351 protein-coding genes, 16 pseudogenes and 4 riboswitches (1 of these 371 only partly in view) are annotated in these 461,373 nt (G+C 72.7%); of the genes and pseudogenes, 175 read left to right on the top strand and 192 right to left on the bottom strand.

Translation table 11 applies throughout. The features are described from left to right. The 5 genes from Sm713_RS33435 to Sm713_RS33415 all read right to left on the bottom strand — a co-directional run. Nucleotides 1–1,108 carry the 5' portion of an LCP family protein gene (locus tag Sm713_RS33435; RefSeq protein ID WP_212913699.1) on the bottom strand. Its footprint begins 608 nt before the window's first position, so only the first 1,108 of its 1,716 coding nucleotides appear in the window; the start codon lies at nt 1,106–1,108; the stop codon falls past the left edge of the window. 193 nt (nt 1,109–1,301) lie between these two features. Next, the gene (locus Sm713_RS33430) at nt 1,302–1,598 is read right to left on the bottom strand and encodes a hypothetical protein (RefSeq protein ID WP_212913698.1); all 297 of its coding nucleotides are present in this window, start codon (nt 1,596–1,598) and stop codon (nt 1,302–1,304) included. A 334-nt stretch (nt 1,599–1,932) separates the two neighbouring features. After that, nucleotides 1,933–4,545, bottom strand: a complete 2,613-nt coding sequence (mgtA, locus tag Sm713_RS33425) for a magnesium-translocating P-type ATPase (RefSeq protein WP_249416863.1) — start codon at nt 4,543–4,545, stop codon at nt 1,933–1,935. Between the two features lie 49 nt (nt 4,546–4,594). After that, nucleotides 4,595–4,957, bottom strand: coding sequence for a metalloregulator ArsR/SmtB family transcription factor (locus tag Sm713_RS33420; protein ID WP_212913696.1), 363 nt, complete (start codon nt 4,955–4,957; stop codon nt 4,595–4,597). Nucleotides 4,958–5,350: 393 nt separating this feature from the next. Beyond that, nucleotides 5,351–5,785: an Rrf2 family transcriptional regulator gene (locus Sm713_RS33415; RefSeq protein WP_212913695.1), complete on the bottom strand. Its 435-nt coding sequence runs from the start codon at nt 5,783–5,785 to the stop codon at nt 5,351–5,353. Between Sm713_RS33415 and Sm713_RS33410 the strand changes: the two genes are divergently transcribed. After that, nucleotides 5,725–7,155 carry an FAD/NAD(P)-binding protein gene (locus tag Sm713_RS33410; RefSeq protein WP_212913694.1) on the top strand — a complete coding sequence of 477 codons (1,431 nt, stop codon included), beginning with the start codon at nt 5,725–5,727 and terminating at the stop codon, nt 7,153–7,155. The genes Sm713_RS33415 and Sm713_RS33410 overlap by 61 nt on opposite strands. A 147-nt stretch (nt 7,156–7,302) precedes the next feature. On the opposite strand, the gene Sm713_RS33405 is transcribed toward Sm713_RS33410, so the two are convergent. From Sm713_RS33405 to Sm713_RS33365, 9 genes and pseudogenes are all read right to left on the bottom strand, one after another. Continuing rightward, nucleotides 7,303–7,737, bottom strand: a complete 435-nt coding sequence (locus Sm713_RS33405; protein ID WP_212913693.1) for a hypothetical protein — start codon at nt 7,735–7,737, stop codon at nt 7,303–7,305. A gap of 473 nt (nt 7,738–8,210) precedes the next feature. Further along, entirely contained in the window at nt 8,211–8,474 is a 264-nt protein-coding gene (locus tag Sm713_RS33400; protein ID WP_212913692.1) for a GlsB/YeaQ/YmgE family stress response membrane protein, read from the bottom strand. 121 nt (nt 8,475–8,595) lie between these two features. Then, nucleotides 8,596–9,741, bottom strand: a complete 1,146-nt coding sequence (locus Sm713_RS33395) for an acyltransferase family protein (RefSeq protein WP_249416861.1) — start codon at nt 9,739–9,741, stop codon at nt 8,596–8,598. A 407-nt stretch (nt 9,742–10,148) separates the two neighbouring features. Then, complete coding sequence (locus Sm713_RS33390; RefSeq protein ID WP_212913691.1) at nt 10,149–10,859, bottom strand: transglycosylase SLT domain-containing protein; 711 nt, start codon at nt 10,857–10,859, stop codon at nt 10,149–10,151. Beyond that, on the bottom strand, nt 10,793–11,206 hold the full coding sequence (locus tag Sm713_RS41530) for a hypothetical protein (RefSeq protein WP_212913690.1): 414 nt from the start codon (nt 11,204–11,206) through the stop codon (nt 10,793–10,795). Before Sm713_RS41530 ends, Sm713_RS33390 begins: the two co-directional genes overlap by 67 nt. Further along, nucleotides 11,199–11,368, bottom strand: a pseudogene (locus Sm713_RS33380) (transcriptional regulator); the annotation flags it as partial. The gene Sm713_RS41530 and the pseudogene Sm713_RS33380, both read right to left, overlap by 8 nt. 768 nt (nt 11,369–12,136) lie before the next feature. Continuing rightward, a pseudogene (locus Sm713_RS41525) lies at nt 12,137–12,694 on the bottom strand (TerD family protein); the annotation flags it as partial. A 227-nt stretch (nt 12,695–12,921) separates the two neighbouring features. After that, the gene (locus tag Sm713_RS33370; protein ID WP_212913688.1) at nt 12,922–13,065 is read right to left on the bottom strand and encodes a hypothetical protein; all 144 of its coding nucleotides are present in this window, start codon (nt 13,063–13,065) and stop codon (nt 12,922–12,924) included. 56 nt (nt 13,066–13,121) lie between these two features. After that, nucleotides 13,122–13,697 (bottom strand): TerD family protein, encoded by a 576-nt coding sequence (locus tag Sm713_RS33365; protein WP_212913687.1) that lies wholly within the window; start codon nt 13,695–13,697, stop codon nt 13,122–13,124. Between the two features lie 259 nt (nt 13,698–13,956). Between Sm713_RS33365 and Sm713_RS33360 the strand changes: the two genes are divergently transcribed. After that, nucleotides 13,957–14,340: a BlaI/MecI/CopY family transcriptional regulator gene (locus Sm713_RS33360; RefSeq protein WP_212913686.1), complete on the top strand. Its 384-nt coding sequence runs from the start codon at nt 13,957–13,959 to the stop codon at nt 14,338–14,340. Between the two features lie 248 nt (nt 14,341–14,588). Here the strand turns inward: Sm713_RS33360 and Sm713_RS33355 are convergent, their stop codons facing one another. Then, a complete protein-coding gene (locus Sm713_RS33355) occupies nt 14,589–15,770 on the bottom strand; it encodes a hypothetical protein (protein WP_212913685.1) in 1,182 nt (393 codons plus the stop codon). A 227-nt stretch (nt 15,771–15,997) separates the two neighbouring features. Here Sm713_RS33355 and Sm713_RS33350 point away from each other — a divergent pair, with 227 nt between their 5' ends. Beyond that, the gene (locus Sm713_RS33350; protein ID WP_212913684.1) at nt 15,998–17,872 is read left to right on the top strand and encodes a potassium transporter TrkA; all 1,875 of its coding nucleotides are present in this window, start codon (nt 15,998–16,000) and stop codon (nt 17,870–17,872) included. A gap of 198 nt (nt 17,873–18,070) precedes the next feature. Further along, nucleotides 18,071–18,526, top strand: coding sequence for a tellurite resistance TerB family protein (locus tag Sm713_RS33345; RefSeq protein ID WP_212913683.1), 456 nt, complete (start codon nt 18,071–18,073; stop codon nt 18,524–18,526). 125 nt (nt 18,527–18,651) lie between these two features. Here the strand turns inward: Sm713_RS33345 and Sm713_RS33340 are convergent, their stop codons facing one another. Beyond that, nucleotides 18,652–19,581, bottom strand: coding sequence for a M56 family metallopeptidase (locus tag Sm713_RS33340; RefSeq protein ID WP_212913682.1), 930 nt, complete (start codon nt 19,579–19,581; stop codon nt 18,652–18,654). A 545-nt stretch (nt 19,582–20,126) separates the two neighbouring features. Beyond that, a complete protein-coding gene (locus tag Sm713_RS33335) occupies nt 20,127–20,846 on the bottom strand; it encodes a DUF1775 domain-containing protein (RefSeq protein WP_212913681.1) in 720 nt (239 codons plus the stop codon). A gap of 296 nt (nt 20,847–21,142) precedes the next feature. Here Sm713_RS33335 and Sm713_RS33330 point away from each other — a divergent pair, with 296 nt between their 5' ends. Beyond that, nucleotides 21,143–21,631 (top strand): hypothetical protein, encoded by a 489-nt coding sequence (locus Sm713_RS33330; RefSeq protein WP_212913680.1) that lies wholly within the window; start codon nt 21,143–21,145, stop codon nt 21,629–21,631. A gap of 140 nt (nt 21,632–21,771) precedes the next feature. Here the strand turns inward: Sm713_RS33330 and Sm713_RS33325 are convergent, their stop codons facing one another. The 4 genes from Sm713_RS33325 to Sm713_RS33310 all read right to left on the bottom strand — a co-directional run bounded on the left by Sm713_RS33325 (nt 21,772) and on the right by Sm713_RS33310 (nt 27,037). Beyond that, nucleotides 21,772–23,031, bottom strand: coding sequence for an MFS transporter (locus Sm713_RS33325; protein WP_212913679.1), 1,260 nt, complete (start codon nt 23,029–23,031; stop codon nt 21,772–21,774). Beyond that, complete coding sequence (locus Sm713_RS33320) at nt 23,028–24,167, bottom strand: PLP-dependent cysteine synthase family protein (protein WP_249417096.1); 1,140 nt, start codon at nt 24,165–24,167, stop codon at nt 23,028–23,030. The genes Sm713_RS33325 and Sm713_RS33320 overlap by 4 nt, the downstream gene beginning before the upstream one ends. A gap of 131 nt (nt 24,168–24,298) precedes the next feature. Further along, on the bottom strand, nt 24,299–24,718 hold the full coding sequence (locus tag Sm713_RS33315; protein WP_212913677.1) for a hypothetical protein: 420 nt from the start codon (nt 24,716–24,718) through the stop codon (nt 24,299–24,301). 333 nt (nt 24,719–25,051) lie between these two features. After that, entirely contained in the window at nt 25,052–27,037 is a 1,986-nt protein-coding gene (locus tag Sm713_RS33310) for a heavy metal translocating P-type ATPase (RefSeq protein ID WP_212915022.1), read from the bottom strand. Nucleotides 27,038–27,141: 104 nt separating this feature from the next. Between Sm713_RS33310 and Sm713_RS33305 the strand changes: the two genes are divergently transcribed. Continuing rightward, on the top strand, nt 27,142–27,540 hold the full coding sequence (locus tag Sm713_RS33305; RefSeq protein ID WP_212913676.1) for a metalloregulator ArsR/SmtB family transcription factor: 399 nt from the start codon (nt 27,142–27,144) through the stop codon (nt 27,538–27,540). A gap of 93 nt (nt 27,541–27,633) precedes the next feature. On the opposite strand, the gene Sm713_RS33300 is transcribed toward Sm713_RS33305, so the two are convergent. Further along, the gene (locus Sm713_RS33300; RefSeq protein WP_212913675.1) at nt 27,634–27,993 is read right to left on the bottom strand and encodes a metalloregulator ArsR/SmtB family transcription factor; all 360 of its coding nucleotides are present in this window, start codon (nt 27,991–27,993) and stop codon (nt 27,634–27,636) included. Between the two features lie 65 nt (nt 27,994–28,058). Between Sm713_RS33300 and Sm713_RS33295 the strand changes: the two genes are divergently transcribed. Beyond that, the gene (locus tag Sm713_RS33295; protein ID WP_249416860.1) at nt 28,059–29,285 is read left to right on the top strand and encodes a cation diffusion facilitator family transporter; all 1,227 of its coding nucleotides are present in this window, start codon (nt 28,059–28,061) and stop codon (nt 29,283–29,285) included. Nucleotides 29,286–30,074: 789 nt separating this feature from the next. On the opposite strand, the gene hydA is transcribed toward Sm713_RS33295, so the two are convergent. The 5 genes from hydA to Sm713_RS33270 all read right to left on the bottom strand — a co-directional run bounded on the left by hydA (nt 30,075) and on the right by Sm713_RS33270 (nt 36,240). Continuing rightward, on the bottom strand, nt 30,075–31,475 hold the full coding sequence (gene hydA / locus Sm713_RS33290) for a dihydropyrimidinase (protein ID WP_212913674.1): 1,401 nt from the start codon (nt 31,473–31,475) through the stop codon (nt 30,075–30,077). A gap of 175 nt (nt 31,476–31,650) precedes the next feature. After that, nucleotides 31,651–32,934, bottom strand: a complete 1,284-nt coding sequence (locus Sm713_RS33285; RefSeq protein ID WP_212913673.1) for an aspartate aminotransferase family protein — start codon at nt 32,932–32,934, stop codon at nt 31,651–31,653. Then, nucleotides 32,931–33,773, bottom strand: coding sequence for a nitrilase-related carbon-nitrogen hydrolase (locus Sm713_RS33280; RefSeq protein ID WP_212913672.1), 843 nt, complete (start codon nt 33,771–33,773; stop codon nt 32,931–32,933). Before Sm713_RS33280 ends, Sm713_RS33285 begins: the two co-directional genes overlap by 4 nt. Nucleotides 33,774–34,348: 575 nt before the next feature. Then, nucleotides 34,349–35,836, bottom strand: coding sequence for a hypothetical protein (locus tag Sm713_RS33275; RefSeq protein ID WP_308293205.1), 1,488 nt, complete (start codon nt 35,834–35,836; stop codon nt 34,349–34,351). A gap of 116 nt (nt 35,837–35,952) precedes the next feature. Further along, nucleotides 35,953–36,240, bottom strand: coding sequence for a helix-turn-helix domain-containing protein (locus Sm713_RS33270; RefSeq protein WP_212913671.1), 288 nt, complete (start codon nt 36,238–36,240; stop codon nt 35,953–35,955). Between the two features lie 51 nt (nt 36,241–36,291). Here Sm713_RS33270 and map point away from each other — a divergent pair, with 51 nt between their 5' ends. Then, nucleotides 36,292–37,059, top strand: a complete 768-nt coding sequence (gene map / locus Sm713_RS33265; protein WP_212913670.1) for a type I methionyl aminopeptidase — start codon at nt 36,292–36,294, stop codon at nt 37,057–37,059. Between the two features lie 494 nt (nt 37,060–37,553). Here the strand turns inward: map and ggt are convergent, their stop codons facing one another. Beyond that, nucleotides 37,554–39,377, bottom strand: coding sequence for a gamma-glutamyltransferase (gene ggt, locus Sm713_RS33260; protein ID WP_212913669.1), 1,824 nt, complete (start codon nt 39,375–39,377; stop codon nt 37,554–37,556). 275 nt (nt 39,378–39,652) lie between these two features. On the opposite strand from ggt, the gene Sm713_RS33255 reads away from it, so the two are divergent. Both Sm713_RS33255 and Sm713_RS40955 read left to right on the top strand, forming a co-directional pair. Next, nucleotides 39,653–40,402, top strand: coding sequence for a hypothetical protein (locus Sm713_RS33255; protein ID WP_212913668.1), 750 nt, complete (start codon nt 39,653–39,655; stop codon nt 40,400–40,402). A 120-nt stretch (nt 40,403–40,522) separates the two neighbouring features. Further along, nucleotides 40,523–40,725: pseudogene (locus Sm713_RS40955) on the top strand (acyl esterase); the annotation flags it as partial. 192 nt (nt 40,726–40,917) lie between these two features. Here the strand turns inward: Sm713_RS40955 and Sm713_RS33250 are convergent. Beyond that, on the bottom strand, nt 40,918–41,358 hold the full coding sequence (locus Sm713_RS33250) for a DUF6278 family protein (RefSeq protein ID WP_212913667.1): 441 nt from the start codon (nt 41,356–41,358) through the stop codon (nt 40,918–40,920). A 304-nt stretch (nt 41,359–41,662) separates the two neighbouring features. On the opposite strand from Sm713_RS33250, the gene Sm713_RS33245 reads away from it, so the two are divergent. Further along, the gene (locus Sm713_RS33245) at nt 41,663–43,513 is read left to right on the top strand and encodes an SGNH/GDSL hydrolase family protein (RefSeq protein WP_374196108.1); all 1,851 of its coding nucleotides are present in this window, start codon (nt 41,663–41,665) and stop codon (nt 43,511–43,513) included. Between the two features lie 32 nt (nt 43,514–43,545). Here Sm713_RS33245 and Sm713_RS33240 read toward each other — a convergent pair whose 3' ends face one another. The 4 genes from Sm713_RS33240 to Sm713_RS33225 all read right to left on the bottom strand — a co-directional run bounded on the left by Sm713_RS33240 (nt 43,546) and on the right by Sm713_RS33225 (nt 47,371). Continuing rightward, nucleotides 43,546–44,325, bottom strand: coding sequence for an exodeoxyribonuclease III (locus tag Sm713_RS33240; protein ID WP_212913666.1), 780 nt, complete (start codon nt 44,323–44,325; stop codon nt 43,546–43,548). 108 nt (nt 44,326–44,433) lie between these two features. Beyond that, nucleotides 44,434–45,066, bottom strand: coding sequence for an MBL fold metallo-hydrolase (locus Sm713_RS33235; RefSeq protein WP_212913665.1), 633 nt, complete (start codon nt 45,064–45,066; stop codon nt 44,434–44,436). Between the two features lie 118 nt (nt 45,067–45,184). After that, nucleotides 45,185–46,483 (bottom strand): 4-carboxymuconolactone decarboxylase, encoded by a 1,299-nt coding sequence (gene pcaC / locus Sm713_RS33230; RefSeq protein WP_212913664.1) that lies wholly within the window; start codon nt 46,481–46,483, stop codon nt 45,185–45,187. Nucleotides 46,484–46,777: 294 nt separating this feature from the next. Beyond that, nucleotides 46,778–47,371: a site-specific integrase gene (locus Sm713_RS33225; protein WP_249416859.1), complete on the bottom strand. Its 594-nt coding sequence runs from the start codon at nt 47,369–47,371 to the stop codon at nt 46,778–46,780. Nucleotides 47,372–47,687: 316 nt separating this feature from the next. Between Sm713_RS33225 and Sm713_RS33220 the strand changes: the two genes are divergently transcribed. The 4 genes from Sm713_RS33220 (at nt 47,688) to Sm713_RS33205 (ending at nt 51,103) form a co-directional block, all read left to right on the top strand. Beyond that, on the top strand, nt 47,688–48,437 hold the full coding sequence (locus Sm713_RS33220) for a hypothetical protein (RefSeq protein WP_212913663.1): 750 nt from the start codon (nt 47,688–47,690) through the stop codon (nt 48,435–48,437). Nucleotides 48,438–48,881: 444 nt separating this feature from the next. Beyond that, on the top strand, nt 48,882–49,538 hold the full coding sequence (locus tag Sm713_RS33215; RefSeq protein ID WP_212913662.1) for an SCO family protein: 657 nt from the start codon (nt 48,882–48,884) through the stop codon (nt 49,536–49,538). Beyond that, nucleotides 49,535–50,011: a copper chaperone PCu(A)C gene (locus Sm713_RS33210; protein WP_212913661.1), complete on the top strand. Its 477-nt coding sequence runs from the start codon at nt 49,535–49,537 to the stop codon at nt 50,009–50,011. The genes Sm713_RS33215 and Sm713_RS33210 overlap by 4 nt, the downstream gene beginning before the upstream one ends. 117 nt (nt 50,012–50,128) lie before the next feature. Beyond that, the gene (locus Sm713_RS33205) at nt 50,129–51,103 is read left to right on the top strand and encodes a cytochrome c oxidase assembly protein (protein ID WP_212915018.1); all 975 of its coding nucleotides are present in this window, start codon (nt 50,129–50,131) and stop codon (nt 51,101–51,103) included. Nucleotides 51,104–51,199: 96 nt separating this feature from the next. Here the strand turns inward: Sm713_RS33205 and Sm713_RS33200 are convergent, their stop codons facing one another. The 3 genes from Sm713_RS33200 to Sm713_RS33190 are packed head-to-tail and all read right to left on the bottom strand — an operon-like array spanning nt 51,200 to nt 56,266. Then, nucleotides 51,200–53,776: an ATP-binding cassette domain-containing protein gene (locus Sm713_RS33200; protein WP_212913660.1), complete on the bottom strand. Its 2,577-nt coding sequence runs from the start codon at nt 53,774–53,776 to the stop codon at nt 51,200–51,202. Further along, nucleotides 53,773–54,720 carry an ABC transporter permease gene (locus Sm713_RS33195; RefSeq protein WP_212913659.1) on the bottom strand — a complete coding sequence of 316 codons (948 nt, stop codon included), beginning with the start codon at nt 54,718–54,720 and terminating at the stop codon, nt 53,773–53,775. Before Sm713_RS33195 ends, Sm713_RS33200 begins: the two co-directional genes overlap by 4 nt. A gap of 13 nt (nt 54,721–54,733) precedes the next feature. Further along, nucleotides 54,734–56,266 carry an ABC transporter substrate-binding protein gene (locus Sm713_RS33190; protein ID WP_212913658.1) on the bottom strand — a complete coding sequence of 511 codons (1,533 nt, stop codon included), beginning with the start codon at nt 56,264–56,266 and terminating at the stop codon, nt 54,734–54,736. Between the two features lie 109 nt (nt 56,267–56,375). Then, nucleotides 56,376–56,557: riboswitch (cobalamin riboswitch) on the bottom strand. 265 nt (nt 56,558–56,822) lie between these two features. Between Sm713_RS33190 and Sm713_RS33185 the strand changes: the two genes are divergently transcribed. Both Sm713_RS33185 and Sm713_RS33180 read left to right on the top strand, forming a co-directional pair. After that, complete coding sequence (locus tag Sm713_RS33185; protein WP_212913657.1) at nt 56,823–58,277, top strand: PepSY domain-containing protein; 1,455 nt, start codon at nt 56,823–56,825, stop codon at nt 58,275–58,277. Continuing rightward, entirely contained in the window at nt 58,274–58,960 is a 687-nt protein-coding gene (locus Sm713_RS33180; protein WP_212913656.1) for a DUF5134 domain-containing protein, read from the top strand. Before Sm713_RS33185 ends, Sm713_RS33180 begins: the two co-directional genes overlap by 4 nt. A gap of 163 nt (nt 58,961–59,123) precedes the next feature. On the opposite strand, the gene Sm713_RS33175 is transcribed toward Sm713_RS33180, so the two are convergent. Genes Sm713_RS33175 through Sm713_RS33165 form a run of 3 tightly spaced genes read right to left on the bottom strand, consistent with a single transcriptional unit; the run spans nt 59,124 to nt 62,178 of the window. Next, nucleotides 59,124–59,654, bottom strand: coding sequence for a copper chaperone PCu(A)C (locus tag Sm713_RS33175; RefSeq protein ID WP_212913655.1), 531 nt, complete (start codon nt 59,652–59,654; stop codon nt 59,124–59,126). Next, complete coding sequence (locus tag Sm713_RS33170) at nt 59,648–61,879, bottom strand: cation-translocating P-type ATPase (protein ID WP_212915017.1); 2,232 nt, start codon at nt 61,877–61,879, stop codon at nt 59,648–59,650. Before Sm713_RS33170 ends, Sm713_RS33175 begins: the two co-directional genes overlap by 7 nt. Nucleotides 61,880–61,938: 59 nt before the next feature. Beyond that, nucleotides 61,939–62,178: a hypothetical protein gene (locus tag Sm713_RS33165; protein ID WP_212913654.1), complete on the bottom strand. Its 240-nt coding sequence runs from the start codon at nt 62,176–62,178 to the stop codon at nt 61,939–61,941. 228 nt (nt 62,179–62,406) lie between these two features. Here Sm713_RS33165 and Sm713_RS33160 point away from each other — a divergent pair, with 228 nt between their 5' ends. After that, nucleotides 62,407–63,222: a hypothetical protein gene (locus Sm713_RS33160; RefSeq protein ID WP_212913653.1), complete on the top strand. Its 816-nt coding sequence runs from the start codon at nt 62,407–62,409 to the stop codon at nt 63,220–63,222. A 137-nt stretch (nt 63,223–63,359) separates the two neighbouring features. After that, a complete protein-coding gene (locus Sm713_RS33155) occupies nt 63,360–63,953 on the top strand; it encodes a sigma-70 family RNA polymerase sigma factor (protein ID WP_374196107.1) in 594 nt (197 codons plus the stop codon). Nucleotides 63,954–64,048: 95 nt separating this feature from the next. Here the strand turns inward: Sm713_RS33155 and Sm713_RS33150 are convergent, their stop codons facing one another. Together Sm713_RS33150 and Sm713_RS33145 are read right to left on the bottom strand one after the other, a co-directional pair. Further along, nucleotides 64,049–64,639 carry a GNAT family N-acetyltransferase gene (locus Sm713_RS33150; protein ID WP_212913652.1) on the bottom strand — a complete coding sequence of 197 codons (591 nt, stop codon included), beginning with the start codon at nt 64,637–64,639 and terminating at the stop codon, nt 64,049–64,051. A gap of 163 nt (nt 64,640–64,802) precedes the next feature. Further along, nucleotides 64,803–66,089, bottom strand: coding sequence for an MFS transporter (locus tag Sm713_RS33145; protein WP_212913651.1), 1,287 nt, complete (start codon nt 66,087–66,089; stop codon nt 64,803–64,805). A gap of 171 nt (nt 66,090–66,260) precedes the next feature. Here Sm713_RS33145 and Sm713_RS33140 point away from each other — a divergent pair, with 171 nt between their 5' ends. The 6 genes from Sm713_RS33140 to Sm713_RS33115 all read left to right on the top strand — a co-directional run bounded on the left by Sm713_RS33140 (nt 66,261) and on the right by Sm713_RS33115 (nt 71,966). Continuing rightward, nucleotides 66,261–67,262, top strand: coding sequence for an ABC transporter substrate-binding protein (locus Sm713_RS33140; protein WP_212913650.1), 1,002 nt, complete (start codon nt 66,261–66,263; stop codon nt 67,260–67,262). After that, complete coding sequence (locus Sm713_RS33135) at nt 67,252–68,349, top strand: iron ABC transporter permease (RefSeq protein ID WP_212913649.1); 1,098 nt, start codon at nt 67,252–67,254, stop codon at nt 68,347–68,349. The genes Sm713_RS33140 and Sm713_RS33135 overlap by 11 nt, the downstream gene beginning before the upstream one ends. After that, a complete protein-coding gene (locus Sm713_RS33130; RefSeq protein ID WP_212913648.1) occupies nt 68,346–69,149 on the top strand; it encodes an ABC transporter ATP-binding protein in 804 nt (267 codons plus the stop codon). Before Sm713_RS33135 ends, Sm713_RS33130 begins: the two co-directional genes overlap by 4 nt. A 63-nt stretch (nt 69,150–69,212) precedes the next feature. Next, nucleotides 69,213–70,031, top strand: a complete 819-nt coding sequence (locus Sm713_RS33125) for a Rossmann-like domain-containing protein (protein ID WP_212913647.1) — start codon at nt 69,213–69,215, stop codon at nt 70,029–70,031. Further along, entirely contained in the window at nt 70,028–71,041 is a 1,014-nt protein-coding gene (locus Sm713_RS33120; RefSeq protein WP_212913646.1) for a GHMP kinase, read from the top strand. The genes Sm713_RS33125 and Sm713_RS33120 overlap by 4 nt, the downstream gene beginning before the upstream one ends. Further along, complete coding sequence (locus Sm713_RS33115) at nt 70,962–71,966, top strand: pyridoxal-phosphate dependent enzyme (RefSeq protein ID WP_212913645.1); 1,005 nt, start codon at nt 70,962–70,964, stop codon at nt 71,964–71,966. Before Sm713_RS33120 ends, Sm713_RS33115 begins: the two co-directional genes overlap by 80 nt. A 161-nt stretch (nt 71,967–72,127) precedes the next feature. On the opposite strand, the gene Sm713_RS33110 is transcribed toward Sm713_RS33115, so the two are convergent. Together Sm713_RS33110 and Sm713_RS33105 are read right to left on the bottom strand one after the other, a co-directional pair. Next, complete coding sequence (locus tag Sm713_RS33110) at nt 72,128–72,721, bottom strand: sigma-70 family RNA polymerase sigma factor (RefSeq protein WP_212913644.1); 594 nt, start codon at nt 72,719–72,721, stop codon at nt 72,128–72,130. 144 nt (nt 72,722–72,865) lie between these two features. Then, nucleotides 72,866–73,642 (bottom strand): hypothetical protein, encoded by a 777-nt coding sequence (locus Sm713_RS33105; protein WP_212913643.1) that lies wholly within the window; start codon nt 73,640–73,642, stop codon nt 72,866–72,868. 499 nt (nt 73,643–74,141) lie between these two features. On the opposite strand from Sm713_RS33105, the gene Sm713_RS33100 reads away from it, so the two are divergent. Genes Sm713_RS33100 through Sm713_RS33080 form a run of 5 tightly spaced genes read left to right on the top strand, consistent with a single transcriptional unit; the run spans nt 74,142 to nt 80,440 of the window. Beyond that, nucleotides 74,142–75,704, top strand: coding sequence for an ABC transporter substrate-binding protein (locus tag Sm713_RS33100; RefSeq protein ID WP_249416858.1), 1,563 nt, complete (start codon nt 74,142–74,144; stop codon nt 75,702–75,704). 2 nt (nt 75,705–75,706) lie between these two features. Next, nucleotides 75,707–76,654: an ABC transporter permease gene (locus Sm713_RS33095; protein ID WP_212913642.1), complete on the top strand. Its 948-nt coding sequence runs from the start codon at nt 75,707–75,709 to the stop codon at nt 76,652–76,654. Then, the gene (locus tag Sm713_RS33090; protein WP_249416857.1) at nt 76,651–77,538 is read left to right on the top strand and encodes an ABC transporter permease; all 888 of its coding nucleotides are present in this window, start codon (nt 76,651–76,653) and stop codon (nt 77,536–77,538) included. Before Sm713_RS33095 ends, Sm713_RS33090 begins: the two co-directional genes overlap by 4 nt. Beyond that, the gene (locus Sm713_RS33085) at nt 77,535–79,619 is read left to right on the top strand and encodes an ABC transporter ATP-binding protein (RefSeq protein WP_374196106.1); all 2,085 of its coding nucleotides are present in this window, start codon (nt 77,535–77,537) and stop codon (nt 79,617–79,619) included. The genes Sm713_RS33090 and Sm713_RS33085 overlap by 4 nt, the downstream gene beginning before the upstream one ends. Continuing rightward, the gene (locus Sm713_RS33080) at nt 79,616–80,440 is read left to right on the top strand and encodes a trans-aconitate 2-methyltransferase (protein WP_249416856.1); all 825 of its coding nucleotides are present in this window, start codon (nt 79,616–79,618) and stop codon (nt 80,438–80,440) included. The genes Sm713_RS33085 and Sm713_RS33080 overlap by 4 nt, the downstream gene beginning before the upstream one ends. 85 nt (nt 80,441–80,525) lie before the next feature. On the opposite strand, the gene Sm713_RS33075 is transcribed toward Sm713_RS33080, so the two are convergent. From Sm713_RS33075 to Sm713_RS33030, 10 genes are all read right to left on the bottom strand, one after another. Beyond that, nucleotides 80,526–81,218, bottom strand: coding sequence for a ferredoxin (locus Sm713_RS33075; RefSeq protein ID WP_212913641.1), 693 nt, complete (start codon nt 81,216–81,218; stop codon nt 80,526–80,528). Between the two features lie 56 nt (nt 81,219–81,274). Further along, the gene (locus Sm713_RS33070) at nt 81,275–82,090 is read right to left on the bottom strand and encodes an ABC transporter ATP-binding protein (protein WP_249416855.1); all 816 of its coding nucleotides are present in this window, start codon (nt 82,088–82,090) and stop codon (nt 81,275–81,277) included. Continuing rightward, nucleotides 82,087–83,166 (bottom strand): iron ABC transporter permease, encoded by a 1,080-nt coding sequence (locus tag Sm713_RS33065; RefSeq protein WP_212913640.1) that lies wholly within the window; start codon nt 83,164–83,166, stop codon nt 82,087–82,089. Before Sm713_RS33065 ends, Sm713_RS33070 begins: the two co-directional genes overlap by 4 nt. Further along, on the bottom strand, nt 83,163–84,128 hold the full coding sequence (locus Sm713_RS33060) for an ABC transporter substrate-binding protein (RefSeq protein ID WP_212913639.1): 966 nt from the start codon (nt 84,126–84,128) through the stop codon (nt 83,163–83,165). The genes Sm713_RS33065 and Sm713_RS33060 overlap by 4 nt, the downstream gene beginning before the upstream one ends. A gap of 97 nt (nt 84,129–84,225) precedes the next feature. After that, nucleotides 84,226–84,451, bottom strand: a riboswitch (cobalamin riboswitch). 217 nt (nt 84,452–84,668) lie between these two features. Then, a complete protein-coding gene (locus Sm713_RS33055; protein WP_212913638.1) occupies nt 84,669–86,486 on the bottom strand; it encodes an anchored repeat-type ABC transporter permease subunit in 1,818 nt (605 codons plus the stop codon). Nucleotide 86,487: 1 nt separating this feature from the next. Next, the gene (locus Sm713_RS33050; RefSeq protein WP_249416854.1) at nt 86,488–87,252 is read right to left on the bottom strand and encodes an anchored repeat-type ABC transporter ATP-binding subunit; all 765 of its coding nucleotides are present in this window, start codon (nt 87,250–87,252) and stop codon (nt 86,488–86,490) included. Beyond that, nucleotides 87,249–88,307 carry a TIGR03773 family transporter-associated surface protein gene (locus tag Sm713_RS33045; RefSeq protein WP_212913637.1) on the bottom strand — a complete coding sequence of 353 codons (1,059 nt, stop codon included), beginning with the start codon at nt 88,305–88,307 and terminating at the stop codon, nt 87,249–87,251. Before Sm713_RS33045 ends, Sm713_RS33050 begins: the two co-directional genes overlap by 4 nt. Beyond that, entirely contained in the window at nt 88,304–89,956 is a 1,653-nt protein-coding gene (locus Sm713_RS33040) for an anchored repeat ABC transporter, substrate-binding protein (RefSeq protein WP_212913636.1), read from the bottom strand. Before Sm713_RS33040 ends, Sm713_RS33045 begins: the two co-directional genes overlap by 4 nt. Next, nucleotides 89,953–95,280, bottom strand: coding sequence for a TIGR03773 family transporter-associated surface protein (locus Sm713_RS33035; RefSeq protein WP_212913635.1), 5,328 nt, complete (start codon nt 95,278–95,280; stop codon nt 89,953–89,955). The genes Sm713_RS33040 and Sm713_RS33035 overlap by 4 nt, the downstream gene beginning before the upstream one ends. 140 nt (nt 95,281–95,420) lie before the next feature. Continuing rightward, nucleotides 95,421–96,167 carry a TIGR03769 domain-containing protein gene (locus Sm713_RS33030; protein WP_212913634.1) on the bottom strand — a complete coding sequence of 249 codons (747 nt, stop codon included), beginning with the start codon at nt 96,165–96,167 and terminating at the stop codon, nt 95,421–95,423. A gap of 685 nt (nt 96,168–96,852) precedes the next feature. On the opposite strand from Sm713_RS33030, the gene Sm713_RS33025 reads away from it, so the two are divergent. Then, nucleotides 96,853–97,287 (top strand): hypothetical protein, encoded by a 435-nt coding sequence (locus Sm713_RS33025; RefSeq protein WP_212913633.1) that lies wholly within the window; start codon nt 96,853–96,855, stop codon nt 97,285–97,287. Between the two features lie 100 nt (nt 97,288–97,387). Then, on the top strand, nt 97,388–97,513 hold the full coding sequence (locus Sm713_RS41300) for a hypothetical protein (protein ID WP_283249837.1): 126 nt from the start codon (nt 97,388–97,390) through the stop codon (nt 97,511–97,513). Between the two features lie 128 nt (nt 97,514–97,641). Here Sm713_RS41300 and Sm713_RS33020 read toward each other — a convergent pair whose 3' ends face one another. Beyond that, nucleotides 97,642–97,959, bottom strand: a complete 318-nt coding sequence (locus tag Sm713_RS33020; RefSeq protein ID WP_212913632.1) for a hypothetical protein — start codon at nt 97,957–97,959, stop codon at nt 97,642–97,644. 687 nt (nt 97,960–98,646) lie between these two features. On the opposite strand from Sm713_RS33020, the gene Sm713_RS33015 reads away from it, so the two are divergent. The 4 genes from Sm713_RS33015 to Sm713_RS33000 all read left to right on the top strand — a co-directional run bounded on the left by Sm713_RS33015 (nt 98,647) and on the right by Sm713_RS33000 (nt 101,525). Then, a complete protein-coding gene (locus tag Sm713_RS33015; protein ID WP_212913631.1) occupies nt 98,647–99,099 on the top strand; it encodes a metallophosphoesterase in 453 nt (150 codons plus the stop codon). Nucleotides 99,100–99,196: 97 nt separating this feature from the next. After that, nucleotides 99,197–99,508, top strand: coding sequence for a hypothetical protein (locus Sm713_RS33010; protein ID WP_212913630.1), 312 nt, complete (start codon nt 99,197–99,199; stop codon nt 99,506–99,508). 355 nt (nt 99,509–99,863) lie between these two features. Further along, the gene (locus Sm713_RS33005) at nt 99,864–100,799 is read left to right on the top strand and encodes a metal ABC transporter solute-binding protein, Zn/Mn family (protein ID WP_212913629.1); all 936 of its coding nucleotides are present in this window, start codon (nt 99,864–99,866) and stop codon (nt 100,797–100,799) included. 201 nt (nt 100,800–101,000) lie between these two features. After that, the gene (locus Sm713_RS33000) at nt 101,001–101,525 is read left to right on the top strand and encodes a Fur family transcriptional regulator (RefSeq protein ID WP_212913628.1); all 525 of its coding nucleotides are present in this window, start codon (nt 101,001–101,003) and stop codon (nt 101,523–101,525) included. 197 nt (nt 101,526–101,722) lie between these two features. Here the strand turns inward: Sm713_RS33000 and Sm713_RS32995 are convergent, their stop codons facing one another. Genes Sm713_RS32995 through Sm713_RS32980 form a run of 4 tightly spaced genes read right to left on the bottom strand, consistent with a single transcriptional unit; the run spans nt 101,723 to nt 105,172 of the window. Next, nucleotides 101,723–102,550, bottom strand: a complete 828-nt coding sequence (locus tag Sm713_RS32995) for a metal ABC transporter permease (RefSeq protein WP_212913627.1) — start codon at nt 102,548–102,550, stop codon at nt 101,723–101,725. Beyond that, the gene (locus Sm713_RS32990; RefSeq protein ID WP_249416853.1) at nt 102,547–103,365 is read right to left on the bottom strand and encodes a metal ABC transporter permease; all 819 of its coding nucleotides are present in this window, start codon (nt 103,363–103,365) and stop codon (nt 102,547–102,549) included. Before Sm713_RS32990 ends, Sm713_RS32995 begins: the two co-directional genes overlap by 4 nt. Further along, a complete protein-coding gene (locus Sm713_RS32985; protein WP_212913626.1) occupies nt 103,362–104,237 on the bottom strand; it encodes a metal ABC transporter ATP-binding protein in 876 nt (291 codons plus the stop codon). Before Sm713_RS32985 ends, Sm713_RS32990 begins: the two co-directional genes overlap by 4 nt. Beyond that, complete coding sequence (locus Sm713_RS32980; protein WP_212913625.1) at nt 104,234–105,172, bottom strand: metal ABC transporter solute-binding protein, Zn/Mn family; 939 nt, start codon at nt 105,170–105,172, stop codon at nt 104,234–104,236. The genes Sm713_RS32985 and Sm713_RS32980 overlap by 4 nt, the downstream gene beginning before the upstream one ends. 170 nt (nt 105,173–105,342) lie before the next feature. Between Sm713_RS32980 and rpmF the strand changes: the two genes are divergently transcribed. Then, complete coding sequence (gene rpmF / locus Sm713_RS32975; RefSeq protein WP_212913624.1) at nt 105,343–105,519, top strand: 50S ribosomal protein L32; 177 nt, start codon at nt 105,343–105,345, stop codon at nt 105,517–105,519. Nucleotides 105,520–105,700: 181 nt separating this feature from the next. After that, nucleotides 105,701–105,973: a hypothetical protein gene (locus tag Sm713_RS32970; RefSeq protein ID WP_212913623.1), complete on the top strand. Its 273-nt coding sequence runs from the start codon at nt 105,701–105,703 to the stop codon at nt 105,971–105,973. A gap of 449 nt (nt 105,974–106,422) precedes the next feature. Here Sm713_RS32970 and Sm713_RS40950 read toward each other — a convergent pair whose 3' ends face one another. The 3 genes from Sm713_RS40950 to rpmB all read right to left on the bottom strand — a co-directional run bounded on the left by Sm713_RS40950 (nt 106,423) and on the right by rpmB (nt 107,557). After that, nucleotides 106,423–106,563 carry a hypothetical protein gene (locus Sm713_RS40950; RefSeq protein ID WP_249416852.1) on the bottom strand — a complete coding sequence of 47 codons (141 nt, stop codon included), beginning with the start codon at nt 106,561–106,563 and terminating at the stop codon, nt 106,423–106,425. Nucleotides 106,564–107,015: 452 nt separating this feature from the next. Next, complete coding sequence (gene rpsN / locus Sm713_RS32960) at nt 107,016–107,321, bottom strand: 30S ribosomal protein S14 (RefSeq protein ID WP_212913621.1); 306 nt, start codon at nt 107,319–107,321, stop codon at nt 107,016–107,018. Then, complete coding sequence (gene rpmB / locus Sm713_RS32955) at nt 107,321–107,557, bottom strand: 50S ribosomal protein L28 (protein WP_212913620.1); 237 nt, start codon at nt 107,555–107,557, stop codon at nt 107,321–107,323. The genes rpsN and rpmB overlap by 1 nt, the downstream gene beginning before the upstream one ends. Nucleotides 107,558–107,625: 68 nt before the next feature. Between rpmB and rpmG the strand changes: the two genes are divergently transcribed. From rpmG to Sm713_RS32925, 6 genes and pseudogenes are all read left to right on the top strand, one after another. Beyond that, complete coding sequence (gene rpmG, locus Sm713_RS32950) at nt 107,626–107,790, top strand: 50S ribosomal protein L33 (RefSeq protein ID WP_212913619.1); 165 nt, start codon at nt 107,626–107,628, stop codon at nt 107,788–107,790. Between the two features lie 30 nt (nt 107,791–107,820). Beyond that, nucleotides 107,821–108,075: a 50S ribosomal protein L31 gene (locus tag Sm713_RS32945; RefSeq protein WP_212913618.1), complete on the top strand. Its 255-nt coding sequence runs from the start codon at nt 107,821–107,823 to the stop codon at nt 108,073–108,075. Then, nucleotides 108,075–109,222: pseudogene (locus Sm713_RS32940) on the top strand (GTP-binding protein). Before Sm713_RS32945 ends, Sm713_RS32940 begins: the two are co-directional and overlap by 1 nt. A 51-nt stretch (nt 109,223–109,273) precedes the next feature. Continuing rightward, the gene (gene rpsR / locus Sm713_RS32935) at nt 109,274–109,516 is read left to right on the top strand and encodes a 30S ribosomal protein S18 (RefSeq protein WP_212913617.1); all 243 of its coding nucleotides are present in this window, start codon (nt 109,274–109,276) and stop codon (nt 109,514–109,516) included. A gap of 132 nt (nt 109,517–109,648) precedes the next feature. Continuing rightward, nucleotides 109,649–109,813: pseudogene (locus tag Sm713_RS41850) on the top strand (class II aldolase/adducin family protein); the annotation flags it as partial. Nucleotides 109,814–109,844: 31 nt separating this feature from the next. After that, nucleotides 109,845–110,009 (top strand): hypothetical protein, encoded by a 165-nt coding sequence (locus Sm713_RS32925; protein WP_212913616.1) that lies wholly within the window; start codon nt 109,845–109,847, stop codon nt 110,007–110,009. A 90-nt stretch (nt 110,010–110,099) separates the two neighbouring features. Here Sm713_RS32925 and Sm713_RS32920 read toward each other — a convergent pair whose 3' ends face one another. Continuing rightward, on the bottom strand, nt 110,100–110,555 hold the full coding sequence (locus Sm713_RS32920) for a hypothetical protein (protein WP_212913615.1): 456 nt from the start codon (nt 110,553–110,555) through the stop codon (nt 110,100–110,102). 825 nt (nt 110,556–111,380) lie between these two features. Here Sm713_RS32920 and Sm713_RS32915 point away from each other — a divergent pair. Continuing rightward, a complete protein-coding gene (locus Sm713_RS32915; RefSeq protein ID WP_308293204.1) occupies nt 111,381–112,532 on the top strand; it encodes a translation initiation factor 2 in 1,152 nt (383 codons plus the stop codon). Here the strand turns inward: Sm713_RS32915 and Sm713_RS32910 are convergent. Beyond that, nucleotides 112,529–114,547, bottom strand: coding sequence for an NB-ARC domain-containing protein (locus Sm713_RS32910; protein WP_249416851.1), 2,019 nt, complete (start codon nt 114,545–114,547; stop codon nt 112,529–112,531). The genes Sm713_RS32915 and Sm713_RS32910 overlap by 4 nt on opposite strands. Nucleotides 114,548–115,039: 492 nt before the next feature. Between Sm713_RS32910 and Sm713_RS32905 the strand changes: the two genes are divergently transcribed. Both Sm713_RS32905 and Sm713_RS32900 read left to right on the top strand, forming a co-directional pair. After that, nucleotides 115,040–116,560 carry an amidohydrolase gene (locus Sm713_RS32905; RefSeq protein ID WP_249416850.1) on the top strand — a complete coding sequence of 507 codons (1,521 nt, stop codon included), beginning with the start codon at nt 115,040–115,042 and terminating at the stop codon, nt 116,558–116,560. A 229-nt stretch (nt 116,561–116,789) separates the two neighbouring features. Continuing rightward, on the top strand, nt 116,790–117,449 hold the full coding sequence (locus Sm713_RS32900; protein ID WP_249416849.1) for an isochorismatase family protein: 660 nt from the start codon (nt 116,790–116,792) through the stop codon (nt 117,447–117,449). 141 nt (nt 117,450–117,590) lie between these two features. Here Sm713_RS32900 and Sm713_RS32895 read toward each other — a convergent pair whose 3' ends face one another. Beyond that, a complete protein-coding gene (locus Sm713_RS32895) occupies nt 117,591–118,964 on the bottom strand; it encodes a lysine N(6)-hydroxylase/L-ornithine N(5)-oxygenase family protein (RefSeq protein ID WP_374196105.1) in 1,374 nt (457 codons plus the stop codon). Nucleotides 118,965–119,016: 52 nt separating this feature from the next. Here Sm713_RS32895 and Sm713_RS32890 point away from each other — a divergent pair, with 52 nt between their 5' ends. Together Sm713_RS32890 and Sm713_RS32885 are read left to right on the top strand one after the other, a co-directional pair. Next, the gene (locus tag Sm713_RS32890) at nt 119,017–119,970 is read left to right on the top strand and encodes a methionyl-tRNA formyltransferase (RefSeq protein ID WP_212913612.1); all 954 of its coding nucleotides are present in this window, start codon (nt 119,017–119,019) and stop codon (nt 119,968–119,970) included. 83 nt (nt 119,971–120,053) lie between these two features. Further along, on the top strand, nt 120,054–121,064 hold the full coding sequence (locus Sm713_RS32885) for an iron-siderophore ABC transporter substrate-binding protein (protein ID WP_212913611.1): 1,011 nt from the start codon (nt 120,054–120,056) through the stop codon (nt 121,062–121,064). Between the two features lie 191 nt (nt 121,065–121,255). Here Sm713_RS32885 and Sm713_RS32880 read toward each other — a convergent pair whose 3' ends face one another. From Sm713_RS32880 to Sm713_RS32840, 9 genes are read right to left on the bottom strand one after another with little or no spacing between them, the layout of a single operon-like run. Then, entirely contained in the window at nt 121,256–124,873 is a 3,618-nt protein-coding gene (locus tag Sm713_RS32880; RefSeq protein WP_249416848.1) for an amino acid adenylation domain-containing protein, read from the bottom strand. 57 nt (nt 124,874–124,930) lie between these two features. Beyond that, complete coding sequence (locus tag Sm713_RS32875; protein WP_212913610.1) at nt 124,931–133,036, bottom strand: non-ribosomal peptide synthetase; 8,106 nt, start codon at nt 133,034–133,036, stop codon at nt 124,931–124,933. Continuing rightward, nucleotides 133,033–137,604: a non-ribosomal peptide synthetase gene (locus Sm713_RS32870; RefSeq protein WP_212913609.1), complete on the bottom strand. Its 4,572-nt coding sequence runs from the start codon at nt 137,602–137,604 to the stop codon at nt 133,033–133,035. The genes Sm713_RS32875 and Sm713_RS32870 overlap by 4 nt, the downstream gene beginning before the upstream one ends. Beyond that, complete coding sequence (locus Sm713_RS32865; protein WP_212913608.1) at nt 137,601–140,849, bottom strand: non-ribosomal peptide synthetase; 3,249 nt, start codon at nt 140,847–140,849, stop codon at nt 137,601–137,603. Before Sm713_RS32865 ends, Sm713_RS32870 begins: the two co-directional genes overlap by 4 nt. Next, nucleotides 140,849–141,067, bottom strand: coding sequence for an MbtH family protein (locus Sm713_RS32860; RefSeq protein ID WP_212913607.1), 219 nt, complete (start codon nt 141,065–141,067; stop codon nt 140,849–140,851). Before Sm713_RS32860 ends, Sm713_RS32865 begins: the two co-directional genes overlap by 1 nt. Nucleotide 141,068: 1 nt before the next feature. Then, on the bottom strand, nt 141,069–141,533 hold the full coding sequence (gene panD, locus Sm713_RS32855) for an aspartate 1-decarboxylase (RefSeq protein WP_212913606.1): 465 nt from the start codon (nt 141,531–141,533) through the stop codon (nt 141,069–141,071). Nucleotides 141,534–141,580: 47 nt separating this feature from the next. After that, a complete protein-coding gene (locus Sm713_RS32850) occupies nt 141,581–142,387 on the bottom strand; it encodes an alpha/beta fold hydrolase (RefSeq protein ID WP_212913605.1) in 807 nt (268 codons plus the stop codon). A 59-nt stretch (nt 142,388–142,446) separates the two neighbouring features. Then, entirely contained in the window at nt 142,447–143,751 is a 1,305-nt protein-coding gene (entS, locus tag Sm713_RS32845) for an enterobactin transporter EntS (protein WP_212913604.1), read from the bottom strand. Beyond that, nucleotides 143,733–145,130 (bottom strand): salicylate synthase, encoded by a 1,398-nt coding sequence (locus tag Sm713_RS32840; RefSeq protein WP_212913603.1) that lies wholly within the window; start codon nt 145,128–145,130, stop codon nt 143,733–143,735. Before Sm713_RS32840 ends, entS begins: the two co-directional genes overlap by 19 nt. Nucleotides 145,131–145,269: 139 nt before the next feature. Between Sm713_RS32840 and Sm713_RS32835 the strand changes: the two genes are divergently transcribed. The 4 genes from Sm713_RS32835 to Sm713_RS32820 all read left to right on the top strand — a co-directional run bounded on the left by Sm713_RS32835 (nt 145,270) and on the right by Sm713_RS32820 (nt 150,009). After that, a complete protein-coding gene (locus Sm713_RS32835) occupies nt 145,270–146,901 on the top strand; it encodes a (2,3-dihydroxybenzoyl)adenylate synthase (protein WP_212913602.1) in 1,632 nt (543 codons plus the stop codon). Nucleotides 146,902–147,013: 112 nt separating this feature from the next. Then, a complete protein-coding gene (locus Sm713_RS32830; RefSeq protein ID WP_374196104.1) occupies nt 147,014–147,958 on the top strand; it encodes a FecCD family ABC transporter permease in 945 nt (314 codons plus the stop codon). Continuing rightward, nucleotides 147,955–149,052 carry an iron chelate uptake ABC transporter family permease subunit gene (locus tag Sm713_RS32825; RefSeq protein ID WP_212913600.1) on the top strand — a complete coding sequence of 366 codons (1,098 nt, stop codon included), beginning with the start codon at nt 147,955–147,957 and terminating at the stop codon, nt 149,050–149,052. The genes Sm713_RS32830 and Sm713_RS32825 overlap by 4 nt, the downstream gene beginning before the upstream one ends. Nucleotides 149,053–149,271: 219 nt before the next feature. Next, nucleotides 149,272–150,009 carry a DUF2470 domain-containing protein gene (locus tag Sm713_RS32820; RefSeq protein ID WP_212913599.1) on the top strand — a complete coding sequence of 246 codons (738 nt, stop codon included), beginning with the start codon at nt 149,272–149,274 and terminating at the stop codon, nt 150,007–150,009. Nucleotides 150,010–150,174: 165 nt separating this feature from the next. Here Sm713_RS32820 and Sm713_RS32815 read toward each other — a convergent pair whose 3' ends face one another. From Sm713_RS32815 to Sm713_RS32805, 3 genes and pseudogenes are all read right to left on the bottom strand, one after another. Beyond that, nucleotides 150,175–151,350, bottom strand: coding sequence for a cation:proton antiporter (locus Sm713_RS32815; RefSeq protein ID WP_212913598.1), 1,176 nt, complete (start codon nt 151,348–151,350; stop codon nt 150,175–150,177). Nucleotides 151,351–151,356: 6 nt separating this feature from the next. After that, nucleotides 151,357–151,842: a cation:proton antiporter regulatory subunit gene (locus tag Sm713_RS32810; RefSeq protein ID WP_212915004.1), complete on the bottom strand. Its 486-nt coding sequence runs from the start codon at nt 151,840–151,842 to the stop codon at nt 151,357–151,359. Nucleotides 151,843–152,192: 350 nt separating this feature from the next. Next, nucleotides 152,193–152,459, bottom strand: a pseudogene (locus Sm713_RS32805) (response regulator transcription factor); the annotation flags it as partial. Here Sm713_RS32805 and Sm713_RS32800 point away from each other — a divergent pair. Beyond that, nucleotides 152,415–153,042 (top strand): annotated as a pseudogene (locus Sm713_RS32800) (cation:proton antiporter); the annotation flags it as partial. The pseudogenes Sm713_RS32805 and Sm713_RS32800 overlap by 45 nt on opposite strands. On the opposite strand, the pseudogene Sm713_RS41845 reads toward Sm713_RS32800, so the two are convergent. The 5 genes and pseudogenes from Sm713_RS41845 to Sm713_RS32780 all read right to left on the bottom strand — a co-directional run. Beyond that, nucleotides 153,016–153,165: pseudogene (locus Sm713_RS41845) on the bottom strand (transposase); the annotation flags it as partial. The pseudogenes Sm713_RS32800 and Sm713_RS41845 overlap by 27 nt on opposite strands. Before the next feature lie 72 nt (nt 153,166–153,237). Then, a pseudogene (locus tag Sm713_RS41840) lies at nt 153,238–153,441 on the bottom strand (transposase); the annotation flags it as partial. A 50-nt stretch (nt 153,442–153,491) separates the two neighbouring features. Next, nucleotides 153,492–154,181 carry a hypothetical protein gene (locus Sm713_RS32790; protein ID WP_212913597.1) on the bottom strand — a complete coding sequence of 230 codons (690 nt, stop codon included), beginning with the start codon at nt 154,179–154,181 and terminating at the stop codon, nt 153,492–153,494. Nucleotides 154,182–154,647: 466 nt separating this feature from the next. Continuing rightward, nucleotides 154,648–155,121 (bottom strand): phosphatase PAP2 family protein, encoded by a 474-nt coding sequence (locus Sm713_RS40945; RefSeq protein WP_249416847.1) that lies wholly within the window; start codon nt 155,119–155,121, stop codon nt 154,648–154,650. Between the two features lie 306 nt (nt 155,122–155,427). After that, the gene (locus Sm713_RS32780; protein ID WP_212913595.1) at nt 155,428–155,778 is read right to left on the bottom strand and encodes a CrcB family protein; all 351 of its coding nucleotides are present in this window, start codon (nt 155,776–155,778) and stop codon (nt 155,428–155,430) included. 512 nt (nt 155,779–156,290) lie between these two features. Here Sm713_RS32780 and Sm713_RS32775 point away from each other — a divergent pair. Then, nucleotides 156,291–157,052 (top strand): 2,3-diphosphoglycerate-dependent phosphoglycerate mutase, encoded by a 762-nt coding sequence (locus tag Sm713_RS32775; RefSeq protein ID WP_212913594.1) that lies wholly within the window; start codon nt 156,291–156,293, stop codon nt 157,050–157,052. Nucleotides 157,053–157,150: 98 nt separating this feature from the next. Here Sm713_RS32775 and Sm713_RS32770 read toward each other — a convergent pair whose 3' ends face one another. The 3 genes from Sm713_RS32770 to Sm713_RS32765 all read right to left on the bottom strand — a co-directional run bounded on the left by Sm713_RS32770 (nt 157,151) and on the right by Sm713_RS32765 (nt 158,697). Then, a complete protein-coding gene (locus tag Sm713_RS32770) occupies nt 157,151–157,684 on the bottom strand; it encodes a histidine phosphatase family protein (protein WP_212913593.1) in 534 nt (177 codons plus the stop codon). Between the two features lie 35 nt (nt 157,685–157,719). After that, the gene (locus tag Sm713_RS41835) at nt 157,720–158,208 is read right to left on the bottom strand and encodes an inorganic diphosphatase (protein WP_374196136.1); all 489 of its coding nucleotides are present in this window, start codon (nt 158,206–158,208) and stop codon (nt 157,720–157,722) included. A 106-nt stretch (nt 158,209–158,314) separates the two neighbouring features. After that, nucleotides 158,315–158,378: riboswitch (Fluoride riboswitch) on the bottom strand. 55 nt (nt 158,379–158,433) lie between these two features. Beyond that, nucleotides 158,434–158,697 (bottom strand): universal stress protein, encoded by a 264-nt coding sequence (locus Sm713_RS32765; RefSeq protein ID WP_212913592.1) that lies wholly within the window; start codon nt 158,695–158,697, stop codon nt 158,434–158,436. A gap of 99 nt (nt 158,698–158,796) precedes the next feature. Continuing rightward, nucleotides 158,797–158,857, top strand: a riboswitch (Fluoride riboswitch). A gap of 40 nt (nt 158,858–158,897) precedes the next feature. On the opposite strand from Sm713_RS32765, the gene Sm713_RS32760 reads away from it, so the two are divergent. From Sm713_RS32760 to crcB (Sm713_RS32720), 9 genes are all read left to right on the top strand, one after another. Further along, nucleotides 158,898–159,371 carry an NUDIX hydrolase gene (locus Sm713_RS32760; protein WP_212913591.1) on the top strand — a complete coding sequence of 158 codons (474 nt, stop codon included), beginning with the start codon at nt 158,898–158,900 and terminating at the stop codon, nt 159,369–159,371. 70 nt (nt 159,372–159,441) lie between these two features. Then, a complete protein-coding gene (gene ettA, locus Sm713_RS32755; protein ID WP_212913590.1) occupies nt 159,442–161,106 on the top strand; it encodes an energy-dependent translational throttle protein EttA in 1,665 nt (554 codons plus the stop codon). 30 nt (nt 161,107–161,136) lie between these two features. Beyond that, on the top strand, nt 161,137–161,484 hold the full coding sequence (locus Sm713_RS32750) for a hypothetical protein (protein WP_212913589.1): 348 nt from the start codon (nt 161,137–161,139) through the stop codon (nt 161,482–161,484). A 345-nt stretch (nt 161,485–161,829) separates the two neighbouring features. Further along, complete coding sequence (locus tag Sm713_RS32745) at nt 161,830–162,369, top strand: hypothetical protein (RefSeq protein ID WP_212913588.1); 540 nt, start codon at nt 161,830–161,832, stop codon at nt 162,367–162,369. 93 nt (nt 162,370–162,462) lie between these two features. Next, on the top strand, nt 162,463–162,972 hold the full coding sequence (locus tag Sm713_RS32740) for an inorganic diphosphatase (RefSeq protein WP_212913587.1): 510 nt from the start codon (nt 162,463–162,465) through the stop codon (nt 162,970–162,972). Between the two features lie 103 nt (nt 162,973–163,075). Beyond that, nucleotides 163,076–164,344, top strand: coding sequence for a phosphopyruvate hydratase (eno, locus tag Sm713_RS32735; RefSeq protein WP_212913586.1), 1,269 nt, complete (start codon nt 163,076–163,078; stop codon nt 164,342–164,344). Between the two features lie 200 nt (nt 164,345–164,544). Continuing rightward, nucleotides 164,545–165,009, top strand: coding sequence for a fluoride efflux transporter CrcB (gene crcB / locus Sm713_RS32730; RefSeq protein ID WP_212915002.1), 465 nt, complete (start codon nt 164,545–164,547; stop codon nt 165,007–165,009). Continuing rightward, nucleotides 165,006–165,380, top strand: a complete 375-nt coding sequence (locus Sm713_RS32725; protein ID WP_212913585.1) for a DUF190 domain-containing protein — start codon at nt 165,006–165,008, stop codon at nt 165,378–165,380. The genes crcB (Sm713_RS32730) and Sm713_RS32725 overlap by 4 nt, the downstream gene beginning before the upstream one ends. Next, nucleotides 165,377–165,751 (top strand): fluoride efflux transporter CrcB, encoded by a 375-nt coding sequence (gene crcB, locus Sm713_RS32720; RefSeq protein WP_212913584.1) that lies wholly within the window; start codon nt 165,377–165,379, stop codon nt 165,749–165,751. The genes Sm713_RS32725 and crcB (Sm713_RS32720) overlap by 4 nt, the downstream gene beginning before the upstream one ends. 229 nt (nt 165,752–165,980) lie before the next feature. Here the strand turns inward: crcB (Sm713_RS32720) and Sm713_RS41830 are convergent, their stop codons facing one another. Together Sm713_RS41830 and Sm713_RS32710 are read right to left on the bottom strand one after the other, a co-directional pair. After that, nucleotides 165,981–166,187 carry a hypothetical protein gene (locus Sm713_RS41830; RefSeq protein ID WP_374196103.1) on the bottom strand — a complete coding sequence of 69 codons (207 nt, stop codon included), beginning with the start codon at nt 166,185–166,187 and terminating at the stop codon, nt 165,981–165,983. Between the two features lie 325 nt (nt 166,188–166,512). Continuing rightward, nucleotides 166,513–167,475: a helix-turn-helix domain-containing protein gene (locus Sm713_RS32710; protein ID WP_212913583.1), complete on the bottom strand. Its 963-nt coding sequence runs from the start codon at nt 167,473–167,475 to the stop codon at nt 166,513–166,515. 375 nt (nt 167,476–167,850) lie between these two features. On the opposite strand from Sm713_RS32710, the gene Sm713_RS41825 reads away from it, so the two are divergent. The 9 genes and pseudogenes from Sm713_RS41825 to Sm713_RS32670 all read left to right on the top strand — a co-directional run bounded on the left by Sm713_RS41825 (nt 167,851) and on the right by Sm713_RS32670 (nt 183,903). Next, nucleotides 167,851–168,216 carry a helix-turn-helix domain-containing protein gene (locus Sm713_RS41825; RefSeq protein WP_374196102.1) on the top strand — a complete coding sequence of 122 codons (366 nt, stop codon included), beginning with the start codon at nt 167,851–167,853 and terminating at the stop codon, nt 168,214–168,216. Next, nucleotides 168,191–168,313: pseudogene (locus tag Sm713_RS41820) on the top strand (winged helix-turn-helix domain-containing protein); the annotation flags it as partial. The gene Sm713_RS41825 and the pseudogene Sm713_RS41820, both read left to right, overlap by 26 nt. Before the next feature lie 203 nt (nt 168,314–168,516). Continuing rightward, a complete protein-coding gene (locus tag Sm713_RS41815; protein WP_374196101.1) occupies nt 168,517–168,705 on the top strand; it encodes a hypothetical protein in 189 nt (62 codons plus the stop codon). A 272-nt stretch (nt 168,706–168,977) separates the two neighbouring features. After that, a complete protein-coding gene (locus tag Sm713_RS32695) occupies nt 168,978–172,688 on the top strand; it encodes a helix-turn-helix domain-containing protein (RefSeq protein ID WP_249416845.1) in 3,711 nt (1,236 codons plus the stop codon). A gap of 441 nt (nt 172,689–173,129) precedes the next feature. Continuing rightward, the gene (locus Sm713_RS32690) at nt 173,130–173,672 is read left to right on the top strand and encodes a hypothetical protein (RefSeq protein ID WP_249416844.1); all 543 of its coding nucleotides are present in this window, start codon (nt 173,130–173,132) and stop codon (nt 173,670–173,672) included. Between the two features lie 143 nt (nt 173,673–173,815). After that, entirely contained in the window at nt 173,816–177,169 is a 3,354-nt protein-coding gene (locus Sm713_RS32685) for an ALF repeat-containing protein (RefSeq protein ID WP_212913579.1), read from the top strand. Nucleotides 177,170–177,328: 159 nt separating this feature from the next. Then, nucleotides 177,329–179,503 carry a trypsin-like serine protease gene (locus Sm713_RS32680; protein ID WP_212913578.1) on the top strand — a complete coding sequence of 725 codons (2,175 nt, stop codon included), beginning with the start codon at nt 177,329–177,331 and terminating at the stop codon, nt 179,501–179,503. A 1,273-nt stretch (nt 179,504–180,776) separates the two neighbouring features. Beyond that, nucleotides 180,777–182,069, top strand: coding sequence for an MFS transporter (locus Sm713_RS32675; RefSeq protein WP_249416843.1), 1,293 nt, complete (start codon nt 180,777–180,779; stop codon nt 182,067–182,069). 67 nt (nt 182,070–182,136) lie between these two features. Further along, a complete protein-coding gene (locus tag Sm713_RS32670; protein ID WP_212913576.1) occupies nt 182,137–183,903 on the top strand; it encodes a tannase/feruloyl esterase family alpha/beta hydrolase in 1,767 nt (588 codons plus the stop codon). Between the two features lie 52 nt (nt 183,904–183,955). Here the strand turns inward: Sm713_RS32670 and Sm713_RS32665 are convergent, their stop codons facing one another. Continuing rightward, nucleotides 183,956–185,596, bottom strand: a complete 1,641-nt coding sequence (locus Sm713_RS32665) for an IclR family transcriptional regulator C-terminal domain-containing protein (RefSeq protein ID WP_212913575.1) — start codon at nt 185,594–185,596, stop codon at nt 183,956–183,958. 210 nt (nt 185,597–185,806) lie between these two features. Here Sm713_RS32665 and Sm713_RS32660 point away from each other — a divergent pair, with 210 nt between their 5' ends. Next, nucleotides 185,807–187,954 (top strand): SpoIIE family protein phosphatase, encoded by a 2,148-nt coding sequence (locus Sm713_RS32660; protein ID WP_212913574.1) that lies wholly within the window; start codon nt 185,807–185,809, stop codon nt 187,952–187,954. Nucleotides 187,955–188,080: 126 nt separating this feature from the next. Here the strand turns inward: Sm713_RS32660 and Sm713_RS32655 are convergent, their stop codons facing one another. The 9 genes from Sm713_RS32655 to Sm713_RS32615 form a co-directional block, all read right to left on the bottom strand. Then, nucleotides 188,081–188,389, bottom strand: coding sequence for a hypothetical protein (locus Sm713_RS32655; protein WP_212913573.1), 309 nt, complete (start codon nt 188,387–188,389; stop codon nt 188,081–188,083). Nucleotides 188,390–188,501: 112 nt separating this feature from the next. Next, nucleotides 188,502–189,827, bottom strand: a complete 1,326-nt coding sequence (locus Sm713_RS32650; protein WP_374196100.1) for an SWIM zinc finger family protein — start codon at nt 189,825–189,827, stop codon at nt 188,502–188,504. A 566-nt stretch (nt 189,828–190,393) separates the two neighbouring features. Beyond that, nucleotides 190,394–193,345 carry a DEAD/DEAH box helicase gene (locus Sm713_RS32645; RefSeq protein ID WP_212913571.1) on the bottom strand — a complete coding sequence of 984 codons (2,952 nt, stop codon included), beginning with the start codon at nt 193,343–193,345 and terminating at the stop codon, nt 190,394–190,396. A gap of 95 nt (nt 193,346–193,440) precedes the next feature. After that, nucleotides 193,441–194,040 (bottom strand): sugar kinase, encoded by a 600-nt coding sequence (locus Sm713_RS32640; RefSeq protein ID WP_249416842.1) that lies wholly within the window; start codon nt 194,038–194,040, stop codon nt 193,441–193,443. After that, nucleotides 194,037–195,230 carry an ROK family glucokinase gene (locus tag Sm713_RS32635; protein WP_249416841.1) on the bottom strand — a complete coding sequence of 398 codons (1,194 nt, stop codon included), beginning with the start codon at nt 195,228–195,230 and terminating at the stop codon, nt 194,037–194,039. Before Sm713_RS32635 ends, Sm713_RS32640 begins: the two co-directional genes overlap by 4 nt. Before the next feature lie 528 nt (nt 195,231–195,758). After that, nucleotides 195,759–196,607, bottom strand: coding sequence for an ATP-binding cassette domain-containing protein (locus Sm713_RS32630; RefSeq protein WP_212914998.1), 849 nt, complete (start codon nt 196,605–196,607; stop codon nt 195,759–195,761). A 161-nt stretch (nt 196,608–196,768) separates the two neighbouring features. Then, a complete protein-coding gene (locus tag Sm713_RS32625) occupies nt 196,769–197,854 on the bottom strand; it encodes an ABC transporter permease (protein WP_212913570.1) in 1,086 nt (361 codons plus the stop codon). After that, a complete protein-coding gene (locus tag Sm713_RS32620) occupies nt 197,851–198,852 on the bottom strand; it encodes a sugar ABC transporter substrate-binding protein (RefSeq protein ID WP_212913569.1) in 1,002 nt (333 codons plus the stop codon). The genes Sm713_RS32625 and Sm713_RS32620 overlap by 4 nt, the downstream gene beginning before the upstream one ends. A 514-nt stretch (nt 198,853–199,366) precedes the next feature. After that, the gene (locus Sm713_RS32615; protein WP_249417091.1) at nt 199,367–200,116 is read right to left on the bottom strand and encodes a GntR family transcriptional regulator; all 750 of its coding nucleotides are present in this window, start codon (nt 200,114–200,116) and stop codon (nt 199,367–199,369) included. Nucleotides 200,117–200,231: 115 nt separating this feature from the next. Here Sm713_RS32615 and Sm713_RS32610 point away from each other — a divergent pair, with 115 nt between their 5' ends. Continuing rightward, on the top strand, nt 200,232–201,245 hold the full coding sequence (locus Sm713_RS32610; RefSeq protein WP_212913567.1) for a Gfo/Idh/MocA family oxidoreductase: 1,014 nt from the start codon (nt 200,232–200,234) through the stop codon (nt 201,243–201,245). 60 nt (nt 201,246–201,305) lie between these two features. Here Sm713_RS32610 and Sm713_RS32605 read toward each other — a convergent pair whose 3' ends face one another. Together Sm713_RS32605 and Sm713_RS32600 are read right to left on the bottom strand one after the other, a co-directional pair. Beyond that, nucleotides 201,306–201,977: a response regulator transcription factor gene (locus Sm713_RS32605; RefSeq protein ID WP_212913566.1), complete on the bottom strand. Its 672-nt coding sequence runs from the start codon at nt 201,975–201,977 to the stop codon at nt 201,306–201,308. A gap of 26 nt (nt 201,978–202,003) precedes the next feature. Next, complete coding sequence (locus Sm713_RS32600; protein WP_249417090.1) at nt 202,004–203,209, bottom strand: sensor histidine kinase; 1,206 nt, start codon at nt 203,207–203,209, stop codon at nt 202,004–202,006. Nucleotides 203,210–203,738: 529 nt separating this feature from the next. On the opposite strand from Sm713_RS32600, the gene Sm713_RS32595 reads away from it, so the two are divergent. Next, the gene (locus Sm713_RS32595) at nt 203,739–203,951 is read left to right on the top strand and encodes a hypothetical protein (protein ID WP_212913564.1); all 213 of its coding nucleotides are present in this window, start codon (nt 203,739–203,741) and stop codon (nt 203,949–203,951) included. Nucleotides 203,952–204,035: 84 nt separating this feature from the next. Here Sm713_RS32595 and Sm713_RS32590 read toward each other — a convergent pair whose 3' ends face one another. From Sm713_RS32590 to allB, 4 genes are all read right to left on the bottom strand, one after another. Then, nucleotides 204,036–204,455 carry a ribonuclease domain-containing protein gene (locus Sm713_RS32590; RefSeq protein ID WP_212913563.1) on the bottom strand — a complete coding sequence of 140 codons (420 nt, stop codon included), beginning with the start codon at nt 204,453–204,455 and terminating at the stop codon, nt 204,036–204,038. A 226-nt stretch (nt 204,456–204,681) separates the two neighbouring features. Then, nucleotides 204,682–205,497 carry an AIM24 family protein gene (locus Sm713_RS32585; protein ID WP_212913562.1) on the bottom strand — a complete coding sequence of 272 codons (816 nt, stop codon included), beginning with the start codon at nt 205,495–205,497 and terminating at the stop codon, nt 204,682–204,684. 185 nt (nt 205,498–205,682) lie between these two features. Further along, nucleotides 205,683–206,900 carry an allantoicase gene (gene alc, locus Sm713_RS32580; RefSeq protein WP_212913561.1) on the bottom strand — a complete coding sequence of 406 codons (1,218 nt, stop codon included), beginning with the start codon at nt 206,898–206,900 and terminating at the stop codon, nt 205,683–205,685. Further along, on the bottom strand, nt 206,897–208,246 hold the full coding sequence (allB, locus tag Sm713_RS32575; protein WP_212914997.1) for an allantoinase AllB: 1,350 nt from the start codon (nt 208,244–208,246) through the stop codon (nt 206,897–206,899). The genes alc and allB overlap by 4 nt, the downstream gene beginning before the upstream one ends. Nucleotides 208,247–209,084: 838 nt before the next feature. Here allB and Sm713_RS32570 point away from each other — a divergent pair. After that, nucleotides 209,085–209,885 (top strand): IclR family transcriptional regulator, encoded by an 801-nt coding sequence (locus Sm713_RS32570; protein WP_212913560.1) that lies wholly within the window; start codon nt 209,085–209,087, stop codon nt 209,883–209,885. A 270-nt stretch (nt 209,886–210,155) separates the two neighbouring features. Here the strand turns inward: Sm713_RS32570 and Sm713_RS32565 are convergent, their stop codons facing one another. After that, nucleotides 210,156–210,473, bottom strand: coding sequence for a DUF5955 family protein (locus tag Sm713_RS32565; RefSeq protein ID WP_212913559.1), 318 nt, complete (start codon nt 210,471–210,473; stop codon nt 210,156–210,158). A gap of 501 nt (nt 210,474–210,974) precedes the next feature. Here Sm713_RS32565 and Sm713_RS32560 point away from each other — a divergent pair. From Sm713_RS32560 to Sm713_RS32550, 3 genes are all read left to right on the top strand, one after another. Then, a complete protein-coding gene (locus Sm713_RS32560) occupies nt 210,975–211,766 on the top strand; it encodes an NTP transferase domain-containing protein (RefSeq protein WP_212913558.1) in 792 nt (263 codons plus the stop codon). A 302-nt stretch (nt 211,767–212,068) separates the two neighbouring features. Continuing rightward, nucleotides 212,069–213,697, top strand: coding sequence for a malate synthase A (gene aceB, locus Sm713_RS32555; RefSeq protein WP_212913557.1), 1,629 nt, complete (start codon nt 212,069–212,071; stop codon nt 213,695–213,697). A gap of 310 nt (nt 213,698–214,007) precedes the next feature. Continuing rightward, the gene (locus Sm713_RS32550; RefSeq protein WP_212913556.1) at nt 214,008–214,370 is read left to right on the top strand and encodes a cupin domain-containing protein; all 363 of its coding nucleotides are present in this window, start codon (nt 214,008–214,010) and stop codon (nt 214,368–214,370) included. A 138-nt stretch (nt 214,371–214,508) separates the two neighbouring features. Here Sm713_RS32550 and Sm713_RS32545 read toward each other — a convergent pair whose 3' ends face one another. Beyond that, nucleotides 214,509–215,405, bottom strand: coding sequence for a HipA family kinase (locus Sm713_RS32545; protein ID WP_212913555.1), 897 nt, complete (start codon nt 215,403–215,405; stop codon nt 214,509–214,511). A 260-nt stretch (nt 215,406–215,665) separates the two neighbouring features. Here Sm713_RS32545 and Sm713_RS32540 point away from each other — a divergent pair, with 260 nt between their 5' ends. Next, nucleotides 215,666–216,301, top strand: a complete 636-nt coding sequence (locus Sm713_RS32540) for a LysE family transporter (protein ID WP_212913554.1) — start codon at nt 215,666–215,668, stop codon at nt 216,299–216,301. Nucleotides 216,302–216,476: 175 nt separating this feature from the next. Continuing rightward, nucleotides 216,477–216,881: a hypothetical protein gene (locus Sm713_RS32535; protein WP_212913553.1), complete on the top strand. Its 405-nt coding sequence runs from the start codon at nt 216,477–216,479 to the stop codon at nt 216,879–216,881. Between the two features lie 141 nt (nt 216,882–217,022). On the opposite strand, the gene Sm713_RS32530 is transcribed toward Sm713_RS32535, so the two are convergent. Further along, on the bottom strand, nt 217,023–217,220 hold the full coding sequence (locus Sm713_RS32530; RefSeq protein WP_212913552.1) for a hypothetical protein: 198 nt from the start codon (nt 217,218–217,220) through the stop codon (nt 217,023–217,025). A 132-nt stretch (nt 217,221–217,352) separates the two neighbouring features. Next, nucleotides 217,353–218,432 (bottom strand): alkene reductase, encoded by a 1,080-nt coding sequence (locus tag Sm713_RS32525; protein WP_212913551.1) that lies wholly within the window; start codon nt 218,430–218,432, stop codon nt 217,353–217,355. A gap of 181 nt (nt 218,433–218,613) precedes the next feature. Between Sm713_RS32525 and Sm713_RS40935 the strand changes: the two genes are divergently transcribed. Then, complete coding sequence (locus Sm713_RS40935; RefSeq protein WP_249416838.1) at nt 218,614–218,904, top strand: helix-turn-helix domain-containing protein; 291 nt, start codon at nt 218,614–218,616, stop codon at nt 218,902–218,904. Between the two features lie 17 nt (nt 218,905–218,921). On the opposite strand, the gene Sm713_RS32515 is transcribed toward Sm713_RS40935, so the two are convergent. After that, nucleotides 218,922–219,416 carry an ATP-binding protein gene (locus Sm713_RS32515; RefSeq protein WP_212913549.1) on the bottom strand — a complete coding sequence of 165 codons (495 nt, stop codon included), beginning with the start codon at nt 219,414–219,416 and terminating at the stop codon, nt 218,922–218,924. Between the two features lie 158 nt (nt 219,417–219,574). On the opposite strand from Sm713_RS32515, the gene Sm713_RS32510 reads away from it, so the two are divergent. The 4 genes from Sm713_RS32510 (at nt 219,575) to Sm713_RS32495 (ending at nt 222,986) form a co-directional block, all read left to right on the top strand. Then, the gene (locus tag Sm713_RS32510) at nt 219,575–220,435 is read left to right on the top strand and encodes a helix-turn-helix transcriptional regulator (protein ID WP_212913548.1); all 861 of its coding nucleotides are present in this window, start codon (nt 219,575–219,577) and stop codon (nt 220,433–220,435) included. Beyond that, nucleotides 220,432–220,647: a DUF397 domain-containing protein gene (locus Sm713_RS32505; protein ID WP_212913547.1), complete on the top strand. Its 216-nt coding sequence runs from the start codon at nt 220,432–220,434 to the stop codon at nt 220,645–220,647. The genes Sm713_RS32510 and Sm713_RS32505 overlap by 4 nt, the downstream gene beginning before the upstream one ends. A gap of 75 nt (nt 220,648–220,722) precedes the next feature. Further along, on the top strand, nt 220,723–222,015 hold the full coding sequence (locus tag Sm713_RS32500; RefSeq protein WP_212913546.1) for a VWA domain-containing protein: 1,293 nt from the start codon (nt 220,723–220,725) through the stop codon (nt 222,013–222,015). A gap of 47 nt (nt 222,016–222,062) precedes the next feature. After that, on the top strand, nt 222,063–222,986 hold the full coding sequence (locus tag Sm713_RS32495; protein ID WP_249416837.1) for a hypothetical protein: 924 nt from the start codon (nt 222,063–222,065) through the stop codon (nt 222,984–222,986). A gap of 58 nt (nt 222,987–223,044) precedes the next feature. Here Sm713_RS32495 and mraY read toward each other — a convergent pair whose 3' ends face one another. From mraY to Sm713_RS32480, 3 genes are all read right to left on the bottom strand, one after another. Then, nucleotides 223,045–224,112: a phospho-N-acetylmuramoyl-pentapeptide-transferase gene (gene mraY / locus Sm713_RS32490; protein ID WP_212913544.1), complete on the bottom strand. Its 1,068-nt coding sequence runs from the start codon at nt 224,110–224,112 to the stop codon at nt 223,045–223,047. 160 nt (nt 224,113–224,272) lie between these two features. Further along, nucleotides 224,273–224,692, bottom strand: a complete 420-nt coding sequence (locus tag Sm713_RS32485) for a hypothetical protein (RefSeq protein ID WP_212913543.1) — start codon at nt 224,690–224,692, stop codon at nt 224,273–224,275. Nucleotides 224,693–224,760: 68 nt separating this feature from the next. After that, on the bottom strand, nt 224,761–225,183 hold the full coding sequence (locus Sm713_RS32480; RefSeq protein ID WP_212913542.1) for a hypothetical protein: 423 nt from the start codon (nt 225,181–225,183) through the stop codon (nt 224,761–224,763). 288 nt (nt 225,184–225,471) lie between these two features. Here Sm713_RS32480 and Sm713_RS32475 point away from each other — a divergent pair, with 288 nt between their 5' ends. Together Sm713_RS32475 and Sm713_RS32470 are read left to right on the top strand one after the other, a co-directional pair. Further along, entirely contained in the window at nt 225,472–226,644 is a 1,173-nt protein-coding gene (locus Sm713_RS32475) for a TIGR03118 family protein (protein WP_212913541.1), read from the top strand. Nucleotides 226,645–226,861: 217 nt separating this feature from the next. Beyond that, nucleotides 226,862–227,140, top strand: a complete 279-nt coding sequence (locus tag Sm713_RS32470; RefSeq protein WP_212913540.1) for a glutaredoxin domain-containing protein — start codon at nt 226,862–226,864, stop codon at nt 227,138–227,140. Between the two features lie 42 nt (nt 227,141–227,182). On the opposite strand, the gene Sm713_RS32465 is transcribed toward Sm713_RS32470, so the two are convergent. Continuing rightward, complete coding sequence (locus tag Sm713_RS32465; RefSeq protein WP_212913539.1) at nt 227,183–227,977, bottom strand: helix-turn-helix domain-containing protein; 795 nt, start codon at nt 227,975–227,977, stop codon at nt 227,183–227,185. A gap of 156 nt (nt 227,978–228,133) precedes the next feature. On the opposite strand from Sm713_RS32465, the gene Sm713_RS32460 reads away from it, so the two are divergent. The 5 genes from Sm713_RS32460 (at nt 228,134) to Sm713_RS32440 (ending at nt 232,759) form a co-directional block, all read left to right on the top strand. Then, nucleotides 228,134–229,342, top strand: a complete 1,209-nt coding sequence (locus Sm713_RS32460; RefSeq protein ID WP_212913538.1) for a pyridoxal phosphate-dependent aminotransferase — start codon at nt 228,134–228,136, stop codon at nt 229,340–229,342. Between the two features lie 311 nt (nt 229,343–229,653). Beyond that, the gene (locus Sm713_RS32455) at nt 229,654–230,253 is read left to right on the top strand and encodes a histidine phosphatase family protein (protein ID WP_212913537.1); all 600 of its coding nucleotides are present in this window, start codon (nt 229,654–229,656) and stop codon (nt 230,251–230,253) included. Between the two features lie 61 nt (nt 230,254–230,314). Beyond that, entirely contained in the window at nt 230,315–231,016 is a 702-nt protein-coding gene (locus Sm713_RS32450) for a hypothetical protein (protein WP_212913536.1), read from the top strand. 270 nt (nt 231,017–231,286) lie between these two features. Further along, nucleotides 231,287–231,745: a thioesterase family protein gene (locus Sm713_RS32445; RefSeq protein WP_249416835.1), complete on the top strand. Its 459-nt coding sequence runs from the start codon at nt 231,287–231,289 to the stop codon at nt 231,743–231,745. 165 nt (nt 231,746–231,910) lie between these two features. Continuing rightward, nucleotides 231,911–232,759 (top strand): chitosanase, encoded by an 849-nt coding sequence (locus Sm713_RS32440; protein ID WP_283249836.1) that lies wholly within the window; start codon nt 231,911–231,913, stop codon nt 232,757–232,759. 178 nt (nt 232,760–232,937) lie between these two features. On the opposite strand, the gene Sm713_RS32435 is transcribed toward Sm713_RS32440, so the two are convergent. The 10 genes from Sm713_RS32435 to Sm713_RS32390 all read right to left on the bottom strand — a co-directional run bounded on the left by Sm713_RS32435 (nt 232,938) and on the right by Sm713_RS32390 (nt 243,557). Beyond that, entirely contained in the window at nt 232,938–234,320 is a 1,383-nt protein-coding gene (locus Sm713_RS32435; RefSeq protein ID WP_212913534.1) for an 8-oxoguanine deaminase, read from the bottom strand. A gap of 102 nt (nt 234,321–234,422) precedes the next feature. After that, nucleotides 234,423–235,487 carry a factor-independent urate hydroxylase gene (gene pucL / locus Sm713_RS32430; RefSeq protein ID WP_212913533.1) on the bottom strand — a complete coding sequence of 355 codons (1,065 nt, stop codon included), beginning with the start codon at nt 235,485–235,487 and terminating at the stop codon, nt 234,423–234,425. 4 nt (nt 235,488–235,491) lie between these two features. Beyond that, a complete protein-coding gene (locus Sm713_RS32425) occupies nt 235,492–235,953 on the bottom strand; it encodes a hydroxyisourate hydrolase (protein ID WP_249416834.1) in 462 nt (153 codons plus the stop codon). A 40-nt stretch (nt 235,954–235,993) separates the two neighbouring features. Continuing rightward, nucleotides 235,994–236,599, bottom strand: coding sequence for a 2-oxo-4-hydroxy-4-carboxy-5-ureidoimidazoline decarboxylase (uraD, locus tag Sm713_RS32420; protein ID WP_212913532.1), 606 nt, complete (start codon nt 236,597–236,599; stop codon nt 235,994–235,996). Between the two features lie 134 nt (nt 236,600–236,733). Next, entirely contained in the window at nt 236,734–238,986 is a 2,253-nt protein-coding gene (locus Sm713_RS41295) for a serine/threonine-protein kinase (RefSeq protein WP_212913531.1), read from the bottom strand. Further along, entirely contained in the window at nt 238,983–240,761 is a 1,779-nt protein-coding gene (locus tag Sm713_RS32410) for a serine/threonine-protein kinase (RefSeq protein WP_212913530.1), read from the bottom strand. Before Sm713_RS32410 ends, Sm713_RS41295 begins: the two co-directional genes overlap by 4 nt. A gap of 225 nt (nt 240,762–240,986) precedes the next feature. Next, nucleotides 240,987–241,676 carry a hypothetical protein gene (locus tag Sm713_RS32405; RefSeq protein ID WP_212913529.1) on the bottom strand — a complete coding sequence of 230 codons (690 nt, stop codon included), beginning with the start codon at nt 241,674–241,676 and terminating at the stop codon, nt 240,987–240,989. Nucleotides 241,677–241,934: 258 nt separating this feature from the next. Next, nucleotides 241,935–242,312, bottom strand: a complete 378-nt coding sequence (locus Sm713_RS32400) for a helix-turn-helix domain-containing protein (RefSeq protein WP_212913528.1) — start codon at nt 242,310–242,312, stop codon at nt 241,935–241,937. Next, entirely contained in the window at nt 242,309–242,560 is a 252-nt protein-coding gene (locus Sm713_RS32395; RefSeq protein ID WP_212913527.1) for a hypothetical protein, read from the bottom strand. Before Sm713_RS32395 ends, Sm713_RS32400 begins: the two co-directional genes overlap by 4 nt. Before the next feature lie 154 nt (nt 242,561–242,714). After that, complete coding sequence (locus tag Sm713_RS32390; RefSeq protein ID WP_212913526.1) at nt 242,715–243,557, bottom strand: helix-turn-helix transcriptional regulator; 843 nt, start codon at nt 243,555–243,557, stop codon at nt 242,715–242,717. Between the two features lie 104 nt (nt 243,558–243,661). Between Sm713_RS32390 and Sm713_RS32385 the strand changes: the two genes are divergently transcribed. Further along, entirely contained in the window at nt 243,662–244,369 is a 708-nt protein-coding gene (locus tag Sm713_RS32385; protein WP_212913525.1) for an SDR family NAD(P)-dependent oxidoreductase, read from the top strand. 306 nt (nt 244,370–244,675) lie between these two features. Here the strand turns inward: Sm713_RS32385 and Sm713_RS32380 are convergent, their stop codons facing one another. The 3 genes and pseudogenes from Sm713_RS32380 to Sm713_RS32370 form a co-directional block, all read right to left on the bottom strand. Beyond that, a complete protein-coding gene (locus tag Sm713_RS32380) occupies nt 244,676–246,061 on the bottom strand; it encodes an NAD(P)(+) transhydrogenase (Re/Si-specific) subunit beta (RefSeq protein WP_212913524.1) in 1,386 nt (461 codons plus the stop codon). Between the two features lie 125 nt (nt 246,062–246,186). Further along, nucleotides 246,187–246,480, bottom strand: a pseudogene (locus tag Sm713_RS32375) (NAD(P) transhydrogenase subunit alpha); the annotation flags it as partial. Beyond that, nucleotides 246,480–247,589, bottom strand: coding sequence for an NAD(P) transhydrogenase subunit alpha (locus tag Sm713_RS32370; RefSeq protein WP_212913522.1), 1,110 nt, complete (start codon nt 247,587–247,589; stop codon nt 246,480–246,482). The gene Sm713_RS32370 and the pseudogene Sm713_RS32375, both read right to left, overlap by 1 nt. Before the next feature lie 399 nt (nt 247,590–247,988). Here Sm713_RS32370 and Sm713_RS32365 point away from each other — a divergent pair, with 399 nt between their 5' ends. The 3 genes from Sm713_RS32365 (at nt 247,989) to Sm713_RS32355 (ending at nt 252,571) form a co-directional block, all read left to right on the top strand. Next, nucleotides 247,989–248,924 (top strand): TIM barrel protein, encoded by a 936-nt coding sequence (locus Sm713_RS32365; protein ID WP_212913521.1) that lies wholly within the window; start codon nt 247,989–247,991, stop codon nt 248,922–248,924. Nucleotides 248,925–249,000: 76 nt separating this feature from the next. Further along, nucleotides 249,001–249,933: a 2-hydroxy-3-oxopropionate reductase gene (locus tag Sm713_RS32360; protein ID WP_212913520.1), complete on the top strand. Its 933-nt coding sequence runs from the start codon at nt 249,001–249,003 to the stop codon at nt 249,931–249,933. 571 nt (nt 249,934–250,504) lie between these two features. Further along, a complete protein-coding gene (locus Sm713_RS32355) occupies nt 250,505–252,571 on the top strand; it encodes a phosphocholine-specific phospholipase C (protein ID WP_212913519.1) in 2,067 nt (688 codons plus the stop codon). Between the two features lie 410 nt (nt 252,572–252,981). On the opposite strand, the gene gcl is transcribed toward Sm713_RS32355, so the two are convergent. Continuing rightward, complete coding sequence (gene gcl, locus Sm713_RS32350; protein ID WP_212913518.1) at nt 252,982–254,766, bottom strand: glyoxylate carboligase; 1,785 nt, start codon at nt 254,764–254,766, stop codon at nt 252,982–252,984. 348 nt (nt 254,767–255,114) lie between these two features. On the opposite strand from gcl, the gene Sm713_RS32345 reads away from it, so the two are divergent. Continuing rightward, nucleotides 255,115–255,888 carry an SDR family oxidoreductase gene (locus Sm713_RS32345; protein WP_212913517.1) on the top strand — a complete coding sequence of 258 codons (774 nt, stop codon included), beginning with the start codon at nt 255,115–255,117 and terminating at the stop codon, nt 255,886–255,888. 97 nt (nt 255,889–255,985) lie between these two features. After that, on the top strand, nt 255,986–256,705 hold the full coding sequence (locus Sm713_RS32340; RefSeq protein ID WP_212913516.1) for a TetR/AcrR family transcriptional regulator: 720 nt from the start codon (nt 255,986–255,988) through the stop codon (nt 256,703–256,705). Between the two features lie 9 nt (nt 256,706–256,714). Here Sm713_RS32340 and Sm713_RS32335 read toward each other — a convergent pair whose 3' ends face one another. From Sm713_RS32335 to Sm713_RS32325, 3 genes and pseudogenes are all read right to left on the bottom strand, one after another. Further along, nucleotides 256,715–258,214: an FGGY-family carbohydrate kinase gene (locus Sm713_RS32335; protein WP_249416833.1), complete on the bottom strand. Its 1,500-nt coding sequence runs from the start codon at nt 258,212–258,214 to the stop codon at nt 256,715–256,717. Between the two features lie 117 nt (nt 258,215–258,331). After that, nucleotides 258,332–259,126, bottom strand: a complete 795-nt coding sequence (locus Sm713_RS32330; protein WP_212913515.1) for a DeoR/GlpR family DNA-binding transcription regulator — start codon at nt 259,124–259,126, stop codon at nt 258,332–258,334. Between the two features lie 104 nt (nt 259,127–259,230). Next, nucleotides 259,231–259,896 (bottom strand): annotated as a pseudogene (locus Sm713_RS32325) (histidine phosphatase family protein); the annotation flags it as partial. Nucleotides 259,897–260,192: 296 nt separating this feature from the next. Between Sm713_RS32325 and Sm713_RS32320 the strand changes: the two are divergent. Next, nucleotides 260,193–261,245 (top strand): 2-hydroxyacid dehydrogenase, encoded by a 1,053-nt coding sequence (locus tag Sm713_RS32320; RefSeq protein ID WP_212913513.1) that lies wholly within the window; start codon nt 260,193–260,195, stop codon nt 261,243–261,245. Continuing rightward, the gene (locus Sm713_RS32315; RefSeq protein WP_212913512.1) at nt 261,242–262,717 is read left to right on the top strand and encodes an FGGY-family carbohydrate kinase; all 1,476 of its coding nucleotides are present in this window, start codon (nt 261,242–261,244) and stop codon (nt 262,715–262,717) included. Before Sm713_RS32320 ends, Sm713_RS32315 begins: the two co-directional genes overlap by 4 nt. Before the next feature lie 84 nt (nt 262,718–262,801). Here the strand turns inward: Sm713_RS32315 and Sm713_RS32310 are convergent, their stop codons facing one another. Beyond that, nucleotides 262,802–263,536, bottom strand: coding sequence for an NADPH-dependent F420 reductase (locus Sm713_RS32310; protein ID WP_249416832.1), 735 nt, complete (start codon nt 263,534–263,536; stop codon nt 262,802–262,804). A 192-nt stretch (nt 263,537–263,728) separates the two neighbouring features. Here Sm713_RS32310 and Sm713_RS32305 point away from each other — a divergent pair, with 192 nt between their 5' ends. Beyond that, the gene (locus tag Sm713_RS32305; RefSeq protein ID WP_212913510.1) at nt 263,729–264,385 is read left to right on the top strand and encodes a TetR/AcrR family transcriptional regulator; all 657 of its coding nucleotides are present in this window, start codon (nt 263,729–263,731) and stop codon (nt 264,383–264,385) included. A 98-nt stretch (nt 264,386–264,483) separates the two neighbouring features. On the opposite strand, the gene Sm713_RS32300 is transcribed toward Sm713_RS32305, so the two are convergent. Both Sm713_RS32300 and Sm713_RS32295 read right to left on the bottom strand, forming a co-directional pair. After that, nucleotides 264,484–267,615 carry a glycoside hydrolase family 38 C-terminal domain-containing protein gene (locus Sm713_RS32300; RefSeq protein WP_212913509.1) on the bottom strand — a complete coding sequence of 1,044 codons (3,132 nt, stop codon included), beginning with the start codon at nt 267,613–267,615 and terminating at the stop codon, nt 264,484–264,486. Beyond that, nucleotides 267,608–269,908: a DUF2264 domain-containing protein gene (locus Sm713_RS32295; RefSeq protein ID WP_212913508.1), complete on the bottom strand. Its 2,301-nt coding sequence runs from the start codon at nt 269,906–269,908 to the stop codon at nt 267,608–267,610. Before Sm713_RS32295 ends, Sm713_RS32300 begins: the two co-directional genes overlap by 8 nt. Before the next feature lie 353 nt (nt 269,909–270,261). Between Sm713_RS32295 and Sm713_RS32285 the strand changes: the two genes are divergently transcribed. Further along, a complete protein-coding gene (locus Sm713_RS32285; protein WP_249416831.1) occupies nt 270,262–272,622 on the top strand; it encodes an ROK family protein in 2,361 nt (786 codons plus the stop codon). A 129-nt stretch (nt 272,623–272,751) separates the two neighbouring features. Here the strand turns inward: Sm713_RS32285 and Sm713_RS32280 are convergent, their stop codons facing one another. Genes Sm713_RS32280 through Sm713_RS32265 form a run of 4 tightly spaced genes read right to left on the bottom strand, consistent with a single transcriptional unit; the run spans nt 272,752 to nt 276,684 of the window. Then, the gene (locus Sm713_RS32280) at nt 272,752–273,474 is read right to left on the bottom strand and encodes a glycerophosphodiester phosphodiesterase (RefSeq protein WP_212913507.1); all 723 of its coding nucleotides are present in this window, start codon (nt 273,472–273,474) and stop codon (nt 272,752–272,754) included. Continuing rightward, on the bottom strand, nt 273,471–274,838 hold the full coding sequence (locus tag Sm713_RS32275) for an ABC transporter substrate-binding protein (RefSeq protein WP_212913506.1): 1,368 nt from the start codon (nt 274,836–274,838) through the stop codon (nt 273,471–273,473). The genes Sm713_RS32280 and Sm713_RS32275 overlap by 4 nt, the downstream gene beginning before the upstream one ends. Continuing rightward, a complete protein-coding gene (locus Sm713_RS32270) occupies nt 274,835–275,728 on the bottom strand; it encodes a carbohydrate ABC transporter permease (RefSeq protein WP_212913505.1) in 894 nt (297 codons plus the stop codon). The genes Sm713_RS32275 and Sm713_RS32270 overlap by 4 nt, the downstream gene beginning before the upstream one ends. After that, nucleotides 275,725–276,684 (bottom strand): carbohydrate ABC transporter permease, encoded by a 960-nt coding sequence (locus tag Sm713_RS32265; RefSeq protein WP_212913504.1) that lies wholly within the window; start codon nt 276,682–276,684, stop codon nt 275,725–275,727. The genes Sm713_RS32270 and Sm713_RS32265 overlap by 4 nt, the downstream gene beginning before the upstream one ends. Nucleotides 276,685–276,986: 302 nt before the next feature. On the opposite strand from Sm713_RS32265, the gene Sm713_RS32260 reads away from it, so the two are divergent. Both Sm713_RS32260 and Sm713_RS32255 read left to right on the top strand, forming a co-directional pair. Next, a complete protein-coding gene (locus Sm713_RS32260) occupies nt 276,987–277,871 on the top strand; it encodes a polysaccharide deacetylase family protein (protein WP_212913503.1) in 885 nt (294 codons plus the stop codon). A gap of 578 nt (nt 277,872–278,449) precedes the next feature. Beyond that, nucleotides 278,450–278,944: an SRPBCC family protein gene (locus Sm713_RS32255; RefSeq protein ID WP_212913502.1), complete on the top strand. Its 495-nt coding sequence runs from the start codon at nt 278,450–278,452 to the stop codon at nt 278,942–278,944. Between the two features lie 100 nt (nt 278,945–279,044). Here the strand turns inward: Sm713_RS32255 and Sm713_RS32250 are convergent, their stop codons facing one another. From Sm713_RS32250 to Sm713_RS32225, 6 genes are all read right to left on the bottom strand, one after another. Further along, nucleotides 279,045–280,202 carry a glycoside hydrolase family 6 protein gene (locus tag Sm713_RS32250; protein ID WP_212913501.1) on the bottom strand — a complete coding sequence of 386 codons (1,158 nt, stop codon included), beginning with the start codon at nt 280,200–280,202 and terminating at the stop codon, nt 279,045–279,047. 470 nt (nt 280,203–280,672) lie between these two features. Further along, nucleotides 280,673–281,902, bottom strand: coding sequence for an XdhC family protein (locus Sm713_RS32245; RefSeq protein WP_212913500.1), 1,230 nt, complete (start codon nt 281,900–281,902; stop codon nt 280,673–280,675). Nucleotides 281,903–282,071: 169 nt separating this feature from the next. Beyond that, nucleotides 282,072–283,517, bottom strand: a complete 1,446-nt coding sequence (locus Sm713_RS32240) for an NCS2 family permease (RefSeq protein WP_212913499.1) — start codon at nt 283,515–283,517, stop codon at nt 282,072–282,074. Between the two features lie 165 nt (nt 283,518–283,682). After that, nucleotides 283,683–286,100, bottom strand: coding sequence for a xanthine dehydrogenase family protein molybdopterin-binding subunit (locus Sm713_RS32235; RefSeq protein ID WP_212914993.1), 2,418 nt, complete (start codon nt 286,098–286,100; stop codon nt 283,683–283,685). A gap of 71 nt (nt 286,101–286,171) precedes the next feature. After that, a complete protein-coding gene (locus Sm713_RS32230) occupies nt 286,172–286,735 on the bottom strand; it encodes a (2Fe-2S)-binding protein (protein WP_212913498.1) in 564 nt (187 codons plus the stop codon). After that, nucleotides 286,735–287,631: a xanthine dehydrogenase family protein subunit M gene (locus Sm713_RS32225; protein WP_212913497.1), complete on the bottom strand. Its 897-nt coding sequence runs from the start codon at nt 287,629–287,631 to the stop codon at nt 286,735–286,737. The genes Sm713_RS32230 and Sm713_RS32225 overlap by 1 nt, the downstream gene beginning before the upstream one ends. A 390-nt stretch (nt 287,632–288,021) precedes the next feature. Between Sm713_RS32225 and Sm713_RS32220 the strand changes: the two genes are divergently transcribed. Continuing rightward, nucleotides 288,022–289,728 (top strand): PucR family transcriptional regulator ligand-binding domain-containing protein, encoded by a 1,707-nt coding sequence (locus Sm713_RS32220; RefSeq protein ID WP_212913496.1) that lies wholly within the window; start codon nt 288,022–288,024, stop codon nt 289,726–289,728. Between the two features lie 157 nt (nt 289,729–289,885). Then, nucleotides 289,886–290,662: a hypothetical protein gene (locus Sm713_RS32215; RefSeq protein WP_212913495.1), complete on the top strand. Its 777-nt coding sequence runs from the start codon at nt 289,886–289,888 to the stop codon at nt 290,660–290,662. Between the two features lie 650 nt (nt 290,663–291,312). On the opposite strand, the gene Sm713_RS32210 is transcribed toward Sm713_RS32215, so the two are convergent. Beyond that, complete coding sequence (locus Sm713_RS32210) at nt 291,313–292,209, bottom strand: GntR family transcriptional regulator (RefSeq protein WP_249416830.1); 897 nt, start codon at nt 292,207–292,209, stop codon at nt 291,313–291,315. 252 nt (nt 292,210–292,461) lie between these two features. Between Sm713_RS32210 and Sm713_RS32205 the strand changes: the two genes are divergently transcribed. Then, nucleotides 292,462–293,352, top strand: a complete 891-nt coding sequence (locus Sm713_RS32205; RefSeq protein ID WP_212913494.1) for a (2Fe-2S)-binding protein — start codon at nt 292,462–292,464, stop codon at nt 293,350–293,352. A 246-nt stretch (nt 293,353–293,598) separates the two neighbouring features. Beyond that, nucleotides 293,599–294,651, top strand: coding sequence for a DUF2637 domain-containing protein (locus Sm713_RS32200; protein WP_212913493.1), 1,053 nt, complete (start codon nt 293,599–293,601; stop codon nt 294,649–294,651). A gap of 335 nt (nt 294,652–294,986) precedes the next feature. Here the strand turns inward: Sm713_RS32200 and Sm713_RS32195 are convergent, their stop codons facing one another. The 3 genes from Sm713_RS32195 to Sm713_RS32185 form a co-directional block, all read right to left on the bottom strand. Continuing rightward, nucleotides 294,987–295,421, bottom strand: coding sequence for an ATP-binding protein (locus Sm713_RS32195; protein ID WP_374196099.1), 435 nt, complete (start codon nt 295,419–295,421; stop codon nt 294,987–294,989). A gap of 438 nt (nt 295,422–295,859) precedes the next feature. Next, the gene (locus Sm713_RS32190) at nt 295,860–297,602 is read right to left on the bottom strand and encodes a pyruvate dehydrogenase (protein ID WP_212913491.1); all 1,743 of its coding nucleotides are present in this window, start codon (nt 297,600–297,602) and stop codon (nt 295,860–295,862) included. A gap of 102 nt (nt 297,603–297,704) precedes the next feature. After that, a complete protein-coding gene (locus tag Sm713_RS32185; RefSeq protein WP_249416829.1) occupies nt 297,705–300,035 on the bottom strand; it encodes a protein phosphatase 2C domain-containing protein in 2,331 nt (776 codons plus the stop codon). A 506-nt stretch (nt 300,036–300,541) separates the two neighbouring features. On the opposite strand from Sm713_RS32185, the gene Sm713_RS32180 reads away from it, so the two are divergent. After that, complete coding sequence (locus Sm713_RS32180; protein ID WP_212913490.1) at nt 300,542–301,021, top strand: DUF456 domain-containing protein; 480 nt, start codon at nt 300,542–300,544, stop codon at nt 301,019–301,021. A gap of 55 nt (nt 301,022–301,076) precedes the next feature. On the opposite strand, the gene Sm713_RS32175 is transcribed toward Sm713_RS32180, so the two are convergent. The 4 genes from Sm713_RS32175 to Sm713_RS32160 form a co-directional block, all read right to left on the bottom strand. Continuing rightward, nucleotides 301,077–301,619: a methylated-DNA--[protein]-cysteine S-methyltransferase gene (locus tag Sm713_RS32175; protein WP_212914990.1), complete on the bottom strand. Its 543-nt coding sequence runs from the start codon at nt 301,617–301,619 to the stop codon at nt 301,077–301,079. Nucleotides 301,620–301,648: 29 nt separating this feature from the next. After that, nucleotides 301,649–303,052 carry a bifunctional transcriptional activator/DNA repair enzyme AdaA gene (locus tag Sm713_RS32170; RefSeq protein ID WP_212913489.1) on the bottom strand — a complete coding sequence of 468 codons (1,404 nt, stop codon included), beginning with the start codon at nt 303,050–303,052 and terminating at the stop codon, nt 301,649–301,651. A 525-nt stretch (nt 303,053–303,577) separates the two neighbouring features. Next, nucleotides 303,578–304,684, bottom strand: coding sequence for a ribosome small subunit-dependent GTPase A (gene rsgA / locus Sm713_RS32165; RefSeq protein ID WP_249416828.1), 1,107 nt, complete (start codon nt 304,682–304,684; stop codon nt 303,578–303,580). A gap of 346 nt (nt 304,685–305,030) precedes the next feature. Further along, entirely contained in the window at nt 305,031–306,395 is a 1,365-nt protein-coding gene (locus Sm713_RS32160; protein WP_212913488.1) for a radical SAM protein, read from the bottom strand. A 271-nt stretch (nt 306,396–306,666) separates the two neighbouring features. Between Sm713_RS32160 and Sm713_RS32155 the strand changes: the two genes are divergently transcribed. Both Sm713_RS32155 and Sm713_RS32150 read left to right on the top strand, forming a co-directional pair. Continuing rightward, entirely contained in the window at nt 306,667–307,941 is a 1,275-nt protein-coding gene (locus tag Sm713_RS32155; protein ID WP_212913487.1) for a D-arabinono-1,4-lactone oxidase, read from the top strand. A 141-nt stretch (nt 307,942–308,082) separates the two neighbouring features. Continuing rightward, nucleotides 308,083–311,082 (top strand): glycoside hydrolase family 2 TIM barrel-domain containing protein, encoded by a 3,000-nt coding sequence (locus Sm713_RS32150; protein ID WP_212913486.1) that lies wholly within the window; start codon nt 308,083–308,085, stop codon nt 311,080–311,082. 19 nt (nt 311,083–311,101) lie between these two features. Here Sm713_RS32150 and Sm713_RS32145 read toward each other — a convergent pair whose 3' ends face one another. Further along, a complete protein-coding gene (locus tag Sm713_RS32145; RefSeq protein WP_212913485.1) occupies nt 311,102–312,403 on the bottom strand; it encodes a YihY/virulence factor BrkB family protein in 1,302 nt (433 codons plus the stop codon). A gap of 17 nt (nt 312,404–312,420) precedes the next feature. Between Sm713_RS32145 and Sm713_RS32140 the strand changes: the two genes are divergently transcribed. The 13 genes from Sm713_RS32140 (at nt 312,421) to Sm713_RS32085 (ending at nt 325,617) form a co-directional block, all read left to right on the top strand. After that, nucleotides 312,421–314,091 carry an acyl-CoA dehydrogenase family protein gene (locus Sm713_RS32140; RefSeq protein WP_212913484.1) on the top strand — a complete coding sequence of 557 codons (1,671 nt, stop codon included), beginning with the start codon at nt 312,421–312,423 and terminating at the stop codon, nt 314,089–314,091. A 328-nt stretch (nt 314,092–314,419) separates the two neighbouring features. Further along, nucleotides 314,420–315,688: a GAF domain-containing protein gene (locus tag Sm713_RS32135; protein ID WP_374196135.1), complete on the top strand. Its 1,269-nt coding sequence runs from the start codon at nt 314,420–314,422 to the stop codon at nt 315,686–315,688. 145 nt (nt 315,689–315,833) lie between these two features. After that, nucleotides 315,834–315,917 (top strand): putative leader peptide, encoded by an 84-nt coding sequence (locus tag Sm713_RS41810; protein ID WP_374196134.1) that lies wholly within the window; start codon nt 315,834–315,836, stop codon nt 315,915–315,917. Nucleotides 315,918–316,066: 149 nt separating this feature from the next. Next, nucleotides 316,067–317,761 (top strand): nitrite/sulfite reductase, encoded by a 1,695-nt coding sequence (locus Sm713_RS32130; protein ID WP_212913482.1) that lies wholly within the window; start codon nt 316,067–316,069, stop codon nt 317,759–317,761. Continuing rightward, complete coding sequence (locus tag Sm713_RS32125; protein ID WP_212913481.1) at nt 317,758–317,952, top strand: hypothetical protein; 195 nt, start codon at nt 317,758–317,760, stop codon at nt 317,950–317,952. The genes Sm713_RS32130 and Sm713_RS32125 overlap by 4 nt, the downstream gene beginning before the upstream one ends. Beyond that, complete coding sequence (locus tag Sm713_RS32120) at nt 317,949–318,662, top strand: phosphoadenylyl-sulfate reductase (RefSeq protein ID WP_212913480.1); 714 nt, start codon at nt 317,949–317,951, stop codon at nt 318,660–318,662. The genes Sm713_RS32125 and Sm713_RS32120 overlap by 4 nt, the downstream gene beginning before the upstream one ends. Then, entirely contained in the window at nt 318,659–319,237 is a 579-nt protein-coding gene (gene cysC / locus Sm713_RS32115) for an adenylyl-sulfate kinase (protein WP_212913479.1), read from the top strand. Before Sm713_RS32120 ends, cysC begins: the two co-directional genes overlap by 4 nt. A 34-nt stretch (nt 319,238–319,271) precedes the next feature. Then, entirely contained in the window at nt 319,272–320,198 is a 927-nt protein-coding gene (gene cysD, locus Sm713_RS32110) for a sulfate adenylyltransferase subunit CysD (protein ID WP_212913478.1), read from the top strand. Between the two features lie 2 nt (nt 320,199–320,200). Further along, the gene (locus tag Sm713_RS32105; RefSeq protein WP_212913477.1) at nt 320,201–321,577 is read left to right on the top strand and encodes a sulfate adenylyltransferase subunit 1; all 1,377 of its coding nucleotides are present in this window, start codon (nt 320,201–320,203) and stop codon (nt 321,575–321,577) included. 282 nt (nt 321,578–321,859) lie between these two features. Beyond that, a complete protein-coding gene (locus Sm713_RS32100) occupies nt 321,860–322,999 on the top strand; it encodes an aliphatic sulfonate ABC transporter substrate-binding protein (protein WP_374196098.1) in 1,140 nt (379 codons plus the stop codon). Between the two features lie 71 nt (nt 323,000–323,070). Then, nucleotides 323,071–323,859: an ABC transporter ATP-binding protein gene (locus Sm713_RS32095; RefSeq protein ID WP_212913476.1), complete on the top strand. Its 789-nt coding sequence runs from the start codon at nt 323,071–323,073 to the stop codon at nt 323,857–323,859. Further along, on the top strand, nt 323,846–324,772 hold the full coding sequence (locus tag Sm713_RS32090; RefSeq protein ID WP_212913475.1) for an ABC transporter permease: 927 nt from the start codon (nt 323,846–323,848) through the stop codon (nt 324,770–324,772). Before Sm713_RS32095 ends, Sm713_RS32090 begins: the two co-directional genes overlap by 14 nt. Nucleotides 324,773–324,858: 86 nt before the next feature. Beyond that, nucleotides 324,859–325,617: a sirohydrochlorin chelatase gene (locus Sm713_RS32085; RefSeq protein ID WP_212913474.1), complete on the top strand. Its 759-nt coding sequence runs from the start codon at nt 324,859–324,861 to the stop codon at nt 325,615–325,617. 345 nt (nt 325,618–325,962) lie between these two features. Here the strand turns inward: Sm713_RS32085 and Sm713_RS32080 are convergent, their stop codons facing one another. The 6 genes from Sm713_RS32080 to Sm713_RS32055 form a co-directional block, all read right to left on the bottom strand. Beyond that, the gene (locus Sm713_RS32080) at nt 325,963–326,508 is read right to left on the bottom strand and encodes a DUF1697 domain-containing protein (protein ID WP_212913473.1); all 546 of its coding nucleotides are present in this window, start codon (nt 326,506–326,508) and stop codon (nt 325,963–325,965) included. Between the two features lie 71 nt (nt 326,509–326,579). After that, on the bottom strand, nt 326,580–327,788 hold the full coding sequence (gene mgt / locus Sm713_RS32075; RefSeq protein ID WP_249416826.1) for a macrolide-inactivating glycosyltransferase: 1,209 nt from the start codon (nt 327,786–327,788) through the stop codon (nt 326,580–326,582). Between the two features lie 88 nt (nt 327,789–327,876). After that, complete coding sequence (locus tag Sm713_RS32070) at nt 327,877–329,112, bottom strand: ABC transporter substrate-binding protein (RefSeq protein ID WP_374196097.1); 1,236 nt, start codon at nt 329,110–329,112, stop codon at nt 327,877–327,879. A gap of 500 nt (nt 329,113–329,612) precedes the next feature. Then, nucleotides 329,613–330,392 carry a carbohydrate ABC transporter permease gene (locus Sm713_RS32065; RefSeq protein WP_249417078.1) on the bottom strand — a complete coding sequence of 260 codons (780 nt, stop codon included), beginning with the start codon at nt 330,390–330,392 and terminating at the stop codon, nt 329,613–329,615. Nucleotides 330,393–330,526: 134 nt separating this feature from the next. Then, nucleotides 330,527–331,444, bottom strand: a complete 918-nt coding sequence (locus tag Sm713_RS32060) for a carbohydrate ABC transporter permease (RefSeq protein ID WP_212914985.1) — start codon at nt 331,442–331,444, stop codon at nt 330,527–330,529. A gap of 575 nt (nt 331,445–332,019) precedes the next feature. Then, complete coding sequence (locus Sm713_RS32055; RefSeq protein WP_212913471.1) at nt 332,020–333,075, bottom strand: NADP-dependent oxidoreductase; 1,056 nt, start codon at nt 333,073–333,075, stop codon at nt 332,020–332,022. Nucleotides 333,076–333,490: 415 nt separating this feature from the next. Between Sm713_RS32055 and Sm713_RS32050 the strand changes: the two genes are divergently transcribed. Further along, nucleotides 333,491–334,696, top strand: coding sequence for a cytochrome P450 (locus Sm713_RS32050; protein WP_212913470.1), 1,206 nt, complete (start codon nt 333,491–333,493; stop codon nt 334,694–334,696). Between the two features lie 75 nt (nt 334,697–334,771). Here the strand turns inward: Sm713_RS32050 and Sm713_RS32045 are convergent, their stop codons facing one another. Beyond that, nucleotides 334,772–335,947, bottom strand: coding sequence for an APC family permease (locus tag Sm713_RS32045; protein ID WP_212913469.1), 1,176 nt, complete (start codon nt 335,945–335,947; stop codon nt 334,772–334,774). Between the two features lie 41 nt (nt 335,948–335,988). Then, on the bottom strand, nt 335,989–336,654 hold the full coding sequence (locus tag Sm713_RS32040; protein ID WP_212913468.1) for a hypothetical protein: 666 nt from the start codon (nt 336,652–336,654) through the stop codon (nt 335,989–335,991). Between the two features lie 297 nt (nt 336,655–336,951). Between Sm713_RS32040 and Sm713_RS32035 the strand changes: the two genes are divergently transcribed. Next, nucleotides 336,952–337,818, top strand: a complete 867-nt coding sequence (locus Sm713_RS32035; protein ID WP_212913467.1) for an aminoglycoside phosphotransferase family protein — start codon at nt 336,952–336,954, stop codon at nt 337,816–337,818. A 105-nt stretch (nt 337,819–337,923) separates the two neighbouring features. Here the strand turns inward: Sm713_RS32035 and Sm713_RS32030 are convergent, their stop codons facing one another. Next, nucleotides 337,924–339,030: a LacI family DNA-binding transcriptional regulator gene (locus Sm713_RS32030; RefSeq protein ID WP_308293203.1), complete on the bottom strand. Its 1,107-nt coding sequence runs from the start codon at nt 339,028–339,030 to the stop codon at nt 337,924–337,926. Between the two features lie 424 nt (nt 339,031–339,454). Between Sm713_RS32030 and Sm713_RS32025 the strand changes: the two genes are divergently transcribed. After that, entirely contained in the window at nt 339,455–341,092 is a 1,638-nt protein-coding gene (locus Sm713_RS32025; protein ID WP_249417076.1) for a glycoside hydrolase family 13 protein, read from the top strand. A 236-nt stretch (nt 341,093–341,328) separates the two neighbouring features. Here Sm713_RS32025 and Sm713_RS32020 read toward each other — a convergent pair whose 3' ends face one another. Together Sm713_RS32020 and Sm713_RS32015 are read right to left on the bottom strand one after the other, a co-directional pair. Beyond that, nucleotides 341,329–342,048 carry an exonuclease domain-containing protein gene (locus Sm713_RS32020; RefSeq protein WP_212913465.1) on the bottom strand — a complete coding sequence of 240 codons (720 nt, stop codon included), beginning with the start codon at nt 342,046–342,048 and terminating at the stop codon, nt 341,329–341,331. Between the two features lie 330 nt (nt 342,049–342,378). After that, nucleotides 342,379–343,632 (bottom strand): SAV2148 family HEPN domain-containing protein, encoded by a 1,254-nt coding sequence (locus tag Sm713_RS32015; RefSeq protein WP_212913464.1) that lies wholly within the window; start codon nt 343,630–343,632, stop codon nt 342,379–342,381. Between the two features lie 591 nt (nt 343,633–344,223). Between Sm713_RS32015 and glgX the strand changes: the two genes are divergently transcribed. The 4 genes from glgX (at nt 344,224) to Sm713_RS31995 (ending at nt 351,076) form a co-directional block, all read left to right on the top strand. Further along, nucleotides 344,224–346,344 (top strand): glycogen debranching protein GlgX, encoded by a 2,121-nt coding sequence (glgX, locus tag Sm713_RS32010; protein WP_212913463.1) that lies wholly within the window; start codon nt 344,224–344,226, stop codon nt 346,342–346,344. 106 nt (nt 346,345–346,450) lie between these two features. Further along, a complete protein-coding gene (treY, locus tag Sm713_RS32005) occupies nt 346,451–349,048 on the top strand; it encodes a malto-oligosyltrehalose synthase (RefSeq protein WP_212913462.1) in 2,598 nt (865 codons plus the stop codon). Between the two features lie 120 nt (nt 349,049–349,168). Beyond that, on the top strand, nt 349,169–349,633 hold the full coding sequence (locus Sm713_RS32000; protein WP_212913461.1) for a RidA family protein: 465 nt from the start codon (nt 349,169–349,171) through the stop codon (nt 349,631–349,633). Between the two features lie 195 nt (nt 349,634–349,828). Further along, entirely contained in the window at nt 349,829–351,076 is a 1,248-nt protein-coding gene (locus Sm713_RS31995; protein ID WP_212913460.1) for a M14 family zinc carboxypeptidase, read from the top strand. 39 nt (nt 351,077–351,115) lie between these two features. Here the strand turns inward: Sm713_RS31995 and Sm713_RS31990 are convergent, their stop codons facing one another. Further along, nucleotides 351,116–351,667 (bottom strand): DUF1707 and FHA domain-containing protein, encoded by a 552-nt coding sequence (locus tag Sm713_RS31990; RefSeq protein WP_212913459.1) that lies wholly within the window; start codon nt 351,665–351,667, stop codon nt 351,116–351,118. A gap of 337 nt (nt 351,668–352,004) precedes the next feature. On the opposite strand from Sm713_RS31990, the gene treZ reads away from it, so the two are divergent. Further along, nucleotides 352,005–353,783, top strand: coding sequence for a malto-oligosyltrehalose trehalohydrolase (gene treZ, locus Sm713_RS31985; protein ID WP_212913458.1), 1,779 nt, complete (start codon nt 352,005–352,007; stop codon nt 353,781–353,783). A 271-nt stretch (nt 353,784–354,054) separates the two neighbouring features. Continuing rightward, nucleotides 354,055–355,074 carry an aldo/keto reductase gene (locus Sm713_RS31980; RefSeq protein ID WP_212913457.1) on the top strand — a complete coding sequence of 340 codons (1,020 nt, stop codon included), beginning with the start codon at nt 354,055–354,057 and terminating at the stop codon, nt 355,072–355,074. 92 nt (nt 355,075–355,166) lie between these two features. On the opposite strand, the gene Sm713_RS31975 is transcribed toward Sm713_RS31980, so the two are convergent. Further along, nucleotides 355,167–356,303 carry an aminopeptidase P family protein gene (locus tag Sm713_RS31975; protein ID WP_212913456.1) on the bottom strand — a complete coding sequence of 379 codons (1,137 nt, stop codon included), beginning with the start codon at nt 356,301–356,303 and terminating at the stop codon, nt 355,167–355,169. A 365-nt stretch (nt 356,304–356,668) separates the two neighbouring features. Between Sm713_RS31975 and Sm713_RS31970 the strand changes: the two genes are divergently transcribed. Further along, nucleotides 356,669–357,124, top strand: coding sequence for a VOC family protein (locus Sm713_RS31970; RefSeq protein ID WP_212913455.1), 456 nt, complete (start codon nt 356,669–356,671; stop codon nt 357,122–357,124). 164 nt (nt 357,125–357,288) lie between these two features. On the opposite strand, the gene Sm713_RS31965 is transcribed toward Sm713_RS31970, so the two are convergent. Continuing rightward, nucleotides 357,289–358,161, bottom strand: a complete 873-nt coding sequence (locus tag Sm713_RS31965; protein ID WP_212914983.1) for a LysR family transcriptional regulator — start codon at nt 358,159–358,161, stop codon at nt 357,289–357,291. A gap of 118 nt (nt 358,162–358,279) precedes the next feature. On the opposite strand from Sm713_RS31965, the gene Sm713_RS31960 reads away from it, so the two are divergent. Then, on the top strand, nt 358,280–359,149 hold the full coding sequence (locus Sm713_RS31960) for a hypothetical protein (RefSeq protein ID WP_212913454.1): 870 nt from the start codon (nt 358,280–358,282) through the stop codon (nt 359,147–359,149). A 99-nt stretch (nt 359,150–359,248) separates the two neighbouring features. Here the strand turns inward: Sm713_RS31960 and cyc2 are convergent, their stop codons facing one another. The 3 genes from cyc2 to Sm713_RS31945 all read right to left on the bottom strand — a co-directional run bounded on the left by cyc2 (nt 359,249) and on the right by Sm713_RS31945 (nt 364,405). Next, nucleotides 359,249–361,459 carry a germacradienol/geosmin synthase Cyc2 gene (cyc2, locus tag Sm713_RS31955; protein WP_212913453.1) on the bottom strand — a complete coding sequence of 737 codons (2,211 nt, stop codon included), beginning with the start codon at nt 361,457–361,459 and terminating at the stop codon, nt 359,249–359,251. Nucleotides 361,460–361,713: 254 nt separating this feature from the next. Then, complete coding sequence (locus Sm713_RS31950) at nt 361,714–362,523, bottom strand: phosphotransferase (RefSeq protein ID WP_212913452.1); 810 nt, start codon at nt 362,521–362,523, stop codon at nt 361,714–361,716. Nucleotides 362,524–362,575: 52 nt separating this feature from the next. Then, the gene (locus Sm713_RS31945; protein WP_212913451.1) at nt 362,576–364,405 is read right to left on the bottom strand and encodes an MOSC and FAD-binding oxidoreductase domain-containing protein; all 1,830 of its coding nucleotides are present in this window, start codon (nt 364,403–364,405) and stop codon (nt 362,576–362,578) included. Between the two features lie 365 nt (nt 364,406–364,770). Here Sm713_RS31945 and Sm713_RS31940 point away from each other — a divergent pair, with 365 nt between their 5' ends. Both Sm713_RS31940 and Sm713_RS31935 read left to right on the top strand, forming a co-directional pair. Continuing rightward, nucleotides 364,771–365,649: a DUF427 domain-containing protein gene (locus tag Sm713_RS31940; RefSeq protein ID WP_212913450.1), complete on the top strand. Its 879-nt coding sequence runs from the start codon at nt 364,771–364,773 to the stop codon at nt 365,647–365,649. 182 nt (nt 365,650–365,831) lie between these two features. Beyond that, complete coding sequence (locus Sm713_RS31935) at nt 365,832–366,359, top strand: CGNR zinc finger domain-containing protein (protein ID WP_212913449.1); 528 nt, start codon at nt 365,832–365,834, stop codon at nt 366,357–366,359. Between the two features lie 101 nt (nt 366,360–366,460). Here Sm713_RS31935 and Sm713_RS31930 read toward each other — a convergent pair whose 3' ends face one another. After that, nucleotides 366,461–367,147: a TetR/AcrR family transcriptional regulator gene (locus Sm713_RS31930; protein ID WP_212913448.1), complete on the bottom strand. Its 687-nt coding sequence runs from the start codon at nt 367,145–367,147 to the stop codon at nt 366,461–366,463. Nucleotides 367,148–367,200: 53 nt separating this feature from the next. Between Sm713_RS31930 and Sm713_RS31925 the strand changes: the two genes are divergently transcribed. The 4 genes from Sm713_RS31925 (at nt 367,201) to Sm713_RS31910 (ending at nt 370,470) form a co-directional block, all read left to right on the top strand. Next, nucleotides 367,201–368,319: an NAD(P)/FAD-dependent oxidoreductase gene (locus Sm713_RS31925; RefSeq protein ID WP_212913447.1), complete on the top strand. Its 1,119-nt coding sequence runs from the start codon at nt 367,201–367,203 to the stop codon at nt 368,317–368,319. Nucleotides 368,320–368,697: 378 nt separating this feature from the next. Then, entirely contained in the window at nt 368,698–369,216 is a 519-nt protein-coding gene (locus Sm713_RS31920) for a hypothetical protein (protein ID WP_212913446.1), read from the top strand. Further along, entirely contained in the window at nt 369,203–369,607 is a 405-nt protein-coding gene (locus Sm713_RS31915; RefSeq protein ID WP_212913445.1) for a transcriptional regulator, read from the top strand. Before Sm713_RS31920 ends, Sm713_RS31915 begins: the two co-directional genes overlap by 14 nt. A gap of 140 nt (nt 369,608–369,747) precedes the next feature. Then, nucleotides 369,748–370,470 carry a peptidase E gene (locus Sm713_RS31910; RefSeq protein WP_212913444.1) on the top strand — a complete coding sequence of 241 codons (723 nt, stop codon included), beginning with the start codon at nt 369,748–369,750 and terminating at the stop codon, nt 370,468–370,470. Between the two features lie 111 nt (nt 370,471–370,581). Here the strand turns inward: Sm713_RS31910 and Sm713_RS31905 are convergent, their stop codons facing one another. From Sm713_RS31905 to Sm713_RS31890, 4 genes are all read right to left on the bottom strand, one after another. Beyond that, nucleotides 370,582–370,821: a hypothetical protein gene (locus Sm713_RS31905; protein WP_212913443.1), complete on the bottom strand. Its 240-nt coding sequence runs from the start codon at nt 370,819–370,821 to the stop codon at nt 370,582–370,584. Beyond that, complete coding sequence (locus Sm713_RS31900; protein ID WP_249416823.1) at nt 370,818–371,582, bottom strand: sigma-70 family RNA polymerase sigma factor; 765 nt, start codon at nt 371,580–371,582, stop codon at nt 370,818–370,820. The genes Sm713_RS31905 and Sm713_RS31900 overlap by 4 nt, the downstream gene beginning before the upstream one ends. Nucleotides 371,583–371,692: 110 nt before the next feature. Further along, nucleotides 371,693–372,775 (bottom strand): hypothetical protein, encoded by a 1,083-nt coding sequence (locus Sm713_RS31895; RefSeq protein ID WP_212913441.1) that lies wholly within the window; start codon nt 372,773–372,775, stop codon nt 371,693–371,695. Between the two features lie 57 nt (nt 372,776–372,832). Further along, entirely contained in the window at nt 372,833–373,309 is a 477-nt protein-coding gene (locus tag Sm713_RS31890; RefSeq protein WP_212913440.1) for a redoxin domain-containing protein, read from the bottom strand. A gap of 244 nt (nt 373,310–373,553) precedes the next feature. On the opposite strand from Sm713_RS31890, the gene Sm713_RS31885 reads away from it, so the two are divergent. The 3 genes from Sm713_RS31885 to Sm713_RS31875 all read left to right on the top strand — a co-directional run bounded on the left by Sm713_RS31885 (nt 373,554) and on the right by Sm713_RS31875 (nt 377,337). Then, entirely contained in the window at nt 373,554–374,231 is a 678-nt protein-coding gene (locus Sm713_RS31885) for a haloacid dehalogenase type II (RefSeq protein ID WP_212913439.1), read from the top strand. 395 nt (nt 374,232–374,626) lie between these two features. Further along, nucleotides 374,627–376,822 carry an aminodeoxychorismate synthase component I gene (gene pabB, locus Sm713_RS31880; protein ID WP_212913438.1) on the top strand — a complete coding sequence of 732 codons (2,196 nt, stop codon included), beginning with the start codon at nt 374,627–374,629 and terminating at the stop codon, nt 376,820–376,822. An 83-nt stretch (nt 376,823–376,905) separates the two neighbouring features. Next, nucleotides 376,906–377,337 carry a cupin domain-containing protein gene (locus tag Sm713_RS31875; RefSeq protein WP_212913437.1) on the top strand — a complete coding sequence of 144 codons (432 nt, stop codon included), beginning with the start codon at nt 376,906–376,908 and terminating at the stop codon, nt 377,335–377,337. A 101-nt stretch (nt 377,338–377,438) separates the two neighbouring features. Here the strand turns inward: Sm713_RS31875 and Sm713_RS31870 are convergent, their stop codons facing one another. From Sm713_RS31870 to Sm713_RS31860, 3 genes are all read right to left on the bottom strand, one after another. Continuing rightward, nucleotides 377,439–379,070 carry a metallophosphoesterase family protein gene (locus Sm713_RS31870; protein WP_249416822.1) on the bottom strand — a complete coding sequence of 544 codons (1,632 nt, stop codon included), beginning with the start codon at nt 379,068–379,070 and terminating at the stop codon, nt 377,439–377,441. 118 nt (nt 379,071–379,188) lie between these two features. Continuing rightward, nucleotides 379,189–380,268: a Rieske 2Fe-2S domain-containing protein gene (locus Sm713_RS31865; RefSeq protein WP_212913436.1), complete on the bottom strand. Its 1,080-nt coding sequence runs from the start codon at nt 380,266–380,268 to the stop codon at nt 379,189–379,191. A 248-nt stretch (nt 380,269–380,516) separates the two neighbouring features. Then, the gene (locus Sm713_RS31860) at nt 380,517–381,056 is read right to left on the bottom strand and encodes an EF-hand domain-containing protein (protein ID WP_212913435.1); all 540 of its coding nucleotides are present in this window, start codon (nt 381,054–381,056) and stop codon (nt 380,517–380,519) included. 457 nt (nt 381,057–381,513) lie between these two features. On the opposite strand from Sm713_RS31860, the gene Sm713_RS31855 reads away from it, so the two are divergent. From Sm713_RS31855 to Sm713_RS31845, 3 genes are all read left to right on the top strand, one after another. Next, on the top strand, nt 381,514–382,737 hold the full coding sequence (locus tag Sm713_RS31855) for a Tm-1-like ATP-binding domain-containing protein (protein ID WP_212913434.1): 1,224 nt from the start codon (nt 381,514–381,516) through the stop codon (nt 382,735–382,737). Nucleotides 382,738–382,854: 117 nt separating this feature from the next. Further along, nucleotides 382,855–383,682, top strand: coding sequence for a phosphoenolpyruvate hydrolase family protein (locus Sm713_RS31850; protein WP_212913433.1), 828 nt, complete (start codon nt 382,855–382,857; stop codon nt 383,680–383,682). A gap of 155 nt (nt 383,683–383,837) precedes the next feature. Beyond that, on the top strand, nt 383,838–384,269 hold the full coding sequence (locus Sm713_RS31845; RefSeq protein WP_212913432.1) for a cupin domain-containing protein: 432 nt from the start codon (nt 383,838–383,840) through the stop codon (nt 384,267–384,269). Nucleotides 384,270–384,614: 345 nt separating this feature from the next. Here Sm713_RS31845 and Sm713_RS31840 read toward each other — a convergent pair whose 3' ends face one another. Continuing rightward, the gene (locus Sm713_RS31840; protein ID WP_212913431.1) at nt 384,615–385,880 is read right to left on the bottom strand and encodes a phosphodiester glycosidase family protein; all 1,266 of its coding nucleotides are present in this window, start codon (nt 385,878–385,880) and stop codon (nt 384,615–384,617) included. A 155-nt stretch (nt 385,881–386,035) separates the two neighbouring features. Continuing rightward, complete coding sequence (locus Sm713_RS31835; protein ID WP_212913430.1) at nt 386,036–386,887, bottom strand: carbon-nitrogen hydrolase family protein; 852 nt, start codon at nt 386,885–386,887, stop codon at nt 386,036–386,038. Nucleotides 386,888–387,373: 486 nt separating this feature from the next. Here Sm713_RS31835 and Sm713_RS31830 point away from each other — a divergent pair, with 486 nt between their 5' ends. The 3 genes from Sm713_RS31830 to Sm713_RS31820 all read left to right on the top strand — a co-directional run bounded on the left by Sm713_RS31830 (nt 387,374) and on the right by Sm713_RS31820 (nt 390,394). Continuing rightward, a complete protein-coding gene (locus tag Sm713_RS31830; RefSeq protein WP_212913429.1) occupies nt 387,374–388,246 on the top strand; it encodes a hypothetical protein in 873 nt (290 codons plus the stop codon). 670 nt (nt 388,247–388,916) lie between these two features. Next, nucleotides 388,917–390,131, top strand: a complete 1,215-nt coding sequence (locus Sm713_RS31825) for a cytochrome P450 (RefSeq protein ID WP_212913428.1) — start codon at nt 388,917–388,919, stop codon at nt 390,129–390,131. Between the two features lie 59 nt (nt 390,132–390,190). Further along, nucleotides 390,191–390,394, top strand: coding sequence for a ferredoxin (locus Sm713_RS31820; protein ID WP_212913427.1), 204 nt, complete (start codon nt 390,191–390,193; stop codon nt 390,392–390,394). Nucleotides 390,395–390,585: 191 nt separating this feature from the next. On the opposite strand, the gene Sm713_RS31815 is transcribed toward Sm713_RS31820, so the two are convergent. Then, nucleotides 390,586–391,200, bottom strand: coding sequence for a TetR/AcrR family transcriptional regulator (locus Sm713_RS31815; protein WP_212913426.1), 615 nt, complete (start codon nt 391,198–391,200; stop codon nt 390,586–390,588). A 395-nt stretch (nt 391,201–391,595) separates the two neighbouring features. Here Sm713_RS31815 and Sm713_RS31810 point away from each other — a divergent pair. After that, a pseudogene (locus tag Sm713_RS31810) lies at nt 391,596–391,673 on the top strand (FAD-dependent monooxygenase); the annotation flags it as partial. 254 nt (nt 391,674–391,927) lie between these two features. After that, nucleotides 391,928–392,689: a GntR family transcriptional regulator gene (locus tag Sm713_RS31805; protein WP_212913425.1), complete on the top strand. Its 762-nt coding sequence runs from the start codon at nt 391,928–391,930 to the stop codon at nt 392,687–392,689. A gap of 67 nt (nt 392,690–392,756) precedes the next feature. On the opposite strand, the gene Sm713_RS31800 is transcribed toward Sm713_RS31805, so the two are convergent. Beyond that, the gene (locus tag Sm713_RS31800; RefSeq protein ID WP_212913424.1) at nt 392,757–393,701 is read right to left on the bottom strand and encodes a zinc-binding dehydrogenase; all 945 of its coding nucleotides are present in this window, start codon (nt 393,699–393,701) and stop codon (nt 392,757–392,759) included. 362 nt (nt 393,702–394,063) lie between these two features. On the opposite strand from Sm713_RS31800, the gene Sm713_RS31795 reads away from it, so the two are divergent. The 13 genes and pseudogenes from Sm713_RS31795 to Sm713_RS31740 all read left to right on the top strand — a co-directional run bounded on the left by Sm713_RS31795 (nt 394,064) and on the right by Sm713_RS31740 (nt 406,846). Then, a complete protein-coding gene (locus Sm713_RS31795) occupies nt 394,064–395,038 on the top strand; it encodes an ABC transporter permease (protein WP_212913423.1) in 975 nt (324 codons plus the stop codon). 2 nt (nt 395,039–395,040) lie between these two features. Beyond that, nucleotides 395,041–395,871 (top strand): annotated as a pseudogene (locus Sm713_RS40910) (ABC transporter permease); the annotation flags it as partial. Nucleotides 395,872–396,063: 192 nt separating this feature from the next. Then, nucleotides 396,064–397,173, top strand: a complete 1,110-nt coding sequence (locus tag Sm713_RS40905; RefSeq protein ID WP_249417074.1) for an ABC transporter ATP-binding protein — start codon at nt 396,064–396,066, stop codon at nt 397,171–397,173. 128 nt (nt 397,174–397,301) lie between these two features. Next, a complete protein-coding gene (locus tag Sm713_RS31785) occupies nt 397,302–398,411 on the top strand; it encodes an ABC transporter ATP-binding protein (RefSeq protein WP_212914981.1) in 1,110 nt (369 codons plus the stop codon). A 52-nt stretch (nt 398,412–398,463) separates the two neighbouring features. Next, complete coding sequence (locus tag Sm713_RS31780) at nt 398,464–400,161, top strand: ABC transporter substrate-binding protein (RefSeq protein WP_212913421.1); 1,698 nt, start codon at nt 398,464–398,466, stop codon at nt 400,159–400,161. Between the two features lie 152 nt (nt 400,162–400,313). Then, nucleotides 400,314–401,213 (top strand): sugar phosphate isomerase/epimerase, encoded by a 900-nt coding sequence (locus tag Sm713_RS31775; protein WP_212913420.1) that lies wholly within the window; start codon nt 400,314–400,316, stop codon nt 401,211–401,213. Beyond that, complete coding sequence (locus Sm713_RS31770; RefSeq protein WP_212913419.1) at nt 401,210–402,184, top strand: NAD-dependent epimerase/dehydratase family protein; 975 nt, start codon at nt 401,210–401,212, stop codon at nt 402,182–402,184. The genes Sm713_RS31775 and Sm713_RS31770 overlap by 4 nt, the downstream gene beginning before the upstream one ends. Nucleotides 402,185–402,331: 147 nt before the next feature. After that, entirely contained in the window at nt 402,332–402,478 is a 147-nt protein-coding gene (locus Sm713_RS31765) for a hypothetical protein (RefSeq protein WP_212913418.1), read from the top strand. Beyond that, nucleotides 402,475–403,236 (top strand): GntR family transcriptional regulator, encoded by a 762-nt coding sequence (locus Sm713_RS31760; protein WP_212913417.1) that lies wholly within the window; start codon nt 402,475–402,477, stop codon nt 403,234–403,236. The genes Sm713_RS31765 and Sm713_RS31760 overlap by 4 nt, the downstream gene beginning before the upstream one ends. 73 nt (nt 403,237–403,309) lie before the next feature. Beyond that, the gene (locus Sm713_RS31755; protein WP_212913416.1) at nt 403,310–404,332 is read left to right on the top strand and encodes an SIS domain-containing protein; all 1,023 of its coding nucleotides are present in this window, start codon (nt 403,310–403,312) and stop codon (nt 404,330–404,332) included. After that, on the top strand, nt 404,329–405,225 hold the full coding sequence (locus Sm713_RS31750) for a BadF/BadG/BcrA/BcrD ATPase family protein (RefSeq protein ID WP_212913415.1): 897 nt from the start codon (nt 404,329–404,331) through the stop codon (nt 405,223–405,225). Before Sm713_RS31755 ends, Sm713_RS31750 begins: the two co-directional genes overlap by 4 nt. Nucleotides 405,226–405,304: 79 nt before the next feature. After that, entirely contained in the window at nt 405,305–406,108 is an 804-nt protein-coding gene (locus Sm713_RS31745; RefSeq protein ID WP_249416821.1) for a hypothetical protein, read from the top strand. 3 nt (nt 406,109–406,111) lie between these two features. Further along, the gene (locus Sm713_RS31740; RefSeq protein WP_212913414.1) at nt 406,112–406,846 is read left to right on the top strand and encodes a 5-formyltetrahydrofolate cyclo-ligase; all 735 of its coding nucleotides are present in this window, start codon (nt 406,112–406,114) and stop codon (nt 406,844–406,846) included. Between the two features lie 140 nt (nt 406,847–406,986). Here Sm713_RS31740 and Sm713_RS31735 read toward each other — a convergent pair whose 3' ends face one another. Further along, nucleotides 406,987–408,696, bottom strand: coding sequence for a glycoside hydrolase family 9 protein (locus Sm713_RS31735; protein WP_212913413.1), 1,710 nt, complete (start codon nt 408,694–408,696; stop codon nt 406,987–406,989). A 160-nt stretch (nt 408,697–408,856) separates the two neighbouring features. Here Sm713_RS31735 and Sm713_RS31730 point away from each other — a divergent pair, with 160 nt between their 5' ends. After that, the gene (locus tag Sm713_RS31730; RefSeq protein WP_212913412.1) at nt 408,857–409,603 is read left to right on the top strand and encodes a ThuA domain-containing protein; all 747 of its coding nucleotides are present in this window, start codon (nt 408,857–408,859) and stop codon (nt 409,601–409,603) included. Nucleotides 409,604–409,625: 22 nt separating this feature from the next. Here Sm713_RS31730 and Sm713_RS31725 read toward each other — a convergent pair whose 3' ends face one another. From Sm713_RS31725 to Sm713_RS31710, 4 genes are all read right to left on the bottom strand, one after another. Beyond that, nucleotides 409,626–410,720: a PleD family two-component system response regulator gene (locus tag Sm713_RS31725; protein ID WP_212913411.1), complete on the bottom strand. Its 1,095-nt coding sequence runs from the start codon at nt 410,718–410,720 to the stop codon at nt 409,626–409,628. After that, nucleotides 410,713–410,955 (bottom strand): hypothetical protein, encoded by a 243-nt coding sequence (locus tag Sm713_RS31720; protein WP_212913410.1) that lies wholly within the window; start codon nt 410,953–410,955, stop codon nt 410,713–410,715. The genes Sm713_RS31725 and Sm713_RS31720 overlap by 8 nt, the downstream gene beginning before the upstream one ends. Before the next feature lie 442 nt (nt 410,956–411,397). Further along, nucleotides 411,398–415,477, bottom strand: coding sequence for a discoidin domain-containing protein (locus tag Sm713_RS31715; protein WP_212913409.1), 4,080 nt, complete (start codon nt 415,475–415,477; stop codon nt 411,398–411,400). Nucleotides 415,478–415,669: 192 nt separating this feature from the next. After that, on the bottom strand, nt 415,670–416,059 hold the full coding sequence (locus Sm713_RS31710) for a helix-turn-helix domain-containing protein (RefSeq protein WP_212913408.1): 390 nt from the start codon (nt 416,057–416,059) through the stop codon (nt 415,670–415,672). Nucleotides 416,060–416,224: 165 nt separating this feature from the next. On the opposite strand from Sm713_RS31710, the gene Sm713_RS31705 reads away from it, so the two are divergent. Then, nucleotides 416,225–416,953 (top strand): alpha/beta fold hydrolase, encoded by a 729-nt coding sequence (locus Sm713_RS31705; protein WP_212913407.1) that lies wholly within the window; start codon nt 416,225–416,227, stop codon nt 416,951–416,953. Nucleotides 416,954–417,089: 136 nt separating this feature from the next. Here the strand turns inward: Sm713_RS31705 and Sm713_RS31700 are convergent, their stop codons facing one another. Next, on the bottom strand, nt 417,090–417,686 hold the full coding sequence (locus Sm713_RS31700) for a sugar O-acetyltransferase (RefSeq protein ID WP_212913406.1): 597 nt from the start codon (nt 417,684–417,686) through the stop codon (nt 417,090–417,092). Between the two features lie 470 nt (nt 417,687–418,156). Here Sm713_RS31700 and Sm713_RS31695 point away from each other — a divergent pair, with 470 nt between their 5' ends. The 5 genes from Sm713_RS31695 to Sm713_RS31675 all read left to right on the top strand — a co-directional run bounded on the left by Sm713_RS31695 (nt 418,157) and on the right by Sm713_RS31675 (nt 423,309). After that, nucleotides 418,157–418,714, top strand: a complete 558-nt coding sequence (locus Sm713_RS31695) for a hypothetical protein (RefSeq protein ID WP_212913405.1) — start codon at nt 418,157–418,159, stop codon at nt 418,712–418,714. A gap of 117 nt (nt 418,715–418,831) precedes the next feature. Continuing rightward, nucleotides 418,832–419,785 (top strand): IS481 family transposase, encoded by a 954-nt coding sequence (locus tag Sm713_RS31690; protein WP_212907835.1) that lies wholly within the window; start codon nt 418,832–418,834, stop codon nt 419,783–419,785. Nucleotides 419,786–420,194: 409 nt separating this feature from the next. Continuing rightward, on the top strand, nt 420,195–421,439 hold the full coding sequence (locus tag Sm713_RS31685; RefSeq protein WP_212913404.1) for a cysteine desulfurase family protein: 1,245 nt from the start codon (nt 420,195–420,197) through the stop codon (nt 421,437–421,439). 170 nt (nt 421,440–421,609) lie between these two features. Beyond that, nucleotides 421,610–422,257 (top strand): RNA polymerase sigma factor, encoded by a 648-nt coding sequence (locus tag Sm713_RS31680; protein WP_249416820.1) that lies wholly within the window; start codon nt 421,610–421,612, stop codon nt 422,255–422,257. Beyond that, nucleotides 422,254–423,309: a CU044_5270 family protein gene (locus tag Sm713_RS31675; protein ID WP_212913403.1), complete on the top strand. Its 1,056-nt coding sequence runs from the start codon at nt 422,254–422,256 to the stop codon at nt 423,307–423,309. The genes Sm713_RS31680 and Sm713_RS31675 overlap by 4 nt, the downstream gene beginning before the upstream one ends. A gap of 376 nt (nt 423,310–423,685) precedes the next feature. On the opposite strand, the gene Sm713_RS40900 is transcribed toward Sm713_RS31675, so the two are convergent. From Sm713_RS40900 to Sm713_RS31660, 3 genes and pseudogenes are all read right to left on the bottom strand, one after another. Beyond that, nucleotides 423,686–425,752, bottom strand: coding sequence for a dipeptide ABC transporter ATP-binding protein (locus tag Sm713_RS40900; protein WP_374196096.1), 2,067 nt, complete (start codon nt 425,750–425,752; stop codon nt 423,686–423,688). Between the two features lie 98 nt (nt 425,753–425,850). Further along, nucleotides 425,851–426,447: pseudogene (locus Sm713_RS40895) on the bottom strand (ABC transporter substrate-binding protein); the annotation flags it as partial. Next, nucleotides 426,402–426,782, bottom strand: a complete 381-nt coding sequence (locus tag Sm713_RS31660) for a hypothetical protein (protein ID WP_212913402.1) — start codon at nt 426,780–426,782, stop codon at nt 426,402–426,404. The gene Sm713_RS31660 and the pseudogene Sm713_RS40895, both read right to left, overlap by 46 nt. 274 nt (nt 426,783–427,056) lie before the next feature. On the opposite strand from Sm713_RS31660, the gene Sm713_RS31655 reads away from it, so the two are divergent. After that, a complete protein-coding gene (locus Sm713_RS31655; RefSeq protein ID WP_212913401.1) occupies nt 427,057–427,722 on the top strand; it encodes a TetR/AcrR family transcriptional regulator in 666 nt (221 codons plus the stop codon). Here the strand turns inward: Sm713_RS31655 and Sm713_RS31650 are convergent. From Sm713_RS31650 to Sm713_RS31635, 4 genes and pseudogenes are all read right to left on the bottom strand, one after another. Then, on the bottom strand, nt 427,703–428,443 hold the full coding sequence (locus Sm713_RS31650; protein ID WP_212913400.1) for a thioesterase II family protein: 741 nt from the start codon (nt 428,441–428,443) through the stop codon (nt 427,703–427,705). The genes Sm713_RS31655 and Sm713_RS31650 overlap by 20 nt on opposite strands. Nucleotides 428,444–428,615: 172 nt before the next feature. Continuing rightward, nucleotides 428,616–435,671 (bottom strand): type I polyketide synthase, encoded by a 7,056-nt coding sequence (locus Sm713_RS31645; RefSeq protein ID WP_212913399.1) that lies wholly within the window; start codon nt 435,669–435,671, stop codon nt 428,616–428,618. Nucleotides 435,672–435,700: 29 nt separating this feature from the next. Further along, nucleotides 435,701–446,917, bottom strand: a pseudogene (locus Sm713_RS31640) (SDR family NAD(P)-dependent oxidoreductase); the annotation flags it as partial. 212 nt (nt 446,918–447,129) lie between these two features. Further along, nucleotides 447,130–461,358 (bottom strand): type I polyketide synthase, encoded by a 14,229-nt coding sequence (locus Sm713_RS31635; protein ID WP_249416818.1) that lies wholly within the window; start codon nt 461,356–461,358, stop codon nt 447,130–447,132. Between the last annotated feature and the right edge of the window lie 15 nt (nt 461,359–461,373).

Below are 461,373 nucleotides of genomic sequence, written 5' to 3'. Positions count from 1 at the left end.
CGTCCGGGGCCGGGGCGGTCTGCATGGTGGCGAAGGTGAACCGCCTGGTGGGGACTTTGTTCACGTCAGTGGCCAAGCCGATGAGCTTCTGGATGCTGCCCAGGCCGTCGTCGACGGTCAGCGCCTTGGTGGCGGCGTCCGCGAGGTCGTAAACCGCGGTGGGGTCGGTGAGCGTGCCCGCGCTCTTGAACTTGCGGATCATCGCGCTGAGGAAGATGTGCTGGGAGACGGTGCGGCCGAGATCGCTGCCGTCGCCGAACCCGTGCCGGGAGCGGACGAACTCCAGGGCCGCGTCGCCCTTGAGCGTGTGCGTGCCCTTGGACAGCTTCAGGTGCGAGTAGGTGTCGTAGACGTTGTCGCTGACGCACACCGAGACGCCGCCGACCGCGTCGGACATCGTCACGACGCTGGAGAAGTCGAGCTTGACGAAGTGGTCGATGGGGATGCCGGTGAGCTGGTGGATGGTGGCCGCCTGGCAGGCCGGGCCGTACTGGAGCGCGCTGTTGATCTGGCCGTAGTATCCGGCGGTGGACGTGCCGTTCTCGCTGTCTTTGCAGGCGGGGATGTTCGTCATGGTGTCCCGCGGGATGCTCATCACGGTGGCGTTGGAGCGGTCGGCGGATATGTGCACCACCATCTGGACGTCCGCGTTCCCGTTGCCGGTCTGCACGCCGGTCTTCGAGCAACCGCCGCCGAGCTTGCAGTCCGCCTTGCTGGTACGGCCGTCCGAGCCCATGACCAGGATGTTGATCGGGGTGCGGCCGAACGCGTCGGCCTTCTCCGTGCCGCCCCTGCCGTCGAGCGACACGCTGTTGAGGTTGCCGTTCAAGTGCTGGTAGAACCACCAGCCGACGCCCGCTGTCCCCAGGATCAGAACGGCCAGGCACATCCCGATGATCTTCAGCACCCGCCTGCCGCGGCGCACCGGCCGGGCCCGGCGCCGCCGTGGTGTGTCACTGCGCGAACGGGAGGATGCTCGCGCCGCGGCGCGGCCACCCGTTGGGCGCGCTCCGCCGTCGGACCCGGCCCTACGCTGTCCGGGTACCCGGTCCGTGCGACTGCTCCTGCGTGTGGCCTGGCCGACCGGGCCGTCCCACGGATCACTCATCTCCCACTCCCAGGAACGGTCGGGCCCATCAGGCCAGGCCGTTGGGGGGGCACGGCCGGACGTGCGCGGCGTAGATCAGGTGGAGCCGTGCCCCACCTCGATTGCACAGTTGCGCAATCTAACAAATCCATGGCCTGTACAGCACAGATCAGGACGGGATTCACAGGTGAGGCATCTCATGGAACCTCCGACGTCAGCGGCCCGCCCGCCCGCACCGGGCGATGATCCACGCGGCACCGCGCTCGACCAGCGCCCGCCGCCGAGCCCGACGCGAGCGCCGTACGCCAACGGTCAAGGGCGGCGCCTTCGGCAGTCCGTCCGCCAGAACGGCGAGACGGCCGGCGGCACGCGCCAGCTCCGCCTGCAGCCGCGCGCGGCGCTCCGAAGAACCCGCCCTCAGCAGCGCCGCATAGAGCCCTTCGACCTCGGCCACGGCAGCGCCCAGCCGCAGATTCACATCACTCACTCGCAGAATCTCCCCGCGCCGCATGGCTCTGCTTCCTTCCCTGATACCGGGCCCCACCCTGTTACTTAGATTATTGCGCAAGGCAGCAACCTCTTCGGACTCCGCCCACCGCCGCTCACCCGTTGGTCCAGCTCGCGTTCAGCCTCCGCAGATACGGTCGGCTTGGCCGCCGGCGGGCGTGCCACGGTGAAGGCGGGCCTCTTCCTTGGGGCCTCAGAGCCAGGAGCGCTCCGTGAGCAGTACACGGTCCGCTCCCGGCCACCAGCGAGGAGTCCTTGCGGTGGGGACCACGGCGTCTTGCAACGCGTTCCTCCCACCCGCTTGCAACGATCATCCGCCGGCCGCGTGAGCCTTCGCCTCACCCTCCAGTCGCGCGCTCCGCGTGTCGCCGCTCATAACGCGCCCTGGTCGCCAGAAGTCCGGCGGCGTAGAGCACGAGGACGGCGGTGAGCAGCGAGTAATAGACGACGGGCAAGGCGGTCAGGCCGAGCAATGGGCCAAGGGGTGAAGGCGGCAACAGCACTCCGATGACCGCCAGCGCCATCGCGGCCCAGGCGACGGGGCCCGGCCTGCCTCTCGCGGCACAACGGCGGCCTGCGCGCAGAAGCAGCATCACCAGGGCCTGGGTGAGCAGGTTCTCCGTGAACCAGCCGGAGTGGAACACCGCCTCGTCGTTCCCCGTACCCGGACCGTGCAGGGCGAGCGCGAGGGCGCCGAAGGTGGCGAGGTCGGCGACGGCGTTGAGCACCCCGAACCCGGTGATGAAGCGCAGCAGGTCGCGCGGGCGCAGCACGGTCGGAACGCGCAGCACTGAGGGGTGCGGGCGGTCGTGTGCGAAGGCGAGCTGGGCCGCGTCGAAGCACAGGTTCTGGATGAGGACCTGGGCAGGAAGCATCGGCAGGAACGGCAGGAGCAGGCCCGCCGAAAGCATCGCGATCACATTGCCGAGGTTCGAGGACAGGGTGATGCGCAGGTACGTGGCGATGTTGCCGCCCGCGTGCCGGCCCGCGCCGATGGCGTGGGCGACCGCGGTGAGGTTCTTCTCGGCGAGCACTACGTCGGCGCCCTCGCGGGCCACGTCGGCGGCGTCGCGCGGGGCGATGCCGACGTCGGCGGCGCGCAGGGCGGGCAGGTCGTTGACGCCATCACCAAGGAAGCCGACGGTGTGCCCAGCGCTTCGCAGGGCGTGGATGATCCGGGCCTTGTGCTCCGGCGTGCAGCGGGCGAAGACGGTCGTACGGCAGGCGAGCTTGGTCAGATCGGCGTCGGTGAGGCCGTCGATGCGGTCGGCGGTGAGAACGGCGCCTTCGGCGACGGGGGTGCCGAGGTCACGGCAGGCGCGGAGGGCGGTTCCCGGGTGATCGCCGGTGAGAACTTTGACGGTGACGCACTGGTCGGTGAGGACCTTCAACGCGTCGGCAGCGGTGGGAGCGAGCGCGTCCCGCAGGGTGATCAGGCCCTGCAAGGTGAGACCGCGTTCGTCGGCCGGCGTGTAGTCGCGCGCACGGGCCGGGCGCTCGGCAGTGGCGACCGCCAGGACACGCAGGCCACCGTCGGCCTGCCGGGTGGCGAGGCCGCGCAGCAGTCCACGCTCGTCCTCGGTCACGGCGCAGCGCTCAAGGACGGCCTCGATGTCGCCCTTGACGACCAGAGTGTGGACGCCGGGGCGTCCGGGCGTGCGGACGACAGCGGTGGCCAGACGGCGGAGCGGGTCGAAGGGGATCGCCGCCACCCCGTCGTACGCCATGAGCTCGTCCTCGTCGACCTCATCCAGGAGCGCCTCGTCGAGGGTGTCCGGTGCCGGCAGGTCGGCGAGCTGCAGAGTCCACCAGGCGTTCACAGCAGCCCAGCGCAGGACCTCGGGATCCTCCCGTCCGTCCGGTCCGAGCGAACGACCGACGACCGGCCGGTCCTGGGTGAGTGTGCCGGTCTTGTCCAGACACAGCACGTCCACGGCGCCGACATCGTGCAGCGCAGGCAGCCGCTTGACGATCACCCCGTGGCCGCGGGCCAGCAGCGAGGCTCCGCGGGCCAGGCACGTGGTGACGAGGACCGGCAGCATCTCCGGCGTCAACCCGACCGCCACCGCGACGGCGAACGGCAGCGTTTCCAGGCCCCGCCCGCGCAGTGCCGCGTTGGTCATCAGGACCAGCGGCGGGGTCAGCAGCATGAACCGGATCAAGATCCAGGAGATGCCGTGCACCGAGCGGTCGAAGGCGCTCGCGTCCTGGCGGCCGGCGCTGCGACCGTGGTCGGCGGCGAAGCGGGTATCCGCTCCGGTTGCGGTGACGACCGCCGTACCGTTGCCGGAGGCGACGCTGCTGCCTTGGAAGCACAGATGCGGCTGGTCGAACACGCCGCCGCAGACCCTGGCCGCCACGTCGGTCGCATCCTTGCGGACGGGGGCCGACTCACCGGTGAGTGCGGCCTGGTGGACGTTCAGTCCGTGCGCGCGCAGCAGTCGTACGTCCGCCGGGAACAGGTCGCCCGGGCCGATGCGGACGACGTCTCCAGGCACCAGCTCGTCCACCGGGATCTCGCGGGCCGCCGGCGCGGTGTCCTCCGTTGTGCGGCGGAGCACGGTGGCGGTGGCCGCAACCAGCTCGCGCAGGGCGGTCATGGACGTCTCGGCCCGATGCTCTCCGGACGCGCGCAGTACACAGCTGACCGCCACCAGCAGGAAGATCACGCAGGCCGTCCCCCAAGAGGCGACGGCCGCGGACACCAGCCCGAGACACAGCAGGACCGCAGTGAACGGATCCCGCAGAGCGCGTACGAACAACCACGGCCAGGAGGGTTCGTACCGCGCCGGAAGCGTGTTCGCCCCGAACCGGCCCAGGCGCTCTTCGGCCTGCGCCTCGGTCAATCCCCGTGGCCCGCTGTCCAAGTGCCGCAGCACCTCAAGCACGGTCGACGTGCCCGCTTGCGGACCTGCCGCAGCGACGACCGGGAAGCCCCCCGATGCTGTCACGGCTCCAGGCGCGAGCGCCCCGACGCCCGGTTCCGAGGCCGCGAAGCCCTCAGGCACCGGTCCCGCGCAGCCGGCGCACGGGTGTGGGCACTGCCTCGGCACGTGCGGCGAGTTGGCCGACCATCAGCCGCACCACGGTCACGACGTCCGGGTCGTCGACGAAATAGACCTGCCGCCGGCCCTCCCTGCGGGAGCCCACGAGCCTGGCGAGCTTCAGCTTCGCCAAGTGTTGGCTGACCGCGGGCAGTGCTCCTCCCACCCGGCCCGCGAGGTTGCTCACATCGCTTTCTCCCTGGGCCAGCGCCCACATGATGTGCAGCCGCGCCGACGAGGCAAGCAGTCCGAATGCGGCGGCCGCCTCCGCCAGAACCTCGGCGGGCGGATCTTCGAAAGTACCGCCGTCTGCCGCCACAACCTCTCCTGTCCACCCGTTTGCTGCCGCCGAGTTTGCGGGGACCCAGTCTAGATGTCAGGACTCGCCGCCCGTGCTCCATCCGGGCCTGTGCCCGGCCGGCGGCGGCTGGAGGCCGAAGGGATCAACCGGTCGCTCCTCATCACGGAGGTCATGTCCAGGCCGACGGCGAGCTCTCGGAGGACGGGCGGCAGCAGGTGTACGTGTCTCGCCAAGTAGATTCTCGCGGTGCGGTCCGGGGATGGCCTTGATGGCACAGATCGAGAATTCTCGGTGACATCCAGCAAGAATCCAAAGCACATCAAGATGAAGGGTCTTCCGTCTTCCGTTTCGGCCCCAGGGAAATTTCTTCAGCGTGACTCCGGAGGGGCCGGGAGAGAAAACGGGAATCTGTCACATTCCGTAGTGGCGGACGTCGGCTATGTACTCCTCCGCGCGCTCTCCTACGACCTGCGGCAACGTGCTCTGGGCGAGGTCGGCGAGCGTGGTGGCCTCCAGTACCTGGCGCAGACTGGTACGCACCGCCCGCCACACGTCGGGGAGCCCAGCGGCCGCGCCCGGGTACTCCAGGCCGGTCAGGCTCAGGTCCCGCACCTTGGCCAGCGGTCCGTCCACCACGCGGATCACATCCGCGAGGCTGATTTCGGCGGGCGCCGTGGCCAGCAGATATCCGCCACGCGGGCCGCGCACGCTGTGCACCAGGCCGGCCAGTCTCAGCTCGTGTACAGCCGCCCCAGCCAGATGCTCTGGCCGACAGGAGGCATGGCATGACTCCAACAGTCCCGCGGAAATCGGTGGCTGTCGTGGGAGCAGGCGCCGCCGGCGCACTGGTCGCCGTACGACTCTGCGAAGCCGCGGTCCGCCGCGGTGTTCCCCTGGAGTTGTTTCTGATCGATCCGGCACCGGAGGCCGGCCGCGGCACCGCCTACGCCACGCGCGACCCACGGCACCTGCTCAACGTGCCTGCTGGAAAAATGAGTTGCCACCCGGACGACCCCGGCCACTTCGTACGGTGGCTGTGCCGCCACGGCGAACCGACCATCAGGGCCGCCGACTTCGTCTCGCGCTACCGCTACGGCGCCTATCTCGCTGACACCCTCGGCCATGCCATCATCGCCGCCCACGGGGTCGTCCGCGTGCGTCGCCTCAAAGCCCGGGTCACCGACTGCCGGTGGAGCCACGGCCCCGCCGGTCACGCCCGGCTCGAACTGTCCGACGGTAAGGCCGTCGACGCCGACGGCGTGGTGCTGGCCACCGGCCCGGCACACTCGTCCCCAGCGGGACTGCCGAGCGCATTGCGCACCAGTGACCGCTTCGTCGCCGACCCCTGGGCACCGGGCGCCTTGGACGCCGCGGCCGGCGAGCGATGCCGTGAGGACCTCCTGCTGATCGGCACGGGACTGACCGCCGTGGACGTGGCCCTCCGGCTGAACCGCCCCGGCCGCACCGTGCACGCCGTATCCCGCAACGGACGGCTGCCCCAGGCGCATGCCCTTTCTCCGCTGCCCGCCACGCCCCCTACCGAACCACTGCTGGGCCTGCCGCTGCCGAGGCTGCGCACCGAGGTGCGGCGGCATATCGGCCGGGTCCTGCGCACGCAGGGCGACTGGCGCCCGGGACTGGACGGACTGCGCCCGGTCACCGCCGAGTTGTGGGCTTCATTGTCGGTCGAGGAACGTGCCGACTTCATCCGGCACGACGGCTCGCTGTGGAACGTGCACCGCCACCGAATGCCCCCGGCGACCGCGGAGACCGTGGCGCGGCTGCGGCGCGCCCGGCGGCTGCAAACGGCTCCGGGAGGGATCACCAGCGCCCGGCAACTCCCGGACGGCCTCCTCTCGGTCGGCCTGGGCGACGGCCACGAGCTCCGGGTGAGCCGGGTGGTCGACTGCACGGGCCCGGGACTGGTTCCGGCGGACACCTCCGATCCGCTGTGGCGGAACCTGCTCCACCGCGGTGACGCCGTGCCCGGCCCGCTGGGCATCGGAGTGACCACCGAGAACGGGCGTCTGCGCGACCGGGACGGCCGTACCGCTCGCGCACTGTGGACGCTGGGTGCGCCGCGCCGCGGCGAACTGTGGGAGACCACAGCGATCCCGGAGATCCGCGTCCAGGCTGCGGCGGTGGCCGAAGCGCTCCTCGCACTCCCCGCGGCGAGCAGCCGTCGGTGCCGATCTTTCCGGACCACGACCGGTTAAAGCAGTCGCAGCGATACCGCCCCGTGCTGTGTCACGCATGCCAAGATCCACGGCCTCATCGGATCGGGAGGCTGTGACCAGCAGGGACGAGGTTTCTGGGACGTACGGGTGCGGCCTCGTGAAGGGGCCGTGCTCCTGAGCGGTTGGTCATTCGTGTTCAACGAGGAGCCTGTGTACCTCAGCCGCCGTGTCAGCCGGGCCCTCCTGCCCGGAGAGGGGGACTTCGAGGTAACGGGTACCGCTCGCTTCGTGGCGCTTACGCGCGGCGGCCATGTTGTCCGTAGCGCAGGGGACGATCGCAACGATCCCGTTGCGGGCCAGCACCTCGGCCATGACTCCGGTGCGCTCCACATTCGTTCCGGGGCCGTCAAACTGGTCGAGAACCTCGACCCGGTGCTGCTCGGCCAGCAGCCGTTCGGCCAGGGCGAAAGCCGCCGCCATGCGGTCGGACCGCTGCTGTCCCGTCAGCCACACGGTGGCTCCCGGACAGGTACATCGAGATCTCACATCGCTCAAGACGGGCGCCCCCAGGGCAAGGGTGGTGTCGCGCCTGAACGCCCGCGCGACCTTCGATTCCGGCAAGGCCGCCCCTCCTGGATCTTCCATGTCCCTGTGGTTGCGCTCCACCAGCCGATGAACGGCCCGAACGGAACGGAACCGCCTGGCCAGAGGAACGCGACACACCTCGGACCCGCCAAGTTGGTCACATCCGCCTCCCGACTGTCCCGGCCCGGAGCCTTACTATCCTGTTGAATACTTGACCATACTGTGGTCAGTTCCTGATTCACCATGGGCAATGGATGAGATTCCCATGAGACAGACGTGATGATGGCATTGACCGCGCACAGGCCCTCTTTGAAGCCGAAACTGTGAGTCATCAGTGCAGGCGAGAGCCCAGCGGCCCCCGCAGCGCGGAGCGAGGTCTCTTCGAGACCACGCCCCGCGAACAGCTCCAGGAATGCCTCACTCGGTCGCGCCCGCCCGGTCAGATCGCTCTTTCCACCCTCCGCGCACCACCGAGGCAGCCGCGCCGGCTCCGGGCATGACGACCACGGTCAGCGGCGGGACTTCGCGCGGTCCAGGAACGTGACGCCGACAGCGGCCAGCGCGACCTGGATGACGATCTCGATCCAGTCGATGCCCTTGGTGTCGGCGACTCCGAACGCGGCGGCTATCCCCGTGCCGACGAACGCCGCGACGATCCCGACGAGGATCGTCCACACCACACCGATGTGCTGGCGGCCGGGCACGACCAGCCGGCCCAGGATGCCGATGACGATACCGATCACGATGGCGCTGAAAACGCCCGCAATCCCCATGCCCAACCCCATTCGTCGAGTGCGTTCGTCTCAGGTCTGCCCTGCGTGTGACAGTACATACCGGCCTCGTACGGCATGAGTTCTCCCACGAGTCCTCCACCTTCTGAGCCGTCTGTCCGCATCAGACATGCGCAGTGTTGCGGGCGCGGGCCGCTTCGGCCGGATCCTCGCGGAACGCCCAGGCCATCCTCGGCTCCAGCGCGAAGCGGAAGATCCGTCGGACGGGCGCCGTGCACAGCCCGGTGACGACCACGGCGGCGACCAGAGTGACCGCAATCTCACCGATCGGTCCGTGCAGCCAGTCATGGTCATACCAGTTCCAGAACTCCGCGGCCTTGGCCACGAACCCGTGGAGCAGATAGCCGTAGAGCGTGCCTGCCCCGAGCGCGCTGAACCAGACCCTCCGCCCGGGTACCCAAGCAAGGAAGCAGGCGACCAGCACGGTGGAGCAGCCGAAGAGCGCCAGCGTCATGACGGGCCCGCTCCAACCGGGTGCGCCGAGCTCCTCTGCGCTGTCGCGATGGAAGAACCATGCGTCGCTCACCCGCGGAACACCCCAGTACGCAGTGGCAAGGGCGCACGCGAAGACCGGGACGGACAGGATCCGTGCAGCGCGGCGCCGTACGAATTGGAAGTGCTCCGGCTTCAGGCAGAGGCCGAGGACGAAGTACGGAAGGAACTGAAGCACACGCTGGAGGTCCAGGTCGTCGCCGATGGACGGCGAGGTGGTGGCGAGCATGGCCACGGCGAGAGCGATCGGGAGCGGCCAGCGGAGGCTCTTCCACAGGGGCGTGGTCAATCGCCAGATGAACAGTGCGGCCAGGAACCAGGTCAGGAACCACGGGTCGAGGAGGCTGATCGGCTGGTCGGGGTTGCCGCCGGCCCAGCGGTCGAAGAGCGAGAACGCCACCTCGAAGATCACATACGGAAGAGCGACGCCTGTCAGGAGTCGCCTCAGCTGTGCGGCGCTGCCCGTGAAGCTGCGCGAGAAGTAGCCCGAGATCACGATGAACGTCGGCATGTGGAAGGCGTAGACGGTCATGTACAGCGCGCTGACCGTTCGGCTGCCCTCCCTGAGCGGTTCCCAGGAGTGCCCCATCGCGACCAGGACAATGGCCAGGTACTTGGCGTTGTCGAAGAATGGGTCCCGCTGCTTGCTCCCTCTCGGTCGATGCCGTTCGGTGACAGCGCCATCGGGCCGGCCGGGCCCCGCGTGCGGGTGTGTCTGGGCGTCCTGGTTGGCGTGCGGCGACAGCGTTTCCCTCACGATCCTTTCTGAATGGCCCGGGGGCGTCGCCAGGAGCTTGAGCGTACTGATTGACGAGACCCGTCGGGCAAGACGCGCAAAGCGGTGGTTACAGGGCGCGGAACTTCCTTGCGCACACTTCGCGTGATTACGGCGACCTCAGCGAGACGGTGCGGCATGAAGCCTCCTGCACCGGGGAGGCGACGGCACCAGACTCCGCAATCGATTGCCACATTGCGCAACTGTACAACCATCATGTGAGGCAGATCGTCCGGCCAGTCGCACATCCCGGGAGAGCATGTCGCGGACGGCGACTCGTCCGCTCGCACCGCAGTACCCTCCGAGGTCCCCGACGGAGCCCGCTCAGCCCACGACGATCCGTGCGCAGATCCCTCCTACGGCTGACGGAGCGCAGAGCGATCTCGATGCTACACACCAACCGCTTTGCCCGCTTCCGACCAGTTGGCATGCAGACGCGAGAGGTAAGACGCGACCTGGTCTCCAAGTGACCTGCCCCGCGCGAAGGCGCGCATGTTGCCGGCGCCGGAGTTGTAGCCCAACGCCAGCAACTCGTTCCGGGTGAAGGGCGCCGGCCAGTGCGTTGGCAACTGCACCGAGAGATCGTGCAGATACCAGGCCGCGGCCTCGATGGCGAGGTCGCGGTCGCCAGGTAGGTCTTCCCAGCGCCGATCCGCGAAATCCCGCCCCTGTCTGGTCGCGTCGAAGGTGGCGCGGTGCATGTTGGCGATACCGAAAGCGGCGTCGGGCTTGTACCTCTGCCAGGCACGCTCCAGGCCAGGGTCATGAGGTTTGTAGGACTCGTTGTAGAGGATCGCCATCAGCAACTGGGAGCTGACGCCTGCCTGGCGCGCTCTCGTGCGGACCTGAGAGGCGTAGCCGGCCGGGTCGTAGCCGGATGCGTTCGCGACGACAGAGGGGCTGCCGCCGCCGGCGGAGGGCGTGGTCGCCGTCGCTCGGGGAGAGCCGGGGCCCTGCGTCGGGGCCGCAGTGCCCGTACCTGTCCCTGTTCCAGATGGAGGGGTGGCCTGCGGGGTGCTGGCGGCCCAGACAATCACATAGAGGGCCAGTGCGAACACCAGCAGGGTGAGCCACCGCCGCCGCGAGTGTGGTTCGGCCATGTGCTGCCTTCTCTCTCGTGTGCGACGTAGTAGACGAGCGGCAGAGGCGTCAGGCCGGAGAGCGAGCCGAGCGGAGTACCAGGTGTGAGCAGGCCCACCGCCGTCAGCGCCGCCGTCCGGCCGACCGCACCCGGAGCTCGCCCGGCCGCCCAGCGTCGTCCGGTGCACAGGAGCACCATCACCAGGGCGAAGGCGAGTTGCCCCGCGTCGAGACAGAGGTTCTGTGCGAGGACCTGCACCGTGAGCATGGGCAGGAAGACCAGCAGGAGGGCATCCCCCGATCCGGAACCGACCGTGGTTTCCGATGCCTCGGCGCCCGCATCGCGGGAGGCGGCGGTGTCACCCACCGGCTTCACGCATCCGGCGCGCCAGAGCGGGCGACCGGCTGGCCTCCACGGCCAGCTGGCCCGCCATCGACCTCACCACGGTGACGGCATCCGGATCGTCGACGAAGTACACCTGGCGCCAGCATTCCCGGCGGGAGCGACGAGGCCGGCGAGTTTCAGCTCCCGTCCCCCAGTCACCCGTTGATACGTCCACGTCGCCCCGGTTCAGGTCTGCGGCCGCGCCGGCCCCGGCCAAGAGCCGCACGTTGCCCATTGGAACCGTCAGGAGCCGGGCAGGAAGGGGCGGCGGGAAGGGCGTTCAGGTGGTCACTCCTCCTCGTAGTAGTTGTTCACGATCACATCCGGCTCGTCGTCGTCGAAGGCTTCGTTGAGCAGTGCGCCACCGACCAGGCCGGCCGCGCCCGCACCGATGAGCGCGCCCGCGCCGAACCGCCGTCCGCCGCCCTGCTGCTGGTGGTGCTCCGTGTGGTGCGGCGCGTGGCCCTCGTACGGGTAGCCGGACGGTGGCTGTGCGTACCCGGTCTGGGGATATCCGGGCTGGGCGTAGGCCGCCTGGGGCGGGGTGTAGTACGGCGGCGGGGTCGTCTGCACGCGCTGCGCGCAACTGCCGCACGCCTGGATCTGCCGGGGCACACCCCACTGCGGGTACCAGGTCACAGCCGCCATGCCGGGCCCGTGACCGGGGTCGAAGAAGCACGTCACAGAAGAACTCCCTGCTGAATACTCTGACGCGCCGGCCGTCGGCATCTCCTGGACGGCGATGGCCGGCACCTGGGGCCCTGCGTATATCGGAGCCGGTGGCGCGGACATGCCCGGCTGGTATGCGGAAGCCGGTGGCGTGTGAGCCTCCATGTCCTGCGCCGGCGCCACCGGCTGGGGATGAACCGTCGGCTCCGGTGCGGGCGACGGGCTGGCGTCGCTCTCCCGGAACACGTCGACGCCGTAGTCCATGGCGATTCCCGCGAGCCCCGAGGCGTAGCCCTGTCCCACCGCCCGGAACTTCCACTCCGCACCGTGGCGGTACAACTCGCCGAAGACCATGGCCGTCTCGGACAGCCCACGGGTCGCCAGGTCGTAGCGAGACAGTTCCGCGCCGTCGTCCCGGTCCACCACGCGGATGTAGGCATCGCAGACCCGGTCGAAACTCTGCCCCCGGACCGCACCGTCGTAGATGGAGACCGGGAAGACGACCTTCGAGACGTCGGCCGGAACCCTGCCGAGGTCGACTTGAATCTGCTGGATGTCCTGGCCGGACCCGGGCGCTGCGTTACCCGTGAAGGTGACGGAACCGTCCGGGCTGCTCGGGTTGTTGAAGAAGACGAAGTGATCGTCAGACAGGACCTTGCCGGACTCCCCGCACAGCAGCGCGCTGGCGTCGAGATCGTGACCGGGCACCGCCTGCCAACCCAGCCCGACCGTCACGGCAGTCAGGCCGGGGGCCTGCTTGCTCAATGACGCATTGCCGCCCTTGGCCAAGGGCACACCCATCGTCTTCCTCCACAACCGATCCTGGCTCTCGCATTCGCCGGGAACAACGCGTCCAGAGTCCGCATGGTTCCCCGATTGCGCAACTTATGAATTCTGTAGCGAACGGTCGGCAACCACAGCGCGAGCTCAAGCAGCCGCGCTAGTCGATACCCTTGCCGCCAGCCCATATGACCCGTCACGCGACAGCAGCACCTGCCTTGCAAATCACCCACCGCCGTGCTGCGCAATCAGGAATCGAGTGCGGCGCAGTCCGGCTCTGTCCTGCCGAAGAGGTCCGGGCCGGCCACCCAGCAGGGGGCGCGGGCGGGATCCGACGACCCGTCGGCGTTGCCGACGACGGCACCCTCGACGATCGGCAGTCGCTGAAGCACCGTTGAGTGACCGCCTCGGCCGGCCGATCAAGCGACACCCTCGGCGCAGGACGCGTTCACACATACACCCCGAAGTCCTCGGCGATACCGGTCAGGCCCGAGGCGTAGCCCTGCCCGACGGCCCGGAACTTCCACTCGGCGCCGTTGCGGTACAGCTCGCCGAAGACCATCGCGGTCTCCGTGGCGGCGTCCTCCGAGAGGTCGTAGCGAGCGATCTCCGACCCACCGGCCTGGTTGAGAACCCTGATGAAGGCATTGCGCACCTGCCCGAAGCTCTGACCCCGCGCTTCGCCTTCGTAGACCGAGACCGGAAAGACGATCCGGGCGACCTCGGCCGGAACGGCGGCCAGGTTCACCTTGATGACCTCGTCGTCGCCTTCACCCTGGCCGGTGAGGTTGTCGCCGGCGTGCTCCACCGAGCCCTCAGGGCTCGTGAGGTTGTTGTAGTAGATGAAGTGCCGGTCAGAGGGGACCTTGCCGGATTCGTTGACCAGGAGCGCGGACGCGTCGAGGTCGAAGTCCGCGCCGGTGGTGGTGCGGGCGTCCCAGCCCAGCCCCACCAGCACGGCGGTCAGGCCCGGCGCCTCCTTGCTCAGCGATACGTTGGCCCCCTTGGACAGGGAAACGCCCATGACTCATCCTTTCGCGCGATCGACTCCTACTCGCAGATGCGAGCCCGAATCGAAATCTACAACATTGTAGATTCAAGGTGGCAGCAACACGAACGCGCAGCAGAAAACACGCCATACAGGCCATTCCGTCGAGGGTCGGCGACCTGTCCCGGCCCACCGAGCCGCCGTCTCCAGTGGAAGCCCCTGCACCGAGTGGTCTATACGATGTGTCACCCACGACAAGAAGCCGACTGGCGGGTGCCGGGGAGGGAGGTCGACGGTGACGGAGCCCGATGGGAGGCGCAGGGCGCGCGGGGAGTTGGAGACCAGGGTGCTGTCGGTGCTCAACACGGCCCAGCAGCCGGTGACCGCGAGCTGGGTGCAGGACCGCATGGCCGCCGATCTGGCGTACACGACCGTGATGACGGTGCTGGTTCGCCTACTGGCCAAGGGAGCCGTGACGCGCCGGCGCGATGGCCGGTCGTTCGTATGGGTGTCGGCTGCCGACCAGGCGGGGCTCGCCGCCCTGAGAATGCGCCGTGTACTGGACGGCGAGCGCGACAGGGAGGCAGTACTGGCCAGCTTCGTCACGGCGCTGTCGGCGGACGACGAGCAGTTCCTGCGCGATCTTCTGGAGCAGGCTCGTGACGAGGCGGAGGGGTAAGCCCCTGGAGGCCGTCATGCTCCACCCTGCTCTGCGGGCTCGCGCTGGGTCTGACGCCCGCCGACCTCAGCCAGCCGCCAGCCGAGATCGCCCACCAAGGCGCCCACCGCGATAGCCCCCCCCTCCCCCCGGGTCAGCTCTCCCACCGTCGTCACGCCCGCGCCGACGTAGGAATGGCCACGGAGGCTACTGAGGCCGCCACTGACGGCCTCGCACACCTGAGGCACTCGGCCGCCAGATCCCTTTCCTCAGCGGATGTGCAGGACTCGCCCCGCGCGTCTGGCCAGCCGTCGCAGCAGCACACGCATCAGTTCTGTGGAACGTGTCTGATGCACGGACTGCGTCCTGGGCGGCGTTGCCGGGGGTTCATGGGTGCTGGCGATGGCACCGAACAGCGCCTGGGCGGCAGCCGCCGGGTCCACCGACACGATGGGCTGCCCGGTTTCGGGCGCGAGGGTCGGCCCTTCATGCAGCAGCCGTAGGTCGCCGTGCACACGGACACCCAGTTCCCGTATCCGGTCCGCAACCCCGGAGCCGATCTGCGCGGCCCGCTCAAGCGCCCAACCAGGGGTGGTGACCCTGGGGTGGTCGGGCGGCGGGGACCACGCCGTCTTCATACGCATGATCGCCCCGTAGCGCACGTTCCTTGAGTACATGCGCTCCGGGAGACCGCTGCTGCGGAACTCGATGTTGAAGTGCCTGATCATCTCGACCTCACCGAGCGTGAGCGAGCGGTTCGCCGCGTCGGTCACGTGCTCCAGGGTCTTGACGGGTAGTGCGAGCAGTGACTCGAACGCCCGTAGGAGCATGTCGCGGTCGCGGTCGTCGACCACGACGACCGTGAGCCTGTCCACGCCCACGGCACCGCTCCAGCGCTCGACGAGCCGGTCGTGGGCGTGACGCAGCCAGAAGCTCGGATTGGGCTGCTCATACGGCGGTTTGCGGAGCATGTGCTCCAGCCAGTCGCGATACCCCATGCGCAGGCCGTTCTGCACGTACTGCTGCCACTGGGAGGGAAGGATCTTCGCGAGCGGCCGCAGCGTCACCACCACGTGCACCCGGGGCCCGTCGAGATCAGCGACGACCCGCGAGATGGCGGAAGCATCCGCCTCGGCGAAGAACTCGCTGCTGACCACCACGGTCCGGTCGCCGGATGCCGCAACGGCTTCGACGAGGCGGTCCCAGTGCTCCCGGCGAGGTTGCCTGTCACCCATCATGGAGGGCCTGGAGCTCGCGGCGAGCGCCGCGTACATGGGGTGGCGGTCCTCGCCTGGGTAATCGATAGCGTGTTCGGCCAACCGTTCCCGTGCGGCGAACAGCGCCCCTTGCAGGGCTGTGGTTCCGGTCTTGTGCGGCCCGATGTGCAGCAGTCTGGTGCCGGGGTCCAAAGGTCTGGCCGTGTCGGGCCTTATACAGGGTACGTCGTCCATAGTGGGTAGAGAGTAGTGGCCAAGGCTGGCAGAGCGCTGTGCATCACCGTGAACCGCGATTCGGTTACCAACACCTCCCGTTCGGCAGGGCAGTTCTCGGAATCCGGCTCGTCACCGGGCCTGCGGGGTGAGTGGGTCTGATCGACTACGGTTGAGGGACCGGAGGCGGAGTACCGCCCTGATGGTGCGGGGGCCCGCTGAAGCGGCTGCTCGGGATGGGGGCGGGTATGCGGTTCAGGTTGCGGGACCGGTTGCGGTACTGGTTCGACGGCACGATGGACCGCGGTACCCCCGCGCTCATCGGCTGGCTCGCCCTGGCCTCCCTGGCCCTCGTCGCCGTCGTCTCCGCCCTGGTGGTCGCCTTCACCACGTCCGACGCCGAGCAGAACGGCGGCTGGCGCGGCGTCGTGTGGATGAGCCTGCTGCGCACCCTCGACCCCGGCACCATGGGCGGAGACACCGGCCGGCCTGTCTTCCTGGCCCTGATGCTGACGGTGACGATCGGCGGGATCTTCATCGTGAGCGCGTTGATCGGTGTTCTGGCCCGAGGGCTGGAGAACCGGATCCAGGAATTACGCAAGGGCCGCTCACGGCTCATCGAACGTGGGCACACGATCGTCCTGGGCTGGTCGGACCAGGTGTTCACCGTCATCGCGGAGCTCGTCGAGGCGAACCAGAGCGAACGCCGCTCGTGCGTGGTGATCCTCGCCGACCGGGACAAGGTGGACATGGAAGACCAGATCCGCCAGCGCATACCCGACACCGGCCGCACCCGGGTCGTCTGCCGCTCCGGCAACCCGCTGGAGCGCCCGGATCTGGAGCTGGTCAGCCCCGACACAGCGAAGGCAGTCATGGTCTTGCCGCCGGTCGGGGATGACAGCGACGTCGATGCGATCAAGGTCCTGCTGCTGCTGAACAACAGGGTCTGGCGCGGCGAACGCCCCACTGTCGTGGCAGCCGTGCAGAGTTCGGACAACCTGCCAGCCGCCCGGCTGGCGGCAGGCGAGAAGTCCCTCATCGTCGACGCCGACGACATAGCCGTGCGGCTCATCGCGCAGTCGCACCGGCAGACGGGACTGTCCACCGTCTTCAACGAACTGCTCAGTTTCGTGGGCAACGAGTTCTACTTCCGCGACGAGCCGGCGCTGGCCGGCCGTACGTACGGCGAGGCGCTCCTCGCCTACGACCTCGGTGCCCCCGCCGGGCTGCGCACGCGCGACGGCAGCGTGCTGGTGAACCCGCCGATGGACACCGTCCTCGCGACCGGCGACCAGATTCTCGTGGTCGCGGAGGACGATCTTGCGATACGGCTCGCGTCGTCACCGCCGCACGTCGTCCCGACCGCCGTCACCTCGGCGGAGGGCAGGCCCCCGTCTCCCGACCGCACGCTCCTGATCGGATGGAACGCCCGCGCGCCGAAACTCATCTCGCTGCTGGACAGCTTCGTCGAACCGGCATCGACCGTGGACGTCACCGCGCCCAGACGGCCGCCCCAGCGGGAGATGCCCAAGGATCTCCGCAACCTCGAGGTCGGCTACCGGCACTGCGAGCCGACCCGCAGGTCCTCCCTGGAGAAGCTGGACCTCGCCGGCTACCGGCACATCGTGGTGCTCTCCGACGACCGCATCGCACCCGGCCGGGCGGATGACCGCACGCTGGTGACCCTGCTGCACCTGCGCGACATCGAGACGGCGCTCGGCGACCCCTACTCGATCGTCACCGAGATGAACGACGACGGCAATCGCGAGATAGCCCAGGTCACCAAGGCGGACGACTTCATCGTCAGTACCAAGGTGATCACCCTGCTGCTGGCCCAGCTGACCGAGAACCCTCACCTGGAAGCGGTTTTCACCGACCTGTTCAACCCGGAGGGTGCCGAGATCTACCTCAAGCCGGCTGCGAACTACCTCGTGCCGGGAGTCGAGGCCACCTTCGCCACCGTCGTGGCCGCCGCAAGCAACCGCGGAGAGTCGGCCATCGGCTACCGCCTGGCCCGCCACGGCCACGAGCCTCCCGGCTACGGCGTCTTCCTGAACCCCTCGAAGACGGATCCGCTCGTGCTGGAGGACGGGGACACGGTGATCGTCCTCGCCGAGGACTGAACGGCCCGTGCGGACGCCAGGCTGATCCAGCGTCCGGCCCGCGTCCTCGGCGTCTCCCGCCATCGGAGGGATGAAAATCCCGAAGACTTGCGGAACTTATGGGCGACGCCGCCAGTTTCTACATTGTTGTAGAGACAAGGCAAGGCTACGCGGCCGCCCCAGGGACGGCCCGGGCCGCTGACACCATATGGAGTTCTCATGGCCCTGTGGGACCGCATCCGGGAATCGGCATCGACGATGCAGACCCAGCTCGTGGCGAAGAAGAACGACCTCAAGAGCGGCGCCTTCCGCGATGCCAGCATGGCCATCTGCGCGCTCGTGGCCGCGGCGGACGGCACCGTGGATCCGACGGAGCGGCGCAGGGTCGCCCAGCTCATCATGAACAACGAGGTCCTCCAGAATTTCCCGGCGGACGACTTGCAGCGCCGGTTCGAGGACAACTTGGACAAGCTGACGGCCGACTTCGACTTCGGCAAGGTCAGCGTGCTTCAGGAGATCGCCAAGGCCAGGAAGAAGCCGGCCGAGGCCCGTGCCGTCATCCAGATCGGCATCGTCATCGGCGGTGCGGACGGCGACTTCGACAAGGACGAGCGGGCGGTCGTGCGCGAGGCCTGCTTCGCCCTCGATCTGCCCCCGCAGGAGTTCGACCTCTGAGGAACACGTCCCTGGGGTCTGCGCTCGGCCGCGTGGACCCCAGGGACGGTTCACGGACGCTTCCCCTCGGCACGGTGCGCATGTCGGTCCGCATCGTGGGCTCCGGAACGCTTCTGCGGCCGCGTCTACAGCGGCGTGACCGCGCGCAGGATCAGAAACAGCGTGACGGCGGAGTTCGCGGACGACATGGCGGACAGGGCAGTGCCGGCGGCGGCCGCCCATGCGGCCAGCCCCACCGAGGTGAACAGAGACTGCCAGGTGGGGGCATTCGGAGCAGGACCCAACAGCGCCGCAACCCTGCGCGGCACCGGGCCTGGCGCCGCGAACGCCGTCAGGAAGGGCGCGGGCGGGCTTTGGGAGATGAGCGCGGCAGCGCCCACCGCCCGGGCGGTCACAAGCCGGTCCCCCACTGCACGGGCGGCGTCTTCGTCCGCCCAGCGTTCCACGGTGTAGGCCAAGGCCGTACGCAAGGGGCGCAGGCACGGGTTCAGCCGGGCCGCGAGACCCGCCAGCAGCAAGTAGCGATGGTGGCGGTTGGCCAGGTGAGACCGCTCGTGGGCGAACAGGACACGCCGGGCGGCCGAGTCCAGGTTGGCCAGCATGCCCGTCGAGACGACGATCCGCCCCAGCCTCCCGGGCACCGTGTGTGCATACGGCGTCTGATCCGGCAGGACTGCGACCCGTCCCCCTGGCAGCCCCTTCAACGCTCGTTCGGTGCGCCGTCGCACACGGCAGTGGCGGACCAGCAGACTCACACCGGAGAGGAACGCGGCCGCGAGGGCACCCACGGCCGTCTCCCCCACGACCTCGTCCTGCGGCACCGCTTCACGGACCTCGGGTTCGGCCCAGCTGTCCGGAAGAGGATTACCTGGAAGCTGGGCCGTACCCACGATCGCCAACAGGCCCAGGCAGAGGGTGCTGCACAGGCCGAGAGCTGCGCTTGCACCCGACAGGAGCAGGGTGGCGGCGCGAGGGTGCAACCGATGCGCGGCCAGGCGCGCCATGGGCCACGCCGTCAACGGCAGCACGAGAGGCAGTAAGACGAACACACCCATGGCTCAGCACTCCGGACTTTGGGCATCAGCGTGCAGACGGCGGACCAGCACCTCGTCCGATCCCGCATCATGCCTGTCGTGGTCCGCCACGCATGACTCCCCGGCCGAGCCCCGGCCCCGTCCGGGGCCCATCGTAATGAACGGAAGGCGGGGCCGACGCCTCGCTCTCTCTACGATGCTGTAGTTTCCAGTCCTCACCAAGTCAGCATCCAGGGGGCTGAACGGCATGGGCCTGGAGGGGAGTAGTGTGCGGACGTCGACGTTCGTGGACGCCGAGGTCATGCCTCGCGTCGAACGCCGAACCGCACAGCGTTCCTCTGCGTCGACGTCGCAGGGGTCCCGGGCACTCGGACGATTGACTTCCCACGGTCCCCCGTCGTCCGCGTCCTTCACCCAATCGTACGCGGGCGACAGGCTCTCTCAGGTCGTGCCGGTCACCCGACGACGCCCACGGTGATCTACCGGCCGTTGCGGGCGATGCGACGCGCACAGGCCCGTCTCACTCCCGGCTCAGCACGGCCTGCCGGGAGTGAGACGCGGGTTCCCTACGCGCGCCGGCCGTACCGGCTGCGCAGGGTGTAGCCCGCCCCTGCGAGGACCAGGACGGCCGCCGCGATCCCGAGCCAGGCACCGGTCGGCAACCCGTTCTCGTCCTTCTGAGCGGCCCCCGGGGAAGGCGACGACCCGGCAGGGGGCTGTGAGGCTACTCCGGACTCGGACGCGCTCGGGCCGGACTGCGCGTCCGAGCCTTCGCTGCCGGCCACCGCGGCCCTGAGCTTGAGGTGGGGCGCGGGGTGCTCGCTGTTCTCGTCCAGCTCGATCCACCGGTCGGTATGGCCGTCGCCGTAGGTCTGAAGCGTCTTGAACGCCAGATCTCCCGCGTCGGGGAGTTGCTTGACGACGACGGAGTACTTCGCGCTCTCGCCCACCTTCACGGCCGGTCCCCCGACCGTGTAGCCGTCATCGGTGGCCTTGAACTTCCAACCGGCCGGACCTTCCCCATAGGTGACGTCGGCGGGGGCGACGCCTTCGGGCAGGACCACCCGTAGTCCGGTGATGCCGGCCGAGTCGGATTCGGCCTCGGCGTCGAAGGAGATCGTGGCGTTCTCAGCACCGGCCTGTTGCTTGTCCGACGTGACCTCCACGTGGGCGAGTGCCGGGCCGGCGGAGAGGAGGAGGGCGATCGCGGCCGCCCCGGCCGCGAGGGGCAGTCGCCGGGCGGCGGCCTGCCGTGCACGGCTCGTCTGCCGCGGGGTGCGTGACATGGTGACGTGTCTCCAGGTGTGTGGGAGCGCGGGGCGGCCGCATGGCCACCCCCGCGGGATCGGGTGACGAGGCCGAACCCCGCCCGCGGAGGTCCCCTGGGCACCACCACGTCCGCGAACGCCGCCGCCTGCGGCGACCACCGGTCCCGTTGCTCCGGGACACGAACCCTGGGCACGAACCGCGGCCGCGTGACGCGGCCGTGCACCAGCTCGTACGAGAGGGCGATGCGGTCCCGCACGGCACCGAGTGCGGATGCCACGCCGCGGGTGAGGTACCAGCACGCCAGATCCGCGCGGTGCAGCAGGACCGCGACGACGACCGTGGCCAGTACGTGTGCCGCGGTCATGACGACAGAACCGTGCAGACGCTCGTGCACCGTCTGGTGCGCGTCCACGTGGCCCGGCCCTTGTGCGTGTGCCGCCATCGCACCCATGCGGTGGCCGGACGATGCCGACAGCCACCAGTGGAGACCACCCTGTGCCGCACCGCTGACCATCACCACGACCGGAAGGGAGTGGGGCTGCCGGACGCCGGCAAGCCCCACCGCGAACAGGACCGCTACTGCCGTCAGGATCTGGCGCCACGGCACGGGCCCGTCGGTGGCCAGATGGTGCGCGACAATACCCAGCACCGCTCCGACGATGCCGAACATCGCCGCGCGCAGGGCGGGCATCGGCGCATCGGGCGGCGACGGAGGCGTGGTCATGGCCCACCCATCGTCGAGCATCCTCCCGCTGTCCGGAGCCCCTTCTTCCTCTCGAACGCATACGTGTCCTCTGCGTGACATGTCAGCACACGGTGCGCGGAACGAGGTCTACGCTCAGCGGAACGCGGCGTGCGCGAACCCTCGCGGTGTGAAGGCATACGGTCGGCTCGCACCCGGGCCGGCGCCGGTGGCCCGGGTGCGAGCGGATTCGGGCCGCCTCAGCCAGGAGCCCCCACCACGGCCGGGCGCGCGACGAGGTGTCCACTGCGGTGCAGTCCGGCGACCGCGGCGGCACACCCCAGGCCCGTCGCCGCCAGCACGGTCCACGGCAACCAGGCGACGCCGGTGTCGAACAGTGCGCCGACCGCCAGGTTGCCCAGCGAGACAGCGATGCCCGAGGCCGTGCTGTACGCGCCGTAGTACGTCGCGACGAGCCGGTCGCCCGCGAGTCTGACGAGGGTGTCCATCTCGAAGGGGTAGAGCAGCGCACCTCCCCAGGCGAGCATGACCGCGCAGAGCACGAGTGCCAGGCCTCCGACGACCGGCCCCGCCGCCGAGTCGTGCACGCCGGCCAGCAGGGGCACGAACGCCGCGCCCATGCCCACGAGCCCGTACACGATGGCCCGCGGTCCGGACAGGGTGCGTCTGGCCCACGTCGTCAGCTTCATCTGGCCCACGAGTCCGGCGAGCGCCGAGACCGCGAAGACCGCTCCGGTCGCCCAGCCGGCCCGCTCGCCGAAGAGCTCGCGAGCCCGCAGGGGCAGCGCCAGATAGACCTGGAAGGCCAGGACGTATGAACCCGCCATGGCCGCGGCGAAGAGCAGGAAGGACCGGTTGGCCGCGATCAGGCGCCATTCCGCGACCACCGCGCGCCACGCCGGCTCGGCACCGCGGCGAGCCGGCGGACGGGCCGGCAGTGCGTTCGCCTGGAGGACGGCCAGGATCCCGAAGACGATCGCGGACGCCGCACACACCGCGCGGAAGTCCCAGGCGAGCAGGGCGAGTCCGGCCAGCGGCCCGACGAGGATGCCGGCCTGGTAGAAGACGTTGAAGAGCGCGAAGGCCTCGACACGCCGCTCCTCGCCCGCCTCTTCCGCCAGATAGCCACGCACGGCCGGGTTGAACAGCGCGCCCGCCAGCCCGGTCAGCACGGAGGCCGCGATCAGCGCCGGCAGGACACTGGCGAGGGCGAGGAGCCCGAAGGCGACGGTGCGCAGCGCGCACCCTGCGATGATCATCGGCTTGCAGCCGTAGCGATCGGCCAGCGTGCCGCCGATGAGGAACATGCCCTGCTGGGAGAAGTTCCGCAGGCCCAGCACGAGCCCCACGGCCCAGGCGGCGAGGCCCAGGCCGTGGGCGAGGTGGTCGGCCAGGTAGGGCATCAGCATGTAGAAGCCGAGGTTGATGGCGAACTGGTTGGCCATCAACAGCCGTGCGCCGCGGTCGAAGGAGGCCACCCGGCCCCGGAGCCCCTTCACCGCGTACCCGCCGGGGCCGCGTCGGTGCGGGCCGCCGGCCCCCGGCCCAGCGGGTCGCGGACCCGGCGGCACCGCGTCCAGCAGGTCACCGTGCGCTCGTCGGGCTCGGCGATCTCGTCCGGCTCCCCCGGGGGTTCGCGGTCGAGGAGACCGTGTGCGTCGCACCAGGCGTCGCTGTAGACGGTCTCCAGGTAGCGGTGGGGGCCGTCGGGGAAGACCGCGGCGATCCTGGTCCCGATCGGGTGGGTACGCGCGGCCCAGCCTGCCACCAGGGCGACCGCACCGACGCTCCAGCCTCCCCAGGCGTGGTGCCGGCGGGCCAGTTGCCGGCAGGCCCGGACCGCCTCGGCGGGCGCCACCCAGTGCACCTCGTTGAAGGCCGCGTAGTCGACGTTCTCGGGGTGGATGCTGGAGCCGAGTCCCCGCATCAGCCGGGTCCCCGCCGGCTGCCCGAAGATCGTGGAGCCGACCGTGTCCACGCCGATCAGCTCCAGATCGGGGAAGGACTCGCGCAGTCCCGCGGTGACGCCGGCGGAGTGGCCGCCGGTGCCCACCGAGGCCACCAGCACGTCGATGCGGCCGAGCTGGGCGATGAGTTCGCCGGCCAGCGGCCGGTACGCCGCCACGTTGTCCGGGTTGTTGTACTGGTCCGGGCACCAGGCGCCGGGAAGGCAGGCGAGCAGGTCGGCGACCCGGTCCCGGCGGGCCTGCTGCCAGCCGCCCCGGGAGTGGGGATCCGAGACGAGGTCGACCCGTGCGCCGAGCGCGGCGAGGAGCCTGACCACCGCCGCTTCCATGCCCGGATCGGAGACGACCGTGACGGGATGGCCGTACGTCAATCCGGCCAGGGCCAGCCCGAGTCCGAGGGTGCCGCTGGAGGACTCCACGATCGGCGCGCCCGGCGCGAGGTCGCCGCGGCGCCGGGCCGAACGGACCATGTGCAAACCGGGCCGATCCTTGATGCCGCCCGGGTTGGCTCCCTCCAGCTTGGCGAAGAAGCCACGGCCGGGCTGGGCGAAGGGCTCGCCGATCCACAGCACCGGGGTGTTCCCGACGAGGTGGGAGGGACGGCGCGCGATCGAGGGGACGGGAGCGTACGCCCCCGGAGTGAAGGGTTCGAGCAGGGAGAGGTTCATGGACATGCGACTCCTTCGCACCCATGACTCGTCTGGGTGCGGGACAGGCGGAACAGGGCGCGCGGGCACGCCCGGCCGCGGTCCTTCACCGCTTCACGGCGGCGGACCTGGTCGGGACGTGTGGGCGGTGCCTACTGCCGCCAGACGCAGTTCAGAGCGAGAACGGAACGGCCGGGCGGCGACTCGGTGACGTCCCGCGGTCTTCTGTCCGCCGGGGCGACCGCCCCGGGGTTCCAGGGTCCGGGGAGGGCGTGGCCTGCGAGAGCACCTCCGGTTGCCGGCGCGTCGTCGCGCGCCCGGGGCCGGTCCATGGAGTGGTCGACGTGCGCGCCCGCCGTGTGCCGGTGCCAGGGACCGTGCTCGACGGATCCGGTGGCGTGATCCCCGTCTTCCTGTGGGGTGCATGCGACGACGACGGTGAACGGCTCGTCGAACGTCGCGTGATGGTGGGCGCCCCCGATGTGCGCGGCGATCAGCAGCACCAGGCCGAGCACCAGGGCCCCACGGCCCGAACGCCTGGTGGCCGCTGGGCGGGCCCACACTCCGATCACATGCAGAGCGTATTCAATCGCACACTGATAGTCACCACGCCCGGCGTGCCACCTCATCGGCGCACCGCCTGACCAGCCCCTCGCCCGCGCTTCGCGTTCCACCACATCCCCGAGCACGCGCGGAAGCCGGCACTCAAGGAGATGTGCCGCGTACTGCGTCCGCGCGGTCGACTCCTCATCACCGACTTCCGGCCGCCACGCGGGCACCGTCGCGCTGCTGCTCGGCTATGCGGGACTGCGGCGTCGGACGTCATCTCCTCACGACCGCGGCCCCCTACCGCATTCCGACTCAGGCATGCACGCGGCGCCTCTTCGCCGGTGGGCGGCGAGAGCTCACCTGCCCTGAAGGGCCCGCCGCCAGGCGCCGTCGGCGAGCAATCGCAGCCCGTTGAGGCCGACGATGACGGTGGAGCCTTCGTGGCCGGCGACGCCCAGCGGTAGGGGCAGGATGCCGGCCAGGTCCCAGATGACCAGGCCGGCGATGAACACCGCGGCAATCGCGAGGTTCTGCACCACGAGACGGCGGGTTCGGCGGGAGAGGCCGACGACAGCCGGAATGGCGGCGAGTTCGTCGCGGACGACGACGGCGTCAGCGGTCTCCAGAGCGAGGTCGGAGCCGGCGCGCCCCATGGCGATGCCGATGTGGGCGGCGGCAAGCGCGGGGGCGTCGTTGACGCCGTCGCCGACCACGAGCACCTTCCGCCCGGTTTCCTGCATCTGCCTGACCGTGGCGGCCTTGTCCTGCGGCAGCAGGCCGGCGCGCACGTCGGTGATGCAGACGTCACCGGCCAGCCGCGCCGCGGCACCCGGGTTGTCACCGGTGACGAGCACCGGGGCCGCGCCCGTGAGCACGCCCAGTGCGGTGACTGCCGCCTTGGCCTCCGGCCGGAGCCGGTCGGAGATGACGAGAACTCCGCCCGGGGCACCGTCCACCATCACCACGACGGCAGTGAGTCCGTCCGCCGCCAACGCAGCGGCCAGGCTTGTGGCCTCCGCGGCGCACCTCTGCTCACCCAGGCTCGCGAGCAGCCGCTCCGGGCTGCCCACCGCGACGGGGTGATGGTCGACGGTCGCACACACGCCGGCGCCGGGAGCGGACGAGAAATCCACCGCCGCGGGGAGGTCGAGACCGCGGGCCCGGGCCGCAGCGACGACCGCGCGGGCCAACGGGTGCTCGCTGGGGTGCTCGGCAGCCGCAGCGAGGCGCAGTAGTCCGTCCTCGGAGAGGCCGGAGCCCGCCAGCGGCCGGATGCCGGTCACCTCTGGCGTGCCCTCGGTCAGCGTGCCGGTCTTGTCGAGGGCCACCTGGTCGACCTGGCTCAGCCGTTCCATGACAACGGCGGACTTCACCAGCACCCCGTGCCGGCCGGCATTGGCGATCGCCGACAGCAGCGGCGGCATGGTCGCCAGCACCACGGCACAGGGAGACGCCACGATCATGAAGGTCATCGCCCGCAGCAACGTGGGCTGCAACGCCGCGCCGAACAGCAGCGGCACCGCGAACAGCGCCACGGTGGCGGCCACCATGCCCAGGCTGTAACGCTGCTCCACCTTCTCGATGAACAACTGCGTCGGCGCCTTCGTCCCGGACGCCTCCTCGACCATGGCCACGATCCTCGCGACGACCGAGTCCGACGGATCCCGCTCGACCTTCACCCGCAGGACACCGGTGCCGTTCAACGTACCGGCGAACACCTCGTCTCCAGGCTCCTTGACCACCGGCAAGGGCTCCCCGGTGATGGTGGCCTGGTCCACCTCGCTGGCCCCGTCCAACACCCGCCCGTCGGCCCCGACGCGCTCACCGGGGCGTACCAGGATCGTGTCGCCCACCGCCAGGTCGGCGCCGGGCACGGCCTCCTCCGCACCGTCGTCCGTGACCCTGTTCGCTGTCCCGGGGGCCAGATCCAGCAGCCCTCGCACCGAATCGGCCGTCCGCGCGGTGGCGATGGCCTCCAGCGCGCCCGAGGTGGCGAAGATGACGATCAGCAACGCGCCGTCAAAAACCTGACCGATCGCGGCGGCCCCCAGGGCTGCGACCACCATCAGCAGATCCACGTCGAGAGTCCGCTCCCCCAGTGCCCGCAACCCGGCCCAGCCGGGCTCCCACCCACCGGTCACGTAGGTGAGGGCGAACAACGGGCCCCACGCCCAGGCAGGCGCGCCGAGCAGGTACAGGGGCAGCGCGAGGAGGAACAGCAGCAACGCGGCTGCCGCCCAGCGCGACTCGGGCAGCGCGAAGATCCGTGTACGACGACGCCGGGGCAGCGCGTCACGGACCGCGTCCGCATCAGGTGCCGGGCCGGTGATGGTGGACGACATCGACACGATGCCCTTCTCTGCGGGAGCCGCTCCGATCGCTCCCACCATACAGGAACACATGAAGATGAATTCATGCATTGCATCGGGTCGATACCATAGAGGGCATGGGTCACGGAGTCAGCAACGCCGCCAGTTCCATCCCGCGCGCCCCACTGGACGCGGCCACCGCCGGCAAGATCGCCACCACCCTGCAGGCCCTGGCCACCCCGTCCCGGCTGCTGATCCTCGCCCGACTGCGCCAAGGACCGCTACCCGCCACCGAACTGGCCGCCGAGGTAGGCATGGAGCAGTCCGCCTGTTCCCACCAGCTCCGCCTGCTACGCAACCTCGGCCTCGTCACAGGCACCCGCAAGGGCCGCTCCGTGATGTACGCCCTGTACGACAACCACGTCGCCGAACTACTGGATCAGGCCTTTTACCACATCGAGCATCTCCAGATGGGCCTGACCGACACCCGGCCGGACACCCCCGTGAGCGAGCATCCGATCAACACCACCCGGTAGGACACCACAGGCCGCCACGCCCAGGGATGCGGGCCCTCCGGCCGCTCGCCGGGCAGAGGTGCCGATCGGTCCGACTGCCGACGCAGGGAAACGTCAAGCATGGGGCGGCAGGTGACCGACTTCGTGATCGGCCACGTTCAGCGCTTCGCCGACAAGGCGTCGCAGGTGTCCGTGCCGCAGCCCGTAGACGACCCTGCGCCCTTCCTTGCGCGTGGTCACCAGCCCGGCGAGCCGCAGCCGGGCCAGGTGCTGGCTGACCGACGTCCTGGTCGCGCCACCCGCGGCTTCGGTCAGTGTGGTGACGTCGGCTTCGCCCTCACCCAGGCGCCGCAGGAGCGCCAGCCGGGTGCGGTCGGCCATCAGCCCCAGCACCTCTACCGCGACCGCGAGGCGTTCGCCGTCGCCTGACTGTTGCTCATCGTGCGCACTTGACAAGTGCATGCGTGCATCCATACGCACATAATGGTTTGATGAACCCCGGAAGTCCAGCCCGACCGACAAGCCGGAAGGTGGCCGCTGTGAGCGACACGCCCCACCACGAGCCGCACAGCCACGACCACCCCCACGATCACGACCAGGGCACGGGCGACGGCGGCGACGGCCGGCCCGCGCGCAAGGCCGCGCACAGCCACGGCGGAGCCGCCTCCCGCGGCCACACCCACGACGAGGCCCCCACCGCCGCGGACCCCGGCCACAGCCACGATCACGGCGACGGCGGGCACGACCACGATCATGACCACGCGCACGGGTCGGGGTGGTGGTCGAATCTGCGGCACCAGGTCTCGCACTTCGTCACCCCGCACAGCCACGAGGCGATGGACAAGGTCGACTCCGCGCTGGAGACCTCACGCGAGGGCCTGCGGACCCTGTGGATCTCGCTGGGCATCCTCGGCCTGACCACCGTGATCCAGGCGGTCATCGTCACGATCTCCGGTTCCGTGGCGCTGCTGGGCGACACCATCCACAACGCCGCCGACACGCTGACCGCCGTACCGCTGGGCATCGCGTTCCTGCTCGGCCGCAAAGCCGCCACCCGCCGCTACACCTACGGCTACGGCCGCGCCGAAGACCTCGCCGGCATCGCCATCGTGCTCACCATCGCCGCCTCCTCCGCGCTGGCCGCCTACGAAGCCGTCGACCGCCTCTTGAACCCCCGCGACGTCACCCACCTGTGGGCCGTCGCCATCGCCGCCGTCGTCGGGTTCATCGGCAACGAATGGGTCGCCCGCTACCGCATCCGCACCGGCCGCAAGATCGGCTCCGCCGCCCTGGTCGCCGACGGCCTGCACGCCCGCACAGACGGCTTCACGTCCCTCGCGGTCCTCCTCGGCGCCGGCGGCGTCGCCATCGGCTGGCGCTGGGCCGACCCCGTCATCGGCCTGCTCATCACCGCCGCCATCCTGATGGTCCTCAAGGACGCTGCCCGGGAGGTGTACCGGCGCCTGATGGACTCCGTCGACCCCAAGCTGATCGACAGCGCCGAGACCGCGCTGCGCAACGTCGACGGCGTCCAGGACATCAGTCAGGTCCGCATGCGCTGGATCGGCCACGCCCTGCGCGCCGAGACCGACATCATCGTCGACCCCCACCTGACCATCGAGGCCGCCCACTCCATCGCCGCCGAAGCAGAACACGCCCTCATCCACGCGGTCCCCCGCCTGACCGCCGCCACCGTCCACACCGACCCCGGGCTCGCATCGGGCAGGTCCGACCCTCACGCGGCACTCAGACACCACCTCCACTGAGCAGGCGGGGTACAGCTCCGGCCCTCACCGGCAGCCGATCAGGATGAGCAAGGGCCATCCGTGCCCAGGAACCGTGGAAGAAGTCCGCATGTTGGGGGACGGATCCCGACGATCGCACCCACACCCCCACGAAGACGGCTTAAAGCGATCGACGAGTAGTGAGGCCGAGCGTCGAGTCCTGACGACAGATACCAACTCACACCGAGCCACCTCTGCGCCCGCACCACGTCCGGCCGACTCCGGCTCGCCTCAAGCCCCGACTTCGCCGGGTACCTGAACGCCCTGGGACTCATACGCGAATGGGAAAGCCGCGCGCAGGAACCGCGGCCTATTCATCAGGCGTCGGGTGTCGCTGCGGCCGTCTCCAACGTCTGTGCGCAGATCGGCACCCTGCCGTTCTTCCGGCTTCATGCCGTACCGACCCCGACCGTCGAAGCCCACCGAGAGCTCCTCGCCAGCCTGTGTCCACTCGACAACTGACCCCTCTCCTCGGTATGCGGGCGGCCGCCAGGACTCTTTCACAACCTCGCTCCCGGGTCGACGGGGGTGAGTCGCGATCTTCCCTCCACGATCAACGTGGCACAAACCCGCAGGTCAGCGCCCTGCGCACGACCAGCCATGTTTTGTGACTCCTGCGGGGGACTCGAACCTGCGGCCAAGAACATTCCGCACCTCCCCATGACGGCAGTCGGCGGCGGAAGGCTGTATGGCGGATGGCCAGCTTGGCAGCCATCATCGGGTGCTCGAGGGGCCTTCTAATTGTCCAGCCAGGCCCGCGGTGCTGGTCTCCTAGCCGAGGTACTGGGTGACCCCACGCGGGAGGAAAACACCGTGTCCCGCACGGCCCTTGAACTCCCGCTGGTCGATGACGAGTTCCCCGCGGGAGATGACCGTCTCGACGCGGCCGGTGACCCGCTTGCCCTCGTAGGCCGAGTAGTCGACGTTCATGTGATGGGTCTCCGCGGACATCACCTGCTCGGCCACCGGGTCGTAGATGACCACATCAGCGTCCGCGCCCGGCGCGATCGTGCCCTTCCTGCCGTACAGGCCGAACATCCGCGCAGGGGCCGCGCAGGCGATCTCGATCCAGCGGCGGCGGCTGATGTGCCCGTCGACGACGGCCTGGTGGAGGAGGTCCATGCGGTTCTCCACGCCCGGCATCCCGTTCGGGATCTTGGAGAAGTCGCCCCGGCCCAGATCCTTCTGGCCGGTGAAGCAGAACGGGCAGTGGTCGGTGGAGACGACCTGGAGATCGTTCGTGCGCAGCCCCCGCCACAGCGCCGCCTGGTGCTCCCGCGGCCTGAGCGGCGTCGAGCACACGTACTTCGCCCCCTCGAAGTCGGGCTCCGCGAGGTTGTCCGTGGACAGGAAGAGGTACTGCGGGCAGGTCTCCCCGAACACCGGCAGACCCTCGTCACGCGCCCTCGCCAGCTCCGCCACCGCCTCCTGCGCCGAGACGTGCACCACGTACACCGGCGCCCCCGCCACCTGCGCCAGCTTGATCACCCGGTGCGTCGCCTCCGCCTCCAGCAGCGCCTTGCGCACCTCACCGTGGAAGCGCGGATCCGTCTCACCACGGGCGAGGGCCTGCTCCACCAGGACGTCGATGGCGAGCCCGTTCTCCGCGTGCGTCATGATCAGCCCGCCGTTGCCCGCGGCACGCTGCATCGCGCGGAGGATCTGGCCGTCGTCACTGAAGAAGACCCCAGGATAGGCGGTAAACAATTTGAATGATGAAATACCTTCTCCGACCAGGAGATCCATCTCTTTCAGGGACGACTCGTTGACGTCCGCCAGGATCATGTGGAAGCCGTAGTCGATGGCGCACTTGCCGTCCGCCTTCGCGTGCCACGTGTCAAGTCCCTCGCGCAGGGAGTGCCCCCGGCTCTGCACCGCGAAGTCGACGATGGTCGTGGTGCCGCCCCAGGCCGCGGCGCGGGTGCCGGTCTCGAAGGTGTCGGACGCGTAGGTGCCCCCGAAGGGCATCTCCATGTGGGTGTGGGCGTCGACGCCGCCCGGGATGACGTACTTGCCGGTGGCGTCCAGGGTGCGCTCGGCACGCCAGCCCTCGGCGACGTCCGTGCCGCTCGCGGCGAGCGCGACGACGCGGCCTTCGTCTATGAGTACGTCCGCGTGGGTCTCTTCGGCGGCGGTGACGACCAGCCCGCCGCGGATCAGGGTACGGGTCATGGGTGCTCCCTGGGTGAGGGGTGCTGCCTGCTGCCTGGGCGTGTGCTGGGGGTACGGCGAGGTGTCCGCCGCGCGCTGCCGGTTCCGTTCCGCGGGGTCCGTTCCGCGGGGCCGTTCGGTCGTGGAGGCCGCCGGCCGAGCAGGGGCCCTCGTCGGGCCCCCACACGGCGCGGGGTCAGCCGTCGCGGAGGGCGCGCACCAGGATCTCCGCGCCCTCCTCCGCCTCCGCCTCCGTCAGCGACAGCGGCGGGGCGATGCGCAGCACGCTGGTGTTGTGCCCGCCGCCCTTGCCGATCAGCAGGCCGCCCTCGCGGGCCGCTTCGAGGGCAGCGGACGCGGCGTCCGGGTCGGCGGCGTCCGTGCCGGGCCGCACCAGTTCGATGCCCACCATCAGCCCGCGCCCGCGCACCTCGCGTACCCCGGGCAGGTCGGCGAGGCCGGTGCGGAGGCGCGTGATGAGCTGCTCGCCGATCCGTTTGGCGTTGGCCTGGAGGTCGTGGTCGAGCAGGTAGCCGAGGTTGGCGAGGCCGGCGGCCATGGTGACGGGGGAGCCGCCGAAGGTGGAGATGGAGTTGGAGTCGAGGCAGTTCATGATCTCGGCGCGCGCCACCACGCCGCCGATGGACATGCCGTTGCCGATGCCCTTGGCGAAGGTGAGGATGTCCGGAGGGCCCGAGGCGGCGTGCGCCTGCCAGCCCCAGAAGTGGTCGCCGGTGCGGCCCCAGCCGGTCTGCACCTCGTCGGTGATCCACAGGATGCCGTGCCGGTCGAGCACCTCGCGGAAGGCGGCGAAGAGGCCGTCCGGCGGGGCGGTGAAGCCGCCGACGCCCTGGACGGGCTCGGCGATCAGGGCGGCCACTCCCCCGCGGGTCTGCCCGAGCACGTCCTCCAGGTCGGCGACGCAGGCCGCGGTGAAGGCGGCGTCGGACAGGTGGGCGTAGGGGCCCCTGCTGCGCACTCCACCGTGCACGTAGAGGGTCTGGAGCGGGGAGAGGCTGGTCGGGGACCAGCCGCGGTTGCCGGTGATGCCGACCGCGCCGAAGGAGCGGCCGTGGTAGCTGTTGCGCATCGCCAGGATCTGGTTGGAGCGCCGGTACCCGGTGGCGAGCAGCAGCGCCGTGTCGTTCGCCTCGGTGCCCGAGGTGGTGAAGAACACCCGGGCGTCCGGGATGCCGGACAGCTCGGCCACCTTCTCGGCCAGCTCGACCATCGGCCGGTTGAGGTAGAGCGTGGAGGAGTGGACGATCCGGCCGGCCTGCTCGCTGACGGCCTTGGTGACCTCGGGCAGGGCGTGCGCCGTCATGGTGGTGAGGATGCCGCCGAAGAAGTCCAGGTACCGCCTGCCCTCGGCGTCCCAGACGTGCCGGCCCTCGCCGTGGGTGATCTCCAGCGGGTCCGCGTAGTAGAGGGCGACCCAGTCCGGGATGACCGCCCTGTGTCGTCGATGCAGCTCGTTCATGGCCGTACCAGCCCTTCGTAGGCGTCGGGGCGCCGGTCGCGGTAGAACGCCCACTGCTGGCGTACCTCGTCGATCAGCCCGAAGTCGAGATCGCGGACGAGGAGTTCCTCGCTCTTGTCGTCGGCGACGTCGCCCACGAACTGGCCCCGGGGGTCGACGAAGTAGCTCGTGCCGTAGAAGTCGTTGTCGCCGTACTCCTCCTGGCCGACGCGGTTGATGGCGGCGATGAAGTACTCGTTGGCCACGGCCGCGGCGGGCTGTTCGAGCTGCCACAGGTAGGCGGACAGGCCGCGGGAGGTGGCGGACGGGTTGTAGACGAGCTGGGCGCCTGCCAGGCCGAGGGCCCGCCAGCCCTCGGGGAAGTGGCGGTCGTAGCAGATGTTGACGCCCACCTTGCCGACGGCCGTGTCGAACACGGGCCAGCCGGTGTTGCCCGGCTTGAAGTAGTACTTCTCCCAGAAGCCCTTGACCTGCGGGATGTGGTGCTTGCGGTAGATGCCGAGGACGCTGCCGTCGGCGTCGATCACGGCCGCGGTGTTGTAGTAGAAACCGGACTGCTCGATCTCGAAGACCGGGGCGACGATCACCATGCCGGTCTCGCGGGCCAGCGCCTGCATGCGGCGGACGGTCGGCCCGTCCGGCACGGGCTCGGCCCAGCGGTAGTGCTCCGGCTCCTGCACCTGGCAGAAGTACGGGGCGTTGAAGACCTCCTGGAAGCCGATGATCCGCGCACCCTGGCGCGCCGCCTCGCGGGCGTGTTCCTCGTGTTTGGCGATCATGGATTCGGTGTCGCCCGTCCAGGTCGCCTGGACCAGGGCGGCACGTACGACAGTGGCCATGAGCTGCTCCTTCGACGAGACGTCAGAGCCGAGACGTCAGAGCATGGCGGTGTCCCCCACTCCCGTGAGGCAGCGGGGAAGCGTCTACGCCTGTAGAGGCAGGGTAGAGGGTCGAACGTAAACCCCATGCTCAGACGGGGCAAGACCATCGCCGTGAACCGGCCGGGTCGATCACGATTCACACCCGTGCGGGTGACGGCGGGGTGCGCCGGCGCGGGGCTTCGCCCCGGCCCACCTGGGGGCGTCCTGTATGTGGGGCTGCGCCCCGGCTCGCCCTTGGGCGCCTCTACATGGGACTGCGCCCCGGCCTGCCCAGGAGCGCGCCCCGCATGTGGGGCTGCGCCCCGGCCTACCCAGGGGCGCGGGGTGGGGGTACCTCCCACGTCCTCAAGGCAGTGAGGGAGCGATAAGCCACGACGACACCGTCAGGTCGTCACCTTCCCAAGGGGGCAGTCTCTGCCGCATCCGGACCACCGGTCGGTGGCTGGTTGCTCGCGTCCACGCGGCGGAGCCGCAAATCGACACAGTCCCGCGCCCCTTCAGGACGGCGCCTCGCCCTGATCAAGGGGCGCGGGTCAACCCGTGAGGCCCGCCACGCGGAGAGCGTGCACCAGGTCGCGGTGGCAGGCGTCCGAGACCGCCTCCGCGGCCTTCGACAGGAGCGGAACCAAGCGGCCCGGGGCACCTTGGGCGCACCGCGCCGCATCCTCCGGGCTCCGCACCCGGACACAGGCGTCGAGCAGCGCACGGGCCTCACGGTCGCGCCCCTCGTCGAGCAGCGCGAGCATGGCGTCGCCGACCTCGCCGGGCGAGCGTGTCACGCCCTGCCGCAGCAGGCTGCCGCCGTCGTCGGCGAGGCCGCCCGCGATGAGCGTGTCGGCGAGGGCGACCAGGCGGCCGATGGGCAGCGAGGCTGCCTCCCAGAGCAGGGTGGACCAGTCGGCCGTGAGCCCGGCGCGGCCCAGCTCCCGGGCGAGCAGCGGAAACCGCCCGACCGGCCAGAAGGCCAGGTCGACCAGCACCATGTGGGCCTCGCCGCCCCGGCCCTCGGCACGCAGCCGGTGGAGCGCGGCGACGGTCTCGGCGACCTCCCGCTCCTCCTGGCTCTCGGCAGCGGCACCCGGCGCGGGCCGGGACGCGGGCTGCGGCGCGGGCCGAGGCGCCGCCTGGGGCGCCGGCTGCGGGCTGCCCGCGAACCTGGCGCCACGGGGCGCCCCAGCCGCCGGCGGCTCCACCGTGGGCACCCCGGCCGGCCGCCCGGCGTCCGTGTCGTCCTCGGGGCTGCCGGCGAACCGCGCGCCACGCGGCCGCTCCCGGAGCGGGGGCGCTGCGGCAGCGGCGCGTGGAGGGCCCGCGGCACCCGCCGCGCCCCCGGGACCACCGGGACCACCGGGACCACCGGGACCACCGGGACCACCGGGACCACCGGGACCACCGGAAGCCATGCCCCCAGGGCCACCGTAATCCGCCTCGCCCGCGGGACCTCCCCGGTCCGTCTCCACCCTCCGCCCATGCGGTCCCGGGGGGCCGGACACCCCGTCCTCCCCCATGCCGCCGGGGGCGTCCAGGCGTGCGATGCGGGCGCGGAGTTCCGTGCAGCGTGCGCTGGCGCGTGCCTGGTCGTCCAGGGTCCAGGCCAGCTCGCGCCGGAGCGCTTCGGCACCGTTGAGGTCCGCGTCCCGGAGCCGCTGGGTGAGGTCGGCGCCGCGCGCGCCGGCGCGGCGCTGCTCGTCGAGCATCATGTCGAGCCGGTCGCCGAGGCGGTCGCGGCCGCCGGGCAGCGCGTCGTGGGCGGCGATCGAGGCGGTGTGCAGCGCCCGCGCATGCGCCGTCTGCTGCGCGGCGAACTCGGCGCCGCGGCTCGCGGCGAGGTCCTGGAGCAGGGCCTCCACCACGTCCCAGGGCGGCACCTCATGCCCGTCGAGGCAGACCTGCATCCCCTCCGGGTCCCGGCCCCAGAAAACCGCGCACCACCCGGAGCGCTGGTCGAGGTACGACAGCAACGTGTCCAGGTAGGCGGCGAACTCCCTCACCTGATGCGGGAGTCGATCCACAGACGTCACGACCGCCTCCGTCGACGAACCCAAAGGCAGGGGTAGCCAACACCCCTCATGTTACGAACACGCTACGCGCGTCTTTCGGCCAGGGCTCCGACACCGACGTGAATGCGCGGAAACGACTATCCGGCCATGCGCACGGGCAAGGGCAGGGAAAGTGGCTCAGGCACCAGGGCGCAGCGGGCCGCCAGCTCGTCCATCGACAGCCCGAGCACCGCGGTGAGGGCGGCGATGGTGAAGAAGGCGGGCGTGGGGGCGCGGCCGGTCTCGATCTTGCGCAGGGTCTCCGCGGAGATCCCCGCACGGGCGGCGACCTCCACCATGCTGCGCTCACCGCGTGCGGCACGCAGCAGCCGGCCGAGACGCTCGCCGCGCTCGCGCTCCTCGGGGGTCAGGGGGGTTCGCACCATGGGGGCAGTGTAGCCGCAGCACCCCATTTCAATACCGGTATAGTAATTGGCATGGTGGAACTGAAGACAGCCGCGTCCATCGACGCGATGCGCGAGGCCGGCCGGGTCGTCGCCCAGGCCCTGACGGCGGTACGGGAGTCGGCGGCGGTGGGCGTCTCCCTGTTGGAGCTCGACACGATCGCGCACGACGTGCTGCGCGCCGCGGGCGCCACGTCCCCCTTCCTGGGCTACCGCCCGAGCTTCGCGCCCACGGCGTACCCGGCGGTCCTGTGCACGTCCGTCAACGACGCGATCGTGCACGGCATCCCGACGGACTACCGGCTGCGCGACGGCGACCTGCTCTCGGCGGACTTCGGCGCGGAGTTGGACGGCTGGGTCGGCGACTCGGCGGTGAGCATGATCGTGGGCAGCCCGCGCCCCGCGGACGAGCGGCTCATCCGGACGGCCGAGCGCGCCCTGGAGGCGGGCATCGCGGCGGCGGTGGTGGGCAACCGCATCGGCGACATCTCGCACGCCGTCGGCACGGTCTGCCGCGCCGCCGGCTACGGCGTGCCGCACGGCTTCGGCGGCCACGGCGTCGGCCGCCGGATGCACGAGGACCCGGACGTCCCGAACGAGGGCAGGCCCGGCCGCGGCTTCCCGCTCCGCGAGGGCATGGTCCTGGCGATAGAGCCCATGCTGATCGCGAGCGGCCGCGACGGCTACCACCCCGCCCCGGACGGCTGGACCCTCGTCACGGACGACGGTTCCCGAGCGGCCCACGCGGAGCACACGGTGGCCATCACGGAGGCGGGCCCGCGCATCCTGACGGCGCTGTAAGCGATCCGGCCCACGGCCGGCATCGACCGCATCTGCCCCTCTACGAGGGCCGCGACCTGACGGCACATCGTGGTTGCTCGCGCAGTTCCCCGCACCCCTCAGAGGACGGGGCTGCGCCCCAGCCCACTCAGGGGGCGCGGGCGGCGGTTCGGACACGGCAGAGACTGCCCCTTCGGCCCGGTGGCGACTCGACGGTTGCGTCGTGGCTGGTCAGCACGGTTCCCCGCGCCCCTCATCGGGGCGCAGCCCCGCCCTGTAGGGACGCGGGGAACTGCGCGAGCAACCCCCACCGGCAGATGGTCAGGACACAGCCGCAACCACCCCGCCCGAACGGCGATCGGGGCGCAGCCCCGCCAAAAAGGGGCGCGGGGGAACTGCGCGAACACCCCCCAGCGGCAAGTGGCCGGAAGCCGACCGGAACACCCACCGGGCACCAGGCGGCGTGCGCGCACAGACCTCCGCGCCCCGTGAGGAACCGCGACGACCCGGCGAGGTCAGGGTGCCGGCAAGACCACCGCCGCAGCCCCGCCGCCCCGGCGAGTCGGTTCGGCGGCGGCAAGCCACCGCCCGTCTGCCAGCCGCTGCACCCCCGTAGCGGCACCTATCTCCGGATTCTGGGTGAACTTGTGCCCGAGCGCCTCCAGCGCCGCCCGCTCCGGGCTGTTCCACAGACCGGGCTCCAACTCGGTGGTGGCGGCGTTGCGCTGGCTGGCCCGCGGCGCGGCGATCGCGTCGTCCAGCGGCAGGCCCCGGTCGAGGAACCCGATCAGGGTTTGCAGCACGGTCGTGACGATGGTGGCGCCGCCCGGCGAGCCGAGCGCGACCACGGGCCGGTGGTGCCGGTCGAGCACGATGGTCGGGGAGATCGACGAGCGCGGGCGCTTGCCGGGGCCGGGCAGGTTGGGGTCGGGCACCGCGGGGTTCGCCGGGGCGAAGTCGAAGTCGGTCAGCTCGTTGTTGAGCAGGAACCCCCGGCCGGGCACCGCGATGGCACTGCCGCCGGTCTGCTCTATCGTCAGCGTGTAGGAGACGACGTTGCCCCACTTGTCGGCCACCGTCAGGTGGGTGGTGTTCTGTCCCTCGTAGCCGGTCGGGGCGGCCTTGCCCCCGTTCGCGCAGTCCGCCGGGTGGCGCGGGTCACCGGGCGCCAGGGGGCTGGTGAGCACCGCGTCGTCCTTGATGAGGCAGGCGCGCGAGTCGGCGAACCGCTGCGAGAGCAGTTGCTTGGTGGGTACGTCCTCGACGGCGGGGTCGCCCACCCAGCGCCCGCGGTCCGCGAACGCGATCCGGCTGGCCTCGATGTAGTGGTGCAGGTACTGCGTCTCGGACAGCTTGGAGAGGTCGGTGTCCTCAAGGATGTTGAGCGCTTCGCCGACGGTGGTGCCGCCCGAGGACGAGGGCGCGATCGAGTAGACGTCGAGTCCCCGGTAGCCGGTCTCGGTGGGTGCCTGCACCTTGGCGCGGTAGTCCGCGAGGTCACGCACGGACAGGTCGCCGGAGCGCACCACCCGGTCGGAGGCCGGGTCGACCGGCGGCTTGTTCACCGCCCGGACGATGTCCCTGCCCAGGTCGCCGTCGTAGAGGAGGCCGGTGCCCTTGCGGCCCAGCTCCTCGTAGGTGCGGGCGAGGTCGGGGTTCTTGAGGGTGCTGCCGACCGCGGGGAGTTGGCCGCCGGGCAGGAAGAGCCCCGCGGTGGCGGGGAAGTCCTTGAAGCGGTCCTCGTTGCCCTCGGTCTGGGTGCGGAAGGTCTGGTCGACGGTGAAGCCGTCCCTGGCGAGGCGCTCGCCCGGCTTCAGCACGCTGCCCAGGTTCCTGGTGCCCCACCGGTCGAGCGCCGTCTGCCAGGTCGCGGCGGTGCCCGGAGTGCCGATGCTCAGGCCGCTGGTGACCGCGTCGGCGAACGGCAGCGGCTTGCCGTCCTCCAGGAAGAGTCCCTTGTCGGCGGTGCGCGGCGCGGTCTCCCGGCCGTCGATGGTCTGCACGCGGTGGGTGCGCGCGTCGTAGTACACGAAGTAGCCGCCCCCGCCGATGCCGGCCGAGTAGGGCTCGGTGACGCCGAGGGCGGCGGCGGTCGCGACCGCGGCGTCGACCGCGTTGCCGCCCTTGCGCAGGATCTCGATGCCGGCCGCGGTGGCGTCCGCGTCCACGCTGGAGACCGCGCCGCCGTAGCCGACGGCGACCGGTTGCTTGGCCGTTGCCGCGGACGCCGCGGGGCTCGACGGAGGTGCTGAGGACGGTGGTGGCGCGGCGGCCCCGACGGCAAAGGCAGCAGCCAGAGCAGTCAGGATCGAAAGATTCCGTGCAACCGGGCGACGCATACACACCTCCACAGGGCAACAGTGCGCGCAGCGTAACCCTCTGCCCATGCTCATGCCAGGAGCCCTCGAACACCGAACGCCGTTACCTGCGACCGCTAGTGCCCCGGCAGGCAACGTTTGCCCGTGGAGAAGCGGCGTTCGGTGCGTGCTCTCGGCGTGCCGGCCGGAAGCCGTCGTACTGGATGCACTTGGGCTTTCGGCCGGCGCGGCGAGAGTGCGTGCCGGGCGTCGCGACGGGGTGAACGTTGCCTGTCGGGGCGCTAGCATGCGCGGCCATGAACGACGACCTGCGCAACATCGTCCTGGGTGTGGTGGCGGCGGCCCTCTGCGCCGCCCTCGGCTGGCTGGCCCGCACCTACCTGTGGAAGCGGAAACTCCACCGCAGGCAGGCCTTCTTCGGGCTACCCGCGAACGCGGAGTCGCTGCTGGTGGTGGGCCGCGAGGCCGGCAGCCCCGAGCTGACCGTGACACGGCACGACGTCTTCGCGCTGCTGGAACTGTCCCCGCTGATCAAGGACTGTGGCGCCCACCCGCAGGTCGTCGCCCACGACGCGGTCCAGCAGAGCTTCGGCGACCGCACCGAGTTCTGCATCGGCGGCCCGGCGTCCAACCGGCGGGTGGCCGCGCATCTGGCGTCCATGCTGCCCGGCATACGGGTCGCCACCGACCCCGAACCGGCGGCGGACCGCGGGTCCTTCCAGATCGGCAACGAGCGGTACCGGATCGAGTCGGGCAAGTCCGAGTACGCGCTGCTGGCCCGGCTCACCGCGGACCAGGGGCACACCACCCGGCCGGTGTTCCTGTTCTGCGGGCAGCGGGCCACCACCAACCAGGCGGCCACGCGCTACCTCGCCCGCAACCACGAGCGCCTGGCGCGCAAGTACGGCACGGGCTCCTTCGTCCTGCTGCTGAAGGTCGTCAACTCCTCCGCCTACGGACCGGACGTCGTCGAGCTAGTCGCGGACGTCACCCGCACGGCGCAGACCGAGGTGCCCGCACCGCGCAAGTCCCACCGTGCGTCCTGACGGACCACGACCCGCAACGCCCCGCACGCCGAGGGGACGGCGCCCCGTCCGGTCACCCGGCCACGGGGGTGCCGCCCTGCCCCGGCGGGCAGGTGCGACCCGTGCCGAACGCGGTCGTGCGGGCAGACGCCGGGCACGCCGTCCGGAGTGGACCTGGAGCTGTTCTCCAAGGCCTACGACGTACCGGCCGAGCACCGTCTCGTCCCTTTCGTCGACACGGTCGCCCCGCCCTGCGAGCGAGCACAGCCCGTCCGGTGCGCAGCTGACCTTCTCCTCGCGCCGGCCGTCCGTCCCAAGGGTCGGTCCTGCTCTGCGAAGAGTGATCTCCGGCTGCCCCGCCGGCCATGCCCGGCCCCACCCGCCTTTCCGCTGTATCGGCCCCCGCAAACTATCCGTCCCGTCAGGGCACTTATCGGCGGACACGCGCTGACGATCATTAACCGTATTTGTTCTCTTTTGTCTGCTTTGCCGGTACTACCGGCGTCAGGGCCCGTCCACGCCCGGAATCGGGGCGCTCAGTCCTCCGACGCCTCCGCGTAGATCCGGTAGAGCTCCGGGCTGCCGCTGACCGCCCAGTCGAGCCCCTCCTCCACCACGTGGATCTCCCGTCCGGAGGGCAGCCTGACCACGGCCTGCCCGGCGGGCCACACGTGCCAGGCGGCGCCGGGGACGTGGCGGACGATGACGGTGCCGAGATACAGCCCCGCGTCGTTGCCGAGCCAGGGCGCCAGCTCGGGGTCGTCCCGCCAGCGCGGCAGCAGCTGGTCGAGCGCGTCAAGGGAGGCGGCGGAGTCGTCGAGCTCCAGACCCGCCGCGGCCGCCTGCGAGCGGAGCAGCTCGCACTCGGAGAACAGGCCGGTCACCGCATCGGGATCGTTCTCGAACGCGGCCGCGAGCCCTTCGCCCCCGTTCGTGGGCCGACCCAAGCGCCACTTGCCCAGGAAAGGGATGTTCATATGACCCAGCGTGGCATCCGCACGCGTGCGTACACCACCAGGCGCGCGCGTGGAGGTGTGACCGGGTGTGAGGAAGGCCGGGCGGCATGCGGACGCGGTGGGCAGGCCGTGGGGATGTGATGGGCGGGCCCCAGGAGGGCCACTCGCGCCTTTCCCGTTCCCGGCGCGGCCCCCGCGCCGTACGCTCGGTGCGGGCCGTATCGGGCGCAGGCCACGGACATCCGCCGGTGCCGCGCGGCGCACTGTCATCCCGGGTCGGACATCTCGGGGTCGAACGTCTCGGGTCGAACGGGAGGAGTCGGTGGTGCGCCGACATGTCGCGGGTCCGGCAGCCTTGTTCGCGTTGTCCGTCCCGCTCGTGCTGGTGCTGCCGCTGCTGCTCGCGGCGGGGCCCGCAGCCGCCCGGGACGGTGCGGTGGGCGGCGGTGCGATGGGCGGCGGCGCCCAGGGCCGGCCGGTGCCGCTGGAGCGGCTCTTCGACAACCGTGCGGTCAGCGACGCCGGCCACCCGGACGCGGCCGACTTCGACGGTGCCGGACGCTCGCTGCCGGCGGAGGACCTGGCCGCCGCGGGCTGGACACCCGGCGTGCACCTCACCCTGGACCGGGCCCGGCTCACCTGGCCGCGCCGCGCGCCCGGCGAGCCGGACAACGTGGTCGCCGACGGCCAGCGGGTCCTGCTGGCCGGCCGGGGCGACGCCCTCGCCTTCCTGGTGGCGGGCACGGAGCCGGACACGGGCGGCGCGGCGGGCACCGGGACGGCAGGCGGCACCGGAGAGGTCCGCTACCGCGACGGCTCCCGCGGCTCGTTCGAGCTGGCCGCACCCGACTGGCGCACCGGACCGCTCGCCACCAAGGCGGTGGCGCTCCCCCGCGTGCACACCCCCGCGGGCCCGCTGGCCGGCCCGGCGAAGCTGTACCCGGTGCTGGTGCCGATCGACCGCCGGCGCACCGTGGCCTCCGTGGTGCTGCCCCGCGACAACGGCCCGGACCTGCACGTCTTCGCCGCCTCCGTGCGGGAGCCCGGCACCGGCTGGACGGGCAGTTGGTCGGCGGCCACCTCGGGGCTGCCGGCCGTGGGGCCCTGGACGGACCGCACGCTGCGGTTGGTGGTGCACACCTCGGCGGGCGGGCCGCGGGTGCGGCTGCGCTTCGACAACACCTTCGCGGCCTCGCCGGTGCGGGTGGCGAGCGCGACCGTCGCCGTGCAGGCGGCGGGTGCCACGCCCCGTGGGGCACCGGTGCCGGTGACGTTCGGCGGCGCGGCCGGCACGGTCCTGGCCGCGGGCGCGCAGGTGTTCAGCGATCCGCTGCGCTTTCCCGTACCTGCGGGCGGCAACCTCCTGGTGAGCTTCCACCTTCCGGACACCGTGGCGGCGCTCCCGCTGCACAGCCTCGCCGTCCAGAAGTCCTACGTCAGCGGGCCGGGCGACCACGCCGCGGATGCCGGCCCCGACGCGTACACCTCGTCCCTGACGACCTGGCCGCTGCTCGCCGGAGTGGAGGTGAGCGGCGGGCCCGGCTCGCTGGTGGTGCTCGGTGACTCCATCACCGACGGCGAGAAGTCCCTCCCGGACACCAACCACCGCTGGCCCGACCTGCTCGCCGCCCGCCTGCGGGCACAGGGGGCGGTGCCCCGGCTCGGCGTGCTGAACGCCGGCATCTCGGCGAACCGCGTGGTCACCGACCGCTATCCGGGCGACGGTGTATCCACCGACGTGGGCGGGGTGAGCGCCCTGCACCGGCTGGAGCGCGACGTGCTGGCGCAGCCGTCGGTGCGCACCGTCGTGGTCTTCCAGGGGGTGAACGACGTCCGCTGGGGCGGCACCGCGGAGCAGGTGCTCGCCGGGCTGCGGGAGATCGCGGCCCGGACGCACGCCCACGGACTTCGGGTGCTTGCCGCCACCATCGCGCCCTGCGAGGGCGAGCGGATGTGCACGGCCGCGGCCGACGCCGAGCGCACCGCGGTCAACAGCGCACTCCGCGCGGGCGACGGGGGCTTCGACGCCGTCCTCGACTTCGACCGGGTGCTACGGGATCCGGAGCACCCGACGCGGCTGCTGCCCGCCTACGACAGCGGCGACCACCTGCACCCCTCCGACGCCGGCTACACGGCGCTGGCCGACGCGGTGGACCCCCGGCTGCTGGTGCCCTGAGGGGCCGCGCGGGGGCGGGCCGGGAAGGGCTCCTACACCTCCAGGTCGACGACGACGGGCGCGTGGTCCGAGGCGCCCTTGCCCTTGCGCTCCTCGCGGTCGACGTAGGCGTCCGTGACGGCCTTGGCGAACGGGGTGTTGCCGTAGACCAGGTCGATGCGCATGCCGCGGTTCTTGGGGAAGCCGAGCTGGCGGTAGTCCCAGTACGTGTACGGGTGGTCGTACTTGAGGGGGCGCGGGACCACGTCGGACAGGCCCGCCTCGCGGAGGGTGGTCAGCGCGGCGCGCTCCGCCGGGGTGACGTGCGTGGAGCCCTCGAAGACGGCGCGGTCCCAGACGTCGTCGTCGGTCGGGGCCACGTTGTAGTCGCCCATCACCGCGAACGGGCGGCCGCCCGTGGCGTCGCCCGCGATCGCGGCCCGCAGGGCCTCGAACCACTGGAGCTTGTAGACGTAGTGCGGGTGCTCCACCTCGCGGCCGTTGGGCACGTAGACCGACCAGACGCGGACCGGGCCGCACGTCGCGGAGATCGCGCGGGGCTCCTCGACGCCGTCGTACCCGGGGTCGCCCGGCAGGCCGCGGACCACGTCGGCGAGGCCGGCGCGGGAGACGACCGCCACGCCGTTCCACCTGCCGGTGGCGTGCACGGCGGACTCGTAGCCCAGCTCCGCCAGCTCGGCCGACGGGAACTGCTCGGCGGTGGTCTTGACCTCCTGGAGGCAGAGCACATCGGTGCCGCTGCTCTCCAGCCAGGCCAGCAGCCTCGGGAGGCGGGCGGTGATCGAATTCACGTTCCAGGTGGCGATGCGCATGGAGCCCAACCTACCGGGCCCCTACGACAGCCCCTCCCGGTCCGCATCCGGCCCGCCTGAGCCGGTACCTCCCGAGCCGTATCCGGACCGGGCGCCTCCGCACGCGCGTCAGAGCCGCGTGCTGCCTCCGGGGGCGAGGCGCTGGTGGTCCGCGCCGGCCAGCGAGCCGAGCAGGCGGTCGTACGTGGGCCGTGCCAGGTCGCTGAGCAGCGCGTCGTGCACGTCGTAGGTGACCCGCGGGCCCACCTCGCGCACGTAGTCGGCGATCTCGGAGAGCTTGTTCCAGGGAGCGTGCACCGGCAGCAGCAGGATGTCGACCGGGGCGCCGGGGACGGTGAGCGCGTCGCCGGGGTGGAAGACCGCCTCGTCGACGAGGAAGCCGACGTTCGTGATGCGCGGGATGTCCGGGTGGATCACCGCGTGCAGCTCGCCGTGCACCTGGACGTCGAATCCCGCGGCCGTGAACGCGTCCCCGTGCCCGACCGTGTGCACCCGGCCGGGGAAGGCCGCGGAGACCTGGTCGGCGACCGAGCGCAGGGTCCAGACCTCGGCGGCCGGGTTGGCGTCGAGTCCGGCACGCAGCCGGCCCTCGTCGAAGTGGTCGGGGTGCTCGTGCGTGATCAGCACGGCGTCCGCGCCGACGGCGGCGTCCTCCTCGCTGTAGCCGCCCGGGTCGATGACGAGCGTCCTGCCGTCCTTCTCCAGGCGGACGCAGGCGTGCGACTTCTTCGTGAGATCCATGCGCACCATCCTGCTATGCCGCCGCCGCGCCGGGCGGGTGCGGGGTCGGCCACGAAAGACGTGTCCCGCGCGAGGTGCTCACCGTCGCACACCACCCCCGTGGTGCTCCGCCCGCGGATCACTTCTCCGGGGTGGTCTCCTCGCGGATCACCTTCTGCGCCACCTTGAACGCGCTGTTGGCGGCCGGGATCCCGCAGTACACGGCGGCCTGCAAGAGGACTTCCTTGATCTCCAGCGGGGTGAGGCCGTTGCGCAGGGCCGCGCGGAGGTGGACGGCGAGCTCGTCGACGTGGCCGCCCGCCACGAGCGCGGTCAGCGTGACGCAGCTGCGGGTGCGGCGGTCCAGGCCTGGTCTGTTCCATATCTCCCCCCACGCATAGCGGGTGAGGAAGTTCTGGAAGTCCTCGGAGAACTCGTCGGCCTCGGCCAGCGCCCGGTCGACGTGCGCGTCACCGAGGACCTCGCGGCGCACCTTGGACCCCGCCTGGTGGGCGTCGGACGCGTCCGCCACCTGCGGCTGGGGATCGCGGGGCGGGGCTATTTCGGCAACGGGGGCGGCCGGGGGCGGGACGAGCACGGGCTTCACCGGGCTCGGCGGAATCGCGAACTGTCCCGTGGTGGAGATGTCCGGGGGGAGCTGCCACGCGGTGGAGAAATGGTGCGCCAGCAGGTCGGTGACGGCCACGGGCGCCTCCACCGGGGCCAGGTGGGACGCGCCGGGCACCACGGCGAGCCGGGCGTCGGGGATACCGGCGACCAGGGTGCGGGCCTGTGCGGGACCCGTGACCTGGTCCTCGGAGCCGACGAGCACCAGGGTGGGCACCTCGATCCGGCCGAGTTCGGAGCGCACGTCGAAGGTCGCCAGCGCCTCGCAGGCGGCGATGTAGCAGCCGGGGTCGGTGGTGCGCACCATCTGCACGGCCCACTCGGTGATGGCGGGCTGGGCCGCGGCGAAGCCCGGCGTGAACCACCTCTCGGGCGCGGTCCGGGCGATCGGGTCCAGGCCGTTGGTGCGGACGATCACGCCGCGCTGCCGGAACTCGTCCGCCGTGCCGAACCGGGGCGAGGCCGCGATCAGCGCGAGGGAGGCGATCCGGTCCGGGTGCCGCAGCGCCAGCTCGGCGCCGACCGCGCCACCCAGCGCGCAACCCGCGTAGCCGAAGCGCTGGACGCCGAGCCCGTCGAGCGTGACGAGCAACCGGGCCGCCAGCTCGGCGACGGAGTCGGTGGCGTGCGCGGGGGCCCCGCCGTGGCCGGGCAGGTCGAACCTGAGCACCCGCCACTGTTCGGTCAGAGCCGGGATCTGCCGGTCCCACATGTGCCATGTGGTACCCAGAGAGGGACCCAGGACCAGGATCGGAGCCTCCTGTGGCCCGTCGAAGCGGTATTGCAGGGTGTTCGGCACTGTCTCGCTCACCCGTCTGACCCTCTCATCTATCACGAAATCTCACATCACTGGTGCGAAGGTAACGTCTCTTGCCCCTGTCGCTACGACGGGCCCGGCGTCGCCGGAACCCTCGACGGTCCAGGTCCGTGTTCCCCAGCGTGAGCCGTGACCATGCCGACAGCGGATGCTCCGGGTACACCTTCTCCCGATCCCTGCGGCCAAGAGCTTCCTCCTTGGTCACGGCTCGCACCGGGTTCGGATTGCAGTATCGCGCGTGGTGGCACCCCCGAGCCCAGGCAAGAGTCGCCTGGTAGACCCTCGGGCTCACACTTGCCCCTCCGTTGCAGCCCCGTGCAGTCCATCCCAGGTTGCTGCGGCGTCGCGAAGATCCGCGACATCCGGCTTCACGTACCACTTCTTGGTGGTCTTCACGTTCGTGTGCCCAGCCCACCGCGCAAGGATGTGATCTGGCACTCCCTTGTTGGCCAGGTACGTGAGGCACGACGAACGAGCGTCGTGGAGACGGACTCGACGGAGGCCGAGGATCGACATGAGCCGGTACGCGCGTCGGCGGAGTTGCTTGATCGTGAAGGCTCCTCCGGTCTCATGCACCAGGACGTAGCCGGAGTCGATATAAGCCTCGCCGAGGGCCAGCTTCTCCTCGGCCTGTCGAGCCTTGAACGACTTGAGAGCAGCCAGCACCGGAGCCGGCAGCGGAAGCTCCCGTTCGCCGGCCAGAGACTTGGTGTCCTTCTCCACCACGTACCGATTTCCCATCATCGTCCGTGTGTTGGCCATGGTAATCGTGGCGTTGTCCAGGTCGAGGTCCTTCCATCGGAGTCCGCAGACTGCAGCCGGACGCAGTTCCCATGAGGGACAGCAGAAGCGGAGCGTAGAGCCGCTCTCCGCTGACGCCACGGACGAACGTCTGAACCTCCAGGACGTTCCAGGGCTTCGTTTCCCGCTTATTCTTCCGTTCCTCCTTACGTGCCCTGCGCGGAATGGTCACGTACCCCCGCCGTCGGGGCCGAGCACGCGCTCCTCCACGCGGTGCCCCGGCTGACGGCGGCCGCCATCCACACCCCCTCGGTTCCGTCCCAGGGGGGTGATCCGCATGCCGCTCTCGCCCACCATCCCGGAACCGGGAAAGACGGGTTACCAGTCCCCGACACAGGCCTCCCCCGCCGGCCACCCTGTAGCCCCATTTCGGGCAGAGTGCCATCATGGGCGCGTCATGGAACCACCCGCGCGGGCGCCGATCGAGCTGAGATTCCTGCGGGCCGCGGTGTTCGCCGCGGTCTGCGTCTCGCTGGCGGCGCTCGGGCACTGCCTCGCCGGCGCCGACGTGCCCGGGGCCCTGGCGCTGGTCGCGGGGTGGCTGGCCGTCACGGGCGTCGCGGCCCCGCTAGCCGGGGGACGGCGCTCACCGCGGACCATCGTGCCCGCGCTCTTCGCCGGGCAACTCGGTCTGCACGTACTGTTCTGCCTCGCCTGCGCACCGCGGCCGGCCGGAGGGCACGCCTCGGCAGCAGAGCTGGGGCGCGGGCTGCTGTGCGGTGGAACCACCTCCGACGGCGCGAGCGCGGCGCGCGCCGTCCACCTGCTGCGTGCGCACGGAGTCGACCCCGCGGCCGCGGCCGGCATGCCCAAAGCCACCGGCGGCATGCCACACCAGGCGATGAGCCTGATTCCCTCGAACGGCATGCTGGCCGCGCACGCCGCGGCGGCCCTGTCGCTCGGTCTGCTGCTCTGGCGGGTCGAGCTGGCTGTCTGGGCGCTTGCGGTGCTGCCCGTGGCCGTGGCGCTCCCCCGCCTGTTCTCGGGCGCCACGGTGCTGTCGGCGAGCCTGGCCGGTGCCGCCGACGCGGCACGCCGCGCCGCGCGTCTCGCCCGTCCGCCGGAGAAGGCCGGGCACGCCGGATCGACCGATGTACGGCACCATCTGGTCCGGCGCGGGCCGCCCGCCGCTCACTGCCCCGCCTGAAACACCTCACCTCCACGCCTGACGCAGCGGCCGTCCCGGTCCGCCGTGCAGGTGCCCACCGGCTCGGGACGGCGCTAGGGCACGCCCCTGCGCCCGTCCGCGGGACGTCGGCCCGCGCACCCGCGGCCGCACCGGGCTGGGGGGCAACGACGCGTCCGGGGACCAATGAGCGCCGGGCGCCGACCGTCGTTCCCCCCGCCGGTGCTCCGGCGCCCGCGCCGTCCTGTGCCGGCCTCCGGTGCTCCGCCGCCCCGGCAGGCTTCGCGGCGGCCACGGCTGCCACCCGGCGCCGGCGATGCGTGGAGACCGTGTACGGGCGGCGCCCCACTCCTTCTTCTTCAGGAGGCCGGTCCTTCCTAGGGGACCGGCCAGACGACCAGATCCAGGCGATGGCACCCGCGCCCGCGCGGGCCTCGTCGCACCTGCACGCAAGGACTCATTCCCATGCACACGCATCGACACCTCGCCGCCGCCGGTCTCGCCGCCGCAGCGGCACTGCTGCTGACGGGCTGCGGAGGCGATTCGCCCGGCGACGGCCGCCCGGCTGTCGTGACCTCGCCGTCCGCGTCGGCGCCGGCCGGCCCGGTCGCGTTCGACACCCCGTTCGCCAAGCCCCGGCTGGTCCTCACCGACCAGGACGGCAAGCCCTACGACCTGGTCCGGCGGACAGCCGGGCGGCCCCTGCTGCTCTACTTCGGCTACACCCACTGCCCCGACGTCTGTCCCACCACGATGGCCGACCTCGCGGGCGCGCTCCAGCGGCTCCCGCACGGCACCGCCCGGCCCCAGGTCGTCTTCGTCAGCACCGACCCGGACCGCGACACCCCGGCCGCGCTGAAGAAGTGGCTGGCCTCCTTCGACCCCCGCTTCATCGGACTCACCGGCGACTTCACCGCCGTGCAGAAGGCCGCCAGGAGCGTCGGCATCGGCGTGCCCCCTCCCGAGCGGCACGCCGACGGCACCGTCACCGTCAGCCACGGCGCCGAGGTCCTCGCCTTCTCCCCCGGCGACAACAAGGCGCACGCCATGTTCCCCTCCGGCACGTCCATGCGGACGTACACCACCGATCTCCCCCGCATCCTCCGAGGAGCCTCGTCATGAGCCGCCGTACCGCAACGACCGCGGCCGTCGCCGCCCTGGCCCTCGCGGGAGCCGCCGCGCTCAGCGGCTGCTCGGGCAGCTCGCCGGCGGCCGCGGAGGACGCAGCGCCGCACCTGGAGGTGTCGGGTGCGTACGTGCCCCGGCCTGTGCTGGCGGACACCGCCACCGCCTACTTCACCGTCCGCAACACCGGCGGAACGGACGACCGGCTCACCCGGGTCACCAGCGACCTCGCACCGATGGTCACCCTGGACATCACGGCCGACAACACCATGCGCACGGTGAAGTCGCTGCCCGTACCCGCGGGCGGCACCCTCCACCTGCGCACCGGCGGCAACCACCTGATGCTGATGCACCTGAGGGACCGGCCCGCCGTCGGCGACACCGTCACGCTCCACCTGACCTTCGCCACCTCGGCACCCGTCACCGTCAAGGCACCCGTCAAGCCCGCCACCTACCAGCCCGCGAACTGATCCCACCGCCGCTGGGGGTGCCCCCGCGGCACCCCCAGCGGCCCGGGATGGAAAGGAGGCCCCGTGAACCTCGCCACCGGTGTGTCCGGCGCCGACGGCACGCCGTCCATGCACGGCATGAACCGGTCCGGCATGTCCGGGCCCATGTGGATGCCCCAGGACCCGCCCACCCTCGGCCGCCTGCTGGCCTGGCACCCTCAACCGGTCCCCATCGAGCCGGTGCTGTGCGCGCTGGCCCTGCTGCTGTACGCGGCCGCCGTGATCCGCCTGCGGCGGCGCGGCGATCCCTGGCCGCCCGGCAGGACCGTCGCCTGGACGGCCGGCGTGCTCACCGCCGCGGCCGTCACCTGCACCGAAGCCGGCGGCTACGGCATGGTGCTGTTCAGCGTCCACATGGTCCAGCACATGGTGCTGTCCATGCTCACGCCGGTCCTGCTGCTGCTCGGCGCGCCGGTCACCCTCGCGCTGCGGGCCCTGCCGGCCGCACGGCACGGTCGCACCGGGCCCCGCGAACTGCTGACCCGGCTGCTGCACAGCAGGGCCGCCCGGGTCGCCTCGTCCGCGTTCTTCACCCTGCCCCTCTTCATCGCCAGTCTGTACGCGCTGTACTTCACCCCGCTGTTCGACCGGGCGATGAGCAACTGGCCGGGCCACGAGTGGATGCTGGCCCACTTCCTCGCCACCGGGCTGCTGTTCTTCTGGCCCATCATGGGCGTGGACCCGGCCCCGCGACGCCCGCCCCATCTCATACGGATGCTGGAGCTGTTCGTCGGCATGCCCTTCCACGCCTTCTTCGGCATCGCCGTGATGATGGCCGGCACGCCTCTCGTCGGCTTCTTCAAGCACCCGCCCGCGGGCTGGCACGTATCCGTCCTCGCCGACCAGAACGCCGCCGGCGGCATCGCCTGGGCGTTCAGCGAGGTCCCCACCCTCCTGGTCCTGCTGGCGCTGGTGGTCCAGTGGGCCCGTGCCGACCAGCGCACCGCCACCCGCCACGACAGGCGGGCCCGCCGCGACGACGACGCCGAACTGGCCGCCTACAACGCCTACCTCGCCCGCCTCGCCGCCGCCGACCGCGCCACGAGCCGGTGAGAAGGACCGGACGGCCCCCCGTTCCGCAGCCCGGCGGCGCGCACCGCCTCCGGTGCGGACGCGGGGGCGGTGCCAGCCGGCCGGGGCGCCGGCCGCTTACGTGGCCTGATCCTCAGGCCGCACCCGCGCGGCGCCGCCCGAGGGGACGGGTTCGTCACCGTGCAGCAACCCGTGACGCAGCACCAGCCGGCGCCGTACGAAGGGGCCGACCACGTCCTCGGCGTGCGTGATCAGCAACAACGCCGTCCCATGCTGGTCGCTCTCACGCACCACATGGGCGAGGACCCTGCGGGCGGTGACGGCGTCGAGGGCCGAGGCCACCTCGTCACAGACGAGCAGGGCCGGCCGGGCCGCCAGCGCACGGGCCAGCGACGCGCGTTGCAGTTGACCTCCGGAGAGTGCGCCCGGGCGCCTGCTGAGGTCGCCGGGGTCCAGGCCGAGCTTCCGGGCCAGGGCGGCGGCCTCGGCGAGCGCCTCGTCGCGCGGGCGGCCCCGCAGGTGGTGCGCGGTGTCCGCGATCTGGCTCAGCACGTCGCGGAACTCGTCGAAGGAGGCCCTGCTGTCCTGGTGCACGTACTGCACGGCCCTGAGCTGCTCCCGGCTGCGGTTCTCCAGCGCGACCGGCAGTTCCCGGCCCCGGTGGAGCACGACGCCGCCGGTGGCGGGGGTGAGCCCCGCGAGGGCCCGCCCCAGGGTGGTCTTGCCCGCACCGGAGGCTCCGGTCAGTGCGGTGCGGCTGGCGGGCGGAAGGACGAGGCTGACCGGCTGGAGCCGGGGACACGCCGCACCCCGGCCCGCCACCGCGAGGCCGCGTACCTCGATGCCGCGTTCCGCTAGGGTGCGCGGTCCGGCCGCGTCGGCGGGGCCGCGCGGCGCGCGGCGGTACTCGCGCAGCAGCGGGTGGTTCGACCCGGTGAGGACCGTCCGGGCCGGCCCGGTCTCGACGATCCGGCCGTGCTCCAGCACGGATATGTCGTCCGCGAGCTCTGCCACCAGCCGCATGTCGTGGGTGAGCAGGAGCAGCGCGGTGCCACCCGCGGTCACCTGGCGCAGGCGTCCGGTCAGGACCGCCGCGGTGTCCGCGTCGAGCCCGCTGGTCGGCTCGTCCAGGACCAGCAGGCGGGGCCGGGAGACGAGGGTGGTGGCGAGGGCCATGCGCTGCTGCTGCCCGCCGGAGAGCTGGTGGGGGTAGCGGCGCAGCAGCGGAGTGTCTTGGGGCAGTCCGGCGGCGTGCAATGCCGCGTTCACATCGCGGTGGCGGTCGCCGCGTCCGCGTCGCCTGCGCCGGTCGTCGGAGGGGTCCGATGAGCTTGCCAGGGCCGCGAGTTCGTGGAGGGTGCCTCCTACCCGCCGTACCGGGTCGAGGACGGACGCCGGATCCTGCGGGAGGTGGGCGACCCTGCCGCGGCGGATCCGCCGGCGCCGGGCTTCCGGAAGGGAGAGCAGGTCAGCGCCCTCGATCCGGGCCTCGCCGCTCAGCTCGACGCCTTGCCGGGTCAGGGCGAGCGCCGCGAGGCCCAGGGTCGTCTTGCCGCTGCCGGAGGGCCCGATGAGGGCCAGGGTGCGGCCGGGAGCGAGGTCCAGGTCCACGCGGTCCAGGAGCACGTGGCCCGCGGTGGTGCGCGCGCTCAGCCCCCGGCAGCGGAGCAGGGCGGGAGCGGCGGAGCCGGCCGCGGCGCCGTGGTGGTCCCGTGGTGTGCCACGAGGCGGCCGTGCCGAGGAGCCGGTGGTGGCGGGTGATCCGGTGGCAGCAGCGGAGGCCTGCTCCCCGGCCACTTCGGCGGAACCTCCGCGGGCCTGCTCCCCGGCCGTCCCGACCGTCTCGCGGGGCGGCCCCGACGCGGGCCCGCGACTCCTGCCGAGCAGCCGGTCCACGCCGAGGTTCGCGCCCACGCACACTGCGGTGAGCAGCCCGGCCGGTACGAGGACGGCAACCGGCTGGAGGAAGAGCGCGTCGGTGTTCCGCTCGATGAGCACCGCCCAGTCGCTCGCGTCGGACGGCAGGCCGAGCCCGAGGAAGTTCGCGGAGGCCAGCAGGTAGAGGATCAGCGCGTACCTGCTGCCGGCGTCCGTGGCCAGGGGCCCGAGCGCGCAGCGTGCGACGTACCGGATCTCGATGTGGCGCCGGGGCACGCCCTGCTGGCGCATCGCCTCCACCGCCGTACGGCACCCCGGGGCGAGGGCCGCGGCGCGCACGAGCCGCGTCACGGCGGGGAGTTGGACCAGCGCCGCCGCGGCGACCAGGCTGCCCCGGTCGCTGCGTCCGGCGGCCGCGAGGCTCATCAGCAGGAGCAGGGAGGGAAGGGCGAGCAGCAGGTCGAGCCCGCGCATCACCGCCTCGTCGGCCCAGCGGCGGCGGGTGCCCGCGGCGTACAGGCCGAGGGGCAGACCCACCGCGTAGGCGGCCAGGAGGGCGGCCGTGGTCATGCCGATGACGGAGCGGCCGCCGGTGAGGACGAGCGCCAGCACGTCGCGTCCGAGGACGTCCGTGCCCAGCGGATGCCCGGTGCCGGGCGGGAGGAAGGGCGCGGCTCCCGGCGCCGTGGAGCCGGCGAACAGTGGCCCGGCGAGCGCGGCCAGCACGGGCGCTCCGAGCAGGAAACACACCAGCACGTCCACCGTGACGGCGCCGAGGCGCCCGGCGGGACGCGGGGCGGAGTAACGGCCGCTCATGCCCGTCCCTCCCGGCGGGGTGTCAGGCCCCGCACGGCGAGGTCGGCGCAGAGGTTCACCACGACGGCCGTGATCGCGAACACGAGCGCGTATCCCTGGACGGCCGGCATGTCGCGGTCCTGGACGGCGTCGACGAAGCCGGTGCCGAGCCCTCCGACGGCGAACAGCGACTCCACCACGACCGTTCCACCGAGGAGTCCGTCGACACACCGCGCGAACTGCTGCACGGCCGGCGCGAGGGTGCCCGGAAGCAGGTGCCGTAGGAGGATCGTCCGTTCGGGCACGCCCAGCAGTCTCAGGTGCGTGGCGACGGGGCCGTCGCGCTGCTCCGCGATGCCGATGCGGACCTGCCGCGCGAGGTCGCAGAGCTGGCGGCAGACCAGCACCGTCACCGGAAGGATCAACACCGCCGGCCGGGTCAGCACGTCCAGGCCCATGAGGCCGGCCGCGGTGGCGGGAAGCGCGCCCAGGTCGAGGGAGAGCCACGCGGTCAGAAGGAGGCCGAGGACGAATTCGGGCACGGCGTGCAGCGCGATCGCGGCGGCGCTCAGGCCCCGGTCGGCCGCCGACCCCTCGCGCAGGCCCGTGAGGACGCCGAGGCCGAGCGCGAGGGGGACGAGCAGCGCGAGGGCCGTGGCCGCGAGCACCGCCGTCGCCGCCAGCCGGCCGGCGATCTGCTCGGTCACCGGCATGCCCGTCACCAGCGAACGGCCCAGGTCGCCGTGGCAGAGCGCCGCCAGCCAGTGGACGAACCGCTCGGCCGCCGGACGGTCGAGCCCGAGTCCGGCGCGGGCCAGCGCCGCCTGCTGAGGGGTGCCCTGCTCCCCCAGCACCGCGTCCACGGTGTCGCCCGGCAGCAGGGACGTGAGAGCGAAGACCACGACGAGGACGACCGCGCACTGCACGGCGGCGAGACCCGTCCTCGTGACGGTGTAGCGGAGCACCGTCCCGCCGGCGTCAGGAGAGGCGGGCCCGGTCGAACCGGGCCCAGTCGCAGGAGTTGGGCGGCGCGGCCCGCAGCCCGCCGACCGAGTCGGCGTGGCCGACGATCCAGTCGCTGAAGGCCCAGACGAGCTGTCCGTCGTCCTCGCGCGCCAGCCGCTGGGCACGGGCGAGCAGTTCGAGGCGTACCGCGTCGTCCCGGGTGCCGGTGGCCTGGGCGATCAGCCGGTCGAAGGGCTTGGAGCGGTAGCCGGTGAGGTTGTCCGAGGCGCCGGTGACCAGCCTGGACCGCAGGTGGGTGATGACGGGGAGGGTGGCGGTACGGCTCTGGGCCGCCACGCCCTTCGTCTTGATCTCGCCGAAGTAGGTGCCGGCCGAGCGCGTGTGGGGCGTCACCTTCAGGCCGATGTCGCTGAGCTGGTCCGCGATCAGCGAGGAGGCGTTGCGCCAGGACGGGTCGGCGTCGCTGGTCTCCAGCGGAACCGCCAGCCCCTCGGCACCGGCCTCCTTCAGCAGGGCCCGGGCCCGGTCCACATCGCGTTGACGGGGTGGCAGGGAGTCCGGGTAGCCGTGCAGGCCCATGCCGAACAGGTCGTTGCCGGGCGTGCCCCGGCCGGAGAGCGCGACCTCCACGAGGGCCTTGCGGTCGAGGCCGAGGGTGAACGCCTCGACGAGCCGGTGGTCGTCGAACGGCGCGCGGTTCAGCCGCAGCAGGATCGCCTGCATGGTGCTCAGCCGCGTCTGGAGCAGGCTGACGCCCTTGCGCCGGGTCACCTGCGCCGCGGAGGCCCCGGACAGGTCGTGGGCGTAGTGGACCTGGCCGGAGAGCAGCGCGCCCAGCCGGGCGCGTTCGTCGTTGACGGGCACGAACTCCAGCTCGTCCATGTGCGGGCCGCCCGACCAGTGGTCGCGCCACGCGGTGAACAGCGCGTTGCCGCCGGGCCGGAACGAGCCGTAGCGGAAGGGGCCGGAGCCGATGGGACGGGTGAAGTCGGTGGTGCCCGCGGGCACGATCTCGGTTCCCGGGGCGCCGAGCGCGGTGGGGAACTCGAAGTCGGGGTCCTTCAGCACCAGGGTCAGGTCGCGGCCCTGGGCACGGCTCGCCTCGAAGTCGACGGCGGCGAAGAGCTGCTGGGAGACGGCGACGGTGGCGGGGTCGGCGATGCGGCAGTAGTTCCACAGCACGTCGGCGGCGGTGACGGGTCTGCCGTCGTGGAAGCGCGCCTCGCGCAGATGTATGTGCCAGCGGGTGCCCGAGCGGTCGCTCTCCCATGACTCGGCGAGCCGGCCCTGCACGGACATGTCGTCCTTGTAGGTGAGCACGCTGTCGTAGAGGGCCTTCGCCCGCGCCTGGTCGATGAACAGGGGCACGGTGTGCGGGTCCAGGGTCTCCTGCGAGCCCCCTGCGCTGAAGGCGGCCCGCAGCCGGGACCGGCCGGAGTCCGGGCCGCCGTCCTCGCCGCCCAGTCCACAGGCGGCGAGGGTCGTGGCGGCCGCTGCCGCTCCGGCGCCGTACAGGAGTCGCCGCCGGCCGAATGACGATGTCATCGCTTACTGAGCCTTCCCTGCTCTCGGCCGGGTCCGGGAGCAGGGAGTGGAGCGGTGCCGGCGCCATGGGCGCATCGCTATCCCCTTCCCGGGGAGTCCACGCCCCGGACGGTCCGAAGAGGCGACGGGCCAGTCTCCTGGCTGCCGGATCCACGCTCGCCCCGCCTTCCAGCCTCACGGCCGTGGCGTGTGGGGTTCGCTCCCCGGTCACAGTGGCGGGACCGCGCCGGACTTCCACCGGCTTCCTGGCTCCCGTCGCCCATGTGTACGGCTCGCATTGTGCCAGAGGCTCCGACGTGCGGTGAGGGCCCGGCGAGGAACGGGGAGCCCGCCGCGCTCCCCTGCCGCCGGTGCGCATGAGAGGCACCCGCCGGTGCCGCCCCCCGGCCCACCTCTGAGGTCGGCCGGGAAGGGCGTGCGGTTCCCGGGACTCCGATCCCGACCGCGTGGGCCTGTTCACACACCGCGGCCGGGAACCTCGCCGGCCAGGCCACCGACTGCTGAACGAGACCGGCGATCCGCGGTCGTCGCCAACGCCACAGGGAGGGCCCGCCCCATGACCACCCAGCACACCGCTCCGGCCACCACCGGAACGTCAGGGGCGTCCTCGGGCACGGCTCCGCCAGGGGCCGTTCAGGAGGGGGACCGGCCGGCACGGAACGGCGACGGGCCCGACAGCGCCCGGCCCGGCTTCTGGAACGACCTCCGCCCGGTGATGCTCCGGCTGCACTTCTACGCCGGCGTCGTCATCGGCCCGTTCCTGCTCGTGGCGGCCGTCACGGGACTGCTCTACACGGTGACGCCCCAGCTGGAGTCCGTCCTCTACCACCACGAGCTGACCGTCACGCCGCATGGCTCCGCGGACCCCCTGGCCGACCAGGTCACGGCTGCACGCAAGGCCGTGCCGGACGGCAAGCTGGTGTCGGTCAGCCCGCCCCCGGGCCCCACCGACAGCACCCGCGTCGTCTTCGACGCGCCCGGCCTGCCGGACGGCTACAACGTGACGGCCTTCGTCGATCCGTACGACCACCACGTGCTCGGGACGCTGCGCACCTACGGGCAGTGGCTGCCGGCCCGCGCCTGGCTCGACAGCCTTCACCGCACCCTGCACCTCGGGAACTTCGGGCGGAACTACAGCGAGCTCGCCGCGAGCTGGCTGTGGGTCGAAGTGCTCGGCGGGCTCGCTCTCTGGCTCGGCGCACCCGGCCCGCGGCGGGGCCTGCACCGCGGGCTGCTGCCGCGCGCCGGACGGCCGGGCCGCCGCCGCACCCTCTCCTGGCACGGCACCGTGGGCCTGTGGGTGTCCGCGGGGTTGCTCGGCCTCTCGGCCACGGGTCTGACGTGGTCGGCGCACGCCGGCGCGAACATCGGCAGGATCCAGGACGCGCTGGGCGGCGGCACCCCCGCGGTGGCCGCCGGGCCGGCCGGCCCCGGCACGGGAGGCGGCTCGGCCCGTGACGTGGGAATCGACGCGGTGGCCCGGTCCGCCCACGAGGCCGGGCTGAGCGGTCTGCTCGTCATCACACCGCCCACCGAGCGTGGCGCGGCGTACGTCGTCGAGGAGAACACCAGGTCCTGGCCCGAGAAGCAGGACTCCGTCGCCGTCGATCCGGGCACGGGCAGGGTCATCGCGACGCTCAGGTTCGCCGACTACCCGCTTCTTGCGAAGCTCACCCGGTGGGGCATCGACGCTCATATGGGGCTCCTGTTCGGGCCCGTCAACCAGATCGCGCTGGCGCTGCTGGCGGTCGCGCTCATCTCCATGGTGCTGTTGGGCTACCGCATGTGGTGGCTGCGCAGACCCACGCGGACCGGTGGTCGGGCTTTCGGGCGCCCTCCGGTCCGCGGCGCGTGGCGTCGGCTGCGCGGGAGGGTGCTGGCCCCCGCGGTGGTCGGGGCCGCCGTCCTCGGTTACTGGCTGCCTCTGTTCGGCCTGCCGCTGCTGGTGTTCCTCGCCGTGGACGTCGCGGCGGGTGCCGTGTGCCACCGCCGCGTGGCGGTCGCGCGGTGATCGCCGCGACGGGCCTGCGCTGGATCCTGACCGTCCTGTTCACCGTGCTGGCTCTGTACGCGCTGTGGCGTGCGCTGCGCTCAGACCACGCACCCCGCGCCACCCGCGCGCACGGGCCGGACGCGGTCGGGAGGGTCGGCCATCTGCTGCACGCGGTGATGGCCCTGGCCATGGGGGCGATGGTGTGGCCGTGGGGCATGTCCCTCGCCGGCGCCCCGCAGACCGTGCTGTTCGCGCTGGCCGCCGCGTGGTTCGCGGGCGCCGCCCTGGCGGCGCCGGGGTCCCGGGGCCGGTGGCGCGCCCTGCGCGGCTCGCTCCCGCACGTGGTCATGATGGCGGCGATGGCCTGGATGGCCGGCGCCATGGGCACGCTCATGCCGGCCGCCGGGACGGGCGGAGCACGCGACAGCACGAGCATGCCGGGTATGGACATGTCCGGTTCCTCCAGGGCGGGGGCCATGACGCTCAACGGCACCGGTGCGCGGCTCGCGGCCTGGGTGCTCGCCGCCGTCCTGCTGGTGCTGGCCCTGTGGTGGCTGGCGCGGGCCTTCGACACGGCCCGGCGACAGGTTCCCGACGCGCCCGGCGCCCCCGTGCCGGCCGGTGTGCACGACGCGGCGGACGCGGCCTGCCACGGCGCCATGGCACTGGGGATGGCCGTGATGTTCGTCCTGCTGGCCTGATTCCTCGTTCTCCTGTTACTCCTGTTTCTCCTGCTGGTCCGAGGCGTGTGCCGCGGGGTGGAACGCCCCGCGGCACCCTGGCAGCGCCTGCGTGCTGCCCCCGGCTGACCGGCCGGGAGCGCCGTTCGCCCCGGGTGCCCGGGGGCCCTGCCGGGCCACGCCCTCAACCGCCAGGTCGCACCACCACGGCCTCGGCCCGAACCTGTCCGCCCCGGCGCAGTCGCAGCACGAACGGGATGCGCTGGCCCAGAGCCGGACGGTGGGTGAGCTCCACCATGACGTCGGTGGCGTACGCGGTCATGCTTACCGTCCCGCCCGCCGGCACGGGAAGGGTGACGCCCATGCGCATCCGGCCGGCGTTGCCGCTCACCTCGGTGCGCGCCAGCATCGCCGTGCGGGCCGCTGGAGAGCTGACCGAGAGGACCTCGTCATCGGTGCCGCCGTCGTTGGTCAGGCGGAAAAACGCCGCGGTCATGGTGCTGTCGTCGACGAGCGGCAGCAGGACCCGGCCGTCGACGGCGCTCACGTGCGCGGGCCGCCCCGCGGCGCCGCTGTGCGCCCTCGCGCCGAGCCCGCCGAGGGCGAGGGCGCACGCGGCGACCGGAGCCGCGACCGCCATCGCCCCCGCGCGCACCCGGTCGCCGACCGCGGTGCCGGGGGAAGCACCACCCGTCCCGCCGCGTGGCGTCACCACTGCGTCCCCCTGGAGGCGCGCCCGGTCCCGGCCCGCCGCGGGGTGGGTTCCCAGGTCCGCAGGCGCAGGCTGCCGGCGACGACGAGCACCGAGCTGAGGGACATGGCTGCGGCGGCCACCATCGGATCCAGCCATCCCAGCAACGCCAGGGGCAAGGTGACGGCGTTGTAGCCGAAGGCCCAGACGAGGTTGGCCCGGACCGTCGCGAGCGTCCGGCGGGACAGCCGCACGGCGTCGACGAGCGCCTCGACGCCGTCCGGGCGCACCAGGGTCACCGCCGCCGCGCCGATGGCCGCGTCCGTGCCGTCGCCCATGGCGATGCCGAGGTCGGCCGCCGCGAGGGCCGGCGCGTCGTTGACGCCGTCCCCGACGACCGCCACCCGGTTCCCCGCCTCCCGCAGGCGGCGCACCAGTGCGCCCTTGTCCTCGGGGCCGCATCCCGCGTGCACCTCGGTGATGCGGAGCTGGTCGGCCACCGCCCGCGCGGGTACCGGGTCGTCGCCGGTGGCCAGCACGGGCCGCAGGCCGAGCCTGCGGAGCCGGTCCACCGCACGGTAGCTGCCGGGGCGCACGGTGTCGCCGAGCGCGAGCAGCCCCACGCACGCTCCGTCCACGTACACCGCGACCGGTGTGTGCCCGGCGGCCCGCGCGTTCAGCAGCGCTTCCCGGAGTGCCGCCGGCACCTGTTCCCCTGGGCTACGCACCTCCACGCGGGTGTCGGCGACCCGTCCGCTCACGCCTCGTCCGGGCGTGGCGGCGAATCCGGCCACCTCCAAAGGCCGTTCGTCGGGCAGCAGGCGGCGGGCGTGGGCGGCGACAGCCCGGCCGACCGGGTGTTCCGAGTACCGCTCGACAGCCGCCGCGAGCCGGAGCATGGCGGTCTCGTCCGGGCCGGCCGGCGCCGCGGTCACGGTGACGACGGCCAGGCGGCCCTCGGTGAGGGTGCCCGTCTTGTCGAGCACCACCGTGTCGACACCGCGCAGCGTCTCCAGGGCGCGCGGTCCGGACACCAGCACGCCGAGTTGGGCACCCCTGCCGGTCGCCGCCAGCAGCGCGGTCGGCGTGGCCAGTCCGAGGGCACAGGGGCAGGCGACGACGAGGACAGCGACGGCACAGGTGAAGGCCGCCGAGGGAGCGGCTCCGGCGCCCAGCCAGAAGCCGAGGCCCGTGACGGCCAGCGCCACGACGACCGGCACGAACACTCCGGCGACGGCGTCCGCGAGGCGCTGCGCGCGGGCCTTGTCCTCCAGCGCCCTGGTCACCAGGGTGGTGATGCGGGCCAGCTGGGTGTCCGCGCCGACGGCGGTGGCGCGCACCGCCAGCACCCCGCTGGTGTTCACGGCGGCACCCGTGACCCGGTCACCGGGACCGGTCTCCACCGGGTGGCTCTCGCCGGTGACCGCGGAGCGATCCACGGCCGAGTGGCCCTCGACCACGACTCCGTCGGTCGCGACACGTTCGCCCGGCCGCACCACGAACACGTCACCGACCCTCAGGTCCTCGACCCGTACCCGGTGCTCCTGCCCGGCCACGCGTACGGTCGCCTCACGCGCCGCCAGCCCCGACAGGGCCCGCAGCGCGGCGCCCGTCCCGCGGCGGGCCCGGGCCTCCAGGAAGCGCCCCGTCAGGACGAACAGCGGGACCGCGGCCACCGTCTCCAGGTACACGTGGGCGGCACCGCCCGCGGAGGGCAGCAGGGTGAAGGCCATCCGCATGCCGGGCACGCCCGCGCCGCCGAGGAAGAGGGCGTGGACGGACCACCCGAACGACGCCACCACGCCGAGCGAGACCAGCGTGTCCATGGTCGCCGTGCCGTGTCGCAGACCGTTCCACGCCCCGCGGTGGAACGGCTGGGCGCTCCATACCGCGATGGGCGCCGCCAGCATGAAGCAGAACCACTGCCAGTTGCGGAACTGCAGGTCCGGCACCATCGACAGGACGATGACCGGCACCCCGAGAAGCGCCGTGACCAGCAAGCGGACGGCTTCCGGCACCTCATCGCCACGGCCCCCTGGCGCGTCGTCAGCGCTGCGTCCCGGGTCCCCGTCCGGGGCCACTTCGGCCCGGTAGCCGGCTCCCGTGACGGCGGCGACGAGGGCCTCGGCGTCCACCGCGGCCGGGTGCACGACGCGCGCGCGTCCCGTGACCAGGTTGACGCTCGCGCTGACCCCCTCGATCCTGCCGAGCTTCTTCTCCACCCGCGCCACGCACGCCGCGCAGGTCATGCCCGTGACGATCAGCTCCGTGGCCGCCGACGGGGCGGCGGCCGGCTCGGGCCGCGCGGTCACATGCCCTCCATGTCGCCCATGCCGCCACCGGAGCCCGTGCCGCCGCCGACATGCCCGACGGGCCCGGCCGGCGGACGCATGTCCGGGGCCACGGGGCCCGTGCCGCGGCCCACGGCGAACGCGACGGCGAACAGCACGAGCAGGAGGACCGCGAACCCGGCCACGGGCCAGGGCGAGGACGTGCGATCCGCCGTACCCGTGCGGAAGGGGCGGGTGGTGGGAGTCGGTGGCGCCATGGAACTTCCTGTCGGTGGGCGTACGGGGCGAGGGGTCCGGGGACGGCCGCCGGATGCGCCGTCCCCGTCCGCGGTGGTGCGGACGCGTTGCGCTGAACCCGCTCGTCACAGGAGTCGTCGCGGGTCGCGGTTGAGTTCCCGCCCGGGCACGACCGCCGATGCCGCCCGGTCCGCTCCGTCCCCTCCCCCGCGTCGGCCGAGGCTCCGGGGTGTCAAGATGAGCGGGCCATGACGGTCGGCTTGGGCTTTCGCTCGATACGGGCTGCGGTGTTCGCGGCCGTCTGCGTGCTGCTCGCCTCCCTGGGGCACGTGCTCATGTCGGGCGCCACGGTGCCGTGGTGGGCGCTGGGCGCGTCGGTCGCCGGGGCAGGTGCGGCGGGGTGGGCGTTCGGTGGCAGGGAACGGGGACCGATCGCGGTCACCGCCTTCACCGTCGCGGTCCAGACCGCCCTGCACGTCTGCTTCGCCTTCGCGCAGTCCACGGGACGGGCACCGGCACCGGGCGGATCCGGACCGGCCGCGCACTGGGCCCGGCACATGCTCTGCGGGGCGGACCCGGGCCCGGCAGCGGGGGCCAGGGCCTACCGCGTCGCCGTGCAGTCCGGTCTCCTCGACCGGATGGCCATGGGGCAGCACGCGACCGGCGCGGGCGCCGGGCACCCGGCTCCGGGCAGCGCGGGCACCGGCCTCCCGACCATGAGCATGCCCATGGGCTCGATGGCCGGCCACGGCACGGACGCCATGGCGTCCATGGGCCACCAGATGACCGGCTTGCCGTCGTGGGGGATGACCGCCGCCCACCTCGCCGCCGCCGTGCTGTGCGGCCTCTGGCTCGCCCGCGGGGAGAAGGCTGCCTTCCGCGTGCTGAGCGCCCTCGCCAGCCGGGCGTTCGCGCCACTGCGACTGGCACTGGCCGGAGCCGCACCCGTCCCGCCGCCTGACCGGCGACCGCTGCGCGACTTCAGTCACCGGCGGCCCCGCCGGCTCCTGCTCGTCCACGCCCTCACCACCAGGGGCCCGCCCCGGGAGACCGCTGTCGTCTGACAGCCGGTCTCCCATGCCGCCGTCGCCCGGCGGCACGGGCCCCCGCCGTACCTCCGTACGGACGGGTCTCCTCACCGGGAACGGCGCGCGGCCTCCCGTGCTCGCGCAGCCGGCCCGGTCCTCAGAAGGGACACCTTGTGATACCTCCTGCCCCGCCCGCAGTCACCGACGAGACGGTCACGGCGTGGGCCCTCGCCGGGGGCCGCGGCGACACCGAGGCCGTGGAATTCCTCGTCCGGGCACTGCAACGCGACGTGCGCCGGTACGTGACCCGCCTCGCGGGCGACCCGCAGTCCGCCGACGACCTGACGCAGGACACGTTCCTGCGCGCCCTCGGCAGCCTCCACCGCTTCGAGGGCCGGTCCTCGGCGCGCACCTGGATGCTGTCGATCGCGCGCCGCGCCGTCGTCGACAGCATCCGGCGCGCCGCGGCACGACCACGGTCGGCGAGCACCGGCGACTGGCAGAGCGCGGCCGAACGCGCCCAGCCCCAGGGCCTGCCCGGTTTCGAGGAGGGCGTCGCACTCCTCGACCTGCTGGAGGCACTGCCCGCGGAACGGCGCGAGGCGTTCGTCCTCACGCAACTCCTCGGGCTCTCCTACGCCGATGCCGCCGCGGCCAGCCGCTGCCCCATAGGCACCCTGCGCTCACGCGTCGCCCGGGCCCGGGCCGCACTGGTGGACATGCTCCGCGAGGGGCACGCCGACCGGCCGCTGAGCGCGGCGGCCTGACGGACGCTGCTCCGCCCCGGCCCGGGGCGGAGCAGCGCCACCGGCCGCGGTGGCGCTGCTCTGTCCGGAGCCGCCACGGCCCGACCATCTCCCCCTCAGTCCACGGCCGCGTCCAGGGGCAGTTCGAAGTGCACGGTACTGAAGCGGGGATCGGTCTCGGTGGGCCGGTCGTCGCGCACCTCGACCACGGGCAGCGAGCGCCAGAACGGCTCGGCCGCCGGCACAAGCGTGTTGGTGTGCAGGTAGATCACGCGGAACCCGCCGTCCGCACGGACGAATCCCTGGCACGCGGCGACCAGGCGCCGGGCCAGGCCCGCCCTGCGGTACCCGGGCAGGGTGGCGACGCGCAGCAGTTGCGCGACCGCCTGCCGGTCGGCGTACCGCGCGGCGAGTTCCGGGGCGTGCGGGGGGCTCTTGGGGCCCCCGATCCTGACGGCCGCGCAGGCTGCCACGTCCTCGTCCGCGGTCACGGCGACGAACATGGCCTGGCGCGGGTTGTCCACATAGGTCTCGACGGGGTGGTCCAGGTCCCAGTGCCACTCCGGCTGGTAGCCGTAGCCCAGGTCGACCTCGGCGGTGTGCAGCACGGCCTTCCGGGCGCCTTCGAGGTCTTCGGCGGTTCTCGCGCGGCGGATCGTGCAGGCGCCGTGGGCGGGGGCGGGGCCGCGGGTGGGCGTTGCCGTCATCGGTCTCCTCGTCCGGCCGGGTTCTTCGACGTTCCCGTATCCATTTCCGTTATCGTCCAGGGTCATTCCCGAAGGAAAGAGAATCGCCACGGTTCCGAGTGCTTTCGACGTGCCTTCTTCTTTTTTCCCGGGAGCCGGGAACCTTTTGGCCCCGCCGTCCGACTCATTCTGGGGAGGTTTTTTCCGACGCGGATTCACTCCGCTCCTGCGGCGGACCGGAGGGCGGCGTGCCGCGTGAGAAGGAACGCGCCCCGGGTGCCCACGCGGCGGCCGCCGGCGCCAGGAAGCACACCAGGGTGCAGGCGCCCAGGACCACCGGCGCGCCGAAGGCGTCGATGGCGGGGGCGATGAACGCGAGGCCCAGCGGGGCGAGTCCGTAGGACGTCAGGAAGTCCAGGGAGGACACGCGGGCCAGCTTGGCGGGGTCGACCTCGCGCTGGGTGGCGGTGAACCAGGGCACGTTGAACAGCTCGATGCCGATCCCGGCCAGCGCATAACCGGCCACGACGACGGCCGGGTGCACGGGCAGCAGCAGGCCGAGGGGCGCGAAGCCGTAGCAGGCGATCCCGGCCAGCGCCGTCCAGCCCTGCGCCCGGGGCCGCCAGCGTGCCATCAGCAGCGCTCCGGCGAGCGCACCGACGATGTAGGCCGTGGTCGCCGCGGCCAGCACCGTCTGGCTGCCGAACCGGTCGCGGCTGACCATCGGCAGCACGACACCGGTGGCGGAGTAGCCGGTCGCGATGACCGCGGTCAGCGCGCCGAGCCCGGCCAGGAACCAGGGGTGCCGCCGTGCCTCCCGCACCCCCTCCGCGAACTCGGTGAAGAACGAGGCCCGTGGCCGCCCGCCGTGCGCCGCCGGGCGTCCGGCGGGGGGCAGAGCAGCGGCCAGGAGCCACAGGACGCCCACTCCCCACAGCAGCACGCGTACTCCCACGACGGTGGCCAGCAGCGCGGTCACGGCGGGGGCGGCCAGCGTGGTGCCCCGCACCGCCAGGGTGATCGCGGCGTTGGCCTGCTGGCGGTTCTCGGCGTGCACCACCTCGGACGTCAGTGCCTGGAACGCGGGACGGCACGCACCCTGTCCCGCGCCGGCGACCACGGCCGCCGCCGCCATCAGCGGCAGGGACCGGCCGAGTCCCAGTGTCATGACCGGGGCGGCCACGGCGGCGGCGAGTCCGGCGGCGAGCACCGTTTTGCGCCGCGAGAACAGATCGGCGACGACCCCGCTGACCGGCACAGCCGCCAGGAAACCCACCGTCCGGAAGGCCAGGACCACCCCGAGACCGCCGGGGGTGAGGGATCCGTCGAGCACCGCGAGGCCGAGCACGAAGGGCAGGGCCCAGGTCGCCAGACCCGAAGCGGTCGTCCCGGACCAGAGGCGCAGAAATGCGAAATCGCGGAGGACCGAGGGCCTGCGGAGGTCCGTGGCCGGAGCCGGTGGGGAGGTCATGGAGAGGGCATTCCTTTGTTTTGTTTTGGGGCGTTTCCCACCCCGCGCGTCGGATCGGAAGGGCTTTTGGTTCCCGGCCGGAGAAAATTCAGCGAACTCGTCCCCGATATCTTCCCGCTCACGTTTTCATGGTATTCATTTCACCACCCGACTTCCTTTCGGAGGGTTGCCATGTACCGTCATGCCGGCGCGGCCGTGCTCGCCGCCGTACTGGTGCTGTCCGGTTGCTCGTCAGGGACGCGGACGCAGGCCGGTGCCGCGGGGTCGCAGACCGTGGCCCTCTCCGACTGCGGGCAGCGGGAGACCTTCTCCGGCGCTCCCAAGCGGGCGGTGACCGTGGACCAGGCGTCCACCGAGACGCTCCTGGCACTGGGCCTGGCCGACCGCATGGCCGGCACCTCGTACCTGAAGACCAAGGTGGCGCCCGAGTACGAGGAGGACTACCGCAAGGTCCCGGTCCTGAGCAAGACCTCCCTGACGGGCGAACAGGTGCGGGCCGCCAACCCGGACGTCGTCGTCGGCGGGTCCCCGGACCTCTTCACGGCCGACCGCGTGGGCGCCCGCAAGGAGCTGGACGGCATCGGCCTGCCCTCGTATGTGAGCCTGAGCGGCTGCCCGCCACAGGACCTCAAGGGGAAGACGGCCTTCGACCTGCTGCTCCAGGACTACCGGAACCTGGGCCGCATCTTCCACGTGGAGGACCGCGCCGACCGCCTGATCGCCGACCAGCGCAAGGTCCTGACCGCCGCCGAGAGCGCGAAGGCCTCCGTGACGGACAAGCCGTCCGTGGTGTGGCTCTACTCGGTGTTCAACGGCGCGCCCTACGTCGCCGGGAAGGGCGGCATCCCCAGCGCGATGAGCACCCTCCTCGGGGTGCGCAACGCCTTCGACGACGTCGACCAGACCTTCCCGCAGGTCTCCTGGGAGGCCATCGCCAAGCGCAAGCCGGACGTCATCGTCCTCGGCGACCTCTCCGAGCGGGGCGCCCCGGGCGACACCGTCGCGGAGAAGCGGGACATGCTCGGCAAGGAGCCGGCCGTCTCCCAGCTCGACGCGGTACGGCACGAGCGGTACATCACCGTTCCCGGCATCGAGATGGACCCCTCGGTACGGTCGGTGCACGCCCTGCGGATGTTCATCGACGGCATGCGGAAGCTCGGCTATGTCCACTGAGCCGGTCGGCGCCCTGCTCCACCCCAGCGCACGCACCGCCCCGCCGCTCCCCGGTGCGGCGGCGCCGAGGACCCGTCCGGACCCGTCCCCCGCGGTGTGGCTCCCGGTGGCCGTGGTCGTCCTGCTGGTCTCCGTCACCGTGTCGGTCCCCATCGGCGTCGGCGGTGTCGGGTACGCAGATGTCGGACGAGCGCTCGGCGCCCACCTGGGCCTGCCGGTCACGCCGCTGCCGAGGCTGACCGATTCGCTCCTGTGGGACCTGCGGCTGCCTCGCGTGCTCATGGCGGCCCTGGTCGGCGCCCTGCTCTCGGCATGCGGGGCGACGCTCCAGGCCGTGACCCGAAACCCGCTGGCCGACCCCTACCTGCTGGGCGTCTCGCACGGCGCCTCCGCCGGGGCCGTACTGGTGGTGGTCTTCGGCGTCGGATCCGCCCAACTCGGCCTTACCGGGGGCGCCCTGGCCGGCGCGCTCGCCTCCTTCGGGCTGCTGCTCCTGCTGCTGCGCGGCCCCGGTCTCGACTCCGTGCGCATCGTGCTGACCGGCGTCATCGTCGGGCAGCTCTTCCTCGCGCTCACCTCGCTCGTACTGATGGCGTCCGGCGACGCCGACGCCACCCAGGCCGTGCTGCACTGGCTGCTGGGCTCGATGACGTCGGCACGCTGGAGCTCCGTGGCACTGTGCGCGTCCTGCTGCGCCGTCGGGCTGGCCGTGATGTGGCTCTGCTCGACCGCGCTCGACGGCTTCGCCTTCGGCACGGACACCGCGTCGTCCCTCGGAATCGACGTGCGGACCACCCGGACGGTGCTGCTGATGACCTGCGCGCTGCTGACCGCGGTGGCCGTCTCCTGCGTGGGCGCCATCGGGTTCGTCGGCCTCATCGTCCCGCACGGCGTCCGGTTCCTCGTCGGGCCGCTGCACCGTGCGCTCCTGCCGCTGTCCGCCCTGGCCGGCGCGGTGTTCCTGATCTGGACCGACGCACTGGCCCGCGTGCTCTTCGCACCCCGTGAGATCCCGGTCGGGGCGGTCACCGCCCTGCTCGGTGTGCCCCTGTTCCTGGTGGTGCTGCGCAAGAGGGGTGACCTGTGAGGATCCAGGCCGAGAAACTGACCTGGGCCGTCGCCGGGGGCAAGGTCATCGTCCGGGACGTGGAGATCGACGTGGCCCCCGGGGAGACGGTCGGGCTGATCGGGCCCAACGGCTCCGGCAAGTCGTCCCTGCTGCGCTGCCTGGCCGGCCTGCGCCGGCCCACCACGGGAGCCGTCCGCTACGACGGCGAGGACATCCGGCACTGGAGCGCGCGCCGCGTCGCCCGGCACACCGCCTTCGTCGAGCAGTCGGCCGACACCGACAGCGAACTGCGACTCGGGGACGTCGTCGCCCTCGGCCGTACCCCGTTCCGGGAACGATGGCGGGGTCCGAGCAGCCGCGATCGGCTCGTCGTCGACGCGGCCCTCGACCGCATGGGGATCGCCGGCCTGCACGACCGCCCCTGGAAGAACCTCTCCGGCGGGGAGCGCCAACGCGCGCACCTCGCCCGGGCTCTCGCCCAGCAGCCCTATGCCCTGCTCCTCGACGAGCCGACGAACCACCTGGACGTGAAACACCAGCTCGACCTGCTCGGCATGGTGGCCGCCACCGACCAGACGGTCTTGGTCGCCTTGCACGACCTCTCGTTCGCCGCGCGCTTCTGCGGCCGGCTGGTGCTGCTCCAGCACGGCTCCGTCGTCGCCGACGGAGCACCCCTGGAGGTGCTCACTCCGGCCCGGCTGCGGGACGTCTTCGAGGTGGATGCCGAACTCGGCCGCGACGCGCTCGGCAATCCGGCCGTCGCCTTCCACGGGGGCACGCGCACCCGGGCCGCCGGCACTGTCCAGTCCTCTTCATGAACCACCACCGCTCCTGGCCGCGCAGCACCGAACCATCAACCGCCACCGACTTCAGGAGGACGCATGGACCGGGTGACGACCGTGGAGGACCTCGTCTCACGGGTACTGGCCGCCGACGCGGGACCGGATCCGGCCCGGCAGGTCGCCACGAGCGTGTTCTGGCTGCACCACGGCACCCGCCTGGCCGGCGGCGACACGACCTACCTCAACCAGTATGTCCTGGTCAGGCTCGGACGGTCGTTCGGCGCCTGCGCCTTCGAGGCGGGCGAGATCGACGCGGCGATATGCCGGGACGCGTCCGGCACACCGCTCGACGCGCTGCTGCGCGAGGCGCCGCTCCCGCTGCGCATCGCCGCCCTGGACGCCCACCTGGCCGAGGCCCGCCCGCACCGGGACGCGGCCGAGGCCGATCCGATCACGCTCCCCGCGGGCACCCCCGAGATACGCGCCCACGCCCGTGACGCGGCCATCGCCGGACTCCTCGACACCCCGCCAGGTGCCAAGGTCGGCCTCATCGGCGTCGTCAACCCGCTCGTCGCCGCCATCCGCGAACGCGGCGGCGACTGCCTGCCCTGCGACTTCAACCTGCGCACCACGCAGTGGGGGGATCCCGTGACCGGCTCCATGGCCGGCGTGCTGGACGTCGCCGACGCCGTGGTCGCCACCGGCATGACGCTCTCCAACGGCACCTTCGACGCCATCCTCGGCCGGTGCCGGGAGCGGGACATCCCGCTCGTGGTCTACGCGCAGACGGGCAGCGCGGTGGCACGGGCCTTCCTCGGGGCGGGCGTCACCGCGCTGTCCGCGGAACCCTTTCCGTTCTCCCAGTTCAGCGCGGATCCGACGGTCCTCTACCGGTACCGCGCCGGGAGCACGACGTGATCCGCACACCTGCCACGGGACACGGCCGCGCCGGGTGCCACCACGGCGAGATACTCCAGGGCGTCTTCCGCACCGGCGAGAGCCAGTGGGCCCACGGCCTGGTGACGCTGCCGTTGCACAGCCTGGGCACCCGTGCCCGGTTCGCACCCCGGCCCGGGGTACCGGCCGAGCGGATCACGGTGGAGCCCGCCGACCGTACCCGGGCTGCCCGAGCGGCCACCCTGGCGGTACGGGCCTGTGCCCCGGTCTCCGGGCTGCCGCCCTGGGGCGGGCACCTCACCCTTCAGAGCGACGTCCCCGTCGGCCTGGGCATGGGCTCGTCGACCAGCGACGTTCTCGCCGCGGTGCGGGCCGTCGCCGACAGCCATGGCGTACACCTCGAACGGGCCGAGGCCGCCGGGCTCGCGGTCCGCGCCGAGCGTGCCTGCGACCCGCTCATGCTCGGCGCCCGGCCGGCGCTGTTCGCGCAGCGCAAGGGCATGGTCATCGAGGAGTTCGGGTCCGCACTTCCGCCTCTGGCGGTGGTGGGGTGCCTCACGGGACGGGGCGCTCCTGTGGACACGCTCTCCCTGCCCGTCACCGACTACAGGGACGAGGACGTGGACGCGTACGAGCGGTTGCGGCGGATGCTCCGCACGGCCCTCGCCGACACCGACGCGGCCCTGCTGGGCAGGGTGGCCACCGAGAGCGCACAGCGCCACCAGCGCATCCACCCCAAAGCCGAACTCGCCCTGCTCATCGCCATCTCCGAGAGCTCAGGCGCGCTCGGCGTACAGGTCGCACACAGCGGCAACGTCGCCGGCCTGCTCTTCGACCCCACCGCCGACGACGTCGGCCGCCGGTTGCGCGACTGCTTGCGAGCGCTGCTGCGGGGCGGACTACCCGTCACACGGCTGTTCCGGACCGACCACAGCAGCGGAGGAGAAGGCCATGGACCAGCACATCGCGGAGGCGATCGGACGACCGGACCTCGTCAGCGCGGGCGATGGGCTCGTCTGCCTGCGGTTTGAGACGATGAAGGTGGTCTCCGCGCAGGCCGCCGTGCGGCACCTCCTGGAGCACGGCATCGTCCAACCCGGCGACACCCTCCTGGACAGCTCCAGCGGCATCTACGCGTACGCGCTCGCGCTGGCCTGCCACCGATACGGGATGCGGTGCCACATCGTCGGCTCCACCACGGTCGACCAGGCCCTGCGTACCCAACTCGCCGTCCTGGGCGCGCGCCTGGAGCAGATGCCGCCCTCCGACGACCTCAAACTCGACCAGAGCCGGCGCGTGGCGCGCATCAAGGAGATCCTGCGCGCCAACCCCTCGTACCACTGGATGCGGCAGTACCACGACAGGATCCACTACCTGGGCTACCGCGCCGTCGCCCATCAGATCGCCGCGGACCTCGGAACCGACGACCTGACGGTGGTCGGCGGGGTCGGTTCCGGCGCGTCCACCGGGGCCCTGGCGGCCTACCTGCGTGAGCGGTCTCCCGACGTTGCCCTGGTCGGCGTCCAGCCCTTCGGCAGCGTCACCTTCCGGAGCGAGCACGTCCCGGACCCCGACATCATCATCGCCGGCATCGGCAGCTCCATCCCCTTCGGCAACGTCTCCCACGCCCTGTACGACACGCTCCACTGGGTCTCCTTCGAAGCCGCTCTGGCGGGCTCCGTGGACCTGCTGCGCAGACACGCGATCTTCGCGGGCCTGTCCACCGGTGCCGCCTACCTCGCGGCCTCCTGGGAGCGTCGCCGGAACCCTCACGGCACCGTGCTGTTCATCGCCGCGGACACCGGCCACCGGTACGTGGACGGCGTCTTCGCCCGGCACGAGGAGGCGAAACCCGTCGACGACCTGGCGCCCCTGGCGGTCTCCACGGTGCGGGATCTCGCGCTCCCCTGGTCGCGCATGGAGTGGCGGCGCAGCCCGCTTCCGCCGGACGCCTGAGTCGGACGGGCTCCCCCTGCACGCTCGCGCCTCCCCGCAGCCGGCCGCCCGGAAGCACCGGGCCGGCGGCTCCCCGCCTCACGGCGTGGGTCCGGTCCGCCCGTTTCGGCGAACCGGACCCACGGCGAGGCGCCGGTCGCGTTCGTGGAGTGACGCACGCGCTAACCGACCGTCTCACGCTCCGGGGCGCAGTCCGCCTCACGGACCCAGCGGACCAGAGACATACGAGCGCGGGCCACCCGGGAGCGCACCGTGCCCACCGGACACCCGGTGACCCGGGCCGCCTCCTCGTAGGGCACACCCAGGATCTGGGTCAGGACGAACGCCTCCCTCCGCCGGACGGGCAGCACGCCCAGGAGGTCCACGAGGGCGACGCCCTCGTCGAAGCCGGGTATCCCCACCGGCTGGGCGCGTTCCAGGGCCGACTCCCAGTCGGCCGCGTGCGAGATCCTCGGACGTGCGGCGGCGTGGCGGACACTGTCGATCACGGCGCGGCGGGCGATGGTCAGCAACCAGGTGCGTGCGGACGAGCGGCCCTGGAAGCGATGCAGGCTGGTCAGGGCGCGCAGGAAGGTGTCCTGCGCGAGATCCTCGGCGGTCTGCGGATCCGCGCCCAGCAGGGTCACGTAGCGCCGCACGTCCAGGTGCAGGGCACGCACGAACAGCTCCACGGCTTCCGCGTCGCCGCCGCGCGCGGCGAGCGCCCACGCGGTCACGGACTCGTCCGGTGGACGGGGCACAGCATGGGTGATCACAGGCGATCCTTCTCGGGGAGCCGGCCCGCGGACCTGCGCGGCCCGGACGCGAACGGTGGGGGCGGCCGCGTGAGGGCACGCGGCCGTGCCCGGATCGGTGCGGGCGGTATGCCGCCGGCACCGATCCGGGGGAACCTGCTGCCGTCAGGCGGCAGCGCACCGTCCGGGCGGTCCCCGGGAAGTGATGCTGTGGGCGAGCAGCAAAAGCCTCGGTGCTCCGTGCGCCTCCTCGTGGCGGCTCCCGGGCCGCGGCGGATTCGGTGTCGCGGAGGCGCGGAGCACGAGCCGCACGGGGGTGAGCAGGCGCCACGCGAGCGAGCGCAGGACGCGGAAGGCCAGCCGCTCACCGCGGGCGAGCCAGAGCCCGCAGAGCAGTGAGGCCAGGGCGTGGACGCCGAGCATGCCCACCGGCGACATGCCGCCCATGAGGTGGGGCATGGCATCCATGAGACCGGGCACGTGCCCCGCCTGCCGGAGCCCCTCGGCCGGTCCGGTCCCGGCCGGCATCGCCATCATGCCCTCGCCCGGGAGCATGGCACCCATCGAACGCGACATGGCCCCCGGCGGGTGCGTACCGCCCGGGGCGGTGGGCATCGCGTGCGTGAAGCCGACCGCGGGCGGCGGACCGGTTCCCGTCGTGCCGGAATCCGCGCGGGCACCGTCCACCGTGGCCTGGGCGAGCGTGAAGAGCACGTGGAGCACCGCTTGGGAGGCGACCAGGGCACCCACCACGAGCGGAGCACCGCGCTCCCGGCCGGCCAGGAACAGGGCGCCCGCGAAACTCGCCGCGACACCGGCGGCCGGCGCCCACCACGGCAGCGGCAGACCGGACATCGCACGGTGCCCCAGCCCCCCGAGCAGCACGGCGACGGCCGCGAACACCGCGGCCCGTAACGCCCGGCAGAACCATCCGACGGTCATGGCCACCTCATGGTGACACCCGCGACTCACCGAGCACAGGGAGCATGCAGACTGAGCACAGGGAGCGTGCAGCGAGTGGAATCCGCTCATCCGGGCATCGGTGGAGCGGCTCGACATCCCGGTCCTGCGGGAGAGGAACGAACGGATCTGCGCATCGGAACTCCGGTGCACGTAGCCGTCGGCGGTGATCAGTCCTCATGAGCTCACCCTCCGAGACTCACCAGGAGCATTCCTCGCCGACGTCGGGACGGTCCCCCGGGCGGTATCCCGTGCCGCATCAGCCCTTGACGGAGGCCAGGACCTGGTGTCGCCGAACCGCCAGACCGGCGTGACGACTGCATGACGGTGGTAACCCCCGCATCGGGCACGCTGCGCGGCCCCGCCCTGCCCGCGGGCGGTGAGCTGGCCTCTTCCGTCGTGTTGACGTATCCGTCCCGCGTGTGGTCATCTCTTGTCGCAAATGATGTGCAGATACAAATCTCTTGCACATTCAGCGTTCGTGACGCGAGTGGGGGGCAAGGTGCCGGTCAGCACTCGCCGGGAGTTCCTCGGCATGGCCGCGGGCGTGGGAGCCCTGGGCCTCCTCGGTTCCTGCGGACCATCCGGCGGCGGGGGCACGGAGACGGGCAAGCCCCGGCGGGGCGGCACGGTGCGGGCGGTGTTCCCGGGGGCTGGGGCCAAGGAGACGATGGACCCCCACGCCCAGCGGCAGTTCGTCGACATCGCCCGGCACAAGGCGGTCTTCGACCGGCTTGTGGACCTGGACGCGAGATTGCGTCCCGTGCCCCGGCTGGCCCTCCGCTGGGAGCCGAACGCCGACTGCACGGTCTGGCGGCTGTCCCTGCGGAAGGCGACCTTCCACGACGGCCATGTCCTGGACGCGGACGACGTGCTCTACAGCCTCGCCCGGATCCAGGACCCGAATGCCGCCGACCACCTGGCCCGCACCTCGCTGTCCGTCATCGACCTCAGCAAGTCCCGTGGCATCGGCCGGGACACCGTTGAACTGGCACTGCGGCGGCCTGACGCGGAGTTGCCGTCCCTGCTGGGGATGACGGGAACGGCCATCGTCCGGCGCGGCTACCGGGATCCGGCACACCCGGTGGGCACAGGGCCGTTCCGCTTCGGGTCCTTCGAGGCCGGACGCTCCTTCACGGCCCACCGGTTCGACGACCACTGGGAGGGTGCGCCCCACGTGGACACGGTGCGGATCCTCTCGGCGGAGACCGAGGCGCGGGGCAACGCGGTGCGGGCGGGCGAGGTGGAGTACGCCCATGAGATGAGCGCCACCTTCGCGCGGGTCGTCCAGGGCGACGCGAGGGTGCGCATCGTCGCCACGCCGCGCAGCGGGGCCGAGGGCTTCGTTCTGAAGACCGACCGTCCCCCCTTCGACGACCCCGACGCCGCCCTCGCCGTCAAGCTCCTCACCGATCGCGGGCGTCTGGTGGACGTGGTCCTCGGCGGGCGCGGCGAGATCGGCAACGACATGTACGGCAAGGGGTACCGGTACTACCCCGAGGACGTCCCGCAACACGGTCACGACCTCGGCGAGGCCAAGCGGCTGCTGCGGAAGTCCGGCGTGCTGAACAAGCGGATCACGCTCTACACCTCGACGGCCGCGGACACCTTCGTGGATGCCGCGCACCTTTTCGCCGACCAGGCCGGCGAGGCGGGCCTGCGCGTCGAGGTCACCACGGGTGCTCCGGAGACGTACTTCACCGACCTGCTCACCCAGGGCACCATCGGCAGCCACCGGTGCGGCGCCATGCCCATCCCCACCTACATCAGCGAACGCCTCCTCACCGGTGCCCCGCAGAACGTCACCGCCTGGAGCCACAAGGACTTCGACACCGCCTTCGCCCACGCGCGGGCCACCACCGACGGCGACCGGCGCGCGTCGGAGTACGGAAGTCTGCTGCGCACCGTCCGCGACCGCGGTGGACGGCTTCTGTGGGGGCACTCCGAGTGGCTGAACGCCGTCTCCTCCCGGCTGCACGGCGTACGGCCGGCGCCGCCGAACACCGTTGACTGGGCCCGGTTCGACACCGTCTGGCTGGACTAGGCGTGCTCCGCTACGCACTGCGGCGTCTACTGCTCTCGCTCGTCCAGCTCGCCGTGCTCGCCTTCGCCGTCTTCGTGCTGACCTCGGCGCTACCGGGTGATGCCGCGGCCACCGCGTTCAACGAACAGGCCGGCACGGCGCAGATCGCGGAGCTCCGCCACCAGATGGGTCTCGACCGCCCTTTCGCGGCGCGCTTCGCCGACTGGGCCGGTGGGCTGCTCAGCGGGGACCTGGGCACCTCGCTGGTCGGACACGGCCCGGTGAGCGGCGTCGTCACGGGCTCGCTGGGGGTCACCGCCACCCTCGCCGGGGCGACGGCCGTGCTCCTGCTGCCGCTCGCGCTGCTCCTCGGGCTGGCTATGGGCCTGCGTGAGGGCGGGCGTGTCGACCGGGTGACCTCCGCCGCCATGCTGGCACTGGACTCGGTGCCGGACTTCGTGCTCGCGCTCGCCCTGGTCGCCCTCTTCTCCCTGCGACTGGGCTGGTTGCCGTCCACCTGGGTCGGCGTCGAAGGCGGCGACCTGCTGACCCGCCCCGCGCTGCTCGTGCTGCCCGTCGCCGTGGTGCTGTCCAGGACCGTGTGCCGTTTCTCGCGGCAGATCCGCGCCGGAACCGTGACCGCCCTGCGAGCGGGCTACACGGTCCAGGCGCGGCGGCTCGGTGTGCCGCGGCTCCGTCTGGTACTGCGCCATGTGCTGCCGAACGCCGCCGTCCCCGCCGTGCAGGAGCTGGCGCACACCGGTGACCAGTTGCTCGGCGGCGTCCTCGTCGTCGAGGCGGTCTTCGCCGTTCCCGGCGCCGCGACCGCGCTCATCGACGCGGTGCGCAGCCGGGACGTGCCCACCGTGCAGGCACTGACACTGTCACTCGCCGCCGTCGCGCTGCTCCTCAACCTCCTGGCTGACCTGGTGTGCCACCGGTTGGCGCCGCGTACGGAGCTCCTGCGGTGAGACGTGCCACTCCCCCGCGGTGGGGCCTCGCCACGGGATCGATCACCATGGCGACCGCCACCGTGCTCCTGGCGGTACCCGTGCTGCTCGCCGTGGCTGGCCCCTTCCTGACCGGCATGGTCGCCGCCGGAAGCGGAGCACCGTACGCCACCGGCCACGGCCACCTCCTCGGTACGGACGGACTGGGCCGCGACGTGCTGGGCCTGCTGATGCGGGGCGGGCCGAGCGCTCTGGGAATGGCCTGCGGCGCGGTGGTCGTGGCCTATGCGGTGGGTGCACCGCTCGGCCTGACCGCGGCCGTGACACGGCGGGGGGGGCTGAGCGAGTCGCTGCTGAGGCCGGTGGAAATACTGCTGCCACTGCCGTCTCTCCTCGTCATCAGTGTCGTCGGTGTGCGGTGGCGCGGCGAGCCGGCCGCGATCGCACTGGCCGTCGCGGCGATCAACGTCCCCGTCGTGGCGCGGCTGGTGTGGTCCGCGGCCCTGGATCCCGCGAGCGGGCCCGTGGCGGAGGCGATGCGGATGCAGGGCGAGTCCGCTCCCCGGGTGCTCTTCGGCCACATCGGCCGCGAGATCCTGCCGGTGGTCGCCGCCGATGTCGGGACCCGGGTGCCCACCGCGGTCTTCACCGTGGCCGCCGCCAACTTCCTGGGCCTCGGACTGGACCCCGCCTCCCCGGACTGGGGTGTCACCATCGCCGCCTCCCGGGAGGCCCTCCTCGTGCAGCCCTGGGCGGTGTGCGCTCCCGCAGCCCTGCTCGTCATGTTCAGCGTCGGCCTCAACCTGCTGACGGACACCCTGCTCAAGCGATCGAAGAGCCCTGGACGCCAAGCCCTCGCGGCATCCCGACCGGGTCTGGCCCGCACGGCGGGAGGGACGCAGTGAGACGGCACCGCCACAGCGCGGAACGGGATGCCCCGAGCGGCCTTTCCCGCAAGGGGACACTCCCCACGGACGCCGCACGGCCCGCGCGGCCGGACGCGGCCACCGCCGAGTCCCGCCCCGCACGGCTTCCCGACCGGGCGCCGTCGCACGGAGGCCGGCTCCCCAGCCCCGGCCGCGCCACCGAGGGCAACGTCACGCCAGTGATCGAGGTCAGCGGTCTGACGGCGCACACCGCCGCCTCGGCCGTTCTGCTCGACGGAGTGGACCTGACCATGCGGGCGGGGACCGTCACGGCCCTCGTCGGACCGTCCGGAAGCGGCAAGACCACAACCGCCCTGGCCCTGCTCGGCGAGGCACCGCCCGGGGTCCGGCTGAGCGGGGCCGTGCAGGTGGCGGGCATCCCGGTGGTCGACGGTACGGGGCCCACTCCGGCGGCCGCCGGAGTACGCGGCGGAACCGTCGCCTATCTGCCCCAGCACCCGGGCGGCGCCCTCAACCCCGCCCGACGGGTGGGAGCCGTCCTCACCGAGCTCGCGCGGCTCCACGCGGACCCGGAGACCGGCGGAGGCCGGCAACGGCGCCGCGATGCGCGCCGGCGCGCCACCGACGCGCTGCTCGGCGCCCAACTGCCCCCGGAGCGAGGGGTGCTCCGGCGCTTCCCGCACCAGTTCTCCGGTGGCCAGCGCCAGCGCGTAGCCCTCGCCAAGGCCCTGGCATGCGGCCCCCGGGCGCTGATCCTCGACGAGCCGAGCACCGGGCTCGACACCGTGACCCGCCTCGGCCTGGCCCGCGAACTCGGCGAGCTGGCCCGGAAGGGCATCGCCATCCTGCTGCTCAGCCATGACCACGCGCTGGTGCGCGCCCTCGCCGACCATGTGGTCCTGCTGGAGAACGGCCGGGTCGTGGCCGCGGGAGGAGCCGGTCTCCTGCCCAGCGGCGACAGCACGGCCCCGCTCGCCGCGTCGGCCCGAGACGGCTCCCCCCGCGCTGCCGGGCCCGCGGCGGCGACCGCCGAGACGGGCCGGACCGGTGCGGCTGCCGGTGCCGTCGAGCCCGTGACCACCGTTGGGCACACACCGTCCGCAGGTTCCGGAAGCGGTTCGGACGGCACCGTCGTCAACGGGGCTGGGCAGCGCCCCACGCCGCCGCTCCTCGACGTCCACGGCCTCTCCGCCTACCTGCGCTCCGACGGGAGGGGAGAGGTCCTGCACGATGTCAGCCTGGGCCTCGCCGCCGGCGAGTGCCTGGCGATCGTCGGGAGGTCCGGGAGCGGGAAGACCACGCTGGCCCGCTGCGTGGCCGGACTGCACGAGCGATGGCAGGGACGGATGCGGCTCGACGGCGCCGAGCTGCCGGTCCTGCGCCACCGTGACACGGAACGCAGACGCCGGGTGCAGTACGTCTGGCAGGAGGCGCGCGGGTCCTTCGACGAGCGGCGCACCGTGCTGGAGCAGGTGGCCCGCACCGGCGTGCGCCTGCGTGGCCTCGCCCCGTCGGGCGCCGTCGAGGAGGCGGTCGGCCTGCTGTGCAGGCTGGGGGTGAGCGAGCGTGTCGCCGAGCGCCCGGCGGGATCCCTGTCCGGCGGCGAGTTGCAGCGCGCCGCCTTCGCCCGTGCCACCCTCGCCCACCCGAACGTGCTCGTGTGCGACGAGATCACCACGGCCCTCGACGCCCGCGCCGCCGGCCTCGTGCTCGACGAGGTGGAGCGGATGCGCTGCGAAACGGGCACCGCTGTGCTGTGGATCGGCCACGACCTCGCCCCCGTACGGGCATTGGCCCACCGGCTGCTGGTCCTGGACGGGGGGCGGATCGTGGAGCAGGGCGACTGCCGGAAGGTGCTCGCCGCACCCCGTGCCGAGGCCACCCGCCTCCTGCTGGAGGCGGAGCACCTGGGTTCGAGGCGGAAGGACGGGGGCGAGCCCTCCGGCCGGGCCGGTACCACCATCCCGCCGGGAAGGACCGGCCATGCCACCGGAACACGTCCGCGTCGCGGCATGCGGGACAGCTCCAGCAACCGGCAGGACCACCAGAACCAGCAGAACCAGCAGAAGGACCAGCACCAGCAGGAAGGCACACCATGACGGACACGGCCCCGGGGCCGCGGACCACCACGCACCGGCAGGGCGGCCAGGCCGCGGCCGGCTGGCGGCAGTGGCAGGAGAGCTGGGACCGGCAGCAGGAGTGGTACATGCCGGACCGCGAAGAGCGGTTCCGGGTCATGCTCGACGTCCTCGAAGCCCTCACCGGCCCCGAACCCACCGTCCTCGACCTCGCCTGCGGCACCGGCAGCATCACCGACCGCCTGCTCAGGCGGCTGCCCGGCGCGCGCAGCACCGGCGTGGACCTCGACCCCGCGCTGTTGACCATCGCCCGCGGCCACTTCGCCGGGGAAGGCCGTGTGGAGTTCGTCACCGCGGACCTCACCGACCGGGCGTGGCCCGAGGCGCTGCCGCACCGCACCTACGACGCGGTGGTGACGGCCACCGCACTCCACTGGCTCGACACCGAACCACTGCGCATCCTCTACGGCCGGCTGGCGGGTGTGCTGCGTGAAGGCGGAGTCTTCCTCAACGCCGACCACATGACCGACGAGTCCGCGCCGCGGATCAACGCCGCGGTCAAGGCGTTCCACGAGGCCCGCATGGCCCGGGAGCGCGACGCCGGGGCCCAGGACTGGGCAGCCTGGTGGACCGCGGCCGCACAGGAGCCGGCACTGGCCGAAGTCACCCGGGAGCGCTTCACGCTCCTCGGCGACCCACGCCGCCCGCCGTCCGGGTCCGAGCAACGGGACCGCCCCACCACGGTCCGGTGGCACACCGACGCACTCCGCGCCGCCGGCTTCGACGAGGTCCGCCAGGCCTGGTGCTCCACCAGCGACGCCCTCCTGGTAGCCGTGCGCTGAACGCCCCTCGGTGCCGGACGGCGTGGCCGAGCCGGTAGGTGCACTCCTCCCGTGAGGTCGGCGGGTGTGAGGCAATCGTGCAGCGCTACGGGGAGTCGGCGCCACGGATGGCCCCCTCCTTCCGGTGGCGCGGGAGGCGGTGGCTCGCGACCGGCCGTTCGCCGACGACGTGTTCCGTCACGATGCGGTCCGCGACGGCCGAGGTGATCTTCCCGTACCAGACGTCGTCCGGCTGGACGTTGACCACGGGTGCCTGGTTGCAGGGGAACTGGCAGCCGGTCTGGAGCACCTGGACGTCGTCGTCGCCGAGGCCGCATTCGGCCAGCCTGTGCAGCAGGGCGCGCAGTGCCCCCTCCGCGCCCTTGGCCGTGCAGCGGGGCCCGCGGCACACGTTGACCTGGTGCCGGTGCCGAGTGACCTCTTCCCAGGCCGCCGACGTCAGTCCGGGTTCCCGGCCGGTGATCGGCCTCGTCTCCGGCGCCACCGCGGCGATCGCGTCCAACGAGTCGGCGAGGCGCGTCGCGACGAGCAGGTCGGGGCGGTGGCCCGCGCGCTCGCGCCACCAGTACGCCGCGATCCGCCGCAGCCAGGACTGGGCGGGTCCTGAACTCGCGAGGCGGACGCCGACGAGGGTGATGGTCCCGGTTCCGGCGTCGGCCAGTCCCGTCAGCTCCGCCGACAGGGAGGGGTCGCCCTGTTGCAGGAAGGCGATCGTGGCCCCGTGCGACGCCGCGGCGCGCAGGAGTTCGCCGCGGCGGTCGACTTCCGCGATCGACATGCCGACCAGGACCGTTGCGGAGGGGCGGGAAGACGGGCTTGGGGGCGGAGGGTTCATCATGCCGGCCTTTCGGGGAGGAGTCCGTTCCACCGGATGTGCGGCCGGTCGTGCAGGGGATGGCGTTCCACGGTCGCGTCCACGCCGTAGACGCGGGCGATGGTGGCAGAGGTGAGCACGTCGGAGCCGGGTCCGTGGGCGATGAGCCTGCCGTCGAGCAGGATGGCGATCTCGTCGCAGTAGGCGGCGGCGAGTTCGAGGTCGTGCAGGGCGGCGACCGTGGTGATGCCCAGCCCGCGCACGGTGGCGAGGAAGCCGAGTTGGTGGCGGAGGTCGAGGTGGTTGGTCGGCTCGTCGAGCAGGAGCACCCCGGGCTCCTGCACCAGCGCCCGCGCGAGCTGGACCCGTTGCCGTTCGCCGCCGGACATCGCCGGCCAGGGCCGGTCGAGGAGGTGGCCGACGTCTGCCGCGGCGACGGCATCGGCGAAGACGGACCGCTCGTGGGCGGCAGCCGCGGAGTTCGGGGGCGCGGGCCAGCGGCTTCGGTGCGGTGTGCGGCCGAGGTCGATGACCTGCCGTGCCGACAACGCGAGCCGGGTGTCGGCCTGTTGCTCCATGAAGGCCACCTGTCGCGCCCGCCTGCGTGGTGTGAGCGCGTGAACGTCCCGGCCGTCGAGGAGGGCCCGCCCGGTGTGGGGCCGGGTGAGTCCGGCGAGCACGCGCAGCAGGGTGGTCTTCCCCGCTCCGTTGGGCCCGAGCAGGCCCGTGGTCCTGCCCGGGGTGAACACGAGCGTGACCGCATCGAGCAGCGTGGCCTCGCCGATGCGCACGCCGAGTTCCTCCGCGCGCAGTTCCATGGGGGACTTCGCCGTCACCGCGCTCTCCCGTCGGCACGCCCCCGATGCCACAGCAACCAGGCGAAGAACGGCGCTCCGAGTCCGGCGGTGATGACGCCGACGGGAATCTCCTGGTCCGGGAGGACCGAGCGCGCCACGACGTCGCTGGCCACCAGCAGGGATGCGCCCAGCAGCGCCGACACGGGCAGCAGGAGCGCGTGGCGCGGGCCGCAGACGAGGCGCACCATGTGGGGTACGACCAGGCCGAGGAAACCGATGACACCGGTGTCGGCCACCAGGCACGCGGTCACCAGTGCGGCGGTGACGACGAGGGTCCAGCGGGTGCGCTCGACGTGCACGCCGACGGAACGGGCGGCCGTCTCGCCGAAGGCGAAGGCGTCCAGATCGCGGGCGGACGAGGTCGTGATCACCGTGCCGGCCACGGCCACCGCGATCAGGAAGACGGCGGTGTGCCACCGCACCCCGGCCACCGAGCCCAGCGTCCACTCCATGACACCGCGCGCCGCGTCGCGGTCGCCGAGAACGAGCACGACGAACGACGTGTACGCCCCGCACATCTGCCCCACCGCGATTCCGGCGAGCACGGTGCGGGCAGCGGGCAGCGACCAGGTACGGGCTCCCGCCAGCGCCAGGACGACGACAACGGCGAGCAGAGCGCCGGCGAAGGCAGCCGCCGAGACGGCTCCGGCGGCCGCGGCTCCAGAGGCCCCGACGCCGAGGACGATCACGGTCACCGCCCCTGCGGCGGCTCCGTCGGAGATCCCGAGCAGATACGGATCGGCCAGGTCGTTGCCCGTCAGCGTCTGCAACACGGCACCGCAGACCGCGAGTCCGGCACCCGTGGCGGCCGCCCCCAGGACCCGCGGCAGTCGCAACTGCCAGACGATCTGGTCGTCCAGCAGCGTCACCCGCGGGTTGCCCAGACCGAGACGGCGAGCGACGACATCGATCACGGTGCCCGGTGGCTCGTGCTGCGAGCCCACGGCGAGGCCGAGGAGCATGGCGGCAAGCAGCACCCCGACGCCGAGGGCCAGGACCGCCGCCGTCCGGCCGGGGCCGGCCGCCCGTGCCGCGGGGCGCGGCACGCCGGTCATGAACCGAGGTGCAGCTTGGCCAGCCCGGCGGACACCCGGGAGGCACCGTCCGCGAGGAGAACCCCGGGAGTCGACTCCGAGAACGGCACCACCACGAACGCCCTGTGTCGGACCGCGGTGAGCCTGCTCAGGACCGGATCGTGCTCCAGGTAGTGGATCTTGGATTGGGCCGTGTCCCAACTGGCATCCGCGAGCACGATGGCATCCGGATCGGCAGCGGCGACCTTCTCCCAGCTCACGCTCTGCCAGCCGCCCGGCAGATGCCCGAAGACGTTGCGGGCTCCCACGGCGCCGAGGATGAGTTGCGGCCCGCCGTGTCCGGCACCGACGAACGGGGTCTTGGTGTCCGAGTCGTACCACAGCACGTCCAGGCCCTTGCCCGCGCCCGTCCTGGCGAGCTCGGCCAGCTCCTGCTTCTGCTGCTTCTGAATGGCGGTGGCCCGCGGCGTCACGCCGAAGACCTCGGCCACGTCGCCCAGCTCGCCCCACACCGACTGCCAGGACACCGGCGGCACCTGCTTGTCGTCGCCGCATCCGAACGGGGAGAGGTACGAGGGGATGCCCTCGCCGTGGAGTTCGTCACGCGTGCCGGCGACCTTGTCCGTGAACGCGCTGGAGTAGGAGGCGTACAGGAAGTCGGGACGGGCCGCGAGGAGCTTCTCCTTCGTCGGGTATTCCTTGGAGAGCACCGGGACGGAGTCGTAGGCCGCCTTCCACTTCGCCGGGATGGAGTCGTCGAGATACGCCGTTCCCGCCATGCGGGACTGCAGGCCGAGCGACAACGCCACCTCCGTGGCTCCCTCGTTGAGCGTGACCAGCCGCTTGGGAGGCGCCTGGACCGTTGCCGCGGTCCCGCAACTGCTCACGCTCACCGGCGCCTGCTTCGCGCTGTCCGCCGCACCGCCGGACGCGGGAGCGCCGGTGCAGGCCCCGAGAGCGCAGACGGACAGCAAGGTCGCCACCACGCGACCGGCACGCGCGGAACCTCTGGTGGATATGGAGCGAATGGATCGACACGAACGCAGCGGGCCTCTCGGCACGTCTCCTCCAAAACCCTCGTGGAACACGTAGCGCCGTGGCCGGTCTCCTGGCTTCCGCATCGACGCGTCTCAGCCGGCCTTCCCGAGCAACGCCCTTCCGGATGCTCAGTGGCCCCGACCGCTTGCGAAGCCGGTCGGCGAGGGCCGCGACACTCCACGGCAACAGTGGCGAGGGCCGCACCGGACTCGGACCGGTTTCCCGTGCACCACGGCCCCGGCAACGTACCAAGTTCTCGAACTCCTGGCTGCGACGCACTTCACTGGGGGTGCCCTGCGGGGATCGGCAGGTACGTGGAACGCCGTCCGAACGTGTCCGCCAGACGGCCGAAGGCGACCACGCAACAGGTGTCGGCCGGCAGGCCCACCGGATGTGGCCGCGCCGGGTGCGGCGCGCCCAGCGCTTCGCGTTGACAGGGCACAGGCAAGGTCAGCGGGTCAGGTGGACCGTGAGAGCAGGTCGGCCTACCGGACGGAGGCGTACCGATTGGCGGCCTCGGCGACTTTCCGGTTGTAATCCGCCCCCGAGTCGTAGGCGTTGATCGCGGCGATCCAGTTGCCGGCGACCGCCAGGTCCCCGCCGGTCCGGCACAGGTAGACGCCGGCGGCGAGGGCGGCGTCGTCGATGTTGTTCACGTCCCTCCTGCCATCGCCGTTGCCGTCCTTGGCCTGCGTGGTCCAGGTCGCCGGAATGAACTGCATCGGGCCGACCGCGTGGTCCCATGTCCTGTCCCCGTCGAGAGTGCCGTCGTCGGTGTCCGGCACCCTGGCGACGTGATGGCCGTTGAGAGGGACGCCGATGATGGTCGGGGTGGCCTCGCCGGCGTGGCCGATGCCGGCGCCGTTCATGGTGCCGTGCCGGGATTCGACCTCGCCGATGCCGGCCAGGGTGTTCCACCCCAGGTGGCATGAGGAGTCCGTCGCGGCGACCGCGAGGGACGCCCCGGCGTAGGCGGTCAGGGCTCGTTCGGGGATGCCGGCGGCCTCAGCGGTCCGGGTGACCCAGGCCGGATCAGGCAGTTCGGCGATCGGGGTGCCCGAAGAAGAAGGGAGCGTACCGGCCGGCGAGGGGGCCGGGGACGGCGTGCGAGGCGGCGCCGTGCGGGGCGATCCGCCAGAGGTCGCCTGGGCGCTGGGATCGAGCACGGCGGCGACGAGCGCGCCCGTTCCGAGGACCGCGAGAGCGGCGCCCACGGCGGGCAGCATCCACCGGCGGCGGGGGGCGGCGCCGGAGTCGGCGGCCGACCTGCGGGCTGCCGGCTCCATGTCGCTGCCGGACGGGCGCGGCGGGGGGCTCGGGGACGGGTCCTGGAGGCGTTTGGGGGGGCCGCCTTCCCCGGCCACGGGGGGTGCGGCAGTGCCGGCGGCTTCGGGTGGTTCTCCGGTCGCCGTCCGAGGGCGGGGGGCGGACGTGCGCAGGCCGGCGCGGGCGCGGCGGCGCCATGCCTTGGCGATCAGGCCCTGGCGGGGGGCGAGGAACCAGGCCAGGAGGAAGTCGGCTGTCAGGACCAGGACGATCGTGCCTCCGGTGGGCAGGTCCCAGCCCCAGGAGACGTAGAGGCCTACCAGGGCGCCCAGGGCGCCGGCGGCCGGGGAGAGGACCATCATGACGCCGAGCCTGTCGGTGAGCATCCGGGCGGTGGCCGCGGGCGTGACCAGCAGGGCCAGGACGAGGATGTTGCCGATGGTCTGGACGCTGATGACGACCGCGAGGGTGACCAGGACGTAGAGGACGAGGTCGAGCCGGAACACGGGAATCCCCATGGCGCGGGCGGATTCGCGGTCCAGGGAGATGGTGACCAGCTCTTTGTGCAGGGCGAACAGCACCGCCAGGATGACGAGGGAGGTGACGGCGTCGATGTACAGGTCGGATGTGGGGATACCGGTGATGGAGCCGAACAGGAACTGTTCGAGGCTGCCGGCGTATCCCGGGGCCTGGGAGATGATGACGACGCCGAGGGCGAAGGCGGCCACGAAGAAGACGCCGATGACGGAGCTCTCGTTGAGGCGCCGGTTCTGGGAGAAGACCGCCACCAGGACGGCGGTGGCCACCCCGGCGAGCGTGCCGCCGAGCACGAGGTTGCCCTCCACGGCGAAGGCGACGGCCAGGCCGGGGAAGACCGCGTGGGAGACGGCGTCCCCGATGAAGGCCATGCCCCGCAGGACCACGTAGGTGCCGACCACGCCGCACACGAGGGACGACATGAGGGCGACGGCCAGGGCTTTGGGGAGGAACGCGAGATCGGGGTTGAGCAGGTCGGTCAGGAATTCGATCGGACTCATGTCAGGCCGCCTTCAGGATGCGCAACAGGGCGGAGTTCTCGCTCACTTTGAACGTCGCCGTCCACGGAGAGAGGTCCGCCGTGAGCTCCGCGGGGGTGCCGACGGCGATCACGGTGCGGTCGAGCAGGGCGAGCCGGTCGCATCCGTCGAGCGCGGAGAGGATGTCATGGGTGGTCATCAACACGGCCCGCCCTTCATGGGCCAGGCCGGTGAAGAGTTCCGACAGCAGCTCCTGGGTGGTCATGTCCAGGCCGGTGAACGGTTCGTCCAGGAGCAGCAGCGCCGGGCGCAGGGCCAGTGCCCGGGCCACGAGCACCCGTTGACGCTGTCCCCCGGACAGTTGCCCGACGGGTCGGTCAGCCAGCGACCTCATCCGTACCCGGTCGAGGGCGTCGGCCACGGCCTCCCACTCGGCCGGCCCCGGACGGCGGAACAGCCCCAGGCGTCCGGTCAGACCGGTCATGACCGTGTTCGCCACCGACAGCGGGAACTCCCAGGCGAAGTCGTGGCGTTGCGGCACGTACCCGATCGGTGTGCGTCCGGGCCGCGTCCGGTGGCCGTCGATCCGCACCTGCCCGGCCACCGGGCGCAGCAGGCCGAGGACGGTGCGCAGCAGCGTGGTCTTGCCGGCGCCGTTGGGACCGATCAGGCCGACCAGCTCGCCCCGGTCGACGCTGAGCGCGGCATCGGCCAGCACGAGCTTGCCCGCGAGCTCCACGGATACGTTGTCCACCGCCAGAGCCGGGGTGGTGGATTCCTCCGTCACCGCCCGTCACCCCCGTCCGACGGGGCCCCGGCGTGGGCGCCGAGGACACGGCGCCTGGCCCGGTTGCCGCGCACGATCACGAGGGTGAACCCAACGATGAGAGCGACGGCGACCAGCACGATCGCGCCGATGAGGGCCAGCACCAGCGGGTCCTGTCCCCAGGAGGCGCCGGCCTGGGTCTCCTGTGCCGTCTTCGTCGGCGCCGTCGGCGGGGCGGAGGAGGCGGCAGAGGCCGGGGCGGAGGAGGAGTCAGTGGGGGTCCTGCCCTTCCACGCCGTGGCCAGCGCCGTGTCGGTGGACGTGGCGGTGCCGACGGCGAAACGGACCAGCTCGGTGTCGGAGACCTTGGTGCCGTCCGTCAGGGTCGCCGACGCCCGCATCCGCACCAGGTAGACACCTGGCTTGGTGAAGACCCAGTTGGCGTGGGTGTGGGTGTTGGTGTCCACCCAGACCTGCTGGTCACCCGTCTTCCGGGAGTTCCACAGCACCTGTGGGGCGCCGAAGTCACCGGACTGAAGATAGACGGTGAGTTGGCCCGGGCCCTGTACCCCGGTGACCGATATGGTGGCGCCCCGGTCGAGCTTGTTCATGACCGTGGGGTCCTGGGTGTTCCAGCCGGCCCAGACGACGTCGGGGTTCTGGGTCTCCGGCACGACCCACACCCCGGCCCCGGGGGCCGCGCCGATGAAGGAGTAGGCGGAGTTGTCCGGGACGGTCACCTTCGCCGCGTCGACGACGCGCAGCACGGTCTCGCCGGGATAGCGCCAGACGCTGGCGGCGTTCGCGTCGGCCTTGTGGGCGTCGTCGCGGATGAGGAACTTCCAGGCCCCGCCGTCGAACTTGGGGCCCATGTCCACGTGCCCGGCCCCGATCACGTGGTCTCCGTGGACGATCGGCTCGTCCGCGCCGATCGTCTGGTCCAGTGCCGGGTCGCCCGGGCCGTCCGCCCGGGCGGCGGCGGGAGTCAGGGCCGCGGCCAGCGTGAGCAGCGCGGTCGCGGCCAGGGACAGCAGGCGCCGGGGTCTGCGGTGCGGGGTGAGGGCGTCGCGCATCATGGTGTCTTCCGGTCGGTCAGGGCGTCGGTGGGTGGCTGCCGGGCTGCTCGGGGGGCGAGGCACGCGAGGAGTGAGTCGGCGTTGAAGCGCATCATCCGCACGTAGGTGGGGGCGCGGGAGTCGAGGGTGTCACCGTAGATCGGGCAGACCTGGATGTGCTGTTCGGCCGCGAGCTGGGTCAGCTCGGAGGAGCGGGCCTTGAGGTTGGGTTCGAGGAACACAGCCTTGAGGTGGAGGTTGCGGATCGTGTCGGCCAGTCGGCGCCGGTCGGCCAGGGACGGCTCGCTGGCAGGATTGGGGGTGACGAAGCCGGCCACGTTCACGTCGTAGGCCTGGGCGAGGTAGGCGAAGGCGTCGTGCGTGGTCACCAGGTTCCTGTTCGCCTTGGGGATCTTCGCCACGGTGCTGCGCACATAGCCGTCGAGCCTGTCCAGCCGGGCCAGGTACCTTGCGGCGTTGGCCCGGTAGACGGCGGCTCCGGCGGGATCCTTGCCGATCAGGGTGTCCCGGATGAGCTTCACGTACGCCTCGGCGTTGCGCACGTTCTGCCACAGGTGGGGGTCGATCTCGCCGTGCACGTGCTTGCCGAGCACCGCCTGGGCGAGCTGGTAGACCTGGTCTCCGGCATGCCCGAGGAACCCGAACTGGGCATCACCGGGGATCTCCTCGATGGCCTTGTTCGGTACGTCGATGACGACCTGGTCCGCCTTGTAGTGCTTCTGCGTGTACTCACCACCGCCGGAGGGGTCGTACAGCACGTCCATGCCGCCGCGGTCCAGGTCCGCGGTGAGGTCGGCGTGCCCCTCGTCGAGCACGGTGGCGCCGGGGACGCCGGCCCTGTAGGGGTCCACCCCGACCGCGAAGGTGAAGGTCGACTGCCCCAGGTCGACCGGCAGGGACGTGTCGTCGACCTTCAGTTGGGCGCGCAGGGTGAGCGTGTAGACGCCCGGCCTGGTGAACGCCCACGACAGGTGGGTGTGCGCCGCGGCGGGCAGGGTCGCGGTGTCGTCCCGGTACCCGTCCTTCTCGTCGAAGCCGTCGGAGGAGTCGAAGTACACGTCGGTGTCGCCGAAGGTACCGGTCAGGTAGGCGTACACGTCGCCCGGCCCGGTCGCCTTCACGGCCTGGATCAGCACGTCGGAGGCGCGGGTTGCCCCGTACTTCGCTCCGGTGCCGTGGGCGCGCAGACCGAGCCAGACGGTGTCCAGGTGGACGTTCTCGACCAGGGGGACCAGTTCGGCCGAGTACTTCACCGACTCCTCCGCCAGCGACACGTTCGCCGCGTCCTTCGAGAGGTTGGCGTCGAGGGTCTTGATGACGTTGTGCTCCTCCAGCAGGGCGTAGTTGGAGAACGCGACGTCGGCGTAGACGACGTCGCGGGCGTCCCGCAGGGTCGGTTCGTAGGTGTGCGGGTCCGCCCCGTCCGGGACGATGGGGGCCACGTCCACCCGGTCGCCACCGACGTTCCTGGCCAGGTCGGCCAGGATGCCGGTGGTGGTGACCACCTGGAGGCGGCCGGTGCCGGGCTCCAGCAGGGGCCCGGCGGCGCATCCGGCCAGCAGCACGGCCGCCGTCGTGACCGACGCCAGTGCCGTACCGGCCCGGCGGCCCGCAAGGAGGATGCGGGCCGCCCGTTCACGGCGCCTCACGGTGCGGCCGGCGCCTGGCGTGGGGCGCCCTCTCCCTTCCGGCGCCGCCACCACAGTGCTCCGGTCCCGGCCGCTCCGAGCAGCAGCAGTCCGCCGAGGATGCCCAGCAGCAGCGGCACCAGTTTCCGGGCCTCGGACCGCGCGTCGCCTCCGGCGCCCCCCTCTGCCTGGCCGGGCAGCCGTCCGGCGGCGGCGTGGGCCGCCTGCGCCTGCAACTGCTTCGCGGCGGCCTTCGCGTCGGCCAGCGTGTCGTCGCCGGTCAGAGCGGAGTGGGAGACCACTCCGCAGCCGGTGGCGCCGGTCGTCACCTTCGTCGGGTCGACGTCGCCGACCGCGATGGTCAGCACCTCGCTGTCGGAGGAGGTCTTCCCGCTCTTCAACGTGGCGGTCTGGGTGAAGTGCAGCCGGTAGACACCCTGCTTGCTGAACGCCCAGTTCGCGTGGGCGTGCACACCCAGGGCGATCCGGTACGTGCCGGTCCCGTCGAACACCATGTGCTCCACACCGCCGAACGAGCCGGTCATGTACACCTTCACGGTGCCCGGGCCGTCGACCTGGGTCAACTTCCAGGTCACGGGGCCGGCGGCGTTGCCGGCGTTGAGCAGTTCGGTGGACCAGCCGAGCCAGATCAGGGACATGTTCTGCGTCTGCGGCACCTGCCACACCGTCGAGCCCGCCGGCCCGACCGGCCCGAACCCGGACGGCAGGCTCACCTTGGCGGCCGGTTTGAGCCACAGCACCGTCTGGGACGGCTCCCGGTAGACGCGGGGCCCGGTCGAGTCGTCACCGATCAGCGACTCCAGCTTCCCGCCGACGACGTGCGAGCCGTAGTCCAGGTGCCCGGCCGAGATGACGGTCGCCTTGGCCGGCGTGCACTGGGCCGCGGTGTTCTTCCCCGCGGGCCCGGACCCGCCCGTCGTGGTGGACTTCCCGCCGGTGTCCGCGGGCAGGGTCTTTCCGACGCACTGCTTGCCGCCCGGCACCGCCGTGGCCGGGTCGACGTCGCCGACCGCGATGGTCAGCACCTCGCTGTCGGAGGAGGTCTTCCCGCTCTTCAACGTGGCGGTCTGGGTGAAGTGCAGCCGGTAGACACCCTGCTTGCTGAACGCCCAGTTCGCGTGGGCGTGCACCCGCAGCGGGATCTGGTACGTGCCCGTCCCGTCGAACACCAGGGACTGCACGCCGCCGAACACGTCGTTCAGGAACACCTTGACCGTGCCCGGCCCGTCCACGTCGGTGAGCTTCCAGGCCACCGACCCTGACACCTTGCTGTCGTCGAGCGTCTCGGTGGACCACCCCAGCCAGATCAGGTCCATGTTCTGGGTCTGCGGCACCATGTACACGCTCGATCCGACGGCCCCGATCTGCTCGTATCCGGACGGCAACGTCACCTTGCTGGACGGCTTGAGCCACAGCACCGTCTTCGACGGCTCGCGGAACACCTCGCTGCCCGACGAGTTGTCGCCGATCAGCGACTGCACCCTTCCGCCGATCACCTGGGTCGAGTAGTCCAGGTGCCCCGAGCTGATGATGGTCGTGGTCGCCTCGCACGATGACGGCGGGTCGTCGGACCCGCCCCCGCCGGTGTCCGGCGGGGGGTCGTCGGACCCGCCTCCACCGGTGTCCGGCGGGGCCAGCAGCGAGAGCGCGTCCCAGCCGATGAGCCCCCCGGACTCGGACTTGACCACCAGCTTGTGTGCACCCAGCGCCGCGTCCGAGGGCAGCCGCGTCTGGACCGCCCCGGACGAGCCGACCTGCGCCCACCCGAGCCAGGTCGGGTCCGAGTGCAGCCACACCGACACCCATCGGCCCTGGTACTCCCAGCCCACCTGGGTGGTGACCAACTGGCCCGGGGTGAAGCCGTCCTCGTCGCCCAGTACCTGCACACCACCCGAGGTGGCGTCGGTCAGCTGGGAGTCCGGTATCGGTGTCACGTCCTGCGTGCCGGGCTCGCCCGTGCTCGTGAAGCACGCGCCAGGATCGATCTTGCGCACCTTGACCTTGCCGACCGCGACGGCCAGGGTGAAGTCGTCGGAAACCTTCTTGCCCGATGCCAGGGTCGTCGAACGCGTGAACGCGAGGCAGTAGGCCCCCTCCGCGCTGAACGCCCATGACCCGTGCACGTGCGCGTTCTGCGGGATCAGGTACGAGTCCGCCGCGGTGACCCCGTCACGCGTGTTGTACAGGACGTTCACACCGGCCAGGTCGGTGGGGTCGGAGGTGTACAGGGCGAACTCGCCGGGCCCGGTGACGCGGTCCAGCGTCCACTGCACCCCCGTTCTGGTCGCGGACAGCGGGATCTCCTCCGTCGACCAGCCCGGCCACAGCAGACCCTCCTGCTGGGTCTCCGAGACCTGCCAGATCGTCGAACCGCCGGGACCGAGGAACGCGTACTGCGAAGCCGCCGGGACCGTGGTCCTCGATCCCGGCAGGAGCTGGAACACCGCGCCGTTGCCGTTGTTGGTGCTGCTGCGCTCCGCGCTGGACATCGAGTTGCTTCCGGTCAGCGGGTGGTAGCGGGCGTCGCTGGACTCGGTCGTGTCCTTCACCCACGTCTCCAGCGTGTCCCCGTGCAGCTTGCCGGCCACGTCGACGTGGCCGTCGTTGAGGATCACCGCGCCCGAGTCGGTCAGCGTCTCGTTCGGGACGTTCCAGTCGGACTCGTCCCCGCCTCCGGAGGAGTCGTCGACACCGAACGGCTGCTGGCCGCGGGAGCAGGTGGTGATCTTCGACCGGTCGATGTAGGAGCTGTCGGACGGGTCCGTGCTGCCGCCCACGACCGTCAACGTCCCTGTCACGCTCACCGGCGAACCTCTCCCCGCCTGGGTCAGGGAGAAGGTCAGGGGGACGCAGTACACCCCTGCCTTCGAGACGTGGAGGCTCAGGCCGTTCTTCATGCTCGACTGCTGTGTCAGCGAGGTGACATCGATTGTCTGCGTCGCGCTCTCCCCGTCGAAGACCCGGAACGCGGCCGTGCCGGGGCCTCTCACGTCACCCAGTGACACCCTGAGCTGCCCGTCCATGCTGCCCCAGGGGAGCCGGTCCGTGGACACCGTGACCACCTGGTAGGCCCCGGCCTGCCACGCGCCGTCTGCGCCGTTGTGGTTGTAGGACACGACCACGTCGTCCAGGTCGCGGTACTCCCCTTCGCCCGACAGCGCGGTATGCAGGTACGCGGGCGCGTCCGCGGTGCCGTCGGCCGTGATCTCCGGTGCGATGTCCAGCTCCCCGGTGTCCCCGGCGAAGAGGACCGCGGACTGGGACGGAGCCGGCTTCACCGGGGACAGGGAGTCCACCGGCGGCGTCACCGAGGTGTCCCGGTCGCACGGGGTCACGTTCTTCGCCTCGGCCACGTCTCCGACCCACACCGTAAGCATCCCCGACCCGTGGACCCAGGAGCCGTCGGCCAGTTCGGTCGACGCCGTCATGTTCAGGCAGTAGCGGCCCTGCGCGCTGAACGCCCAGTAGGCGTGGACGTGCGCCGGCACGAACCACGAATAGGACGCCGGTGTATCCCACCTGGTGCTGTACAGGATGTCCAGGGGCGCGGCGCCGCTGCGGTAGACGACGACGTCACCGGGCCCGTCGACCCCGGACATGGTGAGGTTGACCGTCCGGCTGCCGCCGAGTTGGCTGCGTTTCCAGTTCTCCGTGCTGAAGCCGGGCCACAGGAATCCCTTCGCCTCCGCCTCGGGCCAGTAGTAGTAGGTGCTTCCGGAAGGGCCGATGAAGGTGTAGTCCGCGTTCGAGGTCGGCTCGGGCACCTTTCCGGTCATCAGTCCCGTCATCACGAGGTTGTCGGAGTCGACGAACTTCCCGTCGACGGACGGATCACCGGAGGCGGGAACGACGCCCACGTCGAGTCCGTCCCCGTTGTCGTTCAGCCAGACACGGGTGTCGACATGGTGCTCGCTCAGTACCATCACTCCGCCGGTGTCGCCCCCACCGCCGTCGCCCCCACCGCCGTCGTCACCGCCGCCGTCGTCACCGCCGCCGTCGTCACCCGTCTGCTCGCACATGGCGATGGTGCCGGGCAGATCCCCGACGATCACCGTGTAGGTCGCCGAGCGCGTGCGTGCCGTACCGCTGCCCTTCGAGACCATCGTCTCCGAGACGGTCAGGCAGTACGTGCCGGCTGCCGTGAACGAGGTCGCCCGGTAGGTCGCGCCGTTCAGGTACGGCACCGCCTGCGCGGTCCCTGACCCGCCGCCGTCCAGCCCCGCGGTGTCCCAGCCCACGCTTCCGTCCGCGGACATCAGCTGGAACCGCCCGCCGTCGGGAACCTCGGCACCGGTCAGCCTGTAGGACGGCTGCGGACTGCCCGCGATGGCGCCCTTGACGGCGTAGTTGATGCCGTCCTTCGCTCCGGCCACGTCCAGGCCGAACAGGATGCGGGCCCCCGCCCCGGTGGTGTAGGCGGGAACATCGTCGACCTTGGCGGGTGTGGACCAGGTCTTGCCGGCGGCGTCGTACTCGCCGGCCCCGAGATGCAGGACCGCGTCCGTGGCGGAGTACCACTTCTGGTCCGCGTAGGCACCCGTCTTGTCCAGCAGCCCCAGATCGAAGGAGTCGAAGTCGGTGCCGTCCGTGCTGACGCCTGACAGCTTCGGGGTCAGCGCGATGTTTCCCGCCGACAGCACCGTCGGCCCGTCGTCGGTCTGCCGCGCAGTGGTGGTGGTGACGCTCCTGTCCCGGTCGGTGCGCTTTCCGGCGTCGTCCACGGCGAACGTGTAGGTCGCCTGCTCGCTGGTGAGCGTGGTCTTCGTCCCGTCGCCGGCCTCCACCGGGAGGCTCGCCCGCAGGGTGAGCTCGTAGCGTCCGGCAGCGGAGAAGGAGAACCCCAGGGAGCGGCGGTCGCCCACCGCCTGGGTGTCGGCGTGCGGTTGGCCGTCGGCGGTGCCCAGCACCACGTCACCGTCCGCGTCACTCACCCTGACCTTCGCGCCCTGCGGCCCTGTGGCCTTCACCAGGGCCACCTCCGTGTCCCCGGCGGCGCGCTCGCCCGCCGGCAACGAGATCCTCGTGGTGTCGACGTAGGCCGGCGTCGTGGTGCCGGCCGCCTGCACATGCAACAGGCTCTGGCCGGGCTCGACGAGTTCGCTGCCGCCGTGCGCGACGGATCCCAGGCGCAGACCGCCGTCGCCATCGGTGGTGACGGCGATCGCGCTGGAGCCGGCGACATCGATCGCGGTCCGGCTCCGGCTGGTCGGCGCGTGCACCGGCGCGGGGTCCGTCACGGCTGCCGAGAGGGGCAGCCCGGCGGCCAGCACGCCGACAGCAAGAGCCACGGTGAGGATGGGGCGGGCGAGGATGCGGGAGATCATCTGACGTCTCATGGGAAGTGGCCAATCGGGCACGAGATGCACGCGCGGGGTGGGCGAAGCCGGATCCGCTCGGGGAAGCCGACCCGCGAGCGCGGTGGGGTCCGGCCCGTGGCACCGGGACGGACCCCACCGCGGGGATGTCAGTCCTCGACGGTGAACTGGTAGGTCACCGGGGCCGATGCCGCCACGGCCGCGTTGTCGGTCGAGGCGGTGACCCGGAACTTGTAGACGCCCGCCTTGTTGAAGGTCCAGTCGAAGTGGTGGTGGATCGGCTCGCTCGCGCTGCCGCCGAGGTCGAAGGTCTGCGGGGTGGGGAACTGAGAGGTCCCCCCGGACGGGGCGCTCACCAGCGTGATGTTGAACGTGATGTGGTCGGTGGCGCTCAGGCTGTTGAACAGGCCGTAGGCGACGTCGGGGCCCGACGTACCGTGTCTCGCCAGGTCCTCACCCGTACCGGCTATCCCCAGGTAGAGGATCGGGTTGTCGACGAAGCTCGACGGTTCGTCCGCGGGCAGCACCCACGTGTTCGGGTGGGTGTCCGCCTCGTAGTTGAAGTTCGCCTGCGGCACCGTGAAGTCGTACTGCGGTGTGCCGGTGGCGGCGTTCACCTCCGAGCCGGGGTAGTAGCCGGGCTCGAAGCTGGACCCGGGCAGGAATTCGTCCTCGTCCACGTTGCTCCCGAGGACGAGCTGGTCGCCGTCCTCGTTGAGGGCGACGTGCAGGCCGTCGACATGTCCGATGTCGATCGTGCCGGCGGACCCAGCCGCCTGGGAGGGGCCGGCGCCCAGGAGGGTGAGCAGCAGGGCGCTGCTCCCGGCGACCGCCCCGACCAACGTCGCGCGCCGACGGGCTCGTGTTCCACGCGAGGTACCGAGAGTGGTGTTCATGAGTGTTTCCTTTCACCGGAGGAGGTGTGGTTGAGAGAACTGGGGAACGTCGCCCTCGCGTGGGACGCGCGGCGACGCCGGCGATGAGGGGGTGCGGGTCGAGGAGGGAGGGAGGGAGGGGGCCGGGGCACAGCCACGATGCGGCGACCCCGGCAGGAGGGAGTCGTACGGGAGCGATCGCCCCCCGGAGACGTGCAACAGCCCTGCCGGTGGGAAGAACTGCTCTCCGCGCCGGTGCGACGCGGCCCGGATCTCGGCCGTCCCGTCGCCCCGGAACCCGCGAGAACGCGCGTAGACACGGAGCACCGCACATCGCCGCGCACCGCAAGACCCCCCACCGGGTCGGCCGAAAGCATGCACACGGCCCACCGGCAATCAGGCGGATCGGTACACGCGCAGGTCGAACGGCCCCACTGCTACGTGCTGATCGCCCGCATCCCCCACCCTCCCCCTGCGGCCTTCACTCCAAATTTCGATAATGAAAATCATGTGCGGAAACATGTGAAGTCTGAACCCGCTGGGGGTGGTTGTCAAGTACGCAACACACCGGCTGGCGTGGGAGGTTCGCTGCGTCCGGCCGTACGACCCGGCCGGGAGCTCCGTCAGCCGGCCAGGGACGCGGAACGGGCTCGGAGGCGGGACGGCGCGGTCGTTGGTGATGAGCCCGGTGTCGCGGCTCCACCGCATGCGGGTACCCGAGCACATCACGGTGGGCACGCACGGCAGCGCGCGGCTGTGGTGGTTCGGCGTGCTCCCGACGTGGACCCACCACATCACCGTGCAACGGCTGGATCCGCTGGAGAGCTACACCCACGAGCACGGCGGACCCGTACACACGTGGCGGCACCGCCTGACCTTCGTCCCCTCGGCGACGACCGCTGCCGCTACACCGACGAGATCGAAACCGACGATGGCCGACGCCTGGCACCGACCCGGCTGTTCATCCGGCTCCTGTTCCGCCACCGGCCCCGCCGCTGGCACCGGCTCGCCCACCTGGTGCGGTGCATGGAACGAACCTGGCGCGGGCTGCCTTCTGCGACGAGGGTTGGCGGACCTGCACGTCACCGGCAAGCAGAAGCGCACGGCCGCGGCGAACACGAGCTTGGCCACCACGCAATGAGGCGGCACCCTCGTTGAGCGTCGAGCGAGGATGACACCTGAAGCCGGCCCGCCGACCTCCGTCATGCGGACCTCGGTGTACCCGCTGTCCATCTGCGCGAATGTTCTCGGTGAAGGCCCCTGGTCATGCGCAGACGTCGAAGGTCGGTCTGGACGCGGCGATCCGCCGTGACCACCACGGCGGCCTCACCTTGCGGGAGCTGGAGTGCGAGGAGATCGTCGCCTGACGGACGGACGGTGCGCACGGCCCTGGACTCGCCCTGCCGGAGCCGCGCATGCCGCTCCCGCCGTGGCCGTCGGGGGGACTCACCAGTAGACGCTGCTCACAAGAAGCGGTCGCGGCCGGCCGGCAAGGTCAGCAGGCGCAGCTGCAACCGCGGTTGTTGACCGCTACGCGGCTGGTGGTTCCCTCTTCGGCCCACCGCTTCTCAGTGGCGGCGCGCAACTCGGGATCCTCGATCCAGGGCCGGTTGTTCTCCAGGACCTCGCGCTCCCACCCGGCGTCGAGCTGCTGGTTGCTGCCCGGGTCGGTGGCCCGCATCTCGGTGATGACCGCCGGGGTGATGACGCGCCCCCGGAAGAGCTGGGGGGTGATCTCACCGATGAGCATCTTCTCCCACGCGTCGCGCGGCCGCCGTTCGCGCTTGACGCGGTTGGCCTTGATTCGCCCCATCGGGGCCTCCTCACTTCTGACGACGGGGGCCGGTAGCGGCACCAGGCCCACGGGCTTATCCATTATGACATTCATTTCCGTATGACGCGGGACCGAGTCCGGGCGGCCGAGAGCATCGCCTTGGTCCAAACGCGGGACTTCACGCTTGGTAGGCCTTTGGTCGATGCGCCATGAGCGGTTCGTAGCGGGGTCGCGGCGACGAGGCTGCCCCAGCGCAGGGCCTGGCGGCGTGATGGGTGACAGCAGTCCATGCCCGCGTGCGTGTCCGAGAAGTTGCCGACGTCGCCGAGCGGCAGTTCGGTGTCCGTGGGAACGGGCATCGGTCTGCCGCTCGGCGACGTCATCGGCGGACCCGGTGAACGAGGTCACGACGACGGACGTGTCCATGACGGTGACGATCTCGACGTCCTGCACGAGGAGCGCACCCTTGGGGACCGCTGCCGGATCGGCGGCCGCCACTCCGGGCTTCAGCCGACGTCCCTCCAGTTCCCGGGCGTCGGCGGATCGGCCGACGCCCGGGCCAGTTCACCACGCTCGCCACCCCGAAGGGTCGGCACCTGTTCACACTGGCGCTCTCCAACGACCTGCACATGGGCGAGACCACCTCGGGCATCATCACCGGCCTACCCGCCCGCATTCACTCAGGACCCGGGGCTGCCGCCGTACCCGGAGGTCATGCTCACCGGCATGCCGGACGACCTGCGGCGGCCCGACAGGGCCGCGGACCGGCTCCTCGTCGCGGGCGACCTGACGTCCGAGGCCAAGCCCGCCGACGTGGCCCGGGTGCGTGAACTCCTCGACGGGTACGGGCGCCTCGACCACGACTACTTCGTCACCCGCGGCAACCACGACCGGCCGCACGTCGGCGACGCGTACGACACTTGCACGGTCCTGCCCGACGCCACGGACCACCACGACTGCCGGGGCGACGTGTTCCCCACCAGGCGTCAGACGTGTTCCCCACCAGGCGTCAGCAGTTGCACTCGGCGCAGATCGGCGGCCTGCGCCTGGTCGGTCTGGACACAGCGACCCTGGACACGGCCGGCGGCACGCTCGACCCCGGGCAGTTCAACGACCTGGAGCACGAGCTGCGCAAGGACCGCGACCGTCCGACGCCGCTGTTCGGCCACCACCCGGTGACCTGGGAGTCCGCAGTCACCTCCGCCGCAGGCCCCGCCTTCGACCTCGACCAGACCAAGTCCGTGCCCTGGAGAAGCTGTACACGAAGACGCCGGGCGTGTTCTTCCACCACAGCGGCCACACGCACCGCAACAAGCGCACATTCGCCCAGGACGCCCCGGCGCACCGCGTGGAGTTCCTGGAGGTCGGCGCCCCGAAGGAGTACCCGGGCGGCTTCTCACTGCTCAAGGTCCACACGGGCGGCTACCTGGTCAACTACTACAAGACCAGGTCGGACCTGGCCCGCCAGTGGAGCCAGCGCACCCGGGGCGAGTACTTCGGCGTCTGGCCGCACTACACGCTGGGCACGATCGAGGACCGCAACCACACGGTCGACCGCGATCTGTCGGGGCTGAAGCCGCTGGCGTGACGGAGCCACGCTCGTCGAGCGAGGCGAGCAGGCCGCATCGACACGGACAAGCACACAGAGGAGTAGTCCGGCGCCGCCACACCGACGGCGCCGGACCTCTCCCTCCCGGCGAGCCCCCGACCTCATGGAACACCGCCACACGCAGGCACCGCGTCGGCAGCGGGCTCGCGCGCGTCGCCATCCGGTCCGAACCCGCACAACCCCGTCACCAGCACATCAACACTTGGCAACGATTTTCATATCGCTCCACTTCGAGTATGGTCTTGACATTCGTTTCCACCTAGCGTGGCGCCCGCCGGTCCCCACACCGGCGGTCTCCTGTGAAACGTTGTGACACACCCGTCGTGGAGGATCCATGCTCTCGTCCCCATCCCGCCTCATGGCACTGACAGCCGGTGCCTCCCTGGTTCTGCTCGCAGGCTGCGGGAGTTCGTCGGGCTCCGGAGGCGACGACAGCAGCTCGCCCGGCGCATCGTCGTCCTCCAAGGTCCCGGTGGTCGCCTCCACGAACGTCTACGGCGACATCGCGGGCAAGATAGGGGGCGGGAAGGTCGACATCACGTCGATCATCCACGACCCCGACCAGGACCCGCACTCCTACGAGGCCGACACCCACACCCAGTTGGCCCTGTCCAAGGCGAAGGTCGTCATCGAGAACGGCGGCGGCTACGACGACTTCGTCGACAAGATGCTCAAGAGCGGGAACTCCTCCACCGAGTTGATCAACGTGGTCCAGCTCTCCGGCAAGACCGCGCCCAAGGGCGGGGAGCTCAACGAGCACGTCTGGTACGACTTCCCCACCGTCGCCAAGCTGGCCGACCGCATAGCCGGCGCCCTGGGCAAGGCCGACCCCGACGACGCTGCCACCTTCACGAAGAACGCCGAGGCCTTCAAGGCCAAGCTGGCGCCCCTGGAGGCCAAGGAGGCCGCCATCAAGAAGGACCACGCCGGCCAGGGCGTCGCCATCACCGAGCCCGTGCCGCTGTACATGACCCAGGCGAGCGGCCTGGTCAACAAGACCCCCGCGGACTTCAGCGAGGCCATCGAGGAGGGCGACGACGTCTCGCCGAAGACCCTCCAGACCACCCTCGGCCTGTTCAGCGGCAAGCAGGTGAAGGTGCTCGCCTACAACGCGCAGACCTCCGGGCCGCAGACCAAGAAGGTCGAGGACGCCGCCAAGGCGGCCGGCATCCCCGTCGTCCCCGTCACGGAGACCCTGCCGACCGGCAAGGACTACCTCGGCTGGATGAACGGCAACGTCGACGCCCTCGCGAGCGCACTGGACAAGTGAGACGGCACGGCGTGGCCTTGGTGTGACCCGGTCCGCCGGGGCGGGACAGCGGGCCCGCCCCGGCGGACCGGGATTCCGGCGCAGGCGCAGGCGCCCTGATCGGCCTGCACGGCGCCGATCTGCGGGGTGGCGAGCGCACGGTCCGCAGTGCTTCGAACAACGGTGTTCCACTGGGTGAGATTCCACTGGGGGCGATGTGCCATGGGCGGCCGTACCACCCGGCAGCGAACGGCTGTCCTGCGAGCACTCGCGGGCAGTCAGGACTTCGTGTCGGCCCGGGAGTTGTACGCGCTCCTGGTCGGGGGCACCCACACGATCGGCCTGACCACCGTCTACCGGGCGCTGCGCGACCTTGAGGATGCGGGAGCGGTGGACGTCGTGCGCGACGAGCGGACCGCGGAGGGGGCGCAGGGCGGCGACTCCGGTGCGCGAAGGCCCCCCGGCGAGCGCGGACGGCTCTACCGCCTGCGGCGGGCCGACGGGCACCGTCACTACCTGATCTGCCGCTGCTGCGGGCGCAGTCAGCCGCTGGACTCGGACGTGGTCGAGGAGTGGGCCGCGCGCGTCGCCGTCGACAGCGGATTCGCCGCGGTGCAGCACACCGTGGAACTGACCGGCCTGTGCGCCGACTGCCACGTCGACGGCGAGGCCCGGGCGGAGCGGCCGTGCCACCTGGTGCCCGGCCGCCGCGGCGACCGGGACGGACTCCGCGGTCACGCGGGCTGACCAGATGCGGGCTTCCCGGTCCCCGTGAGGAGACCGTCCCGACGTCCGGACGCCGCCCGGGTGCGGTGACCGGACCACGCACCGGTGTCAACGCCTCCGCCCCGGCCCCGCCCCGCCCGGTAAGCAGCGCCACCACGGCCTCCGCCGCCTGGGACCACCCGCGCTCGGCACACCCGCCGGCCGGCGAGCCGGCCCGTTCAGACCGGCACGTCACCTCGCACGCGAGCGGCGGCCTCCGCGGCCCCGTACACCGTGGTGGCCGTCGCCAGGACGGCGAAGCTGGGCGGCAGCACCGGAACGGCGTAACTGAGGGCGAGCCCCGCCCACATCTCGGCGACCGCCAGCGTCACGGAGAGCAGCAGGGCGCGGCAGGGGCGCCGGGTCATGCGGTGCGCGGCTCCCGCGGGGGCCGCGAGCAGGCCGAGGAGCAGCAGGGAGCCGACCGCCTGTGCGGCCTCGGCGGCGCAGGCTCCGGTCAGGACCAGGAAGGCGAGGCCGAGGGCGCCTACGGGTACGCCACGGGCGGCGGCCACCGACTCGTCGAGCGAGGCGAAGAGCAGCGGTCGGGCCAGCGCCAGGACTGCCACGCAGATCCCCGCGGCCGTCGCCGCGGCCGTCCATGCCTGACCGCCCGAGAGGCCGAAGACGGAGCCGAACAGGACGCTCACCCCCGCCGTGCCGTGTGTGGCACCCCGCGAGGTGGTGTAGAGGGTGAGGAAGAAGGCCCCGAGCCCCAGCAACCAGGACAGGACGCTGCCGATGGCGACGTCGTCGACCCGCCTGCGCCCCCCGATCACCCCGAGCAGGAGGGCTACCGCGATGGTGGCCGCGAACAGTCCCACCCTCGGGTCCACCCCCGCCGCGAGCGCGGCCAGGGCGCCGGTGAACGCGACGTGGCCCAGCACGTCGCCGGTGAAGACCTGGGCGCGCAGCACCAGGAAGTAGCCGATCAGGCCCCCGGCCGCCGCGATGCCGGTGCCCGCGACCAGCGCGTGGACGAGGAAGGGGTGCTCGAACGCGCTCATGCGGGGCCTCCCGCGAGCCGCCGGAGCCGGGCCAGGACATAGCAGGCGAAAGCGATGCTCGTCACGTGGAAGCCGATCGGGTAGGGCGTGTAGTAGGCGGCCGCCAGCCCGGTCCACACCACGGCGAGGGCGATCACCACGGACAGCGCGAGGCCCAGGCCTGGCCGGGCGGTGAGCTGCTGTGCCGTCGCCGCCGGCACCACGAGCAGCGCGAACACCAGCAGGCTGCCGGTGATCTGGCTGGCGCCCGCCGTGGCGGCCCCCAGCAGGACCATGAACGCGGCCGACAGCGCCCGCACCGGGACACCCCGCGCAGCGGCCACGGCCGGGTCGACCGAGGCGAGGAGCAGCGGTCGACCCATGATCGCCAGTGCTCCCAGCGCGGCCGCCGCGATCAGCGCCAACGTCACCACCTGCGCGTCGGTGATGCCCAGAAAGCTCCCGAACAGCAGCGAGTCGACGCCGCCGAGAAAGCCCTTGTAGAGGGCCACGAAGAGATATCCGCAGGCCAGCAGGGCGGATTGCACCGTGCCGGTGAGCGCGGCGTCATGACCGGTCTCCCGGGGCCCCAGTACCGCGAGGACGCCGGCCGCGCCGACGCAGAATCCGAAGTAGCCGAGGCCCGGGGCGACGCCGAGCAACGTGGCGAACGCGGCACCCGGAAAGCTCACCATGGCGAGGGTGTGGCCCGCGAACGTCTGCCGCCGCAGGACGGTGAACCACCCCATGACGGCGGCCAGCACCGCCACGACCGTCCCGGCGCGGAAGGCGTTGACCATGAACGGGTACGCCCACAGACTCCGTATCACACTCACGAGGCATGCCGATCCTTGTGCACGGCAGACGGTTCGGGGGCCCCGACCACGACCAGCCGCCCGTCGCTGGCGCGCAGCACCTCCACGGGCGCGCCGTACAGGCCGCTCAGCGTCTCGGTGGTGATGACCTCCTCGGGCCGCCCGGCGGCCACCCGGCCCTCGGCGAGGTACACGACGCGGTCGAGCCACGGCAGGATCGCGTTCACGTCGTGGGCGACCATCACCACGCTCACCCTCCGCTCCCGGCAGATCCTCCCGACCAGCGCGGCGACGGCACGCTGGTGGGCCAGATCGAGGCTGTCCAGGGGCTCGTCCAGCAACAGCAGTTCAGGACGGCGCACGAGGGCCTGGGCGATCAGCAGCCGCTGCTGCTCGCCACCCGAGCAGGCCCCGATCGGCCGGTGGGCGTAGGAGGCGGCGCCGACCAGCTCGACGGCATCGGCGACGCGTGCGCGCTCGTCGCGTCGACGTGCGCTGAAGCGTGCGGGCAGCGGGAGCGGGACGCCCCAGCGGTCACCGTCGAGACCGAGACGCACGACGTCCAGGCCCCGGATGCGAAGGGCGGCGCCGAAGCTGCGCCGCTGCGGAAGGTAGCCCACCCGCTCCCCCGCGCGACCGGGTTCCGCGCCCAGCACCCGCACCTCGCCCCCGGCGGGCGGCACCATCCCGAGCAGCACCTTCACCAAGGTGGACTTGCCCGCTCCGTTCGGGCCCAGCACGGCCGCGAACTGCCCGGCGCCGATGTCGAGGTCGACGTTCGACCACAGGGTGCGGCCACCCACCCGCACGGCCGCACCGCGCAGCGAGACCACCGGTGTGCCGGTGGCCGGGCCCCGTGCGGGCAGGCCTCTTTGGACGGTTCCGGCGCTCATCGCCTGCCCGTCGCCTCGGCCAGCGCCGACTTGAGCGCGCGGAGCTGCCGTACCTGCCAGTCCTGGAAGGACGCACCGGCGGGGGTCAGGGTCTCGGTGACGGCCGTGACGGGAATCCCCGCCTCCTTCGCCTCCTCGACCTGCGCCCGTACGTCCGGAGTGGAGTTCTGGCTGTCGTAGACGTAGAGCTTGATCTCCTTGTCCTCGATCTGCCGGTCGATCGTGGACTTGTCCCGGGCCGTCGGATCGGTACCCGCGTTGATCGCGTCCAGGAAGCTCTCGGGCGTCAGTATCCTCAGCCCGAGGCTCTGGGCCAGCGGAACGACGATGGACTCGGAGGCGCCGATGGGGGTGCCCGCGTAGGTCTTCCTGAGACTCGCCGTCAGATCGTCGTAGGGCGCGAGCGTCTGGTCGTCGAAGGTCCTGGCACGGTGGTCGTAGTAGGCGGAGTGCTCCGGGTCGATCTTCTTGTAGTCGGCGGTGATCCTCTCGATGACCTTGTGGACGTCCTCCGGGGAGTACCAGCGGTGCGGGTTGCCGCCGGGCTTGATGCCGACCAGGTCGCCGACCTTCAGTTCGGTGCGGGCCGGCTCGGGGTTGGCGGCGAGCAGCTTGTCGGCCCAGGTGTCGTAGCCGATGCCGTTGACGATGGCGTACCGGGCCGTGGCGACCTCGCGGCCGTCGGCGGCCGTGGGCTCGTAGTCGTGCGGGTCGGCGTTCGGGTTGCTGATGATGCTGGTCACCTTCACATGGCTGCCGCCGAGTTGCCGGGCGATGCTGCCCCAGAAGTCCTCCGCCGCCACGACCCTGATCGAGGCGTCCGACGACGTGCCGGCGGCCGAGGAGGGGGCCGCGGTCGAGCAGGCGCTCGCACCCACGGCCAGGAGGGCGACCCCCAGGGCGGCGGAGGCGGCGCGTACGAGAGCGTGGTGCATGACGTGACTCCTGTCGGGCTTGCCGGGAGGGTGGGGGCGCCCGGCGATCGGTGGAAGACTCGCATCTTAGATGAACATGATTTTCAATACCAACATGACCTCCATCCCGATGGCAATGGGATCCATTTCCATATAGTGTCCTGACGCACCCGTTCACCCCGGAGGTCCCCATGGCCGTGCCCAAGCGCAAGATGTCCCGCAGCAACACCCGCCACCGCCGCGCGCAGTGGAAGGCGACGCCGCCGCGGCTCGTGCCTGTCACCGTGGACGGCGTCTCCTATCTGGTGCCCCAGCGGCTGGTGAAGGCGTACGAACGTGGGCTGCTGCGCCCCGAGGACGGCCGGTGACGCCTCACCCGCAGCCGCCGCAGACGGGCTCGGCCCACCACCCGTCACCCCGGTACGGCTCCCCCGGGGCCCGGCGGGACCACGCCCCACGGCCGCCCGTGGCACGACCCTGAAGCTCCGTGCCGGGCGGCGTGCGGGGCCGCCCGCCGCCCGGCACGGACACCCTTCCCGTGAGGCTGCCATGACGAAGCACCGCGTGAACCTGGGGCCGGTCCAGCAGACCCCGCCGATCCCGCTGTACGGACACGCGGCGGAGAACCGCAAGGACCACCCGGCGTTGCGCGACGCCCGGGGCGGCGAGATCGCCGCCGCCCTCGATCACCACTTCACCCCGTTCGAGGGCCTGCCCAGCCTGACCGGCACCGTGCTGCGCGCCTGGGACGGATCACGCATGACCGACACGGTGGCGGCCCGGAGCAGGGGCCCTACTTCTTCTCCGCTTCCTCTCCGCTGAAGCCGTCCTTCCCTTCCTGACGGAGGCGGACGTCCGGCGCGTCGTCGGCCTGCTCAGCGACCGCTTCCCGGCTCGCTGCCGGCCCTCGACACTGCGGGACCTTGGATGGTCGACAACCAGGACCTCCACGACGCGCTGAGCAAGGTGGAGGCGCGCATGCGGTGGAGCTGCGCGGGCCGGGCCGCACTCGCCGAACGGCGGCCCGGGGCGGAAGTCCTCGGCTCCCACACCCTCAGCAGCCCTCCTGCCGGGATGTACGACGAACTTCCCGTTCCTACCAGCAGATGCTGCCGGGGTTGGCCGCGCAGCGACTGCCGCAGATCGCGGAGTACCGGCTCAGCCTCGTCCGCCTGCTTGACGCGCGGACGGAACGACGGCCCTCTCCCGGTGGCTCGCCCCCCGGGTCGGCCCACCCTGGGCCGCGGGTGAGCCGAGCCCTCCTCTCGCCCTCAGTTGAGGTGCGCGACATGCCGCGGCGGAGGAGCCGCCCGCAGCCTGGCGGGCAGCGTGCCGTCGTCCGGCATTCCCGCCCGCAGCCATGCGGCGACCGCCTCGGCGTCGGCCGTACCGACGAGCGGACCGAGGCACACGGGTGCCCCTGTGGGCTTACGGTCCGTCGTACAGGGCTGGACGACGGCGTGGACACCCGTGCGGCCGCGGCAGTTCAGGAGCCGACTCAGGCATCCGGTGGAGATCATGACCCCGTGCCGGGACTCACGGACCGTACGGCGCAGGCCGTCCACCACCTGGTCCGCCACGGCCCGGCAGGAGCTGCAGACGACGAGAGCGAAAGGGCGACCGGGGCCACCTTGCGCGGCGTCATCCGTGCCCGCCCCTCCGCCCGGCTCACTCATGCCCGCTCCCCCGCCAAGCCTTGCCACAGGTGATGTTCACGTTCCGACCTCATCTCGCTCCGGCCGCCACGCCCGGCCATGACCGCTCAGGACGCTCGCCAGTGCGTGGCGGTGACCCTCCCGGGGGGTGCGGCCCCGACCCGGGCCGCACCCTGTGAAGCTCCTTCGTCACCGCGAAGGAGCCGTGCTCACCAGGACGACTTGGTGACGCCGGGCAGGAAGCCGGCGTGGGCCTGCTCCCGCACGCGGATCCGGGAGAGCCCGAACTTGCGCAGATGGCCGCGGGGACGGCCGTCGACGCTGTCGCGGTTGCGGACGCGGGTGGCGCTGGCGTCGCGCGGCTGGCGTCGCAGTTCGGCGAGCGCGGCACCGCGCTCGGCCTCGGTCGAGCCGGGGCGCCGGATGATCTCCTTCAGTTCGGCGCGGCGGGCGGCGTACCGCGCGACCACGGCCTTGCGCTTCTCGTTCTTCGCGATCTTGCTCCGCCTGGCCATCAGACTTTCACCCCCCGGGAACGGATACGGGCGACCGCCGCCTCCACGCCGATGCTGTCGACGATCTTGATGCCGCGGGCGCTGAGCGTCAGGCGCACGTAGCGGCCCTCGCTCGGCAGCCAGTACCGCTTGCGCTGGATGTTCGGATCGAAGCGGCGGGAGGTGCGCCGGTGCGAATGGGAGATGCGGTTGCCGAAGCCCGGCTGGGCGCCGGTCAGTTGGCAGTGGGCGGACACGGGACGACCTGCCTCTCGGACACGGGGTTCCTATCGGTAATGGAAACCATTCTCATATACTAGCGTGCATGGCTCGCAACGAACTCCGCCCGGTCATCAAGCTCCGCTCCACCGCGGGGACCGGCTACACCTACGTGACCCGCAAGAACCGCCGCAACGACCCGGACCGCATGGTGCTGCGCAAGTACGACCCCATCGCCCGCCGGCACGTCGACTTCCGCGAAGAACGCTGACCAGACCGCCCACCACTGAAGGAGCCCGCCATGAAGCCGGACCTCCACCCCGGGTACCCTCCAGTCGCCTTGTGCGACAGGGCCGCCGACTTCGCCTTCCTGACCGGTTCGACGCTCGCGAGCGACCCCACGCCGCAGTGGGAGGACGGCACCGCCCATCCCGTCGTGGGCGGTGAGGTCTCCTCGGCGAGCCGCCCTTCCCACACCGGTACCGCCCGTGTCCTCGACACGTGCGGCCAGGTGGAACGCTTCGAGGGCCGCTACGTTCGCTTCGAGGCTCGATGATGCGCGCACAGGACCGGTTGCCGGTCGTCCTCGTGGGCGGCCTGCACACCGAAGCCCGCACCCGGGTCGTCGACCGCCTGCTGGAAGCCGTGCCGGACAGCGTCGCCCTCCACCACGACCTGGCCACCGCGGGCGAGGGAACCGTACGGCGGCACGTCCGGGACGCCTCGGGCATGCTCGACTCCGGCGAGGCCCCGCTGGTCGATGACTGCGCCTGCTGCGCCCTGCGCGCGGACCTCGTCCCGGAGCTGCAACGCCTGGCGGCGTACGGAGCCGCCCGGCTGGCGATCGTCGAACTGTGGGACTCGGTCGAGCCCAAGGCCATGGCGGAGATCCTGGCGCCCACAGCGCGGACGCCCTGACGCTCACCAACGTGATCACCGCGGTCGACCTGGCGCTGGTCCTGCCCTGCCTGTCCAACGGCGACGACCTGTCCGAGGCCGGACTCGCGGCGGCGGCGACGGACCACCGCACCGTTGCCGACACCTGGGCCCGCCAGTTGGAGTACGCGCCCGTCCTGGCCCTCGTGGACAGCGCGGACGCGGACGAGCAGGACCGCGCGCTGCTTGCTCAGTTGCATCCCACCGCGCGCCGCGTCGACACGGCCGGAGGCGAACTCGCCCAGGTGGCGTTCGCCGGGTTCGACGTGGAGGCGGCGGCCACGGCCCAGCACCCCGCCTGCGCGCTCCTGCCGCAGGAGGCCGACGAAGCAGGCGTCACCACCATGGTCTGGCACCGCACCCGGCCCCTCCACCCCGAACGCCTCTACCAGGCGCTGGAGGATCTGTGCTGCGCGGCTGCACGCAGCAGGGGCCGCTTCTGGCTCGCCGACCGACCGGACACCCTGCTCTCCTGGGACGCCGCCGGCGGTGCCCTGTGCGTCGAGAGCACAGGCCCCTGGCTGGTGTCCCTGCCCGACGCCGCCTGGGAGATGGTTCCCCCGGTACGGCGCGCGGCAGCCGCCCTGGACTGGCATCCCGAGCACGGCGACCGCTGCCAGCACCTCGTCTTCACGTCCCCCGGCCTCGACCGGGACGGCATCACACGGCTTCTCGACTCCTGCCTGCTCACCGATGCCGAATACGCGGCCGGTCCGGAGGGATGGCGGCTTCTGCCGGGATCCTTCGACGCCCTCCTCGGCGCCTGAGCGACCGCCCCTTCCCGCAACTCCCCCTGCAACGACGACTCAAGGAGGACCATGCCCCGCCGAAAAGAGACCCGCAAGCCCGTGAAGTCCCGGAGGAACCCCCTGGACGCCGCGGGCATCACCTACATCGACTACAAGGACACCAACCTGCTGCGGAAGTTCATCTCCGACCGCGGGAAGATCCGCAGCCGCCGCGTCACCCACGTCACCGCCCAGCAGCAACGCCAGCTCGCCAGGGCCATCAAGAACGCCCGCGAGATGGCCCTGCTGCCCTACTCGGACAAACAGGCATGACATCGGGGCCGCCCGGCGGGCCGCTCGCCACGGCGGCACACGACGCGGTGCGGCGCACGAGCTCGTGCGGCCCGCCCGGGCCGGCGAGATCACCCCGCCGCCGGGCGAGGCGGCCTCGACTACAGCGGCCACATCAGCGCCCGTGTGCCCGGCACCGACCTGCTGGTCATCCAGCGATCGCACGACGTGAGGGCCACCCTCACGCCCGAACGGCTGCTCGTCGTGGACCTGGACGGCACCCCGATCGCCCACGGCGGCGAGCCTGGGTCCGAGGTGTTCATCCACACCGAGGTCCACCAGGCCCGCCGCACTGACACTGGCGGCCCGGGTGGGCACCGTCAAACGCCTGTCCCGGGACGGGTTGACGCACTTCCTGGCCACCTTCAAGCGGGAGAAGCACGCCCGCAAGGCATGGAAGTACTCCACCGCACTGGCCGCACACCGCGGCCCCATTCCCGCCGGCTGGGTGCTCGACCAAGAGGCCGGCGGGTGAGGGTGTGGTCTGTATCCGTCCCGGAAGTGCGGCGGATCAACACCACGCGCCATCGGTCCCCTACTCTCGCGCCAGGGCCGTCGAGGACGATCACCGGGGCCGGCAACACTCCTGGGCCGTCGAGACGAAAGCCCGCTTCACTCGATCAAGTTCGTCCGGCCTCTCATGGCGTCGCAGAGAGTCGACGAGGTGCTGCGCCGCAGCAGCGGCGTCGGGCGGGCCTTCCAGGAATACCCCGCTCAAGGCGCGTTGCAACAAGAAGTCGTCGTCAGCATGACTCCGCCCCGTCCGCTCGGTGAGGATCCTCGCCTCTGCCGCTCCGAGGAACTCCGCATAGGTCTGGCGGCGAAGGGCGAACTCACGGTGGCCGGACTCAGCGCGAAGCGTCATGCGAACTGATTCGAGCAGGGCATCTGCCTGGCGATCCCCCGCGTGACGTGCGGCTGCCGCCTGTCGGATGCCTGCGCTGCGGGTGTACCAGCCGGTTACGACGCTGCCCGCGACCGCCGAGCCAGCGGCAATCAGGGCAATTCCCCAGTCACTCATGCCGCCATCCTCGCGATCGGACACGACTTCCCATACCCCTCCGCCGCATATGCGGCATGGATCACTCTCCGCGGCCCTCCAAGAGCGCGCGATAGGATCGGATCATGTCGCCCGACGACGCAAATGAACCCATCTCAACCTGCGGAAACGGCAAGGCCCGGCCGCGGCTTCCCAATAGAATGGATACTTCGGGCGACGGGCGACGGGCGACGGGCGACGGGCGACGGGCGACGGGCGACGGGCGACGGGCGACGGGCGACGGGCGACGGGCGACGGGCGACGGGCGACGGGCGACGGGCGACGGGCGACGGGCGACGGGCGACGGGCGACGGGCGAGCGGTTCTGTTCGCAGCACGGTCGGCGGTCGCGCTGTATCGCCTGCTCGACGCTCTTCCCGTCTTCTCGGGAGACGCCAGGATCACTCGCCTGTTCACTCTCGTCCCCGGCTCCGACTTCGGAGCCGATGCCTTCTCCGCGATCGACGCCCTCGGAGGCCGCACGGTTCCGTGGAGCGAAGCGTGCGGTCGCTCGTACGACTTGATTGTCGCCGCGAGTCCAAAGGGCGACCTCAGACTACTGCACGGCCCGCAGGTCCTCCTCCCGCACGGCGCGGGGTTCAACAAGTCGATCCGCAGTGAAGGTTCGGCCGATTCAGCGTCCGGACTGGACCCGACGTTTCTGCGACGAAACGACGGCCACGCTCCGGTAGCACTGCACGCTTTGGCCCACCCCGATCAGGTCGCCAGACTGGCCGCTGCAGACCCGCGGGCCGCCCGGCGCGCGAAGGTGATCGGTGATCTCACCCTGGAACGCGTCCTCGCTTCGATGCCCCTGCGTGATCGCTACCGGGCGGCCATGGGCACCGGGGCCCGCAAGCTGCTGGTACTGGTCTCCACCTGGGGCCCCGAGTCCCTCGTCCGCCGGCATCCAGGACTGGCCGCCCAGCTTGCGGCCCACCTGCCCTACGACGAGTACCAGTTGGCGCTCGTGATCCATCCCAATGAGCGCAGCCTGCTGGGAACGTACGAGTTGGCCGAACGTCTCGCGCCGGCACTGGAGTCGGGAATGATCCTTCCGGATCCGCACGAGGAGTGGGCCTCGGTCCTCATCGCCGCGGACGCTCTGGTCACAGACCACGGATCGACGGCCCTCTACTACTGCGCCGCCCAGGACCGCCCCATCGTGAGCGTCCACCCAGGTGGCGGCGAGCTGATCCCCACAAGCCCGATGGGCGTACTCCTCGACCGCATACCGCGGTTGCAACGGGCCGAGGACATCGCCGACGAACTCCGCGCGTACCGGCAGGGTCCCGGGCACGCCGCCGCCTACGCCGCGTTCGCGCCCGCTCGTGATGCCATGGACCGGCTGCGATCCGAGGTCTACGCCCTGCTCGACCTAGCGCCACCCACCCATGGCGTCAGGCCGCGGTTGCTGCCCTCGCCCCGGCCCGCCGCACGTGTCCCCGCAGCGTTCGACGTCCATGTGGCGGCCACCACGGCCGGCGTCCGGATCACCAGGTACCCGGCCGGCACCGGGCTGCCCGGTCACCACTTGGCCGTCGAGCATGGTGCCGCAGGCGAGCAGCTCGCCCGTTCCGCAGGCCTGTTGTACCGTCGTCCGCTCCCGGCCTCCGCCGCCCCGGTGGAGCTGGGCTGGACCGCCGACGGGTGGACCCGGCACGCCCTGTCCGCTTACCCGGGCTGCCGTACCGCGGCGGCTCTGCTGCCGTCCGGCGGGTGCCTGATCAGAGTCCGCGGTCATGAGCAGACGTACGCCGCCCAGGTCGAGCCCCGGTCCGAAGCAGGCCGGATCGTACAGCTCGACCCGGCCGTCGCACTGTCGGCCGTACACTCCCGGTTGGTCTCCGACCAGCCCGCAACGGACAGCCGCACCGTGATGAACTGCCTCGTCGGAGAGCGGGCTTTCGCCATCGCTCTCCGCCCGGCCACGGACGACGAATCCGCACAGGTGATCTAGAGCAGGCCATTACGACGCCGGAAGGTCCGGGCCGCCACACGGTGCTCCTCCGCCTCCACGAGATGCCCTTCCACCGTCTCCAGTTCGGCGAGGGCGTCGTGGACACGTCCCAGGTCGAAGCCCGAACGCCGCTTGTCGGCCTGCCCGAGCGACTGCTGGTACAGCTCACGGGCCTCGCCCACCCGGCCGAGGCGGTACAGAACGCCGGCAAGGGCGAACGCCGCGCGTCCGACCAGCCTCTCCCGCTTCCCCTGCACGAACCCTCCGTGCGCCTCGGACAGCAGACGATGCGCCGTCTCAAGGTCACCCGCCTCGGCGCTCGCCTCTCCCATTCGGTAGGTCTGGAGCAGGACGCCGTAGGGATTGGGAATCGCCCGGTGCATGTCGCGGGAGGCCGTGAAGTCGACCAGCGCAGCACGCCACTCGCCCCGTGCACCCTTGAGCATGCCGCGGTGCTCGACGGCCGACGCGGCGAGTTTGCGGTCCAGGTCGGAGACCCCGAGCAGTTCAAGGGCTGAGATCGCACCGTCGATCTGCTCCTGGGCCTCGTCCAGCTCCTCCGACTCCCACAGCGGCCTGGCCAGTTGGCAGCGCGTGCGCACCAGCCATCCGGCGTTCCCCCCGTGCCTCACTGCAGAGTCGACGGCGCGCCGGAAGACCTCGATGACCTCGGACTGGTGGGGATGGTCCAGAGCATGCGTCCACACCGGCTCGGACAGGGCGACGACCTCGGCATCCATCCCGCGGCTGTGGGCCAGGCGCGAACACGCGAACAACACATGCCGTTCCTCGTCCAGCCAGCGGGCCGCGCGTGCGGCGTGCTCAGCCCGGGCTTCGCCGTCCACGCCCGCTTCCGGATCCTCCAGTGGAATGTCCGGCGCACCGGGAACAGGATCGAGAAGATCCACGACGGTCAACCGGCTGCCGGCCGTGAACCGGTCGGCGAGCTGAGCCTGCCGCACGAACCAGCGCAGCAGCCTTTCCTCCGCCTCGGCCACCTCCCCTTGTGCCGCCTCCCGCCGGGACCGGCGCAGGGCGTGTGCGCGCAGCGGTCCCGGCAGTCTCATCTGGCCGGCCACCGTGAGCGACAGCAGGCGCAGGTCAAGTAACCCGGCGCGGTCCATTTCCTCCAGGGCGCCCTGGCAGTCCTCCAGCCCCAGCCCCGACAACGCGGTGGCCGAGTGCAGCGTGAACGTCTCACCAGGATGGTGCGCCAGCAACCGGTAGAGAAGGGCCGCCGGGCCGGACAGGTCGGCGTAGGCCGTGTCCCAGATCCGCTCCACGCCGGACACGCCCTTCTCGTCCAACTCGGCGGTGAGATCGGCGAGGAGGCGGGAGAGCGGACGCAGCCGGTGGGTGCGCACCCACAGGCCGGCCACGTGCAGGGCCGCGGGGAGGCCGCCGCACAACCGGATCACTGCCCGGGCCGCTTCCGGGTCCGCGGCCAACCGGCGGTCAGGGGCGATCTTCTCAAGCAGTTCGGTCGCCGCCGGCTCGTCCAGAGGCGGCAGGGCCAGATCCACCGCGGCGCCGGCCTCGAAATCGTGGAGCGGACCATGGCTCGTGACGATCACCACGCTGGAGCCCGACGGCGGAAGCAGGGGAACGACCTCCGAGGCGTAGCGAGCGTTGTCCAGCAGGAGGACCAGTTGCGCGTCAGAGGTCCTGTTCCAGTACTGCGCGCACCGAGCCGCGTACTGGGCCTGCACCTGGTCCGGCTCCACGTCGAGGGAGTTCAGCAGATGGGTGAGCACATCGCCGGGGTCCAGCACGCCCCCCGCCCGGAAGTCGTCCAGGTCGACGGAGAGCACGCCGTCCGTGAAGGGATAACGCTCCCCCAGGGTACGGGCGATCAGGACGGCCAACTCCGTCTTGCCCAAGCCGCCGGGCCCGCTCAACGCCAGCACCAGCGGGCGGGAACGGCTCCGCCAGTCGGTCACGGCGCGCAGGGCGCGTTCCCTCTCGTCGTCGCGGTTGACGAAGTACACCGGCGCCGGCGGAAGTTCGACCCTCACAACAGCCCCCTTGACCATCTGCGGTGCCCTGCACGCGCTACCCGACGATCATGACACTCTAGAGACTCTCGCCCCCCGGCGTCCGGCATAGCCGAAGTCCTGACAGACCGGAACCTCACGGAGCCAACCGGCAGACTGCCGCTCAGAGGGCCCGACGCCCGCGTACTACCACCCGCCAGTCATTCCGCGGGGAGCCATCGGGGCACACGGCCGCTGTCCGGTCAGGGAGGCATCGGAGCGCTCCTCGCTGGACATGTCTAGGTTAGGGTAACCTAACCTACGAAGCCCTCTCGCACACACCCTTTGAGAATCCCCAGGCTGCCCCAGCAGCTCCGGACACGAGCGCGACGTCCGGCCGCCGCCACCCAAGACGCACCGGCAAGGAGCGCAGGTGGATCTTCCCGGCGCTCGTCCGTACCAGCGCCGGAACTACCGGGCCCTACGAGGGTGCTCGCTGTTGACCCACCTCACCACCAACCTTGGAGACCTTCCATGACCGGCTCAGGCCACATGACGGGAACCCCCCTCGACGTGCCGCCTCCACTCACTCTCTCCCGAGCGCGGTTCAGCACGGGAGGCCCTCTGTACAGCCTGCGCGTCGCGAGCGGAAGGATCTTCGCCATCGCGCCGGAGGGGGACGAGGTGGGGACGGAAGCCGGGGAGCGGCTTCTCGACCTGGGCGGGCGAACCGTCCTGCCGGGGCTGTGGGACGCGCACGTGCACGCGACCCAGTGGGCGGGCGTCCGGCACCGCATGGACCTGTCCGGCTTTCGCTCGGCGCGGGAAACCGCGGCGGCGGTGCTGCACCGCATGGCATCTCAGCCTGCCGGCGAGGTGCTGATGGGCTACGGCTTCCGGGACGGGCTGTGGCCCGACAGCGCGGACAAGGCCGTCCTCGACGCCGTCTGCCCGGACCGCCCCGTTGCCCTCGTCAGCGGTGATCTGCACGCCGTATGGCTGAACTCGCCCTGTCTGGCGCTCATAGGCCGCGCCGACCACCCGACAGGCGTGCTGCGCGAGCACGAGGGCCACGAGGCTCTGGCCGCGCTCCCGGCAGTTCCCGAGAGTGTCCTCGACGGCTGGGTGGCGGACGCGTGCCGTGCGGCCGCCGCTCGGGGCGTCACCGGCTTCACCGACTTCCAGTACGGCGACAACGTCGCCGACTGGCGGCGCAGAAGCCTGCAAGAGCCGCTGCCCGTACGCGTCCGGGCAGCCGTCTACCCGGAGTACCTGGACACGGCGATCGATCTCGGGCTCATCACGGGCGCGCCGGTGGCCGGGACCGGCGGCAAGGTCGAAGTCGGTCCCCTCAAGCTCTTCACGGACGGATCGCTCAACACGCGTACGGCTCTGTGCAACGTTCCTTACCCCGGCCTCGAACACACCGCGGAGGCGTACGGCATCGAGGAGACGCCCTACGACGAGTTGGTGCGGCTGATGCGGCACGCCTCCGCCCACGGCATCGAGCCTGCCGTCCACGCGATCGGTGATCGCGCCAACTCGATCGCACTCGACGCGTTCTCGGCCGTCCGCTGCCGCGGCCGCATCGAGCACGCGCAACTCCTCGTCGCGGACGACGTACCCCGCTTCGCCCGACTCGGGGTGACCGTGGGCGTTCAGCCCGCGCACGCCACGGACGATCGCGACGTGGCGGACCGGCACTGGGCGGGGCGCACGGCACGCGCCTTCGCCTACGCCGACCTCCTGGCCGCGGGCGCTCGCCTGGAGTTCGGCTCCGACGCCCCCGTCTCTCCCCTGGATCCCTGGATCGGGATCGCTGCCGCGGTGAGCCGCACCGCCGACGAACGCCCCGCATGGCACCCGGAGCAGCGGATACCGCTGGCGGCGGCGCTGGCCGCCGCGGCGCAGGGGAAGTCCCTGATCACGGTGGGCGATGCCGCGGACCTGGCCGTCCTGGACGCCGACCCGGCGCGCACCGATACAGCCACCCTCCGGGCCATGCCCGTGTACGCCACCATGCTCGCGGGACGCTGGACGCACGGACCCGGATGACCGGAAGTCCTCACGCGGTCGACGCCTGAGGGCACGGGGTACTTGCCAACCCGGCGGCGCGAAATTAGGTTAGCCTAACCTGATTTCACTTTTCGGACGGTTGGGAACGTTCCACGCCCGGGTCGCCTTCCCGGCTCCGAGGGTGTCCGTGGACGGGTGGCCCTTCGGTGAGCGACACCGCGCCGTCGCGAGAGGTGGCACCCCACTTCTCACGAAGGGCATCACCACCATGTCACGTGCGCTGAACCCCTCTTACGCGATGCCCCCTGCCACGTCCCTGCCCGCCGACCGCACCGGCTGGGAGCTCGTCACCGACCGGTCGGTCCTGCTCGTCCTCAACCTCCAGGTGCACTTCCTGCGGGTGCTGGAGCGGCACGGCGCCCCGGCCGGCGACCTCCTCAGCTCCGTCGCCCTGCTCATCCGTGCGGCCCGTGACGCGGACGTCCCGGTCATCCACGTGGCCCAGGCACAGGCTCTGCGCGGCGCCACCCGCACTCCCTTGCCCTACGGGACGCGGTCCGGGGCCCAGCCCGGCCCGGGCGAGTGGCGGGCGGTGGCGCAGGCACGGCCGCAGAGAGGCGACATCGTGCTCAGGACCCGCAAGCACAGCGCCTTCGCCCGGACCAGGCTGGACGGTCACCTCTACGAGCTGGAGCGGGACCAGGTGGTGATCACGGGACTGTTCGCGCGCGTCGGCGTGCTGACGACGGCCGCCGACGCCTGGACGTACAACCTGGAGCCGTTCGTCGTGGGCGACGCCGTCGCCGATCTCTCCGACGCACACCACATGATGGCGCTGAGCTGGGTGTCGGACACCTCCGGGGCGGTCACGGCCGCCGAGCGGGTTGCGGCGGTGTTCGACGGCACCCTGCCACCCGGGACGAGCTGAAGCCCCTTTCCCGCAAAGCCGGGCATCCTCCGTGGTCCACGTTCGGGGAGAGGACCCGCGGCCGGCTTCGCCGAGGCCGCGGGTCCGTCCGGCTCTCCTTCCCAGCGCCGTTGCCCGCCAGAGGACCTGCCGGCAGCGGGTTCAGGCCGCCGTCGGCTGGCGACTGGGCATGGCCAGCCGGTCCACCAGGCAGCGCTGTATCTCCCCTGCGCGAATGGCCGTGGTGGACAGCAGGGTCGACGTGAGCCCGTGCGTGTGCTCCGTGCCGCCCTGGAGGTAGATACCGGCCTGGACGTCGGAGGCGGTCTCCACCCGGTGATCGCGCCGCACCCTCACCGCGTCACTGTCGTCCCGCAGGCACACCTTGGCCGCTTCACCGAGGAGCGAGGTCAGGTCCCGGGGCCGGTAGCCCGTCGCGTGCACCAGCAGATCGGCGCGGAGCAACTGGAGTTCGCCCGTCGGGAGGTACTCCACGGCGACGTCGAGCAGGCCGTCCGGCCTCGGTGTGACACCGCTGATGCGGGACACGTTCAGGAATCTCAGCCGTTCCCGGCCGGCGACCTTCTCCTGGTACGCCGTCGCGTACAGCGACTCGATCAGCTCCATGTCCACGACCGAGTAGTTGGTCGAGCGGTGGTAGTCGAAGAGGGTCTGCTTCACCTCGGAGGGCGCCTGAAAGTACGCGTCCACCGCCTCGGGATCGAAGATGCGGTTGGCGAACGGACTGTCGTCCGCTGGGGTGTAGCCGTACTTCGCGAAGACGGCGCACACCTCTGCCTCGGGGAAGCTGCGGTGCAGGTAGTCCACCGTTTCCGCGGCGCTCTGCCCCGCCCCGAGGACCACGGCACGCCGCACCGGCGTCCGCGCCGCGACCAGCTCGCCGACCCGCTGCATCAAGGCGCTGTTGTGCCAGACGCGGTCGGAAAGCTCGGCGCCCGGCGGGAGGTGGGGTTCCAGGCCGACCGCGACACAGATGTCGCGCGCCCGGTAGGTGACGGAACCCCCGGTGGCGCGCGGATTTCGGCAGGTCACGTCGTAGAACACGACGGTGCCCGACTCGTCGCGCACGGGGCTGATCGACGTCACCTCGTGGTCGTAGGCCACCAGGTGCCGTACCCGGTCGGCGGCCCACTCCAAGTACTCATGGAACTCCACGCGCAACGGGAAGAGCGTCTTCTGGTTCAGGAAGTCGATCAGCCTGCCGCGCTCACGGAGGAAGCACAGGAAGCTGAAGTCGCTCGACGGGTTGCGGAGGGTCACCAGGTCCTTGAGGAAGGACACCTGCATCGTGGCGTCGTCGATGAGCATGCCCCGATGCCAGCCGAAGCACGGTTGGCGTTCCAGGAAGAGGGCGTTCAGCCGGCCCTCGCGCGGAGCGGTCGCGTTGTGCTCGTCGATCGCTATGGCGAGAGCGAGATTTGACGGGCCGAAGCCGACTCCCAGGACGTCGTGAACGGTGTCGTGCTCCGTGAGCGGTGAGTTCACCGTGGCATCGCCTCCCTCAGGCAGCCACATGTTAGATAAGGTAAGCCTAACCTTGCAACGAGTCGCCGAAGAGGAGATTTCCATGCGCGTGGCAATGTTCGGCTACCAGACCTGGGGGCACCGCACGCTGCAAGCTCTGCTGGGCTCCGGGCACGACGTGGTACTCGTGGTGACCCATCCCAAGAGCGACCACGCCTACGAGAGGATCTGGAACGACTCGGTCGCCGACCTCGCCGAGAAGCACGACGTGCCGGTCCTGCTGCGCAACCGTCCCGACGACGAGGGCCTGCTCGACACCGTCCGCGAGGCACGACCGGACCTCATCGTGGCGAACAACTGGCGCACCTGGCTGCCTCCGGAACTCTTCGACCTGCCCCGGCACGGCACGCTCAACGTGCACGACTCGCTGCTGCCCGCCTACGCCGGATTCTCCCCGATCATCTGGGCCCTCATCAACGGCGAGGAACGGGTGGGCGTGACCGCCCACCGCATGAACGCGGAGCTCGACGCGGGAGAGATCCTGATCCAGCGCTCCGTGGTGGTGGGACCCTCCGACACCGCGACCGACCTGTTCCACCGCACCGTCGACCTCATCGCCCCGATCGTGCGCGAAGCGCTCGACCTCATCGCCTCCGGCGAGGACAAGGGCCGATGGCAGCCCCAGGACCGCACCCGCGCCACCTTCTTCCACAAGCGCTCGGCCGAGGACAGCCGCATCGACTGGAACTGGCCGGCGGAGCGCCTGGAGCGCCTGGTGCGGGCCCAGTGCGACCCGTATCCGAACGCGTACACCTACCACCGCGGGGAACGCCTGCGGATCCTGTCCGCCGCGGTCTCCGAGGGCCACTACGGCGGCACGCCGGGACGGATCTTCATCCGCGAAGGCGACGGCGTGGTCATCGTCGCGGGACCGGAGGCCCACACGGGGCGCTCCCGGGGCCTGGTGGTCCGGCGCGTACGGACCGACGACGGCACGGAGCACGCCGCAACCGACTACTTCCGCACCATGGGCGGCTACCTCAGGGCCCGCCCCTGACCTCACCCGTGGCGCCCCGGCACCGGGCCGCCGCTCCCTTCCTCCTCGGCCTCCTCGGCCCGTGAAAAGAGACACCACTCACCATGACAAGACGTATCCTCACCACGTTCCTCACGCTCACCCTGGCCGCCGCGCTCGCGGCCTGCGGCTCCGTCAAGGACGAGGACAACGGCTCCGCGTCCGGCTCGGCGGCGTCCTCGTCGTCCGCCTTCCCGGTGACCGTCCACCACAAGTTCGGCACCACCACCGTGAAGGCGGCGCCCCAGCGTGTCGTGGCCATCGGCAACGGCGGCACCGACGACATCGACGCCCTCTACGCCCTCGGGGTCACCCCCGTCGCCGTCTCGAAGGACTCACTGGCCTCCGACGGCGTCTATCCCTGGCTCAAGGGCCGGATCGACCCTCACAAGACCAAGCTCCTCGACACGCTGAACGGCATCGACTTCGAGCAGATAGCGGCTCTGCGGCCCGACCTCATCCTCGCCACGTCCGACGCCACCCTCGACAAGGACTACAAGAACCTCTCCGCGATCGCGCCCACCATCGGCTACGCAACCTCGTGGGGCGCCCAGTCGTGGCAGGAGCACGTGCAGGTGGCAGGCAAGGCGCTCGGCAAGGAGAAGCAGGCCGAACGGCTCGTCACCAGCACCGAGAAGGCCATCAACGACGTACGCGCCGCCCACCCCGCGCTGGGCGGCAAGACCTACAGCCTGTCCATCGGCAACACCCCGGCCAAGATCTTCACCATCGCCTCCGAGGACGACTTCGCGGCCAAGCAGATGAAGGAGCTCGGCCTGCGCCTGACCCCCTCGGTCAAGAACACCAAGACGGTGGAGGGCAGTCCCACCGGTGAGCTCTCCTTCGAGCAGCTCGACCGGCTCGACGCCGATCTGGTCGTCATCGCGTTCACCACACCCGACCTGCGCAAGGCGTTCGAGGCCAGCACGCTGGTGAAGCACATGGCGGCCGTGCGGGGCGGCCACTACGCCGTCACGGACGTCGAGACGGTCAGCCAGCTCAGAAGCCCCTCCGTCCTGGGCATCCCCTGGGCGCTGAAGAACCTGGACCCCGCGTTCGCCAAGCTCGACTCCTAGGAACGGGAACGACCGGGAACGTCAACGCGGTGGGGGTGGGCGGTTCGCGGACCGCCCACCCCCACCGCGTCCATCCGCCGAGCGACAGCGCGGAGGACTCCCGCCCCGCCTCGGTCCGCCGAGCAGCCGCCGCGGACGGCCCCGGGCACCGCGGTCGGCCGCGAGCGGGGCCGCCGTGCCCGGGGCCGCTCCTACTCCTCCCCCAGCGCCGCCGCGACCTCCTCCGCCGACATCGCGGCGATCTCCAGGTGGAGAGCGGCGACCTGCTCCAGGCGGCCCGGTGTCCGCTCCCCCGCGGCCAGCCGCTTCGCCATCCCGCCGGCCGTCAGCGTCGCGAACAGGTCGCGTACCGAGACGTCCGAGCTGTCCAGCGCCTCACGCAGCCTGGCCACGATCACGGTGGCGAGCACCGAGTCGCCGCCGAGCGCGAAGAAGCCGTCGTCGAGACCGAGGCGCCCCGCGCCCAGGACGTCCCGCCACACCTGGGCCACCACGCGCTCCAGCGCTGTGCCGGGGGCGCGGTGGCTCTGCTCGTCCGCTTCGTCGTCGCTCTGCCACAGCTCCTGGACGGCACGGCGGTCGAGCTTTCCGTTGCCGGTCAGCGGCAGCTCGCGCAGCACGGCGATCCGCGAGGGCACCATGTGCGGCGGCAGCAGCGCCCGTACAGACGCGGTCAGCGCCTCCTCCGTGACCTGCTCGGCGCACGCCACGGCGGCGGCCAGTCGCGCGTGCGGCCCGGGGGTCAGACCGGCGACCGCGCGCCGCACTGCCGGGTGCCCGGCGAGCGCCGCCTCCACCTCACCGAGCTCGATGCGGAAGCCCCGCAGCTTCACCTGGTGGTCGCGGCGGCCGAGGAACTCCAGGGTGCCGTCCGGCCAGTAGCGCGCGAGGTCGCCCGTGCGGTACCAGCGCACACCGTCCCGCTCCGTGAACTTCTCCGCGGTGCGCTCCGCGTCGCCGCGGTAGCCGAGGGCCACACCGTCACCGCCGATCCACAGCTCGCCCGGCACCCAGTCGGGGCAGTCCCGGCCGCGCGTGTCGACCACCCGGCACCGGACGTTGCGCAGCGGGGTGCCGTAGGGGACGGCGCGCCAGTGCTCCGGGAGCGGTGTGGTCGTCACCTCGTGGACGGTGGAGTGGATCGCGGTCTCCGTGGTGCCGCCGAGGCCGGCGAAACGGCAGCCGGGCGCGTGCTCGGCCAGCCGCGCCGGCAGGTCGGTGCCCACCCAGTCGCCGCCGAGCAGCACGACCCGCAGGCCGGCGACGTCGCCGGGCTCCGACGCGAGCAGCAGCATGTCGAGCAGCGGCGGGGCGCAGTTGAGCAGCGTGACGCGGTGCGTGCGCACCAGGTGCGCCCACTGCCGGGCCTCGCGCCGGTCGCCCTCGTCCACCAGCACCACGGCTCCGCCCGCGCTCAGCAGCCCGAACACGTCGTACACCGAGAGGTCGAAGTCCAGCGCCGAGACGGCCAGGCAGCGGTCGGCGGGCCTGACGCCGAACCGGTCGTCGAGGTCGTCGAGGGTGTTCACGGCGGCGCGGTGCGGCACCTCGACGCCCTTGGGCAGGCCGGTGGAGCCGGAGGTGAACAGGACATAGGCGGCCTGCTCCTCGTCCACCGCCACCGGGGCGGGCAGCGGGTCGTGCCGCACCGCCTCGGCCACCGTGAGGGCATCGGCGCCAGCAAGCGCCTCCGCCGGTGTGTCCCCGTCGGTCAGCACGGTGCCGAAGCCCGCCGTGGCGCGTATGCGCGCACGCCGCGCCGGCGGCTGTTCCACGCCCAGCGGCACGTAGGCGGCGCCCGCCGCGAGCACGCCGAGGACGGCCGCGATCTGCTCGGGCCCCTTGGGCAGGCTCACGGCCACGGTGTCACCGGCGCGCACACCGCGCTCCACCAGGGCCGAGGCGATCCTGAGCGCGCGGTCGGCGAGCCGGCCGTAGAAGAGGGCGCCGTCCGCGCCCCAGAGCAGGGCGGGCGCGTCGGGGTGCTCGGCGGCACGGTCGAAGAAGCCCTGGTGCAACAGCCGGTGGCTGCGCGGGCGCGCGGTGGCGTTCACGGCGGCGCGCACCGTCCTCTGCCCGCGCGGCAGCAGCGCGGGGACCGGCCGGTCCCAGGCGCCCTCGTCCGTGCCCAGGCGGGTGACCAGGCCGTGGAACGCGGCGAACATCGCGTCGACGAGGCCGGCGGGGAAGGCGTCCTCGCGGACGTCCCAGTTGATGAGGAGTCCTCTGTCCACCTCGGTCACCTGGGCGTCCATGAGGACCTGCGGGCCCTGCGAGATGATCCACACCGGCTCGCCGAAGGACTGCCGCACCCGGGCGTCGAACAGCTCCCCGAGGCCCAGCGCGCTGGTGAACACGACCGGTGCGAGGACCTGCTCGCCGCGGTGCCTGGACAGGTCGCGCAACACCTCCACGCCCGAGTAGTCGGCGTGTGCGGCGTCGGTGTGCATGCGGTCCTGGAGCCGCCGTGCGTGCTCGACGAACGACAGCTCCTCGGTCAGGTCGACGTCGAGCAGCACGGAACTGGTGAAGTCGCCGACCAGCAGGTCCACGTCGGGGTGGCTGCTCCTGCGGTCGAACATGGGCACGTTGAGCAGGAAGCGCGGCTCTCCGCTGAACGCCCCGACCACCTCCGCGAAGGCTGTGGCCACCGTCATCGCCGGTGTGACGCCGTGCTGGTGGGCCTTGGCCGTGAGCCGCAGCTTCTCCTGCGGGGGCAGCCAGTGGTGCCGCCTGGTGACCCGCGTCGGATCGCGCCGCTCGGCCTCGGGGACCAGCGGGAGGTCCGGTGCGGACGGCATGCCGGGGACCCGCCGCGCCCACCACTGTCCGGACTCCTCCCGGCTCAGCCGCCGCACCTCGGCGCGCTCGGCCAGGTACTCGGGGAAGCTCGTGCGGATCGGCGGCAACTGCGCTGCCGGGTCCTGGTGGAGCAGGGCGAGGTCCGCCATCAGCACCCGGTAGCTCAGTGCGTCCGCGGCCAGCATGTCCACGTCGACGTGCAACCGCGTGTGTCCCTCGGGCAGCAGCGAGAGCCGCACCGAGAACACCTGGCCCGCCGCGACGTCCAGGCGGGCGTGCGAGGAGGTCTCCCGGAGCCGGTCCAACTCGGCCTGCCGCGCGTCCTCGCCGAGTGCCCGCAGGTCGTGGACGGTGATCGCGGGGCCCGTGGGATCGGGCATGATCCGCTGGCGGCCGTCGTCGGTGAAGCGTGCGCGGAGCATGCCGTGCCGCAGGGCCAGCGCCCGCACCGCCTCCTCCAGCCTGTGCTGGTCCACTCCTGAACCGTCGAACTCCACGTACAGGTGGGCCGCCACGGAGCCGAGCACGGTGTCGTCGCCGCGGCCTATCCAGTACGCGTGCTGCATCACGGCCAGCGGGAACGGCTCGTCCGGTGCCCGCCCCACCGCCGGTGTCGGGCCCGGCGGGGCAACCTGGGCTGCCGGGGCCTCCTCCTGGCGCGCCGCGGGCTGTCCCGCTGTCTCCGACGCGCCTGCGGCTGGTCCGGGCGGGGATGCCTGCGCCTTCCCGGCGGACGACCCGCCCGGGGGCTCGTCGGCCTGTCCGGCGGCCGGGATACGGGCGTCGAGGAGAGCCCGCCAGGCCCGCAGGGTGGGTTCCCTGGCCAGTTCGGCGAAGGTGAGCCGCAGACCGCGGCGGCGCCAGCCGCCGGCGATCCGCATGAGCGTGATCGAGTCCAGGCCCCAGGTGATGAGGCTGTCGTCCTCACCGGGCCGCTCCCCTTCGCCCGCGAGCGCGTCCGTGGCCGAGCGCAGCAGTTCGTCCGCCGTCATCCCGTCCCGTGTCACCGTTTCCTCCTGTGTCGCCGGGAGACCGGAGGCGCCCGCGAAGTCCGAGGTCATCGTTCACCGGCTCCCGTTCTCGAAGTCGTCATCACCGCGGCCGTCATCACCGCGGCCGTCGTCGGCCGCGTCATCGCCGAAGCCGGCAACGTCCTCGCCGAAGCCGTTCTCGAAGTCGTCGAGGTCGTCCTGCGTCACCGTCACCAGGGAGAGGTCGGACGGAGTGAGGCCGCCGGCCGGGGCGTCGCCGGCATGCCGGACGAGGCCGTGCAGCGCCTGCTCCCAGAGGCCGAACAGCCGGTCCGCCTCTGCCTGCTCCAGGAACCGCTCCGGCCAGGCCGCGGACAGGTGGAGCCGGGGGCCGTCGTCGCCGTCCACGGCGCAGGCGTTGATCTCCAGTCCGAAGGCCGCGGGACGTGCGCCGTCCGGGGGCACCCGGAGCATGGGTGCCTCGGGCGCCAGCTCCCAGGCCGTCGAGGCGGACGCGGAGAACCGGCCGAGGTAGTTGAAGGCGACCTGCGGCTGGGGCAGCTTCTCCAGGGCCGCCGCGGTGTCCGGGTTGAGGTACCGCAGCAGGCCGTGGCCGAGACCGCCCCCCGGCACGGCGCGGAGCTGCTCCTTGACGCGTTTGAGCGCCGTGCCCGCCGCCGGGCCGCCGGACAGCGCCTCGCCGATGTCGAGCTGCGCCACGGCGACGGCCACCGGGTGGTAGGCGGTGAACCAGCCCACCGTGGAGGAGAGGTCGACGTCCTCGGCGACGTCCTCCGCGCGCCCGTGTCCCTCGACGCCCACGAGCAGGGGCCCGGCCTGCTCGCCGCGCTCCTGCCACCAGGCCGCCACCGCGACCGCGAAGGAGGAGAGCAGCACATCGGACACCGCGGCCCGCCAGGCGCCGGGCACCGACGTCAGCAGCGGCGCGCAGACGTCGGGGGGCAGCACCGCGGTGTGCTCCCGGACGCTCCGCGCGGTGTCGCGGACCGGGTCGAGGGCGCGGTCGGCAAGAGGCCGCGTCCCGGCCGGCAGCGCGGTCCACCACGGCAGCTCGCGCAGCCGCTCCGGGCGACGGGCCTCCCCGGCCAGGAGCGTGCTCCAGCGGCGGAACGAGGTGCCCGCACGCCCCGGCGGGGCCGTGCCGGAGCGGACGGCGCGCCATGCCTCGGCCAGGTCGGTGCCGATGATCCGCCAGGACACGCCGTCGACGGCCAGGTGGTGGGCGACGAGCAGCAGCCGGCCCTCGGATCCGGGGCCCGCGTCGAACCAGTGGGCGCGCAGCACCCGCCCGGCCGCCGGGTCGAGGCGTGCGGCCTCCGCGGCCACCTGCTCGTCGAGGACGCCTGGTGGCAGCCCGGTGCCGGGGACTCGTGTCACGGCCAGCAGGTCGGCCGCGCTCACGGTGCCCTCGGCCGGCACGACCAGCCGGGAGCCGCCTTCGGGGGCGGTCACCAGCCGGGCGCGGAGCATGGCGTGCCGGTCGATCAGGGACTGGAGGACGGCGGTGGTCCCGTCACGTGTCAGGTCCGGCGGGGTGACCAGCAGGACGGCCTGGGCGAGTCCCCCGTGGGAACCCGTCGAGTCCGCGGTCCAGCGCATGACGGGAGTGAGGGCGGCCTCGCCCGTCGGGTCGTCCGCGAGGGTGCGCGGGGCCGCCGCCGTGTCGGTGGCCGCCGCGGCCAGTCCGGCGGGGGTCGGCGACTGGAAGACCTGCCGCGGGCTGATGCCGAGGCCCGCCCTGCGTGCCAGGGTCACCAGCCTGATGGAGACGATGCTGTCGCCGCCCAGCTCGAAGAAGTTGCCGTCCACATCCACCCGGTCGAGCCCCAGCACCTCGCCGAAGAGCGCGCAGAACCGCCGCTCACGCTCGTCCGCGGGATCCCGCGTCGGCCCGGCGGCAACGGGGCTCGGGGCGGGCAGGCCCGCGCGGTCCACCTTGCCGGAGGGCAGCAGGGGAAAAGCGTCCAGGACGGTGAGGGTGAGCGGCACCATGTGCTCGGGCAGCCGCTCCCGCAACCAGGCGCGCAACCCGGCCCCGAACTCCTCATCGGTGCGGGCGTCCTGCTCCCCGTCCCCGACCTTGACGCAGTAGCCGGCCAGCCGCTTGACGCCAGGGGTGTCGGTGCGGACCACCACGACGGCGCGGCGCACCGCCGGGTGCTGTTCGAGGACGGCCTCGATCTCCTCCAGCTCGACGCGCATGCCGCGGATCTTCACCTGGTTGTCGGCGCGGCCGAGGAACTCAAGAGTGCCGTCCCGCTGCCACCGCACCAGGTCCCCGGTGCGGTAGAGCCGCCCGCCGGGCGGGCCGAACGGGTCGGCGACGAAGTGGTCGGAGGTGCGGCGCGGGTCGCCCACATAGCCACGGCCGAGGTACACGCCCCCGGCGTACAGCTCGCCCGGCACCCCGATCGGCACGGGCTCCAGGCGTTCGCCGAGCACGTAGAGGCGGGTGTTGCCGTTCGGCCGGCCGATGGAGACGGCACTGCGGAGGGCGTCGCCGCGGTACACGACGTGGCTGACGCCGATGGTGGCCTCCGCGGGCCCGTAGCCGTGGTACATCACCGCGCGGCTGGCCGTGCGGAAGCGGGCGAACAGTTCGGGGGTGAGCACCTCGCCGCCGCACCACACATGCTTCAGGGAGTGTGCCCGGGCGGCGAAGCCGGGCTGTTCGAGGAGGAGGTCGAGCATGGAGGAGACCAGGTAGGTGAAGGTGATCCGGTGCCGTTCGACCGTCTTCAGGAGGTAGTCGGCGTCGCGCTCGCCGCCCGGCTCCGCGACCACCACACGCCCGCCGTGCACCAGCGGCAGGAAGACCTCGTTGATGGAGATGTCGAAGCTGAGGGGTGCCTTGAAGAGGGCGGCGTCCGCCGTGCCGAAGCCGAGCAGGACGCGCTGCCACAGCAGCCGGTGGGCGATGGCCCGGTGCCTGATCATGGCACCTTTGGGGACCCCCGTGGACCCGGAGGTGTGGATGACGTAGGCGAGGCCCTCGGGATCGACGTGGACGCCCGGGTTCGCGGCGTCCGCTCCCTCGGGCGGCGGTGCGTCCAGGTCGACCGCGACGAGGGGCGGGGCGCCGTCGCCGAGCACGTCGCTCAGGGCCGGGCCCGAGCCGTCATCGGGGCGTCCGGTCACCGCCGTCATGGCCGTGCCCCGGCAGATCCCGGCGATGCGGCGGGCCGGCCAGGCGGGCTCCAGGGGGACGAAGGCTCCACCGGCCTTGAGGACGGCGAGCAGGGCGACCACCATCTCGACGGAGCGCTCCAGATGGATGCCGACGCACCGCTCCGGCCCGACGCCGAGGTCCCGCAGCCGCCGGGCGAGCCCGTTGGCGCGGGCGTTCAGTTCGGCGTAGGTGAGGCGCCGCCCGTCCGGGATGCCGTCCTCCACGGCCGTGAGGTCCGGCGTCGCGGCGGCCTGCTCCTCGAAGAGCGCGGTGAGCGTGGTGGCGGGCATGGGGTGAGCGGTGTCGTTGAACTCGTCGAGCAGCAGCGCACGCTCACGCGGGGTGAGCACGTCGGCGGCGCCCACCGGCCGGTCGGGGTGCCGGGCCAGCTCCTCGACCAGCCGGCCGAGCCGGCCGGCCAGGTCCTCGGCGGTGCCGTGGTCGTACAGATCGGTGCTGTACACCAGGGAGCCGTCGATCCCACCGCCGTCCGGCCGCTCGAAGAGGTGCACGGCCAGGTCGGTCTTGGCGGTGTGGAAGTCGACGCGGTGCGCGGTGAGGGCGAGCCCGGCGAAGTCCCTGGCGTCCGCGGGCGCCTGCTGGTGGGCCAGCATCACCTGGAACAGCGGGTGGCGTCCCGTGGAGCGGGTCGGCGCGAGGGCGTCCACGAGGCGTTCGAAGGGCAGGTCCTGGTGGGCGAAGGCGTCGACGTCGGCCTCCCGCACCCGGGCCAGCAGCTCGCGGAAGGTCGGGTCGCCGGAGATGTCGGTGCGCAGCACCAGCGTGTTGACGAAGAGGCCCACGAGGGAGTCGGCGGCGGGGTCGGTGCGGCCGGCGACGGGGGTGCCCAGCGGGATGTCGTCGCCCGCGCCCAGCCGGCCGAGGAGGACGGCCACGGCGGCCTGGAGCGCCATGAAGACGGTGGCGCCCGTCTCGGCGGCCAGGCTCCGCAGGCCCTGGTGGACCCGCGTGCCGAGGGTGAAGTCCACCACGCCCGCACCGTGGCCGAAGACGGCGGGGCGGGGCCTGTCGAGGGGCAGTTGCAGTTCCTCGGGCAGCCCTTCGAGGCGCCGCCGCCAGAACGCGAGCTGCTGCCCTGCCAGGCTGCCCGGGGCCTCGTCGTCGAGCAGGCTCCGCTGCCAGAGCGTGTGGTCCGCGTACTGCGCAGGCAGCGGCGCCCACTCTGGGGCGACGCCGCGCGCCCTTGCCTCGTAGGCCGCCTGGAGATCGCGCAGCAGCGGCTCCTCGGACCAGCCGTCCGTGGCGATGTGGTGGACGAGCAGCAGCAGGACGTGCATGTCGGGGGCCAGGACGCACAGGGTGGCCCGCACCGGTATCTCGCCGTCCAGTGCGAAGCAGTGTCCGGCCGCCTCGCGCAGCACCGCACCGGCGTCCTCGGCGGCCACTGGCACCACGGTGAACGGCACCCTGGCGTCCCGTGGGTCGAGGACCGCCTGCCGGGGGGTGCCGTCGTCGTCGGGGAAGACGGTGCGCAGCGCCTCGTGGCGGGCGACGACGTCGTTCAGCGCCGCTTCCAGGGCGGTGGCGTCGAGCGGGCCGCTGAGGCGCATGGCCGTGGGGATGTTGTAGGTCGGGCTGGGACCTTCGAGGCGGTGCAGGAACCAGATCCTGGCCTGCGCCGAGGAGAGCGGCACGCGGGCGGGGCGCGGTCCCGGCCGCAGCGCGGGCAGCGGCGGGGCGCCGGATGCGAGCAGCGGGGCGAGGCCCGCCGCGGTGGGGTGGTCGAAGACGGCGCGCAGGGGGACGACCGCGCCCAGCTCGGACCGGACGCGGGCGACCAGCCGGGTGGCCAGGAGCGAGTGGCCGCCGAGCGCGAAGAAGTCGTCGTGGACACCGAGGTCCGGCACGCGCAGCAGGTCGCCGAGGAGGCGGAGCAGCGAGGCCTCCGCCCTGGTGCGGGGCGCGGTGCCGGTGGTGAGGGCCGCCGGATCGGGAGCGGGCAGGGCAGCGCGGTCCAGCTTGCCGTTGGGGGTCAGCGGCAGCGCGTCGAGGACGACGACGGTGGACGGCAGCAGGTGCTCGGGAAGCGCGGCGGCGAGGTCGCGCCTGGCTCCCAGCGGATCCAGCGCGGCTCCCGGCCGCGGCACGGCGTAGGCGACCAGTTGCGCCTCGCCGCGCGGGTCCGCGCGGACGGTCACGGCGGCCTGGGAGACATCAGGCAGGGCGGCCACGGCGGCCTCGGCCTCACCGGGCTCGACCCGGAAGCCGCGGATCTTGACCTGGTCGTCGGACCTGCCGAGGAACTCCAGCGCCCCGGACGGGGTCCAGCGGACCAGGTCGCCGGTGCGGTAGAGCCGGCCGCCCGGGGGCCCGAACGGGTCCGCGACGAACCGCTCGGCGGTCAGCCCGGGACGGTTCAGGTAGCCGCGTGCCACCTGGATGCCCCCCAGGTACAGCTCTCCGGGCACCCCCGGCGGCACCGGCCGCAGCAGGGCGTCCAGTACCAGGGCACGGGTGTTCCACACCGGCCGGCCGATCGGCACGGTGCCGGCGGCCGACCCGGTGCCCTCGGCGCACGGCCACGCCGTGACGTCCACCGCGGCCTCGGTGGGGCCGTACAGGTTGTGCAGGGCGGTGCCGTCGAGCAGGCGGGCGCAGCGCTCGGCGAGCTCGGTGGGCAGGGCCTCGCCGCTGCACACCACCTGGCGCAGTACGCCGCGGACCTGCCCGGCCTCGGGTGCGTCGAGGAAGGCGCGCAGCATCGATGGCACGAAGTGGGCGGTGGTGACGCGGCGTTCGCGGATGAGCGCGGCGAGGTGGCCGGGGTCGCGGTGCTCGCCGGGGCGGGTCAGCACGAGGCTTGCGCCCGTGATCAGGGGCCAGAAGAACTCCCAGACGGACACGTCGAAGCCGGCCGGGGTCTTCTGCAGGACGCGGTCGTCGGGCCCGAGGTTCAGGGCTGACTGCATCCACAGCAGCCGGTTGACGACGGCGGCGTGCGGCACGACCACGCCCTTGGGCCGGCCGGTGGAGCCGGAGGTGTGGATGACGTAGGCCGGGTGGTCGGGCGTGAGCGGGGCGATGCGGTCGGTGTCGGTGAGCGGTCCGCCGTCCTGCGCTGCGGCGCGCTCGCGTACCGCGGGGTCGTCGAGCAGCAGCACCGGGGAGTCGTGCGGGGGCAGTGCCTCGGCGGTGGCCGTGGTGGTGAGCAGCAGCGCGGGGGCGGTGTCCTCGATCAGCAGCGCCAGCCGCTCGGCGGGGTGGTCGGTGTCGAGCGGCACGTAGGCGGCGCCGGCCTTGAGCACCGCGAGCAGGGCCGTCACGAGGTCGGGGCCGCGTTCCAGCGCCACGGCCACCCGCCGCTCGGGGCCGGCTCCCGAGGCCACGAGGATGCGCGCGAGGCGGTTGGCGCGCGCGTGCAGGGTGGCGTGGTCGAGGGGCGTGCCGTCGGCGGAGCCGTCGTCGAGCAGGAGTGCCGGGGAGCCGGGTGTCCGTGCGGCCCCCGCGTCGAGCAGGGCGGTGAGGGTGGTGGCGGGCACGGGGTGGGCGGTGGCGTTCCACTCGCCGGTGACGCGCCGCTCCTGCGTGCCGTCCATCAGGGGCAGGGCCGAGACGGGGCGTTCGGGTGCGGCGAGCGCGGCGTCGAGGAGTGTCTGAAGGCGGTTCAGCAGCGCGTCGACGGTGTCCGCGGTGAACAGGCTGCTGCGGTAGGTGGCCTCGATGCGCAGGAGCCCTCCGGTGAGGAAGGCCTCCAGGGACAGGTCGAACTGGGTGGTGTCGTTGTGCACCGTCTCCCACTCGGTGCTCACCGACGGAAACCGGGGCCCGTCGAGCCCCTGGGTGAGGAAGAGAAGCATGACGTCGAAGTAGACGGCGCGCCCGGGGTGCCGCCGGGGCCGCAGCTGCTCCACCAGCCGGTCGAACGGCATGTCCTGGTGGGCGTATCCGTCGGTGCACACCCGGCGCACCCGCTCGACCAGTGCGGCGAACCCGGGGTCGCCGGCCAGGTCGGTGCGGAGGACGAGGGTGTTGCCGAAGTTGCCGACGAGCCCTTCCAGGCCGGGCAGTTCGCGGTTCATGCCGGCGGAGCCGATGGGGATGTCGGTGGCGCCGGTGTGCCGGTGCAGCAGCGCGGCGAGGCCCGCGAGGAGGACCATGAAGGGGGTGGCGCCGGCGTCGCGCGCGAAGGCGGTGAGCCGGCCGGTGAGTTCGGCGGGCAGGGTGCGGGCGCGGCGCCCGCCCTCCTCCGCGGGCCGCGCCTCGCGTGGGAAGTCGGTGGGCAGGGCGAGGGGCGCCGGGGGCGGCATCAGCGTGCCCCGCCAGTGGTCGAGGTGGCCGGCCAGGCGCTCGTCGGTGAAGGTCTCCCGCTGCCAGCGCGCGAAGTCGGGGTACTGCACGGGCAGGGGCCCGAGCCCGTCGCCGCCGCCCGTGAGGGCCGCACGGTACAGGGCGCTGAGGTCGTCGGAGAGCGCGCGGAAGGTGCCGCCGTCCCAGGCGATGTGGTGCACCGTCAGGACGAGCGTGTGGTCCTCGGCCGCCCGGCGGAGCAGGAGGACGCGCAGCGGGTGGACGGCGGCGAGATCGAAGGGCGTGGCCGCGGCGGTGCGTGCCAGGTCCGCGGCGCGGTGGTCCTGCTCCTCCTCCAGGAGGCCGTCCAGGGCTTCGGTGTCGAAGACGAGGGCCGGCTCCGGATCGATGATCTGCTCCGGGGTGCCGTCGCCGCCGGCGCGGTAGCGGGTGCGCAGCACCTCGTGTCGCCCGGCCAGGGCGTGGAAGGCGGCGCGCAGCGCGGCGGTGTCCAGGGGGCCGCGCAACCGGATGGCGAGGCAGACGTTGTACGCCGGGCTGGCGGGTGCGAGCTGCTGGAGCAGCCACATCCGCGACTGGGCGAACGACAGCGGCAGCGGCCCCGCGCCCGCCGGCCGGCGCGGAATCCGCTCGGAGTGGTCCTGCGCGCCGGCGAGGCCGGCCGCCGCCAGCCGGCGGCGCATCAGCTCGCGCCTGCGGGCGGCCAGGTCACCGGTGGCCGCCGCGGATGTCTCGGTCACTGGTCTCCGCCTTTCAGCAGCACATCGAGGGAGATGTCCCACAGCTCGGTGAGCCGTCGGACCCGCGTGTCGTCCAGGAGGCGCTCCGGCCACTGCCAGCAGACCCGGAGAACCGGTCCTTCGGCGCCCGGCTCGTCGCTGATCACCGCGTCGACGACGAGGGGGTGGGAGGCGGGCATGTCCGGGTCGGCGCCGCTGCCCATGGCGCCGGTCTCCGGCGCGCTGGTGAACACGGCCGCGTCGGCGGTGCGGCGACGTTCGGCCACCGCCATCCGGCCCAGGTAGTTGAACTCGATCTGGGGGGCGGGGAGTGCGGCGAGCTCGGCGGCGGTCGTGGGGTTGAGGTGGCGCAGCAGGCCGTAGCCGATGCCCTTGCCGGGCAGTGCGGCGAGCCGGTCGTGCACCTGCCGGACCAGCGCGGTGCCGGGCGCCGCGGCCGGGTCGAGCCGCACGGGGAAGACGCTGGTGAACCAGCCGAGCGTGGCCGACAGGTCGGCGCCGGGCAGCAGGTCCTCCTCGCGGCCGTGGCCCTCCAGGTCGACGAGCACCGGGGCGCCGTCGCCGGCACCGCTCTCCTCGCGCCACGCGGAGACGGCACGGGCCAGCGCGGCGAGCAGCACGTCCTGCACGGGCCCCGCGGCGAGCCGGGCCGTGGTGTCCGGGTCCGCCGTGCTCCACACGCGGCGCACGGTGGCGCGGGTGTCCACCCCGGGGTCCAGGGGGCCGTTGCCGAGAGGTGGCTCGTCGTGCGCGAGGGCTTCCTTCCACAGGGCGAGTTCGGCGGTGCGGGACGGGGACCGTGCCTCCTCGTGCAGCGCTCGCGCCCAGGTGCGGAAGCTGGTGCCCGGCACGGACAGCGGTCGGCCCTCCCAGGCGGCGGCCAGGTCGGAGACCAGGACCGACCACGAGGCCGCGTCGGCGGCGAGGTGGTGCAGGACGACCAGGAGCCGGCCCTCGCGGGTCGGGCCCGCGTCGAACCACAACAGGCGTGCCACCGCGCCGGATGCCGGGTCCAGCTCGGCGACCAGGTCGTCGAAGGCGTCCGGTACGAGGGTGCCCATCGCCGTGTGGTCGAGTTCCCGCGCGTCGACGCGCCGCAGGCAGGCCGTGGCCGGGACCGCACCGGGGGGCGCCGCGTGCAGGCGCCAGGCGCCGTCGTCGGCGAGCGTGAGCGTCGCCCGCAGCAGGTCGTGCCGGTCGAGGACGGCCTGCACGATGCCGTGCAGGCGCGCGAGGTCGAGCCCGGCCGGTGTCCTGAGGAACCGTGCCTGGCTCAGGCCCCGGACGGGGCCGCCGCGCCCGGTGAGCCAGCTCAGCATCGGGGTGAGCGGGATGTCGCCGCTGCCGGTGTCGGGGCCGGGGTCCCCCGGCGGCTGCCGGGTCACGGTGGCGGCGAGGGGGGCGAGGCCGGCGACGGTGGGCTGCTCGAACACGTCGCGCGGGGAGATCCGCAGCCCGGCCGCGCGGGCCTGGCTGACCAGCCGCATGGAGACGATGCTGTCGCCGCCGAGCGCGAAGAAGCTGTCGTGCACCCCGATCTCGTCCAGGCCGAGCACCTCGGCGAAGAGCGCGGCGAGGCGTCGCTCGCCCTCGTCGCGCGGCTGCTGTGCGGAGGGCCCCGCCGTCCGGGACGGGGCGGGCAGCGCGGCGGTGTCGAGCTTGCCGTTGAGGGTGAGCGGGAAACCGACGACCGTGACGAACGCCGACGGCACCATGTAGTCGGGCAGCACGCCGGCCACGGCGCGACGCAGCAGTTCGGCCGTCTGATCGGCGGGCGGCGCCCCGGGAGCGGGCACCACGTAGGCGACGAGGCGGCGTACTCCGGGGGTGTCCTCGCGGACCACCACCGCTGTGCGCTCGATCTGTGGGCTGCCGAGCAGCACGGCCTCGATCTCGCCGGGCTCGACCCGGTAGCCGCGGATCTTCACCTGGTCGTCCACGCGGCCCAGGCACTCGACGAGGCCGTCCGCGCTCCACCGTGCGAGGTCTCCGGTGCGGTACATCCGGGCGCCGGGCGTGCCGGCGAAGGGGTCGGCCACGAAGCGGCCCGCGGTGGTGCCGGGCCGGCCGAGGTAGCCGCGGGCCAGGCCCGCGCCGGCGATGTAGAGCTCGCCCTCGACACCGACGGGGACCGGGTTCAGGTGGCCGTCGAGGACGTAGAGGCGGGCGCCGGCGACGGGGCGGCCGATGGCGGGCCCCTCGCTGAGGGAGAGGTCGCAGTCGGCGGAGTCGACAGTGCACTCGGTGGGCCCGTACAGGTTGTGGACGCTCAGCCCCCGCTCCGTGCGCAGCGTGTGCCACAGGTCGGGCGGCACGGCCTCGCCGCCGACGCCCAGCACCTTCAGCTCGCCGCGCCAGCCGCGCTGCGCGACAAGTTCGCCGAGCAGGGACGGCGACAGCTCGATGAACTCGATGCCGTGTCCGGCGAGGAAGGCGCGCAGCCGTGCCGGGTCGCGGCGCACGTCCTCGGGCACCAGGTGCAGTTCATGCCCCGCGAACATCCAGAGCATCGGCTGCCAGGAGGCGTCGAAGGCGGTGGGCCAGGCGTGCCCGACCCGCAGCGGCCGCCCGCCCACCGTGCGCGAGGCCGGTGCGAAGAGGGCGTCGTGGTGCGCCGCGAAGAGGTTGGCGATGGCGCGCTGCGGCACCACCACGGCCTTCGGGCGGCCGGTGGACCCCGAGGTGTAGATGACGTAGGCGGGGTGCTCGGGCAGCAGGGGCGCCCGGCGGTCCGCGTCGGTGAGGTCGCGGCCGTCCGCCTCGGCGAGAGCGCGCCCGGTGTCCGGGTCGTCGACCAGGAGCACCGGTGTGCCGTCGAGCGCGTCAGGGCCCGGCACGGTGGCGGTGGCGGCGAGCACCGCGACGGACCGGGCGTCTGCGAGCATGCCGGCGATGCGCCCGGCGGGCCAGGCGGGATCGAGGGGCAGGTAGGCGGCGCCCGCCTTCTGCACCGCGAGGAGCGCGGTGAGGGTGTCGGGGACGGGCGGCAGCGCCAGGGCGACGATCTTCTCGGGGCCCGCCCCCCTGGCGACGAGGAGCCGGGCCAGCCGGTTGGCCGCGGTGTTCAGCTCGGCGAAGGTCAGCCGCCGCCCGTCCCCGACGACCGCGACGGCGTCGGGGGTGCGCGCCGCCTGCGCCTGGAACACCTCCGGCATGGTGGTGGCCGTGGCCGGCGCCCGCCCGCCCGTGCCCGCGGCGAGCAGCGCGCCGCGCTCGGCGGGGTCGAGGGCGTCCAGGGCCGCGAGCGGTGTGTCGGGTGCCGCGAGGAGGGCGCCCGCCAGCCGCTCGAAGCGCCCGGCGATGCGCTCCACCTCGGTACGCGTGTAGGCGTCGGGGCGGAATTCGAGGACGACGGAGAGGTGCCGCTCGTCCAGCACCGCGAGGGTGAGCGGGTAGTGGGTGGCGCCGCTGCCCGTGACGTCCGTGATCCGCAGTCCTGACGCGGCCTCGGCAGCCGAGACGGCCCCCTTGTCGATCGGGTAGTTCTCGAAGACGAGGAGGGTGTCGAAGAGGTCGCCCGTGGCGGCGTGGCGCTGGATCTCGGTGAGCCCCAGGTACTGGTGGTCCATCAGCCGGGACTGCTCGTCCTGGAGCCGGCGCAGGAAGGTGCCCGCGCTCTCGCCGGGCGGCAGGGACACCCGGACCGGCACGGTGTTGATGAACAGGCCGATCATGGTGTCGACGCCGGTCAGTTCGGGCGGCCGTCCCGCCACGGTGGCGCCGAAGACCACGTCCTGACGGCCGGTGAGCCGGGCCAGCAGCAGAGCCCAGAGGCCCTGCACCACGGTGTTGGCGGTGACACCGCGGCTCCTGGCCAGGGCCCTGAGCGCGTCGGTCGTCTCCTGGCCGAAGGTCAGGGTGTGCAGCTCCGGCGTGACCGGTACGGGCCCCACTGCGCGCGGCGCGAGCATCGTGGGCGCGGCCCCGGCCAGCGCCTCGCGCCAGGCACGTCCCGACGCCTGGCTGTCCCGCGAGGCCAGCCAGGCGAGGAAGTCGCGGTAGGGGCGCACGGCGGGCGGCGGCGGACAGCGCTCGGGGGCGATCCGGGCCGCGTACAGCTGGAGAAGTTCGCGCACCAGCAGGGGCACGGACCAGCCGTCCAGGAGGAGGTGGTGGTTGGTGATCACCAGCAGCCACCGGTCCCCGCCGAGCGCGGCCAGCGTGAGGCGCAGCAGCGGGGGGCTCGTGAGGTCGAAGCGCGCGGTGGCGTCCGCGGCGGTCAGGCGGGCCAGCTCGGCCTCGCGCTCGTCCGCGGTGACGGCGCCGAGGTCGGCCTGCCTCCAGTCGAGCGCGGTCTCCTTCAGCACGACCTGGACCGGATCGTCCACGTCCTCGTGGAGGAAGGCGCTGCGCAGGTTGGCGTGGCGCGCGAGCAGTTCGCCCGCCGCCGAGCGCAGCACCTCGGGCCGCAGCGGGCCCTCCATCCCGACCAGCGACTGCATGGTGTAGACGTCCTGCGCGCCCTCGTCGAAGAGGGCGTGGAACAGCAGGCCCTGCTGGAGCGGGGACAGCGGCAGGACGTCCTCCACCAGGGAGTCGCCGCCCGCCCCTCCGGGCTCCTGGCTCATCGGGCCCACCTCGCCTTGATGGTGTCGAGCTGCGTGCTGCTGAGGGCCACCAGGGGTGCGGTGGGCGCCGTGAACTCCCCGGTGCGCGTGTCCTCGGTGTCCTTGGTGTCCCGGTCGGCCAGCAGGGCGGCGAGGCCGGCCGGGGTGCGCCCGGTGAACACGTCCCGGGGGGAGAGCATGAGGCCGGCCCTGCGGGCGCGGTCGGAGAGCCGCACGGAGACGATGCTGTCGCCGCCCAGCTCGAAGAAGTCGTCGTTGACGCCGACCCGGCTGCGGTCGAGCACGTCGGCGAAGAGCGCGCACAGTGTCGTCTCCGCCGTGCCGCGCGGTGGCTCGTAGGCGCCGCCGGGGGTGGTGCCGGGCGCGGGCAGGGCCCGGCGGTCGAGCTTTCCGCTGGGGGTGTGCGGCAGCGCGTCGAGCACCACGACGGCGGAGGGCACGAGGTGGTCGGGGAGGTGTCCGGCGAGTGCGCGGCGGACCGCGGCGGGCTCGGGGGCGGCGCCCCGCTCCTCGGGGGTGGGGCCCCGCTCCGGCACCACGTAGGCGACGAGTTGCCGCGCTGGTCCCGCTCCGTGCCGCCGTGCGACGACGGCGGCGCGGGCGATGCCCGGCAGGGCGCGCAGTGCCGCCTCCACCTCGCCGGGCTCGACCCTGAAGCCCCTGATCTTGACCTGGTCGTCGGCCCTGCCGAGGAACTCCACGGTGCCGTCCGCGCGCTGCCGCGCCAGGTCGCCGGTGCGGTACATACGGCTGCCGGGCGGCCCGTAGGGGTCGGCGGTGAACCGTTCCGCGGTGCGGGCCGCACGGCCCAGGTAGCCGCGTGCGACGCCGGCGCCTGCGAGGTACAGCTCGCCGACCGCGCCGGGAGGCACCGGGCGGAGGAACGCGTCGAGCACGTGGACGCGCGTGCGGGCGAGCGGGCGGCCCAGCGGGACGGGACCGTCGCCGTCACCGGCGCCGCAGGTGTGGACGAGGCTGTCGCCGGCCGCCTCCGAGCAGCCGTAGAGGTTGACGAGACGGGCCCGGGGCCAGCGGGCGGCGAGCGCCCGTGCCAGCTCCCCGGAGAGCGGCTCACCGCTCGACACCCACGTGCGCACGGAGCCGAAGGTGCCCTCCGGGGCGGATTCGGCCAGCACGGCAAGGAGGCTGGGGACGGCGGTCAGCAGGGCCGCCCCGTGGCGGTCGGCCAGCGCGGCGAGTGCCACGGGGTCGCCGGTGTCCGCGTCGTCGGCGAGCACCACGGCCTCGCCCACGACCAGGGCGCCCAGCAGTTCGGTCAGTCCGTCGATGAAGCTGAGCGGGCTCTTGGCCATACGGGGGCCGCTGCCGCCGGCGGTCAGCTCGCGGCCCCACGCCAGCCGGTTGGCGAGGCCGCGCTGGGTGCCGACGACGCCCTTGGGGCGGCCCGTGGAGCCGGAGGTGAAGATGACGTACCCGGCGTGGTCAGGGGCCAGGGCGGGGCGGTCGGGGCGGCCGCGTCCGGGCGGTGGCGCGGTGTCAGGGGGGCACACCAGGTGGGGCGCGACGCCGAGCGTGGCTGCTGTCCCAGGTGCGCAGACGACGGTGTGGGGCGCCGCGTCGCCGAGCATCAGGGCGATGCGCTCGGGCGGGTAGCCCGGGTCGAGTGGCAGCACGGCGGCCCCGGCCTTGAGGACGGCGAGCAGGGCCACCACCAGGTCGGCCCCGCGGGGCAGGGCCACGGCGACCACGGAGTCGGGTGCGGCGCCGCGCGCGGTGAGCGCGGCGGCCAGCCGGTCGGCCCTGGCGTCGAGTTCGGCGAAGGTGAGGGAGGTGCCGCGGTGGTGCAGGGCGGCCGCGTCCGGGGTGCGGGCGGCCTGTTCCTCGAACAGCCCGCGGACCGTGGCGTGGGGCAGCGGCCGTTCGGCGCGCTCGGCGCGCTCCTTGAGGGTCCGGTGCTCGGCCGCGGTGAGCAGGTCGAGCCGGGCGACGGGCCGCGCGGGGTCCTCGCCGAGCGTCCGTATCAGGCGGGTCAGCCGCTCGGCGAGTGCGGCCACCGCGGGACGGTCGAGGACGGTGGGGCGGTGCCCGAAGGTGAGGGTGAGCCGGGTGCCGGGCAGGGCCGTGAGGGTGAGGGGGTAGTGGGTGGCGTCCCGTACCTGGACGCCGGTCATCCGCAGGCCGGCGGGGTCCAGCGCGCGGGCGATGCCGTCGTCGTCGATCGGGTAGCTCTCGAACACCAGCAGGGTGTCGAAGAGCGCGGGGTGGCCCGCGGCGCGCTGGATCTCGGCGAGGCCCAGGTGCCGGTGGTCCAGGAGGGCGGACTGCTCGGACTGCACCCGTGCGAGCAGGTCGGCCAGCGGCTCGTCGGGGCGCAGCCGCACCCGCACCGGCAGGGTGTTGATGAACAGGCCCACCATGGACTCGATGCCGGGTATCTGCGCGTCGCGTCCGGAGACGGTGGCGCCGAGGACCACGTCGCGGCGTCCGGTGAGCGCGCCGAGCAGCACCGCCCACAGGCACTGGAGCGCCGTGCTGACGGTGACTCCGCAGGCCCGGGCCGCGGTGGTGAGCGCCGCGGTCTCCTCCTCGGAGAGGCGCAGGACGAACTGCTCGGGCCGCTCGGCCGTCCCCTGCCAGGCTCCCGCGGCGAGCGTCGCCGGCTCGTCGAGGCCTTCGAGGGCCGCGCGCCAGGCCTCCCGCGCGGCCTCCGCGTCCTGGCGGGCGAGCCAGGCGAGGTAGTCGCGGTACGGGTGCACGCGGGGCAGGGCTGCCCGGTCGCCGCCTGAGCCGTAGAGCTGGAACAGCTCGCGCACCAGGACCGGGGCCGACCATCCGTCCCAGAGCAGGTGGTGAGAGGTGATCACCAGCCGGTGGTCGCGCGCGCCGAGGGTCACCAGGTGGAACCGGACCAGGGGCGGCCGCATCAGGTCGAACCGCTCGTCCCCGCCGTCGGCCTGGATCCGCGCGAACGCCTCCTCGCGCTCACGGGGCATCAGGGCGCTCAGGTCCGTGGTGCGCCAGTCGGCGGCGACGGCGGACCTGACCACCTGCACAGGACGGCCGGAACGCTGCGTGCGGAAGGCGGCGCGCAGGTTCGCGTGCCGGGCGAGTAGGGCGTCGGCGGCCGTGCGCAGCCGCGCGGCGTCCAGGGAACCGTCGAGGGCGATGGTGGTCCGGCCCGTGTAGACGTCCATGGCGCCCCGGTCGTACCAGGCGTGGAAGAGCATGCCCTCCTGCATCGGCGACAGCGGGAGGACGTCCTCCACGCGCGCGCGGGCGGCCATCAAGAGCCGGCCCGGCGCATGGCGTCCGCCAGGCTGCGCGGGCGCATGTCCGTCCAGTGCCGCTCGATGTACTCCAGGCAGGCACCTCTGCCGTCCGGGCCGTGCGCGCTTCGCCAGCCGTCCGGCACCGGCGCGAAGTCGGGCCACAGGGAGTACTGGTCCTCGTCGTTGACCAGGACGCGGAAGACGCCGTCCTCGTCGTCGAACGGGTTGGCCATGCTAGTTGTCCTCCTGCTTCTCGGACCGGTCGCCCGGGTGCCGCGCGGCCACGTCGGTGAGGGCTCCGGAGAGCTGTCCGGGGACGCCGGGGACGGGCTGTGCCGGGTCGGCGCCGAGCGCGACGATCCTGTTGGCCTTGTCGACATGGACGACCCGGGGCCGGTGCCCGGCCAGTTCGGACGCGTCGAGCACGGCGAAGGTCATGACGATGACCAGGTGGCCCGGCTGGACGAGGTGGGCGGCCGCGCCGTTGACACCGATGACGCCGCTGCCCCGTTCGCCGGTGATGGCGTACGTGGTGAGGCGGGCTCCGTTCTCGATGTCGACGACCTGTACCGCCTCGCCCTCGACGATGCCAGCGGCGTCCATCAGGTCCTCGTCGATCGTCAGGGAACCCACGTAATGCAGGTCCGCCTGGGTCACGGTGGCGCGGTGGATCTTTCCGTTGAGCAAGGTGCGGTGCACCACTACCCCCTACCTGGATACTTAGGTGAGGCTAACCTAACTTAATATCAACCGAGGTGGAAGAACTCGATCAGCACGCGGTTCACGTCGTCGGGCCGCTCCAGATAGCCGTAGTGCCCGCAGCCTGCGATCTCCTGGTAGCGGGCCGTGGGGATCGCGGCGGCGACCTCGCGGCCCAGGTGCGGGGGCAGGGCCACGTCGTCCGCGAACCCGATCACCAGGCAGGGCACGTCGATCGCCCCGTAGGCGCCGAGCCGCCCCGAGGGGATCTCCAGATCCATCTGGGCGCGCACGCCCGGCCCGTCCGGCTGCGGCGAGAACGTGAACAGCTCCAGCCAGTCCCGCACCCGCGCGTCGTCGTCGAGCGTGCGCGGCGACAGGTTCCGCAGCGCACGGATCCAGGCGGCGTACCCGGGCGGCAGCACCATCTTGCTGTCGTGCAGCGCGCGCTCGGCGGCGGCCATGGCGGAGCGCATGGCGTCGGTGCGGCCCCGGGTGGCCATCAGGACGCCCTGCCGCACGGATCCGGGCCGGCTCAGCATCAGTTCCTGGACAATATGGGCACCGAGGGAGACACCGACGTACCGGCACGGCCCGAGGTCCAGGTGGTCGGCGAGACCGGCGGTGTCGGCCACCATGTCGTCGACGGTGAACCCATCGGGGCACTCGTCGCTCGGCGGTATGCCGCGGTTGTCGAAGGTGACGACCCGGTACCCGGCCCGTACGAGCGCCGGCACCTGGTGCAGGTGCCAGGCCCGCCCTCCGGCGCCCTGGCCCATCACCAGGACCACCGGCTCGCCGCGGCCGGTGTCCTCGTAGTGGAGCCTGATCCCGTTGATCCTCGCACTCGGCATGGGTCTCCCCGAAGGGGCCGAACGCCCCCTGTCGCGAACGTGTGTGAAGGGCGCGGACGTCAGTCGGCGGCCGGCGCCGGCTCGGCGGCGGCCTCGGTTTCCTCGGTGTACTCGGTGCCCGCGGCGGGGCGACGGTGCAGGCTCGCCGTACGCAGCCCGGGCAGGGCGACGGCGACGGCTGCCACGCCCGCCAGGCAGACGAGCCCCCCGACGACCGCGGCACCCGCCGCCGAGCCCAGCGCCCTGGCCACCAGGCCGGCCTCCAGGTTGCCCGCCGAGGGCCCCGCGGTGGCCTGCGCGAGCCAGAGGCTGCCGACCCGGCCCTGGAGGCGGTCGGGCGTGGAGTGCTGGAGCAACGCGCGGCGCAGCACCTCCGAGACGGTGTCACCGAGTCCCGCCAGCGCCAGGAAGAGCAGCGCGCTCCACAGCCCCGGGCTGAGGCCGAAGCAGAAGATCGCCACGCCCCACAGCGCGACCGCGCCGATCAGCGCGCGGCCCGTGTGGTGCACGCGGCCGGTCCAGCCGCTGGTGAGCGCTCCGCAGAACGACCCGACGGCGGGAGCCGTGTACAGCAGGCCGACGGTGGAGGGGCCTCCCCCGAAGTGCTCGGTACCGAGTTCAGGGAAGAGTGCGTAGGGCATCGCGAAGACCATGGCACAGACGTCGATCAGCAGCAGCCCCTTGACGACCTGGTCGCTCCGCACGAAGCGCAGCCCTTCCGCCATCGCCCGGAACGGATGCTGGGCCGGCCCCTCGCCCTGGGGCGGCAGCGCGGGCAGCGGCGCGAGCAGCGCGAGCCCGGCGACGTAGACGGCGGCGTCGATGGCGAAGCAGGCGGCGAGTCCGGGCCCCGCGCTGATCACACCGGCGAGCGAGGGGCCGACCATGCCGCCGAGTTGCGCGGTGAGCGTGACCAGCGCGCCGGCGGCGGCCAACTGCCCCGGCCCCACGAGGGCGGGCGTGGCAGCCATCAGGGCCGGGCCGCCCAGCCCGCTGATCCCGCCGGCCAGCACGGCGGCCACGAAGACGAACCAGACGTGTGGATGCGGCGAGGCGGCGTTGAGCGCGAGGCCGGCGATCACCACGGCCGTGACCGCCCGGGTGGTGAGGACCACCCTGCGCCGGTCGGCACGGTCCGCGAGAACGCCGCCGAGCACCAGGCCGACCAGCAGCGACAGGCCGAGCACCAGGCTCATCAGCCCGACCTGGACCGAGGAGCCGGTCAGTTCGTAGACCTGGAGGCTCGCCGCCACCGAGGTGAGCTGCGTGCCGATCATGGAGATCGCCTGGGTGGCGAAGACCAGCCGGAAGCTCCTGCTCGCCCTCAGCGGCGCGACGTCGACGACTACTTCTCCGAGGCGCACACCCGCTCCTCGTCCCTGGCAGCCGACGGCCGGGTGTCCGAAGACGGGGCGGCCGCGGACCCGGCGTCCGGCGCGGGCACCACGTAAGGGGCCACGCTGCGCAGCTTCTCGCAGGTCTCCTCCAGCTCACGGGCCGGCGTGGACCCGGCGAGGATGCCGGCACCGGCGCGGAGCCAGGCCCTCCCGGGCTCCTCGAAGAGGCTGCGCAGCACCAGGGCGGCATCGAGGGACCCGTCGCCCGACGCCCTGAGGACCGCACCGGCGTAGATGCCCCGGGCGTCCCCCTCAAGCCCCGTGATGCAGTCGTAGGCGAGCGACTTGGGGATGCCGGAGGCGGTCACCGCGGGGAAGACGGCTCGCAGGGCGTCCCACGCCGTGGCGCCCTCGTCGAGGGTGCCGTGCACGGTGGAGCCGAGGTGCTGCACGCTGCCGCGCTGACGCACGCTCAGCAGATCGCGCACCGAGACCGTGCCGGGCCTGCACACCGTGGACATCTCCTCCTCGGCCAGCTTGACGGAGAGCACGTGCTCGGAGATCTCCTTGGGGTCGGCGAGGAGTTCGGCACGCAGCCGGGCGTCCTCGCTCTCGCCGAGTCCGCGTGCCCGGGTGCCGGCCAGTGGCTGGGTGACCACCTCGCCGTCCGCGTCGACCTCCACGACCGTCTCCGGGCTGAAGCCGACGACGCGCCGGCCGCCGAGGTCGAGCAGGAAGGACCTGGCCGGAGTGTTGGACGAGCGTCCCCGGACGTACGTGGCGACGAAGTCCACGGGGAAGGGCACCGGCACGGGCCGGGAGATGATCACCTTCTGGAGCTCGGTGGTCCTGATCTCCTCGATCGCGCGGGCCACCAGGCCGGGGTACTGCCCGCCTGCGTCGGCCACGTCGATCGGGCGCGGCTCGGCCGTGCTCGGCGCGACGGGCTCGGACAGCAGCGCGACGAGCGCGTCCACGAGGCCGGGGTCCGTGCTGCGCACGAGCGCGGGACCGCCGCCGATCCGGACCTCGGCCTGCGGCACGACGAGGTGCAGCAGATCGGCGTCGCCGGCGCGCTCGGGTCTGTCCGTGTAGAGGTGGGAGAACTCGAAGGCCATCCAGCCGTATGCGTTCCAGCCCTCCAGGGCCATCCGGGCCAGCCGCTCGCCGACCTGGCGGAGCGGGTCGGGGCCGAGCGGCTCGGTGGTCTCCTCGGTCAGCCAGCGGCTGCGCACGCCAAAGCGCCGTCCGACGACGACCTCACCGAGCACTCCTCCGGCGAACCACCACTGCCCCTCGCGCTCGTACACCACGTACTGATCGAAGAGACCGGCCTCGGCCAGTCCGGCCGCCGCGAGGAGGGGCTCCCCGACCGCTTCCGTACGCGCGCTCGCATAACGCAGCAACGCCCTTCCTCCCTTAACTTAGGTTAACCTAACCTAACCAAGTCGAGCAGAGCCTAGCCGTGGAGCGGAGCGGAGTCCAGGCTTGACCTGCCCGACATGTTAGGCAAGCCTTTCCTAAAAAATGAGCGGGGAGTTGAGGATGCTCCACGGTTTCACCGCCTGGCCACAGTCCTTGGCGGAGCGGTACCGCGGTGCCGGGTACTGGGCGGGCCGGCCGCTGGACCATCTGCTGCGCGAGCAGGCCGGGCACGCCCCCGACCGGGTAGCGCTCGTCGGCGCAGGGGGTGACCGCTGGACCTACGCCGAGCTCGACGCGCGTGCGGACCGAACGGCAGCGGGACTGCGCGGGATCGGCATCGGGCCCCGGGACCGTGTCGTGGTCCAGCTCCCCAACACCGCGGATTTCGTGGTGCTGTTCTTCGCGCTGCTGAGGACGGGCGCGATCCCGGTCCTGGCCCTGCCCGCGCACCGCGAGAGCGAGATCGTGCACATCGCCGAGGTGTCGGGGGCGACCGCGTACGCCATCCCCGACGTGCACGACGGATACGACCACCGTCTCCTCGCCAGGGCGCTCCGCAAGGCCGTCCCGTCCGTCGTGCACGTCCTGGTCGCGGGCGAGCCCGAGGAGTTCACACCGCTGTCCGCGGTCGACGGCGAGCCGATGGCGCTGCCCGCGCCCGACCCCGGCGACGTGGCGCTGCTGCTGCTCTCCGGCGGCACCACGGGAAAGCCGAAGCTCATCCCCAGGACCCACGACGACTACGCGTACAACGTCCGGGCGAGCGTCGAGATGTGCGGCTTCGACGCGTCCACCGTGTACCTGGTGGTCCTGCCGACCGCGCACAACTTCGCCCTGGCCTGCCCGGGCCTGCTCGGGGCGCTGATGGCCGGCGGCACGGTGGTGCTGGCACCGACACCGAGCCCCGAGGACGCCTTCGCGCTGATCGAGCGCGAGCGCGTCACGGTCACGGCCGTGGTCCCCCCGATCGCCCTGCTCTGGCTGGACGCGGTGGAGTGGGAGGAGGCCGACCTGTCCTCGCTGCGGCTGCTCCAGGTCGGCGGCGCCAGGCTGGGCCCGGAACCCGCGGGACGGGTCGAGTCGGCCCTCGGCTGCGCGCTCCAGCAGGTGTTCGGCATGGCCGAGGGGCTGCTCAACTACACGCGCCTGGACGACCCCGGGCACCTCGTGACCGGCACGCAGGGACGCCCGCTGTCCCCCGCCGACGAGATCCGGGTGGTCGACGAGGCGGGCCGCGAGGTCGCCCCGGGCGAGAGCGGCGAGCTGCTCACCCGCGGCCCCTACACGCTGCGCGGCTACTACCGGGCGCCCGAGCACAACCGGCGGGCCTTCACCGAGGACGGCTTCTACCGCACCGGGGACCTGGTGCGCGTCCTGCCGACCGGTCACCTGGTCGTGGCGGGCCGGGTGAAGGACCAGATCAACCGGGGCGGTGACAAGATCTCGGCCGAGGAGCTGGAGAACCACATCCTGGCGCACCCCTCAGTGCACGACGTGGCCGTGGTGGGCGTGCCGGACGACGTCCTCGGCGAGCGCACGTGCGCGTTCCTCGTGCCGCGCGGCGCGCCACCTGGACGGCCCGAACTGGTCGCCTTCCTGACCGGGCGCGGAGTCGCCGGCTACAAGCTGCCCGACCGGGTGGAGATCGTCGAGTCCTTCCCGAGGACATCGGTCGGCAAGATCGACAAGAAGGCACTCGGCCAGAGCATCGCCGAACGACTCCGCGCCGGCAGGGGCCCCGTTGCGAACTGAGCCCTCCACCGCCCCCGGCCCATCGGCCCCTTCGGTCCGTACAGCCGCCGCCCCGCGGCGCCGGGGCTCGGCACGCCCGCTCGCCCTGGCCGTCTGTATCCTCCTGCTGGCCGTGGCCGTGCTGTTGAGCCTGGCGGTCGGATCGCGCTCGCTGCCTCTGCCCGAGGTCGCACACGCCCTCCTGCACCACGACGGCTCGGATCCGGCCTCCGTGGTCTGGGACGTCCGGGTGCCCCGCACCATGGCCGGCGTCCTCGCTGGCGCCGCCCTCGGCGCCGCGGGAGACCTCATCCAGGCGCTGACCCGCAATCCTCTGGCGGACCCGGGCTTGCTCGGCATCAACGCCGGGGCCGCCGGCGGACTGGTGTTCGCCCTCACGGTGCTGGGACTCACCAGCCTGTGGGCGTCGTTGTGGTTCGCCATGCTCGGCGCGGTGATCAGCAGCCTGCTCGTGTACGTCCTGGCCTCGGGCGGGCGCGGAGGCGCGACTCCCGAACGGCTGGCCCTGAGCGGAGCGGTGATCGCGGCGGTGTTCACCGGCGTCAGCCAGACGATGATGCTGCTCGACGCGCAGACCCTCGACGAGCTGAGATTCTGGAGCGTGGGCTCGCTCTCGAGGAGCGGCGACACGACGCTGGCCGCGCTGACGCCGTTCGTGGCCGCCGGTCTGATCCTCGGGCTCTGTCTGGTCAAACCGCTCAACGCCATGGCGCTGGGCGACGACACCGCGCGCGCCCTGGGCACCTCACTGAACACCACCCGCGCCCTCGGGCTGGTGGCCGTGACACTGCTGTGCGGCGCGGCGACGGCGGCCGTCGGACCCCTGGTCTTCGTCGGCCTCGCCGTGCCCCACATCGCCCGGCTCGTCGTCGGCGCCGACCAGCGCTGGATGCTGCCGCTGTGCATCCTGCTGGCACCCGCGCTGCTGCTCCTCGCGGACGTGCTCGGGCGGATCGTGGTCCGGCCCGACGAACTGGACGCGGGCGTGATCACCGCCGTGATCGGCGCCCCGGTCTTCATCCTCCTGGTACGCCACCGCAGGACCGTGACCGCATGACCGGCGCCGGACCCAGAACGGCGGCGAAACCCGCGGCAGCCCCCGCCGCGCACGGCCGCCGCTCCCATGTGGTGCGGGGCTTCTCCGGACGCCTCTCCCTCAGAGTGGACCTGCGCGCGGTGTCGGTCTGCCTGATCCTGCTGGCCGCCGCGGCCGCCGTCGGCGTGCTCGCGCTCGGCACCGGTGCGTACGCCATCTCACCGGCGGACGTGGTGCGCACACTGCTCGGCAACGGCAGCAGGCAGACGGACTTCGTGGTCAACGAGCTCCGCCTGCCACGGCTGCTGACCGGGATGATGGCCGGGGCCGCACTGGGCCTGAGCGGCGCGCTGTTCCAGAGCCTGTTCCGCAATCCGCTGGGCAGCCCCGACATCATCGGCTTCACATACGGCTCGGCGACCGGTGGCCTGCTGGTCATCCTGGTCGCCGGCGGCACCGGCGGCGAGGTGGCCCTCGGGGCGGTGGGCGGCGGCCTGGCGACCGCCCTGCTGGTGTACCTACTCGCCTGGCGCCGGGGCGTGCACGGCTACCGGATGGTGCTGGTCGGCATCGGCGTGAGCACCCTCCTCCAGGGCGTCAACGCCTACCTGCTGGCAAAGTCGAGGATCACCGAGGCGGCACAGGCCATGGTGTGGCTCAACGGCAGCCTCAACGGCAGGAGCTGGCAGGACGTCAAGCCCGTCGCGGTCGGGCTGGCGGTGGTGCTGCCCCTGGCCACTCTGGCAGCGGGACGCCTGAGAATCATGGAGATGGGCGACGAGGCGGCATCCGGGCTCGGCATCCCGGTCGGGCGCACACGGCTGCACATCCTCGTGCTCGCCACGGCGGCCTGCGCCATGGCGACCGCCGCCGCGGGACCGATCCCTTTCGTCGCCCTCGTGGCGCCTCAACTCGCCCGACGCCTCACACGGATGCCCGGCCCCCATTCGATCACGGCCGCCTGCACCGGCGCGCTGCTCGTAGTCACCTCGGACTTCACCGTCCAGCACATCACTCAGGCCACCCAACTACCCGTCGGCGTGGCCACCGCTGTTTTCGGCGGTCTGTACCTGGGAGTACTCCTCTGGCGGCAACGGGTCCGGTCCCGGATCTGACCAGGGCGCGGGACCGGCCCACGAGAACCCGACAGACGCAGCGACAGGACCGGATCATCGGCGGCACGACGTCCCGGCGCAGGAGAACACACGCGGCACGGATACTCCGGCCGCAGAGCACGGCGCCGGCGTTTCCGGCAAGCAGACGGGGGAGACAGAATCCGACGGAGAGATTAACTTAGGTAAGGCTAACCTAGCCTTACGTTCCGTGGAGATCCGATGCCTCGATCCACCTCTTCCCCCACCCAGCCGACCAGCGCCGAGCAGGTCCGATTCATCCTGGCGGCAGCACGCTCCATGACCCTCCTCACCGGCCGAGGGCCTGTCGAGGTGTACCGCGTCGACACCGGCACCCGGGCGGACAAGGTCCGCCTGTGCCCCGTGCCCTTGTCCGCACCGGACGCTGCGAGTGCTCTTCCAGGCGAGGAGGGGCCCGCCGCCCTGGAGTTGACCGACATCGCGCCGGTGGCCGTACGCAACCGGGTGCGGGCCAGGGTCACGATCGTGGGACAGCTCCAGGTGGACCACGAGAACGAGGACAGCCACCTCATGACAGTGGAGCGGGCGCTGCTGCGCACCGACCGGAACCGCACCGCAGTGCACCGGGGCGAACTGCTGGCTGCCTTGCAAGACCCCCTGGCAACCTGCGAAGCAGGCATGCTCACCCACATGGCCGACCACCACGCCGATCTCATCACGACACTGCTGCGCCTCGTCGATCCGCTGCTCAAACAGGGAATGCTGCGAGCCCTGCCACTGGCCATGGACCGCTACGGCATCACCATGCGGCTGGAATACCTGCACCGACACCGCGACGTACGACTGGCCTTCCCGGTGGCGGTAAGGAAGGCGGATCAGACGCGGGAGCAGATTCACGCCCTATTGGCCGAGGCGCTCCACACCTCGCCGCGCCGTCAATGGGCCACACGCCTGCACCGCGACACGAAGGACAGGTAACGACAGCCCTGAGCCCCAACCCCATCGCCCCTGCATCCCCAATCCAGAAGCGACGGAAGGCCAGCAGGCGGGGGCCAGGCTGGCGACGATCGCCAGGTAGGGACCAGGGCATCGCCGATGCTTGTCGGAGACGCCGATGGCTGTCGGAGGTCGTCCCGGTGACCATCAGATGTGCACCTCCCACGTCCTGGCCGACCGAGCTGTGAGGCGTCGTGCGACGGGTTCGGTGAAGCGTGCGCCGACCGGGCCGAGGATCACCAGGATCAGTACGTAGGCCGTGGCCAGGGGGCCGATGCGGGGGTCGACACCGACGGCGAGCCCGGCGATGACGATGGAGAACTCGCCGCGTGCGACGAGTGCACCTCCCGCTCGCCAGCGACCCGCGGTTCTGATGCCTGCCCTGCGGGCCGCGAGGTAGCCGGTGGCGATCTTCGTGAGTGCGGTGAGAGCCGCCAGGAGCAGGGCGGGCAGGAGCACTGGTGGGATGTCCGCCGGGTTGGTGCTGAGTCCGAAGAAGACGAAGAAGACCGCGGCGAAGAGGTCTCTGAGCGGTGTGAGCAGGCTGCTCGCGCCCTCGGCGACCTCACCGGACAGGGCGATGCCGACGAGGAAGGCCCCCACGGCGGCTGAGACCTGGAGTTGTTGCGCGATGCCCGCCACGAGTAGCGCGAGGCCGAGGACGACGAGGAGCAGCATCTCGGCGTTGTCGGAGGACACGGCACGGCTGATCCAGCGACCGTACCGGAGGGCAACGAACAGCACGGCGCCCACGGTGCCGAGCGAGATGAGGAGGGTGAGGCTTCCACTGGCCAGGCTGACGCCGGACAGCAGGGCGGTGAGGATCGGCAGGTAGACGGCCATCGCCAGGTCCTCCATGACGAGGACTCCGAGCACGACCGGGGTCTCCCGGTTGCCGAGCCTTCCGAGGTCCCCCAGGATCTTCGCGATGACTCCCGAGGAGGAGATCCACGTCACGCCCGCCAGGGTGACGGCCGCGACCGGGCCCCAGCCCAGCAGCAGCCCGGCGGCCGCGCCCGGTAGCGCGTTGAGGACGAAGTCGATGACCCCGGAGGGGTATTGGGTCTTGAGGCTGCTGACCAGATCCGATGCGCTGTATTCGAGGCCGAGCAGGAGCAGGAGCAGGATGACTCCGATTTCGGCGCCGGTGGCGACGAAATCCTCACTGGCGTCCAGTGGCAGCAGACCGCCCCGGCCGAAGGCGAGACCGGCGAGGAGGTAGAGGGGGATCGGTGAGAATCCGATACGCCCCGAGAAGCGGCCGAGCAGACCGAGCGCGAGGACGATGGCTCCGAGTTCTATGAGCAGCGAGGTGTCCTGCACGCGCCCCTACCCTCCCGCTATCAGCGTGGAGACGGCGTTGACTCCCTCGCGCGTGCCCACGACCACGAGGGTGTCGCCGATAGCGAAGCGGAAGTCGGGCGCAGGGGAGGGAAAGGCCCCTGTGCGCCGCAGCACGGCGACGATCGACGCACCGGTAAGAGTGCGGGCCCTGGTCTCCCCCAGGGTCCGTCCTCCGTAGGCAGACTGCTTCGTGATGGGTATGCGTTCCGTCACGAGGTCGATCTCCACTTGGCTGCGAACGGCGCGAAGCGAGTCGGGCAGCAGCACCTGACCCAGAGCCGTTGCCTCCTGCGGCGCGAGGGTCACGGTCTCCTTGCAGCTCTCGTCGTCCGCGGGGTCGTGGAAACCGATCGTGCGGCGCCCATCTTGATGGACGACGACGGACAGGTGCTTACCGGCCTGCGTGTCGAGGTCATAGCGCACGCCGACCCCTGGAAGGGCCGTCTTGCGCACATGGGACGCCGCATCCATGAAAGATCCTTCCGACCACTCGTAATGAATCAATACAGAGATGGTAACGAGTTACCCAAGAGGGAGCTGTAACGGCCGCCTGGGCAAACTCATGCGGTTGAAGCAGGGGCGCGTTTGGCCGACCAGCCGGCAACGGGGAGGATGTGGTGCGGGCCTGCTTCCGCGCGGTCGCTGAACCGTGATGCACAGGTCGGCGTGAGTGCCGTCGGATTCGATGCGGATGTGCGGTATGGGCCGGGTAAGGCGAGGTCCTCGCGTGCCGGGTGCACGGGGCGGCCTGAGCCGATGTCTGAACTCGACTGTCAGGGCTCGATCAGTCCGACGCGGATGGCGTATCGGGTGAGTTCCAGTCAGTCTTTCATGCCGAGCCTTTCCAGCAGGTTGGCTCGGTGGCGCTCGACCGTCTTGACACTGATGACGAGGAGGTCGGCTATCTCCTGCGAGGTATGGCCTTCGGCGACGAGTTTCAGGATCTCCTCCTCACGGTTGGTAATGGTCCGCTCCGGCGGCGTCCCGCCGTGCCGGGTGCGCTCCAGATAACTGCGGATGACGATGCTGACGGCGCCGGGGTAATCATCGTGGTCGAGGACATCTTCCTCGCGCTCTACCTCGCGGCACTACAGCCGATCATCAGCGGCGCCCAGGGCCCTTCGGAGACGGTCCTGCAGGCGGCCAAGGCCTTCGGCTTCCTCCTCGTCCTGGCCGCTGCCGCTCGCTACGGCACCCGCCTGTTCGGCTTCCTGATCGCCGTCCGCGAAGACGAACTACTGGTCATCAGCTTCCTCGGCACCGTCGTCCTCATCGCCGGCCTATCCGAGGTCCTCGGAGTCGCCGACGCCATCGGCGCCTTCATGACCGGCCTGATCCTCGCAGGCACCTCGTCCGCGCCGCGCATCCCTCGTCCACCCCCTCCGCGACGCCTTCGCAGCGATCTTCTTCTTCGCCACCGGCCTCGCCATCGACCCAGGAGACATCGCATCCGTCGCCGCCCCCGTGGCCACCGCAGCAGCGTTGACCATCGTGGTGAATGTAATCGCGGGACTGCTCGTCGCCCGCCTGTACCACTACGGCATCGAACCTGCCGCAGACATCGCCACCACGCTTCTCGCACGCGGAGAGTTCGCACTCATCCTGGCCGCCCTTGCCGCAAGTGCCGGCCTCGATAACCGCCTACCCCCGTACACCTCGGATGCGGGGTATCGCGTCCAGCAGCGGCAACAGCTGAGTGACGTCGTGGCGGTTTCCGCCGGTCAGCGTGACGGCCAGCGGGTGCCGTGGCGGTCGGTGATCAGGTGGTGCTTGCTGCCCGGACGTGCGAGCCGTCGATCGCTGCGTCGTCCATGTCGAGCAGCCCTTTTTACGCAGCTCGCCGAGGAGGATCTCGTGCAGGCGTGGCCAGAGGCCGGCCTCGGTCCAGTCACGCAGGCGGCGCCAGGCTGTCACTCCGGAGCAGCCGATCCTCTCGGTGGGGACATCCGCCCAGCTCACCCCCTTGCACAGCACATAGACGATCCCGCGCAGCACAACCCGGTCGTCCACCGGCAGTCGTCCCGGATACCTCCGGCGCCTCGGCGGACGCACAGGAAGCAACGGAGCCACCCGTTCCCACAGATCCACTTGAGGAACGATCAGTCAAGAACGATCGTTCCTTAATCTCCCATCCTCTTCGCGGCACGGTCTTCCAGCAGTTGCGGGACAGCCTCAAGGCTGCCCCGCCGGGTCAAGCCGCCTGCGGGAACTCTTCCTTGTTCGATTGCTTCCTTCCTTTGCGGGGTTGAAGATCTGGCGGCAGACGTTGCGTTTGAGGCCTCGCTGGGCATCGCGAAAGCTCTTCCCAGGCGGGAACTGCCGAGGCCGGCAGCATCGGCGCCCGCCGATTCACCGAGCTGGCGCTGCCCCGGCGCACGATCTGCTGCAGCTTCTGCCACCCCTGGTCGGTCGGTCTGAGCACACCGACAGGTCGGCCACCGCACCTCCAGCGGCCGGAGGTCGCGGCTGCCGTGGTGCAGGAGCTGGATGGCGCGCAGGATGAGCAGGGTCACGGCGATGTTGCCGACCTCGAACATGGCCACGGGCAGCAGCGCCCTCGCCAGCCCGGCGCGCTTCAGTTCTTTCAGGTTCAGCCGTATCCGTCGACGGGCGGCTGGCGCGGCCAGGGTGCGGCGGGCCTCCCGGCCGGCGACAGTGATCGCGATGGCGGCCAGCAGACCGGGCAGTGCGGCGAAGTACAGGGCTTCACGGATACCGCTGAGGGACACCAGCTGCGCGGCCGGCAGGGGTCCGACGACCGCGCCGAGGTTGTCGCCGGCGCGTTCAGGCCGAAGGCCCTGCGTAGGCATGGCGCGGGGCGAGCGAGGCCAGCAGCGAGTCCCTGGCGGGCGAGCGCAGCCCTCGCGATGCCCAGGCCACAGCCCGCAGCACGCCGACCTGCCAGACCGTGCCGGCCAGGCCGATCGCGCCCGTGGCCAGGGCCGTGCCGAGGTACCCGCCGGTGGCGATGCGCGCGCGCCGTTCGGGGTCGTTGGCCGCGGGGCCTCCGGCGAGCTTGGCGATGCGGTGAGTGCGTCGCTCACGCCCTCGACGATTCCCAGGGCGCCGGGCGAGGCGTGCAGGGTCGAAGTCAGGAAGCTGGGCATGATCGCGGTGGCGATCTCGTGACCTGAGTCGCTGAAGAAACTGGCCGCGCCGACGCTGCCGACTCCCGCGCTAAACCAACCGGCTTCCTACTCCGGCTCCTCGTCGCCCTGATGGCCGCTCATTCGCCTACGCCTCTCACGATGCAGTCTGGCGCGCCGTTCAGGTGCGCTATATGATGATCCGTCCGCTTTGGTGTGCCCGACTTGATCCTGGCACTTTGTGGATGTTCCGCCCGGGTGGAGTCGATCGGTTTCCCCGCGGAGGGCATGGTGCGTGTCGAGGGCACGGCCGGTCGCCGCGACCGACGAACCGTGGTCGCCGCCCTCCCCTGGCGCGGGCGGCGAGGAACTCCGCCGCCGCGAGCCAGCCGAACCCGAGCAGCCCTCCGCCCACGACGTCCGTCGGCCAATGGGCCCGCAACGCGATGCGGCTGACTCCGACGGCGGCGGCGATGCCCTCGGCGACCGCCCGCTTCCCGGATGCCGTCGTCAGACCGAAGGCGAGGAGGGCGGTTGCGGTATGGCGGGACGGGAAGCTGGCTCCGTGTGTCGTGGTCAACTGTTCGGTTGCCGGTGGCCGGGCTCGTGCGACCTGCCGACACACCGCAGTGCGGGCTGCATCACCGGTGACCAGGGTGGCCATCGGCCACCACCAGCCCGCGGGGTGGTCGCGCCGAAGGCAGTGTGCTGTCACCGCCGCGTATGCCACAGGTCTCGACCCGAGCACGGTGATGGCCAGCCAGGCACGGTGCTGTGCCGGGTTGTGGGCAACGGGGACTGTCAGCCTTCGGTCCACACCCCGGAGGAGGGCAGGTCGGCGTGCGCCGGCAGCCAGCAGTCCTGTGCCGACGAGGCCGATCACAGCACGGAGTGCCGCTCCTCCTCCTTCGGTTCCTGTCATCACGTTCCTTCTCTTCCCGGCCGTATACGTCGGCGCGGGTGTCGAGGGTCAGTTGAGGGTGAGCAGCAGGCCCACCGAGGCGGTGGCCGTTCCGATGAGCCAGCCGACGAGGGCGGTCAGTCCCGCCCTGCCGAAGTGGTGGTCTTCCACCAAGCGGGAGGTTGCGTATCCGAAGATGCTGAAGGTCATGATGGCTGCTGCCAGCAGCGCCGACAGGGTGGGCATGGAGCGTGTGTGGGCCAGGCCTGCCAAGGCCCCGAGGACGAAGCATCCGGTGGCGTTGACCGCGAGCCCCGACCAGGGCGTCGGCGTGCCGCGGCCGGCCTGCAACCGCTTGTCGATCAGCAGGCGCGAGAATGCGCCGCCGATCCCGCCCAGGAACAACACAAGCACGGCCATCGTCGGACTCCCTTTCGAGGACATGGCGGGGTGATAGCGAGCAGCACGCGGCGTAAGGAGGGGGCGGTGCCGGTTTGTGAGAGGGGCAGCAGGGCTGGCATGCGGTGCTCGCTGCTGTGGGGGCATGGTTCACCTACCTGTTCAGAGCCCGGTCGAGCGGGCGTCATGTCGAGGTAGGGACCGTTGGCGACACGTGTGTGCCGCGGTTACGGCGAGCCCCTCCGCCGTAGTGCGTGGGCCACAGTAGCGAGTCACGGCCATCACGGGAACGGCACCGCGCTGGGATCGGTCGGCGTCCCTCTCCGATGAGCAGGCATTGCGCTCCGGGGCGAGGGGTGTAGTCGAAACGGTGCACCTGTTCAGCGGACCGTGCCACGGTGTGTGGGCCGTGGACCCGCGAGAAGGAGGTGCACACTGAATGGGTGCGTCGAGCGCATCGGTGATCGGCTCACCGCGAACGGCAGCGGTGACCGCTGACGGTTCCTGGTCGACCTCAGCAGCCAGGAGGGATCATGCCCGTTGCCCCCGGTGGTCTCCTGGTCCTCGTACGGCATGGCCAGAGCACCAGTAATGCTGCCGGCCGCTTCACCGGATGGGCCGATGTTCCGCTGACGGTGCGGGGTGAGGGGGAAGCGGCCGAGGCAGGCCGTCTGATGGCGCAGCACGGGCTGCGGCCCGACGTCGTGCACACTTCTGTCCTGCGACGCTGCGTGGTCAGCGCGGACATCGTGTTGGAGAAGCTGGATCGCTCGTGGATCCCCGTGTATCGCACGTGGCGGCTGAACGAGCGCCAGTACGGGGCGTTGACCGGCCGGAGCAAACGAGAGGTGCGTCAGGAATCGGGGGTGGAGCTGTATCAGGGCTGGCGCAGGTCGCTCACCGCTGCTCCCGGGCCGCTGGCACCGGAGCAGCTCGCTGAGCTGCGAGCCGATCCGCGCTATGCGGCCATCCGCGGTGCCGGCGTGCCGGCCGTGGAGAGTCTGGCCGACATGGTGGACAGGGTCGTGCCGTACTGGGTCGATGTCCTGGCCGGTGAGCTGTTCTCCGGACGAACGGTGCTGGTCTGTGCTCACGGGAATTCGCTGCGTGCTCTGGTCTCGGTCCTGGACCGACTGACCGCACACGAGGTGGAGGAGCTGAACATCCCCACTGGCGCGCCGCTGCTTTACACGTTTGACCGAGACCTGCGTCCGCTGGAACGCGGTGGACGGTATCTGAATCCTGACCGTGCCCGGGTAGCCGCCGAGGCCGTGGCAGCCGAAGGCCATACCTGAGCGGGCGTCCGTCCGGGAGCGCCAAGTCCTGGTGCGCCTGCCATCGGCAGTCCCTGGGACACTGCCGTCCTGCTCGGCAGCGGTGTGCCGGGCACGTTTCACCGCCCGGCGGGCACAGGTCCCCGAGGAACGGCGAACTTTGTCAGGAGTGCGGTACCGGGTGCGAGGTCGGCCCATCGGCCGGGCTGCGTCATGACGGCGATCGCGGAGGTCGGGAACTTCGTGCGCAGGCGCGTGAGTCCCTCGTTGTCTCCGCCGCTCGACAGGGCGAGCACCAGGTCCTGAACGCCGGGGTGGTGACCGATCAGCAGTACGCTCCGGTACTGGTCAAAAACCTCCCGCAGCACGTCGAGGAGACGATCGACGTCCGCGGCGTAGATGCGTGGGTCGAACAGCACGAGCGGAGTCCCCCGCAACTGCTCCGCGGCCTTGTCCCATGTCTGGCGGGTGCGCAGCGCGGTCGAGCAGAGGACCAGATCCGGCTCGTATCCCGACTCCCGTAGCCACCGTCCGGCCGCCGGCGCGTCTCGCTGCCCGCGCTGGGCGAGTGGACGTTCCTGATCGGGGACGTCGTCCGGCCATGCCGACTTGGCGTGGCGGAGCACCACGAGCCGCGCGGGGGCGACCGTCATGGCTTCACCTGCCTTCGTCCGGGGTCCCGGCCTCGTCAGGCGCGCCCATGGCGCCTGGCGTGTTGGCGTCCTGGGGGGAAGCTCTGGCCGGGTCCTGCCTTCCTTGCGTAGTGGTCCCTCACTCCATGCGTCCGGTGAGCTGGAAGTAGGCATGCTGGGCGCGCGAGCACGTGTTCGGCTTCCCCGCGTGTGCCACAGCCCGTGACGTGTGGGGCCTGTCCGGGAGTCAGCCGGGCCAGTGTCTCCTCCCAGGCGGCGGGCTCCGCATGCCAGCGGCTGAGATCCGTGGCGTCCTCAAGGTCCGCGAAAGCCTCGGATCCGGATGCACGGACCAGTTCCTCGGTGTGGTGGCTGCCGGCGGAGACATGGAGCACCGCCACCGGCCGACCGGTCACGTCGCTGTCGGGGAGCGCCGGTTCCTCCATGAGCACCAGTGCCTCAACCGGCCCCCCGTCCGCACCGAGCGTGTCGGCCACACGTCCATGGCCGATGGGCCGTCCACCGAGGCGGGCCAGTGCGGACATGGCGTGCGGTGGGTCGTCGGTCCTGCCGATGGTGGACCCGGCGGTCGAGTCGACGATGACGGTGATGTGGGGCATGCCCCTCGCCTCCCGTGCTGCCAGATGTCTGGATCACGCAGAGGCCATCAGCGTCATGGGACGCGGTTGGGGCGAGCCCCATCGCCCGACACGTTCCAGTGTCCTGCCATTCGCGCGCGTCGGCCAAACCGTCGGCCCGGCTGCGACTGCTCAGGTCAGGTGGGGCGCGTGCGTGACCGGGAGTACGGGTAGCTGCGTGGACTGGCACACGGTCTCGGCGACCGGGCCAAGGCCGGTGGTACGCACTTGGTGATCCTCACCGCGCCGGCCGATGACGATCAGGTCGCAGCCATGTGTCTGGGCGCATCGGACCAGGTCGCCGGCGATGTCGGTGGTCTCGGAGCACTCCAGCCGGACGTGGGCACCGTGGGTGGGCATCGTGCGCAGCGCCTCGTCCGGCCTGAGCGGAAGCAACCCTGCCCGGCGTACACACCGTGCCCCGAGCGATCCCCACGTCACGGGCCCCTGCGCAGGCACCGGAAAACGTTTGGCAGCACCGGGGAAGTCGGCCACCATGGAGACGGCGATGAGGCTCGCCACAATCGCGGACACCGCTGATGGCCTCTGCTCCAGCCCGCGGCCCCGGGCGCACCAGACGCACAGAGGTGGTCCCCATGACCGATCCCCCCACCCATCACGTCATGGAGACACGCTGCTCCGTGGCCGTCTTCCAGCACGGATGCGTTCTGCTGATACGCAGCGAAGAAGACGGCCTGCCCGTATGGAAGCTCCCCGGCGGGCACGTACGCCCCGACGAGGGACTGATCGCCTGTGCGCGGCGCGAGCTGCGCGAGGAGACCGGGCTCAAGGCCGCAAGGCTGCACTGCGCCCTGGTGTTCGACGTACACGACCGACAGAGGCAACGCTACGTCGTCGAAATCGTGCTGTTCCCCACCGGCGGCGTCCAGGGCGAGCTGCTGGCCCCGGAAGCAGGCCACGAGCCCCGGTTCGTGCCGATGGAACAGCTCGACACGCTGACACTGCGCCCCGGTATCCAGAGCCATCTGCGGGGATTGAAGTCACTGCACGAGGGCGAGTTCAGCGACGGCGATCATGTGCCCGGAGCCGCCCTGCGCTCCCTGACCTGACCGGCCCGTCACGCGCCCGCTCGGACCCGGCTTCCACTCATCCGCCCATGTCTGATCGAAAGGCCGGCTCATGTACGTCTACACGATGCGCAGGGCCCGCATGGCCCACGGCGAGAAGGTGGTTCTCGACGATGTCACCCTCGCCTTCCTCTCCGGCGCGAAGGTCGGCGTGGTGGGCCCCAACGGCATGGGCAAGTCGACGCTGCTGCGGATCATGGCGGGGAGGGAGCGGCCCCTGAACGGGGACGCGTTTGCGGCGCCCGGTACCACCGTCGGCCTGCTGGAGCAGGAACCCACGCTGGACGACCGGGCCACCGTCCTCGGCAACGTCGAACAGGGCGCCGCCGCGACCCGCCGCGGCCTTGCCCGCTTCGAGGAGATCACCGCCCTCCTGGCGGACACCCCTGACGACGCTGCGCAGCCGCTCCTCGACGAGCTGGGCGCCCTGCAGGACAAGCTCGACCACACCGGCGCCTGGGACCTGGACGCCCGCATCGAACAGGCCATGGACGCACTGCGCTGCCCACCGCCAGGAACCCCCGTACGGGAGCTCTCCGGCGGCGAGCGCCGGCGGGTGGCACTGTGCCGTCTGCTGCTGGCCCAGCCCGGCCTGCTGCTCCTGGACGAGCCCACCAACCATCTGGACGCCGAGTCCGCGGCCTGGCTGGAGAAGCACCTCGCCGACTACCCGGGCACCGTCGTCGCCGTCACCCACGACCGCTACTTCCTCGACAACGTCGCCCGGTGGATTCTGGAGATCGACCGCGGCCATGCCTATCCGTACGAAGGGAACTACTCCACGTATCTGGAGACGAAGGCGGCACGCCTGACGGTGGAGGGGCGCAAGGACGCCAGACGGCAGAAGCGGCTGGCCGACGAGCTCCAGTGGATCAGGTCCGGCTCCAGGGGCCGCCAGGCGAAGTCCAAGGCCCGGCTCCAGCGGTACGAGGACCTGGCGGCCCGGGGTCGGACCCGGACGCCCGACTTCGATGGGATCCAGATCCCACCGGGCCCGCGCCTGGGCAGCAAGGTCCTTGAAGCCGACCGCCTGACCAAGGGCCACGGGGACCACATCCTCTGGGAGAACATCTCGTTCTCCCTGCCGCGCGGCGGCATCGTCGGCGTCATCGGGCCCAACGGCGTCGGCAAGACGACCCTCCTGCGAATGATCGTCGGCGAGGAACGCCCCGAAGCGGGCGTGCTGCGGCTGGGTGAGAGCGTCCGCATCTCGTACGTCGACCAGTCCCGGGCCGGACTCGACGACACCCGCAGTGTGTGGGAAGCAGTCTCAGAGGGTCTTGACCACCTCCGGGTGGGCCAGGTCGAGGTGCCCTCGCGCGCCTATGTGGCAACCTTCGGATTCAAGGGCCCCGACCAGCAGAAACCCGTCGGTGTACTGTCCGGGGGCGAACGCAACCGGCTCAACCTCGCCCTCACCCTCAAACAGGGCGGCAATCTGCTGCTGCTCGACGAACCCACCAACGACCTCGACGTCGAGACCCTGGCCTCCTTCGAGACAGCACTCCTGGAGTTCCCGGGCTGCGCCGTGATCACGGCCCACGACCGCTGGTTCCTGGACCGCACCGCCACCCACATACTCGCGTGGGAAGGCGCCGCCCACTGGTTCTGGTTCGAAGGCAACTACGCGGACTACGAGACCAACAAGGCCGAACGGCTCGGCACGGACGCCGCCCGCCCGCACCGCGTCGTGCACCGCAGGCTGTCCCGGACCTGACCTCCGGAGCCCAAGGCCTTGGAGCCTGGAATGACCCACCCAAGGAGCGAACCGGCCGCCGGAGTGATCCGTGCGGCCGAGCTGATCGTGATCAACGCCAAGTGGCACTGGCACGAGCAACAGGCGCCGCGGACGCTCGCCACCGCACCGGGACTGGCCTGTGCACCGCTCTTCCCGGGCCGCCCCGTGATCCAGGTGGTGGCATTCCACGGAGAACTGCTGGGCCGCGTCCGCAGGCACACCACCACCACCGCGTGTCCTGGCTCGCGATACCGGCAGGCACGGGACACGGGCTCGGCCCATACCGCCCCCCGCGCGGCAGCCCGGGCACTGGCCCGCTCAGCCGGAAGGCCCCACCTCAGGGTCACCGTGCTCTGAACAGCTCGCGCGAGAGACGGCCCGCGCGAGCACCGATCCGATGGCAGCCCCGGCACTCTCAGTCAACCCGTAATACCTGCGTGCCCCGTCGCCTGTTACCGTCCGTGCACAAGGGTGTCACAGCACCTTGGGCCAGGGGCAGCGGGAACAGGCCCCTTGGCCATCGGAGCCGAGCTCGCTTCCCTCACCCGTTCGGCCCAGCGCGCAGCGGTTCCATGCACACAGCTGGACCCCGGCATCCGGGGGAAAACGTACTATGGGAAGAGAGCGTGGTGATGGGGCTCACCCATAACCGCGGCGTTCCGCCGCTGACGGTCCCTGGTTGTCATACGACCAGGAGGAGCCATGCCCATCCCCGTCGGCCCACCCTCTTCCGTACAGGATGAAGGCCATCACGACCTGCTGTGGAACGTATGGCATACGCTGTTCCACAGGAAGAGCCGGACCCCAAGCGGGCCGACCCCGCAAGTTCAGTTGCTGGCCCTTGCAGGCCTGCTTGACGAGGCCGTTCGCGCCCAACCATCGGCCGACCGGGCCCTCGCCGCATGCGGCGAGGCCGCTCCCGTAACGGGTGCAGAGGCTAATGAGGCGAGCAAGCAGAACACGTTCTTCCACCATCTGCTGGTCCGGCTACGTGCCCTGCGCATCAACGACCCAGATGCGATCGCACTCATGAGGCGCGCCTCTCGCCTGATCAGCTACTACCAGTGGCCGCTGAGCCAGGCAGCTCAGCTTGCCCACGGAGCACACGAGGCACTACAGGTGCGCCTCAACGCGCTGGCGGTGCCCGCCGCAGACCTGCGCGAGCTTCGCGACGAAGTCCGCGCCTCGGCTGAGCGCGCGTGCGGGACCGATCAAGGCCCCCGGGAGGTGGACGCCCCATGAACCACTCACGCCATCTGCCGCCCCGATCGGCCGAACGATGATCACTCGACATCAGCGATGACCGAAACCGGCACACCTCCTGGGGAGGACGTAGTGGAATTCGAAGTCACCGTGGAGATCCCCCAGGGATCACGCAACAAGTACGAGATGGACCACACCGCGGGTCGCATCCGCCTCGACAGGCTCCTGTTCACCGCCACCCGCTACCCCGCGGACTACGGCTACATCGAGGACACCCTCGGCCGCGACGGCGACCCTCTGGACGCGCTGGTCCTCACCGGTGAGCCCACCTTCCCCGGCTGCATCATCCAATGCCGGGCCATCGGAATGTTCGCGATGCGGGACGAACAAGGCCCCGACGAGAAGATCCTCTGCGTGCCCGCACACGACCCGCGCTACGCGACCATTCAGAACATCACCGACGTCTCCGATTTCGACCGCCTGGAGATCACCCATTTCTTCGAGGTCTACAAGGACCTGGAACCCGGAAAATCCGTCGAGGGCTCGCACTGGGAGGGCCGTGAACAGGCCCTCAAGGAGATAGGGGACTCCCGACTCCGCACGGTCGACGCACGGACAGCCGAGGCCGGGCACCACCCATGACGGTCGCCCCGCGTCAGGCCCCGGCGCAGGTCGACGCGGTCTGACGCAGGGGACGCACATCCCCGGGCCTCCCCGTACCCCTCGGCGAGCAAAGGAGTGAGGCATGACCTTCCGTATCAGCGACCTGGAGGCCTTGGAGGTTCTCGACTCCCGGGCCCGCCCCACCCTCGCCGTCACCATGACCCTGGCAGACGGCACACGCGTGCACGCCGGCGTCCCCTCCGGCGCGTCCACCGGCAGCCGGGAGGCCGTCGAACTACGCGACGGCCGTCCGGAACGCTTCGGAGGCCAGGGCGTGCTGACGGCCGTCGCCCACGTGAACGGCGAGATCGCCACGGCCCTGTCCGGGCGTGCCTTCGGCTCGGCGGCCGACGTGGATGCGGCACTCATGGAACTCGACGGCACCGCCACCAAGGAACGGCTCGGCGCGAACGCGGTCGTCGGGGTGTCACTGGCCGCCGCACGGGCCGAGTCCGCCACCACCGGCAAAGACCTGTGGCGTTCCCTCGCCGACGTCGCCGGCACCACACCCGGCCTGCCCGTCCCGCACTTCAACGTCGTCAACGGAGGCGCCCACGCCAGCAACGACCTGGACTTCCAGGAGTTCATGCTCGCCCCGCTCGGTGCACCCGACCTCCCCCAGGCGGTCCGCGCGGGCGCCGAGGTGTACGGACGGCTCAGGACACGGCTGGCATCCCAAGGCCACCCCACGGGTCTGGGCGACGAAGGGGGCTTCGCGCCGCCCATCGACCGCCCGGAGGATGTCCTCGCCCTGCTCGTCGAAGCAATCAAGGACGCCGGCTACACGCCGGGCCGCGACGGCATCGCGATCGCCCTCGACCCCGCGGCCAGCGAGTTCGCCACCGGCGACGGTTACCGGGTCGCAGGCGAACTGCTCACCTCCACCCAGCTCATCGACCGCTATGAAGAGATCATCGAACGCTTCCCCGTATGGAGCATCGAGGACGGCCTGGCGGAAGACGACTGGGACGGCTGGCCCACCATGACCGCGCGCCTCTCCGAGCGGGTCCAGCTCATGGGCGACGACATCTTCGTCACCAACCCCGGCATCCTCACCCAGGCCATCCAGCGCGAGGTGGGCAACGCGGCCCTGATCAAGGTCAACCAGATCGGCACCGTCACCGAGACCCTCCAAGCCATGCGGATCTGCCGCGAAGCCGGCTACGCGCAGATGATCTCCCACCGCTCCGGTGAGACCGAGGACGCCTTCATCGCCGACCTCGCCACCGGCACCGGATGCGGCCAGATCAAGTCCGGAGCGCCGGCCCGCGGCGAACGCGTCGCCAAGTACAACCGGCTGCTCGCCCTCGCCGCCGCCTCACCCGACCTGCCCTACGGCATCCACCCCTGACCGTACCGGCGAGCCACAACCGGAAGCTTCCGGTAACCTGAGGGAGCGCGGTCGCCCTCGGGCCCGCACACGGCGGTGGGGCCCGCCGGCCACGAACCGCGGCGAGGACGCCGCCAACGGTCCCTACTTGCGATCATGCGCGCCCGTATGCCCGGGCACCCGGCGAGTAGGAGCCACACGTGGAAGAGGTCCGCCCTCTGATGGCGAACGAGCCCGTCGATCCCGACGTCGACCTCCACATCCCGGAGCAACGCGCCGCTCGCGGGCCAGGACAGGCACCCATCGTCGCCGTGGTAGCCCTCGGCGGGGCCATCGGCGCCAGCGCGCGCTACGGCGCCTCACTGCTCTGGCCGACAGCAGACGGCACCTTCCCCTGGACCACCCTGGCCGTCAACGTCATCGGCTGCGCCGTCATCGGTGTCTTCATGGTCATCATCAGCGACGTATGGGCAGCCCACCGGCTCGTACGCCCCTTCTTCGGCACCGGCGTCCTCGGCGGCTTCACCACCTTCTCCACCTACGCCGTCGACATCCAGCGCCTGATCGACGACGGCAAACCGCGCACCGCCCTGGCCTACCTGGCGCTCACGCTGTTCGCGGCCCTGGCGGCGGTGTGGACGACAGCGCACCTCACCCGACGGATCGTCCGATGGAGGCAGCGATGAGACTGACCGGATCCGCCGTCCGCCTGACGGTCTACGTCGGCGAGAGCGACACCTGGCACCACAAACCCCTCTACACGGAGATCGTGCACCGCGCACACCATGCAGGCCTCGCCGGTGCCTCCGTCTTCCGCGGCATCGAGGGCTTCGGAGCATCCTCACTCATCCACACCAGCAGACTCCTCTCGCTCAGCGAGGACCTGCCCCTGGCGGTCGTCATCGTCGACGACGAAGCACACATCCGCGCCTTCCTGCCCGAGTTGGACGAGTTGGTCACCGAGGGACTCGTCACGCTGGACACCTGCGAAGTCATCCGCTACATCGGCCGCGGCAACGAAACCGGCCACCCAGGACAACCCGGAGAACAACAGTGAACTGGCTACTGGTCATCGCCGGCGCCATGGTCGGCGCACCACTGCGCTACCTCACCGACCGCACCGTGCAGATGAAACACGACACCGTCCTCCCCTGGGGCACCTTCACCGTCAACATCACCGGCTGCCTGATACTCGGCCTGCTCACCGGAGCGACATCCGCCGGCGCCACCCCCGAGCGACTGCAACTCCTCCTCGGTACCGGCCTGTGCGGCGCCCTGACGACATACTCCACCTTCTCCTACGAAACACTCCGTCTCAACGAGGAAGGCGCGCGCTTCTACGCCCTCGCCAACATCGTCGCCAGCGTGGTCGCGGGCCTCGGAGCCGCCTTCACAGGAGCGGCCCTCGCCACGGCACTTTGGGTCTAAAACGACCCGCCGAAAACGAGAGAACTTCTCGGGTCCACACGAGGTAGCCAGGAAGCCAGCAGTGGATCGAAACAAGGCCAGATCACAGATCGCTGCACCGCAGCGGTGGCCAACCTGGGTGACAACAAGATGGACGTTCGCTTGGGCGGCATCTACGCCCTGCAACGCATCATGCAGGACTCCACCCGCGAAAGGCCAGGTCTCGAACTCGTGTGTTACGCCGCCGGAATCACAGCGGATCAGCGCCTTTCGTCCCCGTCTGTGGCCAGGGCAGCTGCGCCGGGGCGAGCTGAGCGGCAGTGATGTGACCGGCGGCGGTCTTGCTGCCCGCGTTGCCGGGTCGTACCGGCACGGCAAGCACCACCGGCCGCTCCACCTCAGCCCGTTCGCCCGCCGGACTGAAGCCCTCGCCTTCATGGACATGGCCATCACCCATGCTCATGACGCTGCGGCAGGAGAATGACGCCGGATCCCGCCGATCCACAGCTCTTGACAATTACTCCGCTTTCAGCCTCTGGTATCCACGCTGAAGAGCAGGTTCCGGCCCGGGGACCATCCCATTCCGGATGCTGTCGTGACCAAGCGGAGTCCGGACTTCACGAGCCTGGTTGCCCCGGAGGGCCCGAGCAATGCGCCGCCCCCGCGTTGCGCGGGGGCGGCCTGACGCGTCGACGAGTCCTCGTCGACGAAGTCCGCACCGACCCAGCCCGGACGCCTCATGCCACGGAGCTGCCCGCGTCCGTCGGCCCCACCGAGGCCTGCTACGTCGAAACCTGCGTCCGGTGCCGGTAATCCCGCGGCGAGGTCCCGAAGGCACTGCGGAAGGCGCGGGTGAAGGCCGCATGGTGGGAGAAGCCCCAGCGTGCCGCAATGTGGTGCACGGGAACGGTGTGCTGTTGTGGATCGCTGAGGTCGGCGCGGGCACGTTCCAGGCGCTGGGCACGGATCCAGGCGGAGACGGTTATGCCTTCGTTTTGGAAGAGGCGGTGCAGGTAGCTGAGGGATATGTGGTGTGCGGCGGCGATCGTGGCCGGGTCCAGAGCGGAATCGTGCAAGTGGCGTTCGATGAAAGCGCGGATCCTCAACATCAGGGTTCTGGTGCGGGTTTCTGGCGCGAGATGGTCTTTGGCGTCGAGGTGGTGGGCGAGTGTGGCTGAGAACAGATCGACGATGACGGTCTCAAGTCGCGTGGCGTCGGCGGGAGCGTGGGGGCCTTCGCTGGCTATCTGGGTGAGCAGGGCAGCCAGCAGTCCGCCCACGCTCTTCCCTCCCGACAGGGGCCGTGCCAGCAGCGGCGCGACAGTGCGAGGCGACAGCGGGACCAGCGAGCGCTGAATGTCCAGACCCAGGGCGTTGAGGTGGGAGATGCTGCAGACGGACGGGCGCGAACTGTCGACGACGTACATGTGTCCCGGGCCGTGCCTGGCCTGACGGCCGTCCTGGCTGATGTCGACGGTGCCGCTCAAGGAGAGCGTGAGGTGGTAGACCTCCGGGTCGGACTGCCGGATCAACCGGGATGTGCGCACGAGGCGCATCGGATGCGCGGCCACCGGCCACAAGTGGATTCCGCCGAACCGCATCAGACGAATCTCGCCTCGGAAGTCCCGGGCGTATGCGCTGTCGGCCTCGGTGAGGAAGGCCGCCCTCGTGATGCAGTCACGGAAGCCGTCGAAGCGGTCCTCTACGGGTAAGTCATCGGTTCGGAAGAGGGTCTCACCGCCCATCGGCTCCCCGGCTCCTTCGGGTAAACCTGCGACACCACCGACCGTGGCGTCAAGAGCTGATTTGGTAACGGCTGCTTCGGCACACATGTGTTCCCCAGTTCGTGGTCATTTTCATCGTGTATTCAATGATCGGAATGAGTGACCGCCTTCGAGCGGATGCCGGTGTTGTTCATCGGACCACTGGCGTGCCAATCTGGCAGTGGGCCGGCGTGGACCGTTGGATGTGCAGCCCATGCGACCGCTGACATTGATTCTTCGTGCTTCCTGAGTTGTCTGGCAGGCCGGTTTCGCCGCCCTGGACAATCCGGGTAGCGCGGCTTGGACCTTGATCATTATTGAGCCGGGACGATTGAGTTGCCTGTTCGTTGACTGAGTGTGATCGAGGTTGGGGAGCGCGTCGGCTGTCGCCGGCCGCGGGGGAGGTCGTGCGGTCGTGGGTGGTGGCTGCGTTGGAGTCGGGCACGCGCCACGTTTCGGAAGGCGGCCGAGGTGTTCGGTATCAGTGAGCGGTCGGTGGGCAGTTGGTGGCGGTCCTACCGCGGCGGTGGCCGTGAGGCTCTGGTGGTGCGGCGGACCCGGCGCCCGGGGCCACACCAGCTGATCAGCGACGAGGAACGGGACACGTTATTCCGTGCGATGGCGGACTACTCGCCCGAGGAACCGGTGATCGGTGGACCGTTGTGGACCAGAGCCGCGGTGCCGGGAGCCGGCCCGGATGGTGACCGGAGTGGTCAGAAGTGAGCGCGGAATGGGCAAGTGGCTGCGCCGACCTGGCTTCACCCCGCAGCATCCGGGCCGCCCGGCCTACCAGCAGCAGGAGCGGAAGGTACGCGTGTGGCGGGAAGAGGAATACCCCGCCATCGTCGCTCGGGCGAAGGCCGAGAAAGCCGTGGTGGCCTGGAGGCGGATCAGTGCGGACGGCGTTCGGACACGGCTCCGCCCAGCCGTTCCTGGGTACCGAAGGGCCGTACCCCGTGGTGCGGGTCAACGGCAAGCGGCTGCACGTGAACGTCATGTCGGCATCGCCTCGCGCGGCGCACTGTGGTTCACCGTCTTCACCGGCCGCTTCACCGCGAAGGTGTTCACCGCCTTCCTCGGCCGGCTCGCCGCCAAGCCGGCCGCAAGGTCCACGTCATCGCCGAGGGGCACCCGGTCCACCACAGCAAGGCCGTCCACACCTGGCTGGAGGAGAACGCCGACCGCATCGAACTGCATCTCATGCCCGGCTAGAACCCCGAACTCAACCTCGACGAACTCCTCAACGCTGACATCAAACGGCACGTACACGCCTCACGCACCCGCTCGGTAAACGACCTCGCCCACGAGACCCGCCGCTTCCTACACCGCCGCCAGCGCCAACTCCACATTTGTCTGTAGCTACTTCCACGCCCGACGTATCAGCTACACCATCATGTAGGCAATCCAGTAGTTCCAGCTCGATAAGAGAGGCAGGGTACGGTATGGGACGCGCTGAGAATCCAATTGATCCGACCCGGGGGCCCGTGGAGGATTTCGCCTTCCAGCTGCGGGAATTACGGCAGTCTGCGGGTGGGGTTACCTACCGGCAGATGGCGCGTAGGGCAGAGTTCTCGGCTGCCACCCTCGCCCAGGCGGCGGCCGGCAGGCGACTGCCCACGCTGGCTGTGGCACTGGCCTACGCCAGGGCTTGCGGCGGCGCTCACGATGAGTGGGAGCGTCGCTGGCAGCAAGCGGCTGCCCAGGATCTGAGCCGGTCACCTGACGGGGAGAGCGACGAAGCCAGCCCTTATCTCGGATTAAGACGCTTTGAGCCGCAGGATCAGGACCGCTTCTTCGGCCGCGAGCAGCTCACCGCGGACCTGGCAGGTCTTCTTCGAGCGCGCCGCTGCGTGGCCTTGGTGGGCGCGTCCGGCAGCGGCAAGTCCTCTCTGCTGCGGGCCGGGCTCATTCCCGCCCTACGAGATGGGTCACCGGAGTCATTGCGTCCGGCTGTCGTGCGCGTACTCACTCCGGGACCTGACCCGGTACATACCCATGCTGCGGCTCTGAGCGGTGTGCGGCCCGCCATTGGGGAGGACAGAGGGCTCGGCTCGGGTGGGAAGGTCCCCTGCGGTGGTGCCGACACGGTGGTTGTCGTCGACCAGTTCGAAGAGCTTTTCACGTTGTGCCGAGACCCTCACGAGCGCACTACGTTCATCGATATGCTTCTGACGGCCCAAGACGAAGCAAATCGACTACGCGTGGTCATCGCTGTCCGGGCAGATTTCTTCGGACACTGTGCCAACCACCGAAACTTGGCTGATGCTCTGCGCGACGCGACCCTCCTCGTCGGCCCCATGACTCCAGCCGAATTGCGTGCGGCCATAGTCAAACCGGCGGCTACCGCCGGGCTTGTCGTTGAGCGGGCCCTTTCTTCCCGGATCATCGAGGAAGTCACTGGCCAGCCCGGCGCCCTTCCGATGATGTCCCATACGCTCCTCCAGACCTGGCGCCGACGCCGCGGCCGGGCCCTCACCGCATCCGCGTACGAGGCTGCCGGCGGCCTTCGGGGCGCCATCGCCCAAAGCGCTGAGGAGTTCTACAATCAGCTCTCCCCCGACCAGGTCAGCACCCTCCGTCGCATGATGCTCCGCATGATCACTCCCGGCGAGGGAACACAGGACACCCGGCGCCCTGTCGACCGCACGGAGTTGAGCGCTCACCTACCAGGCCCTGAACAAGAGATCCTTGAACGCCTCGCACGGCTCCGCCTGGTCACCCTCGACGAGACCACCGTCGAACTCGCCCACGAGGCGCTCATCTCCGCCTGGAGCCGCCTGCACGGATGGATCGAGGAGGAGCGCAGCCGACTACGAGTTCACCGTGCGCTCACCGATCATGCCCGGGCCTGGGAACAGCTCCACCGCGATGCAGGCGCCCTGTACCGCGGCACACGCCTGGAAACAGCACGAAAAGCGTTCCAAGAAGGCGCCGATACGTGCCTGACAACTGAGGAACGAACGTTCCTGAATGCAAGCATCACCGCTCACGAGAAGGAACAGGAGACAGCCGCTCGAACCACTCGCCGGCTGCGCTCGTTCGCCACGAGCCTGTGCATTCTGCTCGCGCTCACGCTCGTAGCCGCAGGACTGGCGTTCGTCCAGCGTCACGACGCCATCGCCGCACAGGACCGGGCCCTCTCCCGCCAACTCGCCGCCCAGTCCGCCACTCTGCGGGAGACCGATCCCGATCTCGCCGCCCTCCTGGCCGTCCATGCCTACCAGACCAGCCCCACCACCGAGGCCACTGTCAGCCTGTATGCCGCAGCCGCCAATCCACTGCGCCGAAGACTCAGGGATCACGGCTCGTGGGTGGCGTACACACCTGACGGCAACACCCTCGTCACAGCGAGCCCCTACTTCACCGTAAATGTGAGAAACAGTACGACGGGCGGCCTCGTCCGTACCATCCCCAACCAGGAATTCATCTCCGACCTGGCGGTGAGCCCTGACGGCCGCACCCTGGCTCTCAACAGACGGCTAGGCGTGGAGATACGCGAACTGAGCACCGGCAAACTGCTGACGCACCTTGATATTCCGCACTCGGTTGCAGCACAAGTTCTGTACACACCGGACAGTCGTCCTCTTGCCGTAATCGGGTCAGGGCAGGTGGTGGACCTCACCACCGGACGGAATACAACTCGGCTTCGTGGCCTCAACGTCGACGTCCGCACCGCAGCATTGAGCCATGACGGGCGAACGCTGGCCACTGTCGGCGACACAGGCCCGGTGTGTCTGTGGGACCTTGCCACCGGCCACCGAACAAAGACCCTTGGCGGCACCGGCTCGAAGACATCCCTGTCAGTGGATTTCAGTCCTGATGACCGTACGATCGCCACTGCGGACATCGACAACACCGTTCGGCTGTGGAACACCGCAACCGGACGCGTCAAAGCCTCCCTCACAGGCCATACCGGCAAGGTGACGCAGACGGCTTTCAGTCCCGATGGCAGCACACTGGCGTCGGCCGGGGACGACTCCAGCGTGCGTTTGTGGGACACGGCCAACGGTCGCTCCTACCAGGTTATTCGTACACGCGGAATCGGAACACTGGCCTTCAGCCCAGATGGGCACACCCTGGCAACTGGTGGCTCGCCGGACGACAATGCGCGCCTCTGGAATGTCGACACACCCATCCGCAAGACCTATCCCCTGGAACATGGTGAACACGTCACCGGCACAGCCCTAAGCCCTGACAAGCACACCCTGGCCGTCAGCAGCGTCAGCACGAAGGAAGGCGGGATTGCCGATTATTCGCTACGCCTGCTCGACACGGATTCCCCGGCAAACGCCACCCTAGCCAACGGCGATACGGTAATGGCCTTGGCCTTCAGCCCCGACGGCCGTCACCTGGCCGGCTCCGACTCCTCCTACGAAACACACCTCTGGGACGCACGCACAACCGAAGCCAGAACGCTTCTCCAGCGCAGTCCCGATCCCTACGGTCGACGAATGGGGTTCAGTGCGGACGGACAGACCTTCGCCGCAGCTGCAACAAGCGACAGCATCAGTCTGTGGAAGACGTTCACCGACGAAGGCCCCGTGTCCTCCTTACGGTCAGCGTTCGGCAGCATCCAGTCATTGGCCGTTGGCCCCGACGGCCGTACCATCGCCGCCCTCCACGCCGATGGGGGTCTGCGACTGTGGAACACACATCCGCCTGTGGAGATCAGGCTTCTCACCGAGGACGGGACGGCCGCAGGATCTGTTCTGCCCTCCCGGTCTCCGGAGGCCACCACACTTGCATTCAGTCCCAACGGACGGTTTCTGGCTGTCCAAGAAAGAACCGGAACGGTACAAGTTTGGGATACGACGACGGGAGACAGAAAAATGAGTCTCAGCTTCCGAGTACCCGCCTTTTATTCCGTATCGCCCTCCATGGTGTTCAGCCCGGACAACCACACATTGGCCGTCACTACCGCGTCTGACGTTCAGGTCATGGACACCACGACCGGATACGTTCGTGCAACTCTTCCCGTGCGTGCGAAGAGCAGCACATCTCTCGTCTTCAGCACCGACGGCCACACCCTGATCACCACAGAAGGCGACGGCAACCTACTCCTCTGGAATGTCGCGCTCCCCAGCCCTGCCAGCATCATCGTCGAGACCTGTCTGGCCGTGGACCGAACCTTGTCGTTCGAGGAGGAGGCGCAGTACCTTCCTCGAAACCTTCACCGTCGCGCCTGCTCCCCATAGCGCTTCAAAATGGCTTCACAGGCTCTGATCTCGGGCGTTTTCCTGGTGGTCAGCTTGCTCGGCGGTATTCGTTGATGAGACCGACGAGGGACCGTAAATCATTCGGATCTGGCTCATTTCTGGCGATCGCTGAGCGTGAGGTCATCCGAGGAGGATGCGGTGTCGTAGGAGAGGAAAGTCGGCTCGGCCGTACGCCTGCCGCCGATCAGCCCGTTCCAGGCCGTCGCGACCGTGGTGCGAGGGCACCGCGGATGAGGGCAGACGGTCAAGGGGTCGTGGACTGGACGTCAAAGGAGTGCGGACGGAACGTCAACGACACGGCGTCAGACGCTCGCCACACTGGCATCCGTCGACCGAGGCGTGACGGCGCCTCCGCACGGACCGTGCGTGGAGTCGTACGAAACGGCCCTCGACAGGCCACGTGGGGAGATGGGGAGAGCGATGAAGGCACGCATCACCATGGCGGCCCAGCCGCACCGGAGGAGATTCCTGGTCCGCACGCTGGGGCTGGCCGTCGGCGCCGGCCTTGTGTGGGCCGGGCTGGGGGCCGGCCTCCCCGACGGGACCCACCCCAAGGGCAGCACCACAACGACCGCCGCCGACACCGCCCCTGGTTACGCGGTCGAGGACTTCGCCTATCCCCGGGCCGACGAGATCCTCGCTGAGCAGGGGATTCTCTTGAAGAGGGGTGACGGGCACATCGTGCTGACCCCGTGCGACAGCCAGGAGGACCTGCTGGAGATATACGTCCGCATGGACAACACCGAGAAGTTCTGCTTCCGGACCACGGGCACCAGCGGCTATCTGAGCCTGGACCTGCCGGCCGTCTACGGCGCGCAGACCAACGACTACGCGGCCGAACTGTCGACGACGGTCGGCGGCGAGGAGCACCGGTACCACGTGGACGCCGACTCCTTTGCCGCCCTGGGCGAGGCCAACGAGGGCCGTCATGCCTCGCTCGTCGAGATCATCACGTCCAGGTAGCGGCTGCCCGCGTTCTCCCGGTCCGGGAAGTGCGCCGCCGTGACGGCGAGATTCGCCGACTCCTTCGTGCCGCGTGACGCGATTCGCGGACCTCGACGTTCCACCGCTCATACCTGCATCAGAGAGTGAAAGGACTCAACTTCGTGCCCAGACGCCGTACCACCCGGACCGCGCTGACCGCCGCCGCACTGCCCAGGTCGGTCGCCCTCGCCGGAGCCGCCGCGGGAGCCGGGGAGGGCGACACCGACCTGCCCGGCTGGTTACCCGACACCGACCGCGGCGCGGCCGTCTGGGCCTACCGGACCGGCGGCCGTGCCGTACAGCAGTCCGCCGCTGCCGCGCTGGCCGGCACCGACGCCCAGGTCGGTGCGTTCCTGACCAGCGAACTCCCCCGGGCCAGGGCCGAGGACAATCGCGTCACCCTGTTCGAGGGCCTCGCCTGGGCCGGCACGTCGGTGCGGGCAGCCGCGGAGCGGGCGCTGGCAGGCGGTGACGAGGCCATCGCCGGCTACCTCCGGGACGGCTACACGGCGCCGCTCAAGACGGATCTGCGGGTCGAGGTGTTCCGTGCCTTGAACGCCGGCGGCCCGGGTACTCGGCGGAACGCGACCACGGCGCTGGAGACGGACACCCAGGAGGCGTTGGAGAACTTCCTTCTCGAAACCCGGTACACCGGCGAGGAAGAGGACGAGCGGGTCGAGGTCTTCAAGATCCTCAACACCGCCTCCCCTCAGGTGAGGGAGTACGCCGAACGCGCGCTCGACGACGGTTCCCCGAAAGCCGTTCACTGGTTCCTCAGTACAGGCCAGCACATCGCCCGCGCACGCGACGAGGAGACCGCCACCATCGACCAGTTGGTGACGATCGTCGAGAGCGAGGGACGGAAGGCCAAACTCAAGACGGAGAAGGCGGTCGCCGCTGCCGAGCAGGCGAAGGAAGCGGCGCTCAAGGCGAAGGAAGCGGCCCTTGAGGCAGCCGAAGAAGCCCAGGCCGCCCAGGATGACGTCCGCAGGTCGGCCAAGGCCGCCGACAAGGCCGCCGACGCCGCACGCGGCGCGGCCCGTGCGGCCCAGACCGCGATCAGCGCCTCCCGTGCCGCGCAGTCCGCCTCGCAGCGGGCGGCACAGGCAGCACAAGCCGCCGCCGCTGCGGCGGCGCAGGCGGGAAGTGCGGCGGCACGCGCCTATCGCGCCGCCATCGCCGCGTCCGCCGACGCCACGAAGGCGGCCGCGGCACGCGCGGCCGCCGAAGGCGCCCGCAACGCCGCCGCACGGGCCCGTACCGCCGCGCAGGCAGCGGAGCAGGCGTCCGTCGCCTCCTCCCAGGCCTCCGTAGCCGGTGCCGCGGCCGCCTCCGCCGCGGGCAACGCCGCGGACGCGGCCAACGCCTCCGCCGCCGCGGCCGAGGCCGCCGGTGCCGCCACCGAGCAGGCCCGCCAGGCACGCGAGGCCGCCGCCGACGCCAACGCGCAGGCAGCCAGCGCCACCAGCGCCGCACAGCTGTCCCGTCAGCTGGCCGACAAGGCGGCCGCATCCGCCGGCGCCGCTCATCGAGCGGCCGGCTCCGCGGCGACCCATGCCGACCATGCCGCCGACGCCGCCGAAGAGGCGGCCGAGCACGCCGGCGAGGCGATCGACCACGCCGAACGGTCCACCGCCTACGCCGACGCCGCCGTCCAGGCCGCCACCACCGCCGCCGACGCGGTCCAGGAAGCACAGGCCGTCGAGGAGGCGGCCCGCCAGGCGGAGGCCGGCCGCATCCAGCAGGACACCGAGGTCGGGATGGTGGTGGCCCGGATCAAGGCCGTGCAGGAGCAGGAGGCCTTGGAGCGGATCGCCACGCAGCAGGCCCAGGACGACCAGACGTCCCAGGAGACCCGGGACCTCCTCGCACAGGCGCAGGATGCCCTGTCGTCCGGAGACGATGCCGGGGCCGTGGTCTGCGGACGGCAAGCAGCGGTCATGCTCCTGGACAGTCACGGCACATGGACACGCCAGGCAGCGGAGTTCGCTCTCGCCGGTGGCGAGAACGAGATCCTCAACTGGATCGACGTCGACCGGCCGGCGGCGGAGCGGCAGGACGATCGCGAGACGGTGCTCGCACTTGCCGAGGTGGCCGCTCCGGATGTCGCGACGGGGGCTCGCCAGGCCCTGGAGAGCGAGGATCCCGATGCGGCGAACTGGTTTCTCACTTCGGGCCTGACCGACTCGGCCGCCACGGAGAACCGCGTGAAGATCTTCACGATTCTGGGGCACGACCCCGGCCGGGCGGTCAAGGCAAAGGCTGAGGCAGCGCTGGAGGACGGCAGCCCCGAGGCACTGTCCCGCTTCCTGAGCACGGAGTACGCCGAGGCGGTCAAGCAGGACGACAACGTCGAGTGTTTCCGGATCCTCAACGAGGGGGGCGCGTACCTCCAGGCGGCCGCGAAGGTCGTGTTGGAAGGGTCCGCCTACATGAGACGGTCGTTCGTCGCGCACGACCAGTACGACGTCGCCCGCCTGGACCACGACTCCCAAGCCCATGTCGCCGCGATCCGGGCCGCCATCGCCCATGCCGCCCATACCGCGCAGAAAGCTCTGGAGGACGCCGCACGCGCCTCCAAGGCCGCGGCGGAGGCCCGAGAGGCGGCCGAGGACGCGTCGAACTGGGCGGCCAAGGCCCAGGGCTACGCCGACGCCGCGGCGAGCGCGGCCGCACAGGCCCGTTCCAACGCCGATGCGGCCGACGCGTCGGCCGCGCAGGCCGCCGCGTCCGCGCAGCAGGCCGACGAGGCCGCGGTCGTGGCCCGCACCGCTGCTCGTAGCGCGAACTACTCCGTGAACCGGGCCTACGCCTCCGCCGGCCAGGCCCAGGCCTCGGCCGCCTCGGCGGCGGAATCCGCGGCAAGTGCGCGTGCTTCGGCCGAGCAGGCGGGCCAGGACGCCGCTGCCGCAGCGTCGGCGGCCAGCGACGCGCACCGCATCGCGCGGGAGAAGCGACGGCAGGAGATCGCCGAAGCGGCCGCCGAAGCGGAGCGCAGGGCCCGGGAGGCCGCCGAGAACGGGACCGATCCCGCCGACACCCCCGAGAACGACGAGTCCACGGCCGAGGAGGAGGGCAGGTTCCTCGGTCTGACCCGGGAACAGTGGGTCAACTATTCCGGCAAGGTCCACACCATAGCCGGATGGTTGTCGAGAACCTCCCGCGCAGCGGCCCTGGTCGCCCTTCGGATCCCGGAGGGCCAGCCGGCAGCTGCGTTCCTCTTTGGCCTCTCGAACACCATGAAAGGCATCTCCTGGCTGGCAGGCGGCGTGCACGTCATCGCGGAGTGGCCGGACATCATGAAGAGCCTGGCCTCGTTCGCGACGGGTGCGTCCGGGCTGTTCTACGGCCACGACAACGCGGCCGCCGCGGTGCTCGACGGCCTCACGGGACTCGCGGACGAGGCCAGGTCGAGGGTGTCCGGTTTCCTGGAGGACACCGGCACGTCGTTCCTCGGCCTGGTGGGCCTGGACTGACCGGACCGTGATTCCGCCGGCCAAGGACACCGCACACACCGCACACGTCACCATGACCGTCGACGGCCCTGGACTCCGTTCGGCACGTCGACGGGCCCCGGCCGGCATCACACGCTCGTCGACAACTCCACGAGCAGGTAGGTGAGAGGAAACAGGAACATGACGCTCTTATTCGGCAAGAGACGTACCACGGTCGCGCTCCTGATCGCCGTGGCCGCGATCGGTTCGACGACAGGCCCCGCCCACGCCGTCACCGGTCCCGTGGAGTCGAACAACCTACGCGGCTACACCGCACGCCTCGACATCGGCGACGGCACCAGAGGGTGCAGCGGGGCCCTCATCGACCCCGAGTGGCTCATCACCGCCGCCTCCTGCTTCGCCGACGATCCCGCCAGCTCGATCCACGTGCCGCCCGGCGTACCGAAGCAGCCCACCCGGGCCGTGATCGGCCGCACCGACCTGACCACCACGCAGGGCGCGGAGCGCGCCGTGGTGAAGCTCGTGCCGCGCGACGACCGCGATATCGTCCTCGCCAAGCTGTCCGCGCCGGTCGCCGGCGTCCGCCCCGCAGTGCTCGCCGACACGGCGCCGCAGGCCGGGGAGAAGCTGATCTTCACTGGTTATGGCCGCACCGGGGACGAATGGGCACCGATCGCCCTGCACAACGGCACGTTCTCCGCCGGACCCTTCACGGGCACGGATCTGGAGGCCGTCGGGGACGACGCGGCCGTCTGCCCGGGCGACACGGGTGGCCCCCTGGTCCGCACCAACGGCGACCAGGCGAGCATCGTCGCCCTCGCATCCCGCTCCGACCAGGGCGGTTGCTTCGGCATCGATCCCGAGATCACATCGACACAGGCCGTCAACTCTCGCGTCGACGGCCTCGGTGACTGGATCGGCTCCGTCGTCCGTCAAGCGCCGTTCGTCGACTTCAACGGTGACGGCGTCGAGGACATCGCGATCAGCGACCCGGAGGCGACGGTCGGCGGCGACGCCGAGGCCGGACTGGTCCGCATCGTCTACGGCGGAGGTCAGGGCACCGCTCAGATCGACCAGGACCTGTCCTTCGTGCCGGGCGGCTCAGAGCCGGGCGACAGGTTCGGGCAGAGCCTCGCCACGGTCGACTACGACTCGGACGGCTATACCGACCTGGTCGTTGGCGTGCCCTACGAGGACCTCGGCGGCGCCCAGGACGCGGGCATGGTGACCGTGATCCACGGCTCCGCTGCCGGACTGGGTCAGGGCCGGGCAGCGGACAACTACCAGCAGGGCCAGGGTAACGGCGCACTCAAGGAGGCGGTGAGCGAACAGGGCGATCTCCTCGGCTACGCACTGTCCGCCGGTCACACCAGCAGCGGTGATCCGTTCATCGTCATCGGCGCGCCCGGGGAGGGGCTGGGAAGCTTCGACGGCGCCGGGGCGGTGATCTACGTGCGCGGCGGCACCAACGTCGCCGTCCAGGCGGAGGCGGGTCTGACCGGGAAGCGGCAGACCGGAGCCAGAACCGGCTGGTCAGTGGCGGCGGACGGCAACCACATCGCCATCGGCGCCCCAGGCCGGGACATCGGCGGCGCCTTGGACGCCGGGGATGTCTGGCTCCTCTCACACACCCTCGGCGCCGACGGCAGGCCGGTACAGCGCGCGGAGATCAACGAGGATCGCGGTGACGTCTCCGGCGGCGCCGAGACCGGCGACGCCCTCGGCACATCCGTCAGCCTGGCCGGGAGCGGAACCGACGGCGACTCGATCCTCGCCGTCGGAGTACCCGGTGAATCCCTCACGGACTCCTCCGGAAAGGACATGCCCAACGCCGGCGGTGTACTCACCTTCAGTGTCACCGCCTCGGGCACCTGGGCGCAGGACCAGGTGATCAACCAGGACACGCCGGACGTCACAGGCGGCGCCGAGCCCGGTGACCGCTTCGGCGAGAGTCTCGCCGCCCTCAATCTCTCCCCCAGGACCGAGCCGACCTGGCAGAGCCTCCAGCTCGTGATCGGAGTGCCCGGAGAGGCGCAGGGCACCACGACGGCGGCCGGCGGAATACAGACCGTGACCCTCCTCGGCCCGCCCGGCCAGCACAACGACGTCCTCTATGCCGGATACCACGGGCTTCCCGGCGCACCCGGCGCCGGCGAGCGCATGGGGCAGGACATCGCGGCGTCCCCCACCCACATCTACGTGGGCATGCCCCTCGGCCCGTACCCCCCGGGTGCCGCCTACTCGGTGCCCTGGCCAAACCTGACGGGCGGCGCGGACCAGCCAGTGACCGTGTACCAGCCGGGCCAGGACGGCATCCCGTCGGGCGGCCAAGCGTTCGGGACGGCGATCCGGTAGTGCCGTACGGTGCCCGGACGTTGACGGACCGACGGAGAAGGGGCGGTGTGATGTGGCGTCCGTGACACCTTGAGGTGGTGTCTGGTCCGGTTGTGTGTGACCCTCTCCCCAGGAACGATCAACTGGGGGACCTGGCCACGCGGCTGCACACCGACCGTCCCCACTGGGCAGAACGCAGACTCGTGGCCGTCTCGGACGAGCCGTCCGGGGTCTTCGATGGTGGGCGGCTACCGGCCCGGGCGGCCGGGACAGGCGCGACGGATGCAGCGCAACATACTGAGGCCGCCTCCCGAGCGCAGGTCGAACTCAGAGTTCACCCCCCGGGCACGCGTAGGTTCACCGGCCCCCTCCGGAGTTGACCAGGACGGGCCGGGACCGTCCCTCCACCCTCACCGTGGCACAGACCCACAGGTCAGCGCCTCACCCCCAACCAGCCATGTTTTGTGGCTCCTGCCGGGGAATCGAACCTGCGGCGAATGCCAGCGAAGGGTAGTCCAACCATCCACTTCTGGCGCGACAGCCCGGAGAGCCGAGCCGATAGTTGGTCACGTGACCAACGCGTGACCAACAGCGGTCAGGAACCGGTGGGAACACCCAGGTGAGGGCCGATCCAGACGAAAAGCGAGAACATGCACCTGCGCCCATAAAATGCCTGGCCAGAGGCCCCTGATGCCTCCAGGCAGGCCAGGGGTGGCGGCCCCCGGCCGGTGCCACCGGCGGGCCCCCACGCGATCAGGGGTCGTCGTGCGGGCCCGCCGCCAGGTGACTCCGCATCACAGGCTGGGGTGACCAACCGATCAGGCGCCTCATGTGATCCCCCAGGCCGATGCAGGGAACCGTCCCGGACGCCAGTTCGCGAGTCCCCTCGACGCAGCGCCAGCAGTACTGGGCCTCGGTGCATCCCGGCAAGTGGCGCCTCACGTATGCGGAGACCTCCACGGGATTCTCCCCGGCATCCAGGCTGTTCGTGACCTTGCCCTGCCGCCAGTCGTGAATGCCGAACCGGCCGGGAAGGTCCAGCCGCTCTCTTCAGCCTCACGACAGCCAGACAGGCTCAACAGTGCGGCTCGCCCCCGTCCCACGAGCAGGGCGACCGCCACACCCCGGTCGTCCGGATGTCGGTCACCTCGCCCCCTTGCCGAGTACATGCGCCAACCCGTAGCCTCTGGCGTTCGCAATACGAATGAAAATCCGCATCGCGAACAGAGAAGGGGATCCAGTGGCTTCTCCGCCCGTGCCCTCCCGTCCGCCTCGCTCCTTCCGCTCCGTTGCCGTGGTCATCGGTCTGTGCTGGGTGGCTGTCTACTTCGATGGCATGGACGTGAACATCTACGGCGCCGTCATGCCGCATCTGCTGGACGACGAGTCCTTGGGGCTCACCACGGCCTCAGCCGGAACCGTCGGAAGCTGGGCCACGCTCGGCATGCTCGTCGGGGCCCTGACCACGGGCACTCTCGCCGACTGGCTGGGGCGCAAGCCGCTGGTGGGCGCCAGCATCCTGCTCTTCTCCGCGGGCTCGGCGGTATGCGCTCTGTCCTCGGACGTCACCGCCTTCGGCAGCGGCCGGTTCCTGTCAGGGCTGGGACTCGGTGGTCTGATGCCCCTCTGTCTGGCCCTGGTGACGGAGTTCGCTCCCGTCCACCGTGTGGCGTTGGCAACCGGGCTGATGATGACCTCGTACCACGCCGGTGGTATGGCGGCCACGGGCGTCGGCCTCGCCGTCGCCCCCGCGCACGGCTGGCGCTGGATCTTCTGGGCGGGAGCGCTGCCTGCGCTGACCGCTCTGCCGCTTGTCGTGCGGTGGCTGCCCGAGTCGCCCACGGCCCTGTTGGCACGCAGCCGCCCGGAAGCCGCCCAGGCGGTCGCAGATCGCTACGGGCTGCCGCATCCCGAAGCCCCCGAATCCCTCCGGACCGGCACCAGGGGACGGATTGCCGCCATCGCGGCGCTCTTCGCCTCCGGCACTCGGTGGGCGACCCCGCTGCTGTGGCTGGCCTCGTTCGCCGGTCTGCTGCTCGTGTACGGCGTCTCCACATGGCTGCCCGAACTGATGCGGGCCTCCGGGTACTCGCTGTCCTCGTCCGTGGCGTTCCTGATGGTGATCAACGCGGGCGGCATCGTCGGCATGCTGGTCGCCGGACGCGCCGCCGACCGCTTCGGCGCGGTACGGGTCTCGGCACTCTGGTTCATGCTGACCGCCGCCGGAGCGTCCGTCCTCAGCGCCCACCTCCCGCTTGGCGTGGCATACGCCGTCGTCTTCCTGACCGGGGTGTGGCTTTTCAGCGCCCAGACGATGGTCTACGCGGCCACGGCCGCGGTGTACGGGCCCGGGGCGCGTGCCACGGGTCTGGGGTGGGTGACGGGCATCGGCCGCATCGGTGCCGTGGCCGGTCCGGCCCTCGGCGGTGCCGTCCTCAGCGGCGGCACCGCGGGGCTCGGCTTCCTCACCTTCGCCGCGACCGCGGTGGTCGGGGCCACCGCGATCTCGCTCGTCCCCCGTGTTCGCCATGCCAGGCACCTGCCACGACCGGACCACGGCTCCCCCCTCCCCCGCGCCACCGGTTGATCGCCAAGACGTCCTCCATGCACGACGACGCACCCTCCGACGCTCACGCTCCACAGAAGGGAAATCCATGACAGCCTTGTATCGGAAGTGGCCGCCCCGGGCCGGACTCCTTGGCAGTGGCATCGTCGCCTTGCTTCTGCTCGTCGGTATCGGAGTCGTCGGCGTCCCCGCCCACGACGGCGCAGCCCGTGAGGGACACCGCGGCGCGAGCACCGCGCGCGCCACCGCACCCGCCACGGAGTGCGCCGGCTTGACCGGTCTCGATCTGGCCGGAGTCGAGGGCGCACCGACCTTCGTCGACTCGGCCGCCGACGTCAGGGCGGACGACAACAAGCTCGGCCACTGGGAGGCCTGCCGGGTCACCGGCACCATCGCGCCGCAGGTGCGGTTCGAGCTGCTGCTGCCCACGCGCACCTGGCATCAGCGGTACCTTCAGACCGGCTGCGGCGGCTACTGCGGCACGGTGTCGGTGGACGCCCCGGCCTCCGAGGGCTGTGTACCCCTGACCAACGGCACGTTCGCTGTCGCATCGAGCAACGAGGGCCACCAGGGCGCCGGCGGATTCAACGCGGCCTTCGGTACCGATCCCACCTTGCGAGCCGACTTCGGCTATGCGTCGGACCACAAACTCGCCCTCGCCGCACACCACATCATCCGTGCCTTCTACGGCACGCCGGCGCGGTACTCGTACTTCGACGGCTGTTCCCAGGGGGGCCACCAGGGCCTCACCGAGGCGCAGCGCTATCCCGATGACTTCGATGGCATCGTGTCCGGGGCCCCGGCCTCCGTCCTCACCGCGCTCAACGTCTGGTACCAGGGATGGAACGCCAAGGCGAACGTCGGCAGCGACGGCCGTCCGCTGCTCACCGCGGAGGACCTGGCCCCGCTGCACAAGGCCGTGGTGGCCGCCTGCGACAACGACGACGGAACGCAGGACGGCCTGCTGGCCGACCCGCGAGCGTGCGACTTCGAACCATCCCAACTGATGTGCCAGGACGGCCACCGCTCCTCCACCCGCGCTTTCTGCCTGACCCGCGGCCAGGCCACCGCCGTCTCCAAGCTCTACGAGGGGCCGCGCGACGGCAACGGCGCGCTGCTCTATCCCGGGTGGCAGCTCCCTGGATCGGAGCTGAACTGGAAGAGCTGGATCGTCCCCGTCCACCCCGGCGAGCAGACCCTTGCCAGCCAGATCGCCACCAGCACCTGGCGGTTCATGGTCCACTCCGAGCCACGGCCGGGCGAGGACCTGAGCGATCTGTCCTTCACCCGGGCCGAGTTCGCCAGGATCATGGGGGAGAACGCCGGAATCTACGATGCCACCGACCCCGACCTCGGCCGCTTCTCGGCATCGGGTGGAAAGCTGATCCTCTGGCACGGCTACGCGGATCCGGCGATCTCCCCGGTGGGCACCATCGCCTACTACCGAGCAGTCCAGGACGCCATGGGAGGCAGCGCGAAGACCAGCGCGTTCGCCCGCCTTTTCATGCTGCCCGGCATGGCGCACTGCACCGGAGGACAAGGCCCGGACCAGTTCGATGCCCTGGGTGCGGCCATCGGCTGGGTCGAACACGGCAAGGCACCCACCCGACTCGTCACGCGCAGCACGCACGAGGGCAAGACCACGGCGACCAGGCCCGTCTACCCGTACCCCCTGATCGCCGTGAACACGACCGGAGGGCCGAACAACCGAGCCTCCAGTTACACCGCGAGGCAGCCGGCCACGGAACACGACGACCGCATCGCCTGGCTGGGCACGTTCCGCTCGGGCTACCAGCAGCAGTGCGCCTGGGACCACGGCCGTTGGGTGTGCTCAGCCGCGGCGCGCCGCGGCTGAGCCGTACGGCACGGCACGGCACGGTGACGAGACGGCGTCCCGTGCCGTGCCGTCACGCCGAAGGGACACGCGCGTGACGGCTGACGAGGTGCAGGTCCGCCTCGATGGCCGAGGCCGTGTCCACGAGCGCGGGCAGTACCTCCGTCCGGCACTGGTCCACGCTGCGCCTGCTCGTGTGCATGGCGACGTTGACCGCTCCCGTCACCATGCCGCTGCGATCACGCACGGGAACGGCGAGGGAGCGGAGCCCGCCCTCCAACTCCTCCTCGACCCACGCGTAGCCCTCCTGGGCGGCGCGCTCGACGAGGGCCGCCAGCTCTCCAGGATCAGTCACCGTGTGCGGTGTGCGGGGCTCCGGTGCACTGCGCCCGAGGAGCGCGCGTCGCGCCTCAGGCGTCAGGCCTGCCAGCAGCACCCGTCCCAAGGACGTAGCGAAGGCGGGGAGGCGGGTGCCGACCGTGATGTGCACCGACATGATGCGGGTGACGGCGGCCCGCGCGATGTACCGGACCTGGTCACCGTCCAGCACCGCGAGCGACACGGAGTCGCCGACCCGTTCGCAGAGCGCGGTGAGGTGCGGCTGCGCCAGGTGCGACAGAGACGTCCGCGACAGCACAGCGCACCCCAGGTCGAGAACCTGGGGCGTGGGCCGGAAGCGGCGCCCGCGTGCCTCGACGTACCCCAACGACTCCAGGGTGATCAGCGCACGCCGGGTGGTGGCACGGGCAAGGCCGGTGGCACCCGCGGCCTCGCTCAGTGACATCTCGGCACGCTCGGACCCGAAGCTTCCCAGCACGGCCAGCCCGCGGGCGAGAGAGCGCAGGAAATCCTCCGCCGGCACCTGCTCGTCCAGCTCCTCGAACGGTGACGCACCCAGGCCCTCGGGCACCGGGGCGAGGCCGGTCCCGAGCAGCGCCTCGTCCATGTCGCGGGTGGCACTCAGGAGCCTGGGCAACCCCTTCTCACGCAGCTCGGCGGCGCTGTACCGCGGCGTGTGGCCGACCAGGTTCACCACGCCGAGGGGGCCACCCGAGCGGTCGCGCACAGGAGCGGCGAGTGCGACCAGGCCCGGCTCCAGCCACTGATCGTCCAGTGCCCACCCCTGCTCGGCAGCCGCGCGCACACGCTCGGTGAAGCGCTCCATGTCCGACTCCGTTCCCGCTCCTGACTCCTCCTGCTTCTCCGTCTCCGCCCGCCAACGTTCCCACTGCCCCCCGTCCCACAACGCCGCGAACACCGCACCGGCAGCGGTACTCGCCACAGGCAACCGCACCCCCAGCGGCAGGGACAGCGCCACCAGGCGAGAACGCGCGGCAGCCTGGGCCACGAGCCGCATGCCGACTCCATCCGCCACGGCCAGCGTCGCCGTGACGTCGAGGTCGGCGGCAAGCCCCTCAAGAGCTGTCCCGAGCAGATCAGGTAGGCGCAGTGCGGACAGGTACGCGTTGGGGAGCCGCATGGCTCCGGGTGCGAGAACCACGTCCCGGCCGTCCAACCTGACGTAATCCATCCGAGCCAACGTGGCCACAACACGCTCAACCGTGGCCCTGGTGCTCTGTGTGGTCTGCGCCAGCTCCCCCAGGCTCGCCCGTCCTGCGACCGCGTCCAGCGCACGCAGCACGCCGATCCCGCGCACCAGGGGCCCGACAGCCTCGGACGGCAGTACGAGGTCGGGGCTGGCGCTGAGCGGCATAAGGGCTCCGTCGAGTCGGATACCGCCACAGTATCCCCGCCGGTCGGACCACCGTCCGGACCGCCGAGGTGATCCGACCGTGAGCGCCCCTGAGCACAGCGTCCAAGCCGGGGCTCGACGGGACCGCCCGGCAGTGACTACGGCGAAAGCCCATCGCTAAAATAGACAAAACATTACGAAAGCCATGAGGGTTACAGGTGAGGCGAGGACGTGGACGGAGGCGAGGACAGCACCATGGCGCCGGAGACGGCCGAGGTGGACAAGTTGCTCGACCGGGCCACGCGGACCGTCGGCGCTCATCTTGGGGCGCTGTATCTGAGGGTCCCGGAGCGGAAGATGCTGATGATGACGACCGTGACCGGAGTGCCCAGCAGGCTGGTGGTCCCGTGGTCACGGGTGGCGCTGGCAGCCCCCGTACCGGTGGCCGAGGCAGCTCGGTCGTGCGGTCCGGTGTGGCTCGCCGACCAGCAGGAGCTGGCCAGGCGCTTCCCGCGCACGGCGCTCGCCTTCCCCTACCCGGTGGCCATGTACGTCGTTCCGGTCCTCGTCGACGGCGTCTGCTGGGGCGCCGTCCTGATGCTCTGGCCCGGTGGCCGTTCCCAGGAGTTGCCCGCCGTCGAGACGCGCGAGATAGCGCAGGCCGCCGACCTGATCGCCCGGGGACTGCGCGCGGCCGAGGCACGGGGCAGCCCGGTGCGTCCGAGGGCCACTCCGCTCGCCATGGAGACGCCGCCGACGCGGTACGACCACCCCGCGGCCGACCTCGTCGAGCGCCTTGGTGAAGGCTTCTGCGCTCTGGACCTGCACGGCCGCGTCACCTTCCTCAACGGCACAGCAGCCGGCCTGCTCGGATGTGACCGCGTCGAGCTGCTTGGCCACCGGCCCTGGGAGGTGCTGCCCTGGCTGACCGATCCCTCCTACGAGAACGCCTATCTCGCGGCCCTCTTCAGCCGCGTGCCCACCGGCTTCACCGCCGCCCGGCCGGATGGCACGTGGCTGTCGTTCCTGCTGTATCCCGACACCACCGGCATCAGCATGCGCATCAGGCCGACGGACACCCCCGGCGGCCCGACGGATCCGGCCACCGACTCGCTGCCCGACGCACCGGCCCGTGCCGGTACGCTCTTCCACCTTCTGCACCTCGCGTCCGCGCTCACGCGTGCCGTGAGCGTGCAGGAACTGACCGGTTCCTTGACGGAGCAGATGATGCAGGTCCTCGACGCCCAGGGCCTCGCCCTGCTCACGGCCGACGAGGGACGGCTCCAGGTCGTCGGCTCCGGCGGCTTCCCTCCCGAGATGCCGACGTACTTCAACGGCCTTCCCCTGGCATCCCAGACCGCCGGAATCCGGGCGATCGAGACAGGGGTGCCCGTGTTCTACTCCGACACCTCGGACCTGATCCGCGACTTCCCACACCACCCGCACTACGGCAACATGGGAGCTTTCGCCTTCCTGCCGCTGACAGTGTCAGGACGGACCATCGGATGCTGTGTCCTCGGATACGACCGGCCACGCCCCTTCCCCCCCGACCAGCGCGCCGAACTGACCTCACTGGCCGGCATGATCGCGCAGGCACTCGAACGCGCACGCCTCCACGACTCCAACGCCCAGGCCGCACGGGGCCTCCAAGACGGGTTGCTCCCGCGCCGACTGCCACAGCCGGGCAAGCTCAACGTGGTCGCCCGCTACCGTCCCGCCACACACACCCTGGAAGTGGGAGGCGACTTCTACGACCTGATCGACTTCGGCGAGTCCGTCGTGGGAGCGGTGATCGGCGACGTTCAGGGCCACAGCGTCCAAGCGGCGGCCGTCATGGGACAGGTTCGTACCGCCGTGCACACCCACGCCCGAGTCGGCGCGTCCCCGGACGAGATCCTCTCAAGGACGAACCGGCTCCTCATGGAGATGAACAGCGATCTCTTCTGTAGCTGTGCCTACGCCCACATCGACCTTCCCCGGCACCGGGTCATGCTGGCGTCCGCCGGCCATCCGCCCCCGATCCTGCGCCATCCTGACGGTACCGCCGAGGTGCTGGACAGGGCGTCCGGCTTGCTGCTGGGCGTCGAGCCGGACGTGCGCTACAACACGATGGAGTTCGACCTGCCACCGGGAGCCCTCCTCGCCCTCTACACCGACGGGCTCGTCGAACGGCCCGGAACCGATCTGGGCACCGCGATCGACCGGCTCGCCGAGGAGATCTCCACAGCGGGACCGGAAGAACTCGGCATGCTGGCCGACACGATCATCAAACGGGCCGAGGCCACCGTGAGCCCGCACAGCAGCGACGACATCGCCCTTCTCCTCGTCGAGTGCCGCCCCCGGCCCGCACGGCGGCAGATCAAGGCCGGCACGGACTGAAACGAAGGTCGCCATCTCAACCACGCCTCAGAAGCCAGTGCGAGATGGAGCGGCCAGAGCGGAGTTGAGCAGAGGGCTCCCGGAGAGGAGGGGGGAGCAGCGCGGACAGCGGCTCGGGCTGCTGCCTCACCCCGCGTCGCTGACACCAAGGCCCAGCAGGAATCGACGTCCGTGGGTTTGCCGGAGTCGGACACGTTCGGCAATCGGTTCGGTCGCCGAGTAGCCCCAGATGCTCTGCACTCCGATGGCGACGGCGGCGTTGCTGGTGGCCTTCAGCAGCCGCTCCGCGTCGGCGATGATGTCTCCGCCTGCCAAGCCCGGGGTCCAGAGGGCTCCCCAACCGTGCTCGTCCAGTTCGGCTGCAGCGTCATGCACCTGTGAGGCATGCCGCGTACGCAGTTCCACACTCCACAGACCGGTTCGTCCGATGAACATAACGGTCTTCCTTCCCCGTTACCCCGCAGGATGACCAGCGGAGTTCCTGACCGCCCGCCCACAACCCACCCTGTTCTGGATGGGTCAGTCAAGAACGAGGCGCGTCTCGCCGTCAGTCGTCGGGGGCGCCGAGGCCGCCGGGGCCCGCGTGGTGGGTGCCGGGGTCCTGGCGGTCGGGGCCGTGGGGGTCGACCAGGCTGGAGAGGGCGTCCACGGGGTCCAGGCCGGGGCCGCCGCGCGGCCACCAGTTCTCCCGGCCCGGCTCGGACTCGTAGCCGTACCACAGGCCGTCCCGGCCGAGGCGGAGCTGGATGTGGCCGCGGGGGTGGGTCAGGTGGTTGCGCCAGGGCCGGAAGACGGGCAGGCCCGCGGCCAGCAGCGCGGGGCGGGCGCGGTCGAACCGGCCGGCCGGCGGGTCCCAGGGCTCCTCCAGCACCGCGAGGCCCTCGGCGCCGCCCTGCCGCCAGGCCGCGACCGCCCGGGCCAGCTCGCCGGTGCTCCGGCCGGTGGCCTCCGCCAGGTCCGCGTACAGGCCGCGGGTGCCGGCCGTCAGGCCCGAGCCGGGGCGGGCGGCGGCGAGCCGCACGGCGTCCTGCCACAGCGTCAGGTCGGCCACGGGGTCGCGGCCGGTGGTGAGCAGGGCGTGCGCGCGGGCCGCGGCGTCGGTCGCCAACTGGTCCAGTGCCAGTGGGTCGGGGCCGCCGGGGGTGGCGGGGTACGCGGGCGGGTGCTCGGGCGTCTTCGGCGCGGGCAGCGGCGGCGGGAGGGGGCCCGGCGGGGCCGCGCCGTACAGGTCCTCCGCGGGCACGCCCGGGAGCGGCGCGGGGCCCCACGCGGCCTGGGCCGCGCGGGCGGTGCGGGTCGCGTGCCGGCGGGCGAGGGTGTCGAGGAGTTCCCGCTCGCCGCGGCCGCGCAGGAGCAGCAGGAGGAACGGGTCCTCGTCGAGCAGCCGGGCCGTGCGGTAGCAGAGCGCCGCGGCGTGCTTGCAGGGGCGGCCCGAGTCGGGGCAGCTGCACTGCGGTTCGAGGTCGCCCGGTCCGGGAAGCAGGCCGGGGCCGTGCTCGGCCAGCGAGTGCGGCAGGTCCCGGTCGAGGAGTGCGGCGATGTGCCCGGGGTGCTCGGCCGCGGCGTCCAGGAACTCCTCCCAGGCCTCGTCCGGCAGCAGCCGCAGGCGGACCTGCGCGCGGTACGGGCGCGGCCTGCTGCCCTGCACGTACGCGAGCAGCCGTCCCGGTGTCACGCTGACGTCCCCCACCTGCCCCCGTCCCGCGTAGGCCCGGCCCCGCGCCAGCCGCGCGGGATCGAGGGCACCGGCCTCCAGCGCGGCGATCCAGGCGTCGCCCCACCATGTGCGCGCCCCGCCGTCGCCCTCGGCCCGGCGGACGCGACCGGCTTCGGTTGCGTTGGCGCCACCGGGCCTCCCGCGGGCGCCGGACATCGGGCGGTCACCGGACGCCTGGCGGTCACCGGCGTCTGCGCGGTCACCGGGCACCGGGCCGTCACCAGCCACCGCGCGGTCACTGGAACCCCCGAGACCACCGGCCGCCCCCAACCCCTCAGGCTCACCGGCCTCACCAGACGCCCCGCCAGTCCTCCCACCTCCACCTCCGCCCCCGACCGACGCGACCGAAGCCCCCGAGCCCCCTCGCCTCCGCGCCTCCGCCAGCGCACGCCGTGCCTCGCGCAGGGCGCGGCGGGCCTCGTCAGCGGGGCGCGGGGCGCCCGGGGTGACCGGAGCGCCGGATGTGCGCGGGTCGCCGGACGGGTCCGGACCACCGGGCGGGCCCGGAAGGGCGGGCGAATCCCGAACACCCGGCAGGTCCGGAGGCGGAACACCTGGCAGGTCCGAAGGGGAAGGCGAATCCGCAACACCGGGAGAGTCCGAAGCGCCGGGCGTATCCGGAACACCTGGCGAATCGGGGACACCGGGCGAGTCCGAAGCCCCGAGCGGGTCCGGAGCGCCACGGGAACCGGAACCCCGCCCCGAGTCCGGACGGGAGGACGTCATGACGGCCTCCGCAGGGACACCAGGTCCGCCAGTTCACGGTCCGTCAGCTCGGTGAGGGATGCCTCGCCGGTGCCGAGGACCGCGTCGGCCAGGGCTCGCTTGGCCTCCAGCAGGCCGGCGATGCGGTCCTCCACCGTGCCCTCGGTGATGAGGCGGTGCACCTGGACGGGCTGGGTCTGCCCGATGCGGTAGGCGCGGTCGGTGGCCTGCTCCTCGACCGCGGGATTCCACCAGCGGTCGTAGTGGACGACATGGCCGGCGCGGGTGAGGTTGAGGCCGGTGCCGGCCGCCTTGAGGGAGAGGATCAGCACGGGTGTGGCGCCGCTCTGGAAGCGGTCGACGAGCCGCTCCCGCTCCGGTACGGGCGTGCCGCCGTGCAGCAGCGCCGCGGGGACGGCGCGGGAGGCGAGATGGGCGGAGAGCAGCCGGGCCATGCCGACGTACTGGGTGAAGACCAGGGCCGAGCCCTCCTCGGCGAGGAGGGTGTCGAGGAGGTCGTCGAGCAGCGCCAGCTTGCCGGACCGGCCCTCCAGCCGGCCGCCGGGCTCCTTGAGGTACTGCGCGGGGTGGTTGCAGATCTGCTTGAGTGAGGTGAGCAGCTTGAGGACCAGTCCCCGGCGGCTGATGCCCTCCGCGGCCTCGATGAGTGCCATCGACTCGCGCACCACGGCTTCGTAGAGCGCGCCCTGCTCGCGGGTGAGCGGCACCGGGTGGTCGGTCTCGGTCTTCGGCGGCAGCTCGGGCACGATGCCGGGGTCGGACTTCTTGCGGCGCAGCAGGAAGGGCCGCACGAGCTTGGCCAGTCGCTCGGCCGCCCCGGTGTCCTCACCGGCCGCGATGCTCCCCTCGACGGCACGCGCGTGCCGGGAGCGGAACGCCTTCAGGGGGCCGAGCAGGCCGGGGGTGGTCCAGTCGAGCAGGGACCACAGCTCGGAGAGGTTGTTCTCCACGGGGGTGCCGGTGAGGGCGACGCGGGCGGGGGCGGGGATGGTGCGCAGGGCCCGCGCGGTGGCCGAGTACGGGTTCTTGATGTGCTGGGCCTCGTCCGCGACGACCATGCCCCAGGGCTGCTCGGCGAGTTCGGCCGCGGCGGAGCGCATGGTGCCGTACGTGGTGAGCACGAAGCCGGCGTCCAGGCCGGCCAGGCTGCGGCCCTGGCCGTGGAAGCGGCGCACCGGGGTGCCCGGGGCGAAGCGCTCGATCTCCCGCTGCCAGTTCCCGAGGAGCGAGGCGGGGCAGACCACGAGGGTGGGTTCGGGCCTGGCACGCCGCAGATGGAGCGCGATGAGGGTGACCGTCTTGCCGAGGCCCATGTCGTCGGCGAGGCAGCCGCCGAGGCCGAGGGACGTCATCATGTCGAGCCAGGCGAGGCCGCGGAGCTGGTACTCGCGCAGGCGGGCGTGCAGGCCCGGGGGCGGCTCGGCGGGCTCGATGCCGGCGGTGAGCCGGTTGCGGAGCGCCGCGAGCGCGCCCACCGGCACCGCCTCGATCCGCTCGCCGTCCACCTCGACGCTGCCGGCGAGGGCCGCGGCGAGCGCGTCCACCGGGTCGAGCAGGCCCAGTTCGCGCCGGCGGGCCTTGCGTACGAGGCCGGGATCGACGAGGACCCAGCTGTCCCGCAGCCGGACGATCGGGCGGTGCGCCTCGGCCAGTGCGTCCATCTCGGCCTCGCTGAGGGGCTCGCCGCCGAGGGCGAGCTGCCAGCGGAACTGGAGGAGGTCCTCGCTCTCGAAGAACGCCGGCCCGTCGGAGGCGCTGCCCGGCGCGGGCCGCACCTCGGCGGTGGCGGTGAGGTCCCGGGCGAGGTCGCGGGGCCAGTGCACGGCGACGCCGGCCGCCGCGAGCCGGCCGGTGGCCGCCCCCAGGAGCTCCGTCAGCTCGTCCTCGGACAGCGGCAGCACGTCCGGCACCGGCTGGTCGGCGAGCCGGGCGAGCGGCGGCCAGACGCGGGCCGCGCGGCGCACCGCGAGCGCTGTGTCGACCCGGGTGCGGGGGCCGAAGGCGGGGTCGGCGTCGCCCTCCCACAGGGCCGCCGCGTCGACCACGAGGGTGGGGTCGGCGAGGCTGTGCACCTGCACGATCGCCGCTCCCGCGCTGCGCGCCGCGGGCCCGGCCGCGGCCCCCTGGGCACCGGCCCGGGTGCCGTCGTCGAAGACGCGATACCCCGAGAACACGGAGAGGTCGAGGCGGAGCGAGACCCGGACCCCGACGTCCATGCCGGCGGCGACCTCGGCCGCCCATTCGCCGGCCCGGGGCAGCGGCTGGGCCTGGCGCGCGGCGAACGGCGCGCCCGACACGTGGGGCGCGGCGGGCGTGCGCGGCAGGGTGTCCGCGACGGCGTCCAGGAACGCGCGGACGAGTGCCTCGGGCTCCGGCACCGCAGGCGGGTCGCCGCCCGGCAGGGGGACGGCGTGGCCCTCGGGAGGCAGGGCCGCGGCCACGGCTCTGAGGTGCGCGACGTCCTCGGCGTCCAGCGGGCCGGCGCGCCAGGCGTCGTGGCCCTCGGCGGTGAGTCCCGGCAGCAGGCGGCCGCGCGCGACGAGCCGCAGGGCGTGCAGCGCGGCGGCGGACCAGCAGGCGGTGGCCGGATGGGTGCCGGAGGTCTTGCGGGCGGCGGCGAGCAGCGGGAGGGCGGCGGCCAGCGGGACGGTGAGGGCGGGGACGGACTCCGCGCGCACGGGCGTGCCGGGGCGGATCACCGTGAGCCGGGCGGGGGTGGCGCCCGGGTGCGTGCTCCGGTGGGGGTCGAGGGCCCCTGTGGGGTCCCAGAAGGCGAGGTGGCCGTCCCGGGGAAGCGGTGCGGGGACGAAGACGGCGGGGAGGCGGGCGAGGGCGAGCCCGTGGTCCACGGGGTCGCGGCCGGTCGTGCCCCTGCCCGTGCGCCCCAGGGCCGTGGGGCCCCGGCCCGCGGGGCCTTCCGTCCGTGCCGCGGTGTCTCGCGCGGCCATCTGTCTCGCCTCCCTCCACTCTCGCCTGGTCGGGTGTCTTCGACTCTACGAGGGGGGTCTGACAATCGGTTCCGCCGTATGCCCGCCGTGCGGGTTCAGGGCGTGGTGGAGGAGACCACGAAGACCTCGGGGTAGCGCGGGTTGGAGTTGTTGACCACGACGTTCAACGTGGGCAGCGGGTTCTTCTGGCGGTACGTGAGGCCCCGCCAGTCGCCCGTGCCGCTGAAGTCCCATTCGACGATCCTGCGGTCGCGGGCGCTGATGGGCAGGTCGCCCTTCTGGAGCGCGCCGGGGCTGGTGCCCATGGCGGAGAGGAAGGTGTTCAGGCCGTGCGGGGTGGTCAGGAACTCGACGTAGAGGCGGCTGGTCTTCCAGTTGTTAGTCTCGTAGTACGAGATGGCCTCGTGCTGGCTGGGGATGTGGACGTCGTACAGCCGTTGCTGGACCCGGGAGGGCACGCCGGCGAGCAGGCCGGTGGCCGTGTACCTGGCCTGCTTGTCCTTGCCGCTGTCCCGGCTCTGGTTCGCGGAGATCACCAGGTAGCCCGCCGGGATGCCGATGAGCAGCACGATGACGCTCAGCGTGAGGGTGCGCCTGCGGATCACATGGCGGCGGTTCTCGGCCGGCCGGCCGGGTGGCACGGCGTCGGCGCTCACGTCGGTCCGTTCCACGGTGTCGGGTTCGGTGGTACTCATCGCTGGGACCCCTGGGTGCGGGCGGTGCGGCGTGCCGCCTGGACATACCGCTCGTACCGTTCGTACCGCTCCACGCGGCGGCGCTTGGCGCGGCGGAACCGGCGGGCCACGAGTCGGGCCAGATCGGCTGCGCCGACCATACCGGCCTCGGGCCCCAGCTGGGCGCGTGCGACCCGCGCCTCCGGCCGGTATCCGCGCCCGGTGAGGTGGCGCCGGAACGCCTCGCGGGCCGGTCCGATCAGCAGGTCGTCCGCCGCGCTGACCCCGCCGCCGATCACGAAGCAGGACGGGTCGAGTGCGGCGGCCAGGTTCGCGATGCCCACGCCGAGCCACTGGCCGATGTCCTGGAGCAGTTCCACGCACATCGCGTCGCCCTCGCGGGCCAGCTCCGTGATCAGGGGTCCCGTGATGTCGGGGATGCTGCCCTTGACCCGGTCGATGATGTTGTACGCGACCGGCGAGTCCGCGGCGGCGAGCTCCCGTGCCTCGCGGACCAGGGCGTTGCCGGAGCTGTACTGCTCCCAGCATCCGCGGTTCCCGCAGGGGCAGCGGTGTCCGCCCGGGACGACCTGCATATGGCCGAATTCTCCCGCGACCCCGTACTTGCCCCGCTTGACCTGGCCGTCCTCCAGGATCGCGCCGCCGATGCCGGTGCCGAGGGTGATCATGACGAGGTGGCTCTCGCCGCGGCCCGCGCCGAAGCGCCATTCGCCCCAGGCGGCGGTGTTCGCGTCGTTGTCGACCATCACGGGGACGGCGAGGCGGCCGGAGAGCCGGTCGCGCAGGGGCTCGTTCCGCCAGGACAGGTGGGGTGCGAAGAGCACGCGGTTGCGGTCGGCGTCGACCCAGCCGGCGGCGCCGATGCCGACGGCGTGCACGTCGTGTCTGTCGGACAGGTCGAGCACGAGCTCGACGATGGTGTCCTCGACGACCCGGGGGCTCTTGGACTTGTCCGGGGTCTCGGCGCGCAGGGTCTCCAGGATGGCGCCGTCGGCGTCCACGACGCCCGCCATCACCTTGGTCCCGCCGATGTCGATGCCCACGGTGGGCACGCGGGGCGCCGTCAGGTGGGAGCGGCGCTCTCGGGCGCCGACGGTGCGCAGAACGGTGGCCCGCGCGGAACCACCGGCGCCGCCGGCCCGACCGACCTGGAGAGCTCGGGAGAGGGCGAGGTCGCGGTAGGTGCTCATCGCGCCGATTGTGCCTCACGCGGCGGTGGGGGCGCATGGCGCGGGTCGCTGCAGGTGGCTGCGCCCGGCTGTACCCGCACGCGCGTGGCCGGCACCGCACGGTTCCGTCCGTGGGCCCGGCATCCCTTTACGTCGGGGTTGCGCCCCGTTCCCCTAGGGGCGCGGGGAACTGCGCGACCAGCCACGACGACACCGTCAGGTCGCCACCGGCCCAGAGGGGCTGGTTCTGTCGCATCCGGACCACCCCCGGTGGATGGTTGCTCGCGCCTGCGCGGCGGAGCCGCATATCGACACAGACCCGCGCCCCTTGCAGGGCTGGGCTACGCCCCGATCAAAGGGGCGCCGGGAACTGCGCGACCAGCCACGCGACGACACCGTCACGTCGCCACCGACCCAAAGGGGCAGTCTCCGCCAGCCCATCGGCCGCGTCCGGACCACCCCCCGGTGGATGGTTGCTCGCGCCTGCGCGGCGGAGCCGCATATCGACACAGACCCGCGCCCCTGAGGTGGGCCGGGGCTGGGCCGCGATCAAGGCGTGCCGGGGCCGCCGAGGTGCGCCGGGGCCGGGGCGCGTTCCAGTTCGTGGCGGAGGTCGTCCAGCTCCGTGCCGCCCGCCATCTGGCGGGTGAGCTCGTCCAGGGTGATCTCGTCGCGGGTGTGGCTGCCCGCCATGACACCCCGCTTGAGCAGGACGAAACGGTCCCCGACCAGGTAGGCGTGGTGCGGGTTGTGCGTGATCAGTACCACACCGAGTCCGGCGTCCCGCGCCGCGGCCACGTACTTCAGGACCACCCCGGACTGCTTCACGCCGAGCGCGGCGGTGGGCTCGTCGAGGACGAGGACCTTGGCTCCGAAGTAGACCGCGCGGGCGATGGCCACGCACTGCCGCTCACCGCCCGAGAGCGTGCCGATGGGCTGGTCGACGTCGCGCAGGTCGATGCCCATGCGGCGCAGCTCGGCGTGTGCGGTGGCGCGCATGAACGGCACGTCCATGCGGCGCAGCGGCCCCCATCCCTTGGTGGGCTCGGAGCCGAGGAAGAAGTTCCGCCAGACGGGCATCAGGGAGACCACGGCGAGGTCCTGGTAGACCGTGGCGATGCCGCGGTCCAGGGCCTCGCGCGGGGAGCCGAGGGAGGCCTCCTCGCCCTCGATCCGGAAGGTGCCCGCGTCGTGCCGGTGCAGGCCCGCGATGATCTTGATGAGGGTGGACTTGCCCGCGCCGTTGTCGCCGAGGACACAGCTGATCTGCCCGGCGTGCACGTCGAGGGAGACCTCTTCGAGCGCGCGGACGTTGCCGTAGTACTTGCTGACGGCGTCGAGCCGGACGAGGGGCGGGCGCTCCCCGTCCTCCGGCGCGTCCGGCGCCTCGCGGTCCACGGGCTCCCCTTCGCCCGCCGCCACGCCGTCCGTGCCCTCGACCTCACCCGCCGCGGCGTCCGTGCCCGTCGCCTCCGCACCGCCCGCCGCATCCGTACCCGGCGTCCCGGCGGCCCCCGCCGCCTCCGTGCCGTCGCCCGCCACACCGTCGTCCTTGGCCGTCATGCCGTCGCCTCCGCGCGCTTGCGGACCCAGGCGTTGAGCAGGGTCGCGAGGAGCAGCATCGCTCCGAGGAAGAACTTGAACCAGTCCGGCTCCCACTCCGCGAAGACGATGCCCTTGCTGGTCATGCCGAAGATCAGGGCGCCGATCGCGGAGCCCACCGCGGAGCCGTAGCCGCCGGTGATCAGGCAGCCTCCGATCACCGCGGCGATGATGTAGATGAGTTCGTTGCCGACGCCCTCGCCGGACTGCACGGAGTCGAACGAGAAGAGCAGGTGCTGTCCCGCGATCCAGGCGCCGAAGGCGACGCCCATGTAGAGCCCGATCTTGGTCTTGGCCACCGGGACGCCCACCGCCCGTGCGGCGTCCCTGCTGCCGCCCACCGCGAAGATCCAGTTGCCGACGCGGGTGCGCAGCAGGATCCAGGTGGCGACGGCCACCAGCACGAGCCACCAGACAATCGTGATCCGGAAGCTGACCCCGCCGATGGTGAACCGGGACGCGAACAGGGCCCGCGCGGAGTCGAAGCCGTCCATGTCCCCGATCGACTTGGTGGACACGGTGCCGTCGATGAGCTGGGTGAAGCCCAGGTTCATGCCGGTCAGCATCAGGTAGGTGCCGAGGGTGATGATGAAGCTCGGCAGCTTGGTGCGGGTCAGCATGAAGCCGTTGAACGCGCCGATCGCCAGGGTCACGAGCAGCGAGACGCCGACGCCGACCCAGACGTTCGCGGTCATCTGGTAGCTGAACATCGACGAGATGAGGGCGGAGGAGGTCACCATCACGCCCGCCGACAGGTCGAACTCGCCGCCGATCATCAGCAGCGCCACCGGCACCGCCATGATCCCGATGGTGGACGAGGCGTAGAGGACGGTGCTGAGGCTGGAGGTCCGCAGGAACGAGTCGGCCGCGACGGCGAAGAACACGAAGACGGCGATCGCGCCGACGACCGAGCCGAGTTCGGGACGGCCGAGCAGCTTGCGCAGCGGCGATTTGCCGAGCAGCCGCTCGTCGGTGCCCCCGGGGCCCTGGCCCTCGCTGCCGGCGCCGGGCGCGGGGGCCGGGGCGGGAGTGGTCGTGGTCATCGCGTGCCCCGCTTGGTGTACTCGGCCAGGGCGCCCGCGCTGTCCTTGGTGATGATCTGCGGGCCGGTCAGCACCGGGCGTCCGCCGCCCAGCTCGTCGGCGTTGTACTTGTAGAGCCAGAGCAGGTCGACGGCCTCGTAGCCCTGGAGGTACGGCTGCTGGTCGACGGCGAAGCCGAGGCTGCCGTCCTTCAGGCCGGAGGCGACCTGGGCGTTCAGGTCGAAGGTGTCGATCTCGGCCTTGCTGCCCGCCTCGTCCTTGGCCTTGACGGCGGTGTCGGCGAACGGCGCGCCGAGCGTGACGACGCTGTCGATGGACTTGTCGGCCTGGAGCTTGGCCTCCACGGACGCCTCCACGTCCGGCATGTTGGTGCCGGTGACGTAGAGGTTGGTCATGGTGCCCTTGAAGTGGTCCTTGGCGCCTGCGCACCGCTGTTCGAGGCCGACGTTGCCCTGCTCGTGCACCACGCACAGGGCCTTCTTGCGGCCGCGCTTGTTCAGCTCGTCGCCGACGGCCTGGCCCGCGATGGTCTCGTCCTGGCCGATGTGGGTGAGGGCGCCGAACGCCTTGGACTGGTCGCCGCCGGAGTTCACGGTGATCACCGGGATGCCGGCCTTCTCGGCGCGGGCCACGGCCGCCTTCATGGCGTCCGGCTTGGCGAGCGTGACGATCAGGCCGTCGACCTTCTTGTCGACGGCGGCGTCCACGAGCTGCGCCTGCTGCTGGGCCTGGTCGTCGTGCGAGTAGAGGAAGTTGATGTTGTCCTTGACGGCGGCCTGCTTGGCGCCGCTCTGGACGATGTCCCAGAAGGTGTCGCCGTCGCCGGAGTGCGTGACCATCGCGATCGTCCAGCGGGGTGTGTTGACCGCCGCCTTCCCCCCGGCCGCGGCGTTGCGGGCGTCCTCGGCGCGTTTGCCGCCGTGGCTGCTGCACCCCGCCATGCTCAGGCCGAGCGCTGCCGCCAGCGCGATGCTTACCCAGCTGCGAAACCGTGCCACGAGGCCGCGCCCCTCTGCTTCCGTTTGCCGTACCGATACGGATCGGCCGCCCAGTATCCGGTAGGCGCTCCGGTACCCGCGCACCGGGTGCCGCTCCGGCCGACCGGGCTGAGCAGGGTGATCGGTACCGCCGGCCGCCGTCGGTGGCGGATGGAGGTGTTCTAGCCCGCACCTGGGGACGCGTCAATGGTTTTGTCAGAACATTCTGACGACGGGCCGCAGGGCGGCGGGTAGCCGGGAAGGCGACAGGCCACGACACGCCTGCCGGGGGTACCTCCCACGCCCTTCAGGCAGTGGGGGAGGGCCACCAGGCCCAGCCCCTTACGGTCGCCTGCCTGACCACCTGCCGGTGGGGGCTGATCGCGCAGTTCCCCGCGCCCCTGGGTAGGCCGGGGCCCAGCCCCACCAGCCGGTCCCGGCACGTCGCACCCACGCGGCGGAGCCTCCCCCACTGCCTGAAAGGCGTGGGAGGTACCCCCAGGACACAGACCCGCGCCCCCAAAGGGGCGCCGCCCTACGGCCGCACCAGCAGCTGGAACTCGAACGAGTAGCGCGACGCGCGGTAGGTGTGGGCCCCGAACTCGACCGGGCGGCCGGTGTCGTCGAACGTGGTGCGCTCCATGGTGAGCAGCGGGGCGCCGGTGGGCTCGGCGAGGCGCCCGGCCTCCTCCGCGGTGGCGGCGCGCGCGCCAACCGACTGCCGGGCGCTGTGCAGGGTGATCCCGGCGGCGCGCATGAGCCGGTAGAGGCCGGTGGCCTCCAGGTCCTCGTCGGTCAGGTCGAGCAGGCCGGCGGGCAGGTGGTTGCAGAGGTACGCCATGGGCTCACCGTGCGCCATGCGCAGCCGCTCGACGCGGAGCACGTCGCCGCCTTCCGCGATGCCCAGGGCGGCCGCGGCCGCGGCGGGCGCCGGCACCACGGCACGGGAGAGCACCCGGGTGGTGGGGCGCTGGCCGGCGGCCTCCAGGTCGTCGTAGAGGCTGCTGAGTTCAAGGGGGCGCTTGATCTGGCTGTGCACGACCTGCGTGCCGACACCCCGGCGGCGCACCAGCAGGCCCTTGTCGACCAGGGTCTGGATGGCCTGGCGGACGGTGGGGCGGGAGAGGCCGAGGCGGCCCGCGAGCTCGATCTCGTTGCCGAGCAGCGTGCCGGGCGTCAGGGCGCCGCGCTCGATCGCCGCCTCCAGCTGCTGCGACAGCTGGAAGTAGAGCGGGACGGGGCTGCTCCGGTCGACGCTGAGGTGAAGAGGGACGGTCGGATCCACTCCTGGTTTGGACACGGTGTGAGGGTAGTCCCAGGAAATGATGACGGGAAGTTGTGAAGTCACATTGTCCGGACAAACCATTGACAGGGATTGGGCTCCGGGCCACTTTGGAGCCATGCGCATCGGACTCATCGGAACGGGCCGCATCGGCTCCTTCCACGCCGCCACCCTGCACCGCAGCCCCGAGGTCGACTCACTCGCCGTCACCGACGCCGACCCGGCACGGGCGGCGGACCTGGCGGACCGGCTCGGGGCGACCCTGCTGCCCTCCGTGGACGAACTGCTCGCCTGGAGCCCCGACGCGGTGGTGATCACCGCCGCCACCTCGGCGCACGCCGAGCTCATCGCCCGGGCCGCACGCGCCGGGCTGCCCGCCTTCTGCGAGAAGCCCATCGCGCTCGACCTGGCGGGCACCCTGGCGGCGCTGCGCGAGGTGGACGAGTCGGGCACGGTGCTCCAGCTCGGCTTCCAGCGCCGCTTCGACGCGGGGTACACGGCGGCACGCGAGGCCGTGCGCGAGGGCCGGCTCGGGCGGCTGCACACGGTGCGGGCGATGACGTCGGACCCGGCGCCGCCGCCGGCCGCGTACCTGCCGCTGTCCGGCGGCCTGTACCGGGACTGCCTGGTGCACGACTTCGACGCCCTGCGGTGGGTGACGGGCCTGGAGGTGACACACGTGTACGCCACCGGGTCGGACGCGGGTCCCGCGATGTTCGCCGAGGCGGGCGACGTCGACACGGCCGCCGCGGTGCTCACCCTGTCCGACGGCACGCTCGCCACGGCCACAGCGACCCGCTGCAACGGCGCGGGGTACGACGTGCGCATGGAGCTGGCCGGCGAGCGCGACCAGATCGCGGTGGGCCTGGACGCCCGCACCCCGATCACCTCCACGGAGCCCTCGGGCCCCTGGCCGACCGACAAGCCGGACAAGCCCTGGAGCGGCTTCCTGGAGCGCTTCGCGCCCGCCTACGAGGCCGAACTCGCGGCGTTCGTGGACGTGGTGCGCGGCGAGCGCGCCAACCCGTGCGACGGCCGCGAGGCCCTGCACGCCCTGCGCATCGCGGAGGCCTGCGAGCTCTCCCGGCACGAGCGCCGGCCGGTCGCCCTGGCGGAGATCCCCGGGGCCTGAGGCACGCTGCCCGGGGCAGCCCTCCGGGCCCCCGGGCCCGCTCAGTCCCCCGGGCCCCGTTCAGTCCTCCGGGTCCAGCACCCCGGCGTCGTACGTCAGCAGCGCGATCTGCACGCGGTTGTTGAGGCCGAGCCGGGACAGGATGTGGGACACGTGCGTCTTGACGGTCGCGACGCTCACGTAGAGCTCGGTGGCGATGTCCGCGTTGGAGGCGCCGCGGCCGACGGCAAGGGCGACCTCCGTTTCGCGGTCCCCCAGCAGGTCGAGGCGGGCACGCGCGCGTGCCCGCCGCTCCCGTGCCGGGTCCGCGCCTGCCACCCGGGCGATGAGCTGCCGGGTGACGGCGGGTGAGAGCACCGGCGCGCCCGCCGCCACGCGGCGCACCGCGTCGACGATCTCGGCGGGCGGGGTGTCCTTGAGGACGAAGCCCGCGGCGCCCGCGCGCAGTGCCCTGAGCACCTGCTCGTCGGCGTGGAAGGTGGTGAGCACCACCACCTCGGGCGGCTGCGGGCCGGCGCGGAGGATCTCCGTGGCGGCCAGGCCGTCCAGCGTCGGCATGCGGATGTCCATCAGGACGACGTCGGGGCTGTGCCGTTCGGCGAGGGCGGCCACCTCGGCGCCGTCCCCGGCCTCGCCGACGATCTCGATGTCGCCGGCGCCGCCGAGCATCAGGGAGAGCCCGACGCGCACCAACGGGTCGTCGTCGACGAGGAGCACCCTGATCGGCTTCATGAGGGCCACCGTAGCCGCGCGGCGCCTCAGGCGGGCCAGGGCAGCCAGGCCCGCACCAGGAAGCCGCCGCCGTCCGACGGGCCGTGCTCCAGGCGCCCGCCGGCCAGCGTGGCCCGTTCCGTGAGGCCGATGAGTCCCTGGCCCGAGCCCGGCACGTGCGGCACCCGGCCGGGGGGCGCGGGGTTGGACACGGAGAGGGTGAGGCCGTCGCCCGCGGCGCCGGACAGGCGGACGGTGACGAGGGCGCCCGGGGCGTGCTTGCGGGCGTTGGTGAGGCACTCCTGCGCGATGCGGTAGGCGGTGCGGCCGGTGGCGGCGGGCACGGCGGCGTGGTCCGGGACCTCGCCGGCGAGGTCGACCCGCATCCCGGCCGCCCGCACCTCCTCGACGAGGGCGCCGAGGCCGGCGAGCGTCGGCTGCGGGTGGCCGGCGTCGGGGCCGCTCTCCCCCGCGCGCAGCACTCCGATGATCTGCCTCAGGTCCTGCAGCGCCTCGTGCGAGCTCTCCCGGATCACTCCGGCCGCGCGGGCGACCTCCTCGCCCGGCGCGTCCGGCCGGAACTCCAGCGCGCCGGCGTGCACGCTGAGCAGCGTGAGGCGGTGGGCGAGGACGTCGTGCATCTCCCGTGCGATGGCCTCCCTGGCGAGCCGCTGGGCCTGCTCGGCGCGGAGCGCGGCCTCGGACTCGGCGCGCCTTGCCTGGTCGCGCAGGCTCAGCAGCAGCTGGCGCCGGGACCGCGCGAACATCCCCCAGCCGACGGCGGCCCCGAGGAGCAGGACCGAGAACGCGACGGAGACGGCGTACGGCGTGTTCGGGTCGGGGCGGAACCAGTAGAAGAACGGCAGTACGGCGATCGTGCCGCCGCCGATCCAGGCGACGTACGGGAAGGGCCGGTGCACGGCGAGCGTGAACAGGGCGACCAGGCCCGCGCCGCCCGAGGTGTCGGAGACGGTGCCGGCCAGCAGCATCGCCACGGCGAAGCCCACCGGCCAGCGGCGCCGCAGCCAGACGGCGCCGCAGGACAGGGCGCCCAGGATCTGGTCGAGGTAGGTGAGCGCGGAGGGCAGTTCGGCGTCGCGTCCGGTCGAGTGCGCGGCGGCCAGGCCCAGCACGATGGCCGCTAAGAAGCAGGAGAAGTCGACGAGCCAGTCCCGCAGGGTGCGCCGCGAGCGGCGCGCGGCGAAGGCCGGGTCCAGCTCACGGACCAGCGCCGAGGGCAGCAGCCACCGCAGCGGGACGGGCGCCGGGGGCGCGGGGGCGGGGCCGGTGGATGTGGCGGTGGAGGTGGAGGTTGAGGCGGAGGTTGAGGCTGTGCGGCCGGATGCGGGTGCGTCGCCGGATGCGTGGGCGTCACCGGATGCGGCCGCCGGCGCGGATTCCGGTTGCGGCCCGGACTCCTGCTCCGGCACCGTTTCCGATCTCGGGGTGGTTTCCGGTCTCGGCACGGGTCCCGGTCTCGGGACGGTCCCCCGGCTCCGCGTGGGCAGCTCAGGCGTGAGGCGCCGCCACCACGACCGGGCCGCGTTCCGCCCTGCCGCCGGACCGCCGGGGGCCTGCGCATGACCTTCCATGGTGGGCAATGTACGCACCACGGGGGGGCCACACGGTGTCCGTGCGAGCCCTTGGGACGAAAGGCAGCCGAAAGTCGGTGCGGCTCCCGACTTTCGTCGCGGTGGACGCCCGGAAGCCGATCCTTCGGTGGACGCGATCTCGCCCCGCGGCCGATGCGTGTGGGGGGTCCGCGGGGCGAGGCTCCGATGCGTGAAGCAGTTTCTGGAACTTCTCGGTGTGATCGCTCTGGTGCAAGGTGTCGGCGGCCTGGTCAGCGCCGCCTCCGGCCGTTCGGGAGGCTGGGGCCTGGTGAGGCTCCTGGACTTCCTCGACGGCTACGAGATCTACGCCAGTGTCACGCTGATCGTGCTGAGCCTGGCGCTGTTCGCGGCCGCGGAGAGCCGGAAGAAGAGCGGGGGCTGACCACCGGGCAGGTGGTCGGCGGTCAGCGCCCCGCTGGTGGGAGGTGAGTCGTGCGGGGCCGGCACCCGGACGGGCGCCGCCGGCTCAGCAGCCGAAGTCGACCAGGTCGAACGACTCGTAGTGGTCGGCGGTGTAGTAGTCCTCCTCGGACTGCTGCCCGGCGATGATGCGGCGGGCACCGCGGTCCGGCGACCCGGGGGTCTCAACGGTGTACTCGTGGTAGTAGCCGCTGGACTGCTTGGGGAGGAGCCCTTCGCGGTTCTGGAAGACGGTGCCGTCCTGCGGGTAGGGGTAGGGGCCGCCCTGGTCGATCAGGTCGAGCGTGTCGTGCGCCTGGGACGGCAGGTCGGAGTAGCAGATGTCACCGACGGCCGCGATCTGCTGGCTGATCGCGGGGGCGGTCGCGTGCGGAGCCGGGGCCGCGCTCACGGCGGCGACGGGGCCGCCGAGGAAGAGCGCGGCGGCGATGGCAGAGACGCTGAGGATGCGTGTGGGGGTTCGCATGGCCCCTAGCATGACGCGCGTAGACCATGGCGTGTCAATGACAAGGAGCCGTAGTTTTCTCAACGTTCATCGAATGAGGGGGAGTTGGGGCGCTTCCCGCGGGGGCACGCCTACGGGCGTGCGCCGGCGTCACAGCATGGTGCGGGGTCCGGGCATACGGATACGGCGCGGCTTCGGTGAGGCCGGGGGCCCCACCGCGCCGCCGCGTGCGCGTCCTGAGCGTGCTTCAGCCCGCGTGGGTCGAGAACAGGCCGCCCGTGGGGCCCTGCTTGTCGCCGCCCTGGGCCTTCTTCAGCGCGTTGGCCAGGCCCTCGATGGTGAGGGACTGGAGGATCACCCGGCCGTGGCCCTCCAGGGTGGCCAGGGAGAGTCCCTCGCCGCCGAAGACGGCGTTCATGATGCCCTGGCGGTTGAGGCCGCCGACGCGCTCGACGCCGTACTGGATGCCCTCCTCGAAGGCCACCACGCAGCCGGTGTCCACCTCGATGCGGCCGCCGAAGTCGGCGGGGTTGAGGTCGATGAAGTTGCCGGCGCCGCAGATGATGACCGTGCCCTGGCCGGTGAACTTCTCCAGGATGAAGCCCTCACCGCCGCTCATGCCCGTCCGGCCGCCCTGGAAGGCGATGCCGAACTCGACGCTGGACTCGGCGGCCACGAAGGCGTCCTTCTCGGCGAACCAGGCGCGCGAGCCGGTGAGTTCCAGGGCACGCATCTCGCCGGGCAGGACGCCGGCGAAGCCGACGGTGCCCTCCCCGCCCTGCGAGGTGAAGTACTGGAACGCCAGGGACTCGCCGGCCAGGTAGCGCTGGCCGACCTGCATGGCGGTGCCCATGGCCTGCCTGAGCATGCCGCCCATCCCGCCGCCGCCCTGCTGGCCCTGCCGCTGGCCGCCGCCGGAGGGGCCCGAGAGCCGGGTCTCCATCGTCACGTTGGACGTCTTGAAGAGGAACTTGCCCGCCTCGCAGTAGACGGTCTGGCCGGGCTGGAGGTTGACGACCGCCATCTGCATGGCATTGCCGACGATCTCTTGCTGCAAGGTCACGGCGGGGTCTCCTTGACGCGCGCGTCTGGATCGGTGCGGTTCGCGGGAGCACCCGCGGGCCGGGCCCCGGGGCCCGGCTCTGTCCGCCGGGTCAACGACGGAGGCGGCCCACTTGGTTCCCGATCCCGCCGGCCTCCGATCCCCTCGCTCCCGATCCCGCTGATCGGCGCCTGCCCCCCCGCCGCTCAGCCCCCGAGTTCCGCGCGCCGCTCCCTCAGCCGCCGCACTCCCCGTTCGGTGAGCGAGCCGAAGAGCCGGAGCCTGGATATGCCGCCGTCCGGATATATGTCGATACGGGCGTGGGTGCCGGTGACGGGTTCCGGGAGCACGAACCGGTGGACGGTGTCCGGCTGCAACCGGGTACGGGGCAACGCCTGCGTCCAGGCACCCGCACCGGCCGCACCGGGCGCGAGGTCGGGCCCGCTCCCGCCGGGGTCCTCGTCGTCGACGGAACCGACGGAACCGACGGAACCCGCCGAACCCGCCGAACCAGTGGAACCGGCGTCCAGGACCGACAGCGACGCCCAGCCCGCCGCGTTCCCCTTGAGGTACGCCGTGTCGATCTCGACGGCGTGGACGCGGGCGTGCGCGGCGAGCCGGTAGCCGATCCAGTCGTGGCCGCGGTCGCGGCGCCGCCGGGTCTCCCACCCGTCGTCCATCCGCCGGGACCTGCCGGGCGCGATGGTGTGGGCGGCGGGCGAGTAGAACAGGTCGGAGGCGCCGGTGACCCGCCCGCCGTGCTCCAGCGCGAGCACGTCGAAGGTGCCGAGCGCCGTCAGCCAGTCCACGTCCGGCACCACCTCGCCGTGCACCCGCAGGCGGGCGATCCCGCCGTCCGGGTACTGGCGCAGCCGCAGGTGGGTGAAGCGGCGCCGGACGGCGACGGCGAACCCGTTGGCCGCGTGCCCGCCGACGGCCGTCCGGGGCACCAGCGTGTGCCAGGCCGTGCCGGCGCCGAGCAGCTCCCCCGGGTCCGGGGTGCCGTCGGCGCAGGCGCCCTCGACGGAGACTGCCTCGGGGTGGTTGCCGCGGAAGTGGGCGGTGTCGACGACGACGCCGTGGATCACGCCCGGGGCGCCGAGCCGCACGAGCGCCCAGTCGTGGTCGCCGTCCCGGGGCCAGGGGTGGTCCGCCGAGCCGCGCCGGCGGCGGGTCTCCCAGCCGTCCATGATCTTCCCCTTGGGGCCGAACCGGTCCGGTTCGAAGACGGGGCGGCCGGGGAGCAGCAGGCTCTCGCGCGGCGCGAAGAACTCGTCGTCGGCGGCGACGACTCCCGCGCCGAGCGCCCGGTCGGCGAGGTCGGGGAGGCCGGTGAAGGGGAAGTCGGCGGTGCGGTAGTCGGCGTACGGGTCGCCGCCCGCGTAGGGGGCCGCCGGGCCGGTGAAGCGGGGCAGGTCCGTCATGCCGTTCGTTCCGTCCTCTCCAGGAGCCGCCCGCCGGGTGCGGCGAAGGCGGGGGTGTGGGTGGCCGGGGACTTCTCGTACACGCACCGGCCGCGCAGCCAGGTGGCCGTGACGGCGCCGTGCAGGGTCCGGCCGGCGTAAGCGGTGACGGGGTTGCGGTGCTGGAGGGTCGCGGGATCGACGGTGAAGGTCCGCTCGGGCTCGAAGACGGCGAAGTCGGCGTCGCGGCCCGCCTCGATGGCGCCCTTGCGGTGCAGGCCCGCCAGCGCCGCGGTGCGCTCCGCCATCCAGCGGGCGACGTCCTGGAGGGTGTGGCCGCGCCGCCTGGCCTCGGTCCAGACGGCGGGCAGGCCGAGCTGGAGCGAGGAGATGCCGCCCCAGGCGGTGGCGAAGTCGGTGGTCTTGAGGTCGGCGGTGGACGGCGAGTGGTCGGTGACCACGCAGTCGAGGGTGCCGTCGGCGAGCGCGGCCCACAGCAGGTCCTGGTTGGCGGCGTCGCGGATCGGCGGGCAGCACTTGAACGCGCTGGCGCCGTCCGGCACGTCCTCCGCGCGGAGCGTGAGGTAGTGCGGGCAGGTCTCGGCGCTGATCTTCACGCCCTCGCGGCGGGCGGCGGCGATCAGCGGCAGGGCGCTCGCCGACGACACGTGCAGGACGTGCACCCGGGCGCGGAGCCGCCGGGCGGCCGCTGTCAGGGTGGCGATGGCGGCGTCCTCGCCTGCGGCGGGCCGGGAGCGCAGGAAGTCGGCGTAGCGGGGGCCGCCGTGACGCGGGGCGCGGGCCAGGTGGCGGGGGTCCTCCGCGTGCACGATCAGCAGGCCCCCGAACCCGGCGGTCTCCCCCATGGCCGCGGTCAGCTCCGCGGTGTCCAGCTCGGGGAACTCGTCGACGCCGGAGGGCGCGAGGAAGCACTTGAACCCGAACACGCCCGCGTCGTGCAGGGGCCGCAGCTCCCCCAGGTTGCCGGGTACGGCACCGCCCCAGAAGCCCACGTCGACATGGGCGGCTTCCCTGGCCGCGGCCTGTTTCGTGCGCAGATGGGCCACGCTGGTGGTGGGCGGCAGGGAGTTGAGCGGCATGTCGACGAGGGTCGTGACGCCGCCGGCCGCCGCGGCGCGGGTGGCCGTCCAGAAGCCCTCCCACTCCGTACGGCCGGGGTCGTTCACGTGCACGTGGGTGTCGACGAGGCCGGGCAGCAGGACGGCGTCGCCGAGGTCCCGGACGTCCGCGCCGGGCGGCGTCGCGGCGCCGTACTCCCGCACGGCGGCGATGCGTTCGCCCTCGACGACGACGCAGGCCGGACCGATCCCCTCGGGGGTGAGGACGCGGGTGGAGCGCAGCACCAGGCCGGACGGAGGGCCCGAGGCCGGCGGAAAGCGCTCCTCGGGGGTGAGGGTGGTCCCAAGGCGCCCCGGTGGGCGGTCGTTCCGTTGCACGGGTCCCTGAAGGGGCGCGTCCGGACGCGGGCGCGCCGGCGGTTCGCCGGATGCTTCAGCCGGCGTGGCGGTGGGTGGCTCATCCCGTGTGGCGGTGGGCTGTTCCTCCCGCGTGGCGGTGGGTGGTTCATACGGCGGGGCGGCGGGTGATTCGGTTCCTGGCACGTGTACCTCCCTGTCGCTCCGGCTGCTTGGCGTACTCCGGCCCTCTTCCCAAAACTTCAACGTTCTGTTGAAGTTTCATCGCGCCCCCCACGCGCCGTCAAGGCATCCGGAGCGCACGCCTCGCCGCGCCGGAGGGCACACGGAACGCCGCACGGGCCCCGTACGGCATGCGCCCACGAGTCCCGTACAGCAGGCCCACGAGCCCCCGTACGACAAGCCCGCGGGGCACGCTCCGCACACCGCCAGGACACCCGTGCGCCCCGGGCGCCGGCACCGAAACACCCCGGACCTGTCCTGGACTTTTCCGAAACACGAAATTAAACTTCCGAAAAATCCAGGATCGCCACACCGCCGTCAGAACCCCCGACCGAACCCCCGCCGCCCCTCACCGAGCACCGGACCCATCCCGCCACGCGCGCGGCCGACCGCCCGCACCAGGCCTCTGACCGGCGGGAACGCCGCGCCGGTGACGGGCAGCGGGAGCCCCGCGCCGGGTACGCTGGCTGCTTGCCCGTCCGTCGACCGACCACCCGCATCAGAGGCCAGGGACCGTCCGGTTCCGGAGTCTCGGAAGGAACGCGCCGTGCCGCCGTCAAGCGCCAGCACCACCGACGCCGACAAGTCCCCTGCCGCCTCCGGCTCCTCCGGCGGTGTCCAGTCGCTTGAACGTGCCTTCGACCTGCTGGAGCGCATGGCGGACGCGGGCGGCGAGGTCGGCCTGAGCGAGCTGTCCGCGAGCAGCGGGCTGCCGCTGCCGACCATCCACCGGCTGATGCGCACGCTGGTGACCTGCGGTTACGTCCGCCAGCAGCCCAACAGGCGCTATTCGCTCGGCCCTCGGCTGATCCGCCTGGGCGAGTCGGCGTCCCGGCTGCTCGGCACCTGGGCCCGGCCGCACCTGGCCCGCCTGGTGGAGGAGACCGGCGAGACCGCGAACATGGCGCTGCTCGATGGCGACGAGGTCGTCTACGTGGCGCAGGTCCCCTCGAAGCACTCGATGCGGATGTTCACCGAGGTGGGCCGGCGGGTGCTGCCGCACTCCACGGGCGTGGGCAAGGCGCTGCTGGCCCAGTTGCCCTCGGACGAGGTGCGCGCCCTGCTGGGCCGCACCGGAATGCCGGCCGCCACCGAGAAGACCATCACCACCCCGGACGCCTTCCTCGACGCCCTGGAGGAGGTGCGCCGCCTCGGCTACGCGCTCGACGACAACGAGCAGGAGATCGGCGTCCGCTGCCTCGCCGTGCGGGTACCGGACTCCCCCACGGCCGCCGCCATCTCCATCTCGGGGCCGGCGGGCCGGGTCACCGAGGCGGCCACGGAGAAGATCGTGCCCGTTCTGCAACAGGTCGCGGGCGAACTCTCCGAGGCCCTGACGGCAAGTTAACCGATCGGTTAGTAAGCTTTTCCACCGGAACCCCGAGCCTCCGGGAATGGATCCGGAACATTGCGCGCCCGTGCGGTGATCCTCGCCTGACCCATATCCGTCGGAGGAATTGACGGGGAATGGCGGGCGGGCTCCCGCGAGGGGGCGGTCAGGGTCGAGCGAACGCGCCCCGGAAATGCCGAAGGCTCCCGGGAGAAGTCCGAGGAATGCCTGAACCATGGCCTCGGATCCCGGGAGCCCTCGGGAAACGCGAACGGACCCTGCGGCCCGTCAGAGCGGCGGCCGCTCCCCGAAGAGTTCCACCGCGGTGCGCACCTGCGCCAGGCTCGGCGCGAGGGCGCTGACCGAGCCGATCGACCCCGCGACCAGCAGCAGCGACCGGCGCAGCCGGCGGATCTCCGGGTCCCCGCTCAGTGCCATCGTGGAGAGCGCGGCCAACTCGTCCTCGGCGATGCCGCGGTCCGCGAACTCCACCGGGTGCGCGGCGAGGTCACGGCGCAGCCGTGACACGGCGGCCCGTAAATTCGCCACGCGGACGTCATGTTCTCCGCTGCCCACCACAGCCCCGTGCCCCACACTCCCCAACACGGCTTCCCCCCCTCGCACATGCTCGTGCCCCCACTATTCACATTCTCCTGCTCTTCACGCGCACCCCAGGAAGACCCCCCTGCCCGGGGCCGCGCAAAGCGACCCCCTGTCGAGCATCGGCCAAAGCCTGGAGTCGCGGCCAGTAAACGCCACGTGGAGACCCTGGCGCCACAGAAAGGACGTAATTTGCCCGCTGTACGAGATGTCCGAACGTGATGGCCGGCCGGCCTGTGATTGCGAACCACGGGGCACCCGGCGGGCCGCGGCGAGCCGAGGCCAAGGACCGGCAAAGGACGTTTCCCGATTCTCCCTCCTACCGCAACCTTTCGGCCCCCTGCCGCAGCGGTTCGCCCCCGCCCGCCAGCGCAGCCGCCGGGAGGCCCCGCTCTCCCGTTCGCCCGCGCCGGGAGTGCCGCGGCGCCCGGGAGAGACCGCGGCATGCGGGCTGCGACACACAGGGGGACGTAAGGTCGATGGCCGGGCGGTGCGAGAGGCGGCGGGATGACGGGCAGCGGGCGGGGCGCGCAGGCGGAAGGCGCCGAGGCGGAGGCGGGACAGGCCGGGGCGCACGCGGAACAGGCCGGGGCACAGGCAGAACGGGCCGGCGCGGGGGCAGAACGGGCCGGGGCGCAGGCGGAACCGGTGGGTCCGGTGACGGGGCTGCTGCTGGCGGCGGGTGGCGGGCGGCGGCTCGGTGGACGCCCCAAGGCGCTGCTGCGGCACCGAGGCCGGCCGCTCGTGGAGCACGCCGTCCGGGTGCTGCGGGACGGCGGTTGCGAGCGGGTGCACGTGGTGCTGGGCGCCTCGGCCGAACGGGTCCGCGCGGAGGCCGACCTGACGGGGTGCCTGGTCGTCGACAACCCGGCGTGGGAGGAGGGCATGGGCTCGTCCCTGCGCGCCGGGCTCGGGCCACTGGTGGAGGAGTCCGGTACCGGCACCTCGGGGACCGCGGGACTACCGGGCGCCGGTCTGCCGGGCGCCGCCGGCCTGCCGGGTGCCGTCCTCGTGATGCTCGTCGACCAGCCCGGTATCGGCCCCGAGGCGGTCGCGCGGGTGCGCGCCGCATACTGGTCGCCCGCCTCGCTGGTCTCGGCCGCCTACCACGGCCGGCGCGGGCATCCCGTGCTGTTCGGCGCGGACCACTGGGCGGGCGTCATGGCAGGCGCCCTGGGAGACAAGGGCGCGCGCACCTACCTCGCGGCGCACGCCGACGCGCTGACGCTGGTCGAGTGCGCGGACGTCGCGGAGCCGTTCGACATCGACACGCCCGAGGACCTGGCGCGCCTGGACTGACTCGCCGGACGCCGGGCACGGGAAAGGTGGCACTGTGCGCGAGTCGTATCGACGGGTGGCACTGTGGGCCGAGTTGTATCGACGGAAAGAGTCTCGACATCAACAGACGATTGATGTTCCACCATAAGGAAACTAGTATCCACTGATCAGAAGCACTCTGAAGCACCCGATCGTCATGACGGCTTCCCCGGCCACGCCCCTCCGTCCTGGCACTCAGTGCCATGCGGTCCGGCGGCGCGTAGCGGCCGGCACCGTCGGGGGCCGTGCGTGACGCCGTGAAGCTCGCTGAAGGAAGTGAGAGCATGCCCGCACCAGCGCCCTCCGTGCCGGTCATCGTCGACGCGGAGCCCCTGCCCCGGCAGGACGAGGTCCTCGATCCCCAGGCCCTTGCCTTCGTGGGCGAGTTGCACCGGCGCTTCACGCCCCGCCGGGACGAACTCCTCGCGCGCCGCGCGGCACGCCGTGCAGAGATCGCCCGGACGGCCACGCTCGACTTCCTCCCGGAGACGGTCGCGGTGCGCGCCGACGACACCTGGCGCGTCGCGCCCTCGCCGGCCGCGCTGGACGACCGCCGGGTCGAGATCACCGGTCCCACGGACCGCAAGATGACCATCAACGCCCTCAACTCCGGCGCCAAGGTCTGGCTGGCAGACTTCGAGGACGCGCTCGCGCCCACGTGGGAGAACGTCATCCAGGGGCAGCTCAACCTCACGGACGCGTTCGAGCGCCGCATCGACTTCACCGACGAGTCGAGCGGAAAGTGGTACGCGCTGAAGGACGCCGGCGAGCTCGCCACCGTCGTGGTCCGGCCGCGCGGCTGGCACCTGGACGAGCACCACCTCCAGGTCGACGGCGAGCCGGTGCCCGGCGCGCTGGTCGACTTCGGCCTCTACTTCTTCCACAACGCCCAGCGGCTGCTGGACCTCGGCAAGGGCCCGTACTTCTACCTGCCGAAGACGGAGTCGTACCTTGAGGCGCGGCTGTGGAACGAGATCTTCGTCTTCGCCCAGGACCGGCTGGGCATCGCGCAGGGCACCGTCCGGGCGACCGTGCTCATCGAGACGATCACGGCCGCGTACGAGATGGAGGAGATCCTCTACGAGCTGCGCGACCACGCCTCGGGCCTGAACGCCGGTCGCTGGGACTACCTGTTCTCGATCGTGAAGAACTTCCGTGACGGCGGCGAGCGGTTCGTACTGCCGGACCGCAACGCCGTCACCATGACGGCCCCGTTCATGCGCGCCTACACCGAACTGCTGGTGCGCACCTGCCACAAGCGAGGCGCGCACGCGATCGGCGGCATGGCGGCGTTCATCCCCTCGCGGCGCGACCCCGAGGTGAACAAGGTCGCCTTCGAGAAGGTCCGCGCCGACAAGGACCGCGAGGCGTCCGACGGCTTCGACGGCTCCTGGGTGGCCCACCCCGACCTGGTGCCGATCGCCATGGAGTCGTTCGACGCGGTGCTGGGCGACGCGCCGAACCAGAGGAACCGGCTCCGCGAGGACGTCACGGTCGCGGCGGCCGATCTGATCGCCATCGACGCGCTGGACGCGAAGCCGACGTACGACGGCCTTGTCAACGCCGTCCAGGTCGGCATCCGCTACATCGAGGCGTGGCTGCGCGGCTCGGGCGCGGTCGCCATCTTCAACCTCATGGAGGACGCGGCCACCGCGGAGATCTCCCGTTCCCAGATCTGGCAGTGGATCAACGCGGGCGTGGTCTTCGAGAACGGTGAGCGGGCCACCCGGGAGCTGGCGCGGAAGATCGCGGACGAGGATCTGGCGGCGATCCGCGCCGAAGCCGGCGAGGAGGCGTTCTCGGCGGGCCGGTGGCAGGAGGCGCACGATCTGCTGCTGACGGTGGCGCTCGACGAGGACTACGCGGAGTTCTTGACGTTGCCGGCGTACCGGGAACTGGTGAGCCGGGGCTGAGCCCCGGGGTTTTCCCGTATACCGGGGCTCTGCCGTGGCTTGGCGGCGGGGCCCCGGCGCACCCGCGGCCACCGACTCGCCTACGGCGGGCATCTGGGGTCCAGCCCCTTGCGGTGCGTTCCTCGGGTGACGGTCTCCTTGGGCTGCTCGCTCCCCCACTGCCTTGAGGGCGTGGGAGGTCCCCCATCCCCGCGCCCCTTTCGGGGCGCACGTGGGCCGGCAGGCTCGGTGCGGCGTGGCCGTGAGATGCGGGGGCGCCGCTTCACTGAGACGATTCTGGGAGGTGGTCGATCACTACCCAGGAGTCGACATGGCCGGTCTCGTCCGCAAGAGCTTCGATTCCCCCGAAGAGGTCCGCCCCGCCGAGGAGGGCATGGGCAAGCTGGAGGTCGTCGGCAGCGAGTCCGGGTCGGCGATCCGCGCCACGCTCCAGCCGGGCTGGCAGTGGTCCAAACACGTCAAACCCATGATGGGGACCGAGAGTTGCGAGGTGCCGCACCTCGGCTACCTCGTCACGGGCAGGCTGAAGGTCCACATGGACGACGGCGAGGAACAGGAGTTCACCCAGGGCGACCTGCTGAGCATCGCGCCGGGCCACGACGCGTGGGTGGTCGGAGACCGGCCCTGCGTCTTCATCGACTGGCAGGGCTACGCCGAGCGGTCCAGCGGTTAGCCCCGCCCCTAGGGCGCGGGGAACTGCGCGACCAGCCCAAGGACACCGCCACCCGAAGAACGCACCGCAAGGGGCAGAACCAGATGCCCGCCGCAGGCGAATCGTGGCCGAGGGACAAGCGCGGGGCACCGGTACCGCTCAGCGCACCCCCGGCCTGTCGCTGAGGTCCGGGACGCGTCTGAGCCAGGCCGGCCGGGACGCCTCCGTCGCAGCGGCCCTGCGGGCGTCCTCGGCGGCCAGCTCGTCGCGGTGCGGGAACTCCTTGGGCAGCCAGGCCGCGGAGGCGCGGGCGCGGGCGGCCAGGTAGTCGACGTACGCCTCACGCACGGCGTCGGGGCCGGCGAAGCCGGGCTCCGCGGCCAGCCACTCGTCCGGCACGAGCGCGACGACCTCGCGCAGTAGCTCCTCGGTGACCCGCGGAGCCAGCTCCGCATCCGCGGCGACGGTGTCGGGGCCGTACCCGCCCAGCGCGTGGGTGCGGAAGGGGTAGGCCTTCTCGACCGTCGCCAGGGCGGTGTCCCAGCGGTGGTGGAAGACGAGGGCCGCGCCGTGGTCGATGAGCCAGAGCCGGGGTTCGCGGGTGCCGAAGCTGGGCCAGATCATCAGGTTGGGGCTGTGCACCGTGCGGTCGACGTTGACGGTGAGGGCGTCGAGCCAGACGATCCGGCCGGCTTCGAGCGGGGTGACGGTGACCGTGTCCAGGGCGGCGGCGGTGAAGTCGACGGCGCCGGGGAGCAGGTCCATGCCGAGGTTGAGGCCGGCGCTGGCGTGCAGCAGGTCCTGCACCTCCCGGTCGGGCTCGGCGGCGGCGACGGCCGGATCGAAGTCCATCCGCACCAGCTCCGGCACCCGCATCCCGAGCCGCCGCCCCAGCTCCCCCACGATCACCTCGGCGACCAGGGCTTTCCGGCCCTGCGCGGCGCCCGTGAACTTCACCACGTACGTACCGAGATCGTCGGCCTCCACGACCCCGGGCACGGATCCCCCGGCCCGCAGCGGGACGAGGTACCGGAGGGAGGACACGCGGCGGAGCATGCGCCCACTGTAACCGCGGGCCGACGGCGGACGCGGGCCCCTTTTCGCCGGGGCCGGGCGCCGGCCCGGCCCGGGAGCCGGTGAGCGCCTGGCCTTCCGAGCGGGGTGCGGACGGAAATCCCGTTGCACGAGTGGTGCCGCGGCTTCGAGGATCTGCCCATGACCACGATCACCTCTTCCCTGCCGCTGTCCGCCCCCGCCCGTCCCGTGCGGGTCCAGCAGCAGCCCGGCCGACCGCGGAGGCCGATTCCCGCCCGATCGTGACGGCCGCGCTGGTCGCGGGCCTCCTCGCCGGTTATGGCATCGCCATGCCGGTGGGGGCCGTCGCGACCTGTCTGGTGGCCCTCACGGCACGGACGTCCTTGAGGATCGGTGCGTGTGCCGCGCTCGGCGTCGCCACCGCCGACGGCCTGTACGCGCTGATCGCCGAGGTCGGTGGGACCGCGCTCGCCCGGACGATCCAGCCCGTGCTGGTGCCGCTGCGCTGGGCGTCGGTGCTGGTGCTCCTCGCTCTGGCGGCGCGAGGCGGTGCCGTGGCGGTGAGGCGGTACCGCAACCGCCATGGCCCCACTTCGGCGGGCAGACAGGCGCCGGTCAGCCCCATCCGCGCCTATCTGGGACTGTGGGGCGTCACGATGATGAACCCGCTCACCGTGATCTACTTCACGGCCCTGGTCCTGGGCGGCCAGGCCGCATCGGTACCGAGCCATCCGGAACAGGCCGTCTTCGTCCTCGCCGCCTTCGCCGCGTCCGCCAGCTGGCAGCTGTTCCTCGCCGGCGGTGGTGCGCTGCTCGGCCGGGCCCTGACCGGCGCTCGCGGGCAACTCGCCACCGCTCTGGGCTCAAGCCTGCTGATCGCGGTCCTGGCGCTCCGTCTCCTGGTCTCGTCCCCGTGATGGGCGGCGAGGGGCGGCGCATGGCGGGCGAGGGCCGGCGGCATCCGGCCTCGGCGGCCAGGCATCTGGAGAGGTCGGCGATTTGCCATGTGCGCGTCACGACGCCGTTACCGAGAGGTGCCGGGGGCCGCGCAGACTCGTTCACGCCCCCCCTTGGATCGTCGAGAGGTCGGACATGGATTCCTCCACCACGCGCCTCATTTCGAGGTCGCTCCTGGTCGCCACCCTCCTCACGGGGGGCCTGCTCGCCGTGCCCTCGCACGCGCGGGCCGCGGACGACCCGCGGATGGAGACCAACCAGCCGGCGCTCATCGTGGCCGCGGCCGGCGAGGCGGTCGACTCCAGGATCGCCGTGCACCACGGCCACACCGGAGGAGACCAGGTCTGCCTCGTCAACGCGGACAACGGTCTCGGCTTCCCCGGCAAGACGGTGCGCGTGGCCAAGGGCGGGCGCTCGGCCGAGCTGACCACGGCCCGCGACGGCTGCGCGAGCGTGCCCGGAGTCAACTGGCGCGGCGCGACGGTGGCGTTCGCGGGTGACGGTGCCGTGCACGAGTCCGCGACGCGGCTCGTTCCGTAGCCGAACGGACCTCGATCCCAGCGGGGGCGGCGCACCGTAGGCACGGTGAGCCGCCCCCGTGGTGCGTCGACCGCCGCGCCGGCGCGTGTCCCCTGAGCAGCGTCCGCGCGGAGCCCGGTACCGCCCCGATACCGCCCTGGATCAGGCGGCGGGTGCGGCCGGCGGGCCGTGGGGTGCCGGCCGGCGCACTGCGGCCGCGATGCGCCAGCTCGTCGACGGGTCCGCCGGCCACCAGAACCGCGACGCCCTCAGCCCCATCGCGAGCAGCAACTCGGCGGTCCGGCCGTCCGGGCCGTCGAACGCGACCTGTACCTCGATGCCGTGCCCCCGCCTGTCCATCGCCGTCTCCCCTCGCCTCGGCAACTCCGACCCTTTCACAAGCAGCGTTCGCGAACGCTGTACTCAAATCGCCGAGACCGGCGCAACCGAGCGGCGACGGAGGAGGAAGGGGGATGGACGAGGGCGCGCCGGTCAGCCGGCCAGCGCGGGGTAGTCGGTGTACCCGCCGGCGTCGCCGCCGTAGAACGTCTCGGGCTGCGGCGTGTTGTACGGGCCGCCGGCCGCGATCCGGTGCGGCAGGTCCGGGTTCGCGAGGAAGGACCGGCCGAGGGCGACGACGTCGGCGACACCGCTGTCCAGCACGTCGCGCACCACCTCGTGGGGCTCAAGCGGCGCCTCGTCGCGGTGCGGGTTGAGGATGAGCGCGCCGGGCCACAGCGAGCGGAGGGTCCGGGTGAGGTCGCGGTGGCCGGGGGTCTCGCTGATGTCGAGGAAGGCGAGGTCGCCCGCGATCGGCTTGAGCCCGTCGATCATGGCCCTGTACAGAGCCTCCGGGTCCTCCTCCCGCATCGCGTGCACCGTGCTGGCGGGCGAGACGCGCAGGGAGGTGCGCTCCGCGCCGACAACGTCGGCGACCGCCTCGACGGCGGCCACGGCGAACCGGGTGCGGCCCTCGGGCGTGACGCCCCACCGGTCGGTGCGGACGTTGGCGTCGGAGCAGAGGAACTGGTGGATCAGGTAGCCGTTGGCGCCGTGCAACTGAACGCCGTCGAAGCCCGCCGCGACGGCGTTCCGCGCGGCGCCCGCGAAGTCGGCGAGCGCCCGCTCGATGTCGGCCTCGGTCATCGCGATCGGGACGACGTTGTCCTTCATGCCGGACGGAGTGTGGGTCAGGCCGGGTGCGGCCACCGCCGAGGGCGCCTCGGGCAGCAGCCCCTGCCGTACGTCCGGGTGGCCCTCCCGCCCGCCGTGCAGCAACTGCGCGAAGATCCTGCCGCCCGCCTCGTGCACGGCCTCGGTCACCTGCCGCCACGACCGGGTCTGCTCCTCGGTGAACAGGCCCGGCGTGTGCACGTAGCTCTGCCCGCGCAGGCTGGGCTGGACGGCCTCGGTCACGATCAGCCCCGCCGAGGCCCGCTGCCGGTAGTACTCGGCCATCAGGGGCGTGGCCGTCTCCCCGTCGCCCGCCCTGTTGCGCGTCATCGGCGCCATGGCGATGCGGTTCGCGAGCCGCACCCCGCCCACCCTCACCGCGCTGAATGCGTCAACCATGCTGGTGCGCCTTCCTGTTCGGCCCTGCCGGGCCCCTCGGCTCTTCGGAACGGGTCCAGTGTCGGACGCGCAGGAAGCCCTACCAAGGAGACGGTTAGTGGCTTACTATTCGTACGTGACCACGACTCCGTGCTTAACGCCACCGGCCATCGACGACGGCCGGTGCCGGGGGTTCCTCCCGGTGGCCGAACTGCTGGGCCGCCGCTGGACTGCCGCGGTGCTGCTTGCCGGCTGCCGCGGGGCGCGCCGGTTCGCCGAGTACCGGGCGCAGGTACCGGGCATCTCAGACCGCCTGCTCTCCACCCGCCTCAAGGAACTGGTACGGCAGGGGCTCCTGGTCCGCCGGGTCGTGCCCAGCACCCCGGTCCTCGTCACCTACGAGCCCACGGCGGGCGGCGCGGCACTGAGCGACGCTCTGGACCACCTGGTGCGGTGGAGCGAGACGCACGCGCTGGCCGGGGCCGGGGACTGACGGTCACCCCGGGTCCGTTACGCGTCGCCCTTCTTGCGGTGCGGTTCCAGTTCGCACCAGACCGTCTTCGTACACGGCGGCTCCTGTCGTGTGCCCCAGCGGTCCGCCAGCGCCTCCACCAGGAGCAGGCCGCGCCCGGACTCCGCGAGGCCGCCCGGCGATCCCGCCTGCACCTGGGTGGGCGGCAGCTTCTCGACGCGGGCGTCGGTGACCTCGATCCGCAGCACCGTGTCGTCGTCCGCGACGGCCAGCGCCAGCCGGAAGTCCCGGCCGGGCACGCGCCCGTGCAGGACCGCGTTCGCGGTGAGCTCGCCAACGAGGTGCGCCACGGTGAGCGACAGTTCGTGATCGTACGGCCAGCCCCAGTTGGCGAGCTGCTCCGTCGCGAGCCGCCGCGCGAGACGTGCGCCCCGGCGCGTGGCAGAGAGTCTGAGGCTGAAGTGGCGTACGGGGCAGCCGGGTTGGGCGGGGCCGGGTGTGTCGCCCTTTGGGCGGACATCGTGCGCATTCATGTCACTCAGCGTTGCGGAGTGTGCCTACGGTGCACAGGACTGCTGTGAGTACGCAGGGTCACTGTCCGGGTTCTGTCCGGGTGTTGTCCGGGTCGTGCCCCGTGACATCGGGCTCGCGGGTGGCGTTGCTGCATACCAGGGACTTTACGGAGGTGCACATGGGAGGGACACGCCACGGGGACCCCTTCGGCGACGTGGACGCACAACCTTCTGAGGACGACTCGGCGGCTGTCCTGCGGACGGTCGGCCGGGTGATCAAGAAGTTCCGCGAGCGGGCGGGGCTCACTCAGACAGAGCTGGGCGAAGCGATCGGCTATGGCATGGAGCAGGTGTCGTCGGTCGAACGGGGACGGCGGGCACCGAGCCCCGACTTCCTCACGGCAGCGGATGAGGTGCTGAACGCGGGCGGGGTCATCGCGGAGCTGAAGGACGAGGTTGAGCGTGCACGGTACCCCAAGAAGGTTCGAGACCTTACGGAGGTAGAGAGCAGAGCCGTCGAAATCTGCACCTGGGACAACTCCGTCGTCAACGGGTTGCTTCAGACTGAGGAATACGCACGTGCGCTCTTCGAGATGCGACGGCCCATGTTCTCGCCCGAAGACTTGGAACGGCGCATCGCGGGGCGCGCGGCGCGGCAAGAGATCATCAGAGAGGGTAAGACCGCTCCAGCGCTGGGTTTCGTGCACGACGAGGCCGCGCTACGACGACCGATCGGTGGCAAGGAGGTCCTTCGACGGCAGCTTAAACATTTGCTGCACATCGCAGAGTTGGGAAACGTAGAGGTGCAAGTACTGCCGCTGGACAGCGAGGACAACGCCGGTATCGCCGGGCCCTTTAACTTGCTGAGGCTCCGCGAGGGGGTCACCGTTGCTCACCACGAAGTACAGCGCATCAGCCAACTCGTCTCCGACCCCCAAGAGATTCAGATCCTCGAACTTCGCTATGGAATCATCCGCGCCCAGGCACTCAGCCCACGAGAGTCGGTGGCGTTCATCGAAAGGATGCTAGGAGAGACATGAACCCCAAGAGCTCAGCTAGCCCCGACCCACAGCTTGAGTGGTTCAAGAGCAGCTACAGCACCGACGACGGACCCGCCTGCGTCGAAATCGCCCCCGCCCCCGCCACCGTCCACATACGTGACTCCAAGAACCCGGACGGCCCCACCCTCCAGTTCACCCCCCAACAATGGGGCCGTTTCCTGCCGTTCGCCGCTGAGGCACCCTCGGCGTAGGCACCCCGCTGGGGCACCCGGGAGGCACCGTGGCTCGGTTTGAGGCCGGTGCCTCCCTCTCAATAAGATCCGCCGATGATCACAAGAAAACGGTCGGCGGCAGCGCTCTGCGCACTGTTCGCCGCCCTGACCCTGGCCGGACCCGCCGCGGGGCCGGCCTTCGCGGCGGACGACACTCCGGCGCAGTCGCAGAACGCGCCGAAGGTCGATCTCGTCCTCGACGTCAGCGGCTCGATGCGGACCCGGGACATCGACGGCGGGTCCCGCATGGCCGCGGCCAAGCAGGCGTTCAACGAGGTGCTGGACGCGACCCCCAAGGAGGTGCAGCTCGGCATCCGGACGCTCGGGGCGAACTACCCGGGCGAGGACCGCAAGGTCGGCTGCAAGGACACCGCCCAGCTCTACCCGGTGGGCCCGCTGGACCGGACGGACGCCAAGACGGCCGTCGCGACGCTCGCGCCCACGGGCTGGACGCCGATCGGCCCGGCGCTGCAGAAGGCGGCGGGCGATCTAGAAGGCGGCGACGGCTCCCGCCGGATCGTGCTGATCAGCGACGGCGAGGACACCTGCCAGCCGCTCGACCCCTGCGAGGTGGCGCGGGACATCGCGGCCAAGGGCATCCACCTCACGATCGACACGCTGGGGCTCGTGCCGGACGCGAAGACGCGTGCGCAGTTGCTGTGCATAGCCGAGGCGACGGGCGGCACGTACACGTCCGTCACGCACACGGACCAGCTCACCCACAAGGTGGGCCAGCTGGTGGACAGGACCGCGGACCCGGTGGTGACGCCCGTGGGCGTCAAGGGCACCGATCAGTGCGCGAACGCGCCCCAGCTCAAGCCGGGGCTGTACGACGACCGTGAGACGTTCGGCGAGCACCGCTGGTACCGGGTGGACGTCGAGCACGGCAAGGAGCTGCGGGCGTCCGTGAGCGTCGCGGACGACCGGGCCGTGAACCGCGACTACGGCGTGCTGCTGCGTGCCGTGACGCAGCGCGGGCGGGAGATCGTGCGCGGCTCCGAGGCCGGGAGCGGCCGTACGGACGTGATCTCGACGGGGATCCGGTACCCGAGCCCCAAGCTGGATGACGACGACTCGGATGCGGACGCGGCGGCGGAACCTGAGACGGTCTGCCTGGAGGTCAGCAACTCCTACTCCGCTCCCCCGTCGGTGAAGACCACCCCGGGGCTGCCGGTCGAGCTGACCGTGGACGTGGTGGACGGGCCCGACAACGCCTCGGACGTGGCCGCGTTCGGCCTGGGCCGCGGCTGGTGGCTGCTGGGCGCCATGGTCGTCACCGGCTTCCTTGCGGGGATCGTGTGGGGCTGGCTGTCGCGCGGGCGGGTCGCGATGCGGAGGGGCAACTGATGCGTACGACACGTATGACAGGTACGACCGCGCGTAGACGGCGCACCATGCGCGGCGGAACCGGCCGGGCGCTGGCCGCGGGACTGCTGGGCGTCGGTGCGCTGCTCGCGCCGGTGGCCTCGATGGCAGTTCCGGCGCTGGCGGACGACGCCTCGCCCTCGGCGACCGAGGGGTCCGAGGGGTCCGGGGACTCCTCCGACGACGCGGCACCCACGGAGGCGGGCACCTCGTTCCGTACGGCGGCGGAGATCCGGCAGGACCAGGAGGCGACGGCGAGCGCGTCCACCGGCGACTACCTGTACTGGTCGTTCCCGGCGGACGCCGGGCAGCGGCCGACCGTGCGCGCGACGGTGAAGCTGCCGTCCGGATCGGCACGGCAGGGCACGTCCACGTGGCAGATCGACGTGTACGACGGGCTGCGGCGCAGGCAGGCGTGCATGTACGGCAACCAGACCCGGACGGCCGCAGCGGACGCCCAGGAGCTCAAGCTCTCCTGCACGCTCCGCCCGGTGCGGGCGTGGGCGGAGCAGTGGGCCGACGACCCGCTGCCCGGCACGTACTACGTCCGGCTGACGGCGGTCGGGCTGGGCGTCGCCGACACGGGGCAGCCGTTCCAGGCGTCGGTGGAGGCGCTCTCCCACGACGCGGGCGGCGCCCACGCCGTGGGCGGCCGGCTGGCGAAGCCGCTGGTCCCGGGCATCTCGATGGCCGCGGACGGCGACTCGGGCGACGGCTCCGCCACGGCCTCCGCCAGCCCTTCCGGCGACGGCTCCGACGACGGTTCCGGTGACGGCTCGCAGACGGCCGCCCTCTCCAAGGGCGAGCCGGACGGCGGCTGGTCCTCCGGCTGGTGGACCGACCGCTGGCTGTGGACCGCCGGGGGCGCCGTCCTCGCCGCCCTCGCGGGCATCGGCGGCTACGCCCTCGCCCGCGGCCGGGGCCGCTCCTACCCGGCGCCCCAGCGCTACTGAGCACCGGCAGAAGGGGCCGGCGCCTCCCGTTCGCCACGGGCGGGCGCCGGCCCGAACCTCAGCCCGCCGCCCATCCCGCGTAGAAGAGGCCGAGACCGACGATGACGCACACGCCCTGGATGGTCCAGAAACGGACCACGACCAGGACTTCGGACCATCCTTTGAGTTCGAAGTGATGCTGGAGCGGCGCCATCTTGAAGACGCGCCTGCCGGTCATCCTGAACGAGCCGACCTGGATGACCACGGACAGCGTGATCAGGACGAACAGGCCGCCCAGCAGGGCGAGCAGCAGTTGCGTACGAGAGCAGATGGCCAGGCCGGCCAGGGCTCCGCCGAGGGCGAGCGAGCCGGTGTCGCCCATGAAGATCTTGGCGGGCGAGGTGTTCCACCACAGGAACCCGAAGCAGGCGCCCATGAGCGCGGAGGATATGACGGCGAGGTCGAGCGGGTCGCGGACCTCCATGCAGGAGGCGGGGTGGAGCATCGTCATCGCGTTGGCGCACGACTGCTGGAACTGCCACAGGCCGATGAAGGTGTAGCCACCGAAGACCATGGCCGAGGCGCCGGCCGCCAGCCCGTCCAGGCCGTCCGTCAGGTTCACGCCGTTCGACATGGCCAGGATCATGAACAGTGCCCACACGACGAACACCACCGGGCCGATGCTCCAGCCGAAGTCGGTGACGAACGACAGCTTGAGGGAGGCCGGCGTCTGGCCGCGGTCGTCCGCGAACTGGACGGCCAGGACGGCGAAGAGGATGCCGACGACGAGCTGGCCGGACATCTTCGCCCCGGCCCGCAGGCCCAGCGAACGCCGCTTGACGATCTTGATGTAGTCGTCCAGGAATCCGACGACGCCCATGCCCGTCATCAGGAACAGCACCAGCAGGCCCGGGTAGGTCACGCCCTCGCCGGTGATGGCCTTGGCCAGGACGTAGGCGACGAGCGTGGCCAGGATGAAGGCGATGCCGCCCATCGTCGGCGTTCCACGCTTGCCGTGATGGCCCCGTGGCCCGTCGTCCCTGATGAACTGCCCGTACCCCTTGCGAGCCAGCAGCCTGATCAGCAGCGGGGTGCCGATCAGGCTCAGGAAGAGGCCTATGGCCCCGGCGAACAGGATCTGGTTCATCGGACGGCGTCTCCCCCTCGGCCACATTCCCGCACGGGGCTGCCTCGCCGGTCTCGCCGGCCGCCCCGGCACACAGCCTAGGCAGTTCACCCCGGCCCGGGGGCCGGCGCCTCCCGTTCGCCACGGGCCGGCGCCGGTCTCACCGGAGGGGCACTGCCTCTCAGGCGTACAGCCGCACCGAGTACGTCGACGTGAGGCTGGTCCAGAGTCCCCACCCGCAGTTGTTGCCGATGTTCCAGGCGACACTGCCCGTGCCGTTGGATCCCGTGAATCCCTCGACGCCCGCACCGCCCGTCTGGCAGTTCATCACGGTGTAGTCGCCGACGAGATTCTGGACGTTGTACGTCCCGTAGCGGTAGAAGCTGTACACCATGGGGTGGTTGGGGCTGTCGTCCCAGATGTCGCCCTTGTAGATGCAGACATAGCCTGAGTTGCAGGTGGCGGTCTGCGTGCCGTTGATCCCCGCTGGGGACGCGGTGGTCGCGGGGACCGGTGACGGGGACGCGGCCGCGGATGTGGCGACGGCGACGGGCATGGCCGGCCCGAGACAGGCGAGCAGCACGATCATGACGCGACGCATGAGGACTCCCTGGTGAGATCGAGTAGGCATCCCGTGATGCCCGTTTGCGGATGGTTGCTGCGTTGCTCTCACAGGCAGTGCGGCACGTGCGGCTGCCACTGGGACGGCGACCCGGTCGTCACGTACCAGTCGTTGATGAACCCGCTGTCGCCGTCGAAGTCGAGCGCGAACCAGTAGTGGTCGCCGTGGCCGTCCGCGTCGCCGTCGCCGGTGGTCCAGCAGGCCAGCATCATCGTGTCGCCGTTGGCGTAGCGGTGCCCGGTCGTGCCCGAGCCGTAGGACGGGCCGTTGTGCGAGGCCAGGTAGGACCCGGCAGAGATGCCGGTCACGGACGCACACCAGACCGTGTGCCCGTCGTGGTCGCAGGCCCAGCCCGCGGCGGATGCCGGCGAGGCGGTCGTGCACACCGCGGCCCCGGCCAGCGCCAGTGCGCCGGCCACCGCTGCGGCACGCCGGCGCCAGGGCCTGGCCGCACGGATGTCGTTCTTCATGGTGATCCCCCAGTTGCTCGCCGGATTCGGCGCCACTGCTGGGCCCCTGCGTGACATCCGCCGGCACGCTGCGCGCGTTCGGGGAGGTCGGCATGGCCACAGTCGGCGGGATGAAGCTAAGGGGCGGCAGTAAATAACCAATAAATGACGGGCGCGGGCCCGGCCGCTGGAGCGCCTGACGGAGAGTCAAAGATCACAAGTCGGCAAAGCCCCACCAGCCCCTGAACAACTCCGTCATATCCGCACGTGTCACGGGTGCAGACATTCACTTACGGGAGGTTTCATCAGATGAAGGACATACGTGCGTCCCGGGCCTTGGCGATCTCGGTGGCAGCAGCCGCCGGCCTCGCCCTCGCGGCCTCCACGGGCGCATTCGCGAGCACCGCGCAGCACCCGGCGACGGACCACAGAACGGGATACTCCGGCAACGGCCGCGGCCACACCGCCCACCAGGGTTCGACGTTCGAGGAGGTCGACCTCGTCTCCGACATCCCCGGCAAGGCGAAGCTGACCGACCCCGACCTGAAGAACCCCTGGGGCATCGCCATGACCTCGGCCTCGGCGCTGTGGACGTCCAACCAGGGCACGAACAGCTCCACCCTCTACTCGCTCCCCGCGGGCACCGACACCGTGGCCAAGTCGGACAAGGTCCGCGTCACCATGGCGGACTCCGTTCCCGGCCCGGCCGGGCAGGTCGCCTACGAGGGCACCGGCTTCGTCCTGCACAACGGCGACAAGACCGGCTCCGCCCGGTTCATGTTCTCCACGCTCGACGGGCACATCGAGGCCTGGTCCCCGGGCGTCGACCCCAACATCGGCCAGACCGAGGACGTCGCGACGGTCGCGGGAGCCGCCTTCACCGGCCTGGCGGTTGCGAGCACCGCGCAGGGCGACCAGCTGTACGCCACGGACTTCGCGTCGGGCGCGATCGACGTCTTCGACTCCCGGTTCAAGCCGGTCAAGCTGGCTCCCTGGCAGTTCCGCGACGCCCACCTGCCCAAGGGCTACAAGGCCTTCAACGCGCAGGCCATCGGCAACAACGTCTACGTCACCTACGACATCCCGAACCCCGACACCGGGCTGGAGGGCACCGAGGCGGGCAACGGCATCGTCGACGAGTACGACGCGTCGGGGCACTTCCTCGCCCGCGTCGCCTCCGGTAAGGACATGAGCGCCCCGTGGGGCCTGGCCATCGCGCCGAAGAGCTGGGGCGACAAGGCCGGCGACCTGCTGATCGGCAACTTCGGCGACGGCACCATCAACATCCTGCCCAAGCACGGCCACCACTTCGACAACCACCACGCCACCAAGCTGCGCCTGACCTCGGGAAAGCCGTTCTCCCAGCCCGGCCTGTGGGGCCTGCTGCCCGGCACCGAGACGACCGGGGGCACCGACGCGGTCTGGTTCGCCTCCGGCATCAACGGCGAGAAGGACGGCCTGCTGGGCGTCATTCGCCCGTAAGGCCGACCGGCGGCCGCGCGTCTGAGCGCGGCGGACGGGGCCGCCCCTTCCTTCGGGGGGCGGCCCCGTCGACGTTCTCGCCACGGTCGGAACGGGCTCGGGGAAGCAGCCCGTTGACCACCCCAGTGCCACGCGCGCATCCGCAGGACGTCGAACAGCGGCTCCTCTAGGCTGGACGGCGGGCCGTGAAGGCCGACCAACGGACGGGGGAGAGAAAATGATCGGGCCACAGGACGGTGTCGTCGTCTTCTGGAAGCCGGGGTGTGTCTTCTGCATGAAACTCCGGCTGCTCCTGAGGTTCACGCGACTGCACTACACCGAAGTGAACATCTGGAAGGACCCGGAGGCCGCGGCGTTCGTCCGCCTGGTGGCCGACGGGAACGAGACGGTGCCGACGGTGACCGTGGCGGGCAGGGCGATGGTGAACCCGTCGAAGAGGCAGGTGATGGACGCGGTCGCCGCTTACGCACCGCACCTGCTGCGGCCCGCCGGCTGACCTGCGGGCGCCTTCCCTTCCACCGCGCCCGGGGCCGGGGGATCACCCGGTGTCCTGGTGCCGGCCGCCCGCACCGAGCAGGGCCTTGGCGAGCGGTCCGTCGCCGTCCACCAGCAGCCGGCCGGACCGCACCGCCTCCCCCACGCCCAGCGCCCCGGCGACGACCTCCGCACACGTCGCCGAGTCCAGCCGGAGCAGGGCGTCGGGCTCGCCCGGCGCGGGCCCGTCGCCGTACACGGCCCCCGGCTCTCCCCCGGAACCGGCCGCGCTCAAGGCCCCGGGCGGCGAACCCCCTTCCGGGCACTGTCCGACGAAGACGTGGAACACCCCTTCGTCCACGTGCACTTCCGCCACCCCCACCCCGCCGAGCGCGGCGAGCCGTCCCCGCAGGGGCAGCGCGAACCAGTGCGCGCGCACCGCGTCCGTCGGGCGCCGCTCGGCCAGCTCCTCCGCGCCCCACGCGCACAGCGCCTCAAGGACGGGCAGCAACCGCCGGCCCCGGTCGGTGAGTTCGTAGACCGCGGCGGACGCGGGCGGGGGCAGCCTGCGCCGGACGGCGACCCCTTCGCGCTCCAGGTCCCTGAGGCGGGACGCGAGCACGTCCGTGCTGACGCCGGGCAGGTCCGCGTGGAGATCCGTGTAGCGCCGGGCACCCCCGAGGAGTTCGCGGACGATCAGCAGGCTCCAGCGGTCCCCCACCGCGTCCAGGGCGCGGGCCGCGCCGCAGTAGTGGTCGTAACTGCGGCGTTGCGGCCGGCCCGGCTGCCCGGTGCGCGCGGGCGCCGCGGCACCGTCCGGCTGGCGTGACTGACGTGGCATGCGTCGCAGTCTAGACATGTTGTTGGACTTTCCAAGCGCGTACTTGGTAAAACCAAGTCGGACGCGAGGCCGCAGGACCGGCACAAGGCCGCGTGCCGTGGCGTGCACCGGGTGCGACCGGGTGCGCGCCGCGGAGGTTCACAGTCGCCGGGTACAAGGTCGGGAGGCGGTCGTATGGAGTTCCGGCAGTCGAGCAAGCTCAGCGAGGTCTGCTACGAGATCCGGGGCCCGGTCATCGAGCACGCGGACGCGCTGGAGGAGGCCGGGCACAGCGTGCTCCGCCTGAACACCGGCAACCCCGCGCTCTTCGGCTTCGAGGCCCCCGAGGAGATCGTCCAGGACATGATCCGGATGCTCCCCCAGGCACACGGCTACACCGAGTCGCGCGGCATCCTCTCCGCACGGCGCGCGGTGGCCCAGCGGTACCAGACCCTCGGCCTCGACGTGGACGTGGACGACGTGTTCCTCGGCAACGGCGTCTCCGAGCTGGTCTCGATGGCCGTCCAGGCACTGCTGGAGGACGGCGACGAAGTCCTCATCCCCGCGCCCGACTTCCCGCTGTGGACGGCGGTCACCACGCTCGCCGGCGGCAAGGCCGTGCACTACCTCTGCGACGAGGGATCGGACTGGTACCCGGACCTCGCCGACCTGGCGTCGAAGATCACCGACCGCACCAAGGCCGTCGTGATCATCAACCCGAACAACCCGACCGGCGCCGTCTACCCCAAGGAGATCGTCGAGGGCATCCTCGACCTCGCACGCCGCCACGGCCTGATGGTCTTCGCGGACGAGATATACGACCAGATCCTCTACGACGACGCGGTGCACCACAGCGCCGCCGCGCTCGCCCCCGACCTCGTGGTGCTGACCTTCTGCGGGCTCTCCAAGACCTACCGGGTGGCGGGCTTCCGCTCCGGCTGGCTGGTCGTGACCGGCCCCCGGCAGCACGCCAGGGACTACCTGGAGGGGCTGGCGATGCTCGCCTCCATGCGGCTGTGCCCCAACGCCCCCGCCCAGTACGCCATCCAGGCCGCGCTCGGCGGCAGGCAGTCCATCCGGGAGCTGACCGCGCCCGGCGGCCGGCTGCACGAGCAGCGCGACCGCGCCTGGCAGAAGCTGAACGAGATCCCGGGCGTCTCCTGCGTCAAACCGCGCGGCGCGCTCTACGCGTTCCCGCGGATCGACCCGAAGGTGCACGCCATCCACGACGACGAGCGCTTCGTGCTGGACCTGCTGCTGCGCGAGAAGATCCAGGTGGTCCAGGGCACCGGCTTCAACTGGCCGCGGCCCGACCACTTCCGCATCCTCACCCTGCCGTACGCCGACGACCTGGACGCCGCGATCAGCCGGATCGGGCGGTTCCTGAGCGGCTACCGGCAGTGAGGCGGGGCTGAGGGGCCTGAGTCGGGCCTGAGCGGTGGCGCGCGGACCGGGCTCTGCTCTTCCGTCGGGGCCCGGTGCATGCGGGGCCCGGTTCGGTGCGCGGACCCCGGTTCGGTGACGGTGGCCGGTTCAGTGCCGGTCGCCGGTTCAGTGCCGGTCGCCGGTCCGGTGCCGGTCGCCGACGCGGTGTCGTTGCGGGATGCGGTGCCGTTCCCGGGTGCGGCGGATGGCAGCCTTGTACCGTTCCGGATCACAGGGTTCCGGGACGGCACGCCACGACCGGCGCGGGCCGGCGGAAGAGGAAGACGAACATGGGTGACCTGCTGCTTGTCCGGCACGGCGAGACCGAGTGGTCGCTCTCCGGGCAGCACACGAGCTGGACCGATCTACCGCTCACCGAGAACGGCCGGGAGCGGGCCCGGACGCTGGCGCCGATGCTGGCCTCGCTGCCCGTCGCCGCGGCCTACACCAGCCCGCTGCGGCGGGCCCGCGAGACCGCGGAGCTGATCGGGCTCGGCGACGCCCAGGTGGAACCCGACCTGCACGAGTGGGACTACGGAGGCTACGAGGGGGTCACCACCGCCGAGATCCACCGGAGTCGGCCAGGCTGGTTCCTCTTCAACGACGGCGTGGTGCCGGGCCCGCCGGAGCACCCCGGCGAGAGCCCCGACGAGGTGGGGGCGCGGGCCGACCGGGTGCTCGCCAAGGTCGAGGCGCAACTCCGGGACGAATCCGGCCCCGTCGTCCTCGTCGCGCACGGGCACTTCCTGCGCGTCGTCGCCGCCCGCCGCCTCGGCCTGCCGGCGTCGGCCGGAGCGCTCTTCCAGATCGCGACCGGCACCGTGTGCACCCTCGGCACGGAACACGACCGGCCGGTGATCTCCGGCTGGAACGTCAGTCCGCGACCGTAGGCTGGACGACCGGGCACGGGGCGGGATGCCGGGAGCCGGAAGACCGGAACGGGAGGACGCGGTGGCCAAGGGACCGAGCGCCGCGCAGCTTCGGATCATCGAGGCGGCGGACCCGGGGACGGGCCGGCTCAGCGGCCCGGCGGCCACGCTCGCCGCGCTGGTCCGCCTCGGCCTCGCCTTCCGGCACGCCCGCCCGCCCCACGACACCTTCCTCACCCCGGAGGGCCGCCGCGTACGGCAGGCGGCCGGCCGGCTCGCCTCCAGCGCGGGGCGGACCGCCGGCGAGACCCCCGGAACCGGATCCGTCAGCGAAGCCCAGGCCGCCCCCGGCACCGGCTCCCCGGACGCCGTCTTCGCCGCCCGCACCGGCGACGAACCGGAGTCCGACGGGAACGTAGAGAGCGCAGGGAGCGCCGAGCGGGCCCGGCAGGTGCGCAGCGCCTGGCAGGGGCTGATCGAGCTGCGCAGGATGACGCACCCCCACGCCGCCACCGACCTCCCCTGCGCCTGGGAGCGTGCGCACCTGGTGCGGGCCGCCGCCCTCGCGCTGGAGGCGGCCGGGTGCCGCCCCGCCGTCGCCGGCTCCGGCGGCTACCGGGTCGTACCGACGCCCCAGCCGGAGGCCGTCGCCGTGCATGCGCCGACCGCCGCCGAACTCCAGGCCTGCGCGGGGGCCCTGGAGGGCGCGGGCTGGCAGGCGGGCGAGCACACCGACCGCAGGACGGCCGCCCGCTTCCTGCTGGCCTCACCCCGCCGCGCCTGAGCCCATCCCACCCGGGCTCCCCCGGGCATGAGCGTCGCCTCATCCGCCCCCCAGGCCCGAGCCCCCAGCCCGAGCGTCGCCCAGACCCGACCGTCGCCCTGCCCGAGCGTCACCCCGCCCGAGCACCGCCGGCCCGGAGCGACCGGCGGCGGTCGCCCGGCCCGCGACACGCCGTGTTCATACGCGGCGGCTAATATAAGCAAGCGCTTAGAAAGACCGCGGCACCTTCCCCGCCGCCCCGCTCCGTCTCCACGTCCCAAGGAGAGCACCGTGTCCGAGCCCACCGCCGACCCCGCGTCCCCGGCATCCGGGGCGCCCTTCTCCGTGCCGATCACGGTCCGCGGCTACGAGACCGACACCCAGGGCCACCTCAACCAGAGCGTGTACCTCCAGTACGGGGAGCACGCACGCTGGGCGCTGCTGGCGGCCGCCGGCATACGGCAGCAGGACCTGGTGGGCCAGGGCGTCGGGCCCGTCGCCCTGGAGACCACCATCCGCTTCCTGCGCGAGCTGCGGGCCGGCGACGAGACGGTGATGTCGTGCCGGTTCGAGTGGGGCACCGGCAAGACCTTCCGGATCACGCAGATCCTCACGAAGGCCGACGGCACGGTGGCCGCGGAGATCACGGCGCTCGGCGGGATGCTGGACCTGAGGGAGCGCCGGATGATCCAGGACCCGCGCGGATTCCTCCGGAAACTCGCCACGGACCCTGACGTGCTGGATCGCTGACAGCTCCAACTCCCGCCTCCCGACGGGTAGGCGTCGCGCCCCAACTCTGGTAGGAAACCTTCCTAACAGTGTGCGCGCCGCGTCACGCGGCATGCGACCCGTACGGGCACGACAGCACCGGTGCGCCTCACGCACCGGCACGACCCACCCCCTCATGGAGGTCACGTGCACTCCCCCCACACCCACCGCCCCCGCCGGCGCACCATGCTCACCCTGATGGGAGCCGCGCTGGTCGCCGGACCCGCCGTGCTCATCGGCCAGTCCGCGAGCGCCAACGGCCTTGGCTCCGCGGGCGCGAAGGCCGGCGGGCTCGACGACCCGGCGAAGAAGGAGATCGCGATGGAGCTCGTCTCCAGCGCGGAGAACTCCTCGCTGGACTGGAAGGGCCAGTACGGCTACATCGAGGACATCGGCGACGGCCGCGGCTACACCGCCGGCATCATCGGCTTCTGCTCCGGCACCCACGACATGCTGGAGCTGGTCGAGCTCTACACGCAGCGGGTGCCCGACAACCCGCTCGCGCCGTTCCTGCCCGCCCTGCGCGACGTGGACGGCAGCGACTCGCACGACGGCCTGGACCCGGGCTTCACCGACGCCTGGCAGGAGGCCGCCGAGGACGAGGCGTTCCAGCAGGCTCAGAACGACGAGCGCGACCGGGTGTACTTCAACCCGGCGGTCAGCCAGGGCAAGAAGGACGGGCTCGGCGTCCTCGGCCAGTTCGCCTACTACGACGCCATCGTGATGCACGGCGACGGCGACGACCCGACGAGCTTCGGCTCGATCCGCAAGCGGGCGCTGGGCCAGGCGAGCACGCCCGCGGACGGCGGCGACGAGGTCGACTACCTCAATGCCTTCCTGGACGCGCGGGTCTGGGCGATGAAGCAGGAGGAGGCCCACTCGGACACCAGCCGGGTGGACACCGAGCAGCGGGTGTTCCTGGACGCGGGCAACCTCGACCTGGACCCGCCGCTGGACTGGCACGTCTACGGCGACCCGTACCACATCGGCGGCTGAGCGGGGGCTCCGGGGCCGGCCTGGCCCTTCGCGCAGTTCCCCGCGCCCCCCGGTGGGGGACCCACCCAGCCCCACAGGCTCTCGTCCCCCACCGACGGCCGGCGGGACTCTTTCGCGCAGTTCCCCGCGCCCCTTCAGGGGCGCGGGGAACTGCGCGAAAGAGGATCCCGGCCGGGGGTCAGTTGAGGTCCACGAGGCCGGCCAGGCGCCGCGCCTCCTGACGGGTGGCCCGCGCGATGGCGTCCTCGTCGGCGCCCAGCACCCGGCCGTCCTCGGTGACGGGCCTGCCGCCGACGAGACAGAGCGTGACGGGCGCCGGGGCGCCGAAGACCAGCGCGGTGACCCGGTCCTCGATGGACGCGTGCGCGAGGGTGTCCATCCGCCACAGCACGAGGTCGGCGAGCTTGCCGGGCTCGACGGAGCCGATCCGGTCGGCCCGCCCAAGCACCGTCGCCCCGCCGAACGTGCCGAGCCGCAGCGCCTGGCGGGCGCCGAGAGCCCGTTCCCGGTGCCGGCCGAGGCGGTTGATGAGCAGGGCACCCCGCAGTTCGGTATGGAGTTCCCCGGACTCGTTGGACGCGGTGCCGTCCACGCCGAGGCCGACCGGGACGCCCGCGGCGAGCATGTCGGGCACCCGGGCGATGCCGGCGGCGAGCCGGGCGTTGGACGAGGGGCAGTGCGCCACCCCGGTGCCGGTGCGGGCGAACGCCTCGATGTCCGAGTCGTTCATGTGGACGCAGTGCGCCATCCACACGTCGCCGCCGAGCCACCCCGTGCTCTCGAAGTAGTCGGTGGGCCCCATGCCGAACCGCTCGTGGCAGAACTTCTCCTCCTCCACCGTCTCCGAGCCGTGCGTGTGCAGCCGCACCCCCTTGCGGCGGGCGAGGTCCGCGCTCTGCCGGAGCAGTTCCGTGGAGACGGAGAACGGCGAGCAGGGCGCCACCGCGATCTGCGTCATCGCGTCGGGCGACGGGTCGTGGTGCGTGTCGACGGCTTCCTCGGTGGCGGCGAGCGCGCCCTCCAGGGACTCCACGGCGAAGTCCGGCGGCAGTCCGCCGTCCGACTCGCCGAGGTCCATCGAGCCGCGGGCCAGCGTCAGGCGGACGCCCAGGCCGGCGGCGGCCCGGACGATCGCGCCGGTCAGGTCGCCGGCGCCGCGCGGATAGACGTAGTGGTGGTCAGCGGCGGTGGTGACGCCGCCGCGGACCATCATCGCCAGCGAGCCCTGCGCGGCGGCGTGGAGCATCCGCTCGTCGATCCGGCCCCAGACCGGGTAGAGGGCGGTGAGCCAGTCGAAGAGGTTGTCGTCGGTGGCCAGGCCCCGGGTGAGCCACTGGTAGAAGTGGTGGTGCGTGTTGACGAGGCCCGGCGTGAGCAGGTGGCCGGTGCCGTCGATGCGCCGGGCGCCCTCCGCGCCGGCGGGCGCGGGACCCGGGCCGACGGCCTCGATCGTGTCCCCCGCGATCACGACGTGCCCCGAGGCGTACTCAGTGTCCCGGGCGTCGACGGTCGCGATCGCGCAGTTCTCGATGACGAGGCGCTGGGCTGCCGTGGGTGCCATGGCGGGGGTGTCCTCTCTTCTCCCGGCCGGGTGCGGGAACGCCGCCGGCGGAGCGGGTCGGGGCCGGTCGGGCCGTCGGTTCCGGGCCCGGTCAGGGGCGTATCAGGGGCTGGTCAGGTCGGCGGGGATGCGGGCCTCGCGTCCGGCGCGCAGCACGGTGCCCTCGATCAGGCCGTACGGGCGGTCGGCGGCGATGTAGACCTCGTTGTCGTTGGCGAGTCCGAACGGCTCCAGGTCGACGAGGAAGTGGTGCTGGTTGGGCAGCGAGAGGCGCACCTCGTCGATCTCCGTCCGGTGGTCGATGACGCGCGCCCCCATCTGGTACAGCGTCTGCTGGAGCGAGAGCGAGTAGGTCTCCGCGAAGGCCCGCAGCAGGTGGTCCCTGGTCCGGGCGTACGACTCGTCCCAGTCGGGCGCCGGCCCCTCGCCGCTCCAGCCGAACCGCCAGCAGCCGCTGACCCGGGTGGCGAGGATGCGGTCGTACGCCTCCGGGAGGGTCGTGTACCTGTCCTTGGTGTAGCCCCAGAACTCGGAGTCCGTGGAGTTCATGACCGTCAGGTCGCGGAGCCCGGAGACGGCCTCCCAGGTGTGCCCGTCGAAGGTGACCTGGGTGGTGCGGGTCTCCCGGCCGCTGCGGACGAAGGAGTGCGGGGCGGGCACGGTGCCGTCCTCCGGGGCCGAAGCCGGGCGCGCGTCCGGGCAGCCGTCCGGAGTGGAGCCGTCACCCTCCCCGCCGGATATCCCGATGCGCTCCCAGGCGTACTCCTCGATCCTGATCCTCGCCCGGTGGATGGCGTCCTGGGAGGTGACGAAGTGCCGGGCGAGGTGGATCGCGAACTGCTCGGCGGATTCGATGCCGTGCTCCTTGGCGAAGGCGAACACGGTGTTCTTGGTGGTGTCCGTCGTCAGCACGTGGGCGTTGGAGCCGGTGTAGTGCACGTCCGCCATGTCGCCGGAGAGCGCGACGGAGACGTTCAGGTCCTTGATGTGGTGCGTGGCGCCGTCCCGGGTGATCCGCACCACGCGGTTCTCGGCCTTGCCGTACTGGTTCGGGCCGAGCAGTACGGGCCGCTCGCCGCCGTCCGGCGGGGCGGTGCGCTGGCCGGTGACGCGTGCGCCGGCGCGGGGGTCGTGGGCGCCGGCTGCGGCGCGGGCGTCGGTGGTCATCTTGCTAGCTCCCTCGGTAGACGGAGTAGCCGAACGGGCTCAGCAGCAGCGGCACGTGGTAATGCTCCCCCGGCGCGACGGCGAAGGCGACCGCCACCTCCGGGAAGAACGCACCGCCGTCCCCCGGGCGGGGGGCGTCATGCCGTGCCTCGGCCGGCCCGCCGGACGTGGCGGGACTGCTGGTGGGTTCCTCGGGGCCGGTGGCGTAGGACCCGGTGCCGAACGTGAGCCGCACATGGGCGGTGCCGGCCGGCGGCGCGGGCAGGTCCCGGCACCGGCCGTCCGCGTCGGTGCGCGAGGCGCCGACCGGCGCCCAGGCCGCGCCACCGTCCGGGCGGGCGGCGAGTTCGACCGGAACGCCCGCCGCGGGGCGGCCCGCCGCGGTGTCCAGGACGTGCGTGGAGACGGTGGCGTGCGGGGGCGCCGGGGCATGCATGCCCTCCGGGGTCGTGCCGCCGGGGGTCATGCGGGCTCCTCTCCGGCCGTCGTGTGCGGTCCCGTCCGGTTCACGTGCGCTCCTCTTGGGCCGTCGCGAGGCGGGTCAGACGGATGCGGTTGATCTTCGCCAGTTCGGTGCGGACGATCTCGCGCTCGCGGTCCGGCGTGTTGCGCAGCCGTGCCGCCAGCGCGTCCCGCATCTGACCGGCGCTCAGGCCGGAGGCGCAGATCAGGAAGACGTGCCCGAACCGCTCGCGGTACGCCCGATTGAGCGTGGTCATCTCCTCCTTGAGCCGCTCGGACGCGCGGGCCATGCCCGCCTGCTCGCGGGCGGAGTGCCCGCCGCCGGGTGCCGGGTCTCCTGGTGCCGGGTCTCCTGGTGCCGGATCACCGTCCGCCGGGCCACGGGGTGCCGGATCCCCGATCGGCGGGTGCCCGGCCATCGCCTCCGCCAGGTCCGTGGCGGTCAGCGCGGCGGTGGCGGCGTCCTGCGCGGCGAGCAGCCCGCCGAGGGTGGCGTACGGGCGCCCGTCGAGCAGGGCGCGTACCCAGGCGGCCGAGGAGCAGACGTCGTGGAGTACGGCGGTGGCCGCGTCCTCGGGGAGGGCGTTGAACCGGTCGAGTGCCGCGGCCGCCGCAGGGAGCGGCCCGGTGGAGCGCTGCGCGGACGACATCACGGCGGCCTCCGGCCTTCGTCGCGGAATCGGGCTGGGGTGCGCCTATCCCATACCCTCACCCGAGAGTCGTCAACACTTTGTTGAATTCGTGTCCGGAGCCGCCTCCGGTGCGGGCGTCCCGGCAAGGGTGCTCAGCGTGCGATGCGCAGCGCGTACAGGGTCTGGTCGTCGCCGTTGTCGTCGCCGCCCGCCACCAGGAACGCGGTGGTGTCGTTCCAGGCGAGCAGGGTCGGCTTCGGCATGTCGTCGACGGACCAGACGGTGTCACCGGTTCGGGTGTCGAGCGCCCAGATGCCGTTGAAGGACTTGCCGGTGGCCAGTACCACGTTCCCCACCGGCCCCCACGTCTCGCCGTAGGTCGGCGTCTGGGCGGTCCAGCGCTGCTTGCCGGTGGCCCGGTCGAGGGCGTACAGGGCCTCCGCGGTGTTGGAGCCGCCCGGCTCGGTGCGCCGGGCACCGCAGAAGTAGACGGTGTCCGCGTCGGCGGCGAGCGAGACGGTGCCGTGTTCGACGAGCGGCGCGCTCCAGCGCTGGCGGCCGGTGGCCGGGTCGTAGGCGTGGAAGGAGCCGTTCACGTCGGGCAGGCCGACCAGCGCGGTGTCGCCGACCACGGCGGTGGCGCCGAAGCCGCTGGCGGTGGCCAGGCCGGTGTGCCACAGCTCCTCACCCGTGCCGGGCGACAGGCCGGCCACGGTCCCGTAGAACTTCCCTCCGGAGCTCCCGTGCGTGGTCGCGACGATCCCCTTCGGGGAGGCCGCCAGCGTGAGGTCCGCGACGGAGCCTTGCAGGCGGGCCGGGGCCGCACTCCAGCGGCGCGAGCCGTCGGCGGCGCTCAGGGCCCGGAGGACGACCTCCGGCCGCCCGTCGGCCGCGAACCGATCGGTGGCGATCAGGACGAGGTCTCCGCTGGTGGCGAGCCTCGCGTCGTCGGCGCCCAGGGGGTTGCGCGAGAGGGTGACGGACCAGCGGACCCGGCCGCCGCTCGCGTCGATGGCCCGCAGCCGGGTGCCGTCGACGGCGAAGAGGGTGGTGCCGGAGCGCACCAGGTGGGAGACGGCGCCCTTGTGCGTCCAGAGCGCCTTGCCCGTGGTGGCGTCGAGGGCCTGGAGCGAGCCGGCCTCGGAGGCGAAGAAGACGGCGTCGGCGGTCGCGGCGATCTGCCCGACCTCCTTGCCTCCGACGGCGTGCGTCCACCGGGTGCGGTCGCCGCCCAGGGGCCGGTCGTCCCTGAGCAGGTAGGCCAGCGAGCCGCCGGCGGCCGCCGCGACGAGAACGCCTCCCCCGATCAGCAGCCCGCGGCGCGAGGGTCCTGCGGGCCGATCCGGCGGCGACGCGGGCCGATCCGGCGCAGGTGACGTGCGCGCCGGGCCGCCCTGCGTGGGCACGGACGTGGCCGTGGGCGCCGCGGCCAGGTCCGCCACGGCACGGTTCGCCGCGTCCAGCAGCGTGGCCTCCGGGACCACGGCGGTGGCCGCTGCCGGGGTCCCGGCCTGCGTGGCGGCCGAGGGGTCGCCGTCCAGGAACCGGGCGAGCAGTTCCCGGACACCTGGGCGGGCCGCCGGGTCCTTCGCCAGGCAGGCGGCGACGACCGGGCGCAGCGGCCCGTCGACCCCGGCCAGGTCGGGTTCGGCGTGCAGCACCCCGGCGATGACGGCGGCCACGCTGTCGGAGCCGAACGGCGCGCGCCCCGTGGCCGCGAACGCCATCGTGGCGCCCCACGCGAACATGTCCGTGGCCGGCGTGACCGGTTTGCCGTTCAGCTGCTCCGGCGCCATGTAGGCGGGGGTGCCGATGACCTGGCTGGTGAGGGTGCTGGCGTTCTCCAGCACGCGGGCGATGCCGAAGTCGACGACCCGGGGGCCCTCCCGCGGCAGCAGCACGTTCGCGGGCTTGAAGTCGCGGTGCACGATCCCGGCGCGGTGCACCGCGAGCAGTGCCGCCAGGGTGCCGATCGCCAGCCGGGTCAGCGCCTCGCCGCGCTGCGGGCCGTGTCCGCGGACGTACTCCAGCAGCGAGGGCCCGTCGATGAACTCGCTGACGACGTACGGCTGGGAGCCCTCGATGTCCGCGGCGAGCACCTGCGCGGTGCTGTAGGAGGCGACGCGGCGGGCGGTGTCGACCTCGCGCGCGAAGCGGGTACGCGCCCTGGGATCGGCGCCGAACGAGGCGTGCAGCAGCTTGACGGCGACCTTCTCGCCGCCCGAGCCGTACCCGAGGTAGACGACGCCCTGGCCGCCCTGTCCGAGCCGGCCCGCGAGCCGGTAGCCGGCGATGGCCGCCGGGTCCCCGGAGTGCAGCGGGGCGACGGAGACGGCGCTCTGGCCGTCGTGTACGCGGCCGGCGCCGTCGTGTACAGGGTTCGCGCCGTCGTGCGCGGGGCTCATCGGGTGCACTCCGTGCAGTTCCGAAGGCTGTCGACGAGGTCGTGGGCCGCCGTCTCGGCGAGCTTCTGCACCTCGGGCCCGGTGGTGGGGATCATCCGCTTGCCGGACTTCGCGGCGGACATGTACTGCACGTCGATCTCGGCGTTGGCCAGCCGTGCCCGGATCTCCACCACCTCGGGGTCGTAGGCGCCGCCGTCGCCCAGGTCGTGGTGGGAGATGACGACCGCCTCATCGCCGATCCCGGCAAGATCCGCGGTCGAGCCGTAGTAGGTCACGAAGCCGCCGCCGAGGTCCTGGGTGCGATCGGCCTTGGCCTTGAAGTCCTTCCGGTCGGAGTCCAGGTCGGCCGTGGCGCGGCGTATCCCGTCGGTCGGATCCCCGTCGACCAGGTCCGGGTCCTTCATGTCGAGCTCGACGAGGACGCTGACGCTCAACTGCCGCAGGGTGGGATAGGCGTCCCCGACGCGTGACCACTCGCAGCCGGACCGGATGTACGACGCCTTCTCGTGGTCGGGCCCCTCGCCGTCGTGGTCGACCGCCGCCTGCGGGACCAGTTTCCGGGCGGTCGCCGCCGTGACCATCCGGCAGCCGCTCTCGGTCAGCTTGGTGTACTTCTGCTCGTCACCCCCGCCCAGCCACCAGACGCCGGCGCCCGCGAGCACGGCGAGGACGGCCACCCCTCCGACGACCACGGGCCACCGCCGGCGCTTCCCGCCGGCCGCCGGCGACTCGGCGGCCGGCGGCACCGCGGGCGGTGCGGTGGGCGGCGGCGGGGTGGACAGCGGCACGCGCGTGACGGTGGCGGCCGACGGGTCCGGCGGGGCGGTGGCGGCGGGCGAGGGGTCCACGGTGGTGGCGGTGGGAGCGTGCGGGCCGGTGTCCACCGCGGTGGCGGACGGAGCCGTGGGGCCGCTGTCCACGGTGGTGGCCGTCGGCGGCACCGGGGCGGATGCCGCGCCGCCGCCCTCCGGCTCGCCGAGCACCCGGTCCAGCACCTGCCGGATGCCGGGGCGTGCGGCGGGGTCCTTGGCCAGGCAGGCGGCGACGACACCGGCGAGCGGCGCGGGCACACCGGACAGGTCGGGCTCGGCGGTCAGCACCCGGGTCATCACGGCGGCGACGGTGTCGTTCCCGAACGGCGGCGCGCCGGTGGCCGCGTAGACCATCGTGCAGGCCCAGGCGAAGACGTCGGCCGCGGGGCCTGTCTCGCCCCGGCCGAGCTGTTCGGGCGCCATGTACGCGGGCGTGCCGACGGCTCCGGCGGTGAGGGTGGGCGCTCCGGCCAGCGCGCGGGCGATCCCGAAGTCGATGACGCGGGGGCCGTCGGGCCCGAGCAGGACGTTGCCCGGTTTGAGGTCGCGGTGCACGACCCCGGCCCGGTGGATCGCGGTCAGCGCCATCGCTGTGCCCACGGCGAGCCGCTCCAGAGCGCCGCCCGTGCGCGGCCCCTGCTCGGCCACCAGCTTCTGCAACGAGGGCCCGTCGACGTACTCGCTCACCACGTACGGGCGGTCCCCGCTCGCGTCGGCGTCCAGCACCCGGGCCGTGCCGAACCCGGCGACGTGCTTGGCGGCGGCTATCTCCTGGAGGAACCTGCGGCGTGCCTGGTCGTCACCGGAGAGGCGGGCGTGCAGCACCTTCACCGCGGCAGGGCCGCCGGCCGGATCGCGCCCGAGGAAGACGACGCCCTGCGCCCCCTCCCCGAGCCTGCCCTCCAGCCGGTAGCCGGGCACCTCCCCCGGGTCGCCCGGCTGCAACGGAGCGGCTTCCAGCATCCCCCACACCTTCCCCCGTCGCCGGTTCCCCCGGCAGAGTGCGGCAGAGTCTAGGGCCTCGGCCGTCGGGGCGGTCCGCCGCCACCGGGGTGCCCCGGTGCCGCGCCACCCCCGTCGCACCCACCGGACGAGCAGAGCCGTCGCCGCGGGCCCCGGGGCCGTGCCGGCGCCGCGTACCAGGGCCGGAAGGGCGGTGCGGCCCGGACTCCCGAGGACGCGGCGGTCTCAGACGGGAGCGGGCATGTTCATGAAGTCCTGGTAGAGGCTGAGGACGTGAGCCTCCGTGTGGCGTACGGGATCGTTCTGGAGCCGTTCGAATCGCCCTCGCAGATCCTGCCAAGCCATCACGGACGCCTGCGGGTTCCCGGACGGCATGTCGATTTCCGCGTTCAGCTGCACCTGCTTGAGGAACCGTACGACTTCTCTCGGGTTTGCCTGGTTCCGCACGAATTCAAAGATGGGGTCGGCGAGTTGCTGCTGGGTGTTCTGCTGGAAGCCGGAGTACTGGGCGATGACGTCGTACGCCTCCTGACCGGCCAGGTGTTGCCTGCTGATCTCATCGATGAGATCCGGCATGTGGTGGGCGAGCATTCCGATCGCGCTGTTGGCGGCTCCCTGCCCCGGCCACAGGTTGCTGGTGTTGTTGTTCATCGAGTCCAGCAGGCCCTGGACATCGCGCAGGGAATTGAGCTGCGTGTTGTTTCCGGCGGTCTGGGAGCCTTTGGAGTCCCACCAGTTCTGCAGCGCGCCTTTCATCGCGTGGTGCGGGACGATGTGCCTGCGGTGTTGCCCCTGGGCCACGGGCATGGCCGTCCGGGTCGCCGTGCTGAAGTTGTTGCGCCGCAGCATCCGTTGGACGACAGCGTTGCCGACCGTGCGTTGCAGGGCGGCGATCGTCGGCGCGGCTGGTGTCACCGAGGCGGTACGGGGCGTTGAGTGCGGCCTGTCCGCGGCGGTGCTCGGTAATGGGTGCGCGTGTGAGGGCAAGAGACCTCCCAGGGCTCCTCTCCTCCCTACCAGCCGTACGCACGCGTGGACAGAGTCCGCCGGGGCAGCCACGGGGGCAGAACGCACCGGGGTTCGGTGCAGCGTGTGCCGTGATCGGCGACGAGCACGCCCGACGGGGTCCGCCGCCCCGCCGCGGCCCGCTGCCGCCACGTCCGCTGGCCCGGGTCACCCGGAGCCCTTCGCCTGCTCCCTGTTGAGGTAGTTGTAGACGGTGAAGCGGCTGACGCCCAGGGCCGTGGCGACGGTCTCGACGCCGTGCCGTACCGAGAACGCGCCGCGTGCCTCCAGTTGCCGTACGACCTTCTGCTTCGTCCTGCGGTCGAGGTCCGCGAGCGGCCCGCCGTGCTCGCGCTCCAGCGCGGCGAGGATGCGGTCCAGGGAGTCGGCGAGCTGGGGCAGGCGGACGGCGACGACCTGTCTGCCCTGCCAGGACAGCACGATGTCGTCGGGGCCGGCCTGCGCGGGCGGCAGCATCTGGGCGCCCATGGCGTCCACGAGGGGTTTGACGGCCCGGGCGAACGGCTCGTCGGTGCCGCCGGTCAACGGTCCTCCTCGGCGGCCACGTTGACCTGGAGCGAGATGCGGGTCGCCCCGGCGTCGAGGGTGCGGCGCAGCAGCGCGTCGATGGCGCCGAGGACGGCGGACGCCTCGCCCTCCACGGTGTTGCCGAAGGGGCCTATGTCGAAGGCGTCCAGTTCCGCGTCCTGGATGACGTCACGGGCGACCAGGGCGTGGCCGGGAGGCTCGTCCAGGTCGAAGGGTTCGGTGGTGAACTCCACTGTCAATCGCACGGGTGCTCCCAGGATCCTCGCTGCGGCCTGCGCGTGCTGCCGGTTGCCGCGTGAGAGGCCGCGGCCGGGGGCCCTCCCCGCGGACGCCCGGCCTTCTCGCCGCTGCGCGGGACGCATCGCCGGCCGGTGTGCCCCTCTTCGCTCCGGGACGACCCTAACGGACTCCGAGTTCCTGGAGGCCCAGGGTGAGGACGAGCGCGAGGCGCTCCTCGTCGGTGGTGCCGGGCTCGGCCGTGTAGACCATCATGCGCAGGTCGCTGCCCGCCACGCTGAGCACGTCGCAGTCCAGCGTCAGCAGGCCCACCTGGGGGTGTTCGACGGTCTTGCGCGCGGCCCTGTGCACCTGCACGGCGCCCCCGTCCCACAGCTCGGCGAACCGGGCGCTCTTCGCGTGCAGCTCCGCGATCAGCTCCCGCAGGCCCGGGTCGTTCGGGTAGCGGCCCGCGGTCTCCCTCAGGTCCGCCACCTGGACCGCCTGGAGGTCGCGCCGCTCCTCGGGGCTCTGCCGGACCCGGGAGCCGGGGCCGAGGAAGGTGCGCCACACGCCGTTGCGCTCGTGGCCGCGCCAGCCGGACGGGTCGCCCATGAGGGCCGCGTAGGGCGGGTTGGCCATGAGCATGGTCCAGGCGGCGTCCCAGACGCCGACGGGCACGCCGACCAGCCTGTCCAGCATCCGCTGGACGCTCGGCGTGATGTATCCGGGGACCAGGTCCGGTCCCGGCTCGGCGAGACCGGCCGCCCGGAACAGGTACGCGCGCTCGTCCGGCGACAGCCGCAGCGCCCTGGCCAGGGCCTCGACGACACCGGGTGACGGGTTGGTCGCCCGGCCCTGTTCGAGGCGGATGACGTAGTCGACCGAGATCCCGGCCAGCAGGGCCAGCTCCTCGCGGCGCAGCCCGGCAGCGCGCCGCTGGCCGCCCGCGGGCAGCCCGGCGGCGCCCGGCGGGACCCTCTCCCGCCAGCGCCGCAGCGCCCTTCCGAACTCAGCCGTCGTCACGCAGCCCAGTGTGCACCCGCCGGCGCCCGCCCGGCCTGGTACCAGCAGTCCCATGAGGATCCGGGTCCTGGCTGGTCACGGGGTGGCGTCGCACGCTGGATCCCATGACGACGACATTGATCACCGGAGCGAACAAGGGCCTCGGCTTCGAGGCCGCCCGCCGGCTCATCGCGGCCGGCCACACCGTCTACATCGGCTGCCGGGACCCCGAGCGCGGGCGCCGGGCCGCCGCGGAGCTCGGGGCGCGGCTGGTCCTGCTCGACACCACCGACGACGAGTCGGTGGCCGCCGCGGCGCGGGCCGTCGAGGCCGGCGGCGGCCTCGACGTGCTCGTCAACAACGCGGGCGTCGAGGAGCGGGGCCCCGGCAACAGCGTGATCGGCCCGGCGGACCTGACGCCCGACATCGTGCGCCGGACGTTCGAGACGAACGTCTTCGGCACGGTGCGGGTCCTGCACGCGTTCCTGCCGCTGCTGGAGCGTTCGGCCGCGCCGGTCGTGGTCAACCTCAGCAGCGGCCTGGGGTCACTGGCCCGGATCACCGAGCCCGGCACCCCCACGCACACCTACCCGGGCGTGGCGTACCCGGCCTCGAAGATGGTGGTGAACGTGATCACCATCCAGTACGCCAAGGCGTACCCGAACATGCGGATCAACTCCGTCGAGCCCGGCTTCACCAAGACCGATCTGAACGGCAACACCGGTACGCAGACGGTCGAGGAGGGGGCCGAGATCATCGTGCGGATGGCCCAGATCGGGCCGGACGGCCCCACCGGGGGGTACTTCGACGCGCAGGGGACGCTTCCCTGGTGACCCTCGTGCCGCCAGGCACCCCGGTTCCGCCGCGGCCGCAACCCACCTCCTGCCGGTAGCCCGGCCATGACCGCGTCTGCCCCTTTGGGACGGTGGTGATCCGGCGGTGTCGTCTGGGTTGCTCGCGCAGTTCCCCGCGCCCCTTTGGGGGCGCCGTTGGCGCCGGGGCCAACCCTGGCCCACTCAGGGGCGCGGGGAACTGCGCGGCCAGCCACGACGACGCGGTCAGGTCGTCACCGTCCCAAAAGGGCAGACGAGGTCGTGGCCGGACCGCCGGCCGGTGCGTCGAGGGCGCCACAACCAGGGTCACAGCGCCTTGAGTTCTTCCGTCACCTCCAGGACGGACTTCTTCGCGTCGCCGAAGAGCATCGTCGTGCGGTCGGCGTAGAAGAGGGGGTTGTCGATGCCGGCGAAGCCGCTGCTCATCGACCGCTTGAGGACGATGACCTGGCGGGACTCGTCGACGTTGAGGATCGGCATGCCGTGGATCGGGCTCGACGGATCCGTGCGCGCGGCGGGGTTCGTGACGTCGTTCGCGCCGATCACCAGCGTGACGTCGGTACGCGCGAACTCGTCGTTGATCTCGTCCATCTCCTTGAGCGCGTCGTAGGAGACGTCCGCCTCGGCGAGCAGCACGTTCATGTGGCCGGGCATCCGGCCGGCCACCGGGTGGATGGCGTACTTGACCTCCACCCCCTTGCCCTCCAGCAGCTTGGCCATGTCCTTCACCGCGTGCTGGGCCTGCGCCACCGCCATGCCGTAGCCGGGCACGACGATCACCTGCGCCGCGTAGGCCATCTGGATGGCGGCGTCCGCGGCGGACGTGGAGCGCACGGTGCGGTCCACGTCCGCGCCGGCGCCGCCCGGAAGCGTGCCTCCCCCGCCGAAGCCGCCGGCCACGATCGCCGGGATCGTGCGGTTCATGGCGACGGCCATCTGGTTGGTGAGGATGGAGCCGGAGGCGCCGACGATCATGCCCGCGACGATCATCGCGGTGTTGTCGAGCGCCAGGCCCGCCGCCGCGGCCGAGAGCCCGGTGAGGGCGTTCAGCAGCGAGATGACGACGGGCATGTCGGCGCCGCCGATCGGGATGACGACCATGACGCCGAGCACCGCGGCGAGCACCAGCACCAGGATCACCCACACCTGGGACGCCCCGCCGAGCCCCGCCACCACGGCACACACCACGCCGACGGCGAGCAGCAGGACGTTCACGTAGCTCTGCACCCGGCCGAGCCCCACCGGGCGGCCGGGCAGGACCTCCTGGAGCTTGCCGAAGGCCACCAGCGAGCCCCAGAAGGAGACGGACCCGACGAGCGCGGCGAACATCGAGGCCACGACGACGTAGCCGGCGCTGCCGGTGAACCCGTCCGAGGTGCGGAACTCCGACCAGGCGATGAGGGCGACCGCGCCGCCGCCGACGCCGTTGAACAACGCCACCATCTGCGGCATCGCGGTCATCCGGACCCGCCGGGCGGCGGGCACGCCGAGCAGCGCCCCGGCGACGAGGCCCACCACGATCAGGGCCCAGTTGTGGTCGACCCGCAGCAGCGTCGCCACGACCGCGACCAGCATGCCCACGGCGGCGGTCTGGTTGCCGCGCACCGCCGTCCTGGGTCCGGTCAGCCCGGACAGGCCGTAGATGAAGAGGGCGAACGCGATGATGTAGAGAACGCGGACCACCGTGTCCATCACTCGCCCGCCTTCCGGTCCGTGCTCGCCCCGCGGTCCGCGCTCGGGCCCGCGCCCGTGCTCCGGTCCACGCCCGTGCCCCGCCCGGCGTCCGGTGGCTGGGCGACCCCCTCCGCCTTCCGGGCCGCCGGACGGGACTTGAACATCCCGAGCATCCGGTCGGTCACCAGGAAGCCGCCGACGACGTTGATCATGCCGAAGGTGATCGCGATCACCAGGACGGCGGAGTCCAGTACGGACGGGTTCCGCAGCTCGCCGAGCACGGTGAGGCCGCCGAGCAGCACGATGCCGTGGATGGCGTTGGTGCCGGACATCAGCGGGGTGTGCAGGGTGTTCGGCACCTTCGAGATGACGGCGAAGCCGACGAACCCGGCCAGGACCAGGATCGCGATGTTCGCCAGCAGGCTGCCCGACTCCATCAGGACTCCCCTCGTGTGACGCAGGACGCGGCAAGGACCTCGTCCGAGAAGTCCGGTGCGACGGCACCGTCCTCGTCGAGGATCAGCCCCAGCAGCGCCGCGACGTTGCGCGCGTACAGCTCCGAGGCGTGCTCCGGCATGGTCGCCGGCAGGTTGAGCGGGGCGGCGATGGTGACGTCGTGCCTGACGACGCTCTCGCCGGGCTCGGTCAGCGCGCAGTTCCCGCCGCTCTCGCCCGCCAGGTCGACGACCACGCTGCCGGGGCGCATGCCCTTCACGGCCTCCGCGGTGACGAGGGTCGGCGCCTTGCGGCCCGGCACCAGCGCCGTGGTGATCACGACGTCGAAGCCGGTGATGGCACGCTCCAGGCGGCGCTGCTGCTCGGCCCGTTCGTCGCCGGTCAGCTCGCGGGCGTAGCCGCCCTCGCCGGCCGCCTCGATGCCGAGGTCGAGCCACTGGGCGCCCAGCGACCGCACCTGCTCGGCGACTTCGGGGCGCACGTCGTAGCCGGTGGTGCGGGCGCCCAGGCGCTTGGCGGTGGCGAGCGCCTGGAGGCCGGCCACGCCGACGCCCAGCACCAGGACGGTCGCGGGCTTCACGGTGCCGGCCGCGGTGGTCAGCATCGGGAAGAACCGGGTGGAGCGCTCCGCCGCGAGCAGCACGGACTTGTAGCCGGCGACGTTCGCCTGCGACGACAGGGCGTCCATGGACTGCGCGCGGGAGATCCGCGGCACGGACTCCATGGCGAAGCCCAGGACGCCGGCGGCGCGCAGGGCCTCGACGGCCGCGGGGTCGACCAGTGGGGCGAGGAAGCCGACGAGGGCGGCGCCGGAGCGCAGCCGGGCGGTCTCCTCCGCGGTCGGCGGGGCGACCTTCACCACCACGTCGCACGCCCAGGGGTCGCCTATGGTGGCGCCCGCGGCGGCGAACATCTCGTCGGGGATCAGGGCGCCGAGTCCGGCCCCGGGCTCCACGACCACCGCTCCGCACGAGCCGCGGAGCCGTTCGATGACTTTCGGCACGAGGGCGACCCGGCGCTCGCCGGCTCCCCTCTCCCGGGGCACCCCCACGGTCGCGCCCGCGGGGCGCCGGGCGGTCTCAGCGCTCATGGACACATCCTTGCGATCGCACTGCCGTACCTCCAACGTCGGAACCGAATGCCGTTGCCTGTACCGCGTGCCGCGCACGGGCGGGGCACGCGCGCCCCGTGCACACCGCGCCGTCCGGCGGGGGACGGCGGCGCCGGTCCCCGCCGGTGCGCGGGCGCCGCGCAGCAGGCTATGCGCCCCGGGCCCGGCACGGCGGGCACATGACGTGCTCCGGCCAGGTCCGGGCGGTCGACGGCCTCCGGGGCCCTGGGCTTCCGGGCGGGTTCGCAGGGGCTTGGGCGGTTTCGGTCCGGCCGGTCCGGCCCGCCGCACGCCCCTTGACAAGCGGCGAGCGACAGCGGCAGGCTTTCCGTACAGCAAAATTATACTTCCGATATACGGAAGGAGCGCCGCCCGCTCATGGCACCGCCTCCCTCGGACCCCACGCCGTCCCCCTCCGATCCCGCGCAGCCGGCAGGCGCGTCCGGCACCCCTTCCGCGGACCGCACCGGCCCCGGCTCCCTCACGAGCCACCGCTACGACGTGAACCTCTCCATTCTGTTCACGGAGCTGCCCCTCCTGGAGCGCCCGGCCGCCGCCGCGGCCGCGGGGTTCGGCGCGGTCGAGCTGTGGTGGCCCTGGGTCGAGACGCCCACGCCCGAGAAGTCCGAGCTGGACGCCGTGCGGCGCGCCATCGAGGACGCGGGGGTGTGGCTGGTGGGGCTGAACTTCTACGCCGGGCAGCTCCCCGGCCCCGACCGCGGCGCGCTGTCGATCCCCGGCGCCGAGTCGGAGAAGTTCCGCGCCAACGTGGACGTGGCCGCCGACTTCGCCGCCTCGCTCGGCTGCCGCGCGCTGAACGCGCTGTACGGCAACCGCGTCGACGGCGTGCACCCGGCGGAGCAGGACGCCCTGGCGCTGGAGAACCTGCGGATCGCCGCCCGGGCAGCCGACCGCATCGGCGCCACCCTGCTGATCGAGGCCCTCAACCGCCCCGAGTCGCCGCGCTGCCCGATCGTCAGCGCGCCGAAGGCCATCGAGGTCGTGGACCGGGTGAACGAGCTGTCCGGCCTGGACAACGCCCGCTTCCTGATGGATCTGTACCACCTCTCCATGAACGGTGAGGACCTGCCCGCGGTCATCGACCGGTACACGGACCGCACGGCCCACGTGCAGATCGCGGACAACCCCGGCCGCGGCGCGCCCGGCACCGGCTCCCTGCCGCTCGACGACCTGCTCGGGCGGCTCCGCAAGGCCGGCTACGACGGCTGGATCGGGCTGGAGTACAAGCCCGGGGACCGGCCGAGCGCGGAGGCGTTCGACTGGCTGCCCGGCAAGGCCCGGGCGGCACGCTGACGCCACCGCGCCGGCGGCCCGCACCGCCGGCCCACGGCGCTCCCACACGCAGCAACGCATCCGGAGAGGCACCCTCATGACCACCAGCAGCACTCCCGACCCGAACACTTCCTCCGTCGGCGCCGCCCTGCCCCGCGTCGCCTGGATCGGTCTCGGCATCATGGGCTCGCCGATGTCGGAGAACCTGATCAAGGCCGGCTACCCGGTCACCGGATTCACCCTGGAGCCCGAGAAACTGGAGCGGCTCGCCGCCGCGGGCGGCACGGCGGCGGCCTCGATCGCTGAAGCGGTCCGCGAGGCGGACGTGATCATCACGATGGTGCCCGCCTCCCCGCAGGTCGAGGCGGTCGCGTACGGCCCTGACGGCATCCTGGAGAACGCCCGCGACGGCGCCCTGCTGATCGACATGTCCTCGATCACCCCGGGCACGTCGATCGACCTGGCCGCCGCCGCGCGCGAGAAGGGCGTCCGCGTGCTGGACGCCCCGGTCTCCGGGGGCGAGGCCGGCGCGATCGAGGCGGTGCTCTCCATCATGGTCGGCGGCGAGGCGGCCGACTTCGACGCCGCGAAGCCGATCTTCGACGTGCTCGGCAAGACCATCGTGCTCTGCGGGCCGCACGGCTCCGGCCAGACCGTGAAGGCCGCCAACCAGCTCATCGTCGCCGTCAACATCGAGGCCTGCGCGGAGGCCGTGGTGTTCCTGGAGAAGTCCGGGGTGGACCTTCAGGCCGCGCTCGACGTGCTCGGCGGGGGCCTGGCCGGCTCCACGGTGCTGGCCCGCAAGCGGGGCAACTTCCTGAACCGGGACTTCAAGCCGGGCTTCCGCATCGAGCTGCACCACAAGGACATGGGCATCGTCACGGACGCGGCGCGTGCCGTCGGCGCCGTGCTGCCCACCGGTTCCGTCGTCGCCCAGCTCGTCGCCTCGCTGCGGGCGCAGGGCGACGGCGGTCTTGACCACTCCGCGCTGCTGCGCGCGGTGGAACGGCTCTCCGGCAACGAGGTCTGAGGTCTCCTCACCTCCCTTGACCCCGGGCCGTGGCGGCGCTGACACCTGCCCTGTCGCGCCCATGCGCCGCCACGGCCCGGCCCAGCGCCCCCTTGGGGGGCGCCGTTTGACGCCGGGTCCACCCCGGCCTGCGCAGGGGCGCGCGGTGGGGGTACCTCCCACGCCCTTCAGGCAGTGGGGGAGCGCCCGGCCACAACGCGACCTTGCAGGTCGCCACCGGCCCAAAGGGGCAGTCTCTGCCGTCTCCGGACCACCGGCCGGTGTGGTTGCTCGCGCAGTTCCCCGCGCCCCTGGGTGGGCCGGGGCAGGGCCGGCCGGCCCCGCGCCCCTGGGTGGGCCCGGGTAGATCCGACCGTCCAAGGCCCGATCGTCCTCGCGCCCCATGAGAGGGCCGGGGCGCAGCCCCGCGTTCGCCTCGGCCCAAATGGGGCCCGCGTACCCGGACGTTGGTGGAGGTTTCCCCTCCGTTTCCCCTGGGCGCCGTGGACAGTTCTCGATCACATGGCGAGACTGACGCCGCTTCCCCCCGCACCGACGACGTCCCGGCACGCAAGAAAGAGCAGGTCCGTTCATGACCGCCATCAACCGCAGACGCTTCATGCAGCTTGCGGGCGGCACCGCCGGCGCGACCGCGCTGACGTCGCTGTCCGCCAGCATCGCCCGTGCCGCGGACATCCCCGCGAACCGCCGCACGGGCTCGATCCGGGACGTCGAGCACGTCGTCGTCCTGATGCAGGAGAACCGCTCCTTCGACCACTACTTCGGCACCCTGCGCGGCGTGCGCGGCTTCGGTGACCCGCGGCCCGTGACGCTGCCCAGCGGCAAGCCGGTCTGGTACCAGTCGGACGGCTCGAAGGACGTGCTGCCGTTCCGGCCCGACGCGGACAACCTGGGCCTCCAGTTCATCCAGGACCTGGCGCACGGCTGGAACGACACCCACGCCGCCGTCAACCAGGGCAAGTACGACAAGTGGATACCGGCGAAGTCCTCCACCACGATGGCCTACCTGACCCGTGAGGACATCCCCTTCCACTACGCGCTCGCGGACTCCTTCACCATCTGCGACTCGTACCACTGCTCGTTCCTCGGCTCGACCGACCCGAACCGCTACTACATGTGGACGGGTTACACCGGCAACGACGGCAAGGGCGGCGGCCCGGTCCTCGGCAACGACGAGGCCGGCTACTCCTGGACCACGTACCCCGAGCGCCTGGAGCAGGCCGGGGTCTCCTGGAAGATCTACCAGGACATCGGCGACGGCCTCGACGCGGCCGGCTCCTGGGGCTGGATCGAGGACGCCTACCGCGGCAACTACGGCGACAACTCGCTGCTCTACTTCGACCAGTACCGCAATGCCGCCCCCGGCGACCCGCTCTACGACAAGGCGCGCACCGGCACGAACGCCAGGGCGGGCGACGGCCTCTTCGACGTCCTGAAGGCGGACGTGAAGGCCGGCAAGCTGCCGCAGGTCTCCTGGATCGCCGCGCCCGAGGCGTTCACCGAGCACCCCAACTGGCCCGCGAACTACGGTGCCTGGTACGTCTCCCAGGTCCTCGACGCGCTGACGTCCGACCCGGACGTGTGGTCCAAGACCGTGCTGCTCCTCACCTACGACGAGAACGACGGCTTCTTCGACCACGTCGTCCCGCCGTACCCGGCGGCCTCCAAGGACCAGGGCGGCTCGACGGTGGACGTCGGCCCCGACGTCTACACGCCCACGGGCTCCAGCACCAGCGTCGCCGGCACCTACGGCCTCGGGCAGCGCGTGCCGATGCTGGTCGTCTCGCCGTGGAGCAAGGGCGGCCGGGTCTGCTCCGAGGTGTTCGACCACACCTCGATCATCCGGTTCATCGAGAAGCGCTTCGGGGTGCACGAGCCGAACGTGTCGCCCTGGCGCCGCACCGTCTGCGGCGACCTGACCTCCGCGTTCGACTTCTCGGGCAAGGACACCCGCTTCCCCGCCCTGCCGGCCACCGACGGCTACCAGCCGCCGGACGGCGACCGGCACGACGACTACGTGCCCACGCCGCCCGCCGACCCGGCGCTGCCCCGCCAGGAGCGCGGCCTGCGCCCCGCCCTGCCGCTGCCCTACGACCTCGCGGCGGACGCCGGCGCGCAGGCGGCGGACACGCTGCGCATCGACTTCGCCAGCCACGGCGAGGCGGGCGCGCAGTTCTACGTGACCTCCACGGCCCTCACCGGCGGCCCCTGGACGTACACCGTGGACGCGGGCAAGAAGCTCTCCGGGGGCCTGCACATCGCGGCCGCGGACGGCGCGTACGACGCGTCGGTGCACGGCCCGAACGGCTTCGTGCGCCAGTTCGCCGGCCACGCCGGCCAGGGCCCCGAGGTGACCGCGCGGCACACGAAGCACGGCCAGGTGGAGCTGGAGCTGACCAACCACGGCACGGCCACCGTGAAGCTGACCGTCCGGGACGGCTACGGCAAGGAGCACCCGGCCTCGTACCAGCTGCGGCCCGGCGCGAGCGCCGTGCACACGGCGCGTACGAGCAGCGTGCACGGCTGGTACGACCTGTCGGTGACCTCCAGCCGCGACGACGCCTTCCTGCGGCGCCTCGCGGGCCACGTGGAGACGGGCGAGGTCAGCACGAGCGACCCGGCGATCGGCACCGTCTGACGGCACGGGCTGATCCCGGCGGCCGGTCCGGCACCGTCTGACCGGCACGGGCTGATCCCCGCGGCCGGTCCGGCACCGTCTGACCGCCGCCGCAGCACCCCGGTCCACGCGGGCGCACCACGCGCGCGGGACCGCGCACGGGCCCGGCCCTCCGGCACGCAGCCGGCGGGCCGGGCCCGTCGCGTTCCGCCCCGGCGCCCGTGCACCGGGCGCCGGCCCCGGTCCGGCCCGCCGCACATCGGGCCGGACCGGGACGCCTCCGGCCGGTCACCGGCCGCGCGCCGGCCGTCCGCCGTCCGCCGGCGAACCATGCGCCGGCGCGTGCCGGGTGCCGGCGCGTCAGGCCATCAAGCATCCGCCCTTCACGCGTCAGGCCATCAGGCATCAGGCCACGCGTCGGCCTTCACCCGTCAGGCCTTCAGCGGCTTGATCGAGGTCGGCGCGTGCCAGGGCTCGGTGGCGATCTCCTCGAACTCCACGACGTTGCCGATGTCGTTGGTGCCGCTCATGGAGATGTTGGTGATCCGCTCCAGGATCGCCTCCACGACCACCGGCACCCGGTACTCCTCGGCGAGCTTGGCGGCCTCCTCGAACGCGGCGGCCAGCTCGCTCGGGTCGGTGACCCGCAGGGCCTTGCAGCCGAGCCCCTCGACGACCTTCACGTGGTCGACGCCGTAGACGCCCAGCTCGGGCGAGTTGATGTTGCGGAACTCCAGGTTGACCTGGAAGTCCATGTCGAACCCGCGCTGCGCCTGGCGGATCAGGCCGAGGTAGGAGTTGTTCACCAGGACGTGGACGTACGGGATCCGGTGCTGCGCGCCGACGGCCAGCTCCTCCAGCAGGAACTGGAAGTCGTAGTCGCCGGAGAGCGCCACGACGGGGTTGTCCGGATCGGCCACGGCGACGCCGAGCGCGGCCGGCACGGTCCAGCCGAGCGGGCCGGCCTGGCCGCAGTTGATCCAGTGCCGGGGCCGGAAGACGTGTAGCATCTGGGCGCCGGCGATCTGCGAGAGGCCGATGGTGGAGACGTAGCGGGTCTCGGGTCCGAAGGCCTTGTTCATCTCCTCGTAGACACGCTGCGGCTTGATGGGGATGTCGTCGAAGTGGGTGCGGCGCTGGAGCCGGGCCCGGCGCTCCTGGACCCCCTCGGCCCACTCGGAGCGGTCCGGCAGCCGCCCGGCGTCCCTCAGCTCCCGGGCGACCTGGACGAACAGCTCCAGGGCCGCGCCGGCGTCCGAGGCGATGCCCAGGTCGGGGGCGAAGATCCTGCCGAGCTGCGTGGGCTCGATGTCGACGTGCACGAAGGTGCGTCCCGCGGTGTAGACGTCGAGCTTGCCGGTGTGCCGGTTGGCCCAGCGGTTGCCGATGCCGAGCACGAAGTCCGACTGGAGGAAGGTGGCGTTGCCGTAGCGGTGCGAAGTCTGCAGGCCGACCATGCCGGCGTTCAGCTCGTGGTCGTCCGGGATGGCGCCCCAGCCCATCAGGGTCGGCACCACGGGCACCCCGGTCAGCTCGGCGAACTCCACGAGCAGTTCCGCGGCGTCGGCGTTGATGACGCCGCCGCCGGCGACGATCAGCGGTCGCTCGGAGGCGTTCAGCAGCGCGAGTGCCTTCTCGATCTGGGCGCGGGACGCGGCGGGCTTGTAGACGGGCAGCGGCTGGTAGGTGTCCGGGTCGAACTCGATCTCGGTCTGCTGGACGTCCAGCGGCAGGTCGACGAGGACCGGCCCGGGCCGCCCTGAGCGCATCAGGTGGAATGCCTGCTGGAAGACGCCGGGGACCTGCGCGGCCTCCAGCACGGTGACGGCCATCTTGGTCACCGGGGCGGCGATCGAGGCGATGTCGACGGCCTGGAAGTCCTCCTTGTGGATCACCGCGGTGGGGGCCTGCCCGGTGATGCAGAGGATCGGAATGGAGTCGCCGCTCGCCGAGTACAGGCCGGTGAGCATGTCCGTGCCGGCCGGGCCCGAGGTGCCGATGCACACCCCGATGTTGCCGGGGCGGGTGCGGGTGTAGCCCTCGGCCATGTGCGAGGCGCCCTCGACGTGCCGGGCCAGCGTGTGCTGGATCCCGCCGGCGGCCCTGAGCTGTGCGTAGAAGGGGTTGATCGCGGCGCCCGGCACGCCGAAGGCCTGGCTGACGCCCTCGCGCTTCAGGATCTCGACTGCCGCACGGGCAGCGGTCATACGGGCCATGTTCTGCTCCTGCTTCGGCTGTTGGCTTCGCCGCTCCCGTCGCGCCCCGCGGTGAGCAACTTTTTATATTCCGCATTACGGAAGTTAGATTCTGTTATATGGAAGCTACGGGAGCAATGTAGAAGGGGCCGGAAGCAGCGTCAAGAACGGCACGGGCACGTGAGCCGCACCACAGAAGGGGAGTGACCCCCGCGAGATATGGACGCCACGTTCATATTCGTGCTTATATGAACGTGGCGTCCACAAGAGGTCTGGGGAGGACCCCGGAACGCACCAGGGCGCCTCGAACCGAAGCGACCGACAAGGCCGAAGGGACCGAAGGGGCCCACAGGCCGGAAGGACGGAGTCATGGCCATCGCGGAGAGCGCCACGGAGAACACCACCCAGGGCAGCCCGTCGTCACGCGTCGCCGTCGTCACCGGAGGCTCCGGCGGCATCGGCAGGGTGGTCGCCGAGCGGCTCGCGGCCGACGGGATGACGGTGGTGATCGGCTACGCGGGCAACCCTGACCGGGCCGAGAAGACCGTCGCCGCGATCAACGAGGCGGGCGGCACCGCCGAGGCCCTCAAGGCGGACGTGGCCGACGAGGCCGAGGTCACCGCGGTGTTCGACCACGTCGAGGAGGCCTTCGGCGGGATCGACGTGGTGGTCCACACAGCGGGCATCATGCTGCTGTCGCCCCTGGTCGAGCTGGACTTCGCCGACTTCGACCGGATGCACCGCACCAACGTGCGCGGCACCTTCGTGGTCACCCAGCAGGCCGCGCGCCGGCTGCGCCGCGGCGGCGCGCTGATCAACTTCTCCACCAGCGTCGCCAAGCTCGCGCTGCCCGGCTACACCGCCTACGCGGCCACCAAGGGCGCGGTGGACGCCATGACGATGATCCTCGCCAAGGAGCTGCGCGGCCGGGACATCACCGTCAACGCCGTCGCCCCGGGCCCCACGGCCACCCCGCTGTTCCTGGAGGGCAAGGACCAGCAGGTCATCGACCGGCTGGCCGGCGTCCCGCCGCTGGAGCGCCTCGGCTACCCCGAGGACATCGCCGCCGCCGTCTCCTTCCTCGCCGGCCCTGCCCGCTGGGTCAACGGCCAGGTCCTCTACGTCAACGGCGGCGCCGCCTGACGTGCACCCGGCATCATGGTGAGCCGGCCGCGCCCGCTCCCCCCGGGGGTCGGCGGCCGCGCCCACGGCCGCCACGCACACCGAGAGGATCCCAGCCTTGGCACCGACCCCGGACGGCTCCGGCGCGTCCCCGGCACCGAACGGCTCCGGCACCGCACCCGCCTCCCCGGCCCCCGGGGGAGCCCGCAGGGGCCGTGGCCGGCGGCCCGCCGACGAGGTACGCGGCGACATCCTCCGGGCGGCCGGCGCCCTGCTGCTCGACGGGGGCATGGCCACCTTCACGATCGAACGGGTGGCCCAGGTCGCGGGGGCCAGCAAGACCACCATCTACAAGTGGTGGCCTTCGAAGGGCGCCCTGGCCCTGGACGGCTACATGCGCGCCGTCGAGGAGACCCTCGCCTTCCCCGACACCGGTGACGTCGTCGCGGACCTGAGCACGCAGCTCAACGCGTTCGTCAACCTGATCGGCCGCACCCCCGCGGGCCGGGTGCTCGCCGAACTCATCGGCCAGGCCCAGACCGACCCCGACCTGGCGGCAGCGTTCCGCGACCGTTACTCGTCACACCGCAGGCGACTGGCGTTCGACGTGCTGGAGCGCGCCCAGCGGCGCGGCCAGATCCGCCCGGACGCGGACCCGCGGGTCGTGATCGACCAGCTCTGGGGGGCCTGCTACCACCGGCTGCTGATCCCCGACGAGCCGATCACCGAGGAGTTCGGCGACGCCCTCATCGACAACCTCGTGCGCGGGCTGCTCACCGCCCCGGTGCGGGCGGAGCACGGGGACTCGGGCCGGAGTGAGCCGGGCCGGCCGCGGTGAGCCCCGCGGCTACGGCAGCCAGCCGCGCGTGGCCAGTTCCTCGCGGAACCGTCCGTAGGAGTCGTCCAGCGCGGCGCTCTCCTCGCGGCGCGGCTCGACGAGGCGGCCGGGGCCGGTCATCTCGCCTGCGGCGGTGGTGAGGTCGGGGTGCAGGGTGCCGGCGGCGGCGAGCAGCGCGGCGCCGAAGGCGGTCTCCGCGCGCTCCACGACGCGCAGGGGGCGGTCGAGGACGGTGGCGCGGATCCGGTTCCACAGCGGGCTGCGGCTGCCGCCGCCCGCGGCGTGCAGCGGGCCCGTCACCTCGGCGCCCAGGTCCCGTACCCGCTCCAGGGCGAGCCGTTCCACGAAGGCCACGCCCTCCAGGACGGCGCGGTGCCGGTCGGCGCCGTCCTCCGGCGGGCCGGTGCGGAAGCCGCGGGCCGCGCCGGCGACGAACGGGAAGCGCTCGCCCTCGCGGCGCAGCGGGTAGCACACGTGCGACGCGGGCCCGCGCGCCTCGGCGGCCTCGTCGAGCGCGGCCAGCCGCCGGGCGCGGTCCGCGGCGGGCTGATCCGCGGCCTGAGCCGCGAGCGCCTCGCCACCCGTGTTGGACGCGCCGCCCGGCAGCCACCAGCCGTCCGGGTGCCGGTGGCTGTAGAGCGCGCCCGCAGGGTCGGTGACCAGGTCCCTGGCCACCCCCTTGAGGACGTACGTCGTCCCGAGCACGCCCACGAACTGGCCAGGCGCCACCGCACCGGTGGCCAGCTGGCCCGCGCAGCCGTCCGTCATGCCGAGCCTGACCCGGCAGCCCGCGGGCAGCCCGGTCTCGGCCGCCGTCTGCGGGCTCACGGTGCCCACCTGCGAGCCGGGCGGCTGCACCCGGGGCAGCAGGCCGGGCGGCACGCCGAGCGCGTCGAACACCTCGTGGGCCCATTCGCCGGCGAGCGGGTCGTATCCCGTCTTGAGGGTGTGGCTCCAGTCGGCGGCGACCGGGCCGCCCGTGAGGTGGTGGCCGAGCACCTCGGGGGTGTGGAGGACGTGGCGGGTGTCCGGGTGGTTCCGGACGCACCAGACCAGGCGGCCGAGGGCGGCGGTGGGGCCGACGGTCAGCCCGAGCGAGCGCCATCGGTCCCCGCCCAGCTCCTGGGCGCGGGCATTGACGTCAGCGGCACGCCGGTCGTCGTACATCAGCGCCGGGCCCAGCGGGGTGCCGTCGGCGTCGGCGGCGACCAGCGTGCCCGAGGTGGCGGACACGGCGACGGCCACCACCTCCCGGCCGCGGCCCGGCAGCGCGGCCGTGGCCTGCCGCAGCGCCTGCGCGGTCGCGGGCCACCAGCTCCGCGCGTCCTGCTCGCTGCGCCCGCCCGGGCCGCGTACCGGGTCCGGCAGCGGGGCACCGCCCTCCGCCAGCACCTCGCCGCGGGCGCCGGCGCACACCACGCGTACCGCGGCGGTGGCGACGTCGATGCCGGCCACCACGGGCACCAGGGGCCGCCCGCCCGCCTCACCACCGCCCGTATGGAACATCATGGCTGTGAAATTAACACGTCCCCTTGAGAGTTCCGGCCGGAGCGGGCGGGATCGGTCCGGCGGGAGCGGGCCGGTGGGAGCGGGCCGGTGGGAGCGGGCCGGTGGGAGCGGGCCGGATCAGGAGAGGTCCGCCACGCGTACGTCGGTGTGCTCGCGCAACTCGGCGAGGAGTTCGCCGCCGATGCCGCCGTCCACCACGAGGTGGTCGAAGTCGCCGACCGGCGCGAGCCTGTGCAGCGCGGCCCTGGCCAGCTTGGTGCGGTCCATGAGCAGCGCCTTCCTGGTGCCGGAGGCCAGCATGGCGCGCTTGACGAGGACCACGTCCTGCTCCTGGTGGTACGTCATGCGGGCGTCCATGGCCGAGGTGGAGACCAGCACCATGTCGACCGAGAGCGCCTCGACGGCCTCCACGCACGGCACCCCGAGGAAGGAGTCGTGGGTGTGGGAGTACTCGCCGCCGAGCGCGATCAGCCGGATCCCGTCGCGGCCGGCGAAGACGTCCACCACCCTGCGGGCGTTGGTGACCACGGTCAACGGGGTCTGCTCGACCAGCAGCCTGGCCAGGGCCAGCGCGGTGCTGGAGTCGTCTAGCATCACCGACATGCCGGGCTCCACCAGGTCGGCGGCGGCCAGCGCGATGGCCTCCTTCTCGGCGACGTTCACCCCGAGCCGGTAGTCCAGGTTGCTCTCGAAGACGGTGGACGGCAGTGCGGACACGCCGCCGCGGAAGCGCCGCAGCACCCCGCGCCTGGCCAGCTCGTCCAGGTCGCGGTGGACCGTCATCACGCTCACGCCGGTCAGCTCCGAGAGCTCGGCGACCGTCGCGGTGCCGTGCGCCAGCACGTGCTCGGTGATCAGCTGCCTGCGCGCGTCCTGGGGGCGGGCAGACCCGCTCGCCGTACCGGTCGTCATGCGCCCAAGTCTGGCTCATGCGCGGGCGGAGTCTCGCGGGCGGTCCCGGTGAGGGGTGCGCGGGGCGCCCCTGGGTCCGGGTCCTCTGGCGGTGTCCCGCCCGGCCCTGCCGCGCGGGTCCCGGCGGGCGGGGCCGAAGGGGCGGGCGAGGTCGGCACGTTGAGGGACAGGAGCGCGGTGTGCTCGCCGGACACCTGGATCTCGGTGACGGCGGCGTTGTCCAGCCGGGGCAGCACCAGGCGGTAGCGGCCGACCGGGATGCCGAGCATGCCGCACAGCGCGATCCGCAGCAGGGTGTTGTGCGCCACCACCAGGACGGTGCCGCCGGGGTGCCGGGCGGCCAGGGCGCGCAGTGCGGCCGTGGCGCGCGCCGCCGCGGCCGACGGCGGCTCGGAGCCGGGGAACGCGCCCGACTCGGCGTCCGCGCGGAACCTGCGCACCGCCTCGGCGTCCTCGGCGGCCATCTCCGCGATGGTGCGGCCCTCGCCCCAGCCGAAGTCCACCTCGCGCAGCTCGGGGACCACCTCAAGGTGGAGCCCGAGCAGGTCGGCGGCGGGCTGCGCGGTGGCCCGGGTGCGGGCGAGCGGGGAGCAGGCCACGGCATCGGCGCCGCGCCGCAGCGCCCACTCGCCGAGCGCGGCGGCCTGGCGCGCCCCGCGGTCCGTCAGGGCGACGTCGGAGATGCCCGCGTAGCGGTTCTCCGCGTGCCACACGGTCTCGCCGTGCCGCACCAGCAGCAGCCGGGCGGGATCCGCCGGCGTCGTGGGCATCCGTGCGCCTCCTCGGGGCATCGCGGGCCGCCCGGGCAGGTGCCGGGGGCCGCAGGGGTGCGGGGCCCGGTCCCGGCGGGGTGTCCCCCGGCGGACACCGGTCCATTGATTCCTCACGTGACGGCTGTTAAATCTATCAAGGGCGGTGATGGCCGGGCACCCGCCCGGCGTTCGGGCAGGCCCCACCGTCCGCGCCGCCCTCCGACGTCCGTGCCGCTCCCGACCGTCCCCCTGTCCTCGCCGCCTCCGCCGTCCGCGCGGTCCGCGCCCCCGCACCCGTACGAAGGGCCCCCTCCATGCGTATTCTCGCCGCCGGCGACCACTTCGTCCGCCCGGACCTGATCCGCGCGGCGCTCGACGAGGAACTCTCCGCGGACGGCACCCGGGTCGACGTCGCGGAGCTGGTCCTGCCCTGGCCGCACGAGCCGTTCGGACCGGTCGGCGGGGTGCAGGAGGCCAGCGGCACCGAGGACCGGCTCATCGACGCGCTGGGCGACGCCGAGGTGTGCGTGACGCAGATGGCGCCGTTCACCGCCCGGGTCTTCGCGGCCCGGCCCGCCCTGCGGATGGTCGCCGTCTGCCGGGGCGGCCCCGTCAACGTGGACCTGGACGCGGCCACCCGGCACGGCGTGGCCGTCAGCTTCGCGCCGGGCCGCAACGCCCCGGCCGCCGCGGAGTTCGCCGTCGGCCTGATGCTGGCCGCGCTGCGCCGCATCCCCACCGCGGACGCGGAGCTGAAACGGGGCCGCTGGCGCGGCGACTTCTACGCCTACGACGAGAGTGGCAGCGAGCTGGACGGCGCCACGGTCGGCCTCGTCGGCTACGGCGCCATCGGCCGGATCGTCGCCCGGGTGCTGCGCGCCTTCGGGGCACACGTGCTGGCCGCCGACCCGTACGCGGATCCCCAGGCGGTGCGCGCGGACGGCGTGGAGCCGGTCGAGCTGGACGACCTGATGCGGCGCAGCAGCGTCGTCAGCCTGCACGCGCGGCTCACCCCCGAGACCCGCCACCTCATCGACGCCGAGCGTCTCGCGCTGCTGCCCCACGGCGCGGTACTGGTGAACTCGGCGCGCGGCGCGCTCCTCGACCACGCCCCGCTGCCGGATCTCCTCGCGTCCGGCAGGCTCCGGGCCCTGGCCCTGGACGTGTACGACGTCGAGCCGCCGCCGGCCGACTGGCCCCTGGGCGCCGCGCCGAACGTCGTCACCGCCCCGCACCTCGCGGGCGCCACCCGGCAGACGGCGCACCGCGCGGCCGCCATCACCGCCGGCGAGGTGGGCCGCTTCCTGCGCGGCGAGAAGCTGGCGCACCCCGCCAACCCCGAGGTGGCGGGAGGCCCGGCGGCATGACCGCGGCCACTGCCCGCGCCCCCTACATCGGGGTCGACATCGGCACCTCCGTGACCAAGGCGGTGGCCTACGGCCCCGACGACACCCCGCTCGCCGCCGCGTCCCGGGCCAGCCGGCTCGACCGCGGGCCCGGCGGGCGGGTCGAGCAGGACCCCGAGGACGTGCTGCGCACGGCCGCCGAGGTGGTGCGCGAGACCGTGGCCGCGCTGGACGTGCCGCCGGCCGCGCTGGCCCTCACCGGGCAGGGCGACGGGCTGTGGCTGCGGGACGAGCGGGGCCGGCCGGTGCGCCCGGCGATGTCGTGGATGGACGGCAGGGCCGCCGGCATCGTCACCGGCTGGCTCGCCGACGGCACCGTGCAGGAGGTGTACGCGCACACCGGCTCCGGGATGTTCCCCGGCTGCCACGCCCCGCTGCTCGCCTGGCTGCAACGCAGCGAGCCCGACGTGCTGGAGCGGGCCGCCACCGCCGGGTACTGCGTGGACACCGTCGCCGAGCGGCTGACGGGGCAGGTCTGCGTGGACGCCTCAGACGCCACGCTGCCGTTCCTCGACCCGGTGCGCCGCGCCTACGCGCCCGAGGCGCTGGCGGCCTGCGGCCTCGCGGACCAGGCGCGGCTGCTGAAGCCGCCCGCGCCGCCCGGCACCGTCCTCGCGCTGGACGCGGCGGGCGCCGGGCTCCTCGGCCTGCCGGAGGGGCTGCCGGTCACGGCGGGCCCGTACGACCTGCCGGCCTGCGCCATCGGCAGCGGGGTGTCCGAGGTGGGCGACGGGCTGCTGATCGTCGGCACCACCCTCGCCTGCCAGGTGCTCACCGACCGGGCGGAGATCGACCCGGCCGCGGAGCCGGCGGGGATGTGGCTGTGCCTGCCCGAGGAGGGACGCTGGCTGCGCGCGATGCCGGCGATGGTCGGAACGGCGGCCCTGGAGTGGGTCCTCGCGCTCACCGGCGCGGGCACCGGCGACCTCGACTCGCTCCTCGCGGCCTCGCCGCCCGGCGCGCGCGGGGTCACCGCGCTGCCGTTCCTCTCCGACGCCGGCGAGCGCGCCCCCTTCGTCGAACCGGCCGCCCGCGGCCGCCTCGACGGGCTGACGCTCGACCACACCCGCGCCGACGCCGTACGCGCGGTCTGCGAGGGCATCGGGTACGCCGGGCGCCACTGCCTGGAGACGGCGGGCCTCAGCGGCGCGCTCGCCGCCTGCGGCGGCGGGGTGCGCTCGGACACCTGGGCGCAGCTCTTCGCCGACGTGCTCGGCAGGCCGGTGCGCATCCCGCGCGAGCCGGAGGTGGGCGCCCTGGGCGCGGTCATGGTCGCCCGCCGCGCCCTCGGGGCCCCGCCCGCGGACCGCTCGGACGACGCCGGGCGCTTCCGGGTCGTGCACCCGCGGGCCGAGACCCGGGACTTCTACGAGGCCGGGTACGCGGCGTACCGGGCGGCGCTGGGGGCGGCGCGGGCGGAGTGGAGCGCCTGACCAGCGCCGTCGGGACGGCCGGGACCCGGCGCGGCCCCGGGACCAGCCCCGGGACCGTGGACGGGGACCTGCCCCGGGCGGCCGCTACATCAAGCCCCCCGCGGGCCCGCGCACAGCCGCGCCGACCAGTTCCTCGATCCGCCGGGCGGGCACGGGAGCGCCGGGGGACTCGAAGAACCGCTGGAGCAGCTCCTCCTGGCCGAGCCCTTCCGGCAGCTCGCCCCCGTAAGGAAAGCAGTACACGGGGGTGTTGGGCTCGCTGCGCCAGCTCCCCGAGAGGTCGCCGATGTCCACCGCGTCGTAGCCGAGGGCGTTCAGCAGCTCCCCCGCCTCGGCCTTCGCGGCGGTGTCGTTCCCGGCGAGGGGCAGCGCGCTGCGGTCGGGGGCGCCGGCCGGCCGGGCCAGGTTCAGCAGGTGCTTGGCGGTGATGCTGTTGAAGGCCTTCACCACCCGTGAGCCGGCCAGATGCCGCTGCACGAGCTCGCTGGAGGTCAACGCGTCGGCATCGAGTTCCGCGATGCTCCCGTCGCGCTGCGGGTAGTAGTTCATGGTGTCGATCACCGTCTTGCCGGAGAGCGCCGTCCGGGGCAGCCGGTCGTAGGCGAACAGCGGGACGGTCACCACGACGATGTCGCCGGCCTCGGCCGCCTCGGCAGGTGTGGCCGCGCGGGCGCGGTCACCGATTTCGGCGACGAGTCCGCGAAGGGTCTCCGGGCCGCGCGAATTGCTGAGAACCGCGTTCCAGCCGGCGCGGGCGGCGAGCCTGGCCAGGTTCCCGCCGATCTGGCCGCTGCCGATGAGTCCGAGTGTCCTGGTCACGTGTCTGCTCCGTTCGGGAGGGCCCCAAGGCGGCATGCGGGCGCGTCCGCGGCGCCCTTCGACGGCACGCGGGCACGGCAGCTCCCGGCACGCGACGATGGATACCGAGTCACCTTGCTGATACTGAGTATCAAGCTAGCTCTCGGGTTTCCTCCCTGCAAGTGAGGACCGTGCGGGCGCTACCATGCGTTCATGGGGACAGCGCGGACCAGGACACGGGACATCGCACGCGGCGCCATCCGGGACGAACTGGCCCAGGTCGCGTTCGACCAGTTCTGCAGCGAGGGCTTCGGCAACGTCACGTTCGACGACCTGGCCGCTGCCGCCGGCGTGTCCCGGAGCACGTATCTGCGCTACTTCGGCAGCAAGGAAGAGGTGGTCCTCAGCGCGTTCGACCCCCTCGGTGAGCGGATGGCCGAAGCCCTACGGGCCCGGCCCGCCGACGAGAGCGACTGGACAGCGCTGCGACGGGCCCTCGATCCGGCCGCCGACCACCTCTCCCGCAGGCCCGCGGACACCATCGAACTGCTCCGGCTCGTACAGGCCACTCCCGCACTCTGCGCCGGGCTGCGCGAGAAGCAGGTCACCTGGCGCCCCGGCCTCACGGACGCACTCGTGCGGCGCTCCGGCGCGGCCGGTTCCTCCGCGCTCACCGCCTCCGTGCGCGTGGCCGCGGCCCTGGACTGCCTGATCATCGCTCTGGAGCACTGGTTCGGCGCCAACGGCCGCGTCGCCCTCACCGCCGTCCTCGACGACGCCTTCACCGCTCTGGCAGCCGGCACCGGCGCCACACCGGGCACAGGCGCCCCGGCCGCCAGGAAGCAACGGCACCGCACCGCCGCGAAGTGACGGCGTGAGGAGCGGCCTCCGCGGCCTGCCACGGCTGGGGAGTGCCGGGCCCGGCGGTGTGTGGGCACGCCGGGGCCGGCACCGTGTGCGGTCGCCCGTCAGGCCCGCCGCAGCCGCACCGTGACGATCTCGAAGGGCCGCAGCGTCAGGGGCACCTCCGTCCCGTCCGAGCGGTCCAGGTCGGCCAGCGGCTGCTCCAGCAGGTCCGCGGTGTGTGCCGCCGCGAGCGGCACCGCGCTGGTCAGCGTGGCCGTGGCGGCTCCCCCGCGGGACTCGTAGAGGCGCACCACCAGGTCGCCCGAGCGGTCGTCGGCGAGCTTGACCGCCTCCACCACCGCCGCCGGGTTGTCGACGGCGACCAGCGGCGCGGCGTCCGCCCGGCCGGTGCGGGTGCGCAGCGGCAGGTTGAGCGCGTAGCCCCCGGCGATGGCGTCGCCGACGTCGGCGCCCGCCTGGAGGGCGTAGGTGAAGGTGTGCCGGCCGCGGTCGGCCTGGGGGTCGGGGCTGTGCGGGGCGCGCAGCAGGCTGAGCCTGAGCGTGGTGGTCGTGCCGCCGTCGTCGCGGGTGTGCCGGCGGACGTCGTGGCCGTAGGTGGAGTCGTTGAGGAGCGCGGCGCCGAAGCCGTACTCGCCGACGTGCACCCAGCGGTGGTGCCACACCTCGAAGCGTGCCGCGTCCCAGCTGGTGTTCTCGTGCGTGGGGCGGCGCACGTGGCCGAACTGGATCTCGGCGCTCTCGTGCTCCGCGTGCACCGCGAGCGGCCAGGCCGCCTTGAGCACCGCGTCGCGCTCCTGCCAGTCGATGTCGGTGTCCACCTCAAGACGGCGGCTGCCGGCCGAGAGCCGGAGCTCCTGCACGACGCGGGAGTCGCCGAAGGCCCGCACCACGCGCACCGAGGAGAGCAGCGGGCCCCGCTCGGACACGGTCACCGACTCGGCCGCGGTCAGGTCGCGCACCGTGTTGCGGTAGTGGTGGTCGATGTTCCAGGCGCTCCACGCGTTGGGGTCGTCGTGGTGGAGCTGGAGCAGGTTGCCCGGCTGGTCGGGGGCGAGGGTCTCGCGGCGCGCCGCCAGGTCGTACACGGACCGCACGAGGCCCTCGCCGTCGACGCGGACCCTCAGCAGGCCGTTGTCGAGCACGAAGCCGCCCGGCGCCCCGTCCCCGTCCGCGGCGTCGCTCTCCACGGTGACCGGCGCGGGCGGTGCCGGCTCGGCCGCGCCCGCGCCGAGCGCGGGTGCGGCGACGGCGACCGCGTACCGTCCGTCCGCCAGCCGCTGCGCGCCCTCGGGCACCGGGGCGCCCTCGGGCAGCACCACGACCTCCTGGCGGGCCAGCGGGCCGGCGTTGAACACCACCGGGGCGCCCGCCCCGTCATCCGGTGCGGCCAGCTCGGCGAGCGCGCGGTCGACGACGCGCTCCAGGTCGCGGTGGATCCCCCGGTAGGTCTCCTCCGCCTGCCGGTGCACCCAGGCGATGGAGGAGCCGGGCAGGATGTCGTGGAACTGGTGCAGCAGCACCTGCTGCCACAGCGCCTGGAGTTCCTCGTACGGGTAGGGCGCGCCGGTGCGCACGGCGGCGGTGGCCGCCCACAGCTCGGCCTCCCTCAGCAGCGCCTCCGAACGGCGGTTGCCGCGCTTGGTGCGGGCCTGGCTGGTGTAGGTGCCGCGGTGCGTCTCCAGGTACAGCTCGCCGCGCCACACCGGGCGCCGCGGGTACTCGTCCCGTGCCGCCTCGAAGAACTCGCCCGGCGCGCTCACCCGCACCCTCGGCGAGCCCTCCAGGTCGGCGAGGCGCCGGGCCTTCTCCAGCATCTCCCTGGTCGGCCCGCCGCCGCCGTCGCCGAAGCCGAACGGGGCCAGGGACCGGCTCGCCGCCCCCTTCTCGGCGAAGTTGTGCTCGGCGTGGGCGAGTTCGCGGCCGGTCAACTCGCAGTTGTAGGTGTCGACGGGCGGGAAGTGGGTGAGGACCCGGGTGCCGTCGATGCCCTCCCAGTCGAAGGTGTGGTGGGGCAGCTTGTTGGTGGCGTTCCACGACAGCTTCTGGGTCAGGAACCAGCGTGCTCCCGCGAGCTTCGCGAGCTGCGGGTACGCGGCGGTGTAGCCGAACGAGTCGGGCAGCCACACGCCGTCCTGCTCGATGCCGAACTCCGCGGCGAAGAACCGCCGCCCGTACACGAGCTGGCGGGCCAGCGCCTCGCCGCCGGGCAGGTTGCCGTCGGCCTCCACCCACATCCCGCCGACCGGCACGAACGTGCCCTCGCCGACGGCCTTCCTGATCCGCTCGAAGACCTCGGGGCGGTGCTCCTTCATCCAGGCGTACTGCTGCGCCGAGGAGCACGCGAACACCAGCTCCGGGTACTCCTCGGCGAGCGTGGTCACGTTGGTGAACGTGCGGGCGCACTTGCGGACCGTCTCGCGCAGCGGCCACAGCCACGCCGAGTCGATGTGGGCGTGCCCCACGGCGGTGACGGTGTGGGCGGAGGCGTGCGCGGGGCGGGCGAGCACCTCGGCCAGTTCCGCGCGGCCCGCGGCGGCGGTGGCGGCCGGCCGCCAGGGGTCGACGGCGTCCACGGCGCGTTCCAGGGCGCGCAGGATCTCGTGGCGGCGCGAGGAGCCCGTGGGCAGCTCGCGCATCAGCTCGTCCAGCACCTCGATGTCGTGCAGCAGGTGCCAGACGTCCTCCTCGCGTACGGCGATCTCCGCGGCCCGCAGCCGGTAGAGGTCGTCGTCGCCCGCGGTGTCCTTGGCGCCGTAGTGGGTCCCGATGCCGCGGCTGCCGCTGATCGGGGGGTTGGCGGCCAGCTCGACCAGCAGGTCGACCGGCTCGCCGCCGGCGGCGGCGCGGGTGAGCAGGACGGAGCGGTTGTACGGGTGCAGGCCCTGGAGGGGGGCGCCCTGGGCGTCGTGCACGAAGCCCTCGGCCTGTCCTCCGGGGCCCCGGGTGAGGTCGAAGTCCAGGTCGAAGACGGCCTCGACGCGGCGGCCCGCCCAGCCGGCGGGGATCTCCGCGCGGGCACGCAGCCAGGTCGTCGCCCAGGGCCTGCCCCAGCCGTCGCCGACGGCGAACGGCTCGTAGGCGGCGGTCAGGGCCTCGGCGACCGGGACGGGCTCGTCCGGTACGCGCCAGGCGGAGAGCTCCAGCGGCACCGGCGGCCCGTACAGCGCGGGGCGCAGCCGCTCGGCCGTGAACTTGGCGATGCGGTCCTCGGTGGACCTGCGGTCGTCATGCATCGTGCGCGGATTCCTTTGCGGTGGGGGCGGCTGCGGGGGCGTCTGCTGCGTCTGATGTGGGGGTGGTGGCACCGGCGGTGGGAGCGGACTCCGACGTGGCGGGAGTGGACTCCGGCGTGAGGGGAGCGGGCCGTGCTCCGGCGGGGGCGGAGCACGGCGCGGCGGGCGCGCACCCCGGCGCGGCGGGCGCCGGAAGGAGCACCGTGTCCTCCACCCCGTCCGGCCAGCTGACCAGGGCTTCGACGGCCCCGGTCGCCGGGTTGGCGCACAGGTGCAGCCGGGGCAGCTCGGCCTGGGTGAGCGGCCGGCCGGAGAGGTGGACGGCGGCCGCGTAGGGGTGCGCCCAGCGGGGCGGGCCCCCGGTGCGGAGGGCCGGGGTGGCGGAGGCGGGGCCGAGGGCGTTGGAGCCGGTGCCCTCGTGCACCTCGGCGTGGTCGAAGCCGTTCAGGGAGACGACGGTGCTGTGCAGGCCGCTGCCGGCGACCGTGGCCGTGGGCGGTGCCTGGTGGGTGGTGGCGGCGGGGTCCTGCGGGGTGCGGGGCAGCGCCCAGCCGCCGAGACGGAGGCGGAAGGGGCCGGGGTGGGCGGGGTGTTCCGGGGTCTCGGGCGCCGGGTCGACGCGGGCGATGCGCACCTCCAGGGGTCCGCGGAGCACGGACGCCACGGTGATCCAGGGGCCGAGCCGGTAGGTGGTGTCGGGGCCTCCGAAGCAGTCCCACCGCTCGTCGTCGGGCCAGTGGGCGCGGCTGCGGGAGACCGCGGTGCGTCCTGCCACCGAGAGCCGTTCGAGGGGGCGGCGGTGCGAGGCGCCTCCGGCGTCGTCGACGAGGACGGCGGAGGAGTCGACGGGTCCGCCGCGCGGGTCGCCGGGCGTCTCGGGCGCCGTGTGGGTGCCGTAGCCCAGGCGCCCGTACAGCGGGTCGTCGGAGTGCGGGCGGGCCGGATCCGCGTGGTCGCCGCCGTGGTTGGCGACGCGCACCACGCCGTCCGCGCGGGTGCCGGAGACCAGCCAGCCCGGGGCGGTCAGGGTCCGGTCGAAGTCGGCGCGCTCGACGGGCAGCGGCTCCTCGGTGGCGGTCCACACCGGGTGGCCGGGCGGAAGCAGCAGTCCCGCGAAGCCCTTGCTGGCCCAGTAGGGCGAGGCGGGCCCCGAGTACACCTGGAGGATCGGCCGGAAGGGCCGGTGCCAGCCGAGCGTCAGCAACCCGTTCTCGTCGGTGGCGCCGTGCCCCGTGAAGTGGCCGAGCATCAGGCCCGCGAGGCGCCGTGTCTGGCCGGGCGGCAGCGGGGTCGCGTCGAAGAGCGCGCCCGTCCACACGGGCGCCAGCGCCGCGAACCGGTACGTCAGAGAGCGGCCCTGGAGCAGCGGGGAGCCGTTGCCGCCGACGAGGTGGCGCGCGTCGTCGAGGAAGCGGCGCAGCCGGGCGCGGTAGCGGTCCAGCAGGCCGTCCGGTGCGGCGTCGCCGAGGATCCGGCAGAACCACAGCGGGTAGAAGTGCATGGCCCAGCCGTTGTAGTGGTCGTGGTTGCGGTGCGCCCCGCCGGTGAGCCCGTCGGAGTACCAGCCGTCGCCGGTGTACCAGGTGTCGGTGAGCTCGACGGTGCGGGTCAGGTCGGCCTCGCTCCACGCGCCGCCCGCGGTGCGCGCGAACGCCTCGGTGACGGCCTGGAACCAGATCCAGTTGTTGCCGGGCATCGCGTCGCCGACCATGGCGCCGAGCCAGGCCAGCACCTGTTCGCGGGTGCGCTCGGGCAGCCGGTCCCAGATCCAGGGGCGGGTCTCGTGCAGGGCCAGGGCGAGGGAGGCGGCCTCCACCTTGGCCTGGTTGGACTCGGCGAAGGTGGGCCAGCGCTCGGGGCTGCTGGGGTCCGCGCCCGCCCGGATGCCGTCCGCGTACCACTCGGCGAGGTGGTGGGGGTCGGCGCCGCCCGCTCCGGCAAGCCGGAAGGCGGCGAGCAGGAAGGTGCGGGCGAACCCTTCGAGCCCGTCGCTCCAGGTGCCGTTGTGGCTGGGCACGCCGGGCAGCCGGATCTGGGCCCGGCCCTCGCTGGCGTACGGCCGCACGGCGAGGAGGAGTTCGTCGGCGGTGCGCTCGAAGCGGGCGCGGTCCCAGCCGGACGCGGGGTGCGCCGCCAGGGGCCGTCCGGCGGAGGCCGCGGATGCGGCGGCGGGTTCGGGGGATGCGGGGCGCGCGGGTTCGCCGGTGGGGGCGGAGGCTCGGGCGGGGCCGGGGGATCCGGGGGCTTCGGCGGGGTCGGGGGAGGTGCCGGACGGGCGGGGTGCGGGGCTCATGCGTGCGGTCTCTTTCGACGGCGGCGGGTCATCGGCTCCGGCTCGTTCCTGGTGCTGGAACTCCCCTGCGGGAGGCGGTGCCCGGCGGCACCGAGGACCAACTGGCCGCCATGGTAAGTCCATCGATTTGACTTACGTCAATGCCCCGACGGCGGAAATAACATCGGCAATACCCTCACCGTGAGCCCTTCTCGCGCAGGTCACTTGCTAGGAAGCGCTCTCTGCCACGGGCCACCGGCCGTCGCCGGCTGGGCCGTTGAGCGGGCGGGCATCGGCACTTCACGCCGGGCGCCTCCCGCGACTGGCAACTTAATACTTTTACATCTGCGGGAAAACCGTGTTGGATGGCCGCCATGCGTGAGATGGCTGACGCGGCCGAGCCGCCGCTGACCGAGAAGGAGCGCGCCGCCCTGCGCGCCTGGGCGCGCGGCTCCGCGGAGCGCGCCGTGCGGGCCCGGATCGTGCTGGACGCCGACGCCGGCCTCAGCGTCACCGACAGCGCCCGGCACCTCGGCGTCTCCCGGCCGACCGTCACGACCTGGCGCAGACGGTACGCGGCGGAGGGCATCGCCGGCCTGGAGCACCGTCCGCGCAGCGGGCGTCCGCCGCAGGTCGACGAGGCCGACGTGGTCGCGGCGACGCTGGCGGGACCGCCCTCCCCGGCCGCGGTCTGGTCGGCGCGGGCGCTCGCCGACCGGCTCGGGATCTCGCACACCACGCTCGCCGGGGTCTGGCGCCGCTGGGGCGCGGGACCGGGCGACGGGCGGCCCCCCACTGTGCCGGCCGGCCCGCCCTGCCCCACGCTCCGCTCCGAGCTGCTGGGGGTCTGGGCGCAGGGGGACGGGGCGGCCCTGCTCGTGGTCGGGCAGGTCGCCCGCCCCGCCGGACAGCCCGGCCGGGCCGCCGACACGGAGGAGCGCCGCGCGGCCCACGCGGCGCTCGGGGCACAGCTCGACCGGGTGCGCGCGGTGCTGGGCGGCGCGGACGGCGGCGCGGGGAGTGCAGGGCCCAGCGGCTCGGGGAACGCCGGTTCCGGCGAGCCGGGGAACGCGGGCCCTGGCGGCCTCGGGAGCGCTGGGTCCGGCGGCCTCGGGAGCGCTGGGTCCGGCGACCCCGGAAGCACCGCGCCCGGCGGCCCGGGGAACGGTTCGGGAGGCGGCCCCGCCGCGCTGATCGCCGCCGTGGCCGAGCGGCACCCTGACCGGATCCTGCACGCGCTCGTGTGGGGCGACGCGGTCCGCGAGGAGGCGGGTGCCGCGGGCACGCCGGCGGTCACCTGGCACCGGGCGGACCGGACGATGAGCTGGCCGGGCACCGTGTGCACGCTGGCGCTGTCCGAACTGGTGCAGGTCCCCGGCCGGTTCAGGCCCGCCCTGCGGACGCTCGTCGACGCGGCGCGGGCGTTCGCCGACGCCGCGCGGGGCGGAGAGGTGTTCACCTGGCGGCGCGCGGAGACCGCCGGGAGCCGGGTCCCGGCCCCCCGCCCTGCGCCGCGCGCCTTCAACCAGCTCGCGCTGGGTTCGTACAACGAGAAGCTGGTCATCGAGAGCATCCGCGAGTCCGGCGCGCTCAGCCGCGTCGAGATCGCCGAGCAGACCGGTCTGACCCCGCAGGCCGTCTCCCGGATCACCCGCAACCTGCTGACGGCGGGGCTGCTGGCCGAGGACGCCCGGCAGTCCTCGGGGGCGGGCAAGCCCCGGGTGCCGCTGCGCCTGCGGCCGGACGCCGCCTGTGCCGTCGGCGTCCACCTGGACCCCGAGATGATCAGCGTGGTGACCGTGGACCTCTGCGGGGACGTGCTCGACCACCGCCGGCTCCAGCTGACCGGCCGCCGCGATCCCGAGTGGTGCCTGACGCAGATGGCGCGGCTCGCCCTGGAGTCGGCGGAGGCGACCCGTCCGGCGTCCGAGAACCTGCTCGGGGTCGGCGTCGCGGTCCCGGGCCCGCTCGACGCGCGCGCGGGCGTCGTCCTCGATCCGCCGCTGTTCGACGGGTGGGAGCAGGTGGCGCTCAAGACGGAGCTGGCGGACCGGCTGGGCGCCCCGGTCATCGTGGAGAAGGACGCCACCGCCGCGGCGATCGGCGAGCGCTGGCTGGGCGCCGCCGACCGGGCGAGCGACTTCGTCTACCTGTACCTGGGCGCGGGCGCGGGCAGCGGCGCCTTCCTCAACGGCGATGTGTACCGCGGCAGCACGGGCAACGCCGGCGAGGTCGGCGAGCTGTGCGCGATCAAGGCGGGCCTGCTCACGGACGAGGGCGGGCCGCGGATGGTGGACGAGTGCGCCCCGATCTCGGCGGCCGTGCAGCGGGCCGCCGCTGCGGGGCTTCCGGTGCCGGAGGGCGACGGCGCCTACGACTGGGTGTGCGCGGCGGCGGCCCAGGGCGACGGGCGGGCCGTGCGGGTGCTGGCGGAGGTGGCGCAGGTCGTGGCGCTGGGCGCGGTCGGGATCATCGACCTCTTCGACGTGGAGCTGCTGATCGTGGGCGGGCCCGCGATGCTTCCGTCGGTCGCCGGCATCTACCTGCGGGAGATCGCCGCGGCCGTCAACCGCTTCCCGGTGGCGCGGCGGGTGCGCGACGTGCAGGTGGCGCACTCGCGCCTGAACCAGGCCGCGGCACCGGTCGGCGCCGCGTCGAGCGTCTTCCACTCCGCCTTCACGCCGACCCTGGGCGCCCGCACCCGCCCGGCGCACCGGGGCACGGCCCGGATGTGACGGCCGCGCGCCCCGGGAAGCCCGATCGGACACGGACACCGCCCACCCGACCGGACACCGCCCGTCCGGCCGGTGGGCGCGCTCCCCCGTCAAGCTCCGGCCACCCCCCGTAAGGCGGCCGGAGCCCGTTCAGTCCCGCGGGTCGCCCGAGGAGTCCTCCGCGAGCCACTGAGCCGCCCGGCCCGGGTGGTCCGTGGTGATCGCGTCCGCGCCGATCGCCGCGAAGAGCCGGGTGTTGGCGCGGTCCGCGGCGGGCCAGGCGTCGACCTTCAGGCCCGCGGCATGGCAGCGGTCCACCAGCTCGCCGGTGAGCTCGGGCTTCAGCTCGGGGCAGACCCAGGCGGCCTTGAGGTCCAGCGCCTCACGCACCATGTCCTCGCCCGGGTGGTGGGTGATCAGGCCGCGCGGCACGTGGGGCAGCAGCCGGGCCGCCTCCTCGACGGCGGCCTTGTTGAAGGAGGTCAGCACCACAGGGCCGGGCAGCGGGGTGTGCCGCTCCCGCTCGGCGAGCGCCTGGACCGCCTCCAGCGCCTTGATCTCGATCTGCACCAGGTCGCCGCAGACCTCCATCGCCTCGTCGAAGGTCGGGATCCGCTCGCCCAGGCCGGCGTCCAGCTCCTTGATCCGTGCGAGCGTGAGGTCGGCGACGGCCCCTTCGCCGTCGGTCGTGCGGTCGACCGTCCTGTCGTGGATCACCACGAGGTGGCCGTCCGCGCTGAGGCGGATGTCGAGTTCGATGCCGTCGGCGCCGAGGGCGAGCGCCCGCCGGTAGGAACGCAGCGTGTTCTCCGGCTCGTCGGCCCTGGCTCCGCGGTGCGCGTACACCAGGGGACGGGTGACGGGGTGGTTCACAGGTGCTCCTCGATCGTGGTGCCGTAGCGGTCGACACCCTTGCGCAGCTGGTCGGCCACCTCCGAGAAGGCCTGCTGAGCGGGGGTGTTCCCCGACCATATGCGCTGCAGGGCGGTATAGATGCGCACATTCGCGTTCGGGATCATCATGCGCACCTGGTCGCCCTTGCGGGTGAGTTCGAGCTGCCGTACCGCGGTGGTGAAGTTCGGGTCGTCCCTCATCAGCTTGACGAGCGGGGCCTCTTTGACGGCGGCGGGCACCACGGGCAGGTAGCCGGTCTGGACGGTCCACTGCGCCGCGTTCTCCGGGCGGGCGAGGAACCGCACGAACGTCGCCGCCGCCTCCTTGCGCTCCCGGGGCACCCGCCGGAACATGCCGAGACCGCCGCCGCCCGTGTTGACCGCGAACTTCTCCTTCTTGGGAAGGAAGCCGGTGCCGAGCTGCCAGCCGTTCGCCTTCGCCATCTCGTTGATCTTCTGCAAGCCGCCCGTGGAGGTGACGAGGGTGGCGATGAGCTGGTTGCCCATGTCGGCCGTCGGCTCTGTGGCCATGTAGGCGATGCGGTCCTTGTAGATCAGCTTGCGCTGCCACTCCCCCGCCGCGACGGCGCCGCCCTGGTCGATGGTGACGTCCAGCCCCCTGGAGTACGCCCCGCCGAACTGCCAGGCGCTGCACTGGAACTGCCAGTCGCCGTCGACCTTCTGGTACGCCTCCAGGGCCACCTGCTGGCCGCCCGCACTCAGCCGGGTGATGCGGCGCGACCAGGCGTAGAGCTCGTCGTAGCTCTCGGGGGCGCGCACCGGCACGCCGGCCTTCTTGAAGAGGGTCTTGTTGTAGTAGAAGAGCGGCGTGGAGCGTGCCAGCGGCAGCCACCAGGTGCGCCCCTTGGCCCGGCCCTCGCTGAGCAGCTTGGGGTGGTAGGTGGCCGCCAGCTCGCCCGGCTCGAAGTAGGAGTCCCAGGGCTCCAGGGCTTCGCCGAAGTAGAACTTGTACCACTTGACGTCGGAGAGCACGCACAGGTCGGGGGCCTGGGCGCCGAGCAGGCTGATGACCGCCTTCTGGGCGCACTCGTCGTAGGTGCCCTGGAACTGCACCTCGACGTAGACGTCGCGCTGCTCGCGGTTGAAGGCGTCGACGAGTCGCTGAAGGGCCGGGCCCACGGGGTCGGCGAAGGTGGACCAGAGCACCACCTTGGTGCGCCCCCGGTACCTTCCGGGCACCGCGCCACCGGGCTGGGAGACGGGGCCGGTGGTCTGGCCGCAGGCGCTCAGGGCCGCGGCGAGGCCGAGACCGGCACCCGCACCGAGCACGCTGCGCCTGCCCAGCGGGGACGCGGTGGGGCCGGCCGGCGAGGGACGCGTCATTTCCCGGCTCCCTGGGTCAGCCCGGCGATGATGTACCGCTGGGCGAAGAAGAACACGACGAGGACCGGCACGATCACCATCACGGCACCGGCCAGGATCGCTCCCCAGTTGGCGAAGGTCTCGGTGTTCTTCAGGAAGAGCAGACCGATGGGGAGGGTGCGCATGTCGTCGCTGCTGGTGATGATCAGCGGCCAGATGAAGTCGTTCCACTTGCCGACCATGACGACGAGGGCGACGGTGATGACCATCGGGCGCGACATCGGCAGCACCACCCGGAACAGCGTGCGCAGGTGGCCCGCGCCGTCGATCTTCGCCGCGTCGATGACCTCCCACGGCAGGGTCAGCATGTGCTGGCGCAGCAGGAAGGTGCCGAAGACGGAGCCGAGGCCCGGCGCGATCAGGCCCGCGTAGGAGTTGACCCAGCCGAGCTGGGCGACCGTCAGGAAGTTCGGCAGCAGGGTGACGTGGCCGGGCACCATCATCGCGCCGAGCAGGACGAGGAAGAGCACCTTCTTGCCCGGGAACGGCAGGAAGACGAAGGCGTACGCGCACAGCAGCGCGGCCAGCAGCTCGATCGCCGTGCCGACCCCCGAGACGACCAGCGAGTTGAGGAAGTAGCGGCCGAAGGCGGCGGCGTGCCAGGCGTCGGCGAAGTTGGACCAGCGCAGGTCCGTGGGTATCCAGTGCGGCGGGTAGCTGTAGATCTCCGGGTTGGTCTTCAGCGCCGAGGAGATCAGCCAGTACAGCGGGCCGCCGGCGATGAGGGCGACCAGCACCAGCAGCGCGTGGAGCCCGAAGCGCCGGGCGCGGCGGGCACCGCGGCCGCCCCGGGCGGCGGGACCGGCGAGGCGAGGGGGCCCGGTCTCCGGGAGGGAGTCGACAGCGGTCACCGGTAGTGCACCTTTCGCTCGAGGAAGCGCGCCTGGAAGCCGGTGATCAGCAGCAGCACCACGAACATCACCATGGCGGCGGCCGACGCCCGTCCGGCGTCGAAGGTGCGGAAGCCCTGGTCGTAGATGAACCAGCTCAGGATCGACGTGGAGGTGCCCGGACCACCGCTGGTCATCACGGCGATCACGTCGAACGCCTGGAAGGTGGTGATGGTGCAGGTCACCAGGAGGAAGAAGGTGACCGGTGAGAGCAGCGGGAGGATGATCCTCCGCAGCCTCGTCCAGGCGCCCGCGCCGTCCAGCGCGGCGGCCTCGAAGACGTCCCTGGGCAGGCCCTGGAGCCCGGCGAGGTAGACCACGGCGACGAAGCCGGTGTTCTTCCAGAGGTAGACCAGCACCAGGCCGAACAGCGCCCACTTGGAGTCGGTCATCATCGCGGGGGCGGCCATGCCCAGCGGGGCGAGGAGCGGGCGCAGCAGGCCGTAGTCGGGGTCGAAGAGGAAGAGCCACAGGGTGCCGACGGCGGCTCCGGAGAGCACGTACGGCGCGAAGGTCAGCGTCCGCACGACGTTGCGCCCGCGCAGCCGCTGGTTGAGCAGGAGCGCGGTGGCGAGGCCGAGGACCAGGCCGCCCGCGACGACCCCGACGACGAAGACCACCGTGGTCCACAGGCTGCCGGTGAAGTCCGGATCGCCGAAGAGCGAGGCGTAGTTGTCCAGGCCGGTCATGTGCCAGGACGAGGAGACCATGTCCCAGTCGGTGAAGCTCAGATAGGCGTTGTAGACGACCGGCCAGTAGGCGAAGACGAGCAGGAAGAGGAAGTTCGGGGCGGCGAAGGCGGCGAAGAGCAGGTAGTCACGCCGCCGACGCCGGGCACGGAGCCGGCGGCCGGCCTCGCCGGGCGCCGCGGGGCCCGGCGGAGCGGCAGCGCCGTCCTGCTGCGCGTCGGTCGTCACGACAGCGGTGTCCTTCCGGTGAACCGTACGGCGCCCCCGGGCGGGGCGCGGTGCCGCCCCTAGGAATACCAACAAGGTGAACGAGAAGAGAACACCGCGTTGTGTTACGACTTCGCACCCGGGCAGCCGGACAAGTCCGGTGCACCGCCCCCCACTTCCACCTTGAGCTGGCACAACAGCAGGAAACGGTGGGCCGGATGGAACCTCACACATCCCGTGTGAGGAGAAACCCGTGATTGGCCTCAAGGATCGTTTTCAGCCACTATACACTCCACGTATACACCGCGTGTATAGTGATCCGCATGCTCGATTCGACCAAGAACGCATTCAGCACATCCAACGCATTCGGGGTGAGCGGACGCCGGAGACGCGGTGCCGGTTCGCCGGCCCGGTCGGCGTGGGGCGGGACGGCGCGCCGGGCCGGGCGGCGGGCGGTGGCGCGGCGAGCGGGGACGCTCCTGACGGTGGCGCTCTCCCTGGTCCTGGCCACCACCGGCTGCACGCGCTACGACACGACCGCGCCCAGCGCCGCGCGCGCCGCGGCCGACCCCGACCACCCGGCTCCGCTCGGCGCCGTCGACTGCCGCAAGGCCAAGTGCATCGCGCTGACCTTCGACGCGGGACCCAGCGCGAACAGCCCGCGGCTGCTGGACATCCTGAAGGAGAAGCACGTCCACGCGACGTTCTTCCTGCTCGGCAAGAAGCACATCGCGCGCTATCCGGACCTGGTCAAGCGCATGGCGGCCGAGGGCCACGAGGTCGCCAGCCACACCTGGGACCACCGGATCCTCACCCGGATCAGGCCCGACGAGGTGCGCGCGGAGCTCACCCGCCCCGACACGGCCATAGAGAAGCTGACCGGCCGGAAGCCCACGCTCATGCGCCCGCCCCAGGGCCGCACGAACAAGACGGTCAACGACATCTGCCGGCAGCTGGGCCTCGCCGAGGTGCTGTGGAGCGTCACCGCGAAGGACTACCTGACCACCGACTCCGACCTGATACGCAAGCGCGTGCTCGACCAGGCGGGCCGGGACGGCATCATCCTGCTGCACGACATCTACCGGGGCACGGTGCCGGCGGTGCCGGGCATCATCGACGCCCTCAAGGCACGGGGGTACGTGTTCGTCACGGTGCCGCAGTTGCTGGCGCCGGGGGATGCGGAGCCGGGGACGGTCTACAAGCCGTAGGCCGCGGGCGCGGCCGGGAACCGGGGTGCCCCCGGACGGCATGCCTCGGATACGTCGTGGCTTCTTGCGCAGTTCCCCGCGCCCCTTGTCCAGGCGCTTCGCGCCTCCAAAGGGGACTGCCGGTGGGTGGTGACGGCTCGGGTGCGTCGTGGTTGCTCGCCCAGTTCCCCGCGCCCCTTATCCGGGCGCTTCGCGCCTCCAAAGGGGACTGCCGGTGGGTGGTGACGGCTCGGGTGCCTTGTGGTTGCTCGCCCAGTTCCCCGCGCCCCTTATCCGGGCGCTTCGCGCCGCTGCGGCAGCGCAAGCGCGTCGTCGGTGCTCGCTCCCCCACTGCTTTGAGGACGTGGGAGGTACCTCCACCCCGCGCATGTAAAGGGGCGCGGGGAACTGCGCGAGCGACCACGACGCGCCGGAGGTGAACCGCCGGCGGAGAGGCCCCCTTTGGGCGCGACGCGCCGGATCGTCACGCGGCTCTGCCGCACGGGCACGATCGGCCCGCCGGGCCAGTGGTGGCGTGCGTGGCGCGCGGCCGGCCGCGTACCGCCCGCTCCGGCACCTGCGGCGCCTACCATCGCGTGATGGTCCTCTTCCGTGTGGTGCGGGACTCCCCCCATCCCCCAGCCGAGACCTGGCGGCGTGTCACCCGGTGGGAGCGGCACGGCGGCGCGGTGCCGCTGACCCGGATGGTCGTCATGACACCCGCGCCGACGCGCGAGGGCACCGTCTTCGTGGCGCGTACCGGTCCCGCCCACTCCCGGCTCGGGCGCACCCGGCCCGTGGCGGCCGTGCTGCGGTGGACGGGGGCCGCGCGTCTCGGGTTCGACGACCCGATGAAGGTGACGCTCTGGCAGCCGCCCGCGGACGGCGCCGCCGGACTCTGCCACCTCGAGAAGCTCGGCGAGGTGATCAGGGGCCGGGCCGAGATCGAGGTCCGGCCGAGCGCCGCCGGGGCCCTGGTCGTCTGGCGCGAGGAGGCGCGGGTGCGCGCGCTGCCGCGGTTCCTGGACCCTCTGCTCGCGCCGGCGTGCCGGCTGGTGTTCGGACGGGCGATGGATCGGCTGCTGCGGGACTGAGCCCTGGCGGGACCGCCGGGACGGGTGAGCCGCACACCGCACAGCCCCCGGCCGCGTCCTGCCGCGCCCGAAAACCCGGGGCTCCAAGGCCCTCGCGGTCCTACACTCCCCCGAGCACCGGCGGGCGTGCCCCGCGGATGAGTTCCAGGGCCATCTCGGAGAACCAGGCGCCCGCGGGCGGGTCCGGCGTGCCGCGCCTGGGGTCGGCGGGGCCCTGCGTCCCCCGCAGGCAGCCGCCGTCCGACTCGCCCGGGACCTTGATCCAGAGCCGGGCGTCCTCCAACGGGTCGCCGGTGCGCAGCGTCGGCCGTGCGCCCAGGCCCCGGCCCGGCGGATTGCACCAGTCCTCCGGGGCCGGCGAACCCGCCCGGGACGCGCTCCACGGGCCCTGGCCGTTGCGCCCCGTGTCGGCGACGAAGTGGGGCAGCGCGGACGGCTTCGCGGGGACGTGCGCGGCCAGCCAGGCACGGGCGCGGTCGTGCGGGGTGCCCTGGTCGGGGCAGTCGGCGGGGTCGCCGCCCCGTGCCGCGTAGCCGAGGCAGGAGGAGACCAGGGAGCCGTACCAGGTGACGGCCTCGTCGGGCTGGAAGTTGGCGACGTTGAGGGAGAAGCCGGCGGCCCGGCCGGCGCCCGCCCTGACCAGCCGCGGCACGATGTCCCTGACGCTGTGCCAGGCGGGGTGGCCGGCATCCAGGTAGACCCGGGTGCCGTGGCGTCCAGCCAGCGCCCCGACGGCGTAGGAGAGGTCGCGGTAGCGCGCGGCCGTCCGGGCTTCCGCCGGGCCGGCCTCCGCGGCACGGGTCCCGGCGCACTCGCTGGGCAGCAGGGCGAGCGAGTCCGGCTCCAGGACCACCAGGGCCGGGCCGCCGCCCAGGGCGCGGGCCACCGCGTCGATCCAGGCCCGGTACCGGGTTCCGTCGGCGGCGCCGCCCGCCGAGTACCGCGCGCAGTCGCGGCCGGGCACGTCGTAGAGGACGAGGGCGGGCACGGCGCGCTGGCGGGTCGCGGCCCGCATCACGGCCCGCACGCGCCGCTCGGTCGCGGCCGGGCTGCCGCCGGTGAGCCACACCGCCCGCGGGGTACGTGCCATGGCCAGCACGCCCGCCGCCTCGGCGAGCCGCCCCGCGAGCCTCAGCTCCGCGGCCTGGCGCAGCGCACCGGAGGTCGGCGCGGGGGCGTAGAGGCGGCGGGCACGCGGGCCTTTGGCTACGCGGGCATGCGGGGCCTTGGTCGCGCGGGCACCGGCCGCGGCTCCCACCCGGACGGCGGCAGCCGGACGGGCGGCAGAGGCGCCGGGACGGGCGGCAGAGGCAGGCGGACGCGCGGCAGGGGGAGAGCCGGCGGCAGGAGCGGGACGCGCGGCGGGCGGGCGCGCGGAGGCGGGTGCGGGAGAAGCGGCCGGCGCGGAGCCGGTGTGCCTGCCCGCCGGTGCGGGCCCCGTGTGCCTGCCCGCCGTCACTGCGGTCGCCCGTGCCGGCGCCGGCCGCAGGGCGGGCGCCGCCGTGGCGACCGCGCCCGTCGTCAGTACGGCACCGGCCGCAACGGCCGCCGCTCCCGTGCCCAGAACCACCGGCCAGCCCGGCACCCGTCCCATACCGTCACTCCAACGTCACCGAGGGTCGTCGAGACCAGCATGCGGCCCCGGCCTCGATCGCGCAGGTCGCAGCGGCGCCCGATCGCCATGAAAGGGCCATGACGCGGGGCCGGCACCGCCGCGTCCCCCGGCCGTCACGGCACCGTGCGCACCGCCCCGCCCTGCCGCCCCGGCCCCGTCGACGCCGCCGACGCCGACGCCGCTGAAGACTCGCGCGCGATGTCGCGGTGGATGGGCGTCCGCGCCCCGGTGAGCGGGGCGCCGGTGCCGCCGCGGCGGTGGGCGACGATCTCCGCGGCGATGGACACCGCCGTCTCCTGAGGCGTGCGGGCGCCGAGGTCCAGGCCGATGGGCGAGCGCAGCCGTGCCAGCTCCCGGTCGCCGACGCCGGCCTCGGCGAGCCGGCGTGCCCGGTCCTCGTGGGTGCGCCGGGAGCCCATGGCGCCGACGTAGGCGACCGGCAGCCGCAGCGCCAGCGCCAGCACCGGCACATCGAACCTGGCCTCGTGCGTCAGCACGCACAGCACCGTGCGCCCGTCCACCTCGGTGCGCTCCAGGTAGCGGTGCGGCCACTCGACCACGACCTCGTCGGCGTCGGGGAAGCGCGCGCTGGTCGCGAAGACGGGCCTGGCGTCGCAGACCGTGACCCGGTACCCCAGGAAGGCACCGACCCGCACCAGGGCGGCGGCGAAGTCGACCGCCCCGAACACGATCATGCGCGGCGGCGGCGCCGAGGACTCCACGAAGAGCGTGAGCGGCTCGCCGGAGGGATCCACGCAGGCCACCTGCGCCCCCCGGGCGTTCTCGCCGGCCCCGCCCCGCAGTTCCACGTTCCCCGTGCGGCCCGCGTCGAGCATCGCGCGCGCATGGGCCGCGGCCGTACGGTCCAGGGCGTCGCCGGCGCCGAGGGTGCCCTCATGGGAGCCGTCGGGCCGGATGTGCAGGGCCTGGCCGAGCAGGCCGGGCGGTGCCACGAGGCGCCCCACGGCCGTCGCGCCGCCGCCGGCCGCCGTGGACAGGGCGGCGGCGAGAGCGCCGCGCGCCGGGGAGTCCGCGAGGACCGGGGTGATCAGGACGTCGATGACGCCGCCGCAGCTGAGGCCTACCGCGAAGGCGTCCTCGTCGCTGTAGCCGAACCGCTCCACGACACAGCCGCCGCCGATCAGTGCCTCCTGGCAGAGCTCGTAGACGGCGCCCTCCACGCACCCGCCGGAGACCGACCCGATGACGGTGCCCTCGGTTTCGACGGCGAGCGCGGCACCCGGCTGCCGGGGTGCGCTGCCGCCGACGGCGACGACCGTGGCCACGGCGAACTCGCGTCCCTGCTCGACCCACCGGTGCAGTTCCTCGGCGATGTCCAGCATGTCCGCCTCCTGTGCGGGTGGGGTGGGTGTGCGGTGTGGGGCCCGCCGGGGCCGGGCGGCGCGGTGATGTGCTGTGCGCCGGTGCCGGGGCCCCGGTGGCCGGATGTGTGCGGACGGCCGTGCGCCCCGGGGGACCCGGGGGCCCGCACCTCGGGTAGCCCCCCGGTGCTCAGTGCACACCGAGCGCGCTCTGCAGCGGGTGCAGCGCGTAGTAGGCCAGGAAGACCGCGGCCAGCCCCCACAGCAGCGCGCCGACCTCGCGGGCCCGGCCCTGGGCGGCCCTGACCACCACGTGCGAGATCACCCCGGCCGCGACCCCCGCCGTGATCGAGTAGGTGAAGGGCATGATCACGAGGGTCAGGAAGACCGGCACCGAGGTACCGCGGTCGGCCCAGTCGACGTGCCGTGCGTTTGTCATCATCATCGCACCGATGACCACCAGGGCGGCGGACGCGACCTCCTGGGGGACGATCGCGGTGAGCGGCGCGACGAACAGGCAGGCCGCGAAGAGCAGGCCCGTGACCACGGAGGCGAGCCCGGTGCGCGCGCCCTCGGCGACCCCCGTCGCGGACTCCACGAACACGGTCTGTCCCGAGCCGCCCGCGAGACCGCCGATGGCGCCGCCCGCACCGTCGACGAGCAGCGCCTTCGACAGTCCCGGCATCCGCCCCCGGTCGTCCGCGAGGCCGGCCTGGGCGCCGACGCCGATGATGGTGGCCATCGCGTCGAAGAACCCGGCGAGCACCAGGGTGAACACGATCATCGTGACCGTCACCGCGCCGACCTGCCCGAACCCGTCGAACCGCACCTGCCCGAGCAGCGCGAAGTCCGGCGCCGACAGGGCGTTCCCGTGCAGTTCGGGTGCGCCGGCCGCCCACTGGCCCGGGTCGATCACGCCGAGGGCGTTCAGCGCGCCCGCGGCGGCGGTGCCCGTGACGATGCCGATGAGGACGGCGCCGGGCACCCGGCGGGCCGTCAGGGCGAGGGTCAGCAGGAGGGTGCAGGCGAAGAGGAGCACGGGCCAGCCGGTGAGTTCGCCCCCGGGGCCAAGGGTGAGGGGGGTGCCTTTGCCCTGGTGGACGAAGCCCGCCTTGAAGAAGCCGATCAGGGCCACGAACAGCCCGATGCCGAGGGTGATGGCGTGCTTCAGGGCGGGCGGGATCGCGTTCATGATCCGCTCGCGGAGCCCGGTGACGACCAGCAGCATGATCACGCCGCCGTAGATCACGCACAGGCCCATCGCCTGCGGCCAGGTCGTCTCCGGCACGACCTGCGCGGAGAGCACGCCGGACACCGACAGCCCCGCGGCGAGTGCCAGGGGGACCCTGCCGACCAGGCCCATGAGGAGCGTGGCGCAGGCGGCGGCGCCGGCGGTCGCGGTGATCAGGGCCCCTCTGCCGAGGGTGTGCCCGGCGGCGTCCGGACCGCCGAGGAGCACCGGGTTGAGCAGCAGGATGTAGGCCATCGACATGAAGGTGGTGGCGCCGCCGCGCAGTTCCCTGGCGAGGGTCGAGCCGCGGGCGGTGATGTGGAAGTAGCGGTCCAGGGGGCCGGCGGCCGTCCTGGGCGCGGGTGCGACGGTGGTGGCGGGGTGTCCTACCGGTTGCCGGGTCATCGTGCCTCCTCCCGAGGTTCACAGGGCCACCCGCGGCGGCGCGCGCTGCGGCGGCCGGACGGGGTGGGGATGTGGTACGGCCCGGGGGGACGGCCCCAGGGGTTCACGCGCGGGCGCGGGCTGCGTCCGGTGCCGGATGGCGCCGGCACCGGGGCACGGCCGCGTTCAGTCGCCGGGCGGCCCCTGCGGGGTGCCGGCGGGTGCGCCGCCGACCAGGTGTTCCGGCCGGACGGGCGCGTGTGTGAGCGGCAGTCCGGTGGCGGCGCGGACGGCGGCGAGGATGGCGGGCGTGGACGAGAGGGTGGGCGCCTCGCCCGCGCCGCGCAGCCCGTACGGGGCGTGCGGGTCGGCGAGTTCGAGGACGTCGACCGGGAGGGTCGGGGTGTCGAGGATGGTGGGGATGAGGTAGTCGGTGAAGGAGGGGTTGCGCACCCGCGCGGTGACCGGGTCGACGACGATCTCCTCCATCACCGCCATGCCGAGCCCCTGGATGCCGCCGCCCTGGATCTGGCCGACGACGGAGAGCGGGTTCATCGCCTTGCCGACGTCCTGCGCGCAGGCCAGCTCGACGACCTTCACCATGCCGAGCTCGGTGTCCACCTCGACGACGGCGCGGTGCGCGGCGAACGAGTACTGGACGTGCCCGTCGCCCTGCCCGGTGCGGGGGTCGAAGGGCCGGGTGGGGCGGTGCCGCCACTCCTGCTCCGTCTCCACGGCGTCGTCGCCGAGCACGTCCGCGAGGTCCGCCAGCACCTCGCCGCCGCCGGTGACGACCTTGCCGCCCTCCAGCAGCAGTTCGGCGGTGGCCCACGCCGGGTGGTGGGTGCCGAACTTGCGGCGGCCCGTCCGGAGGACCTCCTCGCGCACCTTCTGGCAGGCGGCCCGGACGGCGCCGCCGGTGACGTACGTCTGGCGGGACGCTGAGGTGGATCCCGCCGAGCCCACGCGCGTGTCTGCGGGCTGGATCGTCACCCGGGAGATGCCCAGCTCGGTGCGCGCGATCTGGGCGTGCACGGTGACGCCGCCCTGCCCGACCTCCGCCATCGCGGTGTGGACGGTCGCGACCGGCTCGCCGCCGATGACCTCCATGCGCACCCGGGCGGTGGAGTAGTCGTCGAAGCCCTCCGAGTAGCCGACGTTCTTGATGCCGACGGCATAGCCGACGCCGCGCACCACGCCCTCGCCGTGCGTGGTGTTGGAGAGCCCGCCGGGCAGCTGGCGGATGTCGGCGCCCTCGGTGGTCTCCCACTGCCGCTCGGGCGGCATCGGCAGCGCCTTGACCCGGCGCAGCAGTTCGGCGACCGGCGCGGGCGAGTCGACGCGCTGCCCGGTGGGCATCAGCGAGCCCTGCTCCATGGCGTTGCGCTGCCGGAACTCCACCGGGTCCATGCCGAGTTCCGCCGCGAGCCGGTCCATCTGCGCCTCGTAGGCGAAGCAGGCCTGCACGGCGCCGAAGCCGCGCATCGCGCCGCACGGCGGGTTGTTGGTGTAGAGGGCGAGCGCCTCGATGTCGACGGCGTCGACGACGTACGGCCCCGCGGAGAGCGAGGAGGCGTTGCCGACGACGGCCGGGGACGCGGAGGCGTAGGCGCCGCCGTCCAGCACGATCCGGCACTTCATGTGGGTGAGCCGGCCGTCCCTGGTGGCGCCGTGCTCGAAGTGCAGCCGCGCGGGATGGCGGTGGACGTGGCCGAAGAAGGACTCGAAGCGGTTGTAGACGACCTTCACGGGCTTGCCGGTGCGCAGCGCGAGCAGGCAGGCGTGGATCTGCATCGACAGGTCCTCGCGGCCGCCGAAGGCGCCGCCGACGCCGGCCAGCGTCATCCGCACCTTCTCCTCGGGCAGGCCGAGCACCGGGGCGATCTGCCGCAGGTCGGAGTGGAGCCACTGGGTGGCGACGTACAGGTCGACGCCGCCGTCCTCGCCGGGCACCGCGAGCCCGGACTCGGGCCCGAGGAAGGCCTGGTCCTGCATGCCGAAGGTGTAGTCGCCTCTCACGACGACATCGGCGCGCAGGGCCGCCGCGGCCACGTCGCCGCGGACGATCGGCTGGCGGTGCACGACGTTGGGGTGCCCGGCGTACGGGGCGTGGGCGTCGGTGCGGCCGGGGTGGAGGACGGGTGCGCCGGGGGCCAGGGCCGAGGCCTCGTCGGTGACCACGGGCAGCTCGCGGTACTCGACCCTGATCTTCCCGGCGGCCCGGCGCGCGGTCTCGGGGTGGTCCGCGGCCACCAGCGCCACGGGTTCGCCGTGGTGCCGGACGCGGTCGTGCGCGAGGACGGGGGTGTCCTGGATCTCCAGGCCGTAGTGCCTCACGCCGGTGGGCAGGTCGTCGTAGGTCATGACCGCGTACACGCCCGCCTGCGCGAGCGCCTCGGACGTGTCGACGGAGACGATCTCGGCGTGGGCGACGGGCGAGCGCAGGATGTGCCCCCAGATCATGTCCTCGTGCCACATGTCGGAGGAGTACGCGAACTCCCCGGTGACCTTGAGGACGCCGTCCGGGCGGAGCGTGGACTCGCCGATGCCGCCCTTGGCGCGGGAGCCCTGGGTGAGGCCGGTGGGCAGCCCCGCGGGGGTCATGCGGGTGCTGGTGCGGGACGGGCGGGGACGCTCGGCGCGGTCGCCGGACCCCGGCGCCTGGGAGGTGGTCATCACCGGTCCTCCTCGGCCTGCCGGGCCGCGGCGAGGCGGACCGCGTCCATGATCTTCTCGTAGCCGGTGCAGCGGCACAGGTTGCCGGAGAGCGCCTCGCGGATGTCGGCGTCGGACGGGTTCGGACGGCGCTCCAGCATCTCGTCGGCGGCGACCAGCAGTCCGGGGGTGCAGAAGCCGCACTGCACGGCGCCGGCGTCCACGAACGCCTGCTGGACGGTCGACAGCTCCGCCGCCGGCCCTCGGGCCCGAGCGGCGCCCCCGGACGCGCCGGGTTCGCCGCCCGCCGGGTGGCCGGTCCGCTCGGCGCGCCGCCGGGCGTGCTCGGCCAGGCCCTCGACCGTGAGGATCTCGCGTCCCTCGGCCTGTCCGGCGGCGACCAGGCACGCGCAGACCGGCACCCCGTCGAGGCGGACCGTGCACGAGCCGCACTCGCCCTGCTCGCACGCGTTCTTCGAGCCGGGCAGCCCCATGCGCTCGCGCAGCACGTACAGCAGGCTCTCGCCCTCCCAGACGTCGTCGGCCTCGTGCCGGCGGCCGTTGACGGTGAAGTGAACGCGCATCAGGCCGCACCTCCTTCCCAGCGGTTCGCGGTGGTGGCGCGGTACGCCTCCCAGGTCCAGGCGAGGGTGCGGCGGGCCATGACGCCGACGGCGTGCCTGCGGTAGTCCGCGGTGCCGCGGACGTCGTCGATCGGGTTGCAGGCGGCGGCGCACAGGGTGGCGAACTGCCGTGCCAGCGCGGGCGGGAGGGGCCCGCCGCGGTCCCACAGGCGCTCCTCGTCGAGTGCCGCGGTCAGGAACGCCTCCGCGTCCTTCGCCCGGACCGGCGTGGGCGCGGCGGAGCCCACGCCGGTGCGCACGGCGCGCTCGGCGGGGTGCAGGGCCAGGGCGAACGCGCAGACGGCGATCACCATGGCGTTGCGCGTGCCCACCTTGGAGAACTGCTGCGGGCCGCTCGCCTTCCTGATGTGCACGGCCCTGATCAGCTCGTCCGGGGCGAGCGCGTTGCGCTTCACGCCCGTGTAGAAGTCGTCGATGGGGATCAGCCGGGAGCCGCGCACCGACTCGGCCTCGACCTCGGCGCCGGCGGCGAGCAGCGCCGGGTGCGCGTCGCCCGCGGGCGAGGCGGTGCCGAGGTTGCCGCCGACGCCGCCGCGGTTGCGGATCTGCGGTGAGGCCACGGTGTGGGAGGCGAGGGCGAGCCCCGGCAGCTGCCGTCCGAGGTGTTCCATGATCTTCGTGTAGGGCACGGCGGCACCGAGCCGGACCGTGGGCCCGTGGCCGTCCCAGGTGCCCAGCTCGTCGATACGGCCGAGGTCCAGGAGCTGTTCGGGACGCCGGTGGCCGAAGTTGATCTCGACCATCACATCGGTGCCGCCGGAGATGGGCACGGCCTGGGGGTACTCGGCCTTGGCGGCGAGGGCGTCCTCCCAGCGGGCGGGGCGAAGGAAGTCCATGCGGGGCTCTCTTCCTCGTCGGGTGGCCGGCGCGGGATCGGGCACGGCGGCATCTAGGTCGTGTCCGGCGGATCTTCGTGGATCAGCCTGCGGCGTCTGGTGCCGTGCATCGCAAGGCGGAGGGTCGTCCTCGTACGGGGCGTACTCGGATGACTCCGACAACGCAGCGAGGTGCGGTGCCAGGCGTCGCGGGCCCACGAAGATCCGCCGGACACGACCTAGCGCTCGGCCGGTGCCGCGTAGAAGCCAGTACAGCGCGTGGCGACGGGCACGGTCAGTCACCGAAAGTCCGAAGGAACCGGCTGTCCGGGGAGCCGACCTTGTAGATTCGTATGAATGGCGGGGTGAGGGCCGCCCGGCCAGCCCCACAACAGATCGGCGGGCGACGGGATGCGGCTGCGCGCACTGCTGGAGACCGACGCGCTGGGCCTCCGGCTGCTCGGCGGCGAGGACGAGCTGGACCGCGTGGTGAAGGGCGTGATGACCACCGATCTGCGCGACCCCAGCCGCTACCTGTCGGGTGGTGAGCTGGTCCTGACGGGCCTGGCCTGGCGGCGCGCGCCGGCGGACTCGGAGCGGTTCGCGGCGCTGCTCGCCGCGGCCGGCGTCGCGGGGCTCGCGGCCGGGCAGGCCGAGCTGGGCGACATCCCGGAGGACCTGGTGCAGGCCTGCGCCCGGCACCGCCTGCCGCTGTTCGCCGTGCACGAGTCGGTCGCCTTCGCCACGCTCACCGAGCACATCGTCCGCCAGGTCTCCTCGGAGCGCACGGGCGACCTGGCGGCCGTGGTGGACCGGCACCGCCGGCTGATGACGGCCGGGCCGGCGGGCGGCGGCCCGGACGCCGTGCTCGACCTGCTCGGCACCGACCTCGACCTGCGGGCCTGGGTGCTCTCGCCGACCGGGCGGCCGGTGGCCGGCTCACGGCTGCCGGGGCCGCCGCTGCCCGCCGAGGTCCCCGGCAGGCTCGCCGCCGCCTACCTGGCCGCGGCCCGCTCCGGGCGGCCGGGGCCGTACCGGGTGGCGGTGGGCCCCACGACCTACTCGCTGTTCGCCGTCCGCGGTTCCGGGCCGCACCCGCCGGGCCCGGGCAGCGCCGGCGCGGCCGACGACCCGCGCGGGGCGGTGCTGTCGGACTGGATGCTCGCGGTGGAGGCCGACGCCGGGGACTGGCCCGCGGAGCGCGGCGAGCTGCTGCACGGCGTCACCCAGCTCATCGCCGTCGAGCGCGACCGGCGCGACGCGGCGCGCACGGTGCGCCGCAGGCTGGCCCAGGAGATCGTGGAACTGGTGCAGGGCAGCGCGCCCGCGGCGGAGGTCTCGGCACGGCTCAGGGTCGCCGCGCCGGTGCTCCTGCCGGGCCTCGGCACCGCACCGCACTGGCAGCTCGTGGTGGCGCGCGTCGAGTGGGACCCGCCGGCCACGGCGCCCGGCGCGCCCGGTCCGCTGCCGACGGGCCCGGTCGCGCGGGCGCTGCTGGAGGAGATCCTCGTCGATCCGCGCGCGGCCGGCACCGAGCCGTCCGACCGGATCGCCGTGGCGCACACCGGGGACGAGGCGGTGGCGCTGGTGCCGCTGGCCTCGGTGGGCGGCGGGCCGGCCGGCGAGCTGCGTGCGGACGCGCTCCAGGACGCGGTGCGCGAGCCGCTGTCCGCGGGGCTCGACGGCGACGGCCGGCTCACGCTCGGGGTGAGCGCCGCGGTCAGGTCCGCGGAGGGGCTGCACGGCGCCCTGGAGGAGGCCCGGCACGCCCGGCGGGTGGCCGCCGCGCGCACCGGCCGGGTCTGCGCAGCCGGCCACGAGGAGCTCGCGTCGCACGTGCTCCTGCTGCCGTTCGTGCCGGACGACGTGCGGCGCGCATTCACGGCGCGGCTGCTGGATCCGCTGCGGGACTACGACCGGCGGCACCGCGCCGAGCTGATCCCCACGCTGGAGGCGTTCCTCGACTGCGACGGCTCCTGGACACGGTGCGCCGCGCGGCTGCACCTGCACGTCAACACGCTGCGGTACCGGATCGGCCGCATCGAGCAGTTGACGGGGCGTGACCTGGCCCGCCTGGAGGACAAGGTGGACTTCTTCCTGGCCCTGCGGATGGCCTGAGGGACCCCGTCCCTGGCCGGAGCGGCCCTGACGGGAGATCACACCGCGCCGCCCACTTTGTGAAATCATTCACTCACGCCCTCTTGGCCGGGCCCGGTCTTCCGTGCTGAGATGCGGCCACGACTCAACATCACAATGGCGTGTTAGGGGAGGGAACGTGGCGCGTACCGCCATGTCTGGTATCGGAGCGACCGCAGAGAACGATCCACTCCAGACCGCGGTATGGCGGCTGCGCTCCCGCGCCTGCTGGGCGGACGCGGCCACGCTCCTCCAAGAGCGCGCCACCACCGACCCGGCGGCGGCCCTCCAGCGCGTCGGCCTGCTCGTCGAGCGGTGCCTGTACACCGAGCAGGGCTGGGCCGAGGCCGAGGACGCCCTCCGGACGGCGGAGGCGCTCGCCCACGACGACGAGGAGCGGGGCGCCGCCGCGTGCGAGCGGGGGCACCTCGCGTACGCCGCCACGCTGCTGAAAGTGCGCGACCGGGCGGACGAGGCGCGGGCCGCGCTGGGGCGGGCCGCCGCGCTGATCCCTCCGGGGGCGCCGGAGCGGGCCGTGCTCGACTTCAGACGCGGGCTGATCGCGGAGAACCTCGCGGGGTCCCCGCAGGCCGCGCGCGCCGCCTACCGCAGGGCGCACGCCGCCGCCGCGACCCACGACGACCGGCTCCTGCTCTCCTTCACCTGGCGGCACCTGGCCGGCCTCGCACTGCGCGACGGCGAGCTGGCCGAGGCCAGGCACGGCTTCGCCGAGTCGCTGCGGATCCGCGAGGAACTGGGGTACCTCGTGGGCACGGCGCCCGCGCTGGCGGCGCTCGCGGACGCGGAGAGCGAGCCGGAGGCGAGCCGGCTGCGGGCCGAGGCTGCCCGCCTCGTGCGGCTCCTGGGCGGAGTGCCCGGGTGGCTGGCGGATCAGTTGGCGCCTTCCGCGGCGTAGCGCCCCTGACGGGGCGCGGGGAACCGGCGGGGTCCCCCACGGCATGCGCCGGGGCGCCTGGCCCAGCCCCTTGCGGTCTCCTCTGCGACCACCCGCCGGTGGGGGTGAGTCGCGCAGTTCCCCGCGCCCCTTTCAAGGGACCCAGCCCCTTGCGGTCTCGTCTGCGGCCACCGGTCGGTGGGTGGTTGCTCGCGCCCACGCGGCGGAGCCGCACATCGATACGGCCCCGCGCCCCTTCGGGGCGCTGACCCCTGCGGTTCCCCTCTGGGGGGCGCGAAGCGCCCAGACGAGGGGCGCGGGGAACTGCGCGAGCAACCACGACGCACCCGAGCCGTCACCACCCACCGGCAGTCCCCTCTGGGGGCGCGAAGCGCCCAGACGAGGGGCGCGGGGAACTGCGCGAGCAACCACGACGCACCCGAGCCGTCACCACCCACCGGCAGTCCCCTTTGGAGGCGCGAAGCGCCTGGACAAGGGGCGCGGGGAACTGCGCGAGCAACCACGACGCACCCGAGCCGTCACCACCCACCGGCAGTCCCCTCTGGGGGCGCGAAGCGCCCAGACGAGGGGCGCGGGGAACTGCGCGAGCAACCACGGCGTACCCGAGCCGTTGCAAAACCGGCGGCAGGCGCCCCTTCGGGGCGCTCGCCTCAGGCGCCCATCGTGCCGCCGTAGTGGCCCCGTACGAGGGACTCGACCACCGGCAGGTCGTGGGCGACCAACGCGTCGAGGAGCGCCGTGTGCTCCGCCGCGGCGGCCAGCAGGCGGGCGCGGCGGCGGCCGGGCGGGCCGCCCGGTGGGGGCCACTGGGCGCGCCGGTGCAGGTCGTCGGCGGTGCGTACCAGTTCCTGGTTGCCGGACAGGTCCAGCACGCCCCGGTGGAACGCGCGGTCGGTCACCGCGTAGGCCACCAGGTCCCCGGCTGCGGCCGCGGCGGCCGTCGCCTCGGCGAGCGGGCGCAGCTCCGTCCAGCACCCGGCGGACACGGTACGGGCCAGGCGCAGGATGACCGGCACCTCGATCAGGGATCTGACCTCCGCCAGCTCGGCCAGCTCCCGATCGCCGCGGCGCACCACGCGAAAGCCGCGGTTCGGCACCACTTCGACGGCCCCCTCGCCCGCGAGCTGCTGCATGGCCTCCCGCACCGGCGTGGCCGACACCCCGAACCGCTCGGCGAGCGCGGGCGCCGAGTAGACCTCGCCGGGCTCCAGGTCGCCGTCCACCAGGGCGGTGCGCAACGCGTCGAGGACCTGCCCGCGCACGGAGCAGCGCTGTATCTGCGGGCGCTCCCCACCCGGCCGCACCGGCGCCGGCGCGTCCGCCGGCGCCTCGCCGGCGTCCGCCCCGCGCTGGCCGGGGACGTCGGAGCGGCCTGCGACGGCCTGCGAACCGGCCGGGTCGCCCGGCCCCCGTGGACCGGCTTCGGGGAGGCCGTCCGCCACGTGCAGTCCCGGCGCCGGCGGGTGCGCCCCCGCGGATGCGCCGCCCTGGTCCCAGGGCGGCCCCGTGGTGCCCGGCCCGGCGCTCCGCGTGCGGGGCTGCTCCACTGCGTGCTCCTTCTGCCCGTTCCCGCGGCCGCGGGTTCCACCGGTTCTGCCGGCAGATCCACCGGTTCCCGTCGGGTTCCGCTGGGTTCCGCCCGTTCCCCCAGGCGTGCGTGCCTTTGCGCGGCTTGTACCGCGGCGGGCGAGGTGCCCGGCACGTGAGCACGATAGGCCGCCGGGGCCCCGGTGGAAACCTCGATCAACTCAGGTAAGGTAAGGCTTACCTGCACACGATCGAGGTTCGGTGGTCCCCGCATGTCCGCTCCTGCCGTGATCATCCGCGCCGCGGGGTCCGGCGCCGCGCCCGCGCTGCCCGCCTCCCCCGTCTCGGACGCCTACGCGCGGCTGACCGCGGCCTTCCCGAGCTTTCGGGTGACCGAGCTGGATCCCGGAGGTCCCCTCCCCGCGGACGGCGACTGGGTCCCCGCGGACGGGCTCGCGGCGGACGGCGCCGCGCTCGACGCCTACCTCGAATGGAACGGCGAGCAGGTGCTGCGGGACCACGGCCGCCAGGCGCGGCCCGACGTGGTGGCGACGTTCGGGCTGCACCGCTACGCGTGGCCCGCGTGCCTGCTGTTCACGGTCCCGTGGTTCCTGCACCGCCGGGTGCCGCGGCTGCCGGTGGCGGACGTCTCGTTCCACCGCTCCCAGGGCAGGATGGCGGTGCGCTCCGCCGGCACGTTCGCCTGCCTTCCCGACGACCCCGCGGCGGCGCTGCCCGGCGCACGGGTGGTGGCCGGCGAGGAGGAGTTGCGCGCGGAGCTGCGCGCGGCCGTGGCGGAGCACCTCGCGCCCCTGCTCGACGCCTTCGGGCCGCGGATGCGGCGCCGCGGGCGCGCCCTGTGGGGCAGCGCCACCGACGAGATCGTCGAGGGCCTCTGGTACGCCGGGCACCTGCTCGGCGAGGAGCAGCGGGCGATGCGGGAACTCGGGCAGCTGCTGCCGGGCGCCACCGCGCCGTACTCCATGGGTGCCGCCTTCCGCGAGCTGGCCGCGCCGGACGGGCGGGCGCTCAGGACCCGGGACCGGGCGAGCTGCTGCCTCTACTACACGTTGAGCCCGCAGAACACCTGCGTGACCTGTCCCCGCACCTGCGACACCGAGCGTGTCGAGCGGCTGAGCGCGAGCGCCGGGGCCGGCGACTGAGCGACCGCGGGGGGCCGGTCTCGGTGTCGCCGGCCATCCGCTATTCTTCGATTCCCTTGCGGTAGGCCTGCGTTCGCTTGGGTCGAACGCAACTGGCATGATCCCTACGGGAGTTCGAGACGAACGCCGTGGCCGGCCCGCGCGGGCACCTCATCGGCGTCCTCTTGCCCCGAAACCCCCGGCATCCCACCGGAACTGAGCCACTATGGCGCCCGAAACGCCCGAACCCGATGCAAGGGACCCTAGATGACACTGACCGACATATCGATGGACTGGTTGCTACCCAGCGCCGTGCTGCTCCTCGGCATGGGTGTGGCGGTCGCGGTGATCGCCCACCAGCGGCGCGCCAAGGAGACCAGCTCCAGCGATGATTCGTGGGAGCGCAGCGAGGAGCGCAGGCGCCGCAAGGAGGCGCTGTACGGCACCGCGTCGTACGTGCTGCTGTTCTGCTGTGCGGCGGTGGCCGCCGCGCTCTCCTTCCACGGTCTGGTGGGTTTCGGCGAGCAGAACCTGGGGCTGTCCGGCGGCTGGGAGTACCTGGTGCCGTTCGGGCTCGACGGCGCGGCGATGTTCTGCTCGGTCCTCGCGGTGCGTGAGGCCAGCCACGGTGACGCGGCCCTGGGCTCGCGACTGCTGGTGTGGACGTTCGCGGGTGCCGCCGCCTGGTTCAACTGGGTGCACGCGCCGCGCGGCATCGAGCACGCGGGCGCGCCGCAGTTCTTCGCCGGGATGTCCCTGTCCGCCGCGGTGCTCTTCGACCGCGCGCTGAAGCAGACCCGCCGGGCCGCGCTGCGCGAGCAGGGCCTGGTGCCCCGCCCGCTGCCGCAGATCCGGATCGTCCGCTGGCTGCGCGCGCCCCGTGAGACGTACGGCGCCTGGTCGCTGATGCTGCTGGAGGGCGTGCGCAGCCTCGACGAGGCCGTGGACGAGGTGCGCGACGACCGCAGGCAGAAGGAGCAGAACCGGCTGCGGCGGCGCGACCACGAGAAGCTGGAGCGGGCTCGCCTGCGGGCGATCAACCGCAGCCACCGGCGCTGGCCGACGCGTGGTGGACGCCAGGTCGACATCCAGACCGCGCCGGCCGTGCCCGCGCTTCCGTCGTCGGAGAGCACCGCCGAGCCGGCGTCGGCCCCCCGTCCCGAGGCGCTTCCGTCGCGTAGCCGGCCGTCGCTCTCCCCGGTGCGGGGTGGGATCGACGCGGTCACCGTGGACCTCACGGCGGAGGATGACACGCAGACGCTGCCGCGGCTGGATTCGCTGGAGCAGAAGCTGAAGGATCTGGAGCAGCAGTTCGGTTGATCCGGCGGACCGGCCGGCCTTCGGCCGGGTTCAGCCGGGGCCCGGTTCCGGGTCGTACCGATGTGCGGGCTCGTCGTGGGTGTTGCGCAGTTCCCCGCGCCCCCTTCCGGCGCTACGCGGATGTCCGCGGCGCCGCGGAAGGAGGCGCGGGGAATTGCGCGTCTAGGTCGTGTCCACCGGCCGGTGGCCGGAAACGGCAGAGAGTGCCCCCTTGGGATCGCGGCGATCTGACGGTCTCGTCGTGGCTGGGCGCGCAGTTCCCCGCGCCCCTTTCAGGCTCAGCCCCGTCCCTTCCGGGGCTTCACCCCGCCACCTCCGGGGCTTCGCCCCGTCCCTTACGGCGTCGCCGCCGCCAGTTCGAACCAGACGACCTTCCCCGTGCCGTTCGGACAGACCCCCCAGGCGTCGGCCAGGGACTGGACGAGGAGCAGGCCCCGGCCGCCCGTGCCCTCCTCGCCGGAGACCCTGGGCTTCGGGACGCGGTCCACGCAGTCCCTGACCTCCACGCGGAGGATGTGCACCTCGACCGTGGCGGTCAGCACGGCCTCGTCGTTGGTGTGCACCAACGCGTTGGTGATCAGCTCCGTCGCGAGCAACTCCGCCGTCTCCGCCCTGCCCGGCTCCCCCCAGTGCTCCAGCAGGAGTCGCAGCGCATGCCGCGTCTCCGGAACCGCTTGGAGATCCGCGTGGCCGACCCTGCGGGTGATGTGCGTCTGCTGGCCTGCCCTTCCATCTTTCCGTGCCTGCCTTGGCCTGTCCCCCGTCAACACGTTGTTACCGGTCCTTCCCCCTGAGATCCCCCTCGAACAGGTACACGAGATGCATGCCCCCTGCGATGGGCCGCACTCGTGTCCTTTCATGCCACACGTATGGCGTCGTCGCCGGGCTCACGGCCGGACCGTGAATACGCACCGCGGCGCTGCGGTGGCGAAGGCCCTGGAAGGCCGTCACAAACGGCTTCCGGGCGGTCCGGGCGTGCCTGCCCGAGCCGCCCGGAACCGTCTTCGGAGGCCGATGAATTTCCGGCCTAAACCGTTCAGGTGCCTGAAAGAAATCCGCCCGGATCGCGAGGCCGGCGCGAGATCCGGTGGATTTCGCGAGTCCCGAATCGGATGCCTCGCCGATTCCGCTGTCCGAGTCGGCGCCCATTCCGACGCCGACACCGGCTACGGCTACGGCTACGGCTACGGCTACGGCTACGGCTACGGTCAGGGCCTCGGCACGTTCCGCAGGTTGGAGCGGGCCATCTGGACCATCCGGCCGACACCGCCGTCCAGAACCATCTTCGATGCCGAAAGCGCGAAACCCGTCACCATGTCCGCGCTGATCCGCGGCGGAATGGAGAGCGCATTCGGGTCGGTGACCACGTCCACGAGGGCAGGGCCCTTGTGCGCGAACGCGTCCTTGAGCGCCCCTTGGAGCTGTTTCGGCTTCTCCACGCGCACCCCGTACGCGCCGCAGGCCCGGGCCACCGCGGCGAAGTCCGGATTGTGGTTGGTCGTGCCGTGCGCGGGAAGGCCGGCGACCAGCATTTCCAGTTCGACCATGCCGAGCGAGGAATTGTTGAACAGCACAATCTTCACGGGAAGCTCGTACTGGACCAGGGTGAGGAAGTCGCCCATCAGCATGGAGAAACCGCCGTCGCCCGACATCGCCACCACCTGCCGGTGCCGGTCGGTGAACTGCGCGCCGATGGCCTGCGGCAGCGCGTTCGCCATGGAGCCGTGCGAGAAGGAGCCGATGATGCGGCGCTTGCCGTTCGGCGTGAGGTAGCGGGCCGCCCACACGTTGCACATGCCGGTGTCGACCGTGAAGACCGCGTCGTCGGCGGCCAGCTCGTCCAGGACGGACGCCACGTATTCGGGGTGGATGGGAACGTGCCGCTCCACCTTGCGCGTGTACGCCTTCACGACGCCCTCCAGGGCGTCGGCGTGCTTCTTCAGCATCTTGTCGAGGAACCTGCGGTCCGTCTTCGGCGAGACCTTCGGGGTGAGGCAGCGCAGCGTCTCGCGGACGTCGCCCCACACCGCCAGGTCGAGCTTGGTGCGCCGGCCCAGATGCTCCGGGCGCACGTCCACCTGCACGATCCGGACGTCGTCGGGCAGGAAGGCGTTGTACGGGAAGTCGGTGCCCAGCAGGATCAGCAGATCGCACTCATGGGTGGCCTCGTAGGCGGCGCCGTAGCCGAGCAGACCGCTCATCCCGACGTCGAAGGGGTTGTCGTACTGGATGAACTCCTTGCCCCGCAGGGCGTGCCCCACCGGTGACTTGATCTTCTCGGCGAACTCCATGACCTCGGCGTGCGCGCCGGCCGTGCCGCTGCCGCAGAACAGCGTGACGCGGTCCGCCTCGTCGATCATGGCGGCCAGCTTCTCGATCTCCTCGTCACCGGGGCGCACGGTGGGGCGCGAGGTGACGAGGGCGTGCTCGGCGGCCTGCTCCTGAGCGGGCTCGTCCGCGATGTCACCGGGCAGCGAGACCACGCTCACGCCGGACTGGCCGACCGCGTGCTGGATCGCCGTCTGGAGCAGCCTCGGCATCTGGCGGCGGTTGGAGATCAGCTCGCTGTAGTGGCTGCACTCGCGGAACAGCTGGTCGGGATGCGTCTCCTGGAAGTAGTTCAGCCCGATCTCGCTGGAGGGGATCTGCGAGGCCAGCGCGAGGACCGGCGCCATCGAACGGTGCGCGTCGTACAGACCGTTGATCAGGTGCAGGTTGCCCGGTCCGCAGGAGCCGGCGCAGGCGGCCATGCGGCCGGTGACCTGGGCCTCGGCGCCCGCGGCGAAGGCGGCGGTCTCCTCGTGCCTGACGTGGATCCACTCGATGCCGGAGTGCCTGCGGACCGCGTCCACGACGGGGTTCAGGCTGTCGCCGACGACTCCGTAGAGGCGTTGGACTCCGGCGCGGACGAGGATGTCGACGAACTGCTCCGCGACGTTCTGCTTGGCCATGGCTTCGGGCACTCCTCGGTGGTTCGTCGGTGCCGCCCGGCCGGGCGGCACCCGCTCACGTCCATGGTCGTCGCAGTCGCGCGTCCGTCGCAGTCGCGGGTGTCACGTCTCCCACACGGCCGCCGCCGTCCGGTCGTCGGCATAGCCCTTCACCCTCACCTGGATGTCCGCGAGGAAGTCGGTGAGGCCGGGCGGGCCGCCATGACCCCAGCCGCGGGTGAGGTGCGCGGCCAGCGCGGCCTCGCCACGGAGCGGCTCGGCGAGCCCCTCGCTGCACATCAGCAGGACGTCGCCGGAGGCCGCGACGGCGGCGTGGAACCGGAAGGCCGGGCGGGCCGGCTCCGGCGGAGCCTGCTCGCCCGGGCGTCCGGGCGGGGTGATCCCCAGGGCCATGGTGAACCGGTCGCCGTACGAGGGCTCCGCGGGCTCGGACCGCGGGTCCGGCCCGCCGCCGTACGGAGCCTGCCCGGACACCTGCCCCGAACCCCGTCCAGGCTCCCGGCCGCCCGGAAGGCCGGGATCGCGCGGATCCCGCGGGGCATCGGGGTAGTACTCCCAGTACGGATCGTCCGGATCCTCCGGTTCCTGCGAGGCGCGCGGGTCGTGCACGGTGCCCGGATCCCGCGGGTCGCGCGCTGCGTACGGCTCATGCGAGCCGTGCGAGGCGTACGGGTCGTGCGCGGGGCGCGGGCCCTGCGGTGGGTACGGCTCGATGTCCTGCCACGCGCCGCCGCGGATCCGGAAGAGGCCGCCGGGACCCACCCCGAAGAAGACGCGCGTGCGGCAGTGCGGGTCGGCCGGCAGCAGCAGGCAGCGCAGGTCCGGGGTGTACTCCTCGGCTCCGGCGCCCAGTTCCACGGCGCGGGCCCGCAGTTTGCCGAGGCTCCGGTCGGTCAGCCGTTGCAGGCCGGCCTTGAGGGCCCCGCGGCGCCCCGCGCCCATGTCCTCCGCGAGGCTGGTGTGGTGGCGCCCGACGAACCTGCCGATCTCCTGGCAGGCCTCGGCGGCGAGCCGGTGAGCGTCCGCGCCGGCCCGGGCGCCGGTGGCCATCGCCACCAGCACCAGCGCCTGCCGCCCGGTGCCGAAGCGCGCGGTGAGCAGGGAGTCGCGGCGCGGCTCGCCCCGGTACCGCGCCGAGTCGCCGCGCACCGAAGCCGCCCGCAGCGTGCAGGAGCCGTACCGGGCGCCGTCCAGCACGGTGTCGGGGACCAGGTCGCTCAGGTCCTCGGGGTTCGCGGGCGGCAGCGCCGTGGGTTCGGCGTCGTAGGTGGGCGGCCGGTCGCCCACGTGCCGCACGGGGCGTGGCACGCGCGCGCCACCGGACGCCGCTCCGCCGTCGGGAACCGTGTCCGTCTCCGGGCCGCCCGATGTGCCGGCAGCGGGGGCCGGCGCGGGAAACTCGGCGAAGGCGGGCGGACGGCGCTCCGCGGGGGCGGGCGCAGGAGGTTCAGGGGACGAGGGAGGTTCAGGGGACGCGGGAGCGGGGCGCTCGGCGGGTGCGGGCGCAGGGCGCTCAGGAGGTGCGGGCGCAGGGCGCTCAGGGGGTGCGGCGTCCTGGTGCGGCCCGCCGGGCTCCGCCGCCGGCCGGCCCGTCGTCGGCGTGGGCCTCTGCCACCAGTCCATGGCGGGGGCGGACGGAGCGGGCGGCTCGGCGGTGGGGGCGGGCGAGCCCCAGGGGTCCCCGCCGGAGGGCCTGCCGAGGTCCGAGGTGGGCGGACGCTGCGGGGGCGAGGCGGGCCGTGGACGCGGTGGCTCCCAGGTCTTCGCGGGCGGCTCCCAGAGGGTGTCAGCAGGGTCCGGGATGTCCGGGACCGAGGTGTCCGGCACTGAGGTGTCCGGGACGGAAGTGTCCCGGACAGACGGGTCCTCACCGGGAGGCGGGGGCGGGGAGACGGCCGCCGAGGCCTCGGTCGTGGTCGGGTCGTAGGCCGGCGGCTCGTACTCGGGGGGCTCGAACGGCGGTGGTTCGTAGGCGGGTGGCTCGTAGGGCGGTGCCTCGAACGGTACGGCGGGGTCGTCGACCAGCCCGAAGCCTCCCTCGCCTGTGGTGGGCGAGGGGCCGGGGGGCAGGGACGCCTCCACGGAGGGCGGTTCGGGCAGCTCCGGAGGTTCGGGAACCCGCGGCGGCTCGGGCAGATGATGCGGTTCGTCCGGACTGTGCGGGGTCGGCGGGATGCGCGGAGTGGGCGGGATGTGCGGGTCGTCCTGGCCGGTGTCCGGCTGGCGCCTTCCGTCCGGCTCGTCCGGCTCGGTGGCGGTCCCCGGATCCCGCTCGGAGGACGGGGTCGGTTCCCTCACGGTGGTGTACGCGGAGGCGAAGCGGTCGTCGAGGGTGTCGCCGGTGCGGGCGGGGCCCGTGTCCTCGGCGTCTTCGTACAGCTCGCCCCACCAGTCGTCTTCGCGGTCCGGACGCCTCTCCCCCTGCTGACTCATGACGTTCATTGTCCACCGCACGGACGGCGCTAAAACGAAACGGAGGGGAAAAACCCGCGGCGTGGCGCGTGTCGCGCGAGAAGAAGACCGCCGGGCGACCCCACCCCCCACGGGAGAGCCGCCCGGCGGTCGCCGGTGTGACCCGGGTCCGCGACCTGCCGCGCACGGCAGACCCGGATCACGGTCTGGGCGGCGGCGTCACCGTATGCATCCGCCAGTTTCCACCGTACGAGTGACCCGGCCGGCCCAAGCGTCCTGTGCTGAAGCATTGTCGTCGAGGGGGACTGGGTGCGTCCACGCGATCCGCAACCTCGGGCACGGCAGCATGCGCCATTCAAGACCTTTCTCGATAGTTTTCCGTCCTTGGCGCGGCGAAACGGAACCCATCGCTACGTTACGTCGTCCGCGCGTGCCGCCGGCGTGCGACCCCTCCGCGGTTCCGCGGGCGGCTCCCCGTACGGGTCGCCCGGTCTGCGGCCCGGCGCCGTCTCCTGCACTCTGGAGCAATGGGAGTGTGGGAGCTCCTGCTGGTCGGGGTCGTCATGCTGCTCGGCCTCGGCGGCGTACTGACGCCCGGTGTGCCGGGGTCGTGGTTGGTGTGGGCCGCGACGCTCTGGTGGGCGTTCCAGGACCGCAGGACGCTCGCGTTGCTGGTGCTCGCCGGTGCCACCCTCGTCCTGCTCGTGGCCCAGGCGGTGCGCCTGCAGCTTCCGCCGCGCCGCCGAAGACAGGGCGTGCTCACTCAGCGGCTGGCGATGCGCGGCGGGCTCGGCGCGCTCATCGGGTTCTGCGTGGTTCCCGTGGTGGGGGCGCTGCCCGGCTTCGTCGCCGGCATCTACCTGGCCGAGCGGGCCCGCCTCGGCAGGCACGGCGAGGCGATGACGGCGACCAGGACGGTGCTGCGGTCGGGCGGCTGGCGCCTCTTCACCGAGTTCTTCGCCGGCCTGCTGATCATGGCGGCGTGGCTGGGGGCGGTGTCGGCGTGAGCCGGTGTCGGCGTGACCGTCGTCGGCGGCTCACGCTCCCGCGCGCCGGCGACCGTCAGGCGGGGATCGGCGGCAGGCTGTGCTCCAGCGCGAGGAGGTGCCGCTTGCGGTCGAGGCCGCCCGCATAGCCGGTGAGCGAGCCGTCGGCCCCGATCACCCGATGGCAGGGGCGCACGATCAGCAGCGGGTTGGCCCCCACCGCGCCCCCCACCGCCCGCATCGCCGCGCGCGAGGCGCCGATCCGGGCCGCGAGGCTCCCGTAGGTGGTGGTCGTGCCGTAGGGCACGGAGTCGAGCGCGGCCCACACCTTCTCCCGGAAGGCCGTGCCCACACTGCTCAGCGGGAGCCGGAACTCCGTCAGCTCACCCGCGAAGTACGCGGCCAGCTGCTCCCTGGCCTGGCGGAACGGCTCCGTCGCGGGCCGCCCGAGCACCCCGGCCGCCACCGCGTCGGGCTTCGGCCGCCCCCGCACGGTCTGCCCCGGCACGGAGAGCGAGGTCAGGGCGCCCGAGGCGTCCGCGGTCAGCAGCAGGTCGCCCAGGGGGCTGGCGACGGTCGTGTAGCAGGTCGTCTCGGCCATCTCGCTCATCTCGGTCATCTCGGTCCTGTGGTGCCCGCGTTCGGTCGTCACCGGGGTGCCCCTGCGGCCCGGAGGTGCTGCCGTGCGTAGGAGCGCCAGGGCCGCCAGCTCTCCGGGGCGGGGCCGTTCGCCGGGCCGACGTCGGGCTCGCCGAGCGCCCGGGTGCGGATCTCGGCGACGGTGCGGGCGTCGATGCCGGGCAGCTCCCGCAGCACCCGCCGGGCGGCCCGGCGGTCGGCGCCGGCGTCAAGCCGCAGCGTGCCGTCGTCCAGGGCGGCGGCGAGGGCGCCGAGCGGCCCGTCGGGCTCCGCGGCGGCGGCCAGCGTGCCGGGCTCGGGGAAGACGTGCCTGAGCGTGCCGTCCGGCGCGTCCAGGGCCTTGCCGTGGTGCTCCACGAGCCGTGCGGCCTCGGCGGGGCCCACGAGGGCACGCACGGCCATCTCCTCCGGGTCCGCGGCGCCCGGCGAGCGCAGGCCCGGGCGGGCCGCCACCAGCGGGGCGAGATCCGGGTCGGCGGCGAGGCGCTCGTCGACGGCGTACGGGTCGGCGTCCAGGTCGAAGAGCCGCCGCAGGCGCTGCACGGCGGTGGTGAGGTCGCGCGGGTCGGTCAGGTGCAGGCGGGCGTCGAGCCAGCCGCCGGGGGCCGTGCCGGCCCGCTCGTCGACGGCGGCGATGCCCGTGCCGTGGGGCAGCCGCAGCGTGCGCCGGTAGGTACGGGAGCCGGGCGCGCCGGTCACCTCCTCGACGCCCCGGACGGCCTCCTCGGCGAGCAGGTCGAAGACGGGGCCGGCCTGGTAGGGGCCGCGGTGGGCGAGGCGGAGGGGTATGCCCGGGGCCGCCGCGGTGCTCGGGCCGGCGGCCGGGGGCGCGCTCGCGTTCGCGGGCCTGCGGCTCCTGGCCGGCCCCCGGAGCTGGGTCGGGGTGAGGTCGTGGATGGCGCGGATGGTCTCGTTGAACTGGCGCACGCTCGCGAAGCCGGCCGCGAAGGCGATCTCCGTGATCGGCAGGGTGGTGGTCGCCAGGAGCACCCGGGCGGTGTGGGCGCGCTGGGCGCGGGCGAGCGCCACGGGGCCGGCGCCGAGTTCCGCGGTGAGCTGGCGCTGCACCTGCCGGGCGCTGTAGCCGAGCCGCTCCGCGAGCCCCGTGACGCCCTCGCGGTCCACCACGCCGTCGCTGATCATGCGCATGGCACGGCCGACGACATCGGCGCGGACGTTCCACTCGGCGGAGCCGGGGACGGCGTCGGGGCGGCACCTGCGGCAGGCGCGGAACCCGGAGCTCTGGGCGGCGGCCGCGGTGGGGTAGAAGCGGACGTTCTGGCGCTTCGGGGTGACGGCGGGGCAGCTGGGCCGGCAGTAGATGCCGGTGGTTTCAACAGCGAAGAAGAACAGCCCGTCGAACCGGGCGTCCCTGCTGCGCACGGCCTCGTACCTGGTGTCTTCGTCGGTCATGCGTCCATTCTCCGGGACGGGGCGGCGGAGGGCTGGCGGAAATCGGACATGGGGTTCCGCCGACCTTCATGGCGCTCGGCGCCGGGGCGCGCTGCCGCGCGCCGGGGGCCGTCGGGGGGCGGGGATACCTCCGACGCCCTTCAGGCAGTGGGGACAGCGGTCCGAAGACGGCAGCGACTGCCCCCTCGGGCCGGTGACGACCTGACGGTGTCGTCGTGGCTTGTCGCGCAGTTCCCCGCGCCCCTTTTCGGCGCTGCGCGCCCCCCGCACAGGCTGCCCCCTCGGGACGGTGACCACCCGACGGTCCGTCGTGGCTGGTCGCGCAGTTCCCCGCGACCCTCAAAAGGGCGCTGCGCGCCCTCTCGGGGCGGCCTCCGCAGATGGGCAGCCAGCTCAGCCCAGTCGATAAGGGGCGCGGGGAACTGCGCGAGCAAGCCCCACCGGCCGGTGGCCGGAAACGAGACCGCAAGGGGCTGGGCCCGGTGGCCCGCCGCAGGCGCTGTGGAGCTCGGGAAGGAGAGACCCTTACCGGAAACGCCCCCGTTTCGCCTCGGATGCCGCGCGCCCCTGCGCGCCCCGCATCTTCCACTGGCGTCGCAGCTCCGCGCGCACCCGCGCGTCGGTCTTCGCGACGATCCGCTCGTTCTCGCGCAGCAGCTTGCGGTACGAGTCCAGGCGGCGCTGTGCCAGGGATCCGTCCGCCACGGCGGCCAGCACCGCGCAGCCCGGTTCCGCGGTGTGCGCGCAGTCGTGGAAGCGGCAGGACTCGGCCAGCTCCTCGATCTCCGAGAAGACCTGTCCGACGCCGGTCTCGGCGTCCCAGAGCCCCACGCCGCGCAGCCCGGGCGTGTCGATGAGGACGCCCCCGCCGGGCAGGGCGAGCAGATTGCGGGTCGTGGTGGTGTGCCGGCCCTTGCCGTCCGCGTCGCGAACCGCCTGGACCTCCATCACGTCCGTACCGAGCAGCGCGTTCGCGAGGGTGGACTTGCCCGCGCCCGACTGGCCGAGCAGCACGCTGGTGCCGCCCGCGACCAGCGCGCCGAGGACGTCCACCGCCTCGCCGGTGGCCGCGCTGACGGGCAGCACCTGCACGCCGGGCGCCGAGAGCTCGACGTCCTGCACGAGGTGCGCCCGGATCACCGGGTCCTCCACCAGGTCGGCCTTGGTGAGCACCAGGACCGGCTGGGCGCCCGACTCCCAGGCGAGCGCGGTGAACCGTTCGACGCGGCCGAGGTCCAGCTCGGCGGCCAGGGAGACCGCGATGAGGGCGTGGTCGACGTTGGCCGCGAGGACCTGTCCCTCGGACCGCCGGGAGGAGGTCGAGCGGACGAAGGCCGTGCGGCGCGGCAGGTAGGTGCGGACGAACCGCGGGTCGCCGTCCGGGTCGACGGCGGCCCAGTCGCCGGTGCAGATCACCCGCGTCGGGTCGTCCGGGGTGACGAAGGAGGTGTCGGCGCGGACGAGGCCGCCGGGCGTGAGCACGTCGCACTGGCCGCGGTCGACCCGCACCACCCGCCCGGGCACCAGGCCCTCTGCGGCGTGCGGGGCGAAGGCGGTGGCCCAGGCGTCGTCCCAGCAGTACGGGGCGAGTGCGGAAGCAGAATCGCCAGGGGTGTTCACGTGGTCGTTCAAGGGGAGGCCCTTCACGAAGGGTGGCCCCGGCGCCGCGCGCACGAGCGCGCGGCGGAACGCTGCTCAGGCAGCGCGGAGAGGTCGGCCGGGGGCCACGGGAGTGGACGGGATGAACTTCCGGATGCGGGCAGCGCCCATCACAACGACAGCCATCGGTCACACCTCCCTGTCCTGCGCTCGGCCTACCGGTCACGCCCGGCGCGGCGGCCCTCGGCCACCGCGCGGAACGCCCGCAATCTAGCCCGCCGGTCCACGCCGGGCCAACCGGTTTTCCGCCGGGACCCGGCCCAAGGCCACCCGGCGCCGGCACCCGGCACCCGCTCCCTCCGGGTCACCTGCCCCGGGATCAGTCCTCGGCCACGTCCTCGTCATGCGGCAGGCTGTCCATGAACGAGCTGACCGAGAACACCGCGCGCCCCGCGCCGGGCCGGCCGTATCCGGGCGGGGAGGACAGGCCGTACTCGTCCATCGTGGCCCGGTAGGCCTGCAGCAGCCGGATGTGGTACTCCAGCGGCGCGCCCTGCGGGTTCGCCTTGCCCAGCGGGGTGGTGGGCTCGGGGCACCAGGTGGTGAAGCGGGGCGTGATGCCGCGGGACATGAAGAAGTGCAGGCCCTCGGTGGTGGAGTCGATCGCCTCGTCGACCGTGGTGAAGCCGAACGGCTCGGCCATCTCGACGCCCGCCACGAAGTTGGGGATGACGTTGCGCGGCCCGAACACCTCGGCGGAGTCCAGGATGCGGCGGTGCCACTCGTCGCGGCCGACGTAGCGCTCCTTGCCGGGGCAGAACAGCTCGAAGAGGCGGCGGTCCCACACCTCGAAGTTGGGGTGGTAGATCTGCACGCCGAAGTCCTTGAACCGCTGCACGTCCGCCTTCGGCAGCGCCTGGGCGACGACCTTGCCGATCCAGCGGCCGGGGAAGCGCTCCTCGATGGCCTCGGCGTACTGGCCGTAGAACTCGGCCTCGTCCTTGCCGCCGATGTGGCTGGTGATGGCGCCGCCGGTGAGGGTGTACGCGGTGGACGCCTTCGCGGTGTCGTACCGGTCGATGATCTCCAGCGCCTCCAGCACCTCCTCGACGGGCTTGACGCCGGTGTAGGGGCGCCCGGCCGCCTTGTGCTGGCGCCAGTTGTGGTTGATGTCGCAGTACTGGCACTCCTCCTTGGCGCCGAAGTACTGGCAGACGCGGAAGACGGTCAGGTAGATCAGGTAGCCCCACTGGATGGTGGGGGCGACCTCCATGACCGACTTTCCGTTGGCGAGGGTGTGCCGGTAGTAGTCCGGCATCGGCGGCACGCCGACGTCCGCGATGCGCCGGCCGTCGAGGTAGAGCCCGAGCATGCCGTCGTCCCCCGCGGCCACGCGGTAGGGCGAGGACGGGTTCACCCGTACCGACACGACGGTGCGGCGCAGCTCGTAGGGGCCGCCGGTGAGGACGATCTCCTCGGGCGGGCGGCGCAGGGCGGCCTCGCCGAGCTCGGGCAGCGTGCCGTGGTCGAAGGAGAAGATGAAGTACGACTTGGGCTTGACCTCGCCGTTCTCGTTGTCGCTGAGCGCGGATTCGTCGAACGCGACACCGCCGCGCAGCAGGTCCTCCTTCAGGACGGCCTCCCGCGGCACCCCGGGGAACCGCTCCATCAGGCTCTCGACCAGAGCGGTGCGGCGCTCCTCGCCCTTCGGTGACGCCTGCGGCCCTGTGTCCGTGACACTCATCGCTTCTCCTCGCTGCTGCGGTGTGCGCGGTCCTTGCTCGTGCCCGTGCACGCGTCTCACGGTATGCCCCCTCATCCGGCGCTCGGGGCCCCACCACCGGCAGAGGGCCCGGACATGGCCAAGACCACCCATCCCGGACGGCAAAACGGGACGAAGAGCCGCCCGAAAGGGGCGCGAGCGCGAGCCCGCATGACCGCCGGCCGCCTCCGTGGCGGAGAATGTGGCCGAACCACGCGCACGAACGTGCGCACCGTCTCACCGAGGGGCTTGGATGAGCGACGGCATACCGGCCGTGACGAACTGGGCGGGCAACATCACGTTCTCCGCACGTGAGGTGTCCTCACCCGGTTCTCTCGGCGCGCTGCGCGAGCTGGTGGCGGCGAGCAGACGGGTCCGCGTGCTGGGCAGCGGGCACTCCTTCAACGAGATCGCGGACACGGACGGCGTGCTGCTGTCGCTGGCCGAGCTGCCGCCCGAGGTCGACGTGGACACCGCCGCGCGGGCGGTGCGGGTCTCGGGCTGGCTGCGCTACGCGGAGCTGGCCCGCCGGGTCCACGCGCACGGCTTCGCGCTGCACAACATGGCCTCGCTGCCGCACATCTCCGTGGCGGGCTCCGTGGCCACCGGCACCCATGGCTCGGGGATCGCCAACGGCTCGCTGGCCTCGGCCGTCCGCGAGGTGGAGATGGTCGCGGCGGACGGCTCGACGCTCACGCTGCGCCGCGGCGACGACCGCTTCGACGGGGCCGTCGTGTCGCTGGGCGCCCTCGGCGTCGTGACGGCCCTCACACTCGACCTGGAGCCCGCGTACGAGGTGCGCCAGGACGTCTTCACCGGGCTGCCGCTCGCGGAGCTGGACTTCGAGGCGGTGGCCTCGGCCGCTTACAGCGTGAGCCTGTTCACGGACTGGCGTGCGCCCCGCTTCAACCAGGTCTGGCTGAAGCAGCGCCTGGACGGTGCGCGCCCCGGGGACGCGCCGGCGCCCGACTTCCCCTGGGCGCCGCCCGCGACCGAGCCGCAGCACCCGGTTCCGGGCATGCCCGCCGAGAACTGCACCCCCCAGCTCGGCTCGGTCGGCCCCTGGCACGAGCGGCTGCCGCACTTCCGTGCCGAGTTCATGCCGAGCAGCGGGGCCGAGTTGCAGACCGAGTACCTGCTGCCGCGCGGCCACGCCCGGGCCGCGCTGGACGCGCTCGACGGCATCCGCGAGACGCTCGCGCCGGTGCTCCAGATCTGCGAGGTGCGCACGGTCGCCGCCGACCGCCAGTGGCTCAGCCCGGCGTACGGCCGCGACACCGTCGCCCTGCACTTCACCTGGGTGAAGGACACCGCCGCCGTGCTGCCCGTCGTCGCGGCCCTTGAGGAGAGCCTGGCGCCGTTCGACGCCCGGCCGCACTGGGGCAAGGTCTTCACCCTCACCCCCGAGACGCTGGGCGCCCGCTACCCGCGGCTCGGCGACTTCGCCGCGCTCGCCACGGACGTCGACCCCTCCGGGACGTTCCGCAACCCGTTCCTGGACCGGATCCTGCCCGCCCCCGGCGCCTGATCCCGGGGCCGTGCCGCCCCGGTCCCCCGGCCGTGGCGGCACGGCCCATCGGCGCAGGCAGCGCGATCCCCCGGCCGGGGACTTGATACACGCGGGCCGCTCGGGTGGGGTGGTGCCGTCACCGTTCGAATGAGGAGACCGATGGCCATCCCGCACGACTCCGCCTCCGCCGCCCAGGGCCCCGCCGGGGGCACCGAGGGCACCCGCCGTGACACCGTCCCGGAAGCCCCCGCCCCCGGCGCTTCCGCGCTCCCGTACCACGAGGACGTCTCGCCGGGCCGCGGCTGCCTGCCGCCGCGCGCCTGGTACGCCGGCGCCGCCGCCGCACTCTCCCTGAACGGCGACTGGCTCTTCCGGCTCGCCGCCACCGCCGACGCCCACGACACCGCCTTCGCCGAGCCGGGCCACGACACGTCCGGCTGGTCCACCGTCGCGGTCCCGGGGCACTGGGTGCTGCAAGGCGACGGCGCGTTCGGGGCCCCGGCCTACACCAACACGAACTACCCCTTCCCGGTGGACCCGCCGCGGGTGCCCACCGAGAACCCCACCGGTGACCACCTGCGCACCTTCGACCTGCCGCAGGACTGGCCCGAGGGGCCCGCGGTGCTCAGGTTCGAGGGTGTGGAGTCCTGCGCCAGGGTCTGGCTCAACGGCACGGAGCTGGGCGAGTTCAAGGGCTCCCGGCTGCCCCACGAGTTCGCCGTCGACGCGCTGCTGAAGCCGGCCGGCAACGTCCTCGCGGTCCGGGTCCACCAGTGGTCGTCCGGCTCGTACCTGGAGGACCAGGACCAGTGGTGGATGCCGGGCATCTTCCGCGAGGTGGCCCTGCTGCACCGGCCGGACGGCACGGCCGCCGACTTCTTCGTGCACGCCTCCTACGACCACCGCACCCGCGAGGGCACGCTGCGCGTGGACGCCTCCGTGCCGGGCCGGGTGACGGTGCCGGAGCTGGGCGTCGACTGCGCGGCCGGGGACAGCGTGACCGTCCCGGTGGAGCCCTGGACGGCGGAGACGCCGAGGCTGTACGACGGCGAGCTGGCCACCGACGGCGAGCGGATCCCGCTGTGCGTCGGCTTCCGCACGGTCGTCGTCGAGGACGGCGTGGTCAAGGTCAACGGCCGGCGGATCCTGCTGCGCGGCGTCAACCGCCACGAGTTCCACCCGGAGACCGGACGCAGCGTCGACGCGGAGACCATGCGCCGCGACGTGCTGCTGATGAAGCAGCACAACATCAACGCCGTCCGCACCTCCCACTACCCGCCGCACCCGTCGTTCCTGGCGCTCTGCGACGAGCTGGGCCTGTGGGTGATCGACGAGTGCGACCTGGAGACGCACGGCTTCAACCGGGGCGGCTGGCGGCGCAACCCGGTCGACGACGAGCGCTGGACCCCGGCCCTGCTGGACCGCGCCGCCCGCATGGTCGAGCGCGACAAGAACCACCCGAGCGTGGTCTTCTGGTCCCTCGGCAACGAGTGCGACAGCGGAGTTGGCCTGACGGCCATGGCCGAGTGGATCCGCGAGCGCGACCCGGACCGCCTGCTGCACTACGAGGGCGACCGGTCCAGCAAGGACACCGACGTCTACTCGCGGATGTACGCGGACCACGCCGAGGTCGACGAGATCGGCCGGCGCGCCGACGAGGGCCCCGAGCGGCGCCGCGAGCTGCCGTTCATCCTCTGCGAGTACGCGCACGCCATGGGCAACGGGCCGGGCGGGCTGCTGGAGTACCAGCGGCTCTTCGAGAAGTATCCGCGCTGCCAGGGCGGCTTCGTCTGGGAGTGGATCGACCACGGCCTGGCCCACCCGCGGTTCGGCTACGCCTACGGCGGCGACTTCGGCGAGGAGCTGCACGACGGCAACTTCGTCTGCGACGGCCTCGTCTTCCCCGACCGCACCCCGTCGCCGGGCCTGGTCGAGTTCAAGAAGGTGATCGAGCCCGTCCGCATCGACGGCGGCGGCGCCGCGGGCACCGTCCGGATCGCCAACGGGCACGACTTCGCCGACCTGTCCCACCTCGCGTTCACCTGGTCGTACGAGGTCGACGGCGAGACCGTGGCGAGCGGTGACCTCAAGGTGCCCCCGCTCCTGCCCGGCGAGAACGCCGAGGTCGAGCTGCCGGAGGTGCCCGGCGCGGCGCCGGCGGACGGCGGCGGCGAGCGGAACTGGACGGTACGGGCCGCGCTCGCCCGGGACACCGACTGGGCCGTGCAGGGCCATACGGTCGCCTGGGGCCAGGTCGCGGCGACCCCGCGGGAGCCCGTCGCGCCGGCGCGCGGCGCCCGCCCGGTCCGGACGGCCGCCCCGGACGGCGGCGAGCTGCTCACGCTCGGCCCGGCCGTCTTCGACGCGCACACGGGCAGCCTGCGCCGGATCGGGGACGTCCCCGTCGAGGCGCCCCGCCTGGACATCTGGCGGGCACCCACGGACAACGACGACGGCTCCCCGGGCGGCCCGCCGGCCACCCGCCTCGGGACGCTCTGGCGCCACCTCGGCCTGCACCGGGTGCACCACCGGCTGGACGGCGTGAGCGCCGGCGAGGGCCCCGACGCCGCCCTCGTCGTGCGCACCCGGGTGGCCCCCGCGGCGACGCAGGTCGGCCTGGCCACCGAGTACCGCTGGACCTCGGACGGCACCGCCCTCACCCTCACCGTCTCCGTCACCCCCGAGGGGGACTGGCGGGTGCCGCTGCCCCGGCTGGGCATCCGCTTCGGCGTCCCCGCGGACTACGAGCGGGTGACCTGGTTCGGCGGCGGGCCCGGCGAGGCGTACCCGGACACCCGGACGGCCGCGCGGCTCGCCCGCCACACGGCCACGGTCGAGGAGTTCCAGACGCCGTACGTGCACCCGCAGGAGAACGGCGCGCGCACGGACGTCCGGTGGGCTGAGTTCACCGGCGGCCCGGGCACCCTGAGGGTGGCGGCCGAGCCCGCGTGCTTCCTCACGGCGCGCCCCTGGACGGCGGAGGAGCTGGACGCCGCCCGCCACCGGACGGACCTCGCCCCGGGGCCCACCCTCTGGATCAACCTGGACCACGGCATCCAGGGCATCGGCTCCCAGTCCTGCGGCCCCGGGGTCCTGCCCGGGTACGAACTGAAGGCGGAGCCCGCGGAGTTCTCGTTCACCTGGTCGGTCGGATCCTGAGGGGCGCGGTGGACGGTCGCTAGTGCCGGCCGCGGCGGTGGGGGCCGTCGTGGCCGGCGTGGTCCTGGCCGGTGCCGTCCTGGCGGGTGCCGTCCTGCCGGTCGTGGCCGTCCCCGGAACGGGGCGCGTCCTGGTCCCGGTGGCCGGGGTCGTGCTTGGGGCGGCCCCGGCGGGCGTGGGTGCGCAGGCGGGAGGTGATGTCCTCGGGCGGCAGGAACTTCGACCAGCGCTCGGGGAACTCTGAGGGCATGGGCGGCTCCTTGGCTTCCGCGCCCTCCTCGCCCTCCGCGCCGTCCTCCCCCGGCTCGCCGTCGCCGCCGAGCGCCCGGTGGGCCGCCCACCAGGCGCGGTACTCGGAGGTGAGCGCGGCGCGCGCCCGGTCCTGCGCGGCGCGGGCCGCGGCCGTGGCCACCGACGGCCAGACGCGGTCGAGCGCGGCGTTCACGGCGGCGCCGACGAGCACGGCGAAGGCGGAGACGCCGATCCACAGCAGGACGGCGACGGGCGCGGCGAGCGAGCCGTAAATGGTCGGCCCCTCCACGGTGTTGGTGAGGTAGATCCGCAGCAGGAAGCTGCCGAGCACCCACATGGCGAGGGCGACCAGCGCGCCGGGCATGTCCTCCACCCACGCCGAGCGCACGGGCACGGACACGTGGTACAGCGTCGTCAGGAAGACCACGGACAGGACGATCACGACGGGCCAGTACAGGACCCGCACCACCGTGGTGGACCAGGGCACGATCTGCACGACCGCGTCGGGGCCCGCCACCATCAGCGGCAGGGCGATCGAGCCGATCAGCAGCGCGACGATGAACAGGCCGAAGGAGAGCAGCCGGGTCTTCACGATGCCGCGGACGCCGTCCAGGCCGTACATGACGGTGATGGTGTCGACGAAGACGTTCACGGCGCGCGAGCCCGACCAGAGGGCGAAGACGAAGCCGATGGAGATGATGTCCGGCCTGCCGCCCCTGGTCACGTCGTCCAGGATGGGCCGGGCGATCTCCCGCACGCCCTCGTCGGACAGGACGGTGCGGGACGCCTCCAGGATGTTCTTCTCCAGGCCGGCGATGGTGTGGGCGCCCGTCCAGGCGTCGACGTAGCCGAGCAGCCCGATGATGCTGAGAAGCAGCGGCGGCACGGACAGCAGCGTGAAGAAGGCGGCCTCGGCGGCGAGGCCGAGGATGCGGTACTCCATGCAGGAGGTGACGGTGTCCTTCAGCAGCAGCCAGGCGGTTCTGCGCATCGAGACGTTCCGGTACAGGGCACGGGCGCGGCCTAGTCGGCCGGACGGCTCTGCAGGTGTTTCCTTTGCCTGGTGCACCTCCTTACCGTATCGGCATGGCAGCACCTACCCACACAGTGACCAACCAGCCTCCGCCGCTGGTCGGATATGACGTCTTCGCCGCCGACCGGGCCCTTGCGGAAGCCGTGCGCCGGCACCTCGATCCGGAGCTCGCCGAGGAGGCCGCGGCGGAGCTCTCCCAACTCGGCCGGGCGGCCGGCTCGGCGCAGGCGCAGGAATGGGGGACGCTCGCCAACGAGTTCCCGCCGCGGCTGCGCACCCATGACCGCTACGGCCACCGGATCGACGAGGTGGAGTTCCACCCGTCCTGGCACCGGCTGCTCGCCAAGGGCGTCTCGGCCGGCCTGACCGCCGCCTGGTCCCGGCCGGGCGGGCATGTGCGGCGTGCCGCCGGCTTCCTGGTGTGGTCGCAGGTCGAGGCGGGGCACGGCTGCCCGCTGTCGATGACGCACGCCGCGGTGCCCGCGCTGCGCGCCGAGCCGGAGCTGGCCGCCGAGTGGGAACCCCGGCTGACGTCGACGATCTACGACGAGGAGTTCAAGCCCGCGGCGCAGAAGGCCGGCGCGCTCTTCGGGATGGGCATGACGGAGAAGCAGGGCGGCAGCGACGTGCGGGCCAACACGACCCGCGCCGAGGCGCTGTCCGCCGAGGGCGAGTACCTGCTGACGGGGCACAAGTGGTTCTGCTCGGCACCGATGTCGGACGGCTTCCTGGTGCTGGCCCAGGCCGGGTCCGCGGCGGGGTCCGGGGGCCTGACGTGCTTCCTGGTGCCGCGGGTGCTGGCGGACGGCGAGCGGAACGTGTTCCGGATCCAGCGGCTCAAGGACAAGCTGGGCAACCGCTCGAACGCCTCGTCGGAGGTCGAGTTCGACGGCACGTGGGCGCGCCGGGTGGGCGAGGAGGGCCGGGGCGTGCGGACCATCATCGAGATGGTCGCGGCCACCCGCCTCGACTGCGCGCTGGGTGCCGCGGCGCTGATGCGGCAGGCGGTGGCGCAGGCCGTGCACCACTGCGCGTACCGGGAGGCGTTCGGCGGGAAGCTGATCGACAAGCCACTGATGCGGAACGTCCTCGCCGACCTCGCCCTGGAGTCCGAGGCGGCGACGGTGCTCGCCATGCGGCTGGCCTCCGCGTACGACAGCGACGACCCGCACGAGAAGCACCTGCTGCGGATCGCCGTGCCGGCCGCCAAGTACTGGATCACCAAGCGCTGCACGCCGATGGTGGTGGAGGCGCTGGAGTGCCTGGGCGGCAACGGCTACGTGGAGGAGTCCGGCATGCCGCGGCTGCTGCGCGAGTCGCCGCTGAACTCGATCTGGGAGGGCTCCGGCAACGTCCAGGCGCTGGACGTGCTGCGCGCGATGCAGCGCGAGCCGGCGGCGATGAACGCGTTCCTGGAGGAGATCGGCCGGGCGCGCGGCGCGGACCACCGCCTGGACGGCGCCGCGAAGGACCTGCTGACGGAGCTGGGCGACCTGGAGAACATCGAGGCGCGGGCCCGGCGCCTGGTGGAGCGCATGGCGCTCGTTTTGCAGGGCTCCCTGCTGGTCCGCTACGCGCCCCCGGCGGTCGCGGACGCCTTCTGCGCCTCCCGCCTCGGCCGCGACCAGGGCAGCGCCTTCGGCACCCTGCCGGCCACCCTGGACCTCGCCTCGGTGGTCGACCGTGCCCGCCCCGACGGGGAGCCGGGTCCCGAGGGCGCCTGAGCGCGGGGGCCGTTCCCGCCGGTGAAGCCGACGTGGGGGTGGTGCCGCGCCGACACGGCACCACCCCCACGGTTCCGCTCCGAGAAGGCGGGCGGCGTGCCGCCGAAAGGCGACACACCGTCAGCTTCATCGACCCCCAGCCCGGCCCGCCAGGGTTGCAGGAGGTTGCAACTCGCCGGTCCCGCTCCCGGAAACGGGCACATCCCGGACCCGTTCCGGCGGCACGATGGACACCGGGCGCGCTCCCCCGCACACCGTGTACACCGGCCTCGCCCCGCACCGGGGCCTCGGGCTTCATGGAGAGGGCCACGTGGCACAGGCACAGCACATCGATCCGACCAGGTTGACGGCCCGGGACGCCGGACGGGCCGCACGCCAGCTCAAGGAGGCCCGCGCCGCCGTGCTCTCCGGCCGCCGGGCCCGGCTGCTGCCCCGTCCGGTGATCGGCGAGTCGTGGGCCCGCACGCTGCGCGGCGGCGTGGACCCGGACCGCACGCCGGTGCCCGGGCTGCTGACCCTGGAGGAGCTGGAGACCCGCCGCAGGCGCACCCCGCTGGGCGAGGTCCTTCCCGTGCTCCGCGAGTGCCTGCTGCCGGTGGCGGAGACGGCGCAGCACATCATGGCCGTCTGCGACGCCGAGGGCCGGGTGCTCTGGCGGGAGGGCGGCGCCCCGGTGCTGCGGATGGCCGACGGCATCGGGCTGGCGGTCGGCGCCGACTGGCGCGAGACGGTCGTCGGCACGAACGGCATCGGCACCCCGCTCGTGGTGCGGCGCCCGGTGCAGGTGTTCTCGGCCGAGCACTTCGTGCGGGGCCTGCACCGCCTGAACTGCGCCGGCGCCCCGATCACCGACCCCAGGGACGGCAGGCTGCTCGGGGTCGTGGACATCAGCGGCCCGGTGGACAGCCCGCACCCGGCGATGCTGGCGCTGGTCGGCTCGGTGGCGAAGCTGGCCGAGGCCCGGCTGCGGGAGCGGCACGCGGCGGCGCTGGAACGGCTGCGGGCCCTCGCGGCGCCCCTGCTGGCCCGCATGCGGGGCCGGGCGCTGGTGGTGGACCTGGACGGCTGGACGGCCGCGGTGACGGGCATGGCCCCGGTCGACCGCCTGGTGCTGCCCAAGTCCTTCGGCGCGGGGCTCAGCCGGCTGCCCGCGCTGGGCATGTGCGCGGTGGAGCCGCTGCCGGGCGGCTGGCTGGTGCGGGCGGAGGCCGGCCGGGAGCGCCTCGACACCCGGGTGGTGCTGGACCTGCGCGACCCGCGGTGCTCGTGGGTGACGGTCTCGGGCGGTGCGGGCGAGTGGACGCACGAGCTGACCCCGCGCCACGCCGAGCTGCTGTACCTGCTGGCGGCGCACCCCGCCGGGCGCACCGCAGCCGAGCTCGCCGCGGACATGTTCGGGGACGCGGCGCGCACGGTGACGGTGCGGGCGGAGCTGTCCCGGATCCGGCGCTACCTGACGGCCCTGCTGGAGCACCGCCCGTACCGGTTCCGCGCGGACACCGAGGTGGGCCTGCTGCTGCCGGACCGTCCGGCGGACCTGCTGCCGCACTCGACGGCGCTCACGGTGCGCAGGGCGCGGGCCGCCGGGGCCCGGTGAGGTCCGCCCCCGTCCTGTGTGCCACGCCGCACCGCCGGCATCCGGCACGGTCGAGGTCCTCCCGCGAGACCACATAGCGAGACCAGTTCGTCCACATCGTGGATATAGGTGGACTGACCCGAGACCCGCGTGCCAACCTTCCCTCATGTCTGGAGCTGGAATTCTGTTGGTGAGCCGGCGGCACGTCGACCTCGGCCGCATGTCCAGCGCCATCTGTCCGGCGGGCTGATAGTCACAGCACCGCCGCTTCTTTCGTGTCCACGGGACACCCCGCCCTCGCAAGGCGACTGCGCAGCGCCGCGCCCGTATGCCCGCACACACCCGCACGTGCCCGTATGCGCAGGTCAAGCCGCCTGCCTGTCCAAAGGACGTACCACCATGGCTACCACCCCACGAAAGCCCGGTGCCGCGCCGCACCGCAAGGCGACCCGCCACCGCGGTGAGGGCCAGTGGGCCAAGGGCCACTTCACGCCGCTCAACGCCAACGAGCAGTCGAAGAAGGACGACGACGGTCTCAACGTCCGGACACGTATTGAGACGATCTACAGCAAGGCCGGCTTCGACTCCATCGACGGCGCCGACCTCCGCGGGCGCATGCGCTGGTGGGGCCTGTACACCCAGCGCAAGCCCGGCATCGAGGGCGGCAAGACGGCGATCCTGGAGCCGGAGGAGCTGGACGACCGCTACTTCATGATGCGGGTCCGCATCGACGGCGGGCGGCTCACCACGCAGCAGCTGAGGGTCATCGGCGACATCTCCGCGGAGTTCGCCCGCGGCACCGCCGACATCACCGACCGGCAGAACATCCAGCTGCACTGGATCCGCGTCGAGGACGTCCCGGAGATCTGGCGCCGCCTGGAGGGCGTGGGCCTGTCCACCACCGAGGCCTGCGGCGACGTGCCGCGTGTGATCCTCGGCTCACCGGTCGCGGGCATCGCCGAGGACGAGATCGTCGACGGCACCCCGGCGATCGAGGAGATCCACCGCCGCGTCATCGGCAACCCGGCGTACTCGAACCTCCCCCGCAAGTTCAAGACCGCCGTCTCCGGCTCCCCGCTGCTGGACGTCGCCCACGAGATCAACGACGTGGCGTTCGTCGGCGTGCGGCACCCCGAGCACGGCCCCGGCTTCGACGTCTGGGTCGGCGGCGGCCTGTCCACCAACCCCAAGATCGGGCAGCGCCTCGGCGCCTGGGTGCCGGTGGAGGAGGTCGCCGACGTCCACGAGGCCGTCGTCGCCGTCTTCCGCGACTACGGCTACCGCCGCCTGCGCACCCGCGCCCGCCTGAAGTTCCTGGTCGCCGACTGGGGCGTGGAGCAGTTCCGCAAGGTGCTGGAGGACGAGTACCTGAAGCGGCGGCTGATCGACGGCCCCGCACCGGACCAGCCGCTGGAGCGCTGGCGCGACCACGTGGGCGTGCACCGCCAGAAGGACGGCCGCTACTACGTCGGCTTCGCACCGCGCGTCGGCCGCGTCGACGGCACCCTGCTCACCAAGATCGCCGAGCTGGCCGAGGAGCACGGCTCCGGCCGGGTGCGCACCACCGCCGAGCAGAAGATGCTGGTGCTCGACGTCACCGAGGACCGCGTCGACTCCCTGGTCGAAGGCCTGGAGGCGCTGGACCTGAGCGTGCGCCCCTCGCCGTTCCGGCGCGGCACGATGGCCTGCACCGGCATCGAGTTCTGCAAGCTCGCCATCGTCGAGACCAAGGCGCGCGGCGCGGGGCTCATCGACGAGCTGGAACGCCGCCTGCCGGAGTTCGACGAGCCCATCACCATCAACCTCAACGGCTGCCCGAACGCCTGCGCCCGCATCCAGACCGCGGACATCGGCCTCAAGGGGCAGCTCGTGCTCGACGAGCACGGCGAGCAGGTGGAGGGCTACCAGGTGCACCTGGGCGGCGCCCTCGGCCTGGAGGCGGGCTTCGGCCGCAAGGTGCGCGGGCTGAAGGTCACCGCGCAGGAGCTGCCCGACTACGTGGAGCGCGTCCTGCGCCGCTACCTGGAGGACCGCGAGGACGGCGAGCGGTTCGCCACCTGGGCGGGGCGCGCCGAGGAGGAGGCCCTGTCGTGAGCGAGCGAGCCGCGCCCTTCTACTGCCCGTACTGCGGTGACGAGGACCTGCGCCCGAGTGAGCAGGGTCATGGCGGCGCCTGGGAATGCGCGGCGTGCAACCGAGCCTTCCAACTGAAGTTCCTGGGCCTGCTGGCCCGGGGGCTGACGCGCGACACGAGTGTCGACGGGATGGGGAGGAACGGGACATGACCACGGTCTCCGCTCAGGGACGGGCAACGGGCGAACTCAGGGAGCTGGCGGAGCGGGCCGGCCGCGACCTCGAAGAGGCGTCCGCGGCCGAGATCCTCTCCTGGGCCGCCGAGACGTTCGGCGGGCGCCTGTGCGTGACCTCCTCGATGGAGGACGCGGTGGTCGCCCACCTCGCCTCCCGGGCGCTGCCCGGCATCGACGTCGTCTTCCTCGACACCGGCTACCACTTCCCGGAGACCATCGGGACCCGCGACGCCGTCGCGGCCGTCCTCGACGTCAACGTGATCACGCTGACCCCGCGACAGACGGTCGCCGAGCAGGACGCGCAGTACGGGCCCCGGCTGCACGACCGCGACCCGGACCTGTGCTGCCGGCTCCGCAAGGTCCAGCCCCTGGAAGAGGGCCTTGCCGGGTACGACGCGTGGGTCACCGGGCTGCGCCGCGACGAGTCGCCGACCAGGGCGGGCACTCCCGTCGTGGCCTGGGACGAGAACCGGCAGAAGGTGAAGGTGTCCCCCATCGCCCGCTGGACGCAGGACGACGTGGACGCCTACATCGAGGAGCACGGCGTGCTGACCAACCCGCTGCTGATGGACGGCTACGGCTCCGTCGGCTGCGCGCCCTGCACCCGGCGGCTGCTGGAGGGCGAGGACGCCAGGGCCGGCCGCTGGGCGGGCCGCGCGAAGACCGAGTGCGGGCTGCACGGATGAGCCGCCACTCTCATGACGACGCTGACGACGGGGAGAACGACGTGACCGGAGCCACCATCTGGCTCACCGGCCTGCCGAGCGCCGGCAAGACCACCATCGCCAGGGAGCTCGCCGGGCGGCTGGAGGGCGAGGGGCACCGCGTGGAGGTGCTGGACGGCGACGAGATCCGCGAGTTCCTCTCCGCGGGGCTCGGCTTCAGCCGTGAGGACCGGCACACCAACGTGCAGCGCATCGGCTTCGTCGCGGAGCTGCTCGCCAGCCACGGCGTGAAGGTGCTGGTTCCCGTGATCGCGCCGTACGCGGACAGCCGCGAGGCCGTGCGCAAGCGCCACCAGCGCGAGGGCACCCCCTATGTGGAGGTGCATGTCGCCACACCGGTCGGCATATGCTCCGCACGCGATGTCAAGGGGCTCTACGCCAAGCAGGCCGCGGGTGAGATCACCGGCCTGACCGGGGTTGACGACCCCTACGAGGAGCCCGACTCGCCCGACCTGCGCATCGAGTCGCAGCACCAGACGGTGCAGGAGTCGGCGACCGCGCTGCACGGGCTGCTCAGGGAGAGGGGCCTCGTGTGAGGGCGCCTGAAGAAGCAACCGAGAGGGGTGCCTCGTGACCACGGTCGCAGAGGAGGCCGACAGCCCGTACGCGTTGAGCCATCTGGACGCGCTGGAGTCGGAGGCGGTGCACGTCTTCCGCGAGGTGGCCGGCGAGTTCGAACGTCCGGTGCTGCTGTTCTCCGGCGGCAAGGACTCGATCCTGATGCTGCACCTGGCGATGAAGGCGTTCGCGCCGGCGCCGGTGCCGTTCGGACTCCTGCACGTGGACACCGGCCACAACTTCCCCGAGGTGCTGGCCTTCCGGGACCGCACGGTCGAGCGGCACGGGCTGCGGCTGCACGTCGCCTCCGTGCAGGAGTACATCGACGCCGGGAAGCTGCGCGAGCGCCCGGACGGCACCCGCAACCCGCTCCAGACGCTGCCGCTGACCGAGGCCATCCGCGAGCTGCGCTTCGACGCGGTGTTCGGCGGCGGCCGGCGCGACGAGGAGAAGGCCCGCGCCAAGGAGCGGGTGTTCTCGCTGCGGGACGAGTTCTCGCAGTGGGACCCGCGGCGCCAGCGGCCCGAGCTGTGGCAGCTCTACAACGGCCGGCACGCACCCGGCGAGCACGTCCGCGTCTTCCCGCTCTCCAACTGGACCGAGCTGGACGTCTGGCAGTACATAGCCCGCGAGCAGGTCGAGCTGCCCCCCATCTACTTCGCACATGAGCGCGAGGTCTTCCAGCGCGCCGGCATGTGGCTGACCGCGGGCGACTGGGGCGGCCCCAAGGACGGCGAGCCCGTGGAGAAGCGCAAGGTGCGCTACCGCACCGTCGGCGACATGTCGTGCACCGGCGCCGTCGACTCCGGCGCCGACACGCTCGACGCCGTCATCGCGGAGATCGCCGCGTCCCGGCTCACCGAGCGCGGCGCCACGCGCGCCGACGACAGGATGTCCGAGGCCGCCATGGAGGACCGCAAGCGCGAGGGGTACTTCTAGACATGACCAGCACGGACCACCTCGCCGAGAACCTCGCCGACCTCTCGGCCACCACGCTGCTGAGGTTCGCCACCGCCGGCTCCGTCGACGACGGCAAGTCGACCCTGGTGGGACGGTTGCTGCACGACAGCAAGTCCGTCCTCACCGACCAGCTCGAAGCCGTCACACGGGTCTCGCAGGGCCGCGGCCAGGAGGCACCGGACCTGGCGCTGCTGACGGACGGGCTGCGGGCGGAGCGCGAGCAGGGCATCACCATCGATGTCGCCTACCGCTACTTCGCCACCCCGCGGCGCCGCTTCATCCTCGCCGACACCCCCGGGCACGTGCAGTACACCCGCAACATGGTCACCGGCGCCTCCACGGCCGAGCTGACGGTGATCCTCGTCGACGCCCGCAACGGCGTCGTCGAGCAGACCCGCAGGCACGCCGCCATCGCCGCGCTGCTGCGCGTCCCGCACGTCGTGCTCGCCGTCAACAAGATGGACCTCGTCGACTACGAGGAGCGGGTCTTCGCGCGGATCGCCGAGGAGTTCACGGCCTACGCGCTCCAGCTCGGCGTTCCGGAGGTCACCGCGATCCCGATCTCGGCGCTGGCCGGCGACAACGTCGTGGAGGCGTCCGCGACGATGGACTGGTACGGCGGCCCCACGGTGCTGGAGCACCTGGAGACCGTGCCCGTCAGCCACGACCTCGCCGTCCCCCAGCCTTCGGCCGGGGGTGCCCCCAGCCACGCACGCCTGCCGGTGCAGTACGTGATCCGCCCGCAGACGTCCGAGCACCCCGACTACCGCGGCTACGCGGGCCAGATCGCGGCCGGCGCCTTCCGCGTCGGGGAGCGGGTGACGGTGCTGCCGTCCGGGCGCACCTCCACCGTGTCGGGGATCGACCTGCTCGGCACGCCGGTCGACGTCGCCTGGACGCCGCAGTCCGTGACGCTGCTCCTCGCGGACGACATCGACGTCTCGCGCGGCGACCTGATCGTGCCCACCGACGACGCGCCGCCGACCACGCAGGACGTCGAGGCCACCGTCTGCCATGTCGCCGACCGGCCGCTGACCGAGGGCCATCGGGTGCTGCTGAAGCACACGACGCGGACGGTGAAGGCGATCGTCAAGGAGATCCCGTCGCGGCTGACGCTCGACGACCTGTCCCAGCACCCCGCCCCGGGCCGGCTCGTCGCCAACGACATCGGGCGGGTGAAGGTCCGCACGGCGGAGCCGCTCGCGATGGACGCGTACGAGGACTCCCGCCGCACCGGTTCCTTCCTGCTGATCGACCCGGCCGACGGCACCACCCTCGCGGCCGGCATGGCGGGCAACGCCTTCGCCGCCGAGCACACCGTCGTGGCCGAGCCCGACGCCGACGGGTGGGACTTCTGACCATGATCGTCATCGACGTCTTCGCCACGTTCGCCAAGGAGGGCGGCCGCATCGGCAGCGGCGCCCTCGGCAGCGGGCAGGGCGGAGTGGCGCGATGTGCGGGCTGACCGTCCCGCACCTCCCCCACTGCCCGAGCAACGCGGCAAGGGTGCCCTCTGCCTGCACCAGTCCCCACCGACTGCCACCGCACCGCCTGCGACGAAGACCTGACGATCTCCTGGCCGCGTCCCCTCATCCCCCTACCTGAGGGACGCGGGCCCGGGACAACCAGAGGACACCCCCGTGCCTGCTTCCCTGCTCCCCACGCGAGCCCGTTCCACCGGGTCATCGCCGTTCAGCGCCCGCCGCTCGCGCGCCTTCACCGCGCTCGCCCTGCTCGCCGCCACCGCCACCGCCTGCGGCTACGGCTCCAAGGCCGCCGACACCTCGCACGAGGCCAAGGCGCAGGGCAAGAAGCTCTCCGCCGACACCGTCCGGATCGGCTACTTCCCCAACCTCACCCACGCCACGGCGCTGGTGGGCGACGAGAAGGGCTTCTTCCAGAAGGAGCTGGGAGGCACCAAGGCCTCCTACGCGCAGTTCAACGCCGGGCCCTCGGAGATCGAGGCGCTGAACTCCGGCTCGATCGACATCGGCTGGATCGGCCCCTCCCCCGCCATCAACGGCTACACCGCCTCGAACAGCAAGAGCCTGAAGATCATCGGCGGATCGGCGTCCGGCGGCGTGAAGCTGGTGGTCAACCCCGCGAAGATCAAGTCCCTCAAGGACATCAAGGGCAAGAAGATCGCGACCCCGCAGCTCGGCAACACCCAGGACGTGGCGTTCCTGAACTGGATCGCCGAGCAGGGCTGGAAGGTCGACGCGCAGAGCGGCAAGGGCGACGTGTCCGTGGTCCGCACGGACAACAAGATCACTCCGGACGCCTACCGGTCCGGGTCCGTCGACGGCGCCTGGGTGCCCGAGCCGACCGCGTCCAAGCTGGTCTCCGAGGGCGCGAAGGTCCTGCTCGACGAGTCCACGCTGTGGCCGCAGAAGAAGTTCGTGATCACGAACGTGATCGTGTCGCAGAAGTTCCTGGCGGCCCACCCCGACGTCGTCGAGGCGGTGCTGCGCGGCTCGGTGAAGAGCAACGCGTTCATCTCCCAGCACCCCGACGAGGCCAAGCAGGCCGCCAACGCCAAGCTCAAGGAGCTCTCCGGCAAGGCCCTGCCCGCCGACCAGATCGACCCGGCCTGGCAGTCCATCCGCTTCACCGACGACCCGCTGGCCTCGACCCTGAACGCCGAGGCCGACCACGCAGTCAAGGCCGGGCTGCTGAAGAAGCCCGACCTCAAGGGCATCTACGACCTGGCCCCGCTGAACAAGGTGCTGAAGGCCGAGGGCAAGCCCCCGGTCAGCGCCGCCGGCCTGGGCGCCCAGTAAGTGAGCCATCGCGCCTTCCCGTGCCCGCCGGGCCGGGGAGGACCCCATCGTTTCCGAGGAGGAGTCCGACCATGGCAACCGTGATCGCCAAGGCCGCCGATGGTGTCGGCGCGATGGACCACGCGGCGCGCATCGCGCATGTCTCCAAGTCCTTCGACGCTCCGGGCGGGCAGAACCTCGTCCTGGACGACATCACGCTCGACGTGGCGCCCGGCGAGTTCGTGACGCTGCTGGGCGCCTCCGGGTGCGGCAAGTCGACTCTGCTGAACCTGGTCGCGGGGCTCGACCGGCCGACGTCGGGCACGATCGACACGGAGGGCCGGCCGGCGCTGATGTTCCAGGAGCACGCGCTGTTCCCCTGGCTGACCGCGGGCAAGAACATCGAGCTGGCGCTGAAGCTGCGCGGCGTGCCCAAGGCCGAGCGGCGGGAGAGGGCCGAGGAGCTGCTGGAACTGGTGCGGCTGACCGGCGCGCACCGCAAGCGGGTGCACGAGCTGTCCGGCGGCATGCGCCAGCGGGTGGCACTGGCGCGGGCGCTGGCCCAGGACAGCAGGCTGCTGCTGATGGACGAGCCGTTCGCCGCGCTGGACGCCATCACCCGCGACGTGCTGCACGACGAGCTCACCCGGATCTGGCGCGAGACCCGCGTCTCGGTGCTGTTCGTGACGCACAACGTCCGCGAGGCGGTCCGGCTCGCGGAGCGCGTGGTGCTGATGTCGTCGCGGCCCGGCCGGGTGGCCCGCCAGTGGAGCGTGGACATCGAGCAGCCCCGCCGTATCGAGGACGCCGCCGTCGCGGAGCTCTCCGTCGAGATCACCGAAGAACTGCGTGGGGAGATCCGCCGCCATGGCCAGCACTGAGACGCAGAACGACCCCGGCACCAGGCGGGAGCGGACCCGGCCGGGGGCGAAGGACGCGGCCGACCTCGCGGGACTGGAAGCCGGCCTCGACGCGCTGGAGACCCGGCACACCGGGCGCGCCCCGCTGCGGCAGACCCTGGTGCGGAAGGTGCTGCCGCCGGTCGTCAGCGTCGTGCTGGTGCTGGTGGTGTGGCAGATCCTGGTGGCGGCGAAGGTCACCGACACGTACAAGCTGCCGGCGCCCTCGGCGGTGTGGGACGAGGTGTCCCAGGCCTGGCTGGAGGGCACCCTCTTCGGCTTCATCTGGACGAGCGTCTCGCGGGGCCTGCTGGGCTTCCTGCTCGCGCTGGTGATCGGCACCCCGCTGGGGCTGCTGGTGGCCCGGGTGAAGTTCGTCCGCGCCGGCATCGGGCCGATCCTGTCGGGGCTCCAGTCCCTGCCGTCGGTGGCCTGGGTGCCACCCGCGGTGATCTGGCTGGGGCTGAACGACTCGATGATGTACGCGGTGATCCTGCTCGGCGCGGTGCCGTCCATCGCGAACGGCCTGGTGTCCGGCGTCGACCAGGTGCCCCCGCTGTTCCTGCGGGCGGGCCGTACGCTGGGGGCGACGGGACTGCGCGGCACCTGGCACATCGTGATGCCCGCGGCGCTGCCGGGCTACCTGGCCGGCCTGAAGCAGGGCTGGGCGTTCTCGTGGCGGTCGCTGATGGCCGCCGAGATCATCGCCCAGTCGCCCGACCTGGGCATGGGCCTCGGCCAGCTCCTGGAGGCCGGCCGCACCAACAGCAGCATGCCCCAGGTGTTCCTGGCGATCCTGCTCATCCTGATCGTGGGGATCGCCATCGACCTGGCGATCTTCAGCCCGCTGGAGCGGTGGGTGCTGCGGAGCCGCGGGCTGTTGGTGAAGAACTGAACCGGCCTCGCCCCTGGCTCCGGCTATCGCTCTAGCCTTGGCCTTTGCCTGACCCCCTTCGGACCTTAAGGAAACGCGCCACTCCCATGCCCGACCCCGCACTGCTCGTGATCGCCCATGGCAGCCGTGATCCACGGCATGCCGCGACCGTGCACGCCCTGGTGGCCCGGGTGAGGGCGGCACGGCCGGGGCTCCGGGTCGCGACGGCGTTCCTGGACTTCAACCTGCCGTCGGTGCCCGCGGCGCTGGAGTCGCTGGCGGACGAAGGGGTGCTGGAGGTCGTGGCGCAGCCGCTGCTGCTGAACCGCGCCTACCACGCCAAGACGGACATCCCGGCCGTGCTGCGCCGGGCCCCCGGGCGCCTGCGCGTCCGGCAGGCCGAGGTGCTCGGCCCCTCGCCGCTGCTGACCGCGGCCCTGGAGCGGCGGCTGTACGAGGCGGGGGTGCGGCCCGGCGACCGGGCGTCGACCGGGGTGGTGCTGGCCTCGGCCGGATCCAGTGACCCGGAGGCGGTCGCGGCGGCGCAGGAGATGGCACGGCAGTGGCGGCGGGCCGGCTGGGGCGCCGCCCTTCCGGCGTTCGCCTCGGCCTCGGCGCCGCGCACGGCGGTTCCCGGCACCGCGGAGGCGGTCCGGCAGCTGCGTGCTTCCGGTGTCCGGCGGGTCGCGGTCGCCCCCTACGTGCTGGCCCCCGGTTTCCTTCCCGACCGTGTCGCCCGGGGCGCGGCGGACGCCGGTGCGGATGCCCTGGCGGGGGTGCTGGGGGCGGCGCCGGAGGTGGCGGAGGTGCTTCTGCGGCGGTATGACGCCGCGGGGGTGCCGGTGCTTGGGGTGCTCGGCGCGTGAGCGGTGCGTGCGCCGGGGCGGCGATCTTGGGGTGTCCGGCCTGCCACCGGTGGGGCTTTTTGCGCAGTTCCCCGCGCCCCTGATACCGGACCGCCCAGCCCCTTGCTGTGTCCTTCCCGACCCACCGCCGGTGGTGGTTGCTCGCGCAGTTCCCCGCGCCCCTGATACCGGACCGCCCAGCCCCTTGCTGTCTCTTTCCCGACCCACCAGCGGTGGTGGTTCTTCGCGCAGTTCCCCGCGCCCCTGATACCGGACCGCCCAGCCCCTTGCTGTGTCCTTCCCGACCCACCGCCAGTGGTGGTTGCTCTCGCAGTTCCCCGCGCCCCTACGGGCGCGGCCGGACCGTCAGGTGGCGGTCAGCTCGATGAGCTTGGCGACCGTGTTCCAGTTGCGGCTGGTGGCGGTGAGCCCCTTCGTGAGAGCCGGCCTGTTCAGGGCCTCGGCCAGGGGGGAGCGGCCCAGGCCGTTCGGGACGTAGAGGTAGAGGACGCGGTCGCCCAGGCGGAACTCCTCGGGGAGGTACGACTCCTGGTCGAGCGCCTCGAAGCGGGACGGCTCGACCGGCTCCGAGAAGAACGTGGCGTGGAGCTGCTTGCCCTGGAGGGTCGCGGCCGGGAACGGGCATGCACTCGACACCGCCCGCAGGTACTCCCCGTCGCGCACCAGACAGGCGACCGGGAAGCCGAACTGCTTCTCCAAGACGCGCTCCAGCTCCGCGGCCAGCTTCTGCTCATCGGCCTCGTCGCTGGTGAAGACGGCGTTCCCGCTCTGCAGGTACGTGCGTACGGCGCCGTGGCCGAGCCCTTCCATCAGGGTGCGCAGCTCGGCCATGGGCACCTGCTTGCCGCCCACGTTGATGCCGCGCAGCAGCGCCGCATAGGTCGTCGTCATGCCGACACCCTAGAGCCACGGCTCCGCCGCGCGGGCGGGATCGCCGACGGGAGCCCCGCGGGGCTCCCGGCTTACTCGGGGCGCAGCTGGGCCTCGATCAGGTCGGCGGCGCGGGTCGTGCCGCCCTCGTCCGCCATCCCCTCCCGGATCTCCGCCAGCCGCAGCGCCACCTCGGGGTCGCCGACCAGATCGAGGACGGCCTCGCGCAGCCGGTCGGCGGTGGCCTCCTCCTTCGGCAGGTGGCGGGCGACTCCGAGGCCCTGGAGGATGTCGGCGTTGCCGAACTGGTCGACGGCCTGCGGCACGGCGACCATCGGGGTCCCGGAGCCCAGGCCCTCCTGGCAGCCGCCGGCGCCCGCGTGGGTGACGAAGGCGTCGGCCTCGCGCAGCACCGCCCGCTGCGGCACCCACGGGTGCACCTCGACCCCCGGCGGGATCTCGCCCAGCTCGGCGGGGTCCACGTGCCGGCCGATCGACATCACCGTGTGCCAGCCGGGCAGGGTGCCGAACGCCTTGATGCACTCGCGGTAGAAGCCCGGCTGCTTGGTGAACGTCGAGCCGAGCGAGACCAGCAGCACCTTCTCGGCGTCGGCCGGCCGCTGCCAGTCGTCCTGCACGGCCCCCCGGTCCTCGCAGCTTCCCACGAAGGTGTAGACGGAGCGGTCGACCCGGTCGGCGTTCGGCTGGAGGGCCTTCGGGATGAGCACCAGGCAGCGGTCGGGGCGGCCCATGAAGTGCTCGACGTCGATGTCCACGCCGTTCTCCGCGAGCCAGCGGCCGAACGTGTCGTAGAAGGCCTTGCCCCGCGGCGTCTGCTTGAGCGGCTCGAACAGCGGCTTGCCCACCTCTTCCTCGTACCCCTCCCAGGCCACCATGTTCGGGGAGAGCTGGACGATCGGGACGCCCCAGCGGTGCGCGAGCACGCGGGCCGGGTAGGCGGTGATGTCGTAGAGCACCAGGTCCGGGCGGTCGTCGCGGAAGGCCTCGGTGAGCTGCGGGAGCGCCTGGAGGGCGTCCGCCAGGAACGGCTCGATGTGGTCGATCAGCTCGGTGCCCCAGTCGTCGGGGTCGTCGTCCGTCGGCAGCACCGAGTGCCAGACGACCGGCTGGGCGCCCGCCTCGGCGACCTTGTGTGCGAAGGACGGGGGGATCGCGTACGACACGCGGTTGCCCCGAGCGACCAGTTCCCTGATGACGGGGAGGCTCGGGTTCACATGCCCGTGCGCCGCGATGGAGAACATGGCGATATGGGGCTGTTGGGAGCCATTCCTACGGATCATGCCACTACCCTAACGAGACGATACGTCTCGTGCAAAGGAATTACGGAACGGCCGCACGAGTACCCGGACGGAATCCGGCACCGCCGCGTCAGCGCTGGTAGCGGGCCAGGACCAGGTTGCCGTCACGCTCCAGCCGGCGGCGGAGTTCGGCCATGCCGATGGCGCCGCTGTAGTACTCCTGGAGGGCGGGGGTGGCGACCTTGTCCTTCCACTCGGCGTACCCGCGCACCGGCTGGGCGGGCGCGGGGCGCAGGTGGGCGGCGAGCGCGGTGCCGGTGGACCAGCCGTACTCGGCGGTGCCCAGGGCCGGGTCGGCGAGGGCCCGCGTGCCCGTGGGCAGCATCCAGTCACCGCGGGCGAGCCGCACCATGTTGGGGGGCCGCAGCATGAACGCGACGAACTCCGCGGCGGCCTTCTTGTGGGGGCAGTCCGCCGAGACGGAGAGCGTCTGCGGGCTGACGCCCTGCGCGAGCCCGCCGGCCCCGGAGGGAGCGGGCAGCACCTGCCAGTGGAAGCCCTTGGGCGCCTGCTGGACGACCTGCTGCCGGTAGGAGAATCCGAGCGGCACCATCGCGTACTTGCCCGCGAAGAAGCCGGGCAGGGTGTCGGAGCCGCCCATGTCGAGGGGCGCGGCCGAGGCGCTGCGGTCCTCGGCGACCTGGTCGTGGACGGTCCGCGGGACGACCTCGTCGGCCGCCTCGAAGCGGATGGCCCACTTGCCGTCCGGCGCCCGGTGGAAGAGGCGTCCGCCGGTGGACAGGGCGAGGTTGAGCGTCGCCGAGACGGGCTCCTTCAGCGGCCAGGCGACGCCGTACCTGCCGGGCCTCCGGAGCCGTTCGGCGGCCCTGCGGAACTCCCCCCAGCTCCACGGGTGCCGGGGCGTCGGAATGCGCACCCCGGAGGCGCGCAGCAGATCGGAGTTCGCGATCAGCACCCGCGGTTCCTGGAGGAACGGCACCCCGTACACGCCGTCACCGAAAGTGGCCATGGACCAGCTGGGCGCCGGGATGTCGTCCTTGAGCGCCGCGGGCAGCAGCGGACGCAGGTCCGCGAGGTAGCCGCCGTACGCGAAGTCGGCAAGGTCGTCGGAGGCGTCATGGATGACGTCCGGTGCCTCGCCCCCCTCGAAGGACGTCAGAAGCTGATCGTGAACGCCGTCCCAACTGCCCTGGAGGTAACGCACCCGGATATCCGGATGCGCCGCGTTCCACTCGGCGACCAGCTCCTTGTTGGCCACAACGGACTCCCGCTGCCAGGCGAGCGACTGGAACTCCAGGGTGATCCGCCCGTCGCCGCCGCCCCCGGAGGAGGAACACCCACTCACAACAAGAAGCAGCCCCAGAACACCCCCACCCAGCCGCCCCCTGGCAAGGCCCACGCGAAACCACTCAACCAACCACCACAGCCCCGCACCCACCCGCCAACGGACGAGAAGCGCCCCGATCAGGGGCGCGAGGAACTGCGCAAACAACCACAACACACCCGCACCCAACCACCAAGAGACGACGAACACCCCCATCAGGGGCGCGGGGAACTGCGCGAACAACCACCGCACACCCGCACCCAACCACCGACAGACGACAAGGGCCCCTATCAGGGGCGCGGGGAACTGCGCAAACAACCACAACACACCCGCACCCAACCACCGACAGACGAGAAGCAACCCGGTCAGGGGCGCGAGGAACTGCGCAAAACGCACCCCCGGCACGCGAGCCGGAGCCGAACCCGCACCCGAGACCGGGACCGGAGCCGGAACCGGGGCGGAGCCCAGAGCCGAGGAAGACCGCACCCCGCACCACCGTCCGCCCCCGCGCCTGCGAGCCACTACCGCTTCACCGCCCCCGCCAACACCCCACTACTCACCCGTCGCTGGACAACCGCGAAGACGACCAGCGACGGCACCGTCGCCAGCAGCGCCGCCGCGGCGAGCGGCCCCAGGTCCGCTACCCCCTCCGCACCGAGGAAGTGGGTGAGCACGACGGGCAGCGTCTGCCTCCCGGGCGTCTTCATCAAGACCAGCGCGAAGAAGAACTCGTTCCAGGCGCTGACGAAGGCGAAGAGCCCCGTGACGACCATGCCGGGCCCGAGCAGGGGCGCCGTGACCGAGAGCAGGGTCCGGCCCCGCCCGGCGCCGTCCACGGCCGCGGCCTCCTCCAGCTCCACCGGGACCGCGCGGACGTACCCCACCAGCATCCACAGCGTGAACGGCAGCGCCCACACCACGTACACGAGGACGAGACCGGGCAACGAGTCGATCTGGCGCAGCTCCTTCAGGACCAGGAACAGCGGGATGATGACGAGCACGAACGGAAAGGCCTGGCTGACCACCACCCAGCCGCTCGCGGCGCGGGTGAGCCAGGTGCGGCGGCGCGCCATCACGTACGCCATCGGGGTGCCGACGGCGACCGCGAGCAGCGCGGCGCAGGCGGCCACGAGCAGGGAGTTGAGCCCGGCGCGGAGGAGGGGCTGCTCGTCGAAGGCCTGCCGGAAGTTGGCCAGCGTGGGGTCTGTGGGGATCCAGTCGGGGTGCAGGCTGCCCAGTTCACGCGGCGACTTGAAGGCCGTGGAGACGAGCCAGAGGAAGGGGAAGGCGAGGAAGACCAGGTACGCGAGGAGCGCGAGGTACTGGCCCGCACGGGCGGGCCGGAGCGCTGAGGCGCCGCCGCGGGCAGGCCGCCTGCCGCCTGCCCGACGTCCCTCTCGCCCCCCGTACACGGGCCGCCGCTGCCGCCGCCCGCTCACCGCTCGTCGCCGCCCCTCAGCCGTCCCGCCAGGTAGCAGGCGAGGAGCACCGAGACCGCGGCGACCATGACGCAGCCCATGGCGGCGGCGTACCCGAACTGCCCGTACCGGAACGCCTCCTCGTAGGCGAAGAGCATCGGCAACCGGGTGCGCCCGCCGGGGCCGCCGCCCGTGAGCACGTACACCAGGGCGAAGGAGTTCAGGTTCCAGATGAAGTCGAGCGAGGTGATGGCGAGGGCGATCGGGCGGAGCGCGGGCCAGGTGACGGTGGTGAACCTGCGCCAGGCCCCTGCCCCGTCCATCGCGGCGGCCTCGTGCAGTTCGCGTGGGGTGTTCGTCAGGCCGGCGAGCAGCGCGACCGTGGTCTGCGGCAGGCCGGCCCAGACGGCGACCAGGACCACGGCGGGCAGGGCGGTGCCGAGGCCGGCCAGCCAGTCGTGGCCGCCACCGAGGCCGAGGCGGCGCAGGGTCTCGTTGAGGACGCCCGCGTCCGGGTGGTAGACGAGCCGCCACATGAGGCCGACGACGACCTCCGGCATCGCCCAGGGGATGAGGACGAGCGCGCGGGTCAGCCAGCGCAGCCTGAGGTCCTTGGCGAGCAGGAGCGCGAGGCCGAGGGCGAGCAGGAACTGCGGGGCGGTGACGAGGACGGCCCAGGCCAGGCCGGTCCGGAAGGACTCCCAGAAGAGCGTGTCGTGCAGCAGGTCCCGGAAGTTGAGCGCTCCCACCCAGCGGGTCGGCTCGGTGCGGCCGGACTGGGCGTCGGTGAAGGCGAGCCCGATGGCGCCCAGCAGCGGGCCCACGCTCAGCACCAGGATGGGCAGCAGCGCGGGCAGCACGAGGAACCAGGTGCCGTGGTCGGCGGGGCGCCGCGTGTCCTGCCGCTGCGGCGCGCCCCGGGCCGGCCGCGTCATCGCGGTCGCCAAGGTCACGGATTCGGCTCCTTAGGGGTGCCCGGGTCGCGCGGCCTGGCACCGCACCTCGCCGCGTTGCCGAAAAGCCCTGGTAGCTCCTCCCCCACTCTCGGCTTCGCTCGCGCGGGGGGACCCCCATCAAGGACTCTCCGGCGCCTTGCGATGCTCCCCCACAGCCTGAAAGACGTGGGTGGGGGTACCTCCCACGCCCGTTCAGGGCAGTGGGGGAGTAACCCCAGCACCAGACCACGCGACCTATCGGACGCTCGTAGTGCAAGGACCCCTTAGGGCCTGGCCTTGCGCGCGTCCGGCTCGCCGGTCGGGCGGTGCCCGGCCGACCCGGTGGAGTTCGACATGGTGCTGACACCGGAGTGCGGCGTCAAGGCGGCGTGAGCCGGTTCGCACCGGGCGGCCGGCCCCGGATCGCCGGGGAGCTGCCCCCGGATCGCCGAGAGGCTGCCCCGGTCCGGCCCGAAGCTGGCGGCCCGAAGCGGACAGCACGGAGCGGGCGGCCCGGACCCGCCGGGGCAGGCGGGCGGGTCAGACCTGGCCGGCGGGTCCGGGCCGCCCGGCCCTCAGAGCTCCACCAGCACCTTGCCCCGGCCGGCCCCGTCCTCGCCGAACAGGCTCTGGTACGCCTCCGGGATGGCGTCGAAGCCGCGGTGGACGGTCTGGTGGTGGACGATCTCGCCGCGGCGGACCATGCCACCGAGGTCCGCGTGCAGAGCGGTCCAGTTGGGCTCGGTGAACCACTCCAGGGAGAAGATGCCGCGGATGGTCGTGCGGGGGAACATGATGTGCGGCAGGAGCCGGGGCCCCGTGTGGTCGCCGCCGACCTGGCTCGCCCACTGCCAGCACACCGCCACCCGGCTGTCGACGTTGAGGCGCCTGAACACGGCGTCGGTGAACGCCCCGCCGAGGCTGTCGAAGTACCGGTCGACGCCGTCCGGTGCCGCCTTGTAGAGGGCCTCGGCGACCTGGTCGGGGTCGTCGCCGTGCCGGTAGGTGATGACCGTGTCGAAGCCGAGGTCCTCCAGATGCCGCACCTTCCGCGGTGAGCTGGTGGTGCCCACCACCTGCGCACCGGCGCGCCTGGCCAGTTGCCCCACGAGGGAGCCGACCGAGCCCGACGCGCCGCTGACGACGACCGTGTGACCGGGCCTGACCTCCAGGAACTTCGTCATCGCGCCCCAGGCCGTCATGCCGGGCCCGCCCATCACCCCCAGGGCCGTGGAGAGCGGCAGCGCCTGGTCGTAGCGTCGCGGATCGAGCTTCCGGTAGGCGGGGAAGACCATCGGGAAGGTGCCGGTCTGCCACGGCTTCGGGCTGCCGTCGTCGATGACGTGGCTGCGCCAGCCGCCGAAGCCCTGGACGAGGTCGCCGGCCGCGAAGGCGGCGCGTGGCCCGGCCCGCACCACCTCCATGATCGAGTCGGCGCCCATGTGGTCTCCGAGCGGGGTGTCCAGTGCGATGCCGTGCAGGTACGGGTCGACGGAGACGTACCGCGTCCTGAGCAGCATCTCGCGCTCCCCGAGGCTGACGTCGACCTCCTCCACGACCTTCTGGTAGATCCGGCCGGCGTCGGGCACGCCGTCGGCGTGCTCGCGCACCACCCATTTCGCGATCTCCACAGGAAGTTCCCTCACCTCGTCGGCGGCGCCGACCGGGGGTGGTGCCGCCCACCTCGCTGCCTGGTCCTGCTCCGATGATGCCCATCAGGGTGCGCCCGTGGGGCCCGGACCACCGGCGCTCCGGTTCGCACGAGTGGCGCACGGCCGCACACGTCTCACTCCCGCGGGCCCGGTGCGCCGGATCGCGATGGGCCGTCAGCCCTGGTGGCACCGGCCCGACGCGCATCACGGGAGCCGTGGTGATTTGTCGTATGTATACGCGTGAACCGGCCGGTGAAGAGATTGCGTTGAGCACGGATCAGTACCGGTGCGGGCGGCCGAACCCGCTCGGCAGCGGATCACCCGTCACCCACACCGCCGCGACCCCCGTCGGGCGGAACCGTCCATGCGCCGTGGCGGCGCGCCAGGAGATGCCATGTCTGTCGTCAGCGGCTCCGCAGAGGTCCGCGGCGTTCCCTCGCCTCCCTCGCCTCCCCTGCACCGCGTGAGTTTCCCGGCGGCGGCCCCGCCCCGCCCCGTCACGCTGCCGAACAGCACGCCGGCCTGGCTGGTGACGCGGTACCAGGACGTACGCAGGGTGCTCACCGACCCCCGGTTCGGGCGCGCGGAGTTGTACGCGGACGACGCTCCGCGGGCAGGCGGCACGCCGAACGTGGCCGACACGCCGGCGTCCATGTTCAACCAGGACGGCCCCGACCACCTGAGGCTGCGCCGCACCGTGCAGCACGCCTTCACGCCACGGACCGTGGAGGTCTGGCGGCCGTGGGTGGCCTCCGTGGTCGAGCAGCTGATCGACGACCTGGTGGACGCCGGGCCTCCGCTGGACGTCGTGGCCGCCTTCACCCACCCGCTCCCGTTCACGGTCATGAGCCGCCTGATGGGCCTGGAGGAGCTCCAGCCGGAGCAGCTGCGGCACTGGGCCCGGTACGCGTTCGCGAACGACACCCCCGCCACCGGGGAGGAGGCCGAGGTGGGGGCCGAGTTCCGGGAGTTCGCGGCCGGTCTGCTGGGGGACCGGCGAGGCCGGCCGGGTGACGATCTGGTGAGCAGCCTGGTCCTCGCCGCCGACGAGGACGGCGGCATTCCCGAGGAGCAACTGGTGCACCTGGTCTGCGGCCTGGTCGCGGGCGGCAACGACAGCGCCACGGCCTCCATCGGCAACGCCCTGGTGTACCTGCTGGGCGAGCGGCGGGAGAACTGGCCCCGGCTGGCGGACGCGGACCTGGCCGAGACCGCTTCCGAGCGGCTGCTGCACAGCATCCCGATCGGGGACGACGAGAGCGGCACCCGCCGTGCCGCCGAGGACGTGGAGATCGGGGGCGTGACGATTCCGGCGGGGTCGGTGGTCGCGGTGAGCTTCGGCAGCGCAAACCGCGACCCCGCGGTCTTCCCGCCCGAGCGGGCCGGTGACCTGTTCGCGCCGCTGGAGGCGCCCACCATGGCCTTCGGGGCGGGGCAGCACTTCTGCCTGGGTGCCTGGCTGATGCGCACTCAGCTGCACCTGTCCCTGCACCGGCTCGCCGCCCGCCTTCCCGGCCTGCGGCTCACCGAGCCCGTCCAGTCCATCGTGTGGCACCGGAGCACCACCCGCAGCCCGCTGAGGCTGCCGGTGGCCTGGTGAGGTGACCTGGTGGCCGACGGCCCCCGGTAGGCGCCCGGTCACCGGCCTGCCGTCGGCCTGGTGGCCGCCGGCCGATCAGCTCACCGGGTGGTGCGCGGTGGCCCACAGCCCGTAGAGCGCGAAGGTGCTCGCCACCGCGCCCAGCCCCCAGGAGACAACCGGGTTCGCGCCCTTGCGGACCGCGTACCGCGGATAGACGGCGAACACGATGAGCTGGCTGACCCAGAGCGCGAACAGCGAGGGCTTGATGAGGGCCTCGTAGAACTCGTCCGGGTCGATCAGGCTGATCGGCGCCACGACCACCAGCGGTACGGCCAGCCAGAGCACGATCTTGGGTATCGGCGCCGCCGTCAGCGCGTGCAGCAGCCGGCTCAGCGCGAGGTACTCGACGAGCATCACGCCGACCACGCTGACGGCCACGCCGGTGCCGACGGCCACCGCCAGCCAGTGCCCCGCGAAGACCCTGGCCACGGACATCCCCGGGATGGGTGCCTGCGCGAACGCCGGGTTCGCCGCGAGCGGGAAGACGGCGGCGACCACCCCCACGGCGGCCAGGAGGTACCCGCCGCTCATCGCGCGCCGCACGGTCCGCGCCGGGCGCACCACCTCGCCGCCCAGGAACAGCGGCAGGCTGCCGCAGATGTACAGCAGCGCGGTCTGCGCGACGGAGACGGCGAACGGGCCCTTGGGCGCGCCGGCGGCGAAGGACCCGAGCGGCGCGGCATGCCCGATGCCCACGCCGGCGAGCACGCCCACCAGGGCCATCTGCCCCACGGCCAGCACGGCGGTGACGGCCAGCGTCGCGGTCCTGCCCGCCAGCATCACGACGGCCAGCGCCACGGGGATCGCGACCTCCAGCCACGGCTGGTACGGCCGCACCCCGGGGAAGACCGCCGGAAGAGTGTCGTAGACCACCGAGGCGGTCGTGTACAGCAGGTAGAGCAGATAGCTGAGGATCCAGATACCCGCCTGCACCAGCGCGACCCGGCGCCCGGCGGCCGCCTCCACGAAGGAGAACAGACCGCCGGACGTCGAGATCTCACGCCCGTACCGCAGCCAGATGGCCATCGGGAAGGCGAAGACGACCGCCGCGGCGAGCGCGGAGAGCCCTGCCGAGGCCGTGGCGTCCTCCATGATGGCGGGCGCGTACAGCGCGGCGAGGGCCAGGGGCCCGCCCAGTGAGGCGATCACCACGGCGAGGAGCCCCCAGGGCCCCACGGACCGGCTGAGCGCGGGTCGTGCGGTGCCCACAGCTGCTCCGTCGCCCCTTACCGGGCCCGCTGCGGTGTCGCTCACCCCCAGCCGCCACCGGCGCTGGAGCCGCCGCTGCCGCTACCGCCACTGCTGCCGCTGTCGCTGTCGCTGTCGCCGACGGAGCTGCCGGACGCGCTCTTGGTGATCCGGTGCCCGCTCGGGGACAGCACGTACCACTTGCCGCCCTCGTCGTCGAGGCCCTGCCCCTTGGCGTCGCCGGCCTTCTTGTCGTCGGCGAAGTAGTACAACGGGTGCCCGTGGTAGACGACCTGGGAGGTTCCGTCGCTGCGCTTGGCCGTGGTCAGGTCCGAGGCCGTCACTCCCGCCCCGGCCTTGGGCGCGCCCTTGGCCGTCAGCGGCGGCCACTCCGCGGCACAGGTGCCGTTGCAGGTGGGCTTTCCGTCGGAGTCGGCCGCGAAGAGGTAGAGGGTCTTGCCCGAGCTGTCGGTGAGGAACGTGCCCAGGTCACCGCTCATCGCCTTGACGCCGGTGGCCGCCCCGGCCCCGCTCGACGAGCCGGAGCCGGAGCCGGAGCCGGAGCTGGAGCCGGAGCTGGAAGGGGACGAGGCCGGGGTGCTGGAACCGCCCGACGCGTTGTCGCCGGAGGTGCTGGAGCCGCACGCTGTGGCCAGAGCGGCCACGGCGACGCCGGCGATGCCGATCCCCGCCTTGGTGGAGAACTTCCGCTTGCCGCGGATGGTCATGGTGCCTCCGTTTCGGAGCAACTTGCTGTTTGCCTGCGTGCGCGCGCTCTGGTCACCGGTACGGGGCACAGCGGCGGGTTGCTCAATGCGGCCGGATATGAGAGAGGTCACATGGCGGGCAGAGCGGGCGGAGCCGGGGTGGCCTGGCCGGCGCCCAGCGGGCTCGCGGGCGGGTGCGAGACTGGCCGGCGCGGACCGGGCTCCGCGGCGGTGCCGCGGAAGCGCCCGGCCGTGCAGGTCACAGGACCGGGCCGGGCAGACCCGGAACCGGTCCCGGAGCGCATCGGGAGGCAGCAGGTGGACGAGGCGCGGGCGCGCGAGGTGCTGGCGGCGGCCGGAGGGCTGCCCGCCGGGGCGGCGGCGGGGGCCCGACTGCTGGCGCTGGGCGAGAACGCGGTGTTCGCGGCCGGCGACGTGGTGGTCAAGGTCGGCCGGAGCGCCGAGCTGCTGGAAAGGGCGCGGCGGGAACTGCTCGTGGCCGGCTGGCTCGCCGCCGCCGAGGTTCCCGCGGTACGCGCCGCGGAGCCGGAACCGCTGCTGGTCGACGGGTGCCCGGTCACCGTCTGGCGCCGGCTGCCCGAGCGGGTGCGCCCGGCCGGTCCCGCGGACCTGGCGGTGCTGCTGAGCCGGGTACACGCCCTGCCGGCGCCCCCGTTCGAGCTGCCGCGGCGGGAACTCCTCGGTGGCGTCGAGCGCTGGCTGCGCCTCGCGGGCGCGGCGATCGACCCGGCCGACGCAGCGTATCTGCGCGAGCGCCGCGACGGCTTCGCCTCGGCGGCCGCAGCGCTCACCCCGCACCTGCCGCCGGGCTCCATCCACGGCGACGCGCTGCCACGCAACGTCCACGTCGGCCCGGACGGCCCGGTCCTGGTCGACCTGGAGACGTTCTCCTCGGACCTGCGCGAGCACGACCTCGTGGTGATGGCGCTCTCCCGCGACCGCTACGGGCTCGGGGACACCGCCTATGAGGAGTTCACCACCGCGTACGGCTGGGACGTGCGGGAGTGGGACGGGTGCGGGGTGCTGCGCGGCGCGCGGGAGACGGCGAGCTGCGCGTGGGCGGCCCAGCACGCCCCCGCGAACCCCAAGGCCCTCGCGGAGTTCCAGCGCCGGGTGGCGTCCCTGAGGGAGGGGGACGAGACGGTGCGGTGGTATCCGTTCTGAGTCGGGTCAGCGGCGCACCGGGATGACCGTGCGCCCGCTTGGGGTCCCGCGGGAATGGGCTGACGGAGGCCGTCCCACGGCGGTCGCTGCCCGTAAGGGACAGCCTCAGCCCGCCGTCCGCGTGGACCCCTCCGCCGTGGACCTCTCCGCCGTGGACCCGGCGTCCGGGGCGGGGCGCGGGTGCGGGGTGCGCAGGGGCGCCGTGCTCGCGCGCGGGATGAGCCGGGTGGGCAGGACGCGGTGCCTGGCCGGGTCGGCGTCGGGGTCGTCGATGAGCGAGCGGGCCAGCTCGCCGGCGGCGCGGCCGATGTCCTCCGCGGGCTGGGCGATGGTCGACAGCTGCATCCACTCCGCCATCTCGTGGTCGTCGAAGCCGAGCACGGACACCCGGCCCGGCACGTCGAGGCCGGCGCTGCGCAGCACGCCCATCACCTCGATGGCGACCTGGTCTATCTCCGCGAAGATCGCCGTGGGCGGCTCGCGGAGGCCGAGCAGCCCGCCCACCGCCTCCTCGGCTCCCCGTCTGCCGCTCGCGAGGACGTCCACCACCAGCTGCTCGTCCAGGCCGATGCCCGCCTCGGCGAGCGCCTCCCGGTAGCCGAGGAACCGCCGCTGGGAGCTGAACGAGAACCCGGACGGGCCCCGCGCCGCGTGCACGTAGGCGATCCGCCGGTGGCCCAGGTTGACGAGGTGGCGCACCCCGGCCCGGGCGCCCGCGACATCGTCGACGTAGACGCTGGCGCGGCCCGGTGCCTGCTGGCTGACGTAGACGATGGGGATGCCGAGGTCGTCGAGCCGGGCGCTCTCCTGCTCGGTGAGGTCGAAGGAGACCACGAGGAGCGCGTCGGCGTTGCGGCGGGCCGGGAGGCGGTCGAAGAACGCGGCGCGCTCGGCCAGGTCGGAGACGCTGTACACCAGCAGGTCGAGTCCGGTGCCGAGGAGCACCTCGCCGAGTCCCGAGAGCGCCGCGCCGACGAACCAGGACTTCAGCGTGGGCACCAGCACCGCCACGGCGCCGGTCTTCCCGGTGACCAGCCCCGAGGCCTGACGGGAGATCACGAACGACAGCTCCCGGGCGGCCTCCTCCACCCGGCGCCGCGCGTCCGGCGAGACCGTGGACAGCCCGCGCAGGGTGCGCGAGACCGTGGAGACGGAGACTCCGGCGCGCTGGGCCACATCGGCCATGGTCGGATGGCGCTGAGCGGGCGGCATGGCGGGAAATTAACACACCGTTGGCCCCTCGGGTACGCCTTCGTGACAGCGCTGTCTCACAGGAGACCGGCGACCTGGCCGGTTCCCTCCCGGCCTCCTCGCGCCGCGACTCCCGGGCCCCGGAGCGGACCGCAGGAGGTCGTGGCATACGCGCGTGTCGTATACCGGCCATCCTCCCGCCGCCGAACGGGGCAGGGAAGACGTCCCCGGGCGGCTTCTTGGTGCGGCTCATCCATTGACACCCTGCTCGGGGCCTCCTTAGCGTGCAAGCGTTGTCATAGTGCAAGCCGTCCTCTCCTGACCCGGAGCGCCTTGTCATGCCGCCATGCCGCAGACCTCCCACGGCCGCCGGTCGCGGGGCGGCGCCAGTCGCCGCCGGGCACACCGTGAAGGAGTCCCTGTGACCGAGCACGCCGCACCGGACATGTCGTCCCAGGATCCCGACTGGTGGCGGCAGGCCGTCGTCTACCAGGTGTATCCGCGCAGCTTCGCCGACGCCGACGGGGACGGCATCGGCGACATCCCCGGCATCACCGCGCGCCTCGGCCATCTGGCGACGCTCGGCGTGGACGCGCTGTGGCTGAGCCCCTTCTACCCGTCGGAGTTGAAGGACGGCGGCTATGACGTCGCTGACTACCGGGACGTCGATCCCCGGCTCGGCACGCTGGACGACTTCGACACGATGGTCGCCGAGGCGCATCGGCTGGGCATCAAGGTGATCATCGACATCGTGCCCAACCACTCCTCCGACCAGCACGTCTGGTTCCAGGAGGCGCTGGCCGCCGGGCCCGGCTCGCCGGCCAGGGACCGGTACGTCTTCCGCGACGGACGCGGCGACGGCGGCGAACTGCCGCCCACCGACTGGGAGGCCAACTTCGGCGGCAGCGTCTGGCAGCGGGTGCCCGACGGGCAGTGGTACCTGCACCTCTTCGCCCCGGAGCAGCCGGACTTCAACTGGGCGAACGAGGAGGTGCGCGCCGACTTCCGCACCACCCTGCGCTTCTGGTCGGACCGGGGCGTGGACGGCTTCCGCATCGACGTCGCCCACGGCCTGACGAAGGACCTGGCGGACCCGCTCCGCGACCTCGGCCCTGACCAGCACAGGGGGTTGCAGAACGAGGTGCCGGACGGCACGCACCCGTACTACGACCGCGACGAGGTGCACGACATCTACCGCGACTGGCGCAAGGTCCTCGACTCGTACACGCCGCCTCGGATGGCCGTGGCCGAGGCGTGGGTGAAGAACGCCCGCAGAGTGCTGTACACGCGGGCCGACGAGCTGGGGCAGGCCTTCAACTTCGAGTACCTGCAGACGGACTGGTCGACCGTGAAGCTGCGGGAGGTGATCGCCACCTCGCTGGAGACCGCGCAGGCCGCGGGGGCCTCCGCGACCTGGGTGCTCTCCAACCACGACGTGGTGCGGCACGCCTCCCGCCTCGCCCTGCCGGCCGGCACCGACCTGGGTGCCTGGCTGCTGTCGGACGGCACCGAGCCGATGGCGGACCCCGCGCTGGGGCGGCGCCGGGCCCGCGCGGCGACGCTGCTGATGCTGGCGCTGCCCGGGTCCTCGTACCTCTACCAGGGGGAGGAGCTGGGGCTTCCGGAGGTCGCCGAGCTGCCCGCCGAGGTCCTGCAGGATCCGGTGTGGGAGCAGTCGGGGCGCAGCCGCAAGGGCCGCGACGGCTGCCGGGTGCCGCTGCCGTGGACCCGCTCGGGGCCGTCGTACGGCTTCGGCCCCGGGGGCGCCTGGCTGCCGCAGCCCGCGGTCTTCGGGCCGCTCTCGGTCGAGGCGCAGGAGGGTGTGGAGGGCTCCACGCTGGAGCTGTACCGCTCGGCACTGCGGCTGCGCCGCAAGCTGCTCGGCGACGAGACCCTGACGTGGGTTCCGGCGCCGGATGACGTCCTGCACTTCGTCCGCTCCTCCGGTTGGCACTGCCTGACGAATCTCTCCGCGACCTCCGTGCCGCTGCCCGCCGGGGATGTGGTGCTGGCGAGCAGCGAGGTCGCGGGCAGCAATCTGCCGCCCGACACGACGGTGTGGCTCCGCGCGGCGGACCACTGAGACCCGGCGGATCAGGCGGATCAGTGGGACACCGCCTCGGTGGGGCACCCTGAACGACGCGGGGTGCCCCACCGCGGACCGGACCCCAGGGCCCGCCCGCCGCGACTCCACGCCGTGGCCGGCGGCGACCACGGCCTCTGAGGTGGCCCGCCGCGGCTCGCCCCGTGGGGCACCCCGTCTCCGCTCGGACGCGAGTGCCCGGCCCGGCCGGTCCCGGGCCCGGCCGCCGCGGGCCGTCAGGCGGCCGGGTCGGCGAGTTCCCGCAGGGGCCAGCGGCCGTCTGTCACCGCTGTGGCGTCGCCCTGGCGGCGGAGGTAGGCCTGGAAGTCGGCCGCGCGGTGGGCCGACCAGCGGATCTGCCGGCGGTGCAGCTCCGCGGCCGGCAGGGCGGCGACCTTGGGGTGCCGGGCGGCTATCGCACAGGCGAGCCGGGCAGCGGCCAGGGCGTCGGCCGCGGCGTCATGGGCGCCTTCCAGCGGCACGCCGTACTCGGCGCAGACCGCTTCGAGGGTGCGCTTGCCACGGCGGTAGCGGTCCACGGTGCGGTCGATGGTGTACGGGTCGATGACCGGGGACGGGTCGGCGCCGTCCAGCCGGTCCCGGAGCGAGGGCAGGCCGTGCCTGCGGAGTTCGGCGGCGAGCAGGGTGAGGTCGAAGGTGGCGTTGTACGCGACGACCGGAGTGCCGGTCCGCCAGGCGTCGCACAGGACGCTCGCCATGGCGTCGGCGACCTCGTCGGCCGGCCGGCCCGTGGCCGCGCGTGCGTCGCTGATGCCGTGCACCGCCGTCGCCTCCGGGGGGATGGGGACGCCCGGGTCGGCCAGCCACTCCTTGCGGCCGAGCGGCCGGCCGTCGCCGATCTCGATCACCGCGCCCGTGACGATCCGGGCCCGGGCCGGGTCCGTCCCCGTGGTCTCCAGGTCGAAGCCGATGAGCAGTTCCGTGTGCCAGGCCATGCGTCCCCCTCGTGTGGTTCCCGACAGTCGGTCCCCGACAGCGCCCTCGCCCCGCGGGCGGGCCCACACTCCCGCCCGGCGGCAGCCGCCGCGATGCCGCCGCTTGGGCGGCACGCCACAGCGGCGCGCGAAGGCCTCCGGCACGCGCCTGACGTGGTGCGTCCCCGAGTGATTCCACCTTCGCACGGGCCACTGACAATCAGATGACGGCATTCCGCTTGTGCCGGGAGCCGCCGGGCCGCGGCGGACGGGATGTCAGGAGACCGGCGGACGTGAGGAGACCGGGCGGACGTCGGAAGGCGGGGCAGACGAAAGGACACCGGCCAGACGTCAGGAGACCGGCCGGGAGTCGGACCAGGCCTGCTCGAACTCCTCGCGGTAGGTCGCGAACAGGCTGCCCTCGGGCACGGAGGCGGCCTCCCCCGGCTTCACCAGCCGCCCGCCGCCGCGCAGCACGAAGACGGGTGTCTCCATGCCGCGGGACTTGCGCAGGTAGGACTGGACCACGGCCACGCCGTCCGCGCCGTCGCCGTCGACCAGGTAGGCCGTGAAGCGGGGCGTCTCGTCGAAGACGTGGATCTCGAAGGCGCCCGGGTCGCGCAGCCGGGCGCGCACCCGCCGCATGTGCAGGATGTTCATCTCCACCGTGCGGCTCAGCTCGCCCCGCTTGAGGGAGAGTTCGCGCTCGCGGCGCTTGACCGCGCTGCTCGCGGGGTTGAGGAAGAGCAGCCGCACCCGGCAGCCGGACTCCCCGAGCCTCATCAGCCGGCGCCCGGAGAAGTTCTGCACCAGGAGGTTCAGGCCTATCCCGATGGCGTCGACGCGCCGCGCCTCGCCGAAGATGTCCTCGGCCGGGAACTGCCGCAGCAGCCGCACCCGGTCCTGGTGCACCCCGACGACGTCCGCGTACCGGTCGCCCACCAGGTCCTCGACGGCGTCGATGGGCAGCCGCCGCGCGGAGGGCAGGTCGGAGCCGGCGCCGAGGATCTCCAGCAGCCTTGCGGAGGCGCGCTCGGCCTGCGCGAGGACGGTCTCGGACAGGGCGCGGTTGCGGGAGACGACGTTCCGTGCGACCTCCAGCTCGTCCAGGGCGAGCTCGACGTCGCGGCGGTCGTCCACGTAGGGCTCGAAGCAGGGCCAGTGCTGGACCATCAGCTCGCGGAGCTGCGGGAGCGTCAGGAAGCTGACGACGTTGTCGTCGGCGGGGTCCAGCAGGTAGCCCTTGCGGCGGCTCACCTCGCGCACCGCGACGGCCCGCTGCACCCACTCCTGGCCCGCGGGCCCGGCGGCCGCGACGACCCAGTCCTCCTCGCCGTGCACGGGCTCGTAGATGGGGCGCAGGACGGCGGCGACGACGGCGCGCAGCCGCTGCTCGACGAGGTTCAGCCAGATGTAGGCGCGGCCGGCGCGCTGGGCGCGGGTGCGCACCTCGCTCCAGACGTCGGCCCCCCAGTCCAGTTCGGGGCCGATCTGGGCGCCCATCTCGACCGGCCGGGCCAGGGACACGCCAGCGGGTGGGTTGTCCGTGGAGCTCCCCTCGTGACCATCCTCACCAGGGGGCAGCTCCAGCCCTCCCGAGCTCACCCGCGCACCGCCTTCCGCTCCCCCGAGCCCCGCCCCGTTCAACGATCAAGGAAGGGTACTCCGCGAGCGGCGGGCGGTGCAGCCGGAAGTGCACCCTCTTTTCTCAACTCCCGCCCTCGGCGTGGCCGTTCCCGTGAAGGGCACGTGACCGGGTGAGCGGTCCTCACTGTAGTCCCCCCGCGAGGCCGCTCGGACGACCCGGGGGGCCGTGGCGGAGCAGGGGCGCGGAGGGGGTCCGGCGGTGCCGCAAAGATGATCGTCCGGTTCTCTTTTTGATCGTTTTCTTCGATCCCCAGGCGACTCCCGCGCCCCTTCCCGACGCCTTCGGGGGCATGCCGGCCACGACCGGCGCCGGTCCGGAAACCGGAACGCCGGGCACCGCCGGAAAAGGGGCCCGCGGACCGCCCGGCGCCGCTCCGGGCGCTCGCGGAGGCCCGCCGGCGTCGCCGAAACGTACGATTCCGTTCCGCCGGCCGTGTGCGGATGGGTGGTCATACCGCCTGTGCGGCCGATTTCGTAGGACGTCCGGCCGCTTTCCGGGAGACTCTGGGCGCAATGGCCCCAGGGGCCGGGAGCGGAGGGCTCGTATCCATGCAGGTCTGGCCTGGACAGGTGTACCCCCTCGGCGCCACGTACGACGGCGCCGGGACCAACTTCGCGGTCTTCTCGGAGACCGCCCAGCGTGTCGAGCTGTGCCTGCTCGCCGACGACGGCACGGAGACGGCGGTGGAGCTGCGCGAGACGGACGCGTTCGTGCGGCACGCCTACCTGCCCGGGATCATGCCGGGGCAGCGGTACGGCTTCCGGGTGCACGGCCCGTTCGCACCCGAGCGCGGCCTCCGGTGCAATCCGGCGAAGCTCCTGCTCGACCCGTACGCGCGTGCGGTCAGCGGCCAGGTCTCCTGGGGCGAGGAGGTGTACGACTACCCGTTCGGCGCCCCGGACCGGCGCAACGACATGGACTCCGCGCCGCACACCATGACGTCCGTCGTCGTCAACCCGTACTTCGACTGGGGCGACGACCGCCCGCCGCGCACCCCGTACCACCGCACGGTGATCTACGAGGCCCATGTGAAGGGCCTGACGATGACGCACCCGGCGCTCCCCGAGGAGCTGCGCGGCACCTACGCGGCGCTGACCCACCCCGCGATCCTGGAGCACCTCACGGAGCTGGGGGTGACGGCGCTGGAGCTGATGCCCGTACACCAGTTCGTCAACGACCACCGGCTGGTGGAGATGGGCCTCAACAACTACTGGGGCTACAACACGATCGGCTTCTTCGCCCCGCACAACGCCTACGCCTCCTGGGGCGACCGCGGACAGCAGGTGCTGGAGTTCAAGTCGGCGGTCCGCTCCCTGCACGAGGCGGGCATCGAGGTCATCCTGGACGTGGTCTACAACCACACCGCCGAGGGCAACCACCTGGGGCCGACGCTGTCGTTCCGCGGCCTGGACAACACCTCGTACTACCGCCTCACCGAGGACCCCCGGTACTACATGGACACGACAGGCACCGGGAACTCCCTGCTGATGCGCTCGCCGCACGTCCTCCAGCTGATCATGGACTCGCTGCGCTACTGGGTCACCGAGATGCACGTGGACGGCTTCCGGTTCGACCTGGCGGCGACGCTGGCGCGGCAGTTCCACGAGGTGGACCGGCTGTCGTCGTTCTTCGACCTGGTGCAGCAGGACCCGGTGGTCTCGCAGGTCAAGCTGATCGCCGAGCCCTGGGACGTCGGCGAGGGCGGCTACCAGGTGGGCAACTTCCCGCCGCTGTGGACCGAGTGGAACGGCAAGTACCGGGACACCGTGCGCGACCTGTGGCGGGGCGAGCCGCGCACCCTCGCCGAGTTCGCCTCCCGGCTGACCGGCTCCTCCGACCTCTACCAGGACGACGGCAGGCGCCCGCTGGCCTCCATCAACTTCGTCACCTGCCACGACGGCTTCACCCTGCACGACCTGGTCGCCTACAACCACAAGCACAACGAGGCGAACGGCGAGAACAGCCGGGACGGTGAGAGCCACAACCGGTCGTGGAACTGCGGGGAGGAGGGCGAGAGCGACGATCCCGCCGTGCTGGAGCTGCGCGAGCGGCAGATGCGGAACTTCGTCGCCACGCTGATGCTCTCCCAGGGCGTGCCGATGCTCAGCCACGGGGACGAGTTCGCCCGCACGCAGCGCGGCAACAACAACGCCTACTGCCAGGACGGCGAGCTGACCTGGGTGCCCTGGGAGGACGGCGACCCGGAGACCCGGGAGCGGCGTCTCGCCTTCACCCGCGCGATGGTCTGGCTCCGCCGCGACCACCCCGTCTTCCGCAGGCGCCGGTTCTTCCACGGCCGGCCGGTGCAGGGCACCCACGACGACCTCTCCGACATCGCCTGGTTCACCCCTGAGGGTGAGGAGATGAAACGGCGCGACTGGAGCGCGGCACAGGCCAGCGCCCTGACGGTGTTCCTGAACGGGAACGCCATCTCCGAACCGGGACCGCGCGGGGAGCGGATCAAGGACGACTCCTTCCTGCTGATGTTCAACGCCTCCCCGGAGCCGCTGGAATTCGTCGTGCCGGTCAACCACGGCCACCAGTGGGAGGTGGTCGTCGACACGGCACGCTCGGACGGCATCCGGCCCGGCACCGGCCCCAAGGTGAAGGCCGGCGACCGCCTGGCCCTGGTCGACCGCAGTCTGACGGTGCTCCAGCGGCCCGCTTGAGGGGGCGGCGAGGTGCTCTGAGGACTGCGGCCTGCCTGGCCGGGTGACTCACCCGGGTGGCTCACCCGGCGGGCGCCCGGCCCCCGACTGCGGTAGCTACGTGCGCATGACCCCTGTGTCCGCCGGGCCCGAGGTGCGGGTGCCCACCGCCACGTACCGGCTCCAGCTCCAGCCCGCCTTCCCGTTCGCGGCCGCCGCTGGCGCCGTGCCGTACCTGGCCGGCCTCGGCGTCTCGCACCTGCACCTTTCGCCGGTGCTTGAGGCGGTCCCCGGATCGGCGCACGGCTACGACGTCGTCGACCACGCGCGCGTACGGGGCGAACTCGGCGGCGAGGAGGGCCTGAGGGCGCTGTCGCGCACGGCACGCGCGCATGGCCTGGGGCTCGTCGTGGACATCGTGCCGAACCACATGGCGGCCGTACCGCGGTACAACCGCGCGCTCTGGGAGGTGCTCAGGCAGGGCCCGGACTGCCCGTACGGGCGCTGGTTCGACATCGACTGGGAGGCGGGCGGCGGTCAGGTGCTGCTGCCTGTGCTGGCCGGCCCGCTCGGCGGGGAGCTGGACGAACTGCGCCTCACGGGGGCGGGACGTGCCGGTCCGTACGCCGCGGCGGCGGGCACGGCGGGCGGGGAGCCGGCGGCAGACATGGCGGGCGGCCGGCGGGCGGGGGCCGGGCGGGCCTTCGACGGTGCGGCGGACGGCGGGCCATGCCTGCGCTACGGCGAGCAGGTCCTCCCGCTCCGCGAGGGCACCGAGCGCCTGCCGCTGCCGCGGCTGCTGGACGCCCAGTGGTACCGGCTGTGCTGGTGGCGGCTGGCCAGGACCGAGCTGAACTACCGGCGCTTCTTCACCGTCTCCGAGCTGATCGGGGTGCGCGTGGAGGACCCCGAGGTGTTCCGGCTGACGCACGCCAAGGTGCTCGGCCTGCTCGACGAGGGCGTGCTGGACGGCCTGCGCGTCGACCACCCTGACGGGCTCGCCGACCCCGGCGGCTACCTGCGGCGGCTGCACAAGGCCTGCGGGGGCCGCTGGACGGTGGTCGAGAAGATCCTCGCGGACGGGGAGCGGCTGCCCGCCGCCTGGCCGGTCGCGGGCACCACGGGCTACGACGCCCTGCGCCAGGTCGACGGGGTGCTCACCGACCCGGAGGGCGCCCTCGAACTGCTCGCCCTGTACCGCGCCCGCGTGGCGGCGCCCGCGGACCGGGGCGGCGAGTGGGCCGCCACGGTACGGCGCGCCGCCCGGCAGGTCGTCGCCGAGGAGCTGGCCGCTGAAGTGGAGCGCCTTACGCGCGCGTGCGCACGCGTCTGCGCCGCGGACCCGGGACTCCGCGACCATGCGCCCTGGGCGCTGCGCACCGCCCTCCGCGAGCTGCTGGTCCGGCTGCCCGTCTACCGCCCCTACGACGACACCGACGCCGGGTGGGTGCTGTCCCGGGAGGCCGCCGAGGACGCCAAGGGCGCTTTCGCGGTGCCGGAGGAGGCGGCGGCCGTGGACGTGGTGCGGGACCTGGTGCTGGGCAGGCTCGGGACGGGCCGGGACGGCGAGGAGTTCCGGGCGCGGTTCGCGCAGACCGCGTCCGCGCTGCGGGCCAAGGCCGTGGAGGACACGGCGTTCTACCGGTACGGGCCGCTGCTCTCGGCGGCCGAGGTGGGCGGCGACCCGGGCCTGCCCGCGCTGCCGCCGGCCGCCTTCCACGCGCACTGCGCGCGCGTGCAGCGCGCGTGGCCGCTGACCGGCACCGTCCTGTCGACGCACGACACCAAGCGCAGCGCCGACGCGCGCGCCAGGATCGCGCTGCTCACCGAGTGCCCCGAGCGGTTCGCCGCGCTCCTCGACGAGGCGAACGCGCTCACCGCCGCCGACGGCGCGTCAGTCCCCGGCGCGGGCCTCGCCTGGGCGGCCTGGCAGACGGCCGTCGCGCTCGCCGACCCCCGCGGCCCCGAGACCGCCCGCATACGGGCGGCGCTGCTCAAGCACGTGCGCGAGGCGGGCCTCGACACCACCTGGACCGAGCCGGACGAGACGTACGAGAAGGCGGTGGCCGGCTTCGCCGCGGCCGGCCCCGGCGGCGCCCCGGCGCACCGCCTGGTGACCCGCTTCGCGGCCACCCTCGCCCCCCATGTCCGCGCCCGCGTCCTGGGCGCCGCCTTGCTGCACCTGACCATGCCGGGCGTGCCCGACCTCTACCAGGGCACGGAACACGACTACCGGGCGCTGGTGGACCCGGACAACCGCGTCCCGGCGCGCCTGCCCGGGACGTTCGGCGGCGACGGGCGGGAGCCACGGCGGACGGGCGGGACCACCGGCACGACCAGCCCGGTCCCCGCCTCCCTCTCCGCCGAGAAGGCGGCCCTCACCGCGGCAGCCCTGCGGCTACGCGCCCGGCGCCCCGCGGTGTTCGGCGAAGCGGCGTCCTACCGCCCGCTGGAGGCCGCCGGCCCGGCCGCCGCCCACTGCCTGGCCTTCCTGCGCACCGGTGCGGTACTGACAGCCGTGACCCGCCTCTCCCTCCGCCTGGCGGAGGCGGGCGGCTGGCGCGGAACCCGTCTCACGCTGCCCGAGGGCCACTGGCACGACCTGCTGGCCATCGGCCACGAGTTCACCGGGAGCATCCTCCTTGAGGACCTGTTCCGCGGGGCGCCGGTGGCTCTCCTGGAACGCGTGGAGGGCGCGTCCGGGGGCGTGCTGGGCGACCCGTGAGGAGTGGGGCGAGGGGAGGCACGGGACGGCTCCCCGGGACGCGGTGAACCAGCTTCCGCCCAGCGGCCGTAGAAAAAAAGGGGGCGCGTGCACGGGGCCATCCGCGCCAGACTCACCCGGATGAGCCCACGGACCCCGGCGAACCAGCCGACCCCGGCGAGCCCGCGCCCTCCGGCGAATCCACGGATCGCCCTCGTCAACCCCGAGCAGCTCCATCCCACCCCCGGCTACCACCACATCACCGTCGTGGAGGCGGGCCGCACGGCGTATCTGGCCGGGCAGTGCCCCCTCGACGCCAACGGAGACCTGGTGGGCCCCGAGTCGCTGAACGACCAGATCGACCAGGTCGCGGCGAACGCCGTGGCCGCTCTGGCCGCGGTCGCGGCCCGTCCCGAGGACGTCGTCAGGTCCGTCGTCTACGTGTGCGGCGACGAGTCCGCCGTCCTCGGCGCGGCGTGGCACCGTCTGAACCGCTCGGTGCTCGGCCCGGCGTTCAGGACCGCCGCCACGCTCCTCGGAGTGGCCTCGCTCGGCTTCCGCGGGCAGCTCGTGGAGGTCGATCTCACCGCGGCGCTGCCGGGCTGAGCACCGCCCGGCCGGTGCTCCGGCGGCCCCGCCACACCCACCCGCACCCGACGCCCCGAAGCGGTAGGAGAAACGTTTCTAGCTCCTGCGGGACGAGGGGCGCAGCAACACCGAGCCATGCCTTCACACTCCTTGACACGCCGCAGCGCGGCGTGAAGTACTGCCGGTGCGCACCTTCAGGCAGACCTCTGGGGGGTGAGTCACCTGATGGAGCAGCACTATCCCAGCGTGCCCGAATTGATCTCGTCCGCACGCACACTGGCGGCCGGCCGACCCGATCTGGGACTGTTGCGACAGGTCGGCGTCTCACGGGCCGGACGGCCCCTCCACCTGCTGTCCATAGGGCACGCCGCGCAGGCGGTGCTGGTGGTCGCGGGGGCGCACGCCAACGAGCCCGCGGGCGGTTCCACGCTGTTGCACCTCGCCGAGCGCGCCCTTGAGGACGACGAGCTTCGCGCGGACACCGCCTGGCACTTCCTGCTCTGCGCGGACCCGGACGGCGCCGCGCTGCACCGCACGCCGGCGCCCCGCACGCTGCTCGACTACCACCGGCGGTTCTTCCGCCCGGCGGGCCCCGAGCAGCCCGAGTGGTCGCCGTCCGTGCTGCCGCCGGACCGGCTCCCGCCGGAGACCAGGGCGCTCACGGGCGTCATCGACGAGCTGCGGCCCTACCTCCAGGTGTCGCTGCACGGCACCGACCTGGGCGGCAGCTGGGTGCAGCTCACCAAGGACATCCCCGGGCTCGCCGAGCCCTTCGCGAAGTCGGCGGCCGAGCTGCACATCCCGGTGGAGACGGGCGCCTCGGACGCCGCCGGGTGGCCCGCCTCGGGGCCGGGGGTGCACGTCATGCCGGAGCCCGGTGTGGACGTCGCCTTCCCCAGCCTGCCCGACGACGTCCGGATGAGCACCTGGCACCACGCGCACCGCTACGGGGGCCTGACGGCGATCGTCGAGGTCCCGATGTGGGCGAGCGACCTGGTCGACGACGAGTCGCCGCACCCCGCGCCGGACTGGGAGCTGCGCCGCATCGCGGGCAGGCTGCGGCAGGACACGCTGCGGGTGCAGGAGGTCCTAGACGAGGCATGGCCGAGGCTGCCGGACACCGACGGGCCCCTCCTGCGGGCGGCGCGCTGGGTGCTCGCGCTGGTGCCGGGCCTGGCGGAGGACTGGGGGCGGCCACCGCCGCCGGGGGCCACGATGGCGTCGATCGGCAGCATCGACGCGTTCGGCCGGCGGCTGCCCCTGCGGGCGGCGGCCATGCTGCTGAGGGTCCTTGAGGACTCGGGCGACCGGGCGGCACCCCGGTTGGAAAGACTCGTGGCGGCCTGGTGCGCCTCCTTCGCGGAGCAGTTCCGGGCACGCTGGGTGCCGGTGGACCACCAGGTCGCGCATCAGGCCCGTACCGTCATCGAGGCCGCACGGCACGCGCGCGTCACGGTGTGAGGCGCCGGGCGGGCACCCGGCGGGGCGGGGCGCTGCCGGTCAGCGGGCCGACAGGCGGAACGCCATCTGGCCGAAGCTCACCTGATCGCCGTCGCGGACGACGACGGCGCCCACCACCCTGCGGCCGTTGACGACGGTTCCGTTGGTGGAGCCGAGGTCGCGCAGCACCCACAGGCCGCTCTGGAGGCTGAGTTCGGCGTGCCGCAGGGAGACGGTCTCGTGGCTGAGCCGCAGGTTGTTGCCGGGGTCGCGGCCTATGCGCAGCGGCCTGGAGTCGGCGGGCGCCGGCAGCAGGAGCTTCGGCAGCCGCTCGGCCCGCCAGGCGTTGCCCAGCCGCATGGTGAAGCCGGACAGGGCGCTGACCGTGCCGAACACCAGGCGCGACATGCGGCCCTCGCCGCGCAGATCGGCGGTGAGCAGAGCGAGTTCGCCGGCCTCGCGGGCGGCCAGGGCGCGCTCCATGCGGATCAGGAACGTGTCGTAGGAGAGCTTCCCCTGAGCAGCGGCCTCCTTGAGGGCCGTCACTGCCCTGTCCCGCTCGGCGTCGGACAGCCGCGCCGGGATCGACTCGGGCTCAGAAGGCGGGGTCACAAGGAGATTCTCAGGCAGCACAGCGGTGCCTGTCCAGCAGCCGGGGACGGTGCACCCACCGTCCAAAGCGGCACTGACCTGGGCGTACGGAAGGAGAACGCACCGGGGGCGCGGCGAGGTGATGCGAAGTCACGACGGGCTCGTTACCGTCCGCGGACACCCGCACTCCTGTTGTCCACCCCTGGAGGGACATCTGGGGGAAGGGAGGGCGACGGGGCCCGGTCTGGCGCACCATGGACGGCGGGGCGGTGCGGCGCCGCCCCGCGCCGCGCGGTCACCGCGGCGCCGGGTGCCGGCCGCGCCGCGGCGGCCGGCCCGCCGACGAGGGGAGCCGATCGTGGAGTTCGAGGTGTGGGCGCCCGAGGCCGAGCGGGTCGCCCTCCAACTGACGGACGGCACGCGCGGGATGGAGCGCGATCCGGCACGCCCGGGCTGGTGGACGGCTCAGGCCGACACCGCGGACGGCACCCGCTACGGCTTCTGCCTGAACGGCGGCCCGCCCCGCCCCGATCCGCGCTCGCGCCGCCAGCCCGACGGGCCGGACGGCCTCAGTGCCGTCGTCGACCCCGCGCGCCACGCCCGGCAGGCCCCCTGGGCGGGCCGGGGTCTTGCGGGGGCGGTGCTGTACGAGCTGCACGTGGGCACGTTCACCCCCGAAGGCACCCTGGACGCGGCGGCCGCCCGCCTCGGGCACCTGGCGGACCTCGGGGTCACCCACGTGGAGCTGATGCCGCTCTGCCCGTTCCCCGGGCGGCACGGCTGGGGGTACGACGGGGTGGCGCCCTGGGCCGTGCACGAGCCCTACGGCGGCCCCCAGGCGCTGGGGCGCTTCGTGGACGCGGCGCACGGCCGCGGTCTCGGCGTGGTGCTCGACGTCGTGCACAACCACCTGGGCCCGTCCGGGAACCACCTGGCGGCGTTCGGCCCCTACTTCACGGAGACCCACCAGACGCCCTGGGGCGCCGCCGTCAACCTGGACGCGCCCGGCTCCGACGAGGTGCGCGCGTACCTCGTCGGCAGCGCCCTCGCATGGCTGCGCGACTACCGGCTGGACGGCCTGCGGCTGGACGCCGTGCACACGCTGTGCGACACGCGCGCGTACCCGTTCCTGGAGGAGTTGTCGGCCGCCGTGGACGCGCTGGCCGCGGAGGTGGGGAGGCCGCTCTTCCTGATCGCCGAGTCGGACCTCAACGACCCCCGGGTCATCACCCGGCGGGCGGAGGGCGGCCTCGGGTTGCACGCGCAGTGGAGCGACGACTTCCACCACGCGCTGCACGCCGCGCTCACGGGCGAGTGCCAGGGCTACTACGCGGACTACGCCCGGGCCCCCCTCGCCGCACTCGCCAAGACCCTGACGCACGGCTTCTTCCACGACGGCACCTACGCGGGCTTCCGCGGCCGGCGGCACGGCAGGCCGCTGGACCGCACCCGGGTGGCCGGCCACCGGCTGCTCGGCTACGCGCAGAACCACGATCAGATCGGCAACCGCGCCCTCGGCGACCGGCTCGCGGCGTCGCTCTCCCCCGGGCTGCTCGCGTGCGCCGCCGCGCTCACGCTGACCTCGCCGTTCACGCCGATGCTCTTCATGGGCGAGGAGTGGGGGGCGACCACGCCCTGGCAGTACTTCACCGACCACACGGACCCGCTGATCGCCGAGGCGGTGCGCAAGGGCAGGCGGCGCGAGTTCGCCGGGCACGGCTGGGCGGACGGCGACGGCGCGGACGCCGTACCGGACCCGCAGGACCCGGCGACCCGGGACCGCTCCTGCCTCGACTGGTCGCAGCCGGGCGGCGAGACGCACGCGCGCGTGCTGGCCTGGCACCGCGACCTGATCGCCCTGCGGGCCGCCCGGACGGACCTCCAGGACCCCGACCTGGCGGCGGTGCGGGTCGCCTACGACGAGGCGGCACGCTGGTGCTCCGTCCGGCGCGGCGACGTCACCACCGCCGTGAACCTGGGCCCCGAGCCCGTGGACGTCCCCGTGGGCCGCAGGGCCGGTGCGGTGCTCGCGGCCTGGCGCCCCGCGGACACCGGGGCGCCCGGCCCCGACGGGCTGCTGCGCCTGCCGGCCGAGTCGGCCGCGGTACTGGCACCCGCCGACCCCGCCCGGCGCTGACCGGGGACCTCGCGGCGAGAGGCGCGAGCGCGGCCCAGGCGCAGGGTCGGGGTCGGGGTCGGGGTCGGGCCAGGGAGAACGGTCCCAGGGGAGAGGACCGAGGACCGGCGACACCACGCCGGCGAACGCGACCGGAACCGGTGACAGGCAGCGACGCACGCCGCGGGTTGGCGCCCTGTGCGCACCCGGGCTCCTAACGTGTGCGACGTCCCCGCGAAGCGAGGACAAGCGGCACGGACCAGCACGAGCGGGCGGAAGGACACCACACGGCATGGAGCAGCGATTCCTCGGGAGCACCGGACTGCGGGTCAGCGAGCTGTGCCTGGGCGCGATGACGTTCGGCAGGGACGCCGACGAGGCGGCCTCCCACCGGATGCTCGACGCGTTCGTGGCGGCGGGCGGCACGTTCGTCGACACGGCGGACGTCTACGGGCACGGGGTCTCCGAAGAGATCCTCGGCCGCTGGCTGAAGGGCCGCAGGCGTGACGACCTGGTGATCGCCACCAAGGTGTTCGGCTCGATGGGCGAGGCCCCGAACGCCTCGGGCCTGTCGCGGGGGCACATCCTGTCAGCGGTGGAGGCGAGCCTGCGGCGGCTCGGCACCGACCACATCGACCTCTACCAGACCCACGTCTGGGACGCGACCACTCCGATCGAGGAGACCCTGTCGACGCTGGACACCCTCGTCACCTCCGGCAAGGTCCGCTACCTGGGCGCGAGCAACCTCTCCCCCACGCAGTTGCAGAAGTCGCTCTTCGTGGCGCGGGAGCACGCGTGGGAGCCGTACGTCTGCGTGCAGCCGCTGTACAACCTCCTGGCGCGCACGATCGAGTGGGAGCTGCTGCCGCTCTGCGCAGCCGAGGGCGTGGGCGTGATCCCGTGGAGCCCGCTGGGCGGCGGCTGGCTGAGCGGCAAGTACCGGCGCGGGATGTCCTCCCCGCCGGCCGGCTCCCGCGTGGCCGAGCGCGGGCGCGCCCGGGGCCGCGGGAGCTGGCACGACCGGGACAACGAGGAGACCTGGCGGGTCGTCGACGCGGTCCTCGCGGTCGCCGAGGAGTCCGGCCGCAGCCCGGCGCAGGTCGCCCTGCGGTGGCTGCTGCGGCAGCCCGGGGTGACCGCGCCGATCATCGGGGCGCGGTCCGTGGAGCAGCTCACGGACAACCTCGGCGCGGTCGGCTGGGAGCTGACGGACACGCAGGCGCGGCGGCTGACGGAGGCGGGCCGGACGGCGCCGCCGTACCCGTACGACGTGCTGCACCGGCACCGCGACCGGGAGCCGCGCGAGGACTGACCCCGCCCCCGGCCCCGGCTCCGGCTCCGGCTCCGCGCCTGCGAACCGCCCGCCTGTCCCACGGCGGACGCCCCGCCCCGCCGAACCGGCGCTCACTGCACGATCGCGAGCTCCCGAGACGTGGTGTTGAGACGCCGGACGCCGTCGTCCGTGACCGTCACGATGTCCTCGATGCGCACGCCGAAGCGGCCGGGCAGGTAGATGCCCGGTTCGACGGAGAAGCACATGCCGGGGACGAGGGGCTGGAGCTCGCCCTCGACCATGTACGGCGGTTCGTGCGTGGTGACTCCGATGCCGTGCCCGGTGCGGTGGATGAAACGGTCCCCGTAACCGGCCTCGATGATTGTCTCCCGGGCCACCCGGTCGACGTCCTGGCAGGTGGGGCCGGGCCGCACGGCCCGCACCGCGCGCTCCTGCGCCTCGCGCACCACCTCGTGCACCCGCCGCTCCTCCGCCGTCGGCTCGCCCACGTGCACCGTGCGGGTGGTGTCGGAGCCGTAGCCGTGCTTCAGGCCGCCGAAGTCGAGGACGACCATGTCGCCGTCGGCGATCACGCGGTCGTCCGCCTCGTGGTGCGGATCGGCGCCGTTGGGGCCCGAGCCGACCACCGTGAAGTCCACCTGCGCATGCCCGAACTCACGGAGCAGGGCGGCCAGGTCGGCGGCGATGTCGGTCTCCCTGCGGCCCGCGAAGCGGACGTTCTTGATCTTCTCGTACGCGGCGTCGGCGGCGGCGCCCGCGGCGGCGAGGCGGTCCAGTTCGGCGGTGTCCTTGACGGCGCGCAGCATGGGCAGGGCCTCGCCGAGCGCGGTGAAGGAGGTGCTGGAGGGGGCCCGCCGTTCCAGGCCGAGCAGGTGGACGGCCCAGGTGTCGTCGCTGACGGCATACCGGCCGCCGCCTGCGAGCAGGGGCACAGCGGCGGCGTAGGGGTCCTGGCCGTCGGTCCAGTCCCGGAGGGTGAGCGCGGGAGCGCCGGGGGCGCGCTCGGCGTCTCCGGCCTCCAGGGTGGGCACCACGAGCACCGGGTCGTGGCCGGGGGCGAGCACCAGCAGGGTGAGCCGTTCGCTGGCGGACGTCGGCCGGTAGCCGGTGAGCCAGACGAGGTCGGGGCCGGGGGCGACCAGGAGTCCGGCCAGGCCCGCGTCGGCGGCGGCCGTGGCGGCGCGGGCCATCCGGGCGCGGTAGTCGTCGGTGGTGAACGGCGCGGGGGTTGCGGGGCGCTCGGTCATCGGGCCTCCAGGGTGCGGAGCGGGACGCTGCCTGCGGCCACCGGGCCGGGGTGCGCCGCCCGCGGAGCCACGGGTGCATCCTGCCGCGCGGAAGGGCGCGGCGCCCAGCCATTTGCGGCGGCTGCGGGCTCCCAGCTCCGATTCCGATTCCGATTCCGGCCCCAGTCCCAGTCCCAGTCCCGGCTCCGGCTCCGGCTCCGGCTCCGGCTCCGGCATGATCGAGTTTCGGAATCCCCCGGTCTCCCCCACCATGGCGAGGGGCGCCCCGGCCCGGCATGCCGTCCGGTCAGGTGCCCTCGATCGTCCGCTCGGCACGCACCCGGCGCCACCGCTCCACCCGGCCGGGCGCGGAGGGAGAGTCCGACATGCGCCGTGAGGATCTGCCGGCCCCGGAGGCCGGGATAGTGCTCACCCACTTCCTGACCGTGTCCGACGTGCCCCGTTCGCGGGCGTTCTACTCGGAGGTGCTGGGCGGTGAGGTGGTGCTCGACGAGAACCCGTGCATCGTGAAGCTCGCCAACGGCTGGATCATCATGAACCCGGGCGGCGGCGGCACCCCGGACAAGCCGGATGTCACGCTGCACCCGCCGACCGACCCGGGGACGGCGACGAGCTTCCTGAACATCCGGGTGGCCGACATCGAGGCCTGCCACCGGGAGTGGAGTGCCAAGGGCGCCGAGTTCCTCACCCCGCCGATCGACCGCGGGCCCGAGATCCGCTGCTACATGCGCGACCCCGACGGCTATCTGATCGAGGTGGGCCAGGCCAGCGGCATGCTGCACGGCGTCTTCGCCGACCCGCCGGCGGGCACCACCGGCTGAACCTCCTGAGGCGGTACGGGGACCACGCGACGAGCCCCGAACGGCGGCCGGACTCCCTCAGCCCTCCCCAGGAAGGTGGCGAGGGTGCTCAGCATGCGGTCGTCGTGAGCCCGCACGCGGGCGTCCGCCATTGGTTTTCGGGTCCGCACGAACGCGCCGTCCCCCTACCCCTGCGCCCCGCGCGCGAGCCGCTCCGCCAGCGCCCGGGCCGGGCCCTGTGGTGCGGCCCCGTGCAGCAGTTCCGTCCGGTGCACGAGTGGTGGGTCCGTAAGGGGGACGGCGACGGTGCCGGGCGCGTCCTGGGCGGCCGAGCCGGGCAGCAGGGCCAGGCCGTGGCCTGCGGCGGCCAGGTCGGTGAGGGTGCGCAGGTCGGTGCCGTCGTACCGGAGGGCGGGCCGGAAGCCGCCGGTGCCGTTCGCCGCCCTGAGCTGGGCGAGCGGCAGGGCGGTGCCGGGCGCGTCCAGCCACCGGGCGTCGACGAGGTCGCCGAGCCGCAGGCCCGCGCGCCCGGCCAGCGGATGGCCGGCGGGCAGCAGCACGCTCACCGGCTCCTCGCCCGCGCCCCGCGCGGTGAGCGGGGCGACGTCGGGCAGCCGCAACGGGTCGGTCGGTGCGGCGAGCCCGTCCACGAGGCCGAGGTCCGCGGTCCCGGTGGCGACCACAGCGGGGACCTTCTCGCGGGGCAGCACCAGCAGCGTCACACCGGCTGCGGGCAGCAGCTCCAGGGTGGCGCGGCGCAGGGCGGTGGGGGTGGCGGCCAGGGTGAGGCCCTGCTCCGGGGCGCCGGCCATCCGCACGACGTCGGCGCGGGCTGCGTCGAGCCGCAGCAGCAGCCCGCCGGCGTGCTCCAGCAGCCGTTCGCCCGCCGGGGTCGGGGCCACCGGGCGGCGGCCGAGCAGCGGCACGCCCAGGTCCTGCTCCAGCGCGGCGATGTGCTGGGACACCGCGGACTGGGTGTAGCCGAGTTCGCGGGCCGCCGCCGAGAAGGAGGCGAGCCGGGCCACGGTGACGTAGGTGCGCAGCAGGTGCGGGTCCATGGCCTCCAGCCTCTCCGACCCCGTGCCGGTCACCAACCACCCTCCATCAGGAACGCTTATGGAGCGAGCAGATTTCATCGTTGGACGTGAACTCCCCCGGCCGCCGACCATGGAGGCCATGACCGAAACGAGGAAGAACCCCGGCCCTGGCCCCACCCCGCCTGCCGCCCCGAGGCGCACGGCGGACGTGCCCGACGAACGGGCCCGCTCGTCCGGCACCCGGGCATCGCCGCCCGCGGTCGCGGCAGCCCCGGACGGCCCCCGGGGGCCCGCCCGGCTGGCCCTGGTGGGCGACCGTTCGCCGAACGTCCGCTCGCACACCCGGATCCCGCTGCTCCTGGAGGCGCTCGCCGTGCGCGATCGGATCGTGCTGGACGCCTACTGGGTGCCCACCGAGGACGCGGAGGCGGAGGGCGCGGTGTCCGGGTTCGACGCCGTGTGGGTGCTGCCGGGCAGCCCGTACCGGAGTGAGGCGGGGGCGCTCGCCGCGATCCGCACGGCGCGCACGGAGGGCATTCCGCTGCTCGGCACCTGTGCCGGTTTCCAGCACGTCCTGCTGGAGTACGCACGTGCGGTGTGCGGGCTGGCCAGCGCGGCGCACGGGGAGTCCGACCCGGACGCCGAGGACCTGCTGATCGGCCCGCTCGCCTGCTCGCTGGTCGGGCACGAGGGCGCCGTCGTCCTCGGGCCCGGCACCCTCGCCGAGTCCGTGCTCGGCGTCGACCGTTCGATCGAGCGCTACCACTGCGCCTACGGCCCCGTCTCGCACCTCGACACCCTTCAGCAGCACGGGCTGGTCTTCTCCGGCGCGGACGAGGAGGGGCAGGTCCGCATCGTGGAGCTGCCCGGCCACCCGTTCTTCCTGGCCACGCTCTTCCAGCCGGAGCTGGCCGGCGACGGGTCCAGCCCGCACCCGCTGGTGCGCGCCCTGGCCCGGGCGGCCGCCGCCCACGCGGCCGGCGCACCGGCCGTGGGCGACGCGGCCTGACGGGGCCTTCCCCGACCGGGCTCCCCTTGAACGGACCTTCCTCGACCGGGCTCCCCCCGACCCGGCCCCCGACCGGACTCCCCCGTGGGCGCGGCCACGTCACCCGTGCGGCATGGCGGACCGCCATGGCCCCGCGGCCGGCACACCGATGCGTGCGCCCGGGCCGGCAGGCGCCGGTGCGGCCGGGCGTACCGGTGTGGTCAGGCGGCGCGCGAGGTCGGCCCGCGTGTACCTGTGGCAGTTCCGGTGCCAGTTGAGGATGCCGGCCATCCAGTTCTCCAGGTTCCGTACGTAGGCGTCCAGGGCGGCACGGGCCTTCTCGTCGAGGCCGAAGTCCTCGTGGAGCACCGGCAGCTCGTGGGCGGCGACGTGCTGGAACTGCCGCATCCGCTGCACCATCAGGTCCGCCACGACGGCACGCGCGCGTGCCTGGTCGCAGCCGAAGAAGTTCTGCACGACGAGGACCGCGTTGTGGATCTCGCCCTCGTACTCGATCTCCTTGCGGAAGGAGAAGATGTCGTTGAGGAGGCAGGCGTAGTCGACCGCGGAGTTCTCCAGCGAGCGGACCGGCCCGCTGCGGTGGACCTCCGAATCGAGCGCGGGGCCACAGCCGTGCCGGGCCAGGTTCATGGTGAGGTCGGAGCCGAAGGTGGCGCGGCGCATCTCGATGTAGTCGACCGGGTCCGGGACGCGGTGCTGGGCCTGGTTGGACAGCTCCCAGAGCCAGGCCTCGGTCATCACCTCGACCGACGCGCGCAGCGTGCGGCGCTCGTCCGGGGTCATCTCGCAGGACGTTCGCGCCCACAGGTCGGCGAGGCCGCGCTCCATGGCGTTCGCGGGCGGCGGGATCTCCTCGCCGTCCAGGGGCATGCAGGCCGAGAGCCGTTCGGTGCACAGCTTCGCGCCGGCCAGGTCGCGGCGGTGCCCGAAGACGATCGGGTAGTAGTCGTCGGCGTAGGTGCCCCAGGCGAGCCATGCGGAGCTGAGGTCGAGCTCGTCCTCGGTGGCGTCCGGGTGGATGCCGGCCGCGCAGAGGGGGAGGTCGAAGGCGTCCAGGCGGTATTGGTCCCAGATGCCCTCGCTGAGGATGCCCATGCGGGTGCACCAGTCCGTGGTCCGCACCCGGGCGCCCGGCAGGTGGGGGCTGAGGGTGAGGGGGAACGGCATGTCGAAGTCGGGGAGCTCCTCGGGGCCGACGTGCTGGAACGGCACGTGCGTGTAACGGCGCAGCCGCTCGGCGCCCACCGCCGCCAGCAGGCCGGGGAGGTCGGCGCCGGCGGTGCCGAGGCCCGTGGGGCCGCCGAGCGGTGAGGTGCTGAGCGTGCCCTCGTTCATGTAGCGGCTGGAGCGCAGGTGCCATTCGTGGCCGCCGGACTGCCAGTCCTGAAGGCCCTTGGTGTACGCGGCGACGGCGGCGAGTTCGCCGGGGCCGAGGCCCTTCAGGGCGGCCAGCGCGGGGACCTCGGTGAGGGCGGTGTGCTCGAACTGGTGGAGCCGGGAGGTGAGGATGTCGTTCACCATGTCGGCGGCCTGCTGGGTGGTGCAGCCGAAGAACCTCTCCAGGACCAGCACGCCGTTGCTCAGCTCGCCCTCGTCCTCGACCTCGCGCTGGTAGGAGAAGAGGTCGTTGCGGAGGTGGACAGCGTCCGAGAAGGTCTCCATCAGGACCCGCAGCGGCCGCTCCCCCGCGACCGTCGCGGGCACCTCCGCGGTGGCGTACTCGACGAGTCCGGCGGACCAGGGGGCGCCGCCCACCTTGCGGCGCATCTCGACGTACTCGACCGGGTTGGCGACCCGGCCCTCGTTGATGTTGGACAGCTCCCACAGCGACTCGTTCAGCAGGTTCCCGGTGCTGCGCGCGAACCGCGCCCGCCACTCGGAGGACATCGCGGGCACCGTGCGGGCCCACAGGTCCGCGAGGCCCGCCTCCACCGGGTTGGCGGCCTCCGGGACCGGCGCGAACGCATCCATCGGCATGAACATCGGCAGCCGGTCCAGATGCTCCTTGCCGCCCCCGCGGTCCTGGCTGCGCTTGAACATCTCCAGGAAGTGGTCGTCGAAGAAGAACACCCAGACGTACCAGTCGGTGATCAGCGAGAGCGCCTCGGCGTCGCAGTCCGGGTGGGTGTACGCGCAGAGCAGGGCGTAGTCGTGCGCGTCCAGGTCGGCCTGGTCCCAGACGCCGGAGCCCTCCAGCATGCCCATGGTGCGCGCCCACGCGCGCGCGTGCGTGCGGGCCTCCTCGACGTGCGGGTTCAGGCGGGCGGGATACGGCATATAGAACTTCGGCAGTTCAAACGGCTGCGTCATGGCCCGGCCCTACCCATGGCCCCGATACCCATCCGCGATCGTGCAGATCATCGCACCATCGCGTGAACGGACGATTGCTCGGGTGACGGGAGGGGAAGAGGAGGCGGGACCTCGGCCGTGCGGGCGGGGAAGCGGGGCACCCGCTCGGCGGCCCGCGGCGTCCTGAGCGCAGCCGCGGACGGCTCCCGCGCGCACGCCCGTCTCCGACAGCCGGAGCAGCGGCGTCGCCCGGCGCCCCGGCCCGTGCTCCCCGGTCAGCCCAGCAGTGCGGCCGTGAACGTCTCGCGGTGATCGGCCAACCAGGCCTGGATGCGGTCCCAGCGTTCCCATCCGCCTCGCTCGGCCAGCGCGCGCACGTAGACGGAGTCACCGCCGGCCACGCGGCGGGCCACGAAGGCCCGGCAGACCTCCGTGGCCTGCTCGACGACGCCGGGCAACTCGGCACGGTCGCGCGGCGGGAGACCGTAGCCGTCGGCGAGGATCCGCAAGCGCGCGGGGGCGTCCAGCCCGGTGGGATAGAAGCCGGCTGCCGATACGGGGTCGAGCATGGGCACCCAGTAGCGGGCCGTCATGGCGACGTCCCAGAGGGGACGGCCGGGGGCCACCTGGTCGAAATCGATCACGGCGGCGGCACGGCCGTCACGGAAGACGACGTTCTCCAGGCACACGTCGTTGTGGCAGAGCATCGTTCCGCCCTCCGGGTCCGCGAGGTCCCGAGGCCACCAGGCACGCGTGTCGACGGCGACGGCCGCTCCGGCCTCGTGCAGGCGGCGCAGCAGGCGCCCCACCGATGCGAGGGCGGCCTCCGTCATGGCCCAGCCGGGAAACGGCGGCAGAGCCACCTCGCCGGGAAGGAAGGTCAGCCGTTCACGGCCCTCCGGGGCGAGGCCCACCGGCATCGGGGCCGCGTCGAAACCGTGCCCCCTCAGCGCGAGGAGATAAGCGTGCAGCGCTCGTGCGTTGCGCGGCGCCGGGCGCTCCACCAGCTCTCCGTGGCGGTGGACGGCTCCCTCGTTCAGCATGCCGCCCGGCAGCGCCTCGCACTCAGCCGTCATGGCCATCATGCTACTGACGGGCCGGCAGCCGCTGTCCCTCAGCCCTTTGCCGGGAACGGCCTCACAGGTCCAGCACGACCTCCGTGCGCGGGACCGAGCAGCACGTGAGCAGGTTGCCCTCGGACGGCGGGTCGACCGGTTCGGGGTTGTAGGCCACGTCGCCCTGGAGGAGCCCGGTCTCGCAGGTGTGGCAGATGCCCGTCCGGCACGTCCAGCGCACGGGGACGGCGCACGCCTCGGCGAACTCCAGGAGGCTCGCGTACTTCGGATCCCAGGTGGCGCTGAGGCCGCTGCGCGCGAACGACACCTCGGGCCCGGGGCCCGGGGCGCCCTCGGGTGGGTGGGGCGGCCCGGCGGGCTCGGTGGTCCCGGTCACGCCGGGCGTCACGGAGGGCATGGTTCCGAACGTCTCGGTGCGGATCAGGCCCGGGTCGAGGCCGTACTCGGCGAGGCCGTCCTGCATGTCCTTCAGGAACGCCGGCGGCCCGCACAGGTAGGCCTCCGCCTCCGTCGGCACCCCCAGCCGCGCGAAGTGGCCCACCGACAGCCGGCCCGCGGCGGCGTAGTCGCGGCCCGGACGGTCCTCGGGCTCCGGGGCGCTGAAGCAGACGTGCTCGTGGGCCCTGGGCAACCGTCCGAGCAGCGCGCGGGTCTCGTCGGCGAAGGCGCGTTCGGAGCCGTTGCGCGCGCCATGCAGCCACCACACCTCCCGTTCGGAGCGCTGGGCCGCCAGGGTGTGCAGCATGGCCATCTCGGGCGTCACGCCGACCCCGCCGGAGATCAGCAGCAGCGGCCTCTCACCGGTGGCGAGCGTGAAGGTGCCGCGCGGGGCGGCGACGTCCAGCGCGTCCCCCTCGCGCACGTGCTCCATCAGGTATCCGCTCGCGCGGCCGTGCGGCTCATGTTTGACGGTGATGCGGTACCGCGTCTCGTCCGGCGGGCCGGAGAGGGAGTAGCTGCGGATGAGCGGGGGCCCGTCCGCCTCCGGATGCAGGCGCAGGGTGAGGAACTGCCCGGGCAGGGGGATCGGAAGCGGCTCCGCCTCGCGGTCCTGCCGGCCTTCCTCCGCGGGTTCGGCAGGTTCGGCAGGTTCGGCAGGTTCGGCAGCCAGGGTCAGCGAGAAGATGTCCCGGCTCTCCCGGGTGATCTCCGTGACCCGCATCGGACGGAACCCCTGCCAGCCCGGCGGCGGCCCCCCGGAGGCGGCGTTGAGCGCGGGGTTGCCGCCCAGCGTCTCCTTGCCGGCGCCGCCCTGGTCGATGAGCGTCTGCAACGACGCCTTCCAGCCGGGGCTGAGCGCGGGGATCCGCTGCACGCGCTCGATGTCGTCGCGATGGTGCCCGGGCAGGTACAGCAGGGCGTCGATCTCGGTGACGGTGACGGCTTCCGGGCCCCGCGAGAGCAGGACGATCTCGTCGCCGGCCGTGACCCGCCCCTCGGTGATCACGCGGAAGTAGAACCCGGGCCGGTGATGGGCCACCAGGAGCGCCGCCATCTGCGGCTCGCCCATCCGCAGGCCCACCCGGTAGCAGGTGACACGGGGCTGCGTGACCTCGAAGACGGCGGTGCCGATCCGGTAGCGGTCCCCGATGCAGACCTCGTCGTCCGGGAGCCCCTCGATGGTGAAGTTCTCCCCGAACTGGCCGTATCCGAAGTCGTCTCGGCCGAAGTACTCCTGCCAGTAGCGGTAGGAGTCGATCTGGTAGACGAGCACGGCGCGCTGCTCCCCGCCGTGGCCCTGGAGGTCGCCCTGGCCGTCGCCGTCGATGTTGAGCCTGCGCACGGTCTGCGGCCCCTCGACGGGGTGCTTCCAGACGCCGGTGTAGACGGTGCGGCCGTGCCAGGGCACGTTCTTCGGCAGACCGACGTTCACCGACAGCAGCCTTGCCACCACGCTCACCTCACGGTCTTGCCGCCGTATTCCTCATGCTGGCCCGGCCGCGCACCGGCGCAACCGGAGGCGGGCCGGGATCCCCCGTCGGGGTGCGGTCGCGGCCACCGGCGGCCGGCCCCCGGCCCCACATCCCGTGCCGCGCCGCGCCCTGCGGCGCACCCATCGCGCAGAGGGCCGCATTTAACCCCCGAAAATGGTTTCCGTGGTTAGACTGTATGCGCTCGCCATCTAACCTGTAAATCTTGTCTATGGGGTTAGCTCGGGTGAGGATAGGGGAACACAGAGGGCAGGCGACCCGGTGGCGGGCGGCCCGTCCGACCGGCGGGCCGGCGCCTCACCGGCTCGGAAGGAGGAGAGGGATCATGGGTCTGTCATGGCAGCAGGGACCGCTCGGGGAGCACCCGGCCGGCAAGTTCCTGACCGAAGTCCCGATGCCCGAGAAGCTGCTCTTCGCGGAGCCGCTGCGGCGCCGGATGCGGGTGCGGTTCGCCGGCGAGTGGATCGCCGACAGCGAGGACGTCTGGCTCCTGCACGAGCCCGGCCGGTACCCGGTGGCGTACTTCCCCGTGCGGGACGTCAGCCAGGGAGTGCTGGAGGACACCGACCGCACCACCAAGCACCGGGAACTCGGGCCCACCGCCTGGTACACCGTGCGAAGCGGCGACAAGGAGGCGGGCCGCGCCGCATGGCGGTACACCGACCCGCCCGGGTACGCGGCGGAGTTCCAGGACCGCGTGGCCTTCGCGTGGCGCGCCATGGACGGGTTCTACGAGGAGGACGAGCGGGTTCTCGGGCACGCGGCGGACATGTACCACCGGATCGACATCAGGAACACCTCGCGCACCCTCGAGGTGCGCGACGGCGAGCGGACCGTGGCCCGCACCGAGAGCCCCCTGGTGCTCTTCGAGTCCGGGTTCGCGCCCCGCTGGTACGTGCCGCGCACCGACGTCGACGAGGACGCCCTGACCCCTGTCGAGGGACAGACGTTCTGCCCCTACAAGGGCCTGGCGGACTACTACGAGATCGGCGGCGTCCGGGGAGCCGCGTGGTCGTACCGGGACGCCTACACGCAGGTGGCGCCGGTCTCGGACATGGTCTCGTTCGAGCCGGACAAGGTGGCCGTGTACCTGGACGGCGAGCGTCTCGCGCTGGAGCCCGGGCAGGCCGTGGTCCCGCACGGCATCGACCGGGGCCTGGACGCCGAGGAGCTCAGCCGGGCGGGCGGCCCGGCGAAGCCGTAGCCCCCGGGCGACCACCCCCCGGACAGGCTGCCCGGCGAAGCCGTGGGCCCCGGGCCAACCAGCCCCCGCGAGCGGGCGGGCCCGCGAGTAGACTGCCGCGCTCGACGCCCGCATCCGCACGCGGGGCGGCACGCGACCGCCGCCAACCCTGAACAGCCGTCCGCCCCCGACCGAGCGAAGCGATGATCTCCATACCTGTCGACCGATCCGAAGAAGAACGCCTCCTGGACCTGCTGAACACCACACCGGTCGTGCAGGGAACCCAGCAGGACCTCCTCGACGACCCCGACGGCGGCCGCCGGTGGCTGCGGGAGCACGGCGGCACCGGCACGGCCGGCGAACTCCGCCACACCCGCGCCGCACGGGACGCCCTCCAGAAGGTGGTGCGCGGGGAGGGCCCGCCCGAGTCGCTGGCGGGCTTCCTGCGCGGGGCCCGCCCGGTGCCGGAGGTGACCGGCCACGGCGTCGCGTGGACGCTCGACGTCCCCGCGGACCGGAAGTGGGCGGCCACCGCGGTGCTCGCCTGGGGCACGCTCGCCGAGACGCGGCCCGGCCGCCTCAAGCCGTGCGCCAACCCGGAGTGCCGCCTGTTCCTCCTCGACCGGAGCAAGGCGAACACCGGCCGCTGGTGCTCCATGGCGGTGTGCGGCAACCGCATGAAGGCCCGCAAGCACTACGGGCGCACCCAGCAGCGCGGCAGGACCACCTGACTGGCCGCCGCACCTGACCGCTCCACCTGGCGGCGCCCCGCCCCACCTCCGCGGCCTCCCACCCCCGCGACCTCCCGCCCTTTTCCGGACCAAGTAAACGATCAAGGCTGGGTGAGTCTGGCGGCCACGGCATCGAGGACCCAGTCCAGGCCGGTCGCGAAGGATGCCTCGGCGTCCACGTCCGTGCCGTCGTACACGGCCTTGGCCAGCGCCGGGAAGCGGCCCGTGGCGAGCATCCTCGTCACATGCGGGCCGGAGGCGCGCTGCCAGTCGCGCTTCGGCAGGCCCGTGGCGCGCTCGGCCCGCAGGTTCGCGATCTCGCGCCGGATCGCGCCGGTGGAGTAGGCGCCGACGGTCTCCACGGCGCGCATGACGGTGTCGATGTCGGCGAGGCCGTCGAGGGCGGCCAGATTGGCCTCGGTCACGGCGAGGCCGTTCGGGCCCAGGGTCGGGCGGCCGCCGAGCAGGTCGGCCAGCCATTCGTGGCGAAGAGCGGCCTGCCTGGTGCGGTGGGCGAGGATGCGCAGCGCCTCCCGCCAGTCACCGGGCTGCTCCTCGGGAAGGATCTCGGCGTGGACCTCGTCCACCATGAGGTCGAACAACTCCTGCTTGGTGGAGATGTATCCGTACAGCCTCATCGGGCCGGCGTTCAGCTGGGCAGCGACCTTCCGCAACGACACCGCTTCCAGCCCGCCCTCGTCGGCCAGCGCGATGGCGGTGGCGACGATCCGCTCCCTGTCGAGCGGCACGGGGCGAGTCGGCGGCTCTGGCCGGTCCCACACGGTCATGGTCACACCGTTCCCTTGCGATACGTCATACTGGGTAAATACAGTGTATCGCCATGAGACACCGTATTGCCGTGATCGGGAGCGGCCCCGCCGGCCTCACCTTCGCCCGCGTCCTGCACCGCCATGGGTATCCGGCCGCCGTCCTCGAACGCGATGCCTCCCACGACGCCCGCCCCCCGGGCGGCACGCTGGACCTGCACGAAGGGCTGGGCCAGCTCGCACTGGACAAGGCGGGGCTGCTGGCTGAGTTCCAGGCGCTGTCTCGACCCGAGGGGCAGGCCATGCGCATCCTGGACACGGACGGGACCGTCCTGCGCGACTGGCGACCCCGTCCGGATGACCGGGCCAATCCCGAGATCGACCGCGGGCAACTCCGCGATCTGCTGCTCGGCCCTCTCGACGTCCAGTGGGGGCGCGGCGTGAGGCAGGTGGTGCCCGGGACCCGGGATGGCGTGCTGGTCCATTTCGCGGACGGGCGACAGGAACCGTTCGACCTCGTGGTCGGCGCGGACGGCGCCTGGTCCCGGACGCGCCCGGCGGTCTCGTCGGTGACGCCGCACTACACCGGCGTCACCTTGGTCGAGACCTCCCTGGACGACGCCGACACCCGCCACCCTGTCCTCGCCGAATTGATCGGCGACGGTTCCGTGGCCGCGTATGGCGTGAACCGCGCACTCGTCGCCCAGCGCAACAGCGGCGGCCACGTGAAGGTATACGCCCAGTTCCGCGCGTCGCTGGACTGGCACACGGGCCTGGACCTGGCCGACGCCGACGCCGTGCGATCGAGACTGCTGGCCCTGTTCGACGGCTGGGCCGCCCCCGTCCTCGACCTCCTCCGCCACGGCACCGCTTTCGCGCACCGCCCCCTCTACGTCCTGCCCGTGTCCCACACCTGGACCCACGTCCCCGGGGTGACGCTCCTGGGCGACGCCGCCCATCTGATGCCTCCATTGGGGGCAGGCGCGAACCTGGCGATGCTGGAAGGCGCCGAACTCGCCGAGTCCCTCGCCACCGGACCCGGGGATCTGGACGAGGCCGTCCGCGCGTTCGAGGAACGGATGTGGGCACGGGCCGGCAGGTGGTCGAAGATCACGACGACCGGTCTGGAACGCCTCGTGAGCCCGGACCCCGCCGAAGCTCTCGCACTCTTCGACGAAGTCCAGCCATCCTGACCGGCAAGCGCAAGGCACCAGCACCAGCACCAGCACCAGCACCAGCACCAGCACCAGCACCAGCAGCTCACCACGGCTTGTCCGCCTTCTCGATGTGAGCGGTGCTCAGCCGGGAGACCGCCGCCGGCCACTGCGCGTGGAGGAGCAACAGCGGACCGGCCAGGCGGTCGACCACTCGGCGGCATCCCACTCCTCGCAGCGCCCGGCCCCCGGCCGGGCGCTTTCCGTTCGGCGGCTGCTCGGCGAGTGCCGAACCACCCTCCCCACGAGCACGCGTCGCGCTCCGTCGACGCCCCGGATGTTTGACACCACACCTACGGGAAACTAGTTTCCTGAGTAGAAACTAGTTCGCACAAAGAAAGCTTCCTGGAGGCCGTCATGACAGAACGCCCGACACCCGACGAGGCCGCACGCTCCCTCCATGACGTCGGCATACGCAGGGACCAGACCTTCGACTCCGTCCACGACGCGCGCTGGGTCGAGGTGTTCTTCGGCGTGGCGATCTTCCTGCTGGTCGCCGCGCCCGACTTCTTCGGCTCCGGCTCCGCGATCTGGACGTCCTGGGGCATCGCCGCCCTCGCCGTCGCCTACGCCGTGCTGCTGCGCACCCGCCGTGGCTCCGCGTTCCTCGGCCGGCCCACCCGGCTGCGCGGAGACCAGATCTCACCGCGCTTCACGCGGTACCACCGCCTGGTGATCCTGGCGGTCATGGTGATCGGGCTCGTGGGCGCGTTCATTCCGCACGGCAACCTGTCCGTGCCGTACCTGCGGACCGCCATCGGAGCGGTGCTGGGCCTCGTCCTGATCCTCTTCGGCCGGCGCATCCAGCGCTCCCTGCTCGCGGCCGCCCGGCCGGGCACCGCGGACGACCCAGGCGCCGGCCGTGCCGCCAAGTGACTTCGACCCCGTGCTACTGGACCCCACCCGCCTGTCCATCGTGTCGCTGCTCGCCGGGGTGGAGTGGGCCGAGTTCTCCTGGGTCCGGGAGTCGGTGGGCCTGTCCCCCTCCGCCCTGTCCAAGCAGGTCACGACGCTCGGCAACCACGGATACGTGGAAGTGGACAAGGGCTACGTGGGCAAGCGCCCCAGGACCTGGCTGAACCTGAGCGCCCAGGGCCGCGAAGCGCTGGAATCCCATGTCGCGGCCCTCCAGCGCATCGTCGACGATTCACGGCAGGCAGCACGGGCACACCAACCCCGGCCGGACGAGACCCGGCGACCCGGGAGGCCGTCCGCTGCGACGGACCCGCAGACGGACGACGGAAGAACCGGCCCGCGGGACGGCTGAAACGCCGAACGCCCAAAGCTCCAAAGCCCCAAAGGCCCGAGCGGCTGAACGGCAGGCAGGCAGGCTGAACCGTGTACCCGCTCACCCCGTCACCCACCCACGCACCGCCCCGTCCCACACCGCCCCGAGGAGGCACCCCCGTGGTCACCGCTCCCCCGCGCCGGCTGGCCCTCCTCGGCGGCGGCTTCTCCACCGACGACGACCGGCTGCTGGACGGCTGGCTGCTCGGCCACGCGCGCGCCGGCCGGCCCAAGGTGTGCTTCGTGCCCACGGCCAGCGGCGACGCCCCCGCCTACATCGAGAAGTTCCGTGCCGCGTTCGGGCCGGACGACTGCGAGCCCGGGGTCCTGGCGCTGTTCCAGCGGGAACTCTCGGACGACGAGTTGCGCACGTTCCTGCTCGCGCAGGACGTGGTCTACGTCGGCGGGGGCAACACCGCGAACCTGCTGGCGGTATGGCGCACCCACGGGGTGGACCGGCTGCTCGGCGAGGCCCACGACCGCGGCACGCTGCTCTGCGGCATCAGCGCCGGGGCCAACTGCTGGGCGCAGGGTTCGCACACCGACTCCTTCGGCCCGCTCACGTCCCTCCCGGACGGGCTGGGCCTGCTGCCCGGTTCCGTCTGCCCGCACTACGACGGCGAACCGGGCCGTCGGTCCTCCTACCTGGCCGCCGTGGCGAGCGGTGCCCTGCCTGCCGGGTGGGCGCTGGAGGACGGCGTCGGCGCGCTCTTCGCGGACGGCGCCCTGGCCGAGGCGGTCACCCGGGCACCGCGGGCCCGCCTGTTCCGCGTGGAGCCGGACGGGCAGGGCGGAGCCGTGGAACGTGCGGTGCCGTGCCGCCTGCTCACCGAGGCACAGTGAGCGGGCCCGCACCCGTCCGGGGACACCGCGCCCTCTCCCGGCGGGCCTCCCGTCACGGGGCGGCGTGGTGCGATCCCTGGAACCACCCCGTCAGGGGCTGGTGCGATCCGGTCAGAGATCCGTCACCGCGGCGAGCAGCCCCTCGAACTCGTCCGAGCAGGGTCCGCAGGCACGCAGGTGGGCCGCGACGCCCGGGTAGCGCTCCTCGGGTGCCAGGCCGGCGGCCTTGAGGTCGACGACCACGTGCAGCAGTTCCATCGCCGTCTCGCACCCCACGTCCCGCGGGTCCGTTTCCAGGAACCGGCCCAGCCGGGCGGCGGCGGTCGTCGCGCCGGCGTCGGCGTCGTTCATGGCCGCCTCCGCGCGTCCGCTTCCAGGTACCCGTGCTCCTCCATGTGGAGCCGCAGCTTGCGCCGGGCGTCGAACATGGTCTTGTAGAGGGCGTTGCGTGTGGTGTCCAGCTCCGCCGCCAGGGCGTCGACGGGCACACCGTGCAGGACCAGGGCCACGAAGATCCTCCTCTGGTGGGCGGTGAGCACCTCGTCCACGGCCGTGCGGAGCGCGGCGGCCATGTCACGCGCGCCGGACTGCTCGGCCGGGTCGAAGCCGAAACGGTCCGGCAGCCGCTCCCATTCCTCGGCCTCCATCGGCACCTCCTGGGTGCGGCGGTACAGGCGGCCGAGGCTGCTGGACACCTCGAGGATCACGAACTTGTACGCCCATGTGGTGAAACGGCTCTCGCCCCTGAACCGTTCGACCTTCCTCGTGATGGCGAGGAGCGCGTCCGCGGCGACCTGGTGGGCCATGTCGTCCAGTTCCCGGCCCTGCAGGCGGTGCCGGGCCTGGCGGCGCGCCAGCTCCTTGAACGCGATCCGCAGGAGGTCGGCGTGCAGGCGCGTGCACGCCTGTTGGTACTCCGCCCCCTCGGACGTGAGGTCCGCGACCCACCCCGCCGAGACGGGATCGAGCTGCGCCGGCACGGGATCGAGGCGCGGCGGCGCGGGGTCGAGCCGCGCCGGCACCGGGTCGAGGCGCGGCGGCACCGCAGCACGGGCCGGGGGCGGATCACCGCCCGCGGCCTCGCCGCTGTCACCGAGGGGTACGGAATGCACGCCCGTCATGGTAGGGCCGGCCCGCCGCCGCCCGGTCCGCCCGGTGGCCCGCCGCGGGCGGGGCGCCCGTTCGCGGGGCCCCGCCGGGGCGGGGACGGCACCCGAAGGAGTCATGGCTCGGGGAGTTCCTGGACGTGGAGCTGCCCGAGGAGTCGGTGGTTGACCTCGGTGACGGCGTCCGTGAGGTCCCGGTACGGCTCGTCCCACGGGTCCTTCAGGCCGAAGCCCCGGTGCGGGTTCTCCAGCCAGCTGCACCAGTGCCAGCCCACGCACCACGGCCGGGCCGCGAACGCCTCGGCCGACGCCGTGTAGCCCGCGGCGCGCTCCCGCTGGTCCCTGGCGGAGCCGGTGCGGCCGGGGTTCATGGCGGTGGGGCACCAGTTGCCGGTGTCGGCGATCAGGACGGGCAGCCCGGTCCTCTCCTGCCAGCGCTCGATGCGCTCCAGCGCGGCGTCCAGGGCTCCGGGGGCGGGTCCGGGGAACGTCTGCACGGACAGCACGTCGAGGTACGGCGCCGCGGCGTCGAGCACCGCGTCGGGCACACCGGTGCGGGTGCCGTAGCGGTCGCCCAGGATCAGGTGGTGCGGGTCGTGGCGGCGGATGGCCTCCGTCGCCACGCGGTAGTAGGCGTCCGCGATCCCGGCCAGCTCGCCGGCCGGGTACCCGGCGCCCGTCGGGTGGCGCCCCCAGCCGGGCACGTCGGCCAGGAAGTACCCGAGCAGCCTCGGGTCGTCCGGTCGGCACACCGTTCTCGCCAGGTGGTCGCACCACTCGGCGAAGGCGGGCGTGCGCGGGTCGCGGTAGGCGGGGAAGCCGTTCCAGTGCTCGATCTCCGCGACCCGCAGCGACAGCGTGTACGGCACGCCCGCCCCGGCGAGCACCTCGGCCGGCAGCCCCTCCGAGTGGCCGAGGTCCACCACGCCGCCCTCCGTGGCCAGGCCCGCCCCGCTGACGTACTCGGACGTCCAGCCCACCGTGTTGAACCCCCAGGACGCCATCTCCGGCACCAGGCTCTCGCGCACCCAGCGCCGGCGCGAGCCGCCGTAGCGGGCGCGGTGGATCCCGGCGTTGTGCGGGTAGCGGAGGTTGGTGTCGTCGGCGTGCACCACGCCGATGGAGAGGAACGGCGCGCCGTCGGGCGCGCGCAGCAGCCAGCGGTCCGAGCGCTCGACGGTGAAGGCGGTGTCGCTCACGGTCGGTGACTCCTTCGGGTGCGGGCGGGCGGTGCCACCGGCCCTGTCGTGTCCTGGCTAGGCATGGTCCCTGACATACGCGATCAGGCCGACCACGTCCTCAGGGACCAGGCGGCCGATCGCCCCGCTGGAGTACACGGACACCAGCACGTTTCCCTCCGGGTCGAGAACGAATCCTGTGGACTGCAGGTGCCTGGGGTCGTCGTTCACGAAAGCGCCGGTCGCGGCGGCCACGGCGTCCGCGTCGGCGCTGTGGCCCACCGGGTAGGTGAGGCGGAGCCTGCCGATCAGCTCCCGGGTCGTCGGCTCGTCGTCCACGGACAGGGCGACGACCTTGGTGTCGACCTCCGCCAGGCGTTCACCGGCCCGCTGGAAGGCCGCGAGCTGGCCCCGGCAGTAGGGGCACCAGGAGCCGCGGTAGAACAGCACGACACCGTAGTGACCGGCCAGTTCGTCCCGCACGGAGAGCGGGCCGCCGCCCGCCACGTCGACGGTCAGGTCCGGGAATGCGGAACCGGTGGTGAGCAGTGTCATGGCGTTGGCCTGCCTCTCGGGTCGTCTGTGGTCCGCGCGCGGAGGGCCGCCGGCCGCCGCGGGACGGCACCCGCGGTCCCTGCCGGACGCGTTGCTGTCCCATGTGCGTTCGGGCGGGGGCCGCGTCTTACCGGGTCCGACCGTGCGAGCGCCGTGCGGGAGGGAACGGCAGGGTAAGAACCGGCATCCGGCTCCTCGCCAATGACGAGGAAGCAGCCGCACCGACCGAGGGACGGGCACGCACATGACCCGAGTGATCGCTTTCGACGTCAACGAGACACTGCTGGACCTGAGCACGCTGGACGAGCGGTTCCTGACGCTGTTCGGCTCGGCGGCGCTGCGCCCGCAGTGGTTCGCCACGATGCTCCAGCTGTCGTTCGTCGGCGGCCTGACGGGCGAGTACGTCGACTTCACGACCGCGCAGCGCGCCGCGCTGGAGATGGTCGCGCGGCGCGAGGGGGTCGACCTCACCGAGGAGGACGTCACCGGCACGGTGGAGGGGATGACCGCGCTGCGCCCGCACGCCGACGTCCCCGGCGCGCTGCGCAGGCTCGCGGCCACGGACCTGAAGGTGGTGGCCCTGACCAACTCCGTGCTGTGGGTGGCCGAGGCGCAGCTGACGCACGCCGGTATCCGTGACTCCTTCGACCGGGTGATGTCGGCGGACGACGTCCGGCACCTCAAGCCGGCCCCGGAGCCCTATCACGCCGTGGCGCGCACCTTCGACGTGTCGCCCGGGGACGTCCGGCTGGTGGCGGCCCACTCGTGGGACGTTGCGGGCGCGCTCGCCGCCGGCTGCCGTGCCGCGTTCGTCGCCCGCCCCGGCCAGGTGCCGAGCCCGCTCGGCCTTCAGCCCGACATCGTGGCGGCGGACGTCGCGGAGGTGGTCGACCGGATCATCGAGGTGGACCTGGGCGCCTGACCGGCGCCCCGGCACCGGCCCGGGGCGCCGGGGGACGGTGGCCCCGGTCGTGCGTGGTGCCCCCGGAGGCGGTGTGGAATGCTGCACCCGGTTGAGTGCGGCGAACGGGGATGACGTGACATGACCAGGGCCTCCGAGGGCATCGGCCGGGCGGACGCCCGACGAGGCCGCGCCAGGGTGCTGGACGTCGCGGTGGACGCCTTCGGCCCGGCCCGGCGCCCGGACCACCGGCCGTCCCGCGCGCTACCGCGGCGCCACCTGCCGCCGACGGGCCCACCGGCGAGCGCGGCGGGACGGCTCATGAGCCACGCGCGACCGCCCGCCGCGGCCGGACACGGCCACCGGGGCGCCCCGGCGAGCGGACCACGTGTTGCCGCCGCGGAACGAGGCGTCCGTTGAGAACCCTGATCATCGACAACTACGACTCGTTCACGCACAACCTGTACCACCTCGTCGGGCGGGCCACGGGCGTGGCGCCCGTCGTCGTGCGCAACGACGAACCCGGCTGGCGCCCTGACCTGCTGCGGGAGTTCGACAACGTCGTGATCTCGCCCGGCCCCGGCAGCCCCGAGCGGCCGCCCGACTTCGGCGTCTGCGCCGACGCCGTGCGCGCCGGGCGGATCCCGCTGCTGGGGGTGTGCCTGGGCCACCAGGGCATCTGCCAGGTCCTCGGCGGCCGGGTGGAGCCGGCGCCCGAGGTGCGGCACGGCCTCACCTCGCGCATCGTCCACGACGGCGACGGCCTGTTCGAGGGCATCCCCTCACCGTTCGAGGCCGTGCGGTACCACTCCCTCGTGGCCGCCGCGCTGCCCGAGGGGATCGAACCGGTCGCCCACGCCGACGACGGCGTGCTGATGGCGATCAGGCACCGCACCCGGCCCCTCTGGGGCGTGCAGTTCCACCCCGAGTCGATCTCCTCGGAGCACGGTCTCAGGCTCATGCGCAACTTCGCGGAGCTTACCCGCCGGTGGCAGCGCACGCACGGCGTCGAACCGGCCGCCGCGCCCGCCGTCCACCGCACCCGGGTGGCCGAGGAGCCCGCTCCCGCGTACACCCACCGGGTCCACTCGCGGGTGCTTCCCCCGGGTCTCTCGCTGGACCCCGAGGCCGTCTTCGCGGAGCTGTACGGGGCCACTGACCGCGCGTTCTGGCTGGACAGCAGCCTGCACGCGGACGGCCGCGGGCGGTTCTCCTTCATGGGGGACGCCCGGGGGCCGCTGGCACGCACCCTTACGGCCGACGTGTGGGCCGGCCGCGTCACCGTCTCGGACGCGGCGGGCGAACACGTCCACCGGGGCGGCGTCTTCGACTGGATGCGGGACGACCTGGCAGCGCGCCGGGTCGACGTCCCCGATCTGCCGCACGGGTTCGCGCTCGGCTGGGTCGGCTACCTCGGCTACGAGCTCAAGGCCGAGACCGGCGGCGAGCGCGTCCACCGCTCCCCGCACCCCGACGCACAGATGATCTTCGCGGACCGGGCCGTCGCCTTCGACCACCGCACGGACGAGGTCCGGCTGCTCGCACTCGCCGAGGCCGGGTCCCCGGAACCGGCCGAGCGGTGGCTCGCGGAGACCGCGGAACGGCTGCTGCGGCTGCCGCGTCCGGAGAACCCGTCCCGCGTGCAGGGCGCTCCGGAGGCGCCGAACCGAACGGCCCCGGCGGCGCAGGTGGCCGGCCGCTTCGGAGCACTACGGCTGCGCCACGGGAAGAACCGTTACCTCTCCCTCGTCGCCGCCTGCCGGAAGGAGATCGAGGCGGGCGAGACCTACGAGGTCTGCCTGACCAACGCGGGCCGGGTGGACGGCGCCCTCGACCCCTGGGAGGCCTACCGCGCGCTGCGCCGCGCCAACCCGGTGCCGTTCGCCGCGCTGCTCAGGTTCGGCGGGCTCTCGGTGCTCAGCTGCTCGCCCGAGCGGTTCCTCCAGGTGACCGGCGACGGTGTCGCCGAGTCGAGGCCCATCAAGGGGACCCGGCCGCGGTCCGCCGATCCCGCCGAGGACGCCCGGCTCCGCGCGGAGTTGCTGGCCAGCGAGAAGGACCGGGCCGAGAACCTGATGATCACGGACCTGGTCCGCAACGACCTCGGCAGCTGCGCGGTACTCGGTTCGGTGACGGTGGACCCGCTGTTCGCGGTCGAGAGCTTCAGCACCGTCCACCAGCTGGTGAGCACGGTGCGGGCCAGGCTGCGGCCGCACCGCACGGCCGTGGACTGCGTCCGCGCCGCCTTCCCCGCGGGCTCCATGACCGGGGCGCCGAAGATCCGCACGATGCAGGTGCTCGACCGCCTGGAGGAGGGCCCGCGCGGGGTGTACTCGGGCGCCCTCGGCTACTTCTCGCTGTCCGGCGCCGCGGACTTCAGCGTCGTGATCCGGACGCTCGTGGTCTCCGCGGACCGGGTGGACTTCGGCGTCGGAGGCGCCGTCATCGCGCTGTCCGACGCGGAGGCCGAGTACGAGGAGACCGCCGTCAAGGCCACTCCCCTGCTGAAGCTGCTCGGCCTTCCCTTTCCGGAACGCGGCACCGGTCAGGTTCCTGGTGCGGCGACGTCGGCGGGGCGGCCCATCGTTCGAGGCCACCAGGGCCTGTTGTAGGTTCAACCACGCTTGGGGCGGTCCACGACCGGAATCGGCCGATGAGGCCGCACGCGTACGTACACAGGGAGAACCACCCAGCCATGAACAAACTTCTTCGGTCAGGTCTGGTCGCCTCGGCGGTCGCCGGACTGACCCTCGCGGCCACGACCGCCAGCGCCACCCCCGGATCGGGCGTCACCGGAACGATCATCAGCCAGACGACGATCGACGGAAAGGACTACGTCCTCCGCGAGATCACCATCGAGCCGGGCGGCAGCACGGGCTGGCACTTCCACGACGGCACCCTGTACGCCTACGTGAAGCAGGGGACGCTCAGCCACTTCAACTCCTCCTGCGGCACCGACGGGACGTACAAGAAGGGCGCGTTCTTCACCGAGCCCTCCGGCGCCGACCACGTCCACGTGGGGCGCAACCTCGGCTCGGAGCCCATGGTGCTCGACGTCCTCTACGTGGACCCCGCCGGAAGCCCGCTGTCGGAGGACGCGCCCAACCCGGGCTGCGACTTCCAGTAGCCCGCATGACCGTTCTACCGGCCCGCCCGGCCGGCCCGCCCGGGCTGAACCGGGTGGGCCGGCCGGCGCGTCCTCGCGTCGGGCACCGGCGTCAGGCGGCCTCAGCCGTCGGAACGGCGGCGCTCCAGGGTGAACGTCTCGAACGGCTTCAACTCGCCCTGCGTGCCGACGACGTCGTAGTACGTCACGGTGATCCGCGTCCTGTCACCGGGGTGCCGGCCCGGGTCCACGCTGAACGCGGCGAAACCGTAGGAGTTCGCGGAGTCGCGGACCGCGGACCACGGCGCGTCCTCGCGGGTGTAGACCGGCGGGCGCTTGCCCGTCGTCGGATCGGCGGGGCCGACCGACGTGATGACGCGGCACGCCGGCGGGTTGAAGAACAGCTGGTTCGACGGCGCGGACGTGCCACCGCCGCCGATCACCATGTGGACGGTGCCCTCGGTGGTGTCGATGACGTCCGTACGGGTCGCCGCGGGGACCGGGGTGAGCGTCGCGTTCTCCTGCCGGCCGCGTATCGGGTGGCTCCGCTCGTAGTGGTGCTCGTGGCCGCAGACGACGAGGTCCACGCCGTACTCGTCGAACAGCGGCAGCCACTCCTGGCGGATGGCGAGGTCGGCGCCGTTGAACTGGTCCGCGGTGCTGACGGCGACCTGGTGCATGCACACCACGACCCAGTCGATGTCGCGGTCGGCCCGGGTGCGGCGCAGTTCCTTCTCCAGCCACGCCTTCTGCGCGCCGTTGGAGTAGCCGCGCACGTAGCTGCTGCCGCCGTCCTGGAGGCAGATGTCGTCGTTGGCGAGGAAGATCACCCGGACCGAGCCGACGGTCATCGCGTACCAGAGGCCGGCGGTGTCGTCGGTCTGCCCGGCCTGCCGCGGCAGCGAGAAGTACGTCTGGAAGGCCCGGTAGCCGATGGGGCCGTTGCCGAGCTCGTTCTCGTGGTTGCCGGGCGCGGGCATCCAGGGGCGGAAGCGCGCGCTGCGGGTGTTGTTGTCCCAGAAGTCCGACCAGGTGCGCACCCGGTCGGTGGCCAGGTTGGCGTAGCACAGGTCGCCGTTGAAGAGGTGGAACAGCGGCTGGACGCGCTCGATCGCGGTGGGCAGGTTGCCGGACGCCGGACCGCCGAGGTTGTCGTTGACGAACGGCGGGTTGGGCAGCTCGACGCCCGCGGGCGGCACGAACTTCTTCCCGGTGGTGGGCGTGCCCTGGTCGCCGAAGCTGGTGAACGTGAAGGCCGCGCGGCCCTTCGGCGCCGTGGCGAAGGTGCCGGAGACGGGCTGGGTGCCCTCGTGCACGGCGAGGTACACGTACTCCCGCCCGGCCGCGAGACCGGTGAGGCGGGCGTGCTGGGCGTACACGACCTGGCCGGACTGGGCGTCGGTGTAGCTCGCCGTCTGGGCCTGGTAGCTGCGCGCGTAGCGACCGTCCGGGCCGCCGAGCAGGACGCGGGCCTTCTTCACCGGCTGGAGCGTGTGCCAGGAGACGACGACCTCGCTGGAGGCGTCGGCGCCGAACTGCAGGTGCAGGCCGTTGACCACCGGCGTGCTCCGAGGGTCGCCGGCCGGTCCACCGGCGGCTGAGGGCGTCCCGGCCGTCGCGGCCGACGAGGAGGGGGCGGCGGAGGCCGAACCGGCCAGCGGACCGGCCGCGACGGCGGTACCGACGACGCCGGCGGCCGCGAGCATGCCGCGTCTCGACAGGTACGAGGTGAACAACTGCTCATCGTTGGACATGTGGAACACCCTGCTGCCGGCCGCGGAAAGGTATGCGACCGGCGGGTGAACGGCCTGGGACCGTCTCCTTTCGGTAGCGTCTCCTTTCGGTCACCGGGCAGCCTCGCGGGCGCCCGGCTCACTCCCCGCGGGTCTTCTCCGGACCCGCCTCCTGCGGCCCGGTCTTCTCCGGCCCCGGATAGAACTGCCTGGCCCAGCGGCGGAACACGCCGATGGGCCCGTCGCCCTGGGCGAGTCCGGGCGGCTGGAGGTAGCGCTTGTGCTGCCAGATCGGGAAGTCGGCGGCGGTGAAGTCGCAACTCGACCGGAAGATGGGGCCGTCGAACAGCCTGGCGGCCGTTCTGCTCACCGCGCGTGCCAGCGGTGAGGGCAGCCGGCGCGGTTCCGTGAAGGCGATGCGGTTGAGCTGGCGGAACTGCATGCGGCCGGGGGCAATGGCCGTCGGCATGACCATCGTGCACATCTGAAGGCCGATGCGCGGGGTGCGGATGTCGGCGTGCAGGCAGGCGAGCCCGAACCCGTCCACCTCGATCTCCACCACGAAGTCGCCGAGCACGGGCGCCCGTTCGTGGGCTCTCATCGAGACGTGGAAGGCGGCCTTGTCGTAGCTGACCGGGCCGCCCATCTCGGCCTTCGCCCAGCCGTGCAGCGTGGCGAAGTGCCCGAGGTCCACGGAGTTCTCGATCACCTCCTGGGCGTGGCCCGCCAGTTCCCAGGCCCGGTGACGGGCCGGCAGGTGGCCGACGGTGTGCCACTGCGGGATCGACCAGTCAGGCTCACGGCCGTCGTGGTGCCGCCAGACGAACACGGCGCCGTTGACCTCCAGCACCGGCAGCGGTGTCAGCGAGAGCCTCGGCGGCGGAGCGTCGTACGCCGTCTCCGCGCACCGGCCGTCGGGGCCGAACGCGAAGAAGTGGAAGGGGCACACCAGGCGGTCGCCGTCGACCTTCGCCAGGCCCAGGTGCGCGCCGAGATGGGGGCAGAACGGCTCGATGGCATGGACCGCTCCCGAGGCGCGGCGGTACAGCACCACGTCCTGGCCGGCGAGCGGCCGGGTGAGGACCGTGCCCGGCCGCAGCTCGTCGGAGAAGGCCAGCGCCGACCAGCCGCTCGGAAAGGGCAGACCGGGCGCGCGCGCCACATCCGCCGGAGTCGGCCCCTCGCTGATGGTCCCGGAGTACTCGCGTGCCGATCCCATGCATACACCCTTCTGCGTCACCATCCAGGAAAATACCCGTTGATCCGCAGAAGATCCTTCTTCTCCGTATATCACCCCAACGAGTGCATGCCTCACAACACACCCGCACCTGGCGCCCGTTGGCCCCGGCCGTGCCTCAGGAACGGAAGCCCATGACGCCGGAGCCGGGCCGTGCCCGCGCGCGCCGCATCCAGCCGAGGCACTGCATGGCGGCGTCCGCGACGGTCACGGCTCGGGGGCCCGGACCGTCAGGCGGGGAAGCGGCCGCAGAGCCAGTTGCCCGGGGCCGCCGGGTCGTCGCTGATCCAGAACTGGCGCCAGAGCGTCGAGAACTCCTCGCGGTCGAGGTGGCCGTCGCCGTTCAGGTCGAGCAGGTCGAAGATGCCCGTCAGGTCCACGGGCCGACCGTTCCAGGTCTCGACGAGCCTCCGGTGTTCTTCCGGGGTGATACGGCCGTCGCCGTCGGCGTCCACCGCCTCGAAGAGAAGCTCGGCGGTCGCGGTGACGTCCCCGGTCATGGTGGGCAGCTTGCCGACGAGCGAGAGCAGTTCGTCCATGTCGACCGTGCCGTCGCCGTTCGCGTCGCCGTTCTCCAGGAGCGCCGCCCACCAGCCCATCAGCAGCGTCTCCATCCGCGCGTGCGACTCCGTCCCCGGGTCCACTCCCGGCAGCCGGCTCCAGCGGTCGACGAGCGCCCTGAAGTCGTCCTCGCGCAGAAAGCCGTCGCCGTCCGCGTCGAACGCCGCGAACATCCCCTTGAGTTTGCGCTCCTGAAACGCACTGGCCATGAGCGGCCTCCCCCACGTCGATCCGAGTCATGAACCGAACCACCGCCGGCCACCGCACGGGCCTGCGGACAACGTGTGACTGTATGCCCGGCACACATCCGCTTCCATGGGCACATGCGTCTGAACAATCACCCTTTGGCGGGACCCCGGTGGAACGTGCGCGACTGCGGCACCCGGACCTGGGCTGTCGCCGGGACGGCGGGTTACCCGTGCCCGAACGGGGAAGGGAAGCCGGATGGTCCGGTCTGGCGCCAGGCCGCGGCGTGGCGGCCCGTGCCGCCGGAGGGAGAGCGGCCCGGAAGCCGCCCTCTTCCCCGGTCGGGAGACGGTGTCCGCGCACCGGCGTCCGAGACGCCTGCCGCGCGGCTCCGGCGGGACCGGAGGGACCGGCAGGACCGGCAAGGCAGAGCACGGAGCAGAGCACAGACGGCTCAAAGGCGAGCAGGAGGCGGGCGGGATGGCCACGGTCGTTCTCATCGGCACGATGGACACCAAGGGCGAGGAGTACGCGTGGCTCGCCGACCGGGTACGGGCGCACGGCGCGGACGCCGTCACGGTGGACGTGGGTGCGTTCTCGCATGCGGACGCGGACGTCGGAGCGGCGGAGGTGGCCATCGCGGGCGGCGCGGACCTCAGCGCCCTCCGGGAGGCGAACGACCGCGGCGCGGCCATGGAGGCGATGGCCTCCGGTGCCGCCGCGGTGGTGCTGGCGCTGCACGCGGAGGACCGGCTCGACGCCGTGCTCGCCGTCGGCGGCTCCGGCGGCTCGTCGGTCGCGGCCCGGGCCATGCGCGCCCTGCCCGTCGGCGTCCCCAAGCTCCTGGTCTCCACCATGGCCGCGGGCGACGTCTCGCCGTACGTGGGCGAATCGGACGTCACGCTGATGTACTCGGTGGTCGACGTGGCCGGGATCAACTCGGTCTCCGAGCAGGTCTTCGGCAACGCCGCGGCAGCGGCAGCCGCGATGGCGGCGGAGCAGGAGAACCGCCGCGGCGCGCCCGCGGGCGAGAGCAGGCCGCTCGTCGGCCTGTCGATGTTCGGCCTGACCACACCCGCCGTCGACGAGGCACGCGCTGAGCTGGTGCGCCTCGGCTACGAACCGCTCGTCTTCCACGCCACCGGTGCCGGCGGGCGGGCGCTGGAGAAGCTGGCAGGCGACGGCCGGCTCGCGGGAGTGCTCGACCTGACCACCACGGAGCTCGCCGACGACCTCGTCGGGGGCGTGCTGAGCGCGGGGCCGCACCGGCTGGAGGCGGCCGGCGAGCGGGGCATCCCGCAGGTCGTCTCGACCGGTGCGGTCGACATGGTCAACTTCGGCCCGCGGGAGACCGTGCCAGCCGGCTTCGGCGACCGGACCTTCGTGGTCCACAATCCGACCGTGACGCTGATGCGCACCACGCCGGAGGAGAACGCGGAACTCGGCCGGCGCATCGGCACGAAGCTGTCCGGCGCACGCGGCCCGGTCACCGTCCTCCTGCCGCTGCGCGGTGTGAGCGGCATAGACAAGGACGGCGGGCCGTTCCGGGACACCGCCGCGGACGACGCGCTCTTCTCCTCGCTGCGCGGCGCGGCCGACGGCTCGCCGGTCGAGGTCGTCGAGGTGGACGCGCACATCAACGACCCCGGGTTCGGGCGCGACGCGGCCCAGCGCCTGCACCGGATGATCGCCGCGACCGGCTGAGCGCGACCGCGGGCGGGCCCGGTCGCCCCGGGCCCCGCACATGGAGGTGCGCCCGGGCGGGCGGGACGCGACAGGAAGCGGGTGCCCACGCGCGCGTGGGCGGGAAGGAATGCGATCGTGGAACGGAACGCAGCACTCGAACGGCTCAGGGCCGCCGTCGCCGCGGGGCGCCCGATCATCGGCGGCGGCGCCGGGACGGGCCTGTCCGCCAAGTCGGCCGAGGCGGGCGGAATCGACCTGCTCATCATCTACAACTCGGGCCGGTACCGGATGGCCGGCCGGGGCTCGCTCGCGGGCCTGATGGCGTACGGCGACGCGAACGCGATCGTCATGGAGATGGCGGACGAGGTGCTTCCGGTGGTGCGGGACACGCCCGTGCTCGCGGGGGTCAACGGCACGGATCCGTTCCGGGTGATGGGCCGCTTCCTCGACCAGGTGGGGGAGGCCGGGTTCGCCGGCGTGCAGAACTTCCCGACGGTCGGGCTGATCGACGGCGTCTTCCGCCAGAACCTGGAAGAGACCGGGATGGGCTTCGGCCTGGAGGTCGAGATGATCGCGGCCGCCCACGAGCGCGGCCTGCTGACCGCGCCGTACGTGTTCGACACCGATCAGGCGAGGGCCATGGCCGAGGCCGGCGCCGACGTCCTCGTCCCCCACATGGGCCTGACCACCAAGGGCAGCATCGGGGCGCACACCACGCTCACCCTCGACGAGTGCGTCACGCGCGTCCAGGCGATGCGGGACGCGGCGGCCTCGGTCAACCCCGACATCCTCGTGCTGTGCCACGGCGGACCCATCGCGGAGCCCGAGGACGCGCAGTACGTGCTCTCGCGGACCCGGGGGGTCGTGGGGTTCTTCGGCGCGAGCTCGATCGAGCGCCTGCCCACGGAGGTCGCCATCCGCCGGCAGACCGAGGCCTTCAAGGGCCTCACCTTCAGGCCTTGAGGGCGTGGCCTTCGGGCCCTGAGTGCACGGCCTCCAGGCCCCGAGTGCACGGCCTCCAGGCCTGAGGGCGTGACCTTCCGGACCTTGAGGGTATGGCCCTCCGGCCCCGGCCCCGGCGCCGGACTCCAGGACGACAGCGTGTGAGGAGACAGAGCGTGGACGAGCACAAGGCGAGGGTCAGCACCGCGCAGAGCGACTTGCCGACCGAGGTCTTCGACTGGGGAAGCATCAAGTGGGGCGTGAGCGCGGACCTCTTCCCGGGCGCGGACGTGACCACCGGCGAGGTGACGATCAACCCCGCCAAGGGGCACGCCCTCCACACCCACCCGGAGTCCGACGAGGTCCTGTACGTCATCGACGGCGAGGGCGTCCAGACCGTCGGGGACTCGGGCGAGTTCCCGGTGCGCACGGGCGACTTCGTGTTCGTGCCGAAGGGCACGCTCCACTCGACCTTCAACACCGGATGGCGCCAGCTGCGGCTCATCGCCGTCTACACGCCGGGCGGCGCGGAGCGCGCCCTGCGCGGAGCCCCCGACTACGCGGTGCTCGCGCCGGGCGTCCCGCCGGTGTGGGAACGCGCCCGCTGAGCGGGTGCCGGACGCGCCGGACGCCTCCCGGCGGGAGCACCACCTCCCGCCGGGAACGCCGAGGAACCCCGCCGCCGACCAGCCCCGGCGCGTCTTGCAGCGGCGGCGCCGTACTAGGTCGTGTCCGGCGGATCTTCGTGGGCCCGCGACTCCCCCACTGCCTGAAGGGCGTGGGTGGGGGTACCTCCCACGCCCGTTCAGGGCAGTGGGGGAGTGCCCCCAGCACCGCACCTCGCCGCGTTGTCGGAGTCATCCGGGTACGCCCCGTACGAGGACGATCCTCCGCCTTGCGATGCACGGCACCAGACGCCACAGGCTGATCCACGAAGATCCGCCGGACACGACCTAGCGGTGGTCGACGAAGACCAGCGCGTCGCCGACCGACCGGATGGGCCCGCTCGGCTGGTTCACCAGGTCGCCCTTGACGGACAGGGTGGTGGAGCCGCCGCCGTCGAGGTTGATGGAGTCGTCCAGGCCCAACGCATTGGCGACGGCGGCGGTCTCGTCCATCGTGGTGCCCACGCTCGTGACCATGCGGCCGTCGATCGTGGCGAGCACGATCGAGCCCTGCCGTGTCGTACCGGCGATGGTGCGCGGGTTGCGGTCGAAGAAGCTGCCGCTGCCCGGCGGCACGACCACCTTGCCACCGGCGGTCAGGCGGTAGCGCCCGGTCACGCCGTACAGCCCGGAGCTCATGGGGAGTTCGCGGCCCTGCTCGTCGGTCAGCCTGGACGTGGTGTTCACGCACCCCTCGCCGGCGACCTGGAGCAGCGTCAACGCGTCCCGGCCGGTGGCCTGCAACGACGTCTGGCCGGCCGCCAGCTGCGTGCCGCGGGTCCCCGACGTCCGGACCACGCAGCCCTTGCGGTCGAGGACGACCTCGACTCCGTTGCCCGAGGGGGTGGAGCCGGCGAACTCGGGGGTGAACCGGACCACGTCGCCCGGCGTGGTGCACTGCGTCTGGTCGGTGAGGTCCGCGCAGTCGGCGGGCACCACCGGCGGGTGGTCGACGTACTCCAGCGGCAGTGCCGCCCTGGTCTTCCGGTTCTGGACACCGCCGGACCACTTCAGCCGGCCCATCAGGGCGCGGTTGCTCTTGGAGTCCACGACGAAGTCGGCCTCGGTGGGGTCGGTCGTGGGCTCGCTGAGCAGCTTTCCGCCGTACAGGCCGAGGCCCACCGGGTCGCCGGGGTACTGCTCGCTGGCGGTGAAGGTGAAGAAGGAGGCGTTGACGCCGGCCAGGGCGCCCGAGGAGCGGACGAGGTCGGTGACCGGCTCGGTCTTCGCCAGGTCCGGCCCGTAGGTCGCCTCCAGGTGCCCGCGGGTCTTGTGGGGGTCGATCGTCAGGACGTTGACGACCCAGGGGCCGCGCGGCGTGGTGTTGATCTGGTCGGCCGGGGCGGGCTCGGTCCCCCGGACGATGCGGGTCAGCGTGACGCCGTCGGCCAGGCTCTGGGTGCTGCGCGCCTCCGGGAGATCGGCGTCACCGAGCGGGAGGGCCGCACCGGCGGCCTCCACGTGGTGGGTCGGGACGAGAACGAGGCTCAGTGCGGCGGCCGCGGCCGCGGCGGCACGCGTCATTCCGGTTCGCTGCCGGGAGGTGATCACCATGCCCCGACCCTCCGCGAGGCGGGGGAACGCGCGAGGCGGCGGTCATTGATGGCTTGCGACATCGGAGTTAACAGCCCGGCGGATTCGGATATGACCGGCGAGCGCGTGGAGGGACGGCGGGGATGGACGGCGGCGGTGCGGCCGGGACGAGCGCCTCAGAAACGGGTGCGATCCGTGCTGCGCGAGTCGCTGACGCGACGGGCCTCGTAGATCTGGCCGGCCCGGGAGATGCCGCGCCAGGGCCGGGCCTTGTTCAGTGCGATGTCGAGGCCGGGGTCGGTGCGGTCGAGGTCCACGCAGGCGAGCGCTGCCGTGCCGTCCGCCGGGCAGCGGTCCAGCCAGGAACCGTGCGGGCCGATGACGCCCGCGGACATGGCGGTGCTGAGCTGCGCCGGAACGGATGTGCTGACCCAGTAGGTGTGGGACGCCGCGTGCGCGCGGGCCAGCACGTCGAACACCGGGTCCTCGGAGAACGAGGAGAACAGGACGCAGTCCACGCCCAGCTCGCGGTACTCGGCGAAGAGCTCCGGGAAGTTGACCTCGATGCACAGGGCGCCGCCGAACCGGAAGCCGTCGACGTCGAAGGTCAGCGGCTCGAACCCGGGTGAGTACCAGCCCGTGATCTCCGTGTGCGAGCACCGGCGCTTGTCGTAGCGGCCGGTCAGCCTGCCCTCGTCGGAGATGACGTAGAGGCTGTTGTGCGGCCGGTTGGGCGGGGTCAGCCGGTGGCTGGATCCGACGACGATCCACAGCCTGAGATCGCCCGCCAGCCTGGCTGTCCGCTCCAACTGGTCGCGCACCGGCTCCCAGTCGATGGCCCAGCCGGCCAGCGCCCGCTTCTCCTCGGGCCCCCCGGGACAACCCGAGATCGCCCCCTCCGGAAAGTGCACGAGCCGGGCACCGGCCTCATGGGCGGCCACCATCAGCTCACGCACCGCTTTTCCATTGGCCACGGGGTCGCACGTGACCGGGCTCTGCGCTGCTGCTATCCGGATGCGGTCCGCCATGCGACGTTTCTATACCAGGCGCCGCGGTGTCAGCGCGGTTGGCGGTCTTTCGCGGTAAGGGGGGCGAGGAATTCGCGACCCGGCAGCCGCCCGTCACCTCGGCCGCCTCGGCCGCATCTGCGGTACCGCGCCTTTCCGGCGAACTATCCGGCCAGTCACCGGGGCCCACACGCCACCGCGACACGGCCCCCTCGCGCTTCCCGCGGCGGCCGCGTCACACCAGCTCATCCCGCGTTTCCTCCGTGCGTGACCCCCGTGGAGCCGAGTGGCGCCTGGGGGCTCATCAGACTCGAACAAATCGTCCGCGCATACGGCCAGATGGATTGCCGACAAACTCCTCGAAGCACTCGCCTGACCAGATAGCGGCTGCGGAGCACATATTCCGTCCAGAGCCCTGGAAGCGCGCAAAACGGCCCGTTAGCCTTCCTGCTCTGCGCATGCACGGCTCCTCCCTCATTCGACGCAAGGGGTTTCATGTTCTCGCGCATGAAGTACGGAATTCTGGCCGCGGCGCCGTTACTGCTGCTGCCACTGCTGGCTCACCAGGCTTCGGCCGGCGAGCCGCTCCCTTACACGGACAGCCAGATGGCGGCCATGTCGCCGGACCGGCAGGCGAAGGTCCTCGCCCCGCTCAGACAGGCGGCCCAGTCCGCCACCATGGTCGGCCAGGGGCAACGGCAGGACGTCTTCAGCGGTGCCGAGATCGCCCCTGGATACCGGGGCGTCAACGTGTACCTCACCTCGCTGAAGGAAGCGGACTCGTTCCTCCGCGACATGCGGAGGAGCGCCACGAAGCCCGGCTCCGCGCACATCACGTTCAAGCAGGGACAGCACACCCGGGCCGAGCTGCACGAGACCATCACCTCGCTGCACGACGAGGCCTCCGACCTGCCCTTCACCATGCTCGGCGCCTCGGCGGCGGTGGACGGCAGCAAGATCACCGTTCTGGCGAAGGACACCGGCGCCGCACGCACGTACTTCGGCACGCGCCGGTCCGCCGTCCCGGTCGACGTCCAGCAGGGCACGACGGCCACCCCCACGAGCCGGGAGAGCGACACCGCCCCGTTCTACGGCGGCGCCGCGCTCGGCGGGAGCCTGGGCGGCCCGTCCTACTGCACCAGCGGGATCCCCGCGATCAGCACGTGGGACGGCCGGCAGTGGCTGGTGACCGCGGGGCACTGCTACAACGTCAACGACGTCGTGTACACGAACGGCCCGGTGATCACCATCAACGACCCCGACTCCCGCCAGATCAACGGGATCGTGAGCGGTCACTTCACCTCTGATCTGCGATCCATCCTCTGGGTCGACGTGGGCGACATCTTCAACGCCTTCGCCATCAAGCTCAATCCGAGCTGAGGCAGGCGGCGGCCACCAGCGCGCCGACCGCTCTCCGGTCGGCGCCGCCACGCGCCTCCCGCCCGACTCCGCACCCCGGCTCCCGGTCCGTCCCCCCGTCACCACCCGGGGCGGGCCGGGAACAGCGCATGCGCGCCGAGGCCGGATCGGGTGCGCGGCCACGGCCCGTCCGGCGGAGGAATCCGGTCAACTTCCGGCCCGCGGTATCCGGCACCCGGCACCCGAAGGGAGCCGAAGGAAGGGGAGGCCAAGGGCCACGCAAGCGGATCAAGTCGACCCGTCCGAACGGCGGAACGCAGCGGCCTGCCCCAACAGCCGTACGCGCCAGGCGGCGTTCCGGCCGGAACCCGGCCACGCTTCCGATAGCCGAGTATCAGTTGTGTTACGCTCCGCACAACAGATAGTCAGGTATCACTTACCTGGTGGTGGACGGGGAGCCACCCGCGAAAGGGCCACCTCATGGGGCGAACGCAGCGGCCGGGCAGGGGAGTCTGCCGGCAGCGCTGCCGAAGGGGCAGGCCGGGGGCGGTCCACGGCCAGGGCCGTTCCGCTGCGGGGACCGGGGCGCGGGATCCACCGCGGCAGTGCCACCGCATCCCGTCCCCGCGCTGGGGCGGCGTGCGGCAGACGGATGGAACACCGATCCGGCACGAGCCCGCGAGGAGAGACCATGACCACCCCCACCTCCGCACCGCAACTGCCCTTCACCCGCCCCAACCCCATGGACCTCGCGCCGCTGTTCGCCCAGCTGCGCGACAAGGGGCCGCTGTCCCGGGTCACGACGCCCGCCGGGGACCCGGCCTGGCTGGTGACGGCCTACGACGAGGCCCGCACGATCCTGGGCGACCGGCGCTTCGGCAAGGCGCACCCCGCCCCCGAGAAGGCGTCGAAGATCTCCGGCGCCGCGATCCAGTCCGGGCCGACCGGCAGCTTCGAGGACGAGGAGCGCGAGCACACCCGGATGCGCAGGGTTCTCACGCCCGCGTTCTCCGCACCGCGCATGCGCCGGCTCAGCAGCAGGATCCAGGAGCTGGCCGACGGCTGCCTGGACGACATGGAGCGCGCCCGCGCCGACAGCCCGGACACCCCGGTCAACCTGCACGACCTGCTCTCCTTCCCCCTCCCGGTGCAGGTGATCTGCGAACTGCTGGGCGTGTCGCAGTCCGACCGCGACCTGCTGAGGGGATGGTCCGAGCGGATCGGCATCCTCGACGGCGGCAGTGACGCGCAGGAGGCGATGGCGGACTTCCAGGCGTACATGGGCCGGGTGGCCGAGGCCAAGCGCGAGCGGCCCGGGCAGGACGTCGTCACCGACATCCTCAAGGTGCAGGCCGAGGACCCCACCTTCACCGAGGACGACATGACCCGGCTCGCGGCGGGCCTGCTCTTCGCCGGCCACGAGACCACCTCGACCCGTATCGACTTCGGCACGCTCTTCCTGCTGATCGATCCCGCCCGGCGCGACAGGTTCGCCGCCGACCCCGAAGGGCTCGTCCAGGCGACGGTGGAGGAGATCCTGCGCCTGTCCGCCCCGGGCGGCCTCGGCCTCATGCGCTACGCGCGCGAGGACGTGCAGATCGGCGGGGTCACCGTCGCCCGCGGCGACGCGGTGCTCGTGGCCATCAACGCCGCCAACCGGGACGGGGAGGCTTTCGCCGAGCCGGACGCCTTCGACCCGGACCGCGCGCCCAACGCGCACCTGGCCTTCGGCCACGGCGGCCACTACTGCATCGGAAACGCCCTGGCCCGCACCGAGATGCGCATCGCGTTCACCTCCCTCTTCCGGCGCTTCCCCGGCCTGCGCCTGGCCGCGGACCCGTACACCCTGCGCGAGCACTCCGAACGCCTCACCGGTGGTGTCAACACCGTCCCCGTGCTGTGGTGACGACCGCCCAGCCAGGCGAACCCACGGCCGGACCGCCGGACGACCCTTCAGGAGAATCCATGCAGGTGGAAGTCGACCGGGACAAGTGCGTCGCGTCCGGTCAGTGCGTCCTGACCGCACCCGAGGTCTTCGACCAGGACGATGACGAGGGGAAGGTCGTCGTCCTCGACGACACCCCGGCGCCCGCGGCACACGGCCGGGCCAGGCAGGCCGCCGCCATGTGCCCGGGGGTGGCCATCTCGCTGCGCGACGAGGGGCGGTAGGTGAAGGAGGTCCGGCGGAGGCGAGGCCTCCGCCGGGCTTTCCGGGCCGGTACGCGGGCCCTCCGCACCAGTTCCCGGACCCTCCGCGCCAGCATCCGGGCCTGCGGCGCCACCTTTCGCCGCGTAGCCGGACGTCCGGGGTTGCCTCTCGCCGCGCACCCGGGCCTTCCGCGTCAGCGCTCTCCGCGCCCTCAGTACTCGGAACGCCGCAGAGCGGGGGCGGGGCAGGGCAGGGGGCCGGCCGCGGCCGGGGAGAGCCCGTCGAGCAACAGAGCGACGTAACGGCGCCAGCCACCCTCGGCGGGATCCATCGTCCACAGCACGCTGACCAGCATGGCCATGATCCGGCGCAGATCCTCCGGCACGAGATCGTCGCGGATCACCCCGGCCCGCCGGCCGCGCTCCACGAGGAGTTCCAGGGCGTCGAAGAACCGGTCGCCGACCTCGCCCGTCAGCTCCCCCGCGTTCCTCGCGGCAGTCAGCACGTTGTAGTCGCGGACCGCCGAGGACAGGGCGGCCTCCATCACCAGCGCCAGCCCGCGGCGCGGATCCGCATCCTCCAGGGCCCGGTCGACGGCGGGCACCATCTGCTCCGCGAACTGCTGGTCCAGCACGGCGCGCAGCAGGGCGCCCTTGTCGGGGAAGCGCCTGAACAGCGTCGCGATCCCCACGCCGGCCCGCCGGGCGATCTCGTCCAGGGAGGCGTCCGGCCCCCGTTCCGCATAGACCTCGCGCGCGGCTCTGACGATCTTCTCCGAATTACGGACCGCGTCGGCGCGCAACGGTCGGGGGGATTCGGTCGGCACCCGGCCATCCTAGCAACTGATAGTCAACCATCGGTTCGGTGCGAACCGTGCCGCGTGTGCCACCCGTGCCGTGCACGCCGCGCGCCGCTCGGCGAGGAGGGCGTCCGCGCACGCCGGACGGCAAAAGCAAAGGCAAGGAGGTCGTCTCCTCCTTGCCACTATCAGCCTATAGCGCACGGGGGGCCTTGCGGCAAGGCGCGGGTCGTGGCGCAGAATCATGCGCCGAGGCCGAGACCAGGGGAAATCCGGGGGTTGGCGACGTTTCCATTCCTTTGTCGGCATCCAGGTCCGCGGAACGTCGCGTCGATTCGCGTCGATACCGAGGCGCAGCTGCGCGTGCCGTCGGATCCCGCGGCATGACCGGCCGTGGACCAATCTCATTGCGTGGGGGCTTCATGATCGATGTCATCGTGGTCGGCGGCGGGCCGACCGGCTTGATGCTGGCGAGCGAGTTGCGGCTGTACGGTGTGCACGAGGACACGGGCCGTGAGGGCGCGGGGTCAACCGGTCCGCTTGGTGCCTCCTCTTGGCGGGATGGTCAGGGTCCGAGGTGTGAGGCGGTGGGCGTCGGCGGGCGTGCCGGGTTCACCGATGGGGCAGTGCCGGCCGCAGGCTCGGGAGCGGCCCGGTCTCCTGGTAGAGCGCCGCGGCGAAAGCTATCCTGAGCCCTTATCCCGGCCACCCCCGAGACGGTGGGCGCGCAGACGATGATGGGGTTCTCTGACGTATGGACGACTCTCGCGACGTCGCGGGTGCGATTCTGCCGGGCTACTCCGAACCCCTGTGGATCCAGGCGGTCAACCTGATCCACGGTGAGATCGAGAAGGGGAACCTCAAGCCCGGCGCGCGGCTCGCTCCCGAGCGTGAGCTCTGCACCCAGCTCGGCATCAGCCGCGTCACCCTGCGCAAGGCGCTCGGGCACCTGGTGGAGCGCGGCGAGCTCAGCGCGTCGCACGGTCGCGGCTGGTACGTCGCCCGGAGCGCGCCGAAGAAGGAGTGGCCCAACAGCCTCGAATCGTTCAGCGAGACGGCCGCCCGGATGGGCCTGAAGCCGCACTCGCAGGTGCTGCGTGCCACGAGCGAGCCGGCCAGCCTCGACGAGGCCGAGCGGCTCGGGATCGCGCCGGGGACCCCGCTGTTCCGGCTGGAGCGGGTCCGCCTGCTCGACGACGTGGCCATCGCGCTGGATCTGAGCCGGGTTCCCATGGCCCTCGCACCGGATCTCGCGGAGGTCGACTTCCGCACCCGCTCGCTGTACTCGACGCTCGAAGAGGCGGGGGTGGAGCCGGTGCGCGCCGACAGCACCATCGAGGCGACCAAGGCGGACGAACGCGCCGCCGAGCACCTCGGGATGGCACCGGGCGACCCGTTGCTGGTGATGCACCAGGTCGCCCTGGGCGCCCAGCAGGAGCCGCTGTTCCTGTCGACGATCCGGTACGCGGGCGACCGCTACCGGCTGCGCACCTCCTTCGCCCGCTCCTACGACTGAGCGGCCGGCCCCTGCCGGCGCGCACGGCCTCGCGCGGCGCCGCTCCCCCATGTCCCCGCACCGTCGGTCAGGGCAGGACCACCGCCTTGACGAAGTCGGCGGCACCCGCGTGCATCGCGGCGAACGCCTCGTCCACCTGGTCCAGGGCGAACCGGTGCGTGACCAGGGGGGCGTAGCTGAAGCGGCGCTGGGCGACGAGGTCGAGCACCTCGCGCATGGCCGCCATCAGGCGGGTGCGGTCGGGGCAGAAGCCGTTGACGATGGTGACGGCCTTGTACCAGAGGTCCATGTCCATCATGGCGTCGCCGGTGTGGTGGTAGCCCACCACGCAGAGCCTGCCGAACGGCCGCACGAGGCTGCCCGCCGTCCTGAGTCCCGCGGTCACGCCGGTCGCCTCCAGGACCACGTCCAGCCGTGCCTCGGTGCGCCGGTCGGTCCCCGTGCGGAACTCCTCGGGGAGTTCGCCGGGCGCGAAGGCGAGGTCCGCGCCGAGCCTGAGCGCCCGCGCGCGCCGCGCCGGGTCCGGGTCGACGCCCACGAGCAGGCCCGGGGCGTGCCGCCTGGCGAGCTGCACCAGGCCGAGCCCCATGAAGCCGAGCCCCACCACCGCGACCCGGTCGCCGGCCGCCACCCCGGTGCGGGACAGCGCCTCCTCCAGGTCGGCGACCGGCTCGCCGATCGCGTGGGCGGGCTCGATCCCGTCCGGTACGGGCAGGATCGCGTGCCCGTCCATGACGGCGAGCGTCGCGAACCCCTCGCCGCCGAGGCCGGTCACCAGGTCACCGGGGCGCCAGCGGTCCGCGTCACGGCCGGCGGCGACGACCCGGCCGACCATCTCGTGGCCGAGCCGCACCGGGGCGTTCGCCGGGTCGTGGCCGAGCCAGGGCCCGAGGTCCGAGGTGCACACCCCGCTGGCCACCACCTCCACCAGCACCTGGTCGTCGCCCGGCACCGGATCCGGCGCCTCCACGACCTCGGAGGTGCGCGGCCCGACGACTTGGCTGATCTTCATGTGCGACTCCTGTCCGGGCTGCCCGTGCTCGGGCGCTGAGGCTCCCCACCCCATGTGGTCCTATGAGGTTCCCGGCCCCATGTGGTCCTATGTGGTACATGGTGGAGCACCATGCTGTCCACCTCGCCCGCCTCCTCTCAGGCCCCCACGGGCGCGTCGAAGCACCTCACGTGTCACACAGGCACCGGACATATTGCCGGACCGTTGCTGACACGCATCTAGACAGGGCAGCCGATCCTCCTTACCTTGGCTCGCAACTGGTAGTAAGTGGTATCTGTTTGGCACAGCCATGGTTGAGCCCGGTGTAAGGAGTCGCGGATATGGGTCCACTCTCGGCGCGGCGGGCGGAGGCGAGCTGAGCCATGCGTACCGTGCTCACCAAACTGGGCTTCTACGTGGTGACCGCCTGGGCGGCCATCAGCCTCAACTTCCTCATTCCGCGCATCATGCCCGGCGACCCGGCCGACAACCTGATCAACCAGTTCCACGGCAAGCTGAACCCCGCCGCGGTCCGCGCGCTCCGGGTGCTCTTCGGGCAGAAGGACACCGGCCTGTGGCACCAGTATCTGAGCTACTGGCACAGCGTGTTCACGGGTGACTTCGGGATCTCGTACGCCTACTACCCGTCCAGGGTGAGCACGGTGCTCGGCCAGAGCATGTACTGGACGCTCATCCTGATCACCGCGTGCACGGTCCTCAGCTTCGTCATCGGCACCGGACTCGGCATGCTGGCCGGCTGGAAGCGCGGGACCTGGCTGGACTCGCTCGTGCCGGTCACCACGTTCCTCTCCTCGATCCCGTACTTCTGGTTCGCCATCATCGTGGTGCTCGTCTTCGCGATCACCCTGAAGTGGTTCCCGCTGTCCGGCGGCTACGCGATCACTCAGACCATCGGGCTCAGCGGCGGGTTCGTCTCCAGCGCGCTGTACTACGCGGTGCTGCCCGCGCTGACCATCGTCGTGGCCTCCGTCGGCGGCTGGCTGATCGGCATGCGGAACATGATGGTCACCACGCTGAGCGAGGACTACGTGCGGCTGGCGGAGGCCAAGGGCCTGTCCCGGCGCCGGGTGATGTACCAGTACGCGGCCCGCAACGCGATGCTGCCGTCGTTCTCCGGGTTCGCGATGTCGCTCGGCTTCGTCGTCGGCGGCTCCATCGTGACCGAGGTCGTCTTCAACTACCCCGGCATCGGCACGGTGCTCTTCAAGGCCGCCCAGTCCGCGGACTACCCGCTGATGTCGGCCATCTTCCTTCTGATCACCGTCCTGGTGCTGGTCGCCAACCTGCTCGCGGACATCGCCTACGTGTTCCTCGACCCGAGGACGAGGGAGAGCTGACCATGGCCGTACCTGCAACCGCCGTCGCGGAGGCGGAAGCGGCGCCCGAGTCCGCCGCCGGCCCCGCCCGGCTCCTGCCCCGCCTGCTGCGCTCCCCGCTCACCTGCACCGGCCTGGTCATCACGCTGGTCTTCCTGGTGCTCGCGGTGATCGGCCCGTGGATCTCGCCGTTCGACCCGTCGGCCGTCAGCCACGACGTGACGGCGGGGCCGTCCGCCACCCACCTGCTCGGCACCACGCAGAACGGGCAGGACGTCCTCTCCCAGATGCTCTACGGCGCCCGCGCCTCCCTGCTGGTGGGCTTCGGCGCGGCGGTGGTGACGACGGTGCTCTCGGTCCTCGTCGGGATCACGGCCGGGTACGTCGGCGGACTGGGCGACGAACTGCTGTCGCTGCTCGCCAACGTCTTCCTGGTGCTGCCGAGCCTGCCGCTGACGATCATCCTCGCCGCGTACCTGCCGCACAGCGGCTCGCTCGGCATCATCCTCGTCATCTCGGTGACCGGCTGGGCGTGGGGCGCCCGGGTGCTGCGGGCCCAGACGCTGTCGCTGCGCAAGCGGGACTTCGTGGAGGCGGCGCGGGCGACCGGCGAGCGGACGTCCCGGATCATCCTCAAGGACATCCTGCCGAACCAGGTCGCGGTCATCGCCGCCTCGTTCCTCGGCACCGTCACCGCCGCGATCCTCACCCAGGCGTCTCTCGCGTTCCTCGGCCTCACCGACGTCACGCAGTGGTCGTGGGGCACCATCCTCTACTGGGCGCAGGTCAACAGTGCGCTGCTCACCGGGGCCTGGTGGTGGTTCGTGCCGGCCGGGCTCGCCATCGCGGTGCTCGGCACGGCGCTGTCGCTGGTGAACTTCGGCATCGACGAGTTCATCAACCCGCGGCTGCGGCAGGCCGGCATCGGCACCAAGCGGGCGCAGCGCGCCCAGGCGGGCGGTAGGCGCCTCCGGCGCCCGCGGCGGTCCGCCCGCGGCACGGGTCCGCGGCCCGCGACGGCGCCGTTCACGCAGGACAGCACCGACGTGGTGCTCGACGTGCGGGACCTGCGGGTCGAGTACGCGGGTGACGGCGGCTCGGTCCGGGCGGTCGACGACGTGTCGTTCACGCTGCGGCGCGGCGAGGTGCTGGGCATCGCGGGCGAGTCCGGGTCGGGCAAGTCCACGCTCGCGTACGCCATCACCCGGCTGCACCGGCCCCCGGCCCGGGTCTCGCGGGGCGAGATCCGGTACACCGCGCCCGGCGGCAGGTCCGTGGACGTGCTGTCGATGGCCGACGACGAGCTGCGGGAGTTCCGCTGGGAGGAGCTGTCGATCGTCTTCCAGTCGGCCATGCACGCCCTGAACCCCATCATGCGCATCGGCGCCCAGATCGAGGACGCGCTCACCGCGCACCGGCCGCACATGACGGCCCAGGAGCGCGCGGCCAGGATCCTCGAACTGCTCGGCATCGTCGGCATCCCCACCGACCGCGCGGGCTCCTACCCGCACGAGCTGTCCGGCGGGATGCGGCAGCGGGCCATGATCGCGATCGGCCTCGCGCTCGATCCGGAGATCATCGTCATGGACGAGCCGACGACCGCCCTCGACGTGGTCATCCAGCGGCAGATCATCGAGAAGATCATGGAGCTCAAGGACACGCTGGGCTTCTCCGTCGTCTTCATCACCCACGACCTGTCGCTGCTCATCGAGCTCTCCGACACGATCGCGGTGATGTACGGCGGCAGGATCGTCGAGACGGCGCCGGCCGCTGACTTCTACCGCCGGCCCCAGCACCCCTACAGCCGCGGCCTGCTCGCGTCGTTCCCCACGCTGGGCGGCCCCAAGCGCGAGCTGACCGGCATCACCGGGTCGCCGCCCGACCTGCGCCGGATGCCGTCCGGGTGCGCCTTCCATCCGCGCTGCCCGGTCGCGTTCGAGGCCTGCTCGCAGCGGCAGCCGGCCCTGTACCGGATCGAGGGGCCCACGAGGGACGGGGCGGCGGCCCAGGCTGCCTGCCTGCTGTACGCGAACGGCGAGGACGAAGCCGGGACCGGCGGCGAGAGCAGTGGGAACGGCCAGAGCGGCCCGAGCGGCCAGAGCGCGGAGAACGGCGAGGACACGGAGGCCGAAGTGGCGATGGGTGAGAAGCAGTGAGCGCCGGGCAGACGGCCGGCGGCTCGGCTCGCCCGGCAGGGACCGCCGCAGGAGCCGCCGCCGGGACGGGCTCGGAGGCCGGGACCGGGGCCGGGCCCGCACGCGCCGCCGGCACGCGCCGCGAGCCGGTGCTCGAAGCGGTCGGGGTGACCAAGCGGTTCCCCGTGCGCAGTGCGATACCCGGCCGTGGCGGCCGGCGCGTGGTGCACGCCGTGGAGAACGTCTCCCTGAGCCTGTACGCGGGCCGGATCACCGCTCTCGTGGGCGAGTCGGGATCGGGCAAGTCGACGCTCGCCCGGCTGCTCGCGCAGCTGCACCCGCTGACCGAGGGCGAGATCAGGCTGCACGGCGAGCCGGTGCGCGCGACAAGCGGGAACGCGTTCCGCGCGTACACCAGCGAGGTGCAGCTCATCCTCCAGGACCCGTTCGCGTCCTTCAACCCGGTGGCGACGATCGCGAGCACGCTGCGGCGGGCGGTCGCCCTGCACCATCCCGGCAAGAGCCGCGCGGAGCAGGACGGCGTCGTCGACCGGCTCTTCGAGCAGATCAGCCTCGTGCCGCCGCGCCAGTTCACCGGGAAGTACCCGCACGAGCTGTCCGGCGGGCAGCTCCAGCGCATCTCGATCGCGCGGGCGCTGACCGCGAGCCCCGCGGTGTTCCTCGCGGACGAGCCGGTCTCCAGCCTGGACGTCTCGATCCGCCTGGGGATCCTCAACCTGCTGCGCCGCCTGACCGAGGAGCGCGACGCGGCGATGCTCTACGTCACCCACGACATCGCCTCCGCCCGCTACTTCGCCGCCGACACGGCGGTGATGTACGCCGGGCAGGTCGTGGAGTCGGGTCCCTCGGAGGCGGTGACGCAGCAGGCCGCGCACCCGTACACGCAGTTGCTGATCTCCTCGGCGCCCGACCCCTCGCGTGCGGGCGCGCCCCGGGTGCGGGACATCGGGCAGCCGCCGAGCCTCATCGAGCCGCCCGCGGGCTGCCGGTTCCATCCGCGCTGCCCGTTCGCGATGGACCGCTGCGCACGCGAGGCACCGCCGTCCTTCGACCTGCCGTCCGGCCATGCGGCCCGCTGCTGGCTGTACGCGGACGACCCCGAGGCCCGGGCGCGACGCGCCGAGAACACCGCGGCGGTGGCCGGCCTCACCACCGGCGTCACCCCTGACCTCGCAGCCGGCCCCACCTCCGGCCCCGCCACCAGCGGTCCCGCGCCCTCCGAACCCGCCGGGCAGTGACCCGGCCCCCAGACGCCGCCCCCCGTCCCCACGCACAAGGAGCAGATGCACCGTGAGCACTCCACCACCCCCGGCCGGCCCGGCCGGCGCCCTCTTCACGAAGCCGACGAGAAGAAGCGTTCTCGCGGGTGCCCTGGCGACCGCCGGCGGCGTCGCCCTGGCCGCCTGCTCCCCGTCGGCGGGCGCCGGATCCGGCGGCGGGGGCAGCACGCTGGTCGTCGCGGGCCAGTCCGACAACCTGACGCAGTCCTTCAACCCGTTCCTGCCGCACTCGGCCCAGGGCCTCACGTACACCAACCAGGGCGCGGGCGGGTTCATCTACGAGCCGCTGGTGCAGATCAACACGGTCGACATCGGCAAGGACATCCCCTGGCTCGCCCAGAAGTGGGCGTGGGCGGCCGACAACAAGAAGCTGACCCTGACGCTGCGGTCCGGCGTGACGTGGACGGACGGCAAGCCGTTCTCCGCCGACGACGTGGTGTTCACCTTCGAGCTGCTGAAGAAGTACCCGGCGCTCAACGTGAACGGCATCAAGTTCGACACCGTCAAGGCGACCGGTGCCACCGGGGTCGTCATGACCTTCGCCGAGCCCTCGGAGCAGTTCTTCACGAACATCGTGTCGACGCCGATGCTCCCCCGGCACATCTGGTCCAAGGCCGGCGACCCGACGACGTACACGGACAAGAACCCGGTCGGCACGGGCCCGTTCAAGCTCGGCCAGTTCTCCGCGCAGAGCTACGTCCTGGAACGCAACGACCACTACTGGCAGCAGAAGGCCGCGCTCACCAGCATCCGGTTCGTCGCCTACAAGGACAACCAGAGCATGACCAACGCGCTGGTGCAGGGCCAGGCGGACTGGGGCGGCACCTACATCGCGGACGCCGACAAGGTGTACCTCTCGCGCAGCAAGGACAACCACTACTGGGCCCCGCTGGCGGGCACCGACGGCCTCATACCGAACCTGGAGCGGTGGCCGCTCAGCGACCTCGCCGTGCGCAAGGCCATCAGCCTCGGCGTGGACAGGAAGCAGGTCGCCGCGGCGACGCACGACGTGCCCGCCACCAGCGTCACGGGCCTGCCCATGCCCGCCTACAAGGACTCGATCGCGCCGCAGTTCCAGGGTGTCGACTTCGTCCAGGACAAGGCGAAGGCCGAGAAGACGCTGACCGACGCCGGTTACGCCAAGGGCGGCGACGGCTACTTCCACAAGGGCGGCAAGCGGGTCGAGTTCTCGATCAGCTTCCCCTCCGCGTACACCGACATCGCCTCACGCTGCCAGGTGCTGGTCTCCCAGCTCAAGGACATCGGCATCAAGCTGACCATCGACACCACGACGGTCACCGACATCAACGAGCTGACCGCCAAGGGCGACTTCGACTCGACCATGGGCTACCCGGTCGGCCCGGCGCCGCGTGCCTTCAACTTCTACAACGACACCAGCAACCCGAACCTGTACTACCCGATCGGCAAGTCGACGCCGACGTACCAGAACATCGAGCGGTTCAGGAACGCGGAAGCGGCGCAGCTCTTCAAGCAGTACCCGAGCGCGGCCAGGGACGCCGACCGGCAGAAGATCGTCAACGGTCTTGAGCGGATCTTCGTCGAGAACCTGCCCTGGATACCGCTGTTCTACTGGAGCAGCCCGGGCAACTGGAGCACCGCGAAGGTCACCGGCTTCCCCACGCCGGACAACCCCTACTTCAGCCCGGTGCCCAATGTGGTGGTCGCGCTGCGGCTGAAGCCCGTATGAGCAGGCCCCTCCGCCCGCCGGCCGACCTGGCCGACCAGGCCGCTCCGACCTCCCCGTCCGGCCCGACCGACCCGGCCCCCGGCCGGTCAGCGGGCCGGGCGGCCCCCGGGGCGGTCCCGGGTGACGCGACGGTGAGACAGCAGGGAGGAACGATGCCGGCCGACCTCGGCGTCATGATGTACACGGTGCTCGACCAGGCCCGCGCCGACCTGGAGGGCACCCTGGAGCGCCTGGCCGGGCTCGGCTACGCCGGCATCGAGACCTACGGTCTCGTCGAGCACTTCGGCCCGGCCCGGGTGCGCCGCGCGATCGACGCCGCGGGCCTCGTGCTCACCAGCGCCCACACCCCGTTCCCCGCAGGTCCCCGCGCCGAGGCGATCCTCGACGAGAACGCGGACCTCGGCGCCGAGGTGCTGGTGTGGAGCATGGAGCGCGAGGAGTTCGACTCCCCGGACGCCGTGCGCCGGGGCGCCGAGCGCGTGAACGAGGCGGCGGAGCGCGCCGCCGGGCGCGGCATGCGGATCGCGTACCACAACCACTTCGCCGAGTTCTCCCGGATCCTCGACGGCCGCCAGGCGTACGACCTGCTCCTGGACGAGCTGGACGACCGCGTCCTGGTCGAACTGGACGCGTACTGGGCCGTGATGGGCGGCGCCGACCCCGCGGAGGTGATCGGCCGCCTTGCCGACCGGGTGCGGTTCGTGCACGTCAAGGACGGTCCCGCGGTCAGCTACGAGGACGACGTCATGGTGCCCATCGGCGAGGGCCGGATCGACTGGGCCCGGGCCCTCGCCGTGCCGTCGGGCATCAGGTGGCACATCGTCGAGCTGGAGCGGCTGGACGTCGACACGTTCGAGGCGCTGCGCCGCAGCCGCGACCACCTGGTCGGGCGGGGCCTCACGCGGGACGGCGGAAGCCGTGCCGGAGGACGGGACGGCGGGAGCCGTACCGAAGGACAGGACGGCGGGAGCCGTACCGAAGGACAGGACGGCGGAGGCCGTACCCACGGACAGGGCGGCGTGAGCCGTGCCGGAGGAGGGGAGCGGGCATGAAGGTGCTCTTCCTGGGCGGGGCGGGCATGATCGGCTCCGCGGCCGCCGCGGAGGCCGTCCGCCGCGGCATCGAGGTCACGGTCGTCACCCGGGGCGAGCCGCGCCGGCCACTGGCACCCGGGGTCAGGCGGCTGGCCGCGGACGTCCGGGACACGACCGCGCTGCGGGAGGCCCTGGGCGGCGAGGAGTTCGACGCCGTCGTCAACTGGGTGGGGTTCACGCCCGACGACGTGCGCGGCCACCCGGAGCTGTTCACTGGCGCCACCGGCCAGTACGTGTTCATCAGCACCTGCTCCGTCTTCGGGCGCCCGGTGCCGAACCTGCCCATCACCGAGTCCAGCCCGCGCCGCCAGCCGGTCTTCGGGTACGCGCGGGACAAGGTCGCCTGCGAGGTGCTGCTGGAGGACCGGTACCGCTCGGCGGACTTCCCGCTCACGATCGTCCGGCCCTTCCACACCTACGACCGCACGGTGATCCCGAGCCTCGCGGGGTGGACCGCGATCGACCGGATGCGCAGGGGGCGGCCGGTGGTCGTGCACGGCGACGGCACCTCGCTGTGGTCGCTCACGCACTCCAGCGACTTCGCGCGCGCCTTCGTGCCGCTGCTCGGCAACGGCCACGCACTGGGCGAGAGCGTCAACGTCCTGAGCGGGGACATCCTGACCTGGGACCAGATCCACCTGACCCTGGCCGCCGCGGCCGGCGTGCGAAGCCCCGTGCTGCGGCACCGCTCCAGCGAGTCGATCGCCGAGGAGGTGCCCGGCTGGGGGGAGGTGCTGGAACACGACTTCCGGCACTCGATGCTCTTCGACACCTCCAAGCTCCGGGCGCTGGTGCCGGGCTTCGCGCCCGAGGTGTCGTTCTCCGAGGGTGCCCGGGAGGTGCTCGCGCACTACGACGCCGACCCCGCCCTGCACGTGGTGAACGCCGCGCTCGACAGCGCGATGGACCGGCTGCTGGGTGAGGCATGACGACCGGGGTGACCAGGGCTTGAACCCGCCTCACCGGAGGCGGCTTCACCCCGTCAGGAGGAGGGTCGACATGTCGAGACGACCTAGCGACCTTGTGCTTACCTTTATAAGACCAAAGCAACACCACTAGCAACACCACTTGCTATCATGAGAGCCGACCCCGGTGCCCAGCAGCGGCCGCGGACGGCATGGAAGGAAGAAGAGACAGTGATCGGCGTCGGCCCCCTCGGTTCCGGGTCCCCCTCCGGGTTCATCGGCGGCACCAGCGCGCAGGCGCCCCGGGTGGCCGGATGACCGCCGGAGCCGGCACCCGGCGCCCCCTGCCCGCCGCCTACCCGGAGCCGCTCTGGGCGCAGGCCAAGGCGGCGCTGCGCGGCCGCATCGAGAGCGGCGAGGTGCGGCCGGGCGCGCGGCTGCCCCCGGAGCGCGAGCTCTGCCGGATGCTGGCCATCTCCCGTGTCACCCTGCGCAAGGCGCTCACCGCGCTCGTCGAGGAGGGCGTGCTGCGGCCCGCGCACGGCAGGGGCTGGTACGTCACCGTGCCCGAGCGCGGCGACTGGCCCAACAGGCTGGAGTCGTTCACGGAGACGGCTCGGCGGATGGGCCTGACGGCCACCTCGCGCGTCCTGCGCCGCGCCATGGGGCCGGCCACCCTGGACGAGGCCGAGGCGTTCCAGATCGCCCCCGGCACCCCGGTCTACCGGCTGGAGAGGGTGCGCATGATGGACGACGTCCCCATCGCCGTGGACGAGTCCCTGCTGCCGGCCGGCGTCGCCGAGGGCTTCGACGACGTCGACTTCACCACCGGTTCGCTGTACGACATCCTCACCGGCCTCGGCCACCGGCTCGACCGCGCGGAGACCACGGTCGAGGCCCGGCCCGCGGACGCCTCTCTCGCCGCGCACCTCGACATCGCCGCGGGCACCCCGGTGCTGGAGATGCACCAGATCGTCCGGGACCCGGCACAGCGCCCGCTGCTCTCCTCCACGATCCGCTATGCCGGCGACCGCTACCGGTTGCGCACGTCCTTCGCGCGCAGTGCCGAGGCATGACGCGGAGCGGGGGCGGACGGCCCGGCACGCCGACGGGGCCCGTGATGACGGCGCCCCATGGAATGGAGCAGACATGAGCGACGGCTACATCAGCTATGCGGCCGCCCGCGCCACCCAGGCGGCCGACCTCGCCGGGGCTCTCGCCCGGCTGACCGGGGAGGTGACCGCCCTCGCCGAGGAGGGCAGGCTGGCCGGTCCCGGCCCCGTGTTCGTCGGCATCGGCGCCAGCCTGGCCGCGGTCTGCGCCCCCGTCTGGCAGTTGCGCAGCCGGGGCGTGCACTCCTGGCGGCTGGGCGCCGGGGACCATCCGCTGCCGTTCCCGCCCAGCAGCCACCCCGTGTTCGGCGTGTCGCAGAGCGGGCGCAGCGCGGAGACGCTGGCGGTGCTGGAGTCGGTGCCCGCGGAGCAGCGGTACGCCGTCGTGAACGCCGTCCCCTCCCCCATCGCCGACCTGTCGCCGGTCGTGCTCGGCCTGGGCGGCATCCCGGACAGCTACGCGTCGACGATCGGCTACACCGCCACCGTCGCCGCGACGGGCATGCTCGCCGACGCCTGGGACGGCGGTCGTATCCACTCCGGTTGGGCCGAGCTGGCGGAGGTGTTCGCGGCCGCCGAGCGGGATCTGACCGACCAGGTGCGCGCGCTCGCACCGCTGTTCCGGGCGGTGTCCTCCGCGGACTTCGTCGGCGCGGGGCCCGCGGTCGGCTCCGCGGAGGAGAGCGCGCTGCTCTTCAGGGAGGTGGCGCGGATCCAGTCGACCGGCATGAGCACGCGGCAGTACCTGCACGGCTCGATGGAGTCGGCCGGGGACAGCGTCCATGTGCTCTTCGGCGGCGCGCGCGAGGCCGCCATCGCCGAGACCCTCGCGAGCGCCGGACACCCGGCCGTCCTCGTCGGCGGCGAGCCGGTCGCGCGGACGCCGCTGGTCCACCACGTGCGGGTGCCGGACCTGCCGGCCGCGCAACGCGCCGTCGTCGAGGTCCTGGTCACCCAGATCCTGGTGGAGGCCGTGGCGGAGCTCCGCGGTGTCGACGTCGAGGAGTTCGTGTTCGACAACGCCGACATCAAGGTGGCGCTGGAAGGACCGCGCTCGTGAAGGTCGCGGTCGGCGCGGACGTCGGCGGCACCAAGATCGACATCAGCGTGGCGGCCCTCGACGGCACGCCGCTCGCCCAGGTGCGCCGTCCCGCGGGCGACTGGGAGGCGTCCCCCGTCGACGCGGCGGCGCGGCGGCTGGTGGCGGAGCTGTCGGCCGCGGTGCCGGCCGGGCACGTGATCGCCGCCTTCGGGATCGGTGCGCAGGGCTGTGACACGCAGGAGCACTGCGCCCGCCTGGCCGCGGCCGTCGAGACCCTCGGGGGCGTGCCCGCGGTGGTCGTCAACGACGCCGCCCTGCTGGTGCCCGCCGCCGGCCTCGACCGGGGCATCGGACTGATCGCGGGCACCGGCTCCATCGGCGTCGCAGCGGACGCGGAGGGGCGGGTGCTGTTCGCGGGCGGCTGGGGCTGGGTGCTGGGCGACGAGGGCAGCGCGCCCGCGATCGTGCGGGAGGCGACGCGCGCGGCGCTGTCCGCGCACGACGCGGGGCTCGGCGACGACGGCCTGTTGTCCGCGCTCCTCGCGCACTTCGGCGCGGCGGATCCGCCCGCGCTCGCACGGTGCGTCAACGACCGCCCGGAGCCCGGCGCCTGGGGCCCCGGTGCACCCGCCGTGTTCCACGCCGCGGACGCCGGCTCGGCACTCGCGGCGCGCGTGGTGGACGAGGCCGCGGGGGGCCTCCAGACGCTGGTGGCCCAGCTGACCGCCCGCGGCGCCGTGGGCGACACGGTCGTCGCGGCGGGCAGCGTCGTGGTGCACCAGCCGCGCCTCGCCGACGGTCTGCGAACCCGCCTCGCGGCATCGCACCCGTCGCTGACGCTGCGCCTGCTGGACGTGCAGCCGGTGGCGGGCGGCGTGGTGCTGGCCCGCAGGCGGCTGGGGGCGGGCTGAGGCTTCCGGTCACGGGCCGCTCGGGCGCCGTCGGTGGTCACGGCGGTGCCCGAGTCAACCGCTGCGCGTCGCTGAGACGTTGCCCTATGACGCAGGGGTCTCCCCTCCGGCACGTAACCACGTCCGAAAGGGGGACTCACATGCGGAGACAAACGCGCTTGCAGCGGCCGGGAACCAGGCAAGGGGTGGAACCGCGGTTGTCACCCTTGAGCCTTGCAATCATTACGGACGTACGCCACCGTGCCGTGAAGCCCTGATAAGCGCCGATATCGCAAGGGTGCTGATTGCCGTTATGGACCCGACGTCGCGGGGAGTGGGCGGCGCGGCACTATTGCGGCGCGCGGGTGTAGAAGTTGAGTGCGGTTTCCTCCAAGACGAAGCCTTGCTGGTCCTGGGGCCTTGGCTTTCCTCTCTCAAGAACTCGCGTCCTTTCGTCACATGGCTATGCGAGACTGATCAACAAGGGCTGCCCGTTCGGGGAGAAGACCATGGTCCTGTGCCGAGAACTCTATCCTTGCTACGTGAGTCACATGATCTTATAGTTACCGAGGATGGAGGAATCGAGGAAGGAAGAGGGGGAAGTCACGGCGATGGAGTCTTTCGAGTGCCAACCCTGTCGTCGTCTGAGAAATTCGCCGAAACTGTAAGCCAGTTGGCTGCGGCAGGGGCGCGTTCCGTGCTGATTGTGGGAGCCTCGGACCGAACCATGGCGCTCAGCGCTGCGGGACTGGTGGACCAGGTGATTGCGTACCTGCCACACACGCCGCACTCACGGACCACAGATAACCCTGAGGGATTCCTTACAGCCATTCCGGAAGGCTATCGATTGGCCGCTGTACATCGGCATGGAGATTACGTGCGGTTGGTGGGCACAAGGGGGTAGCGGGTGAACAGCGCACAGGTCCAGCGTGCCAAACAAGCAGTCCGTGAACGGGTCTGGGATCTCTTGGAGCGCGAGGGTGCGGCGCCTTCGGGTGTTGCGGGCCATATCCCGGACTTCGTCGGTTCAGATGTCGCGGCTATCCGACTCACGCAACATACCGCCTGGCAGGCGGCGCACGTCGTCAAAGCGGTTCCCGACCTGGCTCAGCTTCCCGTTCGCGTGCGGGCACTCGAAGACGGCAAGCACCTCTACATGGCGTCCCCGAAGCTTGCTACGGAGAAGCCGTTCTTCTATCTGGATCCTGCGAGCCTTGCCGTTCCCCCTCTTGAGGCTGCCGCCCACCGTTCAGCGGCGAAGTTCGGGCAGCCGGTGGACTTGGATGAGATGCCGCCCATCGATCTCGTGGTCTGCGGAAGTGTTGCCGTCAACCGCGACGGTGTGCGGCTCGGGAAGGGGGCTGGGTATGCGGACGTTGAAGTGGCCTTGCTCCAAGAGGCGGGTCTCATGAGTCCGCACACCCTCATCGCAACCACGGTCCACTCCCTGCAAGTCGTGGATGAGGCTCTGCCAGACACCGAACACGACTTTCGTGTGGACCTTGTCATCACTCCAGACGAAACCTTTCCGTGTGAGCCGCGCCGGCCCCGGACAGGAATCATCTGGGAGCAACTCACACCGGAATTCATTTCCGCGATCCCCGCACTGGTCCGTCGCAGCCAGGCCGGCAACGGCTCATAGCGCCTTCCCTGGGCGGGAGAACCCGGACGACGACTTCCGCCGCGTAGTCGGTGATCTCCCGGCCGGCCCCGGGCCCCTGCCCGCGTGAGTGGTGGCCCGAGACCGTGCGACCGGCTCCCCGCCGCCGCAGGCGGCCCCTGCTACCGCGCCGCCGAGGCCGCCAGCAGGAACCACGCCGAGTGCGGGATCCACTGCTCGGCCCAGCGCCACTTGACCCCCTTGGCCACTTCCTCGGCCGGCATGAAGGCGATGTCGTGCTCGTCCTCGACGCCCGCGGTGATGCCGTTGAGGATGCCGCCCGGGACGTTCTGGTACACGTCCGAGTACACGGCCTGGTTGCGGCCGCGGCCCTGCATCATCGAGCTGTCGTAGGGGTTGAGGCCGACCACCCACTGGAGCTGGTCCTCGGCCAGCACCCGCAGCCGGTCCCTCAGTCCCTCCTCGCACTCCGGCAGGGCGGCGGCCCGCAGGGCCGCGTACGCGGTGGAGCAGATTCCCGCGTTCTCGCCCTGCCACCAGTACCCGGTCTCGTTCTCGTGCGGGAAGAAGAAGCTGGTCCGCGGCTCCCCGCCGAGGGGCTGGACGAACTGGCGGGCGCAGCCGAAGGGGTTGGCCACCTCGTCGGCGAGGAACACCGCGTCCCGGGCGAGGGCGAGTGCGGTCGTCCTGGCACCGGCGGCGAGCGGCGAGCCGGGGCAGGCCTCCGCGAACCGCAGCAGGGCGACGACCGGCAGGCCGGGCTCGGCCGCGTGGAAGAACGGCCGGCCCTCCGCGTCGCCGCGCAGGTGGCCGAAGCCCCGCCCGGAGTCGGTGTAGCGGTCCGCGAGCGAGGCGGCGCGGCGTTCGGCGGCGGCCAGGAACGGGGCGCGGTCGGCCTCGGCGGAGGCGGCGACCAGCTCGGTCGCGGCGAGCAGGGCGCAGTAGTCGTCCAGGACCGTCTCGGTGCCGTCGTAGAGGTAGTCGGTGTTGTGCTCCTCCAGGTGCGCGAAGCCGCGCCGGGCGGCGGCCAGGTACTCCTCTGCGGTGAAGTCGCCGTGGTCCCCGGCCGTGGCCGCGCGGGCCAGTGCGGCGATGGCGAGGCCGCCGCCCATCCGGTAGGCGGCCTGCCAGCGCTGGGTGCGCACGCTGTCCTGGAGCGGGGCGTTGATCACGCGCTCCTGGAGGTCCTTGGTGAGGGCGTCGAAGATCGCCGTGTAGAAGTAGCCCTCCGGGGACTGGAAGCGCACCAGGAAGTCGGCGCCGTGCAGGCCCTCGTCACGCAGGCGCGCGTCCAGGGCGCTCGCCAGCGCCGGGTGGGTGGCGGGCAGTTCGTCGCGCGCGGCGAGGAACGCCCACGCGCACAGCGGCGTCTGCTGGGGGCTCATCATGCGCGTGTAGTTGAGGTGGCTGAGGAACTTGCTGAAGTCGCCGGAGGCGTCGAGCCAGCCGCCGCGGGCGTCCACGGTGCGGCCCGAGTCGTCGTCGTAGAAGCGGGCGGCACGGTCCTTGCGGTCGATCTCGCCGCTGGAGCGCACCGCTTTGAAGTAGTTGAGCACGTCGGAGAGGGTCGCCGCCTGGAGGCGCCCGCTTGAGATGTCGAACGGCTCGGACGTGTGGGTGCCGCCGGCGGTGCGGATCTCGACGCGGTAGGTGCCGGGTGTCTGAACCCCGCTGAAGTCGATGCGCCGGAACGTGCCCAGCGACCACCGGTCCACGGTCTGCTCGGGGCCCGGCGCCAGCTCGGTCCGGGTGCCGGACTCCGTGTCGACGAGAGCGGCGGACAGGACGTCGGTGGGCTCGGCGCAGAGCACGACGGCCTTCTTCGACGCGTCGGTGTTGTATCCGAGATGACTGGTCAGGACGGTCGGCACTGCTGCTCTCCCGGGGTAGCGCGGATTCGCTCGGACGCTACTCGGCGTCTCCCCTTGGTACAAGTGGTATCACTTGAGGTCTTTATTGGTATTCTCTGGTATTGCCTGTGCCTGGTAAGGTCCGGGTGCCAGGAGACACCGGACGCACCGGAGGTAGGCGTTGAAGCTGCGAGCGGTTCCGTCCGCGCTGGTGCTGGTGGACGGCACGGACCTGCACCACGACCTGATCGGCGCCGCCCTCGCGCTCCAGGAGATCGTGGTGGAAGCGGGCATCCCGGCGGCGCGCGGCGTGGGCGTGAACAGGTTCACCGACCCCATGCCGGCCACCGCGGAGGCCGACGTCTACGTGCTGTACCTCTCGGGCCCCCGCTTCGACGAGGCCGAGCAGCGGGCCCTGTCCGCGTTGGTGGCGGACGGCGGCAAGGGCGTGGTGGCGGTGCACGCCAGCAACCTCTTCGGCTTCGGCCCCGGCGGCGTCGAGGCCGACCGGGCCGCCATCGACCTCGTCGGCTCCCGCTACCTGTCGCACGGCGACGCGGACTCCGAGGGCCGCTTCGACGTCCGGGTCCACCCCGGCCACCCGGTCACCCGCCACCTGGACGACTTCGCCATCGACGACGAGTACTACCTCATCGACTGCGTGGACGGCCTCGACATCCTCGCCGAGCGGGACACCCCCGACGGCCCCCAGCCCGTCGCCTACGCCCACCCGCACGGCGCCGGCCGCGTCTGCTACACGGCCCTCGGGCACGACGCCCGAGCCTGGGGCAACCCGTGGTTCCGCCAGCTCCTGCGCCAGTCCGTGCTGTGGGCGGCGGGCGTCGCCGAGGCGGACATCGCCTCCTTCTCGACGCGGTGGCCGCTGGGCAACGGGCGCCACATCGGGCCTTCCGCGCCGGGGCGGTGACCGCGTTCGCGAACAGCCGAGGTCACCGGTTTCCCGCGAGGCGCTGCTGTTCGAGATAGATGCCGGTGAACACGGCGACCTTTGCGCGTAGGGCCCAGGGGTCGAAGGGCTTGCCGATGTAGTCGACCGCGCCGGCGGCGTAGCCGCGAGCCGAGTGTTCGGGGTCGGTGCCCATGGCGGTGAGGAAGATGATGGGCACGTCGCGGGTGCGGGGCCGTCTCTTGATGTGGGCGGCGGTCTCGTAGCCGTCCATATCGGGCATCTGGATGTCCATGATGATCACGGCGAAGTCGTCCTGATCGAGGAGGGCTTTGAGGGCTTCACGGCCGGAGGAAACAGCGACCAGTTCCTGGTCGAGCGTGGACAGCACAGCGGTCATGGCCAGCAGGTTGTCTCTCTGGTCATCGACGATGAGGACCCGGGGCATGGGCTGCGGAACCGCCGGTGCCATCGCGGCCGCGGTCCGGACCTGCTCGACCGCTTCGAGCTGCCGTTCCAGGAGAGCGCAGCGCTGTTCGGCCTCATCGCGCTGTTGCTGCGTCTCGTGGAGCTGGGCCGACAGGCGGCAGACCTCACCTTGAAGCTGATCGCGTTCATGCAACAGACCGGTCGCGTGGGGGTGTGCTGCGGCCAGGTGTTCGGCACGCTCCCGTTCCGCGCTCCACTCCGCCTCAAGCTGGTTCAGACGCACCTCAAGGTCGGCGATGCGGTGTTTGCGGTCCAGCAGCGCGTCGCCGAGCGCGTCGCCGCGGGCAGTGGAGCGGCGGGAGACGCGGTCGGCCTCGGCGAGTTGCTGCTCCAGGACCTCGACGGCGTGACGGGGTGGGGCACTGGATTCGACGGCTGCCTGATGCAGACGGCGCACCAGCTCGATGGCATCCGGAGTGGCGGCCATGCCACGGTGTTCGGCGACGTCGGTGAAGAGGTCCGTCACGACTTCCCGCGGTGGAAGGCGGGTGCCGCTGAGGTAGCGCGAGAAGGTGCCGGCGTCACGCACGCGGCGGGCCGCGTAGCGGCGAACCGAGACTTCCAGGCCCTCGAACAGCTCCCGCAGCGCCATCGCCAACGCACGCGACTCCGGGGTCAGGTCCTGGGCCAGAGGACGTAGCTCACCCACGGGTGCTCCCGCCCTTCGCTTCCGCTTCCCGCCCGGCGGGCGTGTTGTGGACGGGGTCTGCGGCGATCATCTGGTTGAACACCGCAATGGCCCCACCCGTGGTGGTGAGCCCGGCGAGCACCGCGGCCGCCGTCCCGGCACCGGCCGACGCCGAAAGCAGTCCAGCCCCCACGCCCGATAACACAGCCAGTAGCAGCACCAGTGCCGTCCTCACCGACACGAGCGATCGATCCATCGAACCCGCCCTTTCTCACCCGCCGAACACCGGCCGGGACAGCGCGCCCCGAATGGGCACGCCCTGCGATGAGTCCCACCATGAGGGCAGACGGAAGCGTTGCGCCGGGCAACCGGGAAACCGGCAACGTCCGCGGTCCGTTGCCATCCCTACCCGGCAGGACGCAACGCCCCTTGATCTGCCGGTCAGCACGAACGTGTCGGCGGGTGTTGCGGCAACGACCACCCGGTACGGCGCGCTCGAAGCCGGCGAGCTCGAAGTGATCACCGACGGGATGACCGGGAAGGTGCACGCCGGGATCCCCCGCCCGTCACCGCCCTGTACCCGGCTCTCGCATCACGACAAAAGGCCGTGGCCCGGCGTGGTCGCATATTCTCTGCGACCACGCCGGGCCACGTGCCCGGGCAGGAACTCGCCGGTGGGGCCGCCGGCGGCCCGAACGCTATCCCCGGGCCACCGTCCGCGGGCCGTTGTACGCCTCGACGCTCAGTGCCGGGCGGTGACCCGACGGCAGTGCTCCGGCCGGCCACGACAGCGTGAGGTCCTGCGACTCGCCGGGCAGCAGCCACAGGTAGTTCTGGCTGTAGAGCGTGGGCAGGACGCGCTCCTTGGTGGTGTCGTCCAGCAGGGACAGGCGCACCATCGCCGCGACGGCCGAGCCGCGGTTCTTGACGGTCGCGGTCAGCTGGTGGCGCGGCCCGGTGCCGGTGACGTGCCCGATGGAGGCCGAGACCGTGACCTGCTTGGCCGCGTTCAGCGCCGTCATGGCCGCCGGGGTGCGGTGGCGCCAGTAGGTGTTCCGCGACAGCGTCCGGCCGGCGCCGTCCTTCAGCGTCAGCCGCAGGAGGTGCAGGTCGGGCAGGTCGTCCGTCCATCCGGCGGTGAACGCGGACGTGGTGTCCGCGGACGCGACGTCGACCTTCTTGCTGAGGGTGCTGCCGAGCTGCCTGCCGGCCAGGTCGTGCAGCTGGGCCTGCACGGTCGCACCCTTGAGCGCCTTCGCGGTGTGGTTGACGGCGATGACCTCCCACCGCTGCGGGTCGGCCTGCACGTGCAGGGGCTCGCAGGCGGCGCGGGATCCGTAGTACATGCCGTTGACGTCGAAGTCGTAGTCGTACGTCTGCCACACCGTGCTGTGCCACGCCGGGTGGGACATCCAGAGCATGAGGCCGCTGGCGTCGTTCCACAGGTGGGCGTTCCACGCCTCGAACATGGAGCGTGCGTTCTCGAAGTTGACGAACTGCGCCTTGCGGGCGAAGTCGTCGAGGTCCTTGGCGGTGTCGAGGCGGGTCTCGATCGCGGCCTTGTAGGCGCCCGGCGCCTGGTTCCCGTGCTCGCTCCAGTCGTGGTAGAACCACGCGCCGCCGATCGGCCACTCGGGCCCGTCGCCGGTCATGTGGCGCATGCTCTCGGCGGTGGAGACGACCGGCATGCCGATCTCGGTGTGGAAGCCGAAGCTCTTGCTTCCGTACGTCGCGGGGTCGAAGTACTTCTCCGGCTCGACCCAGTTGTAGGGTCCGCCGCCGGTGATGAAGCCGCCCGCCGAGTTGTTCTGGTAGAGCAGGCCGGGTGCCTGGGACTCCACCGCGTCCCGCATGCCGTTGTCGATCGCGGCCGGCGGGTTGCCCTCGTTCGCGCCGCACCAGATGACGACGCTGGGGTGGATCCGGTAGCGCAGCACCGTGTCCCGGGCGAGGGCGTTGTACGCGTCGTGGTCCGGCGGGTCCATGCCCCAGGCGTTCGGGAAGTCGTTCCACACCAGGATGCCGTGCTCGTCGCAGGCGGCGAAGAACTCCTCCCGGTCGCTGGAGGCCACCCAGTTGCGGATCATGGTGAAGTTCATGTCGCGGTGCATCCGCACGGCCGCGTCCATGCGCTCGGCCGGCATCCGGCGCAGCAGCTCGTCCCAGCCCCAGTTGCCGCCGCGGGCCAGCACGCGCACGCCGTTCACGCTGATCTTCAGCGGGTCCGGCTCGTTGCTCACCGACTTCACGTCCGTCCAGGCGTCGCCGTCGTCGGAGACCTGGATCGTGTAGGTCTTCGGGTAGGCGGCCTCCCACACGATCGCCACCCTGTCGAAGGACTGCGAGGAGCCCAGGTCCACCCGTATCCACTGGTCGTCCAGGTACTCCGAGGACCAGCGGGTGCCGGGGTCGCCGTCGGTGGCGTTGGACGCGGGGTTGGAGGAGTCCTCGGTCGAGGCCGTGACGGACTTGTGCAGCGCCAGGTCGGTGCCCGGCGAGGAGCTGTCCAGCACGGACAGGGACCAGAGGGAGTTGCCCCAGCCGGTGTTGCGGACACCGCAGTCGATGCGTACGTACCGAGCGGTCTGAGCCGTGAAGTCCTCGACCTGGAGGCTCGCGTCACCGGTGTTGAACGGCAGCGGTACGCCCCTGTTGTCGACCGACTTCGCGTCCTGCCACGTCGAGCCGTCCGTGGAGACCTGGACGACGTAGGTCTGCGCGTACGCCTGCTCCCACGCCAGGTCGACCCTGTCGAACGCCTGCGGTGAGCCGAGGTCCACGGCGATCCACTGGTCGTCCTCGTGGGACGAGGCCCAGCGGGTGTTCGGGTCGCCGTCGGTGGCCTTGTCAGGACCGTGGTCGTCGTCCTCCTTCGAGGAGGCGGAGGCGGTCGCGTGCAGGGCCAGGTCGTTGCCGGGCTGGGATCTGTCGAAGACCGACAGGGCCCACAGCGAGGAGCCCCAGCCGGTCGCCCTGGTCAGGCACCTGACGCGCACATGCTGGGCGTGCTGCGCACCGACGTCCACGGACTGGGTGTACGAGTCGCTGCCGTTGGTGAACGGCAGCGGCACCTTGTAGTCGTAGCCGAACTGCCGGATGCCGAAGCGGCAGGTGCGCCGGTCGCTCTCCGCTCCGTCGACCGCCGCGGTCAGGGTGAGGTCGTGCAGGTCGGCGTCGCCGAGGCCGTTGGGCCACCAGAGCCGGGGGTTGCGCAGCCGCAGCTGGTCGAAGGCGTCGGGCGTGAAGGTGACGTCCACGCTCTTGCCGGCCGGGACGGTGACCGCCTGGGAGACGTGGACACCGTCGAAGGCCGCCGAGACGGTCGCCTTGTGGTCGGCGGTGTCGGCGTTGCGGACCGGGACGACGATGGTCAGCTCGGCGGTGGAGGTGTCGGGCAGGTCCGGGAGGGCGGTGTCCACCCGGGGGTCGCCGACCAGGACGTGGCCGGTGGACCGCAGCCGGACGTGGTTCCAGATGCCGGCGACGCGGTCGCGGACCGCCGGCATCCAGTCCCAGCCGGACGACGCGAGGTAGGTGGGCGAGTTGAGGTTCATCTGCTGGGCGCCGGCGTCCACCCACGACTCGCCGGCGGGTCCCTTGTCGCCGGGCGAGCCGGGGACGGGCATCGGTGTGATCTTCACCGCCAGCGCGTTCTCACCGCGCGCGTCCAGCAGCTGCGTCACGTCGTGTGCCGAGCGGGCGAACGGATACGTCAGCCCGCCGACATGCTTGCCGTTCAGCCAGATGTCCGCCTGGTGGTTGACGCCGTCGAACTCCAGCCAGACGTGGCGCCCGGATCCGGTGCGCAGGCCGTCGGGCAGCTCGAAGTCGCGCTTGTACCACCAGGAGTGGCGGGACAGCGCCTCGGGAACGTGCAGGTTGTTCAGGCCGGCCACCGGGTCGGGCAGGTGTCCCTGGTCGACCAGCGAGGCGAGGACCGTGCCGGGAACGGTCGCGGGCAGCCAGCCGCTGGTGTCGACCGAGGTCCGGGAGAGGTCCGCACCCTCGCCGCCTGCCCAGTCGTCCATGGTCAGCGTCCAGCCGGACTCCAGGGGCACCGTGCCGTCGGCGGCGGCCTTCAACGCGGGGGCCTTGCCGTGGTGCGTGCCCCAGTCGGTCCAGCCGGTGGCAGAAGGACGGTGGCCCGGCGCGGTGCCGTACACCTCGAAGCCGTTCAGTCCGAGGGGGTTGTCGCTGGACCGCTTGCGGGCGGTCAGGCGCACCCAGCGCGCCGCGACCGGCTTGTCCAGTTTGATGTCCACCACCCCTCCGGTACCGGAGGTGGTGCGGTAGACGCTGGTCCACGACTTCTTGTCGCGGGAGGTCTCGACGACGAAGTCGACGGCGAAGCTGGAGAGGATCTCCTTGCCGGTCGTGCCGTCGTACGGGTTGCCGCTGGAGGGGAAGGTGAACACCGGGTCGTTCACGTCGCCCTCGAAGGTGAGGCGTATCGACGAGACCTGGCAGTCGCCCTGGAGGTCGACGGAGATCCACTGCGGATCGCCCTTCGCGGCACGCCATCCCGTGCCCCGCACCCCCTTGGCGGTGATCTTGTCCACGGCGAAGGTGCCGGGGGTGGGGGCGTAGTCCGTCGAGGACACCTCGACGGGGCGGTAGGCGGCCAGCTCGCCCTGCGGCGTGCCCGCGGCCGGTGCGCCCCCGGGCGCCGCGGCGGAACTCGTCGCCGGGAACAGGGTGGAGACGCCGAAGCCGGCGAGCAGGGTCGAGCCGGCGGCGACGACGGATCTGCGGGAAGGGCGGTTCGCGTGTTGTGCCATGACCGAGCGGTCCAATCCCAAGTAGAAGCCCACGGCGGCACGGAAGGCGGAACGAGGCGTGCCGGAAGGCGTTGCCAAGCGGTCTGACAACGTTGCCAAAGGCTGCAACCTGCGACGCCTGCTGTCAAGGCTTGCGCCGTTCTTCGCCGGGACGCCTTCGATGTCGGGACTTGTCCGGTGTGCGCCGGTCGGCTACGAAGGTGCCTGGGGACGGGCGTCGTAGGCGGCCCGGGCGGCGTCGATGCCTGCCAGGTTCGTGATGCTCCACTCCAGCAGGGGTGCGGTGGCTTCGCGCAGGGTCCTGCCCATCGGGGTGAGCGCGTAGCTGACGTGCGGCGGCATGACGGCCCGGACGGACCGCGTGAGGATGCCGTCGCGTTCCAGGCTCCGCAGGGTGGCGGTGAGCATGCGCTGGCTGATCCCGTCGATGGCCCGCTTGAGTTCGGTGAAGCGGCGCGGCCCCCGGCTGAGGTTGCGCACGACCAGCAGCGACCATTTGTCCCCGACGATGTCGAGCACCTCACGGGTCCGGCACGGGTCCTCCTGCCGTGCCCGGCTCGGCTCGCCACCGGCTGCGCTCATGGTTACCTCCAGGGAACCGGGGCACCGAAATGTGCCTTGTTGCCCGAGGCACGGTGGGTGCACCACGATGTCTTCGGTTCCTGAAGAGTACCGAGTCACCAAAAGGAACCGCCATGGTCCCGTGCCTCCACAGCCCCGAAGAGGGAGATCGGAGATCGTCCAGCCATGTCAACGTTCCTGCTGGTCCACGGCGCCTGGCACAGCGGCCGGTGCTGGGAGCGGGTGGTCCCGCTGCTGGAGGCCGCCGGGCACCGGGTGTTCGCGCCCTCGCTGACCGGCTACGGCGACAGGGCGCACCTGCTCGGTCCCGAGGTGGGGCTCGACACGCACGTCGAGGACGTCGTCGGGCTGATCCACGACGAGGACCTGACCGAGGTGGTCCTCGTGGGCCACAGCTACGCGGGGCTGGTCATCTCGTCCGCGGCCAACCAGGTCCCGGACCGGATCGGGCACCTGGTGTACCTCGACGCGATGGTCCCGGAGCACGGCGAGACCGCCGTCGACGTCCAGCCCGTCACCCGGAACCTGATCGACGTCGCCGTCACGTCCGGGGGCGGCTGGCGCGTTCCGCCCCTGCCCGAGATGCCCCCGCCCCTCGGGCTGTTCGGGGTCACGGAACCGGCGGACGTCGCATGGCTGCGCACGATGCTCTCGGACCAGCCGGTGCGCTGCCTCCAACAGCCGGTCCGGCTGGACAACCCGGCCGTGAACGCCATCGCGCGCACGCACATCCACTGCGTCGGGGCGACACCCGAGGGCATCACGCGGCGACCCGTTCCCGCGACACAGCCCAACGGCTCCCCGGCAACGGTTCGGGAGCTGCCGACCGGACACGACTGCATGATCACCATGCCGGCGGAGCTGAGCGAGATGCTGGTCAAGGTGGGGCTGTAGGCGGTGGCGGGGGCGTGGCGGGGGTGCCGTCGCGGGGGTGCCGTCGCGCCGGGGGGCATCTCGCCGGGGGCGTCGCGGGGGCCGTCGCTGGCCGAGCGGACCGGTTGCGTACGGGAATCTTCCGCCGCCGGCGCCGCTACCCGGCGCTGCGCGTGGTGAGGTCCTCGTCCGTGATGGCGCGCACCACGCGGCAGGGCGTTCCGACCGCGACGGTCATCGGGGGAATGTTGCGGCTGACGACGCTGCCGGCACCGATGACCGAGCCGTAGCCGATACGGACGCCGGGCAGGACCACGGCGTTGCTGCCGATCCACACCTTGTCCTCGATGACGATGGGTTCCGAGAACCGTCCGAAGTCGGCGCGCCGATCGGGGTGCACCGGGTGTCCCGTCGTGGTCAGCGTCACGCTGGGAGCGATCATGACACCGTCGCCTATGCGGATGTCCACGTCGTCGACGAACGTGAGGTTCACGTTGCCGAAGAAGTCGTCCCCGATGTGGACGTTGCTGCCGAAGCCGGCGTGGAACGGCGGGAGCAGCACCGTGCGTTCACCGACGGAGCCGAGGATCTCGACGAGCAGCGACCGGCGTCTGTCGGCTTCGCTCGGTGGCGTGCGGTTGTACTCGAAGATCTGGTCGGTGCGGCGCAGGGGTGCCTGGAAGGCCGCTTCCGACTCGGTGTAGACGAGGCCCTTGGCGATCCGGGCCAGGACTTCTTCGTCGTGAGCACGCACTGCGGAACCGCCCCTTCTGCCAGCACTCGGGCACAGGCCCGGCGCGTCCGACCGACGACGCGCTGCACGAGCCTACGTGCGCCGTGGCGAGGCCGTGATCCGTTTTCGGCCTCACTGGGACGGCACGGTGTCCGGTTCGGCACGGTGTCCGGTTCGGCACGGTGTCCGGTTCGGCACGGTGTCCGGTTCGCGCCGCGAAGGGTGTGGCCGGCGTGACCCCCGCGCCTCGTGGCTCATGTTCGGGCCCCCGGGCCTCACCACCCCCGTGCCATGGCGGGCGGCGGTCCCGCGCGACGGCGCCTTCTGGCCGATACAGCATGTTCGGGTAAATCGGGTTGTATCCCGACGCTACGGTTTGGCGCGGATGTTCAGCAGCGGCACGTTCGGCGGGGACCTGCGCGGCAGGCAGGAGCCTCGCCGCGTGCCCGCGTCCACCGCCGTAGGCCCCCGTTCCCCGGAAAGGCGTCGCCATGATCGCAATGAAGCGGCTCACCACCCTGGCCGGCCTGGTCGCGCTCGCCCTGGGCGACGCCACCCTCGCCTCCGCCCCCGCGGACGCCGCGACCGGCACCATCTCCTGCACCGGCTGGAGCTACACCACCTACAGCCCCGGCCTGACCAACACGATCCGCCCCACGACGGTGACGGTGGACGGCCGGCTGAACGTCATCGACGCACACAGCCCGACCGGCACCTGCCTGGCGCTCGGCTCCGGCGCCACGGCCGGCACGCGGAACGTGACGGCACTGCTGAACCTCAGCTGCAACGCCGTCCTGACCGAGACGGGCACGGAGACGATCGACTGGAACGACGGCCGGTCGACGTCGTTCTCCTTCACCGCGACCGCCGCCCACATCGGCTCCAACACCGTGCTCACCGAGACCGGCACGGTCACCTCCGGCGAGTTCCTGGGCGAGAAGGTCGTGGAGACGTTCACGGCACCCAACCTGGCCTTCACCGACTGCGCCACCGAGACGGGGGTCACCGACCTCGACTACGCCACGGTGCTCACCATCCTCCCGCTCTAGGTGTTCTGTCCACGGAGGTTGGTGACGGACGCCACGGCTGAGCGATCTTGAAATAGGTGAGGGCCTTCTGGCTCGGTGTGGATTGCGACATCTGCACCGGCGACCAGAAAGGCCCTCGTGCCCCACCGTAATGCACCCCTGACCGAGACAGGACGACTGCGGCTGGCCCGCTGCGTCGTGGAAGACAACTGGCCCCTGCGCCGGGCCGCGGAACGCTTCCAGGTCTCGCCGACAACGGCACAGCGGTGGGCCGACCGCTACCGCAGGCTCGGCGAGGCGGGCATGACCGACCGCTCCAGCCGCCCGCACGCCAGCCCACGCCAGACGTCGACACGTACCGAGCGGCGGATCATCAAGGTGCGCGTACTGCGCCGCTGGGGCCCCGCACGGATCGCGAGCCTTCTGCGGCTGGCGCCCTCCACCGTGCACCGGGTACTCACCCGCTACGGCCTGGCCCGCCTCACGCATCTGGACCGGGCCACCGGCCGCGTCATACGCCGCTACGAACGCGCCAGGCCCGGCGAGCTCGTCCACGTCGACATCAAGAAGCTCGGCAATATCCCCGACGGTGGCGGCCACAAGATCCTTGGCCGCCAAGCGGGCCGCAAGACCCGCTCCGGCGCCGGCTACAGCTACCTGCACACCGCCGTCGACGACCACTCCCGCCTGGCCTACAGCGAGATTTTCACCGACGAGAAGAAAGAAACCGCCGTCGCCTTCTGGATCCGGGCGCAGGCGTTCTTCGCCTCGTGCGGGATCACCGTCGAGCGCGTGCTGACCGACAACGGCTCCTGCTACAAGTCCCGTCTGTGGCGCGATGCCCTGGCGGCGGCCGGGATCACCCACAAGCGAACCCGGCCCTACCGACCCCAGACGAACGGCAAGGTCGAACGCTTCAACCGCACCCTGCTCGATGAGTGGGCCTACGCCCGCCCTTACCGCTCAGAGCAGGAACGACGCGACGCCTTCCCTGACTGGCTGCACACCTACAATCACCACCGCGGACACACCGCGCTGAAAGGCCAACCACCCGCCAGCCGCGTCCCCAACCTCACAGGGCAATACATCTAGGCCGTGTCCGGCGGATCTTCGTGGATCAGCCTGCGGCGTCTGGTGCCGTGCATCGCAAGGCGGAGGATCATCCTCGTACGGGGCGTACCCGGATGACTCCGACAACGCGGCGAGGTGCGGTGCTGGGGGCACTCCCCCACTGCCCTGAACGGGCGTGGGAGGTACCCCCACCCACGCCCTTCAGGCAGTGGGGGAGTCGCGGGCCCACGAAGATCCGCCGGACACGGCCTAGGGGCCGGGAGGAGCGAAGTCCTCCCGCTCCGGGAGCCGGAAGGAGCGCACCGCACCCCGAGACGGCCGCGCGTCCGGACGCGATCCCGGTGGATCCCCGCGCCGGTGCTCGGCCGTCCAGGTGAGCGTGGGGCCGCGACTCCGGCGTCCCGGGGCATCGTCCCGTTAGCGTGCGGCAATGGAACACGCCCCGGCGCCCGCGTCGCCCTGCCGCGCGGACGCACCGGTCCGTTTCGCGGGGGCAGCCGGCCTGACCGACCGCCTGCCGCCGCATCCCGGGCTGACGGGTGAAGTGGTCTACCTGGACTACAACGCCACCACTCCCGTCGACCCGCGTGTCGCCGAGGCGATGCTGCCCCACCTCACCACGTTCTTCGGCAACCCCTCCAGCGACCACCCGTACGGCGCCGGACCGCGGGCCGCTCTGGCCCGCGCCCGCGAGCAGGTGGCCGCGCTCATCGGCGCCCGCCCGCCGGAGATCGTCTTCACCGCGTCCGGTTCGGAGGCCGACCAACTCGCCGCGCGCGGCGCGGTCCTGGGCTCCGGCCGGCGCCGCCCGCACGTGATCACCCAGGCCACGGAGCACCCCGCCGTCCTGGAAGCCTGCCGCGCCCTTCAACGCCTGCACGGGGCGCGCGTGACGGTCCTACCGGTCGACGGCGAGGGACTGCTCGACCCCGCCGCGTTGGCCGCCGCCCTCGACGACGACACCGTGCTGGTGTCGGTGATGGCCGCCAACAACGAGACCGGCGCCCTCCAGCCCGTCGCCGAACTCGCCTCCCTGGCCCGTGCGCACGGGGCACTGTTCCACTGCGACGCCGCCCAGGCCGCCGGAAGGGTCCCCCTCGACGTCGAGACGCTGGGCGTCGACCTCCTCACCGTGGTGGGGCACAAGATGTACGCACCCAAGGGGACCGCCGCGCTGTACGTGCGTCAGGGCGTGCGGCTGGAGCCGGTCGTCTACGGCGGCGGCCAGGAACGCGGACTGCGCGCCGGCACCGAGAGCACCGCTCTGGCGGTGGCGCTCGGCACCGCCGCCCGGCTGGCCGCCGACGACCTGGCCCGGGGTGAGCCCGCCCGCGTCGCCGCACTCCGCGACACCCTGCACCGGAACCTGGCCGACGCACTGCCCGGCCGCGTAGACCTCAACGGCCCCGCCGGGCAGCGGCTGCCGAACACGCTGAACGTCAGCGTCCAGGGCGCACCCGGGCACGCGCTCCTCGCCGCCACCCCCGAGATCGCGGCCTCTACCGGCTCGGCCTGCCACAGCGGCACCCGCACCCCCTCCCTGGTCCTGACCGCCATGGGCCTCGGCCCCCGTCGGTCCGTGGAGGCGCTTCGGCTGTCGCTGGGCCGCTGGACCACATCCCGGGACGTCGAGACGGCGGCGGACGCGCTCGCCAAGGCGGCTGCCATGCGGTGACGCCCGGCGTGCATGGCCGGCGCGCAGTGACGCCCGGCGTGCGGTGACGCCTGGCGTGCATGGCCGACGTGCCCCTGTGATACGCACGCTTCGGCAGCACCCTGTCGCTTCCGGCAGTGGTGTGGCGCGTGCCACAGGAACCGGGGCCGGGGCGGCGGAGCGTAAAGAGTGTGAGCGATACAGAACCAGCGGAATCGTTGCGTGCGCGCATACGGGCGGGGGACCGTGCGGCGTTCGCCGAGCTGTACGACCAGAACGCGCGGGCCGTCTACAACCATGCCCTGCGGCTGACCGGCAACTGGTCGGACGCCGAGGAGGCGATGTCCGAGACCTTCCTCGCCGCCTGGCGCACCCGGGAATCGGTGGAGCCGGAGGGCGGCTCGCTCAAGCCGTGGTTGCTCGGCATCGCCACGCACAAGGCGCACAACGCCAACCGTGGTCTGCGCCGACGGCTCGCCTTCCTGGCGCGCAGCCCAGAACCCCGTCCGGTCGAGGACTTCGCGGACGAGACGGCAGCCCGGATCGACGACGCCCGCCGCCTCATGGTGGTTCACGAGGCCCTGCGCCACCTGCGAAGCCAGGACCGGGAGGTGCTCGCCCTGTGCGTGGCGTCCGGGCTGGACTACCAGCAGGCCGCCGAGGCCCTCGGCATCCCGGTCGGCACCGTGCGGTCGCGGCTCTCGCGCGCCCGGGCGCGACTGGCCCGGCTCAGCTCCGGCCGGCTTCCGGGCCCGAAAGGGGAACCGCCGGGCGCCCGCGGAGCGATGGAGAGTGAGGCCGCGTTCGCGGCCCTGTTCCTGCAGGAGGAAACCCGATGAACGCCGACAACCCGCCTCGCGCCCGGTCCACCCGGAGTGAGGCCGAGGAACTGCTGGGATCGGCCGAATGGGACCTCTCGCCGAGCCGTCACCTCCGTCACAAGGAAACCCTGATGCAGCAGATCGACCGCGACCACACCCTCTCCGCCCGGACACCCCCGGCACGGCGCCGGCGCCGGCTCCCGCGCCCGGTCGTGGTGTTGCCGGCCGTGTCGATGGCCCTGGCCGGGGCTCTGGTCATCACCTTCTCCGGCGGGCACGGCTCCGCCCCGGCAGCCGGATCCACCACCCCACCCGCCAGGGTGACCAGCGCCTCCGTCACTCTCGACCGGATCGCCGCCGCCGCCATGGAGACCGGCGCGACACCGGTGGACGACGGCCAGTTCGTGTACGTCGAGAGCCTGCTCCGGGAGAACACGGGGGACTTCGACGGCCCGGTGCGGCTCGGCGCCCCGCACAAGCAGGAGGTGTGGACCGCGCAGAGCCAGGGCTCCGTCACCAGGACCGGCTGGATTCGTGAAACCGGCAAGGACGCCATCATGCCCGGTGAACAGCTGCCCATCGAGTCCAGCCACCCCGTCCGAGCGGGCATCGACCACCCCACCTACACGTGGCTGGCCTCGCTGCCCACCGACCCCGGGGCCCTGCTCAAGCTGCTCTACGCCCAGACCAGGGTGGAGAAGGGCGATTCGAGGGACCAGGCCGTCTTCGGGACGGTCGGCGATCTGCTGCGCTCGACGATCATGCCGCCCGAGACCGCGTCCGCTCTCTACAAGGCCGTCGAGGGGATTCCCGGTGTGACCCAGCTCCCCGACGCCGTCGACGCCGCCGGCCGGCACGGCATCGGCATCACCCGCGAGGACGCCGGGTCCGCGACCCGGGACGTGTGGATCTTCGACAAGCACACGCTCGCCTATCTCGGCTCCCGGTCGTACATCACGAAGGACAAGGCCGAAGGCGGCACGACCGACACGCTCTACGGTATCGACGCCGTCGTGGAGCGCGCGGTCGTCGACCGTCCTGGCGAGGAACCCGCCAGGACCTCCGGCTGACCCCGGCTCCACGGACCGGGTCACGCGCAGGGGGCCGCAACAGCGCCAGGTGCGGGCGGGGCCGGGCACACGCCCTGGTCCTCATCGGCGCCAGGTGCGGGCGCGGCCAGGCACACGCCCTGGTCCTCATCGGCGCCAGGTGCGGGCGCGGCCAGGCACACGCCCTGGTCCTCATCGGCGCCAGGTGCGGGCGCGGCCAGGCACACGCCCTGGTCCTCATCGGCGCCAGGTGCGGGCGCGGCCAGGCACACGCCCTGGTCCTCATCGGCGCCAGGTGCGGGCGCGGCCAGGCACACGCACGGCGCCCGGTGGGGCGCGGTGAGCCGGCGGCACGCGAAGCCGGCGCCGCGCCCTGGCCGCCCACACGCCCGGGGGCTCACCCGCTCACCCGCTCCCGCTCACCCCTGCCCGCCGACAGCTCGCCCGGGAAGTGGCAGGCAGCCCGGTGCGCGCCCGGGGCGTCCGCGTCGCCGCCGCCCGCCAGGCCGGGGTCGGCCTCCGCGCAGATCCGGCGCTCCGGGTGCGTCAGCGGCCCGATGGGGCAACGGGTCCTGAAACGGCAGCCGCCCGGCGGGTCCTTCGGGCTGGGCAGGTCGCCGCGGAGCACGATGCGCTCGCCCCGCCGGCCACCCGGCTCGGGCGCCGGGGAGGAGGACAGCAGCGCGGCGGTGTACGGGTGCAGCGGAGCGGAGTACACGGCGTCGGCGGGGCCGCTCTCCACGATCCGGCCCAGGTACATCACGGCCACCCGGTCGCTGAGGTGCCGCACGGCTGCCAGGTCGTGCGCGATGAACAGGTAGGACAGGCCAAGCTCGGTGCGGAGCGCGGCCAGCAGGTTGATGATCTGCGCCTGGATGGAGACGTCGAGGGCGGACACGGGCTCGTCGCAGACGATCAGTTCGGGCTCCGCCGCCAGCGCCCGCGCCAGGCCGACGCGCTGCCGCTGTCCGCCGGAGAAGGCACCCGGGCGGCGGTCCAGGTGGTGGGCCGCGAGGCCGACCGTCTCCAGCAGCTCCACCATCCGCTCCTCGGGCGCCCGGCCGCCCGCGGCGTGCGCCACGTCAAGCGCTTCGCCCAGCGACTGGCGCACCGTGCGGCGCGGGTTGAGGGAGCCGTAGGGGTCCTGGAAGACGTACTGCACGGTCCGGCCGCGCCGCCGGGTCCCGCCCCGTGGGCTGATGCGTACCTCGCCCTCGGTGACGGGGGCTGCGCCGACGAGGGCGCGGGCGAGCGTGGACTTGCCGCAGCCCGACTCGGCGACGAGTCCCATGGTCTCGCCGCGGGCGATCGTCAGGTCGACCCCGTCGACGGCCCACACCGGTCGCCCGCGCCGGCCCAGCAGGCCCCCGCGCGAGGTGACGTCCACCCGCAGCCCTCTGACGTCCAGCACGGGCGACCGGTGTTCGGTGATGTCCGGCGCCCGGCCGCCCGCCATGGCGGGACCCGCCTCGCCGCCGCGCGCCACCGGGCCGCTCCCCACGGGGCCGCTCGCCGCCGGTTCTGCCCGCACCGGGCCGCGGCGGTCGGCCACCGCTCCGTCACCCGCCGATGCGGCACCGGCCGGAGAACCCTCCGCCGCGATGCCGGCCGTCGCGATGCCGTCCGCCCGGGAGCCCTCCCCCACCGCCCCGTCCCCTCCGGAGCCGCCCCCGTCCTGCACGACCCCGCATGCCACCGAGCGTTCCCCGGAGCCCAGCGGCAGCAGCGCGGGCACCGCACGGGCGCAGCGGTCCTCCGCCAGCGTGCAGCGGGGCCGGAAGGCGCAGCCCGACGGGAGGTCCGACGGGTCCGGAGGACTGCCGGGAATGGCGGGCAGCCGGGCGCCGCGGGCCCCGTCCAGGCGGGGCGCGGCGCGCAACAGGGCGGCGGTGTAGGGGTGTGCGGGATCCCGGAGGACCGTGCCGACCGGGCCGCGCTCGACGACCCCGCCCGCGTACATCACCATCACCTCGTCGCAGAGCTCGGCCACCACCCCCAGGTCGTGCGTGATCATGAGGATGGAGACGCCGAAGTGGTCGCGGAGCCTTACCAGCAGGCCGAGGATCTCGGCCTGGACCGTCACGTCGAGCGCGGTGGTCGGCTCGTCGGCGATCAGGACGTCCGGGTTGTTGGCGAGGGCCATCGCGACGACGACGCGCTGGCGCATGCCGCCGGAGAACTGGTGCGGATAGTCCTTCATCCGCCGCTCCGCGTCGGGGATGCCGAGCCACTCCAGCAGTTCACGGGCACGGCCGCGGGCCTGCGCGCGGTGCGCCCCGTGCACCGTCAGCGCCTCGGCCACCTGGTGGCCCACGGTCAGTACCGGGTTGAGCGTCGACTGCGGGTCCTGGAAGACCATGGCCATGCGCCTGCCGCGCACGGCGCGCATCGCGGACTCGGGCAGGGCCAGCAGGTCGGTCCCGGTGAGCAGGGCACGGCCCGCGACCCGGCCGGGCTCGCGCACCAGCCGGGCAGGCCGGGTTCCTGGCCGCCCCACCACAGGTCGGTCGCCGTCCCCTGCCCGGCGAGCACCTGGGCCAGCAGGCGGTCGCGGTCGATGGCGAGGCCGACGGCCTGCCGCACCCGCCGGTCGTCGAAGGGCGCCTGGGTCACGTCGAGTCCGAGCGGCATCAGGATGCCGCCCTTGGTGTCGACGGCGCGGTAGCGGCGGTCGCCGCGCAGCGCCTCGATGTCCAGCGCCGCGAGCCCCTGCGCGATATGGGCGCGGCCGCTGCGCAGCGCGGAGAGCAGCGCCGTCGGGTCGGTGATCACGGGGATCTCGACGCGGTCGATGTAGGGGCGCCCGGGCTCCCGGTAGTGCGGGTTCCGCTCCAGGCTGAGCTGGACGCCGGGCCGCCACCGCCCCCAGCGGAACGGGCCGGTGCCGATCACCCGGGAGCCGTCCCGCAGGCCGTCGGCGCCCTCCCGGTCCACGATCGGCGTCATCTCGAAGACGTCGAAGAGCGCGGCCCCCAGCGGTTTCGCGAGGGTGATGGCGACCTCAAGTGGCCCTGACGCGGTGATACGGGTGAACTGCGCGGCCAGCGAGGCCAGTTGCGAGGCGTTCGCGGGCTTGGACACCTGCTGGAGGCTGTGGACGACGTCCTCGGCGGTCATCGGGCGTCCCGAGTGGAAGCGGACGTCGTCGCGGAGCCGCAGCGTGATCCGGGTGCCGTCCCCGGAGAGCTGCCACGTCCTGGCGAGCAGCGGGCGGGGGTGCGGTCGTCGTCCAGCTCGGTGAGGGTGTCGAAGACCAGCCGCCGCCATGCGGTGTTGCCGTCCCGCGTCGCGAACACCGCGCTCGGCTGGGCGTCGGACGACGCGGCGACGGTGAGGGTGCCGCCGTGCCGCGGCGGGGTGCGCGGATCCGGCACGGCGTCCAGGACGGCGGACCGGCAGCCGCCGGTGAGCAGCGCCAGACCGGCCGTGGCACCCGCGGCGAGGACGCCCCGGCGAGCGGGCGGTGCGGAGGGGAACCCGGAACCTGCTGCCATGCGTGCCTCCAGCCCCCGTCGGGCCGGTGCGCCGCCGGGGGTCGCGGGGAATCGTGCGAAGCGGGCGGGCTCGCCCCAGGCTTGGCGGACGGGGCGGTCCTGCCGCGATCCGAGACCCTACAGAAACTACCTGTTACTCGGTAGGTTCCCGCGAGAGAAATTACCGAGTGCTCGGTAGATAATCCAGGGGCGGTTCAGGAGCAGGTGACGGCCGGGAGAATGACGGCACACAGGTGAGGCGATCGCCCCGCCGCGGACCGACGGAGAGACGGGTATGACCAGCAGCAGCACGCCGAGGACCACGCCCAAGGGCGCGGAGCGTCGGCGGCGCATCGTCGAGGAGGCCACCCGCGTCTTCGCCCGGAACGGCTACCGCGCCGGTTCCCTCGCCACCGTGGCCGCCGCCGCGGGCCTCACCCAGCAGGGCCTGCTCCACTACTTCCCGACGAAGGAGGACCTCCTGGTCGCCGTCCTCCAGCACCGCGACGAGCGCACCGAGGAGCAACTCGGCACCCAGGGCTCGGACGTGACCCCGGACTCCTTCGTGCAGACCCTGCGGCACAACGCCCGCGAGCCCGAGTTCCCCCGCCTCTTCGCGGTGCTGGCCGCCGAGAGCACCAGCGTGGAGCACCCCACCCACGAGTGGTTCGTGGACCGCTACGAGAACCTGGTGACACAACTCGCCGCCGCCCTGGAGGAGGAGCAGGCGGCCGGGGCGCCGTCCGCCCAGGTCGACCCGCGTACCGCCGCCCGGGTCCTGGTGGCCCTCGCCGACGGCCTGCGACTGCAACGGCTGCTCAGCGAGGAGGACTTCGACCACGCCGAGATCGTCGGCCTGGTCCTCTCCTGGCTGCGCACGGGCCACGTCCTGGCGGACGACGGCGGGGTTCCGGCGGGGGGCGAGGGCGGGCAGGGCGGGCTCAGGCGCACTGCTCCCTGAGCAGGGCCGCCACCTCGTCGGCCCTGCCGACGAGGTAGAAGTGGGCGCCGTCGAAGACCCGCAGTTCGAAGTCCCCCACCGTGTACGCGGCCCACCTGCGGGCCGCTTCGACGGTCACCCTCGGGTCCCTGTCCCCGGTCAGGGCCATCACCGGCGCCGCGAGGGGCGGCCCGGGGCGGTACGTGTACGTCTCCAGCGCCTTGTAGTCGCTGCGCACCGGCGGCAGCACGAGCCTGAGCAACTCGTCGTCCGGGACCGGGAGCTCGGTGCCCGCCAGTTCCTTCACGGCCTTGGCGAGCGCGTCGTCGGCGAGCAGGTGCACCTGCTCGCCGCGCAGGTCGGCGGGCACCCTGCGGCCCGAGACGAAGAGCTTGTGCGGCACCACCCCGCCCGCCTCCAGCCGCCGGGCCACCTCGAAGGCGAGCAGCGCCCCGAGGCTGTGGCCGAACAGCGCCAGGGGGCGGTCCGTCCACGGTGCCAGTTCCGCGGCGACCGTGTCCGCCAGGGTCTCCAGGTCGTCCACCAGGGCTTCGTGGCGCCGGTCCTGCCGGCCCGGGTACTGCACGGCGAGCACGTCCACCGCCGGCGAGAGGGCGCGCGAGGTCGGGAAGAAGAAGCTCGCGGAGCCCCCGGCGTGCGGGAGGAGCACCAGGCGCCGCCGGGCCTCCGGTGCCGGGTGGAAACGCCGGATCCACGGGCTGGACGGGGCGTCGGAGTGCATGCGCTGGCCTTTCGCGGGAGGCGGGAGGGGTACGTTCCGGTTGCTGGGTGCCGTACGGGGTGGTAAGGGGCGGGGGTTCGTCCGGGGCGCGCGGGGAGGCCTGGGGCCTGTTAGCAGTCGGTGCCGGTTCCTCCCGCGGGCCCCTCCCGTCGCCGGGAAGGGCCCGCGGGGGTCATGCGGACGGCGGGCGCTCGAAGTACCCGACGCGGGTGAAGAAGTCGACGTGCTTGCGGAACAGTTCGCGGTCCGCGGGCGGGCATTCTATGCCGCTGCCGGCCAGGGCGTCCGCCGTCTCCGCGTCGTCGACGGGCGGGTAGAACGAGTCGGGGCGCTCCGCCATCACCTCGAACGCGTCGAGCAGCGGCAGCAGCGCGTTGTCGGGGTCGCCCGACACCAGGTCGCGCCAGGTGTCCCGGTCCCGCTCGGGCAGCGGGTGCCCGGCGGCCCGCAGCTCGTCGATCATCTCACCGAGGGTCAGGCCGCTGTGGTTGCAGACGTGGAACGTGCCCCCGGCCGAGGCGGCCTGCCGGGAGATGTGCAGGACGGCCGCACTGGTGTAGCCGACCGGCATCAGGCGGAAGGTGACGGGGATGTCGCCGGGCACGGCGCCGGCCTCCAGCATGCCCTTCAGGCTGAGCCAGACGAAATCGCGGGCCTGGCAGGCGCCCGTCTCGGCGTCGCCCGCGATCAGGTCGATCCGGTAGACGGACACCGGCAGGCCGCGCTCCCGGGCCCGCTCGATGACCTGCTCGGCCACCCACTTGCTCTGGGTGTAGCCGGTGGGCAGCGTGTCGCCGGGCCCGGTCGGGTCCGTGGTGCGCAGCGGCGCCCCGCCGGTGTCCCGGCCCACGTACACGCCCAGGGTCGACACGTAGTGGACGGGCACGGTGCGGTGCCGGGCCGCGAGGCGCAGGATCTCCTGGGTGCCGCCGACGTTGGCCGCCCGCACCGTCGCGTACGGCTGGACCCAGTTGACGGCGGCCCCCGCGTGGTACACCGCGTCGACCGTCCTGGCCAGGGTGTCGAACTGCTCGGCCGTCAGGCCGAGGGCGGGCTCCGCGAGATCCCCGACGAGGACGGAGAGGCGGTCCTCGTCGATCTGGTCGCGGATGCCGTACCAGTCGAGGTTGGCGTGGAGCCTGGCGCGCGCGTCCGCCGCGTCGCGGCCCCGGACCAGGCAGTGCACCCGTGCCGTGGTCTGCCGCACCAGGTCGCGCAGCAGGTAGGCGCCGAGGAAGCCGGTGGCGCCGGTCAGCAGCACGTCGCCCGGGTCGGCGGCGACACGGTGCACCTCGCCGGCGGGCACGATGTCGTCGTCGAGCCGGATCTCCGCGGCGAAGTCGACCGCGGCGCCCGCGCCGTCCGGTGCCGTCCCGCGCAGCCCGGCGACCAGGAAGCCGGCGAGCTCCGCCAGGGTGGGGTGATCGAAGACCAGGGTGGTGGGCAGGCGCAGCCCGGTGAGCGCGCCGAGCCGGTTGCGGAACTCCACGCCCGTGAGGGAGTCGAAGCCCATGTCGGCGAAGCGCTGGTCGACGTCGATGGTCGCGGGGTCGCCGTGCCCGAGGACGGCACCGGCCTCCGAGCGGACCACCTTGAGCACCCGCTCGTGCTGCTCGTCCTCCGGCAGGCCCGCGAGGCCCGCGGTGAACGAGTCCACGGCCGCGCCGGAGTTGCGGGCCGCGGGACGCACGGCCACCCGCAGCAGGGAGCGCATGACCGGCGGCGCGAGCCGGGCCTGCTCGCGCAGCGCGGGCAGCGCGAGCGGCGCGGCGACGACGCCGGCCCGGTCCGAGGAGAGCGCGGCGTCCAGCATCGCGGGGCCCGTCTCGGACGGGATCGGCGGGTATCCGGCGCGGGCGATGCGTGCCATGTCGGCCTCGCTCAGCTCGCCCGTCGCGCCGCTCTGCGCCCACAGGCCCCAGGCGACCGAGGTCGCGGCGAGCCCGAGGCCGGCCCGGTACTCGGCCAGGCCGTCCAGGAAGGTGTTCGCCGCGGCGTAGCTGGACTGCCCGGCACCGCCGATGACGCCGGCGAGCGAGGAGAACAGCACGAAAGCCGAGAGGTCCAGGTCCCGGGTCAGCTCGTGCAGGTGCCAGGCCGCGTCGACCTTCGGCCGCAGCACCGCGTCCAGCCGCTCGGAGGTGACGCCGGTGATCAGCCCGTCGTCGATGATGCCCGCCGCGTGGATGACCCCCGACAGCGGCCGGTCGGCGGGGACGGCTGCCAGCACCTCGGCCAGCACGGCGCGGTCCGCCGCGTCGCAGGCGGCGACGGTGACCCGGGCGCCGAGCGCGGACAGCTCCGCCACCAGGTGGTCGGCGCCCGGGGCGTTCGGACCGCGGCGGCTGGTGAGCAGCAGGTCCGTGACGCCGTGCTCGGTCACGAGGTGGCGTGCGAAGAGCGCGCCGAGGGTGCCGGTGCCACCGGTGATCAGCACGGTTCCGCCGGGCCGCCATCGGCCCGCGGGGACCGGGGCGGGTGCGGCGGTGAGCCTGCGCAGGTGGGGCAGCAGCACCCGCCCGCCGCGGATGGCGGCCTGCGGCTCTCCGGAGCCGACGATCGCGTCCAGGGCGGCCCGGTCTCGCGGAGCGGGCTGGTCGGGCTGCGCGTCCAGGGCGGCCTGGTCGGGCCGCTCGGGCCGCTCGGGCCGCTCGGGCTGGTCGGGCTGGTCGGCCGGTGACGTTCCGCCGGCCATGTCCACCAGCACGAAACGGTCCGGGTTCTCGGACTGCGCGGAGCGGATCTGGCCCCACACGGCCGCCGCCCCGGGGTCGGTCACCGGCCGACCGCCGGCGGCCACCGCGCCCCGCGTGACCAGAACCAGCGGGAGCCCGGCCAGCCGCTCGTCGGCGAGCCAGTCCTGGGCCAGCGCGAGAACCCGCCGGGTGTGCCGGTGGGCTGCGGCCACGTGAGCGGTGCCCTCGGCGGGGCCGGGTTCTCCGGTGGCCGCGGAGGCCGCGGGCGAGTCGATGTCGTGGCAGACCGCGTCCACCGGGGTGCCGGCCTCGATCGCCTTGACGAGGTCGGCGATGTCGCCGTACCCGCCGGCGCCCAGGGTCGCCCAGCGGACGGGGGCGGGCGGCGCGTCGAGGGCAATGGGCGTCCAGCCGGTGTGGAAGAGGGCGTCGTGGCTCCTGGCACGGGCGCGGGCGAGCGCGCCGGTCGCGACCGGCGCGAGGGTGAGCGAGCGGACGGTCGCGACGGGCTGCCCCGTGCGGTCGGTCAGCAGCACCGACAGCGTGCCGTCAGCCGCGGGGACGAGCCGCGCCCGGACGGTCGTGGCGCCCGTCGCGTGCAGCTGCACCCCGGCCCAACGGGTCGCGTGCCGGGGTCCGGAGCCGGTGCCGTCTTCGGTGCCGATGCCCATGCCGGTCCCCGTACCGGTCCCGTCCCCGGTGCCGGTGCCGGTCCCGTCCCCGGTGCCGGCGAGCAGGGCCGCCTGCACGGCGCCCTCCAGCAGTGCCGGGTGCAGCCCGTAGTGTGCCGCGTCTCCGGCGGTCTGCTCGTCCAGCGACACCTCGGCGAACACCTCGGGACCGGTCGGCCCGGATGCGGTGTCCGCGGGGCCGGTGTCTCCGGATCCGGTGTCCCCGGGTCCGGCCGCTTCGGCCGCGGTCGCCCCGGTCACGCCGGTCACGCCGGTCACGCCGGTCACCGCATTCGCCCCGGTCGGAGCGTCCGCGGTCCACAGGCCCGTCAGCCCCCGCAGGCGCGGGCCGTACTCCAGGCCCGCCGCGGAGAGGTCCTCGTACCCGGCGGCGGGGTCCACGGTCGTGGCACGGGCCGGCGGCCAGGGGGTGAGCGGGGCGGTGGCGGCACGGCCGCGGAGGCTCAGCAGGCCCCTGGCGTGCTCGGTCCACTCCGCGTCGCTCTCCTCCGGCCTCGCGTGCACGGCGAAGGTGCGCCCCCGATCACCCGGCGGACCCACCCTGACCTGCACCTGCACCCCGCCCTGCGCGGGCAGCACCAGCGGTGCCCGGACGTCCAGTTCGTCCACGGTGGTGCAGCCGGCCTCGTCGGCGGCCCGCAGCGCCATGTCGACCAGCGCCGCCGAGGGCAGCACCGCGCTCCCCGCCACGGTGTGGTCGGCCAGCCACGGGTGGGTGCGCAACGACACCCGGCTGCTGAACAGGGTCTCGTCGCTGCCCGCCACGGCGACCGCCGCGCCCAGCAGGGGGTGGTCCGTCGCCGCCATGCCGAGCCCCGCGGCGTCCAGCGTGCGCGGGCCCGCGGAGAACCAGAAGCGCTCGTGCTGGAAAGCGTACGTGGGCAGCGGGACACGCCGCGCCCCGGAACCCGCGAAGGCGGCGTCCCAGTCGATGTCGACGCCGCGCACCTGGAGTTCGGCGAGGGAGGCGAGGAAGCGGTCGGCACCGCCCTCGTCGCGGCGCAGGGTGCCGGTGACCACGGCGCCGTCGCCCAGGTTCTCCTGGAGCGAGGAGGTGAGCACCGGGTGGGCGCTGACCTCGGTGAACACGCCGTGGTCCTGGGCGGCCAGGGCCCGTACGGAGCGCCCGAACTCCACCGGCTGCCGCATGTTGGCGTACCAGTAGGCGGCGTCGAGGCGCTCCGTGTCGTGCCAGTCGCCGGTCACCGTCGAGAAGAACGGCACCGAGCCCGCCCGGGGGCGGATCGGGGCGAGTGCGGCCAGCATCTCGTCCCTGACGGCCTCGACCTGCGGAGAGTGGGAGGCGAAGTCGGTGGGAAACCGCTTCGTCCGCGCGCCGTCGGCCGCGCACTCGGCGATGAACTCGCCCAGGGCGTCGCGCTCGCCGGCGACCAGCACGGACGTGGGCCCGTTCTCGACGGCGACGACGAGCCGGCCGCCCCACTTCGCAAGGCGCTCCACCACCTCGTCACGCGGCAGCGCGACGGCGCCCATGCCACCGGTGCCCTGCAGCTTCAGGGCGATGCGGCTGCGCAGCGCCACCACCCGCGCGGCGTCCGCGAGGCTCAGCCCGCCCGCGACGCAGGCGGCGGCGATCTCGCCCTGGGAGTGCCCGACGACGGCCGCGGGCCGCAGCCCGTAGGAGCGCCAGAGCGCCGCCAGGGACACGTGGACGGCGAACAGCGCGGGCTGGACGACGTCCAGGCGATCGAGCGAGGGCGAGCCCTCGGCGGCCGACAGCACGTCCTCCAGGGACCAGTCCACGTACGGCGCGAGGGCCGCCGCGCACGCGGCGATGCTGCCCGCGAACACCTCGGAGGCGGCCATCAGCTCGCTCGCCATCCCGACCCACTGGCTGCCCTGGCCGGGGAAGACGAACACGGTCTTGCCGACCTCGCGCGTGGACCCCTGCACGACGTGCTCGTCGGGCTCGCCCGCGGCCAGCGCGTCGAGGCCCGCGAGGACGCCCGCGCGGTCGCCTCCGACAACGACGGCACGGTGCTCCAGCGCGGCGCGGGTGGTGGCCAGCGAGAAGGAGAGATCCAGGAGGTCCTGGGCGGTGCCCTCCTGCCGGTCGTCCCCGGTGCCGCCGGGCTGGTCTTCCCCGGTGCCGCCGGGCTGGGTGTGCGCGGTGGCGTCAGGCTCGGTATGCGCGGAGCCGCCGCCCGGCTGGGCATGTGCGGCGGCGTCAGGCTCCTCGTGGGCGGCGGCGTCAGACCGCTGGCCTGCGACGGCGTCCTGCGAACCGGCGCGGAGGCCGGCGGCCAGGCGCGCCGCCTGCGCCGCCAGTGCCTTGGGCGATCTGGCCGACAGGAGCCACGGCAGCGCTGTGGTGGGCAGGGCCGGGGGGCGGGCCGCGGGGGCGGTGGAGCCGGTGGCCGCGGCACCCGCGGACTCGGTGGCCGTGGAGCCTGCGGGCTCGGTGACGGTCGTGCCGGCGGAGGCCGGCGGGGCCTGCTCCAGGATGACGTGGGCGTTGGTGCCGCTCGCCCCGAACGCGGACACCGCGCCGCGGCGGGGTGCTCCCGTCTCGGGCCACGGCCGGTTTTCGACGAGCAGTTCGACGTCGCCGGCCGACCAGTCGACGAGGGGGGTGGGCTCGTCCAGGTGCAGCGTCCTCGGCAGCGTGGCGTGCCGGATCGCCTGCACCATCTTCACCAGGCCGCCGACACCGGCGGCGGCCTGCGCGTGCCCGATGTTGGACTTCAGCGAGCCGACCAGCAGCGGTCTGCCCTCGGGCCGTGCCTGGCCATAGGTGGCGAGCAGGGCCTGCGCCTCGATGGGGTCGCCGAGCCGGGTGCCGGTGCCATGCGCCTCCACGGCGTCGATCTCCGCGGCGGTGAGCCCGGCGTCGGCGAGCGCCTGCCGGATGACGCGCTCCTGCGAGGGCCCGTTCGGCGCGGTGAGGCCGTTGGACGCGCCGTCCTGGTTGATGGCGCTGCCGCGGACGACCGCCAGCACCCGGTGGCCGTTGCGCCGCGCGTCGCTGAGCTTCTCCAGGACGAGCAGCCCGGCGCCCTCGGACCAGCCGATGCCGTCGGCGGCAGCGGAGAACGGCTTGCAGCGGCCGTCCACGGCGAGTCCCCGCTGCCGGGAGCCGTCGATGTAGCCGCCGGGGTGCGCGGCGATGTACGAGGCGCCCGCCAGTGCCAGGGTGGACTCGCCGGAGCGCAGCGAGTGCGCGGCCAGGTGCAGCGACACCAGCGCGGAGGAGCAGGCGGTGTCGACGGAGATCGCGGGGCCCTCGAAGCCGAGCACGTAGGAGATCCGGCCGGACGCCATGCTGCTGAGCTTGCTGGTCATCTGGTAGCCCTCGAACTCCTCGGGGCAGTCCAGGTCCAGGTAGCTCTGCTCGACGAGCCCGGCGAACACGCCCGTGCGGCTGCCCTTGAGGGAGAGCGGGTCGATGCCGGCGTGCTCCAGCGCCTCCCATGCGGTCTCCAACAGCACCCTCTGCTGGGGATCCATCGCGAGCGCCTCGCGTGGCGAGATGCCGAAGAACGCGGCGTCGAAACGGGTGGCGGAGTCCACGAAACCGGCCTGGCGGATGTAGATGCTGCCCGGCCGTGCCGGGTCCGGGTCGTAGAGGGCGTCCAGGTCCCAGCCCCGGTCGGTGGGGAAGTCGGATATCTCGTCGCTCCCCTCGACGGCCACCCGCCACAGCTCGTCGGGGGTCGACGCGCCGGGGAAGCGGCAGGACATGCCGACGATCGCGACGGGTTCCCGCGTGCTCCCCTCCAGTTCCGCGACCCGCCTGCGCGTCTTCTCCAGGTCGGCCGTGACCCATTTCAGGTACTCGACCAGCTTCTGTTCCTTGGACTGCTGCTCCCCGCTGGACATGTGCTGCCCGCTCTCCTTCCGGTGAGCCGTCATCGGCCCGGCCCGCGGCCGAGCTCGGTGTCGATGAAGTCGAAGATCTCGTCGGCCGACGCGGCGGCGAGCCGGCTCGCCGCGTCCTCGGAGCCGGACCGCGGCTCCTCCTCGGCCCCGGGCGGGGCCAGCCTGTGCAGGATCGTCCGGAGCCGTGCGCCGAGCGTGGTCCGATCCACGTCGGGCGCGTCCTCGGGCAGTTCGGTCACGGCCGCCTCCAGCCAGTCGAGCTGGGTGGCGAGCGCGGGCCGGGCCCGCGTGCTCCCCGCGTCCCGCCCGGCGGTCTCGTCGAGCAGGTACGCGATGAGCGCCGCCGGTGTCGGATGGTCGAAGACCACGGTGGCGGGCAGCCGCATGCCGGTGGCCGCACCGAGCCGGTTCCGCAGTTCCACGCCCGTGATCGAGTCGAGCCCGGCGTCCTGGAAGGCGTGCCGGAGGCTGACGGCGGCGGGGTCCCCGTGCCCGAGCACGGCGGCCAGCTCCGTGCGGACCAGGTCGCGGACGACCTGGTGCCGGGCGTCGTCGTCCAGGCCCTCCAGCCGCCGCGCCAGGGTGCCCGCGGCGTCCGCCGGGTCCGGTCCGGCCTCCACCCGGTCGAGCACGGGCCGGTGGGGCTTGACGAGGTTGCTCAGCAACGGCGGGACGCCGCCGGCGGTGTGCGTGAGGGTGGGGTCGAGCCGGGCGGCCAGCAGGACTGCGGGCGCCTCCGCCCGGTAGTCCGTGTCCGCTTCGGCCGGCCGCACGGTCGTCCGCAACGCCGCGTCGAACGCCGCGGTCACCTGTTCCGCCGTCAGCGGGCGGAATGCTGTGGGGAATGGCCCGGTCTGTGAGGCGTTCGCGGGCGCCGGGTGCCGCCACGGGCCCAGGGCGAGCGACAGGGACGGCAGGCCGAGGGCCGCGCGCTGCTCCGCTAGGGCGTCCAGGTAGGCGCCGGCCGCCGCTCGGTGGGCCTGGTCGGGCCCGGCCACCGTCCCGGCGGGGGACGAGAGCACCAGGAAGGCGGCCAGCGGGGTGTCCCGGGTCAGCTCGTGCAGGTGCCGCGCGCCGTCCGCGGCCGTCCGCAGCACATCGTCCAGACGGTCCTGATCGAGGTCCCGCGCGCTGCCGCCGTCCCCGAGGGGTGCGGCGTGCACGACGGCGGTGAGCGGCCGCTCCGCGGGCACCTCGGCCAGCACGGCGGCGAGCGCGTCGCGGTCGCCGGGGTCGCAGTCGGCGAACGTCACGCCGATGCCCTGCGCCGCGAGTTCGGCGGCCGTCACGTCCGCTTCCTGCCCACGTCCGCTCTCGGGGCCGGCGAACAGCAGGTGCCGGGCCCCGTGCCGGGCCGCCAGGTGCCGTCCGAGGAGGCCGGCGAGGGCCCCGCCGCCGGTCACCAGGACCGTGCCGCCGGAGTCGAGAGCGGGTTCGGGGGCGTGTACGGGGACGGTGGTGAACGGTGCGGATGCCGCGGCCCGTGCCGCGGACGGGGTGCTCGGGCGCCCACCGGAGATCCGTGTCAGGCGCGGTACGAGGAGCCGGCCGTGCCGCACCGCGGCCTCGGGCTCGCCGGAGGCGAGGAGCGCGTCCAGCAGGGCGAGCGGCACGCCGTGGACGTCGGTGGTGCGGGAGCCTTGGTCGTGGAGGTCACCGTGGGCGCCGGCGGTGCGGGATTCGGCGTCGTGGAGGTCACCGTGGGCGCCGGCGGTGCGGGATTCGGCGTCCTGACCGTCTCCGTGGACGGCGGCGGCGCGGGATTCGGCGTCGTAACGGTCGCCGTGCCCGGGGCGGGGCTCCCCAGGTTCGGTGTCGCGTCCCCGGCCGTGGGCAGAGACGCCGTCGTGGGGCCCGGCGCCCGGCCGGTCCGGGCGGCGGCCGGGTGCCGGGGCGGCGTCGACCAGGACGATCCGGCCGGCGGCCTCAGACTGAGCGGAACGGAGCAGGCCGCGGACCGCGGCGGCGGCCAGTGCGGTGGGTGCGCCGGACCGGGCACCGGACGCGGCGCGTCCGGCATCACCCGTCGCCGCCGGGGCCGCGGTGGCGCCTCGGGTCACCACGACCAGCCGGGTGCCGGCAAGGCGTTCGTCGGCCAGCCACTCGCGCAGGAGCTGCGCCGCCCGGCGCGTCCCGTCGTGCAGCGCGCCCCCGTCGTCGTCCTCGCCCGCGGTCTCCCAGGGCACGAGGACGGCGTCGACCGGCGTACCGGACTCGACGGCCTTGCCGATGGCCGCGGGCTCGGTGTACCCGTCGGCGCCCAGTGTCGCCCAGGACACGGGCGGGGCGGCGCCGGGCACGGTGGCGGGCACCCATGCGACCCGCAGCAGCGGCTCCGCGCCGCCGCCCGCCGGGACGAACAGCTCCTCGTTGACGTCGCGGTAGGTGACGGAGTCGACGGTGGCGACCGGTCGTCCCTGGTCGTCGGTGAGCCGGAGCGCGACGGTGCGTTCGCCGGTCTCGGCCAGCACGGCCCGCAACGCGGTGGCGCCGGTGGCGTGCAGCCGCACGCCACGCCAGGTCGCGGGCACGGCCACGGCGCCCGCGCCCGCCGCGAAGGGGTGAGCGAGGAGTGCGGCGTCCAGCAGCGCCGGGTGCAGGCCGAACCGGTCGGCCTCGTGGGCGAGTTCGGCGGGCAGCCGCAGCTCGCGGACGGTGCCGTCGTCGGGTCCGCCGTCCTGCCGGTCCTCGGTGTGGGCGCCGAAGTGGCCCCGCGCGTACTCGGCCCACGGCTCCCCGTCGTGCCCGGTGTCGGGGCGTGCGTACACGGTGAGGGGGCACCGGCCGTCGGAGGCCGGAGCGCCCACCCTGACCTGGAGGTGAACGGCTCCCTGCGGTGGCAGGACGAGCGGCGCGGTCAGCGACAGCTCGTCCAGCACGGTGGCGCCCACCTCGTCACCGGCTCGTACCGCCGTGTCCACGAGGGCGGCGGCGGACAGGACAGTGTGGCCCAGCACGGTGTGCTGGGCCAGCCACGGGTGCGTGCTCGCGGAGACGAGCCCGGTGAACACCAGGTCGCCGCTGCCGCCGAGGCTGAGTGCCGTGCCCAGCAGCGGATGTCCGGTGGCACCGGGCACCGGCCCGGCGGCGGTCTCGGCCTCCGGCGCCAGCCAGTAGCTCTCGCGCCGGAAGGAGTACGTGGGCAGGGGGACGCGCCGGGCGCCGGTGGGAGCGTAGAACGCCGCCCAGTCCACCGGGACGCCGCGGCTGTGCAGTTGCCCGATGCCCTGGAGGAGGGTGTGGGGCTCGAAGCGGTCGCGGCGGAGCAGGGGCAGTGCGAGGTACGCGTCGCCCGCGTTCGTGTCCGTGTCCGTCTCCGTGTCGGATCCGGGTGCGTGGTCGAGGGTGCCCGCGGCGAGCGCGGTGAGGATGGCGTCAGGGCCGATCTCGACGAAGGTCGTGACACCGTCTGCCGCGAGGGTGTGCAGGGCTCTCGCGTAGTGGACGGGTTCGCGGACATGGCGGACCCAGTAGCCGGCATCGGTGATCTGGCCCGCCTCGGCCATGTCACCCGTCAACGCGGACACCACCGGAATCACCGGCTCCCGGTACTCCACTCCCTCGGCAGCCTGCCGGAACTCCGCCAGCATCGGCTCCATCAACGGCGAGTGGAACGCGTGCGACACCGCAAGACGGCGCACGCGCCGCCCCTGCCCCGCCAACACGCCGGCCACCTCGTCCACCACGGACGCCTCGCCGGAGACCACCACCGCACGGGGCCCGTTCACCGCCGCGATGCCCACCCCGGCGCGGCCCTCCAGCAGGGCGGTCACCTCGTCCTCGGTGGCCTCCACCGCCGCCATCGCCCCACCCGGCGGCAACTCCTGCATCAACCGACCACGAGCCGCCACCACACGGCAGGCATCCTCAAGCGACCACACCCCCGCCACGTACGCCGCGACCAGCTCACCGATCGAATGGCCCATCACCACATCCGGCCGCACTCCCCACGACTCGACGAGCCGGAACAGCGCCACCTCCACCGCGAACAGTGCGGGCTGCGTGAACCCGGTCTCGTCCAGCCCCTCCCCCGAAGCGATCACCTCACGCAACGGCCGCGACAGCAACGGGTCCAGCGCCGCGCACACCTCATCGAACGCCTCCGCGAACACCGGAAACGCCTCGTACAACTGCTCACCCATACCCGTGCGCTGGGCCCCCTGGCCGGTAAACACGAACCCCAGCCGGCCACCACGCACCACATCGCCAGCCACCACGCCGGGGCCCAGCTCGCCCCGGGCCAAGCCTTCCAACCCGGCAAGCAACTCCTCACGTGTGGCACCGACCACCGCGGCACGCCGGTCCAGAGCGGTACGCGTGGTCGCCAGCGAGAGACCCACATCCACCGGATCCACATCCGGCCGACCCGACAGGAACTCCGCCAACCGCCCCGCCTGCGCCCGCAACCCCGCCTCGTCCCGGCCCGACACCAACCACGGGACGGGCGACGGCATGCCGGCTTCGGTCGTGGGAGTGGGGGTGGCGATGGGAGTTGGGGTGGGGGTGGGGGTGGGCTCGTGGTCGCCTTGTTCGATGATGACGTGGGCGTTGGTGCCGCTGATCCCGAACGAGGACACACCGGCCCTGCGCGGCCGCCCCGACTCCGCCTCGGGCCACTGCCGCGCGTCGGTCAGCAGCCGCACCGCACCCGCATCCCAGTCGACATGCCCGGACGGCTCATCCACATGCAGCGTGCGCGGCAGCACACCGTGCCGCATCGCCTCCACCATCTTGATGATCCCGCCCACACCCGCAGCGGCCTGGGCATGACCGATGTTCGACTTCAACGAACCCAGCCACAACGGACGCCCCTCCGACCGCTCCCGGCCATACGTCGCCAGCAACGCGTTCGCCTCGATCGGATCACCCAGCGTGGTACCCGTACCATGGGCCTCGACGGCGTCGACATCGGTGGGCTGGAGGCGTGCGTTGGCCAGCGCCTGACGGATCACCCGCTCCTGCGACGGACCATTGGGAGCCGTCAGACCGTTGGACGCACCGTCCTGGTTCACCGCGGACCCGCGCAGCACCGCCAGCACCCGGTGCCCCTTGCGGCGGGCATCCGACAGCCGCTCCACCAGCAGCAGACCCACACCCTCCGACCACCCCGTACCGTCCGCCGCCGCCGAGAACGACTTGCACCGCCCATCCGGCGCGAGGCCCCGCTGCCGCGAGAACTCCACGAACGCCTGCGGGGTGGACATGACGGTGACACCGCCTGCGAGGGCCAGATCGCACTCCCCGCCGCGCAGCGCCTGCGCCGCCAGATGCAACGCCACCAGAGACGACGAGCACGCCGTGTCCACCGTCACCGCGGGGCCTTCGAGCCCGAGCGTGTAGGACACGCGGCCGGAGGCGACGCTGCCGGCGCTGCCTCCTGCCCGGTAGCCCTCCAGGTCCTGGGGGATCCGGCCGGGCCCGGAGCCGTAGTCGTGGTACATCACGCCGGTGAAGACGCCGGTGCGGGAGCCGCGCAGGGTGGCGGGCACCATTCCCGCGTTCTCCAAGGTCTCCCAGGCGGTCTGGAGCAGCAGGCGCTGCTGGGGGTCCGTCGCCAGAGCCTCACGCGGCGACATCCCGAAGAACCCCGGATCGAACTCGTCCGCCTTGTACAGGAACCCACCGTGGCGCGCGTAGGAGGTGCCGGTGTGGTCCGGGTCCGGGTCGTACAACCCCTCCAGATCCCACCCGCGGTTAGCCGGGAACTCGCCAACCGCGTCCACACCGTCGGCCACCAGCCGCCACAGGTCCTCCGGCGACGTCACACCACCCGGATAACGGCACGCCATACCCACGATCGCGATCGGCTCGCTCGACACACCGCCCACCGCCCGCACCACGTCCGCCCCGGCACGCTCACCGGACAGCTCCCCCAGCAGATGCGCCGTCAGGGCGGCAGGCGACGGGTGGTCGAAGACGAGGGTGGTGGTCAGGCGGAGTCCGGTGGCCGTGCCGAGGCGGTTGCGCAGTTCGACGGAGGTCAGGGAGTCGAAGCCCATGACCTGGAAGGGCCGGTCCGCGTCGAGGTCGTGCGGTCCGGTGTGTCCGAGGACGTCGGCGACATGGGTCCGCACGAGTTCCGCCACCGCGCGCTCCCGCTCCTCGGAGGTGAGCGCCGACAGGCGGCGGGCCAGGGGCGTGCCGGCGGCCGGTGCGGTGCCTGCGGGCCGTGCGGTGCGTCGAGCCGCGGGCACCAGGCCGCGCATCATGGGCGCGGGGTCACCGTTGCGCAGTGCGGCGGTGTCCAGGCCGGTCGCGGCGAGGACGGGTTCGTCGACGGCGTGGACGGCGTCGAAGAGACCCATCGCGTCATCCGAGGCCAGCGGGCGCAGGCCCAACCGCGACAGCCGCCGCAGATCCGCCTCCCCCAGGTGCCCCGAGGCGCCACTCGACTGCTCCCACAGGCCCCACGCCACCGACACCGCGGGCAGCCCCAGCCCACGCCGATAGGACGCCAGTCCGTCCAGGAACGCGTTACCCGCCGCGTAGTTCGCCTGCCCCGCCGTCCCCAGCAGCCCGGCCAGCGACGAATACAGAACGAACGCCGACAGATCGCTCTCACGCGTCAACTCGTGCAGATTCCACGCGGCATCCACCTTCGGCCGGAGCACACGCTCCAACCGCTCCCCCGACAACCCGGACACCACCACGTCATCCACCACACCCGCCGCATGCACCACCACACGCAACGGAGACTCCGCCGGAACCCTCGCCAGCACCTCAGCCAGAGCATCCCGATCCGCCACATCACACGCCGCGAACACGACCTCCGCACCCAACCCGGCCAGCTCCTCGCGCAACTCCACCGCACCCTCCGCCGACCCGCCCCGACGGCTCACCAGCAGCAACCTGCGCACCCCACGCCGGGTCACGAGGTGCCGCGCCAGAACCCCACCCAGCACACCCGTCGCACCCGTCACCAGCACCGTGCCCTCAGACCACGACGGCACCACACCACCCGCCGAATCCGGCACCCGCTCCGACACAGGCACCGACACCGACACCGGCACCGGCACCGGCACGGGCACGGGTGCCAGCCGAGGCACCCACAACCGCCCACCACGCACCACCACCTGCGGCTCACCCGAAGCCACCGCACGACTCAACAGAGCCTCGGAACCCTCCCCCACCACATCCACCAGCACGAACCGACCAGGATTCTCCGTCTGCGCCGACCGGACCAGGCCCCACACACCCGCATGAGCCAGATCCGACACACCCACCGGCTCACCCGACGAGCCCGCCGCCGTACCCGCCGCCGAACCCCCCACGCCCACCGCACCACGCGTCACCACCACCAACCGCGCACCGGCGAACCGCTCCCCGCCCAACCACCCCCGCACCAACCCCAACACACCAGTGACGGCGGCACGCGCGGCCGCGGGAACATCGGCGTCGGGATCGGAGGACGGGAGTACGGGCACGACCACCGTGTCCGGCAGGTCGGCCTGGGGAAGGTCGGCCAGGCCCCGGAAGACCCGTGCGCCAGGGAGCCCCAGGGAATCGTCGCCGAGCACGGCCCAGGTCTCGCCGGGGTCCGGGACCCCGGCAGCCTGGAGCTGGGTCCAGTCGACCCGCAGGAGCCGGTCGGACGTGGGGCCGACGGCGGCGCGCAGGGCGTCCCGCGACAGCGGGCGGAGGGTCAGGGTCCTGACGGCGGCCACCGGCGCACCCGTGTCGTCCGCGACGGTGAGCGCCACCGCCTCGGCACCCGTGGCGGCGATCCGCACGCGCAGAGTGGACGCGCCGGTGGCGCTGATGGCGGCGTCCGACCAGGCGAAGGGGAGCCTGCTGGGCGTGTCGCCGTCCACGATGCCGGGCAGCAGCGGGTGCAGCGCCGCGTCCAGCAGTGCCGGGTGCAGGGCGAAGCCCGTGGCCGCCGTGCGCTGCTCCTCCGGCAGGGCCACCTCCGCGTACAGGTCGCCGCCAGCGCCCTGCCACAGCCGGCCGAGTCCCTGGAACGCGGGCCCGTAGTGGTAACCGTCGTCCGCGAGACGGGCGTACGCGTCATCCAGCGGCAGTTCGGTGGCCCCGGCCGGGGGCCAGACCGTCAGGTCGTCGGGAGCGCCGTGGACGTCGGGGACGTCGGGGGCGTCGGGGGCCTCTGCGGCCTCGACCGCCAGCCATCCCGTCGCATGCGCCGTCCACGGCTGTTCGAGGCCGGTGTCCGCCTCGGTGCGGCCGTACACGTCGATCTTGCGGCGGCCATCGGGGTTCGGTGCGCCGACCACGACCTGTACCTGCACCCCGCCGCGCTCGGGGAGCACCAGGGGTGCTGAGAGGGCCAGTTCCTCCACCCGCGCGCAGCCGAGTTCCCGACCGGCCCGTACGGCCAGCTCCAGCAGGCCCGTGCCGGGGAAGACGGTCACGCCGTGCAGGGCGTGGTCCGCCAGCCACGGGTGCGCGGCGAGCGACAGGCGGCCCGTGAAGAGGGTGTCGGCGCCGTCGGCCTGGTGCACGGCCGCGCCCAGCAGCGGGTGGCCGGTCGGGGTCAGGCCCAGTCCTGCCGCGTCGGTGGCCGGGACTGCCGGGCTCAGCCAGTAGCTCTCGCGCCGGAAGGCGTACGTGGGCAGGTCGACGCGGCGCCCGCCGCCGGGGGCGTGGAACGCCGCCCAGTCCACGGGGACGCCTCTGACGTGCAGGTGGCCCAGCGCGGTGAGCAGGGTCCTCGGCTCCGGCCGGGTGGCACGGAGCGCGGGAACGGCGAGGAGGGCGTCGGGGTTCTCGACGGCGGCCGCGGTCATCGCGGTGAGGACGGCGCCCGGACCCAGTTCGAGCAGCGTGGTGACCCCGTGCTCGGCCAGGGTACGCACGGCCTCGGCGTAGCGGACGGGCTCGCGGACATGGCGGACCCAGTACTCGGCGTCCATGACCTCGCCGGGCTCGGCCAGGTCACCGGTCAGCGCCGACACCAGCGGAACCTCCGGCTCCCGGTACTCCAGCCCGGACGCCACCCGCCGGAACTCCGCGAGCATCGGCTCCATCAAGGGCGAGTGGAACGCGTGCGACACCGGCAGGCGCGACGTGCGCCGCCCCCGCTCGGACAGCGCCGCGGCCACCTCGTCGACCACGGCCTCGGAACCGGAGACGACAACCGCACGGGGCCCGTTCACCGCCGCGATGCCCACCCCGTCACGGCCCTCCAGCAGGCCGGTCACCTCGTCCTCGGTGGCCTCCACCGCCACCATCGCCCCACCGGGTGCCAACTCCTGCATCAACCCCGCACGAGCGGCCACCAACCGGCACGCGTCCTCAAGCGGCCACACCCCTGCCACGTGGGCAGCGGCCACCTCACCGATCGAATGCCCGGCTACGAAGTCCGGCCGCACGCCCCACGACTCGACGAGCCGGAACAGCGCCACCTCGAACGCGAACAACGCCGGTTGGGTGAACCCGGTCTCGTCCAGCCCCTCCCCCGAAGCGATCACCTCACGCAACGGCCGCGACAGCAACGGGTCCAGCGCCGCGCACACCTCATCGAACGCCTCCGCGAACACCGGAAACGCCTCGTACAACTGCTCACCCATACCCGTGCGCTGGGCCCCCTGGCCGGTGAACACGAAGCCCAGCCGGCCACCACGCACCACACCACCGGCCGCCACGCCGGGGCCCAGCTCGCCCCGGGCCAAGCCTTCCAACCCGGCAAGCAACTCCTCACGTGTGGCACCGACCACCGCGGCACGCCGGTCCAGAGCGGTACGCGTGGTCGCCAGCGAGAGACCCACATCCACCGGATCCACATCCGGCCGACCCGACAGGAACTCCGCCAACCGCCCCGCCTGCGCCCGCAACCCCGCCTCGTCCCGGCCCGACACCGTCCACGCGAACACGGACGGCCGCCTGACCGGATCCGCCGGTGCCTCGGAGGTCTCCTCGGCCGGTGCCTCCTCCACGATGACGTGGGCGTTGGTGCCGCCGAAGCCGAACGAGGACACGCCGGCACGCCGGGGCGCGCCGGCCTCCGGCCACTCCTGGGCCTCGGTCAGCAGCCGCACGGCACCCGTGTCCCAGTCGATGCGCTCCGACGGCTCCTCCGCGTGGAGCGTGCGTGGCAGCACACCGTGGCGCATCGCCTCCACCATCTTGATGATCCCGCCCACACCCGCAGCGGCCTGGGCGTGCCCGATGTTCGACTTCAACGACCCCAGCCACAGAGGACGCTCCTCCGACCGCCCCTGCCCGTAGGTGGCCAGCAGCGCGTTCGCCTCGATCGGGTCACCGAGCGTGGTGCCGGTGCCGTGGCCCTCCACCGCGTCCACGTCTCCCGGCCGCAGGCCGGCGTTCGCGAGCGCCTGGCGGATCACCCGCTCCTGCGACGGACCGTTCGGAGCCGTCAGACCGTTGGACGCACCGTCCTGGTTCACCGCGGACCCGCGCAGCACCGCCAGCACCTGATGACCGTTGCGGCGCGCGTCCGACAACCGCTCCACCAGCAGCAGACCCACACCCTCCGACCACCCGGTGCCGTCCGCCGCCGCTGAGAACGACTTGCACCGCCCGTCGGAAGCCAGGCCACGCAGCCGGGAGAACTCGATGAACGCCACGGGGGTGGACATGACGGTGACGCCGCCGGCGAGGGCCAGATCGCACTCCCCGCCGCGCAGCGCCTGCGCCGCCAGATGCAACGCCACCAGAGACGACGAGCACGCCGTGTCCACCGTCACCGCAGGCCCCTCAAGACCGAACGTGTAGGCCAGCCGCCCGGCGGCGATGCTGCCGGCGCTGCCGCTGAACAGGTAGCCCTCGAAACCGTCCGGCGGCAGCAGGGCACGCGATCCGTAGTCGCTGTACATCACGCCGGTGAACACCCCGGTGGAGCTGCCGCGCAGGGTGCCCGGGTCGATACCGGCCCGTTCGAACGTCTCCCAGGCGGTCTGGAGCAGCAGGCGCTGCTGCGGATCCGTCGCCAGAGCCTCACGCGGCGACATCCCGAAGAACCCCGGATCGAACTCGTCCGCCTCGTACAGGAACCCACCGTGGCGCGCGTAGGAGGTGCCGGTGTGGTCCGGGTCCGGGTCGTAGAGGCCCTCCAGGTCCCAGCCGCGGCCGGCGGGGAAGTCACCCACCGCGTCGACTCCGTCCGCAACCAGTCGCCACAGGTCCTCCGGCGACGTCACACCACCCGGATAACGGCACGCCATGCCGACGATCGCGATCGGCTCGTGCTGCTTCTCCTCGGTCTCCTGCAGGCGCCTGCGCGCGTCCCGCGCGTCGGCGATGGCCCGCTTGAGATAGTCGCGAAGCTTGGTCTCGTCAGCCACGTGCTCTCAACTCTCCGGGAGGTGTTGATGACGGATCGGGTCGTGACGGATCGGGTGGTGAGGGGTCGGGTCGTGAAGGATCGGGTCGTGACTGGCGGATCGGCTCGGCTCGGCTCGGCTTGGCTCGGCTTGGCTTGGCTCGTGAGGGCTCGGGTCGTGACGGGTGCGGTTGGCGGTGGGCGGGTAGGCGGGCGGGTTCAGTCGAGTTCGTCGACGAGGGAGAACAGCTCCTCGTCGGTGGCGGACTCCAGGTCCTCGTCCGCGTCCGCCTTGGCGTCGGTGTCGGGGTCGTCGCCGCTCTGGACGATGTCCAGGAGCTCCCGCAGCCGTGCGGTGATCTGCTCGTGGGAACCCGGTCCGCCGGTGCCCGCCGTCGCGGCGCGCAGGGCGGCCTCCAGCTGGTCGAGTTCCTTAAGGACGGTCGCGGCGCCGGAGTCGGCGGAGGTGTCCAGGGCGAGTTCGGCGCCGATGTGGGCGGCGAGGGCGGCGGGTGTGGGGTGGTCGAAGGCCAGGGTGGTGGGCAGCCGCAGGCCGGTGGCCGCACCGAGCTGGTTGCGCAGTTCGACGGCGGTCAGGGAGTCGAAGCCCATGCCCTGGAAGGACCGGTCGTCCTCGATGTGGCCCGGGTCGGCGTAGCCGAGCACGGCGGCCACCTGGTTCCGCACCAGTTCGGTGAGCGCGCGCTCGCGCTGCACGGGGGAGAGCCCGGACAGGCGCTCCGCAAGCGGCACCTCGGCGGGGGCGGCGGCCTGTACTGCGCGGCGCCGCACCTGCGCGGGAACCAGGGACCTGAGCAGGGTGGGCGGTTCGTCCTGTGCGCGCAGGGCGGCGGTGTCGAGCCGGCTGACGGCCAGGACGGGCTCGTCGACGGTCTGGGCCGCGTCGAACAGATGCATCGCGTCGTCGGACGCCAGCGGACGCAGACCCAGTCGCGAGAGCCTGCGCAGGTCCGTCTCCCCCAGATGCCCGGAGAGACCGCTGGCCTGCTCCCACAGGCCCCACGCCATCGACACCGCGGGGAGTCCCAGCCCACGCCGATAGGACGCCAGTCCGTCCAGGAACGCGTTACCCGCCGCGTAGTTCGCCTGCCCCGCCGTCCCCAGCAGCCCGGCCAGCGACGAATACAGAACGAACGCCGACAGATCGCTCTCACGCGTCAACTCGTGCAGATTCCACGCGGCATCCACCTTCGGCCGGAGCACACGCTCCAACCGCTCCCCCGACAACCCGGACACCACCACGTCATCCACCACACCCGCCGCATGCACCACCACACGCAACGGAGACTCCGCCGGAACCCTCGCCAGCACCTCAGCCAGAGCATCCCGATCCGCCACATCACACGCCGCGAACACGACCTCCGCACCCAACCCGGCCAGCTCCTCGCGCAACTCCACCGCACCCTCCGCCGACCCGCCCCGACGGCTCACCAGCAGCAACCTGCGCACCCCACGCCGGGTCACGAGGTGCCGCGCCAGAACCCCACCCAGCACACCCGTCGCACCCGTCACCAGCACCGTGCCCTCAGACCACGACGGCACCACACCACCCGCCGAATCCGGCACCCGCTCCGACACAGGCACCGACACCGACACCGGCACCGGCACGGGCACGGGTGCCAGCCGAGGCACCCACAACCGCCCACCACGCACCACCACCTGCGGCTCACCCGAAGCCACCGCACGACTCAACAGAGCCTCGGAACCCTCCCCCACCACATCCACCAGCACGAACCGACCAGGATTCTCCGTCTGCGCCGACCGGACCAGGCCCCACACACCCGCATGAGCCAGATCCGACGGAGCACCCTCCGGAGCCGTCCCCTCCGCCGACGCGCCGTCCGAGCCCGCGCCCTCCGAGCCCACGCACACCGCACCACGCGTCACCACCACCAACCGCGCACCGGCGAACCGCTCCCCGCCCAACCACCCCCGCACCAACCCCAACACACCAGTGACGGCGGCACGCGCGGCCGCGGGAACATCGGCGTCGGGATCGGAGGACGGCAGCCGGACCAGCACCGTGTCCGGAAGGTCCTCGGGCAGCGTGGTCAGATCGGGGACCGACTCCCCGTCGCCGAGGACCGTCCACGAGTGCGCCGCGGGCTCGGCGGGACCGGGCTCCGCCAGCGGGGACCACTCCACGCGCAGCAGGCCGTCCCCGGTGTCCCGGGCGGCGGTGGCGGCGCCCCGCAGCGCATCCCCCGAGAGCGGCCGCAGGGCGAGGGAGTCCACCGAGGCGACCACGGTGCCGGTGCCGTCCGTGGCGGTGAGCGCGACCGAGTCGCCGCCGGACACCGCGAGCCGCACCCGGAGCACGGTGGCGCCCACGGCGTGCACGCGCGCGCCTTCCCAGCTGAACGGCAGCACGGCGGCGGCGTCCGCGCGGGCCACGCCCGGCAGCAGGGTGTGCAGGGCGGCGTCCAGCAGGGCGGGGTGCAGGGCGTACCCGGCGGCGTCGGTGCGCTGTTCGTCGCTTAGGGCCACCTCCGCGTACAGCTCGCCGTCCGCCCGCCACAGGCGGCGCAGCCCCTGGAACGCGGGCCCGTACGCGTAGCCCGCCGCGGTGAGGCGCTGGTAGGCACCGCTCAGGTCGACCTCGGCGGCGCCCGCGGGCGGCCACGCGGCGAGAGGGTCGGGGGCGGGCGCGTCGGCGGTGGCGGGCGCGAGACGGCCCACGGCGCAGGTGGTCCAGGCGGCGTCGGCGCGGGCGGCGCCGTCCGGGCGTGCGTGGATCTCCATCCGGCGGTGGCCGTGCTCGTCGGGTGCGTCCACCACGACCTGCACCTGGGTGCCGCCGCTTGCCGGCACCACGAGGGGCGCCGCGAGAGTCAGCTCCGCCACCTCCGGGCAGCCGGCCTCCTCCCCCGCCCGTACCGCCAGCTCCAGCAGGCCGGTGCCGGGGAAGACGGTCACACCGTGCAGGGCGTGGTCCGCCAGCCACGGGTGCGTGGCGAGCGACAGGCGGCCGGTCAGCAGCCAGGTGTCCCGGTCCGCGACGGCGACGGCGGCGCCCAGCAGCGGATGCCCGGCGGCGGTGAGGCCGAGTCCGGTGGCGTCGGCGGCCTCGGCGGGGGCGTTCAGCCAGTAGCTCTCGCGCCGGAAGGCGTACGTGGGCAGGTCGGTGCGGCGCCCGCCGGGGAACGTCACCGCCCAGTCGAGCGTGCCGCCTTCCAGGTGGATGCGGGCGAGGGCGGCGGTGACGGTGTGCTGCTCAGGGCGCGCGGACCGCAGCACGGGCGTGAACGTGGCGCGGTCCGCTTCCAGGCACTCCTGCGCCATGGCGGTGAGGACGCCGTCCGGGCCCAGTTCGACGTACTCCGTGACGCCCTCCGCCTGGAGGAACCGCACCCCGTCCTGGAAGCGGACCGCCTCTCGGATGTGCCGCGCCCAGTAGTCGGGCGACCGCAGGTCGGCCGCGGTGGCGGGTTCGCCGGTGGTGTTGGAGACGACGGGGATGCGCGGCTCGTGGAACGTGACGCCGTCCAGGGCGGCCCGGAAGTCGGCCAGGACGTCGTCCATGTGCGGGGAGTGGAAGGCGTGGCTCACCGGCAGGCGCTTGGTCTTCCTGCCGCGCGAGCGCCACAGCCCGGCGACGGCGTCCACGGTCTCGGCATCACCGGAGACCACGGTGGCACGTGGCCCGTTGACCCCGGCGACGGCGACCGCCGACGCGCCGTGGCCGGTGAGCGTCTCGCGGACCTCGTCCTCGGACGCCTCCAGCGCGGCCATCGCACCGCCCTCACGGGCCTCCTGCATCAGCCGGCCGCGCGCGGCGACCACGGCGCAGGCGTCGGGCAGGTCCCACACCCCGGCGAGGTGTGCCGCGGTGACCTCGCCTATGGAGTGGCCGAGCAGGTAGTCCGGGGTCGCACCGTGGTGTTCGAGGAGCCGGTGGAGGGCGACCTCGACGGCGAACAGCGCGGCCTGCGTGTAGGCCGTCTGGTCGAGCAGTGCGGCGTCGGGGGTCTCCTCGGCGGCGAACAGGACGCTCTTGAGGGGGCGCATCAGGACGGGGTCGAGGTGAGCGCACACGGCGTCGAGGGCCGCGGCGAACACCGGTGACGACTCGTACAGTTCCCGGCCCATGCCGAGGCGCTGGCTGCCCTGCCCGGTCAGCAGGAACGCGGTGCGCCCCCGGCCCTGTGCGGCGCCTTCGCCGCGCGGCCCCGAGGAGCGCAGGACGCCCGGGGCGCTGCCGCCGCCGGCGAGCGCCTGGAGCCCGGCCAGCAGTTCGTCACGGGTCGCTCCGATCACCGCGGCGCGGTGCTCCAGGGCGGCACGGGTGGTGGCCAGCGAGAACCCGATGTCGACGGGGTCGGCCTCCGGCCGCCCTGACAGGAACCCGGCCAGCCGCTCCGCCTGGGCCCGCAGGCCCGCCTCGTCCCGGCCGGAGAGAAACCACGGCACGGTAACGGCGTGCGGGGCGCCGGCCCCGTGTGTGCTCTCGGCTGGGCGTACGTCAGCCGCGGCGGCCACGTCCCCGGACGGCACGCCGGCTTCGCTCGCGGGGGTGGGGGTGGGCTCGTGGTCGCCCTGTTCGATGATGACGTGGGCGTTGGTGCCGCTGATCCCGAACGAGGACACACCGGCCCTGCGCGGCCGCCCCGACTCCGCCTCGGGCCACTGCCGCGCGTCGGTCAGCAGCCGCACCGCACCCGCATCCCAGTCGACATGCCCGGACGGCTCATCCACATGCAGCGTGCGCGGCAGCACACCGTGCCGCATCGCCTCCACCATCTTGATGATCCCGCCCACACCCGCAGCGGCCTGGGCATGCCCGATGTTCGACTTCAACGAACCCAGCCACAACGGACGCCCCTCCGACCGCTCCCGGCCATACGTCGCCAGCAACGCGTTCGCCTCGATCGGATCACCCAGCGTGGTACCCGTACCATGGGCCTCGACGGCGTCGACATCGGTGGGCTGGAGGCGTGCGTTGGCCAGCGCCTGACGGATCACCCGCTCCTGCGACGGACCATTGGGAGCCGTCAGACCGTTGGACGCACCGTCCTGGTTCACCGCGGACCCGCGCAGCACCGCCAGCACCCGGTGCCCCTTGCGGCGGGCATCCGACAGCCGCTCCACCAGCAGCAGACCCACACCCTCCGACCACCCCGTACCGTCCGCCGCCGCCGAGAACGACTTGCACCGCCCATCCGGCGCGAGCCCACGCTGCCGCGAGAACTCCACGAAGGTGCTCGGGCCCGACATCACGGTGACACCGCCCGCGAGGGCCAGATCGCACTCACCACCCCGCAGCGCCTGCGCCGCCAGATGCAACGCCACCAGCGACGACGAGCACGCCGTGTCCACCGTCACCGCAGGCCCCTCAAGGCCGAACGTGTACGACAGGCGGCCGGAGGCGACGCTGGAGAGGTTGCCGGCGAGCAGCAGGCCCTCGAACTCACGGGGCGCCCTGGGCAGGCGGGAGGCGTAGTCGTCGTACATGGCGCCGGTGAAGACGCCGGTGCGGGATCCGCGCAGGGTGGCGGGCACCACGCCCGCGCTCTCGAACGTCTCCCAGGCGGTCTGGAGCAGCAGGCGCTGCTGCGGATCCGTCGCCAGCGCCTCACGCGGCGACATCCCGAAGAACCCCGGATCGAACTCGTCCGCCTCGTACAGGAACCCGCCATGCCGCGCATACGACGTACCCGCATGATCCGGATCCGGATCGTACAACCCCTCCAGATCCCACCCGCGGTTAGCCGGGAACTCGCCAACCGCGTCCACACCGTCGGCCACCAGCCGCCACAGGTCCTCCGGGGACGTCACACCACCCGGATAACGGCACGCCATGCCCACGATCGCGATCGGCTCGCTCGACACACCGCCCACCGCCCGCACCACGTCCGCCCCGGCACGCTCACCGGACAGCTCCCCCAGCAGATGCGCCGTCAGAGCGGCAGGCGACGGGTGGTCGAAGACGGCGGTGGCGGAGAGCCGCCGGCCCGTGCGGGCGGCCAGCCGGTTGCGGAGCTCGACACCGCCGAGGGAGTCCAGGCCGATGTCCTTGAACGCCTGCTCGCCGGCGACGGAGGTCATGCCCGGGTGGCCGAGCACCTCGGCGGTGACGGTGCGGACCAGGTCGAGCACCTCGGTCCGCTGCTCGTCGGCGGGCAGGGCGGCGATGCGAGCGGCCCACGCGGAGTCGCCGCCGGCGGCGCCCGATGGTGTGACCGTGCGGCGCGCGGGGGCGGTGGGGCCGGCCAGGCCGCGCAGGACCGCGGGCATCGGACCGGTCTCCGTGCGCGGCCCGGCCGGATTCAGGCGTGCCGGTACGAGCAGGGCGTCGTCGCCGCCCGCCAGCGCGCGGTCGAAGAGGGCGAGGCCCTGCTCGGGGGCGAGCGGGGCGAAGCCCGCGCGGGCCCAGCGCCCGAGGTCCGCCTCGCCGAGCGTCGCGCCCATGCCGTGGCTGCCGTCCCACAGGCCCCAGGCGAGGGAGACGGCGGGCAGCCCGTGGGCGCGGCGGTGGGCCGCGAGGGCGTCCAGGCCGGTGTTGGCCGCGGCGTAGTTGGCCTGGCCGGGGGTGCCCACGAGGCCGGAGACGGAGGAGAACAGCACGAAGGCGGCCGGCGGGTGGTCCCGCGTCAGCTCGTGGAGGTGCCGGGCGGCGTCCGTCTTGGGCCGCAGCACGGCGCGCAGCCGCTCGGGCGTGAGGGACGGGACGGTCGCGTCGTCGAGGACGCCCGCGGTGTGCACGACGGCGGTCAGCGGGTGCTCGGCCGGTACCGACGCCAGCAGTGCCGCGAGTGCCGCGCGGTCGGCGGCGTCGGCGGCGGCCACCGTCACCTCGGCGCCCAGCTCGCGCAGCTCCGCCGCCAGTTCACGGGCGCCCGGGGCGTCCGCGCCGCGGCGGCTGGCGAGCAGCAGGTGGCGCACTCCGTGGGCGGTCACCAGATGCCGGGCCAGCAGCGCGCCGAGGCCCCCGGTACCGCCGGTGATGAGGACGGTGCCGTCGGGGTCGAGAACCGAAGTGCCGGTGGCGGAGGGGCCGGCGGCCGGAGCGTCCTGGGGCGCTGTGGCGCCTTCGGCGGGCGCGGGGGCGGGCGCGGACGCGGAGGCGGGTACGGGCCCGGGGGTGTCCGCGGACACCGTCGTCAGGCGCGGCACGTGGAGCGCGCCGCCGCGGACGGCGACCTGCGGCTCGCCGAGGGCGAGCGCTGCCGCGAGAAAGGCTTCCCCGGCCGGGGCGTCCGGCTCGCCCGGCTCGGAAGCCTCGCCCGGCTCCGCCGGCGCGGCCGCCTCGTCCAGGTCCACCAGCACCAGCCGGCCCGGCTGCTCGGACTGGGCCGAGCGGACCAGGCCCCACACGGGCGCGGCGGCCAGGCCGGGCACGTCCTCCCCGGGCAGCACGGCGACGGCACGCGTGGTGACCACGGCGAGGCGGCTCTCGGCGAACCGCTCGTCGGCCAGCCACTGCTGTACCAGCCGCAGCACCCGCTCCGCCGGGCCGTCGGCAGGCCCGGCGGCCGTCGGCCCACCGGGCTGTCCGTCACCCGTCCCCCCGGCCGCGACGCGCAGGACGACCGTCGCCGCGCCGTGCACCGCGGAGAGATCCGGGTCGTCGGCCGTCAACTCGGCCCAGGCGGCCGGGTCCTGGCCGGTGCCGGCGGCCGGGGCGGGAACGGCGGGCCAGCGCAGCGCGTACAGCGGATCGCGCCCGCCGGGCGTGCGGGCGAGCCGTTCGCGGGCGACCGGCCGCAGCACCAGCGAGGAGACGGAGGCGACGGGCTCGCCCGCGCTGTCGGCGAGGGTGAGGGCGGCGGTGCCCGCCGCAGTGTCGGCGGAGATCCGCACCCGCAGCGCCGTCGCCCCGGCGGCGTGCACGGCCAGCCCCGCCCACAGGAACGGCAGCCGGATCTCGCCCTGCGCCGTGTCCCGTGCGGCATGGAGGACGAGCGGGTGGAGCACGGCGTCGAACAGCGCCGGGTGGATGACGAAGTGCGCGGCTGCCTCGTGCTGTGCCTCGGGCAGCCGCACCTCCGCGAACAGGTCCCCGTCGGCACCGCGCCACAGTGCCGTCAGGCCCCGGAAGGCCGGGCCGTAGTCGTATCCGGCGGCGGCGAGCCGTTCGTAGACGTCCGTGACCGGCTCGGGCCGTGCGCCGGCCGGCGGCCACTGCCGGGGCACTCCGGGCTCAGCGCCGTCCGCGCCCGCGGTCTCGGGCACGGTGGTGACGAGGTTCCCCGAGGCGTGCCGCGTCCACTCCTCCGCGGGGGCGTCGCCGGTGTCGGGGCGTGCGTGCACGGTGAAGGGGCGGGCGCCGGACGCGTCCGGCGCGCCGACCGTGATCTGGACCTGCGCAGCCCGGTCGGCGGCGACGGCGAGGGGCGCCTGAAGGGTCAGTTCGGCCACGTGCGGGGCCCGCACCCGGTCGCCGGCGGCGACGGCCAGCTCCAGGAAGGCCGTCGCCGGGACGAGGACGGTGCCGCCGACGACGTGGTCGGCCAGCCACGGCTGGTCGGCGGGCGAGAGGCGGCCGGTGAGCACGGACTCGTCGCGCCCGGCCACGTCGACCACGGCGCCGAGCAGCGGGTGCCCGGACGCGGCCAGTCCCAGGTGGCGCGGGTCGCCCGCGGTCCCCGGGGCCAGCCAGAAGCGCTCGCGCTGGAAGGCGTAGGTGGGCAGTTCGGCCGCGGTGGCGCCCGGGAAGAAGGAGGCGACGTCGAGTGGGGCACCGGCCGCGTAGGCACTGCCGAGGGCCGTGACCAGGGTCGCCGCCTCGGGCCTGCCCCGGCGCAGCAAGGGCACGGCGAGGGCGGGCCGGGCGGCGGAGGCTCCGTCGGTGCCGGGCTTGCCCGTGGAGGACGGCTCGGCGGGGGAACCATCCGTGAGGGCCCCCACCGCGGGAGACCCGTCCACGTCGGCTCCCCCCGCGCCGGGCCGGCCGGCGAGCGCCGACAGCACCGCGTCGGGGCCGCACTCGACGAACACCGTGGCGCCCTGCTCGTTCAGGGTGCGGGCGGCGTCGGCGAAGCGGACGGTGCCGCGGAGCTGCCGTGTCCAGTAGTCCGGGGAGCGCAGCTCGTCCGCGGTGGCGAGCCGGCCGGTGAGGGTCGACACCAGGGGGATGTGCGGCACCTGGTAGGTGAGCGCGGCGGCGGTCGCCCGGAACTCCTCCAGCACCTCGTCCATATGGGGCGAGTGGAAGGCGTGGCTGACGGTGAGTCTGCGCTGCCTGCGGCCGCGGGCCGCCCACTCGGCGGCCAGCGCGGTGACGGCGTCGGTGTCGCCGGACACGACGACGGAGTCGGGGGCGTTGACGGCCGCGACGGCGACCTGCCCGGCGAGGCCGCCCCGGTCCCCGAGGGACGCGGTGATCTCCGCCTCGCTCGCCTGGATCGCGACCATGGCCCCGCCGGCCCGCGCGGCCTGCATCAGCCGGCCGCGCACGGCGACCAGCCGGGCCGCGTCAGCGACCGGCCAGAGGCCGGCGACATGGGCGGCGGCCAGCTCGCCGATCGAGTGGCCGGCGACGAAGTCCGGGGTCATCCCGTGGTGTTCGAGCAGCCGGTAGAGGGCGACCTCGACGGCGAACAGGGCGGGCTGGGCGTAGGCGGTCTGGCCGAGCAGCCCGCCCGCCGCCCCGGCGGCCCCGGCGTCCTCGTCGAACATCACCGCACGCAGCGGCCTGTCCAGGTAGGGGTCGAGCTCGGCGCAGAGCGCGTCCAGAGCCGTGGCGAAGACCGGGAAGGCGGCGTACAGCTCGCGGCCCATGCCGGCGTACTGCGCCCCCTGGCCGGTGAACAGCGCCGCCGTCCGGCCGGGCCGGGCGGCGCTGCCGCGCACCAGGCCCGGGTGGTGCTGGCCGGCCGCGAGCGCGTCGAGCCCGGCCAGCAGGTCGGCCGCCGCGGTGCCGGTGACCACGGCCCGTTCCTCGAACGCGGTCCGGGTGGCGGCCAGCGCGAGGCCGACACCGGCCAGGTCCCGTCCGGCCGGCCCGCGCAGGTGGTCGCGGAGCCGCCCGGCCTGGGCACGCAACGCCCCGCCGTCCCGGGCGGAGACCACCCACGGCACGGGAGCGGCCACCTCGGAGACCGCGGGGGCCGGTTCCGGATCGCCCTGCTCGACGATGACGTGCGCGTTGGTGCCGCTGATGCCGAACGACGAGACGGCGGCCCGCCGGGGGCGGCCGGTCTCGGGCCACGGTCGGGCCTCGGTGAGCAGGTGCGCGGAGCCCGCGGACCAGTCGACGTGCCCGGTGGGCTCGTCCACGTGCAGCGTGCGCGGCAGGGCGGCGTGGCGCATCGCCTCCACCATCTTGATCAGGCCGCCCACACCCGCCGCCGCCTGCGCGTGCCCGATGTTCGACTTCAGCGACCCGAGGTACACCGGCTCGGTGCCCTCGCGGTCCTGCCCGTAGGTGGCGATCACGGCCTCGGCCTCGATGGGGTCGCCGAGGGTGGTGCCGGTGCCGTGCGCCTCGACGGCGTCGACGTCCCCGGCGGTGAGGCGGGCGTCGGCGAGCGCCTGGCGGATCACCCGTTCCTGGGAGCGGCCGTTGGGGGCGGTGAGGCCGTTGGAGGCGCCGTCCTGGTTGATCGCGGTGCCGCGGATGACGCCGAGCACCCGGTGGCCGCCCCGGCGGGCGTCGGAGAGCCGCTCGACGAGCAGGATCCCGACGCCCTCCGACCAGGAGGTGCCGTCCGCGGCCGCCGCGAAGGACTTGCTGCGGCCGTCGGCGGCCAGCCCCCGCTGCCGGGAGAACTCCACGAACATGCCGGGCCCCGACATCACCGCGGCGCCGCCCGCGAGCGCCAGGGACGACTCGCCGGAGCGCAGCGAGCGCACCGCCATGTGCAGCGCCACGAGCGACGACGAGCACGCCGTGTCCACGGTGATGGCGGGGCCGAGCAGCCCCAGCTGGTAGGCGATGCGTCCGGACATCACGCTGGCGGTGCTGCCGGTGAGGACGTGGCCGTCCACGCCGTGGCCCGTCTCGTGCATGCGCGGGCCGTAGTCGAGGGCGGTCCCGCCGACGAAGACGCCGGTGCGGCTGCCGTGCAGCGAGCGCGGGTCGAGGCCCGCGCGCTCGACCGCCTCCCATGCCGTCTCCAGCAGCAGCCGCTGCTGGGGGTCCATGCCCAGTGCCTCGCGCGGCGAGATGCCGAAGAACGCCGCGTCGAACTCGCCCGCGTCGTGCAGGAACCCGCCGCGGTCCACATGGCTGCGGCCGGGCCGCTCGGAGTCGGGGTCGTACAGGTCAGGGTCCCAGCCGCGGTCGCCGGGGAAGCCGGAGATCGCGTCGACGCCGTCGGAGACCAGCCGCCACAGGTCCTCGGGCGAGGCGACGCCGCCGGGGTAGCGGCAGGCCATGCCGATGATCGCGACCGGATCGCCGTCGCCGTCCCCGGCCGCCGTGCGGCCGTTCGCCCCCTGAGCGTCCACCGCGTCCGCCCCGCCGGCCGGGGCGGTGCCGAGCAGCCGGGTCAGCAGGTGGTCGATCAGGTCGCCGGGCGTGGGGCACTCGAACAGCAGGCCGCTGGGCAGCCGCAGCCCCGTCTCCGCGGCCAGCGCGTCCCGCAGCTCGACCGACATCAGCGAGTCGAAGCCCAGGTCCTTGAAGGTGTCGTGCAGGCCGACCCCCTGGGCCTCCTCCTGGCCGAGGACGGCGGCGGTGTGGGCGCGGACGGTGTCGGTGAGGGTGCGGCGGCGCTCGGCCTCGGGAACGGCGGCGGGGCTCCCGGCGGGGCTGCCGGCGCCGGCCGGCTGAACCGGCGCTTCCTCGGGGCTCCCGGTGACGGGGGCCTGGGTGGTGGGGGCTTCGGTCGCGGGGGCTTCGGTGGCCTGGGCCCCGCGCTGCGGCGTTGCCGAAGTCCCGGCCGGCCGGCGCAGAACCCGCGGCCCGGCGCCGTCGAACCAGTACCGCCTGCGCTGGAACGGGTACGTGGGCAGGTCGACCCGGCCCGCGCCGGTGCCCTCGTACGCGGCCGTGAAGTCCACCGCGCCGCCGTGCACGAACACCGTGGCGAGCGCGGCCACCAGGCTCCGCGCCTCCGGGCGGCCCGCCCTGAGGGCCGGCACCGGCACGGCCGCACCGGCGTCGCGCACCGATGCGCCGACCATCGCCGAGCAGGCGCCGTCCGGCCCGAGTTCGAGGTAGGTGGTGACGCCCTCGTCCTCCAGGGTCCTGGCCGCCGCCATGAACCGCACCGGCCTGCGCACCTGCTCGACCCAGTAGCCGGGCGAGCGCAGCTCGCCGGCCGCGGCGAGAACGCCGGTGACGGTGGAGACGACGGGGATCCGCGGCTCGTGGAACTCCAGGCCGTCCAGCTCCGCGCGGAACCTTTCGAGCACCGGCTCCATCAGCGGGGAGTGGAAGGCGTGCGAGACCTGCAACCGCTTGGTCCTGCGCCCGCGCGCGGCCAGTTCGGCGGTGACGGCCTCGACCACCCGCGCGGCGCCGGAGACGACCACCGCGGCGGGGCCGTTGACAGCGGCGATGCCGGCCTCGTGCTCGTGCCCGGCCAGCAGCCGGGACACCTCCTCCTCCGCGGCCTCGACCGCGGCCATCGCCCCGCCGGCCGGCAGCTCCTGCATCAGCCGCCCGCGTGCGGCGACCAGTCGCGCGGCGCCGGCCAGCGGCAGCACCCCGGCCACGTGCGCGGCGGCGATCTCGCCGACGGAGTGCCCGGCGACGAAGTCGGACCGCACTCCCCACGATTCGGCAAGCCGGTACAGGGCCACCTCCACGGCGAACAGGGCGGGCTGCGTGAAGCCGGTCTCGTCCAGGCCCTCGCCGGAGTCGATCACCTCGCGCAGCGGGCGCGGCAGCAGCGGGTCGAGCGCGGCGCACACCTCGTCGAACGCCTCGGCGTACCGCGGAAAGGCCGCGTGCAGTTCGCTGCCCATGCCGGTGCGCTGGCTGCCCTGCCCGGTGAAGACGGCGCCGAGCCGGCCGGGCCGCACCGAGCCGGTCACCAGGTGCGGCGAGGGACGGCCGCCGGCGAGGGCGGAGAGCCCCTTCACCAGCCCGTCGCGGTCCTCGGCGAGCACCACCGCGCGGTCGGCGAACGGGGTGCGGGTAGCGGCGAGGGACCATCCGACGTCGGCCGGCGACGGCGCGCCGTCGCGGGCGGCCAGGTCGTGCAGCCGGCCCGCCTGGGCGCGTAGGGCGTCCCCGCCACGCCCGGAGACCGGCCACGGAAGGATGACGGGGGGCATCCTGCGTGTGCTCGACGGGCGGGCGGGGACGGCTCCGGGTCCTTCGGCCAGGACGAGGTGGGCGTTGGTGCCCCCCATGCCGAAGGAGCTGACCCCCGCGAGGAGCGGGCGGTCGGGGTGCGGCCACCCGGACAGCTCGCGCTGGACGGCGAGGCGCAGCCGGGCCAGCGGGATCGCGGGGTTGGGCGCGGTGAAGTTGCGGCTGGCCGGCAGCTGCCGGTGCCGGATGCCGAGCAGCACCTTGAGCAGCCCGGCCATGCCGGCGGCGGCCTCCAGGTGCCCGACGTTGGTCTTGGCCGAGCCGATCAGCAGGGGGTCGTCCGCCGGGCGCCCGGCGCCGAGCACCGCACCGAGTGCCGCCGCCTCGATGGGGTCGCCGACGGAGGTGCCGGTGCCGTGCGCCTCCACGTACTGCACGGCGCTCGGATCCACCCCGGCGCGCTCGTACGCCAGGCGGACGACCTGCTCCTGTGCGGCGCCGCCGGGCACGGTGAGCGAGGCGGTGGCGCCGTCGTTGTTGACGGCGCCGGCGAGGATCACGCCGTGGATGCGGTCGCCGTCGGCGAGCGCGCGCTCCAGCGGCTTGAGGACGACCACGCCGCCGCCCTCGCCGGGCACGAAGCCGTTGGCCCGGGAGTCGAACGCGTAGCTCTCGCCGTCCGGCGACAGCGCACCGAACCGCTCCTCGGTCACCGTGTTCTCGGGCAGGACGTTCAGGTTGACGCCGGCGGCGAGCGCGGTGTCCGCCTCTCCGCTGCGCAGGCTCTCGCAGGCCAGGTGGACGGCGACCAGCGAGGACGACTGCGCGGTGTCGAGGGTGAGGCTCGGGCCGTGCAGATCGAGGAAGTAGGAGACCCGGTTGGCGATGATCCCCCGGTTCAGGCCGGTCATGGTGTGCTGGGTGATCGCCTCGGTGCCGTGCTGGTACAGCAGGTTCGCGTAGTCGTCGCGGAGCGCGCCGACGAAGACGGCGGTGCGGCTGCCGCGCAGCGCGGCGGGCACGATGCCGGCGTCCTCCAGCGCCTCCCAGGCGAGTTCCAGGACGAGCCGCTGCTGCGGGTCCATGACGGCCGCCTCGCGCGGCGACACCCCGAAAAAGGCCGCGTCGAAATCGCCGACGCCGTCGAGAAAACCGCCACGGCGGCCGTCAGGGCCCTCGGTGAGCCCGCTTTCCCCGGCGCTCAGGAGTTTCCAGAATGATTCCGGGTCCGACGCCATCGGCAACCGGCAGGACATCCCGACGACAGCGATTTCCTTCATTGCCGGCATTGCCAG

Origin of the sequence: Streptomyces sp. TS71-3, from assembly GCF_018327685.1 — a bacterium.
Classification (GTDB): domain Bacteria; phylum Actinomycetota; class Actinomycetes; order Streptomycetales; family Streptomycetaceae; genus Streptomyces.
The sequence above is the reverse complement of the archived record's forward strand: the minus strand, read 5'-3'. Positions and strand labels throughout refer to the sequence as shown.

Excerpts from the sequence above, each read along its gene's own strand:
- Sm713_RS33205 (WP_212915018.1), top strand. The coding sequence starts at position 50,129 with ATGAACCGGTCCGGCATGTCCGGGCCCATGTGGATGCCCCAGGACCCG.
- Sm713_RS31655 (WP_212913401.1), top strand. The coding sequence starts at position 427,057 with ATGACCAGCAGCAGCACGCCGAGGACCACGCCCAAGGGCGCGGAGCGT.
- Sm713_RS32550 (WP_212913556.1), top strand. The coding sequence starts at position 214,008 with ATGGCCGGTCTCGTCCGCAAGAGCTTCGATTCCCCCGAAGAGGTCCGC.
- Sm713_RS32355 (WP_212913519.1), top strand. The coding sequence starts at position 250,505 with ATGACCGCCATCAACCGCAGACGCTTCATGCAGCTTGCGGGCGGCACC.
- rpmG (WP_212913619.1), top strand. The coding sequence starts at position 107,626 with ATGGCTCGCAACGAACTCCGCCCGGTCATCAAGCTCCGCTCCACCGCG.
- Sm713_RS31860 (WP_212913435.1), bottom strand. The coding sequence starts at position 381,056 with ATGGCCAGTGCGTTTCAGGAGCGCAAACTCAAGGGGATGTTCGCGGCG.
- Sm713_RS32315 (WP_212913512.1), top strand. The coding sequence starts at position 261,242 with ATGACCGCGGCCACTGCCCGCGCCCCCTACATCGGGGTCGACATCGGC.
- Sm713_RS31705 (WP_212913407.1), top strand. The coding sequence starts at position 416,225 with ATGTCAACGTTCCTGCTGGTCCACGGCGCCTGGCACAGCGGCCGGTGC.
- Sm713_RS32515 (WP_212913549.1), bottom strand. The coding sequence starts at position 219,416 with ATGAATGCGCACGATGTCCGCCCAAAGGGCGACACACCCGGCCCCGCC.
- Sm713_RS32525 (WP_212913551.1), bottom strand. The coding sequence starts at position 218,432 with ATGGTTGACGCATTCAGCGCGGTGAGGGTGGGCGGGGTGCGGCTCGCG.
- Sm713_RS32500 (WP_212913546.1), top strand. The coding sequence starts at position 220,723 with ATGATCACAAGAAAACGGTCGGCGGCAGCGCTCTGCGCACTGTTCGCC.
- Sm713_RS33335 (WP_212913681.1), bottom strand. The coding sequence starts at position 20,846 with ATGTCACGCACCCCGCGGCAGACGAGCCGTGCACGGCAGGCCGCCGCC.
- Sm713_RS33305 (WP_212913676.1), top strand. The coding sequence starts at position 27,142 with ATGGGTCACGGAGTCAGCAACGCCGCCAGTTCCATCCCGCGCGCCCCA.
- Sm713_RS32285 (WP_249416831.1), top strand. The coding sequence starts at position 270,262 with ATGCGTGAGATGGCTGACGCGGCCGAGCCGCCGCTGACCGAGAAGGAG.
- Sm713_RS32820 (WP_212913599.1), top strand. The coding sequence starts at position 149,272 with ATGCCTCGATCCACCTCTTCCCCCACCCAGCCGACCAGCGCCGAGCAG.
- Sm713_RS33005 (WP_212913629.1), top strand. The coding sequence starts at position 99,864 with ATGCTCTCGTCCCCATCCCGCCTCATGGCACTGACAGCCGGTGCCTCC.
- Sm713_RS33160 (WP_212913653.1), top strand. The coding sequence starts at position 62,407 with ATGACGGTCGGCTTGGGCTTTCGCTCGATACGGGCTGCGGTGTTCGCG.
- Sm713_RS33170 (WP_212915017.1), bottom strand. The coding sequence starts at position 61,879 with ATGACCTGCGCGGCGTGCGTGGCGCGGGTGGAGAAGAAGCTCGGCAGG.
- Sm713_RS41295 (WP_212913531.1), bottom strand. The coding sequence starts at position 238,986 with ATGAGCCCCGCGCACGACGGCGCGAACCCTGTACACGACGGCGCCGGC.
- Sm713_RS31650 (WP_212913400.1), bottom strand. The coding sequence starts at position 428,443 with ATGCACTCCGACGCCCCGTCCAGCCCGTGGATCCGGCGTTTCCACCCG.
- Sm713_RS31805 (WP_212913425.1), top strand. The coding sequence starts at position 391,928 with ATGGACGACTCTCGCGACGTCGCGGGTGCGATTCTGCCGGGCTACTCC.
- Sm713_RS32725 (WP_212913585.1), top strand. The coding sequence starts at position 165,006 with ATGAGACTGACCGGATCCGCCGTCCGCCTGACGGTCTACGTCGGCGAG.
- Sm713_RS32905 (WP_249416850.1), top strand. The coding sequence starts at position 115,040 with ATGACCGGCTCAGGCCACATGACGGGAACCCCCCTCGACGTGCCGCCT.
- Sm713_RS32985 (WP_212913626.1), bottom strand. The coding sequence starts at position 104,237 with ATGAGCGCCGGAACCGTCCAAAGAGGCCTGCCCGCACGGGGCCCGGCC.
- Sm713_RS32090 (WP_212913475.1), top strand. The coding sequence starts at position 323,846 with ATGGCCAGCACTGAGACGCAGAACGACCCCGGCACCAGGCGGGAGCGG.
- Sm713_RS32020 (WP_212913465.1), bottom strand. The coding sequence starts at position 342,048 with ATGGCCTGGCACACGGAACTGCTCATCGGCTTCGACCTGGAGACCACG.
- Sm713_RS40945 (WP_249416847.1), bottom strand. The coding sequence starts at position 155,121 with ATGGCCACCCTGGTCACCGGTGATGCAGCCCGCACTGCGGTGTGTCGG.
- Sm713_RS31820 (WP_212913427.1), top strand. The coding sequence starts at position 390,191 with ATGCAGGTGGAAGTCGACCGGGACAAGTGCGTCGCGTCCGGTCAGTGC.
- Sm713_RS32465 (WP_212913539.1), bottom strand. The coding sequence starts at position 227,977 with ATGTCTAGACTGCGACGCATGCCACGTCAGTCACGCCAGCCGGACGGT.
- ggt (WP_212913669.1), bottom strand. The coding sequence starts at position 39,377 with ATGCGTCGCCCGGTTGCACGGAATCTTTCGATCCTGACTGCTCTGGCT.
- Sm713_RS31890 (WP_212913440.1), bottom strand. The coding sequence starts at position 373,309 with ATGACACTGCTCACCACCGGTTCCGCATTCCCGGACCTGACCGTCGAC.
- Sm713_RS32980 (WP_212913625.1), bottom strand. The coding sequence starts at position 105,172 with ATGCACCACGCTCTCGTACGCGCCGCCTCCGCCGCCCTGGGGGTCGCC.
- glgX (WP_212913463.1), top strand. The coding sequence starts at position 344,224 with ATGCAGGTCTGGCCTGGACAGGTGTACCCCCTCGGCGCCACGTACGAC.
- Sm713_RS32775 (WP_212913594.1), top strand. The coding sequence starts at position 156,291 with ATGCCCGTTGCCCCCGGTGGTCTCCTGGTCCTCGTACGGCATGGCCAG.
- Sm713_RS31965 (WP_212914983.1), bottom strand. The coding sequence starts at position 358,161 with ATGGACCCGCACCTGCTGCGCACCTACGTCACCGTGGCCCGGCTCGCC.
- Sm713_RS32255 (WP_212913502.1), top strand. The coding sequence starts at position 278,450 with ATGGTCCTCTTCCGTGTGGTGCGGGACTCCCCCCATCCCCCAGCCGAG.
- Sm713_RS31645 (WP_212913399.1), bottom strand. The coding sequence starts at position 435,671 with ATGTCCAGCGGGGAGCAGCAGTCCAAGGAACAGAAGCTGGTCGAGTAC.
- Sm713_RS32370 (WP_212913522.1), bottom strand. The coding sequence starts at position 247,589 with ATGAGCGCTGAGACCGCCCGGCGCCCCGCGGGCGCGACCGTGGGGGTG.
- Sm713_RS32750 (WP_212913589.1), top strand. The coding sequence starts at position 161,137 with ATGACCCACCCAAGGAGCGAACCGGCCGCCGGAGTGATCCGTGCGGCC.
- Sm713_RS31715 (WP_212913409.1), bottom strand. The coding sequence starts at position 415,477 with ATGGCACAACACGCGAACCGCCCTTCCCGCAGATCCGTCGTCGCCGCC.
- Sm713_RS32485 (WP_212913543.1), bottom strand. The coding sequence starts at position 224,692 with ATGCGTCGCGTCATGATCGTGCTGCTCGCCTGTCTCGGGCCGGCCATG.
- Sm713_RS32680 (WP_212913578.1), top strand. The coding sequence starts at position 177,329 with ATGACGCTCTTATTCGGCAAGAGACGTACCACGGTCGCGCTCCTGATC.
- Sm713_RS33430 (WP_212913698.1), bottom strand. The coding sequence starts at position 1,598 with ATGCGGCGCGGGGAGATTCTGCGAGTGAGTGATGTGAATCTGCGGCTG.
- Sm713_RS32475 (WP_212913541.1), top strand. The coding sequence starts at position 225,472 with ATGAAGGACATACGTGCGTCCCGGGCCTTGGCGATCTCGGTGGCAGCA.
- Sm713_RS31925 (WP_212913447.1), top strand. The coding sequence starts at position 367,201 with ATGAGACACCGTATTGCCGTGATCGGGAGCGGCCCCGCCGGCCTCACC.
- Sm713_RS33025 (WP_212913633.1), top strand. The coding sequence starts at position 96,853 with ATGCGGGTACCCGAGCACATCACGGTGGGCACGCACGGCAGCGCGCGG.
- Sm713_RS31660 (WP_212913402.1), bottom strand. The coding sequence starts at position 426,782 with ATGGCAGCAGGTTCCGGGTTCCCCTCCGCACCGCCCGCTCGCCGGGGC.
- Sm713_RS32330 (WP_212913515.1), bottom strand. The coding sequence starts at position 259,126 with ATGACGACCGGTACGGCGAGCGGGTCTGCCCGCCCCCAGGACGCGCGC.
- Sm713_RS33075 (WP_212913641.1), bottom strand. The coding sequence starts at position 81,218 with ATGTCGATCGCGGAAGTCGACCGCCGCGGCGAACTCCTGCGCGCCGCG.
- Sm713_RS41300 (WP_283249837.1), top strand. The coding sequence starts at position 97,388 with ATGTTCTCGGTGAAGGCCCCTGGTCATGCGCAGACGTCGAAGGTCGGT.
- Sm713_RS32640 (WP_249416842.1), bottom strand. The coding sequence starts at position 194,040 with ATGAGTACCACCGAACCCGACACCGTGGAACGGACCGACGTGAGCGCC.
- Sm713_RS32890 (WP_212913612.1), top strand. The coding sequence starts at position 119,017 with ATGCGCGTGGCAATGTTCGGCTACCAGACCTGGGGGCACCGCACGCTG.
- Sm713_RS32360 (WP_212913520.1), top strand. The coding sequence starts at position 249,001 with ATGACCACCAGCAGCACTCCCGACCCGAACACTTCCTCCGTCGGCGCC.
- Sm713_RS32665 (WP_212913575.1), bottom strand. The coding sequence starts at position 185,596 with ATGCCGCTCAGCGCCAGCCCCGACCTCGTACTGCCGTCCGAGGCTGTC.
- Sm713_RS33020 (WP_212913632.1), bottom strand. The coding sequence starts at position 97,959 with ATGGGGCGAATCAAGGCCAACCGCGTCAAGCGCGAACGGCGGCCGCGC.
- Sm713_RS32260 (WP_212913503.1), top strand. The coding sequence starts at position 276,987 with ATGCTCGATTCGACCAAGAACGCATTCAGCACATCCAACGCATTCGGG.
- Sm713_RS32240 (WP_212913499.1), bottom strand. The coding sequence starts at position 283,517 with ATGACCCGGCAACCGGTAGGACACCCCGCCACCACCGTCGCACCCGCG.
- Sm713_RS32850 (WP_212913605.1), bottom strand. The coding sequence starts at position 142,387 with ATGCCGAGTGCGAGGATCAACGGGATCAGGCTCCACTACGAGGACACC.
- Sm713_RS31830 (WP_212913429.1), top strand. The coding sequence starts at position 387,374 with ATGAAGTACGGAATTCTGGCCGCGGCGCCGTTACTGCTGCTGCCACTG.
- Sm713_RS33045 (WP_212913637.1), bottom strand. The coding sequence starts at position 88,307 with ATGATGCGCGACGCCCTCACCCCGCACCGCAGACCCCGGCGCCTGCTG.
- Sm713_RS31760 (WP_212913417.1), top strand. The coding sequence starts at position 402,475 with ATGACCGCCGGAGCCGGCACCCGGCGCCCCCTGCCCGCCGCCTACCCG.
- Sm713_RS33255 (WP_212913668.1), top strand. The coding sequence starts at position 39,653 with ATGAACGACGACCTGCGCAACATCGTCCTGGGTGTGGTGGCGGCGGCC.
- Sm713_RS32860 (WP_212913607.1), bottom strand. The coding sequence starts at position 141,067 with ATGGCCAACCCGTTCGACGACGAGGACGGCGTCTTCCGCGTCCTGGTC.
- Sm713_RS32920 (WP_212913615.1), bottom strand. The coding sequence starts at position 110,555 with ATGAGTGACTGGGGAATTGCCCTGATTGCCGCTGGCTCGGCGGTCGCG.
- Sm713_RS32300 (WP_212913509.1), bottom strand. The coding sequence starts at position 267,615 with ATGCATGACGACCGCAGGTCCACCGAGGACCGCATCGCCAAGTTCACG.
- Sm713_RS32120 (WP_212913480.1), top strand. The coding sequence starts at position 317,949 with ATGACCACGGTCTCCGCTCAGGGACGGGCAACGGGCGAACTCAGGGAG.
- Sm713_RS31875 (WP_212913437.1), top strand. The coding sequence starts at position 376,906 with ATGAACAAACTTCTTCGGTCAGGTCTGGTCGCCTCGGCGGTCGCCGGA.
- Sm713_RS32610 (WP_212913567.1), top strand. The coding sequence starts at position 200,232 with ATGCGCATCGGACTCATCGGAACGGGCCGCATCGGCTCCTTCCACGCC.
- Sm713_RS32105 (WP_212913477.1), top strand. The coding sequence starts at position 320,201 with ATGACCAGCACGGACCACCTCGCCGAGAACCTCGCCGACCTCTCGGCC.
- Sm713_RS32365 (WP_212913521.1), top strand. The coding sequence starts at position 247,989 with ATGGCACCGCCTCCCTCGGACCCCACGCCGTCCCCCTCCGATCCCGCG.
- Sm713_RS32745 (WP_212913588.1), top strand. The coding sequence starts at position 161,830 with ATGCCCATCCCCGTCGGCCCACCCTCTTCCGTACAGGATGAAGGCCAT.
- Sm713_RS31695 (WP_212913405.1), top strand. The coding sequence starts at position 418,157 with ATGATCGCAATGAAGCGGCTCACCACCCTGGCCGGCCTGGTCGCGCTC.
- Sm713_RS32150 (WP_212913486.1), top strand. The coding sequence starts at position 308,083 with ATGGCCATCCCGCACGACTCCGCCTCCGCCGCCCAGGGCCCCGCCGGG.
- Sm713_RS33080 (WP_249416856.1), top strand. The coding sequence starts at position 79,616 with ATGACGGACACGGCCCCGGGGCCGCGGACCACCACGCACCGGCAGGGC.
- Sm713_RS32560 (WP_212913558.1), top strand. The coding sequence starts at position 210,975 with ATGACGGGCAGCGGGCGGGGCGCGCAGGCGGAAGGCGCCGAGGCGGAG.
- Sm713_RS32385 (WP_212913525.1), top strand. The coding sequence starts at position 243,662 with ATGACGACGACATTGATCACCGGAGCGAACAAGGGCCTCGGCTTCGAG.
- Sm713_RS31930 (WP_212913448.1), bottom strand. The coding sequence starts at position 367,147 with ATGACCGTGTGGGACCGGCCAGAGCCGCCGACTCGCCCCGTGCCGCTC.
- Sm713_RS32535 (WP_212913553.1), top strand. The coding sequence starts at position 216,477 with ATGGATTCCTCCACCACGCGCCTCATTTCGAGGTCGCTCCTGGTCGCC.
- Sm713_RS32970 (WP_212913623.1), top strand. The coding sequence starts at position 105,701 with ATGACGAAGCACCGCGTGAACCTGGGGCCGGTCCAGCAGACCCCGCCG.
- Sm713_RS32455 (WP_212913537.1), top strand. The coding sequence starts at position 229,654 with ATGGGTGACCTGCTGCTTGTCCGGCACGGCGAGACCGAGTGGTCGCTC.
- Sm713_RS32335 (WP_249416833.1), bottom strand. The coding sequence starts at position 258,214 with ATGATGTTCCATACGGGCGGTGGTGAGGCGGGCGGGCGGCCCCTGGTG.
- Sm713_RS32655 (WP_212913573.1), bottom strand. The coding sequence starts at position 188,389 with ATGTTCATCGGACGAACCGGTCTGTGGAGTGTGGAACTGCGTACGCGG.
- Sm713_RS32170 (WP_212913489.1), bottom strand. The coding sequence starts at position 303,052 with ATGACCGACGAAGACACCAGGTACGAGGCCGTGCGCAGCAGGGACGCC.
- Sm713_RS32140 (WP_212913484.1), top strand. The coding sequence starts at position 312,421 with ATGGCAGCACCTACCCACACAGTGACCAACCAGCCTCCGCCGCTGGTC.
- Sm713_RS33055 (WP_212913638.1), bottom strand. The coding sequence starts at position 86,486 with ATGAGTCCGATCGAATTCCTGACCGACCTGCTCAACCCCGATCTCGCG.
- Sm713_RS32625 (WP_212913570.1), bottom strand. The coding sequence starts at position 197,854 with ATGACCACGACCACTCCCGCCCCGGCCCCCGCGCCCGGCGCCGGCAGC.
- Sm713_RS31870 (WP_249416822.1), bottom strand. The coding sequence starts at position 379,070 with ATGTCCAACGATGAGCAGTTGTTCACCTCGTACCTGTCGAGACGCGGC.
- Sm713_RS33250 (WP_212913667.1), bottom strand. The coding sequence starts at position 41,358 with ATGAACATCCCTTTCCTGGGCAAGTGGCGCTTGGGTCGGCCCACGAAC.
- Sm713_RS31960 (WP_212913454.1), top strand. The coding sequence starts at position 358,280 with ATGACCGAAACGAGGAAGAACCCCGGCCCTGGCCCCACCCCGCCTGCC.
- Sm713_RS31765 (WP_212913418.1), top strand. The coding sequence starts at position 402,332 with ATGAGAGCCGACCCCGGTGCCCAGCAGCGGCCGCGGACGGCATGGAAG.
- ettA (WP_212913590.1), top strand. The coding sequence starts at position 159,442 with ATGTACGTCTACACGATGCGCAGGGCCCGCATGGCCCACGGCGAGAAG.
- Sm713_RS33240 (WP_212913666.1), bottom strand. The coding sequence starts at position 44,325 with ATGCGCATCGCCACCTGGAACGTGAATTCGATCACCGCCCGCCTCCCG.
- Sm713_RS33135 (WP_212913649.1), top strand. The coding sequence starts at position 67,252 with ATGTCCACTGAGCCGGTCGGCGCCCTGCTCCACCCCAGCGCACGCACC.
- Sm713_RS32435 (WP_212913534.1), bottom strand. The coding sequence starts at position 234,320 with ATGGCACCCACGGCAGCCCAGCGCCTCGTCATCGAGAACTGCGCGATC.
- Sm713_RS32235 (WP_212914993.1), bottom strand. The coding sequence starts at position 286,100 with ATGACCCCCGCGGGGCTGCCCACCGGCCTCACCCAGGGCTCCCGCGCC.
- Sm713_RS32790 (WP_212913597.1), bottom strand. The coding sequence starts at position 154,181 with ATGCCTACGCAGGGCCTTCGGCCTGAACGCGCCGGCGACAACCTCGGC.
- Sm713_RS31675 (WP_212913403.1), top strand. The coding sequence starts at position 422,254 with ATGAACGCCGACAACCCGCCTCGCGCCCGGTCCACCCGGAGTGAGGCC.
- crcB (WP_212915002.1), top strand. The coding sequence starts at position 164,545 with ATGGCGAACGAGCCCGTCGATCCCGACGTCGACCTCCACATCCCGGAG.
- Sm713_RS41810 (WP_374196134.1), top strand. The coding sequence starts at position 315,834 with ATGTCTGGAGCTGGAATTCTGTTGGTGAGCCGGCGGCACGTCGACCTC.
- Sm713_RS32810 (WP_212915004.1), bottom strand. The coding sequence starts at position 151,842 with ATGGATGCGGCGTCCCATGTGCGCAAGACGGCCCTTCCAGGGGTCGGC.
- Sm713_RS33145 (WP_212913651.1), bottom strand. The coding sequence starts at position 66,089 with ATGACCTCCCCACCGGCTCCGGCCACGGACCTCCGCAGGCCCTCGGTC.
- rpmF (WP_212913624.1), top strand. The coding sequence starts at position 105,343 with ATGGCCGTGCCCAAGCGCAAGATGTCCCGCAGCAACACCCGCCACCGC.
- Sm713_RS32545 (WP_212913555.1), bottom strand. The coding sequence starts at position 215,405 with ATGCTCCGCCGCGTGTCCTCCCTCCGGTACCTCGTCCCGCTGCGGGCC.
- Sm713_RS32645 (WP_212913571.1), bottom strand. The coding sequence starts at position 193,345 with ATGGCCGCGCGAGACACCGCGGCACGGACGGAAGGCCCCGCGGGCCGG.
- Sm713_RS32030 (WP_308293203.1), bottom strand. The coding sequence starts at position 339,030 with ATGCCGCCCGCTCAGCGCCATCCGACCATGGCCGATGTGGCCCAGCGC.
- Sm713_RS31825 (WP_212913428.1), top strand. The coding sequence starts at position 388,917 with ATGACCACCCCCACCTCCGCACCGCAACTGCCCTTCACCCGCCCCAAC.
- Sm713_RS32470 (WP_212913540.1), top strand. The coding sequence starts at position 226,862 with ATGATCGGGCCACAGGACGGTGTCGTCGTCTTCTGGAAGCCGGGGTGT.
- Sm713_RS32380 (WP_212913524.1), bottom strand. The coding sequence starts at position 246,061 with ATGGACACGGTGGTCCGCGTTCTCTACATCATCGCGTTCGCCCTCTTC.
- Sm713_RS32230 (WP_212913498.1), bottom strand. The coding sequence starts at position 286,735 with ATGCGCGTTCACTTCACCGTCAACGGCCGCCGGCACGAGGCCGACGAC.
- Sm713_RS32495 (WP_249416837.1), top strand. The coding sequence starts at position 222,063 with ATGCGCGGCGGAACCGGCCGGGCGCTGGCCGCGGGACTGCTGGGCGTC.
- Sm713_RS32025 (WP_249417076.1), top strand. The coding sequence starts at position 339,455 with ATGTCGTCCCAGGATCCCGACTGGTGGCGGCAGGCCGTCGTCTACCAG.
- Sm713_RS32900 (WP_249416849.1), top strand. The coding sequence starts at position 116,790 with ATGTCACGTGCGCTGAACCCCTCTTACGCGATGCCCCCTGCCACGTCC.
- Sm713_RS33165 (WP_212913654.1), bottom strand. The coding sequence starts at position 62,178 with ATGGCGCCACCGACTCCCACCACCCGCCCCTTCCGCACGGGTACGGCG.
- Sm713_RS33030 (WP_212913634.1), bottom strand. The coding sequence starts at position 96,167 with ATGAACACCACTCTCGGTACCTCGCGTGGAACACGAGCCCGTCGGCGC.
- Sm713_RS32130 (WP_212913482.1), top strand. The coding sequence starts at position 316,067 with ATGGCTACCACCCCACGAAAGCCCGGTGCCGCGCCGCACCGCAAGGCG.
- Sm713_RS32945 (WP_212913618.1), top strand. The coding sequence starts at position 107,821 with ATGAAGCCGGACCTCCACCCCGGGTACCCTCCAGTCGCCTTGTGCGAC.
- Sm713_RS31940 (WP_212913450.1), top strand. The coding sequence starts at position 364,771 with ATGGGTCTGTCATGGCAGCAGGGACCGCTCGGGGAGCACCCGGCCGGC.
- Sm713_RS31920 (WP_212913446.1), top strand. The coding sequence starts at position 368,698 with ATGACAGAACGCCCGACACCCGACGAGGCCGCACGCTCCCTCCATGAC.
- Sm713_RS32095 (WP_212913476.1), top strand. The coding sequence starts at position 323,071 with ATGGCAACCGTGATCGCCAAGGCCGCCGATGGTGTCGGCGCGATGGAC.
- Sm713_RS32870 (WP_212913609.1), bottom strand. The coding sequence starts at position 137,604 with ATGAGCCAGGAGCCCGGAGGGGCGGGCGGCGACTCCCTGGTGGAGGAC.
- Sm713_RS33220 (WP_212913663.1), top strand. The coding sequence starts at position 47,688 with ATGGAACCACCCGCGCGGGCGCCGATCGAGCTGAGATTCCTGCGGGCC.
- Sm713_RS33125 (WP_212913647.1), top strand. The coding sequence starts at position 69,213 with ATGGACCGGGTGACGACCGTGGAGGACCTCGTCTCACGGGTACTGGCC.
- Sm713_RS33345 (WP_212913683.1), top strand. The coding sequence starts at position 18,071 with ATGGCCCTGTGGGACCGCATCCGGGAATCGGCATCGACGATGCAGACC.
- Sm713_RS33015 (WP_212913631.1), top strand. The coding sequence starts at position 98,647 with ATGCCGGACGACCTGCGGCGGCCCGACAGGGCCGCGGACCGGCTCCTC.
- Sm713_RS32225 (WP_212913497.1), bottom strand. The coding sequence starts at position 287,631 with ATGGACTTCCTTCGCCCCGCCCGCTGGGAGGACGCCCTCGCCGCCAAG.
- Sm713_RS31770 (WP_212913419.1), top strand. The coding sequence starts at position 401,210 with ATGAAGGTGCTCTTCCTGGGCGGGGCGGGCATGATCGGCTCCGCGGCC.
- Sm713_RS32770 (WP_212913593.1), bottom strand. The coding sequence starts at position 157,684 with ATGACGGTCGCCCCCGCGCGGCTCGTGGTGCTCCGCCACGCCAAGTCG.
- Sm713_RS31710 (WP_212913408.1), bottom strand. The coding sequence starts at position 416,059 with ATGAGCGCAGCCGGTGGCGAGCCGAGCCGGGCACGGCAGGAGGACCCG.
- Sm713_RS33115 (WP_212913645.1), top strand. The coding sequence starts at position 70,962 with ATGGACCAGCACATCGCGGAGGCGATCGGACGACCGGACCTCGTCAGC.
- Sm713_RS33270 (WP_212913671.1), bottom strand. The coding sequence starts at position 36,240 with ATGGTGCGAACCCCCCTGACCCCCGAGGAGCGCGAGCGCGGCGAGCGT.
- Sm713_RS31720 (WP_212913410.1), bottom strand. The coding sequence starts at position 410,955 with ATGGATCGATCGCTCGTGTCGGTGAGGACGGCACTGGTGCTGCTACTG.
- Sm713_RS31975 (WP_212913456.1), bottom strand. The coding sequence starts at position 356,303 with ATGACCGAGCGCCCCGCAACCCCCGCGCCGTTCACCACCGACGACTAC.
- Sm713_RS33235 (WP_212913665.1), bottom strand. The coding sequence starts at position 45,066 with ATGGATCTCACGAAGAAGTCGCACGCCTGCGTCCGCCTGGAGAAGGAC.
- Sm713_RS31855 (WP_212913434.1), top strand. The coding sequence starts at position 381,514 with ATGGCCACGGTCGTTCTCATCGGCACGATGGACACCAAGGGCGAGGAG.
- Sm713_RS32460 (WP_212913538.1), top strand. The coding sequence starts at position 228,134 with ATGGAGTTCCGGCAGTCGAGCAAGCTCAGCGAGGTCTGCTACGAGATC.
- Sm713_RS33355 (WP_212913685.1), bottom strand. The coding sequence starts at position 15,770 with ATGGACGACGTACCCTGTATAAGGCCCGACACGGCCAGACCTTTGGAC.
- Sm713_RS32200 (WP_212913493.1), top strand. The coding sequence starts at position 293,599 with ATGACACTGACCGACATATCGATGGACTGGTTGCTACCCAGCGCCGTG.
- Sm713_RS31835 (WP_212913430.1), bottom strand. The coding sequence starts at position 386,887 with ATGGCGGACCGCATCCGGATAGCAGCAGCGCAGAGCCCGGTCACGTGC.
- Sm713_RS32915 (WP_308293204.1), top strand. The coding sequence starts at position 111,381 with ATGCCCCTGCGTGATCGCTACCGGGCGGCCATGGGCACCGGGGCCCGC.
- Sm713_RS31635 (WP_249416818.1), bottom strand. The coding sequence starts at position 461,358 with ATGAAGGAAATCGCTGTCGTCGGGATGTCCTGCCGGTTGCCGATGGCG.
- Sm713_RS32510 (WP_212913548.1), top strand. The coding sequence starts at position 219,575 with ATGGGAGGGACACGCCACGGGGACCCCTTCGGCGACGTGGACGCACAA.
- Sm713_RS33390 (WP_212913691.1), bottom strand. The coding sequence starts at position 10,859 with ATGGCCGAACCACACTCGCGGCGGCGGTGGCTCACCCTGCTGGTGTTC.
- Sm713_RS33310 (WP_212915022.1), bottom strand. The coding sequence starts at position 27,037 with ATGTCGTCCACCATCACCGGCCCGGCACCTGATGCGGACGCGGTCCGT.
- Sm713_RS32205 (WP_212913494.1), top strand. The coding sequence starts at position 292,462 with ATGTCCGCTCCTGCCGTGATCATCCGCGCCGCGGGGTCCGGCGCCGCG.
- Sm713_RS32690 (WP_249416844.1), top strand. The coding sequence starts at position 173,130 with ATGAAGGCACGCATCACCATGGCGGCCCAGCCGCACCGGAGGAGATTC.
- Sm713_RS32885 (WP_212913611.1), top strand. The coding sequence starts at position 120,054 with ATGACAAGACGTATCCTCACCACGTTCCTCACGCTCACCCTGGCCGCC.
- Sm713_RS32590 (WP_212913563.1), bottom strand. The coding sequence starts at position 204,455 with ATGCGAACCCCCACACGCATCCTCAGCGTCTCTGCCATCGCCGCCGCG.
- Sm713_RS32865 (WP_212913608.1), bottom strand. The coding sequence starts at position 140,849 with ATGGCCGCCCGCGCGCGCGTGGAGGACGTCCTCCCGCTGTCGCCGATG.
- cysC (WP_212913479.1), top strand. The coding sequence starts at position 318,659 with ATGAGCCGCCACTCTCATGACGACGCTGACGACGGGGAGAACGACGTG.
- Sm713_RS32995 (WP_212913627.1), bottom strand. The coding sequence starts at position 102,550 with ATGAGCGCGTTCGAGCACCCCTTCCTCGTCCACGCGCTGGTCGCGGGC.
- Sm713_RS32670 (WP_212913576.1), top strand. The coding sequence starts at position 182,137 with ATGACAGCCTTGTATCGGAAGTGGCCGCCCCGGGCCGGACTCCTTGGC.
- Sm713_RS32060 (WP_212914985.1), bottom strand. The coding sequence starts at position 331,444 with ATGACGCGGCCGGCCCGGGGCGCGCCGCAGCGGCAGGACACGCGGCGC.
- Sm713_RS32635 (WP_249416841.1), bottom strand. The coding sequence starts at position 195,230 with ATGAGCACCTACCGCGACCTCGCCCTCTCCCGAGCTCTCCAGGTCGGT.
- Sm713_RS32080 (WP_212913473.1), bottom strand. The coding sequence starts at position 326,508 with ATGACGACGACCTATGCGGCGCTGCTGCGCGGCATCAACGTGGGCGGC.
- Sm713_RS32505 (WP_212913547.1), top strand. The coding sequence starts at position 220,432 with ATGAACCCCAAGAGCTCAGCTAGCCCCGACCCACAGCTTGAGTGGTTC.
- Sm713_RS32185 (WP_249416829.1), bottom strand. The coding sequence starts at position 300,035 with ATGAGTCAGCAGGGGGAGAGGCGTCCGGACCGCGAAGACGACTGGTGG.
- uraD (WP_212913532.1), bottom strand. The coding sequence starts at position 236,599 with ATGTCGTCCGCGCAGCGCTCCACCGGGCCGCTCCCTGCGGCGGCCGCG.
- Sm713_RS32245 (WP_212913500.1), bottom strand. The coding sequence starts at position 281,902 with ATGCTGGACATCGCCGAGGAACTGCACCGGTGGGTCGAGCAGGGACGC.
- Sm713_RS32825 (WP_212913600.1), top strand. The coding sequence starts at position 147,955 with ATGACCGGCGCCGGACCCAGAACGGCGGCGAAACCCGCGGCAGCCCCC.
- Sm713_RS32160 (WP_212913488.1), bottom strand. The coding sequence starts at position 306,395 with ATGAGTGTCACGGACACAGGGCCGCAGGCGTCACCGAAGGGCGAGGAG.
- Sm713_RS33150 (WP_212913652.1), bottom strand. The coding sequence starts at position 64,639 with ATGACGGCAACGCCCACCCGCGGCCCCGCCCCCGCCCACGGCGCCTGC.
- Sm713_RS31840 (WP_212913431.1), bottom strand. The coding sequence starts at position 385,880 with ATGGTGATCACCTCCCGGCAGCGAACCGGAATGACGCGTGCCGCCGCG.
- Sm713_RS31685 (WP_212913404.1), top strand. The coding sequence starts at position 420,195 with ATGGAACACGCCCCGGCGCCCGCGTCGCCCTGCCGCGCGGACGCACCG.
- Sm713_RS31795 (WP_212913423.1), top strand. The coding sequence starts at position 394,064 with ATGCGTACCGTGCTCACCAAACTGGGCTTCTACGTGGTGACCGCCTGG.
- Sm713_RS33200 (WP_212913660.1), bottom strand. The coding sequence starts at position 53,776 with ATGAGCGGCCGTTACTCCGCCCCGCGTCCCGCCGGGCGCCTCGGCGCC.
- eno (WP_212913586.1), top strand. The coding sequence starts at position 163,076 with ATGACCTTCCGTATCAGCGACCTGGAGGCCTTGGAGGTTCTCGACTCC.
- Sm713_RS33300 (WP_212913675.1), bottom strand. The coding sequence starts at position 27,993 with ATGGATGCACGCATGCACTTGTCAAGTGCGCACGATGAGCAACAGTCA.
- mgt (WP_249416826.1), bottom strand. The coding sequence starts at position 327,788 with ATGATCCGTAGGAATGGCTCCCAACAGCCCCATATCGCCATGTTCTCC.
- Sm713_RS32760 (WP_212913591.1), top strand. The coding sequence starts at position 158,898 with ATGACCGATCCCCCCACCCATCACGTCATGGAGACACGCTGCTCCGTG.
- Sm713_RS33320 (WP_249417096.1), bottom strand. The coding sequence starts at position 24,167 with ATGAACCTCTCCCTGCTCGAACCCTTCACTCCGGGGGCGTACGCTCCC.
- Sm713_RS33190 (WP_212913658.1), bottom strand. The coding sequence starts at position 56,266 with ATGACATCGTCATTCGGCCGGCGGCGACTCCTGTACGGCGCCGGAGCG.
- Sm713_RS32780 (WP_212913595.1), bottom strand. The coding sequence starts at position 155,778 with ATGGCCGTGCTTGTGTTGTTCCTGGGCGGGATCGGCGGCGCATTCTCG.
- Sm713_RS33410 (WP_212913694.1), top strand. The coding sequence starts at position 5,725 with ATGACTCCAACAGTCCCGCGGAAATCGGTGGCTGTCGTGGGAGCAGGC.
- Sm713_RS31800 (WP_212913424.1), bottom strand. The coding sequence starts at position 393,701 with ATGAAGATCAGCCAAGTCGTCGGGCCGCGCACCTCCGAGGTCGTGGAG.
- Sm713_RS32085 (WP_212913474.1), top strand. The coding sequence starts at position 324,859 with ATGCCCGACCCCGCACTGCTCGTGATCGCCCATGGCAGCCGTGATCCA.
- Sm713_RS33065 (WP_212913640.1), bottom strand. The coding sequence starts at position 83,166 with ATGACCGGCGTGCCGCGCCCCGCGGCACGGGCGGCCGGCCCCGGCCGG.
- Sm713_RS32220 (WP_212913496.1), top strand. The coding sequence starts at position 288,022 with ATGCGGCTGCGCGCACTGCTGGAGACCGACGCGCTGGGCCTCCGGCTG.
- Sm713_RS32155 (WP_212913487.1), top strand. The coding sequence starts at position 306,667 with ATGAGCGACGGCATACCGGCCGTGACGAACTGGGCGGGCAACATCACG.
- Sm713_RS31865 (WP_212913436.1), bottom strand. The coding sequence starts at position 380,268 with ATGGGATCGGCACGCGAGTACTCCGGGACCATCAGCGAGGGGCCGACT.
- Sm713_RS32650 (WP_374196100.1), bottom strand. The coding sequence starts at position 189,827 with ATGTCCGGCGCCCGCGGGAGGCCCGGTGGCGCCAACGCAACCGAAGCC.
- Sm713_RS32605 (WP_212913566.1), bottom strand. The coding sequence starts at position 201,977 with ATGAAGCCGATCAGGGTGCTCCTCGTCGACGACGACCCGTTGGTGCGC.
- Sm713_RS32530 (WP_212913552.1), bottom strand. The coding sequence starts at position 217,220 with ATGGACAGGCGGGGGCACGGCATCGAGGTACAGGTCGCGTTCGACGGC.
- Sm713_RS41830 (WP_374196103.1), bottom strand. The coding sequence starts at position 166,187 with ATGGGTGATGGCCATGTCCATGAAGGCGAGGGCTTCAGTCCGGCGGGC.
- Sm713_RS33285 (WP_212913673.1), bottom strand. The coding sequence starts at position 32,934 with ATGAACGAGCTGCATCGACGACACAGGGCGGTCATCCCGGACTGGGTC.
- Sm713_RS32895 (WP_374196105.1), bottom strand. The coding sequence starts at position 118,964 with ATGTGGCTGCCTGAGGGAGGCGATGCCACGGTGAACTCACCGCTCACG.
- Sm713_RS33140 (WP_212913650.1), top strand. The coding sequence starts at position 66,261 with ATGTACCGTCATGCCGGCGCGGCCGTGCTCGCCGCCGTACTGGTGCTG.
- Sm713_RS31935 (WP_212913449.1), top strand. The coding sequence starts at position 365,832 with ATGATCTCCATACCTGTCGACCGATCCGAAGAAGAACGCCTCCTGGAC.
- Sm713_RS32320 (WP_212913513.1), top strand. The coding sequence starts at position 260,193 with ATGCGTATTCTCGCCGCCGGCGACCACTTCGTCCGCCCGGACCTGATC.
- Sm713_RS31755 (WP_212913416.1), top strand. The coding sequence starts at position 403,310 with ATGAGCGACGGCTACATCAGCTATGCGGCCGCCCGCGCCACCCAGGCG.
- Sm713_RS31950 (WP_212913452.1), bottom strand. The coding sequence starts at position 362,523 with ATGATGGCCATGACGGCTGAGTGCGAGGCGCTGCCGGGCGGCATGCTG.
- mraY (WP_212913544.1), bottom strand. The coding sequence starts at position 224,112 with ATGAACCAGATCCTGTTCGCCGGGGCCATAGGCCTCTTCCTGAGCCTG.
- Sm713_RS32180 (WP_212913490.1), top strand. The coding sequence starts at position 300,542 with ATGGGAGTGTGGGAGCTCCTGCTGGTCGGGGTCGTCATGCTGCTCGGC.
- hydA (WP_212913674.1), bottom strand. The coding sequence starts at position 31,475 with ATGACCCGTACCCTGATCCGCGGCGGGCTGGTCGTCACCGCCGCCGAA.
- Sm713_RS32000 (WP_212913461.1), top strand. The coding sequence starts at position 349,169 with ATGAGCCCACGGACCCCGGCGAACCAGCCGACCCCGGCGAGCCCGCGC.
- Sm713_RS32275 (WP_212913506.1), bottom strand. The coding sequence starts at position 274,838 with ATGACGCGTCCCTCGCCGGCCGGCCCCACCGCGTCCCCGCTGGGCAGG.
- gcl (WP_212913518.1), bottom strand. The coding sequence starts at position 254,766 with ATGGCCCGTATGACCGCTGCCCGTGCGGCAGTCGAGATCCTGAAGCGC.
- pucL (WP_212913533.1), bottom strand. The coding sequence starts at position 235,487 with ATGACCACCGACGCCCGCGCCGCAGCCGGCGCCCACGACCCCCGCGCC.
- aceB (WP_212913557.1), top strand. The coding sequence starts at position 212,069 with ATGCCCGCACCAGCGCCCTCCGTGCCGGTCATCGTCGACGCGGAGCCC.
- Sm713_RS33215 (WP_212913662.1), top strand. The coding sequence starts at position 48,882 with ATGCACACGCATCGACACCTCGCCGCCGCCGGTCTCGCCGCCGCAGCG.
- Sm713_RS32295 (WP_212913508.1), bottom strand. The coding sequence starts at position 269,908 with ATGAGCCCCGCACCCCGCCCGTCCGGCACCTCCCCCGACCCCGCCGAA.
- Sm713_RS32175 (WP_212914990.1), bottom strand. The coding sequence starts at position 301,619 with ATGACCGAGATGAGCGAGATGGCCGAGACGACCTGCTACACGACCGTC.
- Sm713_RS32425 (WP_249416834.1), bottom strand. The coding sequence starts at position 235,953 with ATGACCCCCGGCGGCACGACCCCGGAGGGCATGCATGCCCCGGCGCCC.
- Sm713_RS31885 (WP_212913439.1), top strand. The coding sequence starts at position 373,554 with ATGACCCGAGTGATCGCTTTCGACGTCAACGAGACACTGCTGGACCTG.
- Sm713_RS33280 (WP_212913672.1), bottom strand. The coding sequence starts at position 33,773 with ATGGCCACTGTCGTACGTGCCGCCCTGGTCCAGGCGACCTGGACGGGC.
- cyc2 (WP_212913453.1), bottom strand. The coding sequence starts at position 361,459 with ATGACGCAGCCGTTTGAACTGCCGAAGTTCTATATGCCGTATCCCGCC.
- Sm713_RS31980 (WP_212913457.1), top strand. The coding sequence starts at position 354,055 with ATGGAGCAGCGATTCCTCGGGAGCACCGGACTGCGGGTCAGCGAGCTG.
- map (WP_212913670.1), top strand. The coding sequence starts at position 36,292 with ATGGTGGAACTGAAGACAGCCGCGTCCATCGACGCGATGCGCGAGGCC.
- alc (WP_212913561.1), bottom strand. The coding sequence starts at position 206,900 with ATGACGGACCTGCCCCGCTTCACCGGCCCGGCGGCCCCCTACGCGGGC.
- Sm713_RS31775 (WP_212913420.1), top strand. The coding sequence starts at position 400,314 with ATGCCGGCCGACCTCGGCGTCATGATGTACACGGTGCTCGACCAGGCC.
- Sm713_RS33035 (WP_212913635.1), bottom strand. The coding sequence starts at position 95,280 with ATGATCTCCCGCATCCTCGCCCGCCCCATCCTCACCGTGGCTCTTGCT.
- rpsN (WP_212913621.1), bottom strand. The coding sequence starts at position 107,321 with ATGGCCAGGCGGAGCAAGATCGCGAAGAACGAGAAGCGCAAGGCCGTG.
- Sm713_RS32410 (WP_212913530.1), bottom strand. The coding sequence starts at position 240,761 with ATGCTGGAAGCCGCTCCGTTGCAGCCGGGCGACCCGGGGGAGGTGCCC.
- Sm713_RS31905 (WP_212913443.1), bottom strand. The coding sequence starts at position 370,821 with ATGAACGACGCCGACGCCGGCGCGACGACCGCCGCCGCCCGGCTGGGC.
- Sm713_RS32345 (WP_212913517.1), top strand. The coding sequence starts at position 255,115 with ATGGCCATCGCGGAGAGCGCCACGGAGAACACCACCCAGGGCAGCCCG.
- treY (WP_212913462.1), top strand. The coding sequence starts at position 346,451 with ATGACCCCTGTGTCCGCCGGGCCCGAGGTGCGGGTGCCCACCGCCACG.
- Sm713_RS33210 (WP_212913661.1), top strand. The coding sequence starts at position 49,535 with ATGAGCCGCCGTACCGCAACGACCGCGGCCGTCGCCGCCCTGGCCCTC.
- Sm713_RS41835 (WP_374196136.1), bottom strand. The coding sequence starts at position 158,208 with ATGTCCGCACTGGCCCGCCTCGGTGGACGGCCCATCGGCCATGGACGT.
- Sm713_RS32480 (WP_212913542.1), bottom strand. The coding sequence starts at position 225,183 with ATGAAGAACGACATCCGTGCGGCCAGGCCCTGGCGCCGGCGTGCCGCA.
- Sm713_RS33365 (WP_212913687.1), bottom strand. The coding sequence starts at position 13,697 with ATGGGCGTTTCCCTGTCCAAGGGGGCCAACGTATCGCTGAGCAAGGAG.
- Sm713_RS33400 (WP_212913692.1), bottom strand. The coding sequence starts at position 8,474 with ATGGGGATTGCGGGCGTTTTCAGCGCCATCGTGATCGGTATCGTCATC.
- rpsR (WP_212913617.1), top strand. The coding sequence starts at position 109,274 with ATGCCCCGCCGAAAAGAGACCCGCAAGCCCGTGAAGTCCCGGAGGAAC.
- Sm713_RS33340 (WP_212913682.1), bottom strand. The coding sequence starts at position 19,581 with ATGGGTGTGTTCGTCTTACTGCCTCTCGTGCTGCCGTTGACGGCGTGG.
- Sm713_RS33185 (WP_212913657.1), top strand. The coding sequence starts at position 56,823 with ATGACCACCCAGCACACCGCTCCGGCCACCACCGGAACGTCAGGGGCG.
- Sm713_RS32190 (WP_212913491.1), bottom strand. The coding sequence starts at position 297,602 with ATGGCCAAGCAGAACGTCGCGGAGCAGTTCGTCGACATCCTCGTCCGC.
- Sm713_RS32710 (WP_212913583.1), bottom strand. The coding sequence starts at position 167,475 with ATGGGCGGTGAGACCCTCTTCCGAACCGATGACTTACCCGTAGAGGAC.
- Sm713_RS33000 (WP_212913628.1), top strand. The coding sequence starts at position 101,001 with ATGGGCGGCCGTACCACCCGGCAGCGAACGGCTGTCCTGCGAGCACTC.
- Sm713_RS33105 (WP_212913643.1), bottom strand. The coding sequence starts at position 73,642 with ATGACCGTCGGATGGTTCTGCCGGGCGTTACGGGCCGCGGTGTTCGCG.
- Sm713_RS33350 (WP_212913684.1), top strand. The coding sequence starts at position 15,998 with ATGCGGTTCAGGTTGCGGGACCGGTTGCGGTACTGGTTCGACGGCACG.
- Sm713_RS32305 (WP_212913510.1), top strand. The coding sequence starts at position 263,729 with ATGGGGACAGCGCGGACCAGGACACGGGACATCGCACGCGGCGCCATC.
- Sm713_RS32040 (WP_212913468.1), bottom strand. The coding sequence starts at position 336,654 with ATGACCATCCGCGGCAAGCGGAAGTTCTCCACCAAGGCGGGGATCGGC.
- Sm713_RS31970 (WP_212913455.1), top strand. The coding sequence starts at position 356,669 with ATGCGCCGTGAGGATCTGCCGGCCCCGGAGGCCGGGATAGTGCTCACC.
- Sm713_RS32050 (WP_212913470.1), top strand. The coding sequence starts at position 333,491 with ATGTCTGTCGTCAGCGGCTCCGCAGAGGTCCGCGGCGTTCCCTCGCCT.
- Sm713_RS32835 (WP_212913602.1), top strand. The coding sequence starts at position 145,270 with ATGCTCCACGGTTTCACCGCCTGGCCACAGTCCTTGGCGGAGCGGTAC.